This window comes from Cupriavidus sp. USMAA2-4, assembly GCF_001854305.1.
Lineage (GTDB): Bacteria > Pseudomonadota > Gammaproteobacteria > Burkholderiales > Burkholderiaceae > Cupriavidus > Cupriavidus malaysiensis.
The window spans coordinates 899,513-1,354,694 of the sequence record NZ_CP017748.1 but is presented as its reverse complement, the minus strand read 5'-3'; the positions used below and the strand labels follow the sequence as shown (position 1 = coordinate 1,354,694).

406 protein-coding genes, 6 tRNA genes, 1 other RNA gene, 1 pseudogene and 1 riboswitch (2 of these 415 cut by a window edge) are annotated in these 455,182 nt (G+C 68.7%); of the genes and pseudogenes, 253 read left to right on the top strand and 161 right to left on the bottom strand.

What is annotated here, in order from left to right; translation table 11 throughout:
* Together BKK79_RS06015 and BKK79_RS06010 are read left to right on the top strand one after the other, a co-directional pair.
* Positions 1-1,438: the 3' portion of a methyl-accepting chemotaxis protein gene (locus tag BKK79_RS06015; RefSeq protein WP_071037321.1), read on the top strand. The gene continues 752 nt to the left of window position 1, outside the view; the window shows 1,438 of its 2,190 coding nt (coding positions 753-2,190); its start codon lies off the left edge, out of view; it ends in the stop codon at positions 1,436-1,438.
* A 58-nt stretch (positions 1,439-1,496) separates the two neighbouring features.
* A complete protein-coding gene (locus BKK79_RS06010; RefSeq protein ID WP_071037320.1) occupies positions 1,497-7,640 on the top strand; it encodes a hybrid sensor histidine kinase/response regulator in 6,144 nt (2,047 codons plus the stop codon).
* A gap of 54 nt (positions 7,641-7,694) precedes the next feature.
* On the opposite strand, the gene BKK79_RS06005 is transcribed toward BKK79_RS06010, so the two are convergent.
* The 4 genes from BKK79_RS06005 to BKK79_RS05990 all read right to left on the bottom strand — a co-directional run bounded on the left by BKK79_RS06005 (position 7,695) and on the right by BKK79_RS05990 (position 11,824).
* Positions 7,695-8,999 carry an MFS transporter gene (locus tag BKK79_RS06005; RefSeq protein WP_071037319.1) on the bottom strand — a complete coding sequence of 435 codons (1,305 nt, stop codon included), beginning with the start codon at positions 8,997-8,999 and terminating at the stop codon, positions 7,695-7,697.
* Positions 9,000-9,142: 143 nt separating this feature from the next.
* Positions 9,143-9,901, bottom strand: a complete 759-nt coding sequence (locus BKK79_RS06000; protein ID WP_071011586.1) for an SDR family oxidoreductase — start codon at positions 9,899-9,901, stop codon at positions 9,143-9,145.
* Between the two features lie 160 nt (positions 9,902-10,061).
* Positions 10,062-10,304, bottom strand: coding sequence for a hypothetical protein (locus BKK79_RS05995; protein ID WP_071011588.1), 243 nt, complete (start codon positions 10,302-10,304; stop codon positions 10,062-10,064).
* An 83-nt stretch (positions 10,305-10,387) separates the two neighbouring features.
* Entirely contained in the window at positions 10,388-11,824 is a 1,437-nt protein-coding gene (locus BKK79_RS05990; protein WP_071037318.1) for an aldehyde dehydrogenase family protein, read from the bottom strand.
* A gap of 215 nt (positions 11,825-12,039) precedes the next feature.
* Between BKK79_RS05990 and ppa the strand changes: the two genes are divergently transcribed.
* Together ppa and BKK79_RS05980 are read left to right on the top strand one after the other, a co-directional pair.
* Positions 12,040-12,567 (top strand): inorganic diphosphatase, encoded by a 528-nt coding sequence (gene ppa / locus BKK79_RS05985; RefSeq protein WP_071011591.1) that lies wholly within the window; start codon positions 12,040-12,042, stop codon positions 12,565-12,567.
* Positions 12,568-12,745: 178 nt separating this feature from the next.
* Positions 12,746-13,294, top strand: a complete 549-nt coding sequence (locus BKK79_RS05980) for a cytochrome b (RefSeq protein WP_071037317.1) — start codon at positions 12,746-12,748, stop codon at positions 13,292-13,294.
* Between the two features lie 37 nt (positions 13,295-13,331).
* Here the strand turns inward: BKK79_RS05980 and BKK79_RS05975 are convergent, their stop codons facing one another.
* Positions 13,332-14,582, bottom strand: a complete 1,251-nt coding sequence (locus BKK79_RS05975) for a GNAT family N-acetyltransferase (RefSeq protein ID WP_071037316.1) — start codon at positions 14,580-14,582, stop codon at positions 13,332-13,334.
* Between the two features lie 197 nt (positions 14,583-14,779).
* Here BKK79_RS05975 and BKK79_RS05970 point away from each other — a divergent pair, with 197 nt between their 5' ends.
* Both BKK79_RS05970 and glnK read left to right on the top strand, forming a co-directional pair.
* Positions 14,780-16,852 (top strand): NAD(+) synthase, encoded by a 2,073-nt coding sequence (locus tag BKK79_RS05970; RefSeq protein ID WP_071037315.1) that lies wholly within the window; start codon positions 14,780-14,782, stop codon positions 16,850-16,852.
* A 111-nt stretch (positions 16,853-16,963) separates the two neighbouring features.
* Positions 16,964-17,302 carry a P-II family nitrogen regulator gene (gene glnK / locus BKK79_RS05965; protein ID WP_071011598.1) on the top strand — a complete coding sequence of 113 codons (339 nt, stop codon included), beginning with the start codon at positions 16,964-16,966 and terminating at the stop codon, positions 17,300-17,302.
* A gap of 27 nt (positions 17,303-17,329) precedes the next feature.
* Here glnK and BKK79_RS05960 read toward each other — a convergent pair whose 3' ends face one another.
* From BKK79_RS05960 to trxB, 3 genes are all read right to left on the bottom strand, one after another.
* A complete protein-coding gene (locus BKK79_RS05960; RefSeq protein WP_071016173.1) occupies positions 17,330-17,917 on the bottom strand; it encodes a trimeric intracellular cation channel family protein in 588 nt (195 codons plus the stop codon).
* 124 nt (positions 17,918-18,041) lie between these two features.
* A complete protein-coding gene (locus tag BKK79_RS05955; RefSeq protein WP_071011600.1) occupies positions 18,042-18,713 on the bottom strand; it encodes a Smr/MutS family protein in 672 nt (223 codons plus the stop codon).
* 279 nt (positions 18,714-18,992) lie between these two features.
* Positions 18,993-19,940 (bottom strand): thioredoxin-disulfide reductase, encoded by a 948-nt coding sequence (trxB, locus tag BKK79_RS05950; protein ID WP_071037314.1) that lies wholly within the window; start codon positions 19,938-19,940, stop codon positions 18,993-18,995.
* A 169-nt stretch (positions 19,941-20,109) separates the two neighbouring features.
* Here trxB and BKK79_RS05945 point away from each other — a divergent pair, with 169 nt between their 5' ends.
* The 3 genes from BKK79_RS05945 (at position 20,110) to BKK79_RS05935 (ending at position 23,656) form a co-directional block, all read left to right on the top strand.
* Positions 20,110-22,437, top strand: coding sequence for a DNA translocase FtsK (locus BKK79_RS05945; protein WP_071011603.1), 2,328 nt, complete (start codon positions 20,110-20,112; stop codon positions 22,435-22,437).
* 149 nt (positions 22,438-22,586) lie between these two features.
* On the top strand, positions 22,587-23,246 hold the full coding sequence (lolA, locus tag BKK79_RS05940) for an outer membrane lipoprotein chaperone LolA (RefSeq protein ID WP_083383988.1): 660 nt from the start codon (positions 22,587-22,589) through the stop codon (positions 23,244-23,246).
* An 8-nt stretch (positions 23,247-23,254) separates the two neighbouring features.
* Entirely contained in the window at positions 23,255-23,656 is a 402-nt protein-coding gene (locus tag BKK79_RS05935; RefSeq protein ID WP_071011604.1) for a hypothetical protein, read from the top strand.
* Between the two features lie 21 nt (positions 23,657-23,677).
* Here BKK79_RS05935 and BKK79_RS05930 read toward each other — a convergent pair whose 3' ends face one another.
* Positions 23,678-24,361 carry a hypothetical protein gene (locus tag BKK79_RS05930; RefSeq protein WP_231907995.1) on the bottom strand — a complete coding sequence of 228 codons (684 nt, stop codon included), beginning with the start codon at positions 24,359-24,361 and terminating at the stop codon, positions 23,678-23,680.
* 223 nt (positions 24,362-24,584) lie between these two features.
* Here BKK79_RS05930 and dctP point away from each other — a divergent pair, with 223 nt between their 5' ends.
* The 7 genes from dctP to BKK79_RS05895 all read left to right on the top strand — a co-directional run bounded on the left by dctP (position 24,585) and on the right by BKK79_RS05895 (position 31,822).
* Positions 24,585-25,697 carry a TRAP transporter substrate-binding protein DctP gene (gene dctP, locus BKK79_RS05925; RefSeq protein ID WP_232346273.1) on the top strand — a complete coding sequence of 371 codons (1,113 nt, stop codon included), beginning with the start codon at positions 24,585-24,587 and terminating at the stop codon, positions 25,695-25,697.
* Positions 25,698-25,792: 95 nt separating this feature from the next.
* Complete coding sequence (locus BKK79_RS05920) at positions 25,793-27,232, top strand: replication-associated recombination protein A (RefSeq protein ID WP_157128386.1); 1,440 nt, start codon at positions 25,793-25,795, stop codon at positions 27,230-27,232.
* A gap of 104 nt (positions 27,233-27,336) precedes the next feature.
* Positions 27,337-28,650, top strand: a complete 1,314-nt coding sequence (gene serS, locus BKK79_RS05915; protein ID WP_071011606.1) for a serine--tRNA ligase — start codon at positions 27,337-27,339, stop codon at positions 28,648-28,650.
* 88 nt (positions 28,651-28,738) lie between these two features.
* Positions 28,739-28,828 (top strand) — tRNA-Ser (locus tag BKK79_RS05910).
* A 548-nt stretch (positions 28,829-29,376) separates the two neighbouring features.
* Positions 29,377-30,549 carry a glutathionylspermidine synthase family protein gene (locus tag BKK79_RS05905; RefSeq protein WP_071037313.1) on the top strand — a complete coding sequence of 391 codons (1,173 nt, stop codon included), beginning with the start codon at positions 29,377-29,379 and terminating at the stop codon, positions 30,547-30,549.
* 77 nt (positions 30,550-30,626) lie between these two features.
* Positions 30,627-31,319 carry a hypothetical protein gene (locus BKK79_RS05900; protein WP_232346272.1) on the top strand — a complete coding sequence of 231 codons (693 nt, stop codon included), beginning with the start codon at positions 30,627-30,629 and terminating at the stop codon, positions 31,317-31,319.
* A 104-nt stretch (positions 31,320-31,423) separates the two neighbouring features.
* The gene (locus tag BKK79_RS05895; RefSeq protein WP_084084507.1) at positions 31,424-31,822 is read left to right on the top strand and encodes a DUF350 domain-containing protein; all 399 of its coding nucleotides are present in this window, start codon (positions 31,424-31,426) and stop codon (positions 31,820-31,822) included.
* A gap of 43 nt (positions 31,823-31,865) precedes the next feature.
* Here BKK79_RS05895 and BKK79_RS05890 read toward each other — a convergent pair whose 3' ends face one another.
* Together BKK79_RS05890 and BKK79_RS05885 are read right to left on the bottom strand one after the other, a co-directional pair.
* A complete protein-coding gene (locus tag BKK79_RS05890) occupies positions 31,866-33,167 on the bottom strand; it encodes a hemolysin family protein (RefSeq protein WP_071037311.1) in 1,302 nt (433 codons plus the stop codon).
* Positions 33,168-33,222: 55 nt separating this feature from the next.
* On the bottom strand, positions 33,223-34,188 hold the full coding sequence (locus tag BKK79_RS05885) for a LysR family transcriptional regulator (protein WP_071011611.1): 966 nt from the start codon (positions 34,186-34,188) through the stop codon (positions 33,223-33,225).
* Between the two features lie 267 nt (positions 34,189-34,455).
* Here BKK79_RS05885 and BKK79_RS05880 point away from each other — a divergent pair, with 267 nt between their 5' ends.
* The 3 genes from BKK79_RS05880 to BKK79_RS05870 all read left to right on the top strand — a co-directional run bounded on the left by BKK79_RS05880 (position 34,456) and on the right by BKK79_RS05870 (position 37,145).
* Complete coding sequence (locus BKK79_RS05880; protein ID WP_442873243.1) at positions 34,456-35,382, top strand: glutamate/aspartate ABC transporter substrate-binding protein; 927 nt, start codon at positions 34,456-34,458, stop codon at positions 35,380-35,382.
* A 220-nt stretch (positions 35,383-35,602) separates the two neighbouring features.
* Positions 35,603-36,409, top strand: coding sequence for a transporter substrate-binding domain-containing protein (locus BKK79_RS05875; protein ID WP_071037310.1), 807 nt, complete (start codon positions 35,603-35,605; stop codon positions 36,407-36,409).
* Positions 36,410-36,485: 76 nt separating this feature from the next.
* Positions 36,486-37,145: an amino acid ABC transporter permease gene (locus BKK79_RS05870; RefSeq protein WP_071011615.1), complete on the top strand. Its 660-nt coding sequence runs from the start codon at positions 36,486-36,488 to the stop codon at positions 37,143-37,145.
* Between the two features lie 109 nt (positions 37,146-37,254).
* On the opposite strand, the gene cphA (BKK79_RS05865) is transcribed toward BKK79_RS05870, so the two are convergent.
* Both cphA (BKK79_RS05865) and cphA (BKK79_RS05860) read right to left on the bottom strand, forming a co-directional pair.
* Positions 37,255-39,831 (bottom strand): cyanophycin synthetase, encoded by a 2,577-nt coding sequence (cphA, locus tag BKK79_RS05865; RefSeq protein ID WP_071011616.1) that lies wholly within the window; start codon positions 39,829-39,831, stop codon positions 37,255-37,257.
* Between the two features lie 31 nt (positions 39,832-39,862).
* The gene (gene cphA, locus BKK79_RS05860; RefSeq protein WP_071037309.1) at positions 39,863-42,505 is read right to left on the bottom strand and encodes a cyanophycin synthetase; all 2,643 of its coding nucleotides are present in this window, start codon (positions 42,503-42,505) and stop codon (positions 39,863-39,865) included.
* A gap of 252 nt (positions 42,506-42,757) precedes the next feature.
* On the opposite strand from cphA (BKK79_RS05860), the gene BKK79_RS05855 reads away from it, so the two are divergent.
* The 3 genes from BKK79_RS05855 (at position 42,758) to BKK79_RS05845 (ending at position 46,247) form a co-directional block, all read left to right on the top strand.
* Positions 42,758-45,064 (top strand): cyanophycin metabolism-associated ABC transporter, encoded by a 2,307-nt coding sequence (locus BKK79_RS05855; protein ID WP_071037308.1) that lies wholly within the window; start codon positions 42,758-42,760, stop codon positions 45,062-45,064.
* Positions 45,065-45,085: 21 nt separating this feature from the next.
* Entirely contained in the window at positions 45,086-45,556 is a 471-nt protein-coding gene (locus BKK79_RS05850) for a cyanophycin metabolism-associated DUF1854 family protein (RefSeq protein ID WP_071037307.1), read from the top strand.
* A gap of 361 nt (positions 45,557-45,917) precedes the next feature.
* Positions 45,918-46,247, top strand: a complete 330-nt coding sequence (locus BKK79_RS05845) for an RcnB family protein (RefSeq protein WP_071011623.1) — start codon at positions 45,918-45,920, stop codon at positions 46,245-46,247.
* A 160-nt stretch (positions 46,248-46,407) separates the two neighbouring features.
* Here the strand turns inward: BKK79_RS05845 and ssrA are convergent.
* The 4 genes from ssrA to ompA all read right to left on the bottom strand — a co-directional run bounded on the left by ssrA (position 46,408) and on the right by ompA (position 49,023).
* Positions 46,408-46,766, bottom strand: a transfer-messenger RNA (tmRNA) gene (ssrA, locus tag BKK79_RS05840).
* A 43-nt stretch (positions 46,767-46,809) separates the two neighbouring features.
* On the bottom strand, positions 46,810-47,502 hold the full coding sequence (gene gph / locus BKK79_RS05835) for a phosphoglycolate phosphatase (RefSeq protein WP_071037306.1): 693 nt from the start codon (positions 47,500-47,502) through the stop codon (positions 46,810-46,812).
* The gene (gene ubiG, locus BKK79_RS05830) at positions 47,499-48,248 is read right to left on the bottom strand and encodes a bifunctional 2-polyprenyl-6-hydroxyphenol methylase/3-demethylubiquinol 3-O-methyltransferase UbiG (protein ID WP_071037305.1); all 750 of its coding nucleotides are present in this window, start codon (positions 48,246-48,248) and stop codon (positions 47,499-47,501) included. Before ubiG ends, gph begins: the two co-directional genes overlap by 4 nt.
* A gap of 115 nt (positions 48,249-48,363) precedes the next feature.
* Positions 48,364-49,023 (bottom strand): outer membrane protein OmpA, encoded by a 660-nt coding sequence (gene ompA / locus BKK79_RS05825; RefSeq protein WP_071011628.1) that lies wholly within the window; start codon positions 49,021-49,023, stop codon positions 48,364-48,366.
* Positions 49,024-49,480: 457 nt separating this feature from the next.
* On the opposite strand from ompA, the gene gyrA reads away from it, so the two are divergent.
* From gyrA to aroA, 7 genes are all read left to right on the top strand, one after another.
* On the top strand, positions 49,481-52,162 hold the full coding sequence (gene gyrA / locus BKK79_RS05820) for a DNA gyrase subunit A (RefSeq protein ID WP_071011629.1): 2,682 nt from the start codon (positions 49,481-49,483) through the stop codon (positions 52,160-52,162).
* A gap of 116 nt (positions 52,163-52,278) precedes the next feature.
* On the top strand, positions 52,279-52,842 hold the full coding sequence (locus BKK79_RS05815) for a DUF2059 domain-containing protein (RefSeq protein WP_071011631.1): 564 nt from the start codon (positions 52,279-52,281) through the stop codon (positions 52,840-52,842).
* A 120-nt stretch (positions 52,843-52,962) separates the two neighbouring features.
* The gene (gene serC, locus BKK79_RS05810) at positions 52,963-54,117 is read left to right on the top strand and encodes a 3-phosphoserine/phosphohydroxythreonine transaminase (protein ID WP_071011632.1); all 1,155 of its coding nucleotides are present in this window, start codon (positions 52,963-52,965) and stop codon (positions 54,115-54,117) included.
* Between the two features lie 97 nt (positions 54,118-54,214).
* A complete protein-coding gene (gene pheA / locus BKK79_RS05805) occupies positions 54,215-55,363 on the top strand; it encodes a prephenate dehydratase (RefSeq protein ID WP_071011634.1) in 1,149 nt (382 codons plus the stop codon).
* A 121-nt stretch (positions 55,364-55,484) separates the two neighbouring features.
* Complete coding sequence (gene hisC, locus BKK79_RS05800; protein ID WP_071011636.1) at positions 55,485-56,606, top strand: histidinol-phosphate transaminase; 1,122 nt, start codon at positions 55,485-55,487, stop codon at positions 56,604-56,606.
* A 146-nt stretch (positions 56,607-56,752) separates the two neighbouring features.
* The gene (locus BKK79_RS41475) at positions 56,753-57,649 is read left to right on the top strand and encodes a prephenate dehydrogenase (RefSeq protein ID WP_071037304.1); all 897 of its coding nucleotides are present in this window, start codon (positions 56,753-56,755) and stop codon (positions 57,647-57,649) included.
* Between the two features lie 81 nt (positions 57,650-57,730).
* Positions 57,731-59,035, top strand: a complete 1,305-nt coding sequence (gene aroA, locus BKK79_RS41470; protein ID WP_071011639.1) for a 3-phosphoshikimate 1-carboxyvinyltransferase — start codon at positions 57,731-57,733, stop codon at positions 59,033-59,035.
* 19 nt (positions 59,036-59,054) lie between these two features.
* On the opposite strand, the gene BKK79_RS05785 is transcribed toward aroA, so the two are convergent.
* Positions 59,055-59,291 carry a DUF2061 domain-containing protein gene (locus BKK79_RS05785; RefSeq protein ID WP_071011641.1) on the bottom strand — a complete coding sequence of 79 codons (237 nt, stop codon included), beginning with the start codon at positions 59,289-59,291 and terminating at the stop codon, positions 59,055-59,057.
* Between the two features lie 138 nt (positions 59,292-59,429).
* Here BKK79_RS05785 and cmk point away from each other — a divergent pair, with 138 nt between their 5' ends.
* The 11 genes from cmk (at position 59,430) to cysM (ending at position 70,853) form a co-directional block, all read left to right on the top strand.
* Positions 59,430-60,092 (top strand): (d)CMP kinase, encoded by a 663-nt coding sequence (cmk, locus tag BKK79_RS05780; protein ID WP_071011642.1) that lies wholly within the window; start codon positions 59,430-59,432, stop codon positions 60,090-60,092.
* Between the two features lie 155 nt (positions 60,093-60,247).
* Positions 60,248-61,942: a 30S ribosomal protein S1 gene (gene rpsA / locus BKK79_RS05775; protein WP_071011644.1), complete on the top strand. Its 1,695-nt coding sequence runs from the start codon at positions 60,248-60,250 to the stop codon at positions 61,940-61,942.
* Positions 61,943-61,970: 28 nt separating this feature from the next.
* On the top strand, positions 61,971-62,381 hold the full coding sequence (locus BKK79_RS05770; protein ID WP_071016182.1) for an integration host factor subunit beta: 411 nt from the start codon (positions 61,971-61,973) through the stop codon (positions 62,379-62,381).
* A gap of 229 nt (positions 62,382-62,610) precedes the next feature.
* Positions 62,611-62,928, top strand: a complete 318-nt coding sequence (locus BKK79_RS05765; protein ID WP_071011646.1) for a LapA family protein — start codon at positions 62,611-62,613, stop codon at positions 62,926-62,928.
* Between the two features lie 3 nt (positions 62,929-62,931).
* Entirely contained in the window at positions 62,932-64,152 is a 1,221-nt protein-coding gene (lapB, locus tag BKK79_RS05760; protein WP_071011647.1) for a lipopolysaccharide assembly protein LapB, read from the top strand.
* A 42-nt stretch (positions 64,153-64,194) separates the two neighbouring features.
* The gene (locus BKK79_RS05755) at positions 64,195-65,580 is read left to right on the top strand and encodes a UDP-glucose dehydrogenase family protein (RefSeq protein WP_071011649.1); all 1,386 of its coding nucleotides are present in this window, start codon (positions 64,195-64,197) and stop codon (positions 65,578-65,580) included.
* 71 nt (positions 65,581-65,651) lie between these two features.
* Entirely contained in the window at positions 65,652-66,599 is a 948-nt protein-coding gene (gene rfaE1, locus BKK79_RS05750; RefSeq protein ID WP_071011651.1) for a D-glycero-beta-D-manno-heptose-7-phosphate kinase, read from the top strand.
* A gap of 65 nt (positions 66,600-66,664) precedes the next feature.
* Positions 66,665-67,657, top strand: a complete 993-nt coding sequence (gene rfaD, locus BKK79_RS05745; RefSeq protein WP_071011652.1) for an ADP-glyceromanno-heptose 6-epimerase — start codon at positions 66,665-66,667, stop codon at positions 67,655-67,657.
* A gap of 164 nt (positions 67,658-67,821) precedes the next feature.
* Positions 67,822-68,166, top strand: a complete 345-nt coding sequence (locus BKK79_RS05740; protein ID WP_071011654.1) for a ComEA family DNA-binding protein — start codon at positions 67,822-67,824, stop codon at positions 68,164-68,166.
* A 394-nt stretch (positions 68,167-68,560) separates the two neighbouring features.
* Positions 68,561-69,865 carry a solute carrier family 23 protein gene (locus BKK79_RS05735; protein WP_071011655.1) on the top strand — a complete coding sequence of 435 codons (1,305 nt, stop codon included), beginning with the start codon at positions 68,561-68,563 and terminating at the stop codon, positions 69,863-69,865.
* Positions 69,866-69,950: 85 nt separating this feature from the next.
* The gene (gene cysM, locus BKK79_RS05730) at positions 69,951-70,853 is read left to right on the top strand and encodes a cysteine synthase CysM (protein WP_071011657.1); all 903 of its coding nucleotides are present in this window, start codon (positions 69,951-69,953) and stop codon (positions 70,851-70,853) included.
* Positions 70,854-70,977: 124 nt separating this feature from the next.
* Here the strand turns inward: cysM and mltB are convergent, their stop codons facing one another.
* The gene (gene mltB, locus BKK79_RS05725) at positions 70,978-72,084 is read right to left on the bottom strand and encodes a lytic murein transglycosylase B (RefSeq protein ID WP_071011658.1); all 1,107 of its coding nucleotides are present in this window, start codon (positions 72,082-72,084) and stop codon (positions 70,978-70,980) included.
* Between the two features lie 135 nt (positions 72,085-72,219).
* Between mltB and BKK79_RS05720 the strand changes: the two genes are divergently transcribed.
* The 7 genes from BKK79_RS05720 to BKK79_RS05690 all read left to right on the top strand — a co-directional run bounded on the left by BKK79_RS05720 (position 72,220) and on the right by BKK79_RS05690 (position 78,637).
* Positions 72,220-73,143: a histone deacetylase family protein gene (locus tag BKK79_RS05720; protein WP_071011660.1), complete on the top strand. Its 924-nt coding sequence runs from the start codon at positions 72,220-72,222 to the stop codon at positions 73,141-73,143.
* Positions 73,144-73,179: 36 nt separating this feature from the next.
* A complete protein-coding gene (locus BKK79_RS05715; protein ID WP_071011661.1) occupies positions 73,180-73,980 on the top strand; it encodes an enoyl-CoA hydratase in 801 nt (266 codons plus the stop codon).
* Positions 73,981-74,180: 200 nt separating this feature from the next.
* A complete protein-coding gene (locus BKK79_RS05710; RefSeq protein WP_071011663.1) occupies positions 74,181-75,215 on the top strand; it encodes a methionine ABC transporter ATP-binding protein in 1,035 nt (344 codons plus the stop codon).
* Positions 75,205-75,858, top strand: a complete 654-nt coding sequence (locus BKK79_RS05705) for a methionine ABC transporter permease (RefSeq protein ID WP_071011665.1) — start codon at positions 75,205-75,207, stop codon at positions 75,856-75,858. Before BKK79_RS05710 ends, BKK79_RS05705 begins: the two co-directional genes overlap by 11 nt.
* A 66-nt stretch (positions 75,859-75,924) precedes the next feature.
* Positions 75,925-76,731 carry a MetQ/NlpA family ABC transporter substrate-binding protein gene (locus BKK79_RS05700; RefSeq protein ID WP_071011666.1) on the top strand — a complete coding sequence of 269 codons (807 nt, stop codon included), beginning with the start codon at positions 75,925-75,927 and terminating at the stop codon, positions 76,729-76,731.
* Between the two features lie 203 nt (positions 76,732-76,934).
* Positions 76,935-77,684 carry an electron transfer flavoprotein subunit beta/FixA family protein gene (locus BKK79_RS05695; protein ID WP_071011668.1) on the top strand — a complete coding sequence of 250 codons (750 nt, stop codon included), beginning with the start codon at positions 76,935-76,937 and terminating at the stop codon, positions 77,682-77,684.
* A 17-nt stretch (positions 77,685-77,701) separates the two neighbouring features.
* A complete protein-coding gene (locus BKK79_RS05690; protein ID WP_071011670.1) occupies positions 77,702-78,637 on the top strand; it encodes an electron transfer flavoprotein subunit alpha/FixB family protein in 936 nt (311 codons plus the stop codon).
* Between the two features lie 362 nt (positions 78,638-78,999).
* On the opposite strand, the gene BKK79_RS05685 is transcribed toward BKK79_RS05690, so the two are convergent.
* On the bottom strand, positions 79,000-80,304 hold the full coding sequence (locus BKK79_RS05685) for a D-amino acid dehydrogenase (protein ID WP_071011672.1): 1,305 nt from the start codon (positions 80,302-80,304) through the stop codon (positions 79,000-79,002).
* A gap of 142 nt (positions 80,305-80,446) precedes the next feature.
* Between BKK79_RS05685 and BKK79_RS05680 the strand changes: the two genes are divergently transcribed.
* Together BKK79_RS05680 and BKK79_RS05675 are read left to right on the top strand one after the other, a co-directional pair.
* The gene (locus BKK79_RS05680; RefSeq protein ID WP_071011673.1) at positions 80,447-80,965 is read left to right on the top strand and encodes an Lrp/AsnC ligand binding domain-containing protein; all 519 of its coding nucleotides are present in this window, start codon (positions 80,447-80,449) and stop codon (positions 80,963-80,965) included.
* Positions 80,966-80,984: 19 nt separating this feature from the next.
* The gene (locus BKK79_RS05675; protein ID WP_071011674.1) at positions 80,985-82,130 is read left to right on the top strand and encodes a PA0069 family radical SAM protein; all 1,146 of its coding nucleotides are present in this window, start codon (positions 80,985-80,987) and stop codon (positions 82,128-82,130) included.
* A 67-nt stretch (positions 82,131-82,197) separates the two neighbouring features.
* Here BKK79_RS05675 and BKK79_RS05670 read toward each other — a convergent pair whose 3' ends face one another.
* The 3 genes from BKK79_RS05670 to BKK79_RS05660 all read right to left on the bottom strand — a co-directional run bounded on the left by BKK79_RS05670 (position 82,198) and on the right by BKK79_RS05660 (position 84,642).
* On the bottom strand, positions 82,198-82,692 hold the full coding sequence (locus BKK79_RS05670) for a TM2 domain-containing protein (protein ID WP_071037303.1): 495 nt from the start codon (positions 82,690-82,692) through the stop codon (positions 82,198-82,200).
* 254 nt (positions 82,693-82,946) lie between these two features.
* Positions 82,947-83,351 (bottom strand): hypothetical protein, encoded by a 405-nt coding sequence (locus tag BKK79_RS05665; RefSeq protein WP_071037302.1) that lies wholly within the window; start codon positions 83,349-83,351, stop codon positions 82,947-82,949.
* Positions 83,352-83,502: 151 nt separating this feature from the next.
* Complete coding sequence (locus tag BKK79_RS05660) at positions 83,503-84,642, bottom strand: PQQ-dependent sugar dehydrogenase (protein ID WP_084084505.1); 1,140 nt, start codon at positions 84,640-84,642, stop codon at positions 83,503-83,505.
* Between the two features lie 143 nt (positions 84,643-84,785).
* On the opposite strand from BKK79_RS05660, the gene rpsP reads away from it, so the two are divergent.
* From rpsP to BKK79_RS05635, 5 genes are all read left to right on the top strand, one after another.
* Complete coding sequence (gene rpsP, locus BKK79_RS05655; RefSeq protein ID WP_071011679.1) at positions 84,786-85,040, top strand: 30S ribosomal protein S16; 255 nt, start codon at positions 84,786-84,788, stop codon at positions 85,038-85,040.
* A 78-nt stretch (positions 85,041-85,118) separates the two neighbouring features.
* Positions 85,119-85,775, top strand: coding sequence for a ribosome maturation factor RimM (gene rimM, locus BKK79_RS05650; protein ID WP_071011680.1), 657 nt, complete (start codon positions 85,119-85,121; stop codon positions 85,773-85,775).
* 41 nt (positions 85,776-85,816) lie between these two features.
* Positions 85,817-86,599 (top strand): tRNA (guanosine(37)-N1)-methyltransferase TrmD, encoded by a 783-nt coding sequence (gene trmD / locus BKK79_RS05645; RefSeq protein ID WP_071011682.1) that lies wholly within the window; start codon positions 85,817-85,819, stop codon positions 86,597-86,599.
* A 75-nt stretch (positions 86,600-86,674) separates the two neighbouring features.
* Entirely contained in the window at positions 86,675-87,067 is a 393-nt protein-coding gene (gene rplS, locus BKK79_RS05640; RefSeq protein WP_071011683.1) for a 50S ribosomal protein L19, read from the top strand.
* Between the two features lie 121 nt (positions 87,068-87,188).
* The gene (locus tag BKK79_RS05635) at positions 87,189-87,869 is read left to right on the top strand and encodes a CoA pyrophosphatase (RefSeq protein ID WP_071011685.1); all 681 of its coding nucleotides are present in this window, start codon (positions 87,189-87,191) and stop codon (positions 87,867-87,869) included.
* Positions 87,870-87,901: 32 nt separating this feature from the next.
* On the opposite strand, the gene BKK79_RS05630 is transcribed toward BKK79_RS05635, so the two are convergent.
* Positions 87,902-88,744, bottom strand: coding sequence for a sulfurtransferase (locus BKK79_RS05630; protein WP_071037301.1), 843 nt, complete (start codon positions 88,742-88,744; stop codon positions 87,902-87,904).
* 162 nt (positions 88,745-88,906) lie between these two features.
* A complete protein-coding gene (ltrA, locus tag BKK79_RS05625; protein ID WP_071037300.1) occupies positions 88,907-90,607 on the bottom strand; it encodes a group II intron reverse transcriptase/maturase in 1,701 nt (566 codons plus the stop codon).
* A 1,314-nt stretch (positions 90,608-91,921) separates the two neighbouring features.
* Between ltrA and dnaE the strand changes: the two genes are divergently transcribed.
* The 4 genes from dnaE (at position 91,922) to BKK79_RS05605 (ending at position 99,329) form a co-directional block, all read left to right on the top strand.
* Positions 91,922-95,422: a DNA polymerase III subunit alpha gene (gene dnaE / locus BKK79_RS05620; RefSeq protein ID WP_071011688.1), complete on the top strand. Its 3,501-nt coding sequence runs from the start codon at positions 91,922-91,924 to the stop codon at positions 95,420-95,422.
* Between the two features lie 105 nt (positions 95,423-95,527).
* Positions 95,528-96,742 (top strand): glycosyltransferase family 9 protein, encoded by a 1,215-nt coding sequence (locus BKK79_RS05615; protein ID WP_071037299.1) that lies wholly within the window; start codon positions 95,528-95,530, stop codon positions 96,740-96,742.
* Between the two features lie 277 nt (positions 96,743-97,019).
* The gene (locus tag BKK79_RS05610; RefSeq protein ID WP_084084503.1) at positions 97,020-98,318 is read left to right on the top strand and encodes an O-antigen ligase family protein; all 1,299 of its coding nucleotides are present in this window, start codon (positions 97,020-97,022) and stop codon (positions 98,316-98,318) included.
* An 18-nt stretch (positions 98,319-98,336) separates the two neighbouring features.
* Positions 98,337-99,329, top strand: a complete 993-nt coding sequence (locus BKK79_RS05605; RefSeq protein WP_071037298.1) for a glycosyltransferase family 2 protein — start codon at positions 98,337-98,339, stop codon at positions 99,327-99,329.
* Between the two features lie 15 nt (positions 99,330-99,344).
* Here the strand turns inward: BKK79_RS05605 and BKK79_RS05600 are convergent, their stop codons facing one another.
* The 3 genes from BKK79_RS05600 to BKK79_RS05590 all read right to left on the bottom strand — a co-directional run bounded on the left by BKK79_RS05600 (position 99,345) and on the right by BKK79_RS05590 (position 102,416).
* Positions 99,345-100,613 (bottom strand): O-antigen ligase family protein, encoded by a 1,269-nt coding sequence (locus BKK79_RS05600; protein ID WP_071011693.1) that lies wholly within the window; start codon positions 100,611-100,613, stop codon positions 99,345-99,347.
* Between the two features lie 123 nt (positions 100,614-100,736).
* Complete coding sequence (locus tag BKK79_RS05595) at positions 100,737-101,582, bottom strand: glycosyltransferase family 2 protein (RefSeq protein ID WP_071011695.1); 846 nt, start codon at positions 101,580-101,582, stop codon at positions 100,737-100,739.
* 84 nt (positions 101,583-101,666) lie between these two features.
* Positions 101,667-102,416, bottom strand: coding sequence for a glycosyltransferase family 2 protein (locus BKK79_RS05590; protein ID WP_071037297.1), 750 nt, complete (start codon positions 102,414-102,416; stop codon positions 101,667-101,669).
* 194 nt (positions 102,417-102,610) lie between these two features.
* Here BKK79_RS05590 and msbA point away from each other — a divergent pair, with 194 nt between their 5' ends.
* Together msbA and BKK79_RS05580 are read left to right on the top strand one after the other, a co-directional pair.
* A complete protein-coding gene (gene msbA / locus BKK79_RS05585) occupies positions 102,611-104,386 on the top strand; it encodes a lipid A export permease/ATP-binding protein MsbA (protein WP_071011698.1) in 1,776 nt (591 codons plus the stop codon).
* Between the two features lie 132 nt (positions 104,387-104,518).
* Positions 104,519-105,112: a peroxidase-related enzyme gene (locus tag BKK79_RS05580; RefSeq protein WP_071011700.1), complete on the top strand. Its 594-nt coding sequence runs from the start codon at positions 104,519-104,521 to the stop codon at positions 105,110-105,112.
* A gap of 52 nt (positions 105,113-105,164) precedes the next feature.
* Here the strand turns inward: BKK79_RS05580 and BKK79_RS05575 are convergent, their stop codons facing one another.
* The 10 genes from BKK79_RS05575 to BKK79_RS05530 all read right to left on the bottom strand — a co-directional run bounded on the left by BKK79_RS05575 (position 105,165) and on the right by BKK79_RS05530 (position 114,171).
* Complete coding sequence (locus tag BKK79_RS05575; RefSeq protein ID WP_232346271.1) at positions 105,165-105,686, bottom strand: hypothetical protein; 522 nt, start codon at positions 105,684-105,686, stop codon at positions 105,165-105,167.
* Between the two features lie 166 nt (positions 105,687-105,852).
* Positions 105,853-106,461: a phosphatase PAP2 family protein gene (locus tag BKK79_RS05570; protein WP_071037296.1), complete on the bottom strand. Its 609-nt coding sequence runs from the start codon at positions 106,459-106,461 to the stop codon at positions 105,853-105,855.
* A 144-nt stretch (positions 106,462-106,605) separates the two neighbouring features.
* A complete protein-coding gene (gene rng / locus BKK79_RS05565) occupies positions 106,606-108,072 on the bottom strand; it encodes a ribonuclease G (RefSeq protein ID WP_071011704.1) in 1,467 nt (488 codons plus the stop codon).
* Between the two features lie 104 nt (positions 108,073-108,176).
* A complete protein-coding gene (locus tag BKK79_RS05560) occupies positions 108,177-108,779 on the bottom strand; it encodes a Maf family protein (RefSeq protein WP_156811356.1) in 603 nt (200 codons plus the stop codon).
* Between the two features lie 147 nt (positions 108,780-108,926).
* Positions 108,927-109,406 (bottom strand): 23S rRNA (pseudouridine(1915)-N(3))-methyltransferase RlmH, encoded by a 480-nt coding sequence (rlmH, locus tag BKK79_RS05555; protein ID WP_071011707.1) that lies wholly within the window; start codon positions 109,404-109,406, stop codon positions 108,927-108,929.
* 41 nt (positions 109,407-109,447) lie between these two features.
* Positions 109,448-110,191, bottom strand: a complete 744-nt coding sequence (rsfS, locus tag BKK79_RS05550; RefSeq protein WP_071037295.1) for a ribosome silencing factor — start codon at positions 110,189-110,191, stop codon at positions 109,448-109,450.
* A gap of 51 nt (positions 110,192-110,242) precedes the next feature.
* Positions 110,243-110,989 carry a nicotinate-nucleotide adenylyltransferase gene (locus tag BKK79_RS05545; protein WP_071037294.1) on the bottom strand — a complete coding sequence of 249 codons (747 nt, stop codon included), beginning with the start codon at positions 110,987-110,989 and terminating at the stop codon, positions 110,243-110,245.
* 10 nt (positions 110,990-110,999) lie between these two features.
* A complete protein-coding gene (gene hemF, locus BKK79_RS05540) occupies positions 111,000-111,911 on the bottom strand; it encodes an oxygen-dependent coproporphyrinogen oxidase (protein ID WP_071011712.1) in 912 nt (303 codons plus the stop codon).
* 151 nt (positions 111,912-112,062) lie between these two features.
* Positions 112,063-113,331, bottom strand: coding sequence for a phosphoribosylamine--glycine ligase (gene purD / locus BKK79_RS05535; protein ID WP_071011714.1), 1,269 nt, complete (start codon positions 113,329-113,331; stop codon positions 112,063-112,065).
* Positions 113,332-113,445: 114 nt separating this feature from the next.
* The gene (locus BKK79_RS05530) at positions 113,446-114,171 is read right to left on the bottom strand and encodes a YebC/PmpR family DNA-binding transcriptional regulator (protein WP_071016190.1); all 726 of its coding nucleotides are present in this window, start codon (positions 114,169-114,171) and stop codon (positions 113,446-113,448) included.
* Positions 114,172-114,404: 233 nt separating this feature from the next.
* On the opposite strand from BKK79_RS05530, the gene BKK79_RS05525 reads away from it, so the two are divergent.
* Positions 114,405-115,931, top strand: a complete 1,527-nt coding sequence (locus tag BKK79_RS05525; protein WP_071037293.1) for a helicase HerA-like C-terminal domain-containing protein — start codon at positions 114,405-114,407, stop codon at positions 115,929-115,931.
* Positions 115,932-116,023: 92 nt separating this feature from the next.
* On the opposite strand, the gene BKK79_RS05520 is transcribed toward BKK79_RS05525, so the two are convergent.
* The 6 genes from BKK79_RS05520 to BKK79_RS05495 form a co-directional block, all read right to left on the bottom strand.
* A complete protein-coding gene (locus tag BKK79_RS05520) occupies positions 116,024-116,176 on the bottom strand; it encodes a DUF3149 domain-containing protein (protein WP_071011718.1) in 153 nt (50 codons plus the stop codon).
* 166 nt (positions 116,177-116,342) lie between these two features.
* The gene (gene upp / locus BKK79_RS05515; RefSeq protein ID WP_071011719.1) at positions 116,343-116,993 is read right to left on the bottom strand and encodes a uracil phosphoribosyltransferase; all 651 of its coding nucleotides are present in this window, start codon (positions 116,991-116,993) and stop codon (positions 116,343-116,345) included.
* Between the two features lie 152 nt (positions 116,994-117,145).
* Positions 117,146-118,459, bottom strand: coding sequence for an MFS transporter (locus tag BKK79_RS05510; RefSeq protein WP_071037292.1), 1,314 nt, complete (start codon positions 118,457-118,459; stop codon positions 117,146-117,148).
* Positions 118,460-119,002: 543 nt separating this feature from the next.
* Positions 119,003-122,029: a cytochrome c gene (locus BKK79_RS05505; protein ID WP_071037291.1), complete on the bottom strand. Its 3,027-nt coding sequence runs from the start codon at positions 122,027-122,029 to the stop codon at positions 119,003-119,005.
* A complete protein-coding gene (locus BKK79_RS05500; protein ID WP_071037290.1) occupies positions 122,026-122,523 on the bottom strand; it encodes a (2Fe-2S)-binding protein in 498 nt (165 codons plus the stop codon). The genes BKK79_RS05505 and BKK79_RS05500 overlap by 4 nt, the downstream gene beginning before the upstream one ends.
* A 126-nt stretch (positions 122,524-122,649) precedes the next feature.
* Positions 122,650-123,810 carry an FAD-dependent monooxygenase gene (locus tag BKK79_RS05495; RefSeq protein WP_071037289.1) on the bottom strand — a complete coding sequence of 387 codons (1,161 nt, stop codon included), beginning with the start codon at positions 123,808-123,810 and terminating at the stop codon, positions 122,650-122,652.
* Positions 123,811-124,160: 350 nt separating this feature from the next.
* Between BKK79_RS05495 and BKK79_RS05490 the strand changes: the two genes are divergently transcribed.
* From BKK79_RS05490 to BKK79_RS05470, 5 genes are all read left to right on the top strand, one after another.
* The gene (locus tag BKK79_RS05490; protein WP_071011726.1) at positions 124,161-124,928 is read left to right on the top strand and encodes a maleate cis-trans isomerase family protein; all 768 of its coding nucleotides are present in this window, start codon (positions 124,161-124,163) and stop codon (positions 124,926-124,928) included.
* A gap of 10 nt (positions 124,929-124,938) precedes the next feature.
* Positions 124,939-125,772, top strand: a complete 834-nt coding sequence (locus BKK79_RS05485) for an alpha/beta fold hydrolase (RefSeq protein WP_071011728.1) — start codon at positions 124,939-124,941, stop codon at positions 125,770-125,772.
* A gap of 23 nt (positions 125,773-125,795) precedes the next feature.
* A complete protein-coding gene (locus BKK79_RS05480) occupies positions 125,796-126,875 on the top strand; it encodes a 2,5-dihydroxypyridine 5,6-dioxygenase (RefSeq protein ID WP_071011729.1) in 1,080 nt (359 codons plus the stop codon).
* Positions 126,868-127,545 carry an N-carbamoylsarcosine amidohydrolase gene (locus BKK79_RS05475; RefSeq protein ID WP_071037288.1) on the top strand — a complete coding sequence of 226 codons (678 nt, stop codon included), beginning with the start codon at positions 126,868-126,870 and terminating at the stop codon, positions 127,543-127,545. The genes BKK79_RS05480 and BKK79_RS05475 overlap by 8 nt, the downstream gene beginning before the upstream one ends.
* A 138-nt stretch (positions 127,546-127,683) precedes the next feature.
* The gene (locus tag BKK79_RS05470; protein WP_071037287.1) at positions 127,684-130,026 is read left to right on the top strand and encodes a xanthine dehydrogenase family protein molybdopterin-binding subunit; all 2,343 of its coding nucleotides are present in this window, start codon (positions 127,684-127,686) and stop codon (positions 130,024-130,026) included.
* A gap of 13 nt (positions 130,027-130,039) precedes the next feature.
* Here the strand turns inward: BKK79_RS05470 and BKK79_RS05465 are convergent, their stop codons facing one another.
* Both BKK79_RS05465 and BKK79_RS05460 read right to left on the bottom strand, forming a co-directional pair.
* Entirely contained in the window at positions 130,040-130,528 is a 489-nt protein-coding gene (locus BKK79_RS05465; RefSeq protein ID WP_071011734.1) for a MarR family winged helix-turn-helix transcriptional regulator, read from the bottom strand.
* 140 nt (positions 130,529-130,668) lie between these two features.
* Positions 130,669-131,739, bottom strand: coding sequence for a Bug family tripartite tricarboxylate transporter substrate binding protein (locus tag BKK79_RS05460; protein WP_084084501.1), 1,071 nt, complete (start codon positions 131,737-131,739; stop codon positions 130,669-130,671).
* 292 nt (positions 131,740-132,031) lie between these two features.
* Here BKK79_RS05460 and BKK79_RS05455 point away from each other — a divergent pair, with 292 nt between their 5' ends.
* From BKK79_RS05455 to BKK79_RS05440, 4 genes are all read left to right on the top strand, one after another.
* Entirely contained in the window at positions 132,032-132,958 is a 927-nt protein-coding gene (locus BKK79_RS05455; RefSeq protein ID WP_156811166.1) for a DMT family transporter, read from the top strand.
* 49 nt (positions 132,959-133,007) lie between these two features.
* A complete protein-coding gene (locus BKK79_RS05450) occupies positions 133,008-133,796 on the top strand; it encodes an SDR family oxidoreductase (protein WP_071011736.1) in 789 nt (262 codons plus the stop codon).
* Positions 133,797-133,890: 94 nt separating this feature from the next.
* On the top strand, positions 133,891-134,292 hold the full coding sequence (locus BKK79_RS05445; RefSeq protein WP_071011737.1) for a methylglyoxal synthase: 402 nt from the start codon (positions 133,891-133,893) through the stop codon (positions 134,290-134,292).
* 77 nt (positions 134,293-134,369) lie between these two features.
* On the top strand, positions 134,370-135,350 hold the full coding sequence (locus BKK79_RS05440) for a quinone oxidoreductase family protein (RefSeq protein WP_071011739.1): 981 nt from the start codon (positions 134,370-134,372) through the stop codon (positions 135,348-135,350).
* A 75-nt stretch (positions 135,351-135,425) separates the two neighbouring features.
* Here BKK79_RS05440 and BKK79_RS05435 read toward each other — a convergent pair whose 3' ends face one another.
* From BKK79_RS05435 to BKK79_RS05410, 6 genes are all read right to left on the bottom strand, one after another.
* A complete protein-coding gene (locus tag BKK79_RS05435; RefSeq protein WP_071011740.1) occupies positions 135,426-135,719 on the bottom strand; it encodes a YkvA family protein in 294 nt (97 codons plus the stop codon).
* A 180-nt stretch (positions 135,720-135,899) separates the two neighbouring features.
* Complete coding sequence (locus BKK79_RS05430; protein WP_071011742.1) at positions 135,900-137,045, bottom strand: BMP family ABC transporter substrate-binding protein; 1,146 nt, start codon at positions 137,043-137,045, stop codon at positions 135,900-135,902.
* 57 nt (positions 137,046-137,102) lie between these two features.
* On the bottom strand, positions 137,103-138,023 hold the full coding sequence (locus tag BKK79_RS05425; protein ID WP_071011743.1) for an ABC transporter permease: 921 nt from the start codon (positions 138,021-138,023) through the stop codon (positions 137,103-137,105).
* Positions 138,024-138,032: 9 nt separating this feature from the next.
* A complete protein-coding gene (locus BKK79_RS05420; protein WP_071037286.1) occupies positions 138,033-139,124 on the bottom strand; it encodes an ABC transporter permease in 1,092 nt (363 codons plus the stop codon).
* The gene (locus tag BKK79_RS05415; RefSeq protein ID WP_071011747.1) at positions 139,117-140,682 is read right to left on the bottom strand and encodes an ABC transporter ATP-binding protein; all 1,566 of its coding nucleotides are present in this window, start codon (positions 140,680-140,682) and stop codon (positions 139,117-139,119) included. The genes BKK79_RS05420 and BKK79_RS05415 overlap by 8 nt, the downstream gene beginning before the upstream one ends.
* Positions 140,683-141,074: 392 nt before the next feature.
* A complete protein-coding gene (locus BKK79_RS05410; protein ID WP_071011749.1) occupies positions 141,075-142,004 on the bottom strand; it encodes a pirin family protein in 930 nt (309 codons plus the stop codon).
* 701 nt (positions 142,005-142,705) lie between these two features.
* Here BKK79_RS05410 and BKK79_RS05405 point away from each other — a divergent pair.
* The 4 genes from BKK79_RS05405 to BKK79_RS05390 are packed head-to-tail and all read left to right on the top strand — an operon-like array spanning position 142,706 to position 146,194.
* Positions 142,706-143,422: an ABC transporter permease gene (locus BKK79_RS05405; RefSeq protein ID WP_071011751.1), complete on the top strand. Its 717-nt coding sequence runs from the start codon at positions 142,706-142,708 to the stop codon at positions 143,420-143,422.
* A gap of 27 nt (positions 143,423-143,449) precedes the next feature.
* Positions 143,450-144,364, top strand: a complete 915-nt coding sequence (locus BKK79_RS05400) for a glycine betaine ABC transporter substrate-binding protein (protein ID WP_197523951.1) — start codon at positions 143,450-143,452, stop codon at positions 144,362-144,364.
* Positions 144,365-144,374: 10 nt separating this feature from the next.
* On the top strand, positions 144,375-145,022 hold the full coding sequence (locus tag BKK79_RS05395) for an ABC transporter permease (RefSeq protein ID WP_071011754.1): 648 nt from the start codon (positions 144,375-144,377) through the stop codon (positions 145,020-145,022).
* Between the two features lie 2 nt (positions 145,023-145,024).
* A complete protein-coding gene (locus tag BKK79_RS05390; protein WP_071011756.1) occupies positions 145,025-146,194 on the top strand; it encodes an osmoprotectant ABC transporter ATP-binding protein OsmV in 1,170 nt (389 codons plus the stop codon).
* 135 nt (positions 146,195-146,329) lie between these two features.
* Here the strand turns inward: BKK79_RS05390 and BKK79_RS05385 are convergent, their stop codons facing one another.
* Together BKK79_RS05385 and BKK79_RS05380 are read right to left on the bottom strand one after the other, a co-directional pair.
* A complete protein-coding gene (locus tag BKK79_RS05385; protein ID WP_071037285.1) occupies positions 146,330-147,907 on the bottom strand; it encodes an aldehyde dehydrogenase (NADP(+)) in 1,578 nt (525 codons plus the stop codon).
* Between the two features lie 142 nt (positions 147,908-148,049).
* Positions 148,050-148,799 (bottom strand): FadR/GntR family transcriptional regulator, encoded by a 750-nt coding sequence (locus tag BKK79_RS05380; protein WP_071037284.1) that lies wholly within the window; start codon positions 148,797-148,799, stop codon positions 148,050-148,052.
* A gap of 140 nt (positions 148,800-148,939) precedes the next feature.
* Here BKK79_RS05380 and gudD point away from each other — a divergent pair, with 140 nt between their 5' ends.
* The 3 genes from gudD (at position 148,940) to BKK79_RS05365 (ending at position 151,890) form a co-directional block, all read left to right on the top strand.
* On the top strand, positions 148,940-150,313 hold the full coding sequence (gudD, locus tag BKK79_RS05375) for a glucarate dehydratase (protein ID WP_071037283.1): 1,374 nt from the start codon (positions 148,940-148,942) through the stop codon (positions 150,311-150,313).
* Between the two features lie 73 nt (positions 150,314-150,386).
* Entirely contained in the window at positions 150,387-151,433 is a 1,047-nt protein-coding gene (locus BKK79_RS05370; RefSeq protein WP_083383996.1) for a Bug family tripartite tricarboxylate transporter substrate binding protein, read from the top strand.
* Between the two features lie 73 nt (positions 151,434-151,506).
* Entirely contained in the window at positions 151,507-151,890 is a 384-nt protein-coding gene (locus BKK79_RS05365) for a hypothetical protein (protein ID WP_071038429.1), read from the top strand.
* Positions 151,891-151,974: 84 nt separating this feature from the next.
* On the opposite strand, the gene BKK79_RS05360 is transcribed toward BKK79_RS05365, so the two are convergent.
* Positions 151,975-152,064 (bottom strand) — tRNA-Ser (locus tag BKK79_RS05360).
* Positions 152,065-152,289: 225 nt separating this feature from the next.
* Between BKK79_RS05360 and BKK79_RS05355 the strand changes: the two genes are divergently transcribed.
* Positions 152,290-152,817 (top strand): glycine zipper 2TM domain-containing protein, encoded by a 528-nt coding sequence (locus tag BKK79_RS05355; protein ID WP_071011763.1) that lies wholly within the window; start codon positions 152,290-152,292, stop codon positions 152,815-152,817.
* Between the two features lie 76 nt (positions 152,818-152,893).
* Here BKK79_RS05355 and hemW read toward each other — a convergent pair whose 3' ends face one another.
* The 5 genes from hemW to BKK79_RS05330 all read right to left on the bottom strand — a co-directional run bounded on the left by hemW (position 152,894) and on the right by BKK79_RS05330 (position 157,814).
* Positions 152,894-154,150 (bottom strand): radical SAM family heme chaperone HemW, encoded by a 1,257-nt coding sequence (hemW, locus tag BKK79_RS05350; protein WP_071011765.1) that lies wholly within the window; start codon positions 154,148-154,150, stop codon positions 152,894-152,896.
* On the bottom strand, positions 154,147-154,764 hold the full coding sequence (gene rdgB, locus BKK79_RS05345) for an RdgB/HAM1 family non-canonical purine NTP pyrophosphatase (RefSeq protein WP_071016200.1): 618 nt from the start codon (positions 154,762-154,764) through the stop codon (positions 154,147-154,149). Before rdgB ends, hemW begins: the two co-directional genes overlap by 4 nt.
* An 11-nt stretch (positions 154,765-154,775) precedes the next feature.
* Positions 154,776-155,495, bottom strand: a complete 720-nt coding sequence (gene rph / locus BKK79_RS05340; RefSeq protein WP_071011767.1) for a ribonuclease PH — start codon at positions 155,493-155,495, stop codon at positions 154,776-154,778.
* Between the two features lie 197 nt (positions 155,496-155,692).
* Positions 155,693-156,607: a PP2C family protein-serine/threonine phosphatase gene (locus BKK79_RS05335; protein ID WP_071011769.1), complete on the bottom strand. Its 915-nt coding sequence runs from the start codon at positions 156,605-156,607 to the stop codon at positions 155,693-155,695.
* A gap of 154 nt (positions 156,608-156,761) precedes the next feature.
* Positions 156,762-157,814 carry a serine/threonine-protein kinase gene (locus tag BKK79_RS05330; protein ID WP_071011771.1) on the bottom strand — a complete coding sequence of 351 codons (1,053 nt, stop codon included), beginning with the start codon at positions 157,812-157,814 and terminating at the stop codon, positions 156,762-156,764.
* A gap of 158 nt (positions 157,815-157,972) precedes the next feature.
* Between BKK79_RS05330 and BKK79_RS05325 the strand changes: the two genes are divergently transcribed.
* From BKK79_RS05325 to BKK79_RS05310, 4 genes are all read left to right on the top strand, one after another.
* Positions 157,973-158,908 (top strand): YicC/YloC family endoribonuclease, encoded by a 936-nt coding sequence (locus BKK79_RS05325; RefSeq protein WP_071037282.1) that lies wholly within the window; start codon positions 157,973-157,975, stop codon positions 158,906-158,908.
* 88 nt (positions 158,909-158,996) lie between these two features.
* Positions 158,997-159,647 carry a guanylate kinase gene (gmk, locus tag BKK79_RS05320; protein ID WP_071011774.1) on the top strand — a complete coding sequence of 217 codons (651 nt, stop codon included), beginning with the start codon at positions 158,997-158,999 and terminating at the stop codon, positions 159,645-159,647.
* A gap of 83 nt (positions 159,648-159,730) precedes the next feature.
* Complete coding sequence (gene rpoZ, locus BKK79_RS05315; protein ID WP_006578656.1) at positions 159,731-159,934, top strand: DNA-directed RNA polymerase subunit omega; 204 nt, start codon at positions 159,731-159,733, stop codon at positions 159,932-159,934.
* 220 nt (positions 159,935-160,154) lie between these two features.
* The gene (locus tag BKK79_RS05310; RefSeq protein WP_071038428.1) at positions 160,155-162,578 is read left to right on the top strand and encodes a RelA/SpoT family protein; all 2,424 of its coding nucleotides are present in this window, start codon (positions 160,155-160,157) and stop codon (positions 162,576-162,578) included.
* Positions 162,579-162,632: 54 nt separating this feature from the next.
* Here BKK79_RS05310 and greB read toward each other — a convergent pair whose 3' ends face one another.
* The gene (gene greB, locus BKK79_RS05305) at positions 162,633-163,217 is read right to left on the bottom strand and encodes a transcription elongation factor GreB (protein WP_071011776.1); all 585 of its coding nucleotides are present in this window, start codon (positions 163,215-163,217) and stop codon (positions 162,633-162,635) included.
* A 123-nt stretch (positions 163,218-163,340) separates the two neighbouring features.
* Here greB and BKK79_RS05300 point away from each other — a divergent pair.
* The 4 genes from BKK79_RS05300 (at position 163,341) to BKK79_RS05285 (ending at position 165,460) form a co-directional block, all read left to right on the top strand.
* Positions 163,341-163,417 (top strand) — tRNA-Arg (locus BKK79_RS05300).
* A gap of 435 nt (positions 163,418-163,852) precedes the next feature.
* Positions 163,853-164,140 (top strand): hypothetical protein, encoded by a 288-nt coding sequence (locus BKK79_RS05295; protein ID WP_071011777.1) that lies wholly within the window; start codon positions 163,853-163,855, stop codon positions 164,138-164,140.
* Positions 164,141-164,386: 246 nt separating this feature from the next.
* Positions 164,387-164,462 (top strand) — tRNA-Met (locus BKK79_RS05290).
* 314 nt (positions 164,463-164,776) lie between these two features.
* The gene (locus tag BKK79_RS05285; RefSeq protein ID WP_071016204.1) at positions 164,777-165,460 is read left to right on the top strand and encodes a Fe2+-dependent dioxygenase; all 684 of its coding nucleotides are present in this window, start codon (positions 164,777-164,779) and stop codon (positions 165,458-165,460) included.
* Between the two features lie 22 nt (positions 165,461-165,482).
* On the opposite strand, the gene BKK79_RS05280 is transcribed toward BKK79_RS05285, so the two are convergent.
* Positions 165,483-165,779 carry a hypothetical protein gene (locus BKK79_RS05280; RefSeq protein WP_071011778.1) on the bottom strand — a complete coding sequence of 99 codons (297 nt, stop codon included), beginning with the start codon at positions 165,777-165,779 and terminating at the stop codon, positions 165,483-165,485.
* Positions 165,780-166,000: 221 nt separating this feature from the next.
* Between BKK79_RS05280 and BKK79_RS05275 the strand changes: the two genes are divergently transcribed.
* The 3 genes from BKK79_RS05275 to BKK79_RS05265 all read left to right on the top strand — a co-directional run bounded on the left by BKK79_RS05275 (position 166,001) and on the right by BKK79_RS05265 (position 167,871).
* Positions 166,001-166,312, top strand: coding sequence for a hypothetical protein (locus BKK79_RS05275; protein WP_071037281.1), 312 nt, complete (start codon positions 166,001-166,003; stop codon positions 166,310-166,312).
* Positions 166,313-166,510: 198 nt separating this feature from the next.
* A complete protein-coding gene (gene lpxO / locus BKK79_RS05270; protein ID WP_071011781.1) occupies positions 166,511-167,413 on the top strand; it encodes a lipid A hydroxylase LpxO in 903 nt (300 codons plus the stop codon).
* A 134-nt stretch (positions 167,414-167,547) separates the two neighbouring features.
* A complete protein-coding gene (locus tag BKK79_RS05265; protein WP_232346270.1) occupies positions 167,548-167,871 on the top strand; it encodes a putative hemolysin in 324 nt (107 codons plus the stop codon).
* A 12-nt stretch (positions 167,872-167,883) separates the two neighbouring features.
* Here the strand turns inward: BKK79_RS05265 and BKK79_RS05260 are convergent, their stop codons facing one another.
* The 3 genes from BKK79_RS05260 to BKK79_RS05255 all read right to left on the bottom strand — a co-directional run bounded on the left by BKK79_RS05260 (position 167,884) and on the right by BKK79_RS05255 (position 171,330).
* The gene (locus BKK79_RS05260) at positions 167,884-169,407 is read right to left on the bottom strand and encodes a sensor domain-containing diguanylate cyclase (protein ID WP_083383997.1); all 1,524 of its coding nucleotides are present in this window, start codon (positions 169,405-169,407) and stop codon (positions 167,884-167,886) included.
* A gap of 197 nt (positions 169,408-169,604) precedes the next feature.
* Positions 169,605-169,775 carry a hypothetical protein gene (locus BKK79_RS40185; protein WP_156811168.1) on the bottom strand — a complete coding sequence of 57 codons (171 nt, stop codon included), beginning with the start codon at positions 169,773-169,775 and terminating at the stop codon, positions 169,605-169,607.
* A gap of 73 nt (positions 169,776-169,848) precedes the next feature.
* Entirely contained in the window at positions 169,849-171,330 is a 1,482-nt protein-coding gene (locus tag BKK79_RS05255; RefSeq protein ID WP_071037280.1) for an aminotransferase-like domain-containing protein, read from the bottom strand.
* Positions 171,331-171,505: 175 nt separating this feature from the next.
* Between BKK79_RS05255 and BKK79_RS05250 the strand changes: the two genes are divergently transcribed.
* Complete coding sequence (locus BKK79_RS05250; protein WP_071037279.1) at positions 171,506-171,856, top strand: hypothetical protein; 351 nt, start codon at positions 171,506-171,508, stop codon at positions 171,854-171,856.
* 114 nt (positions 171,857-171,970) lie between these two features.
* Complete coding sequence (locus BKK79_RS05245; RefSeq protein WP_071011787.1) at positions 171,971-173,593, top strand: NAD(P)/FAD-dependent oxidoreductase; 1,623 nt, start codon at positions 171,971-171,973, stop codon at positions 173,591-173,593.
* A gap of 37 nt (positions 173,594-173,630) precedes the next feature.
* Here the strand turns inward: BKK79_RS05245 and BKK79_RS05240 are convergent, their stop codons facing one another.
* Positions 173,631-174,953 (bottom strand): TIGR03862 family flavoprotein, encoded by a 1,323-nt coding sequence (locus BKK79_RS05240; RefSeq protein ID WP_084084499.1) that lies wholly within the window; start codon positions 174,951-174,953, stop codon positions 173,631-173,633.
* Between the two features lie 94 nt (positions 174,954-175,047).
* Here BKK79_RS05240 and BKK79_RS05235 point away from each other — a divergent pair, with 94 nt between their 5' ends.
* Positions 175,048-175,644, top strand: coding sequence for a DUF1415 domain-containing protein (locus tag BKK79_RS05235; protein WP_071037278.1), 597 nt, complete (start codon positions 175,048-175,050; stop codon positions 175,642-175,644).
* A gap of 69 nt (positions 175,645-175,713) precedes the next feature.
* Here the strand turns inward: BKK79_RS05235 and BKK79_RS05230 are convergent, their stop codons facing one another.
* Positions 175,714-176,544: a class I SAM-dependent methyltransferase gene (locus BKK79_RS05230; RefSeq protein ID WP_071011791.1), complete on the bottom strand. Its 831-nt coding sequence runs from the start codon at positions 176,542-176,544 to the stop codon at positions 175,714-175,716.
* Positions 176,545-176,896: 352 nt separating this feature from the next.
* On the opposite strand from BKK79_RS05230, the gene BKK79_RS05225 reads away from it, so the two are divergent.
* From BKK79_RS05225 to BKK79_RS05215, 3 genes are all read left to right on the top strand, one after another.
* On the top strand, positions 176,897-177,331 hold the full coding sequence (locus BKK79_RS05225) for a response regulator transcription factor (protein WP_071011792.1): 435 nt from the start codon (positions 176,897-176,899) through the stop codon (positions 177,329-177,331).
* 66 nt (positions 177,332-177,397) lie between these two features.
* Positions 177,398-177,916 (top strand): DUF1697 domain-containing protein, encoded by a 519-nt coding sequence (locus tag BKK79_RS05220; RefSeq protein ID WP_071011794.1) that lies wholly within the window; start codon positions 177,398-177,400, stop codon positions 177,914-177,916.
* A gap of 168 nt (positions 177,917-178,084) precedes the next feature.
* A complete protein-coding gene (locus tag BKK79_RS05215) occupies positions 178,085-178,657 on the top strand; it encodes a DUF4337 domain-containing protein (RefSeq protein WP_071011796.1) in 573 nt (190 codons plus the stop codon).
* A gap of 344 nt (positions 178,658-179,001) precedes the next feature.
* Here the strand turns inward: BKK79_RS05215 and mmsB are convergent, their stop codons facing one another.
* From mmsB to BKK79_RS05200, 3 genes are all read right to left on the bottom strand, one after another.
* Positions 179,002-179,913, bottom strand: coding sequence for a 3-hydroxyisobutyrate dehydrogenase (gene mmsB, locus BKK79_RS05210; protein WP_071037277.1), 912 nt, complete (start codon positions 179,911-179,913; stop codon positions 179,002-179,004).
* A 31-nt stretch (positions 179,914-179,944) separates the two neighbouring features.
* Entirely contained in the window at positions 179,945-181,444 is a 1,500-nt protein-coding gene (locus BKK79_RS05205; protein WP_071037276.1) for a CoA-acylating methylmalonate-semialdehyde dehydrogenase, read from the bottom strand.
* Between the two features lie 108 nt (positions 181,445-181,552).
* Complete coding sequence (locus tag BKK79_RS05200) at positions 181,553-182,791, bottom strand: ABC transporter substrate-binding protein (RefSeq protein WP_071037275.1); 1,239 nt, start codon at positions 182,789-182,791, stop codon at positions 181,553-181,555.
* A 238-nt stretch (positions 182,792-183,029) separates the two neighbouring features.
* Between BKK79_RS05200 and BKK79_RS05195 the strand changes: the two genes are divergently transcribed.
* Positions 183,030-183,959 carry a LysR family transcriptional regulator gene (locus BKK79_RS05195; protein WP_071037274.1) on the top strand — a complete coding sequence of 310 codons (930 nt, stop codon included), beginning with the start codon at positions 183,030-183,032 and terminating at the stop codon, positions 183,957-183,959.
* Positions 183,960-184,133: 174 nt separating this feature from the next.
* Here BKK79_RS05195 and BKK79_RS05190 read toward each other — a convergent pair whose 3' ends face one another.
* The 4 genes from BKK79_RS05190 to pepN all read right to left on the bottom strand — a co-directional run bounded on the left by BKK79_RS05190 (position 184,134) and on the right by pepN (position 188,904).
* Positions 184,134-184,502, bottom strand: a complete 369-nt coding sequence (locus BKK79_RS05190) for a hypothetical protein (RefSeq protein WP_071037273.1) — start codon at positions 184,500-184,502, stop codon at positions 184,134-184,136.
* 346 nt (positions 184,503-184,848) lie between these two features.
* Positions 184,849-184,924: transfer RNA gene (locus BKK79_RS05185), tRNA-Thr, on the bottom strand.
* 130 nt (positions 184,925-185,054) lie between these two features.
* Positions 185,055-186,095 (bottom strand): class 1 fructose-bisphosphatase, encoded by a 1,041-nt coding sequence (locus BKK79_RS05180; RefSeq protein ID WP_071037272.1) that lies wholly within the window; start codon positions 186,093-186,095, stop codon positions 185,055-185,057.
* Between the two features lie 103 nt (positions 186,096-186,198).
* On the bottom strand, positions 186,199-188,904 hold the full coding sequence (gene pepN / locus BKK79_RS05175; protein ID WP_071037271.1) for an aminopeptidase N: 2,706 nt from the start codon (positions 188,902-188,904) through the stop codon (positions 186,199-186,201).
* A gap of 218 nt (positions 188,905-189,122) precedes the next feature.
* Here pepN and BKK79_RS05170 point away from each other — a divergent pair, with 218 nt between their 5' ends.
* Both BKK79_RS05170 and BKK79_RS05165 read left to right on the top strand, forming a co-directional pair.
* Positions 189,123-189,731 carry a DUF4136 domain-containing protein gene (locus BKK79_RS05170; protein WP_071016210.1) on the top strand — a complete coding sequence of 203 codons (609 nt, stop codon included), beginning with the start codon at positions 189,123-189,125 and terminating at the stop codon, positions 189,729-189,731.
* A gap of 353 nt (positions 189,732-190,084) precedes the next feature.
* Positions 190,085-192,406 carry an NADP-dependent malic enzyme gene (locus BKK79_RS05165; protein ID WP_071011810.1) on the top strand — a complete coding sequence of 774 codons (2,322 nt, stop codon included), beginning with the start codon at positions 190,085-190,087 and terminating at the stop codon, positions 192,404-192,406.
* A 138-nt stretch (positions 192,407-192,544) separates the two neighbouring features.
* Here BKK79_RS05165 and BKK79_RS05160 read toward each other — a convergent pair whose 3' ends face one another.
* The 4 genes from BKK79_RS05160 to BKK79_RS05145 all read right to left on the bottom strand — a co-directional run bounded on the left by BKK79_RS05160 (position 192,545) and on the right by BKK79_RS05145 (position 195,840).
* On the bottom strand, positions 192,545-192,787 hold the full coding sequence (locus tag BKK79_RS05160) for a hypothetical protein (protein ID WP_071037270.1): 243 nt from the start codon (positions 192,785-192,787) through the stop codon (positions 192,545-192,547).
* A gap of 274 nt (positions 192,788-193,061) precedes the next feature.
* Positions 193,062-194,096 carry a MerR family transcriptional regulator gene (locus tag BKK79_RS05155; RefSeq protein WP_071037269.1) on the bottom strand — a complete coding sequence of 345 codons (1,035 nt, stop codon included), beginning with the start codon at positions 194,094-194,096 and terminating at the stop codon, positions 193,062-193,064.
* Positions 194,097-194,230: 134 nt separating this feature from the next.
* Positions 194,231-195,199, bottom strand: a complete 969-nt coding sequence (locus tag BKK79_RS05150) for a threo-3-hydroxy-L-aspartate ammonia-lyase (RefSeq protein ID WP_071037268.1) — start codon at positions 195,197-195,199, stop codon at positions 194,231-194,233.
* Positions 195,196-195,840, bottom strand: a complete 645-nt coding sequence (locus BKK79_RS05145) for a helix-turn-helix transcriptional regulator (RefSeq protein ID WP_071011815.1) — start codon at positions 195,838-195,840, stop codon at positions 195,196-195,198. Before BKK79_RS05145 ends, BKK79_RS05150 begins: the two co-directional genes overlap by 4 nt.
* Before the next feature lie 287 nt (positions 195,841-196,127).
* Here BKK79_RS05145 and BKK79_RS05140 point away from each other — a divergent pair, with 287 nt between their 5' ends.
* Complete coding sequence (locus BKK79_RS05140) at positions 196,128-197,015, top strand: haloalkane dehalogenase (protein WP_071037267.1); 888 nt, start codon at positions 196,128-196,130, stop codon at positions 197,013-197,015.
* A gap of 72 nt (positions 197,016-197,087) precedes the next feature.
* Here the strand turns inward: BKK79_RS05140 and BKK79_RS05135 are convergent, their stop codons facing one another.
* The 5 genes from BKK79_RS05135 to BKK79_RS05115 form a co-directional block, all read right to left on the bottom strand.
* On the bottom strand, positions 197,088-198,173 hold the full coding sequence (locus BKK79_RS05135; RefSeq protein WP_071011818.1) for a porin: 1,086 nt from the start codon (positions 198,171-198,173) through the stop codon (positions 197,088-197,090).
* Between the two features lie 161 nt (positions 198,174-198,334).
* Entirely contained in the window at positions 198,335-198,853 is a 519-nt protein-coding gene (gene uraD / locus BKK79_RS05130) for a 2-oxo-4-hydroxy-4-carboxy-5-ureidoimidazoline decarboxylase (protein WP_071037266.1), read from the bottom strand.
* On the bottom strand, positions 198,850-199,800 hold the full coding sequence (gene puuE / locus BKK79_RS05125; RefSeq protein ID WP_071011822.1) for an allantoinase PuuE: 951 nt from the start codon (positions 199,798-199,800) through the stop codon (positions 198,850-198,852). The genes uraD and puuE overlap by 4 nt, the downstream gene beginning before the upstream one ends.
* Positions 199,801-199,909: 109 nt before the next feature.
* Entirely contained in the window at positions 199,910-201,316 is a 1,407-nt protein-coding gene (locus BKK79_RS05120) for a nucleobase:cation symporter-2 family protein (RefSeq protein WP_071011824.1), read from the bottom strand.
* A 164-nt stretch (positions 201,317-201,480) separates the two neighbouring features.
* A complete protein-coding gene (locus tag BKK79_RS05115) occupies positions 201,481-202,224 on the bottom strand; it encodes a GntR family transcriptional regulator (protein ID WP_071011825.1) in 744 nt (247 codons plus the stop codon).
* A 336-nt stretch (positions 202,225-202,560) separates the two neighbouring features.
* Between BKK79_RS05115 and uraH the strand changes: the two genes are divergently transcribed.
* On the top strand, positions 202,561-202,914 hold the full coding sequence (gene uraH, locus BKK79_RS05110) for a hydroxyisourate hydrolase (RefSeq protein ID WP_071011828.1): 354 nt from the start codon (positions 202,561-202,563) through the stop codon (positions 202,912-202,914).
* A gap of 31 nt (positions 202,915-202,945) precedes the next feature.
* Positions 202,946-204,154, top strand: coding sequence for a urate hydroxylase PuuD (locus tag BKK79_RS05105; protein WP_071011830.1), 1,209 nt, complete (start codon positions 202,946-202,948; stop codon positions 204,152-204,154).
* A gap of 259 nt (positions 204,155-204,413) precedes the next feature.
* On the opposite strand, the gene BKK79_RS05100 is transcribed toward BKK79_RS05105, so the two are convergent.
* The 8 genes from BKK79_RS05100 to xdhA form a co-directional block, all read right to left on the bottom strand.
* Positions 204,414-204,848: a YXWGXW repeat-containing protein gene (locus tag BKK79_RS05100; RefSeq protein ID WP_071011832.1), complete on the bottom strand. Its 435-nt coding sequence runs from the start codon at positions 204,846-204,848 to the stop codon at positions 204,414-204,416.
* Between the two features lie 159 nt (positions 204,849-205,007).
* Positions 205,008-205,583 (bottom strand): TMEM165/GDT1 family protein, encoded by a 576-nt coding sequence (locus tag BKK79_RS05095; protein WP_071011833.1) that lies wholly within the window; start codon positions 205,581-205,583, stop codon positions 205,008-205,010.
* Between the two features lie 53 nt (positions 205,584-205,636).
* A riboswitch (yybP-ykoY riboswitch) is annotated at positions 205,637-205,849 on the bottom strand.
* 105 nt (positions 205,850-205,954) lie between these two features.
* Complete coding sequence (locus BKK79_RS05090; protein ID WP_071038426.1) at positions 205,955-207,091, bottom strand: fatty acid desaturase; 1,137 nt, start codon at positions 207,089-207,091, stop codon at positions 205,955-205,957.
* Positions 207,092-207,307: 216 nt separating this feature from the next.
* A complete protein-coding gene (guaD, locus tag BKK79_RS05085; protein WP_071011835.1) occupies positions 207,308-208,633 on the bottom strand; it encodes a guanine deaminase in 1,326 nt (441 codons plus the stop codon).
* Between the two features lie 71 nt (positions 208,634-208,704).
* Positions 208,705-209,748 carry an adenosine deaminase gene (locus BKK79_RS05080; RefSeq protein ID WP_071037265.1) on the bottom strand — a complete coding sequence of 348 codons (1,044 nt, stop codon included), beginning with the start codon at positions 209,746-209,748 and terminating at the stop codon, positions 208,705-208,707.
* Between the two features lie 29 nt (positions 209,749-209,777).
* Entirely contained in the window at positions 209,778-210,794 is a 1,017-nt protein-coding gene (gene xdhC / locus BKK79_RS05075; protein ID WP_071037264.1) for a xanthine dehydrogenase accessory protein XdhC, read from the bottom strand.
* A gap of 164 nt (positions 210,795-210,958) precedes the next feature.
* Positions 210,959-213,313 carry a xanthine dehydrogenase molybdopterin binding subunit gene (xdhB, locus tag BKK79_RS05070; RefSeq protein ID WP_071037263.1) on the bottom strand — a complete coding sequence of 785 codons (2,355 nt, stop codon included), beginning with the start codon at positions 213,311-213,313 and terminating at the stop codon, positions 210,959-210,961.
* A gap of 12 nt (positions 213,314-213,325) precedes the next feature.
* A complete protein-coding gene (gene xdhA, locus BKK79_RS05065; RefSeq protein ID WP_071011841.1) occupies positions 213,326-214,831 on the bottom strand; it encodes a xanthine dehydrogenase small subunit in 1,506 nt (501 codons plus the stop codon).
* A 224-nt stretch (positions 214,832-215,055) separates the two neighbouring features.
* Between xdhA and BKK79_RS05055 the strand changes: the two genes are divergently transcribed.
* The 5 genes from BKK79_RS05055 (at position 215,056) to BKK79_RS05035 (ending at position 220,703) form a co-directional block, all read left to right on the top strand.
* A complete protein-coding gene (locus tag BKK79_RS05055; RefSeq protein ID WP_071011843.1) occupies positions 215,056-215,991 on the top strand; it encodes a LysR substrate-binding domain-containing protein in 936 nt (311 codons plus the stop codon).
* A 113-nt stretch (positions 215,992-216,104) separates the two neighbouring features.
* Complete coding sequence (locus BKK79_RS05050) at positions 216,105-216,716, top strand: DUF4126 domain-containing protein (RefSeq protein WP_071037261.1); 612 nt, start codon at positions 216,105-216,107, stop codon at positions 216,714-216,716.
* Between the two features lie 141 nt (positions 216,717-216,857).
* Positions 216,858-219,461: an ABC transporter permease gene (locus BKK79_RS05045; protein ID WP_071011846.1), complete on the top strand. Its 2,604-nt coding sequence runs from the start codon at positions 216,858-216,860 to the stop codon at positions 219,459-219,461.
* Between the two features lie 151 nt (positions 219,462-219,612).
* A complete protein-coding gene (locus BKK79_RS05040) occupies positions 219,613-220,041 on the top strand; it encodes a group II truncated hemoglobin (protein WP_071011851.1) in 429 nt (142 codons plus the stop codon).
* A gap of 53 nt (positions 220,042-220,094) precedes the next feature.
* Positions 220,095-220,703: a DUF924 family protein gene (locus BKK79_RS05035; protein WP_071037260.1), complete on the top strand. Its 609-nt coding sequence runs from the start codon at positions 220,095-220,097 to the stop codon at positions 220,701-220,703.
* 37 nt (positions 220,704-220,740) lie between these two features.
* Here the strand turns inward: BKK79_RS05035 and BKK79_RS05030 are convergent, their stop codons facing one another.
* The 10 genes from BKK79_RS05030 to BKK79_RS04985 form a co-directional block, all read right to left on the bottom strand.
* Entirely contained in the window at positions 220,741-221,325 is a 585-nt protein-coding gene (locus BKK79_RS05030; protein ID WP_071011855.1) for a TIGR00730 family Rossman fold protein, read from the bottom strand.
* Positions 221,322-222,020, bottom strand: coding sequence for a TetR/AcrR family transcriptional regulator (locus BKK79_RS05025; protein ID WP_071011858.1), 699 nt, complete (start codon positions 222,018-222,020; stop codon positions 221,322-221,324). The genes BKK79_RS05030 and BKK79_RS05025 overlap by 4 nt, the downstream gene beginning before the upstream one ends.
* A 108-nt stretch (positions 222,021-222,128) precedes the next feature.
* A complete protein-coding gene (locus BKK79_RS05020; RefSeq protein WP_231907999.1) occupies positions 222,129-222,611 on the bottom strand; it encodes a diacylglycerol kinase in 483 nt (160 codons plus the stop codon).
* Positions 222,535-223,659, bottom strand: a complete 1,125-nt coding sequence (locus BKK79_RS05015; RefSeq protein WP_071037259.1) for a glycosyltransferase family 4 protein — start codon at positions 223,657-223,659, stop codon at positions 222,535-222,537. The genes BKK79_RS05020 and BKK79_RS05015 overlap by 77 nt, the downstream gene beginning before the upstream one ends.
* A 101-nt stretch (positions 223,660-223,760) precedes the next feature.
* A complete protein-coding gene (locus tag BKK79_RS05010; protein WP_071016214.1) occupies positions 223,761-224,765 on the bottom strand; it encodes a UDP-2,3-diacylglucosamine diphosphatase in 1,005 nt (334 codons plus the stop codon).
* Between the two features lie 142 nt (positions 224,766-224,907).
* Positions 224,908-225,924 carry an esterase/lipase family protein gene (locus BKK79_RS05005; RefSeq protein WP_071011861.1) on the bottom strand — a complete coding sequence of 339 codons (1,017 nt, stop codon included), beginning with the start codon at positions 225,922-225,924 and terminating at the stop codon, positions 224,908-224,910.
* The gene (locus BKK79_RS05000; protein WP_071037258.1) at positions 225,921-226,448 is read right to left on the bottom strand and encodes an RDD family protein; all 528 of its coding nucleotides are present in this window, start codon (positions 226,446-226,448) and stop codon (positions 225,921-225,923) included. Before BKK79_RS05000 ends, BKK79_RS05005 begins: the two co-directional genes overlap by 4 nt.
* Positions 226,449-226,578: 130 nt before the next feature.
* Positions 226,579-227,346, bottom strand: a complete 768-nt coding sequence (locus BKK79_RS04995) for a DUF3106 domain-containing protein (protein WP_071037257.1) — start codon at positions 227,344-227,346, stop codon at positions 226,579-226,581.
* A gap of 5 nt (positions 227,347-227,351) precedes the next feature.
* The gene (locus tag BKK79_RS04990; protein ID WP_071037256.1) at positions 227,352-227,786 is read right to left on the bottom strand and encodes a DUF3619 family protein; all 435 of its coding nucleotides are present in this window, start codon (positions 227,784-227,786) and stop codon (positions 227,352-227,354) included.
* The gene (locus tag BKK79_RS04985) at positions 227,783-228,349 is read right to left on the bottom strand and encodes an RNA polymerase sigma factor (RefSeq protein ID WP_071011867.1); all 567 of its coding nucleotides are present in this window, start codon (positions 228,347-228,349) and stop codon (positions 227,783-227,785) included. The genes BKK79_RS04990 and BKK79_RS04985 overlap by 4 nt, the downstream gene beginning before the upstream one ends.
* A 372-nt stretch (positions 228,350-228,721) precedes the next feature.
* Between BKK79_RS04985 and BKK79_RS04980 the strand changes: the two genes are divergently transcribed.
* From BKK79_RS04980 to BKK79_RS04950, 7 genes are all read left to right on the top strand, one after another.
* The gene (locus tag BKK79_RS04980) at positions 228,722-230,485 is read left to right on the top strand and encodes an acetolactate synthase 3 catalytic subunit (protein ID WP_071011868.1); all 1,764 of its coding nucleotides are present in this window, start codon (positions 228,722-228,724) and stop codon (positions 230,483-230,485) included.
* Entirely contained in the window at positions 230,485-230,976 is a 492-nt protein-coding gene (gene ilvN, locus BKK79_RS04975; RefSeq protein WP_071011870.1) for an acetolactate synthase small subunit, read from the top strand. The genes BKK79_RS04980 and ilvN overlap by 1 nt, the downstream gene beginning before the upstream one ends.
* Before the next feature lie 106 nt (positions 230,977-231,082).
* Positions 231,083-232,099 carry a ketol-acid reductoisomerase gene (gene ilvC / locus BKK79_RS04970; protein ID WP_071011872.1) on the top strand — a complete coding sequence of 339 codons (1,017 nt, stop codon included), beginning with the start codon at positions 231,083-231,085 and terminating at the stop codon, positions 232,097-232,099.
* A 156-nt stretch (positions 232,100-232,255) separates the two neighbouring features.
* Positions 232,256-232,918 carry a phosphatidylserine decarboxylase gene (locus BKK79_RS04965; protein WP_071011873.1) on the top strand — a complete coding sequence of 221 codons (663 nt, stop codon included), beginning with the start codon at positions 232,256-232,258 and terminating at the stop codon, positions 232,916-232,918.
* 27 nt (positions 232,919-232,945) lie between these two features.
* Positions 232,946-233,854: a CDP-diacylglycerol--serine O-phosphatidyltransferase gene (gene pssA / locus BKK79_RS04960; protein WP_071011875.1), complete on the top strand. Its 909-nt coding sequence runs from the start codon at positions 232,946-232,948 to the stop codon at positions 233,852-233,854.
* A gap of 233 nt (positions 233,855-234,087) precedes the next feature.
* Entirely contained in the window at positions 234,088-234,591 is a 504-nt protein-coding gene (gene lysM / locus BKK79_RS04955; RefSeq protein WP_071037255.1) for a peptidoglycan-binding protein LysM, read from the top strand.
* Positions 234,592-234,933: 342 nt separating this feature from the next.
* Complete coding sequence (locus BKK79_RS04950) at positions 234,934-236,475, top strand: 2-isopropylmalate synthase (protein WP_071011878.1); 1,542 nt, start codon at positions 234,934-234,936, stop codon at positions 236,473-236,475.
* A 109-nt stretch (positions 236,476-236,584) separates the two neighbouring features.
* Here the strand turns inward: BKK79_RS04950 and BKK79_RS04945 are convergent, their stop codons facing one another.
* Positions 236,585-237,109 (bottom strand): hypothetical protein, encoded by a 525-nt coding sequence (locus tag BKK79_RS04945; protein WP_071037254.1) that lies wholly within the window; start codon positions 237,107-237,109, stop codon positions 236,585-236,587.
* Between the two features lie 328 nt (positions 237,110-237,437).
* On the opposite strand from BKK79_RS04945, the gene BKK79_RS04940 reads away from it, so the two are divergent.
* The 23 genes from BKK79_RS04940 (at position 237,438) to BKK79_RS04830 (ending at position 260,822) form a co-directional block, all read left to right on the top strand.
* Complete coding sequence (locus tag BKK79_RS04940; RefSeq protein WP_071016216.1) at positions 237,438-238,685, top strand: branched-chain amino acid ABC transporter substrate-binding protein; 1,248 nt, start codon at positions 237,438-237,440, stop codon at positions 238,683-238,685.
* 165 nt (positions 238,686-238,850) lie between these two features.
* Positions 238,851-239,120 (top strand): 30S ribosomal protein S15, encoded by a 270-nt coding sequence (rpsO, locus tag BKK79_RS04935; RefSeq protein WP_071011883.1) that lies wholly within the window; start codon positions 238,851-238,853, stop codon positions 239,118-239,120.
* A 435-nt stretch (positions 239,121-239,555) separates the two neighbouring features.
* Entirely contained in the window at positions 239,556-241,727 is a 2,172-nt protein-coding gene (gene pnp / locus BKK79_RS04930; RefSeq protein WP_071011884.1) for a polyribonucleotide nucleotidyltransferase, read from the top strand.
* 214 nt (positions 241,728-241,941) lie between these two features.
* Positions 241,942-242,946 (top strand): NAD(P)H-quinone oxidoreductase, encoded by a 1,005-nt coding sequence (locus BKK79_RS04925; RefSeq protein ID WP_071037253.1) that lies wholly within the window; start codon positions 241,942-241,944, stop codon positions 242,944-242,946.
* Between the two features lie 253 nt (positions 242,947-243,199).
* Positions 243,200-243,943: a triose-phosphate isomerase gene (gene tpiA / locus BKK79_RS04920; protein ID WP_257786949.1), complete on the top strand. Its 744-nt coding sequence runs from the start codon at positions 243,200-243,202 to the stop codon at positions 243,941-243,943.
* A gap of 45 nt (positions 243,944-243,988) precedes the next feature.
* Positions 243,989-244,354 (top strand): preprotein translocase subunit SecG, encoded by a 366-nt coding sequence (secG, locus tag BKK79_RS04915; protein WP_071037252.1) that lies wholly within the window; start codon positions 243,989-243,991, stop codon positions 244,352-244,354.
* A gap of 187 nt (positions 244,355-244,541) precedes the next feature.
* Positions 244,542-244,626 (top strand) — tRNA-Leu (locus BKK79_RS04910).
* Between the two features lie 170 nt (positions 244,627-244,796).
* A complete protein-coding gene (locus BKK79_RS04905; protein ID WP_071011889.1) occupies positions 244,797-245,156 on the top strand; it encodes an NADH-quinone oxidoreductase subunit A in 360 nt (119 codons plus the stop codon).
* A 6-nt stretch (positions 245,157-245,162) separates the two neighbouring features.
* On the top strand, positions 245,163-245,645 hold the full coding sequence (locus BKK79_RS04900; protein ID WP_020203631.1) for a NuoB/complex I 20 kDa subunit family protein: 483 nt from the start codon (positions 245,163-245,165) through the stop codon (positions 245,643-245,645).
* A gap of 1 nt (position 245,646) precedes the next feature.
* Positions 245,647-246,246, top strand: a complete 600-nt coding sequence (locus BKK79_RS04895) for an NADH-quinone oxidoreductase subunit C (RefSeq protein ID WP_071011891.1) — start codon at positions 245,647-245,649, stop codon at positions 246,244-246,246.
* A gap of 8 nt (positions 246,247-246,254) precedes the next feature.
* On the top strand, positions 246,255-247,508 hold the full coding sequence (locus tag BKK79_RS04890; RefSeq protein ID WP_071011893.1) for an NADH-quinone oxidoreductase subunit D: 1,254 nt from the start codon (positions 246,255-246,257) through the stop codon (positions 247,506-247,508).
* A 196-nt stretch (positions 247,509-247,704) separates the two neighbouring features.
* Positions 247,705-248,202, top strand: coding sequence for an NADH-quinone oxidoreductase subunit NuoE (gene nuoE / locus BKK79_RS04885; RefSeq protein ID WP_071016220.1), 498 nt, complete (start codon positions 247,705-247,707; stop codon positions 248,200-248,202).
* Between the two features lies 1 nt (position 248,203).
* On the top strand, positions 248,204-249,499 hold the full coding sequence (gene nuoF, locus BKK79_RS04880; RefSeq protein WP_071011895.1) for an NADH-quinone oxidoreductase subunit NuoF: 1,296 nt from the start codon (positions 248,204-248,206) through the stop codon (positions 249,497-249,499).
* 12 nt (positions 249,500-249,511) lie between these two features.
* On the top strand, positions 249,512-251,884 hold the full coding sequence (gene nuoG, locus BKK79_RS04875) for an NADH-quinone oxidoreductase subunit NuoG (RefSeq protein WP_071037251.1): 2,373 nt from the start codon (positions 249,512-249,514) through the stop codon (positions 251,882-251,884).
* A 21-nt stretch (positions 251,885-251,905) separates the two neighbouring features.
* A complete protein-coding gene (gene nuoH, locus BKK79_RS04870) occupies positions 251,906-252,970 on the top strand; it encodes an NADH-quinone oxidoreductase subunit NuoH (protein WP_071011898.1) in 1,065 nt (354 codons plus the stop codon).
* Between the two features lie 71 nt (positions 252,971-253,041).
* Entirely contained in the window at positions 253,042-253,533 is a 492-nt protein-coding gene (gene nuoI / locus BKK79_RS04865) for an NADH-quinone oxidoreductase subunit NuoI (protein ID WP_071011900.1), read from the top strand.
* 178 nt (positions 253,534-253,711) lie between these two features.
* Positions 253,712-254,347: an NADH-quinone oxidoreductase subunit J gene (locus tag BKK79_RS04860; RefSeq protein WP_071011901.1), complete on the top strand. Its 636-nt coding sequence runs from the start codon at positions 253,712-253,714 to the stop codon at positions 254,345-254,347.
* Positions 254,348-254,364: 17 nt separating this feature from the next.
* Positions 254,365-254,670, top strand: coding sequence for an NADH-quinone oxidoreductase subunit NuoK (gene nuoK / locus BKK79_RS04855; protein ID WP_010809122.1), 306 nt, complete (start codon positions 254,365-254,367; stop codon positions 254,668-254,670).
* Positions 254,671-254,732: 62 nt separating this feature from the next.
* Complete coding sequence (gene nuoL / locus BKK79_RS04850) at positions 254,733-256,823, top strand: NADH-quinone oxidoreductase subunit L (RefSeq protein ID WP_071011903.1); 2,091 nt, start codon at positions 254,733-254,735, stop codon at positions 256,821-256,823.
* A 13-nt stretch (positions 256,824-256,836) separates the two neighbouring features.
* Positions 256,837-258,303, top strand: a complete 1,467-nt coding sequence (locus BKK79_RS04845; RefSeq protein WP_071011905.1) for an NADH-quinone oxidoreductase subunit M — start codon at positions 256,837-256,839, stop codon at positions 258,301-258,303.
* Positions 258,304-258,321: 18 nt separating this feature from the next.
* Positions 258,322-259,800 (top strand): NADH-quinone oxidoreductase subunit NuoN, encoded by a 1,479-nt coding sequence (nuoN, locus tag BKK79_RS04840; protein WP_071011907.1) that lies wholly within the window; start codon positions 258,322-258,324, stop codon positions 259,798-259,800.
* 22 nt (positions 259,801-259,822) lie between these two features.
* Entirely contained in the window at positions 259,823-260,134 is a 312-nt protein-coding gene (locus BKK79_RS04835; protein WP_071011909.1) for a DUF2818 family protein, read from the top strand.
* A gap of 43 nt (positions 260,135-260,177) precedes the next feature.
* A complete protein-coding gene (locus tag BKK79_RS04830) occupies positions 260,178-260,822 on the top strand; it encodes an NUDIX domain-containing protein (protein ID WP_084084493.1) in 645 nt (214 codons plus the stop codon).
* Positions 260,823-261,051: 229 nt separating this feature from the next.
* Here BKK79_RS04830 and BKK79_RS04825 read toward each other — a convergent pair whose 3' ends face one another.
* The 3 genes from BKK79_RS04825 to BKK79_RS04815 form a co-directional block, all read right to left on the bottom strand.
* On the bottom strand, positions 261,052-261,816 hold the full coding sequence (locus BKK79_RS04825) for a crotonase/enoyl-CoA hydratase family protein (RefSeq protein ID WP_071011913.1): 765 nt from the start codon (positions 261,814-261,816) through the stop codon (positions 261,052-261,054).
* A gap of 27 nt (positions 261,817-261,843) precedes the next feature.
* Positions 261,844-262,611 (bottom strand): SDR family NAD(P)-dependent oxidoreductase, encoded by a 768-nt coding sequence (locus tag BKK79_RS04820; protein WP_071037250.1) that lies wholly within the window; start codon positions 262,609-262,611, stop codon positions 261,844-261,846.
* 76 nt (positions 262,612-262,687) lie between these two features.
* On the bottom strand, positions 262,688-263,866 hold the full coding sequence (locus BKK79_RS04815) for a thiolase family protein (protein WP_071037249.1): 1,179 nt from the start codon (positions 263,864-263,866) through the stop codon (positions 262,688-262,690).
* A 203-nt stretch (positions 263,867-264,069) separates the two neighbouring features.
* On the opposite strand from BKK79_RS04815, the gene BKK79_RS04810 reads away from it, so the two are divergent.
* From BKK79_RS04810 to BKK79_RS04800, 3 genes and pseudogenes are all read left to right on the top strand, one after another.
* Positions 264,070-264,867 (top strand): IclR family transcriptional regulator, encoded by a 798-nt coding sequence (locus BKK79_RS04810; protein ID WP_071011918.1) that lies wholly within the window; start codon positions 264,070-264,072, stop codon positions 264,865-264,867.
* Between the two features lie 41 nt (positions 264,868-264,908).
* Positions 264,909-265,361 carry an AMP-binding enzyme gene (locus BKK79_RS04805; RefSeq protein WP_071037248.1) on the top strand — a complete coding sequence of 151 codons (453 nt, stop codon included), beginning with the start codon at positions 264,909-264,911 and terminating at the stop codon, positions 265,359-265,361.
* 124 nt (positions 265,362-265,485) lie between these two features.
* Positions 265,486-265,743 (top strand): annotated as a pseudogene (locus BKK79_RS04800) (acyl-CoA dehydrogenase family protein); the annotation flags it as partial.
* A 17-nt stretch (positions 265,744-265,760) separates the two neighbouring features.
* Here BKK79_RS04800 and BKK79_RS04795 read toward each other — a convergent pair.
* Positions 265,761-266,696 carry a LysR family transcriptional regulator gene (locus tag BKK79_RS04795; protein ID WP_071016222.1) on the bottom strand — a complete coding sequence of 312 codons (936 nt, stop codon included), beginning with the start codon at positions 266,694-266,696 and terminating at the stop codon, positions 265,761-265,763.
* A 14-nt stretch (positions 266,697-266,710) separates the two neighbouring features.
* Entirely contained in the window at positions 266,711-267,508 is a 798-nt protein-coding gene (locus BKK79_RS04790) for a crotonase/enoyl-CoA hydratase family protein (protein ID WP_071011921.1), read from the bottom strand.
* A 352-nt stretch (positions 267,509-267,860) separates the two neighbouring features.
* On the opposite strand from BKK79_RS04790, the gene BKK79_RS41460 reads away from it, so the two are divergent.
* From BKK79_RS41460 to BKK79_RS04650, 28 genes are all read left to right on the top strand, one after another.
* Positions 267,861-268,307, top strand: coding sequence for a tripartite tricarboxylate transporter substrate-binding protein (locus BKK79_RS41460; RefSeq protein ID WP_232346269.1), 447 nt, complete (start codon positions 267,861-267,863; stop codon positions 268,305-268,307).
* Entirely contained in the window at positions 268,292-269,449 is a 1,158-nt protein-coding gene (locus tag BKK79_RS04780; RefSeq protein WP_071011925.1) for an acyl-CoA dehydrogenase family protein, read from the top strand. The genes BKK79_RS41460 and BKK79_RS04780 overlap by 16 nt, the downstream gene beginning before the upstream one ends.
* Before the next feature lie 34 nt (positions 269,450-269,483).
* Entirely contained in the window at positions 269,484-270,464 is a 981-nt protein-coding gene (locus BKK79_RS04775; protein ID WP_071037245.1) for an acyl-CoA dehydrogenase, read from the top strand.
* A 338-nt stretch (positions 270,465-270,802) separates the two neighbouring features.
* Complete coding sequence (locus BKK79_RS04770; protein ID WP_071011929.1) at positions 270,803-271,249, top strand: DUF1178 family protein; 447 nt, start codon at positions 270,803-270,805, stop codon at positions 271,247-271,249.
* 93 nt (positions 271,250-271,342) lie between these two features.
* Positions 271,343-272,545, top strand: coding sequence for an acyl-CoA dehydrogenase family protein (locus BKK79_RS04765; RefSeq protein WP_071011931.1), 1,203 nt, complete (start codon positions 271,343-271,345; stop codon positions 272,543-272,545).
* 13 nt (positions 272,546-272,558) lie between these two features.
* Complete coding sequence (locus BKK79_RS04760; protein ID WP_071011933.1) at positions 272,559-273,677, top strand: acyl-CoA dehydrogenase family protein; 1,119 nt, start codon at positions 272,559-272,561, stop codon at positions 273,675-273,677.
* A 152-nt stretch (positions 273,678-273,829) separates the two neighbouring features.
* Complete coding sequence (locus BKK79_RS04755; RefSeq protein ID WP_071016224.1) at positions 273,830-274,273, top strand: MaoC family dehydratase; 444 nt, start codon at positions 273,830-273,832, stop codon at positions 274,271-274,273.
* A 182-nt stretch (positions 274,274-274,455) separates the two neighbouring features.
* Positions 274,456-274,935: a MaoC family dehydratase gene (locus BKK79_RS04750; protein ID WP_071011934.1), complete on the top strand. Its 480-nt coding sequence runs from the start codon at positions 274,456-274,458 to the stop codon at positions 274,933-274,935.
* 293 nt (positions 274,936-275,228) lie between these two features.
* Positions 275,229-275,558 (top strand): hypothetical protein, encoded by a 330-nt coding sequence (locus BKK79_RS04745; protein WP_071011936.1) that lies wholly within the window; start codon positions 275,229-275,231, stop codon positions 275,556-275,558.
* A 729-nt stretch (positions 275,559-276,287) separates the two neighbouring features.
* Positions 276,288-277,259 (top strand): ubiquinol oxidase subunit II, encoded by a 972-nt coding sequence (gene cyoA / locus BKK79_RS04740; RefSeq protein ID WP_071011938.1) that lies wholly within the window; start codon positions 276,288-276,290, stop codon positions 277,257-277,259.
* Between the two features lie 8 nt (positions 277,260-277,267).
* Entirely contained in the window at positions 277,268-279,244 is a 1,977-nt protein-coding gene (cyoB, locus tag BKK79_RS04735; protein WP_071011940.1) for a cytochrome o ubiquinol oxidase subunit I, read from the top strand.
* Between the two features lie 2 nt (positions 279,245-279,246).
* Entirely contained in the window at positions 279,247-279,891 is a 645-nt protein-coding gene (gene cyoC, locus BKK79_RS04730) for a cytochrome o ubiquinol oxidase subunit III (RefSeq protein ID WP_071011944.1), read from the top strand.
* The gene (locus tag BKK79_RS04725) at positions 279,892-280,245 is read left to right on the top strand and encodes a cytochrome o ubiquinol oxidase subunit IV (RefSeq protein WP_071011945.1); all 354 of its coding nucleotides are present in this window, start codon (positions 279,892-279,894) and stop codon (positions 280,243-280,245) included. It abuts the gene before it with no gap.
* Between the two features lie 422 nt (positions 280,246-280,667).
* A complete protein-coding gene (urtA, locus tag BKK79_RS04720; protein ID WP_071011946.1) occupies positions 280,668-281,924 on the top strand; it encodes an urea ABC transporter substrate-binding protein in 1,257 nt (418 codons plus the stop codon).
* A 135-nt stretch (positions 281,925-282,059) separates the two neighbouring features.
* A complete protein-coding gene (gene urtB, locus BKK79_RS04715) occupies positions 282,060-283,697 on the top strand; it encodes an urea ABC transporter permease subunit UrtB (protein ID WP_071011948.1) in 1,638 nt (545 codons plus the stop codon).
* A complete protein-coding gene (urtC, locus tag BKK79_RS04710; protein WP_071011949.1) occupies positions 283,694-284,893 on the top strand; it encodes an urea ABC transporter permease subunit UrtC in 1,200 nt (399 codons plus the stop codon). Before urtB ends, urtC begins: the two co-directional genes overlap by 4 nt.
* 8 nt (positions 284,894-284,901) lie before the next feature.
* The gene (gene urtD, locus BKK79_RS04705; RefSeq protein WP_156811360.1) at positions 284,902-285,774 is read left to right on the top strand and encodes an urea ABC transporter ATP-binding protein UrtD; all 873 of its coding nucleotides are present in this window, start codon (positions 284,902-284,904) and stop codon (positions 285,772-285,774) included.
* Positions 285,775-285,776: 2 nt separating this feature from the next.
* Entirely contained in the window at positions 285,777-286,469 is a 693-nt protein-coding gene (gene urtE / locus BKK79_RS04700) for an urea ABC transporter ATP-binding subunit UrtE (protein WP_071016226.1), read from the top strand.
* A 207-nt stretch (positions 286,470-286,676) separates the two neighbouring features.
* The gene (locus BKK79_RS04695) at positions 286,677-287,549 is read left to right on the top strand and encodes an urease accessory protein UreD (protein ID WP_071037244.1); all 873 of its coding nucleotides are present in this window, start codon (positions 286,677-286,679) and stop codon (positions 287,547-287,549) included.
* Between the two features lie 109 nt (positions 287,550-287,658).
* On the top strand, positions 287,659-287,961 hold the full coding sequence (locus BKK79_RS04690) for an urease subunit gamma (protein ID WP_071011954.1): 303 nt from the start codon (positions 287,659-287,661) through the stop codon (positions 287,959-287,961).
* 60 nt (positions 287,962-288,021) lie between these two features.
* Positions 288,022-288,642, top strand: coding sequence for a HupE/UreJ family protein (locus BKK79_RS04685; protein WP_071011956.1), 621 nt, complete (start codon positions 288,022-288,024; stop codon positions 288,640-288,642).
* 67 nt (positions 288,643-288,709) lie between these two features.
* On the top strand, positions 288,710-289,015 hold the full coding sequence (locus BKK79_RS04680; RefSeq protein WP_071011958.1) for an urease subunit beta: 306 nt from the start codon (positions 288,710-288,712) through the stop codon (positions 289,013-289,015).
* A complete protein-coding gene (ureC, locus tag BKK79_RS04675) occupies positions 289,015-290,733 on the top strand; it encodes an urease subunit alpha (RefSeq protein WP_071011960.1) in 1,719 nt (572 codons plus the stop codon). The genes BKK79_RS04680 and ureC overlap by 1 nt, the downstream gene beginning before the upstream one ends.
* Positions 290,734-290,771: 38 nt before the next feature.
* The gene (gene ureE, locus BKK79_RS04670; RefSeq protein ID WP_071011962.1) at positions 290,772-291,407 is read left to right on the top strand and encodes an urease accessory protein UreE; all 636 of its coding nucleotides are present in this window, start codon (positions 290,772-290,774) and stop codon (positions 291,405-291,407) included.
* Positions 291,408-291,536: 129 nt separating this feature from the next.
* Positions 291,537-292,121, top strand: coding sequence for an endonuclease domain-containing protein (locus BKK79_RS04665; RefSeq protein ID WP_156811172.1), 585 nt, complete (start codon positions 291,537-291,539; stop codon positions 292,119-292,121).
* Positions 292,118-292,810 carry an urease accessory protein UreF gene (locus BKK79_RS04660; RefSeq protein WP_071011963.1) on the top strand — a complete coding sequence of 231 codons (693 nt, stop codon included), beginning with the start codon at positions 292,118-292,120 and terminating at the stop codon, positions 292,808-292,810. Before BKK79_RS04665 ends, BKK79_RS04660 begins: the two co-directional genes overlap by 4 nt.
* 60 nt (positions 292,811-292,870) lie before the next feature.
* Complete coding sequence (ureG, locus tag BKK79_RS04655; RefSeq protein ID WP_197523969.1) at positions 292,871-293,500, top strand: urease accessory protein UreG; 630 nt, start codon at positions 292,871-292,873, stop codon at positions 293,498-293,500.
* Between the two features lie 459 nt (positions 293,501-293,959).
* Positions 293,960-295,009 (top strand): threonine ammonia-lyase, encoded by a 1,050-nt coding sequence (locus BKK79_RS04650; protein ID WP_071037242.1) that lies wholly within the window; start codon positions 293,960-293,962, stop codon positions 295,007-295,009.
* Positions 295,010-295,073: 64 nt separating this feature from the next.
* Here the strand turns inward: BKK79_RS04650 and BKK79_RS04645 are convergent, their stop codons facing one another.
* Entirely contained in the window at positions 295,074-295,415 is a 342-nt protein-coding gene (locus BKK79_RS04645) for a helix-turn-helix domain-containing protein (RefSeq protein ID WP_231908001.1), read from the bottom strand.
* A gap of 172 nt (positions 295,416-295,587) precedes the next feature.
* Between BKK79_RS04645 and BKK79_RS04640 the strand changes: the two genes are divergently transcribed.
* Positions 295,588-296,310, top strand: coding sequence for a hypothetical protein (locus BKK79_RS04640; protein ID WP_071037241.1), 723 nt, complete (start codon positions 295,588-295,590; stop codon positions 296,308-296,310).
* A gap of 79 nt (positions 296,311-296,389) precedes the next feature.
* Here the strand turns inward: BKK79_RS04640 and BKK79_RS04635 are convergent, their stop codons facing one another.
* Positions 296,390-297,085, bottom strand: a complete 696-nt coding sequence (locus BKK79_RS04635) for a glutathione binding-like protein (protein ID WP_071011972.1) — start codon at positions 297,083-297,085, stop codon at positions 296,390-296,392.
* A 167-nt stretch (positions 297,086-297,252) separates the two neighbouring features.
* A complete protein-coding gene (locus BKK79_RS04630) occupies positions 297,253-298,515 on the bottom strand; it encodes an acyl-CoA dehydrogenase family protein (protein ID WP_071011974.1) in 1,263 nt (420 codons plus the stop codon).
* Between the two features lie 173 nt (positions 298,516-298,688).
* Here BKK79_RS04630 and BKK79_RS04625 point away from each other — a divergent pair, with 173 nt between their 5' ends.
* Positions 298,689-299,621, top strand: a complete 933-nt coding sequence (locus tag BKK79_RS04625; protein ID WP_071037240.1) for a LysR family transcriptional regulator — start codon at positions 298,689-298,691, stop codon at positions 299,619-299,621.
* 946 nt (positions 299,622-300,567) lie between these two features.
* On the opposite strand, the gene BKK79_RS04620 is transcribed toward BKK79_RS04625, so the two are convergent.
* Positions 300,568-301,179 (bottom strand): glutathione S-transferase, encoded by a 612-nt coding sequence (locus BKK79_RS04620; protein WP_071037239.1) that lies wholly within the window; start codon positions 301,177-301,179, stop codon positions 300,568-300,570.
* A gap of 363 nt (positions 301,180-301,542) precedes the next feature.
* Here BKK79_RS04620 and BKK79_RS04615 point away from each other — a divergent pair, with 363 nt between their 5' ends.
* A complete protein-coding gene (locus tag BKK79_RS04615) occupies positions 301,543-302,466 on the top strand; it encodes a LysR substrate-binding domain-containing protein (RefSeq protein ID WP_071037238.1) in 924 nt (307 codons plus the stop codon).
* A 39-nt stretch (positions 302,467-302,505) separates the two neighbouring features.
* Here the strand turns inward: BKK79_RS04615 and BKK79_RS04610 are convergent, their stop codons facing one another.
* Positions 302,506-303,516, bottom strand: coding sequence for a Bug family tripartite tricarboxylate transporter substrate binding protein (locus BKK79_RS04610; RefSeq protein WP_071037237.1), 1,011 nt, complete (start codon positions 303,514-303,516; stop codon positions 302,506-302,508).
* A 450-nt stretch (positions 303,517-303,966) separates the two neighbouring features.
* On the opposite strand from BKK79_RS04610, the gene BKK79_RS04605 reads away from it, so the two are divergent.
* On the top strand, positions 303,967-305,667 hold the full coding sequence (locus BKK79_RS04605; RefSeq protein WP_071038424.1) for a SulP family inorganic anion transporter: 1,701 nt from the start codon (positions 303,967-303,969) through the stop codon (positions 305,665-305,667).
* Between the two features lie 42 nt (positions 305,668-305,709).
* On the opposite strand, the gene BKK79_RS04600 is transcribed toward BKK79_RS04605, so the two are convergent.
* Together BKK79_RS04600 and BKK79_RS04595 are read right to left on the bottom strand one after the other, a co-directional pair.
* Positions 305,710-306,156, bottom strand: a complete 447-nt coding sequence (locus BKK79_RS04600; RefSeq protein ID WP_071011983.1) for a DUF2501 domain-containing protein — start codon at positions 306,154-306,156, stop codon at positions 305,710-305,712.
* 75 nt (positions 306,157-306,231) lie between these two features.
* Positions 306,232-306,615 carry a DOPA 4,5-dioxygenase family protein gene (locus BKK79_RS04595; protein WP_071011985.1) on the bottom strand — a complete coding sequence of 128 codons (384 nt, stop codon included), beginning with the start codon at positions 306,613-306,615 and terminating at the stop codon, positions 306,232-306,234.
* 268 nt (positions 306,616-306,883) lie between these two features.
* Between BKK79_RS04595 and BKK79_RS04590 the strand changes: the two genes are divergently transcribed.
* On the top strand, positions 306,884-308,656 hold the full coding sequence (locus tag BKK79_RS04590) for a putative bifunctional diguanylate cyclase/phosphodiesterase (protein ID WP_071037236.1): 1,773 nt from the start codon (positions 306,884-306,886) through the stop codon (positions 308,654-308,656).
* A 25-nt stretch (positions 308,657-308,681) separates the two neighbouring features.
* On the opposite strand, the gene BKK79_RS04585 is transcribed toward BKK79_RS04590, so the two are convergent.
* On the bottom strand, positions 308,682-309,386 hold the full coding sequence (locus BKK79_RS04585; RefSeq protein WP_071011989.1) for a glutathione binding-like protein: 705 nt from the start codon (positions 309,384-309,386) through the stop codon (positions 308,682-308,684).
* A 240-nt stretch (positions 309,387-309,626) separates the two neighbouring features.
* Here BKK79_RS04585 and BKK79_RS04580 point away from each other — a divergent pair, with 240 nt between their 5' ends.
* Both BKK79_RS04580 and BKK79_RS04575 read left to right on the top strand, forming a co-directional pair.
* Positions 309,627-311,612: a gamma-glutamyltransferase family protein gene (locus tag BKK79_RS04580; RefSeq protein WP_071037235.1), complete on the top strand. Its 1,986-nt coding sequence runs from the start codon at positions 309,627-309,629 to the stop codon at positions 311,610-311,612.
* Between the two features lie 161 nt (positions 311,613-311,773).
* Positions 311,774-312,190 carry a hypothetical protein gene (locus BKK79_RS04575; protein ID WP_071037234.1) on the top strand — a complete coding sequence of 139 codons (417 nt, stop codon included), beginning with the start codon at positions 311,774-311,776 and terminating at the stop codon, positions 312,188-312,190.
* A gap of 1,658 nt (positions 312,191-313,848) precedes the next feature.
* On the opposite strand, the gene BKK79_RS04570 is transcribed toward BKK79_RS04575, so the two are convergent.
* The 4 genes from BKK79_RS04570 to BKK79_RS04555 form a co-directional block, all read right to left on the bottom strand.
* The gene (locus BKK79_RS04570) at positions 313,849-314,922 is read right to left on the bottom strand and encodes a phosphotransferase (protein ID WP_071037233.1); all 1,074 of its coding nucleotides are present in this window, start codon (positions 314,920-314,922) and stop codon (positions 313,849-313,851) included.
* A 53-nt stretch (positions 314,923-314,975) separates the two neighbouring features.
* A complete protein-coding gene (locus BKK79_RS04565) occupies positions 314,976-315,701 on the bottom strand; it encodes a histidine phosphatase family protein (protein ID WP_071037232.1) in 726 nt (241 codons plus the stop codon).
* Positions 315,702-315,799: 98 nt separating this feature from the next.
* On the bottom strand, positions 315,800-316,579 hold the full coding sequence (locus BKK79_RS04560; RefSeq protein ID WP_071011998.1) for an oxepin-CoA hydrolase, alternative type: 780 nt from the start codon (positions 316,577-316,579) through the stop codon (positions 315,800-315,802).
* A gap of 65 nt (positions 316,580-316,644) precedes the next feature.
* Positions 316,645-318,168, bottom strand: a complete 1,524-nt coding sequence (locus BKK79_RS04555; protein ID WP_071037231.1) for a 3-hydroxyacyl-CoA dehydrogenase — start codon at positions 318,166-318,168, stop codon at positions 316,645-316,647.
* 223 nt (positions 318,169-318,391) lie between these two features.
* On the opposite strand from BKK79_RS04555, the gene BKK79_RS04550 reads away from it, so the two are divergent.
* The 18 genes from BKK79_RS04550 to BKK79_RS04465 all read left to right on the top strand — a co-directional run bounded on the left by BKK79_RS04550 (position 318,392) and on the right by BKK79_RS04465 (position 342,627).
* Positions 318,392-319,033: a glutathione S-transferase gene (locus BKK79_RS04550; RefSeq protein WP_071012001.1), complete on the top strand. Its 642-nt coding sequence runs from the start codon at positions 318,392-318,394 to the stop codon at positions 319,031-319,033.
* Positions 319,034-319,156: 123 nt separating this feature from the next.
* Positions 319,157-321,004, top strand: a complete 1,848-nt coding sequence (locus BKK79_RS04545) for an acyclic terpene utilization AtuA family protein (RefSeq protein WP_071037230.1) — start codon at positions 319,157-319,159, stop codon at positions 321,002-321,004.
* A 117-nt stretch (positions 321,005-321,121) separates the two neighbouring features.
* Positions 321,122-321,940, top strand: coding sequence for a TIGR03084 family metal-binding protein (locus BKK79_RS04540; protein ID WP_071037229.1), 819 nt, complete (start codon positions 321,122-321,124; stop codon positions 321,938-321,940).
* Positions 321,940-322,866, top strand: coding sequence for a phosphatidylglycerol lysyltransferase domain-containing protein (locus BKK79_RS04535; protein ID WP_071037228.1), 927 nt, complete (start codon positions 321,940-321,942; stop codon positions 322,864-322,866). Before BKK79_RS04540 ends, BKK79_RS04535 begins: the two co-directional genes overlap by 1 nt.
* A gap of 230 nt (positions 322,867-323,096) precedes the next feature.
* Entirely contained in the window at positions 323,097-324,728 is a 1,632-nt protein-coding gene (locus BKK79_RS04530) for an acyl-CoA carboxylase subunit beta (protein WP_071037227.1), read from the top strand.
* Positions 324,729-324,793: 65 nt separating this feature from the next.
* Positions 324,794-325,948, top strand: a complete 1,155-nt coding sequence (locus tag BKK79_RS04525; RefSeq protein ID WP_071012009.1) for an acyl-CoA dehydrogenase family protein — start codon at positions 324,794-324,796, stop codon at positions 325,946-325,948.
* Positions 325,949-326,629: 681 nt separating this feature from the next.
* Positions 326,630-328,648, top strand: coding sequence for an acetyl/propionyl/methylcrotonyl-CoA carboxylase subunit alpha (locus tag BKK79_RS04520; protein WP_071037226.1), 2,019 nt, complete (start codon positions 326,630-326,632; stop codon positions 328,646-328,648).
* A 67-nt stretch (positions 328,649-328,715) separates the two neighbouring features.
* The gene (locus BKK79_RS04515) at positions 328,716-329,495 is read left to right on the top strand and encodes an enoyl-CoA hydratase/isomerase family protein (protein ID WP_071012012.1); all 780 of its coding nucleotides are present in this window, start codon (positions 328,716-328,718) and stop codon (positions 329,493-329,495) included.
* A gap of 67 nt (positions 329,496-329,562) precedes the next feature.
* Positions 329,563-330,174, top strand: a complete 612-nt coding sequence (locus BKK79_RS04510) for a methyltransferase domain-containing protein (RefSeq protein ID WP_071012014.1) — start codon at positions 329,563-329,565, stop codon at positions 330,172-330,174.
* A 464-nt stretch (positions 330,175-330,638) separates the two neighbouring features.
* On the top strand, positions 330,639-331,511 hold the full coding sequence (locus BKK79_RS04505) for a branched-chain amino acid ABC transporter permease (RefSeq protein ID WP_071012016.1): 873 nt from the start codon (positions 330,639-330,641) through the stop codon (positions 331,509-331,511).
* Positions 331,512-331,593: 82 nt separating this feature from the next.
* Positions 331,594-332,670, top strand: a complete 1,077-nt coding sequence (locus BKK79_RS04500; RefSeq protein ID WP_071037225.1) for a branched-chain amino acid ABC transporter permease — start codon at positions 331,594-331,596, stop codon at positions 332,668-332,670.
* Positions 332,671-332,682: 12 nt separating this feature from the next.
* Entirely contained in the window at positions 332,683-333,519 is an 837-nt protein-coding gene (locus BKK79_RS04495; protein WP_071037224.1) for an ABC transporter ATP-binding protein, read from the top strand.
* On the top strand, positions 333,516-334,334 hold the full coding sequence (locus BKK79_RS04490; protein WP_071037223.1) for an ABC transporter ATP-binding protein: 819 nt from the start codon (positions 333,516-333,518) through the stop codon (positions 334,332-334,334). The genes BKK79_RS04495 and BKK79_RS04490 overlap by 4 nt, the downstream gene beginning before the upstream one ends.
* Before the next feature lie 25 nt (positions 334,335-334,359).
* Positions 334,360-336,234, top strand: coding sequence for an AMP-dependent synthetase/ligase (locus BKK79_RS04485; protein ID WP_071037222.1), 1,875 nt, complete (start codon positions 334,360-334,362; stop codon positions 336,232-336,234).
* A 52-nt stretch (positions 336,235-336,286) separates the two neighbouring features.
* Positions 336,287-338,566, top strand: a complete 2,280-nt coding sequence (locus BKK79_RS04480; RefSeq protein ID WP_261340762.1) for a 3-hydroxyacyl-CoA dehydrogenase NAD-binding domain-containing protein — start codon at positions 336,287-336,289, stop codon at positions 338,564-338,566.
* Positions 338,567-338,620: 54 nt separating this feature from the next.
* Positions 338,621-339,805, top strand: coding sequence for an ABC transporter substrate-binding protein (locus BKK79_RS04475; protein ID WP_071012025.1), 1,185 nt, complete (start codon positions 338,621-338,623; stop codon positions 339,803-339,805).
* Between the two features lie 47 nt (positions 339,806-339,852).
* Complete coding sequence (locus BKK79_RS04470) at positions 339,853-341,463, top strand: class I adenylate-forming enzyme family protein (RefSeq protein WP_071037220.1); 1,611 nt, start codon at positions 339,853-339,855, stop codon at positions 341,461-341,463.
* Positions 341,464-341,784: 321 nt separating this feature from the next.
* Entirely contained in the window at positions 341,785-342,627 is an 843-nt protein-coding gene (locus BKK79_RS04465) for a helix-turn-helix transcriptional regulator (RefSeq protein ID WP_231908002.1), read from the top strand.
* A gap of 37 nt (positions 342,628-342,664) precedes the next feature.
* On the opposite strand, the gene BKK79_RS04460 is transcribed toward BKK79_RS04465, so the two are convergent.
* Complete coding sequence (locus BKK79_RS04460; RefSeq protein WP_071037219.1) at positions 342,665-344,269, bottom strand: class I adenylate-forming enzyme family protein; 1,605 nt, start codon at positions 344,267-344,269, stop codon at positions 342,665-342,667.
* 277 nt (positions 344,270-344,546) lie between these two features.
* Here BKK79_RS04460 and BKK79_RS04455 point away from each other — a divergent pair, with 277 nt between their 5' ends.
* Positions 344,547-345,722, top strand: coding sequence for an acyl-CoA dehydrogenase family protein (locus tag BKK79_RS04455; RefSeq protein WP_071012030.1), 1,176 nt, complete (start codon positions 344,547-344,549; stop codon positions 345,720-345,722).
* Positions 345,723-346,043: 321 nt separating this feature from the next.
* Positions 346,044-346,385 carry an FKBP-type peptidyl-prolyl cis-trans isomerase gene (locus BKK79_RS04450; protein ID WP_071012032.1) on the top strand — a complete coding sequence of 114 codons (342 nt, stop codon included), beginning with the start codon at positions 346,044-346,046 and terminating at the stop codon, positions 346,383-346,385.
* 27 nt (positions 346,386-346,412) lie between these two features.
* Here BKK79_RS04450 and BKK79_RS04445 read toward each other — a convergent pair whose 3' ends face one another.
* Both BKK79_RS04445 and BKK79_RS04440 read right to left on the bottom strand, forming a co-directional pair.
* On the bottom strand, positions 346,413-347,600 hold the full coding sequence (locus BKK79_RS04445) for a pyridoxal phosphate-dependent aminotransferase (RefSeq protein WP_071037218.1): 1,188 nt from the start codon (positions 347,598-347,600) through the stop codon (positions 346,413-346,415).
* A 106-nt stretch (positions 347,601-347,706) separates the two neighbouring features.
* Entirely contained in the window at positions 347,707-348,222 is a 516-nt protein-coding gene (locus BKK79_RS04440) for a putative toxin-antitoxin system toxin component, PIN family (protein ID WP_071037217.1), read from the bottom strand.
* Between the two features lie 64 nt (positions 348,223-348,286).
* On the opposite strand from BKK79_RS04440, the gene yaaA reads away from it, so the two are divergent.
* Together yaaA and BKK79_RS04430 are read left to right on the top strand one after the other, a co-directional pair.
* The gene (gene yaaA / locus BKK79_RS04435; protein ID WP_071012036.1) at positions 348,287-349,072 is read left to right on the top strand and encodes a peroxide stress protein YaaA; all 786 of its coding nucleotides are present in this window, start codon (positions 348,287-348,289) and stop codon (positions 349,070-349,072) included.
* Between the two features lie 50 nt (positions 349,073-349,122).
* Positions 349,123-350,265: a M14 family metallopeptidase gene (locus tag BKK79_RS04430; RefSeq protein ID WP_071012038.1), complete on the top strand. Its 1,143-nt coding sequence runs from the start codon at positions 349,123-349,125 to the stop codon at positions 350,263-350,265.
* Between the two features lie 85 nt (positions 350,266-350,350).
* On the opposite strand, the gene BKK79_RS04425 is transcribed toward BKK79_RS04430, so the two are convergent.
* The 3 genes from BKK79_RS04425 to BKK79_RS04415 form a co-directional block, all read right to left on the bottom strand.
* Positions 350,351-351,217, bottom strand: coding sequence for a BspC domain-containing protein (locus tag BKK79_RS04425; protein ID WP_232346268.1), 867 nt, complete (start codon positions 351,215-351,217; stop codon positions 350,351-350,353).
* Between the two features lie 257 nt (positions 351,218-351,474).
* Positions 351,475-352,365 carry an N-formylglutamate amidohydrolase gene (locus tag BKK79_RS04420; protein ID WP_071012039.1) on the bottom strand — a complete coding sequence of 297 codons (891 nt, stop codon included), beginning with the start codon at positions 352,363-352,365 and terminating at the stop codon, positions 351,475-351,477.
* Positions 352,366-352,378: 13 nt separating this feature from the next.
* A complete protein-coding gene (locus BKK79_RS04415; RefSeq protein WP_071012041.1) occupies positions 352,379-353,362 on the bottom strand; it encodes a Bug family tripartite tricarboxylate transporter substrate binding protein in 984 nt (327 codons plus the stop codon).
* A 113-nt stretch (positions 353,363-353,475) separates the two neighbouring features.
* Here BKK79_RS04415 and BKK79_RS04410 point away from each other — a divergent pair, with 113 nt between their 5' ends.
* The 3 genes from BKK79_RS04410 (at position 353,476) to BKK79_RS04400 (ending at position 357,163) form a co-directional block, all read left to right on the top strand.
* A complete protein-coding gene (locus BKK79_RS04410) occupies positions 353,476-354,378 on the top strand; it encodes a LysR family transcriptional regulator (RefSeq protein WP_071012043.1) in 903 nt (300 codons plus the stop codon).
* A gap of 242 nt (positions 354,379-354,620) precedes the next feature.
* A complete protein-coding gene (locus BKK79_RS04405) occupies positions 354,621-356,009 on the top strand; it encodes a DUF1800 domain-containing protein (protein ID WP_442873249.1) in 1,389 nt (462 codons plus the stop codon).
* A 5-nt stretch (positions 356,010-356,014) separates the two neighbouring features.
* A complete protein-coding gene (locus BKK79_RS04400; protein ID WP_071012046.1) occupies positions 356,015-357,163 on the top strand; it encodes a DUF1501 domain-containing protein in 1,149 nt (382 codons plus the stop codon).
* 222 nt (positions 357,164-357,385) lie between these two features.
* On the opposite strand, the gene BKK79_RS04395 is transcribed toward BKK79_RS04400, so the two are convergent.
* Genes BKK79_RS04395 through BKK79_RS04385 form a run of 3 tightly spaced genes read right to left on the bottom strand, consistent with a single transcriptional unit; the run spans position 357,386 to position 360,132 of the window.
* Positions 357,386-358,561, bottom strand: coding sequence for a vWA domain-containing protein (locus BKK79_RS04395; RefSeq protein WP_071012047.1), 1,176 nt, complete (start codon positions 358,559-358,561; stop codon positions 357,386-357,388).
* A 45-nt stretch (positions 358,562-358,606) separates the two neighbouring features.
* On the bottom strand, positions 358,607-359,212 hold the full coding sequence (locus tag BKK79_RS04390; protein ID WP_071012049.1) for a GNAT family N-acetyltransferase: 606 nt from the start codon (positions 359,210-359,212) through the stop codon (positions 358,607-358,609).
* A gap of 41 nt (positions 359,213-359,253) precedes the next feature.
* Positions 359,254-360,132: an AAA family ATPase gene (locus tag BKK79_RS04385; RefSeq protein WP_071012050.1), complete on the bottom strand. Its 879-nt coding sequence runs from the start codon at positions 360,130-360,132 to the stop codon at positions 359,254-359,256.
* Positions 360,133-360,588: 456 nt separating this feature from the next.
* Here BKK79_RS04385 and BKK79_RS04380 point away from each other — a divergent pair, with 456 nt between their 5' ends.
* Positions 360,589-360,936, top strand: coding sequence for a c-type cytochrome (locus tag BKK79_RS04380; RefSeq protein WP_071012052.1), 348 nt, complete (start codon positions 360,589-360,591; stop codon positions 360,934-360,936).
* 18 nt (positions 360,937-360,954) lie between these two features.
* The gene (locus BKK79_RS04375; RefSeq protein ID WP_071012054.1) at positions 360,955-361,350 is read left to right on the top strand and encodes a c-type cytochrome; all 396 of its coding nucleotides are present in this window, start codon (positions 360,955-360,957) and stop codon (positions 361,348-361,350) included.
* A 115-nt stretch (positions 361,351-361,465) separates the two neighbouring features.
* Here BKK79_RS04375 and aroG read toward each other — a convergent pair whose 3' ends face one another.
* A complete protein-coding gene (gene aroG, locus BKK79_RS04370) occupies positions 361,466-362,545 on the bottom strand; it encodes a 3-deoxy-7-phosphoheptulonate synthase AroG (protein ID WP_071012056.1) in 1,080 nt (359 codons plus the stop codon).
* A gap of 291 nt (positions 362,546-362,836) precedes the next feature.
* Positions 362,837-363,121, bottom strand: a complete 285-nt coding sequence (locus BKK79_RS04365) for a response regulator transcription factor (protein ID WP_071012058.1) — start codon at positions 363,119-363,121, stop codon at positions 362,837-362,839.
* Positions 363,122-363,297: 176 nt separating this feature from the next.
* Here BKK79_RS04365 and BKK79_RS04360 point away from each other — a divergent pair, with 176 nt between their 5' ends.
* The gene (locus tag BKK79_RS04360; RefSeq protein WP_071012059.1) at positions 363,298-364,353 is read left to right on the top strand and encodes a class I SAM-dependent methyltransferase; all 1,056 of its coding nucleotides are present in this window, start codon (positions 363,298-363,300) and stop codon (positions 364,351-364,353) included.
* Positions 364,354-364,393: 40 nt separating this feature from the next.
* On the opposite strand, the gene tldD is transcribed toward BKK79_RS04360, so the two are convergent.
* The 3 genes from tldD to BKK79_RS04345 all read right to left on the bottom strand — a co-directional run bounded on the left by tldD (position 364,394) and on the right by BKK79_RS04345 (position 371,060).
* Complete coding sequence (gene tldD, locus BKK79_RS04355; RefSeq protein ID WP_071012061.1) at positions 364,394-365,854, bottom strand: metalloprotease TldD; 1,461 nt, start codon at positions 365,852-365,854, stop codon at positions 364,394-364,396.
* A 131-nt stretch (positions 365,855-365,985) separates the two neighbouring features.
* Entirely contained in the window at positions 365,986-366,807 is an 822-nt protein-coding gene (locus BKK79_RS04350; protein WP_071012063.1) for a carbon-nitrogen hydrolase family protein, read from the bottom strand.
* 65 nt (positions 366,808-366,872) lie between these two features.
* Positions 366,873-371,060: a YhdP family protein gene (locus BKK79_RS04345; protein WP_071037215.1), complete on the bottom strand. Its 4,188-nt coding sequence runs from the start codon at positions 371,058-371,060 to the stop codon at positions 366,873-366,875.
* A gap of 195 nt (positions 371,061-371,255) precedes the next feature.
* Here BKK79_RS04345 and glnE point away from each other — a divergent pair, with 195 nt between their 5' ends.
* Together glnE and rrtA are read left to right on the top strand one after the other, a co-directional pair.
* Positions 371,256-374,123 (top strand): bifunctional [glutamate--ammonia ligase]-adenylyl-L-tyrosine phosphorylase/[glutamate--ammonia-ligase] adenylyltransferase, encoded by a 2,868-nt coding sequence (gene glnE / locus BKK79_RS04340; RefSeq protein ID WP_071012066.1) that lies wholly within the window; start codon positions 371,256-371,258, stop codon positions 374,121-374,123.
* Positions 374,124-374,130: 7 nt separating this feature from the next.
* A complete protein-coding gene (gene rrtA, locus BKK79_RS04335) occupies positions 374,131-374,748 on the top strand; it encodes a rhombosortase (RefSeq protein WP_071037214.1) in 618 nt (205 codons plus the stop codon).
* A 76-nt stretch (positions 374,749-374,824) separates the two neighbouring features.
* Here the strand turns inward: rrtA and mprA are convergent, their stop codons facing one another.
* The 4 genes from mprA to BKK79_RS04310 form a co-directional block, all read right to left on the bottom strand.
* Positions 374,825-376,504: an MprA protease, GlyGly-CTERM protein-sorting domain-containing form gene (gene mprA / locus BKK79_RS04330; RefSeq protein WP_083384009.1), complete on the bottom strand. Its 1,680-nt coding sequence runs from the start codon at positions 376,502-376,504 to the stop codon at positions 374,825-374,827.
* 209 nt (positions 376,505-376,713) lie between these two features.
* The gene (locus BKK79_RS04320) at positions 376,714-377,139 is read right to left on the bottom strand and encodes a hypothetical protein (protein ID WP_071012072.1); all 426 of its coding nucleotides are present in this window, start codon (positions 377,137-377,139) and stop codon (positions 376,714-376,716) included.
* A 58-nt stretch (positions 377,140-377,197) separates the two neighbouring features.
* Positions 377,198-378,934, bottom strand: coding sequence for a DNA repair protein RecN (gene recN / locus BKK79_RS04315; protein ID WP_071037212.1), 1,737 nt, complete (start codon positions 378,932-378,934; stop codon positions 377,198-377,200).
* Positions 378,935-379,017: 83 nt separating this feature from the next.
* The gene (locus BKK79_RS04310) at positions 379,018-379,935 is read right to left on the bottom strand and encodes an NAD kinase (protein ID WP_071012076.1); all 918 of its coding nucleotides are present in this window, start codon (positions 379,933-379,935) and stop codon (positions 379,018-379,020) included.
* A gap of 112 nt (positions 379,936-380,047) precedes the next feature.
* Between BKK79_RS04310 and hrcA the strand changes: the two genes are divergently transcribed.
* The 3 genes from hrcA (at position 380,048) to BKK79_RS04295 (ending at position 382,667) form a co-directional block, all read left to right on the top strand.
* The gene (gene hrcA / locus BKK79_RS04305) at positions 380,048-381,082 is read left to right on the top strand and encodes a heat-inducible transcriptional repressor HrcA (RefSeq protein ID WP_071012077.1); all 1,035 of its coding nucleotides are present in this window, start codon (positions 380,048-380,050) and stop codon (positions 381,080-381,082) included.
* A 77-nt stretch (positions 381,083-381,159) separates the two neighbouring features.
* Positions 381,160-382,275, top strand: coding sequence for a ferrochelatase (gene hemH / locus BKK79_RS04300; protein WP_071012079.1), 1,116 nt, complete (start codon positions 381,160-381,162; stop codon positions 382,273-382,275).
* Positions 382,272-382,667 carry an RNA-binding S4 domain-containing protein gene (locus BKK79_RS04295; RefSeq protein WP_071012081.1) on the top strand — a complete coding sequence of 132 codons (396 nt, stop codon included), beginning with the start codon at positions 382,272-382,274 and terminating at the stop codon, positions 382,665-382,667. Before hemH ends, BKK79_RS04295 begins: the two co-directional genes overlap by 4 nt.
* Before the next feature lie 20 nt (positions 382,668-382,687).
* Here BKK79_RS04295 and BKK79_RS41070 read toward each other — a convergent pair whose 3' ends face one another.
* Positions 382,688-382,843: a hypothetical protein gene (locus BKK79_RS41070; RefSeq protein ID WP_167366668.1), complete on the bottom strand. Its 156-nt coding sequence runs from the start codon at positions 382,841-382,843 to the stop codon at positions 382,688-382,690.
* A 267-nt stretch (positions 382,844-383,110) separates the two neighbouring features.
* Between BKK79_RS41070 and grpE the strand changes: the two genes are divergently transcribed.
* Together grpE and BKK79_RS04280 are read left to right on the top strand one after the other, a co-directional pair.
* Complete coding sequence (gene grpE, locus BKK79_RS04285; protein WP_071012084.1) at positions 383,111-383,659, top strand: nucleotide exchange factor GrpE; 549 nt, start codon at positions 383,111-383,113, stop codon at positions 383,657-383,659.
* Positions 383,660-383,795: 136 nt separating this feature from the next.
* Positions 383,796-384,233 carry a thioredoxin family protein gene (locus BKK79_RS04280; protein WP_071012086.1) on the top strand — a complete coding sequence of 146 codons (438 nt, stop codon included), beginning with the start codon at positions 383,796-383,798 and terminating at the stop codon, positions 384,231-384,233.
* Positions 384,234-384,243: 10 nt separating this feature from the next.
* On the opposite strand, the gene BKK79_RS04275 is transcribed toward BKK79_RS04280, so the two are convergent.
* Positions 384,244-385,521 carry a phospholipase A gene (locus tag BKK79_RS04275; protein ID WP_071037210.1) on the bottom strand — a complete coding sequence of 426 codons (1,278 nt, stop codon included), beginning with the start codon at positions 385,519-385,521 and terminating at the stop codon, positions 384,244-384,246.
* A 122-nt stretch (positions 385,522-385,643) separates the two neighbouring features.
* A complete protein-coding gene (locus BKK79_RS04270; RefSeq protein WP_071016234.1) occupies positions 385,644-386,075 on the bottom strand; it encodes a DUF1841 family protein in 432 nt (143 codons plus the stop codon).
* A gap of 191 nt (positions 386,076-386,266) precedes the next feature.
* Here BKK79_RS04270 and BKK79_RS04265 point away from each other — a divergent pair, with 191 nt between their 5' ends.
* Complete coding sequence (locus tag BKK79_RS04265; RefSeq protein ID WP_071038422.1) at positions 386,267-387,217, top strand: DMT family transporter; 951 nt, start codon at positions 386,267-386,269, stop codon at positions 387,215-387,217.
* A gap of 85 nt (positions 387,218-387,302) precedes the next feature.
* Positions 387,303-387,890, top strand: coding sequence for a malonic semialdehyde reductase (locus BKK79_RS04260; protein WP_071012089.1), 588 nt, complete (start codon positions 387,303-387,305; stop codon positions 387,888-387,890).
* Positions 387,891-387,965: 75 nt separating this feature from the next.
* Here BKK79_RS04260 and nth read toward each other — a convergent pair whose 3' ends face one another.
* Together nth and rsxB are read right to left on the bottom strand one after the other, a co-directional pair.
* Complete coding sequence (gene nth / locus BKK79_RS04255) at positions 387,966-388,610, bottom strand: endonuclease III (RefSeq protein WP_071012091.1); 645 nt, start codon at positions 388,608-388,610, stop codon at positions 387,966-387,968.
* A gap of 18 nt (positions 388,611-388,628) precedes the next feature.
* Positions 388,629-389,483 (bottom strand): electron transport complex subunit RsxB, encoded by an 855-nt coding sequence (gene rsxB / locus BKK79_RS04250; RefSeq protein WP_084084486.1) that lies wholly within the window; start codon positions 389,481-389,483, stop codon positions 388,629-388,631.
* Between the two features lie 193 nt (positions 389,484-389,676).
* On the opposite strand from rsxB, the gene BKK79_RS04245 reads away from it, so the two are divergent.
* Positions 389,677-390,312 (top strand): TetR/AcrR family transcriptional regulator, encoded by a 636-nt coding sequence (locus BKK79_RS04245; RefSeq protein ID WP_071012092.1) that lies wholly within the window; start codon positions 389,677-389,679, stop codon positions 390,310-390,312.
* A gap of 92 nt (positions 390,313-390,404) precedes the next feature.
* On the opposite strand, the gene BKK79_RS04240 is transcribed toward BKK79_RS04245, so the two are convergent.
* Both BKK79_RS04240 and BKK79_RS04235 read right to left on the bottom strand, forming a co-directional pair.
* Positions 390,405-391,646, bottom strand: coding sequence for a polyhydroxyalkanoate depolymerase (locus BKK79_RS04240; protein ID WP_071012094.1), 1,242 nt, complete (start codon positions 391,644-391,646; stop codon positions 390,405-390,407).
* 316 nt (positions 391,647-391,962) lie between these two features.
* Positions 391,963-393,159, bottom strand: a complete 1,197-nt coding sequence (locus BKK79_RS04235) for an amino acid aminotransferase (RefSeq protein ID WP_071012096.1) — start codon at positions 393,157-393,159, stop codon at positions 391,963-391,965.
* Positions 393,160-393,312: 153 nt separating this feature from the next.
* Here BKK79_RS04235 and uvrB point away from each other — a divergent pair, with 153 nt between their 5' ends.
* The 12 genes from uvrB (at position 393,313) to iscX (ending at position 404,452) form a co-directional block, all read left to right on the top strand.
* Positions 393,313-395,403, top strand: a complete 2,091-nt coding sequence (uvrB, locus tag BKK79_RS04230) for an excinuclease ABC subunit UvrB (RefSeq protein ID WP_071037209.1) — start codon at positions 393,313-393,315, stop codon at positions 395,401-395,403.
* Between the two features lie 150 nt (positions 395,404-395,553).
* Positions 395,554-396,039 carry a low molecular weight protein-tyrosine-phosphatase gene (locus tag BKK79_RS04225; RefSeq protein ID WP_071012099.1) on the top strand — a complete coding sequence of 162 codons (486 nt, stop codon included), beginning with the start codon at positions 395,554-395,556 and terminating at the stop codon, positions 396,037-396,039.
* 69 nt (positions 396,040-396,108) lie between these two features.
* Positions 396,109-398,235 carry a site-specific recombinase gene (locus BKK79_RS04220; RefSeq protein ID WP_071012100.1) on the top strand — a complete coding sequence of 709 codons (2,127 nt, stop codon included), beginning with the start codon at positions 396,109-396,111 and terminating at the stop codon, positions 398,233-398,235.
* Between the two features lie 78 nt (positions 398,236-398,313).
* A complete protein-coding gene (iscR, locus tag BKK79_RS04215) occupies positions 398,314-398,871 on the top strand; it encodes a Fe-S cluster assembly transcriptional regulator IscR (RefSeq protein ID WP_071012102.1) in 558 nt (185 codons plus the stop codon).
* Between the two features lie 82 nt (positions 398,872-398,953).
* Entirely contained in the window at positions 398,954-400,171 is a 1,218-nt protein-coding gene (locus tag BKK79_RS04210) for an IscS subfamily cysteine desulfurase (RefSeq protein ID WP_071012103.1), read from the top strand.
* Between the two features lie 49 nt (positions 400,172-400,220).
* Positions 400,221-400,622: a Fe-S cluster assembly scaffold IscU gene (iscU, locus tag BKK79_RS04205; RefSeq protein WP_019448564.1), complete on the top strand. Its 402-nt coding sequence runs from the start codon at positions 400,221-400,223 to the stop codon at positions 400,620-400,622.
* 22 nt (positions 400,623-400,644) lie between these two features.
* Positions 400,645-400,965 carry an iron-sulfur cluster assembly protein IscA gene (gene iscA / locus BKK79_RS04200; protein WP_071012105.1) on the top strand — a complete coding sequence of 107 codons (321 nt, stop codon included), beginning with the start codon at positions 400,645-400,647 and terminating at the stop codon, positions 400,963-400,965.
* 12 nt (positions 400,966-400,977) lie between these two features.
* Positions 400,978-401,196 carry a DUF3565 domain-containing protein gene (locus tag BKK79_RS38800; protein WP_083384011.1) on the top strand — a complete coding sequence of 73 codons (219 nt, stop codon included), beginning with the start codon at positions 400,978-400,980 and terminating at the stop codon, positions 401,194-401,196.
* Positions 401,197-401,300: 104 nt separating this feature from the next.
* Positions 401,301-401,828, top strand: a complete 528-nt coding sequence (gene hscB / locus BKK79_RS04195; protein ID WP_071012106.1) for a Fe-S protein assembly co-chaperone HscB — start codon at positions 401,301-401,303, stop codon at positions 401,826-401,828.
* Positions 401,829-401,968: 140 nt separating this feature from the next.
* Positions 401,969-403,834 carry a Fe-S protein assembly chaperone HscA gene (hscA, locus tag BKK79_RS04190; protein WP_071037208.1) on the top strand — a complete coding sequence of 622 codons (1,866 nt, stop codon included), beginning with the start codon at positions 401,969-401,971 and terminating at the stop codon, positions 403,832-403,834.
* A 59-nt stretch (positions 403,835-403,893) separates the two neighbouring features.
* The gene (gene fdx, locus BKK79_RS04185) at positions 403,894-404,232 is read left to right on the top strand and encodes an ISC system 2Fe-2S type ferredoxin (RefSeq protein ID WP_071012109.1); all 339 of its coding nucleotides are present in this window, start codon (positions 403,894-403,896) and stop codon (positions 404,230-404,232) included.
* A 25-nt stretch (positions 404,233-404,257) separates the two neighbouring features.
* A complete protein-coding gene (iscX, locus tag BKK79_RS04180; protein ID WP_071012111.1) occupies positions 404,258-404,452 on the top strand; it encodes a Fe-S cluster assembly protein IscX in 195 nt (64 codons plus the stop codon).
* A gap of 159 nt (positions 404,453-404,611) precedes the next feature.
* Here iscX and BKK79_RS41935 read toward each other — a convergent pair whose 3' ends face one another.
* The 4 genes from BKK79_RS41935 to prfB form a co-directional block, all read right to left on the bottom strand.
* Entirely contained in the window at positions 404,612-404,740 is a 129-nt protein-coding gene (locus BKK79_RS41935) for a hypothetical protein (RefSeq protein ID WP_257787595.1), read from the bottom strand.
* Between the two features lie 122 nt (positions 404,741-404,862).
* Complete coding sequence (gene lysS, locus BKK79_RS04175; protein WP_071012112.1) at positions 404,863-406,404, bottom strand: lysine--tRNA ligase; 1,542 nt, start codon at positions 406,402-406,404, stop codon at positions 404,863-404,865.
* 49 nt (positions 406,405-406,453) lie between these two features.
* Positions 406,454-407,212: an SDR family oxidoreductase gene (locus tag BKK79_RS04170; protein WP_071012114.1), complete on the bottom strand. Its 759-nt coding sequence runs from the start codon at positions 407,210-407,212 to the stop codon at positions 406,454-406,456.
* Positions 407,213-407,363: 151 nt separating this feature from the next.
* A protein-coding gene (gene prfB, locus BKK79_RS04165; RefSeq protein WP_156811176.1) for a peptide chain release factor 2 occupies positions 407,364-408,468 on the bottom strand; the annotation gives its coding sequence in 2 pieces (ribosomal slippage) (positions 407,364-408,386 and positions 408,388-408,468; 1,104 coding nt in all).
* Positions 408,469-408,711: 243 nt separating this feature from the next.
* Between prfB and BKK79_RS04160 the strand changes: the two genes are divergently transcribed.
* Positions 408,712-409,485 (top strand): peptidoglycan DD-metalloendopeptidase family protein, encoded by a 774-nt coding sequence (locus BKK79_RS04160; protein ID WP_083384012.1) that lies wholly within the window; start codon positions 408,712-408,714, stop codon positions 409,483-409,485.
* Positions 409,486-409,560: 75 nt separating this feature from the next.
* On the opposite strand, the gene recJ is transcribed toward BKK79_RS04160, so the two are convergent.
* Together recJ and BKK79_RS04150 are read right to left on the bottom strand one after the other, a co-directional pair.
* Positions 409,561-411,258, bottom strand: coding sequence for a single-stranded-DNA-specific exonuclease RecJ (recJ, locus tag BKK79_RS04155; RefSeq protein WP_071012116.1), 1,698 nt, complete (start codon positions 411,256-411,258; stop codon positions 409,561-409,563).
* 166 nt (positions 411,259-411,424) lie between these two features.
* Positions 411,425-412,516, bottom strand: a complete 1,092-nt coding sequence (locus tag BKK79_RS04150) for a hypothetical protein (protein ID WP_071037207.1) — start codon at positions 412,514-412,516, stop codon at positions 411,425-411,427.
* Positions 412,517-412,647: 131 nt separating this feature from the next.
* On the opposite strand from BKK79_RS04150, the gene BKK79_RS04145 reads away from it, so the two are divergent.
* The 4 genes from BKK79_RS04145 (at position 412,648) to BKK79_RS04130 (ending at position 418,095) form a co-directional block, all read left to right on the top strand.
* Positions 412,648-413,898 carry a lipoprotein-releasing ABC transporter permease subunit gene (locus BKK79_RS04145; protein WP_071012119.1) on the top strand — a complete coding sequence of 417 codons (1,251 nt, stop codon included), beginning with the start codon at positions 412,648-412,650 and terminating at the stop codon, positions 413,896-413,898.
* The gene (gene lolD / locus BKK79_RS04140; protein ID WP_083384013.1) at positions 413,891-414,652 is read left to right on the top strand and encodes a lipoprotein-releasing ABC transporter ATP-binding protein LolD; all 762 of its coding nucleotides are present in this window, start codon (positions 413,891-413,893) and stop codon (positions 414,650-414,652) included. Before BKK79_RS04145 ends, lolD begins: the two co-directional genes overlap by 8 nt.
* 23 nt (positions 414,653-414,675) lie before the next feature.
* Positions 414,676-415,518, top strand: a complete 843-nt coding sequence (locus BKK79_RS04135) for a TatD family hydrolase (RefSeq protein ID WP_071037206.1) — start codon at positions 414,676-414,678, stop codon at positions 415,516-415,518.
* 72 nt (positions 415,519-415,590) lie between these two features.
* A complete protein-coding gene (locus BKK79_RS04130) occupies positions 415,591-418,095 on the top strand; it encodes a DNA internalization-related competence protein ComEC/Rec2 (RefSeq protein ID WP_071037205.1) in 2,505 nt (834 codons plus the stop codon).
* A 39-nt stretch (positions 418,096-418,134) separates the two neighbouring features.
* Here the strand turns inward: BKK79_RS04130 and BKK79_RS04125 are convergent, their stop codons facing one another.
* On the bottom strand, positions 418,135-419,049 hold the full coding sequence (locus tag BKK79_RS04125) for a MurR/RpiR family transcriptional regulator (protein ID WP_071012124.1): 915 nt from the start codon (positions 419,047-419,049) through the stop codon (positions 418,135-418,137).
* Positions 419,050-419,310: 261 nt separating this feature from the next.
* Between BKK79_RS04125 and edd the strand changes: the two genes are divergently transcribed.
* From edd to ftsB, 12 genes are all read left to right on the top strand, one after another.
* Positions 419,311-421,194, top strand: coding sequence for a phosphogluconate dehydratase (gene edd, locus BKK79_RS04120; protein WP_071037204.1), 1,884 nt, complete (start codon positions 419,311-419,313; stop codon positions 421,192-421,194).
* Positions 421,195-421,351: 157 nt separating this feature from the next.
* Positions 421,352-421,849, top strand: a complete 498-nt coding sequence (locus tag BKK79_RS04115) for a gluconokinase (protein WP_071038421.1) — start codon at positions 421,352-421,354, stop codon at positions 421,847-421,849.
* A gap of 425 nt (positions 421,850-422,274) precedes the next feature.
* Positions 422,275-423,750 (top strand): circularly permuted type 2 ATP-grasp protein, encoded by a 1,476-nt coding sequence (locus BKK79_RS04110; RefSeq protein WP_071037203.1) that lies wholly within the window; start codon positions 422,275-422,277, stop codon positions 423,748-423,750.
* Positions 423,751-423,792: 42 nt separating this feature from the next.
* Positions 423,793-424,746, top strand: a complete 954-nt coding sequence (locus BKK79_RS04105; protein ID WP_071012129.1) for an alpha-E domain-containing protein — start codon at positions 423,793-423,795, stop codon at positions 424,744-424,746.
* Between the two features lie 18 nt (positions 424,747-424,764).
* A complete protein-coding gene (locus BKK79_RS04100; protein ID WP_071012131.1) occupies positions 424,765-425,601 on the top strand; it encodes a transglutaminase family protein in 837 nt (278 codons plus the stop codon).
* A gap of 158 nt (positions 425,602-425,759) precedes the next feature.
* Positions 425,760-426,581, top strand: a complete 822-nt coding sequence (locus BKK79_RS04095) for a peptidase (RefSeq protein ID WP_071012132.1) — start codon at positions 425,760-425,762, stop codon at positions 426,579-426,581.
* Between the two features lie 10 nt (positions 426,582-426,591).
* Complete coding sequence (locus tag BKK79_RS04090; RefSeq protein WP_071037202.1) at positions 426,592-427,398, top strand: alpha/beta fold hydrolase; 807 nt, start codon at positions 426,592-426,594, stop codon at positions 427,396-427,398.
* A 151-nt stretch (positions 427,399-427,549) separates the two neighbouring features.
* Positions 427,550-429,202 (top strand): CTP synthase, encoded by a 1,653-nt coding sequence (locus BKK79_RS04085; protein WP_071012136.1) that lies wholly within the window; start codon positions 427,550-427,552, stop codon positions 429,200-429,202.
* 24 nt (positions 429,203-429,226) lie between these two features.
* Positions 429,227-430,096, top strand: a complete 870-nt coding sequence (kdsA, locus tag BKK79_RS04080; RefSeq protein ID WP_071012137.1) for a 3-deoxy-8-phosphooctulonate synthase — start codon at positions 429,227-429,229, stop codon at positions 430,094-430,096.
* A 90-nt stretch (positions 430,097-430,186) separates the two neighbouring features.
* Positions 430,187-430,477, top strand: coding sequence for a DUF1330 domain-containing protein (locus tag BKK79_RS04075; protein ID WP_071012139.1), 291 nt, complete (start codon positions 430,187-430,189; stop codon positions 430,475-430,477).
* 106 nt (positions 430,478-430,583) lie between these two features.
* Entirely contained in the window at positions 430,584-431,873 is a 1,290-nt protein-coding gene (gene eno, locus BKK79_RS04070) for a phosphopyruvate hydratase (RefSeq protein WP_071012141.1), read from the top strand.
* Positions 431,874-431,984: 111 nt separating this feature from the next.
* Entirely contained in the window at positions 431,985-432,326 is a 342-nt protein-coding gene (gene ftsB / locus BKK79_RS04065; protein ID WP_071012143.1) for a cell division protein FtsB, read from the top strand.
* A 145-nt stretch (positions 432,327-432,471) separates the two neighbouring features.
* Here the strand turns inward: ftsB and BKK79_RS42025 are convergent, their stop codons facing one another.
* From BKK79_RS42025 to BKK79_RS04050, 3 genes are all read right to left on the bottom strand, one after another.
* Positions 432,472-432,966 (bottom strand): hypothetical protein, encoded by a 495-nt coding sequence (locus BKK79_RS42025; RefSeq protein WP_071037201.1) that lies wholly within the window; start codon positions 432,964-432,966, stop codon positions 432,472-432,474.
* A 78-nt stretch (positions 432,967-433,044) separates the two neighbouring features.
* Positions 433,045-434,073 (bottom strand): Hsp33 family molecular chaperone HslO, encoded by a 1,029-nt coding sequence (gene hslO / locus BKK79_RS04055; protein WP_071037199.1) that lies wholly within the window; start codon positions 434,071-434,073, stop codon positions 433,045-433,047.
* 46 nt (positions 434,074-434,119) lie between these two features.
* A complete protein-coding gene (locus BKK79_RS04050; RefSeq protein ID WP_071037198.1) occupies positions 434,120-434,644 on the bottom strand; it encodes a gamma carbonic anhydrase family protein in 525 nt (174 codons plus the stop codon).
* Positions 434,645-434,775: 131 nt separating this feature from the next.
* On the opposite strand from BKK79_RS04050, the gene BKK79_RS04045 reads away from it, so the two are divergent.
* The gene (locus tag BKK79_RS04045) at positions 434,776-435,678 is read left to right on the top strand and encodes a ferritin-like domain-containing protein (protein ID WP_084084484.1); all 903 of its coding nucleotides are present in this window, start codon (positions 434,776-434,778) and stop codon (positions 435,676-435,678) included.
* On the opposite strand, the gene BKK79_RS04040 is transcribed toward BKK79_RS04045, so the two are convergent.
* Positions 435,675-437,414 (bottom strand): acyl-CoA synthetase, encoded by a 1,740-nt coding sequence (locus BKK79_RS04040; protein ID WP_071037196.1) that lies wholly within the window; start codon positions 437,412-437,414, stop codon positions 435,675-435,677. The two genes, BKK79_RS04045 and BKK79_RS04040, sit on opposite strands and share 4 nt — an antisense overlap.
* A gap of 163 nt (positions 437,415-437,577) precedes the next feature.
* Here BKK79_RS04040 and BKK79_RS04035 point away from each other — a divergent pair, with 163 nt between their 5' ends.
* The gene (locus BKK79_RS04035) at positions 437,578-438,471 is read left to right on the top strand and encodes an alpha/beta fold hydrolase (RefSeq protein ID WP_071012150.1); all 894 of its coding nucleotides are present in this window, start codon (positions 437,578-437,580) and stop codon (positions 438,469-438,471) included.
* A gap of 42 nt (positions 438,472-438,513) precedes the next feature.
* On the opposite strand, the gene BKK79_RS04030 is transcribed toward BKK79_RS04035, so the two are convergent.
* Positions 438,514-439,599, bottom strand: a complete 1,086-nt coding sequence (locus BKK79_RS04030; protein WP_071012152.1) for an NAD(P)/FAD-dependent oxidoreductase — start codon at positions 439,597-439,599, stop codon at positions 438,514-438,516.
* A 194-nt stretch (positions 439,600-439,793) separates the two neighbouring features.
* Here BKK79_RS04030 and BKK79_RS04025 point away from each other — a divergent pair, with 194 nt between their 5' ends.
* From BKK79_RS04025 to BKK79_RS03990, 8 genes are all read left to right on the top strand, one after another.
* Complete coding sequence (locus tag BKK79_RS04025) at positions 439,794-440,639, top strand: 3',5'-nucleoside bisphosphate phosphatase (protein WP_071012153.1); 846 nt, start codon at positions 439,794-439,796, stop codon at positions 440,637-440,639.
* Positions 440,640-440,711: 72 nt separating this feature from the next.
* The gene (locus BKK79_RS04020; RefSeq protein ID WP_071012155.1) at positions 440,712-441,335 is read left to right on the top strand and encodes an L-threonylcarbamoyladenylate synthase; all 624 of its coding nucleotides are present in this window, start codon (positions 440,712-440,714) and stop codon (positions 441,333-441,335) included.
* A gap of 56 nt (positions 441,336-441,391) precedes the next feature.
* Complete coding sequence (locus BKK79_RS04015) at positions 441,392-442,057, top strand: site-2 protease family protein (RefSeq protein WP_071012156.1); 666 nt, start codon at positions 441,392-441,394, stop codon at positions 442,055-442,057.
* A gap of 66 nt (positions 442,058-442,123) precedes the next feature.
* Positions 442,124-443,329 (top strand): tryptophan--tRNA ligase, encoded by a 1,206-nt coding sequence (locus BKK79_RS04010; protein WP_071037195.1) that lies wholly within the window; start codon positions 442,124-442,126, stop codon positions 443,327-443,329.
* 14 nt (positions 443,330-443,343) lie between these two features.
* Entirely contained in the window at positions 443,344-443,940 is a 597-nt protein-coding gene (locus tag BKK79_RS04005; RefSeq protein ID WP_071012160.1) for a class I SAM-dependent methyltransferase, read from the top strand.
* Between the two features lie 125 nt (positions 443,941-444,065).
* Positions 444,066-444,950 (top strand): 4-hydroxy-tetrahydrodipicolinate synthase, encoded by an 885-nt coding sequence (dapA, locus tag BKK79_RS04000; RefSeq protein WP_071012162.1) that lies wholly within the window; start codon positions 444,066-444,068, stop codon positions 444,948-444,950.
* Positions 444,951-444,997: 47 nt separating this feature from the next.
* Positions 444,998-446,203 carry an outer membrane protein assembly factor BamC gene (bamC, locus tag BKK79_RS03995; protein WP_071012163.1) on the top strand — a complete coding sequence of 402 codons (1,206 nt, stop codon included), beginning with the start codon at positions 444,998-445,000 and terminating at the stop codon, positions 446,201-446,203.
* Positions 446,204-446,254: 51 nt separating this feature from the next.
* Positions 446,255-447,043 (top strand): MBL fold metallo-hydrolase, encoded by a 789-nt coding sequence (locus BKK79_RS03990; protein ID WP_071037193.1) that lies wholly within the window; start codon positions 446,255-446,257, stop codon positions 447,041-447,043.
* A gap of 102 nt (positions 447,044-447,145) precedes the next feature.
* On the opposite strand, the gene BKK79_RS41450 is transcribed toward BKK79_RS03990, so the two are convergent.
* On the bottom strand, positions 447,146-447,379 hold the full coding sequence (locus BKK79_RS41450; RefSeq protein WP_083384015.1) for a hypothetical protein: 234 nt from the start codon (positions 447,377-447,379) through the stop codon (positions 447,146-447,148).
* Between the two features lie 203 nt (positions 447,380-447,582).
* Positions 447,583-448,791, bottom strand: a complete 1,209-nt coding sequence (locus BKK79_RS03985) for a cupin domain-containing protein (protein WP_083384016.1) — start codon at positions 448,789-448,791, stop codon at positions 447,583-447,585.
* Positions 448,792-448,802: 11 nt separating this feature from the next.
* Here BKK79_RS03985 and BKK79_RS03980 point away from each other — a divergent pair, with 11 nt between their 5' ends.
* Positions 448,803-449,333, top strand: a complete 531-nt coding sequence (locus BKK79_RS03980) for an FKBP-type peptidyl-prolyl cis-trans isomerase (protein WP_071012166.1) — start codon at positions 448,803-448,805, stop codon at positions 449,331-449,333.
* Positions 449,334-449,451: 118 nt separating this feature from the next.
* Here BKK79_RS03980 and BKK79_RS03975 read toward each other — a convergent pair whose 3' ends face one another.
* A complete protein-coding gene (locus BKK79_RS03975; RefSeq protein WP_232346267.1) occupies positions 449,452-450,534 on the bottom strand; it encodes a hypothetical protein in 1,083 nt (360 codons plus the stop codon).
* A complete protein-coding gene (gene mutS / locus BKK79_RS03970) occupies positions 450,531-453,143 on the bottom strand; it encodes a DNA mismatch repair protein MutS (protein ID WP_071038419.1) in 2,613 nt (870 codons plus the stop codon). The genes BKK79_RS03975 and mutS overlap by 4 nt, the downstream gene beginning before the upstream one ends.
* 1,184 nt (positions 453,144-454,327) lie before the next feature.
* Here mutS and flhD point away from each other — a divergent pair.
* Positions 454,328-454,651 carry a flagellar transcriptional regulator FlhD gene (flhD, locus tag BKK79_RS03965; RefSeq protein WP_071012168.1) on the top strand — a complete coding sequence of 108 codons (324 nt, stop codon included), beginning with the start codon at positions 454,328-454,330 and terminating at the stop codon, positions 454,649-454,651.
* A gap of 155 nt (positions 454,652-454,806) precedes the next feature.
* Here flhD and BKK79_RS03960 read toward each other — a convergent pair whose 3' ends face one another.
* Positions 454,807-455,182, bottom strand: the final stretch of a protein-coding gene (locus tag BKK79_RS03960; protein WP_084084480.1) for a methyl-accepting chemotaxis protein. The gene runs 1,409 nt beyond the window's last position; only the last 376 of its 1,785 coding nucleotides appear in the window; its start codon lies off the right edge, out of view — the gene reads right to left on this strand; the stop codon is at positions 454,807-454,809.

Below are 455,182 nucleotides of genomic sequence, written 5' to 3'. Positions count from 1 at the left end.
CGGCAAGGACACCAACACCTTCCGCGAGACGCTCGACGGCCTGCTCAACGGCAGCGAGGCGCTGCGGTTGTCGGCGGCCGGCGACGCCGAGACGCGCAGCTACCTGGAGCAGCTTTCGCAGCGTTTCGACGCGGTGCAGAAGACCACGCAGACCATCCTGGGCAACCTGCCCGGCCTGATCGCCGCCAAGCGCGCGCAGCAGCAGATCTTCAACGACAACGAAGCGCTGCGTGGCGACCTGGCGGCGCTGCAGGGCGCCTATGCGCAGGCGGCACGCTTCCGCCCGGTGACGCTGGCCGCCACCATCGGCTCGGCGCTGCTGGCGCTGCTGTGCCTGGCGGGCCTGGTCTCGCTCTACCTGCGCGACTCGCGCGTGCGTGCCAGCGAGGCCGAGGCGCGCGAGCGCGAGGCCGAGGCGCGCCGCCTGGACGAAAAGCGCAACAACGATGCCACCCAGAAGGCCATTCTGCAGTTGATGAACGAGCTGCAGGACATCGCCGACGGCGACCTGACGCGCCAGGCCACGGTGACCGAGGACATCACCGGCGCCATCGCCGACTCGGTGAACTACACCGTGGAAGAACTGCGCGAACTGGTGCGCCGCGTGCAGCAGACCGCGGGCGAGGTGAGCCAGGCGTCGGACCGCATGCAGGACACCTCCACCCACCTGGCCGCGGCGGCGGAGGAGCAGTCGCGCCAGATCCGCCAGACCGGCGAGTCGGTGGTGGAGATGGCCGACCGCATCAACCAGGTGTCGCGCGGCGCGGCCGAGTCCGCCAACGTGGCGCGCACCTCGCTGACAGCCGCCGAACAGGGCCAGCGCGCGGTGCAGGATGCCATTGCCGGCATGAACGACATCCGCGAGCAGATCCAGGAAACGTCCAAGCGCATCAAGCGCCTGGGCGAGTCCTCGCAGGAGATCGGTGAAATCGTCGAGCTGATTTCCGACATTACCGAACAGACCAACGTGCTGGCGCTGAACGCCGCCATCCAGGCCGCCTCGGCCGGCGAGGCCGGGCGCGGCTTCTCGGTGGTGGCCGAGGAAGTGCAGCGGCTGGCGGAGCGCTCCGGCGAGGCGACCAAGCAGATCGGTGCGCTGATCCGCACCATCCAGACCGACACCCAGGACGCCGTGCACGCGATGGAGCGCAGCACCCAGGGCGTGGTCGAAGGCGCCAAGCTGTCCGACAACGCGGGCGCCGCGCTGCAGGAGATCGGCCGCGTGTCGCGCCAGCTGGCCGAGCTGATCGAGCAGATTTCGCAGACCACCTCGCACGAAGCCGGCCTGGCCAGCGCGGTGGCGCGCAATATCGACGACATCCTGCACGTCACGGAGGAAACCTCCACCGGCACGCGCCAGACCTCGGCCTCGGTGCGCCAGCTCACACTGCTGACCGAAGAGCTGCGCAACTCCGTATCGCGATTCAAGATCGGCTAAGCCATCCGGCGCGTGGCGCGGCGTACGGCGGCCCGCCACGGCCATTTTGGAAGCAGTCATGTCACTGAACTCCCCAGTCTCGCGCGCAGCGGCCGAACCTGACGCCATCGCGGCCGCCGCGCGGCACGAGGCGCACGCCGCACCCGCCGCGGAAGGCGGGCGGCGCGACCTCTCGATGCTGGCCTGGCTGGCGCCCAGCCTGCGCACGGCGCTCGAGGACGCCGCGGCCGAGTTCGGCCGCTATGTCGACGAAGTGCAGCAGGCGCCGGAGGCGCTGGGCGCGCGCGACACCACGTCGCTGCGCCTCGCCGGCCAGCAACTGCACCAGGCCGCCGGCGCCGTGCATATCGTCGGCCTGCGCGGCATCGATGCCTACTGCCAGGCGCTGCGCCGCCTGCTCGAGGCCGTCGATGCCGGCACGGCGGCAGCCAGCGCCGACACGCACCAGGTATTCCGCCAGGGTGTGCAGGCACTGGCGGAGTACGTCGATGACCTGCTGGCGGGGGAGCCCGACGACCCGCTGCGCCTGTTCCGCAACTACGCCGACGTGCTGGCCCTGCTCTCGGAAGAGCGCGTGCATCCGGCCGACCTGTGGGTGGACGACGTGCAGATGCTGCCCGGCATCCTGCTGCCCACGCGCCTGCCGGCGGCGGTGGCGCGCGCGCGCCAGCGCTTCGAGGCCGCGCTGCTCGGCGCGCTGCGCCTGCCCACGCCATGTACCGATGCCGAGCAGTTGCAGCAGGTGTACCTGCCGCTGGTGCGCGCCATGCAGGACGTGCGCGCCGGCGAGCAGGAGGCGCGCCGCAGCGCCGACCATCCGGACCGCGGCGTGTGGCATGTGCTGTCGCTGGTGTTCGAGGCGCTCGCGCATGGCCTGCTGCCGTCCGACCTGCTGGCCAAGCGCTTCGCCGCGCGCGCGCACCTGCTGCTGCGCCAATACGTGCAGGGCCAGGTACGGGTGCCGCAGGCGCTGCTCAATGACGCCATCTTCCTGCTGGTCGCCACCGGCCTGGCGCCGGACGCCGAGCGTTCCGCGCCAGCGCTGGCCTTGCGCGCGGCGATCCGCCAGTGCCTGCAGGCCTTCCGCCTGGACGCCGCGCACCTGGCCGTCGAGGCGGATTTCCGCCAGCGCTACTACGGCTGGCTCGACGGCATCGACACCGGCAACCTGCAGCAGGCTGCGGCCGGCCTGGAGCGCGCCGCGCGCGGCGACGCCGCGGCCTGGCACACCGCGCTGGCGGCGCTGGCCGAGGCCGCCCAGCCGTTGTCCCAGCCGGCCTTGTTGCGTTGCCTGGACGCGGCGGCAGGCGGCGAAGGCGCTGCTGCCGGCACCGCTGCCGGCACCGCAGCGGAGGCGCTCGCGCTGTTCCTCGCGCGCGCGCTGGCCACGCCCTGGCGTGTGCACGGCAAGTCCGGCCATGCCGCGCGCCTGCAGTTCGCGCAACGTTGCGAGGAGCTGGCGAGTTGCCTGGCGGCCGGTGCGGCGGCGCCGTCCTGGCTGGTCGAGATGGTTGCCCAGGCGCAGGCGCAGGAGGTGCGGCGGGCCGCGGTGGCGCAGTTGCGCGCGCAGCTCGACAGCGGCGAGTCCTGGCTCGATGCCTATGACCGCGATGGCGGTGGAATCGCCGCCGGTACGCACCTGCAGGATGCGAGCCGGGCCTTCCGCAGCCTGCGCGATACGCTGCGCACGCTGGCGAGCGGTGGCGCACTGACGCCGGCGCTGGCCGCGGAGGCGGGCGGCGCGGCCGCCATCGTCGAGCGGGTGGAGGCGCGCCTGGCCGGATTCGCCGGCGCCGATGCGCAGGCGCGCGCCGGCGCGCTGGCGGAGGTCGCCGGTGAACTCGGCCCGCTGCATGCCTTCGTCGACGCGGTGGAGTTCGGCAAGGCGCCGCTGGCCGGGGGGATGGAGGTGCCCGGGGACGCGGACCTGGCGGAGCCGGGAGCGTTGCGGCCGGCATCGCCGGCATCGCCGGACGCGCTGGCGGGTGCCCGTGCTGCCGCCGCCGCGATGCTGCGCGTGCACGCCGAAGCCGAGGCGCCGGAGGTGCATGCCCTGCGCGCGGCGCTGCAGGCGGCCGGCGAGCAGGCCGCGATCGATGACGACGCGGCGCTGCGGCGTTCGGTGGCGGAGGCGACCACGCAGCTCAATGCCTGGCTGGCCGGCAGCGCCGATGCCGCCCAGCGGCTGGTGGCGGTGCTGGCCGAACCGCTGCCGCAGGCCGCGCCGGCGGCGCCCGCGCCTGCGCTCGTTGACGCCGCCGCGCCGGCCGACCATGCGGCGCTCGACGCCGAACTGCTCGACATCTTCCTGCACGAGGCCGAGGATGTGCTCGCCAGCATCGCCAGGGCGCTCGATGGCGGGCTGGCGGCGCTGGCGGATGCCGATACGCTGAGCCGCGTGCGGCGCGGCTTCCATACTCTCAAGGGCTCCAGCCGCATGGTCGGCCTGGCCCGCTACGGGGAGGCGGCATGGGCGGTGGAGCAGGTGCTCAACCTGTGGATCGCCGAAGCCCGCGAGGCCAGGCCGGAACTGCTCGAACTGCTGCGCCAGGCGCACGCGGAACTGGAACCCTGGCTGGCCGGCCTGCGCCAGGACGCCGCCTGCCAGCGCGACGTCGACGCGCTGCTGGCGGCGGCCCAGGCCGTACGCGACGGGCGCCCGGCGGCAGCCGATGCAGCCGATGCAGCCGATGCAGCCGATGCAGCCGATGCAGCCGATGCAGCCGATGCGCGGCCGGCCATGCCGGCGGACGAGGCGCCGATCCCGTTGCACGATGCCGGTCCCGACGCGGCGGCAGGCGCGGGCGAAGTGGAATTCCCGCGCGCGGACGACGACGGGCGGGACGCGCCGGATGAGGCCGCACAGACCGGCGCGGACGCGGCGCAGGACGCCAACGTCATCCCCTTCCGGCTGGCGGGAGCGCTCTCCGGCGAGGACGACCACTACAAGGTCATCGGCCCGATCCGCATCGGGCTGCCGCTGTACAACGTCTACCTGCAGGAGGCGGACGGCCTGATCCGCCAGTTCGCCACCGACCTGTCCGAGTGGCGCCATGAAGGCCGCCCCTGCCCGAGCGAGCTGGCGCTGCGCGTGGCCCATACGCTGCAGGGCAGCGCCGCCACGGTGGCGCTGGAGCCGGTGCGCGAGGTGGCCGAGGCGCTGGAGGGCTTGCTGCTGCAGCTGGCCGCGCATCCGGTGGCGCTGCATCCCGGTGACTTCCGCCTGCTGGAGCAGGCCGTGGAGCGCCTGCGCGGCATGCTGCACCAGTTCGCCGCGGGCGTCTGGCCGCAGTCGGAGACGGCGCTGTGCCGCAGCCTGGCGGAGTGCCGCGAGCGCATGTTGATGCGGCCGCGCCTGCATGTCGGGCCGGCGCCGGGATCCGTGCTGGGCCTGGGAGCGATGCCGGATGGCTCGAATGGATCGGATCTGGCGGATGCTTCGGATATGCCGGTGTCGATGCTGTTCGGCGCCGCGCGCGTGCCTGTTGTGCCGCACGAGGCGGGCGCCGCAGGCGGCGAGCCCGCCGCGGCGGCGCTCCACCAGGCGGTGGTGATTCCCATGCCCGCGCTGCGGGCTCCGGGCGTGGAGGCCCGGCCCGCGCCGGTGATGGAGCAGGTGGGGCCGGTGGGGCTGGTGGAGGAGGCTGCCGCAGGCGAGCCGGAGCCCGCGCTCGATCGCGAGCTGGTCGAGATCTTCCTGGAAGAGGCGCAGGCCAGCCTGCCGGAGCTCGGCCGGCTGCTGCGCACCTGGGAGGCGGCACCGGTCGAGGACATGCGCCATGGCGGTCTGGTGCTGCGCGCGCTGCACACCCTCAAGGGCAGCGCCCGCATGGCCGGGGCCATGGCCCTGGGCCAGTCGGTGCACGAAATGGAGACGCTGCTGGACGCGAGCCTGCGTGGCAACCGCGTCGGCCCCGCGCTGTTCGCCCGGCTCTATGCCTGGTACGACCGCATCCTGGCGCATGCGGAGGCACTGCAGGCGGGCCGCCTGCTGCCAGCGGACGACCCGGAGGCGGTGCACGCCCAGGCGGACATCGGCGCCGCGGGCGAGGGCGGGGACGGCCGTGACGGCGCCGAGCAAGGCGGGCAGGCGGACGGGACGGAAGGCGTGGACGGCGCTGCCGGCGTGGACGGTGCGCCGCCGGACCGCGGCACCGATGCGCCGCCGGCCGGCGCGCTGGCTGCCCTGCCGCCGGCGGCACCCGGTCCTGCCGGCGTCATGCCCGGCCTGGCTCCGGCCATGCCGGCAGCGGAGCCTGCCGAGCGCCAGCGCGCGCTGGTGCGGGTGCAGGCGCGCACGCTGGACAACCTGATCAACGACGCCGGTGAAGTGAGCGTGGCGCGCGCCCGCGTGGACAGCGAGCTGGGCGCGCTGCGCACCTATCTCGGCGAGCTGAACGACAACGTGGCGCGCCTGCGCACGCAGTTGCGCGAGATCGAGATCCAGGCCGAGTCGCAGATGGCCTCGCGCATCGCCGACTCGCGCCAGAAGCAGGAATTCGATCCGCTCGAGTTCGACCGCTTCACGCGTTTCCAGGAGCTCACGCGCATGATGGCCGAGTCCGTCAACGACGTGGCCACCGTGGAGCAGAACCTGCAGCGCGGCTTCGATCGCGCCGCCGGCGACCTGGAAGCGCAGGCACGCCTGACACGCGGCCTGCAGCGCAGCCTGATGCAGGCCCGCATGGTGCAGTTCGATGCGCTGGCCGAGCGCCTCTACCGCGTGGTGCGGCAGGCGGCCGCCGAAACCGGCAAGGAGGTGCGCCTGCTGATCAAGGGCGGCACCGTGGAGATCGATCGCTCGGTGCTCGACCGCATGGCCGGGCCGATCGAGCATCTGATCCGCAACGCGGTGGTGCACGGCATCGAGCCGGCCGAGGCCAGGCGGGCGGCCGGCAAGCCGTCCACCGGCGCGCTCACGCTGGAACTGCAGCAGGAAGGCAACGAGGTCGTGCTGCATTTCGTCGACGACGGCGCCGGCCTCGACCTGCCGCGCATCCGTGCGCGCGCCGTGCAGCGCCAGTTGCTGGCCCCGGACGATGAGGCCGGCGAGGCACGCCTGACCGAACTGATCTTCACGCCCGGCTTCACCACCACCGACACCATCTCCGAACTGGCCGGCCGCGGCGTCGGCATGGACGTGGTGCGCGCCGAGACCGTGGCGCTGGGCGGGCGCATCGCGCTGACCACCGAGGCCGGGCGCGGCACCCGCTTCACATTGCACCTGCCCTTGACCACGGCGATCACGCAGGTGCTGCTGGTGATGCTGGGCGGCCGCCTCTTTGCCATTCCCAGCGGCATGATCGACCAGGTCCAGCAGTTGCGCGCGCCGGCGCTGGCCGAGGCCTACAACCGAGGCAGCTTCGCCTATGGCGGCGAGCCGGTGCCGTTCCACTACTTCGGCGCCCTGCTGGAGGAGAGCCCCGCCATCGCCGCCGGCAGCAAGTATTCCCCGGTGGTGGTCACGCGCAGCGGTGCCGAGCGTGTGGCGGTGCACGTCGACGAGGTGGTCGGCAACCGCGAAGTGGTGGTCAAGCACATCGGCCCCCACCTGGCCCGCCTCGACGGCATTGCCGGCGCCACCACGCTCGGGGACGGCGAGATCGTGCTGATCTACAACCCGGTGGTGCTGGCCCAGCGCCATGCCCAGGCGCGCGGCGAAGCGCTGCGCGGGCTGCCGCCGGCCGGTGAGGCCGCGCCGTCCGCGCAGGCCGCCCGCTTGACCGGGGCGGTGGCCGAGCTGGGCGCCGGCAGCGCTGCCGCGGTGGCCGTGGCGGGCCTCGGCACGCAGCCCACGGTGATGGTGGTCGACGATTCGCTGACCGTGCGCAAGGCCGCCCACCGGTTGCTGACCCGCGCCGGCTACCAGGTGGTGCTGGCGCGCGACGGCGTGGATGCGCTGAAGCAATTGCAGGACGTCATGCCGGATGCCATGCTGGTCGACATCGAGATGCCGCACATGGATGGCTTCGACCTGACGCGCAACGTGCGCGCCGACGCCCGCACCGCCCACATGCCGCTGGTGATGATCACCTCGCGCACGGCGGAGAAGCATCGCCGCTACGCGGCCGAGATCGGCGTCAACGTCTACCTCGGCAAGCCCTACAACGAGGATGAGCTGCTGGGCACGCTGCACCAGTTGATCGGGCCGCGCGCGGCAGGTACCGCCGGCTCGGTGGGCGAGATGCTGGGCGACGCCTGAGACGGAGCCGGCCTGCCGGGGCGGTGGCCGATGCCGCCGCCCCGCGCGCCTTCCCTACTTGTTCACCATCCGTGCCGGCACCGACAGCGTCAGCGCCGCGCCCGCCACCATGCAGGCCGCCAGCAGGTACATGCCGGAGTCGGTGCTCTGTGTCAGGTCCTTCAGCCAGCCCACCGCGTAGGGGCTGATGAAGCCGGCCAGGTTGCCCAGCGAGTTGATCATGGCGATGCCGGCGGCCGCGCCGGTGCCGGCGAGGAAGGCCGTCGGCAGGCTCCAGAACAACGGCAGCGTGGTGAGGATGCCGATGGTGGCCAGCGTCAGCGCGCACATGGCCAGGGTGGTGTTGCCGTGCCACTGCACCGACAGCACCAGGCCGAGCGCGCCGCCCAGCGCGGGCAGGGCGATGTGCCAGCGGCGCTCGCCGCGACGGTCGGCGCTGTAGGCCACCAGCACCATGCCGATCACCGCGCAGCCGTAGGGAATGGCGGTCAGCAGGCCGATGTCGAGCGCGCCCTTGACGCCGGTCTGCTTGATGATGGTGGGCAGCCAGAAGCTGATGCCGTACAGGCCCATGACGAAGCTGAAGTAGATCGCGCTCATCAGCCAGACGCGCGGGCTGGACAGCACGCGGGCGATCGGCAGGTCTTCCTTGTGCGCCTCCTCGCCGGCGATATTGCGCTGGAGCAGCGCCTTCTCTTCGTCGCTGAGCCACTTGGCGTGGGCGATGCGGTCGTCGAGGTAGGCGATCACCCACAGGCCGACCAGGATGGAGGGGATGCCTTCGATCAGGAACATCCATTGCCAGCCGGACCAGCCGTTGTGGCCGTCGAAGGCCTGCATCACCCAGCCCGACAGCGGCCCGCCGATCACGCCGGACAGGGCTACCGCCGTCATGAAATAGGTGGTGGTGCGGCCGCGCCGGCCGGCCGGGAACCAGTAGGTCAGGTAGAGGATGATGCCGGGGAAGAAGCCGGCCTCGGCCACGCCCAGCAGGAAGCGCAGCACGTAGAACATGGTCGGCGTGGTGACGAACATCATCGCCGCCGAGATCGCGCCCCAGGTGATCATGATGCGCGCGATCCAGATACGCGCGCCGACGCGGTGCAGGATCACGTTGCTCGGCACTTCGAAGAGGAAGTAGCCGATGAAGAAGATGCCGGCGCCGAGCCCGTAGATGGTCTCGCTGAACTTCAGGTCATTGAGCATCTGCAGCTTGGCGAAGCCTACGTTGACGCGGTCCAGGTAGGCCACCACGTAGCACAGCAGCAGGAAAGGCACCAGGCGCCAGCTCACCTTGCGGTAGGTGGCATCCTCGAAGGCGGCGCTGGTGGCGCCGGGGTTGACTGCGGTCGTTGTCATGCTGTCTCCTCGTCCTGGCATCGGCTCGATGCCTTGTTGTTGTACGACGTTCGGTGCGACGTTGGGTACGACGATTCGTGTGACGTTAGGTACGACGTTAGGTACGACGCTTCGGCCCGGTGTGCGGGAAGGGCTTGGAGAGGCTAGACGCAGCGTCCCCCGTCGACTTCGATGCACGTGCCCGTGATGAAGGCCGCCTCGTCGGAGGCCAGGTACAGGCAGGCGTTGGCCACGTCCTGCGGGGTCGACATGCGGCCCATCGGGATGGTGGCGAGAAACCTGGCGCGGTTCTCGGGCGTGTCGGGCATGCCCATGAACTCTTCCAGCAGGCCGGTGGCGCCGATCACCGGGTTGACGCAGTTGACGCGGATATTGTCCGGGCCCAGCTCGGCGGCCATGGCCTTGCTGGCGGTGATCACGGCGCCCTTGCTGCCGTTGTACCAGACCAGGCCGGGGCGCGGCCGGATGCCGGCGGTGGAGGCGATATTGACGAAGACGCCGCCGCCGCGGGCACGGAAATGCGGAACGAAGGCGCGGGCCGACCAGAAGATGCTCTTGACGTTGACGGCGTAGACGCGGTCGAACTCTTCCTCGCTGACCTGCAGGATGGGTTTGTTGCGGTGGGTGGTGCCCGCGTTGTTGACGACGATGTGGACGTCGCCGAAGGCCGCCAGCGCCGCCTCGCGCATGGCCTCGACATCGGCTTCGTGCGACACGTCCGCGCGCACCGCGCGGGCCTGGCCGCCCGCGGCGGCAATGGCGTGCGCCACCCGCTCGGCCGCGTCGGCGCGCAGGTCGGCCACCAGCACCCTGGCGCCTTCGCGCGCAAAGGTGTGGGCGATGCCCTCGCCGAAGCCCGATCCGCCCCCGGTGACCACCGCCACCTTGTCTTCCAGTCTCATTGCCTGTCTCCTTGGCTTGTGCGGGACCTCCGCGCCGTGCGGGAAGCCTCCTGACGTTTTCGTTGCGGGGAGCCGCGGCTGCCGCGTTCCCCGCCAGACACGGGTGCAACAAACTGCAAGGCGCGCGCCCGCTGGTGCCGGGTGCGCGCCGCAACGCGCCTCAGTGCGAGAACGGTCCCCGCCCGCGCAGCGCGTTGGCGACCATCATCACCGCCAGCAGGAAGGGCAGGGCCACATACAGGCACCAGTGCACGCGGTCGCCCACGGTCTCGCCCCACTTGCGCTTGAAGACCTGCAGGCGCGGCATGCCGGAGGGGTTGGTGGCACGCTTGTTCTTGACGTGCCAGGCCATCCAGAAAAAGAAGATGGCGAAAGCGACCGAGAGGAAATTGATGTTACCCATGTGACTCCGAAAATGCATGGCCGTCGTGTGGAAGGAGACGGCACTCCGATGAATGGATGGCCGCCGCGGCCGGCGGCGCTGGCTCAGCCGTGCTGGATGGCGACCGTCTTCAGCGTGGTGAAGCCGTACAGCGCCTCGAAGCCTTTCTCGCGGCCGTAGCCGGACTGGCCGGTGCCGCCGAAGGGCAGTTCCACGCCGCCGCCGGCGCCGTAGTTGTTGATGAAGACCTGGCCGGCGCGCAGGTTGCGTGCCAGCCGCAGCTGGCGGCCGCCGTCGCGCGTCCAGACGCCCGCCACCAGGCCGTAGGGCGTGCCATTGGCCAACGCCACCGCCTCGGCCTCGCTGTCGAAGGGCATCGCCGCCAGCAGGGGACCGAACACCTCCTCCTGCGCCAGCCGGTGGCGCGGCGGCACGTCGCGGAACAGCATCGGCACCTGGTAGAAGCCGGACTCCGGCGCCTCGGGCACGATGTGTCCCTGCGCCATCACGGCGATGCCGTCGTGCTGGGCGTCGGAGACGAAGTCCCAGACGCGCTGCTGCTGCTTGCGGCTGATCAGCGGCCCGCATTCCAGGTCGAGCCCGGACGGGCCCACGCGCAGCGTCTCGAACACCGAGGCGAGCCGGTCGAGCAGGGCGTCGTAGAGCGGGCGCTCCACCAGCACGCGGCTGCCGGCCGAGCAGGTCTGGCCGGCATTCTGCACGATGCCGTTGACCACCACCGGCACCAGCGCGTCGACATCGGCGTCGGCAAAGACGATCTGCGGCGACTTGCCGCCCAGTTCCAGCGTGACCGGCACGTGGTTCTCGGCGGCCAGCTGGGCCACCAGCTTGCCCGTCGCCGGCGAGCCGGTGAAGGAAATGTGCTGGATGCCGGGATGGCGCGCCAGCGCCGCGCCGGCCTCGTGGCCGTAGCCGGTGACGATGTTCAGCGCGCCCTCCGGCAGGCCGGCCTCGGCGGCGATCTCGGCCACGCGCAGCAGCGACAGGCAGGCGTCTTCTGCCGGCTTGACCACGCAGGCATTGCCGGCGGCCAGCGCCGCGCCCACGCTGCGGCCGAAGATCTGCAGCGGATAGTTCCAGGGAATGATGTGGCCGGTCACGCCGTGCGGCTCGCGCAGCGTCAGCACCGTGGTGCCGGCCTGGTAGGGGATGGTCTGTCCGTGCAGCTTGTCGGCCGCGCCGGCATAGAACTCGAAGTAGCGGGCCACCGCACGCGCGTCGCCATGCGCCTGGCGCAGCGGCTTGCCGGTATCGCGCGCCTCCAGCGCGGCCAGTTCGTCCTCGCGGGCGAGCAGGGCCAGCGCCACGCGGTTGAGCAGGCGCGAGCGCTCGGCCGGCGACATGGCGCCCCAGGCGCCGTCGGCAGCCTGGCGGGCGGCGTGCACCGCCACATTGACGTCGGTGGCGTTGCCGCGGGCGATCTCGGCGAAGGGCTCGCCGGTGGAAGGGTCGAAGACCTTGATGCGCAGGCCCGAATCGGGTGCGATCAGGCGGTTGGCTACGTAGTGCTGGGCATGCATGGATTGGCTCCGGTTCGGCGGGCGGACGGGGGAGTCCCGCGCCAGGCCCGGGGACGGGCGCCGCCGGGGATCGATCCGGCATTATCGCCCAGCCGGCGGGACGCGCAAGGCACCTGCGCCGGCGCGGCCCGGCCTGCGTTCCTGTCAGATTCCGGTCAGCGCGAACCGCTATAATGCCCGCCATCCGTAATCACAGGCATTTCTGGAGAACACGCATGAGCTTCAATCTCGTCTCGCCGGGCAAGGACATTCCGAACGATTTCAACGTCATCATCGAGATCTCCGCCCAGAGCGATCCGGTGAAGTACGAAGCCGACAAGGAAACGGGCCTGCTCTTCGTCGACCGTTTCATCGGCACCGGCATGCGCTACCCGGCCAACTACGGTTTCATTCCCCAGACCCTGTCGGGCGACGGCGACCCGGTCGACGTGCTGGTGATCACCCCCTTCCCGATCCTGGCCGGCGCCGTGGTGCGCTGCCGCGCGCTTGGCATGCTGAAGATGACCGACGAGTCGGGTGTCGATGCCAAGCTGGTCGCCGTGCCGGTGGACAAGCTGTCGCCGGCCACCGCCTTCATGAAGGGCCTGTCCGACGTGCCGCAGAACCTGCTCGACCAGATCAAGCACTTCTTCGAGAACTACAAGGCGCTCGAGGCCGGCAAGTGGGTCAAGGTGGAAGGCTGGGCCGGCATCGAGGAAGCCCACAAGGAAATCACCGACGGCGTGGCCAATTTCAAGAAGTGATTTTCCGAGCACCGCCAAGCCCGTTTTTCCACGCGATCCGGCGTGTGATGAACAGGCGCTGAACAGCCCCGCCTCCGGCGGGGCTTTTTGCTGGGGCCGGCTTGACGCCGGCCAAGGATGGCGCCCCCCGGAGGCGTTAAGCTGACGGCACTCCCACATCAATCGAGAACCTGGCGCAATGACCAAGACCTCGCTTGCCGGATCGCGCTACAGCGGCCCGGCCATCTTCTTCCACTGGGCGGTCTTCCTGCTGGTGGCAGCGGCCTATGCGGCTATCGAGCTGAAGGGCTTCACCCCGCGCGGCAGCGCCGCGCGCGCGCTGGCGATGGGCACGCACGAATGGGCCGGGGTGCTGGTGCTGGTGCTGGCCGTGCCCCGCCTGCTGTGGCGCCTGGTGCGCGGCGCGCCCGCGCCGGAAGAGGGATCGCGCTGGATGCAGCTGCTGGCGGGCGCCATGCACCTGCTGCTCTATCTGTTCATCTTCATCCAGCCGCTGCTGGGCCTGCTGACCCTGGCGGCGGCCGGCCATCCGCTGGCCGTGCCCGGCACCGGGCTGGAGCTGGCGCTGGCGGCGCCGGACGACGGCCTCAAAGACCTGTTCAAGGAACTGCACGAGACCATCGGCAGCGCCTTCTACGCGGTGATCGGCCTGCATGCGGTGGCGGCGCTGTTCCACCACTACATGCTGGGCGACAACACGCTGCGGCGCATGTGGCGCCAGCGCTAGCCCCGGCGCGCGGCGCGGGCCGCGGCCGGCGGCCGGCTCAGGTGCGGGCGAAGGGATTGCGCTCGCTGAGCTCGTCGAGGTAGGCGCCGATGCCCTGGCGCTCCTGCGCCAGGAAGCGCTCCACCGCATCGGCGAAGGCCGGGTGCGCCAGCCAGTGCGCGGACTGCGTCGCCACCGGCAGGAAGCCGCGCGCCATCTTGTGCTCGCCCTGCGCGCCGCCCTCGAAGGTGCGGATGCCATGGGCGATGCAGAACTCCAGCGGCTGGTAGTAGGACGCCTCGAAGTGCAGGCAGGGATGGTGCTCGAGCGCGCCCCAGTAGCGCCCGTACAGGGTGCTGATGGCCGGCGCGTCGTCGTAGACCAGCAGGGCGCTGGCGATCGGGCTTCCGGCCCGCTCGGCCACCACCAGCAGCAGGTTGCCCGGCATGGACGCGCCGATGCGGCGGAAGAAGTCCAGGTTCAGGTAGGGCGAGGAATGGTGCTCGCGGTAGGTCTGGCGATAGCAGCGGTGGAAGAAGCGCCAGTCTTCGTCGCTGATCTCGGCGCCACGCAGGTGGCGGAAGCCGATGCCGGCCTCGGCGACGCGCCGCCGCTCGGCGCGGATGTTCTTGCGCTTCTTCTGCGACAGCGTGGCGAGAAAGGCCTCGAAGTCGGCGTAGCCGGGATTGGTCCAGTGGAACTGCACGCCCTGGCGCAGCATCATGCCGGCCTCGGCCATCCAGCCCGCCTCCTGCGGCGTGGGGAACAGCACATGCAGCGAGGACATGCCGCTCTGCTCGGCCAAGGCCAGCGCATGTGCCAGCAGCTGGCGCGCGGCGTGTTCGTCGGCCGCCAGCAGGCGGCTGCCTTGCACCGGGGTGAAGGGCACTGCCGACAACCATTTCGGGTAATAGCGCAGGCCGTGCCGCTGGTAGGCGTCGGCCCAGGCCCAGTCGAACACGTACTCGCCGTAGGAGTGTGCCTTCGCATACAGGGGCATGGCGGCCGCCAGGCGCTCGCCGCCAGGTTCGGCGGCCCACAGTGTCAGGTAGCGCGGCGACCAGCCGCTGTCGTCGCCGGCGCTGCCGCTGGCGTGCAGCGCGTGCAGGAAGGCGTGGCGCAGGAAGGGGTTGGCGCCCGGGCGCGCGTCCACCAGGGCATCCCAGGCCGCCGCGTCGATATCCGCCAGCCCTTCGGCGATGCGGGCCTCGTAGCGGCGCTCCGCCTGGCCGGCGCAGCCGCCCGCCGGGTGGTCGTCATGGGTGCTGCTGCCGCGCCGTGCCTCCGGCTTGCAAGGTTCCGCCCGCATTGCGCTTCGATCCGCTCCAGTTGCGCCCCGCCTGGCCTGCCGCCGGCGCTCGGCCGCGGCGTCCCGGGTACCGGGCGAGTCTACCGGAAAGGCCGCCGCGCTGCAGCGCGGCGGCCGGGGCCGTCGTAAAATGCCGGGGTCGACCCGGCATCACGCACTCGCCACGGCCGCGGCCCCACGGTATCCAAAGGCATCACATGAGCGACTCCTTCTTCAACCTCTATTCCCATGGCTTCGCGCGCGTGGCGGTGGGCGTGCCGGAGTGCCGCGTCGCCGACCCGGCCTTCAACGCGCAGCAGACCATCGCGCTGGCCCGGCAGGCCGCGCAGCAGGGCGCCGCGCTGGTGGCCTTCCCCGAACTGGGCCTGTCGGCCTACACCTGCGAAGACCTGTTCCACCAGCGTGCGTTGCTCGACGCCTGCGAGAGCGCGCTGGCGGAGATCGTGGCGGCCTCGGCGCAATTGGCGCCGGCGCTGGTGGTGGGCATGCCGCTGCGCGTGGAGCACCAGCTCTTCAATTGCGCCGTGGTGGTGGCCGGCGGGCGTATCCATGGCGTGGTGCCCAAGAGCTACCTGCCGAACTACTGGGAGTTCTACGAGGCGCGCCAGTTCAGCGCCGCCGACTGTGCCGCCGCCGGCTCCGTCTCGCTGGCCGGGCAGACCGTGCCGTTCGGCGCGGGGCTGCTGTTCGAGGTCGAGAACATCCCCTTCTTCCGTTTCCATGTGGAAATCTGCGAAGACGTGTGGGTGCCGGTGCCGCCGTCCTCCTTCGCCGCGCTGGCCGGCGCCACCGTGCTGGTGAACCTGTCCGCCTCGAACATCGTGGTGGGCAAGTCGGGCTACCGCCATCAACTGGTCGCGCAGCAGTCGGCGCGCTGCCTGGCCGCCTACCTGTACACCTCGGCCGGCAAGGGCGAGTCGTCGACCGACCTGGCCTGGGACGGCCAGGCGCTGATCTACGAGAACGGCGAGCTGCTGGGCGAATCGGAGCGCTTTGCCGACAGCTCCCACCTGCTGTTTGCCGACGTGGACCTGGAGCGGCTGTCGCGCGAGCGCATGCACCAGACCACCTTCGGCCAGTCGGTGCGCCGCCACCGCGAGGAAGTGGCGCGCTTCGAGGTGGTGCGCCTGCGCGTCGGCGTGCCCGAAGGGCAGCCGCTGCCGCTGGTGCGCAAGGTGGAGCGCTTCCCCTACGTGCCGGCCGATGCGCGCCGCCGCGACGCGCGCTGCCGCGAGGTCTACAACATCCAGGTGCAGGCGCTGGTGCAGCGGCTCTCGTCCAGCGGCATCGCCAAGGTGGTGATCGGCGTGTCGGGCGGGCTGGATTCCACCCACGCCCTGCTGGTGTGCGCCAAGGCGATGGACCGGCTCGGCCTGCCGCGCACCAATATCCTGGCCTACACCATGCCGGGCTTCGCCACCAGCGAGCGCACGCTGCGCCAGGCGCGCCGGCTGATGGAGCTGGTGGGCTGCAGCGCCAGCGAGATCGACATCCGCCCGAGCTGCCTGGCGATGCTCAAGGACCTGGGCCATCCCTATGCCGAAGGCAAGCCCGTCTACGACGTGACCTTCGAGAACGTGCAGGCGGGCGAGCGCACCAACCACCTGTTCCGGCTGGCCAACTTCCAGCATGCCATCGTCATCGGCACCGGTGACCTGAGCGAGCTGGCGCTGGGCTGGTGCACCTACGGCGTGGGCGACCACATGTCGCACTACAACGTCAACGCCAGCGTGCCCAAGACGCTGATCAGCCACCTGGTGCGCTGGGTGGCCGAGACCGGGCAGGTGGCCGACGGCGGCGAAGGCGTGCTGCTCGACATCCTGGACACCGAGATCAGCCCGGAACTGGTGCCGGGCAACTCCAGCAGCGGCCCCGAGCAGAAGACCGAGTCCGTGATCGGGCCCTACGAGTTGCAGGATTTCCACCTGTACTACACGCTGCGCTTCGGCTTCACGCCATCCAAGGTGGCCTTCCTGGCGCTGGCGGCCTGGGGCGACCGGGAACGCGGCGAATGGCCCGAGGGGCCGCACGTGCCGCGCCACGAATACACGCTGGCGGAGATCAAGCGGGTGCTGGGCATCTTCGTCGACCGCTTCTTCCGCACCAGCCAGTTCAAGCGCTCCTGCATCCCGAACGCGCCCAAGGTGGGCTCGGGCGGCTCGCTGTCGCCGCGCGGCGACTGGCGCGCACCCAGCGATGGCGAATCGGCGGTGTGGATGCGCGATCTGGCGCGCATTCCGGATGGCCCGGACAGCGCGCAAGCGGGCTGAACGACGGGCTGAACGGCGGTGTCGGCGGCCTGTGCGGCGCCGCCTTGCCAAGGATGTCAGGGTTTCGGGCTAGAATCTGGCATTCGCTAATGACCATAACCAGGGGCCAACATGAAGCAGATTACCGCCATCATCAAACCGTTCAAGCTCGACGAAGTGCGTGAAGCACTGGCCGACGTGGGCGTGACCGGATTGACGGTGACCGAGGTGAAGGGCTTCGGCCGCCAGAAGGGCCATACCGAGCTGTACCGCGGCGCGGAATACGTGGTCGACTTCCTGCCCAAGATCAAGATCGAAGTGGTGGTGGCCGAGAACCAGCTCGACACCGTGCTGGATGCCGTGGTCAAGGCCGCCCACACCGGCAAGATCGGTGATGGCAAGATCTTCGTGACCGAGGTGGAGCGCGTGATCCGCATCCGCACCGGCGAGCAGGACGAAGCGGCGGTCTGACGCCGCCGCGCGGCGGCGGCGCCGGGTTCAGCCCGGCAGCCTCCAGCCGCGCCAGACCGAGACCAGGCGCGTGGCCGTGGTGGTCAGCGCGCCGGCCAGCAGGGCCGCTTCCTGTTGCGCGTCCAGCCAGGTCAGGCCGAGGTAGACCCAGCAGCCGGCGAAGGCGCAGGTGGCATAGGGCACCCGGTCACGCAGGATCATCGGCATCTCGTTACATAGCACGTCGCGCACCACGCCGCCGAACACCGACGAGATGATGCCCATCATGACCGCCACGAAGGCCGGCATCTGCGCCACCAGCGCGAGCGAGGTGCCGGTCACGGCGAACAGGCCCAGCCCGATCGCATCGGCCACCAGCATGGTGCGCTCCGACGCCACGCGGCTCACCACGCGGAACACCACCGACGCGCCGATCGACATCGCGAAGATCAGGATCACATAGCCTTCGTGCTCGACCCAGTAGAAGGGACGGCGGTCGAGCAGCACGTCGCGCACCGTGCCGCCGCCGAAGGCGGTGGCGAATGCCACCACGAAGGTGCCGACCGCGTCGAAGCGCTGCTTGCGCGCATCGACGACGCCCGCCACCGCGAAGGACAGCACGCCGATCACTTCCATCACGTGGAGGATCAGCGGCAGCCGGCCGAACAGCGCATCGAAGTGCGGAGAAAGGATGGGGGCCAAGTGCGCTCGCGGTCGGAGTGGGGCGGGGACGCCGGGCGGCGGCTCAGGTGCGCGGCCCTCAGGCGCGCGGCTGGCGCAGCAGCACCATCAGCGCGCCGGCGCCACCCTCGGCGCCGCGGGCCTGCACGAAGGCGATCACTTCCTCCTTCTGCACCAGCCAGCTGCGCACCTTGCCCTTGAGCACCGGCAGCTTGTCGGGCGAGCCGTTGCCCTTGCCGTGGATCACGCGCACGCAGCGCACGCCGCGCCGTACCGCGCGGCGCAGGAACTCGGACAGCGCCTCGCGCGCCTCTTCGCTGCGCAGGCCGTGCAGGTCGAGCTTGTCCTGCGGCACCCATTCGCCGCGCCGCAGCTTCTTGACCACGTCCATGCCGATACCGGGGCGGCGGAAGGAGAGGCTCTCATCGGTGTCCAGCAGGCTCTCGACGTCGAATTCGTCGGACAGCGAGGCCGCCAGCGTTTCCTGGTCGTTGCGCAGTGTCTGCACCGGCAGCGGCGAGGGCTTGCCCGCGGCGGGCTCGATCCGGTTGCGGTCGCGCAGCGCGCTGACCTGACCCACCGAACTGCGGAACACGTCCGCTTCCTCGCGTGCGCGCTGCGCGGCCTGTTCGGCCGCCAGGCGTTCGGCTTCGCGGCGTTCGGTCTCGTCCTTGAGCCGCTCGCGCAGCTTGCCGAGGTCGGCCAGGCCGAGGCGGGATGGGGCGTTGTCGGGTTTGGCGCCGTGCTTCATGGCTGTCTCCGTGGGGCAGGCGTCATTTTATAAGAAAGTCCGGCCGGGGCAGGGGGTAGGCGGGGCAAAGGCGATGCGCGGGATCACCTGTTACCCATGTCTCCGAACACCCGTTACCCCATGTTCCCGGTCTGAACGCCGCCTGCGGGAGCGGGCGGGGCGGGCGCTTGCCCGGACGCAGCGGCAGGCCTCTTGCTCCAGCCGCCTGCCGCCAGAAAGCACAAAGGGGTGCCGGTTCCCCGGCACCCCTTTGTCCGCGTCGGCTGACGCGTGTGTGCTTTACTTCAACGCTTCCACGTAGCGCTGGGCATCCAGTGCCGCCATGCAGCCGGTGCCGGCGCTGGTGATGGCCTGGCGGTAGACGTGGTCCTGCACGTCGCCGGCGGCGAACACGCCCGGGATGTTGGTGGCGGTGGCGTCGCCCTGCAGGCCGCTCTTGGTGACGATGTAGCCGTTGTGCATCTCGAGCTGGCCTTCGAACAGTTCGGTGTTGGGCTTGTGGCCGATGGCCACGAACACGCCGGCCAGCTTCACTTCCTCGTTCTGCCCGGTCAGCACGTTGCGCAGCTTGACGCCGGTCACGCCGGAGTCGTCGCCTACCACCTCGTCGAGCACCGTGTTCCAGCGGATCTCGACGCGGCCTTCCTTCTCGCGCGCGAGCAGGCGGTCGACCAGGATCGGCTCGGCGCGGAACTTGTCGCGGCGATGGATCACGGTCACCTTGCTGGCAATATGGGACAGGTAGAGTGCTTCCTCGACCGCGGTGTTGCCGCCGCCGACCACCGCGACTTCCTGGTTCTTGTAGAAGAAGCCGTCGCAGGTGGCGCAGGCCGAGACGCCGCGGCCCATGAAGTTTTCTTCCGAGGGCAGGCCGAGGTACTGGGCCGAGGCGCCGGTGGCGATGATCAGCGCGTCACAGGTGTACTCGCCGGCATCGCCGATGAGGCGGATCGGGCGCTCCGTCAGCTGGGCCGTATGGATATGGTCGAAGATGATCTCGGTGTTGAAGCGCTCGGCGTGCTCCAGGAAGCGCTGCATCAGCTCGGGGCCCTGCACGCCCTTGGCGTCGGCGGGCCAGTTCTCCACGTCAGTGGTGGTCATCAGCTGGCCGCCCTGGGCGAGGCCGGTGATCAGCACCGGCTGCAGGTTGGCGCGGGCCGCGTAGACGGCGGCTGTGTAGCCGGCGGGACCGGACCCGAGAATGAGCACTTTTGCGTGTTTGGCCATGATGCAATCCTGTGTCCGGCGCGCGCGCTGGCGCACCGGTAGCGGTCAAAAGCGACATTATAAGTGGAGGCGCGTTTGCCCACTGTTGCAATTTCCAATGGGAGCGATAGTGCGCACCAAGGTTAAAATGCCCGGCATCCCGATTTTTTTTCAACCCCACCAATCGCGCATGGCTCGAGCCACTCCCACCACCCGTACCGATCCATCCGCGCTGCCCTCCCGTATCGGCAAGCTGCTGGGCGAAGTGCGCTGGTTCCTGCTGCTTGCGGTCACGCTCGCCTTCGTCTGCATGCTGGCGAGCTACAGCAAATCGGACCCGGGCTGGTCGCATGCCAACCAGGTCGCGGACGTCCACAACCTGGGCGGGCGCGTGGGCGCCTGGCTGGCCGACGTGCTGTTCTTCGTCTTCGGCTTCTCCGCTTACTGGTGGGCGGTGCTGCTGGTGCGGCGCTGCTGGCGCGGCTGGCGCGCGCTCTCCGAGGAACTGCCGCCGCCGCTGCCCGAGGCACGCCAGGGCGTGGTGGTCAGCTGGGTCGGTTTCGCGCTGACGCTGGTCTCCAGCATGGGGCTGGAAGCGATCCGCATGTATCCGCTGCGCGCGGCGCTGCCGCGCGCGCCCGGCGGCGTGCTGGGCGACCTGCTGGGCGGCTGGATGCAGGTGGCGCTGGGCTTCACCGGCGCCACCCTGCTGCTGCTGATGCTGTTCGCCATCGGCCTGTCGCTGTTCTTCCATTTCTCCTGGCTGTCGGTGGCCGAGCACATCGGCGGCTTCGTCGAGGGCCTGTTCCTCGGCTTCAAGGCGCGCCGCGAGAGCAAGCAGGACCGCATCATCGGCGAGGCCGCCAAGGTGGAGCGCACCGAGACCGTCGAGGTGCAGCGCGTGAAGATCGAGGAGGCGGCGCCGGTGCAGATCGTGCGTCCGCAGGCGGTGCCCAAGCACGAGCGCGTCGAGCGCGAGAAGCAGCAGCCGCTGTTCGCCGACATCCACGACTCCGACCTGCCGCCGCTGGCACTGCTCGACCCGATCCCGCCGCACCAGGAAACCGTCAGCGCCGAGACGCTGGAATACACCTCGCGCCTGATCGAGAAGAAGCTCAAGGACTTCGGCGTCGAGGTCAAGGTGGTGGCGGCCTACCCGGGCCCGGTCATCACCCGCTACGAGATCGAACCGGCCACCGGCGTCAAGGGCAGCCAGGTGGTCAACCTGGCCAAGGACCTGGCGCGCGCGCTGTCGCTGGTGTCGATCCGCGTGGTCGAGACCATCCCCGGCAAGAACTGCATGGGCCTGGAGCTGCCCAACCCGAAGCGCCAGGCGGTGCGGCTGTCCGAGATCCTCGGTTCGCAGGTCTACAACGAGAGCGCCTCGCAGCTCACGCTGGCGCTGGGCAAGGACATCGCCGGCAAGCCGGTGGTGGCCGACCTGGCGCGCATGCCCCACTGCATGGTGGCCGGCACCACCGGCTCGGGCAAGTCGGTCGGCATCAATGCCATGATCCTGTCGCTGCTGTACAAGGCCAAGGCGGATGCGGTGCGGCTGATCCTGATCGACCCCAAGATGCTGGAGATGAGCGTCTACGAGGGCATTCCCCACCTGCTGTGCCCGGTCGTGACCGATATGCGGCAGGCCGGCAACGCGCTCAACTGGGCGGTGGGCGAGATGGAGCGCCGCTACAAGCTGATGAGCAAGCTGGGCGTGCGCAACCTGGCCGGCTACAACAAGAAGATCGACGAGGCGGCCGCGCGCGAGGAAAAGATCCCCAATCCCTTCAGCCTGACCCCGGACGCGCCCGAGCCGCTGGAGAAACTGCCGGTCATCGTGATCGTCATCGATGAGCTGGCCGACCTGATGATGGTGGTCGGCAAGAAGGTCGAAGAGCTGATCGCGCGCATCGCGCAGAAGGCACGCGCGGCCGGCCTGCATCTGGTGCTGGCGACGCAGCGTCCGTCGGTCGACGTCATCACCGGCCTGATCAAGGCCAACGTGCCGACCCGCATCGCCTTCCAGGTCAGCAGCAAGATCGACTCCCGCACCATTCTCGACCAGCAGGGCGCGGAGGCGCTGCTGGGCATGGGCGATATGCTCTACCTCGCGCCCGGCACCGGCCTGCCGGTGCGCGTGCACGGTGCCTTCGTCTCCGATGACGAGGTGCATCGCGTGGTCGAGAAGCTCAAGGAAGCGGGCGAGCCCAACTACATCGAGGGCATCCTCGAGGGCGGACTGGCCGAGGAGGGCGGTGGCGACGGGATGGGCGGCGGCGCGGGCATCGCCGGTGGCGGTGGCGGCGAGGCCGACCCCCTGTACGACCAGGCCGTCGAGGTGGTGCTGAAGAACCGGCGCGCCTCGATCTCGCTGGTGCAGCGCCACCTGCGCATCGGCTACAACCGCGCCGCGCGGCTGCTGGAGGACATGGAGAAGGCCGGTCTGGTGTCCGCCATGTCCGGCAACGGCAACCGCGACATCCTGGCCCAGGGCGGGGGCGCGCGCGAAGAGGAGTGAACGCCGCACGCGTAACGCGTAACATCGGCTTACTTCTCTGCCGGAATCCCTCCCGCGAGACCGGCTCTAAGCACACAGGCGGCCCGCAGGCAACATGCCGGCGCGGCGCCGCCGCTCAGGTAAACCGAAGAACGCAAGGAAGCAACCTCATGCACATCAGGAGTTTTGCGCCGGCACGGCGCCAGCTCGCACGGACCGGCGTCCTGCTGGCCCTGCTGGCCTCGGGCCTGACGGCCGCGCATGCCGCCGCCACCGACCAGTTGCAGGCCTTCGTCACCACTGTCAAGACTGCGCGCGGCGAGTTCACGCAGCGCCAGGTCAAGGGGCAGGGCGATACGCTCAAGGTGACCGGCAACTCGAGCGGCAGCTTCGCCTTCTCGCGGCCGGGCAAGTTCACCTGGCGCTACGAGAAGCCCTATGAGCAATTGCTGCAGGCGGACGGCCAGACCCTCTACATCTACGACAAGGACCTGAACCAGGTCACCGAGCGCAAGCTCGATGGCGCGCTCGGTTCCAGTCCGGCCGCCATCCTGTTCGGCAGCAACGATCTCGAGAAGAATTTCGTGGTCAGGAACGGCGCCACGCGTGACGGCATCGAGTGGCTGGAACTGACGCCCAAGTCCAAGGACACGCAGTTCGAGCGTATCGGCATCGGCTTCAAGGGCGGCAACCTGGCGGCCATGGAGTTGCGCGATGCCTTCGGCAACACCACGCTGCTGAGCTTCACCGCGATGCAGAAGAACCCGGCACTGCCGGCCGATACGTTCCGCTTCACGGTGCCCAAGGGTGCCGACGTGATGAAACAGTGAGGACCGGCATGCGAGTGAACGCCTTCTGCAGCCTGCCCCGCCTGGCTGCCGCCGCGCTGCTGGCGGCCGGGCTGGCGGCCTGCGCGGCGCCGGGATCCGGCGCGCGCCAGTTCGACGTCGATGCCTTCCTTGGGGCGCCCGACATGGCCTTGCCCGAGGTGCTGGCCAACCGCGATTTCCTCGCCGCGACCAAGGCGCCAGTGGCTGATTGCGCCGCCATGCTGCAGTCGGCCAGCAGCGGCGTGCTCGAGAGCCTGGGCGGCGGGCGCGCACCGGCCTGGCTGCTTCACCCCGCCGGCGATGCCGCGCGGGTCTGGCTGGTGCTGGGCCAGGCCGACGGCTCGCGCAGCTGCCACGGGCCGCTGCCCGCCGCGCCGATGCGCGTGCTTGCGGAGCGGGCCAGGCGCTAGCCGGCGGACGGCCGGCCCGGTTCAGCCCGGCGAGGTCTTGGTCTTGGCCGCCGAATTGATGCGCAGCACGCCCTCGGGCGGTGGCAGCGGGCGGTAGGTCAGCCGCACGCTGCTGTCCAGGCGCCGCGCGGCCGTGCGGCGGTTCGTTTCCCGCCGGACCATATTGTTGTGGCCGACCGTGCCTTTGGCATAGCCTGCGGCCCCGGCCAGTCCCAGCCTGCGGTTGGCCTCCGCGGCGCTCTTTTTCAACAGTGCGTCAAGGGCCGTGCGTGCCTTGACCTGGGCCTGCAGCAGGGCATCGTCGGGGAAGGCGCGCGCGCGCGCCGCGTCCTGCGGCAACTGCGTCCGGCCGGCCAGGCGGCGCAGCGCGGCACGGAGTTCGGCGCCGTCGAACTGGCCCTCGGCGACCACCCAGGCCGCGTCATGGCGCAGCCAGGGTTCGGCATCGGCCAAGCGGCGCAGCAGGGCCGGCAACAGGTTAGGGCAGGCAAAGCAGCGTGCGCGCCGCACCGCGTTCAGGGCGACGCGGCGCACCTGGGCATGCTCGTGATCCATCAGGTCCGCCACCACGCGCTCCGCTGCATGCGGGCGATGCATCATTTCGGCGAGCTGGCCGGCCAGCGCGATCTCGTCGACAGCGGTCATGCGGTTGCGGCCCGTCAGCCGGGAAATCTTGAACAGCAACATGCGGTAGGACAGCAGCATAGGGGTCTCTGGCAACAGGGCGGCATGGCGCCGGCTCGCGCGCGCCGGCGTCAATGCAGGGCATCGGTAGTTCGTATATCGGCCGGGGCGCGGGATCCTGAAGGCGGTGCGGCATCACCTCGCCGCAAGCCGTGGCGGTGATGGCGACTCCCTATAATGCGGTGCGGCCCGGGCCTGCGGGCTGCCCCTTCCACCCAGGCTCGAACAACGCTAGGACCGTGACATGCTTCGTCTCGCCGTGTGCGACGTCTTGCTTTCCCGCCTCCTCCGGCGGGCCTGCGGACGGCCGTTGCCGCTGGTGCTGGCGCTGTTGTCGATGACGCCGTTCGTGCCGGCGCGGGCGCAGCCCGCGTCGGCACCGGCGCCGGCCGCTTCGGCCGCTTCGGCCGCGGCAAGCGTGCCTGCGCCGGTGACCTGGCGCATGACGACGGAAGCGCCGGCCGCCGGCATGGCCGGCGAGGGACTGTCGACCTTTGCCGAGGAGATGAAGGCGCGCTCGGGCGGGACGCTGCTAGTGGCGCCCGCCTTCGAGGCCGGCGTGGACGCCCGCCCGCTGCCGCCACCCGCGGCGACAGCGGCGAGGGACGCGCGCAGCGACGGCGGCGACATCCCGGCCGAAGCACTGGGCCAGCTCGATCCTCTGTTCCAGCTGCCCTCGCTGCCCTTCATCGCGACCTCGCTGGAGTCGGCGCGGCGCCTGGCCGGGCTGGCGCGCGCCGACTACGCACGCGCCTTGGCCGCGCAGGGGCAGCACCTGCTCTACATCACGCCGTGGCCGCCGACCGGGTTGTGGTCGCGTGCGCCGCTGGCCTCGCTGGCGGACCTGCGCGCGCTGACGGTGCGCACTGCCGACACGATTTCGACCGGGCTGATCCGCGCCGCCGGCGCACGTGCGGTCGAGCTGCCGCTGTCCGACACCATGCCCCGCTTGCGCGAGGGCTCTGTCAATGCGGTGCTGTGCTCCGGCGATGACGGCGCGGCGCGCAAGCTGTGGCGCTACCTGCCCAACTTCACCGCGATCGGCTATGCCATGCCGCTGTCCTTCACGACTGTCGGCAATGCCAGTTATGCGGCCCTGACGCCGGCCCAGCGCGAGGTGGTCGATGCCGCCGCACAGGCCACCGAGCAGCGCCAGTGGGCGCGGCTGTCGACGCGCATCGCCGAGAACGCGGCGCAGATGATGGCGAACGGCGTGACCGTGCGCGGCGAGGCGGAGCCGGGCGTGCGCGCGGCGCTGCGCGCGGCGGCTTCTGCGCCGGTGGCCGCCTGGCGCGCCCGCACCGGCAGGGCGGCCGGCGCCATCCTCGACGCCTTCGCCGCCAGCGGCGGCGACTAGGCAAGGCCGGCACGGCCGGCAAGGGCGGGGTGGCGCCGCGGATGGTCTACACTGTGAGGTCGCGCGCCGCACGCGGCGCGCCCCGATACCGAGGCATGACAACCGTGGCGGATACGCTGTTCTCCGAAACCCCTGACCGTTCCAACCAGCCGCTCGCGGAGCGGCTGCGCCCGCGCAACATCGATGAAGTCATCGGCCAGCAGCACCTGCTCGGGCCGGGCAAGCCGCTGCGCGTGGCCTTTGCTTCCGGCGAGCCGCACTCGATGATCCTGTGGGGGCCGCCCGGTGTGGGCAAGACCACGCTGGCAAGGCTGATGGCCGACGCCTTCGACGCCGAGTTCATCGCCTTGTCGGCAGTGCTGTCGGGCGTCAAGGACATCCGCGAGGCGGTCGAGCGCGCCGAGCAATACCGCGCCCACGGCCGCCGCACCCTGGTCTTCGTCGACGAGGTGCACCGCTTCAACAAGAGCCAGCAGGATGCCTTCCTGCCGCACGTGGAAAGCGGTCTGTTCACCTTTATCGGCGCCACCACCGAGAACCCGTCCTTCGAGGTCAACGGCGCATTACTGTCGCGCGCGGCGGTCTACGTGCTCAAGAGCCTGGACGACGCCGAGCTGGCGCAGCTCGCGGGCCGTGCGAGCGCGGAGCTGGGCGGGCTGCGCTGGGACGACGAGGCGCTCAAGCTGATCGTGGCGTCGGCCGACGGCGACGGCCGCAAGCTGCTCAACAATATCGAGATCGTCGCGCGCGCGGCGCGCAGCGCCGGCCAGCAGGCCATCGACACCGCGCTGCTGGGCAGTGCCCTGTCGGAGAACCTGCGTCGCTTCGACAAGGGCGGCGATGCCTTCTACGACCAGATCAGCGCCCTGCACAAGTCCGTGCGTGGCTCCGATCCCGACGGCGCGCTGTACTGGTTCTGCCGCATGCTGGATGGCGGCGCCGATCCGCGCTACCTGGCCCGGCGCATCGTGCGCATGGCGTGGGAAGACATCGGGCTGGCCGACCCGCGCGCCGCCCGCATCACCCTGGATGCTGCCGAGACCTATGAGCGGCTGGGCTCGCCGGAGGGGGAGCTGGCGCTGGCGCAAGCGCTGGTCTACCTGGCCGTGGCGCCCAAGTCCAATGCCGGCTACAACGCCTACAACGCGGCGCGCGCCTTCGTCGCCAAGGACAAGTCGCGCCCGGTGCCCGTGCATCTGCGCAATGCGCCCACCAAGCTGATGAAGGAACTGGGCTACGGCCACGCCTACCGCTACGCGCACGACGAGCCCGAGGCCTACGCCGCCGGCGAGCACTATTTCCCGGACGACCTGCGCCCGCAGGGCTGGTACCAGCCGACGCCGCGCGGCCTGGAGGGCAAGATCGGCGACAAGCTGCGCCACCTGCGCGAGCTCGACGCCGACTGGCACCGGCGCCAGAAGGCTGCGAAGGCTGAAAATGCAGCCAAAGCCGCCGCGGCTGAGCGCGCCGCGCGCGGGGCCTCAGGCGCTGCCGCCGATCCCGCCGCCGGCCCGGCGGAGCCGGGCGACCGATAAGCGGCGTCCCGTTCTCGCTGTTCCCGGCGGACGGGCGTCGCCGCTGCAGTAAAATAGCGGGTCCGCCGGCATGTCGCCGGCTCCGCACTTCCCCGATCCTCGACATGCTCGACATCCAGCTGTTCCGCAAAGACATCGACGCCGTGGCCCAGCGCCTCGCCACGCGCGGCTTCCAACTCGACGTGGCCGCCTTCCAGGCCCTCGAGACCGAACGCAAGCAACTGCAGACCCAGACCGAGGAACTGCAGGCGCGCCGCAACAGCCTCTCCAAGCAGATCGGCATGCTCAAGGGCAAGGGCGAGGACACCTCCGCGGTGATGGCCGAGGTCGGTGGCATCGGTGACACGCTCAAGGCCTCGGCCGCGCGGCTGGACGAGATCCAGGCCCAGTTGTCTGATCTGATGCTGACGATCCCGAACCTGCCCCACGAGAGCGTGCCGGTCGGCGCCGACGAGAGCGGCAATGTGGAAGTGCGCCGCGTCGGCACGCCGCGCAGCTTCGACTTCGAGATCAAGGACCACGTCGACGTGGGCGCGCGCCTCGGCCTGGACTTCGATACCGCGGCCAAGGTCACCGGCGCACGCTTCGCGATGCTGCGCGGCGGCGTGGCGCGCCTGCACCGTGCGCTGGCGCAGTTCATGATCGACACCCATGCGACGGAGCATGGTTATACCGAGACCTACGTACCCTACATCGTCAATGCCGCCTCGATGCGCGGTACCGGGCAGTTGCCGAAGTTCGAGGAAGACCTGTTCAAGGTGCCGCGCAAGGTCGGCGGCGAGGCCGAGGATGGTGGCGAGCGCATCGAGAACTTCTACCTGATCCCGACCGCCGAGGTGCCGCTGACCAATATCGTGCGCGACGCCATCGTCGCGGCCGACAAGCTGCCGCTGCGCTTCGTCGCCCATTCGCCGTGCTTCCGCTCGGAGGCGGGCTCCTACGGCAAGGACACGCGCGGCATGATCCGCCAGCACCAGTTCGACAAGGTCGAGATGGTGCAGGTGGTGCCGGCCGAGCAGTCCTTCGCGGCGCTGGAGGAAATGACCGGCCACGCCGAGGCCATCCTGAAGAAGCTGGAACTGCCGTTCCGCACCATCGTGCTGTGCACCGGCGACATGGGCTTCGGCAGCACCAAGACCTATGACCTCGAAGTGTGGATCCCCGCGCAGAACACCTATCGCGAGATCAGCTCCTGCTCGAACATGGGCGACTTCCAGGCGCGCCGCATGCAGGCACGCACGCGCAATGCGCAGGGCAAGCCCGAGCTGCTGCACACGCTGAACGGTTCCGGGCTGGCAGTCGGCCGCACGCTGGTGGCCATCCTGGAGAACTACCAGAACGCCGACGGTTCGGTGACCGTGCCGACCGCGCTGCGCGCCTACATGGGCGGCATCGAACGGCTCGAACCCGAGGCGTAAAACTTTTTTGCGGAAGGGGCTTGCGGCGGGGGCGAGGCTATCGCTATAATCTTGTTCTTCGCTGATTGCCACCGGCGAACAAGTTCCAGGAGAGGTGGCAGAGTGGTCGATTGTACCTGACTCGAAATCAGGCGTACGTGCAAGCGTACCGAGGGTTCGAATCCCTCCCTCTCCGCCAAATAGAAAAAGCCTGTCGATTTTTCGACAGGCTTTTTTTCTTCATGCAACGTCTCGGTCCAGTGCTCCGTTGTGGGCGCGCCCGCCGAGGCTGTCTGCGCACCCCCTCGCCAACTCCCGCCACGGAATCCTCGACATTCGCCTGACTGTTCGCGCGCGTTTCAGTTCCGGGGGACGATGTTCCGGCCCCGCGCCAGCTCGAACGTTGAAGCGAGGCCTTCTCCGGTGCCATGAGCGCACGGAAACAGGGGAAGGGCACCTTCGCGCATCCTGCCCGAGCGCTCTACTTCGATGGTGCTGTGTACTGTCCGGGGGGGGGCTTGCTCTACCGCTGACTTTGCGAACCGGCGCGCGCGAAATTCAGCTTCGGCTGATGGAAGCCTGGAGGGGAGGCGGTGTCCAATTGGGGCTTTCCAGTTCACAGGGGCAAGTCTTGGGGGTGCTTGGAAGCAGCAGCAGGACTTGCCGGCCTGCCTCGCTCAGCGGTGCGAGGGTTTCGTCAATGCCGGCCGGGGACCGCGTGGGCAAGGCCAGAGAGGGCCGCCGATCATGATGCGCGTTGCGCAGCTTCCCCGTGACAATTGGCCGCGCGAGCTCGAACGGATCGGCTTTCACTTCCATTCGCTCGATGAGCACAACGTCTGCCGCGCGGTGGACGGCGATGCGTTCTTCTATTGGCGAGAGGATGCGGCCTATGCCTTCGACTCCGAGGAGGTCGAGCGTCTCTATGCCGCCGCGCTGGATCTTAACCAGCGCTGCCTGGAGGCCGTCCAGCATGTGATCGATCATGACCTGTTCGCGCGCCTGGCGATTCCCGCGCACGTCGCGCCGCTGATCCGCGCCTCGTGGGAGCGCGACGATCCGACCTTGTTCGGACGCTTCGACATGACGCTGGATGCCGATGGCGTGCCCAAGATGTATGAGTTCAATGCGGACACGCCGACTTCCCTGATCGAGTCGAGCATCGCGCAGTGGTACTGGAAGGCGGCGGTACAGCCGCAGGCCGATCAGTTCAACAGCCTGCACGAGGCGCTGGTGGCGCGCTGGCAATGGCTGCGCAAGCACTATCGCAACGCCTCCCTGCTGCATTTCGCCTGCATGTTCGACAGCCAGGAAGACATCGGCAATGTGGAGTACCTGATGGATACTGCATTGCAGGCCGGCTGGTCGGTCAAGCTGGTCGACATGCAGGACATCGGTAGCGATGGACGCGGCGGCTTCTATGATGCCGACGCGGTGCCGATACAGGTGGCATTCAAGCTGTACCCGTGGGAGTGGATGGTCACGTCGGATTATCGCGATCTGCTCCTGCACAGCCCGGTGCGCTGGATCGAGCCTTGTTGGAAAACCGTGCTTTCCAACAAGGCTCTCCTGCCCATCCTGTGGGAGTTGTTTCCCGGGCATCCGAACTTGCTCGAGGCCTCGTTCGAAGAGAGCCGCTTCGCCGGCCGGCCGCATGCCAAGAAGCCATTCCTGTCGCGCGAAGGGGAGGGCGTGAGCCTGGTGACGCCGCATGGCTGCATCGACAATCCTGGCGAGTATGGCGCGGAGGGCTTCGTCTACCAGGCCTACGCGCCAGCGCGGCAGTTCGATGGCCGCTTTACCACCCTCGGTGTCTGGATCGTCGACGATGAGCCCTGCGGCCTGTGCGTGCGGGAGGAGGCCGGTCCCATCACCAAGAACACCAGCTTCTTCGTGCCACACTATTTCTTGCGAGGCTAGGGACGATGGCGAGGAAGAGCGGCCAGCGGCAGCCGTCGAAGTACGGCAGTCCTCACCAACCCAGGCCGAGCGGTTCGTTGAAAGGCACCGCCCGCCCACTGTATTCCTCCGATCTCTCGACGGTGCCCGCATTGAGCACGCTTCGCTCCCAAGCGGTGCCTGTGCTGTGGATCGTTGGCGTATTCACCGTGGTTGCCAGTGTGGTGGGTTCCTGCAGCGACGAGGCGGATGACGACCCCGGCGTCACCGTGCGGCGGGCAAGCTACGCGTCGCTGGCGGATTGTGAGGCGGACTGGTCGATGCAGGGTGACTGCGAGAATGTGCCCATCGACAGCCCGGGCGCAATCTTCCATGCCCAGCAGGCTACGGCTGGCGGCGGTACCCCCGCGTTTCGCGAGGCGCCCAGCCCACATGCCGGCTCACTAGGCTACTCCACTCCCCTGGCACGCTGGTATGGCCCTTACTACACGGCAAGCGGGACCGTGTACCACGCGAACGGCACCCAGACACGGCACGATATGTCCGGCGCGTCCGGGCGTTGGCTGCTCGAATATGACGGCAACGGCTCGATCGCACGCAAGACGTGGGTCGAGGGTGCCCCGCGCAGCGCCATGATCGAGGAGGCCACCGTACGCCGCAGCGCGCTGGGTCGAGGAAGGTCCATGGGCCTGTCGATGCCTATGACCGCAGCCACGCAGGGGCCGGTCATCTCGCGCGGCGGCTTTACCAGTCGCTTTGGGGGATCCTCCGGCCGCTCCGGTGGTGGCTGAGGCTTGCCGACCGACGTACATGGCCTGCTCCGGCCTTCGCTGCCCGGTCTCCAAGTCTTGTCGCCCCCGCCGAACCGAACAGTTGCAACCACCTGTCGCTTCCCATGCCCAGCCTCCTGTCTCCGGCGCTTGCCTACCTGATCTATATCCTTTCCAGCTTCGGCCTGCTGGGCCTGTTCCTGCTGGTCTACACGCGCGTGACGCCGCATCGCGAGTTTGCGCTCATCCGCGCGGGCAACGTAGCCGCCGCGCTATCGCTCGGCGGCGCGGTGCTGGGGTTCTCGCTGACGCTGTCGTCCAGCATCCAGCACAACGCCTCGTTCCGCCTGTTCCTGCTGTGGGCGCTGGCGGCATTCGTGGTGCAGGTGCTGACCTACCTGGCCGTAGCCGCCGCCTTGCGCAATGTCAGCGCGGCCATTGCCGCCGACAACCGCGGCATGGGGCTGTTGATGGGCATGATTTCGCTGGCTGCGGGTGTGGTGAATGCGGCCTGCCTGAGCTGACCGGCCGGCCACCGCATCCCGTGTCACGGGCGGGAGGCTGGCCTCAAGTGGAGGTGCGCTCGGCCAGCGGCAGCCGCGACACCAGCAACTGGTCGATCTTGTGGTGGTCGATGTCCACCACCTCCAGCCGGTATCCTGCCACTTCGATGGACTCGGATTTCTTGGGAATGCGCTTGAGCGTGTAGATCACCAGCCCGCCCGCGGTGTCGACGTAGTCTTCGCCCGGCAGTGTTTCCACTTCCAGCGCCTTTTTCAGGTCGACCAGCGGCGTCAGGCCGTCGACCAGCCAGGAGTTGTCGTCGCGCCGCACGATCTGCTCGTCCTCGTTGGAGTAGAGGATGTCGCCCATCAGGGCGCCGACGATGTCATCGAGCGTGACCACGCCGACCACCAGCCCGTACTCGTTCATCACCACGGCGAAGCCCTGGTGCATCTCGCGGAAGCGCGTGAGCGCTTCCGACAGGGTCAGGGTGTCGGGGATCACGAGCACGTTCTTGTCGTGATGCTTGCCGATATTGCCCAGCGGCATGGCCTGGTCGGACAGCAGCCGCTGCATGATGTCCTTGGTGTCGATGTAGCCGAGCAGGTCGTCCAGGTCGCGGCCGCACACCGGATACTGCGCGTGCGGCTCGCTGACCAGCTTGCGCCGCACGCTGTCGGTCGACTCGTCCAGTTGCAGGTAAACGACCTCGTCGCGCGGCGTCATGATGGCCGTCACGCTCTTGGAGTCGAGCTCGAACACGTTCTCGATCAGGTGGATCTCGTGCTTGTGCAGCACGCCCGCCTCGGCGCCGGCATCGACCATGGCGGCGATATCCTCGGAGGTGATCTGGTCGACCGGCTTGGTGGGCAGCCCGAACAGCCGCAGCGCGGCGTCGGCGGCCGCGTTGAACACGTAGACCAGCGGACGCAGCACCTTGAGCAGCATCAGCATGGGCTCGATCACCGCCAGTGCACACGTCTCGGGGAAGGTCATGGCGATACGCTTGGGGATCAGGTCGGCGAACTGGATGAACAGCAGCGTCACGATCAGGAAGGAGCCGATATTGGCGCTGCGCTGCGCCATGTCCTGCGCCATATAGGGCGAGAGCGCGGCGAAGACCAGGTCGGACACGTGCTTTTCGCCCAGGATGCCGGCCAGGATGGCCACGCTGTTGACGCCGATCTGCACGATGGTGAAGAAGTTGCCGGGCTCTTCCTTGAGCAGCATGACCTTGGTCGCGCGGCGGTCGCCGCGTTCGGACAGCGTCTGCAGCTTGGTGCGGCGCGAGGCCGTCAACGCGATCTCCGAGATCGAGAAGAAGGCGCTGGCCAGCACGAGGAGGAGCAGGATCAGGGCGAACATGGAGAGGGGCGCCGTATTGGCTCGTGTCGATGATGGTGCACGCCTCGCGTGGCTGTCAATTCTCGGCGCCGGCGGCCGCCGGCTCGAACACCACGGCGGGTGCCTCCAGCCGCTGCGGCAGCGCTTGCGCGGTGGCTTGCGCCACCAGGGCGAACTGGGCGCGCATGTCGTCGACCAGGCTGGAGGTGGCACGGTGGCGCGCGCGCAGCGCGTGGATCTCGAAGGGCAGGGCGGGTTCGATCTGGTGCAGTGCAATACGGGCCGGATCGGCGTCGAGCGCGGTGAACTGGTCGAGCAGGGTCAGGCCGAGCCCGGCTTCGACCATGGCCAGCGCCAGCGAGTAGGTCTGTACTTCCAGCGTGGAGCGCGGTTCCAGCCCGTTGCGCGCCAGCGTCTGGCGTACCAGCAGCCCGAGCGAGCTGTTGTCGTCGTAGGCGATGAAAGGCCGCTCGGCGAGCCGCTGCATGGACACGCTGCCGCGCCGCCCGCCGGCGGGCAGCGGCAGGCCGCGCGGCACCGCCAGCAGCATGCGTCCCGATGCCACCGCTGCCGCCGCGAGCGCTTCATGGCGTGGCGGCGAGAAGGCGAAGCCCAGGTCGATCTGGTTGGACAGCAGGCCCTGCACGATCTCGCCGGTATGGTGGGTGAGTACCTGGACCTGGGTGTCGGGGTGGCGCGCGCAGAAGCGCTGCAGCGCCGGCACCAGCAGGGGGCCGGCCAGGCTGGGCGTCGCCGCCACGCGCAGCCGCCCGGCGCCGCTGTGGCGCAGGCTTTCCGAGACGCGCCGCACCCGTTCGATCTCGCCATATAGCCGTTCGACATCGCCGTACAGGGCAGCGGCCTCGGGTGTGGCCTGGAGCCTCCCCTTGACGCGCTCGAACAGGCGGAAGCCGAGCGAAGCCTCGGCGTGCTGCAGCACGCGTGTCACGACTGGCTGGGACACGTGCAGCAGGCGCGCCGCCTCGCTGGCGGTGCCGGTCAGCATGACGGCACGGAAGACTTCGATCTGTCGCAGGCGCATGGTCGGAGGGCGCAAAGGCAGGGGATACGTCGGGACGGGCCAGGGTATAGCCTTCGGACATATTCTGGCACGTATTCGCATTGGGCAAGCCGCACGCGCTCCGCTACGCTGCGCGGATCGCATGACAGGCAGGGCCGTGCCGGGTTCCGGGGCCGGCGTGGCGGCAGGCGGCGGGGTGCCCGGCCGCCGCGCGCCCCGGCGCGCCCGGCATGGCCCTGGCCTGGCATCGTGCGATCCGGATCGTCCCCCCACCAGGAGAGCCTCACCATGATGCTGAACGTACGCCCGATGCGAACCTCCTCCCGCCGGCGCGCCGCGGCCGCCGCGGCCCTGTTCGCGCTGGCATCCGCGGCCGCCGGCGCCGCCGAGGGCGATAGCGACACGCTGCGCAAGATCAAGGACAGCGGCGTGATCACGCTGGGCTACCGCGAGTCTTCCATCCCCTTCTCCTACACCAACGGCAAGGACGTGATGGGTTACTCGCACGAGATCATGCTGCACATCGTCGACAAGGTGAAGGCGCAGCTGAGCCTGCCAGGGCTGCAGGTGAAGCTGATGCCGATCACCTCGCAGAACCGCATCCCGCTGATGATGAACGGCACCATCGACCTGGAGTGCGGCACCACGACCAACAACCTGGAGCGGCAGAAGCAGGTCGCCTTCAGCAACAGCCTGTTCGTCTATGGCCTGCGCATGCTGACGCGCAAGGACTCCGGCATCAAGGACTTCCCCGACCTCGCCGGCCGCAATGTGGTGACCACCGCCGGCACCACCGACGAGCGCCTGCTGGTGAAGATGAACGGCGAGAAGGCCATGAACATGAACCTGATCAGCACCAAGGACCACGGCCAGTCCTTCCTGATCCTGGAAAGCGGGCGCGCCGTCGCTTTCGTGATGGACGAGCCCTTGCTCTACGGCGAACTGACCAAGGCCAAGAACCGCGACGACTGGGTGGTGGTCGGCACGCCGCTGCAGACGGAGAACTATGCCTGCATGCTGCGCAAGGACGATCCGGCCTTCAAGAAGCTGGCCGACGGCGTGATCGCCGACCTGATGACCAGCGGCCGTGCCGAGCTGCTCTACAAGAAGTGGTTCCAGTCGCCGATCCCGCCGCGCGGCCTCAACCTGAACTACCCGCTGTCGGCCGATATGAAGTCGCTCTACGCCCAGCCCAACGACAAGGCTTTCCAGTAGCGCCGCCGCGGCCGCGCCGGGCGGTGCTTGCGCGGCTCGCCGGCTCGCCTGCTGCGGCGTCCGGGTCGCATCCTGCGCGGGCACGTCCTAGAATGGATGCGACCACGCCTGCGCTGGCGCGGCGCCGCATGCATCACTGCGGTGCCGCCCGTTGCGGACGCGGCGCGGCGGGCCTGCCTCGGGCCGAGCCGGACCGATTGCCAGAACGATGGGAGGAGCCATGCGAACGCTTCGAAGGGGCTGGGCCGCTTTCCTGCTCGCGATGACGGCCTCGGTGGCCGGCTTGTTCTGCACGCCGGCCGGGGCGGCCGACCTGCTCGATGCGGTCCGGCAGGCCGGCGCGCTGAAAGTCGGGCTGGAAGGGACCTACCCGCCTTTCAATTTCCGCGGCCCGGATAACCAGCTCGACGGCTTCGACGTCGACGTGGCGAAGGCTGTGGCGGCCAGGCTGGGGGTCAAGGCGGAATTCGTCACCACCGAATGGAGCGGCATCATCGCCGGCCTGCAGGCGGGCAAGTTCGACGTGATCGTCAACCAGGTCGCGATCACGCCGCAGCGGCGCGAGGTGCTCGATTTCTCCACCCCCTACGCCTATTCGGCGGCGCAGCTGATCCAGCGCCAGGACGACAAGCGTGCCTTCCGTTCGCTGGCCGACCTGAAGGGGTTCAAGCTGGGCGTCAGCCTGGGCAGCAACTACAACGAGATGGCCAAGTCGGTGCCGGGCATCGACCTCAAGACCTATCCCGGCGCGCCCGAGTACCTGCGCGACCTGGCCGCGCAGCGCATCGATGCCGCGCTCAACGACCGCTTGATGGTGGGCTACCTGGTCAAGACCGCCAAGCTGCCGTTGCGGCCCGGTGCCGTGCTGCCGGGTGCCAATGCCGAAGTGGCCATTCCGTTCCGCAAGGGCAATCCCGCCTTCGCCAAGGCCATCGACCAGGCGCTGGAGGACCTGCGCCGGGACGGCAGCCTGGCCCGCCTGTCGACCAAGTGGTTCGACGTCGACGTGACACGCCCGGCCCGTTAGCGGCGCCTGCCAACTCACCGGCCCATGCGGGCGTGCCGGCCGGCGCGCCCGTGCGGCCGGCTTTCGCGCTGCCGCCATGCCTGCTCTGAAGCTGGTGCTGGATTCACTGCCCGTGCTGTTGCAGGGCATGCTGCTGACGGTGAAATTCGCCGTGTGGTCGATGGGCTTCGGCCTGCTGGTGGGCCTGCTGGTAGCGCTGATGGGCATCAGCGGCCAGCGCCTGGCGGTGGCCCTGGCGCGCGGCTACGTCAGCATCATGCGCGGCACGCCCCTGTTGGTGCAGATCTTCGTCGTCTACTACGGCCTGCCGGGCATCGGCATCGCGCTGGAACCGACCCCGGCCGGCGTGCTGACGCTGAGCCTGAACGTCGGCGCCTACCTGTCGGAAAGCATGCGCGGTGCCATTGTCGGCGTGGCGCGCGGCCAATGGCTGGCGGCCTACAGCCTCGGCTTCACGCCGCTGCAGGCGCTGCGCTACGTGATCGGCCCGCAGGCCCTGCGGCTGGCGGTGCCGAGCCTGTCCAACAGCCTGATCAGCCTGATCAAGGACACGTCGCTGGTGTCGGTCATCACGGTGACCGAACTGCTGCGCACGGCGCAGGAAGTGATCGCCGCCACCTACCAGCCGCTGCCGCTCTACCTGGCAGTGGCCGCCATCTACTGGGTGCTCAGCACGCTGCTGGCCGGGCTGCAGCACATGCTCGAGCGCCGGCTTGCGCTGCCGGGGCGGCATTGAGGCACTGCGCGGTGGTACGGCGCAGTGGTACGGCGTGAAAAGGGGGGGGCGCCAATGAAAAAAGCCGGCCCGCAGAGGGCCGGCCTGTGCCGGTCGCCGAGGCTCGAGCCTAGACCCGGGCTTCGCCGATACGCTTGGCGATGTGGTCGAGCGCTTCTTCCACCTGGTCGACCAGGATCAGGCACAGGTCGCCCGGCTGCAGGCGTGCCAGGCCGGTGTCGATCGCCACGAACTCGCCGCGGATCTCTTCCACGTGGCTGGCGCGCTGGGCGCCTTCCAGGCCTTCGCGCAGCAGGGCCAGCACTTCGCCATCCTCGCGGCCGCGCTGGCACTGGTCCTGGTAGAGGATGACGTCGTCGAACACGCCGCCGAGGATCTGCGTCTGGCGGCGGATGTCTTCGTCGCGGCGGTCGCCGGCGCCGCTGATCACCACCACGCGGCGCTTGCCGGGCATGCTCTGCACCGCGGTGCTGAGCGCCTGGATGGCATCCGGGTTGTGGCCATAGTCGGCGATCAGCGTGGCACCCTTGTAGTCGAACACATTGAAGCGTCCGGGGGCCGTCTGCGCGTCGCTGTCGAAGTGCATCAGGCCCTGGCGCACCACGTTCCAGTCGACGCCGAGCGCCCACGCCGCGGCGACCGAAGCCATCGCGTTCTCGACCTGGAAGCCGATACTGCCGCCACGCGTGAGCGGCATGTCGGAGAAGGCGATGCGGACTTCCTTGTCCCCTTCGGCCGCCACGATCTCCTGTCCGTCGACGAAGACCACGCGCTTGCCCTGGGCGCGGTGGGTGGCCATCGCGGGTTCCTGCGGATCGCGTGCGAAGAAGGTGACGCTGCCCGGGCAGGCGTCGGCCATGCGCGCGACCATCGGGTCGGCGGCATTGAGCACGGCCATGCCGTGCGGCGCCACGTTCTGCACGATCACGCTCTTGAGCACGGCGAGGTCTTCCACCGTGCTGATATAGGACAGGCCCAGGTGATCGCCTTCGCCCACATTGGTCACCACCGCGACGTCGCAGCGGTCGAAGGCCAGGCCTTCACGCAGCAGGCCGCCGCGCGCGGTCTCGAACACGGCCGCGTCGACGTCCGGGTGCAGCAGCACGCTGCGCGCGCTGCGCGGGCCGCTGCAGTCGCCGGTGTCGATGCGCTCGCCCTGGATGTAGACACCATCGGTGCCGGTCATGCCCATGCGCAGGCCGCTGGTGGCCAGGATATGGGTGATCAGGCGCACCGTGGTGGTCTTGCCGTTGGTGCCTGACACCGCCACCACCGGGATGCGGCCATCGTCGCCGTCGGTGAACATGGTCGAGACGATGGCCTCGCCGACCGCGCGGCCCTTGCCGTACGAAGGCTGCAGGTGCATGCGCAGTCCCGGCGCGGCATTGACTTCGACGATGCCGCCGGCCTGCTCCTCGAAGGGTTTCAGCACGGTCTCGCAGACCGCGTCGACGCCGCAGATATCGAGGCCCACCATCTGCGCGGCGGCCACTGCGCGCGCGGCGATGTCCGGGTGCACGTCGTCCGTCACGTCGGTGGCGCTGCCGCCGGTCGACAGGTTGGCATTGTTGCGCAGGACCACGCGCGTGCCCTTGGCGGGTACCGAGTCGGCGCTCAGGTTCTGCTTGGCCAGGGTGGCCAGCGCGATGTCGTCGAAGCGGATCTTGGTCAGCGAGGTGGCGTGGCCCTCGCCGCGGCGCGGGTCGCGGTTCACTTCCTCGACCAGCTGGCGCACGGTGTGCACGCCATCGCCGGTGACCTGGGGCGGGTCGCGCCGCGCCGCCGCCACCAGGTGCTTGCCGACCACCAGCAGGCGGAAGTCATGGCCCGGGATATAGCGCTCGACGATCACGTCGGAGCTGATGTCCTCGGCCACCTTGTAGGCCGCCAGCACTTCCTCGCGGGTGCGGATGCGCACCGCCACGCCCTTGCCCTGGTTGCCATCGCGCGGCTTCACCACCACCGGCGCGTTGATCTCCTGGGCGGCAGCCCAGGCCTCTTCGGCGCTGCGTACCGAGCGGCCGAGCGGCACCGGCACGCCGGCGGCGTGCAGCAGGCGCTTGGTCAGGTCCTTGTCTTGCGCGATCGATTCGGCCACCGCGCTGGTCATGTCGGTCTCGGCGGCCTGGATGCGGCGCTGCTTGCTGCCCCAGCCGAACTGCACCATGCTGCCCTGGGTCAGGCGCCGGTAGGGGATGCCGCGTGCCACCGCCGCATAGACGATGGAGCCGGTGCTGGGGCCCAGGCGCACGTCCTCGTCGAGCTCGCGCAGGCGGTGCAGGGCGTCGTCCAGGTCGAACGGGGTGTCGTCGCGGGCCGCCTTGCACAGGGCCTCGGCCAAGTCGAAGGCCAGGCGGCCGACTTCTTCTTCGCTGTACTGCACCACCACCTGGTAGGTGCCCGGCTCGACCGTGGGCGCGGTGCGGCTGAAGGTGACGGGGCAGCCGGCCGCGGCCTGCAGGCGCAGCGCGGCGACTTCCAGCACGTGCGCCAGCGAGACGATGCCTTCCTCGTCGTCGGGCCGCAGCGGGCCGATGTCCGGGAAACGCGCGCGCAGCCGGTCTTCGAAGCCCGGCAGGTCGGTCAGCATGTGCGATTGGTCGGAGCAGGCCACGATCGCCTCGATCGCGGTATGGCGGCACCACAGGTTGGGGCCGCGCAGGGCCCGGATACGTGAGACTTCCATGAAATCGGTTTCCTCTTGGCAGCGCGTGCGCTCAGGCGCGGCGGGCCGCCTGGCCCATCCATTGGTGGACGTGGTCCACGGTGGCGGCGGTGCTGGCCTCGTCGCACTGCAGGACCAGCAGGTCGCCCGGCACCAGTTGCGCCAGCGCGGCTTCGATGGCCTCGCGGCGCATCCCCTCGTCGATGATCTTGGTGACGCGGCGGCCTTCGTACAGGCCCTGCTTGAGCAGGGCGCGGGCCTCGCTGTCGGGCTGCGCGCCGGCTACGCTGCGGTCCTCGCACAGGAATACGCGGTCGAAGGCGGCGCCGAGCACCTTGCCCTGCTTGACCAGGTCCTGCTCACGGCGCGGCGCGCCGGCGCCGTAGACCACCATGCGGCGCTCGGCCGGGAAGCGGTCGAGCGCGGCGACCAGCGCTTCCAGCGCGGGCGCATTGTGCGCGTCGTCGATCACCACGGTGGTGCCGTTGCGCTCGAACAGGGTGAAGCGGCCCGGCACGTCGACCTGGCCGACGTCGAAGGTCACCACGCCGGCGCGGATCAGGTCGTGCGAGATGCCCAGCGCCCAACCGGTGGCCACGGCCGCCAGCACGTTCTCGATCTGGAACGAGACGCGGCCGGCGTAGGTCAGCGGGATGGCCGAGACATCGGCCAGCGGCGCCTCCGCGGCGCCGGTGGCGAGCACCACCTTGCCGTCGCGCACGAACACCGAGCGCTTGCCGGCGGCACGGTGGGCAGCCAGGGCGGGCAGGTCGGGCGAGAGGCCGAAGAAGATCACCTCGCCGTCGCACAGCTCGGCCATTTCCACCACCATCGGGTCGCGCGCGTTGAGCACGGCGGCGCCCTCGGGCAGCACCACGTCGATCTGGGTGCGCAGTACGTTGTACATGCGGTCCGGCTCTTCGATGTAGTACTGGCCCAGGTGGTCGGGCTCGTCGATGTTGGTGACCACGCCGACCTGGCAGCGGTCGTAGGCCAGGCCTTCGGAGAGGATGGTGCCGCTGTCGTTCTCGAACACCGCGGCCTCGACGGCGCGGTTCATCAGGATGCGGTGCGCGGCGTCCCAGTTGGCGCGGTCGCCGCCTTCCACCTGGCGGCGGTCGAGGAACAGACCGTCGCTGCAGGCCAGGCCGGTGTGCTTGCCGGCCAGTTGCAGCAGCCGCGCCACCAGCTTGGCGACGATGGTCTTGCCGTTGGTGCCGGTGATGCCGACCAGCGGGATGCGGCCGTTGTCGCCGCCGGGCTGGCCGGCGCCCTTGAACAGGTGCTCGACGATGGCGCGGCCGACCGGGCGCGGCTGGCCGTCGGCCGGCTTGATGTGCATCAGCAGGCCGGGGCCGGCATTGACTTCGACCACCGCGCCGCCTTGTTCGGCCAGGGGGCGGCTGATGTCGGTCGCGACCAGGTCGACGCCGGCGATGTCCAGGCCGACGATGCGGGCGGCCAGCGAGGCGTGGCGCGCCACGCTGGGGTGGACGCGGTCGGTCACGTCGAAGGCGACGTTGCCGTTGCGCTGGACCAGCACGGTCTTGCCTTCCGGTGGCACCGAGCTGCCTTCCAGGCCCTGGCGCTTGAGCTCCAGGCGGGCTGCGGAGTCGAGCCGCACGCGGTTCAGCGGGTGGTCCTCGGTGCTGCCGCGGCGCGGGTCGGAATTGATCTGCAGTTCGATCAGTTCCTCCACGGTGGACTTGCCGTCGCCGACCACGCTGGCGGTCTCGCCCATGGCCGCCGCGACCAGGCGACCGCCGACCACCAGCAGGCGGTGCTCGTTGCCGGGCACGAAACGCTCGACAATGACCCCGTTGCCTTCGTCGATGGCGACCGCGTAGGCGGTCTGCACCTCTTCCTGCGTGGTCAGGTTGGTGAACACGCCGCGCCCGTGGTTGCCGTCGTAGGGCTTGACCACCACCGGCACGCCGATGTCCTGGGCGGCTTTCCAGGCGTCGTCCGCATCGTCGACCATGCGGCCTTCGGGCACCGGCACGCCACAGGATTCGAGCAGGCTCTTGGTCAGGTCCTTGTCGCGCGAGATGCTTTCGCCGATGGCGCTGGTACGGTCGGTCTCCGCCGTCCAGATGCGGCGCTGGCGCGCGCCGTAGCCGAGCTGCACCAGGTTGCCGTCCGACAGGCGTACGGACGGGATGTCGAAATCGTCCGCCGCATCGACGATGCAGGCCGTGCTCGGGCCCAGGCAGTGCTCGTCGACCAGGCTGCGCAGGTGTTCGACCGCTGCCCCGACGTCGTAGGGGCGGTCCTCGATCGCCGCCATCACGAGGTCGCGGGCGGCCTGGAGCGCGGCGCGCGTCACTTCCTCATGCCAGGCGCGCACAATGACCTTGTACACCCCGCGTACCGGGGTCTCCCGGGCCTTGCCGAAGCCACCGGGCATGCCCGCGAGGTTCTGCAACTCGAGCGTGACGTGTTCGAGGATGTGTCCGGGCCAGGTGCCTTCCTTCAGGCGCTGCAGGAAGCCGCCGCGCTCGCCGATGCTGCAGCGGTGCTCGACCAGCGACGGCAGCCAGCTGGAGAGTCGTTCGTAGAAGCCCGGAATCGTGTTGGAGGGGTAGTCCTCCAGTTCCCCGATATCGACCCACGCCTCCAGCACGGGCCGATATGTCCACATATTCGGGCCGCGCAGCGACATGACATCGACGATCTCAATGTCCTTCTTTTTCATTGATTTAGCTTGAGGCAGTGCTTGAGGCAGTGGGCGAGCGCCCGAGAATTTGAGGCGTAACCTTTCAATAACGTTACGGCGTGTCGCGGGTTGACCAAGGGAGAGAAAAAGTGTTTGTGCTATGCATCAAAAAACGCTGATGCGCGTGCCTTATGTATACTTGCGGGCGAAATTGCGGACCGCTAGTACGATTCCGCGCTAAATTGTTTCAAGTTATATCCGCATCCGGCGGAAATAACACGCCGCATCCACATGACCCAGCCAGCCTTGCCCGACCCGCAACAACCTGCCGACGATCCCTGGCGCGCCGAACTCGGCGCTTCCCTGCTGCCTGGCGAGGTGCTTGCAGCCGGGGTGGTGCTCGACCTGGATGCGAGGCTGCATTTTACTAAAGGGTGGGCGGTTGTGACGGATCGTCGTTTGCTGGCGCGCGCGCCGGGGCAGACGGCGGTCCAGGCCTGGCGCATCGAACCCGGCATGCGGCTGGTGCACAGCGACCATGCCGGCGTGGGGATGCTGGAGTTGCAGCAGGGCCAGGCGCGCCTGGCCAGCTGGCGCTATACGCTGGGATACAACCCGGCCGCCCTGCGCCTGGTCGACCAGTTCGACGCGGTGCTGGACGCTCCGGGCGGCGCCGCGGCCGGGGAGGAGGGCGAGGAAGAAGGCGAGGCCTGTCCTTCCTGCAGGGCGCCGCTGCCGCCCGGGGCGGAATCCTGCCCGCAGTGCAGCCGCGAGCTGGAGGCGCCGCCCTCCACCTGGGCACTGCTGCGGCTGTGGCGCTTCGCCCGGCCGTACCGCTTCGAACTGCTGACCGGCTTCGTGCTGACACTGTTGTCCACCGGCGCCACCCTGGTACCGCCTTACCTGACCATGCCGTTGATGGACAAGGTGCTGATTCCCTACCAGAACGGCCAGCCGATCGACTACGGCCTGGTGCGGCTGTACCTGGGCGGCCTGCTCGGTGCCGCGCTGGTGGCATGGAGCCTGGGCTGGGCGCGGACCTACCTGCTGGCGCGCGTATCCGAGCGTATCGGCGCCGATCTGCGCACCACCACCTATGAACACCTGCTGCGCCTGTCGCTCGAGTACTTCGGCGGCAAGCGCACCGGCGACCTGATGGCACGCATCGGCTCGGAAAGCGACCGCATCTGCGTCTTTCTTTCGCTGCATCTGCTGGACTTTGCCACCGACGTGCTGATGATCGTGATGACGGCGGTCATCCTGATCTCGATCAATCCCTGGCTGGCGCTGGTGACGCTGGTGCCGCTGCCCTTCATCGCCTGGATGATCCACCTGGTGCGCGACCGCCTGCGCCACGGTTTCGAGAAGATCGACCGCATCTGGTCGGAGATCACCAACGTGCTCGCCGACACCATTCCGGGCATTCGCGTGGTCAAGGCCTTCGCGCAGGAGAAACGCGAGGTGGAGCGCTTCCGCGAGGCCAACAAGCACAACCTGGCAATCAATGACCGCGTCAACGCGGTGTGGTCGCTGTTCACGCCGACCGTCACCTTGCTGACCGAGGTGGGCCTGCTGGTGGTGTGGATCTTCGGTATCTGGCAGGTGTCGCAGAACGCCATCACGGTGGGGGTGCTGGTGGCCTTCCTCACCTACATCAGCCGCTTCTACACGCGCCTGGATTCGATGAGCCGCATCGTCTCGGTGACGCAGAAGGCGGCCGCCGGCGCCAAGCGCATCTTCGACATCCTCGACCATGTGTCGAGCGTGCCCGAGCCGGCGCGCCCGACCCACCTGGAGCAGGTCAGGGGCGCCATCGAACTGCGCGACCTGGGTTTCCGCTACGGTAATCGCGCGGTGATCCGCGGCCTCGACCTGTCGATCGCCCCCGGCGAGATGATCGGGCTGGTCGGTCACAGCGGTTCCGGCAAGAGTACGCTGGTCAACCTGATCTGCCGCTTCTACGACGTTTCGGAGGGCGGGATCCGCGTCGATGGCGTCGACATCCGCTCGCTGCCGGTGTCGGAGTACCGCCGCAATATCGGCCTGGTGCTGCAGGAGCCCTTCCTGTTCTTCGGCACGATCGCCGACAACATCGCCTACGGCAAGCCCGGCGCCACGCGCGAGGAGATCATCGCTGCCGCCCGCGCGGCCCACGCCCATGAGTTCATCCTGCGCCTGCCGCACGGCTACGACTCGCTGGTCGGCGAGCGCGGCCAGGCGCTGTCGGGCGGCGAGCGCCAGCGTATCTCGATCGCCCGGGCCCTGTTGATCGACCCACGCATCCTGATCCTCGACGAAGCCACTTCGTCGGTCGATACCGCGACTGAGAAAGAAATCCAGAAGGCCCTGGACAACCTCGTGCAGGGGCGCACCACGATCGCTATCGCGCACCGCTTGTCGACGCTGCGCAAGGCAGACCGGCTGGTGGTGATGGATCGCGGCCAGGTTGTCGAAGTGGGCAACCATGACGAGTTGATGGCGCGTGAAGGCGCCTATTACAAGCTGTACCAGGCGCAGGCGCGCAATGTCGATGTCGAGGATGCATCCCCGGCCGACGAAGCAAGCGCTGGCGCCGCTGAACCGCTGAGCGCGCAATAGCAACAGGAAAGGAAGAGAGCGATGGCAAGCACCGGATTCACGCTCGTGCGCAACCAGCTGGGCCGCCTGGTCATGACGCTGGCCGACGGCACTGTCCACGAAGGTGTGGTGCCCGTGCGGGCATTCCCGATTTCCGCGCCGGACGACGGTGTCGGCGTGATGAGTACCGATGGCCGCGAACTGGCTTGGATTCCACGGCTGGACGCCCTGCCGGCCAATGAGCGGGCGCTGCTGGCGGAAGAACTGGCCAGCCGCGAGTTCATGCCGGAGATCCGCCGCATCGTCTCGGTATCGACGTTCGCCACGCCGAGCGAATGGACGGTGCAGACTGATCGCGGTGCAACCACGCTGACACTGCGCGGCGAAGAAGACATCCGCCGGCTGTCCGGTGCCACGCTGATGATCTCCGACAGCCATGGTATCCACTATCTGATCCGCGACCTGTCCGGACTCGATCGCGGCAGCCGCAAGATCCTCGACCGCTTCCTCTAATGCCGTGCGGGCGGCGCTTTTGCCGCCGCCGCGTCCGGTCCATCGCTCCGGCGCGCCGATGTGCTGCGTGCGCCGCCCCTTTTACTACCGCCTGCTCGCACTGTCCGCTTGCGCGGCTGCCGGCGCGTCCCGCGCTTCCGGCCCGTGGCGCGGAAACATACGCCGACGCACTATCAGCGCCTAAACTGGTTGAGGCGAAGCGCAGTACGCGGAACGCGGCGGCGGGCGGATTCCCGGGAAATGGGCAAGGGCAGGCGACGCCCAGGCGCACATCCCAATGCCGGCGCCTGCTCTGGCGGCGGAAGTTGCCGCGTGCCGGGCTGTCTAGGCAGCACCAACCATTTGATGCAAGGAGATCGCAATGAAGAAGACCAAGGCGTTGCTGAGCTTGCTGCTGGCGGTCGGTGTCCTCGGGCCCGGCACAGGCCTGGCCCAGCCGTCCGGGCATCACAAGGCCATGAAGCAGGAGGCCATGCCGGCCGGCGGCGGTGCGGGTCCCTTCAACTACATGCCGGGGCAGTGGAAGGCGGGCGATCGCCTGCCGGCCGAGTACCGCGACCGTCAGTACGCGATCGACGATTATCGCGAATACCAGTTGCCCGCGCCCAAGCGCGGACATCATTGGGTCGGCGTCGGCTCGGAATTCTTCCTGGTCAACGGTAATGGGGTGATTGCGCAGGTCGGGCCCTGAGCACAGTCCGGGAATACCTGTAAAAAAGCCCGCCTTTCGGCGGGCTTTTTTTGAGCGATGGCATTATCGGGAAAATCACCGCCATTCAGCGGGTGGCTCGGATGGCCAGGCCATTCGATTTCGCTTTCGGTTCGGCGTTTACCGGATATTGCCTGGAAACTGGTGGAGCCGGCGGGAATCGAACCCGCGTCCGCAAGCCCTCCACAGAGAGTTCTACATACTTAGTTCTGTCATTTGATTTAACCGCCGCATCGCGGACGAACACGCTCTACGACGGCGAGTCACTTGGTTTTCGTCCCCGGAGTCGTGACCCTTCCGGGGCTTATCTGACGTAAATGACCTCGCGTGGTCTTGCGACCCTAGCCCGTCAGCGAGCCAGTGCGAGGACGGCCGCAATTAAGCGGCCAGTGCGTAACGTTCGTCGTTAGCAGTTATTACATTCCCATTGATTAACGAGGTGACGGGTCCTCGGTATGCCCTCCACTGCTTCGCAACCCACGTCGAAACCAGGTCGGCCCCAGTGTGAAGAAGAGAGATTGTACCGCGTTGGACGCCCGCTGTGTCAGGGAGTTCCGCCGGGCCTTGCCATGCCGGCCCGGGCGAGCAGCGGCAGCAGTTCCTCGGGGTGCCGGATCAGGTAGTCGGCGCCCCATGCTTCCGGCGGGTCTTCTTCACCGCAGTAGCCATAGGCGGCGGCGACGGTGACCATGCCGGCCGCCTTGCCGGCCTGGATGTCGCGCAGGTCGTCGCCGACGTAGGCGCAGCGTGCCGGCGCGACGCGGCTCAGTTCGGCGGCGAGCAGCAGCGGGGCAGGGTGGGGCTTGGCGTGGGCCGTGGTGTCGCCGCTGACCACGGCGGCCGCGCGCGGCGTCAGGCCGATGGCTTCCACCAGCGGGCGGGTGAAGCGGGTCTGCTTGTTGGTGACGATGCCCCATGGGATGCCGGCGGCCTCGAGCGCGCGCAGCACCGCTTCCATGCCATCAAACAACTGCGTGCGCGCGGCGATGTCGGCCTCGTAGTAGTCGAGGAAGGCATCGCGCAGGGCCGGGAACTCCGGATCGTCCGGCGTCTTGCCGAAGGCCGCGCCGATCAGGCCGCGCGCACCGTGCGAGGCGACCGGGCGCAGTCTTTCGTAGGCCACCGGCGCGCGGCCGTGCTCGACGGCGAGCCGGTTGGCCGCGGCCGCGAGATCGGGCGCGGTGTCGGCCAGCGTGCCGTCGAGGTCGAAGAAGACGGCCTGCAGTTCCGTGATCATGCGGCCTCCCGGCGGAAGGCCATCATGTAGTTGACGTCGGTGTCGCGGCCCAGTTCGTAGGTCTGCGACAGCGGGTGGTAGCTGAGGCCGCGCATCTCCAGCAGGTCGAGCCCCGCCTGGCGGGCGAAGCGCGCCAGTTCGGCCGGCTTGATGAACTTGTCGTAATCGTGCGTGCCCTGCGGGATCATCTTCAGCACGTACTCGGCGCCGACCACGGCAAACAGATAGGCTTTCAGGTTGCGGTTGATGGTCGAGAAGAAGGCGTAGCCGCCAGGGCGGACCAGCGCGGCGCAGGCGCGCACGATGGAGGCCGGGTCCGGCACGTGCTCCAGCATCTCCATGCAGGTCACCACGTCGAAAGCGGCAGGCGTGCGTGCCGCCAGGGCTTCGACCGCGATCTCCTCGTAGTCGACGCGGACACCGGATTCCAGGCTGTGCAGGTCGGCCACGCGCAGTGCCTTGCGGGCGAGGTCGATGCCGCGCACCTGGGCGCCGAGCCTGGCCATGCTTTCGGACAGGATGCCGCCGCCGCAGCCTACGTCCAGGACCTGCTTGCCGGCGAGGGGGGCGATGCCATCGATCCAGCCGAGCCGCAGCGGATTGATTTCATGCAGGGGTTTGAATTCGCTGTTCGGATCCCACCAGCGATGCGCCAGCTCGCTGAATTTGTCGATCTCCTTCGGGTCGGCATTGGTGGCGGGCTCTGGCGTGGCGGTGGTGTCGTGGGAGGAGGAAGGGCTGGACATCGGGGAACTGGGGCGCGGCCAGCGGCGGCGCCGGGAGGGAGTCAGGTCTGGGGCAACTGTACCAAAAAAAAAGCCCAGCTTGCGCTGGGCTTCTTCTCATCGGGAGAGATTCCGATTAGCGGGCGCTGCGAGTGCCGACCACTTCCACTTCCACGCGGCGGTTCGGCTGCTGGCAGGCGATCTGGGCCTTGCGGTTGCCCTTGCAGGACTTCGGATCGACCTTCAGCTGGCGCTTGCCCTTGCCTTCGGTGTAGACGCGGTTGGCTTCCACGCCCTTGCTCACCAGGTAGGCCTTGACGGCTTCGGCGCGGCGGATCGACAGGCGATCGTTGTACTTGTCCGAACCGAACGAGTCGGTGTGGCCAACGGCGATGATCACTTCCAGGGTGATACCCGACAGCTTGGAGGTCAGGTCGTCCAGCTTGGCCTTGCCTTCGGGCTTCAGGACAGCCTTGTCGAAGTCGAACAGGGTGTCAGCAGCGAAGGTGACCTTCTCGCTCGAAACGACCGGCGGGGCGACCGGCGGTTGCGGCTGTGCCACGGGGGCGGTTGCCGGAGCCAGCGCGCCGTCGCACTGCGCATTTGCGGTGGCGGGGGTCCAGGAGCTGTCGCGCCAGCAGAGCTCGTTCGTGCCGTTCTTCCACACGTACTCGCTCGTACCGTTGCCCCAGTTATCGTTCACTGCCTTCTTTTCATAGGGCACGGACTGGGCTTGAGCGGATGCAGCCATTACTGCGGTAGCTGCAACGAGCGCGAGCTTGGCAAATTTTTTCATATTTCTCCTCTCAGGATGAGATCACCGCAGGGTTACTGCGAGCAAATGGACGAAAACAAGTCATACATTCTTCGGAGTATAACATTCTCGATGTGGCGGATGCTCCACTTCGAACAATGTCTGGCTCTTCGCTGGGGAATTGTGCCACAAGGCTCGTTTCCTAAGAAGTAAATATATTCGATTCAATCCGGCGCTTTTGGGCCTGTGGTGTTTGTGCAACATGCACCTTGTGGTGCCCGCAAAGCCTTGTGCCATCAGGGTTGCAGCCGGTCGGGAGGGGATTGTCGGGGGTCGCGAAGCGCCGTTCCCGAGGGGGCTGCAGGTGGTGCCGGGGCCGCCGGGAAGGGGTGGCTGGCATGCTAGAATGGCATGTTGGCCGCCTGTCATGGGGCCGCCCCCGGGAAGGTCATTTCGGGGGGCATCATTTGCCTAAACCCGCCGCATAAACCACGCCGCAATGGATCAATTCGCGAAAGAAACCCTTCCGGTCTCCCTCGAAGAGGAAATGCGCCGCTCCTACCTCGATTACGCCATGAGCGTGATCGTCGGGCGGGCGCTTCCCGATGTGCGGGACGGCCTGAAGCCGGTACACCGGCGCGTGCTCTATGCGATGCACGAGCTCAACAACGACTGGAACCGGGCCTACAAGAAGTCGGCCCGTATCGTCGGCGATGTGATCGGTAAATATCACCCTCACGGCGACACGGCAGTCTACGACACCATCGTCCGCATGGCGCAGGATTTCTCGCTGCGCTATATGCTGGTGGATGGCCAGGGCAACTTCGGCTCCGTTGATGGCGACAACGCTGCAGCGATGCGCTACACGGAAATCCGCCTGTCGAAGATCGCCCACGAGATGCTGCACGATATCGACAAGGAAACGGTCGATTTCGGTCCGAACTACGACGGTTCGGAAAGCGAGCCGCTGATCCTGCCGGCACGCATCCCCAACCTGCTGATCAACGGCTCGTCGGGCATCGCGGTCGGCATGGCGACGAATATCCCGCCGCACAACCTCAACGAGGTGGTTGACGCCTGCCTGCACCTGCTGCGCAATCCCGACGCCACGGTCGATGACCTGATCGAATTGCTGCCGGCACCCGATTTCCCCACGGCCGGCATCATCTACGGTATCCAGGGGGTGCGCGAGGGTTACCGCACCGGCCGCGGCCGGGTCGTCATGCGGGCCAAGACGCACTTCGAGGATATCGACCGCGGGCAGCGCCAGGCGATCATCGTCGATGAGCTGCCCTACCAGGTGAACAAGCGCACGCTGCTCGAGCGCATCGCCGAACTGGTCACCGAGAAGAAGATCGAGGGCATCTCCGACATCCGGGACGAGTCCGACAAGTCGGGCATGCGCGTGGTGATCGAGCTCAAGCGCAACGAAGTGCCCGAGGTGGTGCTCAACAACCTATATAAGAACACCCAGCTGCAGGATACCTTCGGCATGAACATGGTGGCGCTGGTCGACGGCCAGCCGCGCCTGCTGAACCTGCGCCAGATGCTGGAGTGCTTCCTGTCGCACCGGCGCGAAGTGGTTACCCGCCGCACCGTGTTCGAGCTGCGCAAGGCGCGCGAGCGCGGCCACGTGCTGGAAGGCCTGGCCGTGGCGCTGGCCAATATCGACGAGTTCATCGCCATCATCAAGGCGGCGCCCACGCCGCCGGTCGCCAAGCAGGAGCTGATGGCGAAGTCCTGGGACTCGGGCCTGGTGCGCGAGATGCTGGCACGTGCCGAAAGCGACACGCCGGGCGGCCGCGCTTCCTACCGTCCGGATGGCCTGCCTGCCGTGTTCGGCATGCAGGCCGACGGCCTCTATCGCCTGTCGGATTCCCAGGCCCAGGAAATCCTGCAGATGCGCCTGCAGCGCCTTACCGGCCTCGAGCAGGACAAGATTGTCCAGGAATACCGCGAAGTGATGGCGATCATCGCCGATCTGCTCGACATCCTGGCGCGTCCGGAACGGATCACGACCATCATCTCCGACGAACTGGGCGCGATCCGCGCCGAGTTCGGCGACGAGCGACGCTCGCAGATCGAGCTGAACGCCACCGAGCTGGACATGGAGGACCTGATCACCCCGCAGGACATGGTGGTCACGCTGTCGCACAGCGGCTATATGAAGAGCCAGCCGATCTCCGAATACCGCGCGCAGAAGCGCGGCGGGCGCGGCAAGCAGGCGGCAGCGACGAAGGAAGACGACTGGATCGATACCCTGTTCGTGGCCAATACCCACGACTACATCCTGTGCTTCTCCAATCGTGGTCGCCTGTACTGGCTGAAGGTCTACGAGGTACCGCAGGGTTCGCGCAATTCGCGCGGCCGCCCCATCGTCAATATGTTCCCGCTGTCCGACGGCGAGAAGATCAACGTGATCCTGCCGGTGCGCCAATTCGACGCCGAGCACTTCATCTTCATGGCGACGGCGCGCGGTACCGTGAAGAAGACCGCGCTGACTGACTTCTCCAACCCGCGCAAGGCCGGCATCATCGCGGTCGACCTCGATGAGGGGGATTTCCTGATCGGTGCGGCGGTAACCGATGGCCAGCACGATGTGATGCTGTTCTCCGACGCGGGCAAGGCCGTGCGCTTCGACGAGAACGACGTGCGTCCGATGGGGCGCCAGGCACGTGGCGTGCGCGGCATGAATCTGGAGGAAGGCCAGAGCGTGATCGCCATGCTGGTGGCGCCGGCGGAATCCGCCGACGCTGTCGACGGCGAGGCTCCGGCCGTGACCGTGGGCAGCGTGCTGACCGCCACTGAGAACGGCTACGGCAAGCGTACCCCCATCTCCGAATACACTCGACATGGCCGCGGTACTAAGGGCATGATTGCGATCCAGACGAGCGAGCGCAATGGTCGGGTGGTGGCCGCGGCACTCGTGGCGCCGGAGGACGAGATCATGCTGATCACCACCGGCGGCGTGCTGATCCGCACCCGTGTCGCCGAGATCCGCGAGATGGGTCGCGCCACGCAGGGCGTGACGCTGATCAACGTCGACGAAGGTACCAAGCTGTCGGGTCTGCAACGCATCGTGGAAACGGATGGCGACAACGCCGGCGCCGGCGATGAAGCCGGGGCCGACGACGCGGATGCCGAGACGCCGGGCGGTGACGAGCCTGGCGCGGCGAGCTGATCGGGCCGGATCCGCATCGTTCACGCTGTAAAGACTTGAAACAGTAATCGGACTTTTCACCGGAACTCGACCGGTGGGGTCCGGACTAACCGAGACATATTTACCAGGGAGTCATAATGCTCAAAACCACTCGTCAATTCGCCGTTCTGGCGGCCTCCGTCTCCGCGCTCATGCTGGCGCCGTACGCGCACGCACAGGATGCGGACAAGACGGCCGCGATCAAGGAACTGCTGACGGTGATGCAGGCCGACCAGGTCGTCAAGAACCAGGGCGAGATGTTCCAGCAGAATGCCAAGCAGGACGCGCCGGCCGTGCTGGAGCAGGTGCTGATCGAGAACAAGACGCTGAACGACAAGCAGAAGCAGGCTGTGGTCGACAAGCTGAAGAAGAACGGCGCGGTCCAGCGCATGGTCGACGGCGCGGGCCAGGCCTTCACCACCGATGCCTTCAAGAAGGACGCGATCCAGGCCCACTACGAGGCTTTCGGCAAGTACTACAGCACCCAGGAACTCAAGGACCTGACCACCTTCCTGAAGTCGTCGACCGGCCAGAAGTTCATGACCAACCAGGGCAAGGCGACCCAGGAGATCTGGGGCTCGACCATGCAGAAGTACGGTCCGCAGGTCGGCAAGGCCATGCGTGACGCCGCCGAGAAGGAAATCGCCGCTGCTGCGAAGTAAGCACTGGCGGATGCCGGAGCCGGGCCTGCGTTCAGGTGATTCCGGCGCCGCGCCGCGCAACGCGGGGCGGGTTTGAGTGATAATGGCTGCTTGGGTAACACCGGCAGCCATTTTTCTTTCATGAACGATCCTCAGAATCCAGCCCTTGCCGCCATGATGCAGCGCGCCGTGGCAGAGCGTGTCTACAATTTCTCTCCCGGTCCGGCAGCGCTGCCGGCCGAGGTGCTGCAGCAGGCGGCCGAGGAGATGCTGTCCTGGCATGGCTCCGGCGTTTCCGTGATGGAGATGAGCCACCGCAGCCGCGAGTTCGAAAGCATCCTGGCCCAGGCCGAGGCGGACCTGCGCGAACTGCTGCAGGTGCCCAAGGATTACCGCATCCTGTTCCTGCAGGGCGGCGCCATCGGCGAGAACGCCATCGTGCCGCTGAACCTGATGCGTCGCCTCGACGCCGAGCGGCCGAAGGCCGACTTCGTCGTGACCGGCACCTGGTCGGTCAAGACCGAGCAGGAGGCGCGCCGCTACGGCGAGGTCAATATCGCGGCTTCCAGCGTCGAGCAGAAGTTCGTGCGCATCCCCGATGTGGCGGACTGGAAGCTGGCCGACGATTCGGCCTACCTCCACCTGTGCACCAACGAGACCATCGTCGGCGTCGAGTTCCAGGAGGTGCCCGAGGTCGGGCAGAAGCACGGGCGCGTGGTGGTGGCGGATGTATCCAGCCACATCCTGTCGCGTCCGGTCGACTGGTCGCGGCTGCAGGTGGTCTATGGCGGTGCGCAGAAGAACATCGGCCCCGCCGGCGTGACCATCGTCATCGTGCGCGAGGACCTGCTCGGCCATGCGCATCCGCTGTGCCCGTCCGCCTTCAATTGGCGACTGGCCGCCGAGCATGGCTCGATGTACAACACGCCGCCGACCTACGCCATCTATATTGCCGGCCTGGTGTTCCAGTGGCTCAAGCGCCAAGGTGGTGTGCCCGCCGTCGAGCAGCGCAATATCGCCAAGGCCAAGGCACTGTACGATTTCCTCGACCAGAGCGCGTTCTACCGCAACGAGATCGATCCGAGCTGCCGTTCGCGCATGAACGTGCCGTTCTTCCTGGCCGACGAATCCCGCAACGAAGCCTTCCTGGCCCAGGCGCGCGCCGCCGGGCTGGTGCAGCTCAAGGGCCACAAGTCCGTGGGCGGCATGCGGGCGAGTATCTACAATGCGATGCCGCTCGAGGGCGTGATGGCGCTCATCGACTTCATGCGCGAATTCGAGCGCAGCGCGGCCTGAGTGCCGCTGAGCCGCGGGCGGGTGCCCGCGGCACGCTGCCGGACCGCGCGGCCTTTCCCGTTCCGCCCCGCCGGGGGCGGGCCAGCAGATTCCACACATGACAAGCCAAGACAAGCAAGACGCCGCCGAGGAGACACAGCCGGCCGGCAGCCAACCCAGTGCGGCCGAACAGGCCCTGTCGGTCGAACTCGCGCCGCTGCGCGAGCAGATCGATACCGTGGATCGCGAACTGCTCGCCATGCTCAACCGCCGCGCCCAGCTCGCGCTGGACGTGGGCGAGGTGAAGAAGAAGTACGGTGCGCCGGTGTTCCGCCCCGAGCGCGAACTGCAGGTGATCCGCAAGGTGCAGGGAGCCAATCCCGGACCGCTGCTGGGTGAAAGCGTGGCGGCGATCTGGCGCGAAGTGATGTCGGCATGCCGCGGCCTGGAGAAGCCGCTGGAGGTTGCCTTCCTGGGGCCGGTCGGCACCTTTACCGAGCAGGCGCTCTACGCGCACTTCGGCCACGAGGTCAGCGGCGTGCCGTGCCCGAGCATTGACGAGGTGTTCCGCGCGGTCGAGGCCGGCACCGTCGAGTATGGTGTGGTGCCGGTCGAGAATTCGACCGAGGGCGCGGTATCGCGCACGCTCGACCTGTTCCTGCAGACCTCGCTGAAGATCAGCGGCGAGATCGCGCTGAAGGTGCATCACAACCTGATGGCCTCGTCGCCCGACATGAAGGGTGTGACCGTGGTGCGCGCGCATGCGCAGGCGCTGGCCCAGTGCCAGCACTGGCTGAGCGCCAACTACCCGCACCTGGAGCGGCAGGCGGTGTCGAGCAATGCCGAGGCTGCGCGCATGGCGAGCGAGGATCCGAGCGTGGCGGCGATCGCCGGCGAACAGGCCGCCAACCGCTACCACCTGCACATCGTGCGCTCCCATATCCAGGATGATCCGCACAATCGCACGCGCTTCGTGGTGATCGGTCGCTACGAGACCGAGCCGTCCGGCAGCGACCAGACCTCGCTGATCCTGTCGGTGCCGAACAAGGCCGGCGCGGTCTACCAGCTGCTGGCGCCGCTGGCCCAGAACGGTGTGTCGATGTGCCGCTTCGAGTCCCGACCCGCACGCAGCGGTGCCTGGGAGTATTACTTCTACGTCGACGTCGAAGGCCACCAGCGCGAGCCATCCGTGGCGCAGGCGATCGACGAACTGCGCCGCAACGCGGCCTACCTGAAGGTGCTGGGTTCCTACCCGTCCAGCAAGTAGGCGCCGGCGCATCGGCTGCTGGCGGGTATCGTGCACGGTGGAAGGCCGCAGTGCATGGCGATGTGCGGTTTCGCTGCCGATCCATCACGCATCACTGATCAGAACAGAACCAGGAGAAGACATGGCAGAGCAGGGCGGCAACGTGCGATTCGGGCCGGACTATGTGCGGGCGATTTCCCCCTACGTGGCCGGCAAGCCGATCGCCGAGGTGGCGCGCGAGTTCGGGCTGGACGAGGCGGGCATCGTCAAGCTGGCCTCCAACGAGAACCCGCTCGGCATGCCGGAGTCGGCGCGCCGCGCCGTCGCGGCGGCGGCCGCGGACCTCGGGCGCTATCCCGACGCCAACGGCTTCGAGCTGAAGGCGGCGCTGTCGGCTCGCTTCGGCGTGCCGGCCGACTGGCTGACGCTCGGCAACGGCAGCAACGATATTCTTGAGCTGGCGGCGCACGCCCTGGTGCAGCCGGGCGAAGCAATCGTCTACGCGGAATACTCCTTCGCCGTCTACGCGCTCGCCACGCAGGAAGTCGGCGCGCGCGCCATCGAAGTGCGGGCGCGCGACTACGGCCACGACCTCGACGCGATGGCAGCCGCCATCACGGCCGACACGCGGCTGGTCTTCATTGCCAATCCCAACAATCCGACCGGCACCTTCCTGCCGGCCGGGCAGATTGCCGCCTTCCTGGCCAAGGTGCCGTCGCATGTGGTGGTGGTGTTGGACGAGGCTTACAACGAATACCTGGAGCCTGCGCAGCAGTACGACTCCATCGAGTGGGTGCGCCGGTATCCGAATCTGCTGGTGTCGCGTACCTTCTCCAAGGCCTATGGCCTGGCCGGGCTGCGCGTCGGCTACGCGGTCGCCCAGCCCGCGCTGACCGACCTGCTCAACCGTATCCGGCAGCCGTTCAACGTCAACAGCCTGGCCCAGGCGGCAGCCATCGCGGCGCTGGGCGATGCGGCCTTCCTGCGCGAGAGCGCGGAGCTGAACCGGGCCGGCAAGGCCCAGTTGGCCGGGGCCTTCGAGCGCCTCGGCCTCGAATATGTACCCTCGTCCGGCAACTTCGTGCTGGTGCGCGTCGGTGATGACGACGAGGCCGGCAACCGCGTGAACCTGGCCTTGCTCAAGCAGGGCGTGATCGTGCGTCCGGTCGGTGGCTACAAGTTGCCTCGCTGGCTGCGCATCACCGTCGGCCTGCCCGAGGAGAACGCGGCCTGCATCGCCGCGCTCGAGACCGCGCTGAAGTAACGCACTCGGCGCGTCGCCATGTTTCCGGGGGATCGTCCCCCGGCGCAGGGCGGGCAGGCCAATCCCCGGCGGTGCGAAAACGCGCGCGCGACCGGCTACAATATCGGATTCCCGAAATTTCCTCGCCTGGCAGGCAGCGTATTCCCGTGTCCGCTCTTCATTTTTCCCGTGTCGTCATCGTCGGTGTCGGCCTGATCGGAGGTTCGCTCGCGCTGGCGCTCAAGCGGGCCGGTGTGGCCGGCAAGGTGATCGGTGTCGGGCGCTCCCGGGCCTCGCTCGAGCGGGCCCAGGCACTGGGCGTGATCGACGAAGCCGCGCCGCTGGAGGTTGCGGCCAAGGGCGCCAGCCTGATCGTGCTGTGCGCGCCGGTGGCGCAGACCTTCGCCTTGCTGCACGCGCTCGAGCCGCATCTCGAGCCGGGCACCATCGTCACCGATGCCGGCAGCACCAAGTCCGACGTCATCATGGCGGCCAAGACCGCGCTGGGCGACAAGGTGGCGCAGTTCGTTCCCGCCCATCCGATCGCCGGGCGCGAGCTCAACGGCGTCGAGGCCGCGCTGGCGGGGCTCTATGAAGGCAAGAAGACCGTGCTGTGCCCGCTGCAGGAGAACGCGCGTGCGGATGTCGCCGCCGTGCGGGCGATGTGGGAAGCGGCAGGCGCCGATTGCCACGTGATGTCCGCGGTCCAGCACGATGCCGTGTTCGCGGCCGTCAGCCACCTGCCGCACGTGTTGTCCTACGCGCTGGTGGCCCAGGTGGCCAATGCCGAGGACGCCGCACTGAAACTGGATTTCGCCGGCGGCGGCTTCCGCGACTTCACCCGCATCGCGGCGTCATCGCCGGAGATGTGGCGCGACATCTGCGTGGCGAACCGTGATGCGTTGCTGCGCGAGATCGCCACCTACCAGTCCGTGCTGGCGCACCTGAAGGCGCGGATCGAGGCCAGCGACGGCGAAGGCCTGGAACGCGTCTTCGCGCGCGCCAGCCAGGCGCGGCTCGCCTGGGGCGCCCAGCGCGCCGCCGCTGCCAACGTCGAACCGTGATGCCGGCCGGCGCGGCAAGCCGTGCCGCGCCGCTGCGCAGTGCCCGCCAGTCCCCACCCGCTAGCCAGTCAATCAGCCACCATGGAACACCTTACGATCGGTCCTCTCACCCGTGCCGCCGGCACGGTCCGCCTGCCGGGCTCCAAGAGCATCTCCAACCGTGTGCTGCTGCTGGCCGCCCTGGCCGACGGCGAGACGCGCGTGCGCGATCTGCTCGATTCGGACGACACGCGGGTGATGCTGCAGGCCCTCCAGGCGCTGGGCGTGGCCTGGCGGCAGGACGGTGCCGATTATCTCGTGAGCGGCACCGGCGGCGGATTCCCCATCAAGTCGGCCGAGCTTTTCATGGGCAATGCCGGCACCGCGATCCGTCCGCTGACCGCGGCGCTGGCGCTGCAGGGCGGCAGCTACCGCTTGTCCGGCGTGCAGCGCATGCACGAGCGGCCGATCGGTGACCTGGTCGATGGCCTGCGCCAGGTCGGCGCGCGCATCGACTACCTGGGCACGGAGGGCTATCCTCCGCTGGCGGTGCATCCGGCGTCGATCCGCATCGATGGGCCGATCCGCGTGCGCGGCGACGTTTCCAGCCAGTTCCTGACCGCGCTGCTGATGGCGCTGCCGCTGGTGCAGGCGCCCGATGGCCGCATCGTGATCGAGGTGGTGGGCGAGCTGATCTCCAAGCCCTATATCGAGATCACCCTGAACCTGATGGCGCGTTTCGGCGTGGTGGTCGAGCGCGATGGCTGGTCGCGCTTCGTGCTGCCGGCGGGGGCGCGCTACCGCTCGCCTGGCGAGATCTTCGTCGAGGGCGATGCCTCGTCGGCGTCCTACTTCCTGGCGGCTGGCGCCATCGGCGGCGGCCCGCTGCGCGTGGAGGGTGTCGGCATGGCCAGTATCCAGGGGGACGTCCGCTTCGCCGATGCGCTCAATCGCATGGGTGCCAACATGATGGCGGGCGACAACTGGATCGAGGTGCGTGGCACCGAGCGCGACGATGGCGGCCTGCATGCCATCGAGCTCGATTGCAACCACATTCCCGACGCGGCGATGACGCTGGCGGTAGCCGCGCTGTTCGCCAAGGGCACCACCACGCTGACCAACATCGCCAGCTGGCGGGTCAAGGAAACCGACCGCATCGCGGCGATGGCGAAGGAATTGCGCAAGCTCGGCGCGGAGGTGGAGGAGGGCGCGGACTACCTGCGCGTGACGCCGCCGCAGCAATGGCAAAGTCCGGCCGAGGGCATCGACACCTATGATGATCATCGGATGGCGATGTGTTTTGCGCTGGCGGCCTTCGGGCCGCTGCCGGTGCGCATCAATGAGCCGGGCTGCGTGGCGAAGACCTTCCCCGACTACTTCCAGGTCCTGGCCGGCGTCGCACGCTGAGGCGCCGCCGGGCACCGTATCAGCCGCCCGGCATGGCATCCGCCGCGGCGGGCGCAGCCGGTTCCGCCGGTCCTGCCGCATGGGCGCGGGCTTCGCGCCGTGCCCAGAAGCGTTCGAAGAAGTAGTGGGCCACGGTGTTGACGGCCGGCTCGATGAAGGTGATGGCGCCGCTGATGGCCAGGCTGCCGGTCAGCGCGTAGGTGACGCTGAAGGCGATGCCGAGGTGCATGACGCCGAACGACAGGGTTTTGGCCATGGTAGATTGCCTTGCGCGATGAGGGTCCGTAAATGGCACGCAGCGGGAGGTCATTCGATCCAGCGTGTGCACCATGACCAAATGATAATGATTCCTATTTGCTTTTCAAGGCAATTATTTTTGTTGTTGTAATCAAAAATGACTATCGTTGATGTCATCACCATCGATGGACCCACGGCTTCCGGCAAGGGTACTGTCGCGCACAAGGTCGCCGATGCGCTGGCCTTCCACCTGCTCGACAGCGGTGCCTTGTACCGGCTGGTGGCGCTGGCCAGCGTGCGCGTGGACATCGACGTCCAGGATGTCGAGGCGCTTGCAAAACTGGCGGCCAGCCTCGATGTCAAGTTCGGCCCGGACCGGGTCTGGCTGGCTGGCGAGGAAGTGAGCCTGGCGATACGCGCCGAGGCGATCGGCAACCGCGCCTCGGCGCTCGCGGTGCATCAGCCGGTACGCGACGCCCTGACCAGGCTGCAGCGCGACTTCCGCAAGCTGCCGGGGCTGGTGGCGGACGGGCGCGACATGGGCACCGTGATCTTTCCCGACGCCGGGCTGAAAGTGTTCTTGACGGCAAGCGCCGAGGCACGCGCCCGGAGACGCTATAAACAATTGATTGATAAGGGGATTTCTGCTAATATCGAAGACCTTTTGCGTGACCTCGAGGCGCGCGACGCGCGGGATCGTACCCGTGCCGCCGCGCCGCTGCGTCCCGCCGAAGATGCGCGGCTGCTCGATACCTCCGACATGACGGTGGAGCAGGCGGTTGCGCAGGTGCTCGCGTGGCATGCCGAAACGCGCGCGTGATGCTTCACGCGGCCGGCGTGCCATCAGGCGCCGAGGCGGCTTGCCCGGTCGATGACGGCCGGCGCCGGCTTTTGTTCAACCTGACCCCGCTGCATTGGCAGACTGTGCGCGATCCTCGCGCCGGCCAGCGTACTGCGGATTGTTAACCTACGTTTATGTCCGACCTGCAAACTAACGAATCCTTTGCCGCACTGTTCGAGGAATCGATCGCCCGCTCCAATATGAAGGCTGGCGAAGTGATCTCCGCTGAAGTCGTGCGCATCGACCACAACTTCGTGGTCGTCAACGCCGGCCTCAAGTCCGAGGCTTTCGTGCCGGTGGAGGAGTTCCTGAACGACCAGGGCGAACTCGAAGTGCAGGCCGGCGACTACGTCTCCGTGGCCATCGACGCGCTCGAGAACGGCTATGGCGACACCATCCTTTCGCGCGACAAGGCCAAGCGCCTGGCCTCGTGGCTGAACCTCGAGAAGGCCCTGGAAGACGGCGAGATCATCTCGGGTACCGTGACCGGCAAGGTCAAGGGCGGCCTGACCGTCATGGTCAACGGCATCCGCGCCTTCCTGCCCGGCTCGCTGGTCGACGTGCGTCCGATCAAGGACACCACGCCGTACGAAGGCAAGACCCTGGAATTCAAGGTCATCAAGCTGGATCGCAAGCGCAACAACGTGGTGCTGTCGCGCCGCGCCGTGGTGGAAGCGACCCTGGGCGAAGAGCGCCAGAAGCTGATGGAAACCCTGAAGGAAGGCGCCATCGTCAACGGTATCGTCAAGAACATCACCGACTACGGTGCGTTCGTTGACCTGGGCGGCATCGACGGCCTGCTGCACATCACCGACCTGGCATGGCGCCGCGTCCGCCACCCGAGCGAAGTGCTGTCGGTTGGCCAGGAAATCACCGCCAAGATCCTCAAGTTCGACCAGGAAAAGAACCGCGTCTCGCTGGGCGTGAAGCAACTGGGCGAAGATCCGTGGGTCGGCATCTCGCGCCGCTACCCGCAAGGCACCCGCCTGTTCGGCAAGGTGACCAACCTGACCGACTACGGCGCGTTCGTCGAGATCGAAGCCGGCATCGAAGGCCTGGTGCACGTGTCGGAAATGGACTGGACCAACAAGAACGTGGCCCCGTCCAAGGTTGTCCAGCTGGGCGACGAAGTCGAAGTCATGGTGCTGGATATCGACGAAGACAAGCGTCGTATCAGCCTGGGCATGAAGCAGTGCAAGGCCAACCCGTGGGACGATTTCAGCCGCAACCACAAGAAGGGCGACAAGCTGTCGGGCCAGATCAAGTCGATCACCGACTTCGGCGTGTTCATCGGCCTGCCCGGTGGCATCGACGGCCTGGTCCACCTGTCCGACCTGTCCTGGAACGAAGCCGGCGAAGAAGCCGTGCGCAAGTACAAGAAGGGCGACGAAGTGGAAGCCGTGGTGCTGGGTATCGACGTCGACAAGGAACGCATCTCGCTGGGTATCAAGCAGCTGTCGGGCGATCCGTTCAACAACTTCATCTCGGCCAACGACAAGGGCTCCATCGTGACCGGCACCATCAAGGCGGTGGATGCCAAGGGCGCCGTGGTGCAGCTGGCTGACGACGTGGAAGGCTACCTGCGCGCTTCGGAAATCGCGGCTGACCGCGTGGAAGATGCTCGCAACGTGCTGAAGGAAGGCGAACAGATCACCGCCCTGGTGGTGAACGTCGACCGCAAGTCGCGCAACATCAACCTGTCGATCAAGGCCAAGGACAACGCAGAGCAGCAGGAAGCGATGCAGAAGTTCCAGGCCGATACCAGCACTGCCGGCACGACCAACCTGGGCGCGCTGCTGAAGGCCAAGCTGGGCCAGGACAACCAGTAAGCGCTGGTTCCACGCGTAGCGGATGCCCATGACCAAGTCCGAGCTCGTCGAAAAACTGGCTGGCCGTTTCCCGCAGCTGCTGCTGCGCGATGCGGACATTTCGGTGAAAACGATCCTCGACGCGATGTCCGATGCGCTGGCCGACGGCCATCGCATCGAGATCCGCGGCTTCGGCAGCTTCGGTCTGAACCGGCGTCCGCCGCGCGTTGGCCGCAATCCCAAGTCCGGCGAACGCGTGCTGGTGCCCGAGAAACGGGTGCCGCACTTCAAGGCGGGCAAGGAATTGCGCGAGCGCGTGGACCGTTCGCTGCTGCGGTCGCCGGTCAACGGCGGCAGCGGTGGCGGCGGTGCGCATGCCGCCCATGGCCAGGCCGGGCAATCGGCCCAGGCGGGTGGCAGCGCGCTGTTGGACGGCGGGCTGAACCTGGTCCGCTCCTGAGCGGGTCCGCTCCGCGGCTGTCTGCAAAAGCGCTCCTGACCGGAGCGCTTTTTTCATTGGGGCCGCCGGCATCTCTTGCCGCCGTGTGGCGTGCCTGTCATGTTTCGTCACAGATTGCAGGCAAGGGCTTACCTTCGGCGCCGAACGATTCCGTTACAATGCCGGGAATTCGCCGCAAGTGCCGTGGCGCCGGCTCCTGAACGCGCTTTTCTAGTCCATCCTTGCTCGCATGAAACTTGTTGCCTGGACCATCCGCATCGTGCTGTTCGTGCTGCTGTTCGTGCTGGCACTGCGAAATACCGGCGAGGCGGCGCTGCAGTTGTTTTTCGGCGCAGTCTGGCACGCGCCGTTGATCCTGATCCTGCTTGCCGCCTTCGCGCTCGGCATCGTCGCCGCGCTGATCGCGGTCGCGCCGGCGCTGATGCGCCAGCGCATGGAGGCCAGCCGCTTGCGCCGTTCGCTGGATGCGGCACGCGCGCAGCAGGCGGCAGAGAGCAGTGAGCGCGGGACGGGCGTTCCCTACAACATAATGGGACCGAAAGTCTGAGTCATGATGTTTGAAACCTGGTGGCTGCTGGGACTGCCGCTCGTCTTCGGCCTGGGCTGGGTAGCCGCGCGTTTCGACGTGCGCCAGCTGCTGAGCGAGCAGGGGGCGCTGCCGCGCTCCTACTTCAAAGGCCTCAATTTCCTGCTCAACGAGCAGCCTGACAAGGCCATCGACGCCTTCATCGAAGTGGCCCGGCTCGATCCGGAAACCACTGAACTCCATTTCGCGCTGGGGGCGCTGTTCCGCCGGCGCGGCGAGACCGAGCGCGCCATCCGCGTGCATCAGAACCTCGCCAGTCGTCCCGACCTGCCCGAGTCCGAACGCGAACACGCCTTGTACGAGCTGGGGCAGGACTTCCTGCGGGCGGGGCTGCTGGATCGCGCCGAGGAGTCGCTGCGGCGCCTGATGTCCGGCCCCTATGCCGCATCGTCCAAGCGGGTGCTGCTCGAGCTGTACCAGGTCGAGAAAGAATGGAAGAAGGCGATCGACGCCGCGCGTGAGCTGCAGGGGCTCGAGCAGAAGGACTACAGCGTGCAGATCGCGCAGTTCTGCTGCGAGCTGGGCCAGGAGGCGCTGCAGCGCAAGCAGCCCGAGCAGGCGGTGCAGTGGCTGCATCAGGCACTCAAGGAGAACCCGAAGAACGTGCGCGCGCCGATGCTGCTGGGCGACGTGTCCTCCGCCGCCGGCGATCCTGCGGCGGCGCTGGAGCACTGGCTCGGCATCGAGCGGCAGGATGCCGCCTTCGTGCCGCTGGTGGCCGACCGCGTGGTCAAAGCCTACCACCAGCTGGGACAGCAAGGACGCGCGCTCGACTGGCTGCATGGCCTGCTCAAGGGCAATCTGGCTCCAGAGCTGCTCGACACGGCCTATCGCGCCGAACTGGAGGCAAACGGGGCGGCCGCCGCGGTGACGCTGATGCGCGACCAGTTGCGCCGCCAGCCTTCGCTGCTGGCGCTGACACGCTATTTCGAGGCGCAGGCCGAACTGGGCCGGCAGGAAGCGCCGGCACAGGAGGCGGCCGGCGCCACCGCGACCGCCACGCCGGTTGCCGACCAGGGCCAGGAGGCCGCTGCCATCGGCAAGCTGCTGCAGGCCCGCACGCGCAACCTGGCGCGCTACACCTGCCGCGAGTGCGGATTCCGCGCCCGGCTCTTCTATTGGCAGTGCCCCGGCTGTGCCCGCTGGGAAACCTATGCGCCGCGCCGCACCGAAGCGCTGGGCTGAGTCCGGCCGCCTGCGCGCGCACCCGAATCTGGAGTACGAACAATGAAAGTCACCATCATCGGCAGCGGCTACGTCGGCCTCGTGACCGGTGCCTGCCTGGCCGAGCTGGGCAACGATGTCTTCTGCCTGGACGTCGACGAACGGAAGATCGCCCTGCTCAACGCGGGCGGCGTGCCTATCTACGAACCTGGCCTGAAGGAACTGATCGAGCGCAACCGTGCCGCCGGCCGGCTGACCTTCTCGACCGATATCGCCGCCAGCGTCGAGCATGCCGACGTGCAGTTCATCGCGGTCGGTACGCCGCCCGACGAGGATGGCTCCGCCGACCTGCAGTATGTGCTGGCCGCCGCGCGCAATATCGGCCGCTACATGACCGGCTTCAAGGTGGTGGTGGACAAGTCCACCGTGCCGGTCGGCACCGGCGACCGCGTCGCCGCGGTGATCCGCCAGGAGTTGGCCGCACGCAACCTGGAAGACCTGCAGTTCTCCGTGGTGTCGAATCCGGAGTTCCTCAAGGAAGGGGCGGCGGTCGAGGATTTCATGCGCCCCGACCGCATCGTGCTGGGCTGCGACGACGACGTCGCCGGCCGCCACGCCAAGGCCATCATGCGGCAGTTGTACGCACCCTTCAACCGCAACCACGAGCGCACCTTCTACATGGACGTGCGTTCGGCCGAGTTCACCAAGTACGCGGCCAACTCCATGCTGGCCACGCGCATCTCGTTCATGAATGAGCTGGCCAACCTGGCCGACGAAGTGGGGGCGGATATCGAACTGGTGCGCCTGGGTATCGGCTCGGACCCCCGCATCGGCTACAGCTTCCTCTATGCCGGTGCCGGCTACGGCGGCTCATGTTTTCCCAAGGACGTGCAGGCGCTGATGCGCACGGCTGCCGCTTACGGCAAGCCGCTGCGCGTGCTGGAGGCGGTCGAGGCTGTCAACGACGCGCAGAAGGCGATCCTGGGGCGGAAGGTGGTGCGCCGCTTCGGCGAAGACCTGGCGGGGCGCACCTTCGCCCTGTGGGGGCTGGCCTTCAAGCCCAATACCGACGATATGCGCGAAGCCCCTTCGCGCGTGCTGGTGCGCGAGCTGGTCTCGCGTGGTGCGGCGTTGCGTGTGCACGATCCGGTGGCGATGGAGGAGGCCCGCCGCGTGATGGCGATGGACCTTGCCGACATCGATGGCGGCATGGCGCGCGTGCACTTCTGCGAGCAGCAGATGCCGGCGCTGGAAGGGGCTGACGCGCTGATCATCATGACCGAATGGAAGGTGTTCCGCAGTCCTGACTTCGCGCAGATCCGCGCGCGCCTGAAGGCGCCGGTGATCTTCGATGGCCGTAACCTGTACGAGCCGGAGGCCATGCAGGAGGCGGGCATCGAATACCACGCGATCGGACGGCCCTCGACGGCCGCGGCCGCAGAGCAATAGCCCACGAGGCAAACGGGTATGCAAGCCAGCCGCCCCGCTGACGGGCCGGGCGGCGTTGCCAAGGGAAGCCGATGAACAAGACCGTGATTCCGCAGGAGCAGATCCGCCAGGCCCGCATTCTGGTGGTCGGCGACATGATGCTCGACCGCTACTGGTTCGGCGATGTCGAGCGCATTTCACCGGAGGCGCCGGTGCCGGTGGTGCAGATCAAGCGCAGCGACGAGCGCCTGGGCGGCGCCGCCAACGTGGCGCGCAACGCTGCTGCGCTGGGCGCGCGCGTGGGCATGCTGGGCGTGATCGGCGACGACGAGCCGGGCCGCATGCTGGAGACCTTGCTGGAGGCCAGCGAGGTCAAGCCGTACCTGCACCGCGATGCGAACGTCAATACCACTATCAAGCTGCGCGTGGTGGCGCAGCAGCAGCAACTGCTGCGCGTGGACTTCGAGAAGCCGCCGACGCACGAAGTGCTGCGCTCGGTGCAGGACCGCTTCCAGTCGCTGCTGGCCGAGCACGAGGTACTGGTGCTGTCCGACTACGGCAAGGGCGGCCTGGCGCACGTCGGCCGCATGGTGGAGGCCGGTCGGGCCGCCGGCCGCGCGGTGCTGGTCGACCCGAAGGGCGACGACTACTCACGCTACCGCGGCGCCACGCTGATCACGCCCAACCGCGCCGAGATGCGCCATGTGGTGGGCGCGTGGAAGACCGAGGCCGACCTGACCGTGCGCGCGCAGAACCTGCGCCGCGACCTGCAGCTCGAGGCGCTGCTGCTGACGCGCTCGGAGGAGGGCATGACGCTCTATACCGAGACCGAGGTGCTGCACGTGTCGGCGCAGGCGCGTGAAGTCTATGACGTATCCGGTGCCGGCGATACGGTGATCGCCACGCTGGCGGCCATGCTCGGCGCCGGCGTGCCTCTCAAGGAAGCGGTGCAACTGGCCAACCGGGCCGGCGGCATCGTGGTGGGCAAGCTGGGCACGGCCGTGGTCAGCTACGCCGAACTGTTCGGCGCGGCGGGCTGAGGGCGCAACGTGCCCGCACAGCACCCGTCGGACCTGTTGGACTAGTTGGATTCGTTGGAACGACCATGACCATCATCGTGACCGGCGCTGCCGGCTTTGTCGGCAGCAACCTCGTCAAGGGCCTGAACGAGCGGGGCGAGGACAACATCATCGCCGTGGATAACCTGACGCGGGCGGACAAGTTCCACAACCTCGTCGACTGCGAGATCCGCGACTACCTCGACAAGGAAGACTTTCTCGCCCGCCTGGCGCGCGGCGAGTTCGGCAAGATCCGCGCGATCTTCCACGAGGGCGCCTGCTCCGACACCATGGAGACCGACGGGCGCTACATGATGGAGAACAATTTCCGCTACACCCAGACGCTGCTGCGGCATTGCCTGGACCTCGGCGCACAGTTCCTCTATGCCTCGTCGGCCGCCACCTATGGTGCCTCGCAGACCTTCCGCGAGGAGCGGGCCTACGAGAAGCCGCTGAACGTTTACGGCTATTCGAAGTTCCTGTTCGACCAGGTGGTGCGCCGCACGCTGCCGGGTGCGCTGTCGCAGATCGTCGGTTTCCGCTACTTCAATGTCTATGGTCCTCGCGAGGACCACAAGGGCCGCATGGCCTCGGTGGCCTTCCACAACTTCAACCAGTTCCGCAGCGAAGGCATCGTCAAGCTGTTCGGCGAATACGGCGGCTATGCCCCCGGCGGCCACAGCCGCGATTTCATTTCGGTCGAGGATGTGGTCAAGGTCAACCTGTTCTTCCTCGAGCATCCGGACAAGTCCGGCATCTTCAACCTCGGCACCGGCCGCGCCCAGCCCTTCAACGATATCGCCACCACGGTGGTCAACACGCTGCGTGAGGCCGAGGGCAAGCCGGCGCTGAGCCTGGCGGAAATGACGCAGGAAGGGCTGCTCGAGTACATCAAGTTCCCTGACGCGCTGCGCGGCAAGTACCAGTGCTTCACCCAGTCGGACATGTCGCGCCTGCGCGCAGCCGGCTATGACCAGCCCTTCCTGACGGTGCAGGAAGGCGTGGCGCGCTATTGCCGCTGGCTGCTGCAGCGCGGCTGATCCGGCCGGGTCGTTCCGGGGCCCGCCCCCGCGACGGACACATCCCGGTGCGGATGGTGTCAACTTGTGTGGCCGATCGACGCACAGCCGCCCGCTGCCTCTTATCCTGCGCTGGACCCGCCTCTTGCGGCGAGGTCCTGAGCAACCGGATAGGAGAGTCATCCATGAGCAAACGAGCCTTGCTGGCCGTGTTGGGCGCACTGGCCTTTTCCCTGGGCAGCGCCGCCCACGCGGTCGACGTCAACAACGCCGACGAAGCGGCGCTGCGCACCATCAAGGGTATCGGGCCGGCCACGGCGGGCACCATCATCGAGGAACGCAGTCGGAACGGGCCCTACAAGGATGCCGACGACTTCGCCCAGCGCGTCAAGGGCGTGGGACCGAAGTCGGTGGTGCGGCTGCAGGAGCAGGGCCTGAGTTTCGGCTCGCGCCCGGCTCCGGCGGCGAAGAAGGACGCCAGGCCGGACCCGAAGGCCGGTGCCAAGGCGGTGGCCAAGCCCGCACGCTGAGCGCGGCCGCGCCCTGGCGGCACCGTTTCGCGGCGCCGTCTCATGCAAGCCCCGGCATGTCCGGGGCTTTTGCTTTGGCGCCGCCGGGCGCTGGCCGCGTCCGGTCGTTCCGGGCAACTGGCATGACTCGTGCTCCGACGCAAGCTCGGGCGTTCCGCCGGACCGCTGGCGCGGAGTATCATGCGGACGCCGCCGGGGCTTCGCCATGGCGGAGCGGGTAGAGGCGGCGGAGCTGGCCACCGCCGATAGAGACAGTGAAGAGCGGTCCGGGCGCCAGCCGCCAGGTGGAAGGCGTACTCGCAACGATGCATTCATAAGAGCGGCACCGGCAGCACCGGTAGCACTGACAGCACTGACAGCACTGACAAGAGAAGCAGATCGGGAGAAAAAACAGATGCAGAACGAAGAGATCGGCGGCACGGGCTTCTTGCCGAAATGGAAGCTGAAGACCGAGGGCGTGATCGCCCCGGACGAGCGCCTGCCAGCGGGGCAGACGCTGCTGGCGGGGATCCAGCACGTGGTGGCCATGTTCGGCTCGACCGCGATCGCGCCCATCCTGATGGGCTTCCCGCCGAATATCGCCATCCTGTTCTCCGGTATCGGCACCCTGATCTTCTTCCTGTGCGTGCGCGGCCGCGTGCCCAGCTACCTGGGTTCGAGCTTTGCCTTCATCGCCGTGGTGATCGCTGCCACCGGCTATGGCGGCAGCGGCCCCAACGCCAATATTCCGCTGGCGCTCGGCGGCATCATCGCCGCCGGTGCCTTGTACACGGTGATCGGCCTGGTGGTGCAGGCGATCGGCTATCAGTGGGTGGAGCGCCTGATGCCGCCGGTGGTGACCGGCGCCATCGTCGCGGCCATCGGCCTGAACCTGGCGCCGGTGGCGGTCAAGGCCGTCAGCGGCGGTTCGCTCGACACCTGGGTCGGCCTGCTGACCGTGTTCGCGGTCGGCCTGGTGGCAGTGCGCATGCCCGGTATGCTGGGCCGCCTGCCGGTACTGCTGGGCGGCTTGGCAGGCTACCTGCTGTACTGGCTTGCCACCAATGTGATGGGGCTGGGCAAGCCGATCGACTTCTCCGGCGTGGCGAGCGCGGCCTGGTTCGGCCTGCCGGTGTTCACCGCGCCGGTGTTCGACGCCAATGCGATGTTGCTGATCGCCCCGGTGGCCATCGTGCTGGTGGCCGAGAACCTCGGCCACATCAAGGCCATCGGCGTGATGACCGGCCGCAACCTGGATCCCTATATCGGCCGCGCCTTCATCGGCGATGGCATCGCCACCATGATCTCGGCCAGCGGCGGCGGCACCGGCGTGACCACCTATGCGGAGAACATGGGCGTGATGGCGGTGACGCGCATCTACTCCACGCTGATCTTCGTGGTGGCGGCCGCGGTGGCTCTCGTGCTGGGCTTCTCGCCCAAGTTCGGCGCACTGATCCTGACCATTCCCGGACCGGTGATCGGTGGCCTGACCATCGTCGTGTTCGGCCTGATCTCGGCCACCGCTGGCCGTATCTGGGTGCAGAACCATGTGGACTTCTCCAGTTCCCGCAACCTGATCACGGTGGGCGCCACGCTGACCGTGGCCGCCGGCGACCTGACGTTGAAGCTGGGCGGCATGACCCTGGGCGGCATCGGCACCGCCACCTTCGGCGCGATCCTGCTCTACCACCTGCTCGGCAAGGGCCGCGAGCAGGGCTGAGCGCCGACCGTCCCTTGCCGGGGCGTCGCCGGCAAGGGACAGGCCGCTGCATTACAATGTCCGCCGACATTGATGATCCAGCACCATGGCCTACAAGACGATCGAAGACACCATCGGCAACACCCCGCTGGTGCAACTGCAGCGCATCCCCGGGGCGGGCAACGCCGAACGCGGCAATGTGATTCTCGGCAAGCTCGAGGGCAACAACCCGGCCGGCTCGGTCAAGGACCGGCCCGCCGTGTCCATGATCGCCCGCGCCGAGGCGCGCGGCCGCATCAAGCCGGGCGACACCCTGATCGAAGCCACCTCGGGCAATACCGGTATCGCGCTGGCCATGGCGGCGGCGATCCGCGGCTACAAGATGGTGCTGATCATGCCCGAGGACCTGAGCCTCGAGCGCCGCCAGAGCATGGCGGCCTACGGCGCCGAGATCCTGCTCACGCCCGTCAAGGGCGGCATGGAGTATGCGCGCGACCTGGCGGAGTCGATGCAGCGCGAGGGCAAGGGGGTGATCCTCGACCAGTTCGCCAATCCGGACAACCCATTGGCGCACTACGAGACCACGGGTCCCGAGATCTGGCGCGATACGGAAGGGCGCGTCACGCATTTCGTCTCCGCCATGGGGACCACCGGCACCATCACCGGCGTGTCGCGGTACCTGAAAGAGCAGAATCCCGCCATCCAGATCGTCGGAGCGCAGCCGGCCGAGGGGTCGCGCATTCCGGGCATACGTAAATGGCCGGAAGCCTACCTGCCCAAGATCTACGATCCGAAGTTCATCGACCGCACCGAGCCCGTCAGCCAGGCGGATGCCGAGCACATGGCGCGCCGCATGGCGAGCGAGGAGGGCATCTTCTGCGGCATCTCGGCGGCTGGCGCGCTGTGCGTTGCCCTGCGCGTTGCCGAGGAAGTCGAGAATGCCACCATCGTCTTCGTGGTGTGCGACCGCGGCGACCGCTACTTGTCGACAGGCGTGTTCCCCGCCTGAGGCTGGTCTTGCGCCGCTCGTTCTGCAGCCCCCTCCGGATTGCGGGAGAGCAACCGTGTCAAGCCGCGCCGTGGGACCGGCGGCGTCGGCGCACCGCCGGGGCATTTTCCCGTTTCCTGCCGTCTCAGCCCATCGCCGCCTTGACGGCCTCTCCCAGCTCGTACACCGCGAGCGCATAGAAGAAGCTGCGGTTGTAGCGCGTCAGCACGTAGAAATTGCGCAGCCCGACGCGGTATTCGGTCGGCTGGTCCGGCGTGGGCAGGTCGGCGATCAGCACGCCGGTTTCGCCTTCGCTCGCCAGGTCGATGGGTTCATCCACACGCAGCCCGGCCTTGAGCAACTGGTTCAGCGTGCGCGTGGGCCAGGGTTCGCCGTCGGCCGCGGCGGCGGCCACGCCCCGGCTGCCGTCGTCGCCGGCGATGCGCCACACCACCGGGCGGCCCGCTTCCCAGCCGTGCAGCTGGAGAAAGCGGCCGACGCTGCCGATGGCATCCGTGGGGCTGTTGCGCAGGTCGACGTGGCCGTCACCGTCGTAGTCGATGGCGTACTCGCGCAGGCTGGTCGGCATGAACTGCGGGATGCCGACGGCGCCGGCATAGGAGCCCAGCACGGAGAAGACGTCGGTGCCGGTGTCGCGGCACCACAGCAGGTAGTCGGACAGCTGGTTGCGGAACATCGCGCTGCGCGCGTCCCGGTTGGGCGTGGCGGGGTAGTCGAAGGCCAGCGTGGAGAGCGAGTCCATCACGCGGAAGGTGCCCATGTCGCGGCCGTAGATGGTCTCCACCCCGATGATGCCGACGATCACCGAGGCGGGCACACCGAACTCGGCCTCGGCGCGGCGCAGCGTGGCGCGGTTCTGCTGCCAGAAGCGCACGCCGGCGTTGATGCGGATCGGTTCGATGAAGCGCGAGCGATAGGCGCGCCAGCTCTTGCGTCCTGGCGTGGCCGGCGGCAGGATCAGGCGTGCCACGGTCGCCGAATACACGGTCTGGCCGAACCAGTCGGCGAGCTGTTCGCGCGCGAAGCCGTGGCGGGTCGCCATGTCGTCGATGAAGGCCTGCGTCTGCGCGTTGTCGCGGTAGCGTCCGGGCTCGATCTCCTCTTCGCGCAGGGCGACACGGCGCTTGCCGGCGGCCATCGACAGGGGGGAGAGGCCGCACAGGCCCAGGCCCGCGGCGGCGATCGCGGCGCCCAGCAGCGGGCGGCGCAGGGAACGCTGTGAATCGGTCATGTTGTCCTTTGCAAGTGCGCTTGAGTATAGCGGATGCGGCGTCCACGCCGCGCGCATTGGGCGGGACCGGCCTCCTGTGCTAACGTAGCGATTGGAGACAAATTTACCCCGCCACGGGCCTGACAAGAGCAGAGCATGCCGACCGGCTACTACACCCATCCGTCCTTCCTGTTGCACGAGATGGGGCATTTCCATCCCGAATGCCCGGAGCGGCTGCAGGCGATCGAAGACCACCTGATCTCGCACGGTCTCGACGGCCTGCTGGACCGGCGCGAAGCGCCGCCGGCCACCGCCGCGCATCTCGAGCGCGTCCATCGTCCCGACTATCTCGCCGCGCTGGCCGCGGCGAGCCCGGCCAGCGGCTACCACCCGATCGATCCCGATACGCTGATGAACCCCCGCACGCTGGAGGCGGCCGCGCACGCGGCCGGCGCCGCGGTGGCGGCGACCGATGCGGTGATCGCCGGCGAGCTGGAGAACGCCTTCTGCTGCGTGCGGCCGCCGGGCCACCATGCCGAGCCCGACCGCGCCATGGGCTTCTGCTTCTACAACAATGTGGCGATCGCTGCGCGGCACGCGCTGGAGGCGCACGGGCTGGAGCGGGTCGCCATCGTCGACTTCGACGTGCACCACGGCAACGGTACCGAGGCGGCCTTCCGCGGCGAGCGGCGCGTGCTGATGTGCAGCTTCTTCCAGCACCCGTTCTATCCCTACAGCGGCGCGGAAACGATCGCGCCGAACATGTCGAACATCCCGTTGCCGGCCTACTCGAACGGCATGGCGGTGCGCGAGGTGGCCGAGACGATCTGGCTGCCCCGGCTGGAGGAGTTCAAGCCGCAGATGCTGTTCATCTCGGCCGGCTTCGATGCCCATCGCGAGGATGATATGGGGCAGATGGGCCTGGTCGAGCAGGACTACGCCTGGATCACCGAGCGCCTGCTCGAAGTGGCGCGTCGCCACGCGCAGGGACGCATCGTCAGCTGCCTCGAGGGGGGCTACAACCTGAGTGCGCTGGCGCGCAGCGTGGCCGCGCACCTGAAAGTGCTGATGGAGGGCTGACGGCGCGCCCGCGCCGCCGGCACTGGAGACTGGATCATGGCCGAATCGGATAACAGGGCGGCCGCGCCCTTGCTGCAGGAATCACTCGACGCGCCGGGCGTGCTGCGCCTCACGCTCAACCGCCCGGACGCCTTCAACGCGCTGTCCGAAGGGCTGCTCGACGCGCTGTCGGCCGCGTTGGCGCGTATCGCTTCCGACCCGGCCGTGCGCGTGGTGGTGCTGGCCGGCGCGGGGCGCGCTTTCTGCGCCGGGCACGACCTGCGCGAGATGCGCGCGCAGCCTTCGCACGATTACTATCGCCGCCTGTTCGAACGCTGCACGCGCGTGATGATGGCGATCCAGAAGATGCCGCAGCCGGTCATTGCCCGCGTGCACGGCATCGCCACCGCGGCCGGCTGCCAGCTGGTGGCCATGTGCGATCTCGCGGTCGCGGCCGACGATGCGCGCTTCGCCGTCTCCGGCGTCAACCTGGGGCTGTTCTGCTCGACGCCGGGTGTGGCGCTGTCGCGCAACCTGGGCCGCAAGCAGGCCATGGAGATGCTGCTGACCGGTGACATGATCAGCGCCCAGGCGGCTCGCGAGCGCGGCCTGATCAACACCGCGGTGGCGCTGCAGGCGCTCGATGCGGAGGTGGCGCGGCTGGCCGCCAGCATCTGCGCGAAGCCGGCGGCGGCGGTCGCGGCAGGCAAGGGCCTGTTCTACCGCCAGCTCGAAATGGGTATCGAGGCCGCCTACCAGCTGGCCGGCCAGACCATGGCCTGCAATATGATGGATGAGTCGGCACTGGAGGGCGTGCAGGCCTTCCTCGACAAGCGTGCGCCCGCTTGGCGGGCATGATGTAACTTATACATCACTTCAAGGTGTTATTCCTGGCGGATTTCCCATCGCTTTATGCGCTATTGGTATAAGGGAATCGGAAAAAATTCGTTTCTGGTATGAGGCGGTTCGCATAGAATAGGCGCCTCGCAGAAAAATAATGTGCGGCAACAGCGCTGGAGACCTTCTCGCCTGTTGCCGTTTTCTTTTCGTCTTCTCTCATGATCGAACTGCAAGGTCTCTCGCAGCGCTTTCCCGGTGCGTCGGGCGAAGTGCATGCATTGCGGGACGTCAGCCTGTCCATCGCGGCAGGCGAGGTCTTTGGCATCATCGGCCGCAGCGGCGCCGGCAAGAGCACCCTGGTGCGCGCCATCAACCTGCTCAACCGTCCGACCAGCGGCCGCGTCATCGTGGCGGGCCAGGACCTGACCGCGCTCGACAAGGGCGCGCTGCGGCAGGCGCGCCGCGAGATCGGCATGATCTTCCAGCATTTCAACCTGCTGTCTTCGCGCACGGTCTACGACAACGTGGCCCTGCCGCTGGAACTGGCCGGCCAGAACAAGCAGCAGATCGCCGCCGCCGTGATGCCGCTGCTGGAGCTGGTGGGTCTCGACAAGCTGAAGGACCGCTACCCGGCGCAGATCAGCGGCGGCCAGAAGCAGCGCGTGGGCATCGCGCGGGCGCTGGCCAGCAAGCCCAAGGTATTGCTGTCGGACGAGGCCACCTCGGCGCTCGACCCGGAGACCACGCGCGCCATCCTGGAGCTGCTGCGCAAGATCAATAGCGAACTCGGCCTGACCATCGTGATGATCACGCACCAGATGGAGGTCATCAAGCAGGTATGCGACCGCGTCGCGGTGCTCGACGCCGGTCGCGTGGTGGAGCAGGGGCGCGTGATCGATGTCTTCCTGCGCCCGCAGCACGAAGTCACGCGTGCCATGATCGGCGACGTGATCGCGCAGGAACTGCCGGCCAGCGTGCTCAAGCGCGTGGAGAGCCGGCTCGGCAACGGCCGCGACCACGTCTACCGCCTGGCTTTCACCGGCGAAGGCGTGGACCAGCCGGTGCTGGCCCAGGCGATCCGCCGCCACGGGCTCGATTTCAACATCCTGCACGGCCACATCGACGAGATCCAGGGGCAGGCCTTCGGTTCGCTGGCCATCATGGCCACCGGCGAACTGGCCGACGTGAAGGCGGCGATGGCATACCTGCAGGAGCAGGGCGTGGTGGTAGAGGAGCTCGAGCATGTGGTCTGAGATGTTTGACCTGTTTCTGACCTCGTTCAACGAGACGCTGCTGATGGTCAGCATCTCGGGCGTGGTCGGTGCGCTGTTCGGCGTGCCGCTGGGCGTGCTGCTGCACCTGACCGACCGTGGCGGCGTGCTGTCGAATCCGCTGTTCAACCGCACCATCGGCGTGGTCGCCAACGCGGTGCGCTCGATTCCCTTCATCATCCTGCTGGTGGTGGTGATTCCGTTCACGCGCTTCATCGTCGGCTCGTCGATCGGTACCGCCGCGGCGGTCGTGCCGCTGACCATCGCGGCCATCCCGTTCATCGCGCGGCTGGTGGAGTCGGCGCTGCGCGAGGTCGACAAGGGGCTGGTCGAGGCAGCCCAGTCGATGGGTGCGACGACCTGGCAGATCGTCTGGAAGGTATTGCTGCCCGAGGCCATGCCAGGCATCGTCGCCGGCCTGACCATCACCTTCGTCAGCCTGGTCGGCTACTCGGCCATGGCCGGCGCGATCGGCGGCGGCGGCCTGGGCGACCTGGGCATCCGCTATGGCTACCAGCGCTACATCACCGAGGTGATGGTGGCGGTGGTGGTGATCCTGATCGTGTTCGTGCAGGCCGTGCAGAGCTTCGGCGACTGGCTGGTCCGCCGCATCAGCCACAAGTAGGCGGGGCCGGAGCGAATCGCGCCGCCGCCAGTCATCTCCAGCCATCACAGACAGGGAAGTCACAAGATGCAACGTCGTAACGTGCTGCAAACCATCCTGGGCGCTGCCGCCCTCGTGTTCGGCGTGGCCGCGGCCGGCCAGGCCGCGGCGCAGGACAAGCCGATCAAGATCGGGGTCACCGGCGGCCCGCACGCCCAGATCATGGAGCAGGTGAAGAAGGTCGCCGCGCGCGACGGCCTCAACATCCAGGTGGTCGAGTTCAGCGACTACATCCAGCCGAACGCCGCACTGGCCGCCGGCGACCTCGACGCCAACAGCTACCAGCACCTGCCCTACCTGGAAGCGCAGATGAAGGACCGCGGCTACAAGTTCGCCAACGCGGGCTTCACCGTGACCTTCCCGATGGGCATTTACTCGAAGAAGGTCAAGTCGCTCGACCAGCTCAAGGCCGGCGCGCGCCTGGGCGTGCCCAACGATCCCACCAACGGCGGCCGCGGCCTGCTGCTGCTGCAGAGCAAGGGCCTGCTCAAGCTGCGTGCGGATGCCGGCCTGAAGGCGACGCCGCTGGACATCACCGAGAACCCGAAGAAGCTGAAGATCGTGGAACTGGACGCCGCCCAGCTGCCGCGCTCGCTGGACGATCTCGACGCCGCCGCCATCAACGGCAACTACGCGGAATCGGCAGGCCTGTCGCCGACCAAGGACGCGATCGCCATGGAAGGTCCGAAGGGGCCGTACGCCAACCTGATCGCCGTGCGCGAAGCCGACAAGAACAAGCCTTGGGTGGCCAAGCTGCTCAAGGCCTATCACTCGGCCGAGGTGAAGCAATACATCCAGGCGACCTACAAGGACTCGGTGATTACCGCGTGGTAAGTCGAAAAACAGAGGCGAATTCGCCGCCGCAGGGCATCCTGCGGCACAATTGACCTGGGTTTTCGAGCTTGCCGGGCTATGCCCGGCAATTCTTTACCGATAAAATAGTACGATCGTTCGAAAAACTAAGGCGCCGCCAGACCGGTGGTTATAATGGCGAGCGATGCAAATTTCTGACTATCAGTGATCAGTGGAGTGAGCGCATGAAAGTACTCGTCGCAGTCAAGCGCGTGGTGGACTACAACGTCAAGGTCCGGGTGAAGTCGGACGGCACGGGCGTGGATCTGGCCAACGTCAAGATGAGCATGAACCCCTTTGACGAAATCGCCGTGGAAGAAGCGGTGCGTCTGAAGGAAGCCGGCGTGGCCACCGAGGTGATCGCCGTGTCCTGCGGCGTGGCCCAGTGCCAGGAAACGCTGCGCACCGCGATGGCCATCGGTGCCGACCGCGGCATTCTGGTGGAGTCGAGCGAAGACCTGCAGCCGCTGGCCGTGGCCAAGCTGCTGAAGGCCCTGATCGACAAGGAGCAGCCGCAGCTGGTGATCCTGGGCAAGCAGGCCATCGACGACGATTCCAACCAGACCGGCCAGATGGTGGCCGCGCTGGCCGGCCTGCCGCAGGCGACTTTCGCCTCCAAGGTGGTCGTGGCCGACGGCAAGGCTTCGGTGACCCGTGAAGTCGACGGCGGCCTGGAAACGCTGTCGCTGTCGCTGCCGGCGGTGGTGACCACCGACCTGCGCTTGAACGAGCCGCGCTACGTCACGCTGCCGAACATCATGAAGGCCAAGAAGAAGCCGCTGGACACCGTCAAGCCGGAAGACCTCGGTGTCGACGTCAAGCCGCGCCTGACCACGCTGAAGGTCGTCGAGCCGGCCAAGCGCAGCGCGGGCGTGATGGTGCCGGACGTCGCCACGCTGGTGCAAAAGCTGAAGAACGAAGCCAAGGTCATCTGAGCGCGGGGAGAGAGAACATGACTGCACTCGTCATTGCTGAACACGACAACCAAACCATCAAGGCCGCCACGCTGAACACGGTGACCGCAGCCGCCCAGTGCGGTGGCGACGTCCACGTGCTGGTGGCCGGCTCCAATGCAGCGGCCGCCGCTGCCGCCGCCGCCAAGATCGCCGGCGTCACCAAGGTGCTGCTGGCCGATGCGCCGTACTTCGGCGACGGCCTGGCCGAGAACGTGGCCGAGCAGGCGCTGGCCATCGCCAACGACTACAGCCACATCCTGGCGCCCGCCACCCCGTACGGCAAGAACATCCTGCCGCGCGTGGCCGCCAAGCTGGACGTGGCCCAGATCTCGGAGATCTCCAAGGTCGATGCCCCGGACACCTTCGAGCGTCCGATCTACGCCGGCAATGCCATCGCCACCGTGAAATCGGCCGACAAGGTCAAGGTCATCACCGTGCGTGGTACCGCCTTTGACGCCGCCGCTGCCGAAGGCGGATCGGCTGCCGTCGAAAGCCTGCCGGCCGTGGCCGATGCCGGCGTCTCGCAGTTCGTTTCGCGTGAAGTGGCGAAGAGCGACCGTCCGGAACTGACTGCTGCCAAGATCGTCGTCTCCGGCGGCCGTGGCGTGGGCTCTGGCGAGAACTACACCAAGGTGCTGACGCCGCTGGCCGACAAGCTGGGCGCGGCGCTGGGCGCTTCGCGCGCCGCTGTCGATGCCGGCTTCGTGCCGAATGATTACCAGGTCGGCCAGACCGGCAAGATCGTGGCACCGCAGCTGTACATCGCTGTCGGTATTTCCGGCGCGATCCAGCATCTGGCTGGCATGAAGGACTCCAAGGTGATCGTAGCGATCAACAAGGATCCGGAGGCGCCGATCTTCTCCGTGGCCGACTACGGCCTGGTGGGCGACCTGAACACGGTTGTGCCCGAGCTGGTGGCGGCACTGGGCTGAGTCCCGCTGGCTGGCCCCGCGGGGCCGGCACCGACCGCATCGCAAGAGCCGTTCCCGGGGGCACCCGCGAACGGTTTTTTTTCATCCAGTACGCACCTGCCACAGGCCAGCGAGAAGGGCGGCGGGCGAGACCTGCTGCACAACAATCCAGGGCATGCTCTGGGCAAGAGGCGAATCGGCGGCCCTGGACCTCGCCGGGCGCATGCCGTCACGGGCCGGCGGGATGCGCGACGCCGTCAGGCAAGCGGAAAGGAAAGCAAAAACGGGTGCTTCCGACCGGAAGCGCCCGTTCTCATGGGTGCGCGCGGCAGGCGCCGCTGCCGGGAAGACCGGCGGAGGCCGTTCTCCGGGCCTCCAGGCCATCAGGCCACGGCCGGGCGCGGCGAGGTGTGCCGCTGCGTGTCGTGCAGGTAGCGCGAGACCGACAGGTCGTCGGCGCGGATGGCCGGCTTGGTGCCCGACACCAGATCGGACAGCAGCTTGCCCGAGCCGCAGGCCATGGTCCAGCCCAGCGTGCCGTGGCCGGTGTTCAGCCACAGGCCCTTGACCGGGGTCGGCCCGACGATGGGCGTGCCATCCGGCGTCATCGGCCGCAGGCCGGTCCAGAAGGTGGCGCGGCTGACGTCGCCGGCGCCCGGGAACAGGTCGGTGACCACGTGTTCCAGCGTGCGGCGCTTGGCTGGGTCCAGCGAACGGTCATAGCCGACGATCTGCGCCATGCCGCCGACCCGGATGCGGTCGTCGAAGCGCGTGATGGCCACCTTGAACGTTTCATCCAGCACGGTGGAGACCGGGCTGCGCGAGGCGTCGTTCATCGGCACCGTGATGGAGAAGCCCTTGAGCGGATAGACAGGCAGGTCGGAAAGGCCGGACAGGAAGGGCTTGACCATCTGCGTCGACCAGCTGCCCAGCGCCACCACCACCAGGTCTGCCGACATCGGCTCGCCGTCCACCATGGCGCCGGTCACCGCGTCGCCGCGCGTGAGCAGGTTGCCGATGGTGCGGTTGAAGAGGAAGCGCACGCCCTGGGCTTCGGCCATCGCGGCGAGCCGGCGCGTGAACAGCTGGCAGTCGCCGGTCTCGTCATTGGGCAGGCGCAGGCCGCCGGTCAGCTTGTGGCTGACCGTGGCCAGCGCCGGCTCTGCGCTCGCGAGTTGTTCGCGCGAGAGCAGTTCGTAGGGCACGCCGGCCTGGTCGAGGACGGCGATGTCCTTGGCTGCACCAGCCAGTTGCGCTTCGGTGCGGAACAGTTGCAGGGTGCCCTGCGTGCGGCCCTCATAGGCGATGCCGGTGTCGGCCCGCAGTGCGCGGATGCAGTCGCGGCTGTACTCAGCCAGGCGCACCATCCGTTCCTTGTTGACGGCATAGCGGTCGGCGCTGCAGTTCAGCAGCATCTGCCAGATCCAGCGCAGCTGGAACAGCGTGCCGTCGGGGCGGATGCTCAGCGGCGCGTGCTGCTGGAACATCCACTTGATGGCCTTGAGCGGCACGCCGGGGGCCGCCCAGGGCGACGCATAGCCCGGTGAGATCTGGCCGGCGTTGGCGAAGCTCGTTTCCAGCGCCGGTCCGGCCTCGCGGTCTACCACCGTGACCTCGTGTCCGGCCTGGGCCAGATACCAGGCGCTGGTGACACCGATCACACCGCTGCCAAGAACAAGAACGCGCATTTCCACTCACTCCGACTGGTCGACCGGGCATCCGGCGTTGGGGGCGTAACTGGGAGAACCAGTCACGGAAGCATTTACTACTATGCTATTGAAAATACGCTAGTTATAGTTGTCGAAAAATTTCGATAAACAGGAAGAAATCATGAGAACGAGTCGGCAACCCGTGCGCAGCCTGGACCGGCTGGACCGTAGGATCCTGGCCTTGCTGCAGGCGGACGGGCGCATGTCGATGAAGGACCTTGCCGAGGCTGTGGGCCTGACCATCACGCCCTGCATCGAGCGGGTCAAGCGGCTCGAGCGCGATGGTGTCATCATGGGCTACCACGCGCGCCTGAACCCGGTGCTGCTGGGTAGTGCCCTGCTGGTATTCGTGGAGATCACGCTGCGCGACAAGTCGGGCAATATGTTCGAGCAGTTCCGGCGCGAGGTGCTGCGCATCCCGGAGGTGCTGGAATGCCACCTGGTGTCGGGTGACTTCGACTACCTGATCAAGGCGCGCATCCGCGAGATCGGCGAGTATCGCCGCCTGCTGGGTGACATCCTGCTGCAGTTGCCCGGCGCGGCCCAGTCCAAGAGCTATGTGGTGATGGAAGAGATCAAGGAGACCCTGGCCATTTCCGTCGAAGAGAAGGCGCCGGCGGCCGGCGCCGGGCGTAACTGAGGCGCCGGGCTGGCCAGGTATGGGAGATTCCGGACGTCCAGGGCGGCCGCCCGCGCCGAGCAAGGGGCGGGGTGCCGTCAGCAACCTGCAGGGACGCTTCGAGCGCGACCGGCGCGAGGCGTTCGACGACGGCTGGGCGCCGGCCGGCGAGATGCCCGCGCGCGCCGACGCGGTGGAGGCCCCCGCCAGCGAGGCGGGGCCGCGGCTGGTCACCCATGTCACCCTCGAACAGGCGCGCTCGATCCTGACGCGTAACGCGTCGCCGGATATTCCCTTCGATGTCTCGCTGAATCCCTATCGCGGCTGTGAGCATGGCTGCATCTATTGCTTCGCGCGGCCGACCCACGCTTACCTCGATCTGTCTCCCGGGCTGGATTTCGAGAGCCGGCTGTTCGCCAAGGCCAATGCCGCCGAGCGCTTGCGCCATGCCCTGTCGCGACCGTTCTATCGCTGCGAGACCATCGCGCTGGGCGTCAATACGGATGCCTACCAGCCCATCGAGCGCGAACACCGCATCACCCGCAGCGTGCTCGAGGTGCTGCACGCTTGCGACCATCCGGTCGCGCTGATCACGAAGTCGGCGCTGATCGAGCGGGATATCGACCTGCTGGCGCCGATGGCGGCCAAGCGCCTGGCCGTGGCCGCCGTCACCATCACCACGTTGGATGCCGGACTGGCGCGCACCCTGGAGCCGCGTGCGGCGGCGCCATCGCGCCGGCTGCGCACGATCCGCACGCTCAGCGAGGCCGGCATTCCGGTGGGTGTCAGCGTGGCGCCCCTGATTCCCTTCGTCACCGAGCCGGACCTGGAGCGCATCCTCGAGGCGGCGCGCGAAGCCGGCGCGGTCTATGCCAACTACATCGTGCTGCGGCTGCCGTGGGAGGTGAGGCCCCTGTTCGAGGAGTGGCTGCAGGCACACTTTCCGGACCGGGCCGAGCGCGTGATGAACCGGGTGCGCGACATGCGCGGCGGCAAGGACTACGACGCGGATTTTGCCTCGCGCATGCGCGGCACCGGCATCTGGGCCGACCTGTTGCGCCAGCGCTTCTACAAGGCGGCCGACCGGCTGGGCTACCGCTACAACCGCTATGAGCTGGACACCTCGCGCTTCCGGCCGCCGGCCCTTCCTGCGCCACCGGCGCCGCGCCAGGGATCGCTTTTCTGAGTGCGCACGGCGGTCGGGGCGCGTGCCCGCTTCCGGCTTCCCCGGCTGCCGCGGCGCGGTTTCGGCGCTACTGTGACAGCGCGCGCGCAGCTTCTACCTGCGATTCGAAGTAGGTCTGGAAACTGATGGCCAGGCCGGCCATCAACAGGCCGGTGCCGATCAGCAGCGAAAGGATCACCAAGATGACGACGGGCCAGCCGGAGCGGGTCGGTGCGCCGTGCGGGTTGAAGCGCGCATCCCATTTTTCGTCCGGCCGCAGGCCGTAGACGATCGCAGCCAGGAAGGCCGAGGTCAGCGAGGTGCCGCCGAGCACGGCGAAGACCCAGTTCAATACCGGATTGCCGGCATCGGCCAGCAGCGAGGCCACGCCGATCGTGCCGGCCAGCGTGGCGAGCAGGTGCATCCAGCCGTAGCGGTCGCGCACGCCGGCAAGGTAGAAGCGGTGTGCCCCGAGGCTGCCCAGCAGGAAGGCGAGCGCGACGGTGGCCAGCTTGGACTTGCCGCGTGCCGGGCGGGCTTTGGCAGTGGAGGGCGTGGCAGAGGCTTGGCTTGCAGCGGACATGGCAGAACGGGATCCGGTCATGCGGCGGGCAGGCACCCCCGCCGGGCGGCGTGCTGACTGGCGGCCAGCGTGCGGCGGGTCACATTGTAAGCCGTGGCGAGGCGCGATGGCCGTACCTTGCCATCGTCGCCACATGTAGGGTGGGGGCTTGCGGTGGTGGAGCTTGCCGCGCGGGCAAGCTCGTGGAGTTCAGGGGGGGGCAGGATGCCAGGCGTTGCAGCCAGCCAGGGGAGGGCGCCGATCCGGCCCCTTGCTCAGCGGCCGTTTTCGCGCTCGCGCGCCTGCCAGCCCGGACCCACCCCGGTCGCGCGCGGATCGCCGCGCGCATTGTCGGACGGTCGTTCCCGTTCGGCGGGTGGGGGGCGCTCCTCATTGCGCAAGGCGGCGGGAGAGGGCGCGGGGCGCCCGCTCAGGCGATCGTCGGCGCGGGCCCTTGCTTCCATCCGCTCGATCTGCGCGCGGACATGGTCGCGGCTTTCGGCCCGCACGCTTGCCATCTCCCAGCCGCCTGCTTGCGCGCGCGCGCCCGCCTGGCGGGCATCGGGGCGCGCCTGGTGCCAGAAGGCGACCTGTGCGTGGCTGATCGCCGCGGTGCCGAGCAGGCCTGCAAGCAGTGCCAGGCCGGCCACGCCGTTGCGCAGGGGGGAGCGGGAAAGCATACGGATTTCCAGAAGCCTGTCGCGCGGATGGGTTCACGAGATGGCTTCATGGTACGCATGCGCTCCGAGTGCGCCTATGCGAATCGCGTTACCGGTGTAACGGATTGTTTCCCCGTTTCGGGGCAGTTCGGGTGGCTGGACGGGCAGGGCGCTACGGTGCGTAGCGGATCCGGTAGATGGCACCGGCGAAGTCGTCGCTGACCAGCAGGGAGCCGTCGGGTGCGACCTGCACGTCGACCGGGCGGCCCCAAGGCTTGCCCCGGCGCAGCCAGCCCTCCGCGAACACCTGTTGGCCGGTGACCTTGCCCTGTTGATCCAGCATCACCCGTACCACCCGGTAGCCGACTGGTGTGCTGCGGTTCCAGCTGCCGTGCTCGGCGATGAAGATCGTATTGCGCCGGTATTCCGGCGGAAACGCATTGCCTGTGTAGAAGCGCATGCCAAGGGCGGCGACATGGGCGCCGAGCTTGGCGGCGGGCGGCGCGAATTCCGAGCACGGGCGCTGCTTGCCGAATTCGGGATCGGGGATGTCGCCGGCATGGCAGTAGGGGTAGCCGAAGTGCTGGCCGGGGCGGGACAGGCGGTTGAGTTCGTCGTCGGGCTGGTCATCGCCCATCCAGTCCCGTCCGTTGTCGGTGAACCAGAATTCGCCGGAAGCCGGATTCCAGTCGAATCCCACGCTGTTGCGCACCCCCTTGGCCACGACCTGCAGGTCGGAGCCGTCGGGCCGCATCTTCATGATATTGGCGTAGCGGTTCTCGTCCGGCGCGCAGATATTGCAGGGCGCGCCAACCGGCACGTAGAGGTAGCCATCGGGTCCGAAGGCGATGAATTTCCAGCCGTGGTGGGTCTCGCTCGGAAAACGGTCGCTGACCGTCACCGACTGCGGCGGGTCGTCCAGGCGTGCCTCGATCCCATCCAGCCGGACAATGCGCGAAACCGAGGAAGCGTAGAGCGCGCCGTTGCGGAAAGCGACGCCGACCGGCATGGTCAGGTTGCTGGCAATGGTGCGCACCCGTGGCCGCGGCCCCAGCGGATCGGAGATGGCGTAGACTTTTCCTTTTGCACTTGTGCCGACGAAGAGTGTGCCGCCCGGTGAGAACGTCATGCCGCGGGCATCCGGCACCTTGTCGCTGAGCAGTTCGATGTGGAAGCCCGGCGGCAGTTTGATCTCGTTGAGCGGGAGGGCCGCCCGCACTGGGGCAGCCAGGCACAGCATGCAGGGGAGCAGGGCGGCGCGGCGCCAGGCGGCCAGCGCGCGGCCCGGGTGGAAGTGCGGCAGGATCCTCATGATGCGCTCCTTCGCAGGGGTTCCCGCCACCATGCCTGCCCTGCCGTGCACAGTCAATTGGCTAAGTGTTTGTTTGGCCTTGAGAATTGGGCTATACTCTCGTGTTTCGTGTTCGAACACCCCGTTTTCTGAGGAATTCATCCATGGTCGTCATCCGTCTGGCTCGCGGCGGCAGCAAAAAGCGCCCGTTCTTCAACATCGTCGCTACCGACTCGCGTAACCGCCGTGATGGCCGTTTCATCGAGCGTATCGGCTTCTACAACCCCCTGGCTGCCGACGGCGCCGAAGGCCTGCGCGTTGTCGCCGACCGCCTGACCTACTGGCAAGGCGTCGGTGCCCAGCTGTCGCCGACCGTGGCGCGCCTGGTCAAGCAAGGCGCCGCCAAGGCCGCTGCCTGATCGGCTTGAGCCGGGAGATGCGCCTGGCCATGCCGTGTGCGTGGCTGGCAGTCTCCGGCACAGATCTGTCCTCCTGCCGTGACTGAACGCAAGCAGGGCGCCGCGCCGCGGCGACCGTTGACGTCGCCCGCCGCCCCGCAGCCTGCCAGGTTGCCTGCGGCACTGGTTCATGCCGATGCCCTGCCGGAAGATCTGGTGGAGGTCGGCTACGTCGGTGCTGCCTATGGCATCCGTGGCTGGATCAAGGTCCAGCCGCATGCCCAGGACGCCGAAGCATTGCTGAATGCACGTCGCTGGTGGCTGCTCGCCGTACCGCGGCCCGGCCTCGCCGGCAGTGCGGATGCCGGGGTGCCGCCACTGTGCCTGAAGATCGCGCAGGCGCGCGAGCACAGCGGTACGGTGGTCGCGCAGGCTGCCGGCGTGGCAGACCGCAACCTGGCCGAGGCGCTCAAGGGGCGCCGCGTCTGGGTCCGTCGTGCCGACTTCCCGGCGCCGCAGGAAAACGAATTCTACTGGGTCGACCTGATCGGTTGTGCCGTCAGCAACGAGTCGGGGGAATCCCTCGGCGAGGTGTCCGGCCTGATCGACAATGGCGCGCACCAGATTCTGCAGGTCGCCTGCACGCTGCCCGATGGCAAGCCGGGCGAGCGTTTGATCCCCTTCGTCGATGCCTATCTGCGCGAGGTCGATACAGCGGCCAGGCGCATCGTGGTGGACTGGGGGCTGGATTACTGATTGGCCAGCCGCGCGGTGGCGGCGTGGTGGGGGAGGGGCGGATGCAGTTCGATGTGATCACGCTGTTTCCCGAGATGTTTCGTGCGCTGACCGACTGGGGCATCACCAGCCGGGCAGCCCAGCAGCAGCGCTACGCGTTGCGGACCTGGAATCCGCGCGATTTCACCGCTGATAACTACCGCACGATCGATGATCGCCCGTATGGCGGCGGCCCCGGCATGGTGATGCTGGCCAAGCCGCTGGAGGACGCTCTCGATGCGGCGGCTGCCGTGCAGGCGCAGGCCGGCGTCGAGCGGCCGCATACGGTGCTGATGTCGCCGCAGGGCGCGCGCCTGGACCATGCCAAGGTGATGGAACTGGTGCAGCGTCCCGGCCTGGTGCTGTTGTGCGGTCGCTACGAGGCGATCGACCAGCGCCTGATCGATCGGCGCGTGGATGAGGAAATCAGCCTCGGCGATTTCGTGCTGTCGGGCGGCGAATTGCCGGCCATGGCGCTGATCGACGCGGTGGTGCGACATCTGCCCGGCGTGCTGGGCGATGCGCAGTCGGCGGTACAGGACAGTTTCGTCAATGGCCTGCTCGACTGTCCGCACTATACGCGGCCGGAAGTGTATGAAGGCGTGCGCGTACCCGAGATTCTCCTCGGTGGCCATCATGCCGAGATTGAAAAATGGCGGCGCCGTCAGGCGCTCGCCAACACCGCGAGCAAGCGTCCCGACCTGATCGAGGCGGCTCGCAAGCAGGGTTTGCTGACCCGCGCCGACGAGAAGTTTCTGTCGGAGTGGTCCGCGAAGGAAGGGCGGGAGCTCGCTCCCGCCAAGTGAAAACCCCATCCTCTGCCGGGGCCCGGGCAATGCCTGGGGCACACAACGCCGGTATGATGGTCTAGGAGAAAAACGATGAACATCATCGAGCAAATCGAAAAGGACGAGATCGCTCGTCTGACCGCCAACAAGACCATTCCCGCGTTCGCCCCCGGCGACACCGTGGTGGTCAACGTGAACGTGGTGGAAGGTAACCGCAAGCGCGTGCAGGCGTACGAAGGCGTCGTGATTGCCAAGCGCAACCGCGGCCTGAACTCGTCCTTCATCGTGCGCAAGATCTCGTCGGGTGAGGGCGTGGAACGTACGTTCCAGCTGTACTCGCCGCTGATCGCCGGCATCGAGGTGAAGCGCCGCGGCGACGTGCGCCGCGCCAAGCTGTACTACCTGCGCCAGCGCTCGGGCAAGTCGGCTCGTATCAAGGAAAAGCTGGTTTCCAAGGCTTCGACCAAGGCAGCTGCCGCTCAGTAAGGCGGTCACTCCGGCGGCTCCGGCCGTCGGCAGCTTTCCAGGGGCACCTTCGGGTGCCCTTTTTGCATGGTTGCGGCCGCCTCATATGCTGCGGCGCGGCTTCTGTCATACTACTGCCGCTATGCGCCCTGCCTTTGATCCCGAAGCCCTTCCCGTCCTCGATACCGATACGCGCCACCCGGCGATCGCCGCTTCGCGGCTGCAGCCGGGCTTCATCCGGCAGCGCCTGCAGCTGCCACCCCCCTGGCAGCCCGAACTGGTCGACGATTCCCGCGCCAACGACCGCGGCCGCGCCTTGCGCGATGCCGCCGTGCTGATGCCGCTGGTGGAGCGCGAGCATGGGCTGACGGTGCTGCTGACCGAGCGCAATGCCAACCTGAGCGCGCATGCGGGCCAGATCAGCTTTCCGGGCGGCAGCTTCGACGTGACGGACCCGGACCGGATCACGACCGCATTGCGCGAGACCGAGGAAGAGGTGGGGCTGCCGCGCAATTTCGTCGAGGTGGTCGGCACCCTGCCCGATTACATCACCGGCACCGGCTTCCTGGTCAGTCCGGTGGTGGGGCTGGTACGCGATGGCTTCACGCTGCGCCCGAATGCCGGCGAGGTGGCCGATGTGTTCGAGGTGCCCTTGTCATTTCTGATGGACCCGGCCCACCACCAGCGCAGGTTGCTGCGCTGGGTCGACGGTGAGCGCATGTTCTATGCGATGCCGTTCCCGCGCGAGGGTGGCGGCCACCGTTTCATCTGGGGGGCGACCGCGGCGATGCTGCGCAACCTCTACCACCTGCTGGCTGCCTGAGGCGCGGGCCCGCGCCGGGGGCGCGGCCGGGTTCAGGCGGCGGCCTGGCCGGCGGCGCAGTGAGGGCAGCTCTGGCCGACCACGTAGAGCGGGCTCTGCTGCTCCTCGGCGGTGACCACCGCGCGGCAGGCGAAGCATTGCTTGGGGCCGGCCGGTTCCAGCTGCGGGTTCAGTGCGGTGCGGTAGTCGAAGACGAAGCAATCGCCCTGGTAGTGGCTGCCACCGACTTCCTCGAAGTACTTCAGGATGCCGCCCTCGAGCTGGTAGACGTGCTCGACGCCGACTTCCTGCATATGGATGGCGGCCTTCTCGCAGCGGATTCCGCCGGTGCAGAACGACACCACTGTCTTGCCTTCCAGTTCGGCCCGATGCGCGGCGACCTCGGCAGGGAAGTCGCTGAACTTGTGGATGCCGTACTCGACTGCCCCGGCAAAGGTCCCCACCGCCACCTCGAAGGCATTGCGCGTATCCAGCATCACAACCGGGCGCCCGGCGTCGTCATGGCCCTGGTCCAGCCAGCGCTTCAGCTCGACCGGTGCCACCGATGGCGCGCGCCCCTCTTCCGGGCGGATCAGCGGCATCTTCATGGTGATGATTTCCTTCTTCAGGCGCACCAGCATGCGCTTGAAGGGCTGGGTGTCCGACACGCTTTCCTTGGGCGCCAGGTCGGCGAAGCGCGCATCCGCGCGCAGCCAGCCGACGACCTCGTCGATGGCGGCGCGCGGGCCGGCCAGGAACAGGTTGATACCTTCCGGCGCCAGCAGCACGGTACCCTTCAGGCCGGCGGCCTCACAGCGCTCGCGTAGTTGCTCGCGCAGCGTCTCGCGGTCTTCCAACGTGACGAACTTGTAGGCGGAGATATTGATGATCTGCATGACGGCGCGTATCGATGCGCAGGCGCCGCCACGCGCGTTCTCGCTATGCGGGCGGTAACTGCCTGATTGGGAGGGTAGGGACAGGTCATTGCTGACCCATCCCCCCCTAAGAACCGTACGTGCGAGTTTCCCCGCATACGGCTCAAGCCTTAACAAAATGTTTTACTCAAACACCGGCTTCACAACGGTGCCTCCGTGGTGGTGCACTTGCTTGTGGCAGTTGGGATGCAGCAGCACTCGATTTCCCAAGGCGTCCGAGCCACCGTGTATCCGGTACTCGATGTGATGGTCTTCCCATCCCGTTTCCTTGGTGATCTTGCACTGACACACCGCGCACAAGCCTCGCTGGGAGATATACAGCTTGATCCACTGTTGGCGGTGCGCCATGTTTTCCAACATGCGTTCCTGCCGCAGCTTCTCGCCGTATCGCTCCTGCGCTGGATCGAAGGCGTGGTAATCCCCTTTGACTTTCTTGTGTCGTCGGATGGGGGTACCCGCCAGCGAGTACAACTCCATCCATCCTTCACTACCATCACCCTTCACGATCTTGGTTCCGAACACCCAGTTCCGCTCACCGATCGACCCGAAGTACTTCCTTCGGACCCACTCGGTGTTCTTTCCTCGGTGTCGCCGTTTCGCCCATTTCCATAGAGCCTTGAAAACCACATGCTCTAGGCGGGTAAAGGTCGCCTTTGCAACCACTGGGCTGTGATACTGCGCCCAGCCTCTCAACATCGGGTTCAACAGGCGGATGAGATCCTCCTGCTTTACCGCCTTGTTGGCACTGATGACGTCCTTGACCTTGCAATAGAACGTTTGCACGTTTTTCTTGCTTGGCTTGATGAGCAGCGTTCCCGAGTATTTCCGGAAATTCCACCCTAGAAAGTCGAAGCCTTCAGAGATGTTGACGATTCGCGTTTTCTCCGTTGATAGTGACAGCCCCCTTACTGCTAGGAACTGTTCTACCCATGGTTTGACCTCGTGCTCCAATACTTCCGGCGTTTCGCCGGTGATCACGAAGTCGTCCGCATAACGCACAACATTAACTTTCAGCTTCGCGGCCTTACCGGCCCCAAGTCTTGTCCTTAAGGACTGGACGAGTTGGGCCTCGAGACCATTCAGTGCCACGTTTGCCAGAGTCGGGGAGATGATGCCTCCCTGAGGTGTTCCGGCTTCGGTCGCCTGAAACTGGCCCTGAAATACCACGCCAGCTTTCAACCACTTCCGAAGGATCGCCTTGTCCATACGGACGTTGCGCTCCAGCCAGTCGTGACTGATGTGGTCAAAGCACCCCTTGATATCCGCTTCCAGCACCCATTTGGCTGACGCCTTTTGGGACAGGGCAACGAATAGCTGGGACATGGCATCCGCGGTGGATCGATTGCTCCGGAACCCATAAGAGTTCGGATCGCTCGTCCCTTCGGACACCGGCTCCAGCGCCAGCAGATACAACGCTTGCATGGCTCGGTCCAACATGGTTGGAATGCCCAGAGGGCGTTCCTTCCCGTTGGCTTTGGGGATGTAGACCCTCCGTAATGGCATGGGCCGATACCCCCGGCGCTTCAACCGTCCAATGGCTTCCCACCGGACTTCAGGCGAGTCCCACAGTTCGCGATCGACGCCAGCCGTTCGCTTACCTTGGTTCTCCGTCACTCGCTTGACCGCCGATGCCTTGGCAGAAAACGAGCGGGTCAGGGAGCGTTGCAAGGCTTTCACCCTGCGCCAATCCCCTTCCTGTGTTGCCTTCGCAATCCGAATCTGCATTGCCCGAACGTTCCGTTCGATGCGGCGCCAGTTGATGGCACCCCAACTTTGCGGCACGCCGGAGAGCGCAGATTCATCCTTGCGGATCAATGCTTCCATGCTGCTCTCCTATCCTGAGAAGCTTCCCGAGACAGCCAGAGACAACATGCCCCTTGAGGGACACATTGCCCCTCAAGGGAAGAAATTTCACAAGCGAGTTCAGTCAGTCGTCCTGCGACGAAAGACCAGTTGGAAGTCTGCCCGCTTTCGCGTGAGGGAATGTTTCACCCCCTATCCGAGCCATTACAGCCCGGCCTTCGCTTTCTCCAACCTCCCATACCCGCACAGCCAACAGCGTTCCTTACGGTCCGCCTGCCGAAGCCATATTGCGCTCCGGCAGCCATACGGGCTTACCACGTTCCCTGCACGTTACACGACTGGGTTAGGGCCCGCCTCTTCACCGGTGATCTGATAGCGACGTGTTCCGACCTTTCAACGGAACAGCTGACCACATACCGTTTTGGTCAGTGCCTGTCAGCAGCTTTGGCACCTCAATTTTTACGGTGTTTATTAGCGGTTCACATGTGTTGCCCATGCCAGTCAGCCTAGCTCCTCAACCCCGTTGCTGCTCGGAGTCTCTGCACATCCGCCTCGCGGCGAGTGGGCACCCTTACGGGGGCTACGTTGTCGGGAGAGCTTCACACCCCACCGTTACCAGTGGCGCATGTCTCCCTAGGCTACTGCTAGTCGCATAGCAGGTTCTCTATCAAGGCGCCTTCACAGGCGTTCCCGACCGAACCATAACGCGCAGAGCTTTACGCTCCGGGACCTCACTTTCTTACTTCATGTGCTCCTGTGCCAGCGAGCGCTCGACGGAGGTCGTCTCTTACGAGCGTAGCCTCCGTCCCAAAGAACTTAGCGCCAGTCCATTGGACCGGTTTCAAAGTAATGTGATGCATACGCAATAAGACACATTGCGCATCCACCCGCTCCCTTCGAAGAGGGGCGTTTACAGGTAACCCGCCCAAAGGCGCGCGTCCCCGCCTTTGGGCGATGGCTGGACATTCATCCAGCAAAAGCAAGCCGCGGACTCGACCGGTGCTCAGGCCTCATCTGCAACATATGGACTCCCCACGGCTTTACCGGCCAGGTTCGTCTAAGCAAGTAAATGGTTGAGAGTGACGAATGGGGCCGAGGCCTTCTCCGTTTCATCAACAAAGGTCGATGCTCCTTACGTTGGAACAGCCCGGACACGAGAGTGCGTGTCGCACGAAAGGCGAAATTATAGCGCCACGGGGCCGGGTGGCGCGCATGCCCCAGCGTCCTCGTCGGACTTGGCCCTGGGGGATGCCAGGCCAGGCGGGCGGGTGGCGGGGCCGGCCGCGGACACAAAGCCGTCAGCCAGGGCCGGCCGAGCCGGTACAATATCGCCCCATGTCCGCACCCCGCTTCGTACACCTCCGCCTGCACTCCGAATATTCTGTCGTCGATGGCATCGTCCGCCTCGAGGACGCCGTCAAGGCCGCCGCGGCCGACGGCATGGGAGCGCTCGCCCTGACCGACCTCGCCAACGCCTTCGGCCTGATCCGCTTCTACAAGGAAGCGCGCGGCGGCGGCGTCAAGCCGCTGGTCGGCGCCGACGTCTGGCTGACCAACGCCGATGACCGCGACAAGGCGCCGCGGCTGCAATTGCTGGTGCAGGACCGCCGCGGTTACCTGAACCTGTGTACCCTGCTGTCGCGTGCCTGGCTGGTCAACCAGTATCGCGGCCGCGCCGAGATCGACCCGGGCTGGTTCGAAGAGCCGGGCGAAGGCGGTGAGCCGCTGGCCACCGGCCTGATCGCGCTGTCCGGCGCCATGGGCGGCGACATCGGCATGGCGCTGGCCAACGGCAACCCGGCCGGCGCCGAACGTGCCGCGCAGCACTGGGCGGCACTTTTTCCGCAGCGCTTCTATATCGAACTGCAGCGCGCCGGCCACGCCGGTACGGAAAGCTATGTGCAGCAGGCGGTGCAGCTGGCCGCCGCACTGCGGCTGCCGGTGGTGGCCACGCATCCGGTGCAGTTCATGACACCGGACGACTACACCGCGCACGAGGCCCGCACCTGCATCGCCGAGGGCGAGCTGCTGGCCAACCCGCGCCGCACGCGCCGCTTCACCACCGACCAGTACTTCAAGACACAGGACGAGATGTGCGCGCTGTTCGCCGACATCCCGTCGGCGCTGCAGAACACCGTCGAGATCGCGCGCCGCTGCAACCTGACGCTGGAACTGGGCAAGCCGCGCCTGCCGCTGTTCCCGACGCCGGACGGCATGTCGCTCGACGACTACCTGGTGCACATGGCCAAGGAAGGCCTGGAGAAGCGCCTCGAAATCCTGTTCCCGGATGCGGCCGAGCGCGAGGCGAAGCGGCCCGAGTATTACGAGCGGCTGGAATTCGAGACCGGCACCATCATCAAGATGGGCTTCCCCGGCTACTTCCTGATCGTGGCGGACTTCATCAACTGGGCCAAGAACAACGGCGTGCCGGTGGGTCCGGGGCGGGGCTCCGGGGCTGGTTCGCTGGTCGCCTACGCGCTGGGCATCACCGATCTCGACCCGCTCAAGTACGCGCTGCTGTTCGAGCGTTTCCTGAACCCGGAGCGGGTGTCGATGCCCGACTTCGATATCGACTTCTGCCAGCACGGGCGCGATCGCGTGATCACCTACGTGAAGGAGAAGTATGGCAAGGACGCGGTGTCGCAGATCGCCACCTTCGGCACCATGGCGGCCAAGGCGGCGGTGCGCGACGTGGGCCGCGTGCTTGACCTGGGCTACGGCTTCGTCGACGGCGTCGCCAAGCTGATTCCGTTCAAGCCGGGCAAGCTGGTCACCATCGAGGAAGCGAAGAAAGAAGAGCCGCTGCTGACCGAGCGCGAGAACAACGAGGAAGAGGTCCGCCAGTTGCTGGAGCTGGCACAGCGCGTCGAGGGCATGACGCGCAACGTCGGCATGCACGCCGGCGGCGTGCTGATCGCGCCCGGCAAGCTGACCGACTTCTGTCCGCTCTACACGCAGGGCGACGACGGTGGCGTGGTCAGCCAGTACGACAAGGATGACGTCGAGGCCGCCGGCCTGGTCAAGTTCGACTTCCTGGGCCTGACCACGCTGACCATCCTCGACTGGGCCGAGCGCTACATCCGGCGCCTCGACCCCAGCAAGGCCGACTGGAACTGCAGCCAGATTCCGCTCGCCGACGCCCCTGCCTTCGATATCCTGAAGACCGCCAATACGGTGGCGGTGTTCCAGCTGGAAAGCCGCGGCATGCAGGGCATGCTGAAGGATGCCAAGCCCGACCGCTTCGAGGACATCATCGCACTGGTGGCACTCTACCGCCCGGGCCCGATGGACCTGATCCCCAGCTTCTGCGCGCGCAAGCACGGCCGCGAGAAGGTGGAGTACCCGGATCCGCGCGTCGAACCGGTGCTCAAGGAGACCTACGGCATCATGGTCTACCAGGAGCAGGTGATGCAGATGGCGCAGATCATCGGCGGCTACTCGCTGGGCGGCGCCGACCTGCTGCGCCGCGCCATGGGCAAGAAGAAGCCCGAGGAAATGGCCAAGCATCGCGAGCTGTTCCGCGAAGGGGCCGACAAGAACGGCCTGAGCGGCGAGAAGGCCGACGAGATCTTCGACCTGATGGAGAAGTTCGCGGGCTACGGCTTCAACAAGTCGCACGCGGCCGCCTACGCTCTGCTGGCCTACTACACGGCCTGGCTCAAGGCGCACCACCCGGCCGAATTCATGGCAGCCAACATGTCGCTGGCGATGGACGACACCGACAAGGTGAAGATCCTGTTCGAGGACTGCAAGCTGAACGGACTCAAGCTGCTGCCGCCGGACATCAATGCCAGCGAATACCGCTTCGCCCCGACCGACGCCAAGACCATCCGCTACGGCCTGGGCGGCATCAAGGGCTCGGGGCAGGGTGCTATCGAGGACATCCTGCGCGCGCGCGAGGAACGTCCCTTCGATGACCTGTTCGACTTCTGCGAGCGCGTCGATCGTCGCCAGGTCAACCGCCGCACCATGGAGGCACTGATCCGGGCAGGGGCCTTCGACAGCCTCAACAGCAACCGCGCGCAGATGCTGGCGTCGGTCTCGCGTGCGATGGAGGCGGCGGAACAGAAGGCGGAATCGGCCAATCAGGTATCGCTGTTCGACCTCATGGGTGACGCCGGCGATGCGCACAAGCCGGAGCTGGTCGATGAGCCGTTCTGGCCGCCCAAGCGCACGCTGCAGGAAGAAAAGCAGGCACTCGGCTACTACTTCTCCGGCCACTTGTTCGATGCCTACCGCGACGAAGTCCGGCGCTTCGTCAAGGGCACACTGGCCGCGCTGGAGAAGGAGGTGCAGGGTAACGGCGGCGGCTACGGCCGCGACGTGCGCGGCAAGACCATCGCCGGCGTGATCACCGGCATCCGTACCCAGATGACCCAGCGCGGCAAGATGCTGATCGTGCTGGTCGACGATGGCACGGCGCAGATCGAGATGACAGTCTTCAACGAGCTGTTCGACGCCAACCGCCACATGTTCAAGGAAGACGAACTGCTGATCGCCACCGGCAACGCGCGCCACGACACCTTTACCGGCGGCGTGCGCTTTACCGCGGAATCGGTGCTGGACCTGGTCGCCGCCCGCGGCCGTTTTGCCGAAGCGGTCGCTTTGTCCTTCAACGGCAATGCGTCGCTGCAGCGGCTGCGCGAATTGCTGACGCCGCACCTGGCCGGCGAGGCCGGCGGCCCCGGACTGCCGGTGCGTGTCAGCTACGCCGCCGCCAGTGCGCAATGCGAGGCCATCCTCGGCCGGCAGTGGGCAGTGACGCCGTCGGACGAGGCGCTCGCCAGCTTCCGCGAGGCCTTGTCGAGCGAGAATGTCAGCATGGTCTATGGTTGAGGCAAGGGTTTCCGCCAACCGTCCCGCGGCCATCTGGCGCTGGACGGCCTGGAGTCTGCATTGCCAGCCCATGCTCCCCTTACCGCCAGCCTGAATCGATTCCACGTGCCTGCGCTTTTCCCACCTGCCCGCCCGCCCCGTACGATCCTCGTGGTGGCCACGCGCCGTATCGGCGATGTTCTGCTGACGACGCCGATCGTACGCTCGCTCAAGGCGCGCTGGCCCGAGGCTCAGATCGATATGCTCGTTTTCCGGGGCACCGAAGGTGTACTCGAGAACAATCCGGATGTCCGTCGGGTGATCGTGGTAGCGCAGCGTGCCCGTATCGGCGAGCGTTTGCGCGATGCCGCACGCGTCTGGCGGCGCTACGACCTGGCCTGCGCGGCGCTCAGCTCTGACCGTCCGCGCTTCTATGCCTGGTTTGCTGGCCGCCGGCGCGCCGGGCTGGTCGATCCTGAGCGCGTCACATGGTGGACGCGGTTGATGTTGCACCGTATCGCTTTGAATCGCCACGAGTCGGAGCATACGGTGTCGAGCACGCTTGCTCTGGCCCCGGCCATCGGCATCGAGCCGGTGCCCGAGGTCGTGGCGCCGGGCATCGGTACGGATCCGCAGCGCATCGCCCGTTTCGACGCGCTTTTCGCTGCGCCGGCCTATCGGCCAGGCCAGCCATTGGCGGTGCTGCATCCATACCCGATGTACGCGTACAAGCAGTGGCATGTCGACGGCTGGATCACCGCCTGCGACTGGCTGCTCGGGCAAGGCTTCGCGGTAGCGCTTAGCGGCGGGCCGGCTGCGGGCGAACGCGAGTATGCCGAGGGTATCGCGGCAGGCGCCGCAGGGCCGGTCCTGAACCTGGTCGGGAAGCTATCTTTCGGCGAGAGCGCCGAGCTGTTCCGTCGCGCCAGCCTTTACATTGGTCCCGATACCGGTGCCACCCACGTTGCCGCTGCGACGGGGACTCCGACCATCGCATTGTTCGGCCCATCCGATGCGGTGCGTTGGGGGCCCTGGCCGAAGGGGGGGGTAGCGGGCGGCGGCGATCCGTGGCCACTGCGTGGCTCTGGGCGTCGCGGCAATGTCTACCTACTGCAAGGCGAGGGCGAATGCGTGCCTTGCCGGCAGGAGGGCTGCGAGCGGCGCCTCGATAGCCTGAGCCGCTGCCTGACGGGAATGAGTCCGCAACGCGTAATCCAGGTCGCGGCGGAAATGCTCGGGCTGCCAGCCGGGAGCGCCGACGCGATGGCAGGGCGCCAGCGCATCCAGCTTATCGATGTCTCCCGCCCGGATGCCGCAGGGGATATGCGGTCCCGACCCTGACGTTCGTCGCCTGCATCGCTCAGGTTTTTCCGCCGTCGCCTGCGCAATTTCCGAAATTTGCTAGTGGCGACAGCACGGTTCGCCCACGATGGCATGAAGATGCTATTGTGAAAGACTTGGTGTGCCGGCCGGTGCAAGCTTGCTGCGCGCCCGAAGCTTGTTCTGATGGTCCGGGCCGTGGCTTGAGCGGCCGGGTCGGCCGCTGCCCATTCCCGGACTCCTTGTGTCGGCACACGTGCCGTAGCGTGCCGGATGCCGAGTTCGGCGGCGACAAGCCATGCCTATCCTCCCTTCGAGATTGCCAGGCAGCCCCGATCCGCAGCGCTGGCTGTGGGTGGCGTTCCTGTTGTTGTATCCCGCCGCGACGCTGGTAGCGAGAGGCGGGGCGAGTGCGCTGCTGCTGGCAGCATCGCTCGTTGCCGTATATTCGTTGATCGTTTCGCGCTCCCTGCCGGCTCCCGTGCAGGACGCGTCCGCGCGGCTTGCCGTGGGCTTCTGCTTCGCCATGGCCGCGCCACTCTGCGCGGTGGCCCTTAGCGAGCTGTGGCATCGGCAGCTGACACTCGGCGCCTTCGATTCCCCTGCGCGTTTCCTGGCTGCCGCCCCGCTCTTTCTCGCTCTACGCAAGGCGCCGGCGGCCACCCTGCGTTGGGCAGATCTGTCCTTTGGCGTTGGCGCGATGGCCGCCTTGGGCATCAGTGTGTTCGCGCCGCGTGACTGGGGCGATGGCCGGCTTGGCAGTACCTTCCTCAATCCGATCCATTTCGGTGCCATTGCCCTCGTGCTCGGTGTCCTTTCAGCACTGTCTTTGAACTGGTGGGGCAAGGATCCCCTTGGCGTGCGGCTGTTCAAGCTGGCAGGGTTGGCAGCCGGCCTGCTGTCCTCGCTGCAGACCGGTGCGCGCGGCGGATGGCTCGCTATCCCGGTGATCGTCGTTGTCCTGGCCTTCGTGCCCCGGGAGCGGAAAGGGCGTGGGTGGCGTAAGGTGCTCCCGTTCGCTGCTCTGGCGATTGCCTTGGCTGGCTACCTGGCCTCCCACACGGTGCGAGAGCGGATCCACATGATCTGGTCCGATCTGTCGCAGTTCGAGCAGGGACACAAGGACACCTCGATCGGCATCCGGCTTCAGATCTACCAGGCAGTGCTTTCCCTGATTCCACGCGATCCCGTCTTCGGCCTTGGTGCGGACGGGCTTGCCGCCAGCCTGCAGTCCCTGGTTGATACGGGGGGCATGACTCCGATCGCCGCGCAGTTCGGGAGAGGCGAGACGCACAACCAGATGCTGGCCTATGTGGGCAGCTTCGGCATCATCGGCGGACTAGCGCTGGCAGCGCTTTATCTGATGCCTGCCGCGCTGTTCTGGAATTTTCGGGCGGCGCCGGCCAGGTGCGCTGCGCGCGCGGCGCTGATGGGCGTGGTCTTTGTCGTCGCCTTTGTGACGTTCGGCTTGACGGTGGAAACCTTCAACCTGAAGATGACGGCGTCGTTCTATGCGACCGTGATTGCAGTGCTGGCTGCCATCGCTTCGCACAATGCACCTCCGGTGGCGTCGGCCGCCGGGCGCTCCTTGCAGTAGCTTCTACCGTGGACCGACATGTTCAGCATACTGATTCCGTCCTGGAATAATCTGCCGTATCTCAAATTGTGCATCGAAGGGATTCGTCGTCATTCCGCTCTCGCGCACGAGATCATCGTGCACGTCAACGATGGTTCGGATGGCACGCTGGAGTGGGTCCGTTCCCAGGGCATTCGCCACACATGGTCGGCTGGAAACGTCGGCGTCTGCCTGGCACTGAATGATGCCGCGCGCCTTGCTACCTGCGATACGCTGCTCTATCTGAATGACGATATGTACTGCACGCCGGGCTGGGACATCGCGCTCGATGCGGCGCGACGCCGGGCAGGGGGCTCATTTGTTTATCTGGCCGCCAATCTGATCGAACCGGTCGATACGGGCAATGCGCAGGTGATGGTTGCCGACTTTGGCAGGACCCCCGACGATTTCGATGCGGATGGCCTATGCGCTTTCGCTGCCGCAGTCGGGCAGATCGCTGACAGGGATGGCATCGCGTTGCAACCGATGCTGATCAGCCGCCGGCTCTGGCAACTCGTCGGCGGGTACAGTATCGAGTTCGGCCCCGGCATGAGCAGTGACGATGATTTTCTGATGAAGCTCTGGCTGGTGGGGTGCAGGACGTTCCGCGTGGTCGGCGGGGCGCGCGTCTATCACTTCAGTTGTGCGACGACGCGGCGCGTCCGGCGCAATCGCGGTGGGCGCGCATTCCTGCTCAAATGGGGCATCACGCAGCAGGCGTTCGTTCGTGGCCATGTGCGCGCATCGATGTCCGGTGGCAGAGGACGGCCGCCGGCAGCGATCCGCTCCGGATGGCTGGCCAGGATGAAGCGCGCGCTCTACGCCTTCCGCGGCCATCCGACCACGGACCTCTACGCCTGGGAACCCGACTTGCCGGCGCAATTGGGGCGGGTGCTGGAAACGGCGGAAACGGCGGAAACGGGCGAGAAGCCTGGGGCCGACAGCGCCGCCGCCGGCGCCGCGACGACCTGGAGCGCGGCCCGGCAAGCGTAGGCTGACTGCAGGCGCTCAGTTGGGAATCGGTGCGGCTGGCGATTTCGCACCACGGTATCCGCAGCCCAGCAGAATGCCGCCCAGCAGCATCATCATGTGCCCTTCGGCGAAATCGAGCAGCAGCGAGTTGGCCAGGCAGCCTGCGGTGAAGATGGCGAGCCAGGCCAGCAGAAGATGGCGCGACGGGCCGTCCAGGCGCGCCGCGCCGCGCGCGATCTGCAGCAACAGGTTGAGAAACAGCAGCAGGCCGACAGCGCCGAGCTGGACTGCCATCAGCAGGTATTCATTGTGCGGGTTGTAGGTCATCTGACCCGCTGCTTCCGTCTTGCCGCGTGTCATCTGCTCGAACTCGGTGCCGAGTCCAGCGGCACCGAAGCCCGCCAGTGGCCGTTGCGCGATCAGCAGCAGGCTCTTGCGATAAAACTCCAGGCGCAATCCCGACGAGGTGACGGCGTTGCTGTGCTCGTATTGCCGCACTTCGTCGCGGACTTCCAGCAGGCGCCCGCCGTGCATGGTGAAGGCGATGCCCAGCAGCACCCCCGCCCCAACGACCAGCACCGATGCCATGGCCATGGCGCGGCCCGGCGACCTCTTGCGCTGGCCTTGGATACAGCGCAGCGCCACGAGCAGCACGAAGGGCAGGGCGATCACTTGCCCAGTGCGGCCCTGCAGCATGACGAGGACGTTGATGAGCGAGAGGGCCGCCACGGCCGCCGACGCCCACTGCACGCGCCTCTCGCGGGCACGGAGCGCCATGTCGGCAGCAAGATAGAAGAGCAGTACGCCGAACATGCCGGCGGCGATGCGGTTCTTGAAGACCCAGGCGTGCGTTTCCGGCTCGTGCGCGAGATAGGCCGGGCCGATCTGGGTCAAGCCCAGATAGTTGCTCGTCGACAGCACCACGATCAGGGTCAGGGTGCCGAACAGCGCGTAGCGCACCGCTGGCGCCCAGCCCGAGTCCTTGAAGGCGATCACCGCCAGCGGCAGCAACAGCAGCTTGCGGTATTTGCCGACCCAGCCCCAGGCCTCGTGATGTGGGGCCACCGTATAGGACACGCTGATGATCAGGGCGCCGAGCAGCAGCAGGGCCGCGAGCGAGGCGCCATGGCGCGGCAGCAGCGGCAGGCCGCGCCAGAACTCGGGTGCCAGCAGCAGGCAGGCGGCGAACAGCCCGCAGGCGATATTGGTGCCTGCCGTCGAAACAGGCACCAGGCACAGGGCGGTGACCGCGAAGAGACGGGCTGCGGTCAGTTGCCGGGAAGCGCGGGTGGATTGGGATGGCATGGGGTGAGGGTTGGCCCGTGCGCGCAGCGACGGGTGCGTGTTCCGACGTCGGTTCTTGGCTTGTGGCCGCGAGTCCGCGAGTATATGCGATGCTGTGGCGTGCTTGCCGGGGCGCGGCTGCGCTTATCCTTGCAGGACCCGCTTGAGGCGCGCACGGAGCAGGGCGCGGCGCAGCCGCCCGTCCGCGGGCGGTTCACCCAGGACCGTGGTATGGCCTGCTGCCTGCCCGCGCCGCAGATAGAAGCGGTCGAAGGTGGCCTGCGTCATTCCCCATTTGTTCAGGAACTGGCGCCGGCCGTCGTTCTTGACGATCTTGCCGGTGCTCTTCTGCTGGAAGTGGTAGACCAGGCTGTCACCCACGCCGAGAAAGACGCGGCAGCCGGCATGCCAGAGTTTCATCGAGAAATCGTTGTCGCTGCTCATGCCCGGGCTCAGTTCGCTGCTGTAGCCACCCACCTTGAACCACCAGTCGCGATGCACCAGCGTGGGCGGCCAGGTGGCGCCGAGCCAGTCGGCGCGGGCGAGCCGCGTGGTGGCGGCGACCAGTCCGGCGGCGTCGAAGCGGTCGGCGTCACGGCCGAAATCCTGCACTACCACGCACGGGTTGCCGGTGTCGACCGGCTCGATCATGGTGCCGGACAACATGAACAGGTCCGACGGCATCCGCTCGATATGGCGCACCAGGGCGCTGTCCCAGCCGGGGCAGCAGAACATGTCGTCGTTCATGTAGACGATGTAGTCGCGCGTGGCGCGGGCGGCTGCCAGGTTGACCGCATGGCAGATGCCGATGTTGCCCGGCGAGGCAGTGTGTTCGATGCCTTGTTCGCGTACCCAGTCCAGCGTACCGTCCGAGCCGTCGTTGACGTGCACGATGATCTGGTGGTCATGCGCCGAATGGCGGCGCAGGCTGTCGATGACCAGGCGGAGGTAGGGCAGGTTGTTCCAGGTCGGGATGATGATGGAGAACATGGCAATCAGGGTGCGGGATCGTTGTGGGCGCGTGGGGGAGCGGCATGGTCTGCCGGCTGGCTGGCCTGGCGGGTGGCGACGGGCTCAGGCCGAGGCTCCTAATGCGCGGGCACGGCGGTACTTCTCGTAGCTGACGGCGGCATTCATGCGGGCGATGGCGAAGCCGGTGCGGCCGTCCAGGATGCCGCGCTTGACCAGCAGCGTGCGCAGGAAGGCCCAGGCGCCATGCAGGGCGGGCGAGAGGGGCCCGACCTGCTTGCCGCGCCGGCGCAGTTCGCGAGCGCCGGCCTCGGCATATTGGCGGCTCTTGGCCTCGACCTGCGCGCGCGAGGTATAGCTGTAGTGCAGCAGCGAGGTCTTGAGCCTGGCGACGGGGCCTCGCGGCTCCACGCTTTCGTGGACGAGGTTGTCGGAAAAGCGCGCGCTGCCACGCCGGAACAGGCGCACGATGTAGTCGGGCCGCCAGCCCGAATGATGGACCCAGTGACCGCAGAACTGCGACAAGCGCGGCACGGCGTAGGCATCGGCGCGGCCGTCGGCCATGGCTGCGCGCAGTTCGGCGGCCAGTTCGGGCGTGACGCGCTCGTCGGCGTCGATGCTGAACACCCAGTCGCCGGTGGCGGCGTCGAGCGCACGGTTCTTCTGCGGGCCGAAGCCCGGCCAGTCGGTTTCGATCACACGAGCGCCGAGTTCGCGGCAGATGCGGACGGTGTCGTCGCGGCTGCCGGAATCCACCACGACGATCTCGTCGGCGAGGTCCCGCACCGAGCGCAGGCAGTCGCCGATATGCGCCGCCTCGTCGCGGGTGATGACTATGACGGACAGGGAAGGCATCGGGGAGAGTGAGAGGGAATCCGAGGGATTACGGTTACAATGGCTGCCGCCCAGGTGCGCCAATGCGGCAGCAGCATCACACATCTGGCACCGGCTCCGCGTGCCAGATGTGTGATGCTGCTGCGCCGGCGCCGATGGCGGTGGCCGGCCCTTCCACCGGCATGCCGGCTTCACGGGCCTTCTAATCAAGAGTGATGGTGAGTATACAAGCAAAGCCCCAACAGACCACCGCGGAGGATGTGCAAGTCGGCAAGCGGCTGATGGGCTATCTGCGTCCCGAAGCCCGCGTTTTCCTCATCGCGATCCTGGCCATGGCGGTGGTCGCCGCCAGCGAGGGTATCATCCCCAAGGTCGTCAACGACCTGCTGGACAAGGGCTTCGGCGGCGACTACGCGGGGCGGCTGTGGCACGTGCCCGCCATCCTGACCGGCGTGGCGCTGATCCGCGGCGTGGCCCAGTTCGCCTCGGGCTACCTGCTGAGCCTGATCTCCAACCGGGTGCTGCTCAAGATGCGCATGCAGATGTTCGACCGCATGCTGCACGCGCCCGCGCTGTTCTTCCACCGCAACACCGCCGCCTCGCTGATCAATGCCGTGATCTTCGAGGTCAATCAGGTGCTGTCCATCCTGACCAATGTGTTCATCACCCTGGTGCGGGACTCGCTCACAGTGCTGGCGCTACTCATCTACCTGTTCTATACGAACTGGCGCCTGACCCTGATCGTGGCCGTGATCCTGCCGGTGATCGGCTACCTGATGTCGAAGATCAACCGCCGCCTGCGCCGCCTGAACCGCGATCACCAGGCGCTCACCAACAGCGCGGCCTATGTGGTGGAAGAGGCGGCGGGCGGCTTCAAGGTGGTCAAGCTGCACGGCGGCGAGGCCTACGAGATGGACCGCTTCCGCCGCATGTCGGAGCGGCTCAAGGCCTATTCGATGCGCATGGCTGTGGCGGGTGGCCTGAACCAGCCGGTGACCGCTTTCCTGGCCGCGCTGGCGCTGTCGGTGATCATCACCATCGCCATGGTGCAGGCGCAGGGCAACCAGACCACGGTAGGCGGCTTCACCGGCTTCGTGATGGCGATGCTGCTGCTGATCTCCCCGCTCAAGCACCTGACCGATATCAACCAGCCTCTGACGCGCGGCATCACCGCCGCCGAGATGATCTTCCGCCTGATCGACGAGCCGATCGAGCGCCGCGAAGGCGGCCTGCCGCTGGCACGCGCGCGCGGCGACCTGGTCTTCGAGCGGATCGGCTTCCGCTACGGCGAAGCCGGCAAGGCGGCGCTGTCGGGCATCGATTTCCGCGTCGACGCCGGCGAGGTGGTGGCCCTGGTGGGGCCGTCGGGCAGCGGCAAGACCACGCTGGTCAACCTGGTGCCGCGCTTCTTCGATCCGACCGAGGGCCGCATCCTGCTCGACGGGAAGTCCATCGACGGCTACTCGTTGCAGGATCTGCGCCACCAGATCGCTTTCGTCAGCCAGGACGTGGTGCTGTTCAACGACACCGTGGCCGCCAACGTGGCCTACGGCGTGCATCCGCGCGAGCAGATCGACATGGCGCGCGTGGAGCGGGCGCTGGCGGCGGCCTACCTGACCGACGTGGTCAAGGGCTTGCCGGAGGGGCTGGAGACCAATATCGGCGACAATGGCATGAAGCTGTCCGGCGGCCAGCGCCAGCGCCTGGCGATCGCCCGCGCGCTGTACAAGGATGCGCCGATCCTGATCCTGGACGAGGCCACTTCGGCACTCGATTCCGAATCGGAGCGCCAGGTCCAGGCCGCGCTCGAATCGCTGATGCAAGGCCGCACCACGCTGGTGATCGCGCACCGCCTGTCCACCATCGAGAACGCCGACCGCATCGTCGTGCTGGAGCAGGGCCGGGTGGCGGAACAAGGCACCCACGACGAACTGCTGTCCGCCGACGGCCTGTACGCCGGCCTGCACCGCATCCAGTTCGCGGTGCAGTGAGACGGCGCGGCCCCGGCCATCGTGCCGGGCTCCGGGCGCGGGGACGCCGAGCGCCGGCGCGGCAGGGCCGCGGCGGCATTCCAACAGGCCCGTCGAGGCCGGCCGGGGGGAACCCCGTACAAGGAGACAACGATGACTCACGCACCGCAAGCCGCCATCAGCCGCTTTCCCGTTCCCGCCTTGCCGGATCTGCCCGAGGACATCCGCGCGCGCATCCTGGAAGTGCAGGAGAAAGCCGGCTTCGTGCCCAATGTCTTCCTCGCGCTGGCGCACCGGCCGGATGAATTCCGCGCCTTCTTCGCCTACCACGATGCGTTGATGCTCAAGGAGGGGGGCCTGAGCAAGGGCGAGCGCGAGATGATCGTGGTTGCCACGTCGGGCGCCAACCAGTGCCTGTACTGCGTGGTGGCCCACGGCGCCATCCTGCGCATCTACGAGAAGCAGCCGTTGCTCGCCGACCAGGTCGCGGTCAACTACCGCAAGGCCGACATCACGCCGCGCCAGCGCGCCATGCTCGACTTCGCCCTCAAGGTCAGCCAGGCATCGGCCGAGGTGGGCGAAGAGGACTTTGCCGCCCTGCGCGCCCATGGCTTCAGCGACGAGGATGGCTGGGACATCGCGGCCATCACGGCCTTCTTCGGGCTCTCCAACCGCATGGCCAACACCATCGGCATGCGTCCCAACGATGAGTTCTTCCTGATGGGGCGGGTGCCCAAAGCGAAGTAAGGAACGTATCCGCGCGCAGGCCGCGCCAGTCGCGCCAGTCGCTTCAGTCGTCTCAGCGGATCTGGGCGCAGCTGCCGCTCTCGGGATCGAACAGCACCGGCCAGGCATGCTCGTAGGCGCCCGGTGTGCAGTGGCTTTCGCACTGCGCGAAGGCCAGTGTGATGCGGCGTGGATCCTGCCAGACCATCAGCTTGCAGGCGCTGCCGTCGACGGCCTGGAGTTCCACGTGCGGGGTCTGGCGCACCTGGTGGAATTCCCTCAGGTCGAAATGGCAGGTGCCATGGCGCCCCGCCTGCACGTTCCAGATCAGGACCTCGACCGCATTGTGGGCGACGCGCATCTGGGCTTCCTCATGGAAACCGTCTTCCTCGGTACGCCTGCATTCGCCGGCCAGCTCGATATCGCGCTGCGGGATCGGCGTCGGTGCGACCTGTGGCAGGCCCGGGCCGGAGGAGACGCGCGGTGCGCCGACGACGGCTGGAGGGGTGGGCAGCAGAGGTGTCTCGCAGGCGGTGAGAAGGCAAGTCGCCAGCAGTCCGGCCACGCTGCCGGACATGATCGGTGCGATCCGCATGCTGGCTCCTTCCAGGCGCTGCCACGGTCCGCCGCGGTTGGCGAGCCTCGCCTGCATTCTTATTTATAGCCAATGGCGAGGGAAAGACGAGGGCGGAATCGTGTACGCAGGTGGTTCGCCACACACCGCCGGCCCGTCGATGCCGGACGGCGCGGACGGCTGCCGTTCAGCGCGTCGGCGGAAGCACGGACCCGCGGACATGGCGCGGCACGAACCGGTCGCGCAGCCGCGCCGCCGCGGCGCAAGCAACGCATGACAGCGCGGCGCCCGTCGCCACGTCGAGCGGGAAGTGCAGTCCGGCGATGCAACGCATCGCCATCACCCAGGCCAGCAGCAAGACCAGCACGGCGCGTGCCACCGACCCCGCGCGCGCCCACAGCAGGCAGGCCAGAGCGGCGGCTGCGGCCGCGTGGCCGCTGGGGAAGCTGTAGGGATCGCCGGCTGCCAGCTGCGGCACCACTTCGGCGAGCAGCAGTGCCGGCCGCGGCGCCTGCACCAGGACCTTGGCGGCGCCGACCAGGCCGATTGCCAAGGTGAAACAGAACAGGCAATAGAGCAGGTCGCGCCAGCCGCCAGCCGCCGCGGACAGGGCGGCTGGCCTGTGCTGGCGGCTGCGCAGCCAGGCGCAGGCGGCGGCGTGCAGCGGGAACAGGCGCGGGTCGAACAGTGCCGAGCTGGCGTGCAGCAGGATCGGGTCGAAGTGCCCGGCCTGGCTGGCGAGCCAGAGCAGCAGCGGAGCATTGCCGGGGACGGCGAGTTCATCGAGGACCAGCATGGATTCCTTGTCGTGGAAAACGGCCGCGGTACAGGCGTGCGGTGCCTGTATGACGGTTTTGCGACAAGGAGGTTCGGCGAGGCCCTCGGGTGTGACCTCTAGCCTGACCCTCTGGTGCGGCGGCGCCTGCCTGGGTGCGCCTGCCTACATCAGGATGATGTCGTACTGCTCCTGGTGGAAGGTGGACTCCACCTGCAGCGAGATCGGCTTGCCGATGAAGTCGCCCAGCATGGCAAGGTGCTGGCTTTCCTCTTCGAGGAAGAGGTCGATCACTTCCTGCGAGGCCAGGATGCGGAATTCGCGCGGGTTGAACTGGCGCGACTCGCGCATGATCTCGCGCAGTACGTCGTAGCAGACCGTGCGCGGCGTCTTGACCTGGCCCTTGCCCTGGCAGACCGGGCATTGCTCGCACAGCACGTGCGCCAGCGATTCGCGCGTGCGCTTGCGCGTCATTTCCACCAGGCCGAGCTGGGAGAAGCCGTTGACGGTGATGCGGGTGCGGTCGCGCGACAGCGCACGTTTGAGTTCGGAGAGCACGGCATCGCGATGCTCCGCGTTCTCCATGTCGATGAAGTCGATGATGATGATGCCGCCCAGGTTGCGCAGGCGCAGCTGGCGCGCGATGGTGTGGGCGGCCTCGAGGTTGGTCTTGAAGATCGTGTCGTCGAAGTTGCGCGCGCCGACGTAGCCGCCGGTGTTGACGTCGATCGTTGTCATCGCCTCGGTCTGGTCGATCATCAGGTAGCCGCCCGACTTCAGGTCGACCCGGCGCGACAGCGCGCGCTCGATCTCCGCATCGATGTTGTAGAGGTCGAAGATGGGCCGTTCGCCGGTGTAGTGCGACAGCCGAGGCAGCACGGCCGGCGTGTATTCCTCGGCGAACTCGACCAGCTTCTGGTAGTTTTCGCGCGAGTCGACTTGGATCTGGCCGGTGAGGTCGCTGACGAAGTCGCGCAGCACGCGCTGGGCCAGGTTCAGGTCCTGGTACAGCAGGCTGGGCGCCGGCAGGGTGGTGGCGCTCTGCCGGATCGTCGCCCAGATCTTGCGCAGGTAGGCGATGTCGTTGCCGAGTTCTTCGTCGCTGGCTTCCTCCGCGATGGTGCGCACGATGAAGCCACCGCGCTCGTCGGCAGGCACCAGGCCCTGCACGCGCGCGCGCAGGGCTTCGCGGTCGATCTCGCCCTCGATGCGCTGGGAAATACCGATGTGCGGGTCCTGCGGCAGGTAGACCAGGGTGCGGCCGGCGATGCTGACCTGGGTGGACAGGCGTGCGCCCTTGGTGCCGATGGGATCCTTGATCACCTGCACCATCAGCGCCTGCCCTTCGTAGAGCGTCTTTTCGATGGCCAGCGGCGCGCCGTTGCCGCCCTTGTCGCCATCGCGCGGATGCCAGATGTCGGCCACGTGCAGGAAGGCTGCGCGTTCCAGGCCGATGTCGATGAAGGCCGACTGCATGCCGGGCAGCACGCGCACGACCTTGCCGAGGTAGATGTTGCCGACCAGCCCGCGCGTCAGCGTGCGCTCGACGTGCAGTTCCTGCACGGCGGCCTGTTGCACGATGGCTACCCGGGTTTCTTGCGGCGTGATGTTGACGAGGATGTCTTCGGTCATGGTGAATGCGTCGCGTCGCCGGTCGGCCGGCCTTATCGTTGTGGCTGCCGCTGCCACGATCCTGCTGCGGGCGCCGGCACGCGCCGGCAGTCCCTGCGGAACCTTCAGAAGCGCAGTTGCGCCTGCCGCAGCAGCGCCGCTGTCTCGAACAGCGGCAGGCCCATGATACCCGAATAGCTGCCGGCGATCCGCTCGACGAACTCGGCCGCGCGGCCCTGGATACCGTACGCGCCGGCCTTGCCGAGTGGCTCGCCGCTGGCGACATAGCGTGCGATTTCGTCGTCCCGCAGCGGCCGGAAGGTGACTTCGGAGATCGACAGCGCGTGGTGCAGGCCTAGCGTGGAGGCGACCGTCACCGCCGTAAGCACGCGATGGCTGCGTCCGGCCAGCGAGGCCAGCATGCGCGCGGCCTCGTCGGCGTCGGCCGGCTTGCCGAGGATCTCTCCGTCGCGGCACACGGTGGTGTCGGCACACAGGATGGGGTTGTCGGGCAAGGCGCGCAGTTCGCGCCGGCGCAGCGCGGCCTCGGCCTTGAGCGCGCAGACGCGCTGCACATAGTCGTCGGGCGTTTCGCCGGACAGCACCACTTCGAGCGCTTCGGCATCCTCGTCTGCGCCCGCGAGCAGCAGGGTATGGCGCACGCCGATCTGGTCGAGCAGTTCGCGCCGGCGCGGGCTTTGCGAGGCGAGGTAGAGGGTGTCGTGGATCACGGCGGCAACGGGGTGGGGCAAGGCGGATGGAAAGGGGGATCCGGGCGGATCGGAGCGCATCGAGACGGGCGGCGCGGCGCGCCTGCATGCGACTGGCCGCATTCTACCCGGCGCCGGCCGCTTCCGTGCCCGCGGCGCGGCGCCTCAGGCGCGGTGGTAGGGGTGGTTCTGCGTCACCGACCAGGCGCGGTAGAGCTGCTCGGCCAGCAGCACGCGCACCATGCCGTGCGGCAGGGTCAGGCTGGACAGGCGCAGCAGCATCTGCGCGCGTGCCTTGAGCGCCGGGTCGAGGCCGTCGGCGCCGCCGATCAGGAAGGCCACGTCGCCGCCTTCGCGCTGCCAGCCGGTCAGCTGTTCCGCCAGTTGCACCGTGCTGAGGTCGCGCCCGCGCTCGTCCAGCGCCACGATGCGGCACTGGCGCGGCAGCCCGGCCAGTACCGCGTCGATGCGCGCGGCTTCGCGCTGCATCACGGTGGCGGCATTGTTGCTCGACGAGCGGGTCTCGGGTTTCACCTCGCGCAGCTCGATACGCAGCTCGGGCGGCATGCGCTTGGCGTACTCGGCGAAACCGGTCTCGATCCAGCCGGGCATCTTGTGCCCGACCGCGACGATCACGAGCTGCATGGCACGGGGGGCTGGCGGCGTGGCTCAGGCATCGCGCCGGCTCAGGCCTGGCGCGTGGTGCGCTTGCGCGCGGCCGGCTTGGCCGCGGCGCTCTTGGCCGCCGTCTTGCCAGCCGTCTTGGTAGCAGGCTTGGCTGCGGCGCGCGTGGTCTTGGTGGCCGCGGTCTTGGCGGCCGTCTTGCGCGGCGCGGCGGTCTTGGCCGCGGCCTTGCGCGCGGGCGCGGCGCCGCCGGTGCTGGTGGTGCGGGGGCGCGCGGCCGGCTTGCGCAGGGTGGCGATGGCGTCGGGATCGGTGTCCTCGTGGCCGAGCGGCGGCGAGGGTTCCTTCATGCCTTCCGGCAGGCGGGCCAGCGCCGGGCGCAGGCCGCTGGCGCGGCGCGGCGCGGCCGGGAAATCGTCCTCGGCATCGAGCGGCTCGCTGGCCTTGGCCAGGCCCTTGGCGGCGGCCAGCTTCATGCGCACCGGCTTGCCGCCCCAGATTTCCTCGAGGTTGTAGTACTGGCGCAGCTGCGGCTGCAGGATGTGCACGACGGCGTCGCCGCAGTCGACCAGCACCCACTCGCCGGTTTCCATGCCTTCCACCGCGACGATGTGGCCGCCGGCCTCCTTGACCGTATCGCGCACCGAAGCCGCCAGCGCCTTGGTCTGGCGGTTCGAGTTGCCGCTGGCGATCACCACGCGGTCGAACAGCTCGGTCAGGTGGCTGGTGTCGAACACCTTGATGTCCTGCGCCTTGACGTCTTCGAGGCCGTCGACGATGGCGCGCTGCAGTTTGCGAATATCCATGGTGTGTTCTTGTTCAGCTCGGTTCGGTTGCGTTCGGGCGGTCGGCACGGTTCAAGCGGCGCGGTAGAGCCGCTGCTGCGCGATGTAGTGTGCCACGCCCGGGGGAAGTTGGTCATCCGCCGCCAGCCCGTCGGACAGGTGCTGGCGCAGGCCGGTGGAGGAGAGGTCGACGGCGAGCGTCTGGTCGATCCACATATGGCCGGAGGGCGTGCATTGTATCAGCCGGGTGTCGGCCTGGCGCTCCTGCAGCGCAGCGCGCACGGGCCCGTCCAGCGCATCCAGCGCAAAGCCGGGGCGGGTGGCCGTGCACAGGTGCACGTAGGCGAACAGGTCCTGCCAGCCGTGCCAGGTGTCCAGCCGCAGCAACTGGTCGGTGCCCATCAGCCAGGCGATCGAGGCGTGCGGCCCATACTGCTCACGGAGCTGGCGCACGGTATCGATCGTGTAGCTCGGGCCGGCGCGCTCGACCTCCATGCGGCTGACCCGTATCCTGGCGCCGGTGCCGGCCAGTGCGCCGGCGGCCAGCTCGGTCATGGCCAGCCGGTGGGCGGCTGGCGTCACGTCCGCACCCTTCTGCCAGGATTGCCCGGTCGGGATCCAGACCAGTTCGTCCAGGCCGAGGTGGTCGATGCACAGCCGCGCCAGCGCGACATGGCCCATGTGGGGCGGGTCGAAGGTGCCGCCCAGGATGCCAAGGCGGTAGGGGCGTTGGCTTGCCCCCGCGTCCGCTTCGGGGCGGGGGGTGGTGCTGCCTTGCTCGCGGGCGTCGGGGGCAGGGCCTGTTTCCTTGTTATGCATGGTCTCGCGTTCAGGCCCAGGCGCGCGCGGGCAGGAAGTCGGTGTACAGCGCCGCTTCCGCGCTGCCGGGCTCGGGCTGCCAGTCGTAGCGCCAGCTGGCTTGCGGGGGCATCGACATCAGGATGGATTCGGCGCGTCCGCCCGACTGCAGCCCGAACAGCGTGCCGCGGTCGAAGACCAGGTTGAACTCGACGTAGCGGCCGCGCCGGTAGGCCTGGAAGTCGCGCTCGCGCTCGCCGTAGGGCGTGTGCCGGCGGGCTTCCAGGATGGGTTGGTAGGCTGGCAGGAAGGCATCGCCGACCGCGCGCATCATGTCGAAGCTGCGCGCGAAGCCGAGTGCGGAGAAGTCGTCGAAGAAGATGCCGCCGATGCCGCGCGCCTCGCCGCGGTGCTTCAGGTAGAAATACTCGTCGCACCACTGCTTGAAGCGTGGATAGAGGTCGTCGCCGAAGGGCGCCAGGGTATTGCGGCAGGTGCGGTGGAAGTGCGCGCAGTCTTCCGCCACGCCGTAGTAGGGGGTCAGGTCCATGCCGCCGCCGAACCACCAGACCGGATCCGCGCCGGCCTTGGTGGCCAGGAAGCAGCGCACATTCATGTGGACCGTGGGCACGTGGGGATTGCGCGGATGGAACACCAGCGATACGCCCATGGCCTCGAAACCGCGCCCGGCCAGCTCGGGCCGGTTGGCGCTGGCCGACGGCGGCAACGCGTCGCCGGTGACGTGCGAAAAGCCCACGCCCGCGCGTTCCATCACGGCGCCGCCTTCGAGAATGCGGGTGCGGCCGTTGCCGCGCAGGCGTTCGGTGGGCGGCTTTTCCCAGGCGTCGGTGCGGAATGCGCCGCCGTCGATGGCGGCGATCGTGTCGGTAATCTGGTCTTGCAGTCCGAGCAGGTAGTCTCGTACTGCCTGGGAATCGATCATGGCGATGGAGGCGGGCGGACCCGCGGCGGGCCCTTCGGGCCGGGGACGGGGGCCGGGCGTGGCGGCGCCCGGCGTCATGGCGTTGTCATGATTGTACCGGCAGGCCGGAAGACCGGGCGCCGGCACCGGCGCCTGCGCCCGGCATGCCGGCTCAGTGCTTGATCGCCCGGTAGCCGATGTCGCTGCGGTACTGCATGCCGTCGAAGCGGATCTGCTCCACTGCGGCATAGGCCGCGCGCTGCGCCGCCTTGACCGTGTCGGCCAGCCCCACCACGCACAGCACGCGCCCGCCCGATGCCTGCAGAGTGCCGTCCTTGAGCGTGGTGCCGGCGTGGAAGGTCACGCTGTCCGCGGTCTCGGCAGGAATGCCGGTGATGGCGTCGCCCTTGCGCGGCGCGTCGGGATAGCCGTGGGCGGCGATGACCACGCCCAGCGCGGTGCGGCGGTCCCATTCCAGTTCGATGCTGTCCAGCTTGCCGGCGACCGCGTGGTCGAGCACGTCGACCAGGTCGGTCTTCAGGCGTGCCAGGATCGGCTGGGTCTCGGGGTCGCCCATGCGGCAGTTGAACTCCAGCGTCTTCAGGTTGCCGTCCTTGTCGATCATCAGGCCGGCGTAGAGGAAGCCGGTGTAGGGAATGCCGTCCTTCTCCATGCCGCGCACGGTGGGCAGGATGATTTCGCGCAGCGCGCGCGCGTGCAGCGCGGGCGTTACCACCGGGGCCGGCGAGTAGGCGCCCATGCCGCCGGTGTTGGGGCCGGCGTCACCGTCCAGCAGGCGCTTGTGGTCCTGGCTGGTGGCCAGGGCCAGCACGTTCTTGCCGTCCACCATGACGATGAAGCTGGCTTCCTCGCCCTCCAGGAACTCTTCGATCACCACGCGCGCACCGGCGTCGCCGAGCTTGTTGTCGGCCAGCATCATGTCGACCGCGCTGTGCGCTTCTTCCAGCGTCATCGCCACCACCACGCCCTTGCCGGCGGCCAGGCCGTCGGCCTTGATCACGATGGGGGCGCCCTGCGCGTCGATGTAGGCATGGGCCTGCGCGGCGTCGGAGAAGGTCTGGTAGGCCGCGGTCGGGATGCCGTGGCGCTGCATGAAGGCCTTGGCGAAGTCCTTGGAGGACTCGAGCTGCGCGGCGGCCCGGGTCGGGCCGAAGATGCGCAGGCCCTTGGCGCGGAAGATGTCGACGATGCCGGCGGCCAGCGGCGCCTCCGGGCCGACCACGGTGAACTGCACGCCCTCGCGCTCGGCGAAGGCGGCCAGCACCTCGGGGTCGGTCAGCGGCACGTTCTGCAGGCGCTTGTCGAGCGCCGTGCCGCCGTTGCCGGGGGCCACGTAGACAACCTGTACCTTGGGGGACTGGGCCAGTTTCCAGGCCAACGCGTGTTCACGGCCGCCCGAGCCGACAACCAATACTTTCATGATCCACTGCCAGAAGAGATGCGCCCGTGCGATGCGACGGTGCCGAGGGGCGCGGAAAGGGCGGTGCCGGCGCTTGCGCCGCCGGCTGCCGCCAGCCGATTGCGGGAGGCCTGCTTATTCCTCGATGACCGCGTTGGTGAAGACTTCCTGCACGTCGTCCAGGCCTTCGATGGCGTCGAGCAGCTTCTGCATCTTGACCGCATCGTCGCCGGTGAAGCTGACTTCGTTCTGCGGCTTCATCACCACGTCGGCGACCTCCGCCTTGAAGCCGGCGCCTTCCAGCGCCGCCTTGACGGCGGCAAAGTCGTTGGGCGGGCAGACCACTTCGATGGAGCCGTCGTCGTTGGTCACCACGTCGTCTGCGCCGGCTTCCAGCGCGGCGTCCATCAGCTTGTCCTCGGGCGTGCCGGGGGCGAACAGGAACTGGCCGCAGTGGGTGAACATGAAGGCCACCGAGCCTTCGGCCCCCATGTTGCCACCGTGCTTGGAGAAGGCGTGGCGCACTTCCGCCACGGTGCGGGTGCGGTTGTCGGTCAGGCAGTCGACGATGATGGCGGCGCCGGACAGGCCATAGCCTTCGTAGCGGATCTCTTCGTAGTTGACGCCTTCGAGGCCACCCACGCCGCGCTGGATGGCGCGCTGAATGTTGTCCTTGGGCATGTTGGCGTCGGTGGCCTTGTCCATGGCCAGGCGCAGGCGCGGGTTGGAGTCCGCGTCGCCGCCGCCGAGCTTGGCGGCAACCGTGATTTCCTTGATCAGGCGAGTCCAGATCTTGCCGCGCTTGGCGTCAGCGGCGGCTTTCTTGTGCTTGATGTTGGCCCATTTGGAATGACCGGCCATGATGTTCTCCGAGGCGGAATGCTGTGGCGGCGCGCAGGTTCCCGCCGCCGCCGGATGTGCCTGGCGCGCCCGCCATGCCGATGCGATCGGCCATGGCGGGCGCGCCATGTGCTTGTTATGCCTTGCTGCTGGCTATAATCAACCTTGCATTTTATCACGCGCCCCCGCCGGCGCCGGCGCCGGGGCTGCGCGCCCGCCGGCGCCCGGCGCCACCGCCGACACGAGACCCCGCCATGGCCGAACCCATCGTCATCGCCAAGAACGCCCAGCATGAACTCGCCCTGCTGCCCGGGATGGGCAACCGCCACGGCTTGATCACGGGTGCCACCGGCACTGGCAAGACCGTGACCCTGCAGGCGCTGGCCCAGGGCTTCTCGCGGCTCGGGGTGCCGGTCTTCCTGGCCGACGTCAAGGGCGACCTGGCCGGCATCTCCCAGGCGGGCCAGCCGACCGACAAGCTCAAGGCACGCCTGCAGGAGCTGCAACTGCCCGAGCCGGCCTGGGGCGCCTGTCCCGCCACGTTGTGGGACGTGTTCGGTGAAAAGGGCCACCCGGTGCGGGCCACGGTGAGCCATATGGGGCCGCTGCTGCTGTCGCGCATGCTGGAGCTGAACGACACCCAGCAGGGCGTGCTGAACCTGGTGTTCCGCATCGCCGACGCCAGCGGCCTGCTGCTGCTCGACGCCAAGGACCTGCGCGCGATGCTGCAGTACGTGGGAGACAATGCCGGGCAGTTCACCACCGAGTACGGCAATATCTCGGCGGCCTCCATCGGCGCCATCCAGCGCAGCCTGATGGCGCTCGAATCGCAGGGCGCCGATGTCTTCTTCGGCGAGCCGATGCTGAACCTGGAGGATCTCATCCAGACCGACAAGGGCCAGGGCGTGGTCAACATCCTCGCGGCCGACCGCCTGCTGAACTCGCCCAAGCTGTATGCCACCTTCCTGCTGTGGATGCTGTCCGAGTTGTTCGAGAAGCTGCCCGAGTCAGGTGACCTCGACAAGCCCAAGCTGGTGTTCTTCTTCGACGAGGCGCACCTGCTCTTCAACGATGCCCCCAAGGCCCTGCTGGACAAGATCGAGCAGGTGGTGCGGCTGATCCGCTCCAAGGGCGTGGGTGTGTATTTCGTCACGCAGAACCCGGCCGACATTCCCGACACCGTGCTCGGCCAGCTCGGCAACCGCGTCCAGCATGCCTTGCGGGCCTTCACCCCGCGCGACCAGAAGGCCGTCAAGGTGGCCGCCACCACCATGCGGGCCAACCCCGCGCTGGACCTGGAACAGGCCATCGGCGAACTGGGCGTGGGCGAGGCGCTGGTGTCGCTGCTCGACGCCAGGGGCACGCCCGGGGTGACCGAGCGCGCCTGGGTGCTGGCGCCGGGCAGCCGCATCGGCCCGATCAGCGATGCGGAACGCAAGCAGTTGATGGCGACGTCGCTGGTGGCCGGCGTCTACGACCAGGCCATCGACCGCGAATCGGCCTATGAAAAGCTCAAGGGCCGCGCGGCCCCGGCGACCGGCGGGGCCGCGGCTCCCGCAGGCGAGGCAACTGGGGGCGACGGTGGCGGAACCGGCGGCTGGCTCGGCCAGGCCGGCGAAATCCTCGGCACGCTGACGCGCGGCACCGGCAAGAGCGGGCGCGGGGATTCCATCCTGGAGTCGATGGCCAAGTCGGCGGCGCGTACCGTGGGCTCGCAGGTCGGGCGCGAGCTGATCCGCGGCGTGCTCGGCAGCCTGCTCGGCTCGGGCAAGAAGAAGTAGGCGCAGCGGGCAAGGCCGGCGGCCCTGCCGGAGCGGCAGCGCGCCGCTCCATTGCTGCTGCGTTGTCGCCCCAGGTCTGCTCCGGTTGCCGTTCAGTTCCCGCCTGCGGCGGCGCGCGCCGCGTCCTCGCGCATCTTCCTGCGGAACAGCCGGGCGAAGAAGGTGCCCATGCCGATGATGAAGGCGATGACGCCCAGGCTCATCAGGCCGACATCGGTGGTGAACAGGATCTTGATGGCTGCCATGTCTCGTCTCCTTGCTCCTTGCGCGGCATACCGCGCACTGCGGTCAGGGGGCGACTGCGGCGCCGCCAGGCTTGTACGGCGCTCAAGGGACGAGTGTAAGGATTCGCGGGCTGCGGACCTTGAGGTCCGTCAAGCCCGCCGCGAATGGCGCCTGCGGCGCTCAGTCTCAGTTCTTGGTGCCGAACAGGCGGTCGCCGGCGTCGCCGAGGCCCGGCACGATGTAGGCATCCTCGTTCAGGTGGCTGTCCAGCGAAGCCACGAACAGCTTCACGCCCGGATGGGCCTTCTGGAACACTTCCACGCCCTCGGGCGCGGCCACCAGCGCCACGAAGGTGATGGCCTCGTCCTTGACGCCGCGCCGCTTGAGCACGTCGACGGCATGCGCGGCGGAATAGCCGGTGGCCACCATCGGGTCGCACAGGATGAAGCTGCGGTCTTCCAGGTCGGGCAGCCGTACCAGGTATTCCACCGGACGGTGCTGCTCGTCGCGGTAGACGCCGATATGGCCGATGCGTGCCGAGGGGATCAGTTCGACCAGGCCGTCGCTCATGCCGACACCGGCGCGCAGCACGGGCACGATGGTCAGCTTCTTGCCGGCGATCACGGGGGCGTCCAGGGTGACCAGCGGGGTGTCGATGCGGCGCGTGGTCAGCGGCAGTTCGCGGGTGATCTCGTAGCCCATCAGCAGCGTGATCTCGCGCAGCAGTTCGCGGAAGGTGCGCGTGGAAGTCTCCTTGTCGCGCATGTGCGAGAGCTTGTGCTGGATCAGCGGGTGATCGAGGATGAACAGGTTGGGAAAGCGCGGATCTTGTTTCATGGCGACGGCGAGGGCTCGGCGGGAGAGGGGAGGCGGGCGGCCGGGTCGGGGCGACCGGGCCGCCGCGCCGGTGTAGGCGGATTGTAATGGAAGCCGGCCGCCGCGCGGTCGGCCGGCCCGCCTTCCTCCGGGACCGCCCCCGGGATCCTGTCTCAGTCCAGCGCGCGGTTCTTCGACTCGATGTCCACCAGGAAGATGGCCAGGGCCGCCACGGCCAGGAAGGATGACAGCAGCGCCAGCGCGAGCGTGAACTGGCTGGCCATGATGGGGGCGACGATGGAGGGGGCGAAGAGGCCGCCGAAGCGCGCCATCGCGCCAGCGGTGCCCATGCCGCTGGCGCGCAGGTCGGTCGGGTAGACCTCGGGCGTGAAGGCATAGAGTGCGCCCCAGGTGCCGAGCAGCGCGAAGCTCATCAGCAAGGTCGAGCCGACCACGATGGCGGGGGACTGGCCCAGGCTGTAGAGCATGCAGCCCGCTGCGCTGAGCAGCAGGAAGCCGATCAGGGTCGGCTTGCGGCCCCAGCGCTCGACGCCGTGGGCGGCCAGCGCGAAGCCGGGCAGTTGTACCAGCGCCAGCAGGATCAGGAAGACCTGGCCACGCATGAAGCCGAAGCCCTGGCCTGCCAGCTTCACCGGAAGGTAGACGAAGACGCCGTAGTAGGCGACAGAGATGAGCATCCAGGCGGCCAGCAGGCAGAGGGTGCGGCGCCGGCATCCCGCGGCGAACAGCGCCAGGACCGATTTGCGCTCGGCCTGCTGCGGTTCCAGCGGCGGGATCTCGGCGCTGACGCGATTGGCGGCTGCCACGCGCCGCAACACCGCGCGCGCTTCGTCGGAACGGCCCGAGCGGTTCAGGTAGAGCGGCGATTCTGGCACGAAGAGGCGGCACACCACGCCGACCAGGGCCGGGATGCCGGTGACGAAGAAGATCAGCCGCCAGGCGCTGTCGCCATGCGTGGTGGCGATCAGGGCCAGCACGGCGAGCAGGATGGTGCCGACCGCCCAGAACGACTCCAGCAGGACCAGCCAGCGGCCGCGGCGGTCGGCGGGGAGAAACTCGGCCATCATGGTGTAGTCGACCGGCAGGGTGCCGCCGACGCCGATGCCCGTCAGCAGGCGCAGCAGCAGCAGCCACTGGAAGTCCGGCGCGAAGGCGGAGGCGACGCCGCAGGCCGCGTCGATCACCACGGCCATCATCAGCACCGGGCGGCGCCCGATGCGGTCGGCCAGGCGGCCGAACACGAAGGCGCCGACCAGCATGCCGACGAAGAACATCGTCCCGGTCTGCAAGGCTGTCGGAACCGGGATGCCGAAGGTCGAGGCGATCGAAGGCGCGGTGAACCCGATCGACAGCACCTGCATCGCGTCGGCCAGCCAGACCAGGCCGAAGATGACGAACAGGCGATACTGGAACTTGCCGACGCCGGCCGCGCGGATACCTTGCTCGATCGTGATGGTGTGCGACATCGCCGGCCTCGGGCCTGGCTGGGAGGGGGAGCCGATCGTCGCCTCTGCGATGGTCGGGGATGGCAGGGATGAAATGGATGATGACATATTGTCCACCTGTTCTGTAAGGCTGGTTCCTGAATCCGGAAGCCAACGTCCATCGCGGCGAGGCCGGGCGCATGATGCCATGCGCGCCACATCGCAATGAAACGTGGTGACGACTGCAGTCTGGAAAAGCGAGAACTATGCCGGGGGCGCCGGCAGCGGGTTCATCGGGCGCATGTGATACGGATACGTCATCGTCTCTCCTTGTTGTCTACCCATGGTGCGTTTCTCGTCTTGTCTCCGGGCCGGTACGCCACGCCTGTGCGCCGTCCTTGTGCCGGCATGCACCGTGGCGCGTCTCGCTGCATGTATGTAGTGCTCTCTACATATCGATTCAGTGTGCGCTACATGAGGGGTGCGGTAAGGTCGATCGGCGGCAGGCCGGCTTCGCTTCGCTCGTTCCGTGGTGGCGCCTGCGCGGGAAGGCGGTGCGCGGCCAGCCTGCCGCGCGGATCTCCGTCAGGGGCGGTGAGCGGGAGCGGCGCGCAGGCGCGCAACCGTGGCATCGACGTCCTGCCACGCGGGTTTGTCGGGGGCAAAGCGTGCGCGCAGGTACCTTGCAAGGTCGGCGACCTGGCCGTCGTCCAGGCTGTCCGCATAGGACGGCATCGCGCCGAGCGCGCTGTCGGGCGGCGCCGGCATGCCTTGCAGCAGCACCTGGATCACATTGTCGGGGCGGTCGGCGTGCAGGTTCGTGTTCAGCGCCAGGGAAGGTTTCACGCCGAACTGGCGCATGCCCTGCCCGGACTGGTGGCATACCGCGCAGGCGCTCTGGTACAGGCGCGCAGCGGGGCCGCCGAGCGAGGCGGCGGCTTGCGCGCTGCGCCGCTCGGCCTGCGCGGCCAGCGCGTCGATGCGCTCGGGTGCGGGAGGCGGCGCGGCGAACGAGGCGATGTAGTGGGCGATGGCCTGCACGTCAGATGCGGGCAACTGGGCGAGTTCCTCCACCACCGGCGCCATCGGGCCGGCGGCGGCACCATGATGGGCGGCGTAGCCGCCGCGCAGGTAGGTGAACAAGGCCTCCTCGGTCCACGGCACCGGTGCGCGCGACAGGGCGGTCAGGGCGGGCGCTTCCCAGCCCTCGGCGCTGCCCCCCGACAGGTAGTGGCGGCCGCCTTTTTCCGCGCCGAGCGCGTTGCGCGGCGAATGGCAGGCGCTGCAATGGCCCAGGCCTTCCGCCAGGTAGGCGCCGCGGTTCCACAGCGGCGAGCGCGCGGCGTCGGGGCGGAATGGCGCGTTGCGGTGGAACAGCAGGTTCCAGCCCGCCAGCAGCGGCCGCAGCTGGAACGGGAAGGCGAGTTCGGTGCGGGGTGCGGTGGCCCGCACCGGCTCGGCCGACATCAGGTAGGCGTACAGCGCCTGCAGGTCGGCATCGCTGATCTTGGCGAAGGCCGTATAGGGGAAGGCGGGATACAGGCGGTGGCCGTCGCGGTGCACGCCTTCGCGCATGGCGCGCTCGAAGGCGGCGAACGACCAGGTGCCGATGCCGGTCTCGGCATCGGGGGTGATATTGGTGCTGTACACCGTGCCGAACGGCGTTTCGAGCGCCAGCCCGCCGGCGTTCTTCGGGCCGCCGGGAGCGGTATGGCAGACGGCGCAATCGCCCGCGGCCGCCACCAGCCGGCCGCGCTCCAGCGTGGCCGCGGAGTAGAAGCCCGGTTCGGGTGGCGCCACCGGTGCGAGCGGTGCGCGCCAGGGCAGCACGGTGGCGCACAGGCTCGCCGCCGCTGCCGCGCCGGCGGCAAGCCAGCCGCGCCGGCGGCGCGCCTTGCCGGCAGCTTGCGCCGCCAGCGCCAGGCGCAGGCGGTCGGCGCTGAACGGCGGTTCGCGCAGGCGCACGCCGGTGGCGTCGAAGATGGCGTTGGCCACTGCCGCGGCGGCCGGCAGCGTGGCCGCGGCACCCGCCGCCAGCGTGGGGCGCGAGGCCAGGGCGCCGGCCATGCGGATGTCCGGCGCCCTGGTCCTGGTGGCAGGGAGAGCGGCTGTGGCCGGCGCCTGCAGTGCCGAGGCGGCCGGAGTCCACGGTGCCCCTGATGCCGCCCAGGTGTCGAACGCCGGCGGCGGAGCGGTCAGTTGCTGTGCGGTCTGCGCTGCCAGTTGCTCCATCGGCGGCGAGGTCGCGGAGGTAGGTCCGGGCGCCGCGGCTTCACTGTCGTGGCCGACGGTGACACGCGTGACCGCGAGCTCACCGGTGGTGCCGTCTATCTCCACTTCGGCCACCCAGGCCGACCAGCTCGGCGCCGCCTCGTCTTCCACTGCATGCGCGTAAGCGAAGCCGCGGCCGCGGCGCACATTGCCGCCACCGCCCGTCGCGCGGACGGGCGGTGGCTCCGAGGACCATCCGGCGCGCTGCGCCACCTCGCGGATCAGTGCCGCGCCGCGCGCGTCGTCGAGGTGGTCGAGCCGCAGCGACACCGGGTCGACCCGGGCGCCGACGGCGATCTCGTCGAAATGCGACTCCTGGGCGAAGACCCGGGCGCGTGCGTTGGCCAGGCTGTCGCCCCGGCCATCGGCCGATCGCGTGCCGGCCGCGCTCGCGTCGGTGCCGGCGGCGTGGATCTCGATATGGGGGATGCGATAGGGCAGCAGCGCCGTGCTGGGCGCACACGCGTTTCCGCTATCGATGGTTTCGGCGAACTCGTCGAACTCGGCGACGTCGGCGACCGGTGTCGCCGTGCGCGTCAGCCAGAGCGCCAGCGGTACGGCCGGGGCACGGGTGCCGCCGAGCGTGGCGGCATAGGCGTGGAGCGCGGCACCGCTGTGCGCGCTGTCGATCCGCCAGTCGAGCGTGGCATCGGCGAGGCCGGCATCGGCTGCGCTCAGGGTTCGCCGCACGCATGCCTGCGCCGCCTGTGCCAGCAGCGCGGCGTCGGCGGCGGCATGGTGCGCGAGCAGGGCGGTGTCGGCGCCATCGTGCGCGCTCTGCCAGCACAGTAGCGTGACCTGTCGCTCGTCGATGTCGAGCAGGGCGGCGAGTTCGGCGCGCAAGGCGCCCGGGCGGGTGCTGGGCAGCCAGACGCGCAATGTGCCGTCGCGCCAGTCGGCGATCGCGGTGCAGGTAGCGGAGTCCGGCTGCATGCCGGCCAGCGGCCAACGGTAGCGCCGCGACTGGCGCGTCTGCGCCTGCTCGAGTGCGGCGGCGGCGTTGCCGTGCCGCGCCAGTGTCCGTCGTGGCACCGGCGCAGGGTCCGGCGCGGGCGGCGGAGCCCAGCGGGCGCACAGCGCCTTGGCGGCTTGCGCGGCCTGCTCGGCCGAATCGGCCACCACGCCCGCAAAGTCCTGGCGCACGACCACCGTCCGCGCGCCCGGCGCAGCCGCAGCGGCTTGCGTATCCGCGCCAAGCAGGCGTGCCACGAGCGGCCGCCCGCCCGACCAGCGCAGGCCGGGCGGGCGCAACACATGCGCGGCCAGGCTGTGCGCCGGAGGCGGCTGGTCTCCTGGCCACGTGGCGGGCGCTGCCGGGTGCGGAGCCAGGGTGTCGTTCACGGCTGCGCTCCTGCTTCGTTCCTGCGCTGCAGCAATGCGGCGCGCTGCACCGCGCGCACGATCTCGACATGCGTGCCGCAGCGGCACAGGTTGAAGCGCAGGGCCTCGCGGATCTCGTCCTCGCTCGGGGCCGGGTTGTCCGCCAGCAGTGCCTTGGCGGTCATGATCATGCCGTTGAGGCAGTAGCCGCACTGCGCGGCCTGCTCGTCGATGAAGGCCTGCTGCACCGGGTCGGGCCGCTGCGGCGTGCCGAGTCCCTCCAGCGTGGTGACGGCGCGCCCCAGCAAGGCCTTCACCGGCAGCACGCAGGCGCGCGCGGCGAGGCCGTCCACCAGCACCGTGCAGGCCCCGCACTGGCCCAGTCCGCAGCCGTACTTCGGGCCATTGCAGGCGAGGTCGTTGCGCAGGATATAGAGCAGTGGCGTGTCGGGCGCCACGCAGAGCGTGTGCTCGGCGTGGTTGACATCGAGGGTCAGGGGGCGGGGCGTGTTCATCGGAGCAAGGGGGCGGTTTGCACTGCACGCGTCGCGGCGCCGTTCCCCTTCATGAGCGAGGGGATGCGGCGCCAGGCACCGGCACCGCGTGGTCGCGGTGCGCCGGCTGGGTGGTTCAGGCGGACATCACGCGGCCGCCGAAAGCGCCGGGCGCCCTGCCGGTACCAGCGGCACGTGGAACGCATCGTAGCCGAAACACCAGTCGGGGTTCTCGTTGGAGCGCAGCCAGGTGTTGTTGTGCGAGACCAGCTGGACCTTGCCGGCGCGTTCGGCGCGGTTGGCTTCGTAGAGGGCGAACGCGTTCGCGTAGTCGTCCGCGCCGACTTCGACCAGGCAGCGTGTGAGCATGGCGGCATCCTCGATCGCCATGGCGGCACCCTGGGCCATGTGCGGCTTCATCGGATGGCAGGCATCGCCCAGCAGCACCAGGCGGCCGCGACTCCACAGCGGCAGCGGATCGCGCTCCAGCAGGGGCCACTTGGTGACCTCCACCGTGCCCTCGATCAGCGACTGCACGCCCGCGTGCCAGCCGTCGAAGGCGGCGCGCATTTCCTCGATGCTGCTGGGCACCCAGCTCTTGCTCAGGTCCCAGTCGGGCTCGGGCACGCCCGTTACGTAGTAGATCTCGTCCAGCTTGCCGGTGTCGAAGTAGACCATCATGTGGCGGTCATCGGTCCACCACTTGGTGCAGCGGTCATGCGTGAAGCCCTTGACGCGCGCGATCGGGAATACCGCGCGATGTGCCACATAACCCGTGTACTTGGGCGGTTCGGCACCCAGCAGGGTTGCGCGGATGCGCGAGTTCACGCCGTCGGCGCCGATCACGATATCCGCTGCCTCCATCGTGCCGTCCGTGAAGTGCAGGTGCACCACGTCGCCCTGGTCGCTGACGCGCTCCAGCTTCTTGTCGAAGTGCAGCGTGCCGGGGGCCACGGCTTCGGTCAGCAGCGCATGGAAATCGCCCCGGTGCACGGTCAGGTAGCTGGCGCCGTAGTGCCGCAGCGCGTAGTCGCCCAATGGAATCTGTGCAATCACTTCCCCGCTCACACCTTCTCGGCTGTACCAGTAGTCCGGGTGGCAGCCCATGGCATTGAGGGCATCCTCGATGCCGATGCGCCGCATGATCTTCATCACGTTCGGTCCCACGTGGATGCCGGCGCCAAGGCGCGAGAACGCCGGTGCCTGTTCGTAGAGCCGGACCTGGAGGCCGGCGCGCTGCATCAGGGCCGCGGCGGCCGTCCCGCCGAGCCCGGCGCCGATGATTGCGATTCGCGGTTTGCCTTGCACGTTCTTTCTCCTGGCAATGACAGGTGGGTGGATGGTGTGGGGAGCGCTGTGTGCCCCCGCATTGAAAAAGAGTGTACACACTCAAAAATGCAAGGTAAAGGAACAATGCAATGAACCTATGGAAAACCCTGATGCTTAGATGTGGTCGGCATGTTGCTGCGCAATATTGGCGAATTTAAGCGCGAAAACGGGGAATCGCATATTCAGCGTGCACTGAATGAGTGCCGCCTTGCTGGCGTGGAATCTGTTTGCTTATATAGAGTGTGTACACTACAATCGACCGCAGCCGCAGACAGGCGCCTGGCGCGATGGATCGGAGCGGCGGGTAGGCATTCCCCGGAACAGACAAGATGACGGAGTCGACAGTGCAGAACGTTTTCCGAATCGGCCAGATCGTGCCGAGCTCCAATACGACCATGGAGACCGAGATCCCCGCCATGCTCACTGCGCGGCAACAGATCCGCCCCGAGCGCTTCACCTTCCATTCGAGCCGCATGCGCATGAAGAAAGTGGTCAAGGAGGAACTGGCCGCGATGGACGCGGAGTCCGACCGCTGCGCCGTGGAGCTGTCCGACGCGCGCGTGGACGTGCTCGGCTACGCCTGCCTGGTGGCCATCATGGCGATGGGCCATGGCTACCACCGCCAATCTGAGCAGCGGCTGCAGGCGCATACCGCCGGGAACGGCGGGGCGGCGCCGGTGATCACCAGCGCGGGCGCGCTGGTCGATGCGCTCAAGGTGATCGGCGCCAGGCGCATCGCCGTGGTCGCGCCCTATATGAAACCGCTTACCGAGCTGGTGGTCGACTACCTGCGCCATGAAGGCTACGAGGTGGTGGACTACCGCGCGCTGGAGATTCCCGACAACCTCGAGGTAGGCCGCCACGATCCGGCCAGGCTGCCGGGCATCGTCGCCCAGATGGACATTGCCGAGGCCGATGCCATCGTGCTGTCGGCCTGCGTGCAGATGCCGTCGCTGCCCGCGGTGGCGAAGGTGGAGGCGATGACCGGCAAGCCGGTGGTCACCGCCGCCATTGCCACCACCTATGCGATGCTGCGCGCGCTGGACCTCGAGCCGGTGGTGCCGGGCGCGGGCGCGCTGCTGTCGGGCGCCTACTGAGGACCGGACCATGAGCACCTTCCTGTATGGCGGAAACGTCCTGGCCAACGGCATCCGCCAGCACTACCTGCGCTATGGCGGCAGCGAGGGCGCGCGCGCCGCGCGCGATGCCGTGATCATCGTGCCGGGCATCACCAGCCCGGCCATCACCTGGGGTTTCGTCGGCGAGCGCTTCGGCCAGTGCTTCGATACCTATGTCATCGACGTGCGCGGGCGCGGCCTGTCCGCGGCCGGCGACACGCTCGACTACAGCCTGGACGCGCAGGCCGCCGACGTGATCGCGCTGGCCGGGGCGCTGGGCCTGCAGCGCTATGCCATCGTCGGCCACTCGATGGGCGGGCGCATCGGCGTGCGCGCCGCACGCCAGCAGCCGGCCGGGCTGACGCGGCTGGTGATGGTGGATCCGCCGGTCTCCGGTCCGGGGCGCCGGGCGTATCCCGCGCAACTGCCCTGGTACATCGACTCCATCCGCCTGGCGCGCGCGGGCACCGATGCGGAGGGCATGCGCCGCTTCTGCCCGACGTGGACCGAGGAGCAGTTGCGCCTGCGCGCCGAGTGGCTGCACACCTGCGACGAGCGCGCGGTGCTGGCCAGCTTCGACGGCTTCCACCAGGACGATATCCACGGCGACCTGCCGCACGTGGCCGTGCCCACGCTGCTGATGACCGCCGGCCGCGGCGACGTGGTGGGCGCGCAGGACGTGCAGGAAATCCGTGCGCTGCTGCCGGGCGTGCAGGTCAGCCATGTGGCGGATGCCGGCCACATGATCCCGTGGGACGACGAGGCGGGTTTCTACCGCGCCTTCGGCGACTTCCTCGGTGCTGCGCTGGTGGCTTCGGCCTGATCTTTGCCTTCGGAGGAACAGAGATGTCCGTAAGCGACTACGACCTGACCCGGGCGTGGCAGCAGGTGCTGGCACTGTCGAAGCTGGAGCCCGGCCAGACCGTCACCGTGCTGACCGGTGCCGCCACGCATCCGCAGACGCTGCGCACCGCGCTGGTGGCGGCCGCATCGATGGGCGCCATCGTCAACCGGCTGGACCTGCCGCCGGTCAACGGCGACAAGGCACTGAGCCGCGATGCGCTGGCCTACCTCGGCACCACGCCGCTGACCGGCAACGCGGCCGCCATCGCTGCGCTCAAGGCGAGCGACCTGGTGCTCGACCTGATGACACTGCTGTTCTCGCCCGAGCAGCATGACATCCTCTCCGCCGGCACCCGGATCCTGCTGGCGGTGGAGCCGCCCGAGGTGCTCGTGCGCATGGTGCCGACGGCAGCGGACCGCGCGCGCGTGAAGGCTGCCACGGCACGCCTGGCGCGCGCGCGCCGGATGCAGGTCGTCTCCGACGCCGGCACCGACCTGTGCTGCCGCCTGGGTGAGTTCCCGGCCATCAGCGAATACGGCTTCGTCGACGAAGCCGGCCGCTGGGACCACTGGCCGAGCGGCTTCGTGCTGACCTGGCCGGACGAGGGGGGCACCGACGGCACCATCGTGCTGGACCGCGGCGACATCCTGCTGCCGATGAAGTCCTATGTGCAGGCACCGATCCGCGTCACGGTGGAGGCCGGCTACGTGACCGCCATCGAAGGCGGCCTGGATGCCGAACTGCTGGCCGACTACATGGCCTCGTTCAACGATCCCGAGGCCTATGCGATGTCGCATGTCGGCTGGGGCCTGCAGCCGCGCGCGAGCTGGGCGGCGCTGGCCATGTACGACCGCGAGGCCACCATCGGCATGGACGCGCGCGCCTACGAAGGCAATTTCCTCTGCTCGTTCGGCCCCAACAACGAAGCGGGCGGCAGCCGCACCACCGCCTGCCACATCGATATCCCGATGCGCCGCTGCACCGTGAGCCTGGATGGTGAGCCGGTGGTGGTGCGCGGCCAGGTGATGGATGGACACCACGCACCCGTCGCCACACGGTTCAAGGAGAAGCGCCATGCATGAGGAGGTCCAGACCTACCAGCGGCAGGGCTTCGGCACCGCGATGGAGATCGCGCCGCCGTTCGGGCTGCTGGTCATCGATTTCGTCAACGGCTTCGCCGACCCCGCGGTCTTCGGCGGCGGCAATATCCCCGAGGCCATCCGCCGCACGCAGCCGCTGTTGCGGGCGGCGCGCGAGCAGGGCTGGCCGGTGGCGCACAGCCGCATCGTGTTCGCCGACGACGATGCCGACCACAATATCTTCACGCTGAAGGTACCCGGCATGCTGACGCTGAAGGAGCACGGCCACAACAGTGCCATCGTGCCGGAGCTGGCTCCGGTCGCCGGCGAACTGGTGGTGCGCAAGACGGTGCCATCCGCCTTCTTCGGCACCGCGCTGGCGGCCTGGCTGACGCAGCGCGGCGTGCGGACCTTGCTGGTGGCCGGCTGCGTCACCAGCGGCTGCGTGCGCGCCAGCGTGGTGGACGCGATGTCGCTGGGCTTCCGCCCGCTGGTGGTCTCGGACTGCGTGGGCGACCGCGCGCTGGGCCCGCACGCGGCCAATCTGTTCGATATGGAGCAGAAGTACGCCACGGTGCTCAGCCGCGACGAGGCGCTGGCACAGATCGCGCAGATTGCGCAGATTGCGCAATCTGCGCGGAACGGCGCGGCGGGCAGGCGTGCCGAAGCCTGAGCGGCACCGCGCGCGCCGGGCCTGGCATCATGCTTCCAGTTGGTCCGGCGCGTCGTCGTACCCAAGCTATGGCAGGATACCGGCAGCCATGGCCGCCCGCGCGGTGGCCGGTACCCGGCGGTAAAGCATCCAGGATCCATGACGGCGACTCTCTTCGACACCAATCCCGATCCCCGGCACGATCCCCGACACGATGCCGCTGCGACGAGCTCCTCCCCGCGCGCGCAGCGCCTGGCGCTGCTGCAGGCCAGCGGCGTGCTGCTGGTGACGCGTGCGCCGCAGGCGGCGGCGCGGCCGGCGCCGGGCCAGCCGGGCGCCGCCTCGGACTACGTGCCGGCCTTGCCGGACATCTTCGTGGCGGTGCGCGAAAGCGGCGAGGTGCTGGCCTTCAACGGCCACGTGGACCTGGGCACCGGTATCCGCACCGCGCTGGCGCAGATCGTGGCCGAGGAACTGGATGTGCCGCTGTCGCGCGTGCGCATGGTGCTGGGCCATACCGAGGCGACCCCCAACCAGGGGCCGACCATCGCCAGCGCCTCGATCCAGATCTCCGCCATACCGCTGCGCCGCGCCGCGGCGCAGGCGCGTGCGTGGCTGCAGGCGCGCGCCGCGCAGCGGCTCGGTGTGCCTGCCGACGCGCTCGAGGCCGAGGACGGCGCATGGCGCGTAGCGGGTCCGGCGGATCCGCGCGGGACGCGGGAGCGGATCGGCTACGGGGCGCTGGTGGCGGGAGAGCATATCGAGCTGCCGCTGGCCGACGACGGGCCCACCAAGCCGGTCGAGTCCTACCGCATCGTCGGGCGCGCGGCGGGGCGCGTCGACATCCCGGGCAAGGTATATGGCGAGCTGACCTTCGTGCACGACGTGCGTGTGCCCGGCATGCTGCATGGACGGGTGGTGCGCCCGCCGTATGCCGGCCGCGACAGTGGCGGCTTCGTCGGCACCAGCCTGCTGGAGGTCGACCGAGCCTCCGTCGCCGGGGTGCCAGGCCTGGTCGCGGTGGTGGTGCAGGGCGACTTCGTCGGCGTCGTGGCCGAGCGCGAGGAGCATGCGGTGCTGGCGGCCCGCCGCCTGCGCGTGCGCTGGAAGCCGGTGCCGCCGCTGCCCGCGCTCGACGACCCCGAGCCCGCGCTGCGCGCCAATCCCGCCACGCGCCGCGCGCTGCTGGACGAGGGCGCGACGGTGCCGGCGGGGGCCGCCGCCACGCTGGCGCGGCGCTTCGTCTGGCCCTACCAGATGCACGGCTCCATCGGGCCCTCGTGCGCGCTCGCCGACTGGCGCGATGAAGGCTTGACGGTCTGGTCCGGCACGCAGAATCCGCATGTGCTGCGCATCGACCTGGCACGATTGTGCGGGCTGGACGAGGCGCACATCGAGATCGTGCGCATGGAGGCGGCCGGCTGCTATGGCCGCAACTGTGCCGACGACGCCAGTGCCGATGCGGTGCTGTTGTCGCGTGCCGTGGGCCGTCCGGTGCGCGTGCAGCTATCGCGCGAGCAGGAGCACCTGTGGGAGCCGAAGGGCGCGGCGCAACTGATGGATGTCAGCGCCACGCTGGGCGCCGGCGGCGAACTGCTGGTTTACGACTTCGTCAGCCGCTATCCGTCCAACGATGCCCCGACGCTGGCGTTGCTGCTCACCGGGCAGGTGTCCAACGCACCGCGCACGCTCGAGATGGGCGATCGCACCGCCGTGCCGCCCTACGCTTATGCCAGCCGCCGCATCGCCTGCGATGACACCCCGGCCATCGTGCGTGCTTCGTGGCTGCGCGGCGTCTCGGCATTGCCGAACACCTTCGCGCACGAAGCCATGATTGATGAACTGGCGGCCTCGGCGGGCGCCGATCCCTTGGATTTCCGCCTGCGGCATCTGCCAGACGAGCGCGCCGCGGAACTGTTGCGCGCCGTGGCCCGGGCGGCGGGCTGGCAACGCGGCGCGCGCGGCTCGCGTGGCGTGCCGGACGCCGACGGGCGCCTGCGCGGACGCGGCGTGGCCTATGCCCGCTATATCCACAGCCGCTTCCCGGGCTTCGGCGCGGCGTGGGCGGCGTGGATCCTCGATCTCTGCGTCGATGCGGCCAGCGGCAGCATCCGCGTCGAACGGATCGTCGTGGGCCAGGACACCGGCATGATGGTCAACCCGGACGGCGTGAGGCACCAGGTCCACGGCAATGTGGTGCAGGCACTGAGCCGCGTGCTGAAGGAGCAGGTGCGCTTCGACGGTGCCGGCGTGGCCAGCCGCGAATGGGGCAGCTACCCCCTGCTGACCTTCCCGGAGATCCCGCCGATCGAGGTGGTGCTGGTGCCGCGCCAGGCGGAGCCGCCGCTGGGGGCGGGAGAATCCGCCTCCCTGCCGGGCGCGCCGGCCGTGGCCAACGCGCTGTTCGATGCCACCGGCCTGCGCCTGTGCCGGCCGCCGTTCACCCCCGAGGCCGTGCAGGCCGCGCTGGCGGCCCGCGATCACGGCGAGCGCGGAGGCTGAGGCGGGGCTGGCGCTAGCGTTCGTCGTCGGCGCCGCCGCGCTCGTCGAATTCGCTCATCTTGCGCAGCAGGTAGGTCACCGCCACGCGTTCGGCCGGGTTCAGGCCGCCGAAGGTCTGTTCGGAGATGCGCTGGGCGAACGGCACGGTCTCGCGCACCAGGTCGAGGCCGGCCGGCGTCAACGTGACCACCACCTTGCGGCGGTCGTTGGGATCGTGCGAGACCGCGATCAGCTTGCGCGCCTTGAGCCGTTCGATCACGCCGCGCACGGTGGCCTGGTCGATCGCGGTGGCGCGCACGATCTCGTTGAGCGAGCAGGATTGCCGCTCATTGACCGCGCACAGCACTACGAACTGCGCGGCGGTCAGCTGCGAATCCGGGATGGTCTGCTGGAAGATCGCCACGTGGCGCTGGTAGGCGCGGCGCAGCAGGTGGCCCACCTGCTCGGTGAAGTCGTAGCCGGTGTCGGCCTGGCCGGCGGGCTGGTCGGGAGAAGAGGGCACGTCGATCGTGGTGCGAGAGAGGAGTGCCCCGAGTATACCGACGAAGGCATGATGCCGATGCGTGATCCCGGCAAGGCGTGCCGGTGACGCAGCGCGGCCCGCTGCGGGACCGGCTGCGTCGTCGGGCACCCGGGCGGGGTTCAGTCGACGGTGATACCCGCGCTCTTGGCCACCTTGCCGAAGCGCTCGTACTCCTGCAGCGTCAGCGCCTGCAGCGCCGCCGCGCTGGAACCCTGCGGGCTGAAGCCGGCCTGCATCAGCTTCTCGCGCACGGCAGCCTGGCCCAGTGCCTCGACGAAGGCAGCGTTGAGCACTTGCACCACCGGCGCCGGCAGGTTGGCCGGGCCGTACACGCCGAACCAGGGATCGACCGCGTAGCCGGGCAGGCCGGCCTCGGCCAGGGTCGGCACGTTGGGCAGCGAGGGCGAGCGGTTCTTGCCCGCCACCGCGAGGGGACGCAGCTTGCCGGCCTGGATGTGCGGCAGCGAGGCCGGCAGGTTGTCGAACATCACCTGCACGTGGCCGCCCAGCATGTCGTTGATGGCGGGGCTGCTGCCCTTGTAGGCCACGTGGACCAGGCTGGTGTGCGTCATCTGCGAGAACATCGCGCCGGCCAGATGCATCGAAGTGCCGGCGCCGGCGGTGGCGAAGGTCAGGCCGGGATGGGCCTTGGTGTAGGCGATCAGCTCGGGCACGCTCTTGACCGGCAGCGAGGGGCTGACCTCCAGCACGATGGTCGAGTTGCCCAGCAGGCTGATGGCGGTGAAGTCCTTGCGCGGGTCGAAGGGGACGTGCTGGTAGATGTGCGGGTTCAGGGCGTTGGTCGAGATGGCGCCGAAGCCGATGGTATAGCCATCCGGCGCGGCCTTGGCCACCGCGTCCATGCCGATGTTGCCGCCGGCGCCAGGCCGGTTTTCCACCACCACCGGCTGGCCCAGCTTCTGCGCGACCTTCTCGCCCACGGTGCGCGCCACCAGGTCGGTGGTGCCGCCGGCGGCGTAGGGGACGATGAAGCGGATGGGCTTGGCGGGGAAGTCGCCGGCGGCATGCGCGGCCGGCAGCGCCAGCGCCGCCAGGCCGCCGCCGAGCGTGCCGGCCAGCGCCGCCGTCAGCAGCCGGCGGCGCCGGAGTGTCGGGGCGCCGGACGTGCCGGACGTGCCGGACGCGGCAGGCTGGTGCGGATGCAGTGTGGGTGCGGACAGGGTTGCCATCTGGGAGTCTCTCCTTGCTTGGTATTGTCTGGCATTGTTTCTGCCGGGGCAGGCCGCGCCGCGAAGCGAGGCAGGGCGCACAGCATACGGCACCGCGCGCAGCGCTGCCAGCCGTCGCACCGGGGCGGCGCAGGGATGGTCAAGGGAAGGTGTTTCGGGGGGGCGAGGGACGGCCGATGCACGCGGCGCTTTTCGCATACAATCGTCGCGTCGTCCGTCCGACCCTGTTTTGCACCGACTCACTTACGACCGCACGCCATCGCCCCGGCGCGGCGGTGAAGCCATCCTAGCCGTGCCCGCGTCCCCCAAAACCCTGACCCTGCCGGCCGAGGCCCATGCGCCCTCGCGCGGGGGACTGGCCGTTGCCGCCATCGGCGCGGTGCTGTTCTCCGCCAAGGCCATCGTCGCCAAGCTGATGTACCGCTACCAGGTCGACGCGGTGATGGTGATCACGCTGCGCATGCTGTTCGCCGTGCCGCTCTTCATGGCGATCGGCTGGTGGCAGTCGCGCCGGCTGCCGGCACTGTCCTGGCCCGACCGCGGCCGCGTGGTCTTTCTCGGCTTCATCGGCTACTACCTGTCGAGCTTTCTGGATTTTCTCGGCCTGCAGTACATCACCGCGGGGCTGGAACGCCTGATCCTGTTCCTGACGCCATCCTTCGTGCTGCTGGCCACCGCTCTGCTGTTCAAGCGCTCGATCGCCCCGCGTCAGTGGCTGTCGCTGCTGCTCGCCTACGCCGGCATCGTGCTGGTGTTCGCGCACGACCTCGATGTCAGCGGCAACGGCGTGTGGCTGGGCGGCGCGCTGGTACTGGGCAGCGCGGCCACCTATGCGATCTACCTGATCGCCAGCGGCGAACTGGTGCGGCGCGTCGGCTCGCTGCGCCTGGTGGCTTACGCCATGTGCGTTTCCACGGCCTGCTGCGCGCTCCAATACCTGCTGCTGGGCCGCACGCTCGGTGAGCTGGCCCAGCCCGCGCCGGTGCTCTGGCTGTCGGCCGTCAATGCGGTGTTCTGTACCGTGCTGCCGGTCTCGCTGACCATGGTGGCGGTGGCCCGCATCGGCGCGCCGATGGCATCCCAGGCCGGCATGATCGGGCCGGTCTCCACGCTGCTGCTCGGCTTCTGGCTGCTGGGCGAGCCGATCTCCGGCGCGCAGCTGGCCGGCAGCGCGCTGGTGCTGGGCGGCATGTACCTGTTGTCGGCGCGCAAGGCCTGAGCAGCGCGGCGGCATTCCCGAACCTGACGAACAAGACAAGGAGAGTGAGATGGATCTCGGACTGCGTGGCAAGCATGCGCTGGTGTGCGGCGCCAGCAAGGGCCTCGGCTTCGCCTGCGCGGACGCGCTGGCGGCGGAGGGTGTCGACGTGGTGATCGTGGCGCGCGGCGCCGAGGCGCTGGAGAAGGCCGCGGCCGACCTGCGCGCCCGGCATGGCCGCCGCGTGGTGGCGGTGGCCACCGACATCACCACCTCGGCCGGCCGCCAGGCCGCGCTGGAGGCGGTGGCCAAGCTGGGCGACCTGGACATCCTGGTCAACAATGCCGGCGGGCCGCCTCCGGGCAACTTCCGCGACTGGGGCCGCGACGACTGGCTGGCCGCGCTGGACGCCAATATGCTGACCCCGATCGAGCTGATCAAGGCCACCGTCGACGGCATGATCGCGCGCAAGTGGGGCCGCATCATCAACATCACCAGCGGCGCGGTCAAGGCGCCGATCGACGTGCTCGGCCTGTCCAACGGCGCGCGTTCCGGCCTGACCGGCTTCATTGCCGGCCTGGCGCGCGAAGTGGCCCAGCACGGCGTGACCGTCAACAACCTGCTGCCGGGCCCGTTCAACACGGACCGCCTCTTCAAGACCATGGAGGGCGGTGCCAAGAAGGCCGGCCTGAGCGTCGAGGAGGTGGCCAGCAAGCGGGCCGCGCTGAATCCTTCGCGCCGCTTCGGCGATCCGGCCGAGTTCGGTGCCACCTGCGCCTTCCTGTGCAGCCGCCAGGCCGCCTACATCACCGCGCAGAACATCCTGCTCGATGGCGGCGCGTATCCCGGCACCTTCTGAGCGGGTGCTTGCTGAGCTGCCGTTTTCCGAGCCGCGTACCCGGGGCCGCGCCCCGGCGCGCGGCACGCGCCCTGTCTTGCCATGAGGAAATGAGATGACCCGCCCCTGCATCGCGCTGATCGCCCACGATCACAAGAAGGACGATATCGTCGCCTTCGCCGGCCGCCACCGCGATTTCCTCGCCCAGTGCGAGCTGGTGGCCACCGGCACCACCGGCGGCCGGCTGGCCGACGAGCTCGGCCTCGAGGTCACGCGCATGCTGTCCGGCCCCTGGGGCGGCGACCTGCAGATCGGCGCGCGCCTGGCCGAGGGCCGGGTGGCGGCGGTGTTCTTCCTGCGCGACCCGATGACGCCGCAGCCGCACGAACCCGACATCAACGCGCTGGTGCGCGCCTGCGACGTGCACAACGTGCCCTGCGCCACCAACGTGGCCACCGCGGACCTGCTGATCGCCGAACTGTGCCGGCGGCACGCCGCCGCCGAACGGACGGCGTGAGTCTTCCCGGCCGTCCGCGCCGCGCAGGCGCCGGACGGTCTCCTGCCATGCCGTATGCCAACGAGAGGAGAACTGTGATGAGCAAAGCCATCCGTATCACGGAGACCGGCGGTCCCGAGGTGATGCAGTGGGTCGACGTCGAGGTGGGCGAGCCCGGCCCCGGCCAGGTGCGCGTGCGCCACGAGGCGGTCGGCCTGAACTATATCGACGTCTATTTCCGTACCGGCCTGTACAAGCAGCCGCTGCCGGCTGGCCTGGGCATGGAAGGTGCCGGCGTGGTCGAGGCGGTGGGCGCGGGCGTGGGCCACCTGAAGGCCGGCGACCGCGTGGCCTATGCGGGTCGCCCGACCGGTGCCTACGCGCAGGTGCGCGTGATGCCCGCCGACATCGTGGTGCGGCTGCCGGAGTCGATCTCCTTCGAGCAGGGCGCCGCCATGATGCTGCAAGGGCTGACCTCGCAGTACCTGCTGCGCGACAGCTATCGCGTGCAGCCCGGCGATACCGTGCTGTTCCACGCGGCCGCCGGCGGCGTCGGCCTGATCGCCTGCCAATGGCTGAAGGCCCTGGGTGCGACCGTGATCGGCACGGTCGGCAGCGAAGAGAAGGCGGCCCTGGCGCGCGCCCACGGCTGCGACCATACCATCCTCTATACCAGCGAATCCTTCGTCGACCGGGTCAAGGAGATCACCGGCGGCAAAGGCGTGCCGGTGGTCTACGACTCGATCGGCAAGGACACCTTCAACGGTTCGCTGGACTGCCTGGCGCCGCGCGGCACCATGGTCAGCTTCGGCAACGCCTCCGGCCCGGTGCCGCCGGTGGATATCTCGGTGCTCGGCAACAAGGGCTCGCTGCGCCTGACCCGGCCGACGCTGATGACCTACGTGGTGCACCGCGAACTGCTGGAGCCGATGGCGGCCGAGCTGTTCGAGGTGGTGGCTTCGGGCAAGGTCAAGATCGAGGTCAACCAGCGCTACGCGCTGTCCGAGGTAGCGCAGGCGCACCGCGACCTGGAGGGCCGCAAGACCACCGGCTCCACCGTGCTGCTGCCCTGGGCCTGAGCCCGAGCCTCATCGGGCCGGCCTTGCGCGCCGGCCGCGGTGCGGGCCCGCTCGAGGGCCCCCTCAAGGGTCCGCTCAGCGCGCCCGCACCGTGGTGGCGCCGGCGCGCGCCTCGGCCTGCCGCAGCACGTGGGGCGGCAGGCGCTTGAGCATGAAGTGGACGGCGAGCGGAATCAGCACCACGTCGTCCACCAGCCCCAGCCCGGCGATGAAGTCGGGAATCAGGTCGATCGGCGACAGCGCGTACAGCACCAGGCCGGCGGTGGCGGGGCGCAGCCAGGCCGGTGCGTCGGGATGGCGCAGCGCGTGCCAGAGCAGGCGGCCGTCACGCCGCACCAGCGTCAGCAGGGCGGAAAATCTTTTCCACATTTGAGAGGGCTCCTTCACATGCGAAGGCGGCCAAGCCGGTGGGCACCATGAAAAACGCCGCCTGCGGACTATCTTGGTCCGCAGGCGGCGCTTTCAAGTTCCGGCAAGCTGCGCCGCCGGAGAGCGTGGCTGATAGTGCATGCCCGCAGGCATGCACCGTCCGCCATGGCAGGGCGGCAATCAGCCCGGGATCTTGCCTTCCACGCCTTCGACGTAGAACTTGATGCCATGCAGGAAGCCGTCGTCGGCGACCTGGTCCTTGGCCAGCTGTTCCTTGCCGGTGTTGTCCTTCAGCGGACCCTTCCAGATCGGCGCGGTGCCGTCGACGATGCCCTTCTTGCGCGCTTCCACCAGCGCCTTGACGTCATCCGTCACGTCGGCGTTGAACGCCTTCAGGTCGATCATGCCTTCCTTCAGGCCCCACCAGCTGGTGCCGTTGGTCCACTTGTTGTCGAGCACGTCGCCGACCACCTTGTTGTAGTAGACGCCCCAGGAGATCACCGACGCGGCCAGGTGGGCCTTGTCGCCGAACTTGCTCATGTCGCTGTCCCAGCCGAAGGCATGCACGCCCTTTTCCTGGGCGGTCTGCACCACGGCCGCCGAGTCGGTGTTCTGCATCAGCATGTCGACGCCCTGGCCGATCAGGGTGGTGGCCGCTTCGCGTTCCTTGCCCGGATCGAACCACTTGTTGACCCAGACCACCTTGACGGTCGCCTTCGGGTTGACGCTGCGCGCGCCCAGCGTGAACGAGTCGATGTTGCGGATCACCTCGGGGATGGGTACCGAGGCCACCACGCCCATCTTGCCGGTCTTGCTCATCTTGCCGGCCACCACGCCGGCCAGGTAGGCGCCCTCATAGGTGCGCACGTCGTACTGGGCCAGGTTGTCGGCGGTCTTGAAGCCGGTGGCATGCTCGAACTTCACGTCCGGGAATTCCTTGGCCACCTTCAGCATCGACTCCATGAAGCCGAAGCTGGTGCCGAAGATCAGCTTGTTGCCCTGGCTGGCCAGGTCGCGGAACACGCGCTCGGCGTCGGCGGCCGATTCGGGCACGTTCTCGACGAAGGTGGTCTTGACCTTGTCGCCGTACTTCTCTTCCACCGCCTTGCGTCCCACGTCGTGGGCGAAGGTCCAGCCGGCATCGCCGACCGGTCCGATGTACACGAAGGCGACCTTGAGCGGCTCGGCCTTCTGCTCGGCCGCCGGAGCGGAGGCGGGCGCCGCCGTCTCGGCCGGCTTCTCGGCCTCCTTCTTGCCGCAGCCGGCCAGGGCCAGCAGCGCGGTGGCGGCCAGGGCTGCCAGGGTCTTCCTGCGCGTCATGATCATGATTCGATTTCTCCTTGTGGTAATGGCTGTTGTGTAGGCAGTGAAAGGGGGGCGGGCTCAGGCGCTGCCGGGCCGGAATGGGCGGCCCAGCGAGGCGGGCATATTGAGGCGGATCCAGGCCGGGTTGCGCGAGATCACCGCGAGCACGACGATGGTGGCGGCATAGGGCAGCATCGACAGGACCTGCGACGGTACCGACACGCCGATGCTCTGCAGGTAGAACTGCAGGATGGTGACGCCGCCGAACAGCCAGGCACCGACCAGCACGCGCCCCGGGCGCCAGGTGGCGAAGGTGGTCAGCGCCAGCGCGATCCAGCCGCGCCCGGCCACCAGGTTCTCCACCCACATGGGCGTGTAGACCAGCGACAGGTAGGCGCCGGCCAGGCCGCAGCAGGCGCCGCCGAACAGCAGCGCGCCGAAGCGGATCAGCCGCACCGGATAGCCGAGCGCGTGCGCCGACTCGGGCGATTCGCCGACCGCGCGCAGCACCAGGCCGGCGCGCGTGCGGAACAGGAACCACATGATGGCGAAGCACAGCAGCACGCTGGCATAGACCATCCAGTGCTGCTGGAAGAAGGCGGGGCCGAAGAAGGGCAGGTCGGCCAGGCCGGGGATGGACCTGGCCTGGGCCGGCATGGCGTAGCCGACGAAGCGCTGGCCCATGAAGGCCGACAGCCCGGTGCCGAAGATGGACAGCGCCAGCCCGGTGGCGACCTGGTTGGTGGCGAGTACCAGCGCCAGCCAGGAGAACAGCGTGGCCATCAGCATGCCGGCGGCGGCACCGGCGAGGAAACCGAGCATCGGCGACTGCGTCTGGTAGCCGACCATGAAGCCGAGCGCGGCGGCCACCAGCATCATGCCTTCGGCACCCAGGTTGAGCACGCCGGCGCGTTCGTTGATCAGCAGCCCGAGCGCCGCGAGCAGCAGCGGCGTGCCTGCGTTGATGGCGGTGGCGATGAGGGGAGCGAGTTGTTCCATGGGTCGGGTTCAGGCAGTCCGGGTGCGCCAGCGCAGGCGGTTCTCGATCAGCGTGTCGCAGGCGAGCAGGAAGAACAGCAGCATGCCCTGGAAGACCCAGCCGATGGCCGACGGCAGTCCGAGGCGCGATTGCGCCATCTCGCCGCCGATGTAGAAGAGGGACATCACGATGCCGCCGAACACCGCGCCCACCGGGTGCAGGCGGCCGACGAAGGCGACGATGATGGCGGTGAAGCCGTAGCCCGGCGAGATCGACGGCAGCAGCTGGCCGATCGGCCCGGTGACCTCGAAGGCGCCGGCCAGCCCGGCGGTGCCGCCGGACACCAGCAGCGCGTTCCACAGCGAACGCCGTGCCGAGAAGCCCGCATAGCGCGCCGCCAGCGGCGCGGTGCCGCCGACCTGCAGCCGGTAGCCGGCGAAGCTGCGGAAGATGAACACCGTCATCAGCACCACCAGCACCAGCATCACGGCGAAGCCCGCGTGCAGGCGCGAGCCGGGCAGCAGGTTGGGCAGCAGGAACTCGGGCGAGAACACCTTGGACTGCGGGAAGTTCATGCCGTTGGGGTCCTTGAGCGGGCCGTTGACCACGTACAGCATGGCCTGCTGGGCGATATAGGTCAGCATCAGCGAGACCAGGATCTCATTGGCGTTGAAGCGGTCGCGCAGGGCCGCCGTCAGCGACGCCCACAGCATGCCGCCGGCAATGCCGGCCAGCGATGCCAGGACCAGCACCACGGTGCCGTTGATGGTGTGGCCAGGCACGTCGAACCACAGCACGGTGGCGCCGGCGAAGATGCCGCCGACGATCAGCTGCCCGTCGGCGCCGATGTTCCACACATTGGCGCGGTAGCAGACCGACAGGCCGAGCGCGCACAGCACCAGCGGCACGGTCTTCAGCAGCACCTCGCCGATGGCGCGCTTGTCCTTGAGCGGGTCGGCCAGGAAGACCTTGAGCGCGGCCACCGGATCCTTGCCCAGCAGCACGAACAGCAGCGCGCCGAAGGCCAGGGTCAGCAGCAGGGCGAAAACGGGCGAGGCATAGGCCATGCGGCGCGAGGGCTCGCCGCGCGGCGCCAGCGCGAAGGGCAGCAGGTCAGCCATGATGGGCCACCTCCGCGGTTTCGTGCCGGCTGGCCGGCCCGCCTTCCCACAGGCCGCTCATCCACAGTCCCACCTGCTCGCGCGTGGCCTGCTCGGTGGGGATGGAGGGCGACAGCCTGCCCTTGGCGATCACATGCAGCCGGTCGCAGATGGCGAACAGCTCATCGAGTTCCTCGGATACCACCAGGATCGCGCAGCCGGTTGCCTTCATCGCCAGGATCTCGTTGTGGATCTGCGCCGCGGCGCCGACGTCGACGCCCCAGGTGGGCTGGGCCACGATCAGGACCTTGGGGCCGCTCTCGATCTCGCGGCCGACGATGAACTTCTGCAGGTTGCCACCCGACAGGCTCTTGGCCAGCGCCTGCGGCCCGGCGGCCTTGACGCGGAAGCGGCTGATGACGGCGGCCGCCAGCCCGGCGGCAGCTTTCGGCGAGACCAGGCCGTGGCGCACATAGGGCGGCGCCTGGTGCGACAGCAGCGTGTTCGCCGCCAGGCTCATGCCCGGTACGGCGCCGCGGCCGAGGCGCTCTTCCGGCACGAAGGACAGGCCGGCGCGGCGGCGCGCGCGCGCGTCGAGCCGGCCTACCGGCTTGCCCGCCAGCGCCACGGCGCCATGGTCGGCGCGCGTATCTTCGCCGGACAGCGCGCCCAGCAGTTCCTGCTGGCCGTTGCCCGAGACGCCCGCGATGCCGACGATCTCGCCGGCGTGGACGTCCAGCGCGATCTTCTCCAGTTCGGTGGCAAAGGCATGCGCGCGCGGCAGCGACAGGCCGCGCACGGTCAGGCGCACCGGTCCGCGCTCGGTGGCGATGCGCGCCTCGCGAGGCGGCTCGCCGCCGATCATCAGGCGCGACAGCGAGGCCGCGGTTTCCTGGCGCGGGTCGCACACGCCGGTCACCTTGCCCATGCGCATCACGGTGGCGTGATGGCAGAGCGCGCGGATCTCGTCGAGCTTGTGGCTGATGTAGAGGATGCTGGTGCCTTCGTCCGACAGCTGGCGCAGCGTGACGAAGAGGGTTTCCACGGCCTGCGGTGTCAGCACCGAGGTCGGCTCGTCGAGGATCAGCAACTGCGGCCTGGCCAGCAGGGCGCGCACGATTTCCACGCGCTGGCGCTCACCGACCGACAGCGTGTGCACGTGGCGGTTGGGCTCGAGCGGCAGGCCGTAGCGCTCCGCCGTGGTGCGGATCTGCTCGGCGAGCTGCTTCATGCCGGTGCCGCGGCTGCCCTGCGGCAGGCCCAGCGCGATGTTCTCGGCCACCGTCAGCGTGTCGAACAGCGAGAAATGCTGGAACACCATGGCGATGCCCAGGTTGCGGGCATCGTGCGGGCTGGAGATGGCGGCGGTGGCACCGTTGAAGTGCACCTCGCCGGCATCGGGTTTGACGGCGCCGAAGATGATCTTCATCAGGGTGGACTTGCCGGCGCCGTTTTCGCCGAGGACAGCGTGGATCTCGCCGGGCGCGACGCTGAGGCTGACGTCGTCATTGGCGGTCACGCCGGGGTAGCGCTTGGTGATATGGGCAAGCGCCAGCCTTGGGGTGGTGGGTTGTGTCACTGAGGCGGCTCGTTTCGTATGGGCAGCAACGTATTGTCGGTATGGCGGAAAACGCGGCAGTGCGAGCGCAGCATGGCGGCGACGCATTGCAGCATTCATCATGCTTCCGTGATGCCTGTCATTTTGCTCGGATTATATAAGCGGGCGGGGCCGCGGCCTGTTGTTTCTCGGTCGTTTCCAGGCCCCGCAACGGTTGCAGGGAAGTTGCAAGTCGCATGCCGGGCATCGGCGGCCGGCTGGGGAGGGGAGGGGGGGGCGTACTGCCTGCGCCGGCATGCCGCCCCGGGGTGCCGGCGCGGCGGGCGGGATAAAGACAAAACGCCCGGAGCCCGCCGTGTGTGGCGGGACTCCGGGCGCGTCCGGTGCGGGCCCCGGGGCGGGACCGTGCGGGATCAGGCGCCGGCAGTCGCCGGGATCTGGGCGAAGCGGCCGTCGCGGTAGTCGGCCAGCGCTTCGTAGATCTGCTCCTGCGTGTTCATCACGAAGGGGCCGTACTGCGCGATCGGCTCGCCCAGGGGGCGCCCGGCGATGATCAGGAAGGCCGCATCCTGGCTGGCGCGCACGACCACGCCGTCGGCGCCCTCGGCATTGTCCAGGATGCCCATGCGCTGGGCTTCCAGTACCGCCGCGTCCGCGCCTTCGCCGACCGTGACCTCGCCGGCGTAGACGTAGACGAAGGCGTTGTGGCCGGCCGGCAGCGCCTGCGCGAACGCCTGTCCCGCCGGCAGGTGCACGTCGAGGTAGAGCGGTTCCGTCACCGGGCGGCTGACCGCGCCGGCGACGCCGTGCGAACTTCCGGCCAGCACGCGCGCGGTCGCGCCGTTGGCCAGCGCCACGCCCGGGATCGCTGCGCTGGGCAGGTCGCGGTACCAGGGCTTGGCCATCTTGTCGGCGGCAGGCAGGTTGAGCCAGAGCTGGAAGCCCTCCATGCGGCCGTCTTCCTGCTCAGGCATCTCCGAATGCACCACGCCGGCCCCGGCCACCATCCACTGGGCGCCGCCATTCTCCAGCAGGCCCTCGTTGCCGGCGCTGTCGCGGTGGCGCATGCGGCCGGCCAGCATATAGGTGATGGTCTCGAAGCCGCGGTGCGGGTGGGCGGGGAAGCCGCCGATGTAGTCGTCCTTGCTGTCCGAGCCGAAGGCATCGAGCATCAGGAAGGGGTCGAGCCGGCGCTGCAGGTTGTGCGTCAGCACGCGGGTCAGCTTGACGCCGTCGCCGTCCGAGGTAGGGATGCCGCGCACCACGCGATCGATGGCGCGCGAGCGGCGCACCGTTTCTTCTGCGGTGGCCGGTACGGTGGGGAAGCGGTTGCGGTGTTCCATGTTGTCGAATCTCCTGTTACGTGGCGGGGGCGAGGGGCGCGGCCGCCACGGTTTATCCACCCTCCCAATGTAAGGCTTGGGCGGGCCGGCGGTAGGGGTGGCGGCAGCAAAACATTGTTCTATCGGCGGCATCATTCGGCAGGAATTGCATTCAGCAGTGCAACACCTCTGGATCGGCGCCAGCCCTTGACCAGCCTCGGCTCGCGGGCATTCCGGCAGGGTGCGGGAGCGGGTGCGATGTGCATGATTTCAAGGGCGAAGATTGCTGAATGTGACAAATTGGATGGAGTTGTGTAAAATAGACGTCTCTTTGCCATCCGTTGCTGCGAGTTCATGGGTCGCGAGTCCGCTCGCCTTGCCCTGCCGCAACGGCCGATTGATCCGGCGGCGCGTCGGAAACCTCATATTTGCGCTGCCACTGGCCTTCCGTTACCGGCATCTGCCGGCGTCCGGTTGCGCCGCTTCAGGGATCGTCCGGCCCGCCGGGCCGGCGTCCCGTCAATTGGGCCTCTCGCCGTGTGCATTGCTGCCGCGTGCTGGGGTCCGCCGCTCGTCCACCGGCCTGTCTGCCGGTCATGGCGGGCAATGCAATCTGATCCGGGCCAGGCGGCACCCCACCGCGACCGCTTGCGCCCTTCATGTCATCCGCCAGCCGGTGCCGGACAGTGCTTGGTCCGTGCCGGCCCGGAAAGAGGGGGAATATGTCGAAGCAATCCGTGCGGGCACTGGCCTGGGGATGCGTGACGCTTGCCGCGCTGGCCGCCCTGGCCGCGTGGATCGGCGTGGACGTCATCCGCCGCTACCAGGATCGCCTGCTGTACGACGTGGCCGATCACCTGCGGCTGGTGGCGTGGTCGATGGGACTGGCGCTGGCCACCGGCATCCCGGCCGGCATCGCGCTGAGCCGGCCCTGCATGCAGCGCTGGTCGGACCGGCTGATGCAGGTCTTCAACGTGGGCAATACCGTTCCCTCGCTGGCCGTGCTGGCGCTCGCGCTGGCCGTGTTCGGCATCGGCGAGCGTCCTGCCATCCTGGCGCTGTGGCTGGCCTCGCTGCTGCCCATCGTGCGCAATACCTGCGAAGGCCTGCGCCATGTCTCGCCCGCCTTGCGCGAGGCCGCGCGGGGCATCGGCATGACGCCGGCGCAGCAACTGCTGCGCGTCGAGCTGCCCAATGCCCTGCCCGTGATCCTGGCCGGCGTGCGCATCAGCCTGGTGATCAATGTCGGCACGGTGCCGCTGTCCTTCCTGATCGGCGCCAATTCCCTGGGCGAGCTGATCTTCCCAGGCATCTATCTGAACAACCAGCCGCTGCTGCTGCTGGGTGCGGCCGCCACGGCGCTGCTGGCGCTGGCCCTGGACGGCCTGTTCGCCGCCGCCGGCCACCTGTACCTGAGCCGGCGCGGGCTGGGGCGCTGAATGGCGTCCAACGAGAAGGAGAATCCGATGCAATCGATCCGAGGCGCCATCGCGCGCCTGTTGATCCTGGCCGCCGCCGGCCTGGCGCTGGTGCACACCGCCGCGCATGCCCAGCCCGAGGTGGTCAGGGTGGGCGGCAAGAACTTCACCGAGCAGCTGATCCTGGCCTCGATGACCTCGCAATACCTGCAGGCCAAGGGCGTGCCGACCGAGCTGACCACCGGCCTGGGCAGCACGCTGATGCGCCAGGCGATGGAGAACGACCAGCTCGATGTGGTGTGGGACTACACGGGCACCGCGCTGATCGTTTTCAACAAGGTGGAGGAGAAGCTCGATGCCCAGGCCAGCTATGAGCGCGTCAAGGCGCTCGATGCGGCGCGCGGGCTGGTGTGGCTGGATGCTTCCGCCGTCAACAACACCTATGCGCTGGCGATGCCGCGCCGGCGCGCCGAGGCTGCCGGCGTCACCACGCTGTCGCAGCTCGCGCAGAAGATGCGCGACGCAGGGGAGGGCACGCGCCATCCCTTCGCCGTCGACATGGAGTTCGCCGCGCGGCCCGACGGGCTGGAGCCGCTCAAGCTCAGCTACCAGCTGCCGTTCACGCGGCGCGACGTGATCCAGCTCGATCCGGGCCTGGTCTATACCGCGCTGAAGAACGACCAGGTCGAACTGGGCCTGGTGTACACCACCGATGGCCGCGTCAAGGGCTTCGACCTCGCGCTGCTGGAGGACGACCAGCATTTCTTCCCGGCCTACAACGCTGTGCCGGTGGTGCGCAAGGCCACGCTGGAGCGCCATCCGGAACTGGCCGGCCTGCTCAACGCCCTGTCGGCCAGGCTCGACAACGAGAAGATGACGACGATGAATTACCAGGTCGACATCGAGCAGCAGCCGGTGGACAAGGTCGCGCAGGACTTCCTGCGCAGCCAGGGCCTGATCTGAGGAGAGCGGCATGGACCTGTTGAGCTACCTCCAACATAGCTGGCCGATGCTGCTGCGGCTGACCGGCGAGCATCTGGCCCTGGTCGGTTCGGCGGTGGGCATGGCGGTGCTGATCGGCGTGCCGCTGGGCATCCTGATCACCCGCTTCCGCTGCCTGGCCGCGCCGCTGCTGGCGCTGGCCACCATCGTGCTGACGCTGCCGTCGATCGCGCTGTTCGGGCTGATGATCCCGGTCTTCGCCCGCTTCGGCCACGCGCTGGGCTATGTGCCGGCGGTGACCGCGGTCTTCCTGTATTCGCTGCTGCCCATCATGCGCAACACCTATACGGCGCTGGCCAATGTCGACCCCGGCATCCAGGAGGCGGGGCGCGGCATCGGCATGACGCCGTGGCAGCGCCTGCGCCTGGTCGACCTGCCGCTGGCGGTGCCGGTGATCCTGGGTGGCGTGCGTACCGCCGTGGTGATGAATATCGGCGTGGCCACCATCGCAGCCCTCATCGGCGCCGGCGGCCTTGGGGTGCTGATCCTGCAGGCGATCAGCCAGAGCAATATGAGCAAGCTGGCCATCGGCGCCGTTCTCGTCAGCCTGCTCGCCATCGTGGCCGATGCCTGCCTGCAGTGGCTGCAGAAGGCCCTGACACCGAAAGGAATCCGCTGACCATGATCGAACTCGACCGACTCACAAAATCCTTCCCGCAGAAGGACGGCTCCGCGGTGACCGCCGTCGACGCCGTTTCCCTGACCGTCCCCAAGGGGGAGATCTGCGTGTTCCTCGGCCCGTCCGGCTGCGGCAAGACCACCACGCTGAAGATGATCAACCGCCTGATCCAGCCGACTTCGGGCATCGTGCGCATCGACGGCGAGGACACCACGGAGATCGACGAGGTGGCGCTGCGCCGCAAGATCGGCTACGTGATCCAGCAGATCGGCCTGTTTCCCAATATGACCATCGAGGAGAACATCATGGTCGTGCCGCGCCTGCTGGGCTGGGACAAGCAGCGCTGCCGCGAGCGCGCGCGCGAGCTGATGGCGATGGTGCAGCTCGATCCCGATCGCATGCTGTCGCGCTATCCGCGCGAGCTGTCGGGCGGCCAGCAGCAGCGCATCGGCGTGATCCGCGCGCTGGCCGCGGATGCGCCGGTGCTGCTGATGGACGAGCCCTTCGGCGCGGTCGACCCGATCAACCGCGAGAGCATCCAGAACGAGTTCTTCCAGATGCAGCGGCAGCTTGGCAAGACCGTGATCATGGTGTCGCACGACATCGACGAGGCCATCAAGCTGGGCGACAAGGTGGCGGTGTTCCGGCGCGGCAAGCTGGTGCAGTTCGACCATCCCGATGCGCTGCTGGCGCATCCGGCCGATGACTTCGTGCAGGCCTTCGTCGGCCATGACAATACGCTGAAGCGCCTGTTGCTGGTGCGCGCCGGCGATGCCGCGACGATGCCGCCGGTGTGCCGCCCGGAGATGAGCCTGGGCGAGGCCTTCGCCCTGATGGATGAGCACGACGTGCGCCACCTGCCGGTGCTGGATGCCGGCCAGCGCGCGCTGGGCTACGTCGCGCGGCGCGATGCGCGCGCGCGCCAGGGCAGTTGCGCCGAGGCCTTGCGGCCGTTCGCCGCGGCCGCGGCGGCCGACGAGCACCTGCGCATCCTGCTGTCGCGCATGTATCAGCACAACACCAGCTGGCTGCCGGTGGTGGACGGGGATGGCGCCTATCTCGGCGAGGTCACGCAGGAATCGATCGCGGATTACCTGAGTTCGGGGCGTTCGCGTGGCAATGCGCAGGGCAATGCGCAGGGCAATGCGCGGGTGCTGGCCGCGGCGGCCTGAGGCCGGCTGAGGCTGCCTCAGGCATCGCATCGGCCCGGTTGGGGAAAGGGCGGCCGCAGGTCCGCCCTTTTTTCATTGAACAAGGCCGTGCCATCGGGCGGGGGGCACGGCGCTCCGGCCGCCGCCCGGCTGGGCTCAGCCCTTGACCGGCTCGCCGTCCTTGAGTCGCCACAGGTTCAGCGGATTGGCGTCCTGCAGGGCCGGCGGCAGCAGTTCGGCCGGCACGTTCTGGTAGCACACCGGGCGCAGGAAGCGTTCGATGGCGCTGGCGCCGACCGAGGTCGCGCGCGTGTCGGAGGTGGCCGGGAACGGGCCGCCGTGCACCATCGCGAACGAGACTTCCACGCCGGTCGGATAGCCGTTGAACAGCACGCGGCCCGCCTTGCGCTCCAGCACCGTCAGCAGGTTGCCGGCCTGGGCGTGGTCGGCGGCATCCGCCTGTACCGTGGCCGTCAACTGGCCTTCGAGGTGGCGGGCCACCGCCAGCATCTCGTCGGCATCGCGGCACACCACCAGCAGCGATGACGGTCCGAAGACTTCGGCCTGCGTGCGGTGGTCGGCCAGGAAGCGCGCGGCGGTGGTCTCGAACAGGGCCGGGCGCGCCTGGTTCGGGCCCGCGGCGGCGCAGCCCAGGCCGATGCGCTGCACGCCTTCGACCTCGGCGAGCTGCCCGGCCCCTTGCTCGTAGGCGCGATGGATGCCGGGCGTCAGCATGGTCGCGGCAGCCTTGTCCTGCAGCGCGGCGACCGCAGCCGCACGGAAGGCATCCAGCGCGTCACCTTGCTGTGCCAGCACCAGGCCGGGATTGGTGCAGAACTGGCCCGCGCCCAGCACCAGCGAATCGACCAGGTCGCGCGCGATCTGGCCGCCGCGCGACCGCAGCGCGGCCGGCAGCAGGAAGACCGGGTTGATGCTGCTCATTTCCGCATAGACGGGGATCGGCTGCGGGCGGCTGCTGGCGACCTGCACCAGGGCCAGGCCGCCGGCGCGCGAGCCGGTGAAGCCGACCGCCTGGATGGCGGGATGCGCGACCAGCGCGGTGCCGATCGAGGTGCCGCAGCCGACCAGCAGGGAGAACACGCCTTCCGGCAGCCCGGCGTCGGCCACTGCCTTCTGGATCACGCGCCCGACCAGTTCCGAGGTGCCGAGGTGGGCCGAATGCGCCTTGACCACCACCGGGCAGCCCGCCGCCAGGGCCGAGGCGGTATCGCCGCCGGCCACCGAGAAGGCCAGCGGGAAATTGCTGGCGCCGAACACGGCCACCGGGCCCACCGCGATCTTCTGCAGGCGCAGGTCGGGGCGCGGCGGCGTGCGCTGGGGCAGGGCGCTGTCCAGCGTGGCCGACTGCCAGCGGCCGTCGCGCAGTACGCGGGCGAACAGGCGCAGCTGGCCGGCGGTGCGGCCGCGTTCGCCCTGCAGCCGCGCCAGCGGCAGGCCGCTTTCCGCGTGGGCGCGCTCGATCAGGGCATCGCCCAGCGCCTCGATGCCGTCGGCGATGGCTTCCAGCAGGCGGGCGCGGGTCTCGGGCGGGGTGTTGCGGAAGGTGTCGAAGGCGGCCTCCGCCAGGGCGCAGGCGCGCTCGGCCTCGGCTTCCCCGCCGCCGCCGAAGACCGGCGCCAGGGTCTCGCCGGTGGCCGGATTGATCGCGTGGAGTCGGGTTTGCTGGCCGCGCACGGCACTTGCGCCGATCAGCATGTCGCCGGTGATGTTCATCTGGGTCTTCCTGCAAGGGGGTTGGCGGCACCGGTCCGGGGGCGGGCCGGCCGGAGGCATCGGGCAGGCTGTTGTTCAGCCTCCTGTGATAAGACATCCTACAACATGGGATGTGCCACCGCAAGCGGCGTGCAGGCCCTCCTCAGGCCTCGTTCTCCAGGGCGGCGGAGGCCTTGCGCAGGCGCTCGCGGCTGTTGGTCAGGTGCATGCGCATGGCGGCCTTGGCCGCCTCGGGATCGCGCCGCTCGATGGCGTCGAAGATGTTCTCGTGCTCGAAATTGACGCGTTCGAGGTACTGCTCGCGCTCGGGCGTGCTGACGTGCAGGCGGCTGCGCGGGATCACCATGGTGCCGAGGTGGCTCATGATGTCGGTGAAATAACGGTTGCCAGTGGCGCGCGCGATCGCCAGGTGGAAGGCGAAGTCGGAGCCGACCGAATCCTGCCCTGCGGCGGCGGTGCGCTCCAGTTCGTTGAGCGCGCGGCGCATCTCGGCAAGCTCCGCCTCACTGCGCCGCGTCGCGGCCAGGCTGGCGGCCTCGGCTTCGAGGCTGACGCGGAATTCGAGCATGGCCAGCACGTCCATCGCCGTGCCGACGGTGGCGGGGTCGAGGCGGAACGGTGTCGGTGCCTCGGCCGGCGGCGGCAGCACGAAGGTGCCGATGCCGTGGCGGGTTTCCACCAGTCCGCTGGCCTGCAGCCGCGACAGCGCTTCGCGCACCACCGTGCGGCTGACACCCAGCGCGGCCATGATCTCCGATTCCGTTGGCAGCTTGTCACCCGGCTTGAGCTGCCCCTGGCGGATGCGCTCGGTCAGGCTGCCGACGGCTTCCTCGGCCAGCGTGCGGCCGCGGCGGCGCGGGGAAGGTGAGGGGGCAAGCGCTTGGTTGGACATGGTGGCGGCGGACCTTGACCGGTTCTGGATAGCCTCATTATACTGCGTGATAAGTCATACGACGACTGATAACATATATGGGCCGGATGCCGATGCGATCCCCGCATGGCGGATCCGACCCTTCCGGAGACCCGGCCGCCATGCCCGAATCCCAGTCCACCGCCGCCACCACCATCGGCGCTTCCTTCCCTGCCACGCCGGTGGTCACCGAGCTGACCGTGGTGCCCGTCGCCGGGCATGACAGCATGCTGCTGAACCTGTCGGGCGCGCACGGCCCCTTCTTCACGCGCAATATCGTCATCCTGCGCGATAGCGCCGGCCATACCGGCGTGGGCGAGGTGCCCGGCGGGGAAGGCATCCGCCGGACGCTCGAAGATGCCCGCGAGCTGGTCGTCGGCCAGCCGGTCGGCCACTACCAGGCGGTGCTCAACCGTGCCCGCGCTGCCTTCGCCAGCCGCGACGCAGGTGGCCGGGGGTTGCAGACCTTCGACCTGCGCATCGCCATCCATGCCGTCACCGCGCTGGAAGCGGCCCTGCTCGACCTGCTCGGCAAGCATCTCGGGGTGCCGGTGGCCGCATTGCTTGGCGAAGGCCAGCAACGCGACGCGGTGGAGATGCTCGGCTATCTGTTCTATATCGGCGACCGCGCGCGCACGCCCTTGCCCTACCGCAGCGAGGCCGACGCGGACAATGCCTGGTTCCGCTTGCGCAACGAAGCGGCAATGACACCGGAGGCGATCGTGAGCCTGGCCGAGGCGGCGCATGCGCGCTATGGCTTCAATGACTTCAAGCTCAAGGGTGGCGTGCTGCGCGGCGATGAGGAAATGGAAGCCGTCACGGCGCTGGCCGAGCGCTTTCCGCAGGCGCGCATCACGCTCGACCCGAACGGCGCCTGGTCGCTGGCGGAGGCGGTGCGGCTTTGCCGCGACAAGCACGGCGTGCTGGCCTATGCCGAAGATCCGTGCGGCGCGGAGGAGGGCTATTCCGGGCGCGAGATCATGGCTGAATTCCGCACCGCCACCGGCCTGCCTACTGCCACCAACATGATCGCGACCGACTGGCGGCAGATGGGCCATGCCGTGCGCCTGCGCGCGGTGGACATCCCGCTGGCCGATCCGCACTTCTGGACCATGCAGGGTTCGGTGCGGGTGGCGCAGATGTGCGCGGAGTGGGGCCTGACCTGGGGTTCGCACTCGAACAACCACTTCGACATCTCGCTGGCCATGTTCACGCACGTGGCTGCCGCCGCGCCGGGGCGCATCACGGCCATCGACACCCACTGGATCTGGCAGGACGGCGAGCGGCTGACCCGCACGCCGCTGGTGATCGAGGAAGGCAAGGTCAAGGTTCCCACCGCGCCCGGCCTGGGCGTCGAGCTGGACATGGCGCAGCTGGAGCTGGCACACGCGCGCTACAAGCGCCTGGGCCTTGGCGCGCGCGACGACGCTGCCGCCATGCAGTACCTGATTCCCGGCTGGCGCTTCGACAACAAGGCGCCGTGCATGGTGAGGTGATCCGCAGCGGCCGCACGGCCGCGCCTTTGCGCATTCCCATTCCACTCGAAACAGAACACAACGAGGAGACAATATGCTTGCATCCAACCTGGGCGCCGGCAGCCGGGCCGACGGCCGCCTGATCACGACCGTGCGCCGCCTGGCGCGCCACTCGGCCCTTGCGCTGGGCACCGCCCTGGCCCTGGCGGCACATGCGACGGCGGCCGGCGCGGCCGCGCCGGCCTGGCCGCAGAAGGCTGTGTCGGTGGTCGTGCCGTTCCCGGCGGGCGGTTCCACCGATACCATCGCGCGCATGCTGGCGGCCCCGCTCAACGAGAAGCTGGGCCAGCCCTTCGTGGTCGACAACCGGCCGGGCGCGACCGGCGCCATCGGTGCCACCATGGTCAAGCGGGCGCCGGCCGACGGCTACACCATCATGGTCGCCTCGATCGGCGTCTACGCGGTCAATCCCTTCCTGCAGAAGCACCTGGCCTACGATCCGGCCAAGGACTTCGACCTGCTGACGGTCGCCGTGCGCGCGCCCAATGTGCTGGTGGCACGCACGGACTTTCCCGCCGGCAATGTGCGCGACCTGGTCGCCTACATGAAGAAGAATCCGGGCAAGGTGGCCTTCGCCACCTCGGGCGCCGGCTCTTCCGATCACCTGACCGCCGCGCTGTTCTGGCAGATGAGCGGCACCAGCGGCCTGCACGTGCCCTACAAGGGGGGCGCACCGGCCATCTCTGACCTGCTCGCGGGGCAGACCGACCTGTCCTTCCAGAACATCAACGCGGTGCTGCAGTACATCAAGGCCGGCAAGCTCAAGGCGCTGGCGGTCACCGCCGACAAGCGCGCCGCCGTGCTGCCCGACGTGCCGACCATGGCCGAAGCCGGTGTCAAGGATGTCGAGGTGTACTCCTGGCAGGGCGTGGCGGCGCCGCGCGGCCTGCCGGCCGACGTCAAGGCGCGCCTGCACGCGGCGCTGGTGGGCGCGCTCAACGAACCGGTCATGCGGCACAAGCTGGGCGAGAGCGGCTTCGAGGTGGTAGCCAATACTCCCGACCAGTTCGCGCAGTTCGAGCAGCAGGAACTGCAGCGCTGGAAGACGGTGATCGAAACCGGCAAGATCACGCTCGAATAGCCGTCTCAGGTCGCCAGGCACTCCCGCCGGCGCAAGGTGTACCGCGCCCTGGCGGGACGTGTATGCTGGCGCGGTGATCCGCGTCCTGTTGTCTCCTCCTTGCCTGCTGGTCGAAACGCGCTGGGGCATCCCGCGCGGCTTCGACGGGTTCGCGCCCGGTCCGCTGATCCTGCTGCGGCCGGGGGCGGACGCCGCCTTGCTGGCCCACGAAAAGGTGCACGTCCGGCAGTTCTGGCGCAGCTTCGGCCTGATGCCCTTGTGCTATCTGCTGAGCCGCCGCTGGCGCCTGCGCTACGAACTCGAAGCCTACCGGGAACAGATCCGCCATGCGGGCCCCGATGCCGTGCCGGCCTGCGCGCAGGCGCTGGCGCACGGCTATCGCCTGGGGATCACGGTGCAGCAGGCTCTCGGCCTGCTGATGGCGCCGGGCCCCGCCGAACGCAAGGCGCGCCCATGAGGTGGGGCCGGGCGACACGGCGGCGGCATCCCGGCATCCTCTACAATGGACACGGCCCGGGCGTTGGCCCGGGCCGTTTGAAGGTGGCGGAGACGGTGAGATTCGAACTCACGGATGGGTCACCCCATCGGCAGTTTTCAAGACTGCTGCCTTAAACCACTCGGCCACGTCTCCTGAAAGTGTACGCGCATTGTAGCGCGGCAGCCGGCGCTGGCCGGGCCGCGCATTATAGCAAGGGAGGGCGGTTCCAGGCAGGGGTAATGGCCTGCCTCGGTGCCGGCCGGGGCAGGTCGCGGCGGCCATGCGGAACCTTGGCCGCCGAGGCGTGCTCCTAGTCATGTCTCGGGTACGGGTACGCGGATCTCAGCGTATTCTCCCGGCTCTTGAGGAGAAACATAGATGCAAGGCAAGATCTGGTTCAGTATTGCGGCGGTGGCCGCTATCGCCGGCCTCGCCGGCTGCGCACAGCCGGGCGGCTACGGCGGCTACGGTGGTGGCTATGGCGGCGGCTATGGCGCGCCTCCGCCGCAGACCACCGGCTACCAGGGCCAGCCGCAAGGCAATACCTACCAGGCGCCGGCGGGCTCGGTGTTCTACGGGCGCGTGGAGTCGATCGAACCGCTCACCAATACGAGGGAGAGTTCGGGTATCGTCGGCACCCTGCTCGGCGGCGCCGCTGGCGGCCTGGTCGGCCACCAGATCGGCGGCGGTTCCGGACAGACCATCGCCACCATCGGCGGTGCCGTGCTTGGCGCGGTGGCCGGCAACCAGGTCGAGAAGCGCGTGGGCAGTTCGACCAGTACCGCTTACCGGGTCAATGTGCGCCTGGACGACGGCCGGCTGGCCACCGTGACCCAGAGCGACGTGAGTGCTCTGCGTGTCGGCGCGCGTGCCCAGGTCGCCAACGACAGGGCCACGCCTTACTGATGCCGCACGCCGGCCGGCGCTGCAGCAAGGAAAACGGCGCCTTCGGGCGCCGTTTTCGTTTCCGTGCCAAGGCAGCTCACGCCTTCAGGAACATCTCCTGCAGGTCGTTGAGGAAGCGCCGGCCGAGTTCCGTGGGCCGGATCTGCGTCAGATCCGCTTCGAGCAGCCCCTTGGCCTCGGCCGCGGCCAGCTGGCGGCTGATGGTGTGCAGCGGCAAGCCGGTGCGCTCGTGGAAGCTGGCGGCCGGCACGCCCTCGGTCAGGCGCAGCGCGTTGAGCATGAACTCGAACGGCAACTCGTCCGCCGACACGTCGTGCGCCTGCTGCACGGCGTTGCCGGACTTCGCCTGCGCCATGTAGGTGGCGGGGTGCTTGTGGCGCATCTGGCGCAGCACGCGGTTGGCGAAGGAAAGCTTGCCGTGCGCGCCCGCGCCGATGCCGAGATAGTCGCCGAAGCGCCAGTAGTTCAGGTTGTGGCGCGATTCGCGGTGCGGCCGCGCATAGGCCGAGGTCTCGTAATGGCGCAGGCCGGACTCGGCCGTGCGGGCCTCGATCAGGTCCTGCATGTCGCTGGCGAGGTCATCGTCGGGCAGCGCGGGCGGGAACCTGGCGAACAGGGTGTTGGGTTCCAGCGTCAGGTGGTACAGGGACAGGTGCGTGGTGCCGAAGCCCAGCGCCGTCTCCAGGTCCTGGGCGCATTCCTGCAGCGACTGCCCGGGCAGGGCATACATCACGTCCAGGTTGACGTTGTCGAAATTGGCCAGCGCGATCTCGACCGCGCGGTGCGCCTCCGCCGTGCCGTGGATGCGGCCGAGCGCGGCGAGGTGGCGGTCGTTGAAGCTCTGGATGCCGATCGACAGCCGGTTCACGCCGCTGGCGCGGTAGCTGGCGAAGCGCTCGGCCTCGAAGGTGCCGGGGTTGGCCTCCATGGTGATCTCGGCGTCGGCATCCAGCGGCAGCAGCGCGCGGATGTCGGACAACAGCCGGTCGAGGCCGCGCGCCGACAACAGGCTGGGCGTGCCGCCGCCGATGAAGACGGTGTGCACCTGGCGCCCCCACACCAGTGGCAGCGATTGTTCCAGGTCGGCGCGCAGCGCGTCGAGGTAGTCGTCTTCGGGGATCTCGTGGCTGCCCTCGGCTCCCGGTGCCGCATGCGAATTGAAGTCGCAGTAGGGACACTTGCGCACGCACCACGGCACGTGCACGTATAGCGACAGCGGCGGCAGTGCGGGTAGCGCGATCTGGCCGGGCTGCAGCCAGAGCTGCCGGGCCCGGTCGGGCGTCGCGGGCGATGCGGAGGGCGGGTCGGCCGCGACGGGCCGGATCGGGATCATGGCTGCGCCGCCTGCAGGCCGTTCTTGCCGAGGCGTTCCGTCAGCGCCGCCAGCGCCAGGGCGCGATGGCTGATGCGGTTCTTGTCCTCCGCGCTCAGTTCGGCCGCAGTGCGTCCCAGCTCGGGCAGCAGGAAGTGCGCGTCGTAGCCGAAGCCGCCGGTGCCGCGCGGCGTGTCCACGACTTCACCGGCCCAGCTGCCTTCGCTGATCAGGGGACGCGGATCGTCGGCGTGGCGTACCAGCACCAGCACGCAGTGGTACTGCGCGCCACGGTTCAGCTTGCCGGCCAGTTGCGAGACCAGGTGGGCGTTGTTGGCCGCATCGCTCTTCTCCTTGCCGGCCAGTTGCGCGTAGCGTGCCGAGTAGACACCCGGCGCACCGTCAAGTGCGTCGACGCAGATGCCGGAGTCATCCGCCAGCGCGGGCAGGCCCGACAGCCGGCTGGCGTGGCGCGCCTTGGCGAGCGCATTCTCGACGAAGGTCACGTGCGGTTCCTCGGCCTCGGGGATGCCGAGCTGGCCCTGGGGTACCACGTCGAAGCCGTAAGGCGCGAGCAGGGCGCTGAATTCCTTCAATTTACCTGCGTTGTTCGAAGCCAGGACCAGGCGTTGCATGGCGTGCTCCTTCATGCGAGCGCCAGGGCCTCGCGCTGGTGGCGCACCAGCTCGGCGATGCCTTGCTCGGCAAGGCGCGTCATGGCGTCGAGGTCGGCGCGCGAGAAGGGCGTGCCCTCGGCCGTGCCCTGCACTTCGACGAAGCCGCCGCTGCCGGTCATCACCACGTTCATGTCGGTATCGCAGTTGCTGTCCTCGGCATAGTCGAGGTCGAGCACCGCCACGCCGCCGACCATGCCGACCGAGACTGCGGCGACGAAGTCGCGGATCGGGCTGGCGGTGATCAGGCCGTCGCGCAGCATCATCGACACGGCATCGTGCGCGGCCACGAAGGCGCCGGTGATGGCCGCGGTGCGGGTGCCGCCATCGGCCTGCAGCACGTCGCAGTCGAGCTGTATGGTGTACTCGCCCAGCGCGCCCAGGTCGAACACCGAGCGCAGCGCGCGGCCGATCAGGCGCTGGATTTCCTGCGTGCGTCCCGTCTGCTTGCCGCGCGCGGCTTCGCGGTCCGAGCGGGTGTGCGTGGCGCGCGGCAGCATGCCGTACTCGGCCGTGACCCAGCCCTCGCCGCTGCCTTTCTTGTGCGGCGGGACCTTGGCCAGCACGCTGGCGGTGCACAGCACCTTGGTATCGCCGAAGGCACTCAGCACCGAACCTTCGGCGTGGCGGGTGTATTGGCGGGTCAGGGTGATCGGGCGCAGCGCCTCGGCTGCGCGTCCACTGGGTCGCATGGTTGTCTTGTCTTCAGAATCGGTATCGAGACCCGGATTCTACCGCCCGCGGCCGGCCCGTGCCGGAGGTACGGCCGCGGCTGCGCCCGGCGCCCGGCGCCAGGGACTCGTGGAAGAACCCGGTCCGCCCGGGAGCCGCGCCAGGCCCGGGAACGGCGTGCCGCAAGGCCGGAGCCTTGCGGGGCAGCGCCTTGCGACTAGCGCATCAGATTGCTGCTCTTGTCGATGGCGGCACGGATTTCGGCGATCGAACGTTCGATCTCCTCTTCCGAAAGCAGATCGCCCTCGCTGCCGTCGTGCTCAAGGATGGAGGTGGTAAAGGCATTGAGCGGCAGGGTGTCCGTCATCACCGCTTCCTCGCTGGCGGCCTGCGCCTCCAGTTCCCACATCATGCCGATGGCGGTGGTGTTGTCCGCGCCTTCGCCGGCCTGGCGCAGCGCCTGCTCGATCAGGGTGGGGATGGCCTGCACCACGGAGAGCTGGCTGAGCGTATCCACCAGCACTTTTTCATCCAGGCTGCCCCACAGGCCGTCGGAGCAGAGCAGGGCCACGTCGCCGGGTTCCAGCCGCACCGGGCCGCCGATGTCGATCAGCGGCAGGTTGGGTGAGCCGAGGCAGTTGTACAGTTTGTTGCGCTCCGGATGGTTGGCGACGTGCATCGGCAGCACGCGTTCCTGCTGGAGCAGGTTCTCGATCTTGGAGTGGTCGCGCGTGCGCGTAAGCAGTTGGCCGCGGCGCATCAGGTAGAGCCGCGAGTCGCCGGCGTGGGCCCAGTGGATCTGGCCGTTCTGCACCAGGCAGCAGACCACCGTGGTGCGCGGGATGTCGGGCAGGCGCTTGGCTTCCGCGTAACGGTGGATCTGCCGGTGGGCCAGCATGATCGAGTCCTGCAGGAAGTCGGCCGGATTGCGCACGGCCGGACGTGCCTGGGCCTGGAACTGGTGGGCCAGGGTCTGCAGGGCCTGCTGCGCGGCGACCTCGCCGAGCGCGTGGCCGCCCAGGCCGTCGGCAAGCACCATCAACAGCGCGTCGCGAGTGAAGCAGTAGCCCATGCGGTCCTGATTGCTGCGTCGGCCGCCTTTCCGGCTTTCCTGGTAAACGGAAAATCGCATGTTGGCTGGTTTCGGTTGGGTTCGTGGGTGGCGGCGTCAGGGTTGCCGGCGCTTGCCGGCACACTGGTTCATGATAGCGGCATCCAGGCGGGCATCGGTCGTGTGATTTGCGATGCGCGCCGGGCGCGTGTCGGGACGTCTCCGGGAGCGTGGGTCAGTCGCGGCCGCCGCCGAGGCGCTTGGGCTCGGTGGCCGGGCCGGCCTGGTCTTCGCGGCGGCGCAGCAGCGTCATCAGGCGCGTGGTCGGCGCGGGCTCCGGAGCGGCGGGTGCCGGCGCGGGCGCCTGCTCGCTCAGGGCATTGGTCTGCTCGCGCAGTTCCTTCTGCAGGCGGAACACGCTCTGCGGGCGCTCGGCCGGCGCAAGCCGCAGGCACCACTCGACCAGGTCGACCAGTCCCCCCGTATAGCTGGCGCGCAGGCGGGTCATGGCATCGCCCATGCGGTCGTCCTTCTCACGCTGGTTGGCCTCCTGCGGGGGCATGCCGGCCATGCAGGCGTAGAGCGTGGCGCCCAGGCTGTAGATATCGCTCCACGGTCCCAGTTCGCTGTGCTTGCCGTAGAGCTCGGGCGCGGCGAAGCCGGGCGTGTACATCGGCTGGAAGCGCGCGGCCTCCATCGTCAGCGTCTGCCGTGCGGCGCCGAAGTCGAGCAGGATCGGCGACTCGTCCTCGCGCAGGTAGATGTTGCCCGGCTTGATGTCGAGATGAAGCAGTTTGTGGATATGGACTTCGCGCAGCCCGCTCATCAGGGCATGGAAGACCCTGCGGATGAAATGCTCGCGCAGCACCTTGGGGCGGCCCTGCTGGCGCGCCTGCAGGATGTGTTCCTGCAGCGTCTTGCCCATCTCATAGTTCATCACCATGTAGACGGTGCCATTCTCGCGGAAGAAGTTGACCACGCGCACCACGCTGGGGTGGGAGATGCGGGCCAATGAGCGGCCTTCCTCGAAGAAATACTTCAGGCCGAGCCGGAACGACGCGGCGTTCTCGTCCGGGACCACCGGGATCAGTTCACCGGGGCTGCGGCGGGCCAGCGCGCCCGGCAGGTATTCCTTGATGGCGACCGGCGTGCCGGTCTCGTCGGTGGCCAGATAGACGAAACTGAACCCCCCGCTGGCCAACTTCTTTACAATACGATAATTGGACAGCAGCGTGCCGATGGGCAGCGGTGCACTCTTTGGTTGTGACGTGCCCTTGGACTCTGTCATAGGTTTCGGTGACGGGGTTGCCTCCGGATTGTCCCGGCTAATCGCTTGCTTGTAAAGAATACAAATAGGGGCCTGGCGGCCGTCTTTTCCGGCTTTGCCCGGCGTGCCGCGGCACCCCGCCGCACCGGCGCGAGCCGGCCCATTCGCGAGAATATCTGATGATCCACAGCATGACTGGCTATGGCGTGGCTACGCGCCACGCGCCGCTGACGAACGCACAGGGAGAGCCCAGCGGCCGCACGGCCGCCGTTTCGGTCGAGTTCCGCACCGTCAACTCGCGCTTCCTCGACCTGCTGTTCCGCGCACCGGAGGAATGCCGCGCATTCGAGCCTGCCCTGCGCGAGATGCTGATGGCCAAGCTGTCGCGCGGCAAGCTGGAATGCCGCATCAACCTGCAGCGTGCCGACGCCGGCGGTGCCACGCTGGCGCTCAACGATGGCTTGCTGGCGCAGATCCGCGAACTGGAGCGCACCGTGGCCGAGACCTTCCGCGAGGCGGGTTCGCTGCGCATGGGCGAGATCCTGCGCTGGCCCGGCGTGCTGGTCGAGCCGGAGCTGTCGCAGGATGCACTGCGCGAGGCCGTGACCGGGGCCGCCAAGGAAGCGCTGGCACAGTTGCTGGAAGCGCGGCGCCGCGAGGGCGAGGCCCTCAAGGCGGCGCTGCTGGAGCGGGTCGACGCGATGCTGGCCATCGTCGAGCGCCTGACGCCGACCATCCCGCAGTTGATCGCCCATCATCAGGAAAAGCTGACCGAGCGCCTGCAGGAGGCATTCAACCTGGCGGCGCCGGGCGGCATGCCGTCGATGAGCCGCGAGGAGATCACCGAGCGTATCCGCCAGGAGGCCACGGTCTACGGCATCCGTATCGATATCGCCGAGGAACTGTCGCGCCTGCAGGCTCACCTGAACGAGACGCGCCATATCCTGGGCAAGGGCGGGCAGGTCGGCAAGCGGCTCGATTTCATGATGCAGGAGCTGAACCGCGAGGCCAACACGCTCGGCTCGAAGGCCGCGGCCAAGGAACTCGCCGATGCGTCGATGGAACTGAAGCTGCTGATCGAGCAGATGCGCGAGCAGGTCCAGAACCTCGAGTAAGCCGTCTTCCGGCATCCCGTTTTTCCCGGCCCGGCGCGGCAGCCGGCCGGCATGGCAATACTTCTTCACCAGGCAACATCGGATCATCATGAACGAATCGACCACCAGTACTCTCGACACCGCCTATCCGGGCAACCTGTTCATGGTGGTGGCGCCATCGGGCGCGGGCAAGTCCACGCTGGTCAACGCGCTGCTGGCGCGCGACCCCAGCATCCGTCTGTCGATCTCGCACACCACGCGCGCGCCGCGCCCCGGCGAGCAGGATGGCCGCGAGTATCACTTCACCGGTATCGACGCCTTCCGCGCAGCGCGCGCGCGCGGCGATTTCCTCGAGTGGGCAGAGGTACACGGCAACTACTACGGCACCTCGCGCGTGTGGATCGAGGAGCAGATGGCGCAGGGCAACGACGTGTTGCTGGAGATCGACTGGCAGGGCGCGCAGCAGGTGCACAAGCGCTTCTCCAATGCCGTCGAGATCTTCATCCTGCCGCCGTCGCTGACGGCGCTGGAAGAGCGGCTGAATAAGCGCGGACAGGACGAGCCGAACGTCATCGTGCGGCGCCTGCTGGCCGCCGGCAGCGAGATGGCGCATGCCAGCGAGTCCGACTACGTGATCATCAATGAGGTATTCGAGCAGGCGCTCGAAGAGCTCAGCAGCGTCGTTCGCGCGACCCGTCTGCGCTTTTCGGCGCAGAAGGCGCGCCACAGCGGCCTCTTTGTCGAGCTCGGCATCCACTGAGAGCGGGCGCGCTGGCAACGCTTGCGCCCGCGTGCTGTAAAATGGCTGACATCGCATAGGTTTAGTCCCAAGGTAGATTTGATATGGCGCGTATTACCGTCGAAGATTGTCTGAAACACATCCCGAACCGCTTCGAGCTCGCGCTTGCGGCCACGTACCGGGCACGCCAGCTGGTGCAGGGCCATACCCCCAAGGTGGAGGCGAAGGACAAGCCCACCGTGGTGGCGCTGCGCGAGATTGCTTCCGGCCAGGTCGGCATCGAGATGCTGAAGAAGGTCCCGACCTGATCGCCAGGGCGGCCTGCGGTAACACTCAGTCTGGTGCATGCGCGTACCCAGCCGGATCCCGGAGGCCGCCTCGATGTCTTCTTCCCAGCCTTCCCACGTATCAGCAGTGCCCGGCACCGGCGTGGCGCCGGCCGGCGCGCGTGGCGAAGCGCTCACTGAGACGGAAGCCCATGGCGCTTCCGTCTCGGGCCGCAAGCGCGGCACGCCGGGCCAGGGCCCGGTGACGGCGCGTACCGGGGCGCCCAACCTGCCGGATCCGCTCGGCGGTAACGTGGTGGGCGAACGCGCGGTGGTCCCGCCGATCGCGCAGGCCAAGGCGCGCCAGCAGGAGGCGAGCCAGGCGACGGCGCCGGCTGTGCCCGCGCCAGGGGCTGCCGCCCCGGCCGCCGCCGACGCCCTGTTCATCGATGCGGTGCTGGAGCAGTCCTACCGCCACTTTTTCGGCCCGACCTCCCAGCCGGCCGTTCCTCCCCGCCAGCAGGTCATCTCCATCACCCGTCTGATGGAGAAGCTGTCGTACCTGAAGCCTGCCGACCAGGCCCTGGTGCGGGAAGCCTTCCAGTTTTCCGACGAGGCCCATCTCGGCCAGTATCGCCAGAGCGGCGAGCCCTATATCACTCACCCGGTGGCCGTGGCCGAGTTGTGCGCCGACTGGCGGCTGGATGTGCAGTCCATCATGGCGGCACTGCTGCACGACGTGATGGAAGACCAGGGCGTGACCAAGGGCGAGCTGGCCGAGCGCTTCGGTCCCAAGGTCGCGGAACTGGTCGACGGCCTCACCAAGCTCGACAAGCTCGAGTTCCAGAGCCGCGAGCAGGCGCAGGCGGAGAGCTTCCGCAAGATGCTGTTGGCGATGGCGCGCGATGTCCGTGTGATCCTGGTCAAGCTGGCCGATCGCACGCACAATATGCGCACGCTCGATTTCGTGCCGCCGGAGAAGCGGCGCCGGATCGCGCTCGAGACGATGGAGATCTACGCGCCGATCGCCCACCGTCTTGGCCTGAACACCACCTATCGCGAACTGCTCGAGCTGTCGTTCAAGGTCGGCTCGCCGTTCCGCTACGCCACGCTGGAAAAGGCTGTCAAGGCGGCGCGGGGCAATCGCCGCGAAGTGGTCAAGCGCATCCTGGAGGCCGCGCAGAAGTCCCTGGCCGATGCCGGCATCGTGGCCGAGCTGTCCGGGCGCGAGAAGACGCTGTACAGCATCTACCGCAAGATGCACGACAAGCAGTTGTCGTTCTCGCAGGTGCTGGACGTGTACGGCTTCCGGGTGGTGGTCGAGACGCAGATGCACTGCTATATGGCGCTGGGCGCGCTGCACTCGCTGTACAAACCCATGCCCGGCAAGTTCAAGGACTACATCGCGATCCCCAAGATCAACGGCTACCAGTCCTTGCATACCACGCTGGTGGGCCCGTTCGGCACGCCGGTGGAATTCCAGATCCGCACCCGCGAGATGCACCAGATCGCCGAGGCCGGCGTGGCCGCGCACTGGATGTACAAGCACCAGCCGGAGCAGGCCAACGAGATCCAGCAGCAGGCACACCAGTGGTTGCAGTCGCTGCTCGATATCCAGAGCCAGACCGGCGACTCGCAGGAATTCCTTGAGCACGTCAAGATCGACCTGTTCCCGGACGCGGTCTATGTCTTCACGCCCAAGGGGCATATCCGCGCGCTGCCGCGCGGCGCCACCGCGCTGGACTTCGCCTACGCGGTGCACAGCGACCTGGGCAACCAGTGCGTCGCCGTCAAGATCAACAACGAGTTGCTGCCGCTGCGCACCGAGCTCAAGAGCGGCGATATCGTCGAGGTGGTGACGGCGCCGTACTCGAAGCCCAACCCGGCCTGGCTGGCCTTCGTTCGCACCGGCAAGGCGCGCGCTGCGATCCGCCACTACCTGAAGACCACCAAGCTCGACGAAGCCATCCAGCTGGGAGAGCGTCTGCTGGAGCAGGCCGCGCGCCAGCTCGGCATCGACCTGAAGGCGGTGCCTGCGATGGTGTGGGAGCGCATGATCCAGTGGACCGGCAACAAGCAGCGCGAGGACATCTTCGCCGACCTGGCGCTGGGGCGCCGCGTGCCGGCCGTGGTGGCCAAGCGCATGGAAATCCTGCTGCAGGAACTGTCAGGCGATACCGACAGCTCGCTGATGGCGGCGGTACAGACCTTTGCCGGCGAAGAAGCGCCGGCGGTGGCGGTGACCGGCGACGAAGGCATGTCGATGATTTTCTCGACCTGCTGCCGGCCGATTCCCGGCGACTCCATCGTCGGCTACCTGGGCAAGGGCGAAGGCCTGCAGATCCATGTGCAGGACTGCAAGGTTGCCAAGCGGCTGCACAGCAAGGATCCGGAGCACTGGATCGATGTCATGTGGGCGCACAAGACCACGCGTTCCTTCGATGTCTCCATCAAGGTCATGGTGCGCAACGTCAAGGGTATCGTCGCCCGCGTGGCGGCCGACCTGACGGCGGCCGATGCCAATGTCGCGCACGTGGCGATGGAGCAGAACGTCATCCACCAGGAAGCGACCTACATGCAGTTCATCATCCAGGTGCAGAACCGCCTGCACCTGGCCAACGTGATGCGGGCGTTGCGGCGCGACCCGGATGTGATCCGCATCTTCCGCGACCGTAACGACAACTGAGTCGGCATGCCGCCCGGCGCTTGGTGCGCCAGGCGATGCCGCGCGGCGGCGCGCTCAGGCCGTGCCCGCCTCTCCGGCGCTCCGGCGCGGCGGGTAGCGGACCTCCAGCACTTCGATCTGTTCGACGCCGTTGGGTGTGCGCAGCGGCACCGTGTCGCCCTCGCGGGCCTTGATCAAGGCCTTGGCGATCGGTGAGATCCAGCTGACGCGATGCTGGTCGAGATCCACCTCGTCCATGCCGACGATGGTGATGGTGTTCTCTTCGCCGGCGCCATTGAGATAAGTGACGGTGGCGCCGAAGAAGATCTGGTCGTTGTCGCCTTGCAGCGAGGGGTCGACCACTTCGGCTTTGTCCAGCCTGCGGGTCAGGAAGCGGATGCGCCGGTCGATCTCGCGCAGGCGCTTCTTGCCGTAAAGATAGTCGCCATTCTCGGAACGGTCGCCGTTCGACGCCGCCCACGACACGATCTGGACCACGTCGGGCCGATCCACGTCGATCAGGTGCATCAACTCATCGCGCAGCCGCTGGTAGCCTTGCGCGGTGATGTAGTTCTTGGTGCCGGGCGGCAGCGGTGCCGCGCCTTCCGGCAGGTCGTCATCGTCATCGCCGGACGACTCTTTGACAAACGCCTTGTTCATGTTCGGATCACATCGCTTGGGCTCCCATTATAGGAAGCGAGGATGCCCAGGCCCAGCCCGGCAAAAAAGTGAGTGAAGGGGGTTCACAAAAATGAAAAGTACGATATAATCTTTTTCTCGCGTGCGGCTGTAGCTCAGTTGGATAGAGTACTTGGCTACGAACCAAGGGGTCGTGGGTTCGAATCCTGCCAGCCGCGCCACCTATGAGAAGAAAGGGCTTCCGGAAACGGAAGCCCTTTTTGCATTGCGACGCCGTGTGCATGGTGTCCCGCCGCGCGCGGGCCATCCCGCATGTCTTGCGCAGTCCAGCGCGGACTACTAGGCTGCAAGTGTCCTGGATCACAAATCCGCTGGTGACGTTTCTGTCGTTTCTGTCGAGAAGACGAAGCCGCCCAATGCAATGCATCGTCGCGAGTGCTCGTCAGGCTCCAAGCCTCGCAACGCTCCGTTCCTGGCCCCGCGCGACTTCCCGGCAGACCGGGTCATTCCACGTATTGAAGAATCAGGGCACTAGCATGCTGTTCGCACACGCGATGCGTGGCGGCCGTCCGCGTTGCTGCGGCTGTCGTCGTCCGCCTTCGCGGACCGCCTGAACGCTTCGCGAGTCACGATCCCCCGCAGCAGGAGGCAGCCCGATGAGAGAGACCGCTTGGCGTGTCGAGGCCTACCGCAGCATGGACGTCTATGTCCGTACGCTGTTGCGTCGCCAGGCCGGTCCGGGGCCGCAGGCAGCGGAAGGGCAGGGCGGCTTGTGGGGTTATGAGGCGCGTGTCTGCCAGCAGGGTGCGGATCCCTCGGATGCGGGCGATACCGATCTGCTGTCGAGCGGGGCGGGCGGGTTTGCCACCCGGCACGCCGCCGAGGTGGCGGCCTTTGTCGCCGGCTATGGCTTGGTCGACCGCCTCCTCGGGCCACTGGAGTAATGATCGAAGGGTGGCGAGTGACGCGGCACTACCGCGTCGAGCCTCTCCTTCTGCAGGAATGCGCTGCCTGTCTTGCTCCGAGTCCGCTTGGGAGAGACTCGCAATACCGGGTGGCCCAGTCCGCCTGAATCGGGTTCGGTGCGGCGGTGCGCCAAACCGGCGCAGCCGCACGGCTGGCCGGCACGGGTCTGGTGCGAAAGCTCTTGCATTGCGCTGCGGAATGGGTCATAATGCATCTCCTTCAGACGCGGGGTGGAGCAGTTGGCAGCTCGTCGGGCTCATAACCCGAAGGTCGCAGGTTCAAGTCCTGCCCCCGCAACCAGTTTCCCTTCAGTTCCCTCGAAGTTGCCCGCATGGCGGCATTGAGGCGGCAAGACGGCCGATTCGGCCAATCTCCCAGGCAGGTCTCCGATTTCGCGATCCCGGTAACGGGGTTGCTGCCCATCGCGCACCCGCGATGCGCTTGCAGGCAGCGCACGTGATCGCATTGGCTCGCATTTGCTCAGCCTCAAATAGAAATGATTCGCATTTTCTTTGAGGCTGATCTTCCCCTACAATGGCACCCTGGCCAGCCCGGAGAGGTGTCTTTCACACCGTGCAGGCCCGTTTCCCGCTACTTGCAAGGTGATCGACGTCATGATGCTGCAGATTCCCGAAGTGCTGTCCCCGCAACAGGTCGCGCAATGCCGCGCCATCATCGAGGCGGCGCCGTGGCAGGATGGCAATGCGACATCGGGTTTCCAGTCGGCGCTGGCCAAGCGCAACCTGCAGCTGCCCGAGGGCTCTCCGGCAGCACGCCAGGCCGGCGCGTTGATCGAGGAGGCCTTGTCCGCCAATGCGCTGTTCTTCTCCGCAGCGTTGCCGCTCAAGGTGTTTCCCCCCTTGTTCAACCGCTATGAAGGCGGCGGCACTTTCGGCAACCATGTCGACAACGCGATCCGCTACCTGCGCGGGAGCAGCTTCCGCGTGCGCAGCGACCTCTCCGCGACCCTGTTCCTGACCGCTCCGGAAGACTATGACGGCGGCGAACTGGTGGTCGAGGACACGTTCGGCCAGCAGCGTGTCAAGTTGCCGGCGGGCCATATGGTGCTGTATCCGGCCAGCAGCGTGCACCACGTGACGCCGGTCACGCGGGGCGCACGGATTTCATCGTTCTTCTGGATTCAAAGCATGGTGCGCGACGACGGCCAGCGTGCGCTGCTGTTCGATCTCGACACGCAGATCCAGCGCGTCGGGCAGGCGCTGGGGCAGCAGGAGGCGGCGGTAGTCGGCCTGACCGGTGTCTATCACAACCTGCTGCGGCGCTGGGCCGACGCCTGAGTGGCCTGCTGGTGGGGAGATCCTAGTGCGGAGGACGCTGCGGGCGCACCGGGATGGCGGCGACGCGACGCCGGGCGGGCTTGAGGCGCCGCTCCGGCCACAGCACATAATTGGTGTGCGGATCCAGCGGCTTGCCCAGATACGAAACCCAGACCTGCACGCCGTGCTCGGTCTCGGCGATGATGGCGGCAACGGCACGCGCCGCCGCAGAGGGGGATTTCAGCAGGTCCGCCAGCGCCTCGACGCCTTGGACCACATGATGCTTCACCCCCCTGAACCATGCGTACTGACGCATGGCAGATAACAGACGCTTGGTCATGGACGCTATTCCCGGACTGAATGGGACGTATGACCGCAGCTTACACCGCTTTGTTCAATGCCTGCGCGAGGCAGAGGCCTGAGGATTTTCCCCAGGTCCGGGTGGCGCATTGACACCCCCGGCCCTTTGCTTTAGCGTCGATCGCAGGGGGCGCGGCTGTGCCCCCGCGCACCGTCCGGGTCGCGTCGCGACCGCCGGCGCATCGAGCAAGGAGCTTGCTGATGACCGAAGACATGCTGCTGCAGCTGATGGAGGAAGTCGAGAAGGAAGACCCGATCGACTATGCCAATCTTCCTTTCGATGACGATGCGCTGCGCGCGCTGGTGTGCCGGCTGGTGGCAGAGCGCTCGACCGAGATGGAGGCATCCGGACTGCCCCTCGAAGCCATCCTTGCCACCATGTGGGCGTCCACGGCCAAGCTGGTGCTGGAGAACCTCGTGCTGAACGCCCGCCTGCTGACGCTGCAGGGAACCCCCCAGGACGCCCAGGCCTTGATTGCCCGCATCGCGCGGCGTGCCCCCGGCGACGACTGAGCACTCACGGCCGCGCACGCCGCCGGTGCGGTGGGTGGGGCGCCGGCCGATGCTATCGTTGACACCCATCAAGCGGCGCGGGCGCCGCACCTGTCCGTCCGTCCGCATTTCGCTAGAATACGGTCTTTCGCCCCCGGGGCGGCTCGGCCTCCGCTCGGGTGGCACGGCCGTTACGGCGGTGGCTTTGGAGGACTTCGGGTGATCAAGTGGATTATCGTCGCGGGCTATCTGGGCGCGATCCTGTACGTACATTTCCGCGGCAAGGTGCGCCTGCGCATCTGGCGCCAGCTGCTCGACCACTCGGCGGTGGTGGCACCGCTGAATTGCTTCATGTATGCCTTCTCGGGCGTGCCGCGCACGCCCTACATCCCGGTCGAGCAGTTTCCCGAGCTGGAGAAACTGCGCGCGGCCTGGCCCGAGATCCGCGACGAGGGGCTCGCGCTGGCGGCCATGCGCAAGATCAAGGCCGCCGAGAAGAACGATGACGCGGGCTTCAATTCCTTCTTCAAATATGGCTGGAAGCGCTTCTACCTGAAGTGGTACGAGGCGAACCACCCGTCGGCCGAGACGCTGTGCCCGCGCACGGTCGCGCTGCTGCGCGAGCTGCCGAGCGTGAAGGCGGCGATGTTCGCGGAACTGCCGCCGGGAGGCAAGCTGAACCCGCACCGCGATCCGTTCGCCGGGTCGCTGCGCTACCACCTGGGCCTGTCCACGCCCAATGACGACCGCTGCTTCATCGAAGTCGATGGCGAGCGCCACAGCTGGCGCGATGGCGTTGGCGTGGTGTTCGACGAAACCTACCTGCACTGGGCCGAGAACAAGAGCGAGGCCAATCGCCTGATCCTGTTCTGCGACGTCGAGCGCCCGATGCGCTTCGGCTGGGCGGCGCGGGTCAACCGCTGGCTGGGCCGCAAGCTGATGACGGCGGCAAGCTCGCCTAACGAGGAAACGGACCAGACCGGCATGATCAACCGACTGTTCCGCATCGTCTGGCTGGGCGGCCAGTACCGCCGCCGCTTCAAGGCCTGGAGCCGGCCGCTCTACTATGTGGTGAAGTTCGGCCTGATCGTGGCCGGCATTGCCCTGATCGTCTATCTGTAAGGCTGGCCGTCCCGCGCGCACCGCGGGACGGCGCACGGCTTGCGTGCCGCAGTGAAAGCGGCCGCGGCCGGATCCTTGTCCTATCCCTATCCACTGAGCGCCCGCCTGCGCCGGGCCGCTGCGGAGCCCCTTTCATGCGTTCCTACCTGACCCTTGCCGCTGCCCTGGCAATGGCCTCCTGCGGCGGTACGGCGCCGGCTCCCGGCGCGGCTCCGGTCCGGGCGGCACCGTCGCCGCCAGCGGCAACGGCTGCGACGGTGGCCCCGGCAGCGGCCGGCCGGCCGGCGGGCCCGGCCGCGATCGGCATGCCGAATCCGGCTTCGGCCAATTGCGCACAGCGGGGTGGCACCCTCCAGATCGTCAGTTCCGCCGCCGGCCAGGCGGGTACCTGCAGCTTCCCCAACGGCAAGCAGTGCGAAGAGTGGGCCCTGTTGCGCGGCGAGTGCTCGCCCGACTGAGGGGCCGCTCCTTCAATTGCGCCGGCGATCGGTCTCCTGGGCTTCGTAGTAGGCCCGCTTGGCGGCGTACATCTGTGCGTCGGCGGCCTTGACGGTATCGCTCAGCCGCTCGCCCTGCGCGCAGGTGGCGGTGCCGAGCGACAGCGACAGCGCCGCGCCCGGGTAGAACTGGTTGTTCAATTCCAGGACCTGGGTGATCTGTTCGATGATCAGGTGAGCGCTGCGTTCGTCGGCGCCGGGCAGCAGCACCATGAACTCGTCTCCGCCGACGCGGGCGATGCAGGCCTGCTCGCCCACGGCCTTCTTCAGGACCTCGCCGGTACGGCGCAGCAGTGCATCGCCGTCGCCGTGCCCGTTCAGGTCGTTGACCTGCTTGAGCCCGTTGAGATCGAGCGCGATCACGCTGACCGGCCAGGGACCCTTGCGGCCCAGCCGCGCCAGCTCGTCCTCATAGAAGGCGCGGTTGTACAGCTTGGTCAGCACATCATGCTTGCCAAGGAATTCGACATAGGCCTCGGCCTTCTTGCGCGCGGTGATATCGGTCAGCGACACCAGCACCTGGTCCCAGTCGGCCTCACGGCCCGGGAACACCGACCATTGCATGAAGACGTCGACGGAGCGGCCGTCCAGCGCGTAGTTGATCACCTCGCGCTGCTGCCACAGCTTTTCGTGCCACAGGTCGATCAGCTGCTCGGCGAAGTGGATGCGCATGTCGTCGCGGAACACGTCGCCCAGGCGCGCCATCAGCACCTCTTTGGATGGCGCGCCGAACATCTGCAGGGTCTGCTGGTTGACGTCGATGACGCGGATCTCCTGCATGCAGCGCTGCACGAAATCGGGGTGGACGTTGAGGAAGGTGCGGAAGTCGGTGATGCCGGCCCCGCGCACCTCGTCGAGCAGCATCTTGACCGCGCTGAAATCCTCCACCCACAGCGACACCGGCGAGTGCTCGAACAGGCCGAGCGCGTATTGCTGGCTGCGCCGCAGGTCGCGCTCCACGCGCTGGCGCGCGGTGACGTCCTCGATCGACAGCAGCACGCGCGACCAGTCGTCTTCGTGCCCGGGCATCACGCGGGCTTCGAGGCGGATGTCGAGGCGTTCGCCGTCGAGCGAGTAGTTGACGGTCTGGCTGGAGAAGTGCGCCTGCCCATCCCAGAGCTGGCCCAGTTCCTCCACGTGCTGGTCGAACATATCGTCGCGGAAGATCGTGTCGAGATTGGCGACCAGGTCGGCCAGGTCGGCCGCGCGGAACAGTTCCAGGGTGCGGCGGTTGACCGCGATCACACGGATCAGCGCCGAGCAGTGCGCGACTTCCTTCGGGTGGGCGCGCAGGTGGCTGCGCAGGTCCTCGACACCTTCGGCACGCAGTGCATCGAAGCGCGCCTTGACGGCGCTGAAGTCCTCCAGCCACAGCGATACGGGCGCGAGCTGGAACAGGGAAAGGTAGTCGTCGTCGATCCGAGTGTCGTCGATCCGAGTGTCGATGTCGGTGTCGGCGCTGGTGAAGGTTGTAGTTGTTGTTGTCTGGGCTGTCATGTGAGCGGCTTCCAAAGGGTCCCGTCGGACGCGTGCCGCAGAAGGCCGGAAGGCCGGCGCCCGGTGACCGGCCGGGCAGGCAGGCGCGTCAGCGCCGTAGCATAGGGCAGGGGACGGGAATTTGGGAGCGCTGTTGCAAAAATCGGACCGGTGCCGGCCGCTGCGCGTCGCCGCCGGGCAGGGAGGCAGCGCGGGACTCAGTCGGGCCGGCCGCGGCTGGCGCGGGCCGGCGCGGGGCGGCCGCCGCGCTCGATCTCGGCGATCAGCAGCAGGGTCGTGGTCTGCAGCAGGGAGCCATCGGTGAGGTGTCGCGCCAGCGTGCGCAGGTCGTCGAGGGAGTAGGGCTGGTCCGGGGCATTGTGCGGCATGGCGTCGGATCGGGTTGATGCAAGGAATGCCCTCGATGCTAGGGTGAACCCTGATGTCCCGCCTTGCTCCAGATCATGTAAGCGTCACATTCGGGGCGGGCTCCGGCCGCGCTGCCGCCAGTCCGTTGGCTACCGCCGCCAGCCGCCGCAGCGCGTCTTCCAGCAGCGCCGAGCGCGGCGCGCCGCAGTTGACGCGCAGGAAATGGTCGAAGCGGTTGGAGTTGGAGAACATCACACCGGGCGCCACATGGATGCCTTGGCGCAATGCCAGTTCGAACAGCGTTTCCGAATCGATGCCGGCCGGCAGTTCGACCCAAAGGTGCATGCCGCCGGCCGGCGTGGACAGGCGGGTGCCGGCCGGGAAGCCGCCGGCAATGGCTTCGGCCATCCATTCGCGCTGGATGCGCAACTGGTCGCGCAGCCGCCGCAGGTGGCGCGCGAAGGCGCCGCTGCCCATGAAATCGGCCACCGCGAGCTGGGCCAGCACCTCGTTGGGGCGCGACTGGCTGAACTTGAGCATGGCCACGCGCGCCGTCCAGCGGCCTGCCGCGATCCAGCCCAGGCGCATGCCTGGCGCCAGGAACTTGTGCAGCGACGCGCAGTAGATCACGTTGCCGCTCTGGTCCCAGGACTTGGCCGCGGCCGGGCCGGTCTCGCCGTCGGCCAGCGCCGAGAAGCAGTCGTCCTCGATCAGCGCGATGCCGCGCGTCTCGCACCAACGCACCAGCGCCGCCTTGTTGGCGTCGGGCATGATGCTGCCGAGCGGATTCTGCAGGGTCGGCACCACCACCACCGCCTTGATGCTGTCATAGGTCTGCGCGGCCAGTTCCAGCGCTTCCAGCGAGATGCCGCTGTGCGGACTGCAGGGGATCTCCAGTGCGCGCATGCCGAGTCCTTCGAGAATCTGCAGCAGCCCGTAGTAGGTTGGCGATTCGACCGCGATCACGTCGCCGGGGCCGGCCACGGCGCGCAGCGCCAAGTGCAGCGCCTCGGTACAGCCATGGGTGACGACGATGTCCTCGGGCGCCAGGTTGATCTGAGAGAGGAGGGCGTGGCGTGCCAGCGCGGCGCGCAGCTCGGGGTGGCCCTCGGCTTCCGGCGTGCGGCCGTAGAGCTGCGGATGCCGCCGCAGGGCCCGCGTGGTGGCGGCATTGAGCGCGGCCACCGGGTAGAGGTCGGACGCCGCGCTGAGACCGGCCAGGCTGACGCGCACGGCGTGCTGGTGGCTGCGCGCCAGGATGGCCGAGATACGCTGGTGGATGCCGACGTACTGGGCCGGGTCGGGCAGGCGCGCTTCCGGCTCGGCGATCGGCGCGGCCCGTGCCGGCTGCGGCCGGCGCCGCACGAAATAGCCCGAGCGCGGCCGCGCCTCGAGCAGCCCCTCGCGCTCGAGCTCCCGGCAGGCCTGCAGCGCGGTGGACAGGCTGACACCATGCCGTTCCATCAATTGGCGCACCGATGGCATGCGGTCTCCGGGAGTCAGCGCGCCATCGTCGATGGCGCGGCGGTAGCGCGTGGCGAGCTGGTGATAGAGCGGAAGTGTCGCGGAATCCATGCGGCATGATGGCGTCGGAGGCGCCGTGCGAACAGATACAGACAGCGAAATCTGTATCGTAACAGTGGGGGAGTCCTGGTATCTGTTGCGGTCGCTATGCCGTGCTCTTGTGCCTGTTGCGGCCGCATCGCGCTAGCTACGCTGTGCAGGTCCGAGATCACGCCAGGAGCCCCTCATGCCAGCCGATTCCGCCGCCAGCCGGCCCATCCCCCAAACGATTTCCCTGCGCGGCGGCCAGTCACTGCGCCTGTCCGCCACGCCGGGCAGCGTATTGCACGTCGCCGCCGGCCGGGCCCGGCTGCATACCGCGCCGGCCTGGCTGGCGCAGAGCATCCATCAGGCGCAGCACCGCCTGGTGGCCGGTGACGTCTACCGGATCGAGACCGCCGGCTGGATCGTCGTGGAGAGCGAGGCCGGCGCGGAACTGACGCTGCGCCAGGCGCCCGCGCGTCCCGGCAGGGTGGCGCGCCTGCTGGTCCGCTGGCCGGTCTGGGGCCTGCTGCGGCGGCCTGCCGGACGCGGCTGAGCGCCCGGCACGGCGGCCCTGTGGCGGGTCGAAAGGGGGACTGTGCCGAAAAGCCGATAGAATTGCGCTCCGGCCGTCCCCGCTTTGTCATCCCGGCCGCTGGATTCTTTGCCCATGCTACGTCTCAGTGAAGTCAAACTCCCCCTCGAACACGTTGAAAGTGACCTCGAGGCCGCTGTGCTTTCCCACCTCGCCCAGATCGGCGTCAAGGCGGACGGCCTCGTCGGCTATACCGTGTTCCGGCGCGCGCACGACGCGCGCAAGCGTTCGGACATCAAGCTGACCTACATCATCGATATCGAGGTCAAGGACGAGGAGCGTGCGCGCCAGCGCATGGCCGGCAAGCCGCAGTGGAGCATCGCGCCCGACATGCAGTACCGCTTCGTCGCGCGCGCGCCCGAGGGCGGCACCCCGCGCCCGGTGGTGGTGGGCATGGGGCCGTGCGGCCTGCTGGCCGGGCTGCTGCTGGCGCAGATGGGCTTCCGCCCCATCATCCTGGAGCGGGGCAAGGAAGTGCGCGAGCGGACCAAGGACACCTTCGGCCTGTGGCGGCAGGGCGTGCTGAACCCGGAGTCGAACGTGCAGTTCGGCGAAGGCGGTGCCGGCACCTTCTCCGACGGCAAGCTCTACAGCCAGATCAAGGATCCGAAGCACTACGGCCGCAAGGTGCTGGAGGAGTTCGTCAAGGCCGGTGCGCCGGACGACATCCTGTACAAGGCGCGGCCGCACATCGGCACCTTCCGCCTGGTCAGCATGGTGGAAAAGATGCGTGCCGAGATCCTCGAACTGGGCGGCGAGATCCGCTTCAGCACGCGCGTGGACGACCTCGACATCGACGGCGGCAAGCTGCGCGGCGTCAAGCTCTCCACCGGCGACTACCTGCCTTGCGAGCACCTCGTGCTGGCCGTCGGCCACAGCGCGCGCGACACCTTCGAGATGCTGCATGCGCGCGGCGTGTTCATGGAGGCCAAGCCGTTCTCGCTCGGCTTCCGCATCGAGCATCCGCAGGGCCTGATCAATCGCAGCCGCTTCGGCAAGTTCGCCGGCAACAAGCTGCTGGGCGCGGCCGACTACAAGGTGGTGCACCACTGCAGCAACGGCCGCGCGGTCTACAGCTTCTGCATGTGCCCGGGGGGCACGGTGGTGGCCGCGGCCTCGGAGCCCGGCCGCGTGGTCACCAACGGCATGAGCCAGTACAAGCGTGCCGAGCGCAATGCCAATGCCGGCATCGTGGTGGGCATCTCGCCGGAGGACTATCCCGGCGGTCCGCTGGCCGGCATCGCCTTCCAGCGCCATTGGGAAGAGCGTGCCTTCGTCCTCGGCGGCAGCGACTACCGGGCACCGGGCCAGCTGGTGGGCGATTTCATCGCGCGCCGGCCGTCGACCTCGCTCGGCACGGTCGAGCCTTCGTACAAGCCGGGCGTGACGCCCACCGACTTGTCGACCGCGTTGCCGGACTACGTCATCGAGGCGATCCGCGAGGCCCTGCCCGAGATCGACAAGAAACTGCATGGCTTTGCCATGCACGATGCCGTGCTGACCGGCGTGGAAACGCGTACCTCGTCACCGCTGCGCATCCGCCGCAAAGACGACGATTACCAGAGTGTGAACGTCGAAGGTCTCTATCCCGCCGGTGAGGGTGCCGGTTATGCGGGCGGCATCTACTCGGCGGCCATCGACGGCATCGAGGTGGCGGAGGCGGTGGCCCTGGCCATCACCGGCGGCCGGCGCGGCTGAGCTCCGCCCGCCGGAGATGGCGGACCCGGCGGCGGACTCAGCGCCGGCCCAGGTAGCCGGCCGCGCCGGCTCCCGCCACCAGGCCGCTGGCGAAGCAGGCGGTCAGCAGGTAGCCCCCGGTGGGGGCCTCCCAGTCGAGCATCTCGCCGGCGCAGAACACGCCGGGCAGCGCGCGCAGCATCAGGTGCTCGTCCATTGCCTCGAAGGGCACGCCGCCGGCGCTGCTGATCGCTTCGTCGATGGGACGGGGCCGCAGCAGGCGCAGCGGCAGCGCCTTGATCGCGGCCGCCAGCGCTGCCGGATCGTTCATCGCCTCCTTCGGCAGGCACTCGCGCAGCAGTCCCGCCTTGACCCCCGTGATGCCCAGCCGGCTCTGCAGGTGGCTGGAGAGCGAGCGCGCGCCGCGCGGACGCGCCACTTCGTCGGCCACGCGCCGCGCCTCCAGCCCGGGCGCCAGGTCGAGGCGGATCTCGACCGCGCCGTCGCGCACGATGCGGTCGCGTATCGGCGCCGACAGCGCGTAGACCAGGCTGCCTTCGATGCCGCCGGCCGTGACCACGCATTCGCCTTGCCGATAGAGTTCGCTGCCGTCCGGCCCCTGCAGGCCGATGGCCACGGATTTGAGGGGATGGCCGGCGAAGCGCTCGCGGAAGTGCGCGCTCCAGTCCACGTCGAAGCCGCAGTTGGCCGGCTGCAGCGGCGCGGTGCCGATGCCGCGCGCGGCCAGCAGCGGCACCCAGGCGCCATCGGAGCCCAGCCTGGCCCAGCTGCCGCCGCCCAGCGCCAGCACCACGGCGCCGGCATCGGCATGGACTTCGCCGTCGGGCGTGGCGAAGCGCAGGCGCTGGCCGCCGGCCACCGCGCCTTCGCTCCAGCCCAGCCAGCGGTGGCGCATGCGGAAGGTCACGCCGGCCTCGCGCAACTGATGCAGCCAGGCGCGCAGCAGCGGTGCGGCCTTCATGTCGGTGGGGAAGACCCGTCCCGAGCTGCCGACGAAGGTCTCGATGCCGAGGCCGTGCGCCCACTCGCGCAGCGCCTGCGGGCCGAAAGCGGCGAGCAGCGGTGCGATGTCCGCGCTGCGGCCGCCGTAGCGGGCCAGGAAGGCCGGCGCCGCTTCCGCGTGGGTCAGGTTCATGCCGCCCTTGCCGGCCATCAGGAACTTGCGCCCGACCGAGGGCATGGCATCGAACAACGTGACGGCCAGGCCGCTTTGCGCCAGCCGCTGCGCCGCCATCAGGCCGGCCGGGCCGCCGCCGACCACGGCCACCGCGAGGCGCTCGCCCGCATGCGGTGCGCCGGCGTGGCCGGGATCACCCAGGTGGCGTGGGGTAGTGGTGTCAGGCTGGTCTGCAGTGGGCATCGAGGTGGTCGGGGAGAGGCGCGCGCTGGCGCTTGCGCGGCGGATTATATCGGGTGGCGGGGGTAGAATCGGGGCCCGTACCGAGCTTGCTTCCATGTCCGACCTGCCTTCTCCGGCTGCCCCTGGCAGCGCCACTCCTGCCGGCGACGATGCCGTGCTCGCCGCCACACGCCACTGGCTGACGCGCGCTGTCATCGGGCTCAATCTGTGCCCCTTCGCCAAGGGCGTGCACGTCAAGGGCCAGATCCGCTACGCCATCAGCGCCGCGCGCACGGCGCCGGAGGTGCTCGACGACCTCGAGCGCGAACTGAAGCTGCTGGCGGAGGCCGATCCGGAGCAGGTCGACACCACCCTGCTGATCGTGCCGCATGCCCTGAACGAATTCCTCGAGTACAACGACTTCCTGTACTTCGCCGAGCGCCTGCTGGCCAGCCTGGGGCTGGACGGTACGCTGCAGATCGCCAGCTTCCACCCCGAGTACCAGTTCGCCGGCAGCGAGCCGGACGATGTCGAGAACTGCACCAACCGCTCGCCTTACCCCATCCTGCACCTGCTGCGCGAAGACAGCATCGCGCGCGCGGCCGAGGCGTTTCCCGACGCGGCGGACATCTACGAGCGCAACCAGGAAACCATGCGCCGCCTGGGCCTGGCCGGCTGGCACGAGTGGATGCGGAAGCCGTCCGGCGACTGACGACCGGGGCGCCGGCAGGCGCATCGCGCTGGCGCAGGCAATGGTGCAGGCGCCTGCCCGGGAGCCCGTTCAGGCCGGCGCGAAGAAGCGTTCACGCAGTTCTTCCAGGCCCAGCGAGTCGATCACGCTGGCCAGCCGCTCGGCCGGGCGGCGGCGCGGCAGGTCCTTGTACTGGGCGATGATCAGCTCGTTCTTCATCGAGTGTTCCCAGCCCACCAGCTCGGTCACCGTCACCTGGTAGCCGTGTGCCTCCAGTTGCAGGCAGCGCAGCACATTGGTCAGCTGGCTGCCGAATTCGCGCGTGTGCAGCGGATGGCGCCAGAGCTCCGTGAGCGGATTGCCGGCCAGCAGCTTGCCCTTGTGCTTGCGCAGCACGCTGGCCACCTCGGCCTGGCAGCAAGGCACCAGCACGATGTGGTGGGCGTGCTTGTGCAGGGCGAAGCGGATGGCATCGTCGGTGGCCGTGTTGCAGGCGTGCAGGGCGGTGACCACGTCGACCGTGGCAGGCAGCGCGTCGGAGGTGATCGAGTCGGCCACCGACAGGTCGAGGAAGGACATGCCGGGGAAACCCAGCCGCGCTGCCAGCTCGCGCGAGCTCTGCACCAGTTCCTCGCGGGTCTCGATGCCGTAGATGTGCGAGGCGTCCTGCAGCGTCTTGAAGAACAGGTCGTAGAGGATGAAGCCCAGGTAGGACTTGCCGGCGCCGTGGTCGACCAGCGTGACCTGGCCGCACGCCTGCTTGCGCTCCTGCAGCAGGGGCTCGATGAACTGGAACAGGTGGTAGACCTGCTTGAGCTTGCGCCGGCTGTCCTGGTTCATCTTGCCGTCGCGGGTCAGGATGTGCAGGGCCTTGAGCAATTCGATCGACTGGCCGGGGCGGATTTCGTGGGTATTCGACATGAAGCGGGAGGATGGGCCGCGCGCGGCGCGGCGCCGGGCTGGCGTGCGCGGCAGGGCGAGCGATGTCCGCCAGTTTACCGAAAGCGGCGGCGCTTGGCAGGCGCGGAGGCGGCCGGATGGGGACGCCGCCGTAACGCGTTACGTGACACGTAACGCCGGCGCCGCACGCGGCCGGTGGCTTGGCGCCCCCGCCGGCGCCCGCCCATGCCCCGCCAGGCCAGGCGCGGCAAGGCCTGGCGCCGCACGACACGGTGCCCCCGCGTGGGCGCGGCGCTCTGGCACGCCGATTGCAGAATCCTGCGCAGGGGAGCGGTGGCATCCGCCGCTGACGACAAAGACGAGGAGCAGGGAAATGAGAGCGATCGTGCTGGAGAGCCACCCGCTGATGCGCATGGGACTGCAGAGCCTGCTGCGGCAATTGCCGGAACTGGATGTGGTGATCGGGCTGGAGCCCTACGATTTCGACGTCGTCGACGGCGGCGGCTACGAAACGGCGCTGCTGGTGTACAGCATGGCGGACGATGCCAGCGACAACGCCCACCTGCTGCGCTGCTGGCGCGCGCGCATGCCCGGCGCCCGCGTGCTGGTGCTGTGCGACAACATGTGGATGTGCCAGGCGGAGGCGGATTTTCCCTGGGGTGGCCACCTGAGCCTGCCGAAGACGGCATCGCTGCCGACGCTGGAGGCGGCGGTGCGGCGGCTGCTCGAACTGGACGCCGAGCAGCCGGCGGCACTCGCCTGCCGTAATCCGTGGATGCCGCCGGCACGGGTGGCGTCGCACCGCTAGTCCATTGCGTCAGGCGCAGCCGACGGTGGCCCGGGCCATGCGGTCCGGGCGGCGTAGAATGGCGCGATGCCTACCACTACCTATATCGCCCTGCTGCGCGCCGTCAATGTCGGCGGCACCGGCAAGCTGCCGATGGCGGAACTGCGCGCGCTTTGCGAGGGCCTCGGCTTTAGCGGCGCGCGTACCTATATCGCCAGCGGCAATGTGGTGTTCCGCAGTGAACTGAAGGAAGCGGCCGTCAAGGCCGCGCTGGAAGAGGCGCTGGCCGCCTATGCCGGCAAGCCCGTGGGTGTGCTGGTGCGCACCGGCGCCGAGATGGCGGCCGTGCTGGCAGCCAATCCCTTTGCGCAGGCGGCGCCCAACCGTACCGTCGCCATCTTCCTGGACGCGGCGCCGCCTGCCGATGCGGCGCGCAAGGCCAGCGGGCTGAAGGACGAGCAGATCGCCCTGGGTACGCGCGAGATCTACGTGCACTATGGGTCGGGCATGGCGGCTTCGAAGCTGAAGATTCCCGCGGCGCAGGCCGGCACGGCGCGCAATATGAACACCGTCGCCACACTGGCGCACTGGGCTTGCGATGCTTGAGCGGCCCGGCGGTGGGCGTGTTCACGTGTGCGTGTGCTGCCGCATGCCGGCCGGCCGCACTCCAGTGCCGCGGCGAACCATCGCATGGCAGCATCGAGGCAGGGACTTGCCTGGACCGATGACGCGGTAGATATTAGCGGCATCGAGCGGCCAGTCCGGAGGAGGGGGATGCCGGAAGAATTCGAGGTGCATGGTGCCCATGACGATGCGCTCGACCGCGCCGCCGAGGCCGGGGCGTTCGATCCGCTGGCGGGCCGCATCGCGGTCATGACGGCAATCCTGTCGACGATCGGCGCGGTCTTCGGGTATCAAGGCGGGGCCACCCAGAACGAAGCACTGTTGCTGAAGAACCAGGCCGCCATCCACAAGACCGAAGCGGCCAACCAGTGGGCCTACTACCAGGCCAAGGGGCAGGCGGAGGCCATCGCGGAACTGAGCGCGCAGTTACCCGGCGTCGACCATGAGCGGGCCGCGCGGGAAGCAAAGCGCTACGCGATGGAACGCGAGCAGATCCGCCTGAAGGCCGAGTCGTTCGAGAAGGCCGCGCGGGATGCGGACGAGGCCAGCGAGAAGACAGTGCACAGCCACCATCGCTGGGCGCAGGCATTGGTCGCCACGCAGGTGGCCATCGCCATGGCGGCCATCACCATCCTCACGCGGCGCAGGTGGCTGCAACTCGTCTCGTATGGGATCGGAGCGGTCGGCCTGGTGCTCGGCGTGCTTGCCTGGCTTCGCTTCTAGTGTCCTGGATCACAAATTCGTTGACTAAGTCCGCCCTGAGTCCGTCGATGGGCCGCGCGATGCGTCGTCACGAATGCTCGCAAGGCGCCAGCCTTGCTGCGCTTCGTTCCTGGCCTCGCACGTCTTCTCGGCAGGCTTAGTGATTCCACGAATTCACGAACCAGCACACTGGCTGGTGATGGGACGGCCATCCGGCGAGGTCGAGGCTGGCTGGAGCGATCGTGGCCGGATGGAACGGCCGGGCGCGAAGAAGCCGTTGTCGGCCTGGCATGAGCCGCCATCGACGTAAAGCAGGGCGCGCGGGGGCACCAGGGCAGGCTTGTGCGGCATGATGCCCGCGGCGCCTACCTGACCGCCAGCGCCTGCTCCAGCATCACCGGATCCGCGAACACGCTGGAGAAGTCCAGCGGCCCGTGGCCGTTGGCGCGGTGTACTTCGAAGATGCGCCGCGCCAGGTCGCCCAGCGGTGCGGCCACGCCGCTCGCCGCTGCGGCGGCGTGCGCCAGGCGCAGGTCCTTGGCCATCAGGTCCGTGGCGAAGCCTCCCGTATAGCCGCGCGAGGCCGGGGCCGATTCCATCACGCCCGGGCAGGGGTTGTACACCTCGAGCGTCCAGTTGCGTCCCGAACTCTGCTGCATGACGGCCGAGACCACCTTCGGGTCGAGCCCGTTGGCGATGCCCAGCCGTAGCGCTTCGCTGGTGCCGGCCATCAGGATGCCCAGCAGCATGTTGTTGCACAGCTTGAGCGTCTGCCCGGCGCCCAGCGGCCCGCCATGGTGGATGGCTCGCCCCATCGATGCCAGCAGCGGCCGCATGCGCTCGACCAGCGCCGCGTCGCCGCCGACCATGAAGGTGAGCGTGCCGGCCGCGGCGCCCGCGGTGCCGCCCGACACCGGTGCATCGAGCAGGGCCGTGCCCGGGCGCGCCTGCGCCGCGATCTGGCGCGGCACGTCCGGCGGCACCGTGCTGCTGTCGAGCAGCACCGCGTGCGGCGCGGCATGCGCGAGAATGCCGTCCGGTCCGCCGTAGGTGGCCAGCACGTGCTCGCCCGCGGGCAGCATCGTGATGACCACGTCGGCATCGCGCACGGCGTCGGCGATCGAGCTGGCCGCCTGTCCGCCTTGCGCGGCCAGGCGTTCCCGTGCCGTGCCCGACAGGTCGAAGCCGCGCACGGCGTGTCCGGCCTTGACGAGATTGGCAGCCATCGGGCCGCCCATATTGCCCAGGCCGATGAAGGCGATTCTCTGTGTGGTCATGACGGTCTCCCGTGTTCGCATCAGGCTGGCATCACTTCAGCGTGATGGTCGTATTCACGCCGGCCGGCCCCGTGCCGCGCGCCTGCCAGCGTGCCGTCACCGTCTTGGTCTGCGTCCAGAACAGGATCGCCTGCTTGCCGTTGGGGCCGAGGTCGCCCAGTTTCGATGCGCGCGAGCCCGTAAAGCTGAACCATGCCACCGGCACGGGAATCGGCAGGTTGATGCCGACCTGGCCGACGTCGATCTCGTTCTGGAACTGGCGCGCCGCACCGCCGTCCTGCGTGAACAGCGCCACGCCGTTGCCGTTCGGATTGGCATTGATGAGGTCGATGGCCGCGTCGAGCGTGTCGACGCCCGTCATGCACAGCACCGGCCCGAAGATCTCCTCGCGGTAGATCGACATGCCGGCGGTTACGCCATCGAACACCGTCGGCCCGATGAAGTTGCCCTCGGGCGCCTGCGCCACGCTGTGGCCGCGGCCGTCGAGCAGCAGCTTGGCGCCTTCTTCCACGCCGGCGCCGATCAGGCGCTCGATGCGCGAACGCGCGCTCTTCGAGACCACGGGGCCGAGGTCCGCGCTGCGGTCCGTGCCCGGTCCCACCTTGAGCTTGCGCGCACGCTCGACGATCTCGGGCACCCACTCGCGCGCCTCGCCCACCAGCACGGCCACCGAGGTTGCCATGCAGCGCTGGCCCGCCGCGCCGAATGCCGCGCCCAGCAGGTGGTTGATGGCCTGCTCGCGATCGGCGTCGGGCAGGATCACGCAATGGTTCTTCGCGCCCATCATCGCCTGGCAGCGCTTGCCGGCGTCCGACGCGCGGCGGTAGAGCTGCGTGCCCACATGCGTCGAGCCGATGAACGACACGGCCTTGATGTCCGGGTGCTCGCACAGGGCATTGGCGATGTCCGGCCCGCCGTGCACCACGTTGAGCACACCCGGCGGCAGCCCGGCTTCGAGCGCCAGCTCGGCCAGCCGCAGCGACGCGCTCGGGTCTTGTTCCGAGGGCTTGAGTACGAACGTATTGCCGCACGCCACCGCCAGCGGGAACATGAAGCACGGCAGCATCACCGGGAAGTTGAACGCGGTGATGCCGGCGCAGACGCCGAGCGGCTCGATGAGCGTGTAGACGTCGATGCCGCCGGCGGCATTCTGCGCGTATTCGCCGAGCTGCAGCGATGCGATCGAACAGGCGTGCTCCACCACCTCCAGGCCGCGTCCCACCTCGCCCTCCGCGTCGGGCAGTGTCTTGCCGTGCTCGCGGGTGATCAGCGCCGCCAGCTCGGCGGTGTGATCGCGCAGCAGTTGCTGGAACCGCAGCATGATGCGCATGCGCGACGCTTGCGAGGTGTTGCGCCACGTCTTGTACGCGGCCTTGGACGAGGCGATGGCCGCGTTCAGTTCGTCTGCCGTCGCGAACGGCACGCGCGCGACCACTTCCTGCGTGGCCGGGTTGATGACATCGCGCCACTCGGTGGTCTTCGATTCGACCCGCTTGCCGTCGATCAGCAGCGGGAGGGTCGGAATGGACATGGATCGCTCTCCTGGGAAAACCGGATCAGATGCTCAATCAAGAAGAAGATGGGGGGGCGAGCCGGGCCGCGGTGGCGGTACCGGTCATCGCGTGCCTGCGCCAGCGTGTCAGCGCGACGCGGACGTCGTCTTGAGCAGCGGGCAGCTCGACTTCGACAGCGGCTGGAAGGCTTCGGCCGCAGGCACCGTGGCTACCGCGGTGTAGTAGTCCCACGGACCCTTCGATTCGGCCGGCGTCTTGACGCGGAACAGGGTCATGTCGTGGATCACGCGGCCGTCGGGACGGATCGAGGCATTGCGCATGATCGGGTCGCGGATAGGCAGCTCGCGCATCTTCTGTGCCACTACCTTGGCATCGATGCTCCCGGCCGCCGCGACCGAGCGCAGGTAATGCAGCACGCTCGAATACACACCCGCCTGCACCATGGTCGGCTTCAGGTTCTTGTACTTCTGCTGGAAGCGGGCGGACCAGGCGCGCGAGGCGTCGTCGTAGTCCCAGTAGAAGCCGTCGGTGAACATCAGGCCCTGCGCGGTATCGAGGCCGAGGGCGTGCACGTCCGAGAGGAACACGAGCAAGGCCGCGAGTTTCTGGCCGCGCTGCACGATGCCGAACTCGCGCGCCGCCTTGAGCGCGTTGACGGTGTCCTGCCCGCCGTTGGCCAGCGCCACGACCTGCGCCTTCGACGCCTGCGCCTGCAGCAGGAACGAGGCGAAATCCGACGCGTTGAGCGGATGGCGCGACTGGCCCACCACCGTGCCGCCGAGCATCTTGACGTTATCGGCCGCGTCCTTCTCCAGCGAGGTGCCGAACGCATAGTCCACGGTCAGGAAGTACCAGGACTTGCCGCCGCTCTTGACCATCGCGCGGGCCGTGGCGGCCGACTGCGAATAGGTGTCGAACATCCAGTGAAAGCCCGTCGGCGAGCAGTCCTCATTGGTCAGGCGCGTGGTCGCAGGGCCGGAGAACATCACCACGCGCTGCTTCTCCATCGCCAGTTTCTGCACGGCCAGGGCCGCGGCGGAGTTGGTCAGGTCGGCTATCGCATCGACATTGTCGCGGTCGAACCATTCGCGCGCCCGGTTGGCGGCGACGTCCGCCTTGTTCTGGTTGTCCGCCGAGACCAGGCTGATCTTCATGCCCTTGCATTCGGCCGCCAGGCAGTCGTCGATGGCCATCTGTGCGGCCACCACCGATCCTGAGCCACCCATCGCCGAATACGGACCGGTCATGTCGGTCAGCACACCGATCTTCACCGGCCTGTCGGGCAGTTGTGCAAAGCCTGCAGGGACGTTGACGCAAAAGCCGACGCCGAGTCCCAGCGCGGCCAACCATGGCTTGATCTTCATCGTGTGTCTCCTTGATGTTTTTTCTTGTCTTGCCTTGCCATCTTTGCGTGGCATCGGGCGAGTATATTTGTGTGAATTTGCTTTGTATGCAGAAAATCTGCATTTAATATGTGCAAAAACACACATAGGAGATGCCCCCATGCCGAGCCGAGCGAGTGGGGCCGGCCAAGTCACGAGGGCGGCGAGGACATCCAGCGCACGGCGTGCGTCAAACGGACCCGGGGGGCCACACGGTGGTTTGCCGGGCGCTCGCCCCGACTGGGATGACCTGCGCTACTTTCTTGAGGTCGCCCGCACGCAGCGGGTGAGCGTGGCGGCGCAGCGCCTTGGAGTCGACCACACCACGGTTTCGCGCCGCGTGCGCGCGCTGGAGCAGGCGCTGGGCACGCTGCTGTTCGACAAGTCGCGCAATGCGGGCTTCGCGCTCACGCCCGAGGGGCAGCAGTTGCAGGTGTACGCCGAGCAGATGGAAGGAACGCTGCAATCGGCCTGCGAGCAGGTGGCCGGCTGGGGGCAGACGCTGTCGGGGCACGTGCGCATCGGTTCCACCGAGGCGTTCGGCACCTACTTCCTTACGCCCTTGCTGTCGCGCTTTCAGCGGCAATACCCGTCGATCCAGCTCGACATCCTGCCCGTGCCGCGTTTCGTGAGCCTGTCCAAGCGCGAGGCGGACCTGGCCATCACGATCGAGCGCCCGCGGCGTGGCCCCTATGTGTGCAGCAAATTGTGTGACTACCGGCTGCAGCTCTACGCCACGCCAGCGTATCTCGCCAGTCACGGCGCGATCGAGCGGCTCGGCGACCTCAAGGGCCGGCGCTTCATCAGCTACGTCGACGAACTCACCTTCAGCAAGGAGCTGCGCTATCTGGAAGACATCGTGCCCGGCGGCGACGTCGTGCTGCGCAGCACGAGCGTGATCGCGCAATACCATGCTGCGCTGCAGGGTGAGGCGCTGGCGATCCTGCCTTGTTTCATGGCCGCGCAAGACCCGCGGCTTGTGCCGCTGCTGGTGGACGAGGTGGTCGTGGCGCGCAGTTTCTGGATTTATTGCCACGAAGAACTGCGCACGCTCAAGCGCATCACCACGCTATGGGACTACCTGCGCGAGGCCGCGCTGCGCAACGAAGCACTGCTGCAGGGCAGGGCAGGTGAGTTGCGGCATGCATGACGGCGATCGCGCCGGGTGCCGTGCGGAACCGCAGCGTCGATGCTTCCCGCCGCGCCAGCGCGGCCAAGCCGTTTCGGTTTGCCGGCCGGCTCGGTGCCCTGGAGCGGATCCCGCCGCCTCACGCGGGCTGCCGTGACCCGAGGCGAGCCGGGTCGTACTCCGTTGTGTATCGATTCAGCGCTTCCAGATGACCGGCGCGGTCGCGGAGCAGACGGTTATCTTCCCGAACCAATTCCTGCTGGTGTGCAACTTGATGTCTTGGTCACCTATCGGTTCGATCGGCCTTTGCCTTCGGTCTGCCAGGCTGTCGGCCACATTGTGCATCGCTGTCCTGCACTCGGCGGCTGCGCTACCGGGCAGAATCGTGAACTGCTGGTACCGGTAGTCGACCGCAAGCTTGAAGCCGTCCGGCACATATTCCACCGTGTATTCCGTCGACATATCGTACGTGGACATCTGGCGGCCGGAGTAGGGCGGCGCCGTGGTGGTGCAAGCAGCGGACACCAGGCATGCCATCACCGCCAGGATCTTCGAGTATTTCACAGCGCGATCTCCGTTCGTGCCCATGGGGCCGAGGGGCTGTCGGCCAGAGGGCATGTCTCGGGCTGGATGGTATCAAAGATGGGCGGCGGAGCAATTTCGCTCGTGGCCCGGTTATCCATCCCCGCATGAAGGCCGGCGTCATCGCATGAGTCACCGCATGACATTCCTGCCCGGTGCAAGACGGGTGCCTGTCCGCACCTTGCGTGGCTTGCTCGGGCTGTTTGCGGGGAGGAGGGGGGCTGGACCGGTGTCGGCCGCATGAGGCCAAAATGCCGCATCGATGGCTACATGGCACCCAGAAACAACAAAGCCCAACCGGTGGGCTGGGCTTGGTGCTTGATCTGAATGGTGCCGAAGAGAGGAATCGAACCCCCGACCTTCTCATTACGAATGAGCTGCTCTACCGACTGAGCTACTTCGGCAACATCGTTCCGTGTGAACCGGAACAGCCCGCAATAATAGCAGGGAGTCCTGCCGGTGGGAAGCTTTTTTTGAAGCGGCCGCGCCATGCGGGCCACCTCATCCATCTTCCCGCCAGCGCAGAGGGGTGCCTCAGGCTCCGCCTGCCTGTTGAGCCTGTTGAGCCTGTTCGGCTTCGCGGTGGTACTGCGTGACGCGATCCACTTCGTTCTTCGAGCCCAGGATCACCGACACGCGCTGATGCAGTTTTTCCGGCTGCACGTCGAGGATGCGCTCGTGGCCGTTGGTGGCGGCGCCGCCGGCCTGCTCGACCAGCATGGCCATCGGGTTGGCTTCGTACATCAGGCGCAGCTTGCCCGGCTTCTCCGGCTCACGCTTGTCCCAGGGGTACATGAAGATGCCGCCGCGCGTCAGGATGCGGTGCACGTCGGCCACCATCGAGGCGATCCAGCGCATGTTGAAGTTCTTGCCGCGCGAGCCGTCGGTGCCGGCCAGGCACTCGTCGATATAGCGGCGCACCGGCGGGGCCCAGTGGCGCATATTGGACATGTTGATGGCGAATTCCTTGGTGTCCTCGGGAATCTGCACATCGGATTGGGTCAGCACGAAGCTGCCGGCCTCGCGGTCGAGCGTGAACATCTGCACGCCGTTGCCGACCGTCAGCACCAGGGTGGTCTGCGGGCCGTAGACGGCATAGCCGGCGGCGACCTGGTGGCTGCCCGGCTGCAGGAAGTCGGCCTCGGTCACGGTCTGGCCCGGCTTGGGCATGTGCAGCACCGAGAAGATGGTGCCGATCGAGACGTTGACGTCGATATTCGACGAGCCATCGAGCGGATCGAACAGCAGCAGGTATTCGCCCTTCGGGTAGCGATTGGGGATCTCGTAGAAGGAATCCATCTCCTCCGAGGCCATGGCGGCGAGGTGGCCGCCCCATTCGTTGGCGTCGAGCAGCACTTCGTTGGCGATCACGTCCAGCTTCTGCTGGGTTTCGCCTTGCACGTTGCCGGTGCCGGCGGAGCCGAGCACGCCGGCGAGCGCGCCCTTGCTGACAGCGTTGGAAATGGCCTTGCAGGCGCGCGCGACCACTTCGATCAGCAGCCGCAGTTCGGGCTGGATCGTGTTGTGCTTGCGCTGCTCCTCGACCAGATATCGGGTCAGGCTGATGCGAGTCATGGTGGTTCTCCTTGGATGGCCGCAATTCTACATGGCCGCCAGGGGCGGGCCGGCGCCGCCGGCCTTCCCGCTTCGGGCGGGTAGCCGGCGGCGGCCCCCGGTGTCAGGCGGCGAGCGCCTTGCCGACGATCTCGCGCACGTCACGCGACAGCGACGGGGCTGCCGACACTTGCTCCAGCGCGGCGCGCATGCCATCGCGCAGCACCGGCGTGTACTTCTGCCAGCGGTCCATCACGCGCGCCAGCCGCGCCGCCACCTGCGGATTGATGGCATCGAGCGCGAGCACCTGCTCGGCCCAGAAGCGGTAGCCCGCGCCGTCCTCGGCATGGAACTGCGCCGGGTTGCCGGAGCAGAAGCTGAAGATCAGCGCGCGTGCGCGGTTGGGGTTGCGCAGGGTGAAGGCGGGGTGTTCCATCAGCGCGCGCACCGTGTCGAGGGTGCGCTTGCCGGCGTGGGCGCCGACCTCGCTGCGCTGCATGCCCTGCAGCGAGAACCATTTGTCAATCACCAGCGCGTCGTGCTCGAAGCGCTGGTAGAAGTCGGCCAGCGCCGCTTCGCGGCCGGGCGCAAAGCTGTTGACCAGGGCGCTCAGCGCGGCGAAGCGATCGGTCATGTTGTCGGCGGCGTGGTACTGCCGCTCGGCCAGCGCCTGCATGGCGGCGTCGCCGCTGTCGGCCAGGTAGCCCAGCGCCAGGTTGCGCAGCGCGCGCTTGGCGGCGCTGGCCGCGTCGGGGCTGTAGGGTCCCGGCGTGGCGTTGGCCTCGTAGGCGGCCAGCCACTCAGGCTGCAGCGCGCGCGCCAGGCCTTCGCGCAGGAACTGGCGCGCGCGGTGGATGGCGGCGGGATCGGCCACGCTCATGCGCTCGGCCAGGTAGGCCTCGGCCGGCAGCAGCAGGGCCTGCTCGCGGAAGGCGGGGTTGAGGCTGTCGTCGCTCAGCACCGTGCGCACGGCGGCCACCAGTTCCGGGGCCAGGCGCAGTTCGCGGCCGGCCTGGGCGTCCGATACGAGTTGCAGCAGCGCGCGCGTGGCCAGGCGCTGGCCGGCTTCCCAGCGGTTGAAGGGATCGCTGTCGTGCGCCAGCAGGAAGGTGAGCTGGGCGTCGGTGTAGTCGGCGTCGACGATCACCGGCGCGGAGAAATTGCGCAGCAGCGAGGGCAGCGGGGCGGCGCCACCTGGTTGTGCCGGCAGGCCGGTGAAGCGGAAGCTCTGTTCGGCGCCGGTGAAATCGAGCACGCGCGTGGTGTCGCCGGCGCCGGGCGCATCGCCGGCCTCGCCGTCGAGGTGCAGCGGCAGGTCGCGCCCGTCGGCGCCGATCAGGCCGATCGCGAAGGGAATGTGGAAGGGCTGCTTGTCCGGCGTGCCGGCACGCGTCTCGATGCCCACCTTGGGGCAATGCTGCGACAGCGTCAGGGTGAAACTGCCGTCCTTGGCGTCCCACGCGCTGCGCACGCTGACCACCGGTGTGCCGGCCTGGCTGTACCAGAGCCCGAACTGGCCGAGGTCGCGCCCGTTGGCGTCGGCCATGGCTGCACGGAAATCGTCGCAGGCGACGGCCTGGCCGTCATGGCGCCGGAAGTACAGGTCCATGCCCTTGCGGAAGCCGTCGCGGCCCAGCAGGGTCTGGTACATGCGCACGACCTCGGCACCCTTCTCGTACACCGTCACCGTGTAGAAGTTGTTGATTTCCTCGTAGCTGTCCGGGCGCACCGGGTGCGCCATCGGGCCGGCGTCCTCGGGGAACTGCACCTGGCGCAGCAGGCGCACGTCCTCGATGCGCTTGACCGCGCGGCCGGATTCGGAGCCCATCATGTCGGCGGAGAATTCCTGGTCGCGGAAGACGGTCAGGCCCTCCTTGAGCGACAACTGGAACCAGTCGCGGCAGGTGACCCGGTTGCCGGTCCAGTTGTGGAAGTACTCGTGGCCCACCACCGATTCGATATTGGCGAAGTCGGTGTCGGTGGCCGTTTCGGCATTGGCCAGCACGTACTTGGTGTTGAAGATGTTGAGGCCCTTGTTCTCCATCGCGCCCATGTTGAAATCGCCGACGGCGACGATCATGAAGCGGTCCAGGTCGAGCTCGAGGCCGAAGCGCCGTTCGTCCCAGCGGATGGCATGGATCAGGGAGTCCATCGCATGGCGCGTCTTGCCGAGGTCCTGCGCCTCGACCCACACCTGCAGCAGCTTCTCCTTGCCGGAGGCCGATACCACCCGTTCTTCGATGCATTCGAGCTTGCCCGCCACCAGCGCGAACAGGTAGCTCGGCTTCTTGAAGGGGTCTTCCCAAACGGCCTCATGGCGCCCCGCAGGCAGTTCGCGCCGGCCCACCAGGTTGCCGTTGGAGAGCAGCACCGGATAGGCGGCGCGGTCGGCGCGCAGGGTGACCCGGTAGGTGGTCATCACGTCCGGCCGGTCGAGAAAATAGGTGATGCGGCGGAAGCCCTCTGCCTCGCACTGCGTGAAGAAGTTGCCGTTGGAGACGTAGAGGCCGGACAGCGTGGTGTTGGCCGCGGGACGGCAGGCGGTGGTGATTTCCAGGCTGCCTTCGCCAGGCAGGCCGGCCAGCGTCAGCGTGCCGTCCTGGGCGGTGGCGGCGAACGCCTGGCCGTCCAGTTTCACGCTGACCAGTTCCAGGTCCTCGCCGGCCAGCACCAGCGCTGCGTCGGCGGCGGTGCGGCGAAAGCGCACGGTGCTGGTGACCAGGGTCCGTTCCGGGTCCAGTTCGAGCACCAGGTCGACATGATCGAAAGCGAAGGCTGGCGGACTATAGTCTTTACGGTAGACGGTGACGGGCGTGTCGGTGCGCAGCATGGCGGTTCTGTCCTCGGATGACCGTTGGGGCGCCGCGCCGCCGCGGCGCGGGCCAAAACCCCATTGTAGCCAAGGGGCCGGGCGCGGGCCGGCGGGAATCCTGGAGCGCGCCCGCGGTCAGAGAGTGCAGGCAACACGACAGGAACGATAGAAGCATGCGAGGGGCGATCATGAAGTGGCGGTATCCGGACAGGTCGGGGCGCGGCATCGCCGCGGGCATGGTGCTGCTGGGCACGCTGTGGCTGGGCGGTTGCGCCAGCACGGTGACCAGCGAGGTGACGGCCTTCAAGCAGGCCGGCTGGCAGAACGATGCGCCGCGCACCTATGCCTTCGATACGGAGAAGGCGCAGCAGGACCAGCTCGATCGGCTGACCTACCAGCAATGGCTGGCCGAGACGCTGGCGCCGCTCGGATTCAGCCAGGTGTCGCGCGCGCAGGCGCGCTACCTGGTCGGCATGAGCTATGAGGCGGCCCCCGGCCTGGTGCGCGTGGTCGACACGGCCTATCCCGATCCCTGGTACGGGCCCTGGGGACCGTACTGGGGACCTTATGCCGCCTACCGCCCTTGGGGACCTTGGGGCCCCGGCTACTGGCCACCCGCGACCGTGGTGCGCGACGTGCCGGTGACGGTGGCCACCTTGTCGGTCGTGTTCAAGGAGGCAGCCGGCGGTCGTCCGGTCTACCAGGTGACGGCGCGGCAGCAGACCGAAGGGGGCTCGTTGCAATCGGCCATGCCCTACCTGATCCGCAGCGCCTTCGCCAACTTCCCGGCGGACGACGGCCGGCCGCGGCGCGTGACGCTGCCGCTGGACAAGGCGGACCGCTGAGTGTCGGCTGGCGGACCCCCGGGCAGGGGAGGGCGGCCCGCCTGGCGGCACGCGTTGCGCGCCTCAGGCGCGGGGCGCTTCCGCCAGAGGCACCGGCTACATGTGCGTGCAATTGTCCACCGTTGCACGCTTGCGGCGCCGCGCAGACAGGCGCGATTGCCACTGCCCGGGTAAAAGCTGTTTTACCTGGGGAATTCCCCTGCTTTGGGCCACTGGCGCGGCATTCGGGCCTTCTCGAACAGGATGCCTGGGCTAAAATGGCCCTTCGATTCTTCCGGCCCCGGCCGCTGGGGACGACCCGCGCAGACGCGGGCCGGCCGCGCGGATGAGGCCATTCTTACCGGACGAGCAGAATGAGCAGCAAGACCAGCGGTGATGCACCGCAACATGCCCCCAACAGTCCTGAGGCGCAGTTGCGCCTGGCCGCGCTGGAATACCACCGCAGCCCGACCAAGGGCAAGATCCAGGTCACCGCGACCAAGGCGCTGTCCAACCAGCGCGACCTGTCGCTGGCCTACTCGCCGGGCGTGGCCTATGCCTGCGAGGAGATTGCCAAGGATCCGTCCACTGCGGCCGAATACACTTCGCGCGCCAACCTGGTCGCCGTGGTGACCAACGGCACCGCCGTGCTGGGCCTGGGCGACATCGGCCCGCTGGCCGGCAAGCCGGTGATGGAAGGCAAGGGCTGCCTGTTCAAGAAGTTTGCCGGCATCGACGTGTTCGACATCGAGCTCGACGCGCGCGACCCGGACAAGATCGTCGAGATCGTGGCCGCGCTGGAACCCACGCTGGGTGGCGTGAACCTGGAAGACATCAAGGCGCCCGAGTGCTTCTACATCGAGAAGAAGCTGCGCGAGCGCATGAACATCCCCGTCTTCCACGATGACCAGCACGGCACCGCCATCATTTCGACCGCTGCGCTGCTGAATGGCCTGAAGGTGGTGGGCAAGGATGTCGGCAAGGTCAAGCTGGCCGTGTCCGGCGCCGGCGCCGCCGCGATCGCCTGCCTCGACACCATGGTCAGCCTGGGCGTGAAGCGCGAGAACATCTCGGTGGTCGACTCCAAGGGCGTGATCTACGTCGGCCGCGACGCGAACATGGAGGCCAACAAGGCCCGCTACGCGCAGGACACCTCGGCCCGCACGCTGGCCGATATCGTCAAGGGCGCCGACGTCTTCCTGGGCTGCTCGACCGCCGGCGTGCTGACCGCCGAGATGGTCAAGACCATGGCCGACAAGCCGATCATCCTGGCGCTGGCCAACCCCGAGCCGGAAATCCGCCCGGAAGTAGCCAAGGCCGCGCGTCCCGACTGCATCATCGCCACCGGCCGTTCGGACTACCCGAACCAGGTCAACAACGTGCTGTGCTTCCCCTACATCTTCCGCGGCGCGCTGGATTGCGGCGCGACCAAGATCACGGAAGAGATGAAGCTGGCCTGCGTGAAGGCGATCGCCGAGCTGGCCGAGGCCGAGCTGAACGAGGCGGTGGCGGCAGCCTACGGCGGCCGCGAGCTGAAGTTCGGCCCCGACTACATCATCCCCACGCCGTTCGACCAGCGCCTGATCGAGAAGATCGCGCCGGCGGTGGCCAAGGCCGCGGAGGAGTCGGGCGTGGCCACGCGTCCGATCCAGGACCTGGAGGCCTACCGCCAGCAACTGACGCAGTACGTCTACCACACCGGCCTGATCATGAAGCCGGTCTTCACCGCCGCCAAGGCTGCGCCCAAGCGCGTGGCCTATGCGGAAGGCGAGGAAGAGCGCGTGCTGCGCGCGGTACAGGGCGTGGTCGACGAAGGCCTGGCGCGCCCGATCCTGATCGGCCGTCCGCACGTGATCCAGATGCGCATCGACAAGGCCGGCCTGCGTCTGCGGCCGGGCGTGGACTTCGAGCTGATCGATCCCGAGGACGATCCGCGCTACCGCGCCTACCATGAGGAATACCACGCGCTGCGCGCCCGTGACGGTGTCACGCCCGACATGGCCAAGGTGGCGCTGCGCCGCTCCAACACCCTGATCGGCACCATGCTGATGCACATGGGCGATGCCGACGCGCTGCTGTGCGGCACGGTCGGCCGCTTCGAGGCCCACCTCGAGCACGTGCGCGACGTGATCGGCCTGGCGCCGGGCGCCAAGGTGTTCGCAGCGATGAATGCGCTGATGCTGGAAAAGTACACGCTCTTCATCACCGACACCTTCGTCAACGACGATCCCACCGCCGAGGAGCTGGCCGCCATCACCGAGCTGGCCGCCGAGGAAATCTCGCGCTTCGGCCTGCATCCGAAGGTGGCGATGATGTCGCACTCGATGTTCGGCTCCTCGACCCGTCCGTCGGCGCGCAAGATGCGCGCCGCGCGCGAGATCCTCGCCGCCACCGCGCCGCACCTGGAGGTGGAAGGCGAGATGCAGGGCGACGCCGCGCTGGTGGAAGAAGTGCGCCGCCATTTCCTGCCGTCGACCAAGCTGGCCGGCAGCGCCAACCTGCTGGTGATGCCGACGCTGGATGCCGCCAATATCGCCTTCAACCTGCTGAAGATCACCGGCGGGCAGGGCGTGACGGTGGGCCCGATCCTGCTGGGCGCGGCCAAGCCGGTGCATATCCTGAACCCGCAGGCCACGGCACGCCGCATCGTCAACATGACGGCGGTGGCGGTGGCGGAGGTCAACGCCCAGCGTTGATGCGGTGCAGCGCGAGCCCGCCGGCGCGGGTCGCGCGCCGGCGTCCCGGGTGACGCCGCGCAGACAAAAAAAGCCGGACCCTCGGGTCCGGCTTTTTCATGCCCGGCTTTCGCCGCGCCTGCTGCAGGCTGCTGCAGCCTACTGCAGGTTGTACTGTTCGCGCATCACTACGATGATCGAGCGGGCCGCCGCCAGGCGCCGCGGCAGATTGTCGACCGGCTCCTGCGGAAAGTCGACTTCAGCGCTCCAGTTGCAGCCGGTGTGGTCGGGCTGGTGCTCCCGCATCGCATGCAACTCGCATTCCCCGCATTCCGGATTGTTTTCGAGACACTGGTTCAGGATGGCCATCAGCTCCGATCTGCTCTTGGCGTAGCGCCGCATGTGTCACCTCGCTATGGTTATTCCGGGGCAGAGAAGGGATGCGCCGCGCCTTGATGTCGCCCCCGCAGGCGGACAAGACGTTCCCGTCGCCTATCGGCGATTCGATGCCCGGGTAACCAATCTAGGCAGGGTGACGAAGGCTCGCCAATTGAATCGGACTATGGAGCAACGGCTTTCGATCCCGCGGGATTGCGATGCTAAGGACGCTGCGGCGCAGCATGCGGCGGGGGCGCACTGGGCAGCAGACCCTCCCGGCGGGCGCTGCATCCGGCAGTCAATTCAGGCTGGGCTGGCTTAGCGCGGCCACGGCCTGGCGCAGGTAGTCCAGCAGGAGGTCGTCGATCCAGGTGCCCTTCTGCAAGCCGGGTTCCGCTGCCAGCGCGGTGCGGATCCTGCCCTGCGTGGCCGGGTCGTCGCCGGCGAAGGCGCGGAACAGCGTCATCCACTGGCCGGCCAGGCGACCCGCTTCGGGCGCTGTAGGGGGCACACCGCTGGCCATCAGCTCCCGTACCGCCGCGATCAGCGGCGGCCACGCGCGCATATTGGCCACATAGTGGGTCTTCAGGTGGGCGAGTTCGGCCGGAGTCAGGTATTTGCGGTAGAGCTCGATCTTGGTTTCGGCAAAGGCGGCCATGATGAAGTCCACCACCTGTGGCGTGACCCCGGTCTGCGCCTGCATGGCCGGCTCGCTGTCGTGCATGTGGTTGAGCTTGGCCATCAGGCCCGGGTTGCCGGCGGTGTCGCGCTCGAGTTTCGCCATCCATTCAATGGCGAGGTGCTGCGCCGCTTCGTCCTCGGGCGACCCGCCGGCGGCGAGCAGTGCCTGCGCCCGCGCTACCAGCGCGGCCCATTCGCGTTGTTCCGCCTGTCCGGCGCGGTAGAAGGGGAGTTGCTCGAGTTCCTGTTGAGTGAAGTATTTGTCGTACATGGTCATCAGTTCCAAGGTCGTCAGCCAGTCGGCCATCTCGGGCTCCTCTCCCGCCAGGCACTGGGCGTGCAGCCGCGCCAGGCGCTCGCGCAAGACCGTCGAATCGGCGATCTGCCGGTCCAACTGGCGGATCTGCTGCGCGATGACGCTGGTGAGCGTGAGCGCGGGCTGCTCCAGTGCCGCGGCGATGTCGGCCAGCGAGACGCCGAAGCGCCGCAGCGCCTGGATCTGGTGCAGGCGCGAGACGTCGCGCTGGCTGTAGAGGCGGTAGCCCGAGTCGGATCGCGCCGACGGGACCAGCAGTCCGATGCTGTCGTAGTGGTGCAGTGTCCTGACCGTCAGGCCGCTGCGCCTGGCCAGTTCTCCTACTCTCAACAACATCGCAGGCTCCTTTTCCCGTAGGCGTGGAACGATGATGGTTCCTCACGTTGCGTGAGGCTCAAGGGGGTGGGGACAAAAAAGAAGCCGCCCGGCCGCAGGCGGCGGGGCGGCCGGGCAGCCCGGCGTCGCCGTGCCTACTGGCCCTGCATCCACTGCCCGAAGCGCACCATGTCGACGTTGCCGCCCGACACGATGACGCCGACCCGCTTGCCGCGGATGTCGACCTTGCCCTGCAGCGCCGCCGCGGCGGCCAGGCAGCCGGTGGGCTCGGCCACGATCTTCATGCGGCTGGCGAAGAAGCGCATGGTGTCGACCAGCTCGGCATCGCTGACCGTGACGATGTCGTCCACCAGCGTGCGGATCACCGGGAAGGTGTACTGCCCGAGGTGCTGCGTCTGTGCGCCGTCGGCGATGGTCCTGGGCGTTTCGATATGCACGATCTCGCCACTGCGCAGGCTGCGCTGGCCGTCGTTGCCGGCCTCGGGCTCGACGCCGATCACCCGGCAGCCGGGATGCAGCGCGCGCGCCGCCACCGCGCAGCCCGACAACAGCCCGCCGCCGCCCAGGCAGACCAGCAGCAGGTCGAGCGGGCCGGCGTCCTCGAACAGTTCCTTGGCCGCCGTGCCCTGGCCGGCCATCACGTGCGGGTGGTCATAGGGCGGGATCAGCGTGAGGCCGCGCTCGGCCGCCAGCTGCACGGCCAGCGCCTCGCGGTCCTGCTTGTAGCGGTCGTACAGCACGACCTCGGCGCCGTAGCCGCGCGTGGCCTCGATCTTCACTGCCGGGGCGTCTTCCGGCATCAGGATCACCGCGTGCACGCCGAGCAGGCGTGCCGACAGGGCGATGGCCTGGGCGTGGTTGCCCGAGGAGAAGGCCAGCACGCCGGCGGCCTTCTGCTGCGGCGTGAACTGGGCGATGGCGTTGTAGGCGCCGCGGAACTTGAAGGCGCCCATGCGCTGGAAGTTCTCGCACTTGAAGTACAGCGTGGCGCCGGTGGCGGCATCGACGGTGGTGGAAGTCAGCACCGGTGTGCGGTGCGCGGCGCCGCGGATGCGCTCGTGGGCGGCGGAGACGTCATCGAAGGTGATGGGCAGGGCGGTCATGGGCGATCTTCCGTTGGCAGGTAGGTATAGACGGTGGAGCGGGCGACCCCGAGGGTCTGGGCCACCTCGGTATAGGCGCGGCGCAGGTTGAGCAGGCCGGCGTCGGCCAGCTCGCGCATGGCCTCGCGCCGCTGTGCCAGCGTCATGCCCAGCGGCGTGGTGTTGCGCGCGGCGGCGAAGCGTTCCAGTGCGGCGCGCACTTCATCGGCGCTGCGCGGCGCCAGCGCTTCGCGCAGCGGCGGCCCGCCGCTGCGGGTCTGCATCAACTGGCCCAGGCTGGCCGTCACCGCGCCCAGCAGCGAGGTGTCGAGGTTCAGGCAGATGGCGGCCACGTATTCGCCGCCGCTGTTCTTCAGGCCGATCGAGGTGCTCTTGGCCGGCCGGCCGTCGGGAAACTGGTTGGGATAGTTCTGGATGACCTCGGGATAGCCGGGGTCGGTGATGCGGGCCAGGCCGATCTCCGTCGCCGGCTCGCCGACCTGGCGGCCCGACAGATTGTTGGCGATGGCCACCACCGCATGCTCCGGGCGGGTCAGGTCGTGCAACACCACCTCGACCAGCGGGGCAAGCGTCTCGCCAAGCGCCTGCACGATCTTGCGCGCCTCGCGCAGCAACAGGCGGTTTTCGTCGTCTCGTTCCATGGTTTGGACTTTATGTCAGGTGCTGACGAAGTGTCAATGTCGGGGCTGGGCGGCGGGAAAGCGCGGGATGCCCGGAGTACGGGCAGGGCGCAGGAAATATAGCGGGCGCACTCTGTCATGATGGGGCGGTGTCCACGCCAGGTGCTCCGGCGTAAGCCTGCCGTCGCGGCAGGTTATGTGATTGAGGCATCGCATGCGCCGGTGGGCGGAGCGACACATGGACCTGCGCCGAAGCGCGGCCGCTGCGCGCGCAGCCTGCATTGCCACCCCAGCATGAAGGAGACCCCGTGCCATTGAGCCCAGCCCCCTTTGCCCCGAAGCAGTACGCCATCGTCAAGGGCAGCCGCATGGCCTACCAGGACGTCGGCGAGGGCGATCCCATCGTCTTCCTGCACGGCAACCCGACCTCGTCCTACCTGTGGCGCAATGTGATGCCGCATTGCCGCGGCCTGGGCCGTTTGGTCGCCTGCGACCTGATCGGCATGGGCGATTCCGACAAGCTGCCGCAGTCCGGCCCGCAGCGCTACGGCTACGCCGAGCAGCGCGACTACCTGTTCGCCTTGCTCGACCAGCTCGACCTGGGCGAGCGCGTGGTGCTGGTGCTGCATGACTGGGGCTCGGCGCTGGGTTTCGACTGGGCCCGGCAGCATCCCGCGCGTGTGCAGGGTATCGCCTACATGGAGGCCATCGTTGCACCGCTGACCTGGGCGGACTGGCCGGAGAGCGCGCGCCGCGTGTTCCAGGGTTTCCGCTCGCCGGCCGGCGAAGAGATGGTGCTGGACAAGAACACCTTCGTCGAGCGCGTGCTGCCGGCCTCCGTGCTGCGTCCGCTGGGCGAGGCGGAGATGGCGGCCTACCGCGCCCCCTTCGCGCAGCCGGGCGAGGACCGCAGGCCGACGCTGAGCTGGCCGCGCCAGATTCCCGTCGAAGGCGAGCCGGCCGAGGTGGTCCAGGTGGTCGAGGACTATGCGGCCTGGCTGGCCGGCAGTCCGGTGCCCAAGCTGTTCGTCAACGCCGAGCCGGGCTCGATCCTCACCGGACGCCAGCGCGAGTTGTGCCGGCGCTGGCCCGGGCAGCGCGAGGTCACCGTGCGGGGCAGCCACTTCATCCAGGAAGACAGTCCCGACGAGATCGGCGCGGCCGTGGCCGCCTTCGTGCGGGCGCTGCGCAACTAGAACGCGGGCCGGCCGCAAGCAAGAAAGCCCGCTGGCAGGCGGGCTTTCTTGCGTGGCGGGCGGCGCCGCGCGTCAGAACTTGTGGCGCACGCCGATGCCGAAGGTGTCGCCCTGCTCGATGCCGGTGATCTTGTCGTAGTAGTAGGCGGCGTAGACGTCGGTACGCTTGGACAGGTTGTAGTCGTAGGCCAGCGCGAAGGTGTTGCGCTTGAAGCTGCTCTGGCTGTTGGTGGTCTTGTCGTAGGCGTACGAAGCCAGCAGGTTGCCGGCGCCGATGGGCACCGAGGCGCCGATCTGGCCGTTGGTGTGCTTGATGTCGCCGAAGGCGTTGGTGTTCACATTGGTCTTGATGTACTGGCCCTGGGCGAACACCTTGACCACCTTGAAGTCATACGACGCGCCGCCCTGTACCGCGGTCTGCTTGTCGAAGCCGGTCAGGAAGGCGTTGCTGGAGGCGGTCAGGTCGCCCGGCACGCTGTCGAACTTGACCTGCTGGAAGGCCACGGTCGCGGCGAACGGACCATTGAAGTACATCACGTTGCCGCCCCACTTGTTCCTGCCGGTGGCGCCGGGTTGCTCGCCGAAGGCATAGATGAAGTTGGCGGTGAGGCCGCCGAAGTTCGGCGTGGAGTACAGCACGGAGTTGTTCCAGCCCGAATCGCCGACGATGCCGGGATCGAAGACCTTGCTGTTGGCCGCCGAGAAGTAGGTGTGGAACACCATCGGCGAGAACACGTAGGAGTCGATCAGCGGGTTGAACAGGATCGTCGAGACGAAGTACGGGGTGGTGTTGCGGCCCAGCTTGACCGTGCCGTACTTGTCGTTCTGCAGGCCGACGAAGGCATTGCGGCTGAACATGGTGTCGCCGTTGAAGCGACCCATCGCGCCCTGGTCGGTACGGAAGAAGCCGTTCAGGTCGAAGATGGCCTTGGTGCCGGCGCCCAGGTCCTCGGTGCCCTTGATGCCCCAGTACGACGTCTGCATGCCGCCGGAGTTGGCGACCCAGGCGCGGTTGGTCGAGCCGGGGTTCTTGACGCCGCCGACGAACATGTCGGCCTGGCCGTACAGCGTGACGCTGGACTGGGCCATCGCGGTGCCGCTGAAAAGGGCTGCGGCCAAGGCTGCCAGCTTGAGGGCCGGCGTGAACTGCTTCTGCATGGTAAAGACCTCCGTGGTTGATCCTGTTTCGGAACGCTCTGTGTGTGCTGGACCCAGCAGGGTTCTTCTTCTGATTCGGCCGCCTGGATGGCATCGGATGGGGATCCGGCGGCTTCCTTGTTCGTTCTTCTGGCTCGCTGATGCAGGATGCGTTTTTTGGTTCAGCCGGATACTAAGTCGTTCAAGCGGAACTGTGCAATGCGGTGGATCTGGTTGATGCAAGTTTGCAACTCGACCGCCGGCTCGTTTTCCACGCGCTCGCCGAAGGCCGCGATGATGCCGGCACGGTCGTAGCCGCGCACGGCGAGGATGAAGGGGAAGCCGAATTTCTCGTTGTAGCGCTGATTCAGTGCCTGCAAGCGGGCGAATTCCTCGGGGCTGCAGCGGTCGAGTCCGGCGCCGCTCTGCTCGCGCGTCGACTCCGCGGTCAGCTCGCCGCGCACCGCGGCCTTGCCGGCCAGTTCCGGGTGGGCGCGCACCAGGCGGATCTGGGCGGCATCGCCGGCCGCGTCGACTTCGGCGCGCATGGCGTCGGCCAGCTCGGCCGCATTGGCGAACGGCCGGCGCGCGGCCACGCCCTGGGCCACCCAGGGCGAATGCTCGTAGATGCCCCCCAGCACGGCGATGAACTCCGCCTCGGGCATCGTGTTCAACTGCTTCAGGGTATAGGTCTGGCTCATGCTTGCTTGGCGGAAGTGTGGGGATGGTGCTCGGCCCAGTGGCGGGCAATGTCGACGCGGCGGCAGATCCAGACCTTGTCGTGGCCCTGCACGTAGTCGAGGAAGCGTTGCAGCGCGCGGAAGCGGGCAGGGCGGCCCAGCAGCCGGCAGTGCATGCCGACCGACAGCATCTTGGGACGGTCCAGCCCGGCCGGGTCGCCTTCCGCATAGAGCACGTCGAAGGCGTCCTTCAGGTACTGGTAGAACTGCTCGCCGGTGTTGAAGCCCTGTGCGGTGGCGAAGCGCATGTCATTGGTGTCCAGCGTATAGGGCACCACCAGGTGGGGCTTGCTCTCGCCGTTGCCCAGCGCGACCTCGGTCCAGAACGGCAGGTCGTCGCCGTAGTAGTCGGAGTCGTAGAGCAGGCCGCCGTGCTCCACCACCAGCCGGCGCGTGTTGGGGCTGTCGCGGCCGGTGTACCAGCCCAGCGGCAGCGAGCCGGTCAGGGACTTGATGATCTCCATGCCGATACGCATATGCTCGCGCTCGATGTTCTCGTCCAGGCCCTGGTAGTGGATCCAGCGCCAGCCGTGGCAGGCGATCTCGTGGCCCAGCTCGACGAAGGCGCGGGTCACTTCGGGATGCCGCTGCAGCGCCATCGATACGCCGAACACCGTGAGCGGCAGGCCGCGCTGCTCGAACTCGCGCAGGATGCGCCAGACCCCGGCGCGCGAACCGTACTCGTAGATGCTCTCCATGCTCATGTGGCGGTCGGGGTAGGCCGCCGCACCGATGATCTCGGAGAGGAACTGCTCGGAGCCGGGGTCGCCGTGCAGCACGCAGTTCTCGCCGCCCTCCTCGTAGTTGAGGACGAACTGGACGGCGATGCGTGCGCCGCCCGGCCAGCGGGCGTGCGGCGGCTGTCCGCCGTAGCCGATGAGATCGCGTGGATAGTGTTGGTCTTTCATCTGGGTCTTTTCACATCAGAGGACGGGCGGGCACCGGTGAAGCCCGGGGGCCTCCGCTGGCGCGGGGCAGCCCCGGTGCTGCGCGACGGCGGACGGGGCCGCCGCGCGCTTACTCGGTGCCGTGCGAGTTGGCGGCAGCGTGGCGCATGGCTTCCTCGCGGGACTGGATGCCGTTGTAGAAGAGGTTCAGCACGACGGCGACGATGGTGCCCAGCACGATGCCGCTGTGGGTGAACGGGTCGGTCCACTTCGGCAGGTACTGGAACAGGGTCGGCGCGAGCGTCGGAATCATGCCGAAGCCGATCGCGATCGCGACGATGAACAGGTTGTGGCGGTTGCGGTTGAAGTCGCAGGAGCCCAGGATGCGGATGCCGGTGGCGGCCACCATGCCGAACATCACGATGCCGGCGCCGCCCAGCACGAACTGCGGCACCGAGGCCACCACGTGGGCCATCTTGGGGAACAGGCCGAAGGCGATCAGCACGATGCCGCCGGCCACCGCCACGTAGCGCGAACGCACGCCGGTCACGGTGACCAGGCCGACGTTCTGCGAGAACGAGGTATAGGGGAAGGTATTGAAGAGGCCGCCGATCACGGTGCCCAGGCCGTCGGCGCGCAGGCCGTTGGTCAGTTCGGCGTTGCTCAGCCGCTTGCCGGTGATGTCGGCCAGCGCCAGGAACATGCCGGTGGACTCCACCAGCGTGATCAGCATCACGATGCACATCGACAGCACGGCGGTGAGCTGGAAGGTCGGCATGCCGAAGTGAAGCGGCGTGATGACGGCCACGTAGCTGGCTTCGTTGAGTCCCTCGAAGGAGACCTTGCCCATGGCCATCGACACCAGCGTGCCGACGATGATGCCGATCAGCACCGCGCAGTTGGCGACCAGGCCGCGCCCGAAGCGGGTCAGCAGCAGGATCACCACCAGCACCAGGCCGGCGACGGCGAGGTTGCCGAGGTCGCCGTAGGCGAGGTTGGGCACGTCCTTGACCACGCCGTCGATCACCGCGCGCACCGTGGGCTGGCCGCCGCCGGCCCAGTTGATGCCGACACGCATCAGCGAGAAACCGATCAGCGTGATGACGGTGCCGGTCACCACCGGCGGGAACAGCCCGAGCATGCGGCCCATCAGCGGCGCCACCAGGATGCCGAAGATGCCCGCCGCGATCACTGCGCCGTAGATGCCGAGCAGGCCCACGTTGGGATCCGAGCCGATGGCGATCATCGGAGCCACCGAGGCGAAGGTCACGCCCATCATCACCGGCATGCGGATGCCGAACTTCCACACCCCGAAGGCCTGGATCAGCGTTGCGATGCCGGCCGCGAACAGGTCGGCGTTGATCAGGAAGGCAAGCTGGTCCTTGGGCAGCTTGAGCGCGCCGCCGACGATCAGGGGAACGGCGACGGTGCCGGCATACATCACCAGCACGTGCTGCAGGCCGAGCGCGAGCAGCCTGCCCGAAGGCAACCGCTCGTTGGTGAGGTCCGTGGGGACCGTGGTGCTTGCGCTAGTCATCGAAGTGTCTCCTCTCCTTGGGTTTGGTGGGAACGCCGTCGCGCCGCGGTCTGCAACCCGGTCCCGCACTGCGCGCCCTCTGGGGGGACGCTGTGTCATGAGCAGGATTCGGGCCTTGTCGCGCAGGCCGCGTCATCTGGCGCGGCGGCGGGAACGACAAGGCGCTAGGTGGAGCGGCCCAGCACGCTGCGAAGGTCGAAGGTGCCCGGTTCGTCGGGCTGCACACGGTCCGCGCAGGCGCCAAGGTGGTGCGCCATGCGCGCCTGGGCGAGGGCGGCGTCGCCCTGTTCCAGGGCATCCAGGATCTCTTCGTGCTCGTCGAACGAGCAGGCATTGTTGCCGGGAGCTTCGACGCTGGCGATCATCAGCGTGGTACGCGAGACCAGGCGGCGCATCATGTTGACCAGCAGCGCGTTGCCCGACAGCTCGGCCAGCGCGGTGTGGAACTCGGCCGAGAGCCGGATCCAGGTCGGGCGGTCATGGCTGAGGAAGGCCTGGCGCTCGGCCGCCACCATCTTGCGCAGCGGCGCCACCACGGCGCGCGCATCGCGCATGCCGGCCACCTTCTCCAGCACGGCGCGCTCCATCATCTGGCGCAGCTCGAACATATCGTGCGCCTCGTCGGTCGACGGGCTGGCGATGAAGGCGCCGCGGTTCGGCTCCAGGTCGACCATGCCGTCGGCGGCCAGCCGCGACAGTACCTTGCGCACGGTGTGGCGCGCGGTGGCATAGATTTCGCAAAGCGAGTGCTCGGTCAGCTTGGTGCGCGGCGGCAGCCGGTGCTCCATGATCGCGTCGTAGATTTCGTGATACATGCGCTCTTCGACCGGGCCCTTGCGCGCGGGCCGTGCCGCGCTGGGGGCAAGGGTGTCTTCGGCACCGGCAATCAGCTTGAGATTCTTGGACATCGTGGCACCAGCTAAGGGGAGGGGATGCGGCCGCCGGGGGACTGCGGGAGGCGGATGGCGATCCGAAAATTGTTGACAATTATTTGGCTGTGCCTTCAATATTGTCAACAAAACAAAACCATGTTTTCGACAGGCAAGGGTAATCCCCGGATATCCGCCGGATTCCTCGGGTTATCCCTGATTTGTCAAACGGACCGGTCGGGCGCATCGTCGCCCGCAATCGGTTCAGCGCCGGGATGCGTTGGAAACACGTACCGAGCGGGCACCGGATTCCCCAATCCGGTGCTAGTGAAGGCAGCGGCGCCCCTCACAACCCACAGCCCTAAGGAAGACAGGATGGGACGCTTGACCACTCACGTGCTCGACACGGCAGCCGGCACGCCCGGACAAGGTATGTCGATCACTCTGCATAAAATTGTCGACAATCGCCGCGAAACCCTGAAGACGGTCGTGACCAACCACGACGGCCGCTGCGACCAGCCCCTGCTGGAAGGCGAGGCCTTCGCCCCCGGCGTGTACGAACTCGAATTCCATGCCGGAGACTATTTCCGCGCGCGCGGCGTGAGCCTGCCCGAGCCGGCCTTCCTCGACGTGGTGCCGCTGCGCTTCGGCATTGCCGATACGGGCGCGCACTACCACGTGCCCCTGCTGGTCTCGCCGTGGTCGTACTCGACCTACCGCGGCAGCTGAGCCGACGGCATCGGGAAACAGGAGACAAGTCATGGAAGGCTATATTCTCGACTGGGCCAATCTGCTGCTGCGCTGGCTGCATGTCATCACCGCCATCGCGTGGATCGGTTCGTCTTTCTACTTCGTCTGGCTGGATAACAGCCTGACCAAGCCCACCGCCGGCGACCTGAAGGACAAGGGTGTCGATGGCGAGCTGTGGGCCGTGCACGGCGGCGGCTTCTACAATCCGCAGAAGTACCTGCTTGCGCCCAAGCAGTTGCCGGAGAACCTGCACTGGTTCTACTGGGAGTCCTATTCCACCTGGATGTCGGGTTTTGCGCTGCTGGTGGTGCTGTACCTGTTCAATGCCAGCACCTTCCTGATCGACAAGAACGTGTTCGACATGTCGCCCGGCGCGGCGGTCGGCTTCGCGGTCTCGTACCTGCTGATCGGCTGGATCGTCTACGACTGCATCTGCCGCATCTTCGGCAAGAACGACGGGCTGGTGGGGGTGCTGGTGGCCCTGTACGTGGTGGCGGCGGCCTTCGTGGCCTGCCACGTATTCTCGGGCCGCGCGGCGTTCCTGCTGACCGGCGCGATGATCGCGACCATCATGAGCGCCAACGTACTGGTGTGGATCATCCCCGGCCAGCGCAAGGTGGTGGCAGCGCTCAAGGCAGGCCAGCCGGTGGATCCGATCCACGGCAAGCGCGGCAAGCAGCGCAGCGTGCACAACACGTATTTCACGCTGCCGGTGCTGTTCGCCATGCTGTCCAACCACTACAGCATGACCTACAGCTTCAAGTACAACTGGCTGGTGCTGGTGATGATCATGGCGGCGGGCGTCTTCATCCGCCAGTTCTTCATCCTCAAGCACAAGGGCAAGATCAACGTCGCCTGGCCCGCGGTGGGCGTGGCCCTGCTGGCCGGCGTGGCGGTGATGATCGCGCCGCAGCCGCGTCCCGCGGTGGCCGCCAGCGACGCCGACGGCGCCGCCAACCAGGTCAGCTTCGCCAAGGTGCAGGAGATCATCAACGCCCGTTGCGTGCAGTGCCACGCGGCCCAGCCGAAGATGATGCCGACCGCGGCCAAGGGGATCATGTTCGACTCGGCGGACGAGATCAAGTCGCACGCGCAGCTGATCTACCAGCAGGCGGTGCAGCAGAAGACGATGCCGCTGGGCAACGTCACGCAGATCACGGATGACGAGCGCGCGCTGCTGGGCCAGTGGTTCGAGGGCGGCGCCAAGACGGCGAACTGAAGGTGGCGGGCCGGCCCGGCGGGCCACAGCAGCCGGGTCGGCAGCGCCGACGCGCCAGGCGCGCGCCGCGAGGGCGCTGCTTGGCAGGAAGATCGGTGATCGACGGTCCGCCGGCCGTCCCCGCGTTCGCGCGGGGTGGCCGGCAGCAGGGCCGGAGAGGGTTTGAACGGGGCCTCGTGCCCCGTTTTTTTATGCCCGCAGCGGGCGTGCCGCAGGCGGCGGCACGCGGGCAGTACGCGAGCGGTACATTCAGCCAGGCTCAGCCGTGCCAGTGGCCCTTGACCCAGGCCCAGCCGCCGCCGGCCTCATAGCGCCACACCCAGTGGCCCGGCACCCAGAAGGCATGCGGCGTGGGCGCAACCGTGATCTGCTCGACGATCACCGGCGGCATCGGCGCCACCGGCTGCTCGACCCACTTGCCGTGCACCCACAGCCAGTCGTTGCCGGCCCACTTCCAGTGGCCGGGCACCCAGTTCCAGCCGTAGCCAGGGGCCGGGCCGCGGTCCTCGTGCACCGGTGCCGGCATGGCCCGCACGACCTGGTGCGGCGCCGGCTCGCGCACCACCACTGTGCGCTCGGTCACGCAGCCGCTCAGCGCGGCGGCGGCGGCCAGCGCGGCCAGGGCCGCCTGCGCGGCACGTGCGGCGCGCCGGCCGTGCATGGCCCGGCGCGGGCGTGTTGTCTGGTTCGACATCAATCCTTCTCCTCGTCAAGATTCGATCCGCCTGGGGCGGCGTGGCCGGCGGCCAGGCCGTTCCAGTGCTGCTTCCTTAACGGGCGAGGGGGAGGGCGGTGAGACAGCAAGTTGTAAGCGCACGTTTCCGCGCCGGCGGGGCCGGCGCGCGTGCCGCGCTCAGGCGCCGACGTCCAGCAGCGCCAGCACGCCCAGCACGACGAAGATGGCGGCGGCGATCTTGTGCACCAGTCCGATCGGCAGCTTGTCGGCGAAGCGGCCGCCCAGCAGCACGGCGGGCACGTTGGCCAGCATCATGCCGAAGGTGGTGCCGGCCACCACGGCCAGCACTTCGCCGCTGAAGCGCGCGCCGAGCGCCACGGTGGCGATCTGCGTCTTGTCGCCCATCTCGGCGAAGAAGAAGGCGACGATGGTGGTGCCGAGGATGCCGAGCGCGCCGCGCACCGGCTTGCCTTGCTCGACGTCGTCGAGCTTGTCGGGAATCAGGATCCAGGCCGCCATGGCGATGAAGCCCAGGCCCAGGATCCAGCGCAGCAGCGAGGGGCCGACCATATGGGTGATCCAGCCGCCGAGCGCGCCGGCCAGTCCATGGTTGACCAGGGTGGCGATCAGGATGCCGAGGATGATCGGCAGCGGGCGCCGGTAGCGCGCGGCCAGCACGAGCGACAGCAACTGCGTCTTGTCGCCCATTTCGGCGAGGGCGACGATACCTGTGGAGACGAGGAAGGCTTCCATTTTTCTTGAGATCACCGGGCCGGACGCATCTGCGAGATGCCAATGACGCACGCCTTCCCCGGCCCTGTCCGGAAAAGCGACGTCATCGGTCTCGCCAGGCCCTGGGCACGGGCCGCGCCGGATGGCAGGCCCTGGTCCCGGAAGCTGCGCACGCCATAACCGCAAGCGGTCAAGTCTGTTGACGTACGCCTCCGCGTTCCGGCTCCCGCATTGCGCGGGACGGTGACGGCGGAGCGGCTACTCCCCAATGGAAGTGCGGATTATAGCGTTGCCGTGGCGGGCAAGTCCACCGCCGCCGGCCGCGGTGCGGGCGCTCTGTCGTGCCGGCGCCATGGCCGGCGGGTGCCCCGCGCCGGCGCGTTCCCGTCGCTTCAGACGGGAACGGGCGAGTTCTCGCTGGTCTGGCGGCCGCGGAAGTCGGTCCAGCACAGCGCCTTGAAGTCATACAGCTTGCAGCGGCGTGCGGTGTCGAAGTACCAGCGCCAGAAGAAGTTCTGCACGATGATGCGGCCCGGCAGCGCGTGCTCGAGCACGGCCTGGGCACGCTTCAGGTGGTAGAGCGGCACGCTCATGTCCACGTGGTGGGCGGTGTGCTCCATGATGTGGTGCAGCGCGGCGCCGATGCCGTAGCGGAAACGCAGGTGCACGGTGGTCGAGACGAAGGGCTGGGCGCGCGTCCACATCGCCTTGGTCTCGTACCAGGCCACGCTGGCGTGGGTGTGGTGCACGTAGAGCACGAAGCCGACCGTGGCGTTCCAGACCAGGAAGGGCACGACGAAGCCCATCGTCAGCAGCATCCAGGCCGACTGGCCGGTGACCGCGGCCAGGGCCAGCAGCGCGCCGATCCAGGCCGCGCCGAAGGCGGCCACCAGCAGGCAGTCCCAGGTGAAGATGGCACGCCGGGACGGCATCTGGCGCTTGCTGGGGAAGAACAGCTTGAGCCACCAGATCTCGATCAGGTAGTACAGGCCGGGGCCGAGGCCGGTGCGGTAGACGCGCTCCAGCGCGCGGCGCCAGCGCGGCAGCGCGCGGTATTCCTCGAGCGAGTAGGGCGCCCACACGAAGTCGAAGCCCTTCAGGTTGGTGTAGCCGTGATGCACCACGTTGTGGCCGATCTCCCACAGGCTGTACGGTGTCAGCGAGGGCAGGAAGGTCAGCCGCCCGAGCCATTTGTTGAGGCCGCGCCGGGGCGTCAGGCTCTGGTGGCAGGCGTCGTGGCCGATGATGAACAGGCGGGCGATCATCAGGCCGGCCAGGATGCCCAGGCCGAGCTTGGCCGCCCAGTGCGGCGCCAGCACCACGCCGGCGAGGACTGCCAGGAACAGCGCGGTGTCGAGCAGGGTCAGCGCCAGCGGCAGTGGCGTGGTGCGCCGGCCCAGCGGGATCAGCCAGCCGCGGATGATCTTGCGCGAGGGCAGCGGCGCATCGGGCGCGATCGGCTCGGGCAGCGGTGCCTGCCGGCGCGCGCCGGGCGCCGGCGCGGCGGTGGTGTCGGGACAGGGCTCCATGGCCCGGGCTTGCAGCTTGGCGGTCATGCGGTTTTTCCAAGGTCGGTGACGCGCGGCGTGCGGCCGGGACCGGTCTTGGCCCGGCGCGCCGGCAGGCCGCGCGCGAAGCGACAGCTTAGTGGCCCTGCATGACGGCCGTGTTGACCGTGGTCAACAGGGGGCGGGCATGGCGCGGCGGCGGGGCGCCATGCCGCGACGAAGTGCCTTGGGCGTCTCTCAGACAGCCTCGCCCATCACATAGACCTGGTCGATGACACGGTCATCGCCCAGCATCGCGAAGGCGAACAACTGCTCTTCCAGCGTTTCGGAGCGGGCGCTGCGGCGTGCGATCAGCGGCGTGGCCTGCGGGTCGAGCACGATGAAGTCGGCCTCGCAGCCGGGCGTGAAGCTGCCGACGCGCTCGGACCAGCCTAGCGCGTCGGCGGCCGCGCGCGTGGCCAGGTAGAACATGCGCAGTGCGGTCAGGTAGTAGCCGCCCATGCGCGCCACCTTGTGCGCGGCGTTCATGGTGCGCAGCATGGAGAAGGAGGTGCCGCCGCCGACGTCGGTGGCCAGCGTGACATTGAGGCGGTTGGCGTCGGACTGGTGAAAGTCGTAGAAGCCGCTGCCGAGGAACAGGTTCGAGGTCGGGCAGTGCGCCACTGCGGCGCCGCTGTCGGCCAGGCGCCGGCGGTCGTCCTGGTCCAGGTAGATGGCGTGGCCGTAGAAGGCGCCGGGGCGCAGCAAGCCGTAGTGGTCGTAGACGTCCAGGTAGCTGCGCGCGTGCGGGAACAGTTCGGCGACCCATCTGACCTCGTCGCGGTTCTCCGCCACGTGGGTCTGGATGTAGGCGTCCGGGTAGGCGCGCGCCAGTTCCGCACAGGTGGCCAGCTGGGCCTCGCTCGAGGTCGGTGCGAAGCGCGGGGTGATGGCGTAGCCGAGGCGGCCTTTGCCGTGCCAGCGCGACAGCAGCTCGGCCGAGTCGCGCGCGCCGGATTCCGCGGTGTCGCGCAGGAATTCGGGGCAGTTGCGGTCCATCAGCACCTTGCCGGTGACCATGCGCAGGTTGCGCTGGTGGCTCTCGGCGAACAGCGCGTCGGCCGAGGCGGCGTGCACCGTGCTCCAGACCACCGCGCTGGTGGTGCCGTTGCGCAGCAGTTCCTCGGTGAAGAAGCCGGCCACGCCGCGCGCGTAGTCCGGGTCCTCGAAGCGGCGTTCCTCGGGGAAGGTATAGGTTTCCAGCCAGTGCAGCAGGCCTGGCGACGGCGAGGCGATGATGTCGGTCTGCGGAAAGTGGACGTGGGTGTCGATGAAGCCCGGCACGATCAGCTTGCCGCGGTGGTCGATCACTTCGGCGCCGGCAGGGATTTCCGCGGCCAGGCGGCCATGGTCGCCGGCGGCGACGATGCGGCCGTCGCGGATGATCAGCAGCCCGTCCTCCCAGTACTGATAGGCGTCCTCATGGAACTGCGGGTCGCGCTGGAAGTGCAGCACGCGGCCGCGCACGGCGCGGGTGGCCTGGCTCGCGTGGCTGGGGGAGGCGTTGGCGGGAGTGGTCGTCATGGGTTCGTCTCAGGGCCCGGCGGCGCGGGCCGCAGCCCTGGCACGCCGGTTGTTCTTGGATTGCGCCTCGCTCAGGCCGCGGCAGGCGTGGCGGGCGGGGAGCGCCAGAAGTGGTCCACTTCGGCGAGGAAGTCGGCCTTCTGCGCTGCGGGCAGGAAGGCCGCTTCGAAACTGTTGCGCGCCAGCTTGTGCGCGTCGGCCGCGTCCAGCGGCAGCGCCTCGAAGACGGCTTCCCAGTTGGCGTTCATGTAGCCGCCGAAGTAGGCGGGATCGTCCGAGTGCAGCGTGACGGCGACGCCGGCATCGAGCAGCCGCTTGAGGGAATGGTCGCGCAGGTCGGGATAGACCTTCAGCTTCTGGTTCGACAGCGGGCACACCGTCAGCGGCACGCGCTCGCGCGCGAGGCGCTCGACCAGCGCGGCGTCGTCGATGGCGCGCACACCGTGGTCGATGCGCTCCACCTTGAGCAGGTCGAGCGCGTCGCGCACGTAGTCGGCCGGGCCCTCCTCGCCGGCATGCGCCACCAGGTGCAGGCCCAGTTCGCGCGCGCGGGCGAACACGCGCGCGAACTTCTCGGGCGGGTTGCCGCGCTCGGACGAGTCCAGGCCGATGCCGACGAAGCGGTCGCGGAAGGGCAGAGCGGCCTCCAGCGTGGCGAAGGCGTCTTCCTCGCTGAGGTGGCGCAGGAAGCAGAGGATCAGGCTGCTGGAGAAATCGTATTCGGTGCGCGCCTGGGCCAGCGCATCGGCGATGCCGTCGATCACGGTCGAGACCGGCACGCCGCGCGCCGTATGCGTCTGCGGGTCGAAGAAGATCTCGGCATGGCGGACGTTGTCGGCCACCGCGCGGCGGACGTAGTCCATGGTCATGTCGAAGAAGTCTTCCTCGGTCAGCAGCACGCTGGCGCCGGCGTAGTAGATGTCGAGGAAGGACTGCAGGTCGGTGAAGGCGTAGGCCGCGCGCAGCGCCTCCACGGTGGGGTAGGGCAGCTTGACCTGGTTGCGCTGGGCGAGCTGGAAGATGCGCTCGGGTTCGAGCGTGCCTTCGATATGGACATGCAGTTCCGCCTTGGGGCTGCGGCGGATGCGTTCGGCGAGCGCGGCGTCGATGGACATGGGGGCCTCTGATGATTGCCCGGCGGGATTCACCGGGTGACGGGTTGCGCCGTCCCTTGCGGCTGCCGGGCGCTGGCGGTCAGGGCGGCAAGCCGCTGATCGCGCACCTGGAGCAGTTGGGCGACGATGGCAACCGCAATCATAGCTGGAGCCTTGTCGGTGATGCCGGCCACCCCCATCGGGCAGGTCATCTCGGCGAGGCGCGCGCTGTCCACGCCGCGCTCGGCCAGGCGGTGCTCGAAGCGCGCGCGCTTGGTCTTCGAGCCGATCAGGCCGAAGTAGGCGAAGTCGCGCCGCCGCAGGATCTGTTCGCACAAGGCCAGGTCGAGCGCGTGGCTGTGCGTCATCACCAGGAAGTAGCTGCCGCGCGGGGCCGCGTCGACCTCGGCCTCGGGCGTGTCGGTGGCCTCGGCGCGCACGTTGGCGGGCAGGCCCGGCGGGAACAGGGTGTCGCGCTCGTCGACCCAGCGCACCTGGCACGGCAGGTTGGCCAGCACCTTGACCAGGGCGTGGCCGACATGGCCGGCGCCGAACAGCACGATCTGCATGGCGTCCGAGACCAGCGTGTCGTTCCAGCCACCGCCGGCCTGCAGCACCACCGCCGGCGCCACGGCACGGCTGGGCGCATGGCGCGCGGGACCGGATGGCGGCACCGTGCGCAGCAGCGCGTCGCCGCGCGCGAAGGCCGCCTCGACCGCATCGAGCCAGGGCAGGTCGGCCTCGCCCAGCACCTCGAAGGCGAGCTTGACCACGCCGCCACAGCATTGGCCGAGGGCCGGCCCGAGCGGGATGCGCTCGATGCGGCGCGACGGGCTGCCGCTGCCGGCGTCCAGCATCGTGCGGGCGATCTCCATGCCGCGCCACTCCAGGTGGCCGCCGCCGATGGTGCCGACCAGCGCGTCCGCCGTCACCAGCATGCGCACGCCGGGCTCGCGCGGGGCCGAGCCCTTGACCTCGACGATGGTGACCATCGCCACGGGCACGCCGGCGCGCACCCAGCGGGCGGCATCGGCGAAGCGGAAGGGTTGGAGCGGAGCGTCCTGCATGGTTCGGTCTCTGGGTGGTGGCGGGTTTCGGCTGTCGGTGTCGGCTGTGCTGGATGCGGCGATCGGTGGTTTGCTGCGGTCTTGCCTTCGAGGCTTGGGGGCAGGCTGGCCGCGGGTGGCTCCACGCGAACTGCCTGCGCCCGTCGGTCATCCCCCGCGATCCGTCATTCCTGTGCAGCCACCGCCTCCCTCACCGCGTCCGCGGCATCGAGGATCGCCTCGCCGGTGGCCGGAGCCGTCAGCGGCGGATTGATCCGGTAGTCGCCCAGCGCCGCCACGGCGTCGCGGATGGCGAAGAAGACCGAGAACGGCAGCAGCAGCGGCGGCTCGCCGACAGCCTTGGAGCGGTGGATGCTGTCTTCCACGTTGCGGTTCTGGAACAGCCGCACGTTGAAGGTCTCCGGGCAGTCGTTGACGGTCGGGATCTTGTAGGTGGACGGCGCATGCGTCATCAGCTTGCCGTTCTGGTTCCACCACAGCTCCTCGGTGGTCAGCCAGCCCATGCCCTGGATGAAGGCGCCCTCGACCTGGCCGATGTCCAGCGCCGGGTTGAGCGAGCGGCCGGCGTCATGCAGCACGTCGGCGCGCAGCAGGCGCCATTCGCCGGTCAGCGTGTCGACCAGCACCTCGGAGCAGGCCGCGCCGTAGGCGAAATAGTAGAAGGGACGGCCCTGCAGCTTGCTCTGGTCCCAGTGCAGCTTGGGCGTGGTGTAGAAGCCGTCGGACCACAGCTGCACGCGCGCCACGTAGGCTTCGCGCGCCAGCTCGTCGAAGGGCTGGCGCAGTTCGCCGGCCACCACCAGGTCGTCGCCGAAGCGCACTTCCGACACGTCCACGCCGGCCTTGCGCGCGGCGAAGGCGGCCAGGCGCTCGCGGATCTGGCGGGCCGCGTCCTGCGCCGCCTTGCCGTTCAGGTCGGCGCCGGTGGAGGCGGCGGTGGCCGAGGTGTTGGCCACCTTGCTGGTGTCGGTGGCGCTGCAGCGCACGCGTTCGAGGCGGATGCCCAGTTCGTGCGCCACCACCATCGCCACCTTGGTGTTCAGGCCCTGGCCCATCTCGGTGCCGCCGTGGTTCACCAGCACCGAGCCGTCGTTGTAGACGTGCACCAGTGCGCCCGCCTGGTTGAAGTGGGCCACGTTGAAGGAGATGCCGAACTTCACCGGGGTGATGGCGATGCCCTTCTTCAGCACCGGGCTGGCCGCGTTGAAGGCGCGCGTGGCGGCGCGGCGGGCGCGGTATTCGCTGCTGGCCTCGAGCTCGTCGAGCAGTTCGTGGATGACGTTGTCCTCCACGGTCTGTCCATAGGGCGTGACGTTGCGCTCGCCCTTGCCGTACAGGTTGGCGCGGCGCACGTCGAAGGCGTCGCGCCCGACCGCGCGGGCGACGTTGTCGAGGATGTACTCGATGGCAAAGGCGCCCTGCGGGCCGCCGAAGCCGCGGAAGGCGGTATTGCTCTGGGTATTGGTCTTGCCGCAGTAGCCGTCGATCTGCACGTCCGGCAGCCAGTAGGCATTGTCGAAATGGCAGATCGCGCGGGTCATCACCGGGCCCGACAGGTCGGCCGAGAAGCCGGCGCGCGACACCATCTCCACCTGCACGCCTTCGAGGCGGCCCTCGGCATCGTGGCCGGCCTGGTAGTCGAAGACGAAGTCATGGCGCTTGCCGGTGATCATCATGTCGTCGTCGCGGTCCGGGCGCAGCTTGACCGGGCACAGCAGCTTCCACGCCGCCAGCGCCGCGCAGCAGGCGAACAGGGCCGACTGCGATTCCTTGCCGCCGAAGCCGCCGCCCATGCGGCGGCACTCCACCTGGACCTGGTGCACGTGCCAGCCCAGCATATGGGCCACCGCGTGCTGCATCTCGGTGGGGTGCTGCGTCGAGCACCACACGTGCATGCCGTCGTTTTCCTTGGGGACGGCATAGGAGATCTGGCCCTCCAGGTAGAACTGCTCCTGGCCGCCCAGGCGGATGTGGCCGCTGTCGCGATGGGCCGCGGCGCCGATGCGGGCAGCGGGCTCGCCGCGCGTCAGGTGCATCGGCGGCAGCACATAGCTGCCCGCGGCGTGCGCGGCCTCGGGCGACAGTACCGGCGGCAGGTCTTCGTACTCGATCTCGCCCAGGCGTGCGGCGCGGCGCGCCGCGTCGTGCGAGCTGGCCACCACCAGGAACACCGGCTGGCCGATGAACTGGACCACCTCGCGGGCCAGGATGGGGTCGTCGTGGATGATCGGGCCGCAGTCGTTGACGGCCGGGATATCGTCCGCGGTCAGCACCGCGACCACGCCGCGCGCGGCGCGCACCTTGTCGAGCGAGATCGACCTGATGCGCGCATGGGCGCGCGCACTCATGCCCAGGGCGGCGTGCAGCGTGCCGGCCAGCTCGGGGATGTCGTCGGTGTAGGTGGCGGTGCCGGCCACGTGCAGGTGGGCGGACTCGTGCGGGCGCGAGATGCCGACCTGTGGCGCAGCCTCGGTGGCCACGCTTTCGTCGAGCAGGAAGGGTTCGGTCTGCTTGTTCATGCCGTTCACTCCTTAGACACCGGCGGCGATCACGTCGGCGCCGGCGCCGGGGGCGCGGACGTTGACACTGGCGGCGGGCAGCGCGTCGGCGCGCGTCTCCAGCCAGAAGCGGTAGAGCAGGTTGGCGGCGCCGCGCGCGCGGTAGGCGGCGCTGGCGCGCATGTCGGTCAACGGCGTGTAGTCCTGGCCCAGCGCGGCCATGGCGGCGCGCGCGCTGGCTTCGTCCCAGGGCTGGCCGGTGAGGGCCGCCTCGGCCGCGGCGGCGCGCTTGGGCGTGGCGGCCATGCCGCCGAAGGCGATGCGCGCGCGCGTGACGATGCCGTCCTCGACGTCGATGGCGAAGGCGGCGCAGACCGCGGAGATGTCCTCGTCGAAGCGCTTGGACAGCTTGTAGGTGCGGAAGTGCGCCGGGCCTGCCAGCGGCACGCGCAGCGCGGCGACGAACTCGCCTGCGGCCATGGCGGTCTTCTGGTAGGCCAGGTAGAGGTCTTCGAGCGGCAAGGTGCGGCGCGTGTCGCCATGTTGCAGCACCACTTCGGCACCGAGCGCGATCAGCGCCGGCATCGAATCGCCGATCGGCGAACCGTTGGCGATATTGCCGCCGAGCGTGCCGGCATTGCGGATCGGCAGCGAGGCGAAGCGCTTCCACAGCTCTTCCAGTGCCGGGTGATGGGCCGTGAGCGCGGCGTAGGCCGGCTCCAGCGGCACGGCGGCACCGATCTCGAGCATGCCGTCGCGCGGTTCGACGTAGTACAGGTCCTGTACCTGGCCGATATAGAGCAGGTCGCCCAGTTCGCGGAACTGCTTGGTCACCCACAGGCCGACGTCGGTGCTGCCGGCCAGGATGCGGATGCCCGGCTCGGCGGCCTTGAGCGCGGCGAAGGCGGAGGCGGTGCGCGGCGCATGGAACTGCCGGCCGGCGGCGCTGTAGTGGAAGGTGCCGTCGCGGCGCAGGCCGCGCAGGGCCTCGGCGATGCTGCGCGGCTCGAGCTTGCCGGGCCTCGGCGCGGGCAGCGCCATCATGCGCTGGCCGGCGTCGATGATGGGACGGTAGCCGGTGCAGCGGCACAGGTTGCCGGTCAGGGCATCGCAGATGGTGCTGCGCGCGGGGGCGTCGCCGCCCGGGGTGTGCTGCTGGTACAGCGCCCACAGCGACATGACGAAGCCGGGCGTGCAGAAGCCGCATTGCGAGCCATGGCATTCCACCAGCGCTTCCTGCACCGGATGCAGGGTGCCGTCGGCCTGGCGCAGGTCCTCGACCGTGATCAGTGCCTTGCCGTCCAGCGTGGGCAGGAACTGGATGCAGGAGTTGACCGCCTTGAAGGCGACCTGGCCGTCGTCCTGCAGCTCGCCGATGACGACGGTGCAGGCGCCGCAGTCGCCCTCGGCGCAGCCCTCCTTGGTGCCCGTGCAGCGCACGTCCTCGCGCAGGTACTGCAGCACGGTGCGGGTGATCGGGGCGTCCGCGACTTCCTGGATCTGGCCGCGATGGTAGAAGCGGATGGGTTGCGTCTCCATGGTCTCGTATTCCGTTAGGTGCCTTGTGTTATGGCGTGAAACATAGCATCGGGCTGGAGCAAGCAATATTCGGCCCAGGTGATGTGCGCCATCAGGGCGGAGAGCGGGCGGCCAGGGTGCGCGCGGATTGACCTGCCGCCGGGTGCCTCGCTTACACTATGCGCCGTTCCCATCCTCCTCGCCACCACCGCCGCCGGCCCGGCCGGCCCCGCGGCGACCGCCCCATGCACGGACGCGACCATCTCGATACCTACCTGCTGCGGGTGCTGCATACCCTGCTCACCGAGCAGAGCGTGACCCGCACGGCCGTGCGCCTGGGCCAGTCGCAGCCGGCCATCAGCAATACGCTCAAGCGTCTGCGCGAAATCACCGGCGATGCCATCCTGGTGCGGGGCAAGAGCGGCATGGTACCGACCGAGCGCGGCCGCGAGTTGCTGCTGCTGGCCGAGCAGAGCCTGGCGGCGATGGACCGCATCGCGCGCCCGCCGCAGCAGTTCGACCCGGCCACCACCACGCGCACCTTCCACCTGGGCGCGCCGGACTACCTGGACGCCTTCTTCCTGCCCAATATCGTCGAGCGGGTGCGCCGGCTGGCGCCCGGCGCCAAGCTGTTCGTGCATCCGATGACCGCCGGCAGCGACTTCCTGGAGGACCTGGAGCAGGGCCAGCTCGACATCGTGGTCGGCAACTGGCTGTCGCCGCCCGAGCACCTGCACATCTCGCCGCTGTTCGAGGACGAGGTGGTCTGCATGCTGGGCGCCCAGCATCCGCTGGCGCGCAAGGGCCTGACGCTGAAGCACTACCTGGAGATGCCGCACCTGGCGCCGGCGCCCTATGCCTCGATGCAGCGCAGCATGATCGACCAGGCGCTGGCCGAGCAAGGCTACAAGCGTAATATCCAGGTCACGCTGCCGTATTTCGGCCTGGTGCCCTACGTGCTGATGAAGACCGACATGGTCTTCACCACGGGCCGACAGTTCGCCGCCCACTACGCCCAGTACCTGCCGATCCGCATGGTGCCCTCGCCGGTGGTCTTCCCGCGCATGCGCTTCTACCAGCTCTGGCACGAGCGCTGCCACGCCGCGCCCGATGTGCTGTGGCTGCGCCGCATGATCGCCGAGGTGGCGGCCGACCTGCCGCAGGTGGCGGACGCCGCCTGAACCGGCGTTCTCTGCACAATGGCGGTGCCGCGCCGCCCGTGCCGGGTGCCTGCGCGATCCGGATTACACTGCATCCAGCGGCAATCCTGCCGCAGCCGATCACAAGGAGCGCCATGCTGGAAACGGCCGCGCTGGCAGCCGGGTTGTCCTGGACCAGCGGCTTCCGCCTCTACCTGGCCGTGTTCACCGCCGGCCTGCTGGCCCGCCTGGGCTGGCTGCACCTGCCCCCCGGGCTGCAGCCGCTGACGTCCTGGTGGGTGCTCGGCCTGGCCGCGGTACTGGCGCTGGCGGAGTTCCTGGCGGACAAGATGCCGGGCTTCGACTCGGTCTGGGACGGCATCCAGACCTTCGTGCGCATTCCCGCCGGCGCCATCCTGGCGGCGGCCGCCTTCGGCCAGCTCGATCCGCAGTGGGTGGTGGCCGCCGGCCTGGCCGGCGGCACGCTGGCGGGCACCGCCCACGCAGTCAAGGCGGGCACGCGCGCCTTGATCAATGTCTCGCCCGAGCCGTTTTCCAACTGGGTCGCTTCCTTCAGCGAGGACCTCGGCGCCACCGCCGGCCTGCTGCTGTCGTTCTTCCTGCCGCTGCTGTTCCTGGTGCTGCTGCTGGTCTTCCTGGGGCTGGCCGCCTGGCTGCTGCCACGCCTGTGGCGCGGTGTACGCCGCCTGCACGGTGCCCTCGGACGGGCCGCGGCGCGGACGCGGCAGCCGGCCGGGCGCGAGTAGCGGGTATCGTGATGGCGATCGCCTTGTCGTGCCACGGCGCGGATCCTGCCGCCGGCAAGACGGCCCAGCCCGGCATCCACTGCGGCATCCACCCTTGAACCGGCCTTGACCCGAGGCCATGCCTTTTCCCGACCGACGACGATGACCCAGCCGCCAAGCCAGCCATTCCCGCCGCCGACCGCTCCCGCCAGCCCCGGTGCGCCAGCCGCTGCCGCACGCTTTTCCGCCTGGCGCCAGGCCTTGCGCATGGCCCGGCGCGACTGGCTGGCCGGCGAACTGAACCTGCTGCTGTTTGCGCTGGTGCTGGCCGTGGCCGCGCTCAGCAGCGTCGGCTTCCTGGCCGACCGCATGCGGCTGGGGCTGGAGCGCGATGCGCGCCAGATGATCGGCGCCGACGTGCTGCTGGTGGCCGACCAGCCGTTTCCCGCCGGCTTCGCCGACCACGCCCGGCAGGCCGGGCTGGCGGTGGCCCAGACCGTGACCTTCCCCAGCATGGCCACGGCCCGCGGCGCGGCGGCGGGCGACGCGCCGAGCCGGCTGGCCGCGCTCAAGGCCGTCAGTCCGGCCTATCCGCTGCGGGGGCGGCTCAAGACGAGCGCCGCGCCGGGCGGCCCCGAGACGGTTGCCGAAGGCATTCCCGAGCCCGGCACGGTGTGGGTCGATGAAGCCCTGCTCGATGCGCTGGGGCTGCGCATGGGCGATACCGTCCAGCTCGGCAGCCGTGGCTTCCGTGTCGCGCGCATCCTCACCCAGGAGCTGGACCGCGGTGCCGGCTTCATGAACTTCGCGCCGCGCGTGATGCTGGCGCTGTCGGACCTGGACAGCACCGGCCTGGTCGGCTGGGGCAGCCGCGTCAGCTACCGGCTGCTGGTGGCGGGTGCCGATCCCGCCGCCGCTGCCTTCCAGCGCTGGGCCCAGCAGGAGATCGCGCGGCTCGGCCTGCGCAATATGCGGGTCGAGTCGCTGGAGACCGGCCAGCCGCAGATGCGCGCCACGCTCGACCGCGCCGAGCGTTTCCTGTCGCTGGTGGCGGTGCTGTCGGCGATGATCGCCGCGGTGGCGATCGCCATGTCGGCGCGCCGCTACGTGCAGCGTCACACCGATGCCTGCGCGGTCTACAAGTGCCTGGGGCTGTCGCGCGGGCAGATCCTGCGCGCCTTCGGGCTGGAATTCGTGCTGCTGGGCCTGGCCGGCGCTGCCGTCGGGGTGGCGCTGGGCTATCTGGCGCACTATGGCCTGCTGCTGTCGCTGGGCGGCCTGCTGACCGTGACCTTGCCGCCGCCGTCGCCGCGCCCGGCCGCGCTCGGCCTGCTGTCGGGCCTGGTCCTGCTGAGCGGTTTCGCCTTGCCGCCGTTGCTGTCGCTGACGCGCGTATCGCCGTTGCGCGTGCTGCGGCGCGACCTCGGCCTGCCGCCGGTATCGGCCTGGCTGGCCTACGGCTTCGGGCTGGCCGCCTTCGGCCTGCTGCTGCTGGCCGCCGCGCGCGACCTCAAGCTCGGCCTGCTGACGGCAGGCGGCTTCCTCGCGGCAGGCCTGTTGTTCGGCCTGTTGTCGCTGGCGGTGCTGGGCGCGCTGGCGCGGCTGCTGCGCGGGCGCCTGGGCAGCGGCGTGGCCGGGGTCGGCTGGCGTTTCGCGCTGGCGGTGCTGGAGCGGCGGCGCGGCGTCACTGTGCTGCAGACGGTGGCCCTGGCGGTGGGCCTGATGGCGCTGCTGCTGCTCGGCATGACGCGCAGCGACCTGATCGCCTCGTGGCGCGGTGCCACGCCCGCCGACGCGCCCAACCGCTTCGTCATCAACATCCAGCCCGACCAGCGCGACGCCCTGCGCGCCCGGCTCGCCGGCGCTGGTATCCAGGACCTGCTGTATCCGATGGTGCGCGGGCGCCTCACCCATATCGACGGCCGCGCGGTGACGGGAGCCGACTATCCGGCCGAGCGGGCGCGCAACCTGGTCGAGCGGGAATTCAACCTGTCCTACATGGACACCCTGCCCGAGGGCAACCGCGTGGTTGCCGGCAGCTGGCCGCGCGGGCAGCTGGCCGGGGCCTCGGTGGAAGAGGGCATCGCCCGCACCCTCGGCATCCGCCTGGGCGACACGCTGCGCTTCGATGTGGCGGGCCAGCCGGTGGAGGCCAGGGTGACATCGCTGCGCAAGCTCGACTGGAGTTCGATGCGCGTCAATTTCTTCGTGATCCTGCCACCGGCCATGATGCACGGCATGCCGGAGACCTACATCACGGCCTTCCACCTGCCGTCGGCGCAGGCGCCGCTGGATAACCGGCTGGTGGCGGCTTTCCCCAACATCACCGTGGTCAACACCGAGCTGATCCTGCGCCAGGTGCAGCAGGTGCTGGACCAGGTCATCGCCGCGGTCGAGTTCCTGTTCGCCTTCACGCTGGCGGCCGGTGTGACGGTGCTGTATGCGGCGCTGTCAGGCACGCGCGACGAGCGCCGGCGCGACGCCGGCCTGCTCAAGGCGCTGGGGGCCTCGGCCGCGCTGGTGCGCCAGACCCAATACGCGGAGTTCCTGGTGGTGGGCGCGCTGGCCGGCCTGCTGGCCAGCCTGGGCGCGCTCGCGGTAGGCTGGGGGCTGGCCACGCAGGTGTTCGATTTTCCCTACCGCTTCAATCCGTGGATCGTGCCGGCCGGCGTGGTGGCGGGGGCGCTGTGTGCGTTGGCCGGCGGCTGGCTGGGCCTGCGCGAAGTGCTGCGCCAGCCGGCCCTGGCGACCTTGCGCGACGCCTGAGGCAGGCACGGCCGCCGCCGGGGGCCGTCGCCATGAAACGGGGGACCCGGCCCGCCGCCGCGCGTGCGGCCGGATCCCCGTATTCCCCGTATCATGGCGGCTTTCGGCAGCCCTGTTCGACAGCCCTGATCCAGCCAACACCCCTTACGGCATGACGAGTACGGAACACAACGACACCCCGGGCGACGGCGCAAAGCGCGAAACCAGCGCCTACGAACTGATCGGCGGCGAGGCGCGCGTGCGCGAACTGGTCGACCGCTTCTACGACCTGATGGACCTCGAGCCGGAGTTCGCCGGACTGCGCGCGCTGCATCCCGCCTCGCTGGACGGCTCGCGCGACAAGCTGTTCTGGTTCCTGTGCGGCTGGCTCGGCGGGCCCAACTACTTCATCGAGCGCTTCGGCCACCCGCGCCTGCGCGCGCGCCATCTGCCCTTCGAGATCGGCACCAGCGAGCGTGACCAGTGGATGCGCTGCATGGCGCTGGCGATGCAGGACACGGGCCTGCCGGAGCCGCTGCAGCTGCGCCTGATGGAGGCCCTGTTCCAGACCGCCGACTGGATGCGCAACGTGGCGCGCTGAGCGCGCCGGCGCCGCCTCCGTCCAATTTTTCGACTAGCAGGAGATCGCCAGGCATGACGGACAAGCTTCCCGCCGCCGCCCGCCGCGTGCTCGATTTCTGGTTCGGCACACCCGACTCTCCCGCCTGGGATACCTCGCGCCGCGAGTGGTTCGCCAAATCGGCCGCTTTCGACGACACCATCCGTCAGGCCTTCCTGGCCGAATGGGAGGCCGCCGCCGCGCCCGGTGGCGAGGCGCAGGACGCCGCCTGGGCACAGACGCCGGAAGGCACCTGCGCGCGCATCGTGCTGCTCGACCAGTTCCCGCGCAACCTGTTCCGCGGCGATGCGCGCAGCTTCGCCACCGATGCGCGCGCACTGGCGCTGGCGCGCCGGCTGGTGGCCGGCGGCGGCGACCTGCGCCTGCCGACAGGCTGGCACCGCATGTTCTGCTACCTGCCCTTCGAGCATGCGGAAGAACTCGCGGCCCAGGACGAATCGGTCAGGCTGACGCACCGGCTGCGCGACGAGAGTGGCGGCGCGGTCGACACCGTGGAGTGGGCCGACAAGCACCGCGCCATCATCGTGCGCTTCGGGCGTTTCCCGCACCGCAATGCGATCCTGGGGCGGGCCGGCACGGCCGAGGAAGCGGCCTTCCTGCGCGAGCCGGGCTCGTCCTTCTAGGCCATGGCTGCGCGGGGCAGGGCGGCGCCGGCGGCGCTCAGGCCTCGGCGCGCTTTTCCTGCCACTTGTCGACGGTCACACGCGGTGCCTGCTCCAGCTTGGCGAGCAGACCGGCCGGCGCGGTGTCGACGTGCAGCAGGTCGGCATGGACCTGCTTGAGGAAGCCTTCCTGCACCGCATGCGAGAGGAAGCCCAGCATGCCGTCGTAGAAGCCCGCCACATTGAGCAGGCCGATGGGTTTGGCGTGGTAGCCGAGCTGCTGCCAGGTGACGGTCTCGAACAATTCTTCGTAGGTGCCCACGCCGCCGGGCATGGCGATGAAGGCGTCGGCGCGGTCGGCCATCATCTGCTTGCGCTCGTGCATATTGCGCACCACGTGCAGCTCGCTCAGCCCGCGGTGGCCGACCTCCTTGTCCATCAGCGCCTGCGGGATGATGCCGATGGCGGTGCCGCCATGGGCCAGCACGGCGTCGGCGATGATGCCCATCAGGCCGACCTTGCCGCCGCCGTAGACCAGCGCCAGGCCGCGCTCGGCCAGCGCCTGGCCGAGCGCACGCGCCTGTTCGGCGTATTCGGGACGGTGGCCGGGGCTGGAGCCGCAGTACACGCAGACGGATTTCACTTCGATTCCTTGATGGTCTGGGCGGCCTTGACGGCCGCGTAATCGCGCGCTAGCTGGTCGAAGGCGGCACGCGCCTTGCCGCGCAGGTAGGGCGCGAGGATGGAGAAGATGTGGTAGCTGGAGCCGTGCAGGTAGCCGCGGATCCGTTCCGGGTCGTTGTACTGGCGCGGGTGCTGCACGAACTGGAACGACAGCCAGTAGGTGGCGACCACGACGATATTGGTGCAGATGGCTTCGACCTGCTCGGGCGTGGCCACCATCTCGCCGTCCTCGATGAACTGCCGGCAGATGGCCTGGGCGAAGCGGTTCTTCTGCTCGACGATGCGCTTGAAGTTGGTCTCCAGCATCCGGTTGCGCGCCAGCAGGTCGTTGATGTCGCGATAGAGGAAGCGGTAGTTCCACAGGAACTCGGACATGTACTGGAGGTAGCCCCAGCTTTCGTCGAGCGTGGCCTTGTGGTCGTCGGGCAGCTTCAGGCGGCGCTCCATCTCCTGCTCGAACTGCACGAAGATGGAGTTGATGATGTCGTCCTTGTTGCGGAAGTGATAGTAGAGGTTGCCGGGACTGATCTCCATCGCCTCCGCGATCGTGGTGGTGGTCACGTTCGGCTCGCCCAGTTCATTGAACAGGCGCAGCGAGACGTCGAGGATGCGGTCCCTCGTGCGGCGGGGGCCGGTTTGCGGTTTGGATTCCATGGGCTGCCGTTGGATCGGGGCGTGGGACAGCGATTATAAGCAAACACCGCCCGTTCCCTGGCTTTCCGGGCTCCCCGCTACCGCGCCGCCCGCCGCCATGCGCCGAAGTCAGGACGCCTGCAGCCAGCGTGCCACCAGCGGCTCGAGGATCGCGATCCAGGTTCCGCCGCACAGGATCAGCGCCAGCATGACCGCCGCGCTGCCGTAGTCCTTGGCGCGCTTGGACAGGCTGTTGCGCTCCAGCGAGATGCGGTCGACCGCGGCTTCGACACTGGAGTTGAGCAATTCCACGATCAGCACCAGCAGCAGCGTGCCCAGCAGCAGGATGCGCTCGACCACGCTGACCGGCGCCAGCAGCGCGCACGGCGTCAGGATGGCCACCAGCGTCAGTTCCTGGCGGAAGGCGCTTTCCTCCAGCACGGCATAGCGCAGGCCGGACAGGGAGTTGACGGCGGCGCGCCAGGCGCGCGCCAGGCCGCGGTTGCCCTTGTACGGGTTGTGCTCGATGGTGTACTCAGTGCTCGCTTCGGCCGGCGTTGGCACCGGAGCCGGTTTCGCCTTGGAGGGAAGCGGTGCGGATTGCGGCTGCATTTTCGACATGGTCTTGCGGTTGGCGTGAGGCCGTGGCGCCGCCGTGGGCGGCGGCCAGCGGCCGCAGATGAGACAGGAACTGCTCGGTAGCGGCGCGCCACGAGAACAGCTCGGCATGAGCGCGGGCGGTGGCGCGATCGATGCGCAGCGCTTCCAGGCAGGCTTCGCGCAGGTCTTCGTGCATCACGCCGGCCCGGCTCTCGCCCAGCACGTCGATGGGGCCGGTGACCGGGTAGGCTGCCACCGGCAGGCCGCTGGCCAGCGCTTCCAGCAGCACCAGGCCGAAGGTATCCGTGCGGCTCGGAAAGACGAAGACATCGGCCGAAGCATACACCTTGGCCAGCTCGGGCTGGCTCAGCACGCCCAGATAGTTGGCACCCGGATAACGCGCGCGCAGCGAGGCCAGGGCCGGGCCGTCGCCGACCACCCACTTCGAGCCCGGCAGGTCCAGCGCGAGGAAGGCCTCGACGTTCTTCTCGACGGCGACGCGGCCGACGTAGAGGAAGATCGGATGCGCCGTGTTCAACACGTTGGCGCGCTGGGCGGTGAACACGTCCAGGTCCACTCCGCGCGACCACAGCACGGCGTGGCCGATGCCGTAGCGGCGCAGGTCGTCGAGCACTACCGGGGTCGGCGCCATCACAGCCCGGGCCGGCCCGTGGAACCAGCTCAGGAAGCGGTAGGTCCAGGCCAGCGGGATGCCGAAGCGCGCTTGCACGTACTCCGGGAAGCGCGTGTGGTAGGCCGTGGTGAAGGGCACCTTGCTGCGCAGCGCATGCCGGCGCGCTGCCATGCCGAGCGGACCTTCGGTGGCGATATGCAGCGCGTCCGGCGCGAAGGCGCGGATGCGTTCGGCGACCGCGCGGCCGGGCAGCAGCGACAGGCGGATTTCGGGATAGGTAGGGCACGGCACGGTACGGAACTCGAGCGGCGTGAGCAGTTCCACCGTGTGCCCCATGGCCTCCAGCTCGCGGCGCGTCGACTTGAGCGTGCGCACCACGCCGTTGACCTGCGGTTCCCAGGCGTCGGTGACGATCAGGATCTTCATGCTGGCTCCTCGCGGCGCTGGCCGCTTGTGCATCGGTCCGCCTTGCTGCGCGGACATGGTTGGTCTGGGGAGGCGGCGCGCCGGCGGGCGCCGCGCGGGATTCAGGCGGGCAGGGCGGCGCGGCGTCGGCGCGCGCGCGGCGGCGCCGGCGGGTCGAGCAAGGTGGTCCAGTAGACGATCTTCAACTCGCCTTCCATGGTCTCGACCAGTGCCGACAGGCTTTCGACCCAGTCGCCGTCGTTGCAATAGAGCTGGCCGTCGACCTCGCGGATCTCGGCCTTGTGGATATGGCCGCAGATGACGCCGTCGCAGCCGCGCCGGCGCGCTTCTTCGACCATCGCGTGCTCGAAGGAGTTGATGTAGTTGACCGCGTTCTTGACCTGGTGCTTCAGGTATTGCGACAACGACCAGTAGGGGAAGCCGAGGCGCGCGCGCACCCGGTTGAAATGGCGGTTCAAGGCCAGGATCACGGTGTACAGCGAGTCGCCCAGGTAGGCCAGCCAGCGTGCGTGCTGTACCACGCCGTCGAACAGGTCGCCGTGCACCACCCACAGGTGCCGGCCGGTGGCGGTCACGTGGACTGCATCCTCGCGCACCGTGATGTCGCCGAAGGCGAGGCCGTCGAACTGCCGCGCCATCTCATCGTGGTTGCCCGGCACGTAGATCACTTCGGTGCCCTTGCGCGCCTTGCGCAGCAGCTTCTGCACCACATCGTTGTGGCTTTGCGGCCAGTACCAGCCGCGCCGCAGTTGCCAGCCGTCGATGATGTCGCCGACCAAGTAGAGCCGCTCCGATTCGTTGTGCTTGAGGAAGTCGAGCAGGTAGTCGGCCTGGCAGCCCGCGGTGCCCAGGTGGACGTCCGAGACCCAGATGGCGCGGTAGCGCTGCACCGTGTGCGGGGCGGTTTGCCTGGCGTCGTGCTGATTGGCGTCGGAGAGGGCGGGGGTGGCGGCGGGGGCGGGACGGGCTGCCGGGGCATCGAGCCCGGAGGGCGGCATGAAGGCGGCCAGCGCGACTGGCAGGGGCGGGGTCCCGGCAGCACTGCCGCGCAGCTTGTGCGCGGCCCGGGCGAGACAGCCGCGGGCGAATCGGATTGCGTGAACCATGGCGGCACCGGTAAGGGCGATGGCTGCATTGAGCCAGTGCCCCATGACTGCGGCGTGACGAGAACATGAATGTCACATGAAGACCGGGGCGGCCGGGACCGGCCCGCAACCGCTCTCCCCAGGTCTCCCGGGAGGACTCCGATCAGGCCTTGCGCGGCGCGCGTGCCGACGGCGTGGCGCCGGCAGCATGCGGTGCGGCACTGGCGAAGGCGTCGAGGGCGGCGAGCACGGCGTCGCGTGCGCGCGGATGGCGCAGCAGCGCCACGTGGCCGACGCCCGCCAGCGGCCAGTGGCGGGCGCCGGGCAGGCAACTGGTGCCGGCCGGGCCGGCGATGGAGTCATGCCAGCTGAACACGGAGGCGAGCAGGGCGCGTTCGGCCGGCCCTTCGGCGTCGGCCAGCGCACGCAGCCAGGCGCTGTCGCAGCGCATCTGGCGCGCGCTGGCGCCGGCCCCCAGGCTGGCCAGTGCGCAGCCCTGGTGCGGCGAGCCCAGTGTGACCAGTCCGGCGCAGGGCGCGCCGCCTTCGGCGCGGCCGCGCACCAGCGCCGCCCGCGCGGCCAGCCCGCCCATGCTGTGGCACAGCAGCAGCGGTGCCTGGCCGGTGCGCGCATGGATGGCGCGCATGCGCGCCAGCACGGTGCCTGCATGGTTGTCGATGCTGTCGAACAGGGGCAGGAGGTCGATCGCCTCGCAGGCGTAGCCCGCCGCCGCCAGCGCCGGCTGCAGGTCGAGCCACACGGCATGATTGCAGGCGTAGCCATGCACCAGCAGCAGTGGCGGCCGCGCCGGCGCGCCGGCGTGCGGCGGGACGAAGGACAGGCTGGAGCGGAAGGGCTCGATCCAGTTGAACATGCGGAACACGGCCGTGCATTCGTACAGGTAGCAGGCCAGTGCCGCGGCCGCCCCGAGCGGGGCGATGGCGGCTGCCTGCGGCACGGCAGGGCGCCGCGTGGCGGGGACGCCCGCGCCAGACAGCGAGATGGCGAAGGCGCCGGCCACGACCAGCCCGAACACCAGTGCGGCCAGCAAGGCCGCCCCCAGCGCTGCCGCCGGCCAGCGCCAGCCGGCCCAGCGGGCCAGTGCCGCGGCGCAGGCCAGCCCCAGGCCGAACTGCCCGGCCAGGGCGAGCCGGCGCAGGGCGCTGGCCGAGAGCGTCATGCCCGCGGCGGCCGCAGGTCGGCCAGCCGGGTGCCGGCCAGGCGATCGTGCAGGAAGCGGCGCTGCGGGTCGAGCCAGGCGAGCATCACCCACAGCAGCAGTCCAGCGGCCAGCACGGCCAGGAAGGGGCCCTTGACCAGCCCCAGCGCGTGGCCGACGGCGGCCGAGGGCGGCAGCCACAGCCAGGCGAGCAGATAGCGCCAGGCTGCCTGCGGCCAGCGCGGCGGTTTGCCCTGCGCGGTTTCCACGCGCATGCGCCAGGTCTGCATGGCCAGTGTCTGCCCGTTGCGCTGCCAGAACCAGACGAAGTACAGGCCCATCGCCAGGAAGCTCCATGCCTGCATCGCCAGCGCCGTATCCAGCCCCGATGCGCGCAGGCCGGGCCGGATCACCAGGTAGGCGGCGGTGGATGCGCTCAGCACGCCGAACAGCAGCACGCCCTCGTAGAGCATGCAGGCGAGGCGGCGGCGCAGGGACGGTGAGCGGCTGGCGGCGGGCGGTTCGGCGAAGGTGGCGGCAGTCATGGCGCGGGCGGACGTCGGGCACCAGCAGGCGCCCGCCCGCGGGGATCGCGGGCATCGCGGCATTATGCCAAAGGGCGCCGGCGGCGCGTGCGGCCGCAGGCAGAGGCCAGGCCTGCCGGGTGTTCCTGCTTCAGTTGCGGGGGGTCGCGTCGGCCGGGGTGGTGGCCGCGGTATCGGTGGCAGGCTCGGCCGGTTCGGCGGCCTGCGGGGTCGGAGCCGAGGCCGGCGCGGGCGCGCTTTCGGCCACGGCGGCACTGGCCGCCGGCTTGGCCGTGGCCGCCGCCGGGGTGGGGGCGGTCGGCGCGCTGGCCGGCACGGCCGGCCGCGCCAACGGCTTGCCGGTCTGCACGGGCAGGCGCCTGGCCGATGGCAGGGCGCTGACGGCTCCCGGGTGGTGCGGGGTTTCGGCGGCAGCGAGTTTCTTCTTCTGCTCTTCCGGCAGGTGCTGGTACTTGTCCCAGGCCTCGGCCTTCTTGGCCGCCGGCAGCGAGCGCGTGATCTGGTAATTCTCGCGTGCCAGGCGGCGCTGCTGCGGCGTCATCCGGATCCACTCGGTCATGCGCGCCTGCAGCCGGGACTGCTCGGCCGGCGAGAACTTCGGGTAGCGCTCGGCGATCTGCAGCCACTTGCGCCGGTGCAGCTCGCCCAGGCTCTCCCAGGCGGGTTGCAGCGGGGCCAGGATGCGCTGCTGGACCGGGGTCAGTTCGTCCCACTTGGGACGGGCCTGCGCAGCGCCGCGCGCGGGTGCCGGCACCGAGGCGGCCGCGGAAGCGGCCGGTGCGCTGCCTTGCGCGTGCGCGGAGGGCGGATTCAGCACCCAGGCGGCGGCTGCGACCAGTCCTGCGGACACGATCAGAACCAGCCGGCGACGAGGAGCGTCGGAGTGGGGGCGGATCATCGGGCTTATTGGCCGCGCTTGAGGAAAACGTGGAAGCCCTGGTCGGCGTAGGCGGCCGGGGGCAGTTCGTCCAGCAACATGGCGGCATCCACGTCCGCCAGTTCGTCGATGCGCTTCTGCTGTTGCCACTGGTAGATCGCCACCAGCCCGATGGCCAGCACGATCAGCGCCCACAGCAGCGCGAGCCGGCGCAGCCAGCTGCCGGCGCGGTGCAACGGCGTATCGTCTTCTTCGAAGATGGGCGCGGCATCTGCGCCGGCCAGCGCCAGTCGCGGTACCTTGACCGTGACCTCTGCCTTCTTGTGCGCCAGCGCGATGCGGCGCGCGGCGGCCAGCCGCTCGCTCAGCGCGGGCGGCAACTCCTGCGCCGAGGCGTCGAGGGCCTGGCGCACTTCATGTACAAAGCGGCGTTCCTGGATTTCTCTGTCGTTTCTGCTCATAGTCGGACCCCCCGCGCTCGCAGGGCCTGCGCCAGTGTGTGCGTGGCACGGGAACAGTGCGTCTTGACGCTGCCTTCCGAACAGCCCATGACCGCGGCGGTCTCGGCGACGTCCATATCCTCCCAGTAACGCATCAGGAATGCCTCGCGTTGACGCGCAGGCAGCCGCTGGATCTCCTGTTCGATGATATGCATGGTCTGCGCCCGCTCCACCTTGTCGGCGCTGCTTTCGGCCGATTCGCTGCCGATTTCGGCCTCCAGTGTCTCGAGCAGGTCGTTGTCGTCGCCTTCCCGGTCGTCGCGCAGGTTGGAAAACAGCGTGACCCAGGTATTGCGCACCTTCTGGCGGCGGAACCAGTCGTGGATGGTGTTCTGCAGGATGCGCTGGAACAGCGGTGGCAGTTCCGCCGCCCCCTTGTCGCCATATTTTTCGGCGAGCTTGATCATGGCGTCCTGGACGATGTCCAGGGCGGCTTCGTCGTCACGTACTGCAAACACGGCCTGCTTGAAGGCGCGCCGCTCGACGCTGGCGAGAAAATCAGAAAGTTCCTGTTCGGTTGCCATGCAGGCAGAAGCAGACGGTGGCTCGTGGTTGGCGCTATTGCGGCCTGGGATGTGCGGCCTGAGGCCTTCGGCACATCCAAAATTGGAGCGATGCTAGCAAAAAAACGGGCTCCCCGACACGTTGTCTCTTTTGTAATACAGGTGTGCTGCCGGTGTGGCGGCGCAGCCGGCGACACGCGGGTGCCGCGGAAAATACCGTGGACCGCGCTGATGCAATACAGTATCATCTCCCGTTCACACGACATCTGTGGTTGTCTCATCCGGCCGCTTATGAGGCGGTCTCCCATGCAGACGCGCACCGCTTGAACCCGTGCCACAAGCCCGGCAGAGAGCATCCAAACAATTTTTTGCCGAAAATTGCAAAGGACTGACATGAACATGCCCAGCGCGGAATTCTCCCACGCAGACAGCAATTCATCCGCCGCACCCGAAATGATCGGGGCGGAAATCCTCGTCCACGCACTGGCCGAAGAAGGCGTCGAGTACGTCTGGGGCTACCCCGGTGGGGCAGTGCTGTATATCTACGACGAGTTCTACAAGCAGAAGAAGATCGAGCACATCCTGGTGCGCCACGAGCAGGCAGCGGTCCATGCGGCCGACGGCTATGCGCGCGCCACCGGCAAGGTCGGCGTGGCCCTGGTGACCTCGGGTCCCGGCGTCACCAACGCGGTGACCGGCATCGCCACCGCCTACCTGGATTCGATCCCGATGGTCGTGATCACCGGCAACGTGCCGACCTCCGCCATCGGCCAGGACGCCTTCCAGGAGTGCGATACGGTCGGCATCACGCGGCCCATCGTCAAGCACAACTTCCTGGTCAAGGACGTGCGCGACCTCGCCGCCACCATCAAGAAGGCCTTCTACATCGCCGCGACCGGCCGTCCGGGCCCGGTGGTGGTCGACATCCCGAAGGACGTCTCGCGCAATGCCTGCCGCTACGAGTATCCGAAGGCGGTCGACATGCGCTCGTACAACCCGGTGAACAAGGGTCACTCGGGCCAGATCCGCAAGGCCCTGGCCCTGCTGCTGGGTGCCGAGCGTCCGTTCATCTATTCGGGCGGCGGCGTGGTGCTGGCCAATGCCAGCGACGAGCTGCGCCAGCTGGCCCAGCTCACCGGTTTCCCGGTCACCAACACGCTGATGGGCCTGGGCGCGTTCCCCGGCACCAGCAAGCAGTTCGTCGGCATGCTGGGCATGCACGGCACGTATGAAGCCAATATGGCCATGCAGAACTGCGACGTGCTGATCGCCATCGGCGCGCGCTTCGATGACCGCGTGATCGGCAACCCGGCGCACTTCACCTCGCAGGCGCGCAAGATCATCCACATCGATATCGATCCGTCCTCGATCTCCAAGCGGGTCAAGGTCGACATCCCCATCGTCGGCAACGTCAAGGACGTGCTGCAGGAGCTGATCTCGCAGCTGCAGGCGAGCGAGACCAAGCCGCGCCGCGAGCCGCTGGCCAAGTGGTGGGAGCAGATCGAGAAGTGGCGTTCGGTCGACTGCCTGAAGTATGACCGCGACTCCGAGATCATCAAGCCGCAGTACGTGGTCGAGAAGATCTGGGAACTGACCAAGGGCGACGCCTTCGTCTGCTCCGACGTGGGCCAGCACCAGATGTGGGCCGCGCAGTTCTACAAGTTCGACCAGCCGCGCCGCTGGATCAACTCCGGCGGCCTGGGCACGATGGGCGTGGGCCTGCCGTACGCGATGGGCATCAAGAAGGCCTTCCCCGAGAAGGAAGTGGTGACCATCACCGGCGAAGGCTCGATCCAGATGTGCATCCAGGAACTGTCGACCTGCCTGCAGTACGACACCCCGGTCAAGATCTGCGCGCTCAACAACCGCTATCTCGGCATGGTGCGCCAGTGGCAGGAGATCGAGTACGACAACCGCTACTCGCATTCCTACATGGACGCGCTGCCCGACTTCGTCAAGCTGGCGGAGGCCTACGGCCACGTCGGCATGCGTATCGAGAAGACCGCCGACGTGGAGCCCGCGCTGCGCGAGGCCTTCCGCCTGAAGGACCGTACCGTGTTCCTGGACTTCCAGACCGACCCGACCGAAAACGTCTGGCCGATGGTGCAGGCCGGCAAGGGCATCTCCGAAATGCTGCTCGGCGCGGAGGACCTGTGATGCGTCATATCATTTCGGTCCTGCTGGAAAACGAGGCCGGTGCGCTGTCGCGCGTGGTCGGCCTGTTCTCGGCCCGCGGCTACAACATCGAGACCCTGACCGTGGCGCCGACGGAAGACCAGTCGCTGTCGCGCATGACCATCGTCACCACCGGCTCGGACGACGTGATCGAACAGATCACCAAGCACCTGAACCGCCTCGTCGAGGTGGTCAAGGTGGTCGACCTGACCGAGGGCGCGCACATCGAGCGCGAACTGATGCTGGTCAAGGTGCGCGCGGTCGGCAAGGAGCGCGAGGAAATGAAGCGTACCGCCGACATCTTCCGCGGCCGCATCATCGATGTCACCGAGAAGACCTATACCATCGAGCTGACCGGCGACGGCGGCAAGCTGGATGCCTTCCTCGACGCCATCGACCGCACCGCCATCCTGGAAACGGTGCGTACCGGCGGTTCGGGCATCGGTCGCGGCGAACGCATCCTCAAGGTCTGAGCAGCACCACAGGCGCAGTATCCACGGCGGTGCGGACCCGCCGGGCCATGTGTCCCAGGGGCGCCGCCAATCCATACCAAGATAGACAGCAAGCGAAGGAACAATCATGAAAGTGTTTTACGACAAGGACGCCGACCTCTCCCTGATCAAGGGCAAGAACGTCACCATCATCGGCTACGGCTCGCAAGGCCACGCCCACGCGCTGAACCTGAAGGACTCGGGCGTCAACGTGACGGTCGGCCTGCGCAAGAATGGCGCCTCGTGGAACAAGGCGGTCAACGCCGGCCTGACGGTCAAGGAAGTGGCCGAAGCCGTGAAGGGCGCCGACGTGGTCATGATCCTGCTGCCGGACGAGCAGATCGCCGACGTGTACAAGAACGAAGTGCACGCCAACATCAAGGAAGGTGCAGCGCTGGCCTTCGCCCACGGCTTCAACGTGCACTACGGTGCGGTGATCCCGCGCGCCGACCTCGACGTGATCATGATCGCGCCGAAGGCTCCCGGCCACACCGTGCGCTCGACCTACTCGCAAGGCGGCGGCGTGCCCCACCTGATCGCCGTGCACCAGGACAAGTCCGGCGCCGCCCGTGACATCGCCCTGTCGTACGCCACCGCCAACGGCGGCGGCCGCGCCGGCATCATCGAGACCAACTTCCGCGAAGAGACCGAGACCGACCTGTTCGGCGAGCAGGCCGTGCTGTGCGGCGGTACCGTCGAGCTGATCAAGGCGGGCTTCGAGACCCTGGTGGAAGCAGGCTACGCGCCCGAGATGGCTTACTTCGAGTGCCTGCACGAGCTCAAGCTGATCGTCGACCTGATCTACGAAGGCGGCATCGCCAACATGAACTACTCGATCTCGAACAACGCCGAATACGGCGAGTACGTCACCGGTCCGCGCGTGGTGACGGAAGAGACGAAGAAGGCGATGAAGCAGTGCCTGACCGACATCCAGACCGGTGAATACGCCAAGAGCTTCATCCTCGAGAACAAGGCCGGCGCCCCGACCCTGATCTCGCGCCGCCGCCTGACGGCCGAGCACCAGATCGAAGAAGTGGGTGCGAAGCTGCGCGCGATGATGCCCTGGATCGCCAAGAACAAGCTGGTCGACCAGTCGAAGAACTAAGCTGGCGCGAGCCGGCAGGCCAGGCGGGGCAAGGCCCCGCAGGCCATGGCCGTCCCGTCTCCCGTCCATGCCCCCTGCTTTCGAGGGGCGATTCGGGCGGAGACGGGACGGCTTTTTGTTATCCTTGTCAGACTTTACTCAACGCACAAGTCCTGCATGAACTATCCTCATCCGCTGATCGCCCGTGAAGGCTGGCCGTTCCTGGCCGGCGCCTTTGTCATCTCGCTGCTGGTCAACGCCGGCGCGGGCTTCTGGTGGGCATTGCCGCTGTGGATCATCACGCTGTTCGTTCTGCAGTTCTTCCGCGATCCGCCGCGCCCGGTGCCGCAGCAGCCCAACGCGGTGCTGGCGCCGGCAGATGGCCGCATCGTCGCCGTGGAGAAGGTGCAGGACGGCTACGCCGGCCGCGAGGCGCTGAAGATCAGTGTGTTCATGAACGTCTTCAACGTTCATTCGAACCGCAGCAGCATCGATGGCACGGTCGAGAAAATCGAATACTTCCCCGGCAAGTTCGTCAATGCCGACCTCGACAAGGCTTCGAGCGAGAACGAGCGCAACGCGGTGGTGATCCGCCGCGCGGCCGACGGCCAGCTCGTCACGCTGGTGCAGGTGGCCGGCCTGGTGGCGCGCCGCATCCTGTGCTACACGAAGGTGGGCGAAACCCTCTCGCGCGGCCAGCGCTACGGCTTCATCCGCTTCGGCTCGCGCGTTGATGTCTACCTGCCGCTGAGCGCGCGTCCGCGCGTGACCATCGGCGAGAAGGTGTCGGCATCGTCGACCGTGCTGGCCGAGCTCGACGTCGCAGGCGGGCAGCAGTAAGCGGCCGCGGCGCACAGGAGAACCGGCATGGGTGCATTCAACCGGCGCAACAAGCGCGTCAGCAACGGCAACGTGACCCATCTGCGGCCGTTCCGCCACAATCAGCTGCGCGGCGACGCGGGCGGCTACGGCCCGCACAGCGACCGCGACGATGCGGACGAGCACGATGACGTGGTCTTCGTGCGGCCGCGCCACCGCGGCATCTACCTGCTGCCGAATGCCTTCACCACGGCGGCCCTGTTCGCAGGCTTCTTCGCCATCGTGCAGGCGATGAACATGCGCTTCGACGTGGCCGCCATCGCCATCTTCGCGGCCATGGTGCTCGACGGCATGGACGGCCGTGTGGCACGCATCACGCACACGCAGAGCGCCTTCGGTGAGCAGTACGATTCGTTGTCTGACATGACCTCGTTCGGCGTGGCGCCGGCACTGGTGATGTACGAGTGGATCCTGCATGACCTGGGCAAGTGGGGCTGGCTGGCAGCCTTCGTCTACTGTACCTGCGCGGCGCTGCGGCTGGCGCGCTTCAACGCGAATATCGGCGTGGTCGACAAGCGCTTCTTCCAGGGGCTGCCGAGCCCGGCGGCGGCGGCGCTGGTGGCCGGCTTCGTCTGGCTGGTGATCGACAACAAGCTGTCGGTGAAGGACCTGTGGATGCCGTGGGTGGCATTCGGCATCACGCTCTATGCAGGCCTGTCGATGGTGTCGAACGCGCCGTTCTACAGTGGCAAGGCGCTCGACGTGCGCTACCGCGTGCCGTTCGGCGTGATGGTGCTGGTGCTGGTGCTGTTCGTGGTGGTGTCCACCGATCCGCCGGTGGCCCTGTTCGGCCTGTTCGTGGTCTATGCGATCTCGGGCTATGTACTGTGGGCCTGGCGTGGGCTGCATGGCCAGCCGGGCGTGGCACGGGTGCGTGACAACGGCAAGGGTTCCTAGCCGGACTGGAGGAACAAGGGCGCTGCGGCGCCCTTGTCCGTTCTGCGGCGGCGTCCGGCCCGGCGTGCGGGTTCGGTATTGTCTGCGCCGTCCGTCTTTGCCTTTGTTTGCAGGCGGACGGCCGCGCATCGGTTACGCTGCGGCTTCGTTTTCCCGCCGCGGTCCTGCCCGTCGCGGCCTTGCCGGGGCGGGAGCTTCACCGTGTAGTGCACAAGCCCCATCAGGAGGTCATCATGAGCGTGCTGGACTTCATCAAGGAAGCAGGAGAGAAACTCTTCGGCGGAGCGGCGCAGGCCGCCCCCGCGCCGGACAGCGGGGCGGCCGATGCGGCCGCCAAGGCGGACGAGGCCAACCGTGCCGCCGGTGTCGCGATCGAGGACTACATCCGCAAGATGGGCCTGGACGCCACCGCCCTGAGCGTGCAGGTCGACGGCTCGCAGGGACTGGTGACGGTCTTCGGCGTGGCGCCGGACCAGGCCACGCGGGAGAAGATCATCCTGTGCTGCGGCAATGTGCAGGGCGTGGACAAGGTCGACGACAAGATGTCGGTCAATGTCGCGTCGGCCGAGTCGCAGTGGCACACGGTGGTCAAGGGCGACACGCTGTGGGCCATCTCGCAGGAGGCCTATGGCAACGGCGCCGAGTACAACCGCATCTTCGAGGCCAACCGGCCGATGCTGTCGAACCCGGACAAGATCTATCCGGGGCAGAAACTGCGCATCCCGCCCAAAGCGTGAGTTCCCCGGGCGCGCGGAAGGGGCGGGTGCCTCGGGATTTTCCCGGGGGCCTCGGCAAGAATTCCGTATTGCGCGCGGCCGCCAAACCGGATATATTGCTCTGCATGATTTCGCGCCAAGCCCTCTCCACCCGCATCCTACTAGGTAGCCTACTAGGCCACCCGGTCGGGACGCGTGCGCGCTGAGGACGATAGAGGACGATCGAGCCCTCGCGCGAAGCCACACAGGATTCAAACGCCCCGGCCTGCCTTGTTGCACGCCGGGGCGTTTTGCATTCAGCAGCCCGCACATCCCGGCAGCAGGCAGGCCGACACTGCAAAAAACTGGCCCAGGAGCCCCACCATGTCTGACAAGCTCATCATTTTCGACACCACCTTGCGCGATGGCGAGCAATCGCCCGGCGCCTCGATGACGCGCGAGGAGAAGATCCGTATCGCCCGCCAGCTCGAGCGACTGAAGGTCGACGTGATCGAGGCCGGTTTCGCCGCCAGCTCGAATGGTGATTTCGAGGCCATCCGCGCCATTGCCCAGACCGTCAAGGATTCGACCATCTGCTCGCTGGCCCGCGCCAACGACAAGGACATCGCGCGTGCCGCCGAGGCGCTGAAGCCGGCCAATTCCTTCCGCATCCATACCTTCATCGCCACGTCGGCGCTGCACATGGAGAAGAAGCTGCGCATGACGCCCGACCAGGTCTACGAGCAGGCCCGCCTGGCGGTGCGCTTCGCGCGCCAGTTCACCGATGACATCGAGTTCTCGCCCGAGGACGGCAGCCGCTCGGACATGGACTTCCTGTGCCGCGTGCTGGAAGCGGTGATCGCCGAAGGCGCCACCACCATCAACCTGCCCGATACCGTTGGCTACGCGGTGCCGGAAGGCTATGCCGGCCTGATCCGCTCGGTGCGCGAGCGCATCCCCAATTCCGACAAGGCGATCTGGTCGGTGCATTGCCACAACGATCTCGGCATGGCCGTGGCCAACTCGCTGGCGGCGGTCAAGCTCGGCGGCGCGCGCCAGATCGAGTGCACCATCAACGGCCTGGGCGAGCGTGCCGGCAACACCAGCCTGGAAGAGGTGGTGATGGCGGTCAAGACCCGCCGCGACTATTTCGACCTCGACGTCGGTGTCGATACCACCCAGATCGTGCCGGCCTCCAAGCTGGTCTCGCAGATCACCGGCTTCGTGGTGCAGCCCAATAAGGCCGTGGTCGGCGCCAATGCCTTCGCGCATGCGTCCGGCATCCACCAGGACGGCGTGCTCAAGGCGCGCGACACCTACGAAATCATGCGCGCGGAGGACGTGGGCTGGAGCGCCAACAAGATCGTGCTGGGCAAGCTCTCCGGCCGCAACGCCTTCAAGCAGCGCCTGCAGGAACTGGGCATCGAGATGGAGAGCGAAGCCGAGATCAACGCCGCCTTCACCCGTTTCAAGGAACTGGCTGACCAGAAGGCCGAGATCTTCGACGAAGACATCGTCGCCATCGTCTCCGACGAGGCCACCGAGGCGTCCAACGAACACTACCGCTTCGTTTCGCTGTCGCAGCGTTCGGAGACCGGTGAGCGTCCGCATGCCCGCGTCGTCTTCAATATGGACGGACAGGAGCAGATCGGCGAGGCCGAGGGCAACGGCCCGGTCGATGCCACGCTGCACGCCATCGAGGGCAAGGTCGGCAGCGGCGCCGAACTGGTGTTGTACTCGGTCAACGCCATCACCACCGGCACGCAGGCCCAGGGCGAGGTCACGGTGCGCCTGTCGAAGGCCGGCCGTATCGTCAACGGCGTGGGCACCGATCCCGACATCGTTGCAGCTTCGGCCAAGGCCTATCTGGCCGCGCTGAACAAGCTGCACGACAAGGCCGTGCAGAAGATCAACCCGCAGATCTGATCCGGATTCGCGCTGGCGGTCGACGGCCGATCCGGCCCGAAGACCGGAACGACCCGCCTGCCTCCGACCCGGAGGTAGGCGGGTTTTTTCATGGCCGCGCGGGCTCGCCTCAGCGCCGGCGGTCGGCGTCGTAGAGCGGGTCGGGCGTGACCTGGGTCTGGCGCAGCACGCCGCTGTCGTCGAAGTAGAAGTTGAACATCGAAGGCCACTGGCCCTCGTGCTTGAAACGGTACGACCAGACTTCGCGCTTCATCAGCGGGAAGTACTGCACCGGCTCGCGCGACTTGCCGAAGTGCTCGAGCACGTCACGCTTGGTCCAGGTGCCGACCTCGGCCTTGTACAGCTCGGCCGTCTGCAGCATCTGCCGGAAGGCGGTCAGCCGGCCCTGGCTGTCGAAGTCGGCGGCGTAGGCCTGCTGGCCGAGCGGCTGCTTGGAATAGATCCAGCGGCTGGTGCCGTCGCGCAGGGAAAAAATGTCGGTCGGTTGGCCGAAGGTGGCCTGGACCGTGGCCTGTGGTGCGCCGAGCAGCTTCTGGCCTTCCTGCTCGGGAGCCAGCACGGCGCAGGCCGAGAGCGCGGCGGCGGCCAGGACCAGCGCCGATTGCGCGACGATACGCGGAAAAGAGGAGGGCATGGTAATCCTTGGGTTCCTGCGGCACCGGGGCGCGAGGCATCCCGGCAGCAGGCCGATGCGGAGAGTGTAGCGGGCGCATGCCGGGCGTGTGAAGCCGGCGGCAACCCGGCCGGCTCAAGGCCGGCCCCGATTTCCCGCGTGATCTCCCCTCTATTTTCTATTTATTGCGCGGATCCCGCCCCCAATTTCCGCTTGCGATCCGCTGTGTGCCGGACTTGGCCTGGCCCGGCGCGCTCGCGTACCATGCTCGTTTTCTGGCGGGAGGGTGGACGTGCAAGAGACGGCGGAGAAGGCGGAATCCGGTTGCGGGGCGGGTGCGGGTCGGCGCCTGCGGCCATGGCGCTGGCTGGCGGCGGGGCTGGTGTGCCTGGCGGCTGCGACGGCCGGCGCACAGGAGCCGATCCGGCTGGGCATGATCGACGGACTTTCCGGTCCCTTCGCCAATGCCGGCGAAATGGTGGCGCGCAACCTGCGCCTGGCCATCGAGCAGGTCAATGCGCGCGGCGGCGTCAAGACCGCCGAGGGCATGCGCCCGCTGGACCTGGTGACCTTCGACAGCAAGGGCAATGTCGACGAGAGCCTGATCCAGTTCCGCGCGCTGGTCGACAAGCGCATTCCCTTCGTACTGCAGGGCAACAGTTCGGCGGTGGCGGGCGCACTGGTGGCGGCGGTCAACCGCCACAATGCGCGCGAGCCGGGTGCGCGCGTGCTGTTCCTCAACTATTCCGCGGTCGATCCCGGGCTGACCAACGAGAACTGCAGCTTCTGGCACTTCCGTTTCGATGCCAGCGCCGATATGCGCATGCAGGCCCTGGCCGAGGCCATCCGCACCGACAAGTCGGTGCGCCGCGTCTACCTGATCAACCAGGACTACAGTTTCGGCCACCAGGTTTCGCAGTCGGCGGCCGCCATGCTGGCCGCCAAGCGACCGGACGTGAAGGTGGTGGGGGAGGAATTCCATCCCATCGGCAAGGTCAAGGATTTCGCGCCCTACATCGCCAAGATCAAGGCCAGCGGCGCCGATGCGGTGATCACCGGCAACTGGGGCAACGATCTCACGCTGATGGTCAAGGCGGCGCGCGAGGGCGGCCTCGGCGCCAGGTTCTACACCTTCTACGGCAACAGCCTCGGCGCGCCGGCGGCGATGGGCGATGCCGGCGTCGGCCAGGTGCTGGCGGTGGCCGAATGGCATCCCAATGTCGGCGGTGCCGCGTCGGACGCGTTCTACCGGGCCTTCCGCGCGCGCTACCCGGAGCCCAGGGACGACTACCTGCTGCTGCGCATGCAGGTGATGATCGAGATGCTGGCGCGCGCCATCGAGCAGGCCGGCTCGACCGACGCGGTCAAGGTGGCGCACGCGCTCGAAGGCATGCGCTATGTCAACGCCTTCCATGATGCCACCATGCGCGCGGCCGACCACCAGTTGCAGCAACCGCTCTACGTCTCGGTGATGGCGCGCCAGGGCGGCGAGGTGCGCTTCGACAACGAGGGCTCCGGCTATGGCTTCCGCACGGTGCGCAAGCTGACGGCGGCGCAGGCGATGCTGCCCACCACCTGCCGGATGGAGCGCTACTAGCCTGCCGGCGCGGCCGGCGTGTGCGCCGGCCGCGTTTTCCGCTATAATCGCCGCCTGTCGTTGCCAGGCCAGCCGGCCGGGCGCGGCAGATGCCTGACAAGACACAAGGCACGACGCATGCGGCGCATCCCGCGCTGTGGCGTTCGCAAGTGAAAGGAAATCAACATGGCAGTCGCCGATATCAACAAGTCCGAAGTCATCAAGCAGTTCGCGCGTGGCGCCAACGACACCGGCAGCCCCGAAGTCCAGGTTGCCCTGCTGACCACCCGCATCAACGAACTGACCCCGCACTTCAAGGCCAACATGAAGGATCACCACAGCCGCCGTGGCCTGCTGCGCATGGTGAGCCGTCGTCGTCGCCTGCTGGACTACCTGAAGTCCAGCGATGCGGACCGCTACCGCGCGCTGATCGAGAAGCTGGGCCTGCGCAAGTAAGGCACGGCCGGATGGCGGCACGGAAACTCGGACCGCACGCATTGGCGTGAAGCCGCGATGCCTGCGTCAGCAACGCTGATGCAGGCATTTTGTTTTTGTGGCCCGTCGCTTGCCGGGCGGCCATCCCGCGCGAGTGGATTTCCATTCACTCCACGTCGCCGCGCCGAACGGCCCGGCGCCCGTTGCACCAAGGCGCGCAACGGGGTAACGTAACCTGTTCTTTACCCAACGGATACCGGGGCCAGCCAAGGAAGCAGGGTCTTGTGTCATTCCAGCGCGCCATCGCCGCCCGGGACGGGGTGGCAGGTGGCGCGCTGGAATGGCATAGCACTCCCCTTCGACCGCGACTGGCGCAGACCCGGCAGTTAGCCCGCGGCTGGGAACGCGGGCGTTGCACCCTCGGGTGCAAGCATGAACGAAGACGAAGGAACGCTCATGACCATGTTCAACAAAGTCGTCAAGCAATTCCAGTGGGGCCAGCACTCCGTGCGCATGGAGACCGGCGAGATCGCACGCCAGGCTGGCGGCGCGGTGATCGTCGATGTGGAAGACACCGTGGTGCTCGCCACCGTGGTGGCCGCCAAGACCCCGAAACCCGGCCAGGACTTCTTCCCCCTGACCGTCGACTACATCGAGAAGACCTACGCCGCCGGCAAGATCCCGGGTGGCTTCTTCAAGCGCGAAGGCCGTCCCTCGGAGCTGGAGACGCTGACCTCGCGCCTGATCGACCGTCCGCTGCGCCCGCTGTTCCCGGAAGGCTTCTACAACGACGTGCAGGTGGTTGTCCACGTGCTGTCGCTGAACCCGGAAGTGCCGGCCGACATCCCGGCGCTGATCGCTTCCTCGGCCGCCCTGGCCGTGTCCGGCATCCCCTTCAACGGCCCGGTGGGCGCTGCCCGCGTCGGCTACAAGGACGGCCAGTACCTGCTGAACCCGACCCGCGCGCAGATCGCCAGCTCCGACCTGGACCTGGTCGTGGCGGGTACCGAGCGCGCCGTGCTGATGGTGGAATCGGAAGCCAACCAGCTCTCCGAAGAGGTGATGCTGGGCGCCGTGGTCTATGGCCACGAGCAGATGCAGATCGCCATCAACGCCATCCATGAACTGGTGCGCGAGGGCGGCAAGCCGGAGTGGGACTGGACCGCGCCGGCCAAGAACGAGACCCTGATCGCACAGGTCAGCGAGATCGGCCTGCCGCTGCTGCAGGAAACCTACCAGCTGCGCCAGAAGGCCGCGCGCAGCCAGAAGCTGAAGGAAGTCTACGCGACCGTCGCGGCCAAGCTGCAGGAAGCCGGCGTGGAAGCCGACAAGGTCGAAGTGGGCAACATCCTGTTCGATCTGGAAGCGAAGATCGTGCGTGGCCAGGTCCTGGCCGGCGAGCCGCGTATCGACGGCCGCGACACCCGCACGGTGCGCCCGATCGAGATCCGCTCCTCGGTGCTGCCGCGCGCGCACGGCTCGGCGCTGTTCACCCGCGGCGAGACCCAGGCGCTGGTGGTGGCCACGCTGGGCACCAAGAGCGATGAGCAGATCATCGACGCCCTGTCCGGCGAATACCGCGACCGCTTCATGCTCCACTACAACATGCCCCCGTTCGCCACCGGCGAGACGGGCCGCGTGGGCAGCCCGAAGCGTCGCGAGATCGGCCACGGCCGCCTGGCCAAGCGCGCGCTGATCGCCGTGCTGCCGAAGGAGGACGAGTTCGCCTACACCATCCGCCTGGTATCGGAGATCACCGAGTCGAACGGTTCCTCCTCGATGGCCTCGGTGTGCGGCGGCTGCCTGGCGCTGATGGACGCGGGCGTGCCCGTCAAGGCCCACGTGGCCGGCGTGGCCATGGGCCTGATCCTCGAGGGCAACAAGTTCGCCGTGCTGACCGACATCCTCGGTGACGAGGACCACCTCGGCGACATGGACTTCAAGGTGGCCGGTACCGACCACGGCATCACCGCGCTGCAGATGGACATCAAGGTCCAGGGCATCACCAAGGAAATCATGCAGGTGGCGCTGGCCCAGGCCAAGGACGGCCGTCTGCATATCCTGGGCAAGATGCAGGAAGCGATGGGCCACGCACGCACCGAACTGTCGGCGCACGCACCGCGCATGATCACCATGAAGATCCATCCGGACAAGATCCGCGAAGTGATCGGCAAGGGCGGCTCGACCATCCAGGCGCTGACCAAGGAAACCGGCACCACCATCGACATCCAGGAAGACGGCACGATCACCATCGCGTCGACCTCGACCGAAGGCATGGCGGAAGCCAAGCGCCGCATCGAGGGCATTACCGCGGAAGCCGAAGTGGGCAAGATCTACGCCGGTACCGTGCTGAAGCTGCTGGACTTCGGCGCCATCGTCAACATCCTGCCGGGCAAGGACGGCCTGCTGCACATCTCCGAGATCGTCAACGAGCGTGTCAAGGACATCAAGGACTGGCTGAAGGAAGGCCAGCAGGTGCGCGTCAAGCTGATCCAGGCCGACGAGAAGGGCCGTCTGCGCCTGTCGCTGAAGGCGGCGCTGGCGGAAGAGGGTGGCACCATCACCCCGATCGCGCAAGCCGGCGAGGCAGCGCCCGCACCGGCTGCCGGCTCGACCGAGCAGCAGTAAGCGCGGCAGGCCGCGCCCCGTTCAGGCGGGGCGCGCAGCGGAAAAACGGCTGGCGATGTCCAGCCGTTTTTTTGTTTACACTGCGGCAGTTCCGCGGCTTGCGCGGACGGCGCGGCCCGCGGGCCGGCCCCCGCGCAAGCCGCGTGTCCGCTTCCTTTTTTTCGCGGCACAGGCGCGCAGCATGCGCCGCGCACCATCACAGCAAGGAGTCCCAATGCGAGCCATCGAGATCCGTGAATACGGCGCCCCAGAGGTCCTGCAGGAAACGCAGCGCCCGGATCCTCAGCCCAAGGCCGGCGAGATCCTGATCCGCGTCGCGGCCTCGGGCGTCAACCGGCCCGACGTCTTCCAGCGTACCGGCAACTACCCGGTGCCGCCCGGCGCCTCCGACCTGCCCGGCCTGGAAGTGGCCGGCGTGGTGGCGGGCGGCGATCTCGCGCACGCCGACAACCGCTTCGGCCTCAAGGTGGGTGACCGCGTCTGCGCCCTGGTGCAGGGCGGCGGCTATGCGGAGCTGTGCACGGCGCCGGTGGCGCAATGCCTGCCGGTGCCGGCCGGCCTGTCCGATATCGAGGCCGCGGCATTGCCGGAGACCTTCTTCACGGTGTGGAGCAACGTCTTCGACCGCGGCTACCTGGGTCGCGGCCCGCGCGGCAAGGACGAGACGCTGCTGATCCAGGGCGGCTCCAGCGGCATCGGCACCACGGCCATCCAGATCGCCAAGGCGCTCGGCTTCAAGGTCTTCGTCACCGCTGGCAGCGCCGACAAGTGCGCCGCCTGCGAGGCGCTCGGCGCGGATCGCGCGATCAACTACAAGACCGAGGACTTCGTCGCCGAGATCAAGTCCCTGACCGAGGGGCGCGGCGTCGACGTGATCCTCGACATGGTCGCCGGCTCCTACCTGGCGCGTGAACTGTCCTGCATCGCGGACGATGGCCGCATCGTCATCATCGCGCTGCTCGGCGGCGCCAAGGCGGAAATCCCGCTCGGCGACATCCTGCGCCGGCGCATCACCGTTACCGGCTCGACGCTGCGGCCGCGCCCGGTTGCCTTCAAGGGCGAGATCGCGCGCGCCCTGCACGAGCAGGTGTGGCCGCTGCTGGCCGCCGGCCAGATCAAGCCGGCGATCTTCCGCACCTTCCCCGCCGCGCAGGCGGCCGAGGCGCATCGCCTGATGGAGTCGAGCGAGCATATCGGGAAGATCGTGCTGACCTGGTGAGGCGGGTACGCCAAAACCGTTGGCCAAGCATCGTGTCTTGGCTCCCTCTCCCCGCATGGGGAGAGGGCGGGGGAGAGGGGTGGTCTAGCAAGGCGCCACGCGCAACGAAGCCGCCGGTGTGGTCCAGCGCGCCAAGGCAAAGAGGAAGCCGCCTCTTGGTTCTTGGGTGGCTTGGCCGCCTTTCCGTGCCGACATGGCGCCGTCGCAATCCCCACGTTACAATACTGGGTTTAGTCAAAATGAGGCAGGGGCGATTCGCGTGAGAGACAAGCTCGTCATCGGCAACTGGAAGATGCATGGCAGCCTGGCCGCCAATGAGGCGTTGCTGGCTGCGATCAAGGCGGCACCGGCGCGTGCGCGCCTGGCGGTGTGCGCACCGTTCCCCTACCTGGCGCAGTGCCAGGCCTTGCTGCGCGGCAGCGCGGTGGCCTGGGGCGCGCAGGATGTGTCGGCCGAGGCGCGCGGTGCCTTCACCGGCGAAGTGGCCGCTTCGATGCTGGTCGACTTCGGCGTAAGCTACGCCCTGGTCGGGCACTCGGAGCGCCGCAGCTACCACGGCGAGACCGATGCGGTCGTCGCGGCCAAGGCGCTGCGTGCGCTCGATGCGGGCATCGTGCCGGTGGTGTGCGTGGGCGAAACCCTGGCGCAGCGCGAGGCGGGCGAGACCGAGGCCGTGGTCGGCCGTCAGCTGCAGGCGGTGCTGGATGCGCTGTCGGTCGAGCAGCTCGGCCGCGTCGTGCTGGCCTATGAGCCGGTCTGGGCCATCGGCACCGGCAAGACCGCGACCAGCGCGCAGGCGCAGGCCGTGCATGCCTTCCTGCGGGCGCAGGTGGCGGCGCGCGACGCCGGCGTGGCGCAGGGCATGGCCATCCTGTATGGCGGCAGTGTCAAGCCGGACAACGCCGCCGAACTGTTCTCCATGGCGGATATCGACGGGGGGCTGATCGGTGGCGCCTCGCTCAAGTCGGAAGATTTCCTCGCGATCGGCAACGCCTGAATGCCGGCCGTATCGATCGATTGATCAGGCAAGCGAATCAAACAAATGGCAATTTTCAAAACTCTGTTGGTGGTCCTGCAGGTGCTGTCCGCGCTGGGCGTGATCGGTCTGGTGCTGCTCCAGCACGGCAAGGGCGCGGATGTCGGCGCGGCCTTCGGCTCGGGAGCCTCGGGCAGCCTGTTCGGTGCCACCGGCTCGGCCAACTTCCTGTCGCGCGCGACGGCGGTGCTGGCGACGGTCTTCTTCGCCTGCACGCTGGCCCTGACGCTGATGACCAACTACCGTCCGGCGGCTTCGCTGGGGGTGATGGGGGCCGCGCCGCAGGTTGCGCCGGCCGCCGCTTCGGCGCCTGCCGCCAGCGCACCGGCCGCGGCTGCCGCGGCGTCGGCTGCGCCTGCAGTACCGAAATAATCAGGATTCGGACCCCGGGATTCCTGATCTTTTTTGCAGTTGTGCATTGAACAAATCGGGTTTCCTGGGTTAGAATCCAAGTCTTGAAACGATTCCCCAGCGGTGGGTCTCAAACCAGATCGAAAGGTCGAGCGAGAGTCCCGAAGGGTCCTAAAACCCGGCGCCAGGCAACATTGTTTCTCCCCCAGCCGACGTGGTGAAATTGGTAGACACGCTATCTTGAGGGGGTAGTGGCGAAAGCTGTGCGAGTTCGAGTCTCGCCGTCGGCACCAAACAACTTGATCGGAGTTCGCGTCACGGGCCTTTGCGCGTTGTGCGTGAGGTGAACTCCGGCAGTCCGCAAGGCGGCGCCGTGCTTCTACGGAATGGCGCTTGGGGTGGGCAACAGGACGCCGCTTCAGCTGGTGCTGTTGACAACATTCCAGATAAGGCTGGCCGTACCTTGAACCTCGAAGCCTACTTCCCCGTCCTCATCCTCATCATCTTCGGCACCGTGCTTGGCGTGGCGCTGATGTCGATCGGCAGGATCCTCGGTCCCAACAAGCCTGACGCCGCGAAGCTCTCTCCCTACGAGTGCGGCTTCGAAGCCTTCGAGGATGCGCGCATGAAGTTCGACGTGCGCTACTACCTCATCGCCATTCTCTTCATTCTGTTCGATCTCGAGACAGCCTTCCTCTTCCCCTGGGGTGTTGCCCTGAAGGAGATCGGCTGGCCGGGTTTCATCGCCATGGGCGTGTTTCTGCTGGAATTCATCGTGGGCTTCGTCTACATCTGGAAAAAGGGCGCGCTCGATTGGGAGTGATGTGAAATGGCAATCGAAGGCGTTCTCAACGAAGGCTTCGTCACGACTACCGCTGACAAGCTGATCAACTGGACCCGCACCGGGTCGCTGTGGCCGATGACCTTCGGCCTGGCCTGCTGTGCCGTGGAAATGATGCATGCCGGCGCCGCGCGCTACGACCTGGACCGCTTCGGCGTGGTGTTCCGCCCGTCGCCGCGCCAGTCCGACGTGATGATCGTGGCCGGCACGCTGTGCAACAAGATGGCGCCCGCGCTGCGCAAGGTCTACGACCAGATGGCCGAGCCGCGCTGGGTGATCTCGATGGGCTCGTGCGCCAACGGCGGCGGCTACTATCACTATTCCTACTCGGTGGTGCGCGGCTGCGATCGCATCGTGCCCGTCGATATCTACGTGCCGGGCTGCCCGCCGACCGCGGAGGCGCTGATCTACGGTGTGATCCAGTTGCAGAACAAGATCCGCCGCACCAACACCATCGCGCGCAAGGGCTGACATGGCGAGCATCGATACCCTCAAGTCCGCTCTCGAGAAGGTCCTGGGCAAGCGCGTACAGAAGCTGGTCGAGTCGCTCGGCGAGCTGACCCTGATCGTCAAGGCCGAGGACAGTCTGGAAGCCGCCCGCCTGCTGCGCGACGATCCCGCGCTGCGCTTCGAGCAGCTGATCGACGTTTGCGGCGTCGACTATTCCGACTTCGGCGACGGTGCCTGGGAGGGCGCGCGTTTCGCCGCCGTCTCGCACCTGCTGTCGGTCACCCATAACTGGCGCCTGCGCCTTCGTGTGTTCGCGCCGGACGACGATTTTCCGGTGGTGCCGTCGCTGATCGATATCTGGAACTCGGCCAACTGGTTCGAGCGCGAAGCATTCGACTTCTACGGCATCGTGTTCGAAGGCCATCCGGACCTGCGTCGCCTGCTGACCGACTACGGTTTCGTCGGCCACCCGTTCCGCAAGGACTTCCCGGTCTCGGGCTTCGTGGAAATGCGCTACGACCCCGAGCAGAAGCGCGTGATCTACCAGCCCGTGACCATCGAGCCGCGCGAGATCACCCCGCGCGTGATCCGGGAAGACAAGTACGGCGGCGTGCAGCACTGAGAAGCGCAATGGCAGACATCAAGAACTACACCCTGAACTTCGGCCCGCAGCACCCGGCGGCCCACGGCGTGCTGCGCCTGGTGCTGGAACTGGACGGCGAAGTCATCCAGCGCGCCGACCCCCACATCGGCCTGCTGCACCGTGCCACCGAGAAGCTGGCCGAGCAGAAGACCTGGATCCAGAGCGTGCCCTACATGGACCGTCTCGACTACGTGTCGATGATGGTCAACGAGCACGCCTACGTGATGGCCATCGAACGCATGATGGGCATCGAAGTACCGGTGCGCGCGCAGTACATCCGCGTGATGTTCGACGAGATCACCCGCCTGCTGAACCACCTGATGTGGATCGGTGCGCATGCGCTGGACGTGGGCGCGATGGCGGTGTTCCTGTACGCTTTCCGCGAGCGCGAAGACCTGTTCGACATGTACGAGACGGTGTCGGGCGCGCGCATGCACGCGGCCTACTACCGTCCGGGCGGCGTCTACCGCGACCTGCCTGACACGATGCCGCAATACAAGGCGTCGAAAGTCCACAATGAGCGCGCCCTCAAGGTGATGAACGAAGCCCGCTCGGGTTCGCTGCTGGACTTCATCGAAGACTTCACCAACCGCTTCCCGAAGTACGTCGACGAATACGAGACGCTGCTGACCGACAACCGGATCTGGAAGCAGCGCCTGGTCGGCATCGGCGTGGTCAGCCCGGAGCGCGCGCTGCAGATGGGCTTCACCGGTCCGATGCTGCGTGGTTCGGGCATCGAGTGGGACCTGCGCAAGAAGCAGCCCTACGAGGTCTACGACAAGGTCGACTTCGACGTGCCGGTGGGTGTGGGCGGCGACTGCTACGCGCGCTACCTGGTGCGCGTGGAAGAGATGCGCCAGTCCAACCGCATCATCAAGCAGTGCATCGAGTGGCTGCGTCGCAACCCGGGTCCGGTCATCACGGACAACCACAAGGTGGCGCCGCCGTCGCGGGTGGACATGAAGACCAATATGGAAGAGCTGATCCACCACTTCAAGCTCTTCACCGAAGGTATCCACGTGCCCGAAGGCGAAGCCTACGCGGCGGTGGAGCACCCGAAGGGCGAGTTCGGCATCTATGCGATCTCCGACGGCGCCAACAAGCCTTACCGCCTGAAGATCCGGGCGCCTGGCTTCGCGCACCTGGCGGCGCTCGACGAAATGGCCAAGGGCCACATGATCGCCGATGCAGTGACGATCATCGGTACCCAGGACATCGTTTTCGGCGAGATCGACCGCTGAAGACAGGCCGCGGGCTCCCGGACGACGATCCGGGCGCACCCGCGCCGCGCCCGCGACGGGCGCGGCCGGGTGAAACCCGCGGCGCACCGGCAAGCGCCGAGCGCGCGCCGGCGGCGAACGGGCAAGGACGGCAGCGACGGCTGCGAATCTGCGGGGCACCCGGCCAAGGGCGCTCCGGCGTATTACTGCAATGACCATGCTATCAGCAGAAGCTCTCAAGGAAATCGATCGCGCGATCGCCAAGTATCCGGCCGACCAGAAGCAGTCGGCGGTGATGGCGGCACTGGCCGTGGCGCAGGGCGAGGTGGGCTGGGTTTCCCCCGAAGTCATGCAGTTCGTCGCCCAGTACCTCGACATGCCGCCGGTGTGGGTCGAGGAGGTGGCGACCTTCTACAACATGTACGACACCAAGCCGGTGGGCAAGTACAAGCTGACCGTCTGCACCAACCTGCCGTGTGCCCTGTCGGGCGGCGAACGCGCCGGCGAGCACCTGAAGCACAAGCTCGGCATCGACTACAACGAAACCACCCCGGACGGCTGCTTCACCCTGAAAGAGGGTGAGTGCATGGGCGCCTGCGGCGACGCGCCGGTGATGATCGTCAACAACACGCGCATGTGCAGCTTCATGAGCAACGAGAAGCTCGACGCGCTGGTCGACGAACTGAAGGCCGAGGCCGCGAAGGGGAACAAGTAAGATGACCTCTCTGCACGACCGCCACATCAAGCCGCTGATCCTGGCCGGCCTCGATGGCCAGAACTGGCACCTCGAGGACTACGTCAAGCGCGGCGGCTACCAGCAGCTCAAGCGCATCCTCACCGAGAAGATTCCCCCCGAGCAGGTCATCGCCGACGTCAAGGCCTCCGGGCTGCGCGGTCGCGGCGGCGCGGGCTTCCCCACCGGCCTGAAGTGGAGCTTCATGCCGCGTACGTTCCCGGGGCAGAAATACCTCGTCTGCAACACCGATGAAGGCGAGCCGGGCACGTTCAAGGACCGCGACATCATCCGCTACAACCCGCACGCGCTGATCGAGGGCATGGCCATCGGAGCGTACGCGATGGGCATCACCGTGGGTTACAACTACATCCACGGCGAGATCTGGAACGAATACAAGATCTTCGAGCAGGCGCTCGAAGAGGCGCGCGCGGCCGGCTTCCTGGGCGACAACATCCTGGGCTCGGGCTTCAACTTCCAGCTGCATGCGCACCATGGCTACGGCGCCTACATCTGCGGCGAGGAAACCGCGCTGCTGGAGTCGCTGGAAGGCAAGAAGGGCCAGCCGCGCTTCAAGCCGCCGTTCCCGGCCAGCTTCGGCCTGTACGGCAAGCCGACCACCATCAACAACACCGAGACCTTCGCCGCGGTGCCCTTCCTGCTGGCCGTCGGGCCGGAGAACTACATGAAGATGGGCAAGCCGAACAACGGCGGCACCAAGATCTTCTCGATCTCCGGCGACATCGAGCGCCCCGGCAACTACGAGATCCCGCTGGGCACGCCGTTCGCGACCCTGCTGGAACTGGCCGGTGGCATGCGCGGCGGCAAGAAGATCAAGGCGGTGATCCCGGGCGGCTCGTCCGCCCCGGTGGTGCCGGGCGACATGATGATGGCGTCCGACATGGACTACGACTCGATCGCCAAGGCCGGCTCGATGCTGGGCTCGGGCGCGGTGATCGTGATGGACGAGACGCGCTGCATGGTCCGCTCGCTGCTGCGCCTGTCCTATTTCTATTTTGAAGAATCGTGCGGCCAGTGCACGCCGTGCCGTGAAGGCACCGGCTGGCTCTATCGCATGGTCAAGCGTATCGAACACGGAGAAGGCCGCCAGGAAGACCTGGACGTGCTCAACAACGTCGCGGAAAACATCATGGGCCGCACCATCTGCGCGCTCGGCGATGCGGCAGCAATGCCCGTCCGCGGCATGCTCAAGCACTACTGGAAAGAGTTCGAATATCACGTCGAACACAAGCAGTGCATGGTTCCGGCCTACATCTAAGCGTGGCAGAACATGGTTGAACTCGAGATCGACGGCAAGAAGGTTGAGGTTGCTGAAGGCAGCCTGGTGATGGAAGCGGCCCGCCAGCTGGGCACCTACATCCCGCACTTCTGCTACCACCGCAAACTGTCCATCGCGGCGAACTGCCGCATGTGCCTGGTCGAGGTCGAAAGGGCCCCGAAGGCGCTGCCGGCCTGCGCGACCCCGGTCACGCCGGGCATGAAGGTCTTCACCAATTCGGAGAAGGCAGTCAAGGCGCAGAAGTCCGTGATGGAATTCCTGCTGATCAACCACCCGCTGGATTGCCCGATCTGCGACCAGGGCGGTGAGTGCCAGCTGCAGGACCTGGCCGTGGGCTACGGCGGCAGCGAATCGCGCTACAAGGAAGAGAAGCGCGTGGTGTTCCACAAGAACGTGGGCCCGCTGATCTCCATGGAAGAGATGACGCGCTGCATCCACTGCACCCGCTGCGTGCGCTTCGGCCAGGAAGTGGCCGGTGTGATGGAGCTGGGCATGCTGAACCGCGGCGAGCATTCGGAGATCACCACCTTCGTCGGCCAGACCGTGGATTCGGAACTGTCCGGCAACATGATCGACCTGTGCCCGGTCGGCGCGCTGACCAGCAAGCCGTTCCGCTACTCGGCCCGTACCTGGGAACTGGCACGCCGCAAGTCGGTGTCGCCGCACGACGGCCTGGGCGCCAACCTCGTGGTCCAGACCAAGAACCAGCGCGTGATGCGCGTGGTGCCGCTGGAAAACGAAGAGGTCAACGAGTGCTGGCTGTCCGACAAGGACCGCTTCTCGTACGAAGGCGTGAACAGCGCCGACCGCCTGACCAAGCCGCTGCTCAAGCAGGGCGGCCAGTGGATCGAGACCGACTGGCAGACCGCGCTGGAATATGTGGCCAACGGCCTGGCCGGCATCAAGCGCGAGCATGGCGCCGACCAGATCGCCGCGCTGGCCAGCCCGCACAGCACGCTGGAAGAGCTGCACCTGCTGGCCAAGCTGGTGCGCGGCCTCGGCAGTGACAACATCGATTTCCGCCTGCGCCAGGCCGACTTCTCGGCCGGCCTGCAGGGTGCACCGTGGCTGGGCATGCCGGTGGCCGAGGTGAGCACGCTGCAGCGCGTGCTGGTGATCGGCTCCTCGCTGCGCAAGGATCATCCGCTGCTGGCCGCGCGTCTGCGCCAGGCCGGCAAGAAGGGCGCCCGCGTCGCCGTGCTGGGCGCCGGCGGTGAGGACCTGCTGATGCCGCTGGCCGCGCGCATCGATGTGGCCCCGTCGGGCTGGACCGCCGCGCTGGCGGGCATCGCCCGTGCCGTGGCCGCCGCCAAGGGCGTGGCCGCTCCGGCCGGCACCGAAGGCTTCGACGGCGACGCGCAGGCCAAGACCGTGGCCGAAGCGCTGCTGTCGGGCGAGCGCCGCGCAGTCTTCCTCGGCAACGAGGCCGTGCGCCACCCGCAGTTCTCCGCGCTGCATGCGCTGGCACAGTGGATCGCCACCGAGACCGGCGCCACGCTGGGCTTCCTGACCGAAGCCGCCAACACCGTCGGCGGCTACCTGGCCGGCGCGCTGCCGCAGCAGGGCGGCGCCAACGCCCAGGCCCTGCTGGAAACCCCGCGCAAGGCCTACGTGCTGCTGAACACCGAGCCGGAGTTCGACTCCGCGGATCCGCGCCGCGCGCTGGCCACGCTGTCGCAGGCCGGCACCGTGGTGGTGCTGTCGCCGTTCCGCTCGGAAGCGGCGCTGCAATACGCCGACGTGATCCTGCCGGTCGCGCCGTTCACCGAGACCGCCGGCACCTTCGTCAACTGCGAAGGCCTGCCGCAGAGCTTCAACGGCGTGGTGCGCGCGCTGGGCGAGTCGCGCCCGGCGTGGAAAGTGCTGCGCGTGCTCGGCAACATGCTGGAAGTGCCTGGTTTCGACTACGACAACGCCGAGTCGGTGCGTGACGAAGTCCTGGCCAAGCCGGTCGCGCCGCAGCTGAACAACGCCACCCAGGCGGCCATCCGCGTCAGCGCCGCCGGCGCCGGCGCCGGCGTCGAGCGCATCGCCGACGTGCCCATCTATCACGCCGACCCGATCGTGCGCCGTGCCGACTCGCTGCAGCTGACCGCTGCCGCGCGCCGCGCCATGCAGGTCGGCCTGCCGACCGCGCTGTTCGAGAGCCTGGGCATCCAGTCCGGCGATCCGGTGCGCGTGACGCAGGGCGATGCCAGCGTCGTGCTGCCGGGCGTGCTCGAAGCCACGCTGCCCGCCAACACGGTGCGCGTGCCCGCCGCCACCAGCGCTGCTGCCGCGCTGGGCGCGATGTACGGCCAGGTCAAGGTCGAGAAGGCCGTCGAACTCGGTGCCGCCAAGGCGGCTCCGGCGGTCACGGCTTAAGAAGAATAGCGAGAAAGAAACATGATCGACTGGATTACCTCGCAAGGGCACAACCTGTTCGGCGTCGCCTGGACGCCGATCTGGATCCTGGTCCGCGCCGTGCTCATCGTGCTGCCGCTGCTGCTGTGCGTGGCCTACCTGATCCTGTGGGAGCGCAAGCTGATCGGCTGGATGCACGTGCGTCTGGGCCCGAACCGCGTCGGCCCGCTGGGCCTGCTGCAGCCGATCGCCGACGTGCTGAAGCTGTTGCTCAAGGAAGTGATGACGCCGACCCAGGTCAGCCGCGGCATCTACTTCATCGCGCCGCTGATGGTGCTGATGCCGGCGGTGGCGGTGTGGGCGGTGATCCCGTTCCAGGCCGAGCTGGTGATGGCCAACGTCAATGCCGGCCTGCTGTACGTGATGGCCATCAGCTCGGTGGGCGTGTACGGCGTGATCCTGGCCGGCTGGGCCTCGAACTCGAAGTACGCCTTCATCGGCGCCATGCGCGCCGCCGCGCAGATGATCTCGTACGAAATCGCCATGGGCTTCGCCCTGGTGACCGTGCTGATGGTCTCCGGCAGCCTGAACCTGTCGGCCATCGTCAACAGCCAGAACACCGGCTACTTCGCCGGCATGGGCCTGAACGTGCTGTCGTGGAACTGGCTGCCGCTGCTGCCGATGTTCGGTGTCTACTTCATCTCGGGCGTGGCCGAAACCAACCGCCACCCGTTCGACGTGGTGGAAGGCGAATCGGAAATCGTGGCCGGCCACATGATCGAGTACTCCGGCATGGCGTTCGCGCTGTTCTTCCTGGCCGAGTACATCAACATGATCATCATCTCGACGATGACCGCGCTGATGTTCCTGGGCGGCTGGGCTTCGCCGTTCGATGTGCCGGGGCTGAACGCGATCCCTGGTTTCTTCTGGCTGCTGATCAAGGTTTTCCTGCTGCTGTCGGTGTTCATCTGGATCCGCGCCTCGTTCCCGCGCTACCGCTATGACCAGATCATGCGCCTGGGCTGGAAGGTGTTCATTCCGCTGACCGTCGGCTGGCTGATCATCGTGGCGATCTGGATCAAGTCGCCGTGGAACATCTGGCACTGAACGGCCGGAAGGGCCAACGGACGGCGCGCGCCGCAGCGCGCGCCGCGCGGAATCACTAGGAAGCAATCGTCATGCTGCTCGCCATCAAGGACTTCTTCAACAGCCTGCTCCTGAAGGAACTCTTCAAGGGCATGGCTCTGACCGGGCGTTATCTCTTCGCCCGCAAGGTCACTGTCCAGTTCCCGGAAGAGAAAACCCCGATCTCGCCGCGTTTCCGCGGCCTGCACGCTCTGCGCCGCTACCCCAACGGGGAAGAGCGCTGCATCGCCTGCAAGCTGTGCGAGGCCGTGTGCCCGGCGATGGCCATCACCATCGAGTCGGACGTGCGCGCCGACGGCACGCGCCGCACCACGCGCTACGACATCGACCTTACCAAGTGCATCTTCTGCGGCTTCTGCGAGGAAGCCTGCCCGGTGGACGCCATCGTCGAAACGCAGATCCTCGAGTACCACGGCGAGAAGCGGGGCGACCTGTACTTCACCAAGGACATGCTGCTGGCAGTGGGCGACCGCTACGAACCGCAGATCGCCGCGGCCAAGGCGGCGGACGCCAAGTACCGCTGATCGAGTCCGGGCCCGCTGCCGTGTGGCGGCAGGTCCGGCAAGGCGGGCGGCCAGTCCGGCCGCCGCAGCCAACCGAAATTGAATCGTGCCCTGCGAGGGGCCAAGGCTAGGAAGCCGCAAGCGCGGGCCACCCGGGGGTGTGCGTGCCGTGCGGCCCCAAGAGGATCCGATAGGGACCATGGAACTCACGACCACCATCTTCTACGTCTTTGCGCTGGTGCTGGTGCTCTCCGCACTGAAAGTCATCACTGCGAAGAACCCGGTGCACTCCGCACTGTTCCTCGTGCTGTCGTTCTTCACGGCCGCGGCGATCTGGATGCTGCTCAAGGCGGAATTTCTCGCCATCCTGCTGGTGCTGGTGTACGTCGGCGCCGTGATGGTGCTGTTCCTGTTCGTGGTGATGATGATCGACATCGACATCGAGCACCTGCGGCGGGACTTCTGGACCTACGTGCCGATGGCCTCGATCGTCGGCGCGCTGATCATCGCCGAGATGGCCATCGTGCTGGTGCGCAACTTCATCGGCACCACCAGCCCGGTGGTCAACGCTGCCGCGCAGGCGCCCGGCTACTCGAACACCGCCGCGCTGGGCAAGCTGATCTACACCGACTACATCTTCGCCTTCGAAGTGGCCGGGATCATCCTGCTGGTCGCCATCATTGCCGCCGTGGCCCTGACGATGCGCCGCCGCAAGGACACCAAGTCGCAAGACATCTCCGAGCAGCTGCGTACCCGCCGCGACGATCGCGTGCGCCTGGTCTCGATGCCGGCGCAGGTTGCGCAAGCCGCCGATGCGGCCAACAACAAGAACTGAAGCCACGGAGAAACGCTGTGCTCTCTCTCGCCCATTTCCTCGTGCTCGGTGCGATCCTGTTCGCCATCAGCATCGTTGGTATCTTCCTGAACCGCAAGAACGTGATCGTGCTGCTGATGGCGATCGAGCTGATGCTGCTCGCGGTCAACATCAATTTCGTCGCCTTCTCCCACTACCTGGGGGACCTGGCCGGACAGGTTTTCGTTTTCTTCATCCTCACGGTGGCCGCCGCCGAGTCGGCAATCGGTCTCGCGATCCTGGTGGTGCTGTTCCGCAACCTGGACACGATCAACGTGGACGACATGGATACGCTCAAGGGCTGACCTCATGACTGCTCACGTAAAGACCCCAGATCGCTCACCGACCGCACACCAATAAGCGTCCTATGGCAACCACGCTCAACCCCAACCTGCTGCTGGCGATTCCGCTGGCGCCGCTAGCCGGCGCCGCGATAGCCGGCCTGTTCGGCACCAAGTTCTTCGGCTGCACGACCTCGGATTCCCGCGCCGGCCGGGTGATGGCCCACACGGTGACCATCCTCGGTGTGGCCATCGCCTTCGTGCTGTCGGTGCTCGTGCTGCGCGACGTGCTGGACGGTGCCAGCTTCAACGGCACCATCTACGAATGGATGAGCATCGGCGGCCTGAAGATGGAGGTGGGCTTCCTGGTCGACTCGCTGACCGCGATGATGATGGTGGTGGTCACCTTCGTCTCGCTGATGGTGCACATCTACACGATCGGCTACATGCAGGGCGACCCCGGCTACAACCGCTTCTTCGCCTACATCTCGCTCTTCACCTTCTCGATGCTGATGCTGGTGATGAGCAACAACTTCCTGCAGCTGTTCTTCGGCTGGGAAGCGGTGGGCCTGGTGTCCTACCTGCTGATCGGCTTCTGGTTCACCCGCCCGACCGCCATCTTCGCCAACATGAAGGCCTTCCTGGTCAACCGCGTCGGCGACTTCGGCTTCATCCTGGGCATCGGCCTGCTGCTGGCCTACAGCGGCAGCCTGAACTACACCGACGTGTTCGCGCAGCGCGACCAGCTCGCCACCGTGATCTTCCCGGGTACCGACTGGCTGATGATCACCGTGGCCTGCATCTGCCTGTTCATCGGCGCGATGGGCAAGTCGGCGCAGTTTCCGCTGCACGTCTGGCTGCCTGACTCGATGGAAGGCCCGACCCCGATCTCCGCGCTGATCCACGCCGCCACCATGGTGACGGCCGGCATCTTCATGGTCAGCCGCATGTCGCCGCTGTTCGAGCTGTCCGACACCGCGCTGTCCTTTGTCCTGGTGATCGGTGCCATCACCGCGCTGTTCATGGGCTTCCTCGGCGTCGTCCAGAACGATATCAAGCGCGTGGTGGCCTACTCGACGCTGTCGCAGCTGGGCTACATGACCGTCGCACTGGGCGCTTCGGCCTACTCGGTGGCCGTGTTCCACCTGATGACCCACGCCTTCTTCAAGGCACTGCTGTTCCTCGGCGCCGGCTCGGTCATCATCGGCATGCACCACGACCAGGACATGCGCAATATGGGCGGCCTGCGCAAGTACATGCCCATCACCTGGCTGACTTCGCTGGTCGGTTCGCTGGCGCTGATCGGCACGCCGTTCTTCGCGGGCTTCTACTCCAAGGACTCGATCATCGAGGCGGTGGCGGAATCGCACATCGCGGGCTCCGGCTTCGCCTACGTGGCGGTGCTGGCCGGCGTGTTCGTCACGGCGTTCTACTCCTTCCGCATGTACTTCCTGGTCTTCCATGGCGAGGAACGCTTCGGCAAGGCCAACCACGACCACCACAACCATCATGGCGACCATGAGGACGAGGAGGTCTCGGCGGATCACCACCATGGCCTGGCCCCCGGCGAGAAGCCGCACGAGTCGCCGTGGGTGGTGACCTTGCCGCTGGTGCTGCTGGCCATCCCGTCGGTGATCATCGGTGCCATCGCCATCGAGCCGATGCTGTTCGGCGACTTCTTCAAGCACGGCGTGGCCTTCAAGGATGTGATCTACGTCGGCGAGAACCACCATGCGATGGCCGAGCTGGCCGAGGCCTTCCACGGCTGGGTGCCGATGGCACTGCATTCGCTGACCACCCCCGTGCTGTGGCTGGCCATCGCCGGCGTGGTCCTGTCGTGGTTCTTCTACATGAAGCGCCCCGACATCCCGGAGGCGATCAAGCAACGCTTCTCCGGCGTGTACAAGCTGCTCGAGAACAAGTACTACCTGGATGACATCAACCAGGCAGTGTTCGCCAAGGGTGCGCGCCTGATCGGCGGCGGTCTGTGGAAGGGCGGCGACCAGGGCCTGATCGACGGCCTGGTGGTCAACGGTTCGGCACGTGTGGTGGCTTCGTTCGCCGCCGCCAGCCGCTACCTGCAGTCCGGCTACATCTACCACTACGCGTTCGCGATGATCGTGGGCATGCTGGTGCTGCTGACTCTGACCATCACCGGCGTGATAGGCACCAAGTAAGGAAAACAACGAAATGGTTCTGTCATTCGCAATCTGGCTGCCTATCTTCTTCGGCTTGCTGGTGCTCGCCTTCGGTTCGGACCGCAGCAAGTGCTTCGTGCGCTGGATGTCGCTGTTCGGCTCGCTGGTGAGCTTCGTCGCCACCCTGCCGCTGATGTTCCACTTCGACCGCTCCACGGCGGCCATGCAGTTCGTGGAGAAGTCGACCTGGATCGAACGCTTCAACATCCAGTACCACCTGGGTGTCGACGGCATCTCGATGTGGTTCGTGGTGCTGACCGCCTTCATCACCGTGATCGTGGTGATCTCGGCCTGGGAGGTGATCACCGAGCGCGTGGCCGAGTACATGGCCGCGTTCCTGATCCTGTCCGGCCTGATGGTCGGCGTGTTCGCGGCGCTGGACGGCCTGCTGTTCTACGTGTTCTTCGAGGCCACGCTGATCCCGATGTACATCATCATCGGTGTCTGGGGCGGTCCGAACCGTGTCTACGCAGCCTTCAAGTTCTTCCTGTACACGCTGCTGGGCTCGCTGCTGACGCTGGTCGCGCTGATCTACCTGTACAACAAGACGGGTACCTTCGAGATCCTGCAATGGCATGACGCCAAGCTGTCGATGAACGAGCAGATCGCGCTGTTCGTCGCCTTCTTCATGGCCTTCGCGGTCAAGGTGCCGATGTGGCCGGTGCACACCTGGCTGCCCGACGCCCACGTGGAAGCGCCGACCGGCGGTTCGGTGGTGCTGGCTGCCATCATGCTGAAGCTGGGTGCCTACGGCTTCCTGCGGTTCTCGCTGCCGATCGCGCCGGACGCCAGCCATACGCTGGCCCCGTTCATCATCACCATCTCGCTGATCGCGGTGATCTACATCGGCCTGGTGGCGCTGGTGCAGGCCGACATGAAAAAGCTGGTCGCCTACTCGTCGATCGCGCACATGGGCTTCGTCACGCTGGGCTTCTTCATCTTCAGCGAGATCGGTGTCGAAGGCGGCATCGTGCAGATGATCTCGCACGGCTTCATCTCGGGCGCGATGTTCCTGTGTATCGGCGTGCTGTACGACCGCGTGCACTCGCGCCAGATCGCCGACTACGGCGGCGTGGTCAACACCATGCCGAAGTACGCCGCGCTCGCCGTGTTCTTCGCCATGGCCAACTGCGGCCTGCCCGCGACTTCCGGCTTCGTCGGCGAGTTCATGGTGATCCTGGGTTCGGTCAAGTACAACTTCTGGATCGGCCTGCTGGCGGCGACCGCCCTGATCCTCGGCGCGGCCTACTCGCTGTGGATGGTCAAGCGCGTGGTGTTCGGCGACATGGTGCACCAGCACGTGCGTGAACTGGTCGACCTGAACAAGCGCGAGTTCTTCATGCTCGGTGTGCTGGCCCTGATGACCCTGTATATGGGCCTGTACCCGAAACCCTTTACCGACGTGATGCACGCGTCCGTGGTGAACCTGCTGTCCCACGTGGCACAGTCCAAGCTGTAAGCGGGGGAGAGAGAGAATATGCAACCGTCCTCTTCTAGTCTGGCACCTGTGGCGCCAATCATCTTCCTGGCCGTGGCCATCGCGGCGATCAACTGGATCGACCTGGCGCGCGGCAAGGGCAAGCAGAGCGTCGCCTATCCGCTGTCGCTGCTGGCGACGCTGGTGCTGACGTTCTGGTTCGGCCTGGACGCAGCCGGTGGCGAGACGCACTACGTCTTCGCCAACCTGGTGGTGGTCGACCCGATGGCCAACGTGCTGTCGGCCTTCTGCAGCCTGGGCATGTTCGCCACGCTGGTCTACACCCGCAACTACCTCGCCGAGCGCGACATGTTCGCCGGCGAGTTCTACATGCTGTCGCTGTTCACGCTGGGCGGCCAGATCGTGATGATCACCGGCAACAACTTCCTGACCCTGTACCTGGGCCTGGAACTGCTGTCGCTGTCGTCGTACGCCCTGGTGGCCCTGCGCCGCGATTCGCGCGTGACCTCCGAATCGGCGATGAAGTACTTCGTGCTGGGCGCGCTGGCTTCGGGCTTCCTGCTGTACGGCATGTCGATGATGTACGGCGCGACCGGTTCGCTGAACCTGGGCGAGGTGTTCCGCGTGGTCGAGTCCGGCCGCGTCAACAACACCATGCTGGCCTTCGGCGTGGTCTTCCTGGTGGCCGGCCTGTCGTTCAAGCTCGGCGCCGCACCGTTCCACATGTGGATCCCCGACATCTACCAGGGTTCGCCGACCGCGGTCACGCTGCTGATCGCCGGCGGTCCGAAGGTGGCGGCATTCGCGCTGATGCTGCGCGTCCTGGTCGAAGGCCTGCTGCCGCTGGCGGTGGACTGGCAGATGATGCTGGTGGTGATGTCGGTGGCCTCGCTGGCGATCGGCAACCTGACGGCCATCGTGCAGACCAACCTGAAGCGGATGCTGGCGTATTCCACCATCTCGCACATGGGCTTCGTGCTGCTGGGCATGCTGTCCGGCGTCGCCGGTGGCAAGGCTGACGGCGCTGCCGGCGCCTACAGCGCGTCGATGTTCTACTCGGTGACCTACCTGCTGACCACGCTGGGCACCTTCGGCCTGATCCTGCTGCGCACCAGCAAGGGTTTCGAAGCCGAGACGCTGGAAGACCTGAAGGGCATGTCGCGCCGCAACCCGTGGTTCGCCTTCCTGATGCTGGTGATGATGTTCTCGCTGGCCGGCATCCCGCCGACCGTGGGCTTCTACGCCAAGCTGTCGGTGCTGCAGGCCGTGGTCTCGACCGGCCAGACCTGGCTGGCCGTGGTGGCGGTGCTGTTCTCGCTGATCGGCGCCTTCTACTATCTGCGCGTGGTCAAGCTGATGTACTTCGACGCGCCGGTGGGCGAAGAGAAGATGGAAGCCACCTTCGGCCTGCGTTCGCTGCTGAGCCTGAACGGCCTGGCGATCATCCTGCTCGGCATCTTCCCGGCCGCGCTGATGAACCTGTGCTACACGGCGATCCGCGCCACCCTGGCGTCCTGATCGCAGCGGCGGAGCGGCGGCGATGAGCACTTCGGCAGGCGGCTGGTTTGTCATCGTGCTGGCACTGATCTGTGCCAACCTGCCGTTCGTCAACCAGCGGCTGTTCGGCCTGGTGCCGCTGCGCCGGCCGCTCAAGCCGCTGTGGCTGCGCCTGGGCGAACTGCTCGTCTGGTACGGCGTGGCCGGCGCCGCCGGCTTCGCTGTCGAGGCGAGCCTTGGCAATGCTTTCCCGCAAGGGTGGCAGTTCTACGCCATCACCGCCTGCATGATGCTGGTGTTCGCCTTCCCGGGCTTCACCTGGCAATATCTCGTCAAGCACCGCGCCGCGGCCTGAAGCTCCCCTCCGGGAACGGGCCGCGCCCATTCCCGGAGTGTTCATGAGCGACAAGATCGAACTGGCCCGCGCGGCCGCTGCCCCCCACGCCCCCGACGCCTCCGACGGCGCCCGCGATGCCGGGTTGACGGAGACGTGCGTCGCCTCGGCGACCCTGCACCAGGGCAAGTTCCTCACGCTGAAGCAGGATATCGTCGCGCTGCCCGACGGCAAGCACGCGGGGCGCGAGTACGTGCTGCACCCCGGCGCGGTGATGATGATTCCGCTGTTCGACGACGGCCGCGTGCTGATGGAGCGGCAGTTCCGCTATCCCATCGGCAAGGTCATGGTGGAGTTCCCGGCCGGCAAGCTGGACCCCGAGGAGGGCGCCTTGCGCTGCGGCCAGCGCGAACTGCTGGAAGAGACCGGCTACCGCGCGGAGCGCTGGGACTACCTGACGCGCATCCACCCCGTCATTTCCTACTCGACCGAGTTCATCGACATCTTCCTCGCGCGCGGCCTGCAGGCCGGCGAGGCGCAGCTCGACGAAGGCGAATTCCTCGAGACCTTCATCATGCCCGCCGGCCAGTTGATCGACTGGGTGCGCCAGGGCCGCGTCAGCGACGTCAAGACCATCATCGGTGCGTTCTGGCTGGAGAAGGTGCTGTCGGGCGCCTGGGCGCCAGGCGAACTCCCGGCGCCGCGCTGAGGCAGCGGCCGGCGCAGGTTTGCGCCGGCCGGGCTGCACCCGTTCGCCGGGCGCAGGCACTGGTGTTGGTGCATCTCGTAGGCTTCGTCCCGCGCGACGGAGTTCGCACTGCACGGGTTCGCTCCCCGCTCCCGCTTGCGGAGAGGGGCCGGGGGAGAGGGCAGGCGCCGGCCCGTCGCGGCAGAGCCCGCTGGTCGACGCGCTTGCCTTCGCCCTGCTGCCTTGCCGCCTACTTACCCGTCCAGACTGGCTTGCGCTTCTCGGCAAAGGCCGCCGCGCCCTCGCGCGCGTCGGACGAGGCAAGCACCGGAGCCACCAGCGGGCGCTGGCGCTCGAACATCTCCTCGTTGGACCAGTCGGCCGACTCGGCGACGATGCGCTTGCTGGTGGCAACCGCCAGCGGCCCGTTGGCGCCGACCGCGGCGGCCAGCGCCAGCGCGCCGTCGAGCGCCTGGCCCGGTTCGGCCAGGCGGTTGACCAGGCCATAGGCGTGGGCCGCCTCGGCGCTCATCATGTCACCGGTCAACGCGTACTCCATTGCCACGTGGTAGGGTACGCGGCGCGGCAGGCGCATCAGTCCGCCGGCGGCGGCGACCAGCCCGCGCTTGACTTCCGGCAGGCCGAATTTCGCTGCACGCGAGGCCACGATCAGGTCGCAGGCGAGCGCCAGCTCGAAGCCGCCGGCCAGTGCATAGCCTTCCACCGCGGCGATCAGCACCTTGCGCGGCGGTGCCTCGGTCAGGCCGCCGAAGCCGCGCCCGGGCAGGCTGGGACGCTTGCCGGCGAGGAAGCCCTTCAGGTCCATGCCGGAGCAGAAGGTGCCGCCGGCACCGGTCAGCACCGCCAGGGCCAGCGTGTCATCGGCCTCGAGCCGGTCGATCGCCGCGGCCAGGGCGGTGGCGGTCTCGAAGTCCATCGCATTGCGGGCTTCGGGGCGGTTGAGGGTGATCAGCAGCACATTGCCGCGTGTCTCGAGCTGCAGCGTATCGCTCATTTGCGGTCTCCTCGACTCGGCCGCGCGTCAGCGCGGCTGCATGCGGATGGCGCCGTCCAGGCGGATGGTCTCGCCGTTGAGCATGGGGTTCTCGAGGATGTGCAGCGCGGTCGAGGCGTACTCGTCGGGGGCGCCCAGGCGCGCCGGGTGGGGCACCATGGCGCCCAGCGAGCTACGCACGTTCTCCGGCAGCTTGGCCAGCAGCGGGGTGTCGAACAGGCCGGGGGCGATGGTGCAGACGCGGATCAGGCGCTGGGCCAGGTCGCGCGCAGCCACCAGCGTCATGCCGACGATGCCGGCCTTGGCCGAGGCGTACGGGATCTGCCCGATCTGGCCTTCGTAGGCGGCTACCGAGGCGGTCAGCACGCAGGCGCCGCGCTCGCCGTCGACCGGCTCGTTCTTCGCCATGCGGGCCGCGGCGAGGCGCAGCGTGTTGAAGGTGCCGACCAGGTTGATGCGCACGATCGACTCGTACTTTTCCAAGGAGCCGGGAGAGCCGTCCTTCTCGACCAGGCGCACCGGGCCGCCCAGGCCGGCGCAATGCACCAGGCAGCGCAGCGGCGCGAGCGCCTCGGCGGCGTCGAAGACGCGGTTCATCTGCTCGGTGTCGCACACGTCGGCCTGGATGAAGGTCACCTTGCCCTGCAGCGCGTCGAGTGCCGCCGCGCCGCGCTCGGCCGACAGGTCGCAGATGACCACGGCGACGCCGCGTTCGAGCAGGCGGCGGGCGCTGGCCAGGCCCAGGCCGGAGGCGCCGCCGGTGACGACGGCGGACATTTGCGAATCAAGCTTCATTTCGGGTCTCCTGTTGGTCTGTCTTGGGATTCGGGTCGGGATTCGGGGCGGGATTCGATGGCGGGGCGGTGGCGCTTCACAGGCGCTCGATGATGGTCGCATTGGCCATGCCGCCGGCCTCGCACATCGACTGCAGGCCATAGCGGCCGCCGCTGTCTTCCAGCGCATGCAGCATGGTGGTCATCAGGCGCGCGCCGGAGGCGCCCAGCGGGTGGCCCAGGGCAATCGCGCCGCCGCGCGGATTCAGGCGCGCCGCGTCGGCGCCCAGTGCCTTCTGCCAGGCCAGCGGCACGCAGGCGAAGGCCTCGTTGATCTCGTAGTGGTCGATCTGGTCCAGGCGCAGGCCGCTCTTCTTCAGCGCGCGCTGGCTGGCGGGGATCGGCGCCGTCAGCATGGCCACCGGATCGTCGCCGCAAACGTCGAAGGCGACGAAGCGGGCGCGCGGCTTCAGGCCCAGGCGCGCCGCGGCGGCCTCGCTCATCAGCAGGATGGCCGCGGCGCCATCGCTGATCTGCGAGGCGTTGCCGGCGGTGACGTTCCAGCCGACCTGCGGGAAACGGGCGCTCAGCTCGTCGTTGCGGAAGGAGACCTGCAGCGTGCCCAGCTTTTCCACCGAGGTGCCCGCACGGATGGTCTCGTCGTGCTCGACCACGCCGTTGGGCGTGACGATGGGCAGGATCTCGCGGCGGAAGTCGCCGCGCTCGCGGGCGGCGGCGGCGAGCTCGTGCGAACGTGCCGAATAGCCGTCCATCTGTGCGCGCGACAGCTCGTAGCGGGCGGCCACCAGCTCGGCGGCAACCCCTTGCGACACCAGGCCGGGCGCATAGCGGGCTTCCATCGACGGACCGTAGGGGTTCTGGCCGATGCGCGCCGAACCCATCGGCACGCGGCTCATCGACTCGATGCCGCAGGCGATCACGATGTCGTAGGCGCCGGCCATGATGCCCTGTGCGGCAAAATGCACGGCCTGCTGGCTGGAGCCGCACTTGCGGTCGATGGTGGTGGCGGGCACGTGCTCGGGAAAGCCCGCCGCCAGCCAGGCCACGCGCCCGGGGCCCGCGGACTGCTCGCCGGCCTGGGTCACGCAGCCGGTGATGACGTCGTCCACCAGGCCGGGGTCGAGGCGGTTGCGCTCGACCAGTCCCTTCAGCACCTGGGCCAGCAGTTCGGTGGCATGCAGTTCGGTGAAGGCCGAACCCGGTTTGGAACGGCCCATGGGGCTGCGGATGGCGTCGACGATGACGGCTTGCTGCATGCTGGTCTCCTGTGATGCGGTGGATGGCTTCTGGATCGCTGGATGAGACGGCAGACTCGAAATCCAGTGTCTTTTGTCTCGTTGTGATGCTTTATGGTCCGAAAAGTCTAGCGTAAACGTGGAAATATTTGTTGACTGTCTTCTTATCTGAGGTGCAATATGAATTTAATGAGACTGAAGTATCGAAATGTAGAGGGCGAGGCATGAATCATCCGGTAGCGGCGGGGGACCAGGACGGCGAGGGCCGGCTGGTCAGCGCGCTGGCGCGCGGGGTCTCCATCCTGGGCTGCTTTTCGCCGACGGCACAGGAACTGAGCGGGCGCGAGCTGATGGAGATGACCGGCCTGGCCAAGCCCACCTTGTTCCGCCTGCTCGACACGCTGTGCGAGCTGGGCCTGCTGCGCTACTCGGAACGGGTGTCCAAATACGTGCCCGGCGTCGGCCTGCTGAACCTGGCGGCGCCGGCGCTGGCGCGCATGACGGTGCGCCAGCTGGCGCGGCCCCTGATGCAGGAACTGGCCGACCACATCTGCGGCCAGCTCGAGCTGACCCTGGGCATCGGCCATACGCTCAGCTACGTCGAGATCGTGCAGGGCGTGGGCAGCAAGGTGTTCCGCCCCGAGGTGGGCATGCGCGTGTCGGTCTCGCGCACCGGCTCGGGCCGCGCCTACCTGTCGCTGATGGCACCCGAGGAGCGCGAGGCTTACCTGGCCGGGCTGAAGGCACAGGATCCGCAGCGCGAGGCCTGGCTGCAGGAGCGCCTGGCCGATGCCGCGCGCGACCTCGAGGAGTACGGCTTCTGCCGCGGCCATCGCGACCTGCACCGGGAAATCGAGTCGATCGCCGTGCCCATGCGGGTGCGCCGCGACGGCGAGGCGTGGATCTTCGCCGCCTCGGTGCCGGTGTACAGCGAGCAGAGCAAGCAGCTCGTCGACAACCTGGGGCCGCGCCTGGTGACGCTGGTACGCAGTGTCGAGGCTTCGCTGGGGACGATCGGGTAGTAGAAGGAGAAGGGGTTTCAAACCGGAGGAGACACGCAGTCATGACCAAGCTGCATCGCTGGGCGCAAATACAAGCAGACAAGGCCGCCCAGATCCAGGCCGACACTGGCGCGGTGCTGACCTACGGCGGGCTCGACCGCCGCGCCGGGCGCGTGGGGCGCTGGCTGGTGTCGCTCGGCCTGCTGACGCAGCATCCGGCCGTTTATGACGCCGCCGTGATCGGGGTGCCCGACGAGGAGTTCGGCGAAGTCGCCAAGGCCGTGGTGCACCTGCGCGACCCGGCCCGGGCCGGCGCCGCCATGGCGCAGGAACTGGTGGATTTCTGCCTGGCCAGGCTGGGCCGCCTGAAACTGCCGCGCACCGTGGTGTTCGACAACCCGCTGCCGCGCCTGGAGACGGGCAAGCTGCTGCGCCGCGAACTCAAGGAGCGCTATCGCGGCCGCCCGGGCGAGGGCTTCGCGGTGCAGGCGCGCCGCGCCGCAGCCGACGCCTGAATCCCCATCCCAGCCCATTCCAGTCCATCCCGGGCCGGCGCGTCTCGCGGAGGTGCCGGCCGAGCCTTGCAAGGAAGCCGTCATGCGTAGTGTTTTCCGTGAAGACCACGAACAGTTCCGTACCCAGATGCTGCGCGTCTTCGTCGACGATTGCCTGGCGCTGCACCTGCGCCGCGAGCTGAGCCCGGACCGCGCGGCCATGGCCAAGCTCAATGCCACCGAGATGCAGGGCCGCGTGCTCGACGAGTTCCTGCAACTGCACGGCGGTTACGGCTACATGAGCGAATACGCGATCGGCGGCGCCTGGGTCGACGCACGCGTGCAGCGCATCTTCGGCGGCAGCAGCGAAATCATGCGCGAGATCATCGCGCGCACGCTGTAGCGCCGGGCGCGCGCTGACTAGGCTGCGGCGGCGCCGTGCGCGGGCGCCCGGCCGGCGCGCGGCAGCGGGAAGACCCGCGCCGCCACGTCGCGGAAGCGCTGCGCGGCGGCGCTCTGCTGGTCGGGGCGGTAGGCCAGGGCGAGCCCGATCGCGGCCGCGGCCGGATAGTCCTCCAGTTCCCGGTAGACGATACGCTCGCTGGCGAAGCGCTGCATGATGGACGGCACCAGGGCTACGCCCAGCCCGCTTTCCACCAGCGCGAGCACGGTCTGCACCTGGATGGCTTCCTGCGCCACGCGCGGCACGAAGCCGGCGAGCTGGCAGGCCGACATGGCGGCGCTGTGCAGGCCGGCCGCCTCGTCGGCGGCGTACATGATGAAGCGTTCCCCGGCCAGCTCGGCCAGGCGCAGCGGCCCCTTGCCGGCGAGCGCGTTGCCGCGCGGCAGCGCGGCCACGAAGCCATCGTGCTCGAGCGGCAGCAGGGTGGCGCCCGAGTGGCGCAGCAGCGGCGTGCGCACCAGCCCGACGTCGAGCGCTTCCTCGTCCAGCCATTGCAGGATGCGCGCCGAGGTGGCCTCGCGCAGCACCAGCTCCACGCCGGGGTACTCGGCACGGAAGATCGGCACCAGGCGCGGCAGCAGCGCGAAGGTGGTGGAGCCGACGAAGCCCACGCGCAGCACGCCGCCGGTGCCGCTGTCCGCGCTGCGCGCGGCATCGGAGAATTGCGCGGCGTGGAACAGCATGCGGCGTGCCTCGGCGAGCGCGGCGCGGCCGCTTGGCGTCAGCGCCACGCCGCGCGCGTCGCGCGTGAACAGCGTGGTGCCGAGTTCGGCCTCCAGTTTCTGGATCGACACCGACAGCGGTGGCTGCGCCATGTGCAGGCGCTCGGCAGCGCGGCGGAAATTCAGCGTTTCCGCCAGCACGACGAAATGCCGGATGCGGCGCAGGTCCATGGGGCTGCGCCGGCTCACTGGCCGGTGAAGACCGGCTGGCGCTTTTCCAGGAAGGCCTGCACCGCTTCGCGATGGTCGGCGGTCTGGTGCGACAGCGCCTGCAAGCCGGCCGACAGTTCCAGCAGCGTGTCCAGGCGGCTGTGCATGCCTTCGCGCATCAGCCGCTTGGCCATGCGCACCGCGTGCGGCGGGTTGGCGGCGATGCGCGCGGCGATGTCGAGGGCCGTCGGCAGCAGTTGCTCGGCCGGCACCACGCGCGAGACCAGGTTCCATTCGAGGGCCTGGCGGGCATCGATCGGCGTGCCGGTGAAGGTCATCTCGGCGGCGCGCGACAGCCCGATCACGCGCGGCAGCAGCCAGGCGCCGCCATCGCCGGGAATGATGCCGAGCTTGACGAAGCTCTCGGCGAACTGGGCCTGCTCCGCGGCGATGCGGATGTCGCACATGCAGGCCAGGTCGAGGCCGGCGCCCATGGCCGGGCCGTTGACTGCGGCGATCACCGGCACCTCCAGGTTGAACAGGGCCAGCGGCAGGCGCTGGATGCCGTTGCGGTAGTCCTGGCGGATCTCCAGGCCGCTGACGGCGCCCGATGCCTGGCGTTCCATGTCGCGGATATTGCCGCCGGTGGAGAAGGCGGCGCCGGCGCCGGTGAGAACCACCGCGCGCACGCTGCGGTCGTCGCGGATGCGCGCGATGGCGGCGAGGAAGTCGTCGACCGCGCTGTTGCCGGTCAGCGGGTTGCGCCGCTCGGGCTCGTTCATGGTCAGGGTCACGATGTGGCCCTGTTGCTCGTATCGCAGGAAATCCGCCATTTGTCCTTGTCTCTCCGTATGGGTTCGTTCTGCTTGCCGCAGTCGCGGCACACGTTGCTGCGCACGGCCGCCGGGGGCAAGGCTAAGGGAGGCGGACTCGGCTTGTCCAATATCCGTTTGCACAGGAGCGATATCGCCGGGATATTGCGCTGCCGCGCCTGCCGCGCCTGCCGCGCCTGCCGCGCCTGCCTCGCCAAGCCTGCCCAAGGCGCAGGCGGGCCAAGATGGCGCGGTATTCCGACGGCTTGTCCTCGGCGGGGGCGTGCGGGAAGAGCTGTCCAGCGCCGCTGTGGCCAGGGCTTCCAGGGGGCATTCGCCGGCATCCGCCCGATACCGATTCGATATCGGGAGCTTGCAAATCAATATTGGACGGGGCCCGCGCGACGCCCTTACTCTGTCGCATCCGCCGCCGTCCGCGCATCTGATGTTCGGTGCGCTGCCGTCGTCGATGCCACAGGCGCGCGCCGGTAAGCTGCATGCCCTGGCGATCCTGGACGCGACCCGATTCCCGCTGATGCCCGAGGTGCCCACGCTGCGCGAGCTGGGCTTCAACGATACCGAGGCCAGCGCCTGGTTCGGCGTGGTGGCGCCGGCGCGCACGCCGCGTGCCATCGGCGCGCAGCCGATGATGCCGGGCAGCCCGGAGGCGTTCGGCCGCTTCGTCGAGGACGAGCGCGCGCTGGATCCCGGTCGCCAAGGCGCTCGGGGTCAGGGCGGAATGAGCGGCGCCAGGACCGCAACCGTGACTGTGTATGACCGATTGACCGATAAGGGAGTCGAAGTTTGGACAACTTGCTGAGTGCCTTCCGGCTGGCGGCCTTGCCGGCTGAAGCCGAGGCCTTCCGCGCCGATGTGAAGGCCTTCCTGCGCGACAACCAGCCGGCCGCGCCGGCTGACGTGCGTGCCCGCTCGTGGATGGGTTTCGATGCGGCCTTCAGCCGCCGGCTCGCCGCGCGCGGCTGGGTCGGCCTGACGCTGCCGGCCTCCTACGGCGGTGCCGGCATGGACGCCTTCCGGCGCTTCGTGCTGGTCGAGGAACTGCTGGCGGCGGGGGCGCCGGTGTCGGCGCACTGGATCGCCGACCGCCAGAGCGGTCCGCTGATCCTGAAGTACGGCACCGAGGCGCAGAAGCGCTTCTATCTGCCGCGCATCTGCGCCGGCGACGCCTTCTTCTGCATCGGCATGAGCGAGCCGGGCTCCGGCTCGGACCTGGCCAGCGTGCGCACCCGGGCAACGCGCTGCGAGGAGGGCTGGCGCCTGTCGGGGCGCAAGATCTGGACCACCAATGCCGACCACTGCCACTACATGATCGCGCTGGTGCGGTCCTCCGGCGCGCCGGAGGACCGGCAGCGGGGGCTTTCGCAGTTCATCGTCGACCTGTCGCTGCCGGGCGTGACGGTGCGCCCCATCCGCGACCTGACCGGCGATGCGCATTTCTCGGAGGTCAGCTTCGACGATGTGCTGCTGGCGCCAGACGCGCTGGTGGGCGACGAAGGCAGCGGCTGGGAACAGGTGACGGCGGAACTGGCTTTCGAACGCAGCGGTCCGGAACGCATCTACTCGAGCATCGCCTTGCTGGAGCACTGGCTGGCGGGACTGCGGCGCGGCGCGCCGGGCGCGGAGCAGATCGCACTGGCCGGGCGCTTCGCCACCCACCTGTGCACGCTGCGCAGCATGTCGGTGGCGGTCACCGCGCGGCTGGCACGTGGCGAGAGCCCGGTGGTCGAGGCGGCGCTGGTCAAGGACATCGGCACCGAGTTCGAGCAGTCGATCCCGGCCCTGATCGAGGCGCTGTGCGGTGCCGAGCCGGGCGCCGAGATCGATGCCGAACTGGTCCGCACGGTGGCCTACCTGAGCCAGATCTCACCGACCTTTTCGCTGCGCGGCGGAACCCGCGAGATCCTGCGCGGCATGATCGCGCGCGGCCTGGGGCTGCGCTGAGCGGGCCCGTCACCCCATCGAGAGAACCTGAGCGATGTTCGTAGAAGCCATCGAGGCCATCCTGAAAGACCAATGCACGCCGGCCTTCGTGCGCAAGGTGGAGGCTGGTGCGCCGGCTGCGCCGTTGTGGGACGCGCTGGCCGACGCCGGCTTCCTCGAGTTGCTGGCACCGGAGGCCGCGGGTGGCGCCGGGCTTACCCTGGCCGAAGCCTTCCCGGTCTTCACCGCGCTGGGACGGCACGCCGTGCCGGCGCCGGTGGCACAAAGCCTGGCCGCGCGTGCGCTGCTGGCGCCGCACGGCGTGGCCGTACCGGCCGGCATGGTCACGCTCGCGCCGGCGCTGCGCGCCGAAGGCGAGGGTGGCTATTGCGCCCAGACGCCCTTCGGCATGCTTGCCGGCCATGTGCTGGCCGATGCCGGCAGCGACCTCGTGCTGCTGGACTGCGCCGCCGCCGAGCGCGTCGCCGCCGGCGTGCACGGCAGCCAGTGCGCCACGCTGCGCTGGGCGCGCGCCGAGCCCTTGCTGCGCCTGCCCGGGGCAGGCGGCGGGGTGCAGGCGTTCGGCGCCGCCCTGCATGCGGCGCTGCTGGCGGGCGCCATGAGCCGCGTGTTCGAGCTGACGCTGCAGTACGGCAACGATCGCGCCCAGTTCGGCAAGTCGATCGGCAAGTTCCAGGCCATCCAGCACCAGCTTGCCGTGATGGCGGAACATGTGGCGGCGGCCGGCACCGCCGCCGAACTCGCCTTCCGCGGCGACCGCCCGGTGCCGGCCATGCTGGGGGCGGCCATCGCCAAGGCGCGTACCAGCGAGGCCGTCGGCGTGGTCGCGGCCAGCGCGCATGCGGTGCACGGTGCGATCGGCGTCACTGAGGAATATGATCTGCAACTGCTGACACGCCGGCTGCACGAATGGCGCATGGCGCACGGCTCCGAGGCCTACTGGCACCGGTTCGTCGGGGAGGCCCTGCTGGCCTGGCGCGGCAGCGCCAGCGACTTCGCGCGCCAGGCAGCCTGAGCGCCCCGGGGGGGGGGCGGCGCACCTGCCGTCGCCGCCCCGCTGTCCCGGCGCGGCCATCGCCTCCGGCGCGGCCCCGCTGCACGAGGCTTTGCAAGCCAGCGTTCCTCCGCCCCCGGGGCGCCGGCATGGCCGCGGCAGCGCCCCTTTCCACCTGCTGTTAAGCTTGTATCGGGCAGGGCGTCCTCGCCTTGCCGTTTTGCATGGCAGAATCCCTGCCGCATCCGCCATTTTTCGGCGCTTGCGGCGGGTTTGGAGCGGTTCGCAAAAAAATTAGCACGACCGTTCACAAAATTTCGATTCACGGATAATATTGCTTTCGACGGGCTGGAAAGATCATGAAGGTGCTCGACCTGCGCTGTGCGCATGACCATCGTTTCGAGGGCTGGTTCGCCTCGGAGGAGGAGGCGCAGAACCAGATCGCGCGTGACCTCGTCCAGTGCCCGGTCTGCGGCGACCACGCCGTGAGCCGGCTGCCGAGCGCGCCGCGCCTGAATCTCTCGGGCGCCGTGGCGCCGGCGCAGGGCTCCGGCGAATCCTCGCCGACCGCACGGCAGGCGGCGCTGCAGGCGCTGTACCTGAAGGCGGTGCGGCAGGTGCTGGCGCAGACCGAGGACGTGGGGGAACGCTTTGCCGAGGAGGCGAGGCGCATGCACTACGAAGAGGCGCCCGAGCGCGGTATCCGCGGCTCGGCGTCGGCCGAAGAGGTGCAGGCGCTGGCCGAGGAGGGCATCGATACCATCCAGCTCGTGGTGCCGGACGCGCTCAAGCAGACGGCCCACTGAATTGCGTCCTGTGCCCGTTCCCGCCGGTGCATGACGCGCAGGCAGAACAACGCGCCGGTCATTTAGACGCCGGCATCATCACTGGAGACGGGCATGGATCTCAACTACTCGGCGGCCGACGACGCCTTCCGCGCGGAAGTGCGCGGCTGGCTGGAGGCCAATCTGCCGGCGGACATCCGCAGCAAGGTGCTGAACCACCGGCGTCCGAACCGCGACGACCTGGTGCGCTGGCACAAGATTCTGGCCGGCAACGGCTGGTCGGCGCCGCACTGGCCCGTGCAGTTCGGCGGCACCGGCTGGAACGCCACCCAGCGTCATATCTGGGATGAAGAGAACGCCCGTGTCGGCGCGCCCGGCGTGCTGCCCTTCGGTGTCGCCATGGTGGCACCGGTGATCATGAAGTACGGCAACGAGCAGCAGAAGCAGTACTACCTGCCGCGCATCCTGGACTGCACCGACTGGTGGTGCCAGGGCTATTCCGAGCCGGGTTCGGGTTCCGACCTGGCTTCGCTGAAGACGCGCGCCCAGCTGACCTCGGACGGCAAGCACTACATCGTCAACGGCCAGAAGACCTGGACCACGCTCGGCCAGCACGCCGACATGATCTTCTGCCTGGTGCGCACCGATCCCGAGGCCAAGCAGCAGGAGGGCATCTCCTTCCTGCTGATCGACATGAAGACCCCGGGCATCACCGTGCGCCCCATCATCATGCTGGACGAAGAGCATGAGGTGAACGAGGTCTTCTTCGACAACGTGCAGGTGCCGGTCGAGAACCGCGTCGGCGAAGAGAACAAGGGCTGGACCTACGCCAAGTACCTGCTCGGCCACGAGCGCACCGGCATCGCCCGCGTGGGCAATTCCAAGCGCGAACTGGGCTTCCTCAAGCGCGTGGCGCGCCAGCAGCAGAAGAACGGCAAGCCGCTGCTCGAGGATCCGGTGTTCGGCGCCAAGGTCGCCGCGCTGGAAGTCGAGCTGATGGCGCTGGAGATCACCGTGCTGCGCGTGGTGTCGAGCGAGGCCGCAGGCAAGGGCCCCGGCCCGGAAGCCTCGATGCTCAAGATCAAGGGCACCGAGATCCAGCAGCTGCTGACCGAGCTGATGGTCGAGGCCGTCGGCCCCTACGCCCAGCCCTTCGATCCGGCCTACCTGGAGTGCGAGCACGAGCATGCCGTGACCGGCTACGACGATGCCGCGCCGCTGGCCGCGTACTACTTCAACTATCGGAAGACCTCCATCTACGGCGGCTCCAACGAAATTCAGAAGAACATCATCAGCAAGATGATCCTGGGGCTGTGAGGAGACACGCGACATGAACTTCAATCTGAGCGACGAACAGAAGCAGCTCGCCGACGCGATCCACCGCTTCATCGACAAGAGCTACGACTTCGAGACCCGCAAGAAGGGCATCCAGACCTCCGCCGGCCACAGCGACTCCGCCTGGGGCGCGCTGGTCGAGCTGGGCCTGACCGCGCTGCCGGTGCCGGAAGCGCAGGGCGGCTTCTCCGGCAAGGCGGTCGACATGATGGTGGTGATGCAGGAGCTCGGCCGCGGCCTGGTGGTCGAGCCCTACCTGGCCACCGTGGTGGCCGCGCACGCGCTGAAGCTGGCCGGCGGCCAGGAAGCGCTGCTGGAGCAGGTGGCCGGCGGCGAACTCAAGCTGGCCACCGCCTTCAACGAGCCGCAAGCCCGCTATGCGCTCAATGACGTGCGCGTCACGGCCAAGGACGGCAAGCTGAACGGCCGCAAGGTCGTGGCCATCCACGGCGCGCAGGCCGACAAGCTGGTGGTGTCGGCGCGCACCGGCGGCGCCGAGGCCGACCTGGACGGCATCTCGCTGTTCCTGGTGGACGTCAAGGGTGCCGGTGTCAGCGTCACCGACTACCGCACCATCGACAACCTGCGCGCGGCCGACATCCAGTTCCAGGATGCGCCGGCCACGCTGCTGGGCAGCGCAGGCAAGGCCTGGCCGATCATCGAGGAGAGCGCCGACTACGCCGCCGTGCTGCTGTGCGCAGAGGCCGTCGGCGTGATGGACACGCTCAACGCCGCCACGCTGGAATACGCCAAGACGCGCCAGCAGTTCGGCGTGCCGATCGCGCGCTTCCAGGCGCTGCAGCACCGCATGGTGGAGATGTTCATCCATGCCGAGCAGTCGCGCTCGATCACGCTGCTGGCCGCGGCGCGCTTCGAAGAGTCGTCGCCCGAGGAGCGCCGCCGCTTTGCCTCCGCCGCCAAGGCACGCGTCGGCCAGGCCGCGCGCGCGGTCGGCCAGGAGGCGGTGCAGATCCACGGCGGCATGGGCGTGACCAACGAACTGCCGGCCGCGCACATGTTCAAGCGCCTGACGCTGATCAACACCACCTTCGGCGACGTGGACCATCACCTGGGCCGCTTCGCCGCACAGCCGGGCTTCCAGCAGGCAGCCTGATGCGCGTCCGCGCGCAGTGAGCAGACAAGCCGCGCCGGTGGTCCGGGCGCGGCTTTTTTTTGCTTCCGGGCACGTCCCCGGCGGTGGTGCCGGCATGACGCAGGCCTCAACCCAGAACCGGCCCGAGCGGCCACTTGCAGGTCACAATCACCATGCTTTACTTCGAAGACTTCACGGTCGGCAGCAAGCGCGACCTGGGCTCCTACCACGTCACCGAGGAAGAGATCCTGGCCTTCGCCCGCCAGTACGATCCACAGCCCTTCCATACCGACAAGGAGGCCGCCGCCAGGAGCATCTACGGCGGCCTGATCTCCAGCGGCTGGATGACCTGCGGCATCATGATGCGGCTGGTGGTCAACAGCATGGTCGGCAAGTCCGCCAGCATGGGCTCGCCCGGCGTGGACGGCATCCGCTGGCTCAAGCCCGTCTACGCGGGCGACACGCTCAGCGTCACCCTGAGCGTGCTGGAGTCGCGCCCATCCCAGTCCAAGCCCGACCGCGGCGTGGTGCACACGCTGTGGGAGGCCACCAACCAGCGCGGCGAACTGGTCTGCACGGTCAAGGGCATGGGCATGTACGGGCGCCGGCCCGCCTGAGCGGGAATCCGGCGCGGCAGGCACAATGGGCTGGCATGACGCCGCCGCAGCCCGGCCCTGGACCTGTCGGCCGGGCGCGGTTCACGACCCGGCCCGAGCTGGACGAATTGCCAGCAAAGCAAGACTAAGCACAGCCAACCGAAGCCAACCAAAGCCAACTCAAGACGATAGAAGGAGACAGGATGCGCACCATTGCCTCGCTCGAGGAGCTCGAGAGCCTGCAAGGCCAGGAAGTCGCCGTCAGCAACTGGATGGAGATCACCCAGCAGCAGGTCAACCTCTTCGCCGAAGCCACCGGCGACCACCAGTGGATCCACGTCGACGTGGAACGGGCCAGGCGCGAGTCGCCGTTCGGCGCCCCGGTCGCTCACGGTTTCCTCACCTTGTCGCTGCTGCCCGCCATGATGCAGAGCGCGCTCGACATGCCCGGCGTCAAGATGGGCGTCAACTACGGCCTGAACCGCGTACGCTTCACCTCGCCGGTGCCGGTGGGCAGCCGCCTGCGCGCACGCATCAAGCTGCTCAAGGTGGAGCGCCTGGATCCGCTGCCGAATGCGCCGGGCCTGGTCGGTGCCCAGTCGACCTGGGAAGTGACCATGGAACGTGAAGGCAGCGACCGTCCGGTCTGTGTGGCCGAATCGATCAGCCGCCGCTACTCCTGACGCCGGGCCGCTGTGACGCCGGCAGAGGGCATACGCGCCACCCTGTCGCTATCCTGCTGGCATCCTGCGTAGATTCCACTTGGAAAGGCCGCCATGTGCGGCCTTTTTTCCTGTCGGCCGCGCCATCTGCCGGCCTACCCGGCTGTGCCGGGCGCCTTCCGCATTACAAACGGATACAACTGTAGCGATTCCACAAAGCCTGGCAGGCTTGCGCGGCCCTAGAGTGCAGGCGTGGAGCAGCCGGGCATGGAACCTGGCGCCCCGTTACACGGACAAAGATCGGACGGATAGATATGAAATACATCGGCTTGATTTGCATGGCGGCGGCGGGGCTGCTGGCCAGTGCAGGCGCGCAGGCGCACGTTGACGTGGGGATCGGCATCGGTATTCCGGCGCCGGTCGTGGTCGCGCCGCCGGTGTATGTCGCGCCTGCCCCGGTCTATGCACCGCCGCCGCCGGTCTACGCGGCTCCGGCCTACGCGCCTCCCGTCGTGGTGGCACCGGGCCCCGGCTACTGGGGGCCGGGATGGCGCGAGCGGCACTGGCGTGAGCGGGAATGGCGCGAGCACGAGTGGCGTGACCACGAGTGGCGCGAGCATGAGCGCCGCGAGCACTGGCGCTAGCCGGACCTGCGGGGCGGGCGGGCAGCGGAGACAGGACTCCCGCCGGCAGCCTGTTGCACAGCAGCGCGGAGGTCGGGAACTCCGCGCTTTTTCGTTGTGCCACTACGACAAATCGCGCAGAAAGACCCTGTCGCACATGGGGCGACATATTGTCGCACCCTGGCGCACCACGTAGTCTTCCGGATTGCCTTCGGCGTACCCGGATCTAGTGGGAAGGCTTCCTCCACCATCTCCCCGTCACACCCGGCGGGCGCAGGCATGGCAAGGGCTGGCCGGTCCGGCCGCCTGCCGGCCGGCGGTGGCGCCGGCCACTCTCCCTGGCACCGCCAAGGTGCGCATCCCCGACCTGCCTTCGTCATTGTCCGATTTTTCGGACAGTGTGTCCGGTACCTGTGGTTTACCCTGCATGTTGCGTTGCGATAAATTCGCGCCACGATGTTTGCCGCCTCGCCCCCTTCGCCTGCAGATAGCGCTCGCCTATTGAGCCGGCGGGGCAGGCACCGCCATGCGAATACCCCCCAATGCGGACCGCCTGGCCGGTTCGGCGCAGTCGCCCACAAGGTGATGCCCGGATCGGCCTGAAGCAACGGTCGGCCGCATGCTCCCGGGCCAACGCCCCGGGCTCCGCGCTCCGGTTTCCTTTCCCCAGTCCTTCCCCGCCTCGCGCTCCCGCGCCAGGCAGTGAAGCCGCGTCGTGCCTAGCCGCGGCGAACTCAACCCAGTCGTGACATGAAGAAATATAAACCTCCGCGTTGGACGCGGTTCCTGCCCAGCTTGGGCTTGCTGCTGCTTGGCGGCTGCAACATGGGTGTGCTCGATCCGAAGGGCGCGATCGGCATCGAGGAGCGCTCCATCATCATCACGGCCACCTGGCTGATGCTGCTGGTGGTCGTGCCCGTCATCATCATGACGCTGGCATTCGCCTGGAAATACCGCGAGAGCAACAAGGCGGCGCGCTACGAGCCCGACTGGTCGCACTCCACCGCCATCGAGGTGGTGGTGTGGCTGATCCCCTGCCTGATCATCATGGTGCTGGGCTACATCACCTGGAAGTCTTCGCACGACCTGGACCCGTACAAGCCCATCGAATCCGAGGTCAAGCCGATCACCATCGAGGCCGTCGCACTGGATTGGAAGTGGTTGTTCATCTACCCGGACCAGCACGTCGCCACCATCAACGAGATCGCCTTCCCGGTCAACACGCCGGTGAACTTCAAGATCACCTCGGATTCGGTGATGAACTCGTTCTTCATCCCGCAACTGGGCAGCATGATCTATGCGATGGCCGGGATGGAAACCAAGCTGCACCTGATCGCCAACCATGCCGGCGTGTACGACGGCATGTCGTCGAACTACAGCGGCGGCGGCTTCTCGGGCATGAAGTTCAAGGCCAAGGCGATGTCGGGCTTCGAGTTCGAGCAGTGGCTCAAGCAGGTCAAGGCGTCCCCGCGCGAACTGACCCTGGCCGATTACGAAAAGCTGGCCCAGCCCAGCGAGAAGGAGCCGGTGACCCTGTTCGCCAAGGTTGACCCGAACCTGTTCCACGGCGTCCTGCACAAGTACATGGATGGCACCGGTGGCGCCATCGCCGGCGGCGGCACCTCCTACGGTCCCGTCTGCACCTCGCGCAACACGATCGGCACCGGCCAGCAGGTGTCCATGGCCGTGCCCGCCGTCGCGGCGCCGGGCTCGAATTCCTAGGAGCAAGAATGTTTGGCAAATTGACACTGGAGGCCATTCCGTACCACGAGCCCATCATCATGGGCGCGCTGGGCGGGGCAGGCCTGGCAGGGCTGGCGGTATTCGCCCTGATCACTTACTTCGGCAAGTGGAAGCCGCTGTGGAATGACTGGATCACTTCGGTCGACCACAAGAAGATCGGCATCATGTACTCGCTGGTCGCGCTGATCATGCTGCTGCGCGGCTTCGCCGACGCCATCATGATGCGTACCCAGCTCGCGCTGGCCACCAACGGCAACCCGGGCATCCTGCCGCCCGAGCACTACGACCAGATCTTCACCGCCCACGGCGTGATCATGATCTTCTTCGTGGCGATGCCGCTGATGACCGGCCTGATGAACCTGGTCGTGCCGCTGCAGATCGGCGCGCGCGACGTGGCCTTCCCGTTCCTGAACACGCTGAGCTTCTGGCTGTTCGTGGCCGGTGCCATGCTGGTCAACGTCTCGCTGGGCGTCGGCGAATTCGCCCGCACCGGCTGGCTGGCCTACCCGCCGCTGTCCGAGCTGGCCTACAGCCCGGGCGTGGGGGTCGACTACTACTTGTGGGCCCTGCAGATCTCAGGCCTCGGTACCTTGCTGACCGGCGTCAACTTCCTGGTGACCATCCTCAAGATGCGCGCGCCGGGCATGACCCTGATGCGCATGCCGGTCTTCACCTGGACCGCGCTGTGCACCAACGTGCTGATCCTGGCCTCGTTCCCCGTGCTGACCGTGACCCTGGCGCTGCTGGGCCTGGACCGCTACCTGGGCATGCACTTCTTCACGAACGAGATGGGCGGCAACGCCATGATGTACGTGAACATGATCTGGATCTGGGGCCACCCTGAGGTCTACATCCTGATCCTGCCCGCCTTCGGCATCTTCTCGGAAATCATCTCGACCTTCTCGGGCAAGAAGCTGTTCGGCTACAAGGGCATGGTCTACGCCACCTGCTGCATCATGGTGCTGTCGTTCCTGGTCTGGCTGCACCACTTCTTCACGATGGGCTCCGGCGCCAACGTCAATGCCTTCTTCGGCATCACGACCATGATCATCTCCATCCCGACCGGGGTGAAGATCTTCAACTGGCTGTTCACCATGTACCGCGGCCGCGTGCGCATGACCACCCCGGTCATGTGGACCCTGGGCTTCATGGTCACCTTCGTGATCGGCGGCATGACCGGCGTGCTGATGGCGGTGCCGGCGGCTGACTTCGTGCTGCACAACAGCCTGTTCCTGATCGCCCACTTCCACAACGTGATCATCGGCGGCGTGCTGTTCGGCTACCTGGCCGGCGTGACCTACTGGTTCCCGAAGGCCTTCGGCTTCAAGCTGGACGAGCGCCTCGGCAAGTGCGCCTTCTGGTGCTGGCTGGTGGGCTTCTACTTCGCCTTCATGCCGCTGTACGCACTGGGCCTGATGGGCATGACCCGCCGCCTGAACCACACCGACAACCCGGAATGGACCCCGTTCCTGCACGTGGCCGTGATCGGCGCGGTGCTGATCGGCCTGGGCATCGTGTTCCAGGTGCTGCAGATCATCGTGTCGATCCGCAACCGCAAGGCGCTGGCCGACGTGACCGGCGATCCGTGGAACGGCCGCACCCTGGAGTGGGCCACCTCGTCGCCGCCCCCGTTCTATAACTTCGCGCACACCCCGGTGGTGCAGGACCTCGACGCCCTCGCCGACATGAAGGCCCGTGGCGACGTGCCGAAGAAGGAAGCGCACTACGACCAGATCCACATGCCCAAGAACACCGGCGCAGGCTTCTTCATCGGTGCCTTCAGCCTGGTGTTCGGCTTCGCCCTGACCTGGCACATCTGGTGGCTGGCCATCGTCGGCCTGGTCGGCATGATCGTCTCCTTCATCGTCCGCAGCAACGACGACCACATCGACTACTACGTGCCCGCGAAGGAAGTCGAAGCCGTCGAAGCGCGCCATTTTGACCGTCTCGCGTCGCAGGCCTGAACATGTCGACCCAAGTCCTAGACCGTTATCCCGCGCACGCCGCCCCCGCGGCGCATGACCACGCGCACGACCACGACCACGCCCACCACGACACCGCCGGTAACACGGTGTTCGGGTTCTGGGTGTACCTGATGACCGACTGCATCATCTTCGCCGGACTGTTCGCCGCTTTCGCGGTGCTGCGCGGCGAAGTGGCGGGCGGCCCCTCGGGCAAGGAACTGTTCGAACTGAACTACGTCCTGGTCGAGACCTTCCTGCTGCTGTTCTCGAGCCTGACCTCGGGCATGGCGATGGTGGCCCTGCACAACGGCCAGAAGGCCCGCCTGCAGTTCTGGCTGGCCATCACCTTCCTGCTGGGCGCGGCCTTCATCGGCATGGAAATCAACGAGTTCCATCACCTGATCGCCGAGGGCGCCAGCCCGCAGCGCAGCGCCTTCCTGTCGTCCTTCTTCACGCTGGTCGGCACCCACGGCCTGCACGTGGCCAGCGGCCTGCTGTGGATGGCCGTGCTGATGTGCCAGATCGCCAAGAAGGGCCTGACGCCCACCATGAACAAGCGTCTGGCGTGCTTCGCGCTGTTCTGGCACTTTCTGGACATCGTCTGGATCGGCGTGTTCACCGTGGTGTACCTGATGGGAGCGATGTAAATGGAACACAGCAACGTCTCCGCCGGCCACGGCAGCCATGCCGCTGGCGGTGCCAGCCACGGCAGCGTCAAGTCCTATGTGATCGGCTTCGTGCTGGCGGTCATCCTGACCGTGATCCCGTTCAAGATGGTGATGGACGGCTCGGCCGCCCCGTCGACCATCCTGGTGGTGATCCTGGCGCTGGCCGTGGTGCAGATCCTCGTCCACATGGTCTACTTCCTCCACCTCGACCGTTCCTCGGAGCAGCGCTGGAACGTGATCGTGCTGGCCTTCACCGCGCTGATCCTGCTGATCGTGGTGGCAGGCTCGCTGTGGATCATGCACAACATGAACGTCAACATGATGGCGCATTGAACGCCGCGTGCCGCCCGGCGGCACGCGATGTTCCGATGTTCCGACCAACGGGCCCTGCGGGGCCCGTTTTTCTTTGTTGCCGCGCCGGCCGCGTTGCCCCCTGGCGCGCCGCCTTGGCGCATGGCCGCCGCACCTACGCCCGATCGTGGTTCACGCCGCACGCGCGGCGCCCGCGCTGCGCCCTTGGCGCCGGCATGCCTGGCGCTTCACCCGTGCGCGCCATGCACCACTCTGCCTCATGCACGCCGATGGTGCGCAGCGTCGCTGCACGCCGTTGGTGCGCCGCCCTGACGGGCGCCCGTTCCACGCCCCGCCGCCGCGCCGGCCGGGCCACCGCACGCGGCGATGGCCTTGGCACGCTAGTTGCAGAACCTGCACCCGGAGTTCGCTGTTCCACAACACACGACAATCTGGGAGCTGCAATGAAACGACGCAATATGCTGAAGCTGACCGCGGTGGCCGCGGCGGCGATGATCGGGTCCAGCACGCTGGCACTGGCGCAGAGCAAGGAGCCGATCAAGGTCGGCATCCTGCACTCGCTGTCCGGCACGATGGCGATCTCCGAGACCTCGCTGAAGGACGTCGCGCTGATGACCATCGACGAGATCAACAAGAGCGGTGGCGTGCTGGGCCGCAAGCTCGAACCAGTGGTGGTGGACCCGGCCTCGAACTGGCCGCTGTTCGCCGAGAAGGCGCGCCAGCTGATCAGCAAGGACAAGGTGGCGGTCACCTTCGGCTGCTGGACTTCGGTGTCGCGCAAGTCGGTGCTGCCGGTCTACGAGGAACTGAACTCGCTGCTGTTCTACCCGGTGCAGTATGAAGGCGAAGAGATGTCGAAGAACGTCTTCTACACCGGCGCGGCGCCCAACCAGCAGGCCATCCCGGCCGTCGAATACCTGATGAGCAAGGAGGGTGGTGGCGCCAAGCGCTTCTTCCTGCTCGGCACCGACTACGTCTATCCGCGCACCACCAACAAGATCCTGCGCGCCTTCCTGAAGAGCAAGGGCGTGGCCGACTCGGACATCGAGGAGGTCTACACGCCGTTCGGCCACAGCGACTACCAGACCATCGTCGCCAACATCAAGAAGTTCTCGCAGGGCGGCAAGACCGCGGTGATCTCGACCATCAACGGCGACTCCAACGTGCCCTTCTACAAGGAACTGGGCAACGCCGGCCTGAAGGCCAAGGACGTGCCGGTGGTCGCCTTCTCGGTCGGCGAAGAAGAGCTGCGCGGCATCGACACCAAGCCGCTGGTGGGCCACCTGGCCGCGTGGAACTACTTCATGTCGGTCAAGAACCCGACCAACGATGCCTTCCGCAAGGAATGGGCGGCCTGGGTCAAGGCCAACAACCTGCCCGGCGGCGACAAGCGCGTGACCAATGACCCGATGGAAGCGACCTACGTCGGCATCCATATGTGGGCCCAGGCCGTCAAGAAGGCCGGCAGCACCGATCCGGACAAGGTGCGTGCGGCCATGTACGGCCAGACCTTCAAGGCGCCGGACGGCTTCACGCTGACCATGGGCGACAACCACCACCTGTACAAGCCGGTGATGATCGGCGAGGTGCGCGGCGACGGCCAGTTCAGCGTGGTGTGGAAGACGCCGAAGCCCATCCGCGCCCAGCCCTGGAGCCCGTTCATCTCGGGCAACGAAGGCAAGCCCGACAAGGTGATGTAAGCGGGGGAGGAGGGCGGCGCCACGCGCCGGCCCCTCCGATCGTACCGCCATGTCCGCGCATGGCGGCCTGGCCGCCACCGGACACCCCCGGAGGAGGCCGGCCGTCCTGCCATCCGTCGCCGACCACAGACCATCATGCTCCGAACCGCATTCCAGTCCGCCGCCTCCCGCCTGCGCGCCGCGCTGGCCGCCGCGCTGCTGCTCGCGGTGCCGCTGCTGCACGCCGCGCCGCTGACGCAGGACGACCTCAAGCCGCTGGCGGGGGACGATTTCGACGCCAAGAGCGCCGCCATCGCCGCGCTCGCCAAGGCGCCGGCCGCGCAGGCCGGCCCCATCCTCAAGGCGCTGCAGGACGATTCGCTGCAATACGCCCCCGGCACCGGCATGGTGATCCAGGACGGCGACAAGATCCTCGACGCCGTCAGCGGCAAGCCGGTCGCGGTCAAGGCCGACGAGCTGGAGGCGCCGACCTTGAACAACAGCCTGCGCTCCCAGGTGGACAGCGCGGCCAGCAGCCTGCTGCTGCAGTCGCCCGACATCGCGGTGCGCACGCAGGCCATCAATACCCTGCTCGACCAGCCCGACAGCGCGTCGCGCGAGACGGTCGAGGCGGCCCGCAAGGCGGAGGCCGACCCCGCGCTGCGCGCCAAGCTGGACGTGATCTGGGCCGGCGCGGCGCTGTCCGACCCGGACCGCAACGCGCGCCTGGAGGCGATCCGCATCCTCGGGCGCGACGATAATCCGCAGAACCGCCTCAAGCTCAAGCCCTTCGTCGAGCGCGATGCGGCGGGCCGCTACCGCGAGCCCGATGCCGAGCTGCGCGTGGCCGCCCAGCAGGTGCTCGACGGCTTGCGCACCGAGCAGCGCCGCGCCGAGCTGATCGGCAACCTGTTCGCCGGCCTGAGCCTGGGCAGCGTGCTGCTGCTGGCGGCGCTCGGCCTGGCCATCACTTACGGCCTGATCGGCGTCATCAACATGGCGCACGGTGAATTCCTGATGATCGGCGCCTATGCGACCTACGCGGTGCAGAGCGTGTTCCGCGCGCATTTCCCCGGCGCCTTCGAGTGGTACCTGCTGGCGGCGCTGCCGGCCGCCTTCCTGGCCTCGGCGCTGGTCGGCTTCGTGCTGGAGCGCCTGGTGCTGCGCCATCTGTACGGCCGCCCGCTCGAGACCTTGCTGGCGACCTTCGGCGTCAGCCTGCTGCTGATGCAGGCCGTGCGCACGGTGTTCGGCGCGCAGAACGTGGAGGTGGCCAATCCGGCATGGATGAGCGGCGGCTTCGCGCTGCTGCCGGCCCTGGTGATTCCCTACAACCGCGTCGTCATCATCGTGTTCGCGCTGGCGGTGGTGGCGGTGGCCTGGGGCGTGCTCAACCGCACCCGCCTCGGCCTGTTCGTGCGCGCCACCACGCAGAACCGCACCATGGCGGCCTGCGTGGGCGTGCGCACCTGGAAGGTCGACAGCTACGCCTTCGCCTTCGGCGCCGGCATCGCCGGCCTGGGCGGTTGTGCGCTGTCGCAGATCGGCAATGTGGGTCCGGACCTCGGCCAGGCCTACATCATCGATTCCTTCATGGTGGTCGTGCTGGGCGGCGTGGGCCAGCTCGCCGGCACCATCGTCGGGGCCTTCGGCCTGGGCCTCGTCAACAAGTTCATCGAGCCGTTCTACGGCGCGGTGCTGGCCAAGATCTTCGTCCTGGTGCTGATCGTGCTCTTCATCCAGAAGCGCCCGCAAGGACTGTTCGCGCTCAAGGGGCGCAGCGCGGAGGCATGATGCAGGGTTCCTTCTCTCGATCCTCGAACGGTTTGCGCCTGGACGTGCCCGAGCGCCAGCCGCTGTTCCCCGCGCGCGGCTGGCTGGCGCTGGCGGTGCTCGCCGCCATCGCCTGCATCGGCGTGCCGCTGTGCGCGCTGGTGCTGCCGCCCGGCCATCCGCTGCACCTGTCGGCTTACGCACTGACGCTGATCGGCAAGATCATGTGCTACGCGCTGGCGGCCATCGCGCTCGACCTGGTGTGGGGCTACTGCGGCATCCTCAGCCTGGGCCATGGCCTGTTCTTCGCCCTCGGCGGCTATGCCATGGGCATGTACCTGATGCGGGCCATCGGGCGCGAGGGCGTCTACAAGAGCGAGCTGCCGGACTTCATGGTGTTCCTGGACTGGAAGGAACTGCCCTGGTTCTGGCACGGCAGCGAGCACCTGTGGGTGGCGCTGGCCCTGGTGGTGCTGGTGCCCGGCGTGCTGGCCTGGCTGTTCGGCTTCTTCGCCTTCCGCTCGCGCATCAAGGGCGTCTACCTGTCCATCATCACACAGGCGATGACCTATGCGGCCATGCTGCTGTTCTTCCGCAACGAGACCGGCTTCGGCGGCAACAACGGCTTCACCGACTTCAAGCGCATCGCCGGCTTCGCCGTGGCCGCGCCGCAGACCCGCACCGCGCTGTTCGTGCTGAGCTTCGCCGCGCTGCTGGCCGGCTTCATCGCCTGCCGCGCCATCGTCGCCTCCAAGCTGGGCCGCGTGGTGACGGCGGTGCGCGATGCCGAGACGCGCGTGATGTTCTCCGGCTACAACCCGCTCGGCTACAAGCTGTTCGTATGGACCTTCTCGGCGGTGCTGTGCGGTATCGCGGGCGCGCTCTACGTGCCGCAGGTGGGCATCATCAACCCGGGCGAGATGTCGCCGGCCAACTCGATCGAGATGGCGGTGTGGGTGGCCGTGGGCGGGCGCGGCACGCTGGTCGGCCCGGTCGTCGGCGCCTTCCTCGTCAACGGGGCCAAGACCCTGTTCACGGCCTATTTCGCCGAGTACTGGCTGTTCCTGCTGGGGGCGATGTTCGTGCTGGTCACGCTCTACCTGCCGGACGGCGTGGTCGGCCTGTTCAAGCGGCTGCGCGCCGCGCGCCGGCCGCAGGTGCCGGCGGTGGCGGCCGCGCCGGCGGCCGGCGCGAGCCATAGCGGAGGTGAGGCATGAGTGCGGCGATGGGTATCAGCAAGAGCGTCGAGGCCGGCGCGCAGGGCGATGCCGGGCTGGCCGAGAGCGGCGACGCCACCGGCCTGGGCCGGGTGCTGGAGCCGGGCGTCATCGACGTCTCGCACGGCCCCATCCTCTACCTGGAGGACGTGACCGTGCAGTTCGATGGCTTCCGCGCGCTCAACAAGCTGACGCTGTCGATCGACCACGGCGAGCTGCGCTGCGTGATCGGCCCCAACGGCGCCGGCAAGACCACCATGATGGACGTGATCACCGGCAAGACCGGACCGCGTAACGCCAGCGTCAACGGCCGCGTGTTCCTGGGCCAGACCATCGACCTGATGCGCATGACGGAGCCGCAGATAGCCCAGGCCGGCATCGGCCGCAAGTTCCAGAAGCCCACCGTGTTCGAGCAGCACGCGGTGTGGGAGAACCTGGAGCTGGCGATGAAGGCGGACAAGCGCTGGTGGGCCACGCTGCGCGCGCGCCTGGACGGCAGCGGGCGCGGCCGCATCGAGCAGACGCTGGCGCTGACCGGTCTGGAAGACGAGGCCTACCGGCCCGCCGGGCTGCTGTCGCACGGACAGAAGCAGCGCCTCGAGATCGGCATGCTGCTGATGCAGCAGCCGCAGCTGTTGCTGCTGGACGAGCCGGTGGCCGGCATGACCGACGAGGAAACCATGCAGCTCGCCGCGCTGCTCAACGGCCTGCGCGGCACCTGCTCGATGATGGTGGTGGAGCATGACATGGAGTTCGTCGCCGCGCTGGCCGGCGAGGCCGGCAAGGTGACGGTGCTGGCCGAGGGCAGCGTGCTGGCCGAAGGCACGCTGGACGCCGTCAAGCGCGACGAGCGCGTGATCGAATCTTATCTGGGACGATGAAGATGCTGCAGGTCAATGCACTGAACCAGTTCTACGGCGGCAGCCACATCCTGCGCGACGTCAGCTTCGAGGTGCCGCACGGCCGCCTGACCACGCTGCTCGGGCGCAACGGCGTAGGCAAGAGCACGCTGCTCAAATGCCTGATGGGCGTGGTGCCCACGCGCAGCGGCAGCATCCAGTGGGATGGCCGCGCGCTGGAAAAGAAGCCGCCCTACGAACGCGTGTCCGCAGGCCTGGCCTATGTGCCGCAGGGGCGCGAGATCTTCCCGCGCCTGACGGTGGAAGAGAACCTGCTGATCGGCGCGGCCAGCCGTGCCCGACCGGCCGGCGTGCCGGAACGCATCTACGAGCTGTTCCCGGTGCTGCGCACCATGCGCCAGCGGCGCGGCGGCGACCTGTCGGGCGGACAGCAGCAGCAACTGGCGATCGGACGCGCGCTGATGAGCGAGCCCGGCCTGCTGATCCTGGACGAGCCGACCGAAGGCATCCAGCCCTCCATCATCCAGGACATCGGGCGCGCGCTGCGGCTGCTGGTCGACGAATTCGGCATGACGGTGCTGCTGGTGGAGCAGTACTACGAGTTCGCCCGCCACCTGGCCGACCACTACGTGGTGATGAGCCGCGGCGAAGTGGTGGCCAAGGGGGCGGGCGCGGACATGGAGCGCGATGGCGTGCGCGAGTTGATCGCGGTGTGAGCGCCGATCGGGCCGCTTGGGCCGCTTGCGCCGATTGCGCCGATCAAGCCGTGCGAGTGCGGCAGCGGCGGCGCGCCGGCGACGGGGCTTCCGGGCCCCGCGGTGGCGCGCTATGATGCCCGCAGCACAGGCGGTCTGGCGGCGCGGTGCCAAACGCCGCCGCCCGCATCCGTTCTCGCGCCTTGCCGATACGTGCTTCCATTTCCCATGCGCCATCCCGATTTCCCTCCCGCCGTGGCCACGCTTCCTGCCTGGCAGGCCAGCCTGCGCCTGCGCTTCGCCGCGCGGGGCGGGCGCAGCGTGCTGGTCGAGCGCCGCCACCAGGGGCCGCTGCTGGTGCAGAAGCCGCTCTATCCCGAGGGCGCGCCCTGCCACGCGGTGATCCTCCATCCGCCGGCGGGCATCGCCGGCGGCGACGACCTCGATATCGAGGTGGCGGTGGAGGCCGGCGCGCATGGCGTGCTGGCCACGCCAGGCGCAAGCAAGTGGTACAAGTCGCTCGGGCGCGAGGCCGCGCAGCGCGTGACGCTGCGCGTGGCCGCCGGTGCGCGGCTCGACTGGCTGCCGCAGGAGAACATCATCTACGACGCGGCGCGCGCGCGCATCGCCACCCGCGTCGAGGTCGAGCCGGGCGGCAGCGTGATCGGCTGGGACGCGCTGGTGCTGGGGCGGCGTGCTTCCGGCGAGCAGTGGTCCAGCGGTGCCGTGTGGCTCGACACCTGGGTCGGCGGCGGCGCGCGCGCGCAGTGGATCGAGCAGGCGCACATCACGGCGGACTCACCGTTGCGCGGCGCCCGGGGCGGCATGGACGGGCTGCCGGTGATGGGCACGCTGTGGGCGGTGGGGGAGGGGGCCACGCAGGAGCTGGCCGAGCAGCTGGCGCAGACGCTGCCCTACACGGCGGTGTTGCGTGCGGGCGTGAGCTGCCTGCCGGCGGCGGGCGCGCAGCCCGTGCTGCTGCTGCGCGTGCTGGGTGAGCGCATGGAGGCGGTACGCCAGGTGCTGGTGGCGGCATGGACGCTGCTGCGCGAGCCCATGCACGGGGTGCCGGCGCGGCCGCTGCGCCTGTGGGCCACTTGAGCTCGCCTGAGGCCGGGGCGGTGGACACGCCGATGGATGGGACGGCAAGCCGAGAGAACCGAGAGAACCAAGAGAACCAAGGGAACCGAGAGACAAGAGGAATGCGAGCATGGAACTGACACCACGCGAGAAGGACAAGCTGCTGATCTTCACCGCCGCGCTGCTGGCCGAGCGCCGCCGCGCGCGCGGACTGAAACTGAACTACCCCGAGGCGGTGGCGCTGATCACCGCCGCCATCATGGAGGGGGCGCGCGACGGCCGCACCGTGGCCGAGCTGATGCACGAGGGCACCACCGTGCTGGCGCGCGAGGACGTGATGGAAGGCGTGGCCGAGATGATCCCGGAGATCCAGGTCGAAGCCACCTTCCCGGACGGCACCAAGCTGGTCACGGTGCACCACCCGATCGTCTGAGGCCGTGCCGCGCGTCCCTGCCCGAGCCTTTCCTGAGCTGACACCAGAAGAGAGATCCCGATGAACCGCCCCTCCCGCAACATCGTCCGCGCGCGCCTGGCCCTTGGCGCCACCCTGTCGCTGGCCGCTGCCTCCGCCTTTGCCCATCCCGGCCACGATGCCGCCACTGTCGGCGCCAGCCTGTGGGCCGGCCTGCTGCACCCCTTCACCGGACTGGACCACCTGCTGGCGATGACGGCGGTCGGGGTCTGGAGCGCACAGACGGCGCAGGGCGGCAGCGTGCTGCGGCTGCCGCTCGCCTTCGTGCTGCTGATGCTGGTGGGCGCCGCGCTCGGGCTGGGCGGGCTCGCCCTGCCGGCGGTGGAGCCCATGATCGCCGCTTCGCTGCTGGTGCTCGGCCTGCTGGTGGCGGCGCGCGCCGCGCTGCCGGGCCCGGCCGGCATGGCCGTGGTCGGTGGCTTCGCCTTGTTCCATGGCTATGCGCACGGCGCCGAGCTGCCCGCTGCCGCCGCCGCGTTGCCGGCCACGCTGGCCTACGTGGCCGGCTTTGCCTGCGCCACCATGGCTCTGCACCTGTCGGGCATCGGGCTGGGCAGCGCGCTGCGCCGCCAGGGCGGCTGGCTGATGCGCGCGGCCGGGGCCGGCGTGGCGCTGTATGGCATCGGCCTGCTGGCGGCCTGAGCGCCGCGGCGCGGACCCGGTGCTGCCAACGACCAAGCGAGAGCAAACAAGAGGAGAGCACAAGCCCATGATTCCCGGCGAACTGATGCCCGCCGACGGCGAGATCGAACTCAATGTCGGCCGGCCCACGGTCACGGTCACCGTGGCCAATACCGGCGACCGGCCCATCCAGGTCGGCTCGCATTTCCACTTCTACGAAACCAATGCAGCGCTCGACTTCGACCGCGCGGCGGCGCGCGGCTTCCGGCTGAATATCGCCGCCGGCACCGCGGTGCGCTTCGAGCCCGGCCAGAGCCGCACCGTCGAGCTGGTGGCGCTCGACGGCGCGCGCATCGTCTACGGTTTCAACGGCAAGATCATGGGAGCGCTGTGATGAGCGTGAAGATCTCCAGGCAAGCCTATGCCGAGATGTTCGGCCCCACCACCGGCGACCGCCTGCGGCTCGCCGACACCGGGCTGGTGGTCGAGGTGGAGAAGGATTTCACCGTCTACGGAGAAGAAGTGAAGTTCGGCGGCGGCAAGGTGATCCGCGACGGCATGGGGCAGAGCCAGCGCCTGGCCGCCGACTGCGTCGACACCGTGATCACCAATGCCCTGATCATCGACCACTGGGGCATCGTCAAGGCCGACATCGGCCTCAAGGGCGGCCGCATCGCCGGCATCGGCAAGGCCGGCAACCCCGACATCCAGCCGGCCGTCACCATCGTGGTAGGTCCCGCCACCGAGGTGATCGCGGGCGAGGGCATGATCGTCACCGCGGGTGGCATCGACACCCACATCCACTTCATCTGCCCGCAGCAGATCGATGAAGCGCTGATGAGCGGCGTCACCACCATGATCGGCGGCGGCACCGGTCCCGCCACCGGCACCTTCGCCACCACGGTGACGCCCGGGCCCTGGTACATGGGCCGCATGCTGCAGGCGGCCGAGGCCTACCCGATGAACATCGGCTTCCTCGGCAAGGGCAACGCCAGCCAGGCGGCGCCGCTGACCGAGCAGGTCGAGGCCGGCGCGATCGGCCTCAAGCTGCACGAAGACTGGGGCACCACGCCGCAGGCGATCGACACTTGCCTGAGCGTGGCCGATGCCACCGACACCCAGGTCGCGATCCACACCGACACGCTCAACGAGGCCGGCTTCGTCGAAGCCACCATTGCCGCGTTCAAGGGCCGCACCATCCATACCTACCACACCGAAGGCGCTGGCGGCGGCCATGCGCCGGACATCATCAAGGTGTGCGGCGAAGCCAACGTGCTGCCCTCGTCGACCAATCCGACCCGGCCCTACACCGTCAACACGCTCGACGAGCACCTCGACATGCTGATGGTGTGCCACCACCTGGACCCGGCCATCGCCGAGGACATCGCCTTCGCCGAAAGCCGCATCCGCCGCGAGACCATCGCCGCCGAAGACATCCTGCACGACCTCGGCGCGTTCTCGATGATCTCCAGCGATTCGCAGGCCATGGGCCGGGTCGGCGAGGTCATCATCCGCACCTGGCAGACCGCGCACAAGATGGCGGCGCAGCGCGGCAAGCTGCCGGGCGATCCGCACGACGCGCGCGGCGGGCACGACAACTTCCGCGTCAAGCGCTACATCGCCAAGTACACCATCAACCCGGCGCTGACCCACGGCATCGCGCACGAGGTAGGCTCCGTCGAAGTCGGCAAGTGGGCCGACCTGGTGCTGTGGCGGCCGGCCTTCTTCGGCGTCAAGCCGAGCCTGATCCTCAAGGGCGGCATGATCGCGGCGGCGGCCATGGGCGACCCCAACGCGTCCATTCCGACGCCGCAGCCGGTGCACTACCGGCCGATGTTCGCCAGCGCCGGCGGCGCGCTGCACCAGTCCTCGCTGACCTTCGTCTCGCAGGCGGCGCTGGCCGCCGGCGTGGGGGAACGCAACGGCCTGCGCAAGGTGCTGTCGGCGGTACGCGGCACGCGCACCGTCAGCAAGCGCGACATGGTGCACAATGACTGGCAGCCGCATGTCACGGTCGATCCCGAGACCTACCAGGTCGTGGCCGACGGCCAGCTGCTGATGTGCGAGCCGGCCACCGTGCTGCCGATGGCGCAGCGCTACTTCCTCTTCTGACGCGGCACCGTGCCGGACGTGCCGCCCGCAAGCCTGTCATGCTAAAGATCGACAAACACCTCAGTGCACCGCACGGCATCGCGCCCGTGCTGGTCAAGCGCGCCCCCAAGCTGGTGCTGCCCTTCGGCGAGCGCAGCAAGAGCCGGCTGCGCGCCACGCTCGACAACGGCGAGGAAGCCGCCCTGTTCCTGCCGCGCGGCACCGTGCTGCGCGGCGGCGACCTGCTGGTGACCGAAGCGGGCACCTTCGTCGAGGTGCTGGCGGCGCCCGAGCACGTGCTGCAGGTCAGCGCCGCCGATCCGCTGGCGCTGATGCGCGCCGCCTACCATCTCGGCAACCGCCATACCCCGGTGGAAGTCGGGCGCGACTACCTGCGGCTGGAATACGATCCGGTGCTGGCCGACATGCTGGCCCGCCTCGGCGTGCGCGCCGAACGCACGGAGCAGCCGTTCGAACCGGAAGCCGGCGCCTACGGCGGCGGCCACAAGCACGGGCACGACGCGACCTTCGCCGAGGACTACGCGGCCGCGCAGGCGGTGTTCCACGAGCATCATGGGCATGGTCACGATCATGGGCACTCGCACTCGCACTCGCACGGCCATTCGCATCCCCATGGCGATTCGCACGACCATGGCGATCACGTGCATGACGAGCATTGCGGGCACAAGCACTGAGAGTTTTCGCGCAGACGCATGAAAAAGCGATCGCCTGATTCTCTGCCGACGACCGAGCTCCCCTCTCCCGCGTGCGGGAGAGGGGATGGGGGTGAGGGCGGGCGTGTGCCGAAGCCGGAATTCGTCCGCATGCTCCGGGCCAACCAGACGAAGGCAGAACAGCGCCTCTGGTACTTGCTGCGTGACAATCGCTTGATCGGTTTGAAGTTCCGGCGGCAACGGCAGATCGGCCCCTATATCGTTGATTTCGTCTGCTTGGATCTGAAGCTGGTGATCGAGGCGGATGGCGGGCAGCATGGCAAAGATGCCGATGCACGGCGTGATGCCTGGTTCGCGCGGAACGGCTATACCATGCTTCGGTTCTGGAATAACGAGATCCTCGGGCAGACTTCCGCTGTGCTTGAACGCGTGCGCGAGGTAGCGATCGGCCTCGGGCACGTGGATGCGCCGGCCCTCACCCCCGGCCCCTCTCCCGCCAGCGGGAGAGGGGAGCAAACCGGCGCGCGCCGGGTGCCGTTTCGCGAGAATGCGGCTCAGGCAGTCCGGGTGGAATCGTCCGGCGCGCGAAGCCGCCCGAATCCGGCCGACAACGTAAGCGCACCGAAGCTCCCCTCTCCCGCATGCGGGAGAGGGGCTGGGGGTGAGGGCGGGCGCCCGGTAGAGCGGCGCGGCGATGATCTTCCCGTGCGCCAACGAAGAGCCGGCGAACCATGACCGCACTCCCCCAACTCCTCTCCCTGCTCCACCTCGCCTCTCCCGCGCTGCCGATCGGGGGCTTCAGCTATTCCCAGGGCCTGGAGGCCGCCATCGACTGCGGCATGGTGCGCGATGCCGACAGCGCCGAGCGCTGGATCCGCGACAACCTGCTGTCTGTGCAGTCGCAGTGCGAGGCGCCGCTGTGGCTGCTGCTGCATCGTGCCTGGCAGGCCGGCGACCTGGCCGCGGTGCGGCATTGGAACGACTGGTTCCATGCCACCCGCGAGACCGCCGAGCTGAGGCTGGAGACCGAGCAGATGGGCTGGTCGCTGGCGCGCCTGCTGGGGCAGATGGGGTGGGGTGACCCGGCCCTGCGCGACGGCCTGGCCGCGCTGGCGCCGGCCTGCCTGCCGACGGCCTTCGCCGCGGCCTGCGTGGCGCTGCAGGTGGAGGAGGGCGACGGCCTGGCGGCCTACTGCTTCAACTGGGCCGAGAACCAGGTGGCGGCGGCGCTCAAGGCGGTGCCGCTCGGCCAGGTGGCGGGGCAGCACATCCTGCGCCGCCTGCATGCGACGGTGCTGGCGACGGTGGCCGAGGCGCAGCGGCGCGCGGGCGCCGAGCCGCCGCTGCTGTCGACCTTCTCGCCCATGCTGGGCCTGCTGTCGGCGCGCCACGAGACGCAGTATTCCCGGTTGTTCCGCTCCTGAAGGCAGGCGTCCGTCACCAGGCCCCTGCCCGGACTCTCATTCGAATCGCCAAACGAAACCATCATGACTACCCGAACCAAGAAGAACCCGCCGCTGCGCGTCGGCGTCGGCGGCCCGGTGGGCTCCGGCAAGACCACCCTGCTCGAGATGCTGTGCAAGGCCATGCGCGAGCGCTATGACCTGGTCGCCATCACCAACGACATCTACACCAAGGAAGACCAGCGCCTGCTGACCATCTCGGGTGCGTTGCCGGCCGAGCGCATCATGGGCGTGGAGACCGGCGGCTGCCCGCATACGGCGATCCGCGAGGACGCCTCGATCAACCTGGAGGCGGTCGACCGCATGCTGGCGAAGTTTCCCGACGCCGACGTGGTCTTCATCGAGTCCGGCGGCGACAACCTGGCGGCCACCTTCAGCCCGGAGCTGTCCGACCTGACCATCTACGTGATCGATGTGGCCGGCGGCGAGAAGATCCCGCGCAAGGGCGGGCCGGGCATCACCAAGTCCGACCTGCTGGTGATCAACAAGACCGACCTCGCGCCCTATGTCGGCGCTTCGCTCGAAGTCATGGAGAGCGACGCCCGCAAGATGCGCGGCGAGCGGCCCTTCGTGATGGGCAGCGTCAAGTCGGGGCAGGGGCTGGACGAGGTGATCCGCTTCATCGAACGCGCCGGACTGCTGGGCATCTAGGCGCCTGGCAGGGCACGCCGTGCTTGCCAGCGCGGCGCATGCTTTGGCATACTGCTGAGCTATGCCAGCCATGCCGACCGCCCTTTCCGCCTGTCGCGCCGCCACCGTTACCGGTGCCGGTGTGTACGGCCGTGCGGTTGCGGCGCTCCCGGCTGAGCACCCGGCCAGTATCGCCGCCGCCCCGTGCGCGGGCGGCGCCTCCCTGGCGCGCTCCCTCGCGCGTTCCACCCCCCTCTCCATCATTCGAATTATCTCGGGTCGCTGAGCTGCGGCTTCGGCCGGTGCTTGGTGGCCCCAGTCCCGGCTGCGCGCGCCCAGGCGGCGCCGCGCCGCCGCTTGCGGCCAGCCGGCAGCGTGCCGGCCGGCGATCCGAATCTTGCGAAGATTGCGGGCGCAGCGGGTGCGGCAGCTACGGCGGCCGTGCCGCCTGCTGTCTCGCCCGCGCCGATGGAGAGTCCCATGTCCAACCCGCTCGAGCTGCTGAGCACGCTCGCCCACCTGTACGCCCCTTATCCCACGCTGGCCGAGATCGAGGCCACCGCGGCACGCCTGCAAGGCAAGGTCCTGTCCACGCCGGTCTGGCCCTGGCAGGCCGGCGAACTGCCCGGCCGCCTGCGGCCCGGCACCGAGGTCTGGCTGAAACTGGAGCTGTTCCAGCTCACCGGCACCTTCAAGCTGCGCGGCGCGCTCAACAGCATCCTGCAGCTCGACCAGCCGGCACGCGCGCGCGGAGTGGTCGCCGCCAGCGCCGGCAACCATGCCATGGCGGTGGCTTATGCCGCCCGCGTGGCCGGCGTCAGCGCACGGTTGGCGATGCCGGCCGGCGCCAGCCCGGCGCGCGTCGAGGCATGCCGGGCCTGGGGCGCGCAGGTGGAGCTGCTGCCCGACGTGCACGCAGCCTTCGCGCGTGCCGATGCACTGGTGGAAGAGGAGGGGCGCACCATGGTCCATCCCTATGATGGCCCGCTGATCGCCCAGGGTACGAGCACCGTCGGACTCGAACTGATGCGCCAGGTCGCGACCCTCGATGCGGTGGTGGTGCCGGTGGGCGGCGGCGGCCTGGCGGCGGGCATCGCGGCCGCGGTCAAGCAGATCAATCCAGCCTGCCGCGTCTACGGCGTCGAGCCCGAGGGGGCCGACGCCATGACGCGCAGCTTCGAGGCCGGCTCGCCGCAGCGGCTCGAACGCGTGCAGACCATCGCCGACAGCCTCGGCGCGCCCTATGCGTTGCCCTACAGCTTCGGCGTGTGCCGCCGCTTCGTCGATGCCATGGTGCGCGTCAGCGACGATGCGCTGCGCGCGGCCATGCACGCGCTGTACCGCGACGTGAAGCTGGCCACCGAACCCGCCACCGCGGCCTCGACCGCGGCCCTGCTCGGACCGCTGCGCGAGGAGCTGGGCGGCAAGCGCGTAGCGCTGATCGTGTGCGGCTCCAATCTCGATGCGCCGACTTTCGCGCGCCATCTGCGCGATGCCGAAGCCCGGGCGCAGGCCGTGCAGGACGCCTGAGCGCGGCGGCGTTCGCCGCCGGGAGGAAGGGGTAGGGCTGGCCGGTGGGAAGGCGCGGCGCGCTTCAGCGCGCGCCGCCCTTGTTGGCGAGGGCGCGCGCGACCGCGGCGACCACGTCCTGTTCGCTGTCCGACAGCGTCGTCATATAGCGCAGCGTGGCCTGCTGGGCCGGGTTCTTGCCGCTGCGGAAGGGCGTGCGCTTCTGCTCCAGCAGCAGTTCGCTGGCCGGCGCCTCGCCGAAGCGCATCAGCTCGCCAGGTGGTACGCCGAGCGTGTCGGCGAGCGCGCAGATATTGATCAAGGCCACATTCCGCACACCGCGCTCGATTCCGCTGACGTACGAACGAGCCAATCCACTCTCCAATGCCAGCTTCTCCTGAGACCAGCCTCGCTGCTTTCTCAGCATTGCAAGTTGTTGTCCGAATAACTTCAGGGGAGTGCTGACCATGGTCCAGGCAGAAATGGAATCGGTCAGAGGCTAAGGGTTTGACCTTGCCAGGGCGACAACTTATAGTGTCACGCACTATCGGTTACAGCCGGTGCGAACTTGAGCGGACCGGCTCTGCGAGGAGCGTGCGATGCAAGTCTTTTCCCTCTTCGACTCACCATTCAGCGAGGCCGGGCAAGCCGTGGGTCCGGGCCTCGGCCTGCACGCGCGGCTGCTGCCCGACGACTTCGACGGCCTCGGTGGCGGCGGCGCGGACTGCGTGCTGTTGCGCGAGGGCGAGACGCAGCAGGGCGTCGCGGTGGCGGGAGCGCAGCTTTGGACCTGCCTGCGCGGCGCGCTGGCGCTGTCGCTGGCGGGCGAGGACGGCATCGTGCTGCTCGGTGCCGGCGACCTGTTCGTGCCGCCCGGAGGTGGCACGCTGCGGGTATGCGCGCTGCTGGACAGCGTGCTGGTGTGCACGGCGCTGGAGGGGGCGGCGCCGGCCGCGCGCGAGCGGGCCGCTTCCTGGCAGGACGGCGCTTTGCTGCGTGCCGACGAGGCTGTCATCACGCTCGATGCGGCGACCCTGCGCGCCGGCGGCGATGGCGTGCCGGGCCGCCACGCCGCGCTGGCCGCCGTGCGCCGCGACGAGCAGGGCTGGGCCGAGGCGCTGGCGCGCCACGGCCTGCGCTGGGCGGTGTGCTATCGCGGGGTGCTGCGCCTGCGCTGGTGGTCGCTCGCGGCGGGAAGCGAGGACGCGGCGCCGGTGCAGGAAGCCTACCTGCAGCCCGGCATGGCCTATGCCCCCGATGCCGGCGAGCGCTACCGCCTGGAGGCCCTGAGCGAACCCGCGGGGCTGCTGTGCGGCCTGTAGCCGCCGGCGTGGCGCGCGGCGGCCTGAGCGGACCGGGGCCGGCACGAACTCCCGGGTGCCGCGCCCGGTGGTGCCGGTATCAGTGACGCTGGTACTGCGTGGCGCCGAACAGGACCTCGCGCGCCTTGGCATCGTCCTGCAGCGCGCGCCGCTGAGCAGACAGCACCTCCACGCCGCGCTTGACCGCGGGACGCTCGGCGATGACGTTGAACCAGCGCTTCAGGTGCGGGTACTCGTCCAGTTCCACCCCCTGGTTCTGCCAGCTGCGCAGCCAGGGGAAGGTGGCGATGTCGGCGATGGAGTACTGGTCGCCGGCCAGCCATTCATGCCTGGACAACTGCTTGTCGATCACGCCGTACAGGCGCTTGGCCTCGTTGGTATAGCGCTGGATGGCGTAGTCGATCTTCTCCGGCGCGTAGATGCGGAAGTGGTGGGCCTGGCCCAGCATCGGGCCGACGCCGCCCATCTGGAACATCAGCCACTGCAGCGCATCGTACTTGCCGCGCACGTCCTCGGGCAGGAACCTGCCGGTCTTGCCGGCCAGGTAGACCAGGATGGCGCCCGACTCGAACAGCGAGATCGGCTCGCCGTCCGGGCCGTCGGGATCGACGATGGCCGGGATCTTGTTGTTCGGGCTGATGGCGAGGAAGTCCTCGCCGAACTGGTCGCCGGCGCCGATATTGATCGGGTGGACGCGGTAGGGCAGGCCGCACTCCTCCAGCATGATATGAACCTTGTGGCCGTTGGGCGTGGCCCAGGTGTAGACGTCGATCATCGGGAAAGGGCTCCTGGCTGTGATCGTTGCGCATGCCACATCGACCGCCGACGTGGCGAACCGGGCGATTTAAGCACAGAAGAAAAAAACGCGCAGACGGGCTGCGCGTTTTCCATGTTGCCGGCAGGGCCGCACGAGGGCGGCCGCCGGCGCGGTGGCAAGCGGGTTCAGAAACCGCGCGTGACCGGCATGTCGATCTCGTTCGGGTTCAGGTTCATGTGCTTGGCCAGCTCCAGCTTGGCGATGGCGTTGCGGTGCACCTCGTCCGGACCGTCGGCCAGGCGCAGCGTGCGCTGGTGCGCCCACCAGTTGGCCAGCGGGGTGTCGCCCGACACGCCGGCGGCGCCATGCACCTGGATCGCCCAGTCGATGACCTTGAGCGCCATGTTCGGCGCCACCACCTTGATCATCGCGATTTCGGCCTTGGCGATCTTGTTGCCCACGGTGTCCATCATGTACGCGGCCTTCAGCGTCAGCAGGCGCGCCATCTCGATCTCGCAGCGGGCCTCGGCGATACGCTCGCGCGTCACGCCCTGGGCCGCCACCGGCTTGCCGAAGGCCACGCGCTTGAGGGCGCGCTGGCACAGCAGCTCGAGCGCGCGCTCGGCCACGCCGATGCTGCGCATGCAGTGGTGGATGCGGCCCGGGCCGAGGCGGCCCTGGGCGATCTCGAAGCCGCGGCCTTCACCCAGCAGGATGTTGCCGACCGGCACGCGCACGTTCTTCAGCTCGATCTCCATGTGGCCGTGCGGGGCGTCGTCGTAGCCGAACACCGGCAGGAAGCGCTTGACGGTGATGCCCGGGGTGTCGGCCGGAACCACGATCATCGACTGCTGCTCATGGCGGCCGGCTTCGGGATCGGTCTTGCCCATCACGATGTAGACCTTGCAGCGCGGATCGCCGGCGCCCGACGACCACCACTTGGTGCCGTTGATCACGTACTCGTTGCCGTCACGCTCGATGCGGCACTCGATATTGGTGGCGTCCGACGAGGCCACGGCGGGCTCGGTCATCAGGAAGGCCGAGCGGATCTCGCCGGCCAGCAGCGGCTCCAGCCACTTGTCCTTCAGTTCCTCGGAGGCATAGCGCTCCAGGGTTTCCATATTGCCGGTGTCAGGCGCGGCGCAGTTGAACACCTCGGCCGACCAGGGCACACGGCCCATGATCTCGCACAGCGGGGCGTATTCGAGGTTCGACAGGCCCTGCGGGGCGCGCGGCGAACGCGGCAGGAAGAGGTTCCACAGGCCCTGCTCGCGCGCCAGCGGCTTCAGTTCCTCGATCAGCTTGACCGGCACCCAGACATTGCCCGCTTCGCGGTTGGCCTGGATCTCGGCGTAGAAGCGCTTCTCGTTCGGGTAGATGTGCTTGTCGAAGAAGGCCAGCAGCTTGGCTTGCAGTTCCTTGACCTTCGGCGAGTAATCGAACTCCATGGGGGTCTCCTCACAACCACAGAAAATGGCCGGCGCCACGCGCGATGGCGGGGCGCCGGAGGGCACGGTCCGTGCCGGCTGGAAACACTGTATCGGAATCGGGTTAATAAGGGAAATGAATTTTCTCGATTTGTCAGTATCAATATCCTGCATTCCATGCCAGAATCGACGCCATGCAGCTCTCCCGTATCGACCTGAACCTCTTCGTGGTGTTCGACGCCATCTACAGCGAAGGCAGCATCACCGCGGCCGCGCGCCAGCTCAACCTGACGCAGCCCGCCGTGAGCCACGCGCTGGGCCGGCTGCGCACGCTGTTCGACGACCCGCTGTTCGAGCGGCGCGGCCAGGGCATGGCGCCCACGCCGCTGGCGCGCTCGCTGGCCTCCGAAGTGCGCGGCGCGCTGCAATCGTTCGCGCGCACTCTCCAGGACACCCCCCATTTCGACCCGACCGCCACGGTGCGGCGCTTCACCATCGGCATGCGCGACGCGCTGGAATCCACGCTGCTGCCGCCGCTGATGGCGCGCGTGACCGCTGCCGCGCCCCAGGTCGAGATTGCGGCGATCCGCTTCGACCGGCGCGAGATGGAGTCGGAACTGCTGGCCGGCACCCTCGACGCCGCCATCGACATCCTGCTGCCGGTGTCGCCGGCCATCCACCACGCCCCCTTCATGGCCGACCCGATGGTGGTGCTGGCACGGCGCGACCACCCGCTGGTCAAGAAAGAACTGACGCTGGAACGCTACCTCGCCGCCGAGCACGTGCACGTCTCCTCGCGCCGGCGCGGCGCCGGGCTGGAAGACCAGGCGCTGCACCGGATGGGCCTGACCCGGCGTGTACGCCTGCGCTGCCAGCACTACGCCGCGGCCTGCCGCGTGGTGAGCTGCACCGACCTGCTGGCGACATTGCCGCTGCGCTATGCGCGCATTGCCAACGAGCCCTATGCCAACCGCTTGCTGACGCTGCCGTTCAAGGTGCCGTCGCTGGAACTGCATCTCTACTGGCATGCGGGTGGGGAGAATGATGGGGCTAACCGGTGGTTGCGGCAGCAGTTGATGGGGGTGATGAATGCGTTGGGGGGTGGGGCGGGGGAGGCGGGGGCTTGAGGGATTTTGTGTCTTGATGGTTCGCGGTGGTTTGGGGTTGTCGGTGTGAGGGGCAACGGTCTGCTTCGGTGCTCGTGACTTGGTGCTTTGGTTCGGGCGATATCGGTGTGCGAGACAACGACCCGTTTCGACTCGTCTGGTTGGGAAGCTGACCAACCGTCGTGACTCGGTGCGTTGGCGCTTGAATTCCGGGGGGGGATCGGTCTGCGGGGCAACGGCCTGTTTCGACTCCCCTGCGGGGAGCCGACTCACTTTCTTTGTCTCGCCAAAGAAAGTAAGCAAAGAAAGGCGACCCGGGTGCGGCGAAACCCCCTCGCGAATTGGCCCCGGCCGCCGCGCCCGTCCGAACTCGCGGCCTGCGGCCGCTCAGACAGCGGACGGGCTTCATCGGCGGCCGGGGCCAATTCGCGAGGCGCCGCACACGGGAGGGAAAAGCCAAACCGTTGGTCTGCGAGCGGGCTCGCTTCTGCGTAACGACCAGGTTTGCTGAGGCTTCGTGTTCGGCCAGCGAGCTGGCCGAACACCCCCCACCCGAAGCGCAGCGAGGCGTGGCATCTTTTCCCTGCCGTGTGCGGCGCCTCGCGTGCTGAGGCAAAGAGCGGAAAAGAGGGCCCCCTGTCTGAGGATCGCCTTAAGGCGATCCGAGTTGGGGCCCGGCCGCTCTTTGCCTCAGCACGCGAGGGGGGGTTGAGCCGCACCCGGCGCGCCTTCTTTGCCTACTTTCTTGGGCAAGACCAAGAAAGTAGGTCGGCTCCCCGCAGGGGAGTCGAAACAGGTCTTTGCCTCGCAACCCGATACCGCTCGAACTCACGCCGCAAGCACCGGGCCACGATGGTTGGCCGGCTCCCCACAGGGGAGTCGAAACAGGCTGTTGCCTCGCAAACCAACGGCGCCCGAAGACAAGCAACAAGTCACGAGAACCATCGCAGCCTGCCCTAAGCCCCATCTACTCCGCCGGCGTAGCCAAGAACGCCTCCGTCCCCTCCGCCTCCAACGAAAAACCATTGAGGAGCGGATAATCCGCCAGCACCACCACATCCGCCACCATCATCTGGATAAAGCGCCAGGCCACCGCAATGGTCACCCCCGCCTGATCCCCCGGCGTCGGCAAGGGGCCCGCATCCGGCAGCAGTTCGCCCTCCAGTTCGGCGCAGGCCGCATGAAGCTGCTGGGTGACGCGTTCCAGCCAGGGCGCGTGGCGCTTTGCCTCGGGACGCAGCCCGCGTTCGTAGACGATCTGCACGGCCTTCTCGCAGGCGGCCAGCGCCAGGCCGACACGGCGCAGCGCGCGCGTGCGGGCGCGCGGCTCGGCCGGCATCAGGCTGCGGCCGGGTGCCAGCACGGTCTCCGCGTAGTCGATGATGAGGGTGGAGTCCATCAGCACCTGGCCGTCGTCGCAGACCAGGGTGGGCGCCTTGACCACCGGGTTGATGGCGCGGAACGCATCGTAGGTGCTGAACACCGACACCGGCTTGTGTTCGTAGGGCAGTCCCAGCAGGCGCAGCGAGATGGCGGTGCGGCGCACATAGGGGGAGTCGAGCATGCCGATCAGTTGCATAGTCGTTCTCGTTCGTCAGTTCAGGTTAATGGTGGGGACGCGCCGCCCAGCGCTCGGGCTAGCTTGGCCTGCCGCCCTCCGCAGCACGTGCCGGTAGGCGCCGGCGCCAGCCTGTGCTACGGTTCCGGTCATGCTGCGCCGCGCTGCGGCGTTGCGCGACAGCACACTGTAGCGCGCCTGGCGGGGCGGGAAAATCGAGAAGTTTTCCGCGCTTCCGTTAGTAGCGCTAACAGATCTGCCGGACCAGCAGGATGGCCCGACAGGATGGCCCACCAGGACGCACCGATGGCGCGGCAACGCCCGGCCGAGTGACAGGATGATTCGACGGAACCCAGCAACGCGGCCGGCGGCCGCCTACCCGGCATGAGCGCGCTGCCGCCCCTGCCGGCGCTGCGCAGCTTCGAAGCCGTGGCCCGGCTGGGCAGCGTGACCCTGGCCGCGCAGGCGCTGCACGTGACCCATTCGGCGGTCAGCCAGCAGGTCAAGCTGCTGGAGGCGCAGCTCGGCGTGACCTTGTTCGTGCGCGCCGGGCGCGGCCTGCGCCTGAGCGAGGCGGGGCGGCTCTATGCCCTGCAGGTGCGCGCGGCGCTGCAGCAGCTGGGCGAGGCCACGCGGCTGGTGCAGACGCGCGGCCAGGACGAGACGCTGGTGGTGGCGGTGATGCCATCCTTCGGGCGCAACTGGCTGCTGCCGCGGCTGCCGCGCTTCCGCCAGCGCCACCCGCGCTACCGCGTGCGGCTGGAGGCCAGCCTGGAGATCCAGGACATGCGCCAGGCCAATGCCGACGTCGCCGTGCGCATCGGCCGCGGCGACTGGGAGGGCTTGTCGCACAGCGAGTGGCTGCACGATGAGCTGGTGCTGGTGGCCTCGCCCGCCTTTCACGGTGGGCGCTTGCCGCGCACTGCGCGCGAGGCCATGGCCGGTCCGCTGATCCGCTCCGCCGAGCCGTGGGCGAGCTGGTGCGAGGCCGCCGGCGTGGCCGAGCCGCCGGCCCGCAGCGGGCTGTGGATCAACGATTCCAACCTCATCCTGGAGGCGGTGCGCCTGGGCCAGGGCCTGGCGCTGGAGCGCCTGAGCCTGGTGGCCGACGCGCTGGCCACCGGCGAACTGGTGCAGGTCACGCCGGTGCGCGTGCCGTACTTCTATCCCTATTGGCTGGTGTGGCCGGCGCGCGAGGAGGCGCGCACCCGGCAGTCGCACTTCATCGCCTGGATGGAGGAAGAGGGCCGCGCCTATGCGGCCGGGCTCGCGGGGCTGCCGGTGCCCGGGAAACGCCCGCGACGCTGAATCCTCGCCGGCGAGGTCCCGTCCTGGCGGCCCTGCCGCTCAATCCAGGCGGACGCCACCTTCCTTGACCACGGCCGCCCAACGCGTCCGTTCGCTGGCGAAGAAGCGGTTGGTTTCCGGCGGCGTCATGGTCACCACCTCGGCGCCCTGGGCGGTGAGCTGGGCGCGCACTTCCGGCAGGCGGATGATGCGGATCAGTTCGGCGGACAGGCGCGCCACCAGCGCGTCCGGCATCGCGGCCGGCGCCATCACGCCCTGCCAGGTGCCGGACTCGAAGCCGGGCACGCCCTGCTCGGCGATGGTCGGCACCTGCGCAATCAAGGGCATGCGCGTCTTCTTGGAGACGGCCAGCAGCTTGAGCTTGCCGGCCTGCACCTGCGGCAGCGTGGCCAGCATGCCGTTCATCAGGACCTGGGCGGTGCCGGCGACGGTATCGGTCACGGCCTGCGAGCCGCCCTTGTAGGGCACGTACTGCCACTTGGCGCCGGTGGCCTGGGCCACCGCCACGCCGGCCAGGTGCGGCGCGCTGCCGATCGCGGTGACGGCGAAGTTCAGTGGCGTGCGCCGCGACAGTTCCACCACTTCCTTGAGGTTGCCCGCCGGCACGGACGGATGGACCACCAGCAGGTGCGGCGAATAGGCCAGCATGGCCACGCCGCGCAGGTCCTTGCCGGGATCGAAGCTGAGCTTGGTGTAGACCGAGGGGCTGATGGCCAGGGCGCCGACGTCGCACAGCATCAGCGTGTGGTGGTCGGCGCCGGCCTGCGCCACCATGGCCGCGCCGATATTGCCGTTGGCGCCGGGACGGTTGTCGACCACGATGGGCTGGCCCAGCGCTTCGCCCAGGTGGCGGCTGATCAGGCGCGCGATGATGTCCGACGAGCCGCCGGCCGGGTAGGGCACCACCAGGCGGATCGGACGGGTAGGCCAGTCGGCGGCCCTGGCCGTGCGCGGCGCGCCCAGCAGGGTGGCGCTGCCGAGCGCGGCGAGGGAGGGGGTGGCGCCGAGGGCGCCAAGCTGCTGCAGGAAGTGCCGGCGGTTCGAAGGCATGGTGCTGTCTCCAAGGATTTTGTTGTATGTTGTCGTACATCATAAGGTAAAAAACCGGGGCACGCCTGACCTTGCCCGCCTGCCCGCGCGCGGGCCACGGTTGCTTGGATGCAGATCCAATACTGGTATGGATTTCACGGAATTTCAGGGATTTCCCGCAGGCGGCGACAGGTGCGGGGAACGGCATCGGCATGCCGTCCCGGCGCGTGGCGGCCTCGGGCGGGAGGACGGGATGGGCAATCTCCTTATGTCATCTGATACGATGACTTGGGCGAAGGTGACTTGAGCGGGTCGGTCCAGGCGGGCCGCCCGCCGATCAAGCGCAGGCTTGATCTCCCGCCCCCACTCGCGCAGGATGCCTCCATGTCCAGTTCCCTGCCCCCGAACCCAGGCCCACCCGCGCGGGATCCTTCTGCGCATGCCGCGCGGCTGCCCGGCCTGCTGCGCGGCATGCGCCCGCTCGACCGCGCCGGCGTGGTGCGCGATGCCCTGGCCGGCCTCCAGCTCGCCTCGATGAACGTGCCGCAACTGCTCGGCTATGCCCGCATCGCCGGCATGCCGGCGGTGGCCGGCCTCTACACGGCGGTGCTGCCGGTGATGGCCTTCGCGCTGTTCGGTGCCTCGCGCCACCTGGTGGTGGCGGCCGATTCCGCCACCGCCACCATCCTGGCCGGCCAGGTCGGCGCGATGGCGCCGGCGGGCAGCGCCGAGTACGCCGCGCTGGCGGGCATGGTGGCCTTGATGACCGCCGCGCTGCTGCTGCTGGCGCGCCTGTTCCGCCTCGGCTTCCTGGCCGATTTCCTGTCACGCACGGTGCTGGTCGGCTTCCTGGCCGGGGTCGGCGTGCAGGTGGGCATCGCCATGCTGGGCGACATGCTCGGCCTGGCGGTCCATGCCACACGCTCGACCGACCAGGTGCTGGCGCTGCTGCGCCACCTGCCGGAGATCCGCCTGCCCACGTTGGGCATCTCGGTGCTGGTGGTCGCTACGATCCTGCTCGGCAAGCGCTACGTGCCGCGCTGGCCGGTGGCGCTGGTCGCGGTGGTTGCCGGCATCGCTCTCAGCCACGCCACCGGCTTCGCCGCCCGCGGCATCGCCGTGATCGGCCCGGTCGCCGGCGGGCTGCCGGCCCTGCGCCTGCCGCTGGTGGGCTGGCAGCAAGTGCTGGAGCTGGTGCCGGTGGCCGGTTCCTGCTTCGTCATGATCGTGGCGCAGAGCGCCGCTGCCGGGCGGGCCTTCGCCGAGCGCTACGACGAACGCTTCGATGGCGACGCCGACATCCTCGGGCTGGCCGCCGCCAATGCCGGCGCTGCCCTGAGCGGTACCTTCGTCGTCAACGGCAGCCCGACCCAGACCGCCATGGCGGACCAGGCGGGGGCGCGCAGCCAGCTGGCGCAACTGGTGTTCGCCGCCATGGTGGTGGTGGTGCTGCTGTGCCTCAGTGGCTGGCTGCAATACCTGCCGCACTGCGTGCTGGCCGGCGTGGTGTTCACCATCGCGATCGGGCTGGTCGACGTGGGCAAGCTGCGGGCGATCCGCGCCGAGAGCCCGGGCGAGTTCCGCCTGGCGCTGGTCACCGCGGCCGCGGTGGTGCTGGTGGGGGTCGAGCACGGCATCCTGCTGGCCATCGCGCTGTCCCTGCTGCGCCACGTGCGCCACAGCTACCGGCCCCACACCACCATGTTGCTGCCGGGGCCGGACGGGCGCTGGCTGCCGATGCCGGCCGCGCCCGGCAGGGAGACCGCCCCGGGCCTGATCGTCTACCACTTCGGCGCGGACCTCTTCTATGCCAATGACAACGCCTTCGTCGGCGAGGTGCGGCGGCTGGTGGCGCACGCGCCGCGGCCGGTGCGCTGGTTCCTGGTGGACGCCGGCGCCATCACCGACCTGGACTATTCGGCCGGGCGCTCGCTCGGCAATCTGTGCACGCAGCTGGCGCAGCAGGGCGTCCAGGTGCTGTTCGCGCGCGTCAACCACTACCTGCATGCCGACATGGTGCGGCACGGCATCGCCCACATGGTCGGCGAGGCGCGCATCTTCGCCACCATGCACGAGGCGCTGGCCGCCGTCCATGCCGAAGGCGGCATCCCCGGCACCTGGCCGGGCAACGGCATGGAGGCGGCTGCCAGCGGCGGCGCGACAGCCGGCTAGTGGGCTGCAGGCTCCGACGGCGGAGCGCGGAGCCGCGCAGGCCTAGAGCAATGACTTGCCCTGGGCCAGCACCTTGTCGCAGACCTGCTTGGTCATCTCGGCCTTGAGGCCGCCGCCGCTCAGGTCGAGCTGCTGGCCGTTGCCGCTGTCGAGGATGCCCTTGGCGCCGCTGGAATAGCCGCTGTCGGACCCGGCGGAGCCGCCCAGCTTGCCCATCAGCGAGTTCTTGACCGAGCTGGCGGCATTGCCGCCCAGGTAGTTGTTCTTGATGCAGAACTCGAGCAGGCCGGCCACGTTGCCGGTGCTGCCCGAGACCAGTGACTGACCTGACAGCGCGCCGCCGAGGTTGCCCAGGCTGCCGGTCCCGGACGAGGAGCCGCCGCCGGCCTTGTTGAGCAGGTCGCCGAGCTGGGCCTGGGCGCTGCCCGCGGCGAGCAGGGCGGCGCCCAGCAGGACCGCCATGGCGGCGCGGTGGGTGCGAGCCTTCATGAGGATTCTCCTTTCCGCCGTTCGGGGTGTCGGCATGCGGGGGGAGACTTCACTATAGCGGGTCGCACGGCGCGCTTACCCACCGACTGCCTGCAGCGCCAGGTCGTGGCTGTGCCCGAACCACAGCGCACGGTCGCGATGGTCGCGCAGCGCGTCGCCGGTATTCGGGTGCAGCAGCACGTCCAGCGCGCCGTGGTGGAGCGCCAGCCACGCCACCAGCCCGCCCAGCACGTCCGGCGCGAAGGCGATCTGGTAGCTCCAGCAAGGATGCGGCCCGACCGGACGATCGTGCACGCGGCCGAGCGCGATACGCGCGCCGAACGCCGCATCGAGGCCGGCGCGCAGCGCCAGTGCCGCGTCGCGGCTGGCGGCGTCGAAATAGACGTGGGCATGCCAGTCGGCAATGGCGCCGGCCGGGTCGGCGCCCGGATTGCCGTTGGACCGGACTTCGTCATGCATGGCGATTCTCCGCAGGCGGCGCGCCGGCGCGGGGAGGTCCCGTGCCTGGGCGCGCACATGCCGGGCGCGCCGGCCTTGGGCCGGCGGCGCATCCGGTGGCGGCCACGGTACCACAGCGGCGCGGCGCGTGCCGCTGTGGTGCGCAGGCGACACCCCCCCCTTCGGGGGATCAATTGCAATCGGCGTGTCAGGCAAGAATGCTCTGCGCACGGCCCGGTCATTCGATCCATGCCGCCGCTGCGCATCGCATTTCGGAGGGAGCCCGCTGATGATCGGCATTGATGTTCCGTTGTCGGTCCTGTTGTCGCTGACCGTGGCCTCGCTGGCATGCTACGCGGCGCTCGAGCTTGCCGGCAGCGTCCGCGGTGCCGGCACCAGGCGGGCGGGGTGGGCGACATGGGTCCGCCTGCCGTCGCGCCGGCTGGCCATCGCCTTGCTGCTGGGCGGCACCGTGACCGGCGCCTGGCACCTGGGTTGGCCGATGCTGCGCGCGCTGCCGGGCCGGATCGGCCTGGATGCGCGCTGGCTGGTCACGGCCGCGGCCGTCGCCTGCCCGCTGGCGCTGGCCGGTATGCTGCTGCTGGGACGGCGCGCCAGGCGGCTGACGCGCGCGCTGCAGCAAGCCCGCCTGCAGCTGCAGTACCTGGGGACGCACGATATGCTGACCGGCCTGCCCAACCGCCAGCAACTGGCCGAACAGATCGCGATCCGCCTGGCCAGCCGCATCGGCCAGGCCATCGAGGCGCGCACCGGCGCCGGGCACGCCGCCACGCTGTTCGTGCTGGGCCTGGATAATTTCCGCGCCATCAACGATTCGCTGGGGCACGCGGTCGGCGACGACGTACTCAAGGCCTGCGCGCAGCGCTTGCGCGAGATGGCGCACGAGGGCGACGTGGTAGCGCGCCTGGGCGGCGACCAGTTCGGCGTGCTGATGCATTCGCGGCCCGGCCGCCTCGAGGCCGCCGCGATCGCCACGGCGCTGCGCCAGGTGCTCGGCCGCTACGCGCTGGTGCACGATGTGCGCGTGCGGGTCAGCGCCAGCGTGGGCATCGCCCTGTGCCCGTCCGACGGGCGCGATGCCGAATCGCTGCTGCTGGCCGCCGATGCCGCCATGCAGTATGCCAAGCGCGCCGGCCGCAACACGCACCGCTTCTTCGAGGTCGGCATGCATGCCGACGCGGCGCGCACCCTGACGCTGCAGCGCGATCTGCAGCGGGCCCTGGACGAGGGGCACCTCAGCCTGGTGTTCCAGCCCAAGTACCGCATCGCCGGCCGCGCGCTGGCGGGCGCCGAGGCGCTGATCCGCTGGAACCACCCCGAGCTGGGCAACGTGCCGCCGCCGGAATTCATCCCGATCGCCGAACGTTCCGGGCAGATCATCCAGGTGGGAGAGTGGGTGATCCGGGAGGTCTGCCGCTGGATCCGCGACTGGGACAGCGAAGCCCTGCCGCCGGTGCAGATTTCCATCAACCTGTCGGCGGCGCAGTTCGAGGTGCCGGACCTGGCCGGGCGCGTCGACACCATCGTGCGCGCGGCGGGCGTGCGGCCGCAGCGCCTGATGTTCGAGATCACCGAATCGGTGGCGATGCAGAACGCCGAACGTGCCGCCGAGACCATCCGCGCCTTCCACGCGCACGGCTTCGAACTGGCCATCGACGATTTCGGCACCGGCTACTCGAGCCTGGCCTACCTGCAGCGTTTCAAGGTACGCCAGATCAAGGTCGATCGTTACTTCACGCAGGAACTCGATGAGCACGAGACGGAGGGCAAGGCGCTGCTGTCGGCCATCGTCACGCTGTCGCACGCCCTGCAGATGGAGGTGGTGGCCGAAGGCGTCGAGACCGGCAGCCAGCTCGATACGCTGACCAGCGTCGGCTGCGACGAGGTGCAGGGCTTCCTGCTGTCGCGGCCCTTGTCCGTGGCCGCCTTCCGCCAGCATCTCAGGGAGCGCCACGGCGCGGCCCACGCGGCCGGCGCCACCGACGTGGGCCGGATGCAGGGGCGGGCGGCCGCCGCCGCGCCGGCACCGCAGCCGTCCTGAGCCCCGGCATGCCGAGGCGGCGGGGTCAGGCCCGCTTGGGGATCTCCAGCCCGCGTGCCACCGCCGGCCGCGCCACGAAGGCGGCCAGCACGCGCGCGACGTTGGGGAAGTCGGCGAAGCCCACCAGCTCGCCCGCTTCGTAGAAGCCCACCAGGTTGCGCACCCACGGGAAGGTGGCGATATCGGCGATGGTGTAGTCGTCGCCCATGATCCAGTCACGCCCCGCCAGCCGTTCCTCCAGCACGCCCAGCAGGCGGCGCGCTTCCGCCACGTAGCGGTCGCGCGGGCGCTTGTCCTCGAAGTCGCGGCCGGCGAACTTGTGGAAGAAGCCCACCTGGCCGAACATCGGCCCGATGCCGGCCATCTGGAACATCAGCCACTGGATGGTCTCGTAGCGTGCCGCCGGTTCCTGCGGCAGCAGCCGGCCTGCCTTGTCGGCGAGGTAGATCAGGATGGCACCGGATTCGAACAGCGCGAGCGGCTTGCCGCCGGGGCCGTGGGGATCGAGGATGGCGGGTATCTTGTTGTTCGGGTTGAGCGACAGGAAGGCGGGCGACATCTGGTCCTGGCTGTCGAAGCGCACCAGGTGGGGCTCGTAGGGCAGGCCGGTCTCCTCCAGCATGATCGACACCTTGACGCCGTTGGGCGTCGGCAGCGAGTACAGCTGGATGCGGTCCGGATGCGCGGCGGGCCATTTCTGCGTGATGGGGAAGGCGGACAGGTCGGACATTGGCGGAGCCTGCAGGGCAGGCGCGAGTCGGGAAAACGCCGATGATAATCGAGGCGGCGCCGGCCTGCCGGCCGCGTGTCCCGGGCCATCCCGCGCCATCCCACGCCAGCCCGCTCGATTCCCCTTGCCTGCCATGCGGCACAATGGCCATCTGCGCGCGGCGGCAGCGTGCTTGTGCCGCCGCGCTCCGGGTTCCGGCCTGGCCTGGGCCGACCCGAGGCACCCTCCAGGGAAGACCCGATGACAAGACGACACCTCGCGCCCGCGTTCGCCGCCATCGCCACGGCCCAGCTGCTGCTGGCCGCGTGCGGCCACGTTCCGCCAGCGCGGGCGCCGGCCGCCGGCACGCCGCCCGGGGTCGAGGCCGGCTGCCGCGTGCCAGGCGACCGCGGTATCGTGGTCGGCGCCGGCCAGCCGGGCGATACCACGCTGCCGGAGCCGGCTTCCGGCTACCGCACCGGACTGCAGCCGGCCTTTGCCCGGCGCTATATGGTGTCGACCTCGAACGCGCTGGCCAGCGCCGCCGGTTGCGCGGTGCTCGCGCGCGGCGGCAGCGCGGCCGACGCGGCGGTCGCCGTGCAGGCGGTCCTGGGCCTGACCGTGCCCGAGGCTACCGGCCTCGGCGCGGGCGGGCTGCTGCTCTACTACGACGCGGGCAGGAAGACCGTGCAGGCCTACGACGGACGCGAGACCGCGCCCGCTGCCGCCACCGGCGACTACCTGCGCTATATCGACGCCGCCAGCGAACGCCAGGCGCCCCTGCCCAGCGCGCGCGCCAGCGGCCGCGCGATCGGCACCCCCGGCCTGCCGCGCCTGCTGGAGGCAGTGCAGCGGGACCACGGCAGGCTGGCCTGGCGGGACCTGTTCGGCGACGCCATCACGCTGTCCACCAACGGCTTCCCCATCGGCGGCCGCCTGGCCGACGCCATCGCTCTCAACGCGGCCAGCCTCAAGCGCGATCGCGCCGCGGCGGCCTACTTCCTCCACGCCGACGGCTCGCCCAAGGCGCTCGGCACGCGGCTGGCCAATCCCGCCTATGCGGACACGCTGCAGCGGCTGGCGGAGCAGGGCGCCGACGCGTTCTACACCGGCAGCATCGCGCAGGACATCGTCGCCAGCATCGCCACCACGCGGGCCGCCGACGGCAGCCCGATCACGCCGGGCAAGACCACGCTGGCCGACCTGGCCGGCTACCAGGCCAAGCGTCGCGAGCCGGTGTGCACCACCTACCGCGAATACTGGGTCTGCGGCATGCCGCCGCCGTCGTCCGGCGGCATCACCGTGGCGTCGGCGCTCGGCATCCTGGAACACTTCGACCTGGCACGGTACAAGCCGGCCGCCATCGATGGCGAAGGCGGGCACCCGAGTGTGACGGGCGTGCACCTGGTCAGCGAGGCCGAGCGCCTGGCCTACGCCGACCGCGACAAGTACGTGGCCGACACCGATTTCGTCCCGCTGCCGGGCGGCACCTGGGACACGCTGCTGAACCAGCGCTACCTGCAGGGCCGCGCCCGCTTGATCGACCTGCGCGCCAGCATGCGGACCGCCAGCCCGGGCAAGCTGGGCACGGTGCCGCTCGGCGTCGACCCGGCGCTGGTCGAGCACGGCACCAGCCACTTCAGCATCGTCGACGGCGACGGCAACGTCCTGACCGCCACCACCACCGTCGAGAGCAGCATGGGGTCCTTCCACATGACCCGCGGCTTCCTGCTGAACAACCAGCTGACCGATTTCTCCGCCGACCCCGCCGACCCCGCCGGCACGCCCTACGCCAACCGGCTGGCCCCGGGCAAGCGTCCGCGCAGCTCGATGGCGCCGACCCTGGTCTTCCGCAAGGCGGCGGACGGTTCCCGCGGCGACTTCCTCATGGCCACCGGCTCGCCCGGCGGCGGCGCCATCCCGCAGTATGTGGTGAAGACCCTGGTGGGCATGCTCGACTGGGGCCTCGACGCCCAGCAGGCAGCCGGCCTGGTCGACTTCGGCGCCTTCAACTCGCCCATCACCACGCTGGGCGGCGAGCATCCGTATATCGACACGGCCGACGGCGGCAACCGCGACGCGCTGATCACCGGCCTGCGCGCGCTGGGCCACACCGTCGGCACCGCCGCGCAGCCGAGCGGCGTCAACACCATCCTGCGCGTGTGGCGCGACGGCGTGCCGGTCCTGCAAGGCGGCACCGATCCGCGCCGCGAAGGCGTGGTGCTGGGCGACACCATCCGGCCCTGAGCCGTGCGGCGCGCGCAGCGCCGTCGCGGCCCCCCGACGGTGCTGGCCGCCTGTGCCCGATGACCTTGCGCGTAATGGGCAAGGCACGCTCCCTGGTCCAACATGGATCCGAACGCGCGGTACTCCGCGCGAGCGGTTCCCAACCTCACAGGAGCGAAGCCATGTCCATTACTCAACCTGCCCGATTCCTGCGCACCGTCCTGCTGGCCGACGCCGCCACCTGCCTGGCGACCGGCTGGCTGCTCGCCTTCGGCGCCGATTTCGTGCACGGCCTCACCGGCATCGCCGCCGGGCTGTCCTTCTACGCGGGCACGGCGTTGTTGCCGATCGGTGCCTTCATTGCGCTGGTGGCGACGCGCCTGCTGGTGGCGCCGGCGGTGTGGCTGGTGATCGCCGGCAATCTCAGCTGGGTTGCCGGGAGTGTGTGGTTGCTGGCGGAGGGGGGAGGCGGGGCGAATGCGCTTGGCATGGTTTTCATCGGTGCGCAGGCGCTGGTTGTCGCGGTGCTGGCTGAGATGGAGTTTTTGGGGGTGAGGAGGATGGTGGGGGGTGGGGGTTTGCGGGTGGAAGGGGTTTGATTTTCTTGTTGTTGGTTTGTCGTTTGGATTCGGGCGGTGTCGGTTTGCGAGGCAACGACCTGTTTCGACTCCCCCTGCGGGGAGCCGACTCGCTTTCGTGACGCAAGGCTTTTGCGCGTGGATTCGAGTGGTATCGGTCAGTGTGACAACGGCCTGTTTCGACTCCCCCTGCGGGGGAGCCGACCTACTTTCTTGGTCTTGCCCAAGAAAGTAGGCAAAGAAGGCGCGCCGGGTGCGGCTCAACCCCCCCTCGCGTGCTGTGGCAAAGAGCGGCCGGGCCCCAACTCGGATCGCCTTAAGGCGATCCTCAGACAGGGGGCCCTCTTTTCCGCTCTTTGCCTCAGCCCGCGAGGCGCCGCACACGGCAGGGAAAAGATGCCACGCCTCGCTGCGCTTCGGGCGGGGGGTGTGCGGCCAGCTTGCTGGCCGCACACCAATGCACACGTGACTCGATGCCTTGTCGCTTGTCTTCGGGGGGTGTCGGTCTGCGAGACAACGGCCTGTTTCGACTCCCCTGCGGGGAGCCGACTCGCTTTCGTGACGCAATGCTTTTGCGCGTGGATTCGAGTGGTATCGGTCAGTGTGACAACGGCCTGTTTCGACTCCCCCTGCGGGGGAGCCGACCTACTTTCTTGGTCTTGCCCAAGAAAGTAGGCAAAGAAGGCGCGCCGGGTGCGGCTCAACCCCCCCTCGCGTGCTGAGGCAAAGAGCGGCCGGGCCCCAACTCGGATCGCCTTAAGGCGATCCTCAGACAGGGGGCCCTCTTTTCCGCTCTTTGCCCCAGCACGCGAGGCGCCGCACACGGCAGGGAACAGACGCCACGCCTCGCTTCGCTTCGGGTGGGGGGTGTGCGGCCAGCTTGCTGGCCGCACACCAATGCACTCGTGACTTGGTGCTTTGTTGCTTGTCTTCGGGCGGTGTTGGTTTGCGAGGCAACGACCTGTTTCGACTCCCCCTGCGGGGGAGCCGACCTACTTTCTTGGTCTTGCCCAAGAAAGTAGGCAAAGAAGGCGCGCCGGGTGCGGCTCAACACCCCCTCGCGTGCTGAGGCAAAGAGCGGCCGGGCCCCAACTCGGATCGCCTTAAGGCGATCCTCAGACAGGGGGCCCTCTAATCCGCTCTTTGCCTCAGCCCGCGAGGCGCCGCACACGGCAGGGAACAGATGCCACGCCTCGCTTTGCTTCGGGTGACGGGTGTTCGGCCAGCTCGCTGGCCGAACACGAAGCCTCAGCAAATCTGACCATTACGCAAAAGCGAGCCCGCTCATAGACCAACGGTTGGCTTTTCCCTCCCGTGTGCGGCGCCTCGCGAATTGGCCCCGGCCGCCGATGAAGCCCGTCCGCTGTCTGAGCGGCCGCAGGCCGCGAGTTCGGACGGGCGCGGCGGCCGGGGCCCATTCGCGAGGGGGTCTCGCCGCACCCGGGTCGCCTTTCTTTGCTTACTTTCTTTGGCGAGACAAAGAAAGTGAGTCGGCTCCCCGCAGGGGAGTCGAAACAGGCCGTTGCCTCGCATACCAACACCGCCCAAACCCACATGACAAGCGTCAAGTCACGAGAGCCGAAACAGGCCGTTGCCCCGCAAACCGACACCGCCCGAAAAAATCTCCCGACGGCTCGAACAAGCAACACCGTTCAAGCCATCAAGACAAGCCACAACCCTTACTGCTTCGCTTTCTGCGCGTACTGCCACCCCATCTCCGCCATCGGCCGCGCCCGCTTGCCCGCATCCAGCGCCTGCGCCGACGAGGCCGTGCCGTCCACCACCCGCTTCATGATCCCCTGCAGGATGCCGGCAATGCGGAACATGCTGAAGGCCAGGTAGAAGTTCCAGTCGCCGGTGATCTCGCGCCCGGTGCGCTGTTCGTACAGCTTGCGGTAGCTGGCTTCGTCAGGGATGCCGAGCGAGGCATAGTCGAGGCCGGCGATGCCGCGGAACTGGCCCGGTGCGATATGCCAGCTCATGCAGTGGTAGCCGAAGTCGGCCATCGGATGGCCCAGCGTCGACAGTTCCCAGTCGAGCACGGCCAGCACGCGCGGCTCGGTCGGGTGGAACATCAGGTTGTCGAGGCGGTAGTCGCCATGGACGATGCTGGTCAGGTCGGCGCCTTCCTGCGGGATATGCTGCGGCAGCCATTCCATCAGCGCATCCATCGAGGGGATGGACTCGGTTTCCGACAGCTTGTACTGCTTGGTCCAGCGTTCGATCTGGCGCGAGAAGTAGTTGCCGGGCTTGCCGTAGTCGCCCAGGCCGATGGCCTGGTAGTCGACGCTGTGCAGGGCGGCGATGACGCGGTTCATCTCGTCGTAGATGGCGCCGCGCTCGCTGTTGCTCATGTCGGGCAGCGACTGGTCCCACAGCACGCGGCCGGCGACGTATTCCATCACGTAGAAGTCGCGGCCGATCACCGTTTCGTCGTCGCACAGCGCGTACATCTTCGCCACCGGGACGTCGGTGCCGGCCAGCGCGGCCATCACGCGGTACTCGCGCTCGATGGCGTGGGCCGAGGGCAGCAGCTTGGCGCGCGGGCCGGGCTTGGCGCGCATCACATAGGTGCACCCCGGCGTGATCAGCTTGAAGGTGGGGTTGGACTGGCCGCCCTTGAACTGTTCGACCGTCAGCGGGCCGGCGAAGCCGTCCACATGCTGGCGCATCCAGTCTTCGAGCGCGCCGAGGTCGAAGCGTTGCTGCTCGGCCACGGGCCGGGTGCCTTCGAAGTGCGATACGTTGCTCATGCTGTCTCCGTGTTTTTGTCGCGAGGGTTCCGTGCTTGGGTGCGGCGCGGCGTTCAGCCCGGCAGGGCGCGCAGCCGCAGGTATTGGTTCAGCATCACTTCCATGGTGGTGTGGCGCGGGCCGCTGTGCACCGGGGTCGGGGCCGAATAATTGAGCATGCGCACGACCCAGTCGCCGGGCGCCTGGCCGACATCGAGCACATTGATGCAGCCGGCGGTCTGCAGCAGCGAGCCGAAGAAGACGCGCTGGCCGCAGGTGATCGCATGCGACAGGATGGCGCGGTTGGTGCCGCCATGCAAGACCAGCAGGGCCGTGTCCCAGTCCGGGTCGGCGCGCAGCCGCTGCAGGCCGGGCAGCACGCGGTCGAGGAACTCGCCGACGCTCTCGCCGCCGAGGAAGCGCTGCTGCTCGGCGACCACGCCCTCGAAGGCGCCGAGAAAGGCGTCGCGCAGGCTGTCCTCGGGGATCTCGCTGATCTGGCCGCCGCGGATTTCCTGCCAGTCGCTCCAGGTCTCGGGGGTGCTGCCTTGCATGGCCGGGGTCTCGGCCAGCACACGCTGCGCGGTTTCCACCGTGCGCGGCAGGCCGCTGACGATGACGCGGTCGAAGCGGATGCCTTCGGCGGCGAAGGCGCGGCCGGCGGCGGTGGCCTGCATGCGGCCGGTCTCGTTGAGCACGACCTGCTCGGGCAGCGACTTGCGGCCGCGTTCGTCGAAGTAGTCGACCGCGCCGTGGCGCATCAGGTAAATGCGCCGGCGGGCGGCGGGGGCCAGCTCCATCCTTGTCTCCTCCATGCCTCTGGTGTGCCTTGGGGAGGCGCCTCGCGGCGCCATGTGACAAGGCCGGCGCCTGGTGGCGCCGGCCTTGCCGGGGGTGTTCAGCGGTAGTTCGGCTTGCGCTTTTCGAGGAAGGCGCTGATGCCTTCGCCGCCGTCCGGGTGGTGCAGCGCCGCCACGAAGCTGTCGCGCTCGGCCACCAGGTGCTCGGCGAGCGAGGCGCTGGCGGCATGATTGACCAGGTCCTTGATACGGCCTACCGCGTGCGGCGACTCGCCGGCCAGTTCGCCGGCCAGCTTGAGCGCCTCGGCCAGCGCCTGGCCCGGCGCGGCGATGCGGTTGACCAGGCCGAAGTGCTGCAGGCGCGCGGCGTCGACCGGCCGGCCCAGCATCATCAGCTCGCTGGCGAGCTGGCGGGGCAGGGCGCGCGCCAGTTCGTAGGAGCCGCCGCCGTCGGGCGTCAGGCCGACCTTGGCATAGGCCATGACGAACCTGGCGTCGCTGGCGGCGACGACGAAGTCGCAGGCGAGCACCAGCGAGAAGCCGGCGCCGGCCGCCGGGCCTTCGACCGCGGCGATGATGGGCTTGGGGAAGGCGTGCAGGCCTTCGATCCAGCGGTTCAGCACTTCGATGCTGCGCGCCTGCACCTCGGGCGGCTGGGCGCGGTTGCCGAGCAGCCGGTTGAGGTTGCCGCCGGCGCAGAACACGCCGTCGGCGCCGGTCAGCACGACCGCGCGCAGCGAGTCGTCGCCAGCGGCGGTTTCCAGCGCCGCCTGCGAGGCCGCGTAGATGTCCGGGTGCAGCGCATTGCGCGCCTCCGGGTTGGAGATGGTCAGCACCAGGGTGGAGCCGACGCGTTCGGAGAGGAGCTGTGCGGTCATCGGGACGGTCTCGGCGTGGCAGCGTCAGGGGCGGCCGGGTTGGGGGCAGGCGAGGGGCGGGCCCCTCAGGCTTCCTCGGCCAGCAGCGACAGGCCCAGGCCGGCGCGGCGCCACAGCCACGGGCTCGGGCGGTAGCGCATGTCGCCGGTCAGGCGTTCCATATTGCGCAGGGTCTCCAGCACCAGCGCCGGGCCGATGGCGTCGCCCAGGGCCAGCGGGCCCTTGGGGTAGCCCAGGCCCAGGTTGACCGCCAGGTCGATGTCGGACGGCGTGGCGATGCGCTGCTGGGCGATGTCGCTGGCGATGTTGACGATGCAGGAAACGATGCGCTGGGCGACGAAGCCGGCCGAGTCGCGGATCACGGTGACCGGCTTGCCGTCGCTGGCGAACAGGCCGTGCGCGGCGTCGCGCGCGGCGGCGCTGGTGGCCGGCGTGGTCATCAGGGTGCGGCGCTTGGTGGCCTCGAAGGGCAGCAGGGTGTCGATGGCCACCACGCGGCTGGCGTCCAGGCCTTCTTCCAGTGCGCTGGTGGTGGCGTCCAGGCCGAGCGGGGTGACCACGATCAGCGCCTCGGCCGAGGGCTGGTTGCCGACTTCCGGCGTCACGCCCAGGGCGATCAGCAGCTTGACCACCATGTCATGGCCGCGCTGGTTGGCGCGGCTGACCCAGACGCTGGCCGGGCGCGCGGCGGGCACCGCGGCGGCGACCGGCACCTGCTTGGCGCCGTTCTCGTAGCGGTAGAAGCCGGCGCCGGCCTTGCGGCCGATCAGGCCGCCCACCGAGCGGATCGCCGTGATCGGCGAGGGACGGTAGCGCGGTTCCTGGTAGAACTGGTTGTAGATCGATTCCATCACCGGGTGCGACACGTCCAGCCCGGTCAGGTCCATCAGTTCGAAGGGGCCCATGCGGAAGCCGGCCTGCTCGCGCATGATGTCGTCGATGTCGGCAAAGGCGGCCACGCCTTCCTGCGCCACCTTCAGGCCCTCGATGTTCATGCCGCGGCCGGCATGGTTGACGATGAAGCCGGGCATGTCCTTGCAGCGCACCGGGGTGTGGCCCATGCGGCGCGACAGCACCATCAGGGCGTCGCCCACGGCGGGGTCGCCGGACAGGCCGTCGATGACCTCGACCACCTTCATCAGCGGCACCGGGTTGAAGAAGTGGTAGCCGGCGATGCGGCCCGGGTGCCTGGCGCCCACGGCGATCGCGGTGATCGACAGCGAGGAGGTGTTGGAGGCGATGACGGCATCCGCGCGCAGGATGGCTTCCAGCTTGGCGACCAGATCGCGCTTGACCTCGAGCCGCTCGACGATGGCCTCGACCACCATGTCGCAGCCGGCCAGGTCTTCCAGCGCGGTGCAGGGCCGCACGCGCGCCAGCGCCGCGGCGCCTTCCTCGGCACTCAGCTTGCCCTTCTCGGTCAGTTTGGCGAAGGTGTCCTGCAGGTATTGGCGGGCGGCCGCCACGGCCTGCGGGTTGGTGTCGAAGAGATTGACGGCCAGTCCGGCCTGCGCGGCGATCTGGGCGATGCCGCGGCCCATGGCGCCGGTGCCGACGATGCCCAGGGATTCGATGGTGAGAGTGCTCATGGTGCTTCCGGGAAATTGCGGTTAAATTAGCACGATCGTACGTTTTTTGCATCTTTCGTGTAAGACGCAGGATGCAGCCAGCGTGCGCTGATCGGCCAGCGTTTCTGCCCGAGGCTTGCCGAACCGGTCGAAGGCCGACAATATGGCAGCGCCGCGCGCATGTCAGCATGCATGCCCGCATGCACGCGGACACCACCCCCAAGAACATCCGGAGACACACGACATGCTGAAGCTCTGCGGCTTTGCCGCCAGCAACTACTACAACAAGGTCAAACTCGCCCTGCTCGAAAAGAAGGTGCCGTTCGAGGAGGTGCTGGCCTGGGTCGGCGAGACCGACCTTGCGGCCACCCCGGCGGGCAAGGTGCCCTATATCATCACCGATGCCGGCCCGCTGTGCGAGTCCGAGGCCATCGCCGACTACATTGAATCGGCCTATCCGCAGTCGCCGCTGCTGCCGGCCGATGCCTTCGGCGCGGCCAAGGTGCGCGAACTGGTGGTGTTCATGGAGCTCTACCTGGAGCTGACGGCGCGCGAGCTCTACCCCGAGGCCTTCTTCGGCGGCAAGGTCAGCGACAGCGTCAAGGAGCGCCAGCACAAGCTGCTGTCGCGCTACATCCCCGCCTTCGCCAAGCTGGCCAGGTTCTCGCCCTATCTGGCCGGCGACACGTTCACGCTGGCGGACTGCGCGGCCCTGGCCCACCTGCCGCTGGTCTCTTCCTGCACCAAGATCATCTACGGCACCGACATGCTGGCCGACCTGCCGCTCAAGGACTACCTGAAGCTGCTGTCCGAGCGGCCGACCGTGCAGCAGGTCAACGCCGACCGCAAGGCCAACCTCGAACTGATGGCCAGCCGCCGCAAGTGAGCGGCTGAGTGGGCGAGCGCGGCCGCCGGCCGCGCCGCCGGAGCCGGCAGGAGCCAGTAGACGCAAGACGCCGGGTGCGCGCGCCGGCTATCGTGGCGCCATCCCATTCACGGAGCGGCAGCGATGACGGAACAGCGCGCGCCCGGCGTACGCATCGGCGGCGCCTCGGGCTTCTGGGGCGACAGCAGTGTCGGCCCGGTGCAACTGGTCGAGCACGGCGGTATCGACTACCTGGTGTTCGACTACCTGGCCGAACTGACCATGTCGCTGCTGGCGGCGGCCCGGCTCAAGCACCCCGAGGGGGGCTACGCCACCGATTTCATCACCGGCGCGATGCGCGCGGTGCTCAAGCCCGCGCTGGCGCGCGGCATCCGCATCGTCAGCAATGCCGGCGGGGTCAATCCGCGCGGCTGCGCCGAGGCGCTGCGCCGGCTGGCCGACGAGCAGGGCGTGCCGGTGCGCATCGCGGTGGTCGAGGGCGACGACCTGATGCCGCGCCTGGCCGAGCTGCGCGCGCTCGGCGTGAGCGACATGCAGACCGGCGCGCCGCTGCCCGAGCGGGTGCTCAGCGCCAATGCCTATTTCGGCGCCCAGCCGATCCGCGCCGCCCTCGATGCCGGCGCCGACATCGTCATCACGGGGCGCTGCGTCGACAGCGCGGTGACGCTGGGTGTGCTGATGCACGCCTTCGGCTGGCAGGCCGACGACTACGACAGGCTGGCCGCCGGCAGCCTGGCCGGCCATATCATCGAATGCGGCTGCCAGGCCACCGGCGGCCTGCACACCGACTGGGAGCGGGTGCCCGACTGGGCCGGGATCGGCTATCCGGTCATCGACTGCGCCGCCGACGGCAGCTTCGTGGTCGGCAAGCCGCCCGGCACCGGCGGGCTGGTCAGCACCGCCACCGTGGGCGAGCAGCTGCTCTATGAGATCGGCGATCCGGCCGCCTACCTGCTGCCCGACGTCACCTGCGACTTCACCGCCGTGCGGCTGCGCCAGCTCGGCCCGGACGCGGTCGAGGTGAGCGGCGCGCGCGGGCGTGCGCCGGGTCCGCAGTACAAGGTCTCCGCCACCTATGCCGACGGCTACCGCTGCAATGCGCAGCTCACCGTCGTCGGCGTCGACGCGGTGAAGAAGGCGCGCCGCAGCGGCGAGGCCTTCCTCGCCCGCACGCGGCGCCTGCTGGCACAGGCAGGCCTGCCCGACTTCTCGGCCACCCACCTGGAGGTGCTGGGCACGGCGGCGTCCTTCGGCCCGCACGTGCCGCAGCCCGCGCTCTACGAAGCGGTCATGTGGCTGGCCGTGTCGCATGCGGACAAGCGCGCGCTGGAGCTGTTCGCGCGCGAGATCGCGCCGGCCGGCACCTCCTGGTCGCCCGGCACCACCGGCGTGGGCGGGCGGCCGTCGGTCAGCCTGTCGATCAAGCAGTTCCCGCTGCTGGTGCCCAAGGCGTTCGCCCAGCCCGCCGTGACGCTGGACGGCGAGCCGCTGCCGTTCGCCATGCAGGCCCCGGCGGCGCCAGAGGCCGTCCCGGTTCCGGCCGCAGGCGGGGCGGACGGCATCTTCGGCGCGCAGCCGCCCCAGCCGGACTGGGTCGAGGTGCCGCTGATCCGGCTGGCCTACGGCCGCAGCGGCGACAAGGGCGATTTCTCCAATATCGGCATCCTGGCGCGCCGTGCCGACTACCTGCCGCTGCTTGCCGCGCAATTGACCGAGGCCGCCGTGGCCGCCTACCTGGCCCACCTGGTCAAGGGCCGGGTCACGCGCTTCGCGCTGCCCGGCATCGGCGCCTTCAATTTCCTGTGCGAGGCGGCGCTGGGCGGCGGCGGCATGGCCTCGCTGCGCAACGATCCGCTCGGCAAGGGCATGGGCCAGGTGCTGCTGAGCATGCCGGTGCGCGTGCCGCCGGGGCTGGCCGCTGCCCTGGACGCCGAAGCGGGCACTGCAGCCGACGCGGCAGCGGCCGCCTGAGCCGCCTGAGCCGCGTGGCGGCCGCCCAGCCGGCCGCCAAGCCGGCCGTCTTAGTCCGGGGCGGGGCCGCAGCCGCCGGCCTTGCCTCTCTACCCGACGCCGTTTCCAGGAGTCCCCGTGAACGACAGTTGCCGTGACCTGCTCGACGAATACCAGGACCTTGCCGCGCTGGCGCAGACCCTCGGCGCGGAGGAGTGGGCCCGTGCCACCGACTTCCACGGCTGGAGCGCCTGGGACGAGATCGCCCACCTCTGCTTCTTCGACGAGGCCTCCCTGCTGGCCATCGGCGACGCCGATGCCTTCCAGCGCGAGGCGCTGGAGCTGGGCCGGCTGATGGCCGCGGGCGGACATATCAGCGCGGTCGCGCGCGAGCGCTACCGCGGCCTGGACGGCCCCGCGCTGCTGGCGCGCTGGCGCCAGCGCCACGAGGCGCTGGTGGCCGGGCTGGCCGCGCTGGATGCCAGGCACCGGCTGCCCTGGTACGGACCGCCGATGAGCGCGCGCTCCTTCGCCACCGCGCGCCTGATGGAAACCTGGGCGCACGGACAGGACATCTGGGACGCGCTGGGACGGCGCCGCCCGGCCAGCGTACGGCTGCGGCATATCGCCCATCTCGGCGTCGGCACTTTCGGCTGGACCTTCGTCAACCGCGGCCAGCCGGTGCCGGAACCGATGCCCTATGTCGAACTGGCCGCGCCGGACGGCGCCACCTGGCAGTGGGGCGAGCCGTCGGCGCGCCACTACGTGCGCGGCACGGCCGAGGATTTCTGCCTGCTGGTCACGCAGCGGCGCCACCTGGACGACACCGCGCTGGCCTATAGCGAGGGTGCCGCCACGCAGTGGCTGGCGCAGGCGCAGTGCTTCGCCGGCCCGCCCGCCGACGGCCCAGCGGCCGGCACGCGCGCGCGGCGCGTGGCGGCCGGCGGCGCCGGTTGATGCCGGCCGCCGCGCAGCGCGCGCCGGCCGCGGCGCAGGAGGCCGCGGCGGGGTGGGCGCCGGCCGGCGTGCCGCTCGTGCTGTCGCAGCGCGCCGCCATCGATGCCGCGCTGGCGCGCTGCGTGCCGGAGCAGGACCAGCACTGCCTGTCCGACGCGGCCTTCTCCAACCTCTACCTGTTCCGCCGCCCGCACGCCTACCGCTTCCACGACGGCGCCTTCCCCTACGTTTCCGGCCTGACCTATGACGGCAGCGCGCACGCGTTGCCGCTGTTCGCGCCGGCGGAGGCGCCGCCCGCGGTACTGCAGGCGCTGTTGCGCGCGCACGGGCGCCTGTACCCGCTCTCCGGCGGCCAGCTCGCGCGTCTCGATCCGGTGCGCTTCGCCTGGCAGGCCGTGCGCGACGACGCCGACTACCTCTATCCGGCCGATCACTTCCGCCACTACCGCGGCACGCTGCTCGGCAAGAAGCGCAACCTGATGCGGCAACTGCTTTCCGCCCATGCGGTGACGGCGCGGCCCTACGTGCCGGCGCTGGCCGGCGCGGCCATGGCGGTGCAGGTGCAATGGCTGCGCGACAAGGGCAAGCTGGCCGGCGAGGCCGACGATGAGGCCTGTGCCGAGGCGCTGCGGTTCGTCAACGCGCTCGGCCTGCAAGGCGTGCTCTTCGAGGCCGATGGCGAGCCGGCCGGCTTCGTGCTGGCGCAGCACATCCGCCCCGGGGTCTACGTGATGCGCTTCGCCAAGGGACTCGACCGCTTCAAGGGCATCTACCAGTACATGTTCCACCACTTCTGCAGCGAAGCCGCGCCGGACGCGGCGTGGATCAATTTCGAGCAGGACATGGGGCTGGACAATTTCCGCCGCACCAAGCTCTCGTACCAGCCGGCCGCGCTGCTGCCCAAGTACCGCGTGACCCTGCGCTGAAGCGGGCATCGGGGGGCGTTTCAAGCGCGCTTGCGCCGCGTCCGAAACCACGTCCGTGTGGCGTCCCGCCGCGCTTGCAGGGAAATCAGCCAGTATGCGCAAGACGCCTCCGGGGTGCCGCCCGACAATGGCTGGCAGGCGGCGGCGAGGCAAGCGCGGCTCCCCTGGCGGCAGCACCGCGCGGGGCGCCGGCCCTGGCCGCCAAGGACTTCCCCACGGCGCCATTCCCCATGCCCCAGATCGAAACCCGAATCTCCCCGTCGAGCAGCGCCTTCCAGGCCAACCGCGAAGGCATGCTGGCCTTGCTGGCCCGTATCCAGGAGTACGAGCAGCGCGCGGTGCAGGCCTCGGCCGCCTCGCGTGAACGCTTCGCCCGGCGCGGCCAACTGCTGCCGCGCGAGCGGCTGGCGCTGCTGCTCGACCCGGGCGCGCCCTTCCTCGAACTGAGCACGCTGGCCGGGCTAGGCCTCGACCATGCGGACCTCGACAAGAGCGTGCCGGGCGGCGGCCTGATCGCCGGCATCGGCTTCGTCAGCGGCGTGCGCTGCATGGTCAGCGTGTCGGATGCCGGCATCGACGCCGGCGCATTGCAGCCCAAGGGGCTGGATAAGCAGCTGCGCGTGCAGGAACTCGCGCTGGAGAACCGCCTGCCCTATGTGCAGCTGGTGGAAAGCGCGGGCGCCAACCTGATGCGCTACCGCGTGGAGGACTTCGTGCGTGGCGGCCAGCTGTTCCGCAACCTGGCGCGCCTGTCCGCGGCCGGACTGCCGGTGGTGACGGTCACCCATGGCTCGTCCACCGCCGGCGGCGCCTACCAGACCGGCCTGTCGGACTACATCATCCTGGTGCGCGGCCGCTCGCGCGCCTTCCTGGCCGGCCCGCCGCTGCTGATGGCCGCCACCGGCGAGGTGGCGACCGAGGAGGAGCTGGGCGGTGCCGAGATGCACACCAGCATCTCGGGCCTGGGCGACTACCTGGCCGAGGACGACCGCGACGCGCTGCGCATGGCGCGCGACATCCTGGCCAAGATCGACTGGCAGCGCGGCGTGCCCGGCTTCGGCGAAGCGGCGCCGCGCGCCTTCAAGCCGCCGCGCTTCGATGCGGAGGAACTGCTCGGCATCATGCCGCTGGACCACAAGCGCCCGGTCGACATGAAGGAGGTGATCGCCCGCATCGTCGACGATTCCGACTTCCTCGAGTTCGGCGAGAACTACGGCTCGGCCACCGTGTGCGGCAACGCCCGCATCGAGGGCTGGCCGGTGGGCATCATCACCAACAACGGGCCGATCGATCCGGCCGGTGCGACCAAGGCCACCCACTTCATCCAGGCCTGCTGCCAGGCGCGCACGCCCATCCTCTACCTGAACAACACCACCGGCTTCATGGTGGGGCGCAGTGTGGAGGAGGGGGGCATCATCAAGCACGGCTCCAAGATGATCCAGGCCGTCAGCAATGCCACCGTGCCCCAGATCACGCTGTACTGCGGCGCCTCCTTCGGTGCCGGCAACTACGGCATGTGCGGGCGGGGCTTCGCGCCGCGCTTCTGCTTCTCCTGGCCCAACGCCAAGACCGCGGTGATGGGCGGCGAGCAGGCCGCGCGCACCATGGCCATCGTGGCCGAGGCCGGCATGAAGCGCAAAGGCGGCGAGGCCGACGCGGCCCAGCTCGAAGCGCTGCAGCAACGCATCATCGAGCGCTTCGACAGCCAGATGAGTGTCTTCGTCACCAGCGCGCACGTGCTCGACGACGGCGTGATCGATCCGCGCCAGACGCGCAGCGTGCTGGCCAACGTGCTGGCGGTGTGCCGCGATGCGCAGGCGGCGCAGCCGCAAGCCATGCAGTTTTCCGTGGCGCGGCCCTGATCCGGCCAGGATTCCGGCCGCCCGACCGCTTCCTCCTTTCCCCCATTCCATCCGGAGAGCAACCCATGCAGTTGACCCCCGAGCACGAGGCGCTGCGCGCCACCATCAAGCGCTTTATCGCCGAGCAGATCAACCCGCACGTCGATGCCTGGGAAGAGGCGGAAACCTTCCCGGCCCACGAGGTCTTCCGCAAGATGGGCGCGCTGGGCCTGCTCGGCCTGTCCAAGCCCGAGGAGAACGGCGGCGCCGGCCTCGACTACTCCTACAGCGCCGTGCTGGCCGAGAGCCTGGCCGACATCAATTGCGGCGGCGTGCCGATGGCGATCGGCGTGCAGACCGACATGGCCACACCGGCGCTGGCGCACCGCGGCAGCGAGGAGGTGCGGCGCACCTTCCTCGAGCCGGCCATCCGCGGCGAGTATGTCGCCTGCCTGGGCGTGTCGGAGGTCGGCAGCGGCTCCGACGTGGCCTCGGTCCGCACCACCGCGCGCCGCGACGGCGACGACTACGTGATCAACGGCGGCAAGATGTGGACCACCAATGGCACCCAGGCCGATTTCTGCTGCGTGCTGGCCAATACCTCGGAGGGCGCGCCCCACCGCAACAAGAGCCTGATCGTGGTGCCGATGGAGACGCGCGGCGTGTCGGTGGCCAAGAAGCTGCGCAAGATCGGCATGGACGCCTCCGACACGGCCCAGCTCTTCTTCGACGACGTGCGCGTGCCGGCGCGCTGGCGCATCGGCGAGGAAGGCATGGGCTTCACCTACCAGATGGAGCAGTTCCAGGTGGAGCGGCTGTGGGGCGCGCTCAATACGCGCGCGGTCTGCCAGAAGGCGATCGACCTGACCATCGAGTACACGCGCGAGCGCAGCGTGTTCGGGCGCCCGTTGCTGGACAACCAGTGGGTGCACTTCACGCTGGCCGAGCTGCAGACCGAGGTGGAGGCGCTGCGCGCGCTGTGCTGGCACGCGGTGGAGGTCATGGTGGGTGGCGAGGATGCCACCCGCCTGGCCACCATGGCCAAGCTCAAGGCCGGCCGCCTGGTGCGCGAGACCGCCGACCGCTGCCTGCAGTTCTGGGGCGGCATGGGCTATGTGATGGAGAGCCCGATCTCGCGCATCTATCGCGACGGGCGGCTGACCTCGATCGGCGGTGGCGCCGACGAGGTCATGCTGCAGATCCTGTGCAAGTTCATGGGGACGTTTCCGGTGGGGCGGTAGAGACCGGTATGGCGAAAAGGGGACCGAGGTGGCCGCACGTTTTCCGCGCTTGCCTGGAGGGCGTTGGCCATTGAACCCAACGGCCATACGACATCCCCGCTGCGCGGGGCTGCCGGTCACTTTTCTTTGCGTTCTGCAAAGAAAAGTAACCCAAAGAAAGCAGACCCTGCCGGGGGCAGGGCAACAAGGCTTTCCGGCGGCATCTCCAGCTGCGGTGGGCGCGCCGCTTCCGCAGGCCGCTGCCGCGTCCGAGACCGGCGTGGCAGGTGCCTGCCAGCGCCGGGAGCAGGGATCGCGGTCCCCTGATGGCGAGTCGCCGAGGTCGTTCGACCCTCCTGCCGCTACCGAGGCTGGCGGCCACTTCCTGTCCGGCGTGGCCGGTTGCGTGGTGGGGGCGCTGGCACGGTCCGCGCGCGTGCGCTGGCCGGTCCGATGGCTTGCCGCCCGCCTGCCGTCCGCCACCGGTGCCACTGGTTTTCTCCCCTCTCCCGCATGCGAGAGAGGGGCGGGGGAGGGGGCCGGCGCTCGCCATCGCGATCCGGCCACTTGCCCGGCCGCGGAAAGGGCAAGCGCGAAGCAGGCAGAGGCAGGCAGATGGCACCTTGTATCCCGTCCGCGGCGCCGACCACCCCGCAGGAAGTCCGCATCCAATCAAGACACGCAGCAAGAACACTCCACACCATGACCCAGTCCACCCCTTTCCACAAGATCCTGATCGCCAACCGCGGCGAGATCGCCTTGCGCGTGATGCGCAGCGCCGCTGCGCTGGGCTACCGCACGGTGGCGGTCTATTCGAGCGCCGACGCCGGCGCGCGCCATGTGCTGGAGGCCGACCAGGCGGTCTGCATCGGCGAAGCGCTGCCGGCGCAGTCCTACCTGCGCAGCGAGGCCATCATCGAGGCGGCGCGCCGCAGCGGCGCCGACGCGGTCCACCCAGGCTACGGCTTCCTGGCCGAGAACGCCGACTTCGCGCGCGCCTGCCGCGCGGCCGGGCTGGTCTTCATCGGCCCCTCGCCGGAGGCCATCGACGCCATGGGCAACAAGGCCGGCGCCAAGCGCCTGATGCGGGACGCCGACGTGCCCTGCATCCCTGGCTACCAGGGCGAGGACCAGAGCGACGAACGCATGGCGGCCGAGGCCGCGCGCATCGGCTTTCCGGTCATGATCAAGGCCGCCGCCGGCGGCGGCGGGCGCGGCATGCGGCTGGTCGAGCGCCAGCCGGACTTCCTCGCGCTGCTGCACAGCGCGCGTTCGGAGGCGCAGGGTGCCTTCGGCAATCCCGAGGTGATCCTGGAGCGCGCCATCGTGGCGCCGCGCCATATCGAGATCCAGGTCTTCGCCGACCGGCACGGCAACGTGATCCATCTGGGTGAGCGCGATTGCTCGGTGCAGCGCCGCCACCAGAAGCTGATCGAAGAGGCGCCGTCGCCGGCGGTCGGGCCGGAACTGCGCGCGCGCATGGGCGCCACCGCCGTGGCGGCGGCGCGCGCGATCGGCTACGAGGGGGCTGGCACGCTGGAGTTCCTGCTGGATGCCGCCGGCAACTACTACTTCATGGAGATGAACACCCGGCTGCAGGTGGAGCACCCGGTGACCGAGGCCATCACCGGGCTCGACCTGGTGGCGCTGCAGCTGCGCGTGGCCGCGGGCGAGCCGCTGCCGCTGGCGCAGCAGGACGTGCGTTTCAGCGGCCATGCCATCGAGGTGCGGCTGTGTGCCGAGGATGCCGGCCAGGGCTTTCTGCCGCAGAGCGGCACCATGGTGCGCTGGCAGCCGGCGGCGGCGCTGCGCACCGAACACGCGCTGGCGCCGGGGGCCACGGTGTCGCCGTACTACGACTCCATGATCGCCAAGCTGGTGGCGCACGGCGCCAACCGCGAAGAGGCGCGCCGGCGCTTGCTGCACGGCCTGCAGGACACGGTGGCGCTGGGCGTCACCACCAACCAGGATTTCCTCGCGCGCTGCCTCGCGCATGGCGAGTTCGCCGCCGGCGGTGCCACCACGGCCTTCATCGAGCGCCACCAGGCGGCCCTGCTGCAGGCCGACGAGGCAGGGCGCGCGCGCGCCGCCGCGGTGGCGGCGCTGCTGCTGCACGAGACCGCCTCCGGCGCCGCGCGCGCGGCCAGCCTGCTGGCGCACCGGTTGCCGATCGGCCTGCGCTTCGACATCGACGGCGAAGCCTGCGAATGCGCGCTGCGCTGCCTGGGCGGGCCGCGCTTCGAGGCCGAGGTCCGCCTGGGCGAGGCCACCGAGGCGCGCCGTTTGGCCCTCGAAACCGTGGCGCTGGGCGAAGGCCGGGCGCGCCTGCAGTGCGATGGCGTGACCGGCAGCGTGGTGTTCGCGCGCGACGGCGAGGCCTTGCTGATGCACCTGGACGGGCGTCCCTGCCGTGTCGAGGACCGCAGCCGCGCGGCCGCCGTGCGTGCCGCCGCCGCGGGTGGCGACGGCAGGCTGCTGGCGTCGATGAACGGCCGCGTGGTCAGCGTGATGGTGGCGGTCGGCGACCGCGTCGAGGCCGGGCAGCCGATGGTCACGCTGGAGGCGATGAAGATGGAGCATATCCATGTGGCGCCGGTGACGGGGCGGGTGGCCGCCTTGCACGTGATCGCGGGCGACCAGGCGGCGGCGCGCCGGCTGATCGCCGAGGTCCTGCCCGAGGCCGCAGAGGCTGGCGAGGCTGCCGAGGCCCGCGCGGCCTGAGCCGTGTCTTCCACCTTCCGACAACTTCCGACATCTTCCGACCATTCCTCGCAGGAGAACCGCTGCCATGAGCGACCACGACATCGTGCTGCACGAGAAGCGCGGCCACGCCTTCTGGATCACCATCAACCGGCCCGACAAGCGCAATGCGCTGAACGCCGACGTCATCGCCGGCATCCGCGACGGCTATCGCCGCGCGCATGCCGATCCCGGCGTGCGTGCCATCGTGCTGACCGGGGCCGGCGACAAGGCCTTCTGCGCCGGTGCCGACCTGCAGCCCGGCAAGGGCTTCGCCTTCGACCTGGCGCGGCCCAATCTCGACTATGCCGACATGCTGCGCGAAGCGCAGCAGGCCACGCTGCCCACCATCGCCCGCGTCAACGGCGCCTGCATGGCCGGCGGCATGGGGCTGCTGTGCATGACCGACATGGCGGTGGCCGACGAGCGCGCTGTGTTCGGCCTGCCCGAGGTCAAGGTCGGCGTCTTCCCGATGCAGGTGCTGAGCCTGCTGCAGGGACTGGCACCGCCGCGCCTGGTGCGCGAATGGTGCATCGGCGGCGAGCCTTTCGGCGCCGCCGAGGCCCAGGCGGCAGGCCTGCTCAATCATGTGGCGCCGGCCGGCGCGCTGGACGGTAAAATCGACTGGCTGGTGGCGCGCCTGGTCGACAAGTCGCCGACCGCGATCCGGCGCGGCAAGTACGCCATGCGGGCCATGGCGGCGATGTCCTTCGACGAAGGCATCGCCTACACCGAGAGCCAGATCGCGCTGCTTGCCATGACCGAGGATGCAAGAGAGGGCATGGCGGCGTTCAACGAGAAGCGCAAGCCGGTCTGGACCGGACGCTGAGCGCCGGCCGCGGATCGCCGGCAATCGCCGGAGGCGCGCCGCCAGCCAGACACGGAGACCTATGACAATGGCTGGACCTTCCATCGATTTCTGGCAAGACAAGTTCGACAGCGGGCAGACGCCCTGGGACCGCGGCGCGCCCGGCCCGCAATTGCAGGCCTGGATCGCCGACGGCACCCTGGCACGGGGCACCGAGGTGCTGGTGCCCGGCTGCGGCAGCGGCTGGGACGTCGCCGAGCTGGCCGCGGCGGGCCTGCGCGTGACCGGTATCGACTACACACCCGCGGCGCTCGAGCGCACGCGGGCGCGGCTGCAGGCACAGGGCCTGTCGGCACGCCTGGAGCAGGCCGACGTGCTGGCCTGGTCGCCGGGCGCGCCGGTCGAGGCCATCTATGAGCAGACCTGCCTGTGCGCCTTGCATCCGGACCACTGGGTGCGCTACGGCGAGCAGCTGCATGCCTGGCTGAAGCCGGGTGGGCTGCTGCTGGCCATGTTCATGCAGGCGCGCCGGCCCGGTGCCGACGAAGGGCGGGTCGAAGGGCCTCCCTACCACTGCGATATCAACGGCATGCGGGCGCTGTTCCCATCGGAGCGCTGGGACTGGCCGAAGCCGCCCTATGCCGCGGTGCGGCATCCGGGCGGCGCGTTCGAACTGGCGGTGGTGCTGCGGCGGCGCTAGGGGCGCGGGCGGACGGCGGGGCTGCATGGTGCGAAGCCCTTCACGCCGAACGAAGCCGAAACGAGATGCGCCAACACCAAGCGCCAAGCACGAGGTCTTGGCTCCCTCTCCGCGCGGGGAGAGGGTGGGGGAGAGGGGTGGTTTAGCAAGGCGCCACGCTCAAGCGAAGCCAACGGTGTGGTGCAGCACACGAGCGCAGAGACGAAGCCAACGGTGCGATCCAGCCCGCAAGCACAGAAACGAAGCCAACCGCGTGACCCCGCACGCCATCGCCAGAACGAAGCCCGCGCTGGTAGAAACCCCATCCCGGATAACCCCCGGCCCGGCCTCCCATAGCCACTAGACACAAGAGCCTCCCGGCGAAATTCGCTAAGGTGGCCGCGTGACCGCCACCGGCCGGGCGCTTCGGCGCGGCCGGCGCAGGCGGCGCGGCGGGCGGCCTGGTGCCGCATGGGGAGACGGGCTTGGCGTGGCTGCAACTGACTCTCTCGGGTATCGCGCTGGGCTGCATCTACGCGCTGATCGCCCTCGGCTTCGTGATGATCTACAAGGCGACCGAGACGGTGAACTTCGCCCAGGGCGAGTTCATGATGCTGGGCGCCTTCGCCGCGCTGCTGCTGACGGCGCTGGGCCTGCCGTTCTGGGCGGCGGCGCTGCTGGCGGTGGCGGGCATGGCGGGCTTCGGCGCGCTGGTGGAGCGGCTGGCGGTGCGGCCCATCCTCGGCCAGCCGCAGTTCACCGTGGTGATGCTGACCATCGGCATGGGCTACGTGATGCGCGGCGCGGTCACCATGGTGCCGGGTTTCGGCGCCGAGACGCATGCGCTGGCGGTGCCGTACGCCGGCAAGGTGATCGCGGCGGGCGGCCTGGTGCTGAGCGCCGAGCAGGTGGCGGTGATCGGCGCCACCGCGCTGCTGTGCGCCCTGCTCTATGCGGGCTTCCGCTTCAGCAAGGCGGGAATCGCCATGCAGGCCAGTTCGCAGAACCAGCTCGCCGCCTACTACATGGGCATCCCGGTGCGCCGGCTGAACGGCCTGGTGTGGGGGCTGTCGGCGGCGGTGGCGGCGCTGGCCGGGCTGCTGCTGGCGCCGATCACCTTCGTCCACGCCAATATGGGGCTGCTCGGGCTCAAGGCCTTTCCGGCCGCGGTGGTAGGGGGCTTCGGCAGCCTGCCGGGGGCCGTGGTGGGCGGGCTGGTGATCGGCCTGGTGGAGTCCTTCGCCGGCTTCTACCTGCCGGAGGGGTTCAAGGACGTGGCCGCCTACGTGGTGGTGCTGCTGATGCTGGCGATCCGGCCCAACGGCCTGTTCGGCGGCAACGAGCGCAAGCGGGTCTAGCCGCCGGGCACGGCGCCCGGCGGTCTTCAAAGTCATCGGAAGTCATCGGAAGTCATCGAAGTTCATCGACGGAGGAGGGACGATGCGGTTCCTGCTGAAGACGGACTACCGCCAGGACCTGCGCCTGGCGGCGCGGCCGCGCCAGGGGCTCTGGTATGGCTTGTTGCTGGTGCTGGCCCTGCTGGCGCCGGCCTGGGCCAGTGCCTACTGGGTGACCCAGCTCGGCTTCGTGCTGGTCTATGCCATCGCCGGCCTCGGGCTGATGCTGCTGGCGGGCTATGCCGGCCTGATCTCGATCGGCCACGCGGCCTTTCTCGGCATCGGCGCCTATGCCCAGGCCTGGCTGGTGGCGCACGGCTGGCCCTTCCCGCTGGCGCTGGCCGCGGCGGCGCTGCTGTCCGGCCTGGCCGGCGTGGTGGTGGGGCTGCCGGCGCTGCGCGTGCGCGGCATCTACCTGGCCATCGCCACGCTGGCGTTCGGCTTCATCGTGGAGGAGGTGCTGGCGCGCTGGGAGAGCGTGACCGGAGGCAATGCCGGCATGCCGGTGCAGCCGCCGGCGCTGGCCGGCGTGAGCGTAGCCGGCCCGGCCGGCTTCTACTACCTCGCGCTGGCGGTCTGCGTGCTGGTCACGCTGGGCCTGCTCAACCTGTTGCGCAGCCCGACCGGGCGTGCCTTCATCGCGGTGCGCGATTCGGAGATCTCGGCGCAGAGCATGGGCATCCAGCTGGCGCGCTACAAGACGCTGGCCTTCGCCTTGTCGGCGGCCATCGTCGGCATTGCCGGCGGGCTCTATGCGCACCTGCTGAACTTCATCTCGCCGGAGCAGTTCGGCATCGGCCAGTCGATCGACCTGCTGCTGCTGGTGGTGGTGGGCGGGCTGGGCTCGGTGCACGGCGCCTTCTTCGGCGCGCTGTTCCTGATCATGATGCCGCAGGGCATCGCGCTGGCCAAGGACTGGCTGCCGCCGGCGATCGGCCAGGCCAGCGGCCTGCAGGCGGTGGTCTACGGCGTGGTGCTGATGGGCTTCGTGCTGTTCGAGCCGATGGGCCTGTACGGGCGCTGGCTCAAGATCCGCACCTACCTGGAGTTGTTCCCCTTCTACCGCCAGGGCATGTTCCGGCGCCAGAAGGCCTTCCAGAAATCCGAGCGGCTGCGCTGAAGGAGGGCGGCGATGACTTCGAACGGATTCGATGCGGCAGGCGGACCCGGCGGCGATACCGGCCTGCTGTCGGTGCGCGACCTGTCGGTGCGCTTCGGCGGCGTGCTGGCGGTGGACCACGTCAGTTTCGACGTGGCGGCCGGCGAAGTGCTGACGCTGATCGGCCCCAACGGCGCTGGCAAGACCACCGTGTTCAACCTGATCAGCCGGCTGGTGGCGCCGAGCGGCGGCAGCATCCGCTGGCAGGGGCGCGAGCTGACGGCACTGCCCGCGCACGCGATCGCCGCGCTGGGCATCGCCCGCACCTTCCAGAACATCGAGCTGTTCGAGCATGCCTCGGTGCTGCAGAACCTGCTGATCGGCTTCCATGTCCACCGCCGCACCGGCTTCTGGGCCGACCTGCTGCACACCCCGTCGGTGCGGCGCGGCGAACTTGCCGCGCGGCGCAAGGCCGAGGAAGTGATGGACCTGCTGCGCCTGCAGCCGCACCGCGACGCGCTGGTGGCGGGCCTGCCCTACGGTGTGCGCAAGGTGGTCGAGCTGGCGCGCGCGCTGTGCACGGGGCCGCGCCTGCTGCTGCTCGACGAGCCCTCGTCCGGCCTCAATGTCGAGGAGACCGAGGACATGTCGTGGTGGATCCGCGATATCCGCAGCGAGCTCGGCGTGACGGTGCTGATGGTGGAGCACGACATGAGCCTGGTCTCGCGCGTGTCCGACCGCGTGCTGGCGATCAACCAGGGGCGCGTGCTGGCGCAGGGCACGCCGCGCGAAGTGCAGGCGCATCCCGGCGTGGCCGAGGCCTATCTCGGCGCGATCGACGACGTGGCTTCGTTGCGGAGGGCGGCATGAGCACCGTAGCCGGGATCCATGCCTTCGCCACCGTGCCGGACCATGGCGCGGCACTGCTCGCGCTGGCCAACCTGGAGAGCGCCTACGGCCCGGTCAAGGCCATCCGCGGCGTCAGCCTGGCGGTGCGGCGCGGCAGCATCGCCACCGTGCTGGGCGCCAACGGCGCCGGCAAGAGCACCATTCTCAAGACCATTTCGGGCGTGCTCGACCCCACCTGCGGGTCCGTCCGCTTCCGCGGCGAGGACATCACCGGGCACGATCCGGCGCGCATCGTGCGGCGCGGGCTGTGCCACGTGCCGGAGGGGCGCGAGGTATTCCCGCTGCTGTCGGTGCGCGACAACCTGATGATGGGGGCCTACACGCGGCACGACCGCGACGGCGTGGCGCGCGACCTGGAAACGGTGTACGGCTACTTCCCCATCCTGCGCGAGCGTGCCGGCCAGCATGCCGGCCTGCTGTCCGGCGGCCAGCAGCAGATGCTGGCGATCTCGCGCGCGCTGATGGGGGCGCCCGAGCTGGTGCTGCTCGACGAACCCAGCCTGGGCCTGTCGCCCAAGCTGACGCGCGAGATCTTCGAGATCGTGGTGCGCATCAACCGCGAGCGCGGCACCACCATCCTGCTGGTCGAGCAGAACGCCAACATGGCGCTGAACGTGGCCGACTACGGCTACGTGCTGGAGACCGGCCGCATCGTGGCCGAGGACAGCTGCGCCGCGCTGCGCGAGAAGGACGATATCAAGGAGTTCTACCTGGGCATGAAGGACGCCGGCGTGCGCGGCGAACGGCGCTGGAAACGGCGCAAGACCTGGCGCTGAGCGGCGCGCAAGGAGACGGGTGACGATGCAGAGCGAGTCCCACCAGTACCGGCCCGGCAGCGGGTCCCGCGGCGAGCCGCTGTCCGAGCGGGCCTTCGATACCGTGCCGCGCCTGTTCTGGCACGCGGTGCGCGTGCGCGGCGACGCGGTGATGATGCGGCAGAAGGATTTCGGCGTATGGCGTGCCTATGGCTGGCGCGAGGTCGGCGAGATCGTCGCCGACGTGGCCGCCGGGCTGGCGGCGCTCGGGCTGCGCCCGGGCGAGGTGGTCTCGGTGCTGTCCAACACCCAGCGCGAATGGGTCTGGACCGACCTCGGCGCGCAGAGCGCGGGCGCGGTGGTCAGCGGCATCTATCCGACCGACGCGCCGGCCCAGGTCGAGTACCTGTGCGCCGACTCGGGCACCGCCTTCCTCTTCGTCGAGAACGAGGAGCAGCTCGACAAGTACCTGGAGGTGCGCGCGCGCCTGCCGCGCGTGCGCAAGGTGGTGGTCTACGACATGGAAGGGCTGGCGGCGCTGGACGATCCCGCCATCCTCGCCTTCGACGCGCTGCTGGCGCAGGGGCGGGCGCTGCGCGCGGCGCAGCCCGGCCTGGTGGAGGAACGGCTGGGGGCGGCCGGGCCGGACGACGTGGCGGTGCTGGTCTATACCTCGGGTACCACCGGCCGTCCCAAGGGCGCGATGCTGTCGCATCGCAACATCCTGCGCAGCTGCCTGACCCTGCGCGACTTCCTGCCGGCTGCGCCGCTCGGCGAGCGCATGTGCTTCCTGCCGCTGTGCCACGTGGCCGAGCGCATCTTCGGCGAGTACCACGCGATCCTGCTGGGTGCCGTGATGAACTTCGCCGAGAGCCCGGACACGGTGTTCGACAACCTGCGCGAGATCCAGCCCGACGTCTTCATGGCGGTGCCGCGCGTGTGGGAGAAGCTCTATTCCTCGGTGGTGATCGCCTTGCGCGAGGCCACGCCGCTGCAGCGGCGCGCCTACGCGCTGGCCCTGCGCGCCGGGCAGGCGCGCGCGGCCTGTATCGAGGCCGGACGGGCGCTGCCGGCGCGCACGCGCGCGGCGGCCTGGCTGGCCGATGCGCTGGTGCTGGGCAATGTGCGGCGCATGATGGGCCTCGACCGCACCCGCATGGCCGTCACCGGCGCGGCGCCGATCTCGCCCGACCTGATCCGCTGGTTCATGGCGCTGGGCATCGTCGTTCACGAGTTGTGGGGCATGACCGAGATCACCGGGGCGGCCACCTGCAACCCGCCCGGGCGCATGCGGCCGGGCAGCATCGGCGTGGCGCTGCCGCACACCGAGGTGCGGGTGTCTGACGAGGGCGAGCTGCTGGTGCGCGGTCCCCAGGTCTTCCTCGGCTACCTGAACCTGCCGGAGAAGACCGCCGAGACCATCGTCGACGGCTGGCTGCGCACCGGCGACGTGGGGCGGGTGGACGAGCAGGGCTACTTCTACATCACCGATCGCATGAAGGACCTGATCATCACCGCCGGCGGCAAGAACGTCACGCCGTCGGAGTGGGAGAACCAGCTCAAGTTCAGCCCCTACGTGACGGACGCCGTGGTGATCGGCGACCGCCGGCCCTTCCTGACCTGCCTGGTGATGATCGACCACGACAACGTCGAGCGCTGGGCGCAGGAGCACGGCGTGCAGTTCTCCGACTACCGCTCGCTGTGCCGCAGTGCCGAGGTGGTCGGCCTGATCGCGCAGGAGGTGGCGCGCGTCAACGGCCAGTTCGCGCGCGTCGAGCAGATCAAGGCCTTCCGCCTGATCGAGACCCGGCTGAGCGCAGAGGACGAGGAACTGACGCCGACCATGAAGCTCAAGCGCAAGCTGGTCAACCAGAAGTACGGCGAGATGATCGAATCGATGTACGAGGCCAAGGTTGCCTGAGCGGGCGGCGCGCATGGCTCGGGCGGCGCGGACGGCGGGAGGGAGGCGGGCAATGGAGAGCAGGGTGTCGGTGGGGCCGGCCATGCCGGCGGCGAGCGGCCGGGCGGGGCCGGGCGTGACGCTGTCGCGGCGGGGCGGCATCGGCCTGCTGTGCATCGACCACGCCCCGGTCAACGCGCTGTCGCCGGCAGTGGTGGCGGCGCTCGACGCGGCCGTGGCGGCCTTCGAGGGCGACAGCGGCCTGGACGCGCTGCTGGTCCACTGCGCCGGGCGCACCTTCGTTGCCGGCGGCGACATCGCTGCCTTCGACGCGCCGGACTTCGATGCCGCGCCTTTCAACCGCATCCTGGCGCGGCTCGAAGGCAGCCGGCGGCTGGTACTGGCCGCCCTGCACGGCACCGCGCTGGGCGGCGGCCTGGAACTGGCACTGGCCTGCCACTACCGCATCGCGCTGGCGGACACGCGCGTCGGCCTGCCCGAGGTGCGCCTCGGCCTGCTGCCCGGCTCGCTGGGTTCGCAGCGGCTGCCGCGCGCCTGCGGGGCGGAGCTGGCGCTGGAATTGATGCTGAGCGGCCGCATGTTAGGCGCGGAAGCGGCGCGCGCCGCGGGCATCGTCGACGCGGTGGCCGCGGCCGCGCCGGTGGCGGCAGGGGGCGCCGATGCCGCCGCGCAGGCGCTGGCGGCGGGGCTGGATTTCCTGCGCACACTGATGGCGCGTGGCGCGCCGCCGCGCCGCTTGAGCGAGCGGCCGGTCGCGCTGGCGGGGCTGCCGGCCGACTTCTTCGCCGCGGTGCGCACCCGCGAGGCCGCCAGCTTCACCCGCTATCCGGCGCGCGCGGCCATCGTGCGTGCGGTGGAGGCGGCGGCCACGCTGCCGTTCGCGCAGGGCGAGGCGGTGGAGGCGGAGCTGCTGCGCGCCTGCGTCGTGTCCGAGCCTTCGCGTGCGCTGCGCCATCTGTTCTTCGCCGAGCGGCGCGCCGCGCAGGTGCCGGGCCTGCCCGCCGGCCTGCCGCCGCGCCCGCTGCAGGCGGCGGGAGTGGTCGGCGGCGGAGCGATGGGCAGCGCGATCGCCGCCGCGCTGGCCGGCGTCGGCCTGCGCGTGGTGCTGGTGGAAGCGGATGGCGCGGCGCTGGCGGCCGGCCTGGCGCGCACGCAGGCGGCGGCCCGGCACGCGGCCGCGCGCGGCCGCCTGAGCCTGGCCCAGGCCGAGGCCGGCATCGCGCGGCTGGAGGGAGCGCTGGACCTGGCCGCGCTGGCCGGCTGCGACCTGGTGGTGGAGGCGGTCTACGAGGACATGGCGTTGAAGCAGCAGGTCTTCGCCCGGCTGGGCCGGGTGTGCCGCCCCGGCGCCATCCTGGCCTCGCATACCGCCACGCTCGACGTCGAGGTGCTGGCCGATGCCAGCGGGCGTCCTGCCGACGTGCTGGGCATGCACTTGTTCAGCCCGGCCGGCGCGATGCGGCTGCTGGAGGTGGTGCGGGCGGAGCGCACCGCGCCCGAGGTGCTGGCCACGGCGCTGGCGCTGGCGCGCCGGCTGGGCAAGGTGCCGGTGGTGTCGGGTGTGTGCTACGGCTTCATCGGCAACCGCATGGCCGAGGCCTATCTGCGCGAGACCGAGTTCCTGCTGCAGGAGGGCGTCAGCCCGCAGCGCATCGACGCCGTGGCGCAGGCGCACGGCATGGCGATGGGGCCCTGCCGCGCGCTCGACCTGGCGGGAGTGGATGTGGCCGCGCGCGCCGTCATCGAGTACGGCAAGGCGGGCGGCCTGCCACCCGACCCCGCCTACCGCGCCGTGGTGCGCCGTCTCTACGCGCTGGGCCGCCACGGACAGAAGTCGGGCGCGGGCCTTTACCGCTATGCGCCGGGCGAGCGCGCGCCACGGCCCGATGCGGCGGTGGAGGCCATCTGCCGCGCGCTGGCGCGCGAGACCGGCGTGGCGCAGCGCGCCGGCATCGGCGAGCGCGAGATCGCCGAGCGGCTGTTCTATCCGCTGGTCAACGAGGCCGCGCGGCTGCTGGAGGAGGGCGTGGCGAGCCGGCCTGGCGACATCGACATGGTCTGGACCGCCGGCTACGGCTTCCCCGACTACCTCGGCGGCCCGGTCTGGCTGGCCGACCGCGTGGGGCTGGCGCGCATCGTGGCCGGGCTGGAGCGCTATGGCCGCGAGCGCGGCAACGCTTTCGACTACTGGGACGTGTCGCCGCTGCTGGCCTCGCTGGCGCGGCATGGCGGCAGGCTTTCCGACTGGAGCATGGCGGGCGCGGGCAGCGCGTCCGCGGCCGGGCCGTGGCCGCCCGGCGACGGGCAGGACGGCACGCCGCCGAAGCACTGAGCGCGGCGCCTGCCGGGGCCACCACGACAAGCAAGCCAACCGAAGGAGACAACCATGCAATGGAAGACCGCACTGGCCGCCGCGGCCCTGCTGTTGAGTTCCGCCGCCGGCGCGCAGTCGCGCGGCGTCAGCGACAGCGAGATCCGGCTCGGCCTGATCACCGACCTGTCCGGCCCGATCGCCAACTATGGCAAGGAGTCGCGCAACGGCGCCACGCTGGCGGCCGAGGAGATCAATGCGCGCGGCGGCATCCACGGCCGCAAGGTGCGCGTGCTGGTGGAGGACAGCGGCTACGAGCCGCGGCGCGCGGTGCTGGCGGCGCAGAAGCTGGTGACGCAGGACGGCGTGTTCGCCATCGTCGGGCAGCTCGGCACCGCGCCCAACATGGCCACGCTGCCCTTCCTGATCCAGAACAAGGTCTTCAACTTCATGCCGCAGAGCGCGGTGCGCGAGATGTACGACCCGCCCAGCCCCTACAAGGTGGCACTGGCACCGTCCTACTACCGCAGCGCGGCCATCACCATGGACTGGTTCCTCAAGCAGAAGCCCTACCAGCGCATCGGCGTGCTCTACCAGGACGACGACTACGGCCGCGAGACGCTGGAGGGCGCGCAGGACTACCTGAAGACGAAGAAGATGGACTTCGTCGAGAAGGTCTCGTACAAGCGCGGCGCCACCGATTTCTCCTCGCAGATGGCCAAGCTCAAGGCCGCCAACTGCGACCTGGTGCTGAACGTGTCGACACTGCGCGAGTACGTGGCTTCGGTCGGCGAGGCGCGCAAGATCGGCTTCAACCCGGTCTTCGTCGGTACCGGCGCCAATTACTCGCAGCAGGTGCCGCTGCTCGGCGGCAAGGCCCTGGACGGCGTCTACGGCTCGGCCTTCATCACGCTGCCGTATGGCGATGACCCGAATCCCGCGGTGGCACGCTGGGTGGCCGCCTACAAGAAGCGCTTCAACGAGGACCCGGGCCTGTACTCGATGTTCAGCTACTACGCCATGACCACCTTCGCGCTGATCGCCGACAAGACCGGCCGCAACCTGACCCCGGAAAGCTTCAACGCGGCCATGGAAGCCAGCCCGCTGCCGGCCGACGCGCTCGGCAATCCGGCCTTCGCCGTCAGCAAGGCCAGCCGGCTGAGCAATGCCAGGATCCGCATCACCCGCGTCGCCGGCGACAAGTGGGTGAACGAGAGCGACTACCTGGAGCTGCCCAAGCAGGTCTCGACCGAGAAATGAACGCAGCGGGTCGGCGACCCGCACCCTGCCAACCGATAGGCCATGCCATGACCCTCAACGACCTTGCCTCTTCCCTGGCCGCCGCCCGCGAACGGATCGGCCGCATCGCGCTCGGCGACGTGATCCACCGCTCGGCGCGCCGCTTCGGCGCGCGCACCGCGCTGATCGAAGGCGAGCGCCGCCTCAGCTACGCCGAGCTGGATGCCGCCACCAACCGCTTCGCCCACTACCTGCTGGCGCAGGGCCTGCGCAACGGCGAGCGCATCGGCATGCTGTGCAACAACTCCATCGAGATGATCGTCGCCCTGCTCGGCATCCAGAAGGCGGGGCTGGTATGGGTGCCGATCAATACCGGGCTGGCGCCGGACGCGGTGCGCTACATCCTGGAGCATGCCGAGGTGGCGCGCCTGGTGGCGGATACCAGCGTGCTGGCACGGGCCGGCATCGGCGAACTGGCGCCGGCGCTCGGCATCCCGGTGGTGGCGCTGCAGCAGCCCGGCGAGCCGGCGCCGCCGCCCGGCGCGCAGCCCTTCGCCGCCACGCTGAACGGGCAGCCGGAGACCCTGCCGGCGGTGGATATCGCCAGCGGGCAGCTGGCCCAGATCATGTACACCAGCGGCACCACCGGACCGCAGAAGGGCGTGATGCACTCGCATGCCTCGGTACATTCGGTGCTGGCGCCCAACCTGCTCGACATCGGCGGACGCCCCGGCACCGACGTCTACACCTGCCTGCTGCCGGTCTTCCACTGCGCCCAGCACGGCAATACCATGAGCGCGCTGCTGGGCGGCCACACGGTGGTGGTCACGCGCGGCTTCGACGCGGGCCAGGTGCTGGCGGCCATCGCGCGCCACCGGGTCAGCGTGGTGGTGGCGCTGCCGATGATGTACCGCGCCATGCTCGAGCACCCCGCCTTTCCCGCCACCGACCTGTCCAGTGTGCGCATGTGCATCTACGGCATGGCGCCGCTGCCCAAGACGCTGCTGCTGAAGCTGCAGCAGGCGTTCTGCCCGGATTTCGCACTGTGCTCCGGGCAGACCGAGATGTACCCGGCGGCGACCATCTTCGAACCGGAGGAGCAGCGCCGGCGCTTCGGCCCGTACTGGGGCGTCGGCACGGTGGCCAACGAGGTCGCCGTGATGGATGACGAGGGCCGGCTGCTGGGCCCGGGCGAGACCGGCGAGATCGTCTTCCGCGGCCCCAACGTGATGCTGGGCTACTACAAGGATGCCGAGGCCACCCGGCGGGCGCAGCGCTTCGGCTGGCACCACACCGGTGACCTGGGGCAGATGGACGAGGACGGCCAGCTGCTGTTCCTGGACCGCATCAAGGACATGATCAAGAGCGGCGGGGAGAACGTGCCCTCGATCAAGGTGGAGGAGGTGCTGCTGCGCCATGGCGCGGTGGCCAACGCGGCGGCCGTGGGCCTGTCGCACCAGCGCTGGGGCGAGGCGGTCACCGCCTTCGTCACCCTCAAGCCGGGCGCGGCGGTGGAGCCGGGCGAGCTGGATGCGCACTGCCGCGCCCACCTGGGTGGCTTCGAGGTGCCGAAGGACATCGTGGTGCTGGACCTGCTGCCCATGACGTCGACCGGCAAGATCCAGAAGTTCGAGCTGCGCCAGCGCTACCAGGCGCACTACGAGGGCGGCGCCGCCTGACGCCGGCGGCGTCGATCACCGCCTCGCCCCCGCCATGGCGCCGGCTTGCCGGGCGGGGGAGGGTTTTCGATAGCCCAGGAAAGTGGCGGATGCGGCCTATTCAGCCAGCTGACACAAGACATGGCGGGCCGGCTCCGCTACATTGTCAGCGCAGCCCTCCGCCCGATCCGGCTCCGCCGGACGCGGCAGCCACGGCCTCCCGCGCGGGAGGCCGGTCGCAGCGGCGCCCCGTCAGCGCGGGCGCCCCGGCTGCATAGAAAGCGGCCCGCCCGCGCCGCATTCCCGCTGGCGCCGCGCGCGGCCGCGCACAGGAGACGACGCATGCGAATCGACGTGGACGCGGTCCGGCGCCTGTCTGCCGACCGTCTGATCGGCCCCGCCGGCCGGGTCATGTGGCTGACGCGCAGCCGGCTGTTCTATGCGGGGCTGCTCGGCACGCCCTCGGTCCGCAATATGGGCGGGCTCACCATCTACGTGGCGGTGCGCGAGCCCCTGCGCATCCGCGTCGGCGACGGCCCGTGGCAGACCACGGACCTGGCCGTGGTGCCGGCCTACGTGCCGCACTGGATCGCCTGCGACGGCCGCATGATCACCGATATCGGCCTGGAGCCGGAAAGCCTGGACATGGCGCGCCTGCCGGCCTTCCTGCGCGATGGCGTGGGCGCGGTGGAGGCGCCCGAGTTCGTGCGCCACGTCAAGCAGGCCCATGCCTACCTGGCCGCGCGCGGCCGCGACCTGGACCTGCAGGCGGACAGCTTCGACCATCTCTTCTTCGGCGGCGCGCTGGCGCCGCGCCCGCTCGACGCGCGCATCGAGATGGTGGTGCGCCGCATCGCCGAGTCGCCCTCGGCGCCGCTGACGGCGGAAGCCTGCGCGGCGGCCGTGCACCTGTCCTTCTCGCGCTTCCTGCACCTGTTCAAGCAGGAGGTGGGGGTGCCGTTCCGCAGCTTCCGCACCTGGAAGCGGGCCCGCAGCATGCTGCACTACGTCACGCAGGACTCCAACCTGGCCGAGGTCGCGCTCGATATCGGCTATCCCGACTCCACCCACTTCAGCCACTCGATCCGGCAGATCTACGGTCTCAAGCCCAGCGATATCTTCGCCGGCTCGCGCCGGCTCGAACTGATCGGCACGGTGGCGGCCGCACCGGGACGGCCTTCCTGACTGCGCCGCCGCCCGCCGGCGACGGGCAGCGCGTGCTTCAGGCGCCTTCCTCGCGCAACGCCGCCTTGTGGATCTTGCCGGCCGGCGTCATCGGCAGCTCGGCGCGCAGCACCACCTGGCGCGGCACCTTGTAGTCGGCCAGGTGTTCGCCGCAGAAGGCGCGCACGTCTTCTGCGCGCAGCGCGCTGCCGGGCCGCGCGACGATGTAGTAGCGGCCCACCTCGCCGAGCACGGGGTCGGGCACGCCGATGCCGGCCACCATCAGGACCTCCGGGTGGCGCGCGATGACACCTTCGACCTCGGCCGGATAGACGTTGAAGCCGCCCTGGATGTACATGTCCTTCATGCGGCCCTTGAGGAACAGGTAGCCGCGCGCGTCCTGGCAGCCGAGGTCGCCGCTGCGCAGCCAGCCGCCAGCGTCGAAACCGGCCGCGCCGGCGGCGGCGCCGATATAGCCGGGCGCCACGCCGGGGCCGCGGAAGCAGAGTTCGCCGACTTCGCCGGCCGCGGCCGGCTCGCCTTGCGGCGTCAGCACGCGCACCTCGCTGCCGCGGAAGACCTGTCCGATCGACTGCAGCACATCCGCTTCGGCGGCCTGCCACGGCGTCATCACGATGGCGCCGGAACACTCCGACAGGCCGTACAGGTTCATCACCGTGGCCTGCGGCATGCGCCGCTGCAATTGTTCGAGCAGGGCGCCGTCCACGGTCGAGCCGCCCACCACCACCAGCCGCACGCGGCTCAGGTCGACGCCGGCCGAGGCAGGGTGGCTGAGCAGCAGCGTGGCCATGGTCGGCACGCCCGAGAACAGCGTGGGCGGATGGCGCCGCATCATCTCCAGCACCAGCTCGGCCTTGAACACCGGCACCAGTTCCAGCGTGCCGCCGCCCAGCAGGAAGTTCAGCACGCCGCAGGTGATGCCGCCGACGTGGTTCAGCGGCAGCGCCAGCTGCAGGTGGTCGCCCGGCACGGTGCGCACATGCGCGGCCTGCGCGCCGGCGGCGGCCAGCAGGGAGCGGTGGGTGAGGCCGGCGCCCTTGGGTTTGCCGGTGGTGCCCGAGGTGTAGATCACCATGGCCAGGTCATCGGCGTGGACGGCGGCGGCGGCGCGCGCCAGCCGTCCCGGCTGCGGCGCGCTGCGGGCCAGCGCGGACAGCGTGAGCGGGGCCTGCGGCGCCGTCGCCGCGGCGGGCGGCGCGGCCTGTCCGGCATCCGGGGCATCGAGCACCACCACCTGGCGCAGGCTCGGCAGCGCCGGCGCGAGGCGTGCCAGCATGGCGAGGTAATCGAAGCCGTCCAGCTCGGCGACGGTGAAGACGGCCTGCACGCCGGCATCGGCGATCATGTGGGCGATCTCGTTGTCGCGGTAGCGCACGCTCAGCCCGACCACCGCCACGCCGATGCGCGCGGCGGCATAGAACAGCAGCAGCCACTCGACGTGGTTGAGCCCGATCACGCCGATGCGGTCGCCGCGTGCCAGGCCCAGTTCCAGCAGGCCCTCGGCGACCCGGTCCGCGCCGTCCGCGGTCGCTGCGAAGCTCCAGTGCCGCCCGCGGCAGAGATAGGCGTCCTGTGCCGGCCATTGCCGGCGCGCCTGCGCCAGCGCGGCGCCGATGGTGCCCGGCGCGGAAACTGCTTCCATGGTGTGGTTCCTCCTGCTCGGTTGCGCGAAGCCCGGGGCGCGCGCAGCGTCCCGGCACGTGCGGCAAGGTTAGCGGCCGGCGGCGGTGACGGCTTGCGGCTACTGGCTGTGGTGGCGGGGAGGAGGGAGGGGGGCGGCGGGGGCGACCAGTTGGCGCAAGACAGGCCGGCGGGCCGGCCTTAAGGTGCATCGCATCCTTTCACCGCTGTTCCCGCTTCCCCTGAACCCCCTGAACCCCCTGAACCCCCTGAACCTGAACCCGCCGACGAGACCGCCGATGGACCTGATCGACCTGCCCCCGCCGCCGCACTACTTCACTCCCGAGCACGAGGCCTTCCGCCATGCGCTGCGCCAGTTCGTCACCCACGAGATCGCGCCGCACGTCAACGATTGGGACGAGGCCGGCACCTTCCCGCGCGAGCTGTACGGGCGCGCCGCACAACTGGGCCTGCTGGGCCTGGGCTACGACGAGGCCTACGGCGGCACGCCCTGCGACATCTTCCATCACCTGGTACTGGCCGAGGAGTTCGCGCGCGCCGGCTCCGGCGGCGTGCAGGCTTCGCTGTTCTCGCACTCGATCGGCATGCCGCCGGTGGCGGCGGCCGGCGGCGCCGCGCTCAAGGCGCGCGTGCTGCCGGCGGTGATCGCCGGCGAGAAGATCGCCGCGCTGGCCATCACCGAGCCGGGTGGCGGCTCCGACGTGGCGAGCCTGCGCACCACCGCCGTGCGCGATGGCGACCATTACGTCGTCAACGGCGAGAAGACCTTCATCACCTCGGGCGTGCGCGCCGACTTCCTCACCGTGGCGGTGCGTACCGACCCCGCCAGCAAGGGCGCGGGCGGGGTCTCGCTGCTGCTGGTCGACGGCGACACGCCGGGCCTGACGCGCACCGCGCTGCGCAAGATGGGTTGGCTGGCCTCCGATACGGCCCACCTGCACTTCGATCACTGCCGCGTGCCGGCGGCCAACCTGGTCGGCGAGGAGAACCGCGGCTTCGCGCTGATCATGCGCAATTTCAACGCCGAGCGGCTCAGCATGAGCGCGCTGGCCTACGGCTACGCCGCCTGCTGCCTGGAAGAGGCGCTGGCCTGGGCGCGCGAGCGGCGCACCTTCGGCGAGCCGCTGTCGCAGCGCCAGGTGATCCGCCACAAGCTGGTCGACATGGCCCTGCGCGTGGAAGCGGCGCGCAACCTGGTCTACGACCTGGCCTGGCGCCTGCAGCACCAGGCCGGCGATCCGGCCCGCCTGGTGGCGCTGACCTGCATGGCCAAGGTCGAGGCCACGCGCGCCATGCAGTTCTGCGCCGACCAGGCGGTGCAGATCCTGGGCGGCATGGGCTTCATGCGCGGCACGCGCAGCGAACGCATCTACCGTGAGGTCAAGGTGATGATGATCGGTGGCGGCGCGGAGGAGATCATGAAGGACCTGGCGGCGCGGCAACTGGGGATCTGAGGCGGGGTGGCGCAACGCCGTGGCGCTGGACGAAGCCACCAGGATGCACCCAAGCCGCTCGGGGGAACCAACAGGTGTTCTCCCTTTCCCCTCAGGGGAGAGGGGAGCCCGGCGGTGGGTGCGGCAAGCGCTTTCGCTGCGGCGCTGGTTTGCGTCCTGGTTTACTCCCCTCTCCAATGTGTGGCAGAGAGGTTGGGGGACAGGGCCGGCGCCGGCCGGTACGAAGGTGCACCGCCACCCGCACCGCGCCCGTCCTGCCGGCGTTACACTACGCCCCTTTTCCGCAGCGCCGCACCGGCATCGAGACGAGGACCCCGCGCCATGACCACCGAACTCCAGATCGAAGACCTGCAGCCAGGCGACGGCAAGGCCGTGGTCAAGGGCGCCTTGATCACCACCCATTACCGCGGCACCCTGGAGGACGGCACGGTCTTCGATTCGTCCTACGAGCGTGGGCGTCCCTTCCAGTGCGTGATCGGCACCGGCCGTGTCATCAAGGGCTGGGACCTGGGACTGATGGGAATGAAGGTGGGCGGCAAGCGCCGCCTGTCCGTGCCGGCGCACCTGGCCTACGGCGAGCGCCAGGTCGGCGCGCATATCCGGCCGAACTCGAACCTGGTCTTCGAGATCGAGCTGCTGGAAGTGCTGACGCGGGACGACTGAGCGCCGCGCGCCCGCACGGTCCGGCGTTCAGAGCCGCTGCAGGCGTTCCAGGGCCAGCGCCAGCGTTTCTTCCTTCTTGGCGAAGCAGAAGCGCACCACGCCCGATTCGCGCGGCTGCGAGTAGAAGGCCGAGACCGGGATGGCGGCCACACCGATCTCGCGCGTCAGCCACATGGCGAAGTCCGCCTCGCCCAGGTCGGAGATGGCCGAGTAGTCGACGCACTGGAAATAGGTGCCGTCGGACGGCAGCAGCTTGAAGCGCGTGCCGGCCAGCCCGGCGCGGAAATAGTCGCGCTTGGCCTGGTAGAAGGCGGGCAGTTCCAGGTAGGGTGCCGGGTCGGCCATGTAGGTGGCCAGGCCCTGCTGCATCGGCGTGTTGACGGTGAACACGTTGAACTGGTGCACCTTGCGGAACTCCGCCATCAGCGCCCGCGGCGCGGCTACGTAGCCGACCTTCCAGCCGGTCACGTGGTAGGTCTTGCCGAAGCTGGAGACGACGAAGCTGCGCCGCGCCAGTTCCGGATGGCGCGCCACCGACTGGTGCGCCTGGCCGTCGTAGACCATGTGTTCATAGACTTCGTCGGACAGCAGCAGGATGTCGGTGCCGGCCAGCAGCCCGGCCAGCCGTTCCATGTCCTGCGCACGCCAGATCGTGCCGGTGGGATTGTGCGGCGTGTTGATCAGGATCATGCGCGTGCGCGGCGTGATGGCGGCGGCCAGCCGGTCGAACGGGATGGCGAAGTCCGGCGCCTGCAGCGTCACCGGCACCGCCTTGCCGCCGGCCAGCTCGATGGACGGCAGGTAGCTGTCGTAGCAGGGCTCCAGCACGATCACCTCGTCGCCCGGATGGACGGCGCACAGGATGGCCGTCAGCAGGGCCTGGGTGGCGCCGGCGGTCACCGTGATCTCGCTGTCCCAGTCGTAGGCGTGGCCGTACAGCTTGCCGATCTTGGCGGCGATGGCCTGGCGCAGGGCCGGCAGGCCGGCCATCGGGGGGTACTGGTTCCAGCCGGCCCGCATGGCCGCGGAGACCGCCTCGACGATGCGCGGGTCGCAGTCGAAATCGGGGAAGCCCTGGCCCAGGTTGACGGCGTTCTTCTCGGCGGCCAGCGCCGACATCACCGTGAAGATGGTGGTGCCCACGTGCGGCAGTCGGGAGGGCGGCGGGGCCAGCGGAGGCAGCGGCGTCGGGATCAGGCTAGGGTCGGCGGACATGGTGGCGCGGGTCGGAAGGTGGATGGCAGCGGTGGCCGCCTGGGGCGGCCCGGCGGGGCGCGTTGACCCGCCATTCTAGCGGGTTCGGCCTGCCTGACGCAGTGGGCTAGCCGGGCGTGGGCGCGCCGTCCCGGCCGGCCAGCCAGGCCGGAAAGGCCGCGGGAGCCAGCACCTGGACCTGGCTGCTGCGGCGCAGGCGGCCGGCCAGCTTCAGCACCGCCTTGTCCTTCGACACCAGGCAGGCGGCGCCGGAGAAATGGGCCAGTTCGATGAACTTCTGGTCGTCGCCGTCCTTGCATTTCGGCAGGCGCACCGCGCCGGCGGCGGCTTCGTCCGGTGGCGGCAGCAGCGTGGCGAAGCCGTCGACCACGGCCAGCGCGGCGGCATGGTCGATGGCGAAGCGGGCGAACTGCGGATAGTGCAGCACGCGGCGCAGCTCCTCGCGGCAGTCGGCGCGGATCACGGTGGCGATGGCGCCGCTTTCCAGCGCCTGGCGGATGGGTTCGACGCGCGGGTCGCGGAAGACCAGCAGGTCGACCCAGATATTCGAATCGAGCACCACGCGGGGTGCGGTCGGGCGCGTTGCCGGGCTGGCCGGGGCGGCGGTGGGGTCGCTTGGCATTCGTTACAATCGGGACTTTGTGTTCGGGCCGGCTCCATGGTGAGCCGCCAGCCGCGATTTTGCCATGCTCATCGTCCTGTCTCCTGCCAAATCCCTCGACTACGACACTCCGGCGCGCGTGAAGACCCACACGCTGCCGCGCTTCATCGACCGTTCGGCGCAGTTGATCGAGCGCCTGCGCAAGCTGGCCCCGCAGGACATCGGCGCGCTGATGGATATCTCCGACAAGCTGGCCGTGCTCAATGCCACGCGCTACGCCGAGTGGTCGCCGGAGTTCACCGCCGCCAACAGCAAGCAGGCGGCGCTGGCCTTCAACGGCGATGTCTACGATGGACTGGATGCGCCGGGCCTGGACGCCGACGACCTCGCCTTCGCGCAGAAGCACGTGCGCATCCTCTCGGGGCTGTACGGCCTGCTGCGCCCGCTGGACTGGATGCAGCCCTACCGCCTCGAGATGGGCACGCGCCTGGACAATGCCGCCGGCAAGGACCTCTATGCTTTCTGGGGCGACGACATCACGCAGATGCTGAACGCCGACATGCGTGCGCTCAAGCATGAAGGCCCGCAGGTGCTGGTGAACCTGGCCTCCGAGGAGTACTTCAAGTCGGTGCGGCCCAAGGTGCTCGACGCGCGCATCATCACGCCGGTGTTCGAAGACTGGAAGGGTGGCCGTTACAAGATCATCTCGTTCCACGCCAAGCGCGCGCGCGGCACCATGGCGCGCTTCGCGGTGACAAGGCGCGTGACCGAGGCCGGTAAGCTGAGGAGCTTCGCCGAAGACGGCTACGCCTTCGACGCGGCCGCCTCGGACGATGCCCGCTGGGTCTTCCGCCGCCGCCTCGAAGACTGAACCACGGCCAGGGCCGGCCGCATTGCCCGCATGCCAGCGCAAGGACAGCCATGACTTCCACCCTGCACGTTTCCTCCCGCTTCGATTCCGGTGCCATCGAGATCGAGTCGGTGGCCAGCGCCGACGACATCCGCCTGCGCATCCGCGCCGATTCGCACGCCGACTTCCGCCAGTGGTTCCACTTCCGCCTGCAGGGCGCGGCCGGGCAGGCCTGCACGCTGCGCCTGCTGAATGCGGACGACTGCACCTATCCGGAGGGCTGGCGCGGCTACCGCGCGGTCGCCTCCTACGACCGCACGAGCTGGTTCCGCGTACCCACGCGCTACCAGGGCGGCGAACTGGTCATCGAGTTCACGCCGCAGCATGACAGCGTGTGGCTGGCCTACTTCGAGCCTTATCCCGAGGAGCGCCACCTGGCCCTGGTGGCGACCTGCCAGCGCTCGCCGCTGGCCCGCCTGCGCCACCTGGGCAGCACCGTCGAGGGGCGCGACATGACCCTGGTCACGGTGGGTGAGCCGGGGCCGGGCAAGAAGACCATCTGGATGATCGCGCGCCAGCATCCGGGCGAGACCATGGCCGAGTGGTTCTGCGAGGGCGTGCTGCAGCGGCTGACCGGCACCGGGCAGTGGGCCGGCGATCCGGTGGCGCGGCAGTTGCTGGCGCGCGCCGTCTTCCACATCGTGCCTAATATGAACCCGGACGGCGCCGCACACGGCAACCTGCGCACCAATGCGGCCGGCGCCAACCTCAATCGCGAGTGGATGGCGCCCAGCCTGCAGACCAGTCCCGAGGTCTACCACGTGCTGCGCGCGATCGAGGCGGGCGGCTGCGATATGTTCTTCGACATCCACGGCGACGAGGCACTGCCCTACAACTTCGTTGCCGGCAGTGAAATGCTGCCCAGCTTCACCGAGGCACAACGCGAGGCGCAGGCCCGCTTCATCGCCGAGTTCAAGCGGGCCTCGCCGGATTTCCAGGACGTGCACGGCTATGCGGCCGGCAAGTACAACGCCGATGCGCTGAAGCTGGCGTCGAAGTACATCGGCCACACCTTCGGCTGCCTGTCGCTGACGCTGGAGATGCCGTTCAAGGACAACGCCGACCTGCCCGATGCCGTGACCGGCTGGAACGGCGCGCGCAGCGCGCTGCTCGGCGCAGCGATGCTGCAGGCCGTGCTGGCGCAGCTCGCTTAGTGTCCTCAATCTAAGAATCAGGGCACGGCGCGCCAGCGCAGGTCCGCCGGCCCTGCGGGGCCAGCGGAGGCCGTGGCACAGCGTGTCAGTGCTGCTTCTTGCCGGTGCTCTTGCCCTTGGCGGCGGTGCCGCCGCTCTTGGCGGACGACTTGCCGGCCGTGGACTTGGCCGTGGATGGCTTGGCGGACTTGGACGTCGCCTTGGCGGTGGTGGCCTTGCCGCCGCGATGGGCGCGCGTGGCGGCGCCATGGTGGCGGCCGGCGCGCGCCGCGGGCGCCGGGGCGGCGCCGGCATCGGCGATGGCCGTGCCGTTGCTGTCGAGCAGCTCGTAGGCGAGCATCATGCCGTCGTCGTAGCCGCAGCGGGCCTTGACGGTCTCCCATTCATCGCTGCGGCCGCGCTTGTGCGCGGTGGCGCTGAAGGTGACCACCGAGGTGACCGGCACGGCCTGCTTGCCCTGCGAGAAGCGGCCCGACCAGGATTCGCTGGTGGCCTGGCCGGCGGCGAGCGCGCCGGTGGGGATCTTCAGGGCGTCGAAGCGGGTCGAGCGCGGCACCACCCAGCTGGCGTGCGCGGCACAATCGGCCACGTCCGGCGCGGCATTCTCCGTCTTCATCAACTGCTCGCGCATCTGCGCGCGGTATTCGGCCAGGCTGACGTGGCCGCGGTCGGGCAGGGTGATGGTCTTGGTGGGTTCGGACGGCGCGGCCTTGGCCGGCGGCGCGGCAGCGGGAGAGATGCTGGCGATGTTGGCGGCGATGGCCGAGGACGGCTTCGCGGCGGCCCGCGCATTCTGCGCGGGCATGGCGCCGCCGGTGCCGGTGGCCTGATCGGTGGCGGAGCCCGCCTGGTCCGGCGGCACGGCGCAGCCCACCAGGGCGATGGCGCCTGCCACGGCCGCGGCCAGCGTGGAAAGCCGGCCGCAGATCAACTGGGAAATTCGTCGGATCACGGGGTCGTCTTGCTCGTTTGGCAAAGGGGGATTGACAAAGGACTGCCATGATAGAGGAAAGCATGCCGGCAAAGTTCCGGAATATTGCTTCCAGGCGTAACCGAGCCGCAACCTGGCGTGTGTCGCCGGCCATGCGTGGTGCTCGGTGCGTGTGCGCGCCAGGGCGCACGGAGGGGAGGGGGCGGCGCCTGGCGCCGCCTTTGCCACGGGCCGCGCCGCGACCGCCTGGCGGCGGTGCGGCGGCGGCCCCGGGGTGCTCAGCCCAGCACGCGCGAGGGCGCGGCCTTGACGAAGCGCAGCAGTTCGTCGAGCAGGGCGTTCAGGTCACGCTTGAGTTTGTCGAAGCCCGCGTTCGGCGCCAGGCCGACCTCGTCCATGTACAGCTTGCGGTTGATCTCGAGCTGCAGGCTGTGGCGGCCCGCCTGCGGCTGGCCGACCACGCGCACGATCTCCACGCCCTTGTAGGGGTGGTTGCGCCAGACGTCGTAGCCCATGTCCTTGAGCACGCCCTCCACGCGGTCGGTGAAGCGGGTGTCGCAGGTGGTGCCGTCGCGGTCGCCGACGACGAAGTCCGGATGCTGCAGGCCGGGGAATTCCGTCGCGTACTGCGCGGCTTCGCTCGGCATCGAGTGGCAGTTGATGTGCCAGGCGCTGCCGTGGCTGGCCACGGCGCGCTCGGCCAGCTTCTGCAGTTGTGCGTAGTAGGGCAGGTAGCAGCGCTCGATGCGCGCCTGCACCTCGTCCACGCTCAGCTTGCGGTCATAGATCGCCTCGCCGGTATCGAGCACGCGCCAGACCAGGCCCTTGCCGAGCCGGGTCTTGGCGGTGGCCTGCTTCGGGCCGGGCCAGGGTGCGTCCAGCAGCGCCTCGTCGATCTCCTCGACGCCGCGGTTGGCATCGAGGTAGCTGCGCGGGAAGCCCGCGCACAGCAGCGGGATGCCGCGTGCCGGGGCATCGCCGTAGAGCTGGTCGACGAAGGTGTCTTCGGCCTGGCGCAGCAGCGGCAGGGGCAGCCCGGCGGCGGGGCGGAAATCCGCCGGGTAGGTGGTGGCGCTGTGCGGCGAATCGAGAAAGAGCGGACTGCTGTGGCCTTCCGGCAAGTGCAGGAAGTAGGGGCTGTCCGCGTTCTTTCGGTCTGCTTCGGTCATGGTGCGGCTTGGCTTAGTCCAGGGAGATCTTGGCGGAAGCGGCGATGCGCTTGTTCTTGGCCACTTCGTTCTTGATCTGGGTGGCGAACTGGGCCGGCGTGTTGCCCACCGGGGTCGCGCCCAGCTTCTCCAGCTTAGCCTTGACTTCCGGCATTGCCAGCACCTTGAGGGCGGCAGCGTTCAGTTTGCTCTGCAGGTCGGCTGGCAGGTTGGCCGGGGCGATCAGGCCGAACCAAGAGGCGTCGTTGACTTCCGGCAGGCCGAGTTCGGCGAAGGTCGGCACATTGGGCAGGGCCGCCACGCGCTTGGGCGAGGCCACCGCCAGGGCGCGCAGCTTGCCGCCTTCGATGAAGGGCAGCGAGGAGGGCAGGTTGTCGAACAGGACCTGGACCTGGTTGGCCAGGGCATCGTTCAGCGCCGGGCCCACGCCCTTGTACGGCACGTGCAGCAGCTGGGTCTTGCTGCTCATCATGAACAGCTCGCCCATCATGTGCGAGACGCTGCCGTTGCCGGCCGAGCCGAAGGCGATCTTGCTGGGCTGCGAATGCGCCAGCGCGATGAAGGACTTCATGTCGGTGGCCTTGACCGCCGGGTTGATGCTCATCACGTTGGGCACCGAGGCCAGGTTGGTGATGGTGGTGAAGTCCTTGGTGGCGTCATACGACAGGCGCGGGTAGACCGCCGGGTTGATGCCGTGCGTCGAGGCGGTGGCGATGCCGAGGGTGTAGCCGTCCGGCGTGGCCTTGGCCAGGTAGGCGGTGCCGATGCTGCCGCCGGCGCCGCCGCGGTTGTCCACCACCACGGCCTGGCCGAGCTGCTGGCCGAGCTTGTCGGCGACGATGCGCGCCACGATGTCGGTGGTGCCGCCTGCCGGGAACGGCACGACCAGGGTGATCGGGTGCGTCGGGTAGCCTTGCGCGGCGGCGGTCAGCGAAACGCCGGCGGCGAGCGTGGCCGTGGCGGAAGCGAGGAGGCGGAGCATGTGGCGGCGTTGCATGGAAATCCTTCGTTGGTAGGGAGTCTTCACGGGATTCTGCTTGGCGCTGCAAGAAGCGTGCAAACGAAATAAAATCCCATGGTCATTCCATTTGGTAGTGAAGTAGGTGGACGATGCGGCGTGTATGTCCCTCCCTGACCGAACTGCAGGCCTTCGAGGCTGCGGCGAGGCATAGTAGTTTCACGCTGGCGGCCAAGGACCTGCATGTCACGCAGGGCGCCGTCAGCAAGCAGGTGCGCAGCCTAGAGCACTTTCTCGGGGCGGAACTGTTCGAGCGCGTGCGCCAGCGCCTGGTGCTGACCGATGCGGGGCGGCGCTACCTGGCGCGGGTGCAGCCCAGCCTGGCCGAGATCGAGGCGGCCAGCGTCGAGCTGATGGCGCGCCAGGGGCGCGGCGGCACGCTGCATATCGCCAGCCTGCCCACGCTCGGCGCGAAGTGGCTGATCCCGCGCCTGCCCCAGTTCTTCGCGCGCCACCCGGAGGTCACGCTGGAATTCGTGCCGCACGCCCAGGGCTACGATTTCGCGCGGCCTGACCTGGACGCCGCGATCCGCTTCGGCGACGGCATCTGGCCGGGCAGCCTGGCCGACTACATGATCGGGCGCGAAGTGCTGCCGGTGTGCCGACCCGGCCTGCTGGCGGGCGAGCCGGGCGGCATGGCGGCGTCGCCGGCGACGCTGCTGCGCTACCCGCTGTTGCACCACACCACGGTGCCGGAGGCCTGGTCGGACTGGCTGTCGGCGCTCGGCGTCGACGCGCGCGAGGCCTGGGGCGGGGCACGCTTCGACCAGTTCTCGCTGCTCACGCAGGCGGCGGTGTCGGGCCTGGGCATCGCCCTGATCCCGCGCTGCCTGATCGAGGAGGAACTGGCGTTGGGGGCGCTGGTGGTGGCGCATCCGGCGCGCGTGCTGAGCAGGAAGGGCTATTACCTTTGCTATCCCGAGCAGAAGCAGCACCTGCCTGCCTTGCAGACCTTCCGCGCCTGGGTGATGGAAGGCGTGGACGTGGTGGCCTGAGGCCCGCTGCAGGCCGCGCACTACCGCACCGCCACACGCAATCGCATCGATCTGCACCGGGCCGCAGCGGGCGGCACCCGGTCGCGCTAATTTTCGCTTACAAATTCGACGTGCCGGTTTCGTTCGGCGATCCGCCGCGATCGCGCCTGGCGCGTTTACTCGACATCGGGGCAGGCTGCCGCGCGCCACGGCCATGCGGCAGCGCCCCATCCGATCGACCTGCTGCGCAGCCGCGCGGGAGCCTGACGATGATGGATCGCGCCACCGGGGCCGGCATCGCCCTCAACCGCTTCGGCCTGGGTGCACGGCCCGACGAAGACCTGCCGGCCGACCCCCAGGGATGGCTGCTGCAGCAGTTCGACCGTTACGAGGTACGCCCGCAGGCGTGGTCGGCGCAGCCCGGCAGCGCCGACCTGGCGGCCCGCTACGCGCAGCAGCAGCGCGAGGTGCGCGAGCAGCAGGGCGATGCCAAGGCGGCCGCGCGCCAGGCGCTGCAGCAGGGCCTGCGCGAGAGCTACCGCGGCGCGGTCGACGCGCGCGTGGCGTCGGCGCTGCTGACGCCGGCGCCCTTCGTCGAGCGCCTGGTGCATTTCTGGGCCAACCATTTCGCGGTCTCGGCCGAGAAGCCGGTGGTGGCCGGCCTGGCCGGTGCCTTCGAGGCGGAGGCGATCCGCCCTCACGTGCTGGGCCGCTTCGAGGACATGCTGCTGGCGGTCGAACAGCATCCGGCCATGCAGGTCTTCCTCGACCAGGTGCGCTCGGCCGGCCCCGACAGCATGGCGGCGATGCAGGCCACGCGGCGCAATGCCGAGCGCGTCCCCGGCCTCAACGAGAACCTGGCGCGGGAGATCCTCGAACTGCACACCCTTGGGGTGCGCAGCGGTTACCAGCAGGCCGACGTGACCGAGTTCGCGCGCGCCCTGACCGGCTGGAGCGTCGGCGGCCTGGGCCCACGCGACGAGGGCACTCCCGGCGCCTTCCTGTTCCGCGCCCGGCTGCACGAGCCGGGCGCCCGCACGATCCTCGGCAAGGCTTATGCCCAGCCGGGCGAAGGCCAGGCGCGCGCAGTGCTGCACGACCTGGCGCAGGCGCCCGCCACTGCGCAGCACCTGGCCGCCAAGCTCGCGCGCCACTTCGTCGCCGATAATCCGCCGCCGGCACTGGTGGCGCGGCTGGCCGATGCCTACCTGCGCGGCGGCGGCGAGCTGCCGGCGCTGTACCGCGAGCTGGTGCGTGCGCCGGAAGTCTGGGCGCCGGCACCGGCGAAGTTCAAGACGCCGTGGGACTGGACGCTGTCCTCGCTGCGCGGGCTGGGCGTGCGCGAACCCGGCCGCCTGCCCTACGCACCGCTGCTGGCGCAGCTCGGCCAGCCGGTCTGGCGCCCCGGCTCGCCGGCCGGCTATGACGACATCGCGGCCAGCTGGGCCGCCCCCGACGCGCTGGTGCGGCGGGTCGAGCTGGCCCAGCGCTTCGCCGCGCGCGTGGGCGACCGGCTCGATGCCCGCGCGCTGGCGCCGCGCCTGCTGCCGGGCACCCTGAGCCCGGCCACCGGCGAGGCCGTGGCGCGCGCCGAGAGCCCGGCCACCGCGCTTGCGCTGCTGCTGGTTTCCCCCGATTTCCTGCGGAGATGACCGCCATGCTGACACGCCGACATTTCCTCTGCGTCGCCGGTTCCGGCGCCGGTGCGCTGCTGGTCGCGCCGCGCATGGTGTTCGCCCGCGTCGAGTCGGAGCGCCGCTTCGTCTTCATCATCCAGCGCGGCGCCGCCGACGGGCTGGATACGCTGATTCCCTACGCCGACCCGGGCTATGCGCGCCTGCGCGGCGCGCTGGCCGTCGATCCGGCACAGGCCGCGCGGCTGGACGGCACCTTCGCGCTGCACCCTGCGCTGGCGGAGACCGCGAGGATGTATGCGTCGGGACAGGCGCTGCTGCTGCATGCGGTGGCGTCGCCCTACCGCGACCGTTCGCACTTTGACGGCCAGAACGTGCTGGAGACCGGCGGCAAGGCGCCTTACCTGGTCAAGGACGGCTGGCTGAACCGGCTGGCGGGACTGCTGCCGCGCCGCGACGACGATGCCATCGCCTTCGCGCCGACGGTGCCGGCGGCGCTGCGCGGTGCCGCGCCGGTCAGTTCCTACGCGCCCTCGGCGCTGCCGTCCGCGCCCGACGACCTGCTGCTGCGCGTGGGCCAGCTCTACGCCCGCGACGCCGAGCTGCATCCGCTATGGGCCGCGGCCATGCAGGCGCGCGGCCTGGCCGGCGATGCCGGCGCGCGCCAGGACCCGGCCAGCCTGGGCCGGCTGGCCGCGGGCTTCCTGGCCAGGCCGGACGGGCCGCGTATCGCCATGATCGAGACCGGCGGCTGGGATACCCACAGCGCGCAGGCGCAGCGGCTGGCGGCGCGGCTCAAGGCGCTCGACACCCTGGTGGCGGCGCTGCGCGACGGCCTGGGGACAGCCTGGGAGCGCACCACCGTGCTGGTGGCCACGGAGTTCGGGCGCACCGCCGCCGCCAACGGCACCGGCGGCACCGACCACGGCACCGGCGCGGCGGCCATGCTGCTGGGCGGTGCCGTGCATGGCGGGCGCGTGCTGGCCGATTGGCCAGGCCTGTCGCAGAGCGCTTTGTATCAGGGGCGGGACCTGCGTCCGACCCTGGCGCTGGATGGTGTGATCGCCGCCGCGGCGGCGGAGAGTTTCGGCCTCGACAGCGAGCGCGTGGCGCGCACGCTGTTTGCGCCGGCGGCGGGCGGAGCGCTGCCGCAAGGGTTGGTGCGTACCTGAGAAACGATCGCGGGACGGGAGAAGGGCGGGGAGCCGCGGGGCCTGTGGCCCGGGACGGCGGGAACAAGGGGGAGCGGGGGCGGCGGCGCGTGCCGGGGACGTGCCGCCACGGCATCGCGCAGGCAGGACGCCGCCGGCAGAGGCTGTCAGGGGCCGGCGGCGTCCGCGGTGCCTGGCCGGCCGCCGGCGTGCGAGGTGCTGCCTGGACGCCTGCCCGGATACTTACTTGGACAGCGTGCGCATGGCCTGTTCGAGTCCGGCCAGCGTGACCGGATACATGCGCGACTTCATCAGCTGGTTGATCACCGAGATCGACTGGCGGTACTGCCACAGCCCTTCCGGCTCGGGATTCAGCCAGGCGAAGCGCGGGAACTGCTCAGTGATGCGGTTCAGCCAGACCGCGCCGGCCTCCGCGTTGTTGTACTCGACCGAGCCGCCGGGCTGCAGGATCTCGTAGGGGCTCATGGTGGCGTCGCCGACGAAGATCAGCTTGTAGTCCGGGGTGTACTTGTGGATCAGGTCCCAGGTGGCGATCTTCTCCGCGTGGCGGCGGCGGTTGTTCTTCCACACGTAGTCATACAGGCAGTTGTGGAAGTAGTAGTACTCGAGGTGCTTGAACTCGCTCTTGGTGGCCGAGAACAGCTCCTCGACGCGCTTGATGTGGTCGTCCATCGAACCGCCCACGTCCATCAGCATCAGCACCTTGACCTTGTTGTGGCGCTCGGGCCGCAGCTTGATGTCGAGCATGCCCGCGTTGGCCGCGGTCGAGTGGATGGTGTCGTCCAGGTCCAGTTCGGTGTCGGCTCCTTCCCGCGCGAAGCGGCGCAGGCGGCGCAGCGCCACCTTGATGTTGCGCGTGCCGAGCTCGACCTGGTCGTCGTAGTCCTTGTAGGAGCGCGCTTCCCACACCTTGATGGCGGTGCGGTTGCCCTTGGACGGCCCGCCGATGCGGATGCCCTCGGGGTTGTAGCCGCCGTGGCCGAAGGGCGAGGTGCCGCCGGTGCCGATCCACTTGTTGCCGCCCTCGTGCTTCTCCTTCTGCTCCTCGAGCAGCTGCTTGAGGCGCTCCATCAGCTTGTCGAGCCCGCCCATGGCCTCGATCTTGGCCTTCTCCTCGTCGCTGAGCTCGCGCTGCAGCGTCTTCTGCAGCCAGTCGAGCGGGATGTCGGACTTCCAGTCGACCAGGCTCTCCACGCCTTTGAAGTAGGCCGCGAAGGTCTGGTCGAACTTGTCGAAGTGCTTCTCGTCCTTGACCAGCGTCATGCGCGACAGGTAGTAGAACTCGTCGATGGAAGGGGCGATGACCTCCGCCTTGAGCGCTTCCAGCATGGTCAGGTACTCCTTGACCGAGACGGGAAGCTTGGCGTGGCGCAGCGAGAAGAAGAAATCGATCAGCATGGTGGTGCTCTCGGTTGGCGCTGGGTGGGCGTCGGCGGCGCGCGCTCAGCGCGGCAGGTCCAGCCGGTACTGCAGGTGTCGCTTCACCGCCAGCCATTCGCTGGCGATGATGGAGAACACCACGGTGTCGCGCAGCGAGCCGTCGGGCATGCGCTGGTGGTTGCGCAGCACGCCGTCCTGCTTGGCGCCGAGCCGCGCGATGGCGGCGCGGCTCTGGTGGTTCATCCAGTGGGTGCGGAATTCCACCGCGATGCAGTCGAGCTGCTCGAAGGCATGCGCGAGCAGCAGCAGCTTGCACTCGGTGTTGACGGCGGTGCGCTGCACACGCCGCGCGTACCAGGTGTGGCCGATCTCCAGGCGACGGTTGACCGGGTCGACGTTGAAGTAGCGTGTGGCGCCCACCACCGCGCCCGGGCGGCCGTCGACGATCTCGCGCACCACGAAGGGCATGGCGTGCAGGCGATCGCGCATGTCCAGCGCGGTGTCGAGCCACGCGCGCGTCTGCTCGGGCGCGGGTACCGAGGTGTACCAGAGCTTCCACAGCTCGCCGTCGGCGGCGGCCGCCTTCACCTCGTCCTCGTGGGCGTGGCTGAGCGGCTCCAGCATGGCGTGCGTGCCGGCGAGCGTGACGGGTTCGATGAAACGTGTCATGGCCAGGGCGTGATGGTCGGCGGGGTCGCGCGCGGCGCGGGTCAGCGGTTGGCGCGGTTCATGAACACCAGGCGCTCGAACAGGTGCACATCCTGCTCGTTCTTCAGCAGCGCGCCGTGCAGCGGCGGGATGGCCGCTTTCTTGTCCGGGCTGTGCAGCGCCTCGGGCGGGATGTCCTCGGCCATCAGCAGCTTGAGCCAGTCGATCAGCTCGGAGGTGGACGGCTTCTTCTTCAGGCCCGGCAGGTTGCGCATGTCGTAGAAGGACTGCAGCGCGGCCGTGACCAGCTCGCGCTTGATGCCCGGATAGTGCACGTCGACGATGCGCTGCATGGTGTCGGCGTCGGGGAACTTGATGTAGTGGAAGAAGCAGCGGCGCAGGAAGGCGTCGGGCAGCTCCTTCTCGTTGTTGGAGGTGATGATCACCAGCGGGCGCTGCCTGGCGCGCACCAGCTCGCGCGTCTCGTAGACGTAGAACTCCATGCGGTCGAGCTCGCGCAGCAGGTCATTGGGGAACTCGATGTCGGCCTTGTCGATCTCGTCGATCAGCAGAACGACCTGCTGGTCGGACTCGAAGGCCTGCCACAGCACGCCCTTGACGATGTAGTTGCGGATGTCGTGCACGCGGTCGTCGCCGAGCTGGGAATCGCGCAGGCGCGACACCGCGTCGTACTCGTACAGGCCCTGCTGCGCCTTGGTGGTCGACTTGATGTGCCACTGCAGCAGCGGCATGCCGAGCGCCGCGGCCACTTCCTCGGCCAGCATCGTCTTGCCGGTGCCGGGCTCGCCCTTGATCAGCAGCGGGCGCTGCAGCGTGCGGGCGGCATTGACGGCCAGCTTGAGGTCATCGGTGGCGACATATTGGTCACTGCCCTCGAAGCGGGCCTGCTGTGACGGGGTGGCGTTGGCGGTTTGGCTCATGTGGCAAAGAGAGGCTAGGGTGGCTGGAATCGCTGGGGCGCCGCGGTCCGGCGGGCCGGGCCGCCGCCTGCTGTCGACGACGGCGATGGGCCAGTATAAAAGAGCTTTTCCATTCGCGTTTGGTCGCTGATGCGCCAAGGTGCAGGCTGGACGCTCGGGTGCCGGCTGCGGTACAATGCGCCGGTTTGACGCGCCCCCCACGTCCAGTCTTACGCGCCCCGGCGGCCCGCGCTGCCTTCTCTTCGCGGCATCTACCGGGACGCGGCATTCAAGAAATAGAAATGGTTCCAGAGCAGCCACGCGCGCGCCAGCGCCCGGGGCAAGCTGCCTGGCAATCCGCCGTGTTCACGCAGGAGACAAGGAACCCGGCAGGCAGGGCAGTGTTCAGGAGTCGCTTCGGTCAGGCAGGTCGGGCAGGTGATTCAGGCAGGGTTAACACTTCCATTCGCTACGACAATGAAAAAGCTCCTCACGGTGGTTGTGCTGGGCGCTACCGCAATGGCGGCGCAGGCCCAGGAAGTCAAGGGCAATGTGGACGCCGCCAAGAACAAGGTTGCGATGTGCATCGGCTGCCACGGCATTCCCGGCTACCGGGCTTCGTTCCCGGAAGTCTATGAGGTGCCCCTGCTGGGCGGGCAGAACGCCAAGTACATCGAGAACGCGCTGAAGGAATACCAGAAGGGCGATCGGAAGCACCCGACCATGCGCGGCATCGCCGCGACGCTGAGCGACCAGGATATCGCCGACGTGGCGGCCTACTACGCCCAGCAGAAGCCCGATTCCCAGAACAATACGCAGAAATAAGCGCGAGGACGCCGCATCATGAAATCGCTCAAGACGCTCTCGCTCGCCGTTTCCCTGCCGCTGCTGATGGCCGCCGGCTCCGCCGCGGCCGCCGACATCGCCGCCGGCAAGGCCCTGGTGGAAAAGGGTAACTGCGCCACCTGCCACGGTGCCGACCTGAAGTCGCCCATCAGCCCCGAGTACCCGAAGCTGGCCGGCCAGCACGCCAGCTACCTGCTGCACGCGCTGTTGGCGTACCAGACCAGCAACAGTCCGCTGGTCGGGCGTTCCAATGCCATCATGGCCGGCCAGGTCAACGCGAATCCGGCGGTGACGGGCAAGGACGGCAAGCCGCGACCGTTCTCGCACCAGGAACTGCAGGATATCGCGGCCTATATCGAATCGCTGCCGGGCACCCTGGTCCTGAAGAAATAAGGCAGGCAGGCCGGGCCGGCCAGGTCCGGCAGGCGAGAAGAAGAAAAGCCGCCCCGCGTCTGCGCGGGGCGGCTTTTCTTTTTTGTCGCGGCCGCCACAGGGCGGCCGCGACGGCTCAGTTGCCGCTGCCCTTGGCCAGCCGGCGTGCCTTGACGGCATTGGCCAGCGTTTCCAGCACCTTGACCGAATCGTCCCAGCCGATGCAGGCATCGGTGACGGATTGGCCGTAGGTGAGGTTCTCCACCGGCGTGCCCTGCACATGGTCCTGGCGCCCGCCGACCAGGTGCGACTCGACCATCACGCCGACGATGCGCTCGTCCCCGGCGGCCATCTGGCGGCCGATGTCCTCGCACACCGGGATCTGGTTCTCGTGCTTCTTGCTGCTGTTGGCGTGCGAGGCGTCGATCATCAGGCGCGCGGCCAGGCCGGCCTTGGCGATCGCCTCGCAGGCCTCCTGCACGCTGGCGGCGTCGTAGTTGGGCGCCTTGCCGCCGCGCAGGATGATGTGGCAGTCCTCGTTGCCCGAGGTGGAGACGATGGCCGAGTGGCCGCCCTTGGTCACCGAGAGGAAGTGGTGGGGCTGCGAGGCTGCCTTGATCGCATCGACCGCGATCTTGACGTTGCCGTCGGTGCCATTCTTGAAGCCGACCGGGCAGGACAGTCCGGAGGCCAGCTCGCGGTGTACCTGCGATTCGGTGGTGCGCGCGCCGATCGCACCCCAGCTCACCAGGTCCGCGATGTATTGCGGGCTGATCATGTCGAGGTACTCGGTGCCGGCGGGCAGGCCCATCTCGCTGATGTTCAGCAGCAGTTCGCGCGCGGTGCGCAGGCCATCGTTGATCTTGAAGCTGCCGTCCATGTGCGGGTCGTTGATCAGGCCCTTCCAGCCCACCGTGGTGCGGGGCTTCTCGAAGTACACGCGCATCACCACTTCCAGTTCGCCGGCGAAACGGTCGCGTTGTTCCTTGAGCAGCTTGGCATACTCGAGCGCCGCGCGGGTGTCGTGGATGGAGCAGGGGCCGATGATGACGATCAGCCGGTCGTCCATGCCGTGCAGGATGCGATGCATGGCCTGCCGGGCGCCGTAGATCACGTCCGATGCCTTTTCCGAGCAGGCGAATTCGCGGATCAGGTGCGCGGGCGGCAGCAGTTCCTTGAGTTCGCGAATGCGCAGGTCGTCGGTGTTCTTCAACATGATGGCTCCGGGTCTTGTAGGGTCGTGGGATGCAGGGTTCAGGGCAAGTCTGGATAAAAAAAGCCGCCAGGTTCGCTGGCGGCTTTTTTTGATGTCTGGGGACGCTTACAAGCTTCCCTCTCCTTCCGCCAGCGGTGCGAGATCGCTAAAAAAGTAAAAGTAAAACTTGGCGGACATGGAGGATTTACGGGTCAGCTTGCGTTGTCGGAAGGCTTGGCCGAGGCATTAAATTGCGTTGCTTCCGGTGAAACTGCCGCTTCGGGCGGTTTCATTGTCGGCAACGAAGCATCTTTATAGCGCGTTTTCCGAAGCTTGGCAAGCGCACCCCGCATCGGCGGCATCGTCGGCCGGCAGCCAGCCCATGCCGCGCACCACGGCGGCGGTGCGCGTTTCCACGCCCAGCTTCACGTAGACGTGCTGCAGGTGCTTCTGCACGGTGCGCGTGCTGATGCCCAGCACGCTGGCGATGTCGCGGTCCGTCTTGCCGCGGGCGAGCCATCGCAGTACCTGGCGCTCGCGCGCGGTCAGCGTGCCCGGCGGGGCTGCGGCGAGGCGCGGGGGGCTCGGGTTTGCCATGGCGGGAAGGGACTACGCAATGGTGCGTATTGGCGCGCCGGGGCGCGTCTACCAAGATGGATGAGGCCAGTATAGACACCGGATGGGCCACCGGGCTTGGCGGCGGCGCACGACGGCACACGGCGGCCGGCGCGGCCGCCGCGCAGGGGAGCGCGCACGCGCGGAAGGGGCAGGCCATGGCAATCAACGAAGAGAAACTCAATGCCTTCATGGGCAGGTTCGTGCAGGACCTCGGCGCCGTCATGCACGCGGCCACGGTGGTGGTGGGCGACGAACTGGGCCTCTACAAGGCCCTGGCAGAGAAACCGATGAGCGCCGACGCCCTGGCCGAGAAGACCGGTACCGACGCCCGCTACCTGCGTGAGTGGCTGAGCGCGCAGGCCGCCAGCGGCTATGTCGACTACGATCCGGCCGCCGACTGCTTCAGCCTGAACGAAGAGCAGGCCTTCGCGCTGGCGCAGGAGGCGAGTCCGGCCTTCATCCCGGGTGCCTTCCAGATCGCGGTAGCGCAGTTCAAGGCGATCCCGAAGATGCTGGATATTTTCCGCAACGGCCGCGGGCTGGGCTGGCACGAGCACGATCCGGCGCTGTTCCGCGGCACCGAGCGCTTCTTCCGCCCGGGCTACGCCGCCCACCTGGTGCCGGAATGGATCCCGGCGCTGGAAGGCATGGAGGCGCGCCTGCAGGCCGGCGCCAGCGTGGCCGACGTCGGCTGCGGCCACGGCGCGTCCACCCTGATCATGGCGCAGGCCTATCCGGCCTCGCGCTTCCACGGCTTCGACTACCACGAGCCGTCGATCCGCTATGCGCGCGAGGCGGCGCAGCGGGCCGGCGTGGCGGATCGCGTGACCTTCGATGTGGCGACCGCCAAGGACTTCGATGGCGGTGCCTACGACCTGGTGGCCGTGTTCGATTGCCTGCACGACATGGGCGATCCGGCTGGCGCGGCGGCCCATGTACGGCAGGCCTTGCGCCCGGATGGCGCGTGGATGATCGTCGAGCCCTTCGCCAACGACCGGCTGGAGGACAACCTGACGCCGATCGGGCGGGTCTTCTACTCGGCCTCGACCTTCATCTGCACACCGGCCTCGCGTTCGCAGGAAGTGGGATTGTGCCTGGGCGCGCAGGCCGGCGAGGCGCGCATGCGCGCAGTGGTGGAGGGGGGCGGCTTCACGCGCTTCCGCCGCGCCGCCGAGACGCCGTTCAACCTGATCTACGAGGCGCGTCCGTAGTGCGGCGGGCGTCCGCCCGCCGCCCGCGCCGGCGCGGTGCTCAGGCCGTGCCGCCGACCGTCATGTTCTCGATGCGCAGCGTGGGCTGGCCGACGCCCACGGGCACGCTCTGGCCGTCCTTGCCGCACACGCCCACGCCCGAGTCGAGCCGCATGTCGTTGCCGATCATGGTCACGTCCTTGAGCGACTCGGGGCCGTTGCCCACCAGCGTGGCGCCCTTGACCGGCGCGGTGATCCTGCCGTCCTCGATCAGGTAGGCTTCGCTCGCCGAGAAGACGAACTTGCCATTGGTGATGTCGACCTGGCCGCCGCCGAAATTGACCGCGTACAGGCCGCGCTTGACGCTGGCGATGATTTCCTGCGGGTCGCGGTCGCCGTTCAGCATGTAGGTGTTGGTCATGCGCGGCATCGGCAGCGCGGCGTAGCTTTCGCGGCGCGCGTTGCCGGTCACCGGCATCTTCATCAGGCGCGCGTTGAGGGTGTCCTGCATGAAGCCGCGCAGGATGCCGTCCTCGATCAGCGTGGTGCACTGGGTCGGATTGCCCTCGTCATCCAGGTTCAGCGAGCCGCGCCGGTTGGCCAGCGTGCCGTCGTCGACCACGGTGACGCCCTTGGCCGCGACGCGCTCGCCCATGCGGCCGGCGAAGGCGGACGAGCCCTTGCGGTTGAAGTCGCCTTCCAGGCCGTGGCCGACGGCCTCGTGCAGCAGCACGCCGGGCCAGCCCGGGCCCAGCACCACGGTCATCGCGCCGGCCGGCGCGGGACGCGCCTCCAGGTTGACCAGGGCCGAGGAAACCGCTTCGTCGACGTACTTCTGCAGCAGTTCGTCGCTGAAGTAGCCGTAGGCGTAGCGACCGCCGCCGCCGGAGGAGCCGATCTCGCGGCGCCCGCCCTGCTCGGCGATCACGGTCACCGAGACGCGTACCAGCGGACGCACGTCGGCGGCGATGACGCCGTCGCCGCGTGCCACCAGTACCACATCGTATTCGCCGGCCAGCCCGGCCATGACCTGCACCACGCGCGGGTCCTTGGCGCGGGCCATGCGCTCGATGCGCTCGAGCAGGGCGACCTTGTCGCTGGCGCTCATGGAGTCGAGCGGATCATTGGGCGTATAGAGGTCGCGTCCACCCTGCGAGGACAGCGCCCCGGCCACCTTGACGCGGCCGCTGCCGGCGCGGCCGATGGTGCGCGTGGCCGCCGCGGCCTGGCTCAGCGCGGCCAGGCTGATCTCGTCGGAGTAGGCGAAGGCGGTCTTGTCGCCCGACACGGCGCGCACGCCCACGCCCTGGTCGATGCTGAAGCTGCCGGACTTGACGATGCCTTCTTCCAGGCTCCAGGCCTCGTTGCGGGTGTACTGGAAATACAGGTCGGCATAGTCGACCTTGTGCGTGAAGATGTCGGCCAGCACGCGCTGCAGCTTGGCCTCGTCGAGGCCGTAAGGGGTCAGCAGCAACTGCTGCGCGGTGGCCAGGTTGCGGATTCCGAGATCGCCGGCGTTCATGGTGTTCCTTTATTGCCTTGATTGCGTCGTCGCACCGGGGTGGCGGCGCGCAGGGAAAATTCGGGGGTGCCCGGCCCGCTTCCGATGGTTCCGGCGGGCCCGATGGTGCCAATGGGTCAGTGCCGCCTATGCTACAGCACGCGGTGGCGCAGCGCAGGCAGGTTCTGGCGGATCTCCGCCAGCCGCGCCGGATCGATGGTGCCGCTGACCACGCCTTCGCCCTCGGGCAGCATCGCCAGCACTTCGCCCCAGGGATCGACCAGCATCGAATGGCCCCAGGTGCGCCGCCCGTTCTCGTGCCGGCCGCCCTGTGCGGCAGCCAGCACGTAGCACTGGTTCTCGATGGCGCGGGCGCGCAGCAGGATTTCCCAATGCGCCTGCCCCGTGGTGTAGGTGAAGGCGGCCGGCATCAGGATCAGGTTGACGCCGTCGCCGCGGGCCAGCGAGCGGTACAGCTCGGGGAAGCGCAGGTCGTAGCAGACCGACATGGCGACCGGGCCGCAGGGCGCGTCGAAGCGCACCGGCTGCGTGCCGGCCAGGATGGAGCGGCCTTCGTCGTAGCTCTCGCTGCCGCGCGTGAAGCCGAACAGGTGGATCTTGTCGTAGCGTGCGACGCGCTCGCCGCGCGGATCGTAGGCCAGCGACGTGTTGTAGACGCGTGCCGGATCCTCGCACCACAGCGGCAGCGTCCCGCCCACCAGCCAGATGCCGTGCCGGCGCGCGGCGTCGGCGAGGAAGCGCTGCACCGGGCCGTCGCCATCGCGCTCGCGCAACGCCACCTTGTCGGTTTCGCGCAGGCCCATCAGGCAGAAGTACTCCGGCAGCAGCACCAGTTCTGCGCCGCCGCGGGCGGCCTCGTCGATCAGGGCGCCGGCGCGGGCCAGGTTGGCCTCGAGCGAGGTACCGCTGACGGTCTGTACCGCGGCGACGCGGAAAAGGTTGGAGGTACTCATCGGTCGGCTTCCTCGAGCGGGCGTGGTGTGGTGCGCCCCGGCGTCACCGGGGGGCGCTGGCGGGCCTAGGGGCGGTCGGAGGGCTTGTGGTACGGAGCCCGATTGTCCTCCACTTTATCGATCTGCGGGTTGGCCCAGCTGCCGATGATGTGGTAGTGCTGCGTGAAGGCCTTGGAGAACTCGTCCGCGAACAGCAGTTGCGCCGCCAGCGTGCCGATGCCGAGTGCCGGATTGACGAAGGCGGCCGCCACCGAGGTCGAGGTGGCGTTGATGCGCGGTACCACCGCCACACGCAGGTCCTGGGTCTCGCGCAGCAGGTCGGCCGAGCCGGTCATGGTGGCATTGAGCTGCGAGCCCTTGAGGCGGAAATCGCTGATGGTGCCGATGCCGTTGGCGATGGTGCCGTTGCCGGAGATGGTGTCGAACACGGTGCCCTGGCCGGACAGGCTGCGGAAGTCGAGCGTGGCGATGCGCAGCAGCCCTTGCAGGCTGAGCACGCCGAGCAGGCGCGCCGCGCCCGGCTCGACGGCGAGGATCTGGCCGTTGTCCAGCTGCAGCGACAGCTGGCCCGACAGGCTGGGGTAGTCCATCGAAAGCGGCGAGCCGAGCCAGCCGACGCGGCCTTCCAGCTTGCCGCGGCCGTCGCGCAGCGTGTGCGGCAGGCCCATGCGGTCGAGCAGGGCGCCGGCATTGCGGATATCCAGCTCGAAGCTCAGCTGCGTGCGGCGCGCGGCCTGTTCGTCGCCGCCGCGCAGGCGCCGGGGCAGGCGCCAGCTGCCGCGGCCGTCCAGGGTGGCGGCAGGCTGCTCGATCTTGAGCTGTTCCAGCGTCCACACCGGCTCGCCATCGGCATTGCCGCTCTGCGCCTTCATCTCCAGCTTGCCGAAATCGCGCCCGCGCAGCTCGAATTGGTCGGCGACCAGGTCGATCGCCGGCAACTCGTCGATATTGGTGGCGATCGCGTCGGCGGCCTTGCCGGCATCGGCCGCGTCGGGGATGTCGAGCCGCGTCAGGCGCAGGCGCAGCGCCCCGGACGGGGTGCCGGCGCGCGGCCGCCAGCTCAAGGCGCCGGCGATCTGGCGCGAGTCGACCTGGAAGCCCCAGCCGTTGTCCTGGCGGCTGATGTCGAGCGTGACATCGTCGAGGTCCCGGCTCAGCACGTGCAGCGTGCGGGCACGTACCGCCAGGCGTTCGGGCAGGTAGCCCGAGGGGCCGCCGGCCGGGGTGCTGCCACCCTGGCTGCCGCCCTGGCCGCCGATTTCGCCGAGCGCGCTGCGCCAGGCGTCGAGGTCGAAATGTTCGAGCGCCAGCGCGGCGGAGACGCCGCTGGCGGGAGCCGGCGCCGCCTGCTGGACGCCGATGCCGCCGGACTGGACCACCAGCGCGTCATTGGCGTCGCGTTTCAGCAGGTAGCGCGCATTCAGCAGCGCGCCATACTGCAGCAGCATTTCCTGCTGCTCGGCGCGGCCGGCGGCCGGGCGCAGCTCGAAGCGCAGCGGGACCGCGGCCGCGGCACTCTTGCCCAGCGGCGCGGGCAGGCCGAGCGCCATGCCGGCGAGATCGCTGCCGATCTGGACCTGGGTCTGGCCGTCGCGCACGCCGATCACGGCGTTGTAGCCCGCGCCGCCGTCCAGCCTGCCGGCCAGCCCGGCCAGCGCCGTGCCCGCCATCGCCTCGCGGATGCCGGCGGCACTGGCATTGCCGCTGGCGACCACGCGTACCGAGCCGTCCGGCTGGCTGCCGCCGCTGGCGCGCACCTCGCCGCCGAGCATGCGCCCGCGTACATTGTCCAGCTGGAATCCCTTCTCGCTGAAGGCGATGGTGCCGCTGGCGCCGGACAGCGGCGGCAAGGCTGGTGCCAGCACCACATCGTTGCCGGGCAGGCGGAACTGGCCGTCGATCCTGGCGTGGCTGGAGTCGGTCAGCGGCAGGTCCAGCTTCAGCTTCAGCTCGCCGTTACCCTGGCCGCGCGCGTCGGCGGTGGCATGTCCGGTCCAGCCGTGCAGCGGGCTGGCGGCGATGAAGCGCAGGAAGGACTGCAGCGGCCCGGAGGCAGCGCCCTCCAGCAGCAGGTGGCCCCGGTCGCTGAGGTCGGCGATCTGGCCGCTGACGTTGTGCAGCACGACGCCGGGGACGCCCTGCACGCCGCCGCGTTCGGCGACGAAGGAGAGGGCGCCGCGCTCGAACAGCAACTGGCCGGAAATATCGGTGAAGAGCGGCCATGCCGGGCCGCCGCCCGGCGCCGGCTGGTGCGGGGCGATCTGGTAGCGCATCTGCTGCACCGGCACCTCCACGCGGAAATCGCCGGCCTTGTCGTGCGGGGCGCCGTGGAACGGGAAGTGGGTCAGGTCGCCATGCAGCAGGAACTTGACATTGGCCGCCTCGCCGCCGGCCAGCGCGCCGCCCAGGTAATGGCGGGTATCGCCCGGCAGGCCGAGCGGCAGGTAGCGCGGGATGCGTGCGATCTGCGCACGGGCCAGTTCGCCGGACAGGTCGGCGATGCCGGCCTGGCTCTCGCCGCCGGCCTGCCAGCTGCCGCGCACGGTGCCGGCCACGTCGGCATTGGCGAAGCGCACGCCGCTGGTGCGCACCTGCAGGCGCCCGCCGTCGCGGCTCCAGCGGAACTCGCCGCTCAGTTGGTCGAAGGGCAGGTCGGGATCCTCGAAGACGCCCGGCAGGCTCAGCGTCGCACCGGTGCTTTCGAGGCGGGCGCTGCCCTGGCGTTCGTCGAAGCTGAAGTTGCCGGACAGGTGCGCGAATCCCGGCAGGCCTGCGATGTGGCCGCCGGCCGGCTGAGCCACGGGCTGGCTGCGCAGCGAGACGTCGCGCAAGGTGCCCTGCACGGCATAGTGGGTGCCGGTGGCGCGGCGGTTCAGCAGGCCCGGGTGGTCGCGGCTCCAGCTGGCGTCGAGATTGTCGATATGCCCGGCCGGCTGCAGGGCGCGCAACTGGCGCAGCACGCCGCTGTCGAGCGGCAGCGAGCCGGCCAGCGCCCGCACCGGGTTGAGGTCCAGGCTGGGGGCCTTCAGCGAGAACTTGCGCAGCTCGCCCTTGCTGCCGGTGGCCCAGTTGACCGTGACCTTGCGCATGCCTTCGCGCCAGCTTGCATCCGTGCCGCCCGGCGCCGCCGCGCTCTCGCCGGCCGGGGGCTGCCACAGCAGCGTGTCGATGGTGAGCTGGTGGTTGCCCTGGCGATCGGCGCGGTGCAGCAGGAAGGCCTGCGCGTTGGCCAGCCGCAGCGGCTCCGGTGCGCCGGCCAGCTGCAGGTCCACCGCGCTGGCGCGCAGGCGTGCCTGGCTGCGCACGATCGCGCCGGCGCGGAACTCGATGCTGCCGTCGCAGCTGAAGCTGCCGTCGGCGACGTGCTGGAACAGGCTCAGGTAGCGCTGCACCACCGGCAGCTGCAGCCGGGCGACGTTCCAGCTGGCCTGGCCGTACCAGGTGCGCCAGTCGCCGGCGCGGTGCAGGTATTCGTGGCGGATGTCGGCCTGCACCACCAGCGGCTGCGGCGACAATGCCGCGGAGTGCGCTTCCAGCCGCAACAGGTGGTGCGCGCCGTCGCGCCTGACGCTGAGGCGGATGTCGCCGACGTCGAGCTGCGGCAGGCGGGCATGGTCGTCGAGCCAGCGCAGCTTGCCGCTGTCCAGCTCCACGCGGCCCTGGCTCATCAGCCAGTCGAGGAAGCGGTTGTCGTTGGAGCGGTCGCTGGACGGGTCCACCGGCATGCCGGCGACCAGCAGCTTGCCGGCCGGCGTGCGCCGCACCAGCAGGTCGGTCTGCTGGGCGGCGACGCGGGTGAAGCGCAGGTCCATGCCGAACAGCGAGTGCCAGGACAGGGCGCCGTCGATATTGCCGGCCGCCAGCAGCAGGTGTCCGTCGTCGTCGAGTATGCGCAGGTTGCCGGCGCGGAAGGCGGGATGCCAGCCGTCCCAGTAGGTGTCGAGCCGGCCGATGGTGACGTGGGCCGCGACCGTGGCCGAGGCGCGGTCTTCCAGCCACTGGCGCGCGGCGCCCGCCTGCGGCCACAGCACGAAGCGGATCAGCAGGCCGAGTGCCAGGGCCAGCAGCGCCAGCACCAGGGCCAGGCGCACCAGGGCGCGCCCCAGGCCGGGCCAGAGCGGGTGGGCGCGCCACTCGGCCAGCAGGCGGCCGAGTGCGCGCATGCCGCCGGGAAGGCCGGCCGCGTTGTCGTGCGGGCCCGCGGCACTGCCGGTGGCGGAGCGCTCTGCGGGAGGGGGCGTGCGGCTGGACATGCGCAGATTATCCGACAATACTAGCCGCTCTCCAATTCGGTGCCTTTCCTTTCTTCGAGCGCCCGCGGGCGCGGGTATTGGGCGGCAACCAGACACGCATTTCAGACCGACAGAATGACTGCTCCCGCATCGACGCGTTCCGAACCGGCGCCTGTCGCCGCCAGCACGGCCACCGGGGAACAGTCCCCGGCCGGCATGTCCGGCGGCGCATTCGCCACAATGCCGGCGGTCGGGATGGCTCCCGCCGGCAACGCTGAGCCGGCATTGTACTCGCCCGCGTATTCCCATTACGCGCGCCGCATGCTGCAGGCCCGCGATGGCCTGGAGGACGTGCTGGCCGAGGCGATGCGCGTGCCGCTGACGCGTGCCTGGATGGAGGCCCGGCTGGCTCTGCTGCAGCAGCCGTCGGCCGATGCCGAGGAGGCCGCCAAGCAGGCGCTGCGGCGCTTGCGCGCCGAGGTGATGTGCGTGGTGATCGAGCGCGACCTGCGCGGCGCAGCCACCCTGGGCGAGGTGACCGCGGCGATGTCGGACCTGGCCGAGCTTGCCATCCAGCACGGCCTGGCGGTGCTCGGCGCCGACCTGGCGGCGACCTTCGGCCGCCCGGTGGGCGCGGGCAGCGGCGAGGTCCAGGAACTGGTCGTGGTCGGCATGGGCAAGCTGGGCGGGCGCGAGCTGAACGTTTCCTCCGATATCGACCTGATCTTTCTCTATGACGAGGATGGCGAGACGCAGGGCGGCACGCGCAGCCTGTCCAACCACGAGTACTTCATCCGCCTGGGCCGGCGCCTGATCAACCTGCTCGCCGACGTGACCGGGGACGGCTACGTGTTCCGCGTCGACATGCGCCTGCGTCCCAATGGCGACGCCGGCCCGCTGGCCTGCAGCCTGGGCATGCTCGAGCAGTACCTGGTGGTGCAGGGGCGCGAGTGGGAGCGCTATGCCTGGATCAAGGGCCGCGTGGTCTCTTCGCTGGCGACGCCGCATGCGCAGCGTACCGCGCGGCTGCTGTCGGACCTGACCCTGCCGTTCGTGTTCCGCCGCTACCTGGACTACGGCGTGATCGCGGCGATCCGCTCGCTGCACGCGCAGATCCGTGCCGAGGCGGCCAAGCGCAGCGGCGGCCTGGCCGGACACGGGGTCAATCAGCGCTCCTTCAACATCAAGCTGGGCCGCGGCGGCATCCGCGAGATCGAGTTCATGGCCCAGGTCTTCCAGCTGATCCGCGGCGGCCAGGATGCTGCGCTGCGGGTGCGCCCCACGCTGGAGGTGCTGGCGGTCGCGGTCGAACGCGGCCTGCTGCCGGCCGGCCAGGCCGAGCAGCTCGCCGATGCCTATCGCTTCCTGCGCCAGCTCGAGCATCGGCTGCAGTACCGCGACGACGCCCAGACCCACCATCTGCCGACCACGCCGGAGGAACAGCAGGCCGTCGCGCAGATGATGGGCTGCGACGACTGGGAAACGCTGCTGGCGCGCCTGCAGGCGCTGCAGGAACCGGTTGCCCAGCAGTTCGAGGCGACCTTCTCCGATCCCGATACCGCGCCCTGCGAGGCGCTGTGGCCGGCCCTGGTGCGCGATGCCGTTGATGAAGTGCAGGGCGGCCCGGCGGCGGAAGCCACCGAGGCGGGCGAGGACGCGCCGTGCGCGCGCCTGCAGGCGGCGGGGTTCAGCGATTGCGGCGCGCTGTTCGACCGCCTGCGCGCGATCCTGGTGTCGCCGCGCTACCGCGCGCTGTCGGAGGCCAGCCGTGCGCGCTTCGACCTGCTGGTCAACCGCGCGCTCGACCTCGCCGCGCGCCAGGAAGACGCCGACAGCACCATCACCCGCTTCCTCGATTTCCTCGACGCCATCAGCCGCCGCGCCTCCTACCTGTCGCTGCTGTCGGAGTACCCGCAGGCGATGGCGCGTGTCGCCCACACCCTGCACGCGTCGCGCTGGGCCGCCGATTACCTGACGCGCCATCCGCAGCTGCTCGACGAACTGCTCGACAACGAGGCGCTGGCGGACGCGCCCGACTGGTCCGCCTTCCAGGCCCGGCTGGACGAGCGCCTGCACGTCGCCGACGGCCAGGTCGAGGCGCAGATGGACATCCTGCGGCGCGAGCACCACGCCGAGACCTTCCGCATCCTGCTGCAGGACCTGCAAGGCCTGTTGACGGTGGAGCAGGTCGCCGACCGCCTGTCCGACCTGGCCGACGCGGTGCTGGAGGTCACGCTGCGCACGGTATGGCGGCAGCTGGCCACGCGCCATTGCGAGTCGCCGCGCTTCGCCGTGATCGCCTATGGGCGCCTGGGCGGCAAGGAGCTGGGCTATGCCTCCGACCTCGACATCATCTTCCTGTACGAGGACGAGCACGAGCGCGCGCCCGATGTCTATGCCGCCTTCGCGCGCCGGCTGATCACCTGGCTGACCAGCCACACCGCCGCCGGCATGCTGTACGACGTCGACACGCGGCTGCGGCCCAACGGGGCCGCCGGACTGCTGGTGACCAGCTTCGATGCCTTCCGCCGCTACCAGCTGCGCGAAGGCGACAACGCCGCCTGGGTATGGGAGCACCAGGCGCTGACGCGCGCCCGCTTCTGCGCCGGCGACCGCGCCATCGGCGCGCGCTTCGAGGCCCTGCGCGACGAGGTCCTGCGCCAGCCCCGCGACGCCGCCACGCTGGCGCCCGAGATCGTCGACATGCGGGCCAAGGTGGCCGAGGGCCATCCCAACCGCGGCGCGCTGTTCGACCTCAAGCATGACCGCGGCGGCATGGTCGACATCGAGTTCACCGTGCAGTACCTGGTGCTGTTGCACAGCGCTGCCCACGCCGAGCTGACGCGCAACAGCGGCAATATCGCGCTGTTGCGCACGGCCGGCGATCTCGGGCTGATCGATGCGGCGCTGGCGCTGGCAGTGGGCGATGCCTACCGCCTGTTCCGCGCGCGCCAGCACCAGCTGCGGCTGGACGGGCACGCCCAGGCGCGCGTCGAGCCGGCTTCGGTGGCGGAACCCGCCGGCCAGGTGCGGGCACTGTGGCAGGCCGTGTTCGGCACCGGCGGCGCGGCGGCCGCGCCGTGACCGGGCGATGACGGCTGGTCCGTCCGGGCCGTCCGGCCCGCACGCCGCCGCGCCGGCGCTATGGGCGGCGGTGGCCGGCGTGGCCGCGCTGTCGGCAATGTTCACGTTTTCGCCGTGGCTGCACGCGCACGGTCTCTACCTGCGCGACGCAGTGCTGACGGGAGAGTGGTGGCGCCTGGTGACCGCGATGTGGGTGCACCTCGGCTGGCGGCACTGGCTGGCCGACACGCTGGCCGCGGCCGGCCTGCTGCTGCTGGGCGGGGTGGCGGCGCGCACGCGCGCGCTGCTGGCCGTGCTGGCGGCATGCGGGCTGGCGGCGCAGGCAGCGTTGCTGCGCCTGCCTGAGGTGGCATGGTATGGCGGCCTGTCGGGCGCGCTGCATGGCCTGGCCGCGTGGACCGGGCTGCGGCTGCTGCAGCGGCCGGGCTGGCCGCGCGTGGCAGGCGTCGCGCTGTGCCTGGGCGTGCTGGTCAAGGTCTGGCTGGAGCAGTCCTGGCTGGCCGCGGTGGTGTTCGAGCCGGCCTGGGGCTTCGGCGTGGTGCGGGCCGCGCATGCGGCCGGTGCGCTGGCGGGACTGCTGCTGTGGCTGGCCGGGGAGTGGCTGGCCGCGCGCCGCGCTGCCTGAGCGGACGGCGGTCCGCGTCGGCGCGCAGGCAGCACCGTGCCCGCCGGTGGCCTGGGCCGCCGGCGGGCGCGACGTCTCACCGGCGCCGGCGCAGCAGGAAGGCCAGCAGGCCGGCTGCCGCCAGCAGCGCGGCCGTCCAGGGCGGCACCGCACCGCCACCACCGCCGCCGCCGCTGGCCGCAGGGGCGGGAGTGGGGGTGGAGGGGGTCGACTGGACGCTGCCCGCGGCCGTCACCGCGCCGAAGGCATCGAGCAGGCCGGCGCCGCACGCGCCGCTGTTGGTCGCGCAGAAGGTGTTGCCCGGGAAGGCGCGTGCCGAGCTCTTCAAGGCGCTGGCGACCTGTGCCGGCGTCAGCGCACCGTTCGCGGCCAGCATCAGCGACACCACGCCGGTGGTCATCGGCGCGGCGAAGCTGGTGCCCGCCGAGCCGACCAGGTTATAGCTGCCGGCAGTGGTCTGGCCGCTGTTGGACAGCGTCAGGACCCAGGAGGGCGAGGAGCAGTTGCCGCTGGAGTCGGCCTGCGAGACCCCGCAGCCTCCGCCCGGGGCGCTCAGCGCCACCTGCGAGCCATAGCTTGCGTAGCTGGCCTTCTCGCCGTTGTTGACGTGCGCCGTGACCGCGATCACGCCACTGCAGTCGCCTGGTGCTTCCACCGCGCCGCCGTTGTTGCCGGCGGCGGCGATCACCACCACGCCCTTGGCGGTCAGGTCATTGACGGCCTGCTGCTCGATCTGGCTGCAGGTGCCTCCGCCGAGGCTGATATTGATCACGCGCGCGGGGTTGGCGTTGTTGGGCACGCCGGGCACCGACAGGCCGCCGGCCCAGCGCATGCCGTCGACGGTGTCCGACAGCAGCGCGCCGCACTGGCCGGCCACGCGCACCGGCACGATGCGCGCGTTCCAGTCCACGCCCGCGATGTTGCTGTTGTTGTTGGTGACGGCGCCGATCACGCTGGCCACGCGCGTGCCGTGCCAGCTGCTCGGCGTCAGCGTCGGGCTCGACGAACTGGTTCCGGGGCAGGTGTAGTTGGCCGGAATGTAGTCGCCCGGATCGGTGGCGTCGTTGCTGCGCGTGGCGCCGTTGGCGCTGACGAAGTTGTAGCCGGGCAGCAGCAGGCGTGCGGCCAGGTCAGGGTGGGGCAGGTAGCCGGTATCCACCACGGCGACGACGATGCTGCTGCTGCCCTGGGTCACGTCCCAGGTCTTGGGCAGGTTGGCGGCACCGGCCTGCGCGCTCGGTGAGCCCATGTAGAGGGCTTGGGGATACTGGCCGGAAGCGTAGTAGGGATCGTTCGGCGCCGTGTCGGTCACGTGCAGCCAGCGGTCGGGCACCACTTCGGCGATGCGTGGGTCCTGGCGCAGCTTCGCCGCGGTCGCCTCGGGATCCGTGCTGCCCCCGGCGACGCTCATCAGCTGGTAGCTGCCGCCCATCTGCCGCTTGACCGAGAGGCCGACGCCGGTGTTCTGCTGGATCTGCAGCATGCGCTGCGAATCGCCGGTGGCGCTGCTTGGGCTGGCGCTGCTGGTGCTGCCGTCGCGCCAGCGCACGATGAAGTTGCCGCTGTAGCGGACGGCGGCGCTGGAAGCGCCCGTGCCGGAAGCAACGGTGCTGCCGTCCGCGGCGCCGGCGGCTGGCGCCAGCAGGGCGGCCGCGACCGTCGCGGCGGCCACGGCGGCGGCCTGACCCAGGCGCCGGCGCCATGGCGCGGCCACGTCGTGTCTGCTGCTGGAAGGGGCCCACGATGTGCTTTGCATCTTCTTCTCCTTGCTCCCTGGCAATGTGCTGTCCTGCATGCCCTACGTGCCCTGCGCCAGCACCTGGCCGGCCTCCCGGGTGGTGCTGCCCGTCGTGCGCATCCCGGCTCCCGGCATGCTGCGGCGCCTCGCTGTGCGCAAAGCGCGCCGACGGCAGCCAGCGGGATATGACAAGCCGGTGACCGGCCCGTGACAAGCCGGCGTGGCGGTCAGTCCGGTGGCATCTCGCGTGTTTTCGGCATTTCGCGGTTAGGCTTGAGCAGGCGGTCCGGCTCGGCGACTTCCACGCGCGGCGCAGCGCGCAGGCGTTCGAGCGCCTGGTCGAGCGTGGCGTCGGCGTTATCGCTGATGGCGGTGACCAGCCAGACGCCGCCGGACATCGGGCGCTTGACGACGAAGCGCGCCGGCCCCTGGATCTCGGCCAGCAGCTTGCCGGCCTCGACCGAGTCGTTCACGGCGGGCGGGCGGAAGCGCACCATGATGTCGCCGAGCGAGCGATCGGCGGTGATGCCGCCGGGCGGCGGCGGCACGGGCTTCGACTGGGCCTGGCAGCCCGTCAGGCCACCTAGTGCCAGCGCCAGGGCCAGGCCCAGGGCACCGGTGAGCAGCGGGCGGACCAGCTTGCGGGTCGACATGGTTCGGATCTCCTGAAGGGGGGTAGGGGGCGCCGCGGTGGCAGCGGCGTCGGCCGGGTCAGACGGCGGCCCGGCGCGGGCGGCGGCCGTCCTTGCTGCCGTGGGTGGCGCTGCCGCCGCGCGCGCCTTGCGCCAGCATTTCTTCGGCATGCTGCAGCGTGGTCGCTGTCACCGTGGCGCCGCCCAGCATGCGCGCCGTCTCGTCGACGCGTCCGCCGGCATCGAGCACGCGGATATGCGAGCGCGTGACCGCGCCGCCGGGGCCCGATGTGGTGGCCTTGCTGACCAGCAGGTGGCTGCCGGCCTGCGCCGCCACCTGGGGCAGGTGGGTCACGCACAGCACCTGGCGGCTGCGGCCGAGCTCCTGCAGGCGGCGGCCGACCACCTCGGCGACCGCGCCGCCGATGCCGGCATCGACTTCGTCGAAGATCAGGGTGGGGGTCGGCGCGGCCTCGCTGGTGATGACCGAGATCGCCAGGCTGATGCGGGCCAGCTCGCCCCCCGAAGCGACCTTGGCGAGCGGGCGCGGGCTGACGCCGGCGTGGCCTGCCACCAGGAACTCGACCTGCTCCAGGCCGTGGCTGAGCCCGTCCTCGAGCGGGTGCAAGGCCACGGCGAAGCTGCCGCCCGCCATCGACAGGCCCTGCATGGCCTCGGTGATGGCGGCCGACAAGGCCGCGGCGGCCGCCTTGCGCGCATCGCTGAGGTGATGCGCGATGGTCAGGTAGGCGGCGCGCGCCGCGGCTTCGCGTGCCATCACCTTGTTCAGGTCCTGCGCGGCCTGCAGGTCGTCGAGCTGCTGGCGGCGTGCCTGCAGCTCGGCGGGCAACTGCTCCGGCGGCAGCCGGTACTTGCGCGCCGTCGCGTGCAGTGCCTGCATGCGCTCCTCGACCGCCTGCAGCCGCTCCGGGTCGAGTTCGAGGCGGTCCACGTAGCGGGTCAGCGAGTGGGCGGCTTCCTCTGCCTGCACCTGGGCGGGCTCCAGCGCCGCCAGCACGTCGCGCAGGGCCGGGTCGATATCGGCCAGCTGGCGCAGCCGCTGGACGATGGTATTGAGGCCGGACAGCACCGAGCCATCGGCTTCGGAGAGTGCGTCGAGTGCGGCGCGGCCGCCGTCGATCAGGCCGGCCGCGTGCGACAGGCGGTTGTACTCGGACTGGATCTCGTCCCACTCGCCCGGCAGCGGTGCCAGCTTGTCGAGCTCGCCGACCTGCCACTCCAGGCGCTCGCGCTCCAGCTGCATCTCGCGCGACTGCTGCTCGACCGTCTCGCGCTGGCGCACGCAGGCGCGCCAGGTGCGCCAGGCCTCGGCCACGGCGCCGGCCTGGGCCGTCAGCCCGGCATGGGCGTCCAGCAGCAGGCGCTGGGCATCGGGACGCAGCAATTGCTGGTGGGCATGCTGGCCATGGATGTCGACCAGCTGGTCGCCGACCTCGCGCAACTGCGCCAGCGTGGCGGCGGCGCCGTTGATGAAGGCCTTGCCACGGCCGCTGGCGTCGACCGTGCGGCGCAGCAGCACGGTGCCGCGCTCGTCGCCCTCGCCAGCCAGCTCGCGTTCGCCGAGCCAGGCATCGAGCGCGGGGTGCGTGGCGAAGGTGGCGCTGACGCTGGCCCGTGCCGCGCCTTCCCGCACCACGCCGGCATCGGCGCGCTCGCCCAGCACCAGGGCCAGCGCATCGATCAGGATCGACTTGCCGGCGCCGGTCTCACCGGTGAAGACGGTGAAGCCGGCGGAGAAGTCGAGGTCGAGCGCGTCGACGATGACGAAATCGCGGATGGAAAGGCTGCGCAGCATCGTTCTGGGTGGCGGGTCAGGTGCAGGTCAGGAGCAGGTCAGGTGCAGGTCAGGTGCGAGCAGGGGGCGGAAGGCGAGGCGGCTCAAAGGCGATTGTCTTCCGACGGATACTCGTGCCAGTGCAGCTTCTTGCGCAGCGTGGCGTAATAGTTATAGCCGACCGGATGCAGCAGCTTGATGGTCTTGTCGGAGCGGCGCACCACGATGCGGTCGCCGGGCAGCAGCGAGGTCAGCGACTGCATGTCGAAGTTGACGCTGGCGTCGCGCGCGGTGGCCACCTCGATGGTCACCTCGGCATCGTGCGGCAGCACGATCGGGCGGTTGGACAGCGCGTGGGGTGCGATCGGCACCAGCACCAGGCCGGACAGCGTGGGATGCAGGATCGGGCCGCCGGCCGACAGGGCGTAGGCGGTGGAGCCGGTCGGGGTGGAGACGATGAGGCCGTCCGAACGCTGGTTATACATGAAATAGCCATCCACCGAGACGGCCAGCTCCACCATGCCGGAAATGCCGGAGCGGTTGACCACCACGTCGTTGAAGGCCAGCGCCGAGAAGATCTGCTCGTCGTCGCGCACCACGCGCGATTCCAGCAGCATGCGCGTCTCCGCCTCGTAGCGGCCGGCCAGCATGTCGGGCAGCACCGACTGGACGTCTTCCAGCGGGATGTCGGTCATGAAGCCGAGCCGCCCGTGGTTGACCCCGATCAGCGGCACGTCGTGGCCGGCGAGCTGGCGGGCGATCCCCAGCAGCGTGCCGTCCCCGCCCAGCACCACCGCCACGTCGGCCTCGCGGCCGATCTCCTCCGGTGCCAGCGCCGGATAGCCGGTCAGGCCGGTGGCCAGCGCGGTATCGCGCTCGAACACCACGTCCTGGCCGTTCTTGAGGATGCAGGAAGCCAGCTCCTCGAGCCGCGCCTCGATGCCGGCGGTGGAGTAGCGGCCGATCAGGGCCACGGTGCGGAAGGGCGCGCGGGCGGCGCCAGGCTTGGGGTGTGCGGACATGCCGGGATTAGACCATACCGCCGTGACCATTGTCAGCATGGCCTGCCGCCGCGGCGGCAGGCCGTTGCGCGATACGCCCCATCCGGTAAAAGTTGCGTAAAATCGGGGCACTATGGATGAACGTTCGAAAACGCTGCTCAAGACCCTGATCGAGCGCTACATTGCCGAGGGGCAGCCGGTCGGCTCGCGGACCCTGTCCAAGTACTCGGGGCTGGACCTGTCGCCGGCCACCATCCGCAATGTGATGTCCGATCTGGAGGAGATGGGTTTCATCTCCAGTCCGCACACTTCGGCGGGCCGCGTGCCCACGCCGCGCGGCTACCGTCTGTTCGTCGACTCCATCCTGACCACCAAGGCGCCCGAGGGCACGCCCGCCCGCAGCGAACTGGCCGAGCTGATCCAGGACCAGCTCAGCGGCCAGCAGCTGGCCCCGCAGCGTATCCTCAGCAGTGCCGCGCGCACCCTGTCCAACCTGTCGCACTTCGCCGGCGTGGTGATGACGCCGCGGCGTGCCCAGGCCTTCCGGCAGGTCGAGTTCATGCGCCTGTCGGCCAAGCGCATCCTGCTGATCATCGTCACCCCCGAGGGCGATGTGCAGAACCGCATCATCCAGACCGAGCTGGCGTATACCCCGGCCCAGCTGGTGGAGGCGGCCAATTTCTTCAACTCCCACTACGCCGGCATGAGCTTCGACGCCGTGCGCGACCACCTGCGCGGCGAACTGCAGGCGCTGCGCCTGGACATGTCGCAGCTGATGCAGGCGGCGGTGCAGGCGGGCAGCGACGCCATGGCCGAGGAGGATGAGCAGGTCTTCATTTCCGGCGAGCGCAAGCTGCTGGAGGTGGAGGACCTGTCGTCCAGCATGGACAAGCTGCGCCGGCTGTTCGACGTGTTCGAGCACAAGACCAGCCTGCTGCAGCTGCTCGATGTATCCAGCCATGCCGAGGGCGTGCAGATCTTCATCGGCGGCGAGAGCCGGCTGGTGCCGCTGGAGGACATGGCGATCATCACCGCACCCTACGAGGTCGACGGGCAGATCGTCGGCACGCTGGGCGTGATCGGTCCGACCCGGATGGCCTACGACCGCGTGATTCCCATCGTCGACATCACCGCCCGGCTGCTGTCCAGCGCACTCAGCCAGAGTTGACGTTCGTCCCGTGCCGGCGCGCGGCGACCGGCCGGGCCCGTACCCGGCGCGCGCGGGCGCGCCAAACCGGAATTGACATGACGTTTTCGCCAGAACCGGCCTACCAGCACGGCCAGGTGACGCGTACCGCGATCCTGCTGGTCAACCTCGGGACCCCGGACGCGCCGACGCCCAAAGCGGTAGGGCGCTACCTGAAGCAGTTCCTGTCCGATCCGCGCGTGGTCGAGATTCCCCGCGCCGCCTGGCTGCCCATCCTGTACGGGGCCATCCTGCCGCTGCGCTCGCGTGCTTCGGCGCTGAAGTATGAGTCGATCTGGCTGCGCGAGGCCCATATGACGGGTTCGCCGCTGCTCGTATACAGCGAGCGCCAGGCGCACGCCCTGCAACTGCTGCTCAACCAGCATGGGCACGAGGTGACCGTGGCCTGCGCGATGCGCTACGGCAACCCGTCGATCGCGTCGGTGATGGAAGCGCTGCGCCGCCAGGGCGCCGAACGGGTGCTGGTGCTGCCGATGTATCCGCAATACTCGGCCAGTACCACCGCGACCGCCTTCGACGAGGCCTTCCGTGTGCTGGCCGCCTGGCGCAACCAGCCGGAGCTGCGCCTGGTCAAGCATTTCCATGACCATCCGGCCTATATCGGCGCGCTGCACCAGCAGGTCGGCGCCTATTGGGCCCAGCACGGCATGCCGGACTTCGCGCGCGGCGACAAGCTGATCCTGTCCTTCCACGGCCTGCCGCGGCGCATGCTCGAGCTGGGCGATCCCTATCACTGCGAATGCCTGAAGACGGGGCGGCTGCTGGGCGAGGCGCTGGGCCTGCAGCCCGGGCAGTACCAGGTGACCTTCCAGTCGCGCTTCGGCCGGGCGGAGTGGCTGCAGCCCTATACCGCGCCCACGCTGCGCGAACTGGGCCGGGTCGGCGCCGGCCGCGTCGACGTGTTCTGCCCGGGCTTCCCGGCGGACTGCATCGAGACGCTCGAAGAGATCGCCATCGAGGGGATGTCCGTGTTCCGTGTGGCCGGCGGCAAGGATTTCCATTTCATTCCCTGCCTCAACGATGCGCCGGCCTGGATCGCCGGCCTGGCCGAGATCGCCTTGCAGCACCTGCAGGGCTGGGATCTCCGTGCGCCGCATCCGCACGAACTCGAAGCCCGGCGCACGCGTGCCCAGACCCGGGGGGCTGCCGCATGAATGTCAGTTTCGAGCCGGAGGCACGGCTGCGCATCGACAAGTGGCTGTGGTGCGCGCGCTTCTTCAAGACCCGCTCGCTGGCAGCGGAGGCTGTCGAGCGCGGGCGGGTGCAGGTCAACGGTCAGGGCTGCAAGAGCTCACGCGAGGTGCGGCCGGGCGACACGGTGGTGTTGGAGGCGCATGGACAGCGTTGGGAAGTGCTGGTGAAAGGCATCGCGGCGGCACGCGGGCCGGCGCCGGTGGCGCAGTCGCTCTACGCCGAGAGCGAAGCCAGCCAGGCGCGTAGGCAGGTCGAGGCGGAGCGCCGCCGCCTGCATAGCGAACCCGCCGCGCAGTGGCACGGCAGGCCGACCAAACGCGATCGGCGGCGCATCGACGGACTCGGAGACTGAGGCGGATCGTGCCGACCCGCTCAGCGCAGGTGCTGCACGATATAGTGCTTGAAGATGGCCTTGCCGCTGCCGTATTCGGTGTCGCGCGGCGTCAGCGCGCCGGACGCGCAGATGAAAACGGTCATCGCCGACAAGGCGGCGAGCAGGCAGATCGCGATGACAGGCAGTTTATGCATGGCAACCCCTTCGGCATGGACCCGCAGGCAATGCATCCGCGCCCCCCGTTATTTTTATCACTTTATTCAAAACCATCTTAGTAGGTGCGGTGCAGCATGGCAACACGGCGTTGATTGCACTGGACGGGGCTTTGTAACCGCGTGTTTCAACGGCTGCCGGCGCGACTCTTGAAAATCGCCCGGCTGCCTCCAGTTGGGGGTTAGACTTGCCGATTGACCTCCCAACGGCCGCGCCAGGCGCGTGCCGTGCTTTATTTACGGATCGACATGGAAGAACATAAGCAGACGCCATCCCCGACGACGCCCGCGGGCGAGGACACCAGCAACGCGGCGCCGGCCCAGGCCGAGGCCGCCGTGGTGGAGGATGTGGCGGCACAGATCGCCGCTCTCGAGGCCAAGGCGCGCGAGCACTACGACATGTACCTGCGCGCGACGGCCGAGGGCGAGAACATCCGCCGCCGTGCCCAGGACGACGTGTCCAAGGCCCACAAATTCGCCATCGAGAGCTTCGCCGACTACCTGCTGCCGGTCATGGACAGCCTGCAGGCGGCGCTGGCCGACGGTTCGGGCGACATCGCCAAGCTGCGCGAAGGCGTGGAACTGACCGCGCGCCAGCTCAGCAATGCCTTCGAGAAAGGCAAGGTTGTCGAACTCAACCCGGTCGGTGAAAAATTCGACCCGCACAAGCACCAGGCCATCTCGATGGTGCCTTCGGAGCAGGAACCCAATACGGTGGTGGCGGTGCTGCAGCGCGGCTACCTGATCGCCGATCGAGTGCTTCGTCCGGCACTCGTTACGGTGTCCGCCCCGAAGTAAGCCACGCGCAGGGCGCGCCGGTCGCGCCGCGGCGCGGGCGCCCCGCGGCGCCAGCAAGACGCCCGGTGCCGGCAGGCCCGGGCGTTTTTTCATGCCGGTCGCCGCCTCGGGCGGCTTTTCCCCGGGAGGGAATCCCATGTGCAGCGACACCAGCCGGCCCGATCGCCGCGAGCAGCGCGGAGGTCCCGAGCATCTCGACCATCGCGCCTTCGACCTGCTCGCCATGCAGGAAGTGGACGGGAGCACCATCGATGCAGCCCTTGCCGCTGCCGGCGAGCGGATGGTCTGCCTGTTCTGCTGGGGCGTCGATTGTTTCAACTGCGAGATGGCCAAGCGGGCCATGCTGGCCAATCCCGAGCCGATCCGGGCGCTCGATCTCCATTGGCTGCACGCCAATGTCTATGCGCATCCCGAACTGGGGCAGCGCTTCGGCCTGCATGGCATTCCGGTCTTCCTGTTCTTCCAGGGCGGCAGGAAACTCGGACGGGCCACCGGCTGGCACGGCCACGGCCAGTTCGCCGCCGCCGTCGCCAATGCGCGCCTGAAGGCCGCCGGCAAGCCGCTCGCCGGCTGAGTGCCGCGGTTCAGCGCGACAGCGCGTAGCCGATGCGGAACTGCCAGGGCGAACGGCGGTTATAGTCCAGCAGGTCTTCGCCATAGCCGATGAAGTACTGCGCCATCAGGTAGCCGGCGGTGCCGGGGATCAGCCGTGCCAGCGGGTAGGTGGCGCGGGCTTCGAGGCTGCCGTAGTCGCTGCGCGTGCCCTTGCGCAGGATGGCGGCGAGCTCCCAGTCGTCGGGTTTGCCGTAGGCCAAGTGCAGGTCCATGTAGCCCCGGTAGCGGCCGATGTCGGCGTTGTCGCTCTTCTCCAGGTAGTAATAGAGCTTGGGAGCCACGCGCCAATGCCAGGCGGCCTGGTCCCCGAGGAAGAAGGTCGGGGTGACGAAGACGGTGTTGATGCTGCGCGACTGGGCGCCATCGCGCCCGTTTGATTCGTGCTCCAGCCCGGTGGCCAGCGACAGCCGCGACAGCAGCGGACCCTTGACCCCGGTGTCGGACAGGTAATAGAAGACGCTCGGCCGGTAGCTGGTATCGCGGAACGGGGCCGACGGCTGGGACAGGTCCCAGATCGAAGTCTGCGTGTAGGCGAAGTACAGATTGTCGAGCAGGCGGCGGGAGGCCGGATCCTTGCCTTCGAAGATGCGGTACTTGAAGCTGAGCTGGAACTTGGCATTGGCGCCGTCATGCGCCCCGAGCAGCAGATACATCGGCTCATGGACGGAAAGCCGGGCGTTATCGCGCAGGTCGGCCGGCGTCGGTGCGGGCGCGCCCTGGGCCACCACCGGCATGGGCGCGGCGGTGGCTGGTGCGGTGGGGCCAGCGGCCGCGGCCGCCGGGCCGGCCCGTTCGTCCGGCTGCGATGCCTGGTTCAGGGTGACCAGTACCGGCGCGGCGTCGACGCCGACCACGTCGAGACGGACCTGGCCACGCAGCGTGGACGGCCAGGCCGCGGCGTAGTCCACCGTGTGGCTCTCCCCCTGGCGCAGCCTCAGCGTGGCTGCGCCGCCGCCGTTCCGGCGCAGTGTCAGGGTCTGCGGCGCCTGCATCTCGCCGGCTGCCATGACTTCCAGCGTATCAGGGATGGCGTAGAGGCGGCTGCCCTGGTCGGCGCGGATCAGCAGCGTCAACTGCAGGGGCCGGGTGCCGTCGACGACCCGGGGCGGTTGCAGCAGGGAAACTGCGGCGGCGCCGGCCAGCGGCCAGCCGCCGAGCAGCAGGGTGAGCAGGGCGGCGTGCGCGCCGGGGAAGTGCCGGGAGGGGCGGTGCGCTTGCGAAACCCCGAGACATGATTTCCTGGTCATATATCGGATCCGCCACGCCCGGCCGGGGAGGCGCAGCCACGGCGGCAGGTTGCAATGGGCGCAAGCGTAACATGGCCGCGTTGCGGTGCACTCAGGGACCGTGCACCCGGTGCGATGCGGGCTCAGCGGCCGGCGCGGCGCCGGATGCTGTCGACGTAGCGCTCGCCGTCGGGCGGCTGGCCGGTGCGCTGCGCCTGCCACAGCATCTCGCCCAGGCATTCCATGATCTGGTGCTGGGCCTCGTGCGGCGAATCCAGCCGCTGCGACAGGGTCTCGTAGGCCTGGCGGATGCCGGGCGGCTGGTCGATCGAGACCTGCTCCGAGATGGACAGGTGCATCGACAAGTGGAGGAAGGGGTTGGTCTGTCCGCGTTCCGGCGTGAACTGCTCGGCCAGCGCGCCTTCGGTATCGCTGAGCAGCGCGTGGTACTCGGGGTGCTGCTCGATCCAGTCTGCCGCGATGGCTTCCAGCGGCGTCAGGACAGTGCCTTCGGTGTGCTTGCGCCAGGCGTCGCAAAAGAACCGGCGGACTTCTTCTCGGGAGGGATTGAACATGGTGGCGCTATTGTAGACGAGCGGCGCCGGCCGCGCCGGTACCGAGCGTGGGCAGCGGTGTGCGCCGGTAGAATGCAGGGCGGTGCCAGCCCGGCGCAATCCCGGTGCAATCCCGGCGCGCATATCCCGCCGGTCCGCGCCACCCGTTCCCTGGCCGCTTGTCCATTGCCACCGCCACCGCCACCGCGCCGATGACCCGTTCCCCCCTTGCCGCCCCCGTCGCGCCCGGCGACAAGCGCGCCGGCGTCCTGCTGATCGCCGTGTCCGCCAGCGCCTTCGGCGCGATGGCCATCTTCGCCCGCTTCGCCTATGCCTCCGGCGCCGATGTCTACGGCCTGCTGGCAGTGCGCTTCAGCCTGGCCGCCGTGGCGCTGGTCGCGGTGATGCGCGCGCGCGGCATCCGGCTGCCGCCGCGGCGGCGCGTGCTGGCGCTGGCAGCGATGGGCGGGATCGGCTACGTCGGCCAGTCCTTCTGCTTCTTCTCGGCGCTCAACCATGCGCAGGCGAGCCTGGTGGCGCTGCTGCTGTATCTCTACCCGCTTTTCGTCACGCTGCTGGCGGCGGTGTTTCTCCAGGAGCGGCTGACTGTCGCCACCGTGTCCGCCTTGCTGCTCTGCTCGGCCGGGGCCGGGCTCACGGTCGGGGGCGGGCAGGGCAGCGCGCTGGGCATCGGCCTCGGCCTGGCGGCGGCATTGATCTACTCCGCCTACATCGTGGTCGGCGCCCGCCTGACCGCAGGCGTGCCGCCGCTGGCGACCACCACCGTGGTCTGCGCGGCGGCGGCCCTGGTGTACGGTGCGGCCGGCCTGCTGCGCGCGGCGGCCGGGGTGCCGCCGCGCTTCCCGGGCGACCTCGGTGGCTGGCTGGCGCTGCTGGCGATCGCGCTGTTGTCGACGGTGCTGGCCATCCTGACGTTCTTCGCCGGGCTGCAGCGCCTCGGCGCGGCGCGGGCGTCGATGCTGTCGACCCTGGAGCCGGTGGTCACGGTGGTGCTGGCAGCCCTGCTGCTGGGCGAGCAGGTCGGCTGGACCCAGGCGCTCGGCGGCACCCTGATCCTGGTCGGAGTGCTGTGGCTGGCACGCCGCGGGCAGGCCGAGGGCGTGCAGGGCGGCCGGCGTGCCGCCAGCAATCAACAGAATTGAATCCCTCGCTCAAAGCGCTTGTCGTGGTACGCGCGGGGGCTTGGGTACAATGCACGCTTTCCCCCTTTCCTACAGGAAACAGCGCATGACGCGGATCGATCAGGCCGCCCTGGCCCAACTCTTCACCGAAGCCCGCACCCACAACGAGTGGCAGGACCGCCATGTGGATGATGCCGTGCTCCACGAGATCTACGAAGCCATGAAGTTCGGCCCGACCGCGGCCAACGGCTCGCCCGCGCGCATCGTCTTCGTCAAGAGCGCCGCCGAGAAGGCGCGCCTGGTCGAGTGCGTGTCGCCCGGCAACGTGGACAAGACCCGCTCGGCGCCGGTGACCGCCATCATCGCCTTCGACAATGCCTTCCACGACCAGCTGCCCAAGCTGTTCCCCCACGCCGATGCGCGCTCCTGGTATGCCGGCCAGCCGGAGAAGATCGCACGCGACGCGCTGATGAACAGCTCGCTGCAGGGCGGCTACTTCATCCTGGCCGCTCGTGCCATGGGCCTGGACTGCGGCCCGATGGGCGGCTTCGACGCGGCCAAGGTCAATGCCGCTTTTTTCCCGGACGGTAAGTGGTCGGTCAACTTCCTGTGCAACCTCGGTTATGGCGAGGCCGACAAGCTGTACCCGCGCAATCCGCGCCTGTCGTTCGACGAGGCTTGCCGCATCGTCTGAAGCGGCACATCGCCAGGTAGCAAAAAGACCCGCTGAGAGCGGGTCTTTTTGCATCCGGCCTCAGGCCTCAGGCCGTCAGCCCTTCGGCGCTTCGGTCTTCTCGCGGAACTCGCACAGCGGCTCGATCACGCAGTGCCAGCATTCGGGCTTGCGCGCCTTGCAGACGTAGCGGCCGTGCAGGATCAGCCAGTGGTGGGCATCGTGGAGGAACTCATGGGGCACCACCTTCAGCAGCTTCTGCTCGACCACGTCGACGGTCTTGCCGACGGCCAGCCCGGTGCGGTTGGCGACGCGGAAGATGTGGGTGTCGACCGCGATGGTGGGTTCGCCGAAGGCGGTGTTCAGCACCACGTTGGCGGTCTTGCGCCCGACCCCTGGCAAGGCTTCCAGCGCGGCGCGGTCGGCCGGCACCTTGCTGCCGTGCTGCTCGACCAGGATGCGGCAGGTCTGGATGACATGCTTGGCCTTGGTCTTGTAGAGGCCGATGGTCTTGATGTAGTCGGCCAGGCCTTCTTCGCCGAGCGCCAGCATCTGCGCCGGCGTGTGCGCCACCGGGAACAGCCGCCGCGTGGCCTTGTTCACGCCGACGTCGGTGGCCTGGGCCGACAGCAGCACGGCGATCAGCAGTTCGAACGGCGAGCTGTACTCCAGCTCGGTGGTCGGCGTCGGGTTGGTTTCGCGCAGGGTTTCGAACAGGGCGCGGCACTTGGCGGCGTTCATGAGGCGGTCTTCTGGTTGTCAGTCGGTCTTGTCGCTGCGCTCGCCGGCCCCGTCATCGGTACCACCGGCGGTACCGCCGACGCCTGGCGTCGCCGCAGGGGCAGGCGGCTGCGCGCCTGCTGCGAGGCGGGCGCGGCGGGCTTCGGCGGCATCGATCTGGGCCTGCACGCTGGCCGGCACGTTTTCGGTATTGCGCGGCTTGGCCGCGAGCTGCTTCTCGCGCGCGCGGGCGATGGCGGCTTCGATGATGGCGCGCTTGCGCGCCTGGGCGGCACGCTCCGCCTCGTCCTGCGCGGCTTCCTGGGCCAGGGCTTCCAGCTTGGCGGCGGCCTTGGCGGCCAGACGTGCCTCGTTCTCCTCGCGCTCGCGCACCAGGCGCAAGCCCCTGGCACGGTAGCGTGCCAGCGCCTCGCCGGCGAGCTGCGGGGACCAGGCGGCCCAGCCGGTGCGCTCGCCGGTGACCGGCACCATGTCGATGCAATCGACCGGGCAGGGCGCCACGCACAGGTCGCAGCCCGTGCACCAGTCGGGCAGCACCGTGTGCATCTGCTTGGGGGCGCCGACGATGGCATCGACGGGGCAGGCCTGGATGCACAAGGTGCAGCCGATGCAGCGGCTCTCGTCGATCACGGCCACGGCGCGCGCTTGTTCGTGGCCGCGCGCCGGGTCCAGCGGCTGCACCGGCCTGTCCAGGGCGGCGGCCAGCCGGGCGATGCCCTCGGCGCCGCCGGGCGGGCAGCGGTTGCAGTCGGCTTCTCCCCGGGCCATGGCTTCCGCATAGGGACGGCAGCCGTCGAATCCGCACTTGGTGCACTGGGTTTGCGGCAGCAGGGCCTCGAGGCGGTCGGCGAGGGTCGGGGTGTGACGGGTCACGGCGCTTGGTCGGGTGGTGGGGCAATCGGTTCAGCGGGCGGACGGCCCGCCTTCTGCTCGGGCGGGCGCGGCCGCGCCGCAGGGATTATCCCCGATTTCGCCGCGGCGCAGAAACCACGAAGATGCGCGCTTTACGCGGCGGACCGGCAGATCGCCTGTGCCATAATCCGCGCATCCAGTGATTCGATCCGGCATGGCAAACGAGACCAGAACCAAGAGAGACCCCGAAGGAACACGGCGCCGCATCCTGGCCGCGGCCACCGAAGAATTCGCCAAAGGGGGGCTGGCAGGGGCCCGTGTCGACCAGATCGCACGCCGCGCGGAAACCAACGAGCGGATGCTGTATTACTACTACGGCAGCAAGGAAGGCCTGTTCCTGGCGGTGCTCGAGCGCCAGTACGCCGAGTTCCGCGCGGCCGAGGAAGCGCTCCATATCGAAGACGAGGATCCGGTGGCCGGCGTGCGCAAGCTGGCGCGCTTCATCTGGGATTGGTACTACGAGCATCCGGAGTTCATCCGCCTGGTCAACAGCGAGAACCTGCACGAGGCGCGGCACCTGAAGGAGTCCGCGCATCTCCACCAACTGATCAACCCGGTGGTCAAGGTGCTGGAGCACATCGTCGCGCGCGGCCAGCGCCAGGGCCTGTTCCGCGCGCAGGTCGATGTCTCCCAGCTCTACCTGACCATCTCGGCGCTGGGCTACTACGTACTCTCCAACCGCTACACCATCAGCGCCGTGATCGGGCGCGACATCGCCGCCCAGGACGAGCACGAGCGCTTCATCGCGCTGCACACCGAGATGCTGCTCGCCTACCTGATGCACAAGTGAATTGAAATGGAAAACGCCCGCGCGGGGCGCGGGCGTTCCGGGTGCGTCGGCGTCGGCAACGGCTGCTGCTGCTTCCGCTGCCGCGTCTCCGCTCAGCGGTACTGGCGGATGAAGTCGCGCAGCTCCGGGTAGATGTTGTCGCGCCAGCGGCGGCCCGAGAAGATGCCGTAGTGGCCGCACTTCTCCGCAGTGATATGCCGCTTGTGCGCATCGGGGATGCCGCTGCACAGATCATGCGCGGCAGCGGTCTGGCCGGCGCCCGAGATGTCGTCCAGCTCGCCCTCGATGGTCAGCAGGGCCGAGGTCTTGATGTCCTGCGGCCGCACCGGCTCGCCCTGGATGTCCCAGGTGCCGTTGGCCAGCCGGAACTCCTGGAACACTTCGCGGATGGTGTCGAGGTAATACTCCGCCGCCATGTCCAGAACCGCGTTGTACTCGTCGTAGAAGCGCACATGGGCCTCCGCGTCGTCGGCGTCGCCCTGGATCAGGCTCAGGTAGTAGTCGTAGTGCGAGGTGACGTGGCGGTCCGGGTTCATCGCCACGAAGCCGGCGTGCTGCAGGAAGCCCGGATAGACGCGGCGGCCGTGGCCCGGATAGTTGGCCGGCACGGTATCGATCACATTGTTCTCGAACCAGGAGAAGGACTTGTTGGTCGCCAGCGAGTTGACCGCGGTCGGGCTGCGGCGCGCATCGATGGGGCCGCCCATCATCGTCATGGTCTTGGGCGTGGCTTCACCGGCCGAGGCCATCAGCGAGATCGCCGCCAGCACCGGGACGGTGGGCTGGCATACCGAGATCACATGCAGCTGTTCCGCGCCGATGTGGCGGATGAATTCCTGGATGTAGCGGATGTAGTCGGCCAGGTGGAAGGGCCCGTGATCGATCGGCACCATGCGCGCGTCGACCCAGTCCGTCACGTAGACCTTGTGGTCCTGCAGCAGCGTGCGCACGGTGTCGCGCAGCAGCGTGGCGTGGTGGCCGGACAGCGGCGCGCACACCAGCACCACCGGCTCGTCCTTGAGCAGCTTGATGGTGTCGGGATCGTCCGCATAGCGCTTGAAGCGCACCAGCTTGCAGAACGGCTTTTCGACGATGGTCTGCTCGACGATGGGAATCTCGCGTCCGTTGGAACGCACCGATTTGATGTCGAAGGCGGGTTTCTCGTAGGCCTTGCCCAGGCGGTACAGCAACTCATAGCCGGCGGCCAGCCGGGTCGCGCCCGGCATCAGCGACATCGGGCTGAGGGGGTTGGTGAAGGTCTTGGCGGTCGCCTGCGCCCATGCGGTCAGCGGGTGCAGCATCGAGCGCTGGAACTCGTGGAGTTGGTAGAGCATTCCGAATACCTGTCAGGCTTGGGGGTATCTGTGTCCGGAGGGCGGAATCGCGCGGGCGGGCAGCAGTTTCCTGGCTGTGTTTAGCGATAAATTGGCGGCCGGAAAATCCGACCGCTGAGTCGATTATGCGCTCAAACGCACGATCGTGCGATGCAGCATATACCCTAGGGTAGGCGCGCGTCGAGACAATGCAATCGAGCACATGGATGAGGAGGCTGCGCCAGAAGCATGACTCCTGTATGGAGGCCGGGTGGCGCGAAAGACAAAAAAGGCGGCCGAAGCCGCCTTTTTTGCAGGAATGCCCGCGGAGTGGTGCTTACATCACTGCGGCGATCGCATCGACCACCGCATCGATGTTGCGGCTGTTCAGCGCGGCTACGCAGATGCGGCCGGTGCCGACGGCGTAGATGCCATGCTCGTTGCGCAGGCGGTCCACCTGGGCGCTGTTCAGGCCCGAGTAGGAGAACATGCCGCGCTGGTCCTTGACGAAGGAGAAGTCGCCCGGCACACCCTTGGCGGCCAGCTTGTCGACCAGGGCATGGCGCATCAGCTTGATGCGGTCGCGCATCTCGCCCAGTTCCTGCTCCCACATCGCGCGCAGTTCCGGGCTGTTCAGCACGTTGGCCACCACGGTGCCGCCGTGGGTCGGCGGGTTGGAATAGTTGGTGCGGATCACGCGCTTGACCTGCGACAGCACGCGTTGCGCCTCTTCCTTGCTGGTGGTGACGATCGACAGGGCGCCGACGCGTTCGCCGTACAGCGAGAAGCTCTTCGAGAAGGAGCTCGAGACGAAGAACGACATGCCGGAGTCGGCGAACAGGCGCACGGCGGCGCCATCCGGCTCGATGCCCTCGGCGAAGCCCTGGTAGGCCATGTCGAGGAAGGGGATCAGGTTGCGTTCCTTGACCACTTCCACCACCTGCTTCCACTGCTCGGGCGACAGGTCGACGCCGGTCGGGTTGTGGCAGCAGGCATGCAGCACGATGATGGTGTTGGCCGGGTAGGACTTCAGCGACTCCATCATGCCGGCGAAGTTCAGGCCGTGGGTGGCAGCGTCGTAGTAGGCGTAGTTGACCACGGGGAAGCCGGCCGCCTCGAACAGCGCGCGGTGGTTTTCCCAGCTCGGGTCGCTGATGGCGACCTTGGCATCCGGATAAAGGCGCTTCAGGAAGTCGGCGCCGATCTTCAGCGCGCCGGTGCCGCCGAGCGCCTGGGCCGTCACCACGCGGCCTTCGGTGATCAGCGGGGAGTTCTGGCCGAACAGCAGGGTCTGCACGGCCTGGTCGTAGGCGGCGATGCCTTCGATGGGCAGATAGCCACGCGGCGTGGCGTTGGCCAGGCGTGCCTTTTCCGCCTCTTGCACGGCGCGCAGCAGGGGAATCTTCCCTTCGTCGGTGAAGTACACGCCGACGCCCAGGTTCACTTTGTGGGCACGGGTATCGGCGTTGAAGGCTTCGGTCAGGCCCAGGATCGGATCGCGCGGGGCCATCTCGACGGCAGAAAACAAACTCATTTGCGGTCTCTTGGTCAGCTATGGAACAAAACGGGAAGGCGTAGAATGCTTCGAGCTGCGCTGCGGCATGCGGCAGGCCCGTCTTGAAACGGAGCTGCCAATCCCGAGATTCTAGCGTATCCGCCCATCCCCTGAGGTTTTCCGTCACCGCTTATGTCCAATCTTGCCGCGGTCGCCCCCGACCTGGACGAGGAGAAGTTCGTCACCTTTCCCGGTTCGCCGTTCCAGCTCTACCAGCCTTTTCCGCCCGCCGGCGACCAGCCGGCAGCGATCGCGGGGCTGGTCGAGGGCATCGAGGACGGCCTGTCGTACCAGACGCTGCTGGGCGTGACGGGCTCGGGCAAGACCTTCACCATGGCCAACGTCATCGCGCAACTGGGGCGTCCGGCCATCATCTTCGCGCCCAACAAGACGCTGGCGGCGCAGCTCTATTCCGAGTTCCGCGAGTTCTTTCCGCGCAATGCCGTCGAGTACTTCGTCAGCTACTACGACTACTACCAGCCCGAGGCCTACGTGCCCCAGCGCGACTTGTTCATCGAGAAAGACTCCTCGATCAACGAGCATATCGAGCAGATGCGGCTGTCCGCCACCAAGAGCCTGCTGGAGCGGCGTGACACCGTGATCGTGGCGACCGTGTCCGCCATCTACGGTATCGGCAACCCGAACGAATACCACCAGATGATCCTGACGCTGCGGGCCGGCGACAAGATCAGCCAACGCGACGTCATCGCCCGCCTGATCGCCATGCAGTACACGCGCAACGAGACGGATTTCCAGCGCGGTACCTTCCGCGTGCGCGGCGACACCATCGACATCTTCCCGGCCGAACATGCCGAAATGGCGGTGCGGGTCGAGCTGTTCGACGACGAGATCGACTCGCTGCAGTACTTCGATCCGCTGACCGGGCGCGTGCGGCAGAAGATCCCGCGCTTCACCGTCTATCCGTCCAGCCATTATGTGACGCCGCGCGAGACCGTGCTGCGTGCCATCGAGGATATCAAGGTCGAGCTGCGCGAGCGGCTCGATTTCTTCTACAAGGAGAACCGGCTGGTGGAAGCGCAGCGGCTGGAGCAGCGCACCCGCTTCGACCTCGAGATGCTGTCCGAGCTGGGCTTCTGCAAAGGCATCGAGAACTACTCGCGCCACCTGTCGGGCGCCAGGCCGGGCGAGCCGCCGCCCACGCTGGTCGACTACCTGCCGCCCGACGCCATGATGTTCCTGGACGAGTCGCACGTCCTGATCGGCCAGCTCAACGGCATGTACAACGGCGACCGCGCGCGCAAGACCACGCTGGTCGAGTACGGCTTCCGCCTGCCTTCGGCGCTGGACAACCGGCCGCTCAAGTTCGATGAGTTCGAGGGCAAGATGCGCCAGGTGGTGTTCGTTTCCGCCACGCCGGCGCAATACGAGCAGGAACATGCCGGGCAGGTGGTCGAGCAGGTGGTGCGGCCGACCGGGCTGGTCGATCCCGTCATCCTGGTGCGGCCGGCCACCACCCAGGTCGACGACCTGCTGTCCGAGATCCACCAGCGCGTCAGCGCCGGCGACCGCGTGCTGGTGACCACGCTGACCAAGCGCATGGCCGAACAGCTCACCGAGTTCCTGTCGGAAAACGGCGTCAAGGTGCGCTACCTGCACTCGGACATCGACACCGTCGAGCGCGTGGAGATCATCCGCGACCTGCGCCTGGGCACGTTCGACGTGCTGGTCGGCATCAACCTGCTGCGCGAAGGCCTGGACATCCCGGAGGTGTCGCTGGTGGCCATCCTCGACGCCGACAAGGAAGGCTTCCTGCGCGCCGAGCGCTCGCTGATCCAGACCATCGGCCGCGCCGCGCGCAACGTCAACGGTACCGCCATCCTGTACGCGGACCGCATGACCGATTCGATGCGGCGGGCCATCGGCGAGACCGAGCGCCGCCGCGCCAAGCAGATGGCCCACAACGAAGCCCATGGCATCACGCCGCGCGGCGTGGTCAAGCGCATCAAGGACATCATCGACGGCGTCTACGATGCCGGCGAGGTGCGCGCCGAGCTGCAGGCCGCCGAGGAGCGCGCGCGCTACGAGGACATGAGCGAGAAACAGGTCGCCAAGGAGATCAAGCGGCTGGAAAAACAGATGCTCGACCACGCCAAGAACCTGGAATTCGAGAAGGCGGCACAGGTGCGCGATCAGTTGGCCGAGCTCAAGCGCCGGGTATTCGGCGCCAGCGGCGACGAGCAGGGCGTGCCGGCGGTCCGTTAGCAGGCGCGGTAAAATCCCGGCCTGCCGGTGTGCGCCGCCGGGCCACGGCCTGCCTTGTCCTAGCCGCTTTCGGCGCTTTCGGGCCACGCGCCCGCGCCTTGCGCCGCACACCCGCTCAGACCGGATACCGTATCCAAGCTTTTGAAATATATGGAAAAATTCTCGGTCCTGATGATCTGCATGGGGAATATCTGCCGTTCCCCCACCGCTGAAGGGGTGCTGCGCGCCAAGCTGGAGGCGGCCGGCCTGGCCGATCGCGTCGAACTGGATTCGGCCGGCACGCATGACTATCACGTCGGACGCGCGCCGGATCGCCGCGCCCAGCGCCATGCGCTGGCGCGCGGCTATGACCTGTCGGCCCTGCGCGCCCGCCAGGCCGAGGCGGCCGACTTCGAGCGCTTCGACCTGCTGCTGGCCATGGACGAGCAGAACCTGGCCGGCCTGCGCGCCATCTGTCCGCCCGGGCGCGAGGACCGCATGCGCCTGCTGATGAGTTTCGCCACCCGCCACGATGCGGCCGAGGTGCCGGATCCCTACTACGGCGGCGACGCTGGCTTCGAGCGCGTGCTCGACTATATCGAGGACGCTTGCGACGGTGTTGTCGCCAGCCTGGGCGCCCGGCTCGGCCTGCGCTGAGTCCCGCCCGCGCCGGGCCCGGCGGCCGCGCCCGGCGCTGTACCTTCCTGCCGTTCTTCACGAGGTTTCATGCTCCCATCCCTGTTCCGCAAATGGCGCGAATCGCGCAATGCCAGCCTGCAATTGGACGCTATTCTGACTGCGGCCGAGCCGGAGGCGCCGCTCGCGGAACGCAATAGCTGGCTGATCGAGCTGGGCTACTGGATCCGCCGCGACGGCGCGCCGGGCGGCGATGACGCGCGCGCGGACAAGGGGCCGCGCGACGGCAGCGAAGGCGAAGGCGGCGTGGAGCGAAGCCTGCCGCAGCATGTGCGCCTGCGCTATCTGCTGCGCGTGCTGGAGCGCAATCCGGACTGGGCGCTGGCGTTTTCCCGTACGGTGCGTTCCATCCTGCGCGACAACGACCCGACCGCGCTGTTCTGCGACACCGGCGTGGCCTCGCACCCGGGCTTCTGGGGCGAGATGATGGATCGCCTGCAGGCGCGTTTCCTGCCGCCGCCGCCCAACCGCAGCGATATGTCCAGCCTGTTCGCGCTGTTGTTCGTGCACCTCGACGACGCCGAATGGGTGGAGTCGATCGAGGCGGGCCTGGTCGAGCGGCTGACGCTGGTGCTGGGCCTGGCCGACGCGGAGGAGGAGGGCGAGGAGGAGGCGGCAGCGCGGCGCGGCCTCGAGCGCACGCTGGCGGCCAGCATCCAGGTGCTGGTGAGCCAGGTGCGCGCGACGGGCTTGAGCCAGGCCATCCGCTCGCGCCTGAAGGGGCGGGTGGAGGAAACGCCATTTTTCCGCCTGGACAGTGCGGCGCAGGCTCTCTTCGAGGAAGACCTGGCGCACGGTGACGAGGCCTTCGGCCAGCGCATCAACTATTTCCGGGCGCTGCTCGACCATTGCCACGCGGCCGCCCAGCATGTCTACGATGAACTCGAAGAGAATGGCGTCTCGGTGGAGGTGGTGTTCCAGATCGAGCGGATGAAGATCCGGCTGGCCCGCATCGAGTTGCTGCTGGGTGCCTGGAGCGAGCCCGGGCGCCCCGGTGCGCGCCAGCACCTGACCGCCGAGCTGATCCGCTCGACCCAGGCGCGGCGCAGTGTCGGCCACCTGGTGTCGTCCTCGTTCGCGCAACTGGCGCGCAAGGTGGTGGAGCGTTCGGCGGAGACCGGCGAACACTACATCACGCGCGACCGCGGCGAATACCGCGAGATGATGCGCGGGGCGGCCGGCGGCGGGCTGCTGACGGTGCTGACGGTCTACCTCAAGTTCCTGATCTATGGCTTGCATCTCGACAAGTTCATCGAGGGCCTGCTGGCCTCGCTCAACTATGCCGGCAGCTTCTTGCTCATCCACTTTGCGCACTTCACGCTGGCCACCAAGCAGCCGGCCATGACCGGGCCGGCGCTGGCGCACCGCCTCGACGGCGCGAGGCGGCCGGAGGGCAGGGAGATCTTCGTCGACGACACCATCGCCATGATCCGCTCCAACGCGGCCGCCATCTTCGGCAACCTGGCTGCGGTGTTCCCGGTGGCGCTGGCAGTGCAATGGCTGTCGGGCAAGCTGCTGGGCGTGAGCCTGCTGACCCCGGCCAAGGCCATCGCCACCATCGAGTCGTTCTCGATCCTGGGGCCGACGCCGCTCTACGCCATCTTCACCGGTGTGCTGTTGTGGCTGTCGAGCCTGATCGCCGGCTGGGCGGACAACTGGTTCGCGCTGCACCGGGTGCACGATGTGATGGCCTACAACCGGCGCCTGCGCTACGTGCTGGGCGCCAAGGGCGCGCTGGGCGTGGCCGATTTCTGGCGGCGCAACCTGTCGGGCATTGCCGCCAATGTGTCGCTCGGCCTGCTGCTGGGCCTGGGGCCGGAGATCCTGAGCTTCGTCGGGCCGCACATGGAGGTGCGTCACGTCACGCTGTCGACGGGGGCGGTAGGGGCCTCGATCGGCGTGCTGGGGCTGGACGCGCTGCGCATGCCCGCGCTGTGGCTGGCGGTTGCCGGCATCGCACTGATGGGCTTCCTGAATGTGGCGGTCAGCTTCGCGCTGGCCTTCAATATGGCGCTTCGTTCACGCAACCTGCGCAGCGTGGACCGGCGCGAACTGAGTGCCGCCGTGCGGCGGCGCATCCTGGAGCGCCCGCTGTCGCTGATCGTGCCGCCGCGCCGGCCAGCGGCGGCGCCGGACGCCGGCGGCAGCCGCGCCTGATGCGGTGCAGCAGGGGTACTTGACCGGATTAGTCGGGAAATTTATACTTGAGGAAATTGATCAAGTATTCCCACCCCCATGAGACTGACGACCAAAGGCCGCTTTGCCGTGACCGCCATGATCGACCTGGCCATGCGCCAGGACCAGGGGCCGGTCACGCTTGCCGGCATCAGCCAGCGCCAGAAGATCTCCCTGTCCTACCTCGAGCAGCTGTTCGGCAAGCTGCGCCGGCATGAGATCGTGGAAAGCGTGCGGGGGCCGGGTGGCGGCTACAGTCTCGCGCGCCGCGCCGAGGACGTGACGGTCGCCGACATCATCATCGCCGTCGACGAACCGCTCGATGCCACGCAATGCGGTGGAAAGGGAAATTGTAACGGAGATGACGGCGCCGGGCGCTGCATGACCCACGAGCTGTGGGCCACGCTGAACCAGAAGATGGTCGAGTACCTGGACTCCGTCTCCCTGAAGAACCTGGTCGACCAGCAGCGTGCCAAGCAGCCCGCGGTGCTGCACGACATGCGCGAGGAGCCGGCGCGGGCCGCCGGCGCGCCGGTGCGCGGCAAGGCGGCCGACAAGGCCGACAGTCCCGCGCGCCCGCGCGTGGTCAACTCGGTCTTCAGCCTGGCGCAGTCCTGAGACGGCGGCAGACGGCAAGCAGATCCAGATTTCCGACCGGCAAGGAATTGCGGTCCTGACCCTGATAGAGGCAGTCAAAACAATGAGCACCCCACATTTCCCGATCTACATGGATTACTCGGCCACCACTCCGGTGGATCCTCGCGTGGCGGACAAGATGATCCCCTACCTGCGCGAGCAGTTCGGCAATCCGGCGTCGCGCAGCCATGCCTACGGCTGGGAGGCCGAGCGCGCGGTCGAGGAGGCGCGTGAGCAGGTGGCAGCGCTGGTCGGTGCCGATCCGCGTGAGATCGTGTGGACCTCGGGTGCGACCGAATCCGACAACCTCGCCATCAAGGGCGCGGCCAACTTCTACTCGGGCAAGGGCAAGCACATCATCACCGTGAAGACCGAGCACAAGGCCGTGCTCGATACCACGCGCGAGCTGGAGCGCCAGGGCTTCGAGGTGACCTATCTCGACGTGCAGGAAAACGGCCTGATCGACATGAAGGCGTTCGAGCAGGCGATCCGCCCGGACACCATCCTGGTGTCGGTGATGCTGGTCAACAACGAGATCGGCGTGATCCAGGACGTCGAGCAGATCGGCGAGATCTGCCGCGCCAAGGGCGTCCTGTTCCATTGCGACGCCGCGCAGGCGACCGGCAAGGTGGTGATCGACCTGAACACGCTGAAGTGCGACCTGATGTCGTTCTCGGCCCACAAGACCTATGGCCCCAAGGGCATCGGCGCGCTCTACGTGCGCCGCAAGCCGCGCGTGCGCCTGGAAGCCCAGATGCACGGCGGCGGCCACGAGCGCGGCATGCGCTCGGGCACGCTGGCCACGCACCAGATCGTCGGCATGGGCGAGGCCTTCCGCATCGCCCGCGAGGAAATGGCTACCGAGAACGAACGCGTCCGCATGCTGCGCGACCGCCTGTGGCGCGGCCTTTCCGGTATGGAAGAGGTCTACCTGAATGGCGACCTCGAGCGCCGCGTGCCGCACAACCTCAACGTCAGCTTCAACTTCGTCGAGGGCGAGTCGCTGATCATGGCGATCAAGGATGTGGCCGTGTCGTCGGGCTCGGCCTGCACCTCGGCCTCGCTGGAGCCGTCCTACGTGCTGCGCGCGCTGGGCCGCAACGACGAACTGGCGCACAGCTCGATCCGTTTCACGGTGGGCCGCTTCACCACCGAGCAGGAAGTCGACTACACCGTCGAACTGCTCAAGGCCAAGATCGGCAAGCTGCGCGACCTGTCGCCGCTGTGGGAAATGTACAAGGACGGCGTGGACCTGAATTCCATCCAGTGGGCCGCGCACTGAGCGCAGGCGCCACGCAAGACCCCCATAAAATCCGCAAGAGGTAGCCAAAATGTCATACAGCAACAAGGTGCTCGACCACTACGAAAACCCCCGCAACGTTGGCTCGTTCGACAAGAACGATGATGCCGTGGGCACCGGCATGGTCGGCGCGCCGGCGTGCGGCGACGTGATGAAGCTGCAGATCAAGGTCAACGAGGCCGGTGTCATCGAGGACGCCAAGTTCAAGACCTACGGCTGCGGCTCGGCCATCGCCTCGTCGTCGCTGGTGACCGAATGGGTCAAAGGCAAGACCGTGGACCAGGCACTGGAGATCAAGAACACCCAGATCGCCGAGGAACTGGCGCTGCCGCCGGTCAAGATCCACTGCTCGATCCTGGCCGAGGACGCCATCAAGGCCGCCGTCGAGGACTACAAGAAGAAGCACCCGGGCGCCGAACAGAAGGCCGCCTGAGCCATGCGGGGATGATGCAGCGATGATCACACTGACCGAGAAGGCCGCAAGGCACGTGGCGCGTTACCTGGAGCGCCGTGGCAAGGGCGTGGGCCTGCGCCTTGGCGTGAAGACGACGGGCTGCTCGGGCTTGGCCTACAAGCTCGAGTACGTCGACGAACTGCTGCCGGAAGACAATGTGTTCGAGTCGCACGGCATCAAGGTGATCGTCGATCCGAAGAGTCTGCCGTACATCGACGGCACCGAGCTGGACTTTGCCCGCGAAGGCCTGAACGAGGGGTTCCGCTTCAACAACCCCAATGTCAAGGACGAGTGCGGCTGCGGCGAGTCCTTCCGCGTCTGACGCCGCCCGGCGATGCAGCGCCGTATCGTCGGTTATCACCGTGACGAGGCCGGCGACTGGGTCGCCGAGTTGGAGTGCGGGCATGGCCAGCACGTGCGGCACGACCCGCCCTGGCAGTCGCGACCGTGGACGCAATCGGAGCGGGGGCGCACGGCCAGGCTGGGTGCCCGGCTCGCCTGTCGCAAGTGTGAACGCGGCGAGCCTCCGGATACCTGGGCACGGCCGGCCTGAGGGCCGCGCCGGCGCGATCGGAATGCCGGCGATGGCTTGCCTTCCTGGCTGACGGGCGGGTGATCGAGGGGCGGCCTGGCCGCTCCTTTTTGTTGGGGAAGCTGTTGAAAGACGATTTTTTCAAGCTGTTCGGACTACCGGCGCAGTTTGCCATCGACGAGGCGGCGCTGGATGCCGCCTACCGCACCGTGCAGTCGCAGGCGCATCCGGACCGCTTCGCGCATGCCGGCGACGCCGAGCGCCGCGTGGCCATGCAGTGGGCGGCCCATGCCAACGAGGCCTATCGTACGCTGCGCCAGCCGCTCAAGCGGGCGATCTACCTGCTGGGACTGCGCGGCGTCGACATCCAGGCCGAGAACAACACCGCGATGGCGCCGGATTTCCTCATGCAGCAGATGGAATGGCGCGAGGCGCTGCAGGACGCGGTGGAAGCGCGCGCGGTCGACCAGCTCGACGCGCTGCTGGCGCAACTGCGCCGGGAAAAGCGCGAGCGACACGCGGCGCTCGGCGCGCTGCTGGACGCGGGCGGCGCCGACAATGACGCGGCGGCCGGCGCGGCGGCGCGGCAACTGATGTTCATCGAGAAGATCGAGCACGACACCAGCGAGGCGATCGACCGGCTGGAAGGATAACCGGCCAGGCACGTTTGCCGCGGGCGTGACACAATGGCGCCCCCGGCACGGTCCCGGCCGCCGTGGCACGCATGTCGTGCCGCACCCGACGCGACGGCAACGCGCGCGAAGACAACGCGAAGACAACGCGAAGAATCATCATGGCACTGCTCCAGATTTCCGAGCCCGGCATGTCGCCGGCGCCCCATCAACGCCGGCTCGCCGTCGGCATCGACCTCGGCACCACCAACTCCCTGGTGGCGGCGGTCCGCAGCAGCATTCCGGAGGTGCTCACCGACGAGCGCGGCCGCGCACTGCTGCCCTCGGTGGTGCGCTACCTGGCCGACAAGACCGCGCAGATCGGCTACCGCGCGCAGGACGAGGCCATCCGCGATCCCAAGAACACCATCGTCTCGGTCAAGCGCTTCATGGGGCGCGGCCTGCGCGACGTGGCGCACATCGAGCACAGCCCCTACGACTTCGTCGACGCGCCGGGCATGGTGCAGATCAAGACGGTGGCCGGCGTGAAAAGCCCGGTCGAGATCTCCGCGGAGATCCTCGCCACGCTGCGCCAGCGCGCCGAGGATTCGCTCGGCGACGACCTGGTCGGGGCGGTGATCACGGTGCCGGCCTATTTCGACGATGCACAGCGGCAGGCCACCAAGGACGCCGCGCGCCTGGCCGGCATCGAGGTGCTGCGCCTGCTCAACGAGCCGACCGCGGCGGCCGTGGCCTACGGCCTCGACAACGGTGCCGAAGGCGTCTATGCCGTCTATGACCTGGGCGGCGGTACCTTCGATATCTCCATCCTCAAGCTGACCAAGGGCGTGTTCGAGGTCATGGCCACCGGCGGCGATTCGGCCCTGGGGGGCGACGATTTCGACCAGCGCCTGATGTGCTGGATCGTCGAGCAGGCCGGCCTGCAACCCCTGAGCGCCCAGGACACCCGCCTGCTGATGGTGCGCGCGCGCGCCGCCAAGGAGGCACTGTCCGAGGCCGACGACACGGTGATCGATGCCGTGCTGTCGAGCGGGGAGATCGTGCACCTGCCGCTGTCGGCGCAGCAGTTCGAGGCCATGACTGCGCATCTGGTGCAGAAGACGCTGGCGCCGGTGCGCAAGGCGCTGCGCGATGCCGGCGTCGGCGCCGACGAGGTCAAGGGCGTGGTGCTGGTGGGCGGCGCCACGCGCATGCCGGCCATCCGCAAGGCCGTGGGCGAGTTCTTCGGCCGCACGCCGCTGACCAACCTGGATCCGGACAAGGTGGTCGCGCTGGGCGCCGCCATGCAGGCCAACCTGCTGGCCGGCAACGGCGCGCCGGGCGAGGACTGGCTGCTGCTCGATGTGATCCCGCTGTCGCTGGGGGTCGAGACCATGGGCGGCCTGGTCGAGAAGATCATCCCGCGCAACAGCACCATCCCGGTGGCGCGTGCCCAGGAATTCACCACCTTCAAGGATGGCCAGACCGCGATGGCCGTCCATGTGCTGCAGGGCGAGCGCGAACTGGCGGCTGACTGCCGCTCGCTGGCACGCTTCGAACTGCGCGGCATTCCGCCGATGGTGGCAGGTGCGGCCCGCATCCGTGTGACCTACCAGGTCGATGCCGATGGCCTGCTGTCGGTGTCGGCGCGTGAAACGCTGTCGGGCGTGGAAGCCTCGATCGTGGTCAAGCCTTCCTACGGGCTGGCCGACGACGACATCGCCCGCATGCTGCAGGAAAGCTTCAGCGAGGCCGAGCACGATATGAAGAGCCGCGCGCTGGCCGAGGAACGTGTCGAGGCCGAGCGCCTGCTCGAAGCCACCCAGCGCGCGCTGGAGACGGATGGCGACCTGCTGAGCGCCGCGGAGCGCGCCGCGGTCGAGGCGCTGGCGGCTTCCGTGCGCGAGATCGCTGCCGGTACCGACCATCTCGCCATCAAGGCCGCCGTGGAGGCGTTGTCGCACGGCACCGACGAATTCGCCGCGCGCCGCATGGACCGCTCGATCAAGAGCGCGCTGGCCGGCCGCAAGGTGCAGGAGATCGGCTGAGGCGGCCGCTGCCGCCAAGCCGATTCCCGCCGCACCGTATTCCGCAATCAGGACCTGACATGCCACAGATCATTGTTCTTCCCCACGTCGAGCACTGCCCCGAGGGCGCCGTGTTCGAAGCCAAGCCGGGCACCAGCGTCTGCGACGCCCTGCTGAGCCACGGCATCGAGATCGAGCACGCCTGCGAGAAGTCGTGCGCGTGCACCACCTGCCACGTCATCGTGCGCGAGGGTTTCGATTCACTGAACGAGGCCGAGGAGAAGGAAGAAGACCTGCTCGACAAGGCCTGGGGCCTCGAGCCGAATTCGCGTCTGTCCTGCCAGGCCATCGTGGCCGACGAGGACCTGACGGTCGAGATTCCCAAGTACACCATCAACCACGCCAAGGAAGGGCACTGAGCCCCGCACGACAGGAGAACGCCCCATGAAGTGGACCGATACCTATGCCATCGCGGCCGCCCTCTACGACAAGTTCCCGGACGTCGACCCCTTGACCGTGCGCTTTACCGACCTGCGCCGCTGGGTGCTGGAACTGGACGGCTTCAGCGACGTGCCGGAGCGCTCGGGCGAGAAGATCCTCGAGGCGATCCAGTCCGCCTGGATCGAAGAAGCGGAGTAAGAAGCCAGGGAGTCAGGGAGCAGCGGCCCGCTCGCTGCGGGTCCTTGGGGACGGCCACCGCTCCCCTGGGAGCTTGCTGAAGCGGGCGGCCGCAACCCTGTGACCTGCAACTGGCGGCGCCTGCAACGGGCCGCCAGCAACCGGCAGCCAGCAAAGCAACTAGATGCGATACCCGATCCCGGCCAGGAAGATGCCGGTATCGTGGTCATAGCCCGTCACCACGCGGTTCCAGGTGACGCGCGCCAGCCAATGCTCGCAGGAGCGATCGCCGGCCGACATCGACAGCATGGCCGACACGCGCGACGGCGAGGTGCCGTCGCTGCCGGCCGCGCAAAAAAGAACCCCTGCAGGGGCAGGGGTTCTCGCGGTCGTGCAGGCTGCCGCCGCGCGGCGGCAGCCGGTGCGTCGTCTCAATCCTCGCGGCGCAGGTGCGGGAAGAGGATCACGTCGCGGATATTGGGGCTGTCGGTCAGCAGCATGACCAGGCGGTCGATGCCGATGCCGCAGCCGCCCGTCGGGGGCATGCCGTACTCGAGCGCGCGGATGTAGTCGGCATCGAAGTACATGGCTTCCTCGTCGCCCGCATCCTTCTGCTCGACCTGCTTGCGGAAGCGCTCGGCCTGGTCCTCGGCATCGTTCAGCTCCGAGAAGCCGTTGGCGATCTCGCGGCCGGTAATGAATAGCTCGAAGCGCTCTGTGATGCCGGGCACGGTATCGGAGGCGCGCGCCAGCGGCGAGACCTCCACCGGGTAGTCGACGATGAAGGTCGGCTCCCACAGCTGGCTTTCCGCGGTTTCCTCGAACAGCACCAGTTGCAGCGTGCCCAGCCCGGCATTGAGGAACTGCGGCGCCTGGGTGTTGACGCCGAACTTCTTCAGCTCGACGCGCAGGAAGTCGGCATCGGCCAGCTGCGCATCGGTGTACTGCGGCGCGTACTTCTGGATGGCCTGGGTGATGGTCAGGCGGTGGAAGGGCTTGGACAGGTCCAGTTCGCGGCCCTGGTAGTTCAGCACGGCGTTGCCGCAGGCATCGATGGCGGCCTGGCGGATCAGGTTCTCGGTGAAGTCCATCAGCCAGCGGTAGTCCGTGTAGGCCGCGTAGAACTCCATCATGGTGAACTCGGGATTGTGGCGCGGGCTCACCCCCTCGTTGCGGAAATTGCGGTTGATCTCGAACACGCGCTCGAAACCGCCCACCACCAGGCGCTTCAGGTACAGCTCGGGCGCGATGCGCAGGAACATCTGCATATCCAGCGCGTTGTGGTGGGTGATGAAGGGCTTGGCCGCGGCGCCGCCGGGGATGGGGTGCAGCATCGGCGTCTCGACTTCCATGAAGCCGGATTCGGCCATGTGCTTGCGCAGCGACGAGATGGCCTGGGTGCGGGCGCGGAAGGTGGCGCGAGTTTCCGGCGACACGATCAGGTCGACGTAGCGCTGGCGGTATTTCTGCTCCTGGTCGGCCAGGCCGTAATAGTCGCCCGGCAGCGGACGCAGGCTCTTCGACAGCAGGCGCAGTTCGGTGACCGCCACCGACAGCTCGCCGGTCTTGGTCTTCATCAGCGTGCCGCGCGCGGCCACGATATCGCCCAGGTCCCACTTCTTGAAGCCGGCGTAGACCTCTTCGCCGATGGCGTCGCGGCTGATGTAGAACTGGATGCGGCCGGTGCCGTCCTGCACGGTGGCGAAGCTGGCCTTGCCCATCACGCGCTTGAGCATCATGCGGCCGGCGATGGCCACCTCGACCGGCGCGGCTTCCAGCGCCTCCTGCTCGACGGCGTCGTACTGCGCGTGCAGGGCGGCCGACTGGTGGGTGGGGCGGAAATCGTTGGGGAAGGCCACGCCTTGCTGACGCAGTGCCTGCAGTTTCTCGCGCCGTTCCGCGATGATCTTGTTTTCGTCGGCGGCGGTGGCCGCGGTCGCGGCGTCGGCTGGGGCGCGGTTGGGTTCGGTCATGATGTGTGTGCTGCGCGCGGGCCGGGCCCGCGCGGTTTCAGAAAAGGCTTCAGTGGTTGCGGATGTCGTCCAGCTCGGTGCTGCCGAAGTCCGGGCGCTGCAGGTAAGCGGCGATGCGGCGGGCGACATCGTCGGGACTGGCCAGCTGCTCCTGCGCCTTGAGGTCGCGGAAGCGCTGCACCTGGGCGAAGTCGGCGCCGCGGATGGTCGATTGCATGCCGGTGTCGATCACGCCCGGGGCCAGCGCCACGGCGCGCACCTCGCGTCCGGCCGGGGCCTGGGCATACTCGGCATGGATCGAGCGCATGAACATGTCCAGTCCGGCCTTGCCCGCGCAGTAGGCGCTCCAGCCCTCGATGGGCCGGCGCGCGGCACCCGAGGAGATCGCCAGCACCTTGCGCGGACAGCCGAAGCGCTCGCTGGCGGCCAGGAAGGCCGCCGTCATCGTCATCGGCGTGGCCAGGTTGGTCATCAGGTGCGGCACCAGCGTGTCGGCGCGCAGTCCTGCCACCGGCACGATCGGCTCGATCACGCCGGCGTTCAGCACCAGCGTGGCGCTGGCCGGCGGCGTGTCGACCGCCTCCAGCACCGCCTGCAGCCAGCGCGCGCCGGCCTCGGGCTGCGACAGGTCCTGGCAGTGCCAGTCGAGCGCGACGCCGGCCGCGGCCGCCGCCTGCTGCAGGGCGGGCGCGGGGCTGCGGGCCACGCAGACGAGCCGGTTGCCGGGCGCCAGCAGGGCCTGCGCCAGGGCGGCGCCGAGGCCGCGCGAGGCGCCGGTCACGATGTAGAGTTGGTTCGCTGCACTCATGGCTGTGTTCGCTGGTGGAGACGCTGCGGATGACACGGTTGGTGATGCATCGGGCGGCGCGGCGGCCAGCCGCTGGCCGCCGCGCCGGATGGTCCGCCGCGGCGTGCCGCGGCATCGGCGTGGCGCGCATCGGCACGCCACGCGGGCCGTGTTACAGGCCCTGTTTCAGGCTGGCCTCGATGAAAGGATCGAGGTCGCCGTCGAGCACCTTCTGCGTGTTCGACATTTCGACGTTGGTGCGCAGGTCCTTGATGCGGCTCTGGTCCAGCACGTAGGAGCGGATCTGGTGGCCCCAGCCCACGTCGGTCTTGGACGACTCCAGCTTGTCGGCCTCGGCCTGGCGCTTGCGCATCTCGTGCTCGTACAGCCGCGACTTCAGCATCGACATCGCTTCGGCACGGTTGCGGTGCTGCGAACGGTCGTTCTGGCACTGCACCACGATGCCGGTCGGCGCGTGCGTGATCCGCACCGCAGAATCGGTCTTGTTGATGTGCTGGCCACCGGCGCCCGAGGCGCGGTAGGTGTCGACGCGCAGGTCGGCCGGGTTGATCTCGACCTCGAAGGAATCATCCACCTCGGGATAGACGAAGACCGACGAGAACGAGGTGTGGCGCCCGCCCGAGGAATCGAACGGCGACTTGCGCACCAGGCGGTGGACGCCGGTCTCGGTGCGCAGGTAGCCGAAGGCGTATTCGCCTTCCACCTTGATGGTGGCGCTCTTGATGCCGGCCACGTCGCCCTCGGACTCTTCCAGCACCTCGGCCTTGAAGCCCTTGCGCTCGCAGTACTTCAGGTACTGGCGCAGCAGCATCGAGGCCCAGTCGCAGGCTTCCGTGCCACCGGCGCCGGCCTGGATGTCGATGAACGCGTTGGCCTGGTCGAGTTCGCCCGAGAACATGCGGCGGAACTCCATGTCTTCGACGATGTCCTTGAAGCCCTGCACGTCGGCCTCGATGGCCTGCAGCGTGTCGTCGTCGCCTTCTTCGCGCGCCAGCTCGAACAGTTCGTCCGCGCCGTCGAGATCAGAGGTGAGCTTGCCGAGGACGCCGACCACGCCCTCCAGCATCTTCTTTTCCTTGCCCAGGTCCTGGGCCCGCTTGGGGTTGTTCCAGACGTCCGGGTCTTCGAGCAGGCCGTTGACTTCGTCGAGGCGGCCTAGTTTGACTTCGTAGTCAAAGATACCCCCGTAGATCTTCCGTCCGGGAACGGAGATCGGAGATGGCACCGGAGATGGCGTTGAGGCGTTCTGCTTCCATGATGTTCTTGCGCTTTCAAAACCTTGAATTATAGCGGAATGCGGCGGATTCTCCGCGGTTTGCAGGCGTGCGGCGGCGAACCCGGCGCATGCGCCGCGGTCTACCCCTGTTGGCGCCGGCCGGCTGCCACGCCGGGCCCGCGGGCCTCCGCGCGGCGCGCAAGGCGCGCGCAGCGGCGATAATAGGCGGCCCGGACCGGCAATGCGTGGACGAGAGGGCACTTGCGTGCCCAACCCCGAGAGCATGAAGCAAACCAATCGAGAACATCCAGAGACTCCAGAGGCAAGAGGAAGGCACGGCGGGCACGGCGGCCGCCGCCGCCTGCTCGCGCTGCTGGCGGCCGCCGCGGTGCTGCCGCTGGCCGCCTGCGGCACGCTGGACGACGGCCCGGTGCCCGACGGCTACTACCGCGTGCAGAGCGGCGACACGCTGTATTCGATCGCCCGCAAGCACCGGCGCAGCGTGCGTGAGCTGGCGCGCTGGAACAGCCTGAGCGACGCCGACCGCATCGAGGTGGGGCAGGTGATCCGCGTGGTGCCGGCGGCAGGCGCCGCGGCTTCGGCGGGAGGCGGCCGGGCATCCGGCGGCAGCGGCGGGCCGGCGGCGGTCAAGGATACCCCCCGGGTGGACGACAGCGGGCCGGCGCGGCCGCCGGCCTCCCGCATCCGCCTGCAGTGGCCGGCCGACGGCAAGGTCGTGGCGCGCTACGCGCCGCCGGCGAGCAAGGGGCTGCGTATCGACGTGCCGGCGGGCGGCGTGGTGCGGGCGGCCGCGGCCGGCCGCGCCATCCATGTGGGCAACCTGCGCGGCTACGGCATGCTGGTGATCGTCAAGCACGACGACGACTGGCTGACCGTCTACGGCAACCTCGACAAGCCCTCGGTCAGTGAAGACAGCCAGGTAGCGGCCGGGCAGGAGGTCGGGCGCATGGGGGCGGGCGGCGGCGAGCTGCATTTCGAAGTGCGCGCCGGCGGCAAGCCGGTCGATCCGTCGGGCTACCTGCCGTCGCGCGGCTAGCGTGGCTGGCGCGGCCGGTGTGGCTCCCGGGCTGGCCGGTGTCCGACAGGGCCCGCCGGGGTCCGCCAGAGTCCGTTATTGCGCGTGCTCGATCACCATCTGCACCCGCGTGACGCCGTTGAAGGTGTTGTTGTCCAGCCGGTAGGCCACCAGCGCGCTGGCGCCGAGCGCCTCGGCGTGGTTGAACCAGATCGCATCGAAGCGGTGCGCGCCGCGCCCCAGCAGCAGCTTCAGGTGCTTGCCCTTGAGCACGGTCTGGCGCACCACGTCGAACTCGCCGCAGAAGGTCGGGGCGGGGAAGCCCTGGCCCCATACCTGCTGGTCGAGCAGGTTGACGAACTCCGGCGAGAAGCAGCCGTCGTCGATGTCGCCGTCGGTCTCGATCACGCGCGCCAGCTGCTCCTCGTCCAGCCACTCCCGGCCTACCGCCTCGAAGGCTTCCATGAACTGGCCGAAGGTGTCGGCGCGCAAGGTCAGGCCGGCCGCCATCGCATGGCCGCCGAACTTCACCAGCAACCCCGGGTGGCGCTTGGAGACGAGGTCGAGCGCGTCGCGCAGGTGGAAGCCGGGGATGGAGCGGCCGGAGCCCTTGATGGTGGCATCGTCGCCGGGGGCGAACGTGATGGTCGGGCGATGGAACTTCTCCTTCAGGCGCGAGGCCACGATGCCGATCACGCCCTGGTGCCAGGTCTCGTTGAAGACGCTGACCGTGTAGCGCGAGGCCGGGTCCAGGCCCGCCATCGGCTGCTCCAGGATCTGCAGCGCCTCCTGCTGCATGCCGGCCTCGATGTCGCGCCGCTCGCGGTTCATGCCGTCCAGTTCCTGGGCGATCTCCCAGGCGCGGCCGGCGTCGTCGGTCAGCAGGCATTCGATGCCGAGCGACATGTCGGCGAGCCGCCCGGCGGCGTTCAGGCGCGGGCCCAGGCCGAAGCCGAGGTCGAAGGTGTTGGCGCGTGCCGCTTCCCGTCCGGCGGCGCGGAACAGGGCGGCCACGCCGGCGTGCATGCGGCCGGCGCGCATGCGCTTGAGGCCCTGCGCCACCAGGATGCGGTTGTTGCTGTCGAGCTTGACCACGTCGGCCACGGTGCCGAGCGCCACCAGGTCGAGCAGGGTGTCGAGGCGCGGCTGGGTGCGGGCATCGAATACACCGCGCGTACGCAGCTCGGCGCGCAGCGCCAGCAGCACATAGAACATCACGCCCACGCCCGCCAGGTTCTTGCTGGGGAACGGGCAGCCGGGCTGGTTGGGATTGACGATCACGGCCGCCTCCGGCAGCGTGGCGCCGGGCAGGTGGTGGTCGGTCACCACCACGTCGATACCGCGGGCATTGGCCGCCGCCACGCCGTCGACGCTGGCGATGCCGTTGTCCACCGTGACGATCACGTCCGGCTGCTGGCGTGCCGCCAGCTCGACGATTTCCGGCGTCAGCCCGTAGCCGTACTCGAAGCGGTTGGGCACGATGTAGTCGACGCGGGCGCCCAGCATGCGCAAGCCGCGCACGCCTACCGCGCAGGCGGTTGCGCCGTCGCAGTCGTAGTCGGCCACGATCAGCAGGCGGCGGCCGGCGGCGATGGCGTCGGCCAGGTAGGTGGCGGCATGCCCGATGCCCTTCATCTCGCCCGGCGCCACCAGCCCGGGCAGCTCGGTGGCCAGTTCGTCGGGCCGGCTGACGCCGCGCGCCGACAGGATGCGGGCCAGGGTGGGGTGCAGGCCGGCGGCGGCAAGCGACGCAGCGTGCTCGGTCGAGAAGGAGCGGGTGGCGATTCGGGTCATGCGGCGAGGAGGGCGAGGAAGGTGCGGGCAGCGCAGGCGCCGCCCGCACGGGCGGCCGCGACGGGCGGCCGGCCCGGGTGGAAAGGGGAAGGGCGACGGCGCGGTTCGTCCGCGCGGGGGTGCCCGGGGCGCCCGAGGCGGGCGCCGGTACGTCGCGGCGCTGGCGTCATGCCGCCAGCGCCAGGTCGGACAGCAGCGCGCGCCAGTCGCCGCGGCTGCCCAGGCCGCGCCAGAACTTGCGCAGGTCGCCGCGCGTGACGCGGAACTCGGCGAAATGGTTCTCGCCGGCCAGCACCACGGTCAGGGCCTCGCAGCGGCCGCTTTCCAGCGCCGCCAGTGCCGGCGCGAACCAGGCATCCTCCAGGCCGTGCATGGCGTCCAGCCAGCGCCCCCAGTCCTGGCCGATGTGCGCTTCGGCGGCGGCGTCCAGCAGTGCCAGCGCGCTGCCGCCATCGGCCAGCGCGGCCAGCCCGGCCGGCAGCGGCTGGCGGGCCGCCCCGGCGGCGAGGGCCAGGCCGGCGGCGAAGGGGTCGTCGGTGTAGACAGCGTCGGCCAGCCGCGGCACGGCCTGCAGGCGTCCGCCGCCATGCAGCCAGACCGAATTGATCGGCAGTTCCCCGGCGGCTTCGCGGGCCTGGTTGACCGGATGGTCGAACCAGGTCATCTGGATTTCGTTCTGCAGGCGGCGCCAGTCGCGGGCGCGTTCGCCTTCCTGCATCCAGATATCGATATTGCGGCCGGTGGCGCGCAGGGGCGTGGTCGCCTCGAGCGGCCCGAACACCGCTTCGGCCAGGTACCAGCGTCCTGGCGCCAGCGCTTCCAGGCGGATCCCGGACTCGCCCAGCAGCGCGTCCAGGGCGCGGTGCAGCGCCTCCGCCTCGCTGGCGCGCACGCCGAGCCGGGCGGGGTCCATCAGCACCAGGTGGTCGCGCGCGGCGTGGATATGTACCAGTTCCAGGCAGGCCCAGGCCTGTTCGTCGGCACTGCCGCCGTCGGCCAGGCGCATGAAGGGTGCGCTCGGCACCCGCGCGGTGTCCAGGCCGGCGCGGCCGGCCAGCCAGCGTTCGTGCGGCAGGCTGCGCAGATAGGGGTCGTCGTGCCGCTCGCGCGCGCCGGGCGAGGCCCGCGTCAGCAACTTTCCAAGCGCCGGCAGCTCCAACTGGCGCAGCAGGGCAGCGGACATGACGCCTTCGGGGTCATCGTCACCCGTGCCCGGCGGCACGGAAAAAGGCACAATCAGGGTCAGGTGCGTCATCATGATTGCCGAGATTGTAAACTTCCGGCTGGCCGGCGGCGAGCCGGGCCCGGTGGCGCCGGGTGGCGCCACCGCCGCAAAGGCCGTCCGCCGGGCCGGAGCGGCAGGACCTTACCCGAACAACAGGACACCTCTTGAATTTTCCCTACGAGTGGCAGATCGGCTGGCGCTATACCCGCGCCGGCAAGCGCGCCAGCCGCAATTCCTTCATCTCCTTCATCTCGATGATCTCGATGTCCGGCATCGCCCTGGGCGTGGCCGCGCTGATCGTGGTGCTGTCGGTGATGAACGGCTTCCAGAAGGAGGTGCGCGACCGCATGCTGTCGGTGCTGTCCCATATCGAGATCATGGCGCCCGGTGCGCTGCCAGACTGGCAGCGCACCGCCGCCGAGGCCATGCGCAATAAGGAAGTGATTGGTGCGGCGCCCTATGTGGCAGCACAGGCCATGCTGACGCGCGAGGACGTGGTACGCGGCGTGCTGCTGCGCGGCGTCGACCCGGCCGAGGAGCCCAAGGTCTCGGACCTCGGCAAGCAGTTCCGCGCCGGCGCGCTGGACAAGCTGCAGCCGGGCGGGTTCGGCATCGCGCTGGGCAACGAGCTGGCCAATGCGCTCGGCGTGCAGCCCGGCGACAAGGTCACGCTGGTGGCGCCCCAGGGCACCATCACGCCGGCCGGCGTGCTGCCGCGGCTCAAGCAGTTCACCGTGGTCGGCGTGTTCTCGTCCGGCCATTTCGAGTTCGACAATGCCTTGGCGCTGATCAACCTGCAGGATGCCGAGACCCTGTTCCGGCTGGCGGGCCCCAGCGGCGTGCGCCTCAAGCTGACCGACATGGAGCGTGCGCCGGAAGTGGCCGGGCAGCTCGCCGGCACGCTCACCGGCGATCTCGACGTGCGCGACTGGTCGCAGCAGAACCGCAACTGGTTCGCCGCCGTGAAGACCGAGAAGCGCATGATGTTCATCATCCTGACGCTGATCATCGCCGTGGCCGCGTTCAACCTGGTGTCGACGCTGGTGATGACGGTCACCGACAAGCAGGCCGACATCGCCATCCTGCGCACCATGGGCGCGCAGCCCGGCTCGGTCATGAAGATCTTCATCGTGCAGGGCGTGGCGATCGGTTTCATCGGCACCTTGCTCGGCGTGGCCGGCGGCACCCTGATCGCCACCAATATCGACGTCATCGTCCCCTTCATCGAGCGGCTGCTGCATGTGCAGTTCCTGCCGCGCGACATCTATTTCATCAGCGAACTGCCTTCGGATCCCCGCGTGAACGACATCGCTACCATCGGCATCATCTCCTTCGTGCTGGCCTCCCTGGCCACGCTCTATCCCAGCTGGCGGGCCGCCCGCGTCAATCCGGCGGAGGCGCTGCGCTATGAGTGAGCAGACCGTGATCGGCGCGGGCCTGGCCCGCACGCGGCAGTCCGGCGGCAGCGGCGGCCATGGCGGGCAGGGGGGCGAACCGGTGCTGCAGGCCGAGGGCCTGACCAAGCGCTTCCGCCAGGGCGGGCTCGATGTCGACGTGCTCAAGGGCGTCGACATCCGCATCGTCCCGGGCGAGAAGGTGGCCATCGTCGGCGCCTCCGGTTCGGGCAAGAGCACCCTGCTGCATGTGCTGGGCGGGCTGGACAATCCCGACAGCGGCCGCGTGGCCCTGCAGGGCAAGCCGTTCACGGCGCTGAGCGAGCGTGAGCGCAATGTGGTGCGCAACCGCGCGCTGGGCTTCGTCTACCAGTTCCATCACCTGCTGCCCGAGTTCACCGCGCTGGACAATGTGGCGATGCCCCTGCGCATCCGCGGCCAGAAGCAGGGCGAGGCGCGTGCCGCCGCGCAGGCCATGCTGGAGCGCGTGGGCCTGGGCCGGCGCAGCGAGCACCGTCCGGGCGAGCTGTCGGGCGGGGAGCGCCAGCGCGTGGCCATCGCCCGCGCCCTGGTGGGCCAGCCGGCCTGCGTGCTGGCGGACGAGCCGACCGGCAACCTCGACGACCATACCGCGGGCGGCGTCTATGACCTGATGCTGGACCTGTCGCTCGGCTTCGGCACCAGCTTCGTCATCGTGACCCACGATATCGACCTGGCCAACCGTTGCGATCGCGTGCTGCGGCTGCGCGACGGCCACCTGCACCAGGAGCGCTGAGCCCCCGGCTCCGCGCCAGCGCGATGTGGATCGATACCCACTGCCATCTCGATGCCGCCGAGTTCGATGCGGACCGTGACACCGTCGCCGCCGCCGCGGACGCCGCCGGCGTCAACGGCATCGTGCTGCCTGCGGTGGCGACCTGGAACTTCGAGGCGGTGCGTGCCTTGTCGCGGCGCCATGCCGGCTGCGTCTACGCGCTCGGCATCCACCCGCTGTGCTCGGCCGAGGCCGGCCAGGCGGACGTCGAGCGCCTGCGCGCCGAGGTCGCGGCGTCGATCGGCGACCCGCGTTTCGTCGGCATCGGCGAGATCGGGCTGGACTTCTTCGTGCCCGGGCTGGACGCCGCGCACCAGACCTGGCTCTATGCCGAACAGCTCAAGATCGCCCGCGAGTTCGAGCTGCCCGTGCTGCTGCACGTGCGCCGTTCGCAGGACCAGGTCGGCGCCCAGCTGCGCCGGCTCGGCGTGCGCCAGGGCATCGCGCATGCTTTCAACGGCAGCATCGACCAGGCCAAGCGCTTTCTCGATCTCGGCCTGAAGCTCGGCTTCGGCGGCAACCTGACCTTCTCGCGCGCGCGGCAGATCCGCCGGCTGGCGGCCGAGCTGCCGCTGGAGGCCATCGTGCTGGAGACCGATGCGCCCGACATCGCGCCTGCCTGGCTGTCCGACGACCAGTTCGGCGAGCAGCACAAGGCGCGCAACACGCCGGCCGAAGTGGCCGGTGTGGCGCGCGTGCTGGGCGAACTGCGCGGCATCGCGCCGCAGCCGCTGGCCGCCGCCATGTGGCGCAACTCGATCGAAGCGCTGCCGCGGCTGGCGGCCTTCGCCGGGATCATGGCGCCGCGGCACACCGTCACAGACTGACACCGCAGCCGGGCGTGAACGCCCGTATAAGCAGGAGCATCGTCATCCGCGCCATGCGCGCAGGGAGTTGCGATGCGCCTGTTCCTGCTGGCTTTCGTCACCGGCTGCTGGTGCCTGCAGCAGCAGCCGGTGCTGCCCGGCCGGGCAGCGGCCGCCGTGCTGCTGCTGGCCGCCGCGCTGCTGGCGGCGGCCGCGTTGTACTGGCGGCGCCGGGCGCGGCCGGCGGCGCGTGCGGCGGTCTGCCTGCTGGGCTTGCTGGCCGGCTTCGGCTGGGCCGGCGGGCGCGCCGTGCAGGCGCTGGATGCCTGGCTGCCCCCCGCGCTCGACGGCAGCGATGTGCGCGTGCGCGGCGTGGTGGCCGGCCTGCCGGCCGAAGCCGAGCGCGGCCTGCGTTTCCGCTTTGCCATCGAGCAGGAGGTTGCCGGCGCAGGCGGTGGAGCTGCTGCCGGCGCGGAAGCAGGTGGCGCGCGCCTGCCGCCCGAGATCCTGCTGGCCTGGAACGAGGCGCCGCCCGGACTGCGGCCGGGCGAGCGGCGCGAGTTCGTGGTGCGCCTGCGGCGGCCGCGCGGGCTAGCGAATCCACACGGGTTCGACTATGCCTACTGGCTGCTCGGCCAAGGCGTGGGGGCGACCGGCTACGTGCGCAGCGCGGGCGAGGGCCACGCCATGGCGGCGGGGGAGCGGCTGGCCTGGCGCATCGCCTCGTGGCGCCACGCGCTGCGCGCGCACCTGCGCGCCAACCTGCCGCCGGATGCGCGCTACGGCCCGGTGCTGGTGGCGCTGGTTGTGGGCGACCAGCGCGGCATCTCAGCTGCCGACAGGGAGATATTCAACCGCACCGGCATCGGCCACCTGATCAGCATCTCCGGGCTCCATATCACCATGATCTCCGGCATGGCCGGTGCGCTGGCCGCCTGGGCCTGGCGCCATGCCTTCGGGCTGGGCCGGCGCTGGCGCCGGCCGCCGCCGCTATGGCTGCCGGCGCGGCAGGTCGGCCTGCTGGTGGCGCTGCCGGCAGGCATCGGCTACGGCCTGGTGGCGGGACTCGAGGTGCCTGCCCTGCGCACGGTGGCAATGCTGGTGGTGGCGGTGCTGGCATCCTGGAGCGGACGTACGGTGCCGGGCTCGCTGGTGCTCGGCTGGGCCGCGCTGGCGGCGCTGGTTGTCGATCCATGGGGCGTGATGGCGCCCGGATTCTGGCTCTCCTTCAGTGCCGTGGCGGTGATCTTCCTGGCCGCGGGGCGTCCGCCCGCGGCCCCCGCGGCGGACGGCGCGGACGGCGCCCGCGCGGACCGCTGGCCGGCCCGCCTGCGGGTGGCGCTGGCACAAGCCGCCCATACCCAATGGGTGGTCACGCTGGGCCTGGTGCCGGCCACGCTGCTGTTGTTCCAGCAGACCTCGCTGGTCTCGCCGCTGGCCAACGCGGTGGCCATCCCGCTGGTGAGTTTCGTGGTGACGCCGCTGTCGCTGCTGGCCGCCATCCTGCCGTCGCCGCTGGCCGCACCGCTGCTGGCGCTGGCCCACGCCTGCCTGGCCCTGCTGGGCAGCCTGCTGGCCTGGCTGTCGGCGCCGTCCTGGGCGGTCTGGCGTGCGGCGGCGGCCGGTCCGGTGGCCTTCGCGCTGGCCCTGCCGGGCGTCGCCTGCCTGCTGGCACCGCGTGGCTTCGGCTGGCGCCTGCGCTGGCGCGGGCTGGTGCTGCTGCTGCCGCTGCTGGTGGCGGGGCGGACCCCGGTGGCGGCAGGCGCCTTCCGTGCGACGGCCTTCGATGTCGGCCAGGGCGGTGCGGTGCTGGTCGAGACGCGGCGGCATGCGCTGCTGTTCGACACCGGACCGGCCTACGGCGAAAGCTCCAGCGCGGGCGAGCGGGTCATCGTGCCGCACCTGCGCGCGGCCGGCCTGGGGCGCCTCGATATGCTGATGATCAGCCACGAGCACGCCGACCATGCCGGCGGAGTCGGCGCGGTGCTGGATGCCGTGCCGGTGGCGGCGCTGCGCACCGCGGCGCCGCCCGCGCATGCGCTGCTGTCGCCGCCGCTGCGGCCACCACGCGCGTGGGAGCCCTGCGCCGCCGGGCAGCAATGGGAGTGGGACGGGGTGCGTTTCGCCGTGCTGCATCCGCCGGCGGCGCAGTCGCAGTCGCCGGCCTATGGCAGCAACGCGCGCAGCTGCGTGCTCCATGTGTCGGCGCAGGCCGGTGACGGGGCGGCCCCGAGCCTGCTGCTGACCGGCGATATCGAGCGTGCCGAGGAGGCGGCGCTGCTGTCGTCGTTGCCGGCGCAAGCGCTGCGCGCCAGTGTGCTGATGGTGCCGCACCATGGCAGCGGCACGTCTTCCAGCCCGGCCTTCCTTGCCGCGGTGGCACCGCAGGCCGCTGTGTTCCAGCTGGGCCATGCCAATCGCTTCCGTCATCCGCGTGCCGATGTCTGGGCCCGCTATGGTGCCCAAGGCGTCGCGCGCTACCGCTCGGATGAGAACGGCGCGGTGGTGATCGAGGCCGGGGCGGACGGCGTGGCGATCACGCCGTACCGTCAGCAGGTCCGGCGCTACTGGCGCGAGGCGCCGCCGGCACCGCGCTGAGCATGGCGTGCCGGCCGCGCGGCGCGGATCGCTGGGCGCTCAGGCGCTGCCCTTGCTGCGGCGCGCCGCGCTGGCGGAGCGCTTGGGCCTGGTGTCGCGCGGCGGCATCGACGGCTCCGCGCTGGCGATGCGGCGCTCGCGCAGGTGCGCCTTGGCGCGCTGCAGGCCGGGCGCGACGCTGTCGGCGCGCTCCAGGGCCACGCCGGTGGCCAGCACATCGCCCAGCACCAGGTGGCAGATACGCGAGGTCATGGGGGTATAGACCTCGCTGTCCTCTTCCACGTCGGAAAATACGCAGACGTCCGCGAGCGCCGCCAGCGGCGAGCCGCTGTGCGTGAGCGCCAGCACGCCGGCGCCGCTGCCGCGCGCCAGCGTGGCGGCGGCCAGGATGTCCCAGGTGCGCCCGCTGTTGGAGACCAGCACGGCGACGTCGCCCGGGCGCAGCAGCGCCGCCGACATATTGAAGACGTGCGGGTCGGAGTAGGCGGTGGTGGGAATGCCCAGCCGGAAGAACTTGTGCTGCAGGTCCAGCGCGACGATGCCGGAATTGCCGCAGCCGTAGAACTCGATGCGGCGCGCGTCGGCCAGCAGCCGGATGCCATGTTCGATCTGGTCCGCCGACAGCGCGTTGCGCACGCTCATCAGCGTGGAGAGGGTGCGGTCGAAGACCTTGCCGGCGATGTCGGCGGGACGGTCCTCGGCGCTGACGTCCTGGTGCACGAAGGGTGTGCCGCCGCCCACGTTCTGTGCGAACTGCAGCTTGAACTCGCGGAAGCCGTCGTAGCCCAGCGCGGCGCAGAACCGTGCGATGGTCGGCTGCGATACACCGGCGCGCTCTGCCAGTTCCGGCATCGACAGGCGGATCACGCTGGCGCCGTGCCGTGCCACGTAGTCGGCCAGGCGGCGTTCGGAGGGGCGGAGCGTGTCATAGACGGCGAGGATTCGGTCGCGCATGGAGCAGGGCAGTTGGCAGGTGTGTAGAAAATATGTAGATATTCTACAAGATCGGGTGGCGCATCGTCTTCGCGCGGGAGTCGTGGCGCGGCTAGGGATTTCCCTGAATTTCGCAAAAAATTGGGGGTTTTAGGCGATTGGCGGTTGGCGTGGTGTTCGCTTGTCGTTCCGGACTGGATATAATGTAGAAAATCTACATGACCGGATCTCATTCCTCATCCGGTCGACTGCAGCATACTTCCCACGGAGAGTCGTCCCGCCATGCCGCAAACCGTTCATGCCGAAGTCCAGGCCGTGACCGCGCGTATCGTCGCGCGCAGCCGTGCCAGCCGCGCTGCCTACCTGGCACGTTGTGAGCGCGCCCAGCGCGAACTGGGCCCGCAACATGGCCTTTCCTGCGCGAACCTTGCGCATGGGTACGCAGCCCTGCCCGCCGCCGACAAGCTGCGCCTGCGCGTCGAGCATGCGCAGAACCTCGGCATCGTCACCGCCTACAACGACATGCTGTCTGCGCACCAGCCTTACGAGCGCTATCCCGGCCTGATCCGCGAGGCGGCGGGCGCGGCCGGTGCGGTGGCCCAGGTGGCCGGCGGCGTGCCGGCCATGTGCGACGGCATCACGCAGGGCAATGCCGGCATGGAGCTGTCGCTGTTCTCGCGCGACGTCATTGCCATGAGCACCGCCGTGGCCCTGTCGCACAACACCTTCGACGCCGCGGTAATGCTGGGCGTGTGCGACAAGATCGTGCCCGGCCTGCTGATGGGTGCGCTGCAGTTCGGCCACCTGCCGGTCGTGTTCGTGCCGGCGGGGCCGATGGCCAGCGGCCTGTCCAACAAGGAGAAGGCCCGGGTGCGCCAGCTCTACGCCACCGGGCAGGTCGGACGCGAGGCGCTGCTGGAGGCGGAATGCGAGGCCTATCACGGCGCCGGCACCTGCACCTTCTACGGTACCGCCAACAGCAACCAGTTCCTGATGGAGGTGATGGGCCTGCATCTGCCGGGCGCGGCCTTCGTCCATCCCGACACCACGCTGCGTGACGCGCTGACGGCGGCGGCCGCGCAGCGCGCGCTGGCCATCTCGGCGCGCGGCAACGAATACCTGCCGCTGGCGCGCATCGTCGACGAGCGCGCGGTGGTCAACGCCATCGTCGGCCTGCTGGCCACCGGTGGCTCGACCAACCACAGCATCCACCTGGTGGCAATGGCGCGCGCGGCCGGCATCCTCATCGACTGGGACGATTTCGACCGCCTCTCGCGGGCTACGCCGCTGCTGGCGCGGGTCTATCCGAACGGCTCGGCGGACGTCAACCACTTCCACGCGGCCGGCGGTGTCGCCTTCGTGATCCGCGAACTGCTGGATGCCGGGCTGCTGCACGAGGACGTGCAGACCGTCGCCGGTCCCGGCCTGCGGCGCTACACCCAGGAGCCGGTGCTGGACAACGGCATGCTGCGCTGGCGCGACGGCGCCGCTGCCAGTGGCGATGCGCAGGTGCTGGCCACGGCCGCCGCGCCGTTCGCCGCCGAAGGCGGCCTGCGCCTGATGCAGGGCAACCTGGGGCGCGGCGTGATCAAGATCTCGGCGGTGGCGCCGGAGCACCGCGTGGTCGAGGCGCCTGCGCGCGTGTTCGATTCCCAGGAGGCGCTGCAGGCGGCCTTCGCCGCCGGCGAGCTGGACCGTGACGTGGTGGCGGTGGTGCGCTTCCAGGGTCCGGCCGCCAACGGCATGCCGGAACTGCACCGGCTGACGCCGGCGCTGGGTGCGCTGCAGGATGCCGGTCGCCGCGTGGCCCTGGTCACCGACGGCCGCATGTCGGGCGCCTCCGGCAAGGTGCCGGCCGTGATCCATGTGGGGCCCGAGGCACTGGCTGGCGGCATGCTGGCGCGTGTGCGCGACGGCGATCGCATCCGCGTGGACGCCGAAGCTGGCGTCCTGCAATGGCTCGGCGACGCGGCCGAGCTGGCCGCACGCGAGCCCGCGGCGGCGCCTGCCGACGCCTTCGCCGGTTTCAGTGTCGGACGCGGCCTGTTCGGCCTGTTCCGGCGCCAGGCGCGCGACGCCGAAGCCGGCGGCAGCGCGCTGGACCTGTCCGAGGCGGACGCGGTGCCGCGCGAGGCTGTCCAAACCGGGGCGGCCGTCGCACAATAGGCTGGCCGTCCGGTATCCCGGCAACCCACCTTCCAATCACCTGGCTTGGTTCCCCGGCGGCGGGCCGCCCGGGAGCCATCGCACGCATGCGAGCGGCGCGATGCACGACAAGCGACAAGGATGGGCACACCATCCGATCCTGATCGACGGAGCAGACATGATCTATATCCTGATGGGCGTATCCGGCAGCGGCAAGACCACGGTCGGCCAGCTGCTGGCACAGCGGCTGCAATGCGGCTTCCATGACGCCGACGAATTCCACAGCGAGGCCAACAAGGCCAAGATGCACGCCGGCGTGCCGCTGACCGACGAAGACCGCTGGCCGTGGCTGGCCGCCATGCGGGCGGCCATCGATGCCGCGCGCGCCGAGGGACGCACGCACGTGTTCACCTGCTCGGCCTTGCGCCAGGTCTACCGCGACCGGCTGACGCCGCCCGAGGGCGGCGTGACCTTCGTCTTCATGAAGGGCGATGCCGGACTGATCGGGCAGCGCCTGTCGGCGCGCAGCGGCCATTTCTTCAACCCGGCGCTGCTGCACAGCCAGTTCGAGACGCTGGAGGAACCCGACGGCGCGCTGGTGATCGACATCCGCCGCCCGCCGGAGGCGCTGGTGGACGCCATCCTGGCCGAAGCGCCGGCGCGCGCGGGGGGCTGAGGGGCCGTCGGCGGGCTCCCGTACCACCCAGGCCACCGGGCCGCCGGGCGCCGCCGCGCCCGGCGCACGCCACCCGTCTTCCCCGTCTTCCCCGTCTTCCCCGTCTTCCCCGTCTTCCCCGTCTTCCCCGTCTTCCCCGTCTTCCCCGTCTTCCCCGTCTTCCCCGTCTTCCCCGTCTTCCCCGTCTTCCCCGTCTTCCCCGTGCCTGGCAAGTATCTTGCTTGATCCCCACGGGCCTCGGGAATGCCGCAGCTTGCGGCCGGCGCCGGCGCGGGTATGCTGGAAGAGCCAGCATGCGGCACCGCAGCCAGCGCTGCCGGGGCCGCGCAGGGGGGGTCCCCAGATCGCAAGGCTGGGGACGCGAACATGGCCAACAACGGGCGGCCGGCAGTCCGGAACGCCCTCGACACGGAGGATGGGCCATCATGGCGGCGGCGCGGTTTTTCGACGAGATGCTGGACTGGAGGGGCGAAGGGGTCCCGGCCATCCAGGCGGGGCAGGACCTGCCGGCGGGCGCGGTGCGGCCGCACTACCGGCAGTTTGCGGACTGGCTGGCGCGGCAGTCGGAAGCGACCATGGCCAACAAGCGCGCGGAGGCGGACCTGATCTTCCGCCGGGTGGGCATCACCTTCGCGGTGTACGGCGACAAGGACGAGACCAACAGCGGCACCGAGCGCACCATTCCGTTCGACGTGATTCCGCGCATCTTCCCGGCGTCGGAGTGGGCGGTGCTGGAGCGCGGGTTGCGCCAGCGCGTGGCGGCGCTGAACCGCTTCATCCATGACATCTACCACGGCCAGGACATCATCCGCGCGGGCGTGATCCCGCCGGACCAGATCTACAACAACGCGCAGTACCGGCCGGAGATGCTCGGCATCGCGGTGCCGCAGGACATCTACGCCCACGTCGCCGGCATCGACGTGGTGCGCGCCGGCGAGGGCGAGTTCTACGTGCTCGAGGACAATCTGCGCGTGCCGTCCGGCGTGTCGTACATGCTGGAAAACCGCAAGATGATGATGCGCTTGTTCCCGGATCTGTTCGCGCGCAACCGGGTGGCGCCCGTGGCCCACTATCCCGACCTGCTGCTCGACATGCTGCGCAGCGTGTCGCCGCAGGCCATCGCCGATCCCACTGTGGTGGTGCTGACACCGGGCATGTACAACTCGGCCTATTTCGAGCACGCCTTCCTGGCGCAGCAGATGGGGGTGGAGCTGGTCGAGGGCAGCGACCTGTTCGTACAGGACGACTACCTGTACATGCGTACCACGCAGGGCCCGCAGCGCATCGACGTGATCTACCGCCGTGTCGACGACGATTTCCTCGACCCGCTGGCCTTCCGCCCGGATTCGGCGCTAGGCGCCGCCGGCCTGCTGTCGGTCTATCGGGCCGGCAACGTGACCATCTGCAATGCGATCGGCACCGGCGTGGCCGACGACAAGTCGATCTATCCCTACGTGCCGGACATGATCCGCTTCTACCTGGGCGAGGAGCCGGTGCTGGCCAACGTGCCCACCTATATGTGCCGCCGGCCGGACGACCTGCAGTACGTGCTTGACCACATGGACGAACTGGTGGTCAAGGAAACCCACGGCGCGGGCGGCTACGGCATGCTGGTCGGCCCGGCCGCCACGCGCGCGGAGATCGATGTCTTCCGCGAGGTCGTCAGGGCGCGGCCGGAGCAGTACATCGCCCAGCCCACGCTGGCCTTGTCCACCTGCCCGACCTATGTGGAGTCCGGCATCGCGCCCCGCCATATCGACCTGCGTCCCTTCGTGCTGTCGGGGCGCGAGGTGCGCATGGTGCCCGGCGGGCTGACGCGCGTGGCCTTGCGCGAGGGCTCGCTGGTGGTCAATTCCTCCCAGGGCGGGGGCACCAAGGACACGTGGGTGCTGGAGCGCTGAGACAGCGCCGGCCACGACCATTGCATTGCCAGGAGCCGAACCATGCTGAGCCGCACCGCCGACCATCTGTTCTGGATGGCGCGCTACACCGAGCGCGCGGAAAACACCGCGCGCATGCTCGACGTCAACTACCAGACCTCGCTGCTGCCGCAGTCCGCCGAAGTGGCGGAGCAGGGCTGGTGGGCCATGCTCGACATTTCCGAGCTGACGCGTGCCTTCGACGACAAGTACGGGCTGCTGTCGCGCGACGACGTGATCGATTTCATGGTGCGCGACATGACCAATCCCTCGTCCATCATGAGCTGCCTGCGTGCCGCGCGTGAAAACGCCCGCGCGGTGCGCGGCTCGCTGACGACCGAGGTGTGGGAGACCATCAACACCACCTGGCTGGAGGTGCAGCGCCTGATCGCCGACGGCGAACTGCAGCAGGATCCATCGCGTTTCTTCGAGTGGGTCAAGTTCCGCTCCCACCTGGCGCGTGGCGTGCAGTTCGGCACCATGCTCAAGGACGATGCCTTCCACTTCATGCGCCTCGGCACCTTCCTCGAGCGCGCCGACAACACGGCGCGCATCCTGGATGTCAAGTTCCAGTCGGAAGGCGGCGACGAGAGCGACCCGCAGCGCATGGAGAGCGATTTCTACCACTGGGCGGCGGTGCTGCGTTCGGTGTCCGGCTTCGAGGTCTATCGCAAGATCTACCGCACGGTGATCACCCCGGAACGGGTGGCCGAGTTGCTGATCCTGCGGCCGGACATGCCGCGCTCGCTGGTGTCCAGCATGGAGGAGGTGGTATCGATCCTGGCGCAGGTGCGCAACCAGCAGTCGGGCGAGACCGAGCGGCAGGCCGGCAAGCTGCACGCCGACCTGAAGTACGCGCGCATCGACGATATCTTCGCGGTCGGCCTGCATGCCTTCCTGACCAGCTTCCTGGAGCGCATCGGCGGACTGGGCAACGGCATCAGCGTCGATTTCCTGGTGCCGCCGCTGGCCGCGTGAGCGAGCCGGACCGCTGCCGTGCGTTACAGGATCCGCCACCACACCGTCTACCGTTACGCGGAGCCCGTGCGGCGCAGCGTCCATGAGCTGCGCCTGGCGCCGCGCTCGGGGCCGCTGCAGGCGGTCCATGGCTGGCAGATCGCGGCGCCCGGCCGGCTGTCGGAAGCGCGCGACGGCTTCGGCAACATCGTCCACAGCTTCACCCTCGGCGCGCCGAGCGACACCATCGGCATCACCGCCTGGGGCGAGGTGGAGGTGCTGGGAATGCAGGCCGGGACGCACGGCGCCTTCCAGGACGCCGGCGCCGATGGCGAGGTGCGGGTGTCGCCGCTTTACTTCCTTTCGGCGACGCCGCTGACGGCGGCGCCGGCGCCGTTGCGTGCGTTTGCCGCGCCGTTCCTGGCCGCGCGCCGCGATGTGCCGGCGCTGCTGGCGCTGGCCGCTGCGGTGGCCGCCCGGGTGCGCTACCAGCCCAATGCCACCAGCGTGGATACGGCGGCGGCGGAGGCCTTTGCGCGTGGCGCCGGCGTGTGCCAGGACCAGGCGCAAGTCATGGTGGCGGCCTGTCGTTCCCTGGGCATCCCGGCGCGCTATGTCAGCGGCTACTTCTACGACCCCAAGGCCGAGGCCCTGGCGAGCCACGCCTGGGCCGACATCTGCCTCGATGCCGGGCGCGGCCTGTGGTGCAGCATCGATGTCACGCACCGCTGCCTGACCGGGGGGCGCCACGTGCGCCTCGCGGTGGGGCGAGACTATCCATCGGCTGCACCGATCCGGGGCGTGCGCGAGGGCGGCAGCGGCGAAGCCCTGTCGGTGCGCATCGAGATCATGCCGGCGCAGGCGGGCGCAGCGTAGTCCCGCGGGGGGGCGGGAGGGCGTGGGCGCGCGCAACCGAGGGATGCCTCCAGCGGCGCCGCGGCCGCCGGCGCTAGAATGATGCCCGCAAGATCCCGGCGGCGGGCCTGGCCGCCGGGCCCGCCTTTGCACGACAACCCAAGGTATCCGAGAAGAAGATGACGTACTGCGTGGCCATGCGGCTCGATGCCGGCCTGGTATTCCTGTCCGACTCCCGCACCAATGCCGGCGTCGATGCCGTCGCCACCGCGCGCAAGATGACGGTGTTCGAGGAGCCGGGCGACCGGGTCATGGTGCTGATGACGGCCGGCAACCTGGCCATCAGCCAGGCGGTGCGCCAGATCCTGGTGGAAGGGCGCGACGAGGCGCGCTCGCTGTGGAAGGCGCGTGACATGTTCGAGGCTGCAACCCTGGTCGGCGATGCCGTGCGCCAGGTGCATAAGCGCGACGCCCACGCGCTGCGCGAGGCCGGTATCGAATTCAACGTCAGCATGATCTTCGGCGGCCAGGTCCGCGGCGAGCGGGCCCGCCTGTTTCAACTCTACGCGGCCGGCAACTTCGTCGAGGCCATGCCCGAGAACTGCTACTTCCAGATCGGCGAGGCCAAGTACGGCAAGCCCATCGTGGACCGCGTGGTGCAGCCTTCGATGCCGTTGGGGGAAGCGGCGAAATGCGCGCTGATCTCGATGGATTCGACGTTGAAGTCGAATATTTCGGTGGGTTTGCCACTCGACCTGCTGGTCTATGAAGCGGATGCGCTGCGCGTCACGCGCTTCGTCAACATCGACGAGAAGAACGCCTATTTCCGCATGATCCGCGATACCTGGGGGCAGCGCCTGCGCCAGGTTTTCGGCGAGATCAGCGATCCGCAGTGGGATGCTTCCCTGCCGGCCGAATTCCCGCTGGCCCGCCAGGGCGAAGCCGACCGCTGGGGCCAGCCGGTGCGCGCGCGCCGGCGGCGCCCGGGCACGCCGGCTTGAGGGGGAGGCGATGCGCGAGATCATCCACTTTTCCCATGCCAACGGCTTTCCCGTCTCCACCTACCGCAAGCTGTTCGGCCTGCTCCAGGACGATTTCGAACTGCGCGCCGTCGAACGCTATGGCCATCATCCGGACTATCCGGTCACGCGGGAATGGCCGCACCTGGTCGAGCAGCTGCTGGCCTCGATCGATGAGCGCTACCGCGAGCCGGTCTGGCTGGTCGGGCACTCGCTGGGCGGCTTCCTGTCGCTGATGGCCGCGTTGCGACGCCCGGCGCGCGTGCGCGGCGTGCTGATGCTCGATTCGCCGGTCATCGCCGGCTGGCGGGCCTCGCTGCTGAAGGCCGCGCAGGCGCTCGGCCTGGACGAGCGGCCCAGTCCGGCGGCTGCCACCAAGCGGCGCCGCACGCACTGGCCCGACGCGGAGTCGGTCTGGCAGCACTTCAAGTCCAAGCCGAACTTCGCCGTGTGGGACGAGGAGGTGCTGCGCGACTATGTCGAGCACGGCACCGAGGCCACGGGCAAGGCGCAGGAACGCCGGCTGCGTTTCGAGCGCCAGGTGGAATACGACATCTACCGGACCCTGCCTACCAGCCTGGGACGCCAGTTGGCGGGCGGGGCGCCGGTGCCCGTGGCCTTTATCGCCGGCACCCGCTCGCGCGAGGTGCGGCAGTGCGGCATGGGTGCCACGCGCAGGCTGGTGGGCGAGCACCTGCGCTTCATCGAGGGCGGCCACCTGTATCCGATGGAGCAGCCCGGACAGACCGCGGTGCTGGTGCGGGAATTGATCGGCGCGATGCGCGCGGCGGGGCACTGATAGCGGTGTCCGGCGGCGTGCGCCGGGCAGGTGCCGCGGGCAAGCGCTGCATAGGCCATGGCGTGCCCGGCCGGCGGCTGCGCGGCGAATTTCGCGGCCGCGTGGGGCGGGCTCTCATGTATAATCCCGATTTCCCCGGCAAGCTCGGTTTATGACCAAATTCGTCTTCGTCACCGGTGGCGTCGTCTCTTCCCTCGGCAAGGGCATCGCTGCCGCCTCGCTCGCGGCCATTCTTGAGTCGCGCGGCCTCAAAGTCACCCTCCTCAAGCTCGATCCCTACATCAACGTCGATCCCGGCACGATGAGCCCCTTCCAGCATGGAGAGGTGTTCGTGACCGAGGACGGTGCGGAGACCGACCTGGATCTCGGCCACTACGAGCGTTTCGTCTCGGCCAAGATGCGCAAGTCGAACAACTTCACCACCGGCCAGATCTACGAATCGGTGATCCGCAAGGAGCGTCGCGGCGAATACCTGGGCAAGACCGTGCAGGTGATTCCCCATATCACCAACGAGATCCAGGCCTTCATCGAGCGCGGCGCGGCCGCCTCGCACGACGGCAAGGCCGACGTGGCGCTGGTCGAGATCGGCGGCACCGTGGGCGACATCGAGTCGCTGCCCTTCCTCGAGGCGGCGCGCCAGATGAGCCTGCGCATGGGCCGCAACCATGCCGCCTTCGTGCACCTGACGCTGGTGCCGTTCATCGCCAGCGCCGGTGAGCTGAAGACCAAGCCGACCCAGCACTCGGTGCAGAAGCTGCGCGAGATCGGTATCTCGCCGACCGCGCTGCTGTGCCGCGCCGACCGCCCGATCCCGGACGACGAGCGCGCCAAGATCTCGCTGTTCGCCAATATTCCGCAGGATGCCGTGATTTCCGTGTGGGATGCGGACAGCATCTACAAGATCCCGCAGATGCTCAACGAGCAGGGCCTGGACCGCCTGATCTGCGAGGAACTGCGCCTGGACCCGAAGCCGGCCGACCTGTCGATGTGGCAGCGCCTGGTCAACGCCCAGGAAAACCCGCAGCACGAGATCACCATCGGCATGGTCGGCAAGTACGTCGACCTGACCGAGTCCTACAAGTCGCTGATCGAGGCGCTGCGCCACGCCGGCATGCACACCGCGACCCGCGTCAACATCGAGTACATCGATTCCGAGGAACTGGAATCGGGTCACCTCGAAGTGCTCAAGCCGCTGGACGCCATCCTGGTGCCGGGCGGCTTCGGCAAGCGCGGCACCGAAGGCAAGATCCGCGCGATCCAGTACGCCCGCGAGAACAAGGTGCCCTACCTGGGCATCTGCCTGGGCATGCAGCTGGCCGTGATCGAATTCGCCCGCCACGTGGCAGGCATGGGCGATGCGAACTCCACCGAGTTCAACCTCGAGACCGAGCACCCGGTGGTCGCGCTGATCACCGAGTGGGTGGACCGCGAAGGCAAGGTCGAGCAACGCAGCGCCGATTCCGACCTGGGCGGCACCATGCGCCTGGGCGCGCAGCGCGTGCCGGTCAGGGAAGGCACCAAGGCTGCGCAGATCTACGGCGCCGAGGTCAACGAGCGCCATCGCCACCGCTACGAGGTCAACAACCACTACGTGCCGCAGCTGGAGCAGGCCGGCATGGTGATTTCCGCGCGTACCCCGACCGAGAACCTGCCGGAGATGATGGAGCTGCCGGACAGCCTGCATCCCTGGTTCGTCGGCGTGCAGTTCCACCCGGAATTCACCTCGACCCCGCGCGACGGCCACCCGCTGTTCAAGGCCTACGTCGAAGCGGCACTGGCCAACCAGCAGCGCAAGGCAGGCTGAGGCCGCGGCAGGCAGGAGAGAGCGATGAAACTCTGCGGATTCGAAGCCGGGCTCGAGCAGCCCTTCTTCCTGATTGCCGGGCCCTGCGTGATCGAGTCGCAGCAGATGGCGCTGGACACCGCCGGTGCACTCAAGGAGATCACCGGCGAGCTGGGCATTCCTTTTATCTACAAGTCCTCGTTCGACAAGGCCAACCGCTCGTCGGGCAAGTCCTTCCGCGGACTGGGCATGGAGAAGGGACTGGAGATCCTGGCCACGGTCAAGCGCGAGATCGGCGTGCCGGTGCTGACCGACGTGCACGAGATCGAGGAGATCAAGCCGGTCGCGGCCGTGGTCGACGTGCTGCAGACGCCGGCCTTCCTGTGCCGTCAGACGGATTTCATCCGTGCCTGCGCGCAGAGCGGCAAGCCCGTCAACATCAAGAAGGGCCAGTTCCTGGCGCCGCATGACATGAAGAATGTCATCGACAAGGCGCGCGAGGCCGCCCGCGAGGCAGGCCTGCCCGAAGACAGCTTCATGGCCTGCGAGCGCGGCGTGTCCTTCGGCTACAACAACCTCGTCTCGGACATGCGCTCGCTGGCGATCATGCGTGAGACGGGTGCCCCCGTCGTGTTCGACGCGACCCACTCGGTGCAGTTGCCGGGCGGGCAGGGCACCAGTTCGGGCGGCCAGCGCGAGTTCGTGCCGGTGCTGTCGCGCGCTGCCGTGGCCACCGGCGTGGCCGGGCTGTTCATGGAAACGCATCCGGACCCCGCCAAGGCGCTGTCGGACGGCCCCAATGCCGTGCCGCTGTCGCGCATGAAGGAGTTGCTCTCGGTGCTGAGAGACCTGGATGCGCTGACCAAGCGCGCCGGCTTCCTGGAAGACAATTTCGGCTGGCCCGCCTGCGCCTGACCGACGCCAGGCCTCGCCGCCGGTTCTCCTTGCGGGGCCGGCGGTGACGGCAGGTATCGAAAGACAATACGAAATCATCGGAGATAGATCATGGCCGCAGGCTATATCATCGCCTACGTCGACGTCACGGACCCCCAGCAGTACGAGGAGTACAAGGTGCTCTCCAGTCATGCCATGCAGGTGCACGGAGCCGAAGTGCTGGTGCGCGGCGGCCAGACCGGGCAGCTCGAGGGCCAGTGGGCGCCGACGCGCGTGGTGGTGCTGAAGTTCCCCAGTTTCGAGGCGGCCAAGGCCTTCCACGACAGCGCGGAGTACCGCGCGGCGCGCAAGGCGCGTGAGCATGCGGCGCACATGAACATGATCGTGGTCGAGGGCGTCTGAAGCGCTGACGCGCCGAAGCGGGCCTGTCGCGGCCCTCTCCCCGGTTTCCAGCATTTGCAGCTTTTGCAGCTAGCGGTACAAAGAATCCACAATCAAAGAGGAATCCATGAGTGCAATCGTAGATATCATCGGTCGCGAGGTTCTGGACTCGCGCGGCAATCCCACCGTGGAATGCGACGTTCTGCTCGAGTCGGGCGTGATGGGCCGCGCCGCGGTGCCGTCGGGCGCCTCCACCGGTTCGCGCGAAGCCATCGAGCTGCGTGACGGCGACAAGTCGCGTTACCTGGGCAAGGGCGTGCTGAAGGCCGTCGAGCACATCAACACCGAGATCTCCGAGGCCATCATGGGCCTGGACGCTTCCGAACAAGCCTTCCTGGACCGCACCCTGATCGACCTGGACGGTACCGAGAACAAGAGCCGCCTGGGCGCGAACGCCATGCTGGCCGTGTCGATGGCCGTGGCCAAGGCTGCCGCCGAGGAAGCCGGCCTGCCGCTGTACCGCTACTTCGGCGGTTCGGGCGCGATGCAGATGCCGGTGCCGATGATGAACATCGTCAACGGTGGCGCGCACGCCAACAACAGCCTGGACATCCAGGAATTCATGATCATGCCGGTGTCGCAGACCAGCTTCCGCGAAGCGCTGCGCTGCGGTGCCGAGATCTTCCACGCGCTGAAGAAGATCCTGGCCGACAAGGGCATGTCGACCGCGGTGGGCGACGAAGGCGGTTTCGCGCCGAACTTCGCTTCCAACGAAGAGTGCCTGAACACCATCGTGCAGGCGGTCGAGAAGGCCGGCTACCGCATGGGCGACGACGTGCTGCTGGCGCTGGACTGCGCCGCCAGCGAGTTCTACCGTGAAGCCGAGGGTGTCTACCACCTGGAAGGCGAAGGCCTGAAGCTGAGCTCGGAGCAGTTCGCCGACTACCTGGCCAACCTGTGCGACAAGTTCCCGATCGTGTCGATCGAGGACGGCATGGCCGAAGGCGACTGGGACGGCTGGAAGACCCTGACCGACAAGCTGGGCAAGCGCGTGCAGCTGGTGGGCGACGACCTCTTCGTCACCAATACCAAGATCCTGAAGGAAGGCATCGACAAGGGCATCGGCAACTCGATCCTGATCAAGATCAACCAGATCGGCACCCTGACCGAGACCTTCGCCGCGATCGAGATGGCCAAGCGAGCAGGCTACACCGCCGTGATCTCGCACCGTTCGGGCGAGACCGAGGACAGCACCATCGCCGACATCGCGGTGGGCACCAACGCCGGCCAGATCAAGACCGGCTCGCTGTCGCGCTCGGACCGTATCGCGAAGTACAACCAGCTGCTGCGCATCGAGGAAGATCTCGGTGATGTGGCCAGCTACCCCGGCAAGAGCGCGTTCTACAATCTGCGCTAAGCTGCCGGGTAGCCGCCGCCGTGCGCCGTCCTTGACGCGTGCGCGACGGCGGCCTCCCTTGCCATTCCGCGGTTCGCCCGGCTTCTGCCGGGCCTTTGCGTCATACGCTCCATGCGCCTGATTTCGCTGCTGTTGTTCGTGCTGTTGCTCGCCATCCAGTATCCGCTCTGGCTGGGCAAGGGAGGCTGGCTGCGCGTCTGGGAGCTGAACAAGCAGGTCGAGGAACAGAGCGTGCACAACCAGGCGCTCAAGCTGCGCAACGCCAAGCTGGAAGGGGAAGTGAAGGACCTCCAGGACGGCACCGGCGCCATCGAGGAGCGGGCCCGCTACGAACTGGGCATGGTCAAGGATGGCGAGGTCTTCGTGCAGTTCGTCGCGCCGCCGCCCAAGGTCAGCGCTACGCCGCCATTGCCGCCGCCGCCCAACTCGCCGGCCGCCACCGGTCGCCACTGAGCCGACCCGGCATCATCCGCCCGTTCCGGGCCCGCCCGCCGTCCGGCCGGGCTGCTCACCGCCTCAAGCTGCCTTCCCCGCGCATCCGGCCGCCATCCGGCGGATCATCCGCGCCGGCTTCGCGCCGGCCGCGCCTCGTCGAGCCTTACCACCACCCGTACGGATAGCCGCCCCAACCCCAGTAGCCGGGTGCGCCGAAGCCGACCGAGCCGCCCCAGCGGCCGCCGCTCCAGCCGCCGTAGTAGACACTCCAGGCGGGGGCCGGCGCGTAATAGTAGCGGGCCAGGGCTTCGGCCTGCCGTTCTTGCGCGATGGCGGCCTCCTGCTCGCGCAGGACCTGCTGGTTCAGGGCATCGAGATGCTGCTTCTGCTGCGGTGTCAGCGCAGCGTCAGACGCGCCGGTGACGCCAGTGGCGCCAGTCGCACCAGTCGCACCAGTCGCACCAGTCGCACCAGTCGCGGCATCGGGGGCCAGGCGATAGGTGGGAGGCGAGCCGTTGCTGTCGCGTGGCAGTTCGGCGCAGCCGCCGGCGGTGAGCAGCGCGGTGATACCGGCCAGGGCCGCCGCCCTGGCGCGCGGGCGCGTTTGCCGTGGCGGTGGCAGCGCGGAGCGGCGGACTGGAGGGAAGCGCGTGGACATGGTCATGCCTCGAAGGGATCGACTTCCCGTTGGACCACATGCCCGCGCCGGTGGTTTCCGCCGGCGCGGCGGTTTGCCTCAGTGGTGCTGGTGGGCACCGTCGCCGGCACCGGTCGCGGTCGGTGCCGGGGCGAACAGCTGGGCGCAATCGACCGCGTCGAAGTGGTACTGCTGGCCGCAGAAGTCGCAGCGGATATCGGCAGCGCCGCGTTCGGCCCGCAGGCCTTCGATTTCCTCGCGGCCCAGCGATTGCAGCATGCCGGCCACCTTGGCGCGCGAGCAGGAGCAGCGGAACTGCGGGCGCGCCGGCTCGAACACGCGCAGGCCGGCCGCCTGCAGGTCTTCCCAGAACAGCCGGCGCAGCAGCGTGTCGGGCGATTCCGCCAGCAGTTCCGGTGCCTTCAGCGTGGCGCCGAGCTGGCAGGCACGGTCCCAGGTGTCGAGATCCTGTGCCTGGCCGACGCCGTCCAGCGCGCCGCCGGTCTCGCCGACCACGGCCGCTTCGCGCGCATGGCCGGCTTCCAGCGTGCCACCGTAGGAGGGCAGCTTCTGCAGCAGCATGCCGGCCGCGACCTGGTCGTCGGCTGCCAGCCAGAGCCGCGTGTCGAGCTGCTCGGAGCTGTGCATATAGTGTTCGAGCACCTCGCTCATCGACGCCAGTGGCCCGTTCTCGTCGGCCAGCGGCACGATGCCCTGGTAGGGTTGCTGGCCGGGCAGCTTGTCGTGTGGATCGAGCGTGATGGCGAAACGGCCGCGGCCGCCGACATTGACCAGTTCGGCGAGGGTCGCGTCGTCGGCCAGCTCGACATCCTCTGCCAGCTTGGCGGTCGCGCGCAGGCTCAGGTCGGACAGGCACTCGACCACCAGCATGCGCACCGGGCCGTCGCCGTGCAGCTGCATGACCAGGGCCCCGTTGAACTTGAGGTTGGCCGACAGCAGCGCCGCCGCCGCCATCATCTCGCCGAGCAGCCGGCGCACCGGGGCCGGATAGTGCTGGCGTTCCAGCACCTCCCGCCAGGTGGATTCGAGCCGGACCAGTTCGCCGCGCACGGGGGCCGCGTCGAACAGGAATTTCTGCAGGGTATCTGGGGAGCGGGTATCGGTCACAATCACTCTTCGGTCAAACGGGTTGGGTTGGGCGCCCGGCCTCGGCTCAGTCGAGGCGCTTGAGCTGCGTCTTGTACATGGCCTGGCGCTCGGCGTAGGTCGCCGCGTTGCGGTACAGGTTGGCCACTTCCTGGTCGTTCAGCTCGCGTACCGCCTTGGCGGGCGCGCCGAGGATCAGGCTGCGGTCGGGGAAGGCCTTGCCCTCGGTCACCACCGCACCGGCGCCGACCAGGCAGTTCTTGCCGATCACGGCGCGGTTCAGCACCACCGCCTGCATGCCGATCAGCGAGCCCTCGCCGATGGTGCAGCCGTGCAGCATCGCCTGGTGGCCGATGGTCACGTTGTCGGCGATGTCCAGCGGGCAGCCCGGATCGGTGTGCAGCACCGAGCCTTCCTGCACATTGCTGCCTTCGCCCACGGTGATCGGCTCATTGTCGCCGCGGATCACCACGCCGGGCCAGACGCTGGCGCGCGCCTTCAGCGTCACGTTGCCGATCAGGGTGGCTTCTGCCGCCACGTAGGCGTCGGGGTCGATCTGGGGGGCGAGGTCGCCGAGCTGGTAAAGCGCCATGGAGTCTCCTGGGCAATGGCTGGGGGAAAGATGGGGGCCGCCCGGCGTCTTTAAAGAGCCTTGCAGCAGAGCAGGGGGCGCATGCGGCGCGCGCCCGGCCCTACAATGGCGGCAGCCGAGATTTTACGCCGATGCCAGACCAGCGACTCAACGACCGGTGCGCCACGGGTGCACCCGATGCCGGACAATCCGATGCCGGACACATTGCCCCGGCCGCCCCGGGGCGACCATGCCTGCGCGAGCAGGCTCTCCACGTGCTCTGCCTGACCGATGCCCGCGCCAAGGCGACGGCGGCGCGCGAGCTGTACCGGCGTGCCAGTGCCGAGACCGATGCCGCACTCGGCTGCGGACTCGTGCTGCCGGCGCCTGCCGGTGTCCCCGGCCGTCCCCGGCGGCCCGAGCTGGTGCCTCCGCGCGAGGTCGGGCCACGCCGCTCGCCCCATACCGAACTGGGGCGGGCGACCCTGATCCATGCGCTGTCGCATATCGAATTCAATGCGATCAACCTGGCGCTGGATGCGGTGTGGCGCTTCGCCGATATGCCGCCGGCCTACTACCGCGACTGGCTGCGCGTAGCCGACGAGGAGGCCCTGCACTTCACGCTGCTGGCCGACCATCTCGCCACGCTCGGCCATGCCTACGGCGATTTCCCCGCCCACAACAGCTTATGGGAGATGGCCGACAAGACCGCCGGCGACGTGCTGGCGCGCATGGCCCTGGTGCCGCGCACGCTGGAGGCGCGCGGGCTGGATGCGTCGCCCGCGGTGCGTGCGCGCCTGGCGGCGGCGGGAGACCATGCGGCTGCCGCCATCCTCGACATCATCCTGCGCGACGAGGTAGGCCACGTGGCTATCGGCAACCGCTGGTTCCGCTGGCTGTGCGCGGTGCGCGGGCTCGACCCGGTATCGAGCTACGCGGAGCTGGCGGCGCACCATGGCGCGCCGCGCCTCAAGCCGCCGTTCAACCTGCCGGCACGCCGCGCCGCGGGCTTCGACGACGATGAGCTGGCCTGGCTCACGGCGCAACAGGATTAGTCTGCAGAGGCCGGCGTGGCGGCGCGCTCCGCTTCGAGTTGCCGCAACACGCGCCGCTGGATCTTGCCGGTAGTGGTCATCGGCAACTGCTCGATGAACTCGATGGCCTTCGGATACTCGTAGGGGGCGAGGCGGCCGCGCACGTGCTGCTGCAGTTCGGCGACCAGCGCGGCATCGGCCGCGGGCGAGCGCGCCACGCCGGGGCTCAGCACCACGAAGGCCTTGACCACGGCGCCGCGCTCGGGGTCGGGCGAGGGCACCACGGCGCAGTTCGACACGGCTGGATGCTTGAGCAGGCAGTTCTCGATCTCGTTGGGGCCGATGCGGTAGCCCGAAGACTTGAAGACGTCGTCGGCGCGGCCCTCGTACCAGAGATAACCGTCGTCGTCGAAGCGCGCCAGGTCGCCGGTGCGGAACCAGCGCAGGCCGTCGTGGCTCGCATACTTGGCCTCGGTCGCTGCCTCGTTGCGCCAGTACCCGAGAAAGATGACCGGGTCGGCGTGGCCGGCGCGGTCGGTGGCACATACCGCCACCTCGCCGATCTCGCCGCCGGCGCAGGGCCGGCCGTCGTCGTCGATCACGGCCACGCGGTGGCCGGGATAGGGCCGGCCCATCGAACCCGCGCGCGCGGGCCAGCCCAGGCGGCCGTCGTCGTACTGGGCGGCGCAGTTGCCGACCACATAGTTGATCTCGGTCTGCCCGAACATCTCGTTGACGATGACGCCGAAGGCCTCGCGGCACCAGGCGAAGACGGTGTCGCCGACCGCCTCGCCAGCGCTCATCAGCGCGCGCAGCCGCAGCCGGTAGCGCTCGGCCGGGCGCGGGCAGGCCTTCATCATCTGCTTGAGCGCGGTGGGGAAGAGGAAGGTATTGGTGACCTGGTAGCGCTCCAGCAGCGTGAAGGCGACCTCGGCCGAGAAGCGACCCTGGTAGCCCACGATGGGTTTGCCGAAGTAGAGCGCCGGCATCAGCGCATCCCATAGGCCACCGGTCCACGCCCAGTCGGCCGGGCTCCAGAACACGTCGTCGTCCTGCGGGTACCAGTTCTGCGAGCAGACGAAGCCGGGCAGGTTGCCCAGCAGCGCACGGTGCGGCAACAGCGCGCCCTTGGGCTGGCCGGTGGTGCCGCTGGTGTAGATCAGCACCGCGCCGTCGTCAGCGCGCGTCGGCTCGGGCGTGAAGTCGGCCGGCCCGGCGGCCAGCAGCGCCTCCCAGCCATGGTCGGCCCCGGCGGCGGCCGCGCCGACGCCGATCACCGTTTCCAGCGCCGCGCACTCGCCGCGCGCCGCCAGCAGGTTGTCGAGCGAGCCCTCGTCGGCGATGGCCACGCGCGCGCCGCCGTGTTCCAGCCGGTAGGCCAGGGCCTCGGGGCCGAACAGCATCGACAGCGGCATGGCGATGGCGGCCAGCTGGTAGACGGCCATGTGCGCGACCACGGTCTCGATACGCTGCGGCAGGATGATGGCGACGCGGTCGCCGCGCCCCACGCCGAGCGCCCGCAGGGCTCGCGAGAGACGGTTGGCGGCGGCCTGGATGTCGGCGAAGCTGTGGCTCGCGCGCCGGCCGTCCTCGTGCTCCGCATGGACGGCGATGCGCTGCGCGGTGGCGGGGTCGCGTGCCCAGCGCGTGCAGCATGCCTCGGCCAGGTTGAAGGTCTCGGGCACGTCCCAGCGGAACGATTCGTGCAGCGCGGCGTAGTCGTCGCGCCGGGTGGCCGGCAGGGCGGCGGATGGCATCGGGTGTCTCCAGTCGGTCCGAGGCCCGCCGGCCCGCGCACGACGCCGGGCGGCGAGCCGTTATAATCGCGGTAAAAGAACGACCGTTCTTTTTTTGCTTCCTGCGTCAGCCGGGCGGTGCCGGATCTCCCGCGCGGACGGCCGGGGCCGCCACGGAGACAGCATGACGATCAGAGAAACCTCGCGCTCGCAATGTATCACGCTGCGCGGGCTGCAATACCACGTACGCCAGTGGGGCGAGGAGGGCGCGCCCATGCTGTTCCTGCTGCATGGCTGGATGGATGTCTCGGCTTCCTTCCAGTTCCTGGTCGATGCCTTCGCACGCGACTGGCACGTGGTCGCACCCGACTGGCGCGGCTTCGGCCTGAGCGACTGGCCGGCGCGCTACCCGGGCACGCGGTCCTACTGGTTCCCGGACTATGTGGCCGACCTCGAGGCGCTGCTCGACCACTACCAGCCGCAGGGCCAGGTGGACCTGGTCGGACACAGCATGGGTGCCAACGTGGCCTGCCTGTATGCCGGCATCCGTCCGCAGCGGGTGCGCCGCGTGGTGGACCTGGAGGGCTTCGGCATGACGGCGACGCGGGCCGAGCAGGCGCCCGGGCGCTATGCGCGCTGGCTGGACGAGTTGCGCGCGCAGCCGGAGATGCGTACTTACGACGACCTGCAAGGCGTGGCGGCGCGGCTGCAGAAGACCAATCCGCGCCTGTCCGACGCGCGTGCTGCCTTCCTTGCCGCACATTGGGCGCGCTGCAACGAGGCGGGGCGCTGGGAGATCCTCGGCGATCCGGCCCACAAGCTGGTCAACCCTGTGCTGTACCGGCTCGACGAGGTGATGGCGATCTGGGCCGAAGTGCAGGCACCGGTGCTGCACGTGGAGGCGCGCGATTCCGCCACGCTGCGCCATATCGCCCACAAGCAGGAGATCGCCGAGTTCAAGCAGCGCTTCGCCGCCTTCCGCGATTTCCGCGAGGCCGTGGTGGATGAGGCCGGCCACATGCTGCATCACGACCAGCCGGAAGCGGTGGCCCGGCTGGTGGAGGACTTTCTTGCCTGAAGCTTGCCTGACGCCGAGCCTGGCGCGTCGCCAGCGGTGCCGTCAGGCGTGCGTGAGCCTTTCCTTGAGCGTGGCGTTGTTGCTGGTGTGCACGTGTACCAGGGCTTTGTCGGGGAAGGCGTAGTGGTAGGCGCGGCGCAGCGCCAGCGCGGCCTCGTGGAAGCCGGACAGGATCAGCTTCTGCTTGTTGGGGTAGTAGGCGATGTCACCGGCGGCGAAGATGCCGCGCCGCGAGCTTTCGTAGGTGGTGGTGTCGACCAGCACGCGGCCGGCGCGCAACTCCAGGTCCCAGTGCGCGATCGGGCCGGGTTCGGTCACCAGGCCATACAGGGCCACCAGTTCGTCGGCCGGCAGCGTCAGCGGCGCCTCGCGCGTGCGCACTTCCACCGCGGCCAGTTGCTCGCCGTCCGGGCCGGGCGCGCACTGCAGGGCCCCCAGCATGCCGATCACGAAGTCCATTTCGCCGGCGGCCACGGCCGCCTTCATCTCGGCGACGCTGGCGTCTGCGGCCCGGAAGCCATCGCGCCGGTGCAGCAAGGTGACGCGCGCCGCCACCTTGCGCAGCGCCAGGGCCCAGTCCAGCGCCGAATCGCCGCCGCCGGCGACGACCACGCGCTTGCCGGCGAAGCGTGCCACCTCACGCACGGCGTAGTGAAGGTGGCGCCCCTCGAGCGCGGCCGCTTCCGGCAGCGCGACCCGCTGCGGCGCGAAGGCGCCGGCGCCGGCGCAGACCAGCACCGCCGCCACGTCGAACTGCTTGCCGCCGTCGGTCGTCACCAGCAGGCGCGCATGGCCGTCGCGCTCGACTTCCGCCACGCTGCTGGCGCGCTGGCCGAAATGCATGGGGAAGGCGAACGGCGCGCATTGTTCCAGCAGCCGGTCGACCAGGTCCTGCGCGAGGCAGCCGGGCACGGCGGGAATATCGTAGATCGGCTTCTCGGGATAGAGCTCGGTGCACTGGCCGCCGGGGCGGTCGAGCACGTCGATCAGCTCGCATTGCAGGCCCAGCACGCCGGCCTGGAAGGCGGCGAAGAGGCCGACCGGGCCGGCGCCGATGATCAGGACATCGGTGCGTACCGGAGCGGCGGCAAGCGGGGCGGAGGCGGGAGCAGGGGTGGATTCGGGCATGGCGTGGCGGCCGGCGCGCGGCGCGGCCTCGGGGACGGTTAGGGCGCGAGGCCCGTTCAATCTCCCACTATACCGCCTGGCGGGGCGCCGGCCGTCCACGCCAGCATTGGCGGCAGGGGCATCGGCGCACCTCGCGGCCCGCCGCGCGATGCCTGCGCCATCACAGCGGCAGATCACAGGAGTAGAATGTCCCTATGCTGAATCCCAACGCCCTCAACGCCGATCTGCATTGCCATTCCACCGTCTCGGACGGCACGCTGGCCCCCGCCGTGGTCGCCGAGCGTGCGCACGCCGGTGGTGTCGCGCTCTGGTCGCTGACCGATCATGACGAGGTCGGTGGCCAGGCCGAGGCGCGTGCCGCGGCCGAGGCGCTGGGCATGCGCTACGTGACCGGTGTCGAGGTTTCCGTGACCTGGGCCAGCCAGACCGTGCATATCGTCGGGCTGCAGATCGATCCCGCCTGCCAGGCGCTGATCGACGGCCTGCACGACACGCGCTCGGGTCGCGCACGCCGCGCGCGCGACATGAGCGAGGCGCTGGCCGGCATCGGCATCGCCGGTGCCTACGAGGGAGCGCTGCGCTATGTCGGCAACCCCGACCTGATCTCGCGCACGCACTTCGCGCGCTGGCTGGTCGACCAGGGCTACTGCGCCGACATCGGCGAGGTGTTCGACAAGTACCTGGCGGAAGGGCGGCCGGGCTACGTCGGCCACCGTTGGGCCACGCTGGCCGAGGCCGTGCACTGGATCCGCGCGGCCGGCGGCATTGCCGTGATGGCCCATCCGGGGCGCTACCACTACACCGACCTGGAGCATGACGCGCTGTTCGACGAGTTCAAGCAGCTCGGCGGCGGTGCGGTCGAGGTCGTCACCGGCAGCCACACCCCCGACCAGTATCGCCGCTACGCCGAGGTCGCGCGCCGCTACGGCCTGCTGGCCTCGCGCGGTTCGGATTTCCATGGCCCGGGGGAAGGGCGCGTCGAGCTCGGCGCGCTGCCGCCGCTGCCTCCCACGGTCAAGCCGGTCTGGCACGACTGGTAGCCGCCATTGCCACCACGGTGCCACTGCGGCCGCGCAGCGTGAGTGCGGCCGGCGCCTGCCGACATCGCCCCCATGTCCCAGTTCTTCGATACTCACCCGCTCAATCCGCAGCCGCGCCTGATCAAGCAGGCCGCGCAGATCATCGCCCAGGGCGGCCTGGTCGCGCTGCCGACCGATTCCTGCTATGCGCTGGCCTGCCGCCTGGACGACAAGACGGCGGTGGAGCGCCTGCGGCGCCTGCGCGGCATCGACGACAAGCACCACCTGACGTTGATGTGCCGCGACCTGTCCGAGCTGGGCAACTTCGCGCGCGTCGACAACCGCCAGTATCGCTGGCTCAAGGGCGCCACGCCCGGGGCCTATGTCTTCATCCTGGAGGCCACCAAGGAGGTGCCGCGCCGGCTCTCGCATCCGTCGCGTAAGACCATCGGCGTGCGCGTGCCCGACAACGCCATCGCGCAGGCCTTGCTGGCGGAGACGGGCGAGCCGCTGCTGTCCGCCACGCTGCAGCTGCCCGGCGACGAGGTGCCCCTCAACGATCCGGCGCAGATCCGCGCGCGCCTGGAGAAACTGCTCGATCTCGTCATCTGCGGCGGCCCGGCGCCTGCCCAGCCTTCCACCGTGATCGACCTGACCAGCGGCGAGCCCGTGCTGGTGCGCGCCGGACGGGGTGATATCGCGCGCTTCGGCCTGTGAGCCAGCCCGCCGGCCGCCTGCCGGGGCGACCGGCCCGCCCGGTACAATAGCGTTCCATGGACTCCTCCCTTATCCAGACTTTCGCGGTCTACGCCCTGCCGGTGCTGTTCGCTATCACGCTGCACGAGGCGGCGCACGGCTACGTGGCCAAGCTTTTCGGCGACAACACGGCCTACGTGCTGGGACGCGTCAGCCTTAATCCGCTGCGCCACGTCGACCCCATCGGCACCATCGCGGTGCCGCTGCTGCTGTACTTCCTGACCGGCGGCCAGTTCGTGTTCGGCTACGCCAAGCCGGTGCCGGTCGCCTTCGACCGCCTGCGCAATCCGCGCTGGCACGGCATGTGGGTCGCGCTGGCCGGACCCGGCAGCAATGTGGCGCAGGCCTTCCTGTGGGCCCTGATGGCCCTGGGACTGCTGATGGCGCATGTGCAGGAGCCGTTCTTCGTCGAGATGGCGCGCGCCGGCGTGCTGGTGAACCTGGTCGTGGCGGCCTTCAACCTGTTCCCGGTCCCGCCGCTGGACGGCGGCCGCGTGCTGACCGCGCTGCTGCCGCAGCGTATCGCCTACGCGGTCGCGCGCATCGAACCTTACGGGATCTTCATCGTGCTGGCGCTGGTCGCCGCCGGGGTCATCACGCAGGTCTGGATGCGCCCGGTAGTCAACCTGCTCAGCTCGCTGGTCGAGCTGATGCTGCGGCCGCTGCTCGCCTTGATCCACTGATGTACTGATGCACCGAGCCGCGAGCCATCGCGTCTTTCCCGAATCAACCGCTTCCCCATCACAATCATGACGTTCCCCGATCGCGTTCTCTCCGGCATGCGGCCCACCGGTGCGCTGCACCTGGGCCACTACCACGGCGTGCTGAAGAACTGGGTCCAGCTGCAGGCCCAGCACCCCTGTTTCTACTTTGTCGCGGACTGGCATGCGCTGACCACGCACTACGAGTCGCCCGAGGTGATCGGCCAATCGGTATGGGAGATGCTGATCGACTGGCTGGCCGCTGGGGTCGATCCCGAGCAGGCCACGCTCTTCATCCAGAGCCGCGTGCCCGAGCACGCCGAACTGTTCACGCTGCTGGCGATGGGCACGCCGCTGGGCTGGCTGGAGCGCGTGCCGACCTACAAGGACCAGATCGAGAAGCTCAAGGACAAGGACCTGGCCACCTACGGCTTCCTCGGCTACCCGCTGCTGCAGGCGGCCGATATCCTGATCTATCGCGCCGCCTGGGTACCGGTCGGCGAGGACCAGGTGCCGCACGTGGAGATCACGCGCGAGATCGCGCGCCGCTTCAACTACCTGTACGGGCGCCAGCCCGGCTTCGAGGAGCTGGCGCAGGAGGCGGCAAAGAAGCTCGGTGGCAAGCGCACCAAGGCCTTCCTGGAACTGCGCAAGGCCTTCCAGGAGCAGGGCGCACAGGAGTCGCTGGAGGAGGGCCGCGCCCTGGTGGCGCAGTCGCAGAGCCTGTCGGCGGCCGACCGCGAACTGCTGCTGGGCTACCTGGCCGGCTCGCGCCGCACCATCCTGGTCGAGCCGCAGGCGCTGCTGACCGCCGCGTCGCGCATGCCGGGGCTGGACGGGCAGAAGATGTCGAAGTCCTATGGCAATACCATCCGCATGCGCGAGACCAAGGACTCGGTCGAGAAGAAAGTGCGCACCATGCCGACCGACCCGGCCCGGGTGCGCCGCAGCGATGCGGGCGAGCCGGCGCGCTGCCCGGTGTGGCAACTGCACCAGGTCTATTCCGACGAGCCGACCCGCGAATGGGTGGAAAAGGGCTGCCGCAGCGCCGGCATCGGCTGCATCGAGTGCAAGCAGCCGGTCATCGATGGCATCCTGCGCGAGCAGCAGCCGATGCTGGAGCGGGCGCAGCAATACATGGACAACCCGGCGCTGCTGCGCGACATCGTCGACCACGGCTGCGCGCAGGCCTCCGAAGTCGCGCGCGAGACCATGCGCGAAGTGCGCGACGCCATGGGCCTGGGCTACCGCTGAGCTCCGGCGTGACCATGGCAATCCCTGGCGCCTCGCCGGCCGCCTCCCACCCGGGCCTGGGCGAACCCTCGTCCTGGGTGACGCGCTGGGCGCACCTGGTGCGGCCGGGCGGGCGGGTGCTGGATCTCGCCTGCGGCGGCGGCCGCCATGCGCGCTGGTTCGCGCAGCGCGGCCACACGGTGCTGGGTGTCGACCGCGATGCCCAGGCCGTGGCCGCGCTGCCGGCCGGCGTGGCCGGCAGGCAGGCGGACCTCGAGCAGGGTGACTGGCCGCTGGCCGGCGAGGCACCCTTCGATGCCATCGTCGTCACCAACTACCTGCACCGGCCGCTGTGGCCGCACCTGCTCGGCGCCCTGGCGCCCGGCGGCGTGCTGATCTACGAGACCTTCGCCAGCGGCAACGAGACCGTCGGCAGGCCGTCCAATCCCGATTTCCTGCTGCGCCCGGGCGAACTGCTCGAGGCGGTGCATGGACACCTGCGCGTGGTCGGCTACGAGGACGGCCTGCTGCAAGTGCCGAAAACGGCGTTCGTGCAGCGGCTGTGTGCCGTGCGCGAAACCGCGCGCGAGCAGGGGGCGGCGGGGCCGCCACGCTATCCGCTGCCGGCCTGAGCCCAAGCCCGGGCCGGCGCGCCCGGGCAGGGAACTACCTAGGGGCGGCGCGGTCGAAACCGCGGTCGGCGGGCCGGTGGTATCCGGTACAATCGCAATATTTGCATCTCCAGAAACCCATTCCTATGACACAGATTACCGGCAGCATCGTGGCGATCGTCACCCCGATGCAGGAGGACGGCAGCCTCGACTACCCGGCGCTGCGCGCGCTGATCGACTGGCACGTGGCCGAAGGCACCGACGCCATCGTCATCGTGGGCACCACGGGCGAATCGCCCACCGTCAACGTCGATGAGCACTGCGAGCTGATCCGTGTGGCCGTGGAGCAGGCCGGCAAGCGCATCCCGATCATCGCCGGTACCGGTGGCAACTCCACGCAGGAGGCGATCGAGCTGACCGCCTTCGCCAAGCAGGTGGGTGCCGACGCTTCGCTGCAGGTCGTGCCGTACTACAACAAGCCGACCCAGGAAGGCATGTACCGCCATTTCCGCACCATCGCGGAAGCGGTCGACCTGCCGGTGCTGCTGTACAACGTGCCGGGGCGCACCGTTGCCGACATGAGCAACGACACCATCCTGCGCCTGGCGCAGGTGCCCGGCATCGTCGGTGTCAAGGAAGCCACGGGCAATATCGACCGCGCCGCGCAGCTGATCCACGAAGCGCCGGCCGGTTTCTCCATCTACAGCGGCGACGACCCCACCGCGGTGGCGCTGATCCTGCTGGGCGGCCAGGGCAATATCTCGGTCACCGCCAACGTGGCGCCGCGCAAGATGCATGAGATGTGCGTGGCGGCGCTGAAGGGTGATGTGCAGACCGCGCGCCGCCTGCACATGGAACTGATCGCCCTGAACAAGGCGATGTTCGTCGAAGCCAACCCGATCCCCGTCAAGTGGGCGCTCCAGCAGATGGGCCGGATGCCGGGTGGCATCCGCCTGCCGCTGACGCCGCTTTCGCCGCAATACCACGACACCGTGCGCAAGGCGTTGTCGGCGGCCGGCCTGCTGGCCTGATCACGCGCGTCTCCCGCCGTCATTCCCTTCTCTAGGATTGCGTGTCAATGAAACTGAAGCTTAACCGCGGCGCGCTGCCTGTGCGCCACGCCGCCTTGGTCGTGCCCCTGCTGGCCATCGGTGCCGTGTCCGGCTGCAGCAGCATCAACGATATGATGCAGCCCGACAAGATCGACTATAAGTCCGCCGCCTCCAGCAAGCGCGGCCCCAAGCTGGACGTTCCGCCCGACCTGACCAAGCTGGAGGGCGATCGCCGCTACTCGGTGCCGGGCGCTACCGCGGCCGACGGCAATTCGTCGACGCTGTCCGACTACAAGCAGGCGACCAAGGTGCAGGAGCAGGCTCCGGCCGAGAACGTGCTGCCGGTCGCCAACGGCATCCGCATGGAGCGTGATGGCAACCAGCGCTGGCTGGTGATCAGCAACGGCACGCGCGCCGACCAGCTGTGGGAGACGCTGCGCAGCTTCTGGCAGGAGAATGGCTTCCTGCTGGTGCAGGATTCGCCCGAGACCGGTGTGATGGAGACGGACTGGGCCGAGAACCGCGCCAAGATCCCGCAGGACTTCATCCGCAACACGATCGGAAAGGTTTTCGACGGCCTGTACTCCACCTCCGAACGCGACAAGTTCCGCACGCGCGTCGAGCGCGGTGCCAACGGCACGCTCGAGGTTTACATCAGCCACCGCGGTGCGCAGGAACAGTTGACCGGCATCGACAAGTCCAACACCGTGTGGACCGCGCGCCCGGCCGATCCGGAGCTCGAAGCCACCTTCCTGGCGCGCCTGGCGCAACGCCTTGGCGTGCAGAAGGAGCAGGCGCAGGCCATGGCCAAGAAGACCACCGGCACCAATGCTGCGGCCGCCGAGGTCAATGTGCCGGGTTCCGGCGGCAAGTCCCTGCTGACCCAGGTCAACGGCGTGCAGGCCCTGCAGATGGGCGAGCCCTTCGATCGCGCCTGGCGCGCGGTCGGCCTGGCACTGGATCGCGTCAACTTCACCGTCGAGGATCGCGACCGCTCGCAAGGCCTGTACTACGTGCGCTATGTCGATACGCGCGACGTTGCCGACAGCCGGGGCTTCTTCTCCAAGCTGTTCACCAAGCCGAACGATGCGAAATCGGCGAAGAAGTACCGCGTCGCGCTGAAGGGCGACGGTACCGGCACCGTGGTCACCGTGCTGAACGACGCCGGCCAGCCCGAGTCCAGCGATATCGGCAAGCGCATCCTGTCGCTGCTCGACGAGCAGCTCCGCTAAGACGGCCGTGCCTGCACGGCAATCGACCCGCCGGCACCGCCAGGTGCCGGCATGATGCGCTTCGGTTTCCTCGGTAGCGGCAGCGAAGGCAATTCGCTGCTGATCGAATCCTGTGCGGGGGCAACGGCCACGCGCGTGCTGCTGGACTGCGGCTTCGGCCTGCGCGAGACCGCGCGCCGGCTCGAGCGCCTGGGCGTGCAGCCGGACCAGCTGGACGCGGTGCTGGTGACCCACGAGCATGGCGATCACGTCGGTTCCGCCTACGCTTTCGCCGCGCGCCATGGGCTGCCGGTCTACACCAGCCATGGCACCTGGCTCGCGACCTCGCACTTGCGTGGTGCCGCGCACGCCGATGTGCGGGTTTGCGGTGCCGATCATCCCTTCGCCGTCGGCGATCTCGAGATCCTTCCGTACACGGTGCCGCACGACGCGCGCGAGCCACTGCAGTTTGTACTCGGCGACGGCGACGCGCGCCTCGGCGTGCTGACCGACGCCGGCATGCTGACGCCCTATGTCACGGCGCGGCTGTCGGGCGTTCATGCACTTGTGCTGGAGTGCAACCATGATCGCGAACTGCTGCGCAACTCCGCCTATCCTCCCTCACTGAAGCGCCGCATCGGGGGCGACTTCGGCCATCTGGCCAATGAAGTGGCGGCCGAGATCCTGGCTTGTGTCGTCCATGATGGCCTGGAGCGGGTGGTGGCGGCGCACCTGAGCAAGCAGAACAATACCCGGGAGCTGGCGACCAGTGCGCTGGCGGGGGTGCTGGGGGAGGGGCGGGCGGAGATCCTGGTGGCGGATCAGGAGGCGGGCCTGGACTGGCAGCCGGTGCGCGCCTGAGGCGGGCGGGGAGTGCGGTGGCGGGCAGGCGTCCGCCGATCCCGCACCCAACAAAAAAAGCCGGCCTCGCGGCCGGCTCTTTCTTTCAGCGTCTGGCTGGAATTACTTGCCAGCAGCAGCCGATGCGTCAGCGGCGGGAGCCGATGCGTCAGCAGCCGGAGCCGAGGCTTCAGCGGCGGGAGCCGAGGCTTCAGCAGCCGGAGCCGAAGCGGCTTCAGCGGGAGCGGCAGCAGCGGGAGCCGAGGCTTCGGCCGGAGCAGCAGCTTCTTCCTTCTTGCCGCAAGCGGCGAGGGCCACGGCGGCCAGCAGCGAAGCGATCAGGAGAGACTTCTTCATTGTTCGTCCTTTAACTTTGTAATGACGGAAAACAACCAGGCGATCAATAATTACCGGTAATTATCGCTCTTGTACTGCAAAATAGAGGCCCTCCCGGGTGCCAACAAATGCAGTGGTACACAGTACTAGCCAGCCGACGATTATATCCGCGTTTTCCCGCCTTGTGTAGCGTGGAAATCTGGGGATTCCAGTGTTACGCATTATTACAGTGCTGCTGGCGCCAGCAGCAGCCAGCCTTCCTCCAGCCAGTGATGAAATGTCTCCATCAGGTCGGGAAGATTCGCGCTGGCAGCCACGTCGGCGGCGCTCAGGCTGCGCCGATCCGCCAGCTTGCGCAGCCATTTTGCCAACTCCGCGGGTGGCTCGTAGGCCTCGCCGTTGAGAAAGAAGTGGTTACGATCATAGAGGGCGATCGAGGCAGGAGCCAGCACGATGCCATGAATTCGTGCCAGTTTTTCGAATTTTCGCAGGGAGATCGATGAGGGCTCGCGGAATTCGACGGTCGGCTTCGGCTCGGACAGGTGGGCACCGAGGAACTCCGAGACATCGGCCTCGGACCAGCGCATTGCCTTGAGCCGCGTGCTGACCGCACGCACCAGATCGGCGGGCATTTGCGCAGGATGCTCAGTGGCGTTTTGTCCAGCGTCGCTGTAGCGTCCCGACAACGCTTCATTGTCCTCGACGGTTTCCGACAGCCACGCCAGGAAGTGGCCGGCAAGTTCGCGATAGGCGGGAGCACGGAATCCGATCGAACAGGTCATGCACTCGCCTTCGGCGATACCGTCATGCGCATACTGCGGCGGCAGGTAAAGCATGTCACCCGGTTCCAGCACCCATTCCTGTTCCGCACTGAAGTCGGCCAGGATCTTGAGTGGCAGTCCGGGAATCAGCTCCAGCGCGGTCTGCGACGAGATACGCCAGCGCCGGCGGCCGGAGACCTGCAGCAGGAAGACATCGTAGGAGTCGAAGTGCGGGCCCACGCCGCCACCGTCGGTGGCATAGCTGATCATCAGGTCGTCGAGGCGCGCGTCCGGCACGAAGCGGAATTGCGCCAGCAGCTCGGCGGCTGCATTATTGTGGAGATTCACGCCCTGCACCAGCAGCGTCCACTGGCGCGTCTTGCGCGAGGGCAGGTTGTCGGCCGCGAAGGGGCCGTGTTCGAGCTTCCAGCGGTTGCGGAAGTGCGTGACGAGGCGCGATTCGACCTCGTCGCGATCGGCCAGTTCCAGAAGAGACTCGGCCGATACCGGGGGCACGATTCCCGGTACGGCTTGTCGAATCAACAGCGGTTTACGTTGCCAGATATCGCGCATGAAGGCAGCCGGCGTCAGGCCGCCCAGCAGGTCCAGCGGCTCGTCCGGGTCGATGGGGCCGGGCGGCAGGGCCTGCGCGTATAATGCGGAATCGTTCATGGAGTCAAGAATTGAAAATCGCTAAGAACACGGTGGTGTCCGTGGTGTACAAGCTGTCGGACGCGCAGGGCAATCTGATCGAGGAGTCGGACGAGCCCATGGTCTATTTGCACGGCGGCTATGATGGCACGTTCCCCAAGATCGAGGAAGCGCTGGACGGCCACGACACAGGCTTCGAGACCCAGCTGCAGCTCGAGCCCGAGGATGCGTTCGGCGATTACGATGCGGAGCTGGTCAAGGTAGAGCCGCGTAACCGTTTCCCGGAGCCGCTCGAAGTCGGCATGCAGTTCGAGGGCGTACCCGAGGACGGTGACGACGACGATTCCATCATCTACACCGTCACCGACGTGGCCGAGGACAAGGTCGTGCTGGACGGCAACCACCCGCTGGCCGGCATGGCGCTGCGCTTCTGGCTCAAGGTGTCGGAAGTGCGTGAGGCGACCGCCGACGAAGTCGAGCATGGCCATGCCCATGGCGCCTCGGGTGTGGAAGTGGTCGACGAGGACGAAGACGGCGAAGAGGGCGGACGTACGCTGCATTGATTCCGCCGCAAGGCGCGCATCCACCAGATCGGGAAGGCCGGCCTTGCGCCGGCCTTCTGCTTTGGTGCGGCCGCGTCATCGCGCCGTCGCACGATCGCAGCGCCGCGGCCGGTCGGGCTCAGTCGCCGTCTTCGCCCGTGCCGCCGGGCGCATCCTTGACGCTCACGCTGAACAACTCCGGTGAGGCCGGCGTGATGCGCAACTCCGCCCATTGTCCGGAGGCGCCCGTCGGCAGCGTGATCCGCTTGAAGTTGCGCAGGGTCTTGCCGTTGGCATCGCGCAAGGGCGTGTCGATGCCGAAGCCCTTCAGGCTGGCATGGATCAGCAGCACCTGGCCGCGGAAGCGCGCCGTCAGCTCGCGCAGCTGCCGCTTGAACTCGAGGAAGCCATCGCGCTTGTGGCGGCTGACGAAAGCATCGAGCAGGGTAGGCCTGCCGCGGTGCTCCCAGCCGTTGCCGAATTGCGGGTCGCCGTGCACGACCAGCACGAGGCCGGCCAGGTTCTGCTGCTGCGCCAGGAAGAAGGCGCGCGCCAGCCACTGGTGGTTGGCTTCGCGCCGGTCCTCGAATTCACCGTTGCGCCCGCCCTCGGCCAGGTAGTGGTTGTTGTCGCCGGGCAGGTTCATTCCCACCATCATGACCGGACCGGCGCGCCAGCGCACGTTCTCGCGGAAGCTGCGGAAGGTGGCCTGGTCGGATTGCCGCATCAGCGGGATGGTGCGCTGGCCGAGCGAGGCATCGCTGGCGTAGAACAGTTCGCGCAGGCGGTTCAGCCGTTCGAGCGGGTCGAAGCTGCCGCTCGCCGCACGCTGGCACTCGGCCCATTCGGCCTCGCCTGGCACATAGACGAGTGGTAACGGTGAAGCGTCGAGCAACCGTTCGCGCGCATCGAGCACGTGGTCGCCGCAGCTTTCGGTGTCACCCTTGATGCCGCCGGCGTGGACCACGAAGTCCAGCCGCTGCTCGCCCAGGCTGGCCAGCAGCCGGCCGACCGCGGCTTCCGCCGCCGGCCACTGCGGCTGGTCCGCCAGCAGCGCCACGCGCACGATCGGGCCGGTCGGGGCCGTCGGGGCCCCGTGGCCGGCCGCTGGGGCCAGGGCGGCCGCCAGCGCCAGCGCGCCGAGCAGGTACGCCCGGGCGCGTGCCACGCCGCGACGGTGGCGAGCAACCAGGCCCGGCCGTGGCCTGGCGATCGGCGTCATGCGCTAGCGGCCATCTCGACGGCCAGCGCCTTGAGCCGATAGAGGGCTTCCAGTGCATCGCGCGGCGTCATGCTGTCCGGGTCGACGCCCGCCATGGCATCCAGCAGGGCCTGCGCCATCGGCGAGCCGCCGGGTGCCGGCGAGACATCGGTCTCGGCATCCTGCTCGTCCTCCGGGGCCGGCGGTGCGGCGAAGAGGTCGAGCTGGGGCGTCGGCGTGGCATCGGCGGATTGCTGTTCGAGCCAGGCCAGGTGCTTGCGCGCGGCGCGGATCACCGCTTGCGGCACGCCGGCGAGCTGGGCCACCTGCAGGCCGTAGCTCTGGCTGGCCGGCCCGTCCTGCACAGCGTGCAGGAACACGATGCCGTCGCCGTGCTCCACCGCCGACAGGTGGACGTTGGCGGCCTGCGGAAACTCCTGCGGCAGCTGGGTCAGTTCGAAGTAATGGGTGGCGAACAGCGTGTGGCTGCGGTTGTGCGCCAGCAGGTGGCGCGCGATCGCCCAGGCCAATGCAAGGCCGTCGAAGGTCGAGGTGCCACGGCCGATCTCGTCCATCAGCACCAGGCTGGAAGGCGTGGCGTGGTGCAGGATGCCCGCCGCCTCGGTCATTTCCACCATGAAGGTGGAGCGCCCGCCGGCGAGATCGTCGGCGGCGCCGATGCGGGTGAAGATGCGGTCGATCGGTCCGATCACCGCACGGCGCGCCGGCACGTAGGCGCCGACGCAGGCCAGCAGCGTGATCAGCGCGGTCTGCCGCATGAAGGTCGACTTACCGCCCATGTTCGGGCCGGTGATCAGCAACAGCTTGCGCGCCTCGTTGAGCTGGCTGTCGTTGGCGATGAAGGGCACCGACTCGGCGGCGAGCTGGCCCTCGACCACGGGATGGCGGCCCTGCACGATATCGATAACGTTCTCGCCGACGCGCTCCGGGCAGGTCCAGTCCAGCGTCTGCGCGCGCTCGGCCAGCGCCGCCAGCACGTCCAGCCGAGCCAGCGCACCGGCGACGCGCTTGAGTTCGCCGATGTGCGGCAGCAGGTTCTGCAGCAGGCCGTCGTAGAGCAGCTTCTCGCGCGCCAGCGCGCGGTCCTGCGCCGACAAGGCCTTGTCCTCGAAGGCCTTCAGCTCCGGCGTGATGTAGCGCTCGGCGTTCTTCAGCGTCTGGCGGCGGCGGTAGTCATCGGGCACCTTGTCCGCCTGCCCGTTGGTCACCTCGATATAGAAGCCGTGCACGCGGTTGTACTCGACGCGCAGGTTGGCGATGCCGGTGCGGCTGCGCTCGCGCGTCTCCAGGTCGATGAGAAACTGGCCGCAGTTTTCCGAGATGTCGCGCAGTTCGTCGAGCGCGGCGTCGTAGCCGCGCGCGATCACGCCGCCGTCGCGGACCGCGGCGGCCGGCTCCTCGGCCACCGCCGCGTGCAGCAGGTCCAGGCAAGCCTGCGGCACCTCCAGTTCGCCCACTGTCAGCGCCAGCAGCGGCGCGCCGTCGTCGGCCGCCACGCAGGCCGCCACCTCGGGCAGCGCGCGCAGCGTGTCGCGCAGCGAAGACAGGTCGCGCGGGCGGGCGCTCAGCAGGGCCAGCCGCGCAGTGATGCGCTCTACGTCGGCCAGCCGGCGCAGCGCCGCGCGCAGGGTGTCGGTGCCTTGCTCGATCAGCGTGCCGATGGCCTGCTGGCGCGCGCGTGGCTGCGCGGCGTCGCGCAGCGGATGGTGCAGCCAGTGGCGCAGCAGCCGGCTGCCCATGGTGGTGGCACAGGTGTCCAGCAGCGAGAACAGGGTCGGCGACTCGCCGCCGCGCAGTGTCTCGGTCAGTTCGAGATTGCGCCGCGTGGCGGTATCCAGGCCGACGAACTCCGACTCGCGCTCGACCTGCAGGCTCTGCACGTGGCGCAGCGACTGCCCCTGCGTGTTGGCCGCATAGTTCAGCAAGGCGCCGGCGGCGCCGATGGCCGCGCCCAGGCCTGCGCAGCCGAAGGGGTCCAGGCTGGCCACGCCGAGCTGCTCGCGCAGGCGCCGTGTGCCGGCCTCCTGGTCGAAATGCCACTCCGGCAGCCGCGTACGCGCGCAGCCGAGTGCGGGCAGCTCGATGCCATCGGCATACAGCACCTCGGCCGGGCGGATCCGCTCCAGCTCGCGAGCCAGCTGCGCGACCTCGCACTCCATCAGGCGCAGCTCGCCGCTGGCCAGGTTCAGCCAGGCCAGCCCGATCTTGCTGACGCCGCGGCGCGTGGTCTGCTGGTGCACCGCCAGCAGGAAGGTATCGGACTTGTCCGGCAGCAGCGCCGCATCGGTCAGCGTGCCGGGGGTGACGATGCGCACCACCTTGCGCTCGACCGGCCCCTTGCTCGTTGCCGGATCGCCGATCTGCTCGCAGATCGCCACCGACTCGCCCAGTTTGACCAGGCGGGCCAGGTACTGGTCGACCGAGTGGAAGGGGATGCCGGCCATGCGGATCGGCACGCCGTTCGAGGCGCCGCGCGCGGTCAGCGTGATGTCGAGCAGGCGCGCGGCCTTCTCGGCATCGTCATGGAAGAGCTCGTAGAAGTCTCCCATGCGATAGAAGAGCAGGGTATCGGGGTGGTCGGCCTTGATGCGGAGATACTGCTGCATCATCGGCGTATGGCTGTCCTTGGACGGTTTCTTGACTGCTTGATCCACGTTGGCTTTTTCCTGCTTTTCCTTGTCTGGCATGGTGCGGCGGTGGCCAAGCCGGCGCCGCGACGGTACGCCATGCGTTTCGGTGCCTGCGTTGCGTGGCGGCGGTGGGCCGACAGCATGCGGCCGGCTTGCCGCCGGGCGCGCTGGTGCCGTAGCCGGTCCCTGGCTGGCCGGCCACGGTCCGCAGCCAATGCTGTTGGAAAGGAAGCGGGCGCGACTCGTATGCACCGGTGCGAAGTTGCGCAACGCAAGGCAAAACAGGCGACAGTTTACCCCAGGCGACAGGTGCCTCGAGCGAGTCGCATGCGGGACGGGCAGGGCGGCCGGGTGCCGGCATTGCGCCGCGGGTGTTCCGGCTGCCGCGGGCAGGGCAGGCAGGGCGCGGTGCGGCTGCCAGCCTTAGTCTCACGCGTCCGGCGACGCGGGGATCCGATAGCCCTCGTCCGACCACTGGGATATCCGCTCCGGTATCAGCCATGATTTTCGCGCTGGTGATTCATGAATATCTTTCCGACAAGGCTTCTGGACATCGGGAGAGACATCGGGAGGGGGCATGCACATGAAGATGTCAGCGCCGTGAATGAAACAACTGTGTCAAAGCTACAACAGATAATTTTGATAGCATGCCTGCAGCGTCACTTGGTGCTGTTCACAAACCAATCGACTGATTGTGATTCATGGAACTCTTTTTGTTCCGGTATGTGGAATCAAAAGTGGCGGAAAGAAGTTGTATGCGCAACAAACCACGCCCCGGCGCGGATTGCGCCCAGTCCGGGGAGAAGGGCGGAAGTCCTTGCGCGTCGGTTCGGCTCGCGGCGGGCAGGGATCGGCTCGGATCTGCTGAAATCTACTTGGATGCATGGCTTTTTGGGCTGAAATGATCAAAAAACCCGTGCATATCGATGAAAAGATGCAGGATGGCGCGCCGGCTAGCACTTGCCAGGTGCAAGTGTTCGTCAGGAGGAAGCATGGCGGATGGCGTCCTGCCAGGGGATTGCGCAGCGTTTGCCGAGGTCTATACAATGCGCCCGCACCGCAAGCCATGCGGATTCATCTATACGTAGCCGGCGGCCAATGGACTGTCGGCAATGCAGTGCCCGGGAATGATTGCGGAATAAGAAGGAAGAGGCGGGGATTAAGTGGACAACAATGAAAAGAGTGCCCTCGACGCGATTCGGGAGCTGAACCTTTCGTATCTTGTGCTGGCGCAGCGCATATTGCGGGAGAATATGGCGGTGGGGATGTACCGGCTGGGTATCTCGCGCGACATTGCCGAGGCGCTGGTGGGCGTTTCCACCGGCCAGTTGGTCAAGCTGGCGGCGGGGGAGCAGTCGGTGTGCGGCTTCCGCATCCTCGATGCCTCGCTGCTGACGATGCTGACGCAGACGGCCAAGCACGAGCAGTTGGCCCCCACGCACGCGGCCATCGTGCTTTCCACGCAGCCGTCGCCGCGCATGGCGTGAGGCCGGCCGGGCAGGCGCACACTGTGCCGCCTGCGCGGCCCCTTTCCGTGCCGTTCCTAAGGGTCTGGGCCGGCAGCGGGGCGTGAGCCTGTTTCAAAGGCCACCGGATGGTTCCGGTGGCTGTCCACCGGGCCGGCATGGCCCGGCCCCAAGGGTCAGAACTGCTCCCACTCCGCCTCGGCTCCGGCCCCGGCATTCGCCAGGCCGCGCGATGTCATCGGCGCGGCCTGGGTAGCGGGGGCGCGGGCTGCAGCGCTGGCTGCCGGCACGCTTGCGGCAGGCTTGGTGGCGGCCGGCGCAGCCCGGGTGGCGGTGGGGCGGACCGTTCGTGTGGCGCGCGCCGCCGATGCGGACGAGGCGGGCACCGCGCTGCTCTGCGCGGATGAGGCGGCGCCGGCGAGCTTGAACGCGCTTACCGTCTGTACCAGCTTGCTGGCCTGCTCCTGCATCGACTGCGAGGCGGCCGAGGCTTCTTCCACCAGGGCGGCGTTCTGCTGCGTCACCTCGTCGATCTGCGCGATGGCCTGGTTG

Coding starts and splice junctions, on each gene's coding strand:
- rdgB (WP_071016200.1), bottom strand. CDS start 154,764: ATGCAACGCCTGGTCCTGGCTTCGAACAACGCAGGTAAATTGAAGGAA.
- BKK79_RS05595 (WP_071011695.1), bottom strand. CDS start 101,582: ATGTTCTCCATCATCATCCCGACCTGGAACAACCTGCCCTACCTCCGC.
- BKK79_RS05930 (WP_231907995.1), bottom strand. CDS start 24,361: ATGCTGCTGTCCTACCGCATGTTGCTGTTCAAGATTTCCCGGCTGACG.
- BKK79_RS04240 (WP_071012094.1), bottom strand. CDS start 391,646: ATGCTCTACCAACTCCACGAGTTCCAGCGCTCGATGCTGCACCCGCTG.
- BKK79_RS05680 (WP_071011673.1), top strand. CDS start 80,447: ATGAGAACGAGTCGGCAACCCGTGCGCAGCCTGGACCGGCTGGACCGT.
- BKK79_RS04075 (WP_071012139.1), top strand. CDS start 430,187: ATGGCCGCAGGCTATATCATCGCCTACGTCGACGTCACGGACCCCCAG.
- BKK79_RS05485 (WP_071011728.1), top strand. CDS start 124,939: ATGAGCACCTTCCTGTATGGCGGAAACGTCCTGGCCAACGGCATCCGC.
- iscR (WP_071012102.1), top strand. CDS start 398,314: ATGAGACTGACGACCAAAGGCCGCTTTGCCGTGACCGCCATGATCGAC.
- BKK79_RS05580 (WP_071011700.1), top strand. CDS start 104,519: ATGACTCACGCACCGCAAGCCGCCATCAGCCGCTTTCCCGTTCCCGCC.
- BKK79_RS04815 (WP_071037249.1), bottom strand. CDS start 263,866: ATGCAGCAAGCCGTCATCGTCGACGCCATCCGCAGCCCCATGGGCCGT.
- BKK79_RS05765 (WP_071011646.1), top strand. CDS start 62,611: ATGAAACTTGTTGCCTGGACCATCCGCATCGTGCTGTTCGTGCTGCTG.
- BKK79_RS04950 (WP_071011878.1), top strand. CDS start 234,934: ATGTCTGACAAGCTCATCATTTTCGACACCACCTTGCGCGATGGCGAG.
- urtD (WP_156811360.1), top strand. CDS start 284,902: ATGGGTATCAGCAAGAGCGTCGAGGCCGGCGCGCAGGGCGATGCCGGG.
- BKK79_RS04560 (WP_071011998.1), bottom strand. CDS start 316,579: ATGACCGCACAGCTCCTCTCCGAACGCGTCGGCTCCACCCTGGTGCTG.
- BKK79_RS04660 (WP_071011963.1), top strand. CDS start 292,118: ATGACCGCACTCCCCCAACTCCTCTCCCTGCTCCACCTCGCCTCTCCC.
- uraD (WP_071037266.1), bottom strand. CDS start 198,853: ATGAGCCAGACCTATACCCTGAAGCAGTTGAACACGATGCCCGAGGCG.
- BKK79_RS05815 (WP_071011631.1), top strand. CDS start 52,279: ATGCTCAAAACCACTCGTCAATTCGCCGTTCTGGCGGCCTCCGTCTCC.
- BKK79_RS04380 (WP_071012052.1), top strand. CDS start 360,589: ATGAAAAAGCTCCTCACGGTGGTTGTGCTGGGCGCTACCGCAATGGCG.
- BKK79_RS04985 (WP_071011867.1), bottom strand. CDS start 228,349: ATGGCAACCGAACAGGAACTTTCTGATTTTCTCGCCAGCGTCGAGCGG.
- BKK79_RS04045 (WP_084084484.1), top strand. CDS start 434,776: ATGCCAGACCAGCGACTCAACGACCGGTGCGCCACGGGTGCACCCGAT.
- BKK79_RS05135 (WP_071011818.1), bottom strand. CDS start 198,173: ATGCAGAAGCAGTTCACGCCGGCCCTCAAGCTGGCAGCCTTGGCCGCA.
- BKK79_RS05250 (WP_071037279.1), top strand. CDS start 171,506: ATGCCAGCCGATTCCGCCGCCAGCCGGCCCATCCCCCAAACGATTTCC.
- BKK79_RS05280 (WP_071011778.1), bottom strand. CDS start 165,779: ATGACCAAGCGTCTGTTATCTGCCATGCGTCAGTACGCATGGTTCAGG.
- BKK79_RS04630 (WP_071011974.1), bottom strand. CDS start 298,515: ATGGAGTTCGATTACTCGCCGAAGGTCAAGGAACTGCAAGCCAAGCTG.
- BKK79_RS04035 (WP_071012150.1), top strand. CDS start 437,578: ATGACGATCAGAGAAACCTCGCGCTCGCAATGTATCACGCTGCGCGGG.
- iscX (WP_071012111.1), top strand. CDS start 404,258: ATGAAGTGGACCGATACCTATGCCATCGCGGCCGCCCTCTACGACAAG.
- rsfS (WP_071037295.1), bottom strand. CDS start 110,191: ATGGATATTCGCAAACTGCAGCGCGCCATCGTCGACGGCCTCGAAGAC.
- BKK79_RS05215 (WP_071011796.1), top strand. CDS start 178,085: ATGCCGGAAGAATTCGAGGTGCATGGTGCCCATGACGATGCGCTCGAC.
- BKK79_RS05160 (WP_071037270.1), bottom strand. CDS start 192,787: ATGCGGCGCTACGCCAAGAGCAGATCGGAGCTGATGGCCATCCTGAAC.
- BKK79_RS04835 (WP_071011909.1), top strand. CDS start 259,823: ATGAGCACTTCGGCAGGCGGCTGGTTTGTCATCGTGCTGGCACTGATC.
- pepN (WP_071037271.1), bottom strand. CDS start 188,904: ATGCTGCGCACCGACACGCCCGTCACCGTCTACCGTAAAGACTATAGT.
- BKK79_RS04795 (WP_071016222.1), bottom strand. CDS start 266,696: ATGGACCTGCGCCGCATCCGGCATTTCGTCGTGCTGGCGGAAACGCTG.
- BKK79_RS04025 (WP_071012153.1), top strand. CDS start 439,794: ATGCTGAATCCCAACGCCCTCAACGCCGATCTGCATTGCCATTCCACC.
- glnK (WP_071011598.1), top strand. CDS start 16,964: ATGAAGCAGATTACCGCCATCATCAAACCGTTCAAGCTCGACGAAGTG.
- BKK79_RS04820 (WP_071037250.1), bottom strand. CDS start 262,611: ATGAAGCTTGATTCGCAAATGTCCGCCGTCGTCACCGGCGGCGCCTCC.
- BKK79_RS04485 (WP_071037222.1), top strand. CDS start 334,360: ATGCAGAGCGAGTCCCACCAGTACCGGCCCGGCAGCGGGTCCCGCGGC.
- BKK79_RS04990 (WP_071037256.1), bottom strand. CDS start 227,786: ATGAGCAGAAACGACAGAGAAATCCAGGAACGCCGCTTTGTACATGAA.
- cmk (WP_071011642.1), top strand. CDS start 59,430: ATGACTATCGTTGATGTCATCACCATCGATGGACCCACGGCTTCCGGC.
- BKK79_RS05445 (WP_071011737.1), top strand. CDS start 133,891: ATGACCCGCCCCTGCATCGCGCTGATCGCCCACGATCACAAGAAGGAC.
- BKK79_RS05015 (WP_071037259.1), bottom strand. CDS start 223,659: ATGAAGATCCTGATCGTCACCGACGCCTGGGAACCGCAGGTCAACGGC.
- BKK79_RS05170 (WP_071016210.1), top strand. CDS start 189,123: ATGGTGCTGCTGGGCACGCTGTGGCTGGGCGGTTGCGCCAGCACGGTG.
- BKK79_RS05770 (WP_071016182.1), top strand. CDS start 61,971: ATGACCAAGTCCGAGCTCGTCGAAAAACTGGCTGGCCGTTTCCCGCAG.
- BKK79_RS04965 (WP_071011873.1), top strand. CDS start 232,256: ATGAACTATCCTCATCCGCTGATCGCCCGTGAAGGCTGGCCGTTCCTG.
- bamC (WP_071012163.1), top strand. CDS start 444,998: ATGAAACTGAAGCTTAACCGCGGCGCGCTGCCTGTGCGCCACGCCGCC.
- BKK79_RS04580 (WP_071037235.1), top strand. CDS start 309,627: ATGACAAGACGACACCTCGCGCCCGCGTTCGCCGCCATCGCCACGGCC.
- BKK79_RS04260 (WP_071012089.1), top strand. CDS start 387,303: ATGACGCGGATCGATCAGGCCGCCCTGGCCCAACTCTTCACCGAAGCC.
- rrtA (WP_071037214.1), top strand. CDS start 374,131: ATGACGGCTGGTCCGTCCGGGCCGTCCGGCCCGCACGCCGCCGCGCCG.
- pssA (WP_071011875.1), top strand. CDS start 232,946: ATGGGTGCATTCAACCGGCGCAACAAGCGCGTCAGCAACGGCAACGTG.
- BKK79_RS05260 (WP_083383997.1), bottom strand. CDS start 169,407: ATGACAGCCCAGACAACAACAACTACAACCTTCACCAGCGCCGACACC.
- BKK79_RS05285 (WP_071016204.1), top strand. CDS start 164,777: ATGATGCTGCAGATTCCCGAAGTGCTGTCCCCGCAACAGGTCGCGCAA.
- BKK79_RS05200 (WP_071037275.1), bottom strand. CDS start 182,791: ATGAAGATCAAGCCATGGTTGGCCGCGCTGGGACTCGGCGTCGGCTTT.
- BKK79_RS04015 (WP_071012156.1), top strand. CDS start 441,392: ATGGACTCCTCCCTTATCCAGACTTTCGCGGTCTACGCCCTGCCGGTG.
- BKK79_RS04350 (WP_071012063.1), bottom strand. CDS start 366,807: ATGAGTACCTCCAACCTTTTCCGCGTCGCCGCGGTACAGACCGTCAGC.
- BKK79_RS05575 (WP_232346271.1), bottom strand. CDS start 105,686: ATGCGGATCGCACCGATCATGTCCGGCAGCGTGGCCGGACTGCTGGCG.
- BKK79_RS04945 (WP_071037254.1), bottom strand. CDS start 237,109: ATGCCCTCCTCTTTTCCGCGTATCGTCGCGCAATCGGCGCTGGTCCTG.
- BKK79_RS05510 (WP_071037292.1), bottom strand. CDS start 118,459: ATGTCGCACACCATCACGATCGAGCAAGGTATCCGCGCGGCCGGCGTC.
- BKK79_RS04790 (WP_071011921.1), bottom strand. CDS start 267,508: ATGGCGGATTTCCTGCGATACGAGCAACAGGGCCACATCGTGACCCTG.
- BKK79_RS04635 (WP_071011972.1), bottom strand. CDS start 297,085: ATGATCGACGTCTACACCTGGGCCACGCCCAACGGCCACAAGGTTCAT.
- BKK79_RS04465 (WP_231908002.1), top strand. CDS start 341,785: ATGCGAATCGACGTGGACGCGGTCCGGCGCCTGTCTGCCGACCGTCTG.
- upp (WP_071011719.1), bottom strand. CDS start 116,993: ATGAAACAAGATCCGCGCTTTCCCAACCTGTTCATCCTCGATCACCCG.
- BKK79_RS05425 (WP_071011743.1), bottom strand. CDS start 138,023: ATGGAACAACTCGCTCCCCTCATCGCCACCGCCATCAACGCAGGCACG.
- BKK79_RS04085 (WP_071012136.1), top strand. CDS start 427,550: ATGACCAAATTCGTCTTCGTCACCGGTGGCGTCGTCTCTTCCCTCGGC.
- BKK79_RS05115 (WP_071011825.1), bottom strand. CDS start 202,224: ATGTCCAAGAATCTCAAGCTGATTGCCGGTGCCGAAGACACCCTTGCC.
- BKK79_RS04690 (WP_071011954.1), top strand. CDS start 287,659: ATGGAACTGACACCACGCGAGAAGGACAAGCTGCTGATCTTCACCGCC.
- BKK79_RS05025 (WP_071011858.1), bottom strand. CDS start 222,020: ATGGAATCCAAACCGCAAACCGGCCCCCGCCGCACGAGGGACCGCATC.
- BKK79_RS05705 (WP_071011665.1), top strand. CDS start 75,205: ATGTGGTCTGAGATGTTTGACCTGTTTCTGACCTCGTTCAACGAGACG.
- recJ (WP_071012116.1), bottom strand. CDS start 411,258: ATGACCCGAATCGCCACCCGCTCCTTCTCGACCGAGCACGCTGCGTCG.
- iscA (WP_071012105.1), top strand. CDS start 400,645: ATGATCACACTGACCGAGAAGGCCGCAAGGCACGTGGCGCGTTACCTG.
- rng (WP_071011704.1), bottom strand. CDS start 108,072: ATGACCGAAGACATCCTCGTCAACATCACGCCGCAAGAAACCCGGGTA.
- BKK79_RS04590 (WP_071037236.1), top strand. CDS start 306,884: ATGATCGGCATTGATGTTCCGTTGTCGGTCCTGTTGTCGCTGACCGTG.
- msbA (WP_071011698.1), top strand. CDS start 102,611: ATGGTGAGTATACAAGCAAAGCCCCAACAGACCACCGCGGAGGATGTG.
- BKK79_RS04565 (WP_071037232.1), bottom strand. CDS start 315,701: ATGGAGCTGGCCCCCGCCGCCCGCCGGCGCATTTACCTGATGCGCCAC.
- BKK79_RS04625 (WP_071037240.1), top strand. CDS start 298,689: ATGCAGCTCTCCCGTATCGACCTGAACCTCTTCGTGGTGTTCGACGCC.
- guaD (WP_071011835.1), bottom strand. CDS start 208,633: ATGACGACCACTCCCGCCAACGCCTCCCCCAGCCACGCGAGCCAGGCC.
- BKK79_RS04570 (WP_071037233.1), bottom strand. CDS start 314,922: ATGAGCAACGTATCGCACTTCGAAGGCACCCGGCCCGTGGCCGAGCAG.
- BKK79_RS04640 (WP_071037241.1), top strand. CDS start 295,588: ATGCAAGTCTTTTCCCTCTTCGACTCACCATTCAGCGAGGCCGGGCAA.
- BKK79_RS05630 (WP_071037301.1), bottom strand. CDS start 88,744: ATGCAGATCATCAATATCTCCGCCTACAAGTTCGTCACGTTGGAAGAC.
- BKK79_RS05420 (WP_071037286.1), bottom strand. CDS start 139,124: ATGGCTGACCTGCTGCCCTTCGCGCTGGCGCCGCGCGGCGAGCCCTCG.
- BKK79_RS04390 (WP_071012049.1), bottom strand. CDS start 359,212: ATGACACGTTTCATCGAACCCGTCACGCTCGCCGGCACGCACGCCATG.
- BKK79_RS05330 (WP_071011771.1), bottom strand. CDS start 157,814: ATGACAGAGTCCAAGGGCACGTCACAACCAAAGAGTGCACCGCTGCCC.
- BKK79_RS05245 (WP_071011787.1), top strand. CDS start 171,971: ATGCTACGTCTCAGTGAAGTCAAACTCCCCCTCGAACACGTTGAAAGT.
- BKK79_RS05430 (WP_071011742.1), bottom strand. CDS start 137,045: ATGATCATGACGCGCAGGAAGACCCTGGCAGCCCTGGCCGCCACCGCG.
- greB (WP_071011776.1), bottom strand. CDS start 163,217: ATGAACAAGGCGTTTGTCAAAGAGTCGTCCGGCGATGACGATGACGAC.
- BKK79_RS05390 (WP_071011756.1), top strand. CDS start 145,025: ATGATCGAACTCGACCGACTCACAAAATCCTTCCCGCAGAAGGACGGC.
- BKK79_RS04530 (WP_071037227.1), top strand. CDS start 323,097: ATGCCCCAGATCGAAACCCGAATCTCCCCGTCGAGCAGCGCCTTCCAG.
- cyoC (WP_071011944.1), top strand. CDS start 279,247: ATGTCGACCCAAGTCCTAGACCGTTATCCCGCGCACGCCGCCCCCGCG.
- BKK79_RS05405 (WP_071011751.1), top strand. CDS start 142,706: ATGTCGAAGCAATCCGTGCGGGCACTGGCCTGGGGATGCGTGACGCTT.
- BKK79_RS04440 (WP_071037217.1), bottom strand. CDS start 348,222: ATGCCAAGCGACCCCACCGCCGCCCCGGCCAGCCCGGCAACGCGCCCG.
- BKK79_RS05295 (WP_071011777.1), top strand. CDS start 163,853: ATGAGAGAGACCGCTTGGCGTGTCGAGGCCTACCGCAGCATGGACGTC.
- BKK79_RS05870 (WP_071011615.1), top strand. CDS start 36,486: ATGCCTGCTCTGAAGCTGGTGCTGGATTCACTGCCCGTGCTGTTGCAG.
- eno (WP_071012141.1), top strand. CDS start 430,584: ATGAGTGCAATCGTAGATATCATCGGTCGCGAGGTTCTGGACTCGCGC.
- nuoI (WP_071011900.1), top strand. CDS start 253,042: ATGCTGCTCGCCATCAAGGACTTCTTCAACAGCCTGCTCCTGAAGGAA.
- BKK79_RS04130 (WP_071037205.1), top strand. CDS start 415,591: ATGCGCCTGTTCCTGCTGGCTTTCGTCACCGGCTGCTGGTGCCTGCAG.
- BKK79_RS04225 (WP_071012099.1), top strand. CDS start 395,554: ATGGAAAAATTCTCGGTCCTGATGATCTGCATGGGGAATATCTGCCGT.
- BKK79_RS05000 (WP_071037258.1), bottom strand. CDS start 226,448: ATGACTGCCGCCACCTTCGCCGAACCGCCCGCCGCCAGCCGCTCACCG.
- mltB (WP_071011658.1), bottom strand. CDS start 72,084: ATGACCGATTCACAGCGTTCCCTGCGCCGCCCGCTGCTGGGCGCCGCG.
- BKK79_RS04020 (WP_071012155.1), top strand. CDS start 440,712: ATGTCCCAGTTCTTCGATACTCACCCGCTCAATCCGCAGCCGCGCCTG.
- BKK79_RS04925 (WP_071037253.1), top strand. CDS start 241,942: ATGCGAGCCATCGAGATCCGTGAATACGGCGCCCCAGAGGTCCTGCAG.
- lolD (WP_083384013.1), top strand. CDS start 413,891: ATGAGTGAGCAGACCGTGATCGGCGCGGGCCTGGCCCGCACGCGGCAG.
- rpoZ (WP_006578656.1), top strand. CDS start 159,731: ATGGCGCGTATTACCGTCGAAGATTGTCTGAAACACATCCCGAACCGC.
- BKK79_RS05400 (WP_197523951.1), top strand. CDS start 143,450: ATGCAATCGATCCGAGGCGCCATCGCGCGCCTGTTGATCCTGGCCGCC.
- urtC (WP_071011949.1), top strand. CDS start 283,694: ATGATGCAGGGTTCCTTCTCTCGATCCTCGAACGGTTTGCGCCTGGAC.
- BKK79_RS05045 (WP_071011846.1), top strand. CDS start 216,858: ATGACCCAGCCGCCAAGCCAGCCATTCCCGCCGCCGACCGCTCCCGCC.
- BKK79_RS04495 (WP_071037224.1), top strand. CDS start 332,683: ATGACTTCGAACGGATTCGATGCGGCAGGCGGACCCGGCGGCGATACC.
- BKK79_RS04995 (WP_071037257.1), bottom strand. CDS start 227,346: ATGATCCGCCCCCACTCCGACGCTCCTCGTCGCCGGCTGGTTCTGATC.
- BKK79_RS41935 (WP_257787595.1), bottom strand. CDS start 404,740: ATGCTGTCGATGTCGGCCGGCGATCGCTCCTGCGAGCATTGGCTGGCG.
- BKK79_RS04585 (WP_071011989.1), bottom strand. CDS start 309,386: ATGTCCGACCTGTCCGCCTTCCCCATCACGCAGAAATGGCCCGCCGCG.
- BKK79_RS05895 (WP_084084507.1), top strand. CDS start 31,424: ATGCCCAGCCTCCTGTCTCCGGCGCTTGCCTACCTGATCTATATCCTT.
- pheA (WP_071011634.1), top strand. CDS start 54,215: ATGACAAGCCAAGACAAGCAAGACGCCGCCGAGGAGACACAGCCGGCC.
- BKK79_RS04825 (WP_071011913.1), bottom strand. CDS start 261,816: ATGAGCGATACGCTGCAGCTCGAGACACGCGGCAATGTGCTGCTGATC.
- BKK79_RS04475 (WP_071012025.1), top strand. CDS start 338,621: ATGCAATGGAAGACCGCACTGGCCGCCGCGGCCCTGCTGTTGAGTTCC.
- BKK79_RS04115 (WP_071038421.1), top strand. CDS start 421,352: ATGATCTATATCCTGATGGGCGTATCCGGCAGCGGCAAGACCACGGTC.
- BKK79_RS05240 (WP_084084499.1), bottom strand. CDS start 174,953: ATGCCCACTGCAGACCAGCCTGACACCACTACCCCACGCCACCTGGGT.
- BKK79_RS05685 (WP_071011672.1), bottom strand. CDS start 80,304: ATGCGCGTTCTTGTTCTTGGCAGCGGTGTGATCGGTGTCACCAGCGCC.
- glnE (WP_071012066.1), top strand. CDS start 371,256: ATGTCCGGCGGCGCATTCGCCACAATGCCGGCGGTCGGGATGGCTCCC.
- BKK79_RS04725 (WP_071011945.1), top strand. CDS start 279,892: ATGGAACACAGCAACGTCTCCGCCGGCCACGGCAGCCATGCCGCTGGC.
- BKK79_RS05120 (WP_071011824.1), bottom strand. CDS start 201,316: ATGACTAGCGCAAGCACCACGGTCCCCACGGACCTCACCAACGAGCGG.
- BKK79_RS04895 (WP_071011891.1), top strand. CDS start 245,647: ATGGCGAGCATCGATACCCTCAAGTCCGCTCTCGAGAAGGTCCTGGGC.
- BKK79_RS04750 (WP_071011934.1), top strand. CDS start 274,456: ATGCGCACCATTGCCTCGCTCGAGGAGCTCGAGAGCCTGCAAGGCCAG.
- cysM (WP_071011657.1), top strand. CDS start 69,951: ATGGCCTACAAGACGATCGAAGACACCATCGGCAACACCCCGCTGGTG.
- secG (WP_071037252.1), top strand. CDS start 243,989: ATGGCAATTTTCAAAACTCTGTTGGTGGTCCTGCAGGTGCTGTCCGCG.
- BKK79_RS05370 (WP_083383996.1), top strand. CDS start 150,387: ATGCTTGCATCCAACCTGGGCGCCGGCAGCCGGGCCGACGGCCGCCTG.
- BKK79_RS05230 (WP_071011791.1), bottom strand. CDS start 176,544: ATGTCGAATACCCACGAAATCCGCCCCGGCCAGTCGATCGAATTGCTC.
- hemH (WP_071012079.1), top strand. CDS start 381,160: ATGACGTTTTCGCCAGAACCGGCCTACCAGCACGGCCAGGTGACGCGT.
- BKK79_RS05990 (WP_071037318.1), bottom strand. CDS start 11,824: ATGCATGCCCAGCACTACGTAGCCAACCGCCTGATCGCACCCGATTCG.
- BKK79_RS04295 (WP_071012081.1), top strand. CDS start 382,272: ATGAATGTCAGTTTCGAGCCGGAGGCACGGCTGCGCATCGACAAGTGG.
- gudD (WP_071037283.1), top strand. CDS start 148,940: ATGCCCGAATCCCAGTCCACCGCCGCCACCACCATCGGCGCTTCCTTC.
- BKK79_RS05020 (WP_231907999.1), bottom strand. CDS start 222,611: ATGCAGCCGCAATCCGCACCGCTTCCCTCCAAGGCGAAACCGGCTCCG.
- recN (WP_071037212.1), bottom strand. CDS start 378,934: ATGCTGCGCAGCCTTTCCATCCGCGATTTCGTCATCGTCGACGCGCTC.
- BKK79_RS04245 (WP_071012092.1), top strand. CDS start 389,677: ATGGCAAACGAGACCAGAACCAAGAGAGACCCCGAAGGAACACGGCGC.
- BKK79_RS05755 (WP_071011649.1), top strand. CDS start 64,195: ATGAAAGTCACCATCATCGGCAGCGGCTACGTCGGCCTCGTGACCGGT.
- BKK79_RS04470 (WP_071037220.1), top strand. CDS start 339,853: ATGACCCTCAACGACCTTGCCTCTTCCCTGGCCGCCGCCCGCGAACGG.
- BKK79_RS05220 (WP_071011794.1), top strand. CDS start 177,398: ATGCCTACCACTACCTATATCGCCCTGCTGCGCGCCGTCAATGTCGGC.
- BKK79_RS04150 (WP_071037207.1), bottom strand. CDS start 412,516: ATGATGACGCACCTGACCCTGATTGTGCCTTTTTCCGTGCCGCCGGGC.
- BKK79_RS04235 (WP_071012096.1), bottom strand. CDS start 393,159: ATGAGTTTGTTTTCTGCCGTCGAGATGGCCCCGCGCGATCCGATCCTG.
- BKK79_RS05145 (WP_071011815.1), bottom strand. CDS start 195,840: ATGGAACGAGACGACGAAAACCGCCTGTTGCTGCGCGAGGCGCGCAAG.
- BKK79_RS04510 (WP_071012014.1), top strand. CDS start 329,563: ATGGCTGGACCTTCCATCGATTTCTGGCAAGACAAGTTCGACAGCGGG.
- BKK79_RS04535 (WP_071037228.1), top strand. CDS start 321,940: ATGCCGGCCGCCGCGCAGCGCGCGCCGGCCGCGGCGCAGGAGGCCGCG.
- BKK79_RS04665 (WP_156811172.1), top strand. CDS start 291,537: ATGCTCCGGGCCAACCAGACGAAGGCAGAACAGCGCCTCTGGTACTTG.
- BKK79_RS04430 (WP_071012038.1), top strand. CDS start 349,123: ATGACTTCCACCCTGCACGTTTCCTCCCGCTTCGATTCCGGTGCCATC.
- BKK79_RS05055 (WP_071011843.1), top strand. CDS start 215,056: ATGCACGGACGCGACCATCTCGATACCTACCTGCTGCGGGTGCTGCAT.
- nuoH (WP_071011898.1), top strand. CDS start 251,906: ATGATCGACTGGATTACCTCGCAAGGGCACAACCTGTTCGGCGTCGCC.
- BKK79_RS05530 (WP_071016190.1), bottom strand. CDS start 114,171: ATGGCCGGTCATTCCAAATGGGCCAACATCAAGCACAAGAAAGCCGCC.
- gph (WP_071037306.1), bottom strand. CDS start 47,502: ATGATCACGGAACTGCAGGCCGTCTTCTTCGACCTCGACGGCACGCTG.
- ltrA (WP_071037300.1), bottom strand. CDS start 90,607: ATGGAAGCATTGATCCGCAAGGATGAATCTGCGCTCTCCGGCGTGCCG.
- BKK79_RS05690 (WP_071011670.1), top strand. CDS start 77,702: ATGACTGCACTCGTCATTGCTGAACACGACAACCAAACCATCAAGGCC.
- BKK79_RS05325 (WP_071037282.1), top strand. CDS start 157,973: ATGATCCACAGCATGACTGGCTATGGCGTGGCTACGCGCCACGCGCCG.
- BKK79_RS05155 (WP_071037269.1), bottom strand. CDS start 194,096: ATGTTGTTGAGAGTAGGAGAACTGGCCAGGCGCAGCGGCCTGACGGTC.
- BKK79_RS04410 (WP_071012043.1), top strand. CDS start 353,476: ATGCGGCGTGTATGTCCCTCCCTGACCGAACTGCAGGCCTTCGAGGCT.
- BKK79_RS04460 (WP_071037219.1), bottom strand. CDS start 344,269: ATGGAAGCAGTTTCCGCGCCGGGCACCATCGGCGCCGCGCTGGCGCAG.
- BKK79_RS41450 (WP_083384015.1), bottom strand. CDS start 447,379: ATGAAGAAGTCTCTCCTGATCGCTTCGCTGCTGGCCGCCGTGGCCCTC.
- BKK79_RS05335 (WP_071011769.1), bottom strand. CDS start 156,607: ATGCGATTTTCCGTTTACCAGGAAAGCCGGAAAGGCGGCCGACGCAGC.
- ilvN (WP_071011870.1), top strand. CDS start 230,485: ATGCGTCATATCATTTCGGTCCTGCTGGAAAACGAGGCCGGTGCGCTG.
- BKK79_RS05005 (WP_071011861.1), bottom strand. CDS start 225,924: ATGACGCTCTCGGCCAGCGCCCTGCGCCGGCTCGCCCTGGCCGGGCAG.
- dctP (WP_232346273.1), top strand. CDS start 24,585: ATGCTTCGTCTCGCCGTGTGCGACGTCTTGCTTTCCCGCCTCCTCCGG.
- BKK79_RS04600 (WP_071011983.1), bottom strand. CDS start 306,156: ATGAAGGCTCGCACCCACCGCGCCGCCATGGCGGTCCTGCTGGGCGCC.
- BKK79_RS04890 (WP_071011893.1), top strand. CDS start 246,255: ATGGCAGACATCAAGAACTACACCCTGAACTTCGGCCCGCAGCACCCG.
- BKK79_RS04040 (WP_071037196.1), bottom strand. CDS start 437,414: ATGCCATCCGCCGCCCTGCCGGCCACCCGGCGCGACGACTACGCCGCG.
- BKK79_RS04980 (WP_071011868.1), top strand. CDS start 228,722: ATGAACATGCCCAGCGCGGAATTCTCCCACGCAGACAGCAATTCATCC.
- BKK79_RS05385 (WP_071037285.1), bottom strand. CDS start 147,907: ATGAACATCACCGGCGACATGCTGATCGGCGCAAGTGCCGTGCGCGGC.
- cphA (WP_071037309.1), bottom strand. CDS start 42,505: ATGAAAAAGAAGGACATTGAGATCGTCGATGTCATGTCGCTGCGCGGC.
- nuoF (WP_071011895.1), top strand. CDS start 248,204: ATGACCTCTCTGCACGACCGCCACATCAAGCCGCTGATCCTGGCCGGC.
- BKK79_RS05475 (WP_071037288.1), top strand. CDS start 126,868: ATGCATGAGGAGGTCCAGACCTACCAGCGGCAGGGCTTCGGCACCGCG.
- BKK79_RS04105 (WP_071012129.1), top strand. CDS start 423,793: ATGCTGAGCCGCACCGCCGACCATCTGTTCTGGATGGCGCGCTACACC.
- BKK79_RS05945 (WP_071011603.1), top strand. CDS start 20,110: ATGGCTCGAGCCACTCCCACCACCCGTACCGATCCATCCGCGCTGCCC.
- BKK79_RS05395 (WP_071011754.1), top strand. CDS start 144,375: ATGGACCTGTTGAGCTACCTCCAACATAGCTGGCCGATGCTGCTGCGG.
- BKK79_RS04520 (WP_071037226.1), top strand. CDS start 326,630: ATGACCCAGTCCACCCCTTTCCACAAGATCCTGATCGCCAACCGCGGC.
- fdx (WP_071012109.1), top strand. CDS start 403,894: ATGCCACAGATCATTGTTCTTCCCCACGTCGAGCACTGCCCCGAGGGC.
- BKK79_RS03975 (WP_232346267.1), bottom strand. CDS start 450,534: ATGACGCCGATCGCCAGGCCACGGCCGGGCCTGGTTGCTCGCCACCGT.
- BKK79_RS04385 (WP_071012050.1), bottom strand. CDS start 360,132: ATGAGCCAAACCGCCAACGCCACCCCGTCACAGCAGGCCCGCTTCGAG.
- ureE (WP_071011962.1), top strand. CDS start 290,772: ATGCTAAAGATCGACAAACACCTCAGTGCACCGCACGGCATCGCGCCC.
- ppa (WP_071011591.1), top strand. CDS start 12,040: ATGAGCTTCAATCTCGTCTCGCCGGGCAAGGACATTCCGAACGATTTC.
- cphA (WP_071011616.1), bottom strand. CDS start 39,831: ATGGAAGTCTCACGTATCCGGGCCCTGCGCGGCCCCAACCTGTGGTGC.
- BKK79_RS05635 (WP_071011685.1), top strand. CDS start 87,189: ATGCGCCCTGCCTTTGATCCCGAAGCCCTTCCCGTCCTCGATACCGAT.
- BKK79_RS04830 (WP_084084493.1), top strand. CDS start 260,178: ATGAGCGACAAGATCGAACTGGCCCGCGCGGCCGCTGCCCCCCACGCC.
- BKK79_RS04110 (WP_071037203.1), top strand. CDS start 422,275: ATGGCGGCGGCGCGGTTTTTCGACGAGATGCTGGACTGGAGGGGCGAA.
- nuoG (WP_071037251.1), top strand. CDS start 249,512: ATGGTTGAACTCGAGATCGACGGCAAGAAGGTTGAGGTTGCTGAAGGC.
- BKK79_RS04575 (WP_071037234.1), top strand. CDS start 311,774: ATGTCCATTACTCAACCTGCCCGATTCCTGCGCACCGTCCTGCTGGCC.
- BKK79_RS05105 (WP_071011830.1), top strand. CDS start 202,946: ATGGAAGGCTATATTCTCGACTGGGCCAATCTGCTGCTGCGCTGGCTG.
- BKK79_RS05970 (WP_071037315.1), top strand. CDS start 14,780: ATGAGCGACTCCTTCTTCAACCTCTATTCCCATGGCTTCGCGCGCGTG.
- BKK79_RS05590 (WP_071037297.1), bottom strand. CDS start 102,416: ATGCCTTCCCTGTCCGTCATAGTCATCACCCGCGACGAGGCGGCGCAT.
- puuE (WP_071011822.1), bottom strand. CDS start 199,800: ATGAAAGACCAACACTATCCACGCGATCTCATCGGCTACGGCGGACAG.
- BKK79_RS04420 (WP_071012039.1), bottom strand. CDS start 352,365: ATGACCGAAGCAGACCGAAAGAACGCGGACAGCCCCTACTTCCTGCAC.
- xdhA (WP_071011841.1), bottom strand. CDS start 214,831: ATGGAGACGCAACCCATCCGCTTCTACCATCGCGGCCAGATCCAGGAA.
- BKK79_RS38800 (WP_083384011.1), top strand. CDS start 400,978: ATGCAGCGCCGTATCGTCGGTTATCACCGTGACGAGGCCGGCGACTGG.
- BKK79_RS04395 (WP_071012047.1), bottom strand. CDS start 358,561: ATGCTGATCGATTTCTTCTTCTCGCTGCGCCACGCCAAGCTTCCCGTC.
- BKK79_RS04135 (WP_071037206.1), top strand. CDS start 414,676: ATGTGGATCGATACCCACTGCCATCTCGATGCCGCCGAGTTCGATGCG.
- BKK79_RS04680 (WP_071011958.1), top strand. CDS start 288,710: ATGATTCCCGGCGAACTGATGCCCGCCGACGGCGAGATCGAACTCAAT.
- BKK79_RS05845 (WP_071011623.1), top strand. CDS start 45,918: ATGAAGAAGACCAAGGCGTTGCTGAGCTTGCTGCTGGCGGTCGGTGTC.
- BKK79_RS04210 (WP_071012103.1), top strand. CDS start 398,954: ATGAGCACCCCACATTTCCCGATCTACATGGATTACTCGGCCACCACT.
- BKK79_RS03985 (WP_083384016.1), bottom strand. CDS start 448,791: ATGAACGATTCCGCATTATACGCGCAGGCCCTGCCGCCCGGCCCCATC.
- cyoB (WP_071011940.1), top strand. CDS start 277,268: ATGTTTGGCAAATTGACACTGGAGGCCATTCCGTACCACGAGCCCATC.
- BKK79_RS04005 (WP_071012160.1), top strand. CDS start 443,344: ATGGCAATCCCTGGCGCCTCGCCGGCCGCCTCCCACCCGGGCCTGGGC.
- BKK79_RS05525 (WP_071037293.1), top strand. CDS start 114,405: ATGGCCGAACCCATCGTCATCGCCAAGAACGCCCAGCATGAACTCGCC.
- BKK79_RS04090 (WP_071037202.1), top strand. CDS start 426,592: ATGCGCGAGATCATCCACTTTTCCCATGCCAACGGCTTTCCCGTCTCC.
- BKK79_RS04685 (WP_071011956.1), top strand. CDS start 288,022: ATGAACCGCCCCTCCCGCAACATCGTCCGCGCGCGCCTGGCCCTTGGC.
- rpsA (WP_071011644.1), top strand. CDS start 60,248: ATGTCCGACCTGCAAACTAACGAATCCTTTGCCGCACTGTTCGAGGAA.
- BKK79_RS05675 (WP_071011674.1), top strand. CDS start 80,985: ATGGGAGATTCCGGACGTCCAGGGCGGCCGCCCGCGCCGAGCAAGGGG.
- BKK79_RS06005 (WP_071037319.1), bottom strand. CDS start 8,999: ATGACAACGACCGCAGTCAACCCCGGCGCCACCAGCGCCGCCTTCGAG.
- BKK79_RS04455 (WP_071012030.1), top strand. CDS start 344,547: ATGGACCTGATCGACCTGCCCCCGCCGCCGCACTACTTCACTCCCGAG.
- BKK79_RS05450 (WP_071011736.1), top strand. CDS start 133,008: ATGGATCTCGGACTGCGTGGCAAGCATGCGCTGGTGTGCGGCGCCAGC.
- rfaD (WP_071011652.1), top strand. CDS start 66,665: ATGACCATCATCGTGACCGGCGCTGCCGGCTTTGTCGGCAGCAACCTC.
- BKK79_RS05355 (WP_071011763.1), top strand. CDS start 152,290: ATGCAAGGCAAGATCTGGTTCAGTATTGCGGCGGTGGCCGCTATCGCC.
- BKK79_RS05440 (WP_071011739.1), top strand. CDS start 134,370: ATGAGCAAAGCCATCCGTATCACGGAGACCGGCGGTCCCGAGGTGATG.
- edd (WP_071037204.1), top strand. CDS start 419,311: ATGCCGCAAACCGTTCATGCCGAAGTCCAGGCCGTGACCGCGCGTATC.
- rpsP (WP_071011679.1), top strand. CDS start 84,786: ATGGTCGTCATCCGTCTGGCTCGCGGCGGCAGCAAAAAGCGCCCGTTC.
- BKK79_RS04900 (WP_020203631.1), top strand. CDS start 245,163: ATGGCAATCGAAGGCGTTCTCAACGAAGGCTTCGTCACGACTACCGCT.
- BKK79_RS05165 (WP_071011810.1), top strand. CDS start 190,085: ATGAGCAGCAAGACCAGCGGTGATGCACCGCAACATGCCCCCAACAGT.
- BKK79_RS04275 (WP_071037210.1), bottom strand. CDS start 385,521: ATGACCAGGAAATCATGTCTCGGGGTTTCGCAAGCGCACCGCCCCTCC.
- BKK79_RS04550 (WP_071012001.1), top strand. CDS start 318,392: ATGCTGAAGCTCTGCGGCTTTGCCGCCAGCAACTACTACAACAAGGTC.
- BKK79_RS04755 (WP_071016224.1), top strand. CDS start 273,830: ATGCTTTACTTCGAAGACTTCACGGTCGGCAGCAAGCGCGACCTGGGC.
- BKK79_RS04095 (WP_071012132.1), top strand. CDS start 425,760: ATGACGTACTGCGTGGCCATGCGGCTCGATGCCGGCCTGGTATTCCTG.
- BKK79_RS05935 (WP_071011604.1), top strand. CDS start 23,255: ATGCGAGTGAACGCCTTCTGCAGCCTGCCCCGCCTGGCTGCCGCCGCG.
- BKK79_RS04310 (WP_071012076.1), bottom strand. CDS start 379,935: ATGTCCGCACACCCCAAGCCTGGCGCCGCCCGCGCGCCCTTCCGCACC.
- BKK79_RS04445 (WP_071037218.1), bottom strand. CDS start 347,600: ATGTCCGCCGACCCTAGCCTGATCCCGACGCCGCTGCCTCCGCTGGCC.
- tldD (WP_071012061.1), bottom strand. CDS start 365,854: ATGAACGCCGGCGATCTCGGAATCCGCAACCTGGCCACCGCGCAGCAG.
- BKK79_RS04490 (WP_071037223.1), top strand. CDS start 333,516: ATGAGCACCGTAGCCGGGATCCATGCCTTCGCCACCGTGCCGGACCAT.
- BKK79_RS05570 (WP_071037296.1), bottom strand. CDS start 106,461: ATGCTGGTCCTCGATGAACTCGCCGTCCCCGGCAATGCTCCGCTGCTG.
- BKK79_RS05610 (WP_084084503.1), top strand. CDS start 97,020: ATGCCTATCCTCCCTTCGAGATTGCCAGGCAGCCCCGATCCGCAGCGC.
- BKK79_RS04760 (WP_071011933.1), top strand. CDS start 272,559: ATGAACTTCAATCTGAGCGACGAACAGAAGCAGCTCGCCGACGCGATC.
- BKK79_RS05435 (WP_071011740.1), bottom strand. CDS start 135,719: ATGTGGAAAAGATTTTCCGCCCTGCTGACGCTGGTGCGGCGTGACGGC.
- BKK79_RS04220 (WP_071012100.1), top strand. CDS start 396,109: ATGCTCCCATCCCTGTTCCGCAAATGGCGCGAATCGCGCAATGCCAGC.
- BKK79_RS04265 (WP_071038422.1), top strand. CDS start 386,267: ATGACCCGTTCCCCCCTTGCCGCCCCCGTCGCGCCCGGCGACAAGCGC.
- BKK79_RS05700 (WP_071011666.1), top strand. CDS start 75,925: ATGCAACGTCGTAACGTGCTGCAAACCATCCTGGGCGCTGCCGCCCTC.
- rplS (WP_071011683.1), top strand. CDS start 86,675: ATGAACATCATCGAGCAAATCGAAAAGGACGAGATCGCTCGTCTGACC.
- hemF (WP_071011712.1), bottom strand. CDS start 111,911: ATGATCGATTCCCAGGCAGTACGAGACTACCTGCTCGGACTGCAAGAC.
- nuoN (WP_071011907.1), top strand. CDS start 258,322: ATGCAACCGTCCTCTTCTAGTCTGGCACCTGTGGCGCCAATCATCTTC.
- BKK79_RS05920 (WP_157128386.1), top strand. CDS start 25,793: ATGACAACCGTGGCGGATACGCTGTTCTCCGAAACCCCTGACCGTTCC.
- uraH (WP_071011828.1), top strand. CDS start 202,561: ATGGGACGCTTGACCACTCACGTGCTCGACACGGCAGCCGGCACGCCC.
- BKK79_RS05040 (WP_071011851.1), top strand. CDS start 219,613: ATGACGAGTACGGAACACAACGACACCCCGGGCGACGGCGCAAAGCGC.
- BKK79_RS05380 (WP_071037284.1), bottom strand. CDS start 148,799: ATGTCCAACCAAGCGCTTGCCCCCTCACCTTCCCCGCGCCGCCGCGGC.
- BKK79_RS04500 (WP_071037225.1), top strand. CDS start 331,594: ATGCGGTTCCTGCTGAAGACGGACTACCGCCAGGACCTGCGCCTGGCG.
- BKK79_RS42025 (WP_071037201.1), bottom strand. CDS start 432,966: ATGTCCACGCGCTTCCCTCCAGTCCGCCGCTCCGCGCTGCCACCGCCA.
- aroA (WP_071011639.1), top strand. CDS start 57,731: ATGGAACACCTTACGATCGGTCCTCTCACCCGTGCCGCCGGCACGGTC.
- BKK79_RS05875 (WP_071037310.1), top strand. CDS start 35,603: ATGCGAACGCTTCGAAGGGGCTGGGCCGCTTTCCTGCTCGCGATGACG.
- BKK79_RS05785 (WP_071011641.1), bottom strand. CDS start 59,291: ATGGCCAAAACCCTGTCGTTCGGCGTCATGCACCTCGGCATCGCCTTC.
- BKK79_RS04805 (WP_071037248.1), top strand. CDS start 264,909: ATGACCAAGCTGCATCGCTGGGCGCAAATACAAGCAGACAAGGCCGCC.
- BKK79_RS05150 (WP_071037268.1), bottom strand. CDS start 195,199: ATGACCGCCCTGCCCATCACCTTCGATGACGTCTCCGCCGCCCACGAG.
- BKK79_RS04770 (WP_071011929.1), top strand. CDS start 270,803: ATGAAGGTGCTCGACCTGCGCTGTGCGCATGACCATCGTTTCGAGGGC.
- BKK79_RS04170 (WP_071012114.1), bottom strand. CDS start 407,212: ATGAGTGCAGCGAACCAACTCTACATCGTGACCGGCGCCTCGCGCGGC.
- BKK79_RS04270 (WP_071016234.1), bottom strand. CDS start 386,075: ATGTTCAATCCCTCCCGAGAAGAAGTCCGCCGGTTCTTTTGCGACGCC.
- BKK79_RS05520 (WP_071011718.1), bottom strand. CDS start 116,176: ATGGCAGCCATCAAGATCCTGTTCACCACCGATGTCGGCCTGATGAGC.
- BKK79_RS04415 (WP_071012041.1), bottom strand. CDS start 353,362: ATGCAACGCCGCCACATGCTCCGCCTCCTCGCTTCCGCCACGGCCACG.
- serS (WP_071011606.1), top strand. CDS start 27,337: ATGCTCGACATCCAGCTGTTCCGCAAAGACATCGACGCCGTGGCCCAG.
- trxB (WP_071037314.1), bottom strand. CDS start 19,940: ATGGCCAAACACGCAAAAGTGCTCATTCTCGGGTCCGGTCCCGCCGGC.
- kdsA (WP_071012137.1), top strand. CDS start 429,227: ATGAAACTCTGCGGATTCGAAGCCGGGCTCGAGCAGCCCTTCTTCCTG.
- BKK79_RS05660 (WP_084084505.1), bottom strand. CDS start 84,642: ATGAGGATCCTGCCGCACTTCCACCCGGGCCGCGCGCTGGCCGCCTGG.
- BKK79_RS05265 (WP_232346270.1), top strand. CDS start 167,548: ATGCGTTCCTACCTGACCCTTGCCGCTGCCCTGGCAATGGCCTCCTGC.
- BKK79_RS04650 (WP_071037242.1), top strand. CDS start 293,960: ATGTCCAACCCGCTCGAGCTGCTGAGCACGCTCGCCCACCTGTACGCC.
- grpE (WP_071012084.1), top strand. CDS start 383,111: ATGGAAGAACATAAGCAGACGCCATCCCCGACGACGCCCGCGGGCGAG.
- BKK79_RS04615 (WP_071037238.1), top strand. CDS start 301,543: ATGAGCGCGCTGCCGCCCCTGCCGGCGCTGCGCAGCTTCGAAGCCGTG.
- aroG (WP_071012056.1), bottom strand. CDS start 362,545: ATGTTGAAGAACACCGACGACCTGCGCATTCGCGAACTCAAGGAACTG.
- BKK79_RS05050 (WP_071037261.1), top strand. CDS start 216,105: ATGCTGGAAACGGCCGCGCTGGCAGCCGGGTTGTCCTGGACCAGCGGC.
- urtB (WP_071011948.1), top strand. CDS start 282,060: ATGCTCCGAACCGCATTCCAGTCCGCCGCCTCCCGCCTGCGCGCCGCG.
- ubiG (WP_071037305.1), bottom strand. CDS start 48,248: ATGTCCAGCCCTTCCTCCTCCCACGACACCACCGCCACGCCAGAGCCC.
- BKK79_RS05850 (WP_071037307.1), top strand. CDS start 45,086: ATGGCAAGCACCGGATTCACGCTCGTGCGCAACCAGCTGGGCCGCCTG.
- BKK79_RS04605 (WP_071038424.1), top strand. CDS start 303,967: ATGCGCCCGCTCGACCGCGCCGGCGTGGTGCGCGATGCCCTGGCCGGC.
- BKK79_RS04280 (WP_071012086.1), top strand. CDS start 383,796: ATGTGCAGCGACACCAGCCGGCCCGATCGCCGCGAGCAGCGCGGAGGT.
- lapB (WP_071011647.1), top strand. CDS start 62,932: ATGATGTTTGAAACCTGGTGGCTGCTGGGACTGCCGCTCGTCTTCGGC.
- urtA (WP_071011946.1), top strand. CDS start 280,668: ATGAAACGACGCAATATGCTGAAGCTGACCGCGGTGGCCGCGGCGGCG.
- BKK79_RS41070 (WP_167366668.1), bottom strand. CDS start 382,843: ATGCATAAACTGCCTGTCATCGCGATCTGCCTGCTCGCCGCCTTGTCG.
- BKK79_RS04160 (WP_083384012.1), top strand. CDS start 408,712: ATGAAGCAAACCAATCGAGAACATCCAGAGACTCCAGAGGCAAGAGGA.
- BKK79_RS04845 (WP_071011905.1), top strand. CDS start 256,837: ATGGTTCTGTCATTCGCAATCTGGCTGCCTATCTTCTTCGGCTTGCTG.
- BKK79_RS05095 (WP_071011833.1), bottom strand. CDS start 205,583: ATGGAAGCCTTCCTCGTCTCCACAGGTATCGTCGCCCTCGCCGAAATG.
- ompA (WP_071011628.1), bottom strand. CDS start 49,023: ATGAAAAAATTTGCCAAGCTCGCGCTCGTTGCAGCTACCGCAGTAATG.
- BKK79_RS04010 (WP_071037195.1), top strand. CDS start 442,124: ATGACGTTCCCCGATCGCGTTCTCTCCGGCATGCGGCCCACCGGTGCG.
- BKK79_RS04595 (WP_071011985.1), bottom strand. CDS start 306,615: ATGCATGACGAAGTCCGGTCCAACGGCAATCCGGGCGCCGACCCGGCC.
- BKK79_RS05275 (WP_071037281.1), top strand. CDS start 166,001: ATGACCGAAGACATGCTGCTGCAGCTGATGGAGGAAGTCGAGAAGGAA.
- lysM (WP_071037255.1), top strand. CDS start 234,088: ATGAGCGTGCTGGACTTCATCAAGGAAGCAGGAGAGAAACTCTTCGGC.
- hscA (WP_071037208.1), top strand. CDS start 401,969: ATGGCACTGCTCCAGATTTCCGAGCCCGGCATGTCGCCGGCGCCCCAT.
- BKK79_RS05255 (WP_071037280.1), bottom strand. CDS start 171,330: ATGGATTCCGCGACACTTCCGCTCTATCACCAGCTCGCCACGCGCTAC.
- BKK79_RS04365 (WP_071012058.1), bottom strand. CDS start 363,121: ATGGCAAACCCGAGCCCCCCGCGCCTCGCCGCAGCCCCGCCGGGCACG.
- BKK79_RS05975 (WP_071037316.1), bottom strand. CDS start 14,582: ATGCGGGCGGAACCTTGCAAGCCGGAGGCACGGCGCGGCAGCAGCACC.
- rph (WP_071011767.1), bottom strand. CDS start 155,495: ATGCGACCCAGTGGACGCGCAGCCGAGGCGCTGCGCCCGATCACCCTG.
- BKK79_RS04620 (WP_071037239.1), bottom strand. CDS start 301,179: ATGCAACTGATCGGCATGCTCGACTCCCCCTATGTGCGCCGCACCGCC.
- BKK79_RS04525 (WP_071012009.1), top strand. CDS start 324,794: ATGCAGTTGACCCCCGAGCACGAGGCGCTGCGCGCCACCATCAAGCGC.
- BKK79_RS05670 (WP_071037303.1), bottom strand. CDS start 82,692: ATGTCCGCTGCAAGCCAAGCCTCTGCCACGCCCTCCACTGCCAAAGCC.
- BKK79_RS04610 (WP_071037237.1), bottom strand. CDS start 303,516: ATGCCTTCGAACCGCCGGCACTTCCTGCAGCAGCTTGGCGCCCTCGGC.
- cyoA (WP_071011938.1), top strand. CDS start 276,288: ATGAAGAAATATAAACCTCCGCGTTGGACGCGGTTCCTGCCCAGCTTG.
- BKK79_RS05205 (WP_071037276.1), bottom strand. CDS start 181,444: ATGTCCATTCCGACCCTCCCGCTGCTGATCGACGGCAAGCGGGTCGAA.
- BKK79_RS04695 (WP_071037244.1), top strand. CDS start 286,677: ATGCGCCATCCCGATTTCCCTCCCGCCGTGGCCACGCTTCCTGCCTGG.
- BKK79_RS04515 (WP_071012012.1), top strand. CDS start 328,716: ATGAGCGACCACGACATCGTGCTGCACGAGAAGCGCGGCCACGCCTTC.
- uvrB (WP_071037209.1), top strand. CDS start 393,313: ATGTCCAATCTTGCCGCGGTCGCCCCCGACCTGGACGAGGAGAAGTTC.
- BKK79_RS05995 (WP_071011588.1), bottom strand. CDS start 10,304: ATGGGTAACATCAATTTCCTCTCGGTCGCTTTCGCCATCTTCTTTTTC.
- BKK79_RS04030 (WP_071012152.1), bottom strand. CDS start 439,599: ATGCCCGAATCCACCCCTGCTCCCGCCTCCGCCCCGCTTGCCGCCGCT.
- BKK79_RS05855 (WP_071037308.1), top strand. CDS start 42,758: ATGACCCAGCCAGCCTTGCCCGACCCGCAACAACCTGCCGACGATCCC.
- BKK79_RS05235 (WP_071037278.1), top strand. CDS start 175,048: ATGTCCGACCTGCCTTCTCCGGCTGCCCCTGGCAGCGCCACTCCTGCC.
- BKK79_RS05905 (WP_071037313.1), top strand. CDS start 29,377: ATGATGCGCGTTGCGCAGCTTCCCCGTGACAATTGGCCGCGCGAGCTC.
- BKK79_RS05035 (WP_071037260.1), top strand. CDS start 220,095: ATGACGGACAAGCTTCCCGCCGCCGCCCGCCGCGTGCTCGATTTCTGG.
- BKK79_RS05890 (WP_071037311.1), bottom strand. CDS start 33,167: ATGTTCGCCCTGATCCTGCTCCTCCTCGTGCTGGCCAGCGCCTTCTTC.
- BKK79_RS05480 (WP_071011729.1), top strand. CDS start 125,796: ATGTCCGTAAGCGACTACGACCTGACCCGGGCGTGGCAGCAGGTGCTG.
- ftsB (WP_071012143.1), top strand. CDS start 431,985: ATGCGCCTGATTTCGCTGCTGTTGTTCGTGCTGTTGCTCGCCATCCAG.
- purD (WP_071011714.1), bottom strand. CDS start 113,331: ATGAAAGTATTGGTTGTCGGCTCGGGCGGCCGTGAACACGCGTTGGCC.
- BKK79_RS04375 (WP_071012054.1), top strand. CDS start 360,955: ATGAAATCGCTCAAGACGCTCTCGCTCGCCGTTTCCCTGCCGCTGCTG.
- BKK79_RS05980 (WP_071037317.1), top strand. CDS start 12,746: ATGACCAAGACCTCGCTTGCCGGATCGCGCTACAGCGGCCCGGCCATC.
- BKK79_RS05710 (WP_071011663.1), top strand. CDS start 74,181: ATGATCGAACTGCAAGGTCTCTCGCAGCGCTTTCCCGGTGCGTCGGGC.
- BKK79_RS05490 (WP_071011726.1), top strand. CDS start 124,161: ATGACGGAGTCGACAGTGCAGAACGTTTTCCGAATCGGCCAGATCGTG.
- hisC (WP_071011636.1), top strand. CDS start 55,485: ATGGCAGAGCAGGGCGGCAACGTGCGATTCGGGCCGGACTATGTGCGG.
- BKK79_RS05960 (WP_071016173.1), bottom strand. CDS start 17,917: ATGGAAGTGATCGGCGTGCTGTCCTTCGCGGTGGCGGGCGTCGTCGAT.
- BKK79_RS05720 (WP_071011660.1), top strand. CDS start 72,220: ATGCCGACCGGCTACTACACCCATCCGTCCTTCCTGTTGCACGAGATG.
- BKK79_RS04400 (WP_071012046.1), top strand. CDS start 356,015: ATGCTGACACGCCGACATTTCCTCTGCGTCGCCGGTTCCGGCGCCGGT.
- pnp (WP_071011884.1), top strand. CDS start 239,556: ATGACCATGTTCAACAAAGTCGTCAAGCAATTCCAGTGGGGCCAGCAC.
- BKK79_RS05545 (WP_071037294.1), bottom strand. CDS start 110,989: ATGCATAACAAGGAAACAGGCCCTGCCCCCGACGCCCGCGAGCAAGGC.
- nuoL (WP_071011903.1), top strand. CDS start 254,733: ATGGCAACCACGCTCAACCCCAACCTGCTGCTGGCGATTCCGCTGGCG.
- BKK79_RS04860 (WP_071011901.1), top strand. CDS start 253,712: ATGGAACTCACGACCACCATCTTCTACGTCTTTGCGCTGGTGCTGGTG.
- BKK79_RS05605 (WP_071037298.1), top strand. CDS start 98,337: ATGTTCAGCATACTGATTCCGTCCTGGAATAATCTGCCGTATCTCAAA.
- BKK79_RS05180 (WP_071037272.1), bottom strand. CDS start 186,095: ATGACTCGCATCAGCCTGACCCGATATCTGGTCGAGGAGCAGCGCAAG.
- BKK79_RS04645 (WP_231908001.1), bottom strand. CDS start 295,415: ATGCTGAGAAAGCAGCGAGGCTGGTCTCAGGAGAAGCTGGCATTGGAG.
- BKK79_RS06010 (WP_071037320.1), top strand. CDS start 1,497: ATGTCACTGAACTCCCCAGTCTCGCGCGCAGCGGCCGAACCTGACGCC.
- BKK79_RS05885 (WP_071011611.1), bottom strand. CDS start 34,188: ATGCGCCTGCGACAGATCGAAGTCTTCCGTGCCGTCATGCTGACCGGC.
- BKK79_RS04810 (WP_071011918.1), top strand. CDS start 264,070: ATGAATCATCCGGTAGCGGCGGGGGACCAGGACGGCGAGGGCCGGCTG.
- BKK79_RS04050 (WP_071037198.1), bottom strand. CDS start 434,644: ATGGCGCTTTACCAGCTCGGCGACCTCGCCCCCCAGATCGACCCCGAC.
- BKK79_RS04745 (WP_071011936.1), top strand. CDS start 275,229: ATGAAATACATCGGCTTGATTTGCATGGCGGCGGCGGGGCTGCTGGCC.
- BKK79_RS05695 (WP_071011668.1), top strand. CDS start 76,935: ATGAAAGTACTCGTCGCAGTCAAGCGCGTGGTGGACTACAACGTCAAG.
- trmD (WP_071011682.1), top strand. CDS start 85,817: ATGCAGTTCGATGTGATCACGCTGTTTCCCGAGATGTTTCGTGCGCTG.
- BKK79_RS05460 (WP_084084501.1), bottom strand. CDS start 131,739: ATGGCAACCCTGTCCGCACCCACACTGCATCCGCACCAGCCTGCCGCG.
- dapA (WP_071012162.1), top strand. CDS start 444,066: ATGACACAGATTACCGGCAGCATCGTGGCGATCGTCACCCCGATGCAG.
- BKK79_RS04125 (WP_071012124.1), bottom strand. CDS start 419,049: ATGCGCGACCGAATCCTCGCCGTCTATGACACGCTCCGCCCCTCCGAA.
- lolA (WP_083383988.1), top strand. CDS start 22,587: ATGCACATCAGGAGTTTTGCGCCGGCACGGCGCCAGCTCGCACGGACC.
- gyrA (WP_071011629.1), top strand. CDS start 49,481: ATGGATCAATTCGCGAAAGAAACCCTTCCGGTCTCCCTCGAAGAGGAA.
- BKK79_RS05880 (WP_442873243.1), top strand. CDS start 34,456: ATGATGCTGAACGTACGCCCGATGCGAACCTCCTCCCGCCGGCGCGCC.
- rpsO (WP_071011883.1), top strand. CDS start 238,851: ATGGCAGTCGCCGATATCAACAAGTCCGAAGTCATCAAGCAGTTCGCG.
- urtE (WP_071016226.1), top strand. CDS start 285,777: ATGCTGCAGGTCAATGCACTGAACCAGTTCTACGGCGGCAGCCACATC.
- BKK79_RS05100 (WP_071011832.1), bottom strand. CDS start 204,848: ATGTCGAACCAGACAACACGCCCGCGCCGGGCCATGCACGGCCGGCGC.
- nth (WP_071012091.1), bottom strand. CDS start 388,610: ATGAACGCCGCCAAGTGCCGCGCCCTGTTCGAAACCCTGCGCGAAACC.
- hrcA (WP_071012077.1), top strand. CDS start 380,048: ATGGATGAACGTTCGAAAACGCTGCTCAAGACCCTGATCGAGCGCTAC.
- serC (WP_071011632.1), top strand. CDS start 52,963: ATGAACGATCCTCAGAATCCAGCCCTTGCCGCCATGATGCAGCGCGCC.
- BKK79_RS05740 (WP_071011654.1), top strand. CDS start 67,822: ATGAGCAAACGAGCCTTGCTGGCCGTGTTGGGCGCACTGGCCTTTTCC.
- BKK79_RS05080 (WP_071037265.1), bottom strand. CDS start 209,748: ATGTCCATCGACGCCGCGCTCGCCGAACGCATCCGCCGCAGCCCCAAG.
- mutS (WP_071038419.1), bottom strand. CDS start 453,143: ATGATGCAGCAGTATCTCCGCATCAAGGCCGACCACCCCGATACCCTG.
- mmsB (WP_071037277.1), bottom strand. CDS start 179,913: ATGACCACACAGAGAATCGCCTTCATCGGCCTGGGCAATATGGGCGGC.
- BKK79_RS05735 (WP_071011655.1), top strand. CDS start 68,561: ATGCAGAACGAAGAGATCGGCGGCACGGGCTTCTTGCCGAAATGGAAG.
- ilvC (WP_071011872.1), top strand. CDS start 231,083: ATGAAAGTGTTTTACGACAAGGACGCCGACCTCTCCCTGATCAAGGGC.
- BKK79_RS05600 (WP_071011693.1), bottom strand. CDS start 100,613: ATGCCATCCCAATCCACCCGCGCTTCCCGGCAACTGACCGCAGCCCGT.
- xdhB (WP_071037263.1), bottom strand. CDS start 213,313: ATGAACAAGCAGACCGAACCCTTCCTGCTCGACGAAAGCGTGGCCACC.
- BKK79_RS04775 (WP_071037245.1), top strand. CDS start 269,484: ATGTTCGTAGAAGCCATCGAGGCCATCCTGAAAGACCAATGCACGCCG.
- BKK79_RS04345 (WP_071037215.1), bottom strand. CDS start 371,060: ATGTCCAGCCGCACGCCCCCTCCCGCAGAGCGCTCCGCCACCGGCAGT.
- BKK79_RS05090 (WP_071038426.1), bottom strand. CDS start 207,091: ATGGAGCCCTGTCCCGACACCACCGCCGCGCCGGCGCCCGGCGCGCGC.
- BKK79_RS05410 (WP_071011749.1), bottom strand. CDS start 142,004: ATGGAACACCGCAACCGCTTCCCCACCGTACCGGCCACCGCAGAAGAA.
- BKK79_RS04555 (WP_071037231.1), bottom strand. CDS start 318,168: ATGAGCACTCTCACCATCGAATCCCTGGGCATCGTCGGCACCGGCGCC.
- BKK79_RS05955 (WP_071011600.1), bottom strand. CDS start 18,713: ATGAAGCACGGCGCCAAACCCGACAACGCCCCATCCCGCCTCGGCCTG.
- BKK79_RS04545 (WP_071037230.1), top strand. CDS start 319,157: ATGACGGAACAGCGCGCGCCCGGCGTACGCATCGGCGGCGCCTCGGGC.
- mprA (WP_083384009.1), bottom strand. CDS start 376,504: ATGCAAAGCACATCGTGGGCCCCTTCCAGCAGCAGACACGACGTGGCC.
- ureC (WP_071011960.1), top strand. CDS start 289,015: ATGAGCGTGAAGATCTCCAGGCAAGCCTATGCCGAGATGTTCGGCCCC.
- BKK79_RS05010 (WP_071016214.1), bottom strand. CDS start 224,765: ATGGTTCACGCAATCCGATTCGCCCGCGGCTGTCTCGCCCGGGCCGCG.
- lysS (WP_071012112.1), bottom strand. CDS start 406,404: ATGACCGAACCCAACCGCGCCCCAGCCGACGCCGCGACCGCGGCCACC.
- rfaE1 (WP_071011651.1), top strand. CDS start 65,652: ATGAACAAGACCGTGATTCCGCAGGAGCAGATCCGCCAGGCCCGCATT.
- BKK79_RS05715 (WP_071011661.1), top strand. CDS start 73,180: ATGGCCGAATCGGATAACAGGGCGGCCGCGCCCTTGCTGCAGGAATCA.
- nuoE (WP_071016220.1), top strand. CDS start 247,705: ATGCTATCAGCAGAAGCTCTCAAGGAAATCGATCGCGCGATCGCCAAG.
- BKK79_RS04765 (WP_071011931.1), top strand. CDS start 271,343: ATGGATCTCAACTACTCGGCGGCCGACGACGCCTTCCGCGCGGAAGTG.
- hemW (WP_071011765.1), bottom strand. CDS start 154,150: ATGATCCCGATCCGGCCCGTCGCGGCCGACCCGCCCTCCGCATCGCCC.
- xdhC (WP_071037264.1), bottom strand. CDS start 210,794: ATGCAGGACGCTCCGCTCCAACCCTTCCGCTTCGCCGATGCCGCCCGC.
- BKK79_RS05225 (WP_071011792.1), top strand. CDS start 176,897: ATGAGAGCGATCGTGCTGGAGAGCCACCCGCTGATGCGCATGGGACTG.
- BKK79_RS05665 (WP_071037302.1), bottom strand. CDS start 83,351: ATGCTTTCCCGCTCCCCCCTGCGCAACGGCGTGGCCGGCCTGGCACTG.
- BKK79_RS04320 (WP_071012072.1), bottom strand. CDS start 377,139: ATGTCGACCCGCAAGCTGGTCCGCCCGCTGCTCACCGGTGCCCTGGGC.
- dnaE (WP_071011688.1), top strand. CDS start 91,922: ATGTCCGCACCCCGCTTCGTACACCTCCGCCTGCACTCCGAATATTCT.
- BKK79_RS04480 (WP_261340762.1), top strand. CDS start 336,287: ATGGAGAGCAGGGTGTCGGTGGGGCCGGCCATGCCGGCGGCGAGCGGC.
- yaaA (WP_071012036.1), top strand. CDS start 348,287: ATGCTCATCGTCCTGTCTCCTGCCAAATCCCTCGACTACGACACTCCG.
- gmk (WP_071011774.1), top strand. CDS start 158,997: ATGAACGAATCGACCACCAGTACTCTCGACACCGCCTATCCGGGCAAC.
- BKK79_RS04450 (WP_071012032.1), top strand. CDS start 346,044: ATGACCACCGAACTCCAGATCGAAGACCTGCAGCCAGGCGACGGCAAG.
- iscU (WP_019448564.1), top strand. CDS start 400,221: ATGTCATACAGCAACAAGGTGCTCGACCACTACGAAAACCCCCGCAAC.
- BKK79_RS05500 (WP_071037290.1), bottom strand. CDS start 122,523: ATGAACACGCCCCGCCCCCTGACCCTCGATGTCAACCACGCCGAGCAC.
- rlmH (WP_071011707.1), bottom strand. CDS start 109,406: ATGCAGCTCGTGATCGTCGCGGTCGGGCACAAGATGCCCGGCTGGATC.
- BKK79_RS04360 (WP_071012059.1), top strand. CDS start 363,298: ATGGCAATCAACGAAGAGAAACTCAATGCCTTCATGGGCAGGTTCGTG.
- BKK79_RS03990 (WP_071037193.1), top strand. CDS start 446,255: ATGATGCGCTTCGGTTTCCTCGGTAGCGGCAGCGAAGGCAATTCGCTG.
- BKK79_RS06000 (WP_071011586.1), bottom strand. CDS start 9,901: ATGAGACTGGAAGACAAGGTGGCGGTGGTCACCGGGGGCGGATCGGGC.
- BKK79_RS40185 (WP_156811168.1), bottom strand. CDS start 169,775: ATGCCGCACAATGCCCCGGACCAGCCCTACTCCCTCGACGACCTGCGC.
- BKK79_RS05470 (WP_071037287.1), top strand. CDS start 127,684: ATGACGGCGACTCTCTTCGACACCAATCCCGATCCCCGGCACGATCCC.